Source organism: Rhodohalobacter sp. 614A, from assembly GCF_021462415.1.
Taxonomy (GTDB): Bacteria; Bacteroidota; Rhodothermia; order Balneolales; family Balneolaceae; genus Rhodohalobacter.
This window is the reverse complement of record NZ_JAKEDS010000003.1, coordinates 276,743-730,181: the sequence shown is the minus strand read 5'-3', so window position 1 is coordinate 730,181 and position 453,439 is coordinate 276,743. Positions and strand designations below refer to the sequence as shown.

The following is a 453,439-nucleotide window of genomic DNA, read 5'->3' as shown; positions in this document are numbered from 1 at the left end:
TTCATTTTAAAGCTTGCTAACTTTGTATACAGTGACAACCGCAGAGAGCTATCGGGATTAATCGAACCTTAGAGGAAAATGAATCGGAAGCACGGGCTACAATTGGTCATCAGTACCCCAAAGAATACTTTTGTTGAATTTTCTACTCAAGTATTCGGGAAGTAAATAGTTAATTTCACTGAAAAAAATCATTTATTATTCTGACTATATCATAACTGAAATTTTCTACTTGCTATTGAGAATAAAACCGTATTAATTAAATAACACTTCTGTCGATAGCTCGAATTCTACTTTTGAACGTTGTAATGTATGATCTGAACGATACAGATTTAGCCATAAAAATCAGAGCTGGTAACAAAAAAGCTTTCCGGGAAATATATGACCGTTACCACGTCCAGATGTATTATATCGCAAAAAAATATGTAAAGAGTCCGGACCTGGCCGAAGATGCTGTTCAGGATGTTTTTGTCAAGTTGTGGGAAAAAAGAGCCAGAATTGACGACTCGAAATCTATAAAAGGATTTCTTTTTATCATGCTCAGAAATCATGTTTTGAACATGATTCGTGATAAGAAAGATGAGATTATTTCAATTTCTGATATTAAATCAAACCAACTTCCGCAACAAAATCTTACGGAAGATGAGTTGGTATACAAAGAGTATCATGATATTGTGAAAGAGGGACTAAAAGAACTTTCGGACCGAAAGAGAGAAGTGTTTGAGTTGAGAACCCTCAAGGGTCATTCCAATTCTGAGGTTGCGGATTTGCTTAATATCAATATTCGAACGGTTAAAACTCACTTCTATAACAGTTCGAAATTTATGAGAGAGTACCTGAAAAACCATGCGGGGTTATTAGGTCTGCTAATCTTTTTTGGTTTGATGGCTCTTCTCTGATCACTTTCTTTTAGGTGATTTGGATGTAACATCCAGCTTCAGCTTACCTGATTTGCAATTCTTTTCTACCTGTCCTTCTTCTCTTCTTTAGCTATTAACATGCAATAATCTCAGATAAATAACGCTTTTCCGGGCTTTCAGATAGGTTTTTAAAAAAAATCAAAAAAAGCCTAATACTTTCGTCCCTTTCTTGTGTACTAACAGTAGACGTCTTGAAATAACACTATTGAACAATTGACAAATGGATAGAAAAATCGTTGAAAAGTTTTTTATCAATCAGACCACACCGGAGGAAACCCGGCGTGTATTAGACTGGTTTGAAACCGCCGAAGGGAAACAATACCTGCAGGAGAGGCTGGATATTGACAGTGATTTAATGGATCGCCGTGAACTCCGAAAAATGGTTCCGGATCTTGATTCAGATCACCTTTTTGAAGCCATTCAGGAGAAAATATCCCAGGAAAAAACTGTTCGGATTATTCGTAAACCGGATTGGTTTGGTCATGCTTTTAAAGCTGCTGCTGCAATACTGGTTATTTTCCTCACATCTGTTTTCTACATCACAAACTATACAGATCCTGCAGAAACAGTTGCGAAACGAGAGCCTATCCATTTTCAAACCAGCAATGAAGAAAACCGGGAGATTAAACTGTCAGACGGTTCGGTTGTTCGTCTTAATAAGAATTCTGAGATAACAATCTCTGAAGATTTCATGCAGGGAAGCCGCGAGATAGAGCTGACCGGTGAGGCTTATTTTGATGTAACCCACAATCCGGATCAGCCATTTATCATTCATACCAACGAATCCAGTGTTCGGGTATTAGGTACGGCGTTTAACGTTCGTGCTCTTCCGGGACAGGATAATGTACAGGTAGCCGTAGTGGACGGCCGGGTGGCATTTACAAATGCCGATTTAAAACGCACATCTCCCGATCCGAATGATAACAGCGTGATTTTAATGAAAGGGCAGTACGCCTATATGGATGTAAAGGAAAACACTTTCCAGGTAGATAATATTGCCGTTGAAAATTACCTGGCTTGGAAAAGTGGCAAGTTTGTTTTCGAGGGGCTGACGATGAATCAGGTGTGTCTTCAGCTAAACAGGATGTATGGAGTGAATTGTGAATTTACTGATGAAGACATTAAAGATCTGCCGTTAACCGCCAATTTCACGAACGAGTCCTTAGAGAAAACACTGTCTGTAATTGCGCTCTCTCTGAAGATTGAGTTTGAGCAAAACGGAAATAATGTTCGCTGGTTTAAAACAGCACCATAATAATTTCTTTCAGAACCAAAGACCTTCTCAATGAAGCACTTTTTTAATAAACCACAATACCATAACCACGAAAACCCCATAACTACTATGTCTACTCATATTTTTGTCGATAGCCGGAAGCGGTTTCATAAGCTGGGTTGGGGCCTTCTGTTTGGATCTCTCGTCTTTCTGATTTCGTTTAATCTTGTTTTGGGACAAACAAAGAAAGCATATCTGCAAGGTGAGAACGTATTTGCACAAATGGTTACCTCTCAGCAAAAAGCGGATGACAGTCTGCTGTCTATCCAGTTTTCCAATACTTCTCTTCAAGATGCATTGGAAACACTGGCTCAGAAAGTGAATGTCGGATTTTCTTACAATCCGGATATTATGCCTGAAAAGCAGATAACTCTTAAAATGACGGGTGTTCCTGCGCATGAAATATTATACAAACTACTGGAGGGAACAGGACTTGAACCTGTACTACCTCCGACCAAAGATGTTATTGTCATTCGTCAAAAGGAGCCGGTAAACAGTAAAGAGAACTTCGTACAAACCATCACCGGAACGGTTACTGACGGACAAACAGGAGAAGCACTTCCCGGGGCAAACGTGGCGATTCAAGGTACCACACAGGGATCTTCTACCGATATAGATGGAAATTTTATCATTGAGGGAGTAGAACCCGGCTCTTATAATTTAACCGCTTCTTTTATCGGGTATGAAACAGGGATAAAAGCGATCGAAGTTACGGACGCCCAGGAAGATCTGGTGGTTGATTTTGCCCTTGATCAAAGCGATATGGCACTCGATGAGCTGGTGGTTGTAGGGTATGGTCAACAGGAAAGAAGTGATATTACAGGCTCTATAACATCGGTGAGTGGGGAGAGCATCCAAAATATGCAAACCGAAAATGTTGCAGAAGCTTTGCAAGGTCAGGCGGCAGGTGCCCTGATTACACAATCGAGTGGTGAGCCCGGATCAGGAATGGATGTAATGATTCGCGGTGCTTCCACTTTAGGAAACACCGAACCCCTTTATGTAATAGATGGTATTCCAACAGAGGGAAATTTGGCATCTGTGAATGTTCAGGACGTTGAGTCGATAGAGATTCTTAAAGACGCCTCCGCTACAGCAATTTATGGTTCCAGGGCAGCAAACGGTGTAGTTATGATTACCACCAAGCGGGGAGAAGCCGGAGATATTCAGGTCCAGTTCAATGCAAGAACGGGCGTGAGTAATATTCCCAACAGTCGAAGAATAAATATGATGGATACGGAGGACTTTTATGAGTTTTCAGTAGATGCATATGAAAATGCCGGTTTGGCAATTCCCACATCTTGGCAGGAACCCTATCTTTCCGAAAATCTCAAACAAAATACAGACTGGCAGGATGAGCTTTTCAGACAGGGAGCTGTACAGAATTATAATCTGACTGTTTCTGGAGGGAATGAGAATGCTATTTATTCCTTTTCAAGCGGGTATCTGGATGAAAAAGGAACGGTCATTAATGATAATTTTGACCGCGTTTCTTTCAGAGTGAACTCTGAGTTTTATATTGGTGAAGACCAAAAATTAACGATTGGTGAAAATCTTTCGTTAAGCCAAACCAAATCGAGCGGGGATGTTACTGCAACAACATTTAAAGAGACATACCAGCAAGCGCCCACCGTTCCGCTTCGTTGCCCCGATAATGTAGGTGGATTCTGCGGACCTACGATTGAGAATTCTCCAGGGTTTAGATTAAACCAGGTTGGCCTATTGTACTTGGAAGAATCAGAAGATATTACCCAACGCTTATTAGGTACCGCGTATGTCAAGTACAACATTTTGCCAAATATGACTTACCGGCTTAATCTTTCAACCGATTTGGCCATAGGCGAGTCCGAGTATTTTAGCCCTCTTTATGATATGGACGCGAATGTAAATACGGAGCGTGATTTAGATCAAACCCGTTCCGAAAGAAGATCTTTGATTGTTGAAAATACGCTTGCATATAACACGACAATCAAAAACGTTCATGAAATTAACGCATTAGCAGGTTATACCCAGGAAAAAAGAGATTATGAAAATGTCTCCAGTGAAGCGAATGGATTTCCAAGCGGTAATCTGAGAACCATAAATGCAGCCACCGGTCAAACCATAGTATATGGTGGTGCAACGGCTTCGGCACTGCGGTCTTTCCTGGGGAGGGTTCAATATAGTTACGACGACAGATACCGTGCCCAGTTTGCAATTCGCCGTGACGGATCATCACGGTTCGGGAGCGAGCGCAGATGGGGTACATTCCCCTCAGCGTCAGTAGGCTGGTCTATCCATAATGAAGCATTTATGGAAGATTATGAAAAGCTTTCAAGTTTAACGGTTAGAGGAAGTTGGGGCTTAACAGGAACCCAGACAATTCCCGATTTTGCAGCTATTCCTACTGTACAACCTGTTGCAAATTATGTATTTGGAGCCACTCCTGCACGTGTTTCAGGTTCCGCTATTTTGCAGGTAGGGAATAGTACACTGCAGTGGCAGGAAACAGAGCAGATGGATATTGGACTGGATATTGGTTTCTTTGATGAGCGGCTGACCTTTGTTGTAGACTACTTTACAAAAAATACTTCCAACCTGTTATTGCGCCCTCCTGTAGCCACTACGTCAGGATTTAGGCGAGGCAACGGTGCTTTTCAAAATGTAGGCGAGGTGAAAAACAGTGGTTTAGAACTTTCGGCGAATTATCAAAAAGTTCTTGGAGATTTTTCATTTCAGATCGGTGGTAATGTATCAACCATAAAAAATGAAGTGGTAAGCCTTGGAGTGGAGGAAATAGTAACAACTGTTAGCGGAGACCTCTCTTATGGACAAACCATTACACGACCGGGAAGTGAAATCGGAGCTTTTTATGGCTATGTGGCAGAAGGGCCATTTCGGGATCAGGCAGCAGTAGATAACCATGCGGAACAACCAGGTGCAGGCCCCGGAGATATGGCCTTCAAAGATTTGAATAATGATGGTGTGATTAATACCGACGACCGAAAAATAATAGGCAGTCCTTTTCCAAATTTCTTTTATGGATTAAACCTGAATATGAACTACAGAAACTGGGGATTGCGGGTTCAGGTTGATGGTGTTCAGGGACGGGACATCATGGCACTGAGAGGGGATAATGACCCCAGGGGGTTTAATAATACCACTGCCGATTTTCTTGACCGGTGGACCCCCGAAAACAGAGACGGAGTTCATCCCCGCGCGCATGCTTCCGATCCCAATGATAATATTCGTTCGTCAACCTATCGTGTGAAAGACGGGTCATACCTCGCTATTAGAAATGTAACATTATCCTATGATTTTAATACGGGTAACTTCAGTCAACTCATAGATATGAGAAACTTACGACTCTATGTTACCTCAAGTAATTTAGCCTGGATTACATCGTATGATGGATATAACCCGGAAATAGGTGCCGGAAGCAGTGATGAAGCCTCTCTGACACGAAGTCTTGATTCTGGATCTTACCCCATTGCCACAAGCTTTGAAGTGGGGATTAATATTGGATTTTAGATCTATCGAAATAACCAGACTTAACAATTTTAATCATAACGATAGTTAATCATGAAATATAAAATATATATCACATTTACACTCGTAGGCATACTGTTTATGTATGCAGGTTGTAATGATAAATTTCTGGATATAGATCCTAAAGAAGCAGCCTCTGTTGATTCCTTTTTCTCCAGCGAAGCCGATGCTGTGGCGGCTATTAATGCTGCCTATGCATCTCTTCAAAATCGTTCGATGTATAGTGAATGGTATCCCAAAGCAGTAGAGGGAGCTTCCGATGATATGGGACTTTCAAATACAGATGATCTCTCTTTAACAAATTATACATGGTCTCCCACTCTTCAGCCCACAGATGATGTATGGCAAGCTTCTTATGAAGGAATTTTCCGCGCAAATTTGGTACTCCAGCGAGTTCCTGATATCGAAATGGATCAGTCTGTAAAAGACCGGATAATAGGAGAGGCTCATTTTCTCCGTGCCCTATACTATTGGCATTTGATGACACTGTTCGGTGAGGTTCCTTTGGTTGTAGAGGCAAATCCAAATAATCCCAAAGAAGCCGAGTTACCAAAAAGCAGTTCTCCTGAAATTATTGCTCAAATGGTAACGGATCTTGAGGCCGCTATCAATAGTCTCCCCCGCCGGGAAGAATATGATGCTGCAAATGTAGGCCGTGCAACAGAAGGCGCGGCAAGGGCATTGTTAGGAAAAGTTTACTTGTACTCCGCATCTCCCATTTTTGGAGGGGATCAACAAGGGTATGATTTGGCTGCTGAACAGTTTTCCCAGCTCATTAATAATTACAACTATCAACTGATTGATTACCGGAAACTTTGGGTAGAGGATAATAATGCCGAAAGCTTTTTTGAGGTACAATATGTAGATGTGGGCGGCGGTATCTGGGGAGTTCAGGATGCAGCCAGCATTAACGAGATACAAATCCGGGCTGCATTAAATCTCCCGAATGGCCATGGAGGAAATGGTAACTTAATTCCCACACAAGATGCGGTAGATGAATTTGAGTCATACAATGGCCCGGATCCTGATGATGAGTTCGATAATTTCGACCCCCGCCTTTATTATTCTGTATGGAAACAGGGCGATTACTTCGATTCTCAGGAACCTGAATATCAGTCTGCCTGGTCTCCAACACAATACAATGTAAAAAAAGGTTTAGCATTTCCATTTACGGATAGAGCAGAAGACGGAACCGACAGAAATATTCCATTAATACGCTATGGTGACGTACTGCTCATGTATGCTGAAGCTGTGAATGCGAAAAGCAGCCGTGATCCTTCTGAGGCTATCTGGGCTATTAACCAGGTCCGTGCCCGTGTAAATATGCCTGCTTATCCAAATAATTCTGAGTCGATGTATTCTGTAGATGCCGGCAGTAGCGAACAGGAAATTTTTGAGGCTATTGTTCACGAGAGACGCGTTGAGCTTTTAGGAGAATACCATCGCTATAATGATTTAAGAAGATGGGAAATTGCGGAAGAAGAAATGGGAGCTTTAGGATGGCAATCGCCAAGACATGTTTTCTTTCCCATACCTGCAGAAGAAGTTGAAAACAATGCTCAGCTCGAACAGAATCCCAACTATTAAACCAAATCTGTTATGGGAAACTCCCGCCGAAATTTTCTCAAAAAAAGTGTTTCACTTGCAGCTTTGTCGGCTGCGGGGCTTTCATTAGGGGCTTGTACTTCAAAGGATCAAAGTTCTGCTACCGATTCAACGCCGGGCGACAAGATTAATCGCCAGGTAGAGTGGCCTGTAACGGAAGGACCGGATACGCCAAAACTTTGTATGGCCCCTACCGGAACATCTGAAAAAGCCTTAAGAAGACTTAAGCAGCTTGGGATTGATCATGTGATGAGTTACAGTGCTCCCCGAACTCCTTGGGATGAAGAAGAACTTCGGTCTCTTGTTGCAGAATATAAAAAGGGGGGGTTATCACTCCTGAATCTTTATATCAGCGGTTACTGGGATGTGATTCACGGCGGTGAAAACCGTGATTCACAGATTGAAGCTGTCCAGGAAAGCATCAGGGCGGCTGGTGCGGTAGGAATTCCTGTTGTAGAATATAACTGGTATGCCCATCGGTTGATGGAGGGATACCATCTTGTAGAAGGCAGGGGTGGCGCCGGCTATACTGGATTTGAATATAAAGGATTCGAGGATCTGCCCCCTGATCCTGAAATCGGCGTTCATACGGCTGAAGAACTCTGGGATCGACTTACCTATTTTTTGGAAGCTGTCATTCCCGTGGCTGAAGAAGCGGGCGTAAGGATGTGTGTGCACCCAAATGATCCCCCCATTCCTGTCAGTCATGGTTCAGACCAGATTCTGGCCACATTCGATGACTGGAAACGGTTGATTGAGATTGTAGACAGCCCCTCGAATGGAATAACCTATGACTGTGGTGTAACAACGGAATTGGGGGAAGATGCGGTAGAAGTCTGCCGCTACTTTGGCAGCAGAGACCGGATCAATCATGTGCACTTCCGCAATGTGCTTGTGGATGAACCCTATGTAAAATATACGGAGGTTTTTCCCGACAATGGGCAAGCCAACATGTTTGCCGTGATGCAGGAATTGGTCCGGAATAGCTATAAATATGGAATCTACCCGGAGCACCCCAGGGAACTTGATTATGATAATGAACACCCCGATGGAATCAATAATCAATATCCCGGAGGCGGTGGTTACGCCGGCTATACCTATAACATGGGTTATGCCCGGGCCATGTTGCAGGCGGCTTTAATTGCTGAAGGAAAAGCATAATCAAATATATTGAAATCGAAAACAGGTCAATTTTGAGTACACGAAGAGATTTTATTAAAAAAAGTGCATCGTTAGCGGCACTTTCTGCCGCGGGTTTTATACCCGGTAAAGGATTTGGTTTTGGCGGTATGGGCCGGCCGGCACCCGAAACAGAATGGATGGAATTTAGTGTAGCCCACTGGAATCCAAATCCTAAACGGATGCAGCTCACTAAAATGATGGGCGTTCTGGGAGGGGTGAGTGGATCCGGAGGCGATGCAGCCGCCCGTAAAAAAGAATTCGAAGATGCAGGGTTGAAATGGACAGTTCTGGAAGGAGTGAATCTTACCAGGGCCCAGCTTGGTGTAGAGGGAAGAGATGAAAACATCGAGCAATTTATTGATCTGATCAAAGAGTGCTCAGAGGTCGGACAAAAAATTATTTGTTACAACTGGATGCCTGCTGTCAGCTGGTCACGAAGTAACAGTTCTGCTCCAAGCCGTGGTGGATCAAAAGTTACCCGGTTTGATATTGAAGATGCCAATACGGAGTTGACCAGATATGGCGATGATTTTACCCACGAAGATCTGTGGGAAAACATGGAATATTTTCTGAATGCTGTAGTACCAGAAGCAGAAAAATATGATGTAAAACTCGCTTTGCATCCCGATGATCCTCCCATCGACCGGCTGAGAGGAATTCCAAGAATTATCACTTCTGTAGATGCTCTGAAACGGGTTACTCAACTTTATGACAGTCCATATAACGGGTTAACATTTTGCCAGGGAAGTATTGCAAGCCAGGGAAAAGATGTAGATATCCCCGCAGCCATTCGTTGGTTCGGTGAAAGAGATCTCATCCACTTTGTTCACTTCCGGGATGTGAGAGGAACTCCAACCAATTTTGAAGAAACCTGGCATGATGATGGACAAAACGATATGTATGAAGCCATGAAAGCATATTACGATGTAGGATTTCGTGGCCCCATACGGCCGGATCATGTGCCGGGAATAACAGGATACGAAAATACAGATAGTGTTGGATACACCGATCTGGGACTTCTTTTTGCTGTCGGTTATATCAGAGGATTGATGGAAGCAGTCATAAAAAGCAGTTCATAATCTATTCACAACAGGTCATAACAACTACGAACATGGGAACTAATAAAAATAAATAAAGAAAATCGATCAACATGAAGCATTTAAAATACACCTTAGCACTCTTATTTACATTTTGCGTGGTTTTCCAATTTTCATTGAAAGCCCAAACCATTTCCAAAGAAAAACTAATTGCCCTCACTCCGAAGTGGGATGGAGAACGCTTTGAAGATGGCCGCCCTAAAGTACCCCAAAGCATTTTAGAACGAATGGAACATGTGACCATCGAAGAGGCGTGGGGCATTATACGCAGAGATGGATATCATAACCAATTTGAAGGCGGAACATGGGAGATTTTACATCCGGATGAACCGATTGTTGGCCGGGCACTAACAGCAACCTATATGCCGGCTCGCCCTGACGTTCAAGAACATATAACCACGCAAGGCGAAAGCGATGGCCGGTCTGGCCCTCCCAATACATGGCCTATTGATATGCTGGAACAGGGAGATGTGTACATCGCAGATGGTTACGGCAAGGTAAAAGACGGAACATTGATTGGCGACAGGCTTGGGAATACCATTTTTGCCAATTCAGGAAATGGAGTGGTATTTCATGGTTCTTCAAGAGATCGAGAAGGACTTTCTGAAATTGAAGGATTCAATGCTTTCGTAAGGGCATGGCATCCGTCATATATCCAGGAAATGATGTTGGTTGGGCTGAATACCCCCACACGAATCGGACAAGTTACTGTTATGCCGGGGGATATTGTATTAGCCAAAAAAGAAGGCGTTGTATTTATCCCTGCTCATCTTGCTCAAAAAGTAGTGGACCAATCAGAAGTAATTCGTGTGCGCGACACTTTTGCCCATGAAAAAGTTCGCAACGGTACTTATACCGCGGGTCAGATGGATACAAAATGGACTGAAGAAATTGAAGAAGATTTCAAAAACTGGGTAGAAACAAATAGTAAACGCCTGAAGGAAGAAATCGGAGTTAGCCAAACAACGATTGATAATCTGATGAAAGATGAATAGGTAAGGCTCAATTTTTTAAAAGACAATTAAAATATAAACAGTGATTTATGAGTAATAAGATAAACAATGGTAAAGGTGAAGATCGTAGAACTTTTCTGAAAAAGGCAAGTTTAGGCGGATTAGGACTCGGTTCCATGATAATGAACCCTTATCATAATCAGATCGAACATATAACGTCTACAGTAAATCGAAGTTCTTCCCCGTCAGAGCTTAAGATAACGGACATGCGAATCGCAGAAGTTGACGGGATACCCTTTCGGATTCCCATTATACGTATCGATACCAACCAGGGAATTTCCGGTTATGGTGAAGTACGGGATGATGGCGATCCACGCTATGCCCTGATGTTGAAAAGCCGAATTTTGGGTGAGAATCCATGCAACGTCGAAAAACTTTTTAAAATAATTCGCCAGTTTGGTTTTCATGGACGGCAGGGTGGCGGAGTAGCCGGTGTTGAAACTGCCTTGTGGGATCTGGCCGGGAAAGCATACGGAGTTCCCGTTTATCAGCTTTTAGGAGGTAAATACCGCGATAAAATCCGGCTTTATGCTGATACAGCTGGAGCCAGAGATCCCAAAGTATTTGCTGATCGAATGAAAAAAACGCGGGTAGATAAAGGATATACAGCTTTAAAAATGGATATTGGAATTGGATTGGTAGCCAATATTCCCGGAGCGCTTACAAATACATATCATCATTCTCCACAAGGCGAAAGGCGCTTGCAAAGTCAATATTCGGGAACCCCCGACGAATATGGCCAGATCGATCATCCGTTCACACGTATCCAGATAACAGAAAAAGGTTTGGATAAAATTGAAGAGTTTGTGAGTGTAATGCGTGATACTATTGGATACGAAATTCCTCTTGGAATCGATCATACAGGGCACTTCGATGTAGACGAAGCCATAAAACTTGCCCGGCGATTAGAGCCTTATACACTTTCATATATGGAAGATCTCGTAGCCTGGAAATGGGTGGATAAATGGAAGCAGATCACCAATTCAACTACCACACCCACCGTAACCGGTGAGGATATTTTTGGGCTCGAAGGTGGGTTTAAAGAATTGATTGATAAACAGGCAGTGAATATGGTGCATCCTGATTTAGGGTCCGCCGGAGGCATTCTGGAAACCAAACGGATTGGCGATTATGCCGAAGACGGTGGTATTGGCATGATGCTTCATTACGCGGGATCTCCCATTGGTTTTTTTGGGTCTGTTCATGCTGCGGCAGCTACACAGAATTTTATGTGGTTAGAGCATCATTCAGTAGAAAACGATGCCTGGTACAGCCTGATTTCAGATGATACTGTAGTTTTCGATGAAGGATATGTACCCGTTCCCGAAAAACCGGGCCTTGGATTTGAATTGAACGAAGAAGCAATCAAAGCAAATTTAACCGAAGATTCAGGGTTTTTTGAGCCGACCCCCGAGTGGGATGAACCACGATCCTGGGATCGTCTTTGGAGTTAGTGAATTCTTTGTTCAAACCTGATTTTCATTGATAAGGCAACGACTGAATGGTTTTATGGACAGCATTTGGTCTTGCTTTATCTATTATATGATCAAATAACCGAGTAAAATTATTATGCATAGATTTTATCGAGCGCTTTTATATGTAAGCGGATGTTTCTTTATAGCTACTCTTGGGGCACTCATTGCCGGGTATGGATCATCTGTTATCGGGCCTCTGACAATTGCGATGTTTATAACCCTGGCGCTGGGTGTGCGAGGTACCGATACATTATTTAAATCATTTGCCTTTTCAATCTGGATATTTGCTTCGGTTTCATTTGCAATGTTTTATCCCGATATGATTGTTGAGATAGGTGGTTTTAACACCACTGTGCTAATTGTTCCATTGATTCAAATAATTATGTTTGGAATGGGGACTCAGCTCAGCATCAATGATTTTAAAGGTGTACTGAAACGACCGCGCGGAGTTTTAGTAGGCATGGTTTGCCAGTTTACAATTATGCCGTTAGTAGGTATTAGTTTGGCATTGACATTTGGATTTCCGGCTGAAATTGCTGCAGGCGTAGTACTAATTGGCTCTTGCCCCGGCGGTGTGGCCTCCAATGTGATGGCTTTTATTGCAGAAGCCGATTTAGCTCTTTCCATCACGTTAACGGCTGTTGCCACGATGGTCTCTCCATTCATAACACCTTTATTAATGGAGTTTTTAGCTGGCCAGTTTGTGCCGATTGACGCTTTAGGGATGATGTGGAGTATTCTCAATATGATTATTTTGCCCATAGTGCTGGGACTTATATTCAACCATTTTCTTCATGGAAAAGCACAATGGCTGGATGATGTAATGCCGGTGGTCTCAATGGTAGGTATTGCTGTCATCATTACCGTGATAACAGCTGCCGGCAGGGATTCGCTGGTATCCATTGGTCTTTTATTGGTCCTGGCTGCTATCATCCATAATGGAGTAGGATATTTTTTAGGCTACTGGGGTGGTCGTCTGTTAGGAATGGACGAGAAATCCTGCCGGACAATTGCGTTAGAGGTAGGAATGCAAAACGGGGGAATGGCCTCCGGACTTGCTGCAGAGATGGGAAAAATCGCTACAGTGGGTTTAGCCCCGGCTGTTTTTGGCCCGTGGATGAACGTATCCGGTTCAACATTAGCCAACTGGTGGCGGCGCAAAGCTTTAAAAGAAGAGGCAGAAAACGCCGAAAACTTACCCATTCAATAAAACCCTCTACATGTTATAAGAGAGTTATAAAAATAGTCTGACTGAAAGAATAGAAACCCGATAATTAAATTGTTATGAAGCAGAATGAAGAGGCCAATGGTCGCCGTAATTTTTTGAAAAAAATGGGGTTAGGCGGGTTGAGCCTGGCAGGTTTAACCTTGTCTCCATTAGAAGATCAGATAGCTTACGCAAGCCAGAATGTTAAACGAAACTCCAGCCCTTCTGATCTCAAGATTACAGATCTTCGCGTGACAAGAGTACTGAGAACCCCCATTATCAGGATTTATACAAATCAGGGAATTGTAGGCCACGGAGATGTACGGGATATCGGCGATTATCGCTATGCACTGATGCTGAAGAGCAGGATTTTAGGAGAAAATCCTTGTAATGTCGAAAAGCTGTTTAAAATCATTAATCAATTTGGACACCATGGACGGCAAGGGGGCGGAGTTTCTGGTGTAGAAACAGCTCTTTGGGATTTAGCCGGAAAGGCTTACGGTGTCCCTGTTTATCAAATGTTGGGCGGCAAATACCGTGATAAAGTACGTATCTATTGCGATACAACCATGTCTCGTGATCCTCAGGAATATGCACGTCGGATGCAGGAGCGTGTAGATGCGGGATATACTTCTTTAAAGATGGATATAGGGATCGCTCTTATTGAAGATGTAGAAGGAGCACTTATTAATGCCGATTTTTGGAAGAATCAGCCGGGAGGAATGAGCGGTTGGAATGCTATCCCCGGCAGTTATTCAAATACTAAACATCCATTCACACGTGTACAGGTAACGGAAAAGGGTATCGATAAACTCATGGAGTATGTGGATGTCATGCGGTCGCAAATTGGATACGAAATTCCAATGGGAACGGATCACTGGGGACATTTTGATGTCAATGAAGCCATAAAACTGGCACGCGCTGCTGAACCCTACAATTTAGCGTACATGGAAGATCTGATCCCCTGGACCTATACCAACCAGTGGAAGAGAATTACTGAATCCACAACCACTCCCACACAGACTGGGGAAGATATCTTTATGCTAAAAGGAGGATTCAAAGAATTAATTGATAATCAGGCAATTAATGTCATTCATCCCGATCCGGTAGGGTGTGGTGGTTTACTGGAAACAAAAAAGATCGGTGATTATGCTCAACAGCATGGCATTCCTATGCAACTGCACCATGCTTCATCTCCGGTATCTTTCTTAGGAGCTGTTCATGCCGCGGCGGCAACTCAAAATTTTCTTTGGTTAGAGCATCATTTTGTTGATAACCCTTGGTACGATGATCTGGTTACCGGAGTGAAGAAGCCGATTGTACAGGATGGTTATGTGCCTGTACCAGAAAAACCCGGCATTGGCGTGGAGCTTAATGAAGAAGTAGTGAAAGAGCATATGGATCAAGACATCGGTTTTTTTGAACCTACACCAGAATGGGATGAGAGCCAATCCTGGGATCGTCTTTGGAGCTGACGCTGAGCAATCAAATAAATCATTTACAAAAAATAATTAAACACTATTTGAACAGCTTATAGATCTAATGAATAAGAGCAGAGTTAAAAACCGTTTTTATCTCTTAGATAGAAAGCTTTTTTCTGATGATGTTTCCCGAAGTGAGTATCCGGATAATACATACTTTAGGAAGTTGAGGATTGTTCACTTCTTACTCATCATGATACTAATAGGTTGTGAATCTAACAGGGATTATTCACCTTCTGAATGGCCGATATATAAAAGTGATGAAGGTAGCAGCAGCTTTTCGGAATTAACTCAAATCAATACGGAAAATGTAAGCAGGTTAGAGGTAGCCTGGACATTTTATCCCCAGGATGTACCGGAAGGCAGGAGGTATCGAAAAGTAGAATCTAACCCTGTTGTTATTGATGATGTGATGTATGTGACGGATGGTGGATTAAAGCTGTATGCCTTGGATGCCGATACAGGACAACAAATCTGGAGATTTGATCCTTTCGACGGAGAAGGGGGACGAGGGCTAAATCGTGGAGTTACCTATTGGGAAGATGGGGATGACAAAAGAATTCTTTTTACCGCCGGTGAATTTCTCTTTGCTGTGAATGCGATCACAGGGAAGGCGATTTCTTCATTCGGAAAAAATGGTAAAGTAAGTCTTAATGAGGGACTCGGAGTAGATTCTGAAAATATATCAGTGAGTGCATCTTCTCCGGGTGCGGTTTACCAGGATATTTTGATCATGGGCTCACAACTTTCGGAGGATTATGGAGAAGTTCCGGGACATATTCGGGCATATAATGTGCGAACCGGAGAAATGGAATGGACGTTTCATACCATACCTCATCCGGGTGAGCCGGGATACCAAACATGGCCCAAAGATGCCTGGAAATATATTGGAGGGGTTAATAACTGGGCGGGAATGAGTGTGGACAGAGAACGCGGATGGGTGTTTTTACCCTTGGGGTCTCCAACATATGATTTCTATGGAGGGAATCGATTAGGTAAGAATTTGTATGGCAACAGCTTGTTGGTTCTTGATGCTAAAACAGGCGAGTATATATGGCACTACCAAATCGTTCATCATGATTTGTGGGATTATGATCTGCCTGCCCCGCCTAACCTGGTTACGGTAGAACGCAATGGAGAAGATGTAGATGCTGTGGCACAGCTCACGAAAATGGGCTTTCTGTTTTTGTTTGACCGGGAGACCGGAGAACCCCTTTTCCCGGTTGAAGAGAAAGAAGTACCTGAATCACACCTTCCGGGTGAAGAAGCCTGGCCCACCCAACCCTTTCCATTAAAACCGGAACCGTTTGTCGATCAGCATATTACACCGGATGATTTAAATCGTTTTTCAGAAGCTTCCTATGATACGATACTCAAAAAGCTTCAAAGTTTGCGTCACGAAGGGCTTTATACTCCTCCTTCTCATGAGGGGACGCTGAATAGTCCGGGTACCCGGGGCGGAGCCGAGTGGGGTGGGGCAGCTTATGATGCTGAGAGTCACATGCTGTATTTTATTTCAAATAACTGGCCTGAGATTGTAACGCTGCGAAAATTGAAGGAACCTTCAGAAGAAGAACTTGCGGATCAATCTGTGTATGAAAGGGGACGTACTCTTTATGAGACGTATTGCGCATCCTGCCACGGCTTAGACAGGAGCGGACAGGAGGGGATAATTCCTTCACTTTTGAATGTGAAAGAAAGATTGTCCAGAAGAGATGCTTATGAAGTGATTACGGAGGGCGGAGGCCGCATGCAGTCCTTTGAAAGTATTCTTGACAGGCAGCAGAGAATGGCGATCACGGCTTATCTGTATGATATCAAAGATGAGGAGATGTCTCCTGTACAACAGAGAGCAGAGCAAACCCAGCGAATGGATACTACAGCCCGCTACACCAATATAACACCATTCCGGCGGTTTGAAGATTCTGAAAAAAGACACGCTGTTAAACCTCCCTGGGGTAAAATAAATGCCTTGAATTTAAATACAGGTGAGTATGAATGGACAACCCCACTGGGCAATCACCCGGATCTTCAAAAAGAGGGGGAGCCGGAAACAGGGATGCAAACCTGGCCCGGGCCCATTGCTACTGCTGGAGGTATTTTAATAAACGGAGGAACGTCCGATCGAAAGTTTCGGGCATATGACTCGAAAACAGGGGTTAAGCTTTGGGAGGCTACACTGCCTGGAACCTCGCACGCCATTCCTGCAACCTATATGGTTGGAGGTAAACAATATATTGTTATTTCTGTGTCGGGGACTGAAGAGCTGCCTGGAGGTGCTATTGTAGCATTTGCTCTACCCGATTAGCAGAAGATTGTTGATGCAGTTTATTTAGATCAGATATCAAATTGAAATCACAACTTACATACAATTTTATGAAAGGCTTCAAATCATTTTTAATATTGCTTGTTATTGGTGTTATGATAGCAACAGGTTGCAGTCAACATCGGTCAGAAGAAACAGGTGATTCGCACCAGATAACCGTGGAGAAAACCAATCCCAGTTCCTATCCGGAGGAGATCATTCCGTCCGACTCCAGGCTTATAAAGGTAACGGTGGGGTACACCTTTGATACGGCAGGTTCCCCACTGTATATGGATGGAACATTGTATTTTACAAACAACAATTTTGACAGCCCGCAGGTCAGCCGCACCTTGCGCCAAAATTCAGATGGATCAATCGATACGCTGGCGATGGACAACGGGGTGACCACGACCCTTCAGGCCAGCAGAAAGGGCACGATTTACGCCTGCCAGATGCTGGGCCATAAGGTGGTGGAACTGGACCCCGATGGACAGGTCATCCAAACAATTGCATCAGAATATAATGGACACCGAATTGACGGACCGAATGATTTGGTCGTGGATTCCAACGGGGGACTCTATTTTAGTGATTCTCAGTTTATCGCAGGAGGAGAAAAGATGCAGGAAACTCCCGCGGTATATTACGTCAGTAAAGAAGGAACGATAAGCCGTGTGATTGATGATATTCCGTTTCCCAACGGGCTGGGTTTATCACCGGATGGGAAGACGCTTTATGTTGCCAATACACCGGGAAAATATATACTGGCCTATGATGTTCATCCGGATGGTTCGGTGACCAATAAGCGAGAGTTTTTGGAGCTGAAGATTCCGGAGGGTGCTACCGAAGGCGGGGGCGATGGCATGGCGGTGGATGCTGAGGGAAATGTGTATGTTGCCACCACCCAGGGACTTGGCGTACAAGTATTTAATTCATCAGGTAGTTATTTAGGAAATATCAATCCTCCCACCCCGTCGAACAATGTGAGTTTTGGAGGAGTTGATAATCAGACACTCTACATTGCCGCCCAGGATGGAATTTATAGCATACCGGCAGATGAAAAAGGTCTCCACTGATAGTTGAAAACATTTAAATAAACAGGAGGTACCCAATGGGCATATTTGGAGGATTTGAATGGGTGATTGTCATTTTTGTTGTGTTTTTACTTTTTGGAGCCAAAAGGATTCCGAAAATGGCGAAAGGGATCGGTCAGGCTATTAAAGAGTTTCGCAATGCGCGGAGCAATGAAGAAGACGAATTTAAAATCGATAAGCAGGAATAATCATTTTTAAAAACATACAGATTTTATGAAAAAAGTAGTCACTTTCGGTGAAATCATGATGCGATTGTCACCGCCGGAGTTTCTTCGATTTTCTCAAACCAACAGTTTTGATGTGATCTATGGAGGAGGCGAGTCGAATGTAGCGGTCTCGCTGGCCAATTTTGGAATACCTACCGAGTTCGTCACTCGTCTACCGGACAACGATATAGGACAATGTGCGCTAATGGAATTGCGCAAGCGAAATGTTGGCACCACCCATATAGCCCGGGGCGGGGAGCGTCTGGGGATTTATTTTCTGGAAACCGGGGCGGTCAGCCGTGGCAGCAAGGTTGTCTACGATCGGGCCCATTCAGGAATGTCATCCATCAAATCAGGGATGATTGATTGGGAAGAGGTTTTTGACGGAGCCGGCTGGTTTCACTGGACCGGGATCACACCGGCCCTTTCCCAGGGAGCGGCCGATGCCTGCCTGGAAGCCATTCAGGTGGCCAATCAGATTGGAGTTCCCGTTTCAACAGATTTGAACTACCGTGCCAAGCTGTGGAACTATGGCAAACAGCCTGGCGAGGTTATGCCACAGTTGGTGGAAGGTTGTGATGTAATTTTAGGGAATGAAGAAGATGCCGAAAAACATTTTGATATTCATCCGGGGTCGGTCGATGTCACACAAGGAGACACGGTCGATTCGCAGGCCTATCGCTCGGTATGTGAGCAGTTGATGGAGCGATTTCCTCGCGCTCAGAAGATTATCACCACTCTCCGGGGGTCGATCAGTGCCTCACACAACACATGGTCTGGTGTACTTTATAACGGCAAAGATTTTTTGGAGGCACCACAGTATGATATCACCCATATTGTGGATCGAGTGGGAGGAGGAGACTCCTTTATGGCCGGGTTGATTTACGGGTTGCTCACGTTTGACGGGGGCGATCAGAAAGCCCTGGACTTTGCGGTGGCTGCCTCCTGCCTGAAGCATACCATTTATGGGGATGCCAATCAGGTTACGGTGGACGAAGTTGAAAAACTGATGAGCGGAGACGGCTCCGGCCGGGTCTCCCGATAAGATTCCTTCAAATAATTTGATAAAACCTTAGATAAAATGGCTCAATTTACACGACTTCAGGTGGCCCAAACAATGAACGATCAGGGACTGGTTCCCCTGTTTTATCACAAGGATACAGAAGTAGCCAAGCAGGTGGTCAAAGCCTGTTATGAGGGCGGGGCCCGGCTGCTGGAGTTCACCAATCGCGGGGATTTTGCACACCAAATTTTTGGGGAGTTGGTTCGGTATACCAGCGAACAATTACCCGGAATGATTCTCGGAGCAGGATCGGTACCGGATGCGGCAACAGCGGCGCTTTATATGCAGCTGGGAGCCAACTTTATTGTGACGCCGGTTCTGCGGGACGATGTGGGATTGACCTGCAACCGGCGGAAAGTATTGTGGGCACCGGGCTGCGGCACTCTTTCTGAGATTGCGCGAGCCGAAGAACTGGGAGCAGAAATTGTGAAAGTATTTCCCGGAAGTCAGCTGGGACCGGGCTTTGTAAAAGCGGTGAAAGGCCCCTGTCCGTGGACAAGCATCATGCCAACGGGTGGTGTATCAGCGGAAGAAAAAAATCTTCGCGGCTGGTTTGAGGCTGGTGTGAGCTGTGTGGGAATGGGTTCCAAACTCATTAAAAAAAGTTTTGTGGAAGCTCAGGATTTCCAAGGACTGAAAACCCATGTAAAAAACGTACTGAACACTATTCACTCAATTCGTGATAAGAAATAATAGAAGAACACTGTTCCGTAGCTGGAACCTCCTGTCAACACTACGTTCCCATGTTTGACAGACACACCATCAAATCCCGGGCATTTAGTTGTCCGGGATTTTAATTGTTACGTTTAATCTATTGGACTAAATATATGGCTTATGAGCTTGGCTAAGCCAGGTCATCAGATCTTTAGATCTTTGAAAGATGCATAAAATGAATGTATTCCTCTCTTTTTGTAAGTGTACAGAAAGAAGAATTCCAATGGGAATTATCTTTTTGTTGGTTATTGTAGCGTTCAGTTGCAACCGATCTGATCAACAAAAAAAGGCGAGATTCCAGAGTTTGCCGGTTGAAATTACTGGGATTGAATTTTCCAATGATATTCATACGGATGAACATTTTAATGTGATAACCTATCCCTTTATTTACAACGGCGGAGGCGTTGCAATTGGAGATATCAACAATGATGAACTGCCCGATATCTACTTTACCGGTAATCAGGTTAGCAGCAAACTATACCTGAATAAAGGTGATTTTACTTTTAAAGATATCACACTCTCTTCCGGAACTTCAACCTCAGGGTGGGCCGGTGGAGTATCTATGGTTGATATCAATCATGATGGTTTTCTGGATATCTATGTTGCGGTGAACGGACCCGGAGAAACCCCGCCAGATGAAAGGAAAAACTTGCTCTACATCAACAATGGCGACCTAACATTTACCGAAAAGGCTGATAAATATGGTATAGCCGATTCGGGGTTTTCAGTACATTCTGCTTTTTTTGATTTTGATCTTGATGGAGATCTCGATCTGTTTATCATCAACAATTTTCCCGGTTCTTTTGCAAGAGATATGAGTACCGGTGTGAGGGAAGAGGTCAATGATGGCACATCTCCAAGTACGGATGCTTTATACCGGAATAATGGCGACGGAACGTTTACAGACATTTCGAAACAGGCAGGTATTTTAAAAGAAGGCTATAGTTTAGGACTTGCCATTACAGATGTAAATCAGGATGGCTGGCCGGATGTATATGTATCTAATGATATTCAAACGGATGACCTTTTATACGTGAACAGGGGAGACGGAACATTTGAAGACAAATCCGCGGACTTTTTTAAACATACCAGTTATGCGGGAATGGGAACGGACGCCGCCGATTTTAATAACGACGGTTGGACGGATATCCTCCAGGTGGATATGCTGCCTCCAAATCTGGAAGATCAGCATTTGGTAATGGGATCAAAGAGTTACGAATATTTTCAGGAGCTGAAAGAAAAAGGATATCAAATTCAAAACAGTGCGAATACTCTTCAGCTAAGTAATGGGGTTGATGAAAAGGGAAATATCCTGTTTAGTGAAATGGCTCATTTAGCGGGTGTTGAGTCAACCGAGTGGAGCTGGACAGGCTTGTTTGGAGATTATGATAATGATGGATGGAAGGATATTCTTATTACAAATGGATACCCGAAAGCCATCAATAATTATGATTATATCATCAATCTGAACAGAACATCGATGTTTGGAACGGATAGTACGCGAGCAAAAGCTACCTTCGAAATTTTGGAAAATTTGAATTCGTTGTATGTTCCAAATCACGTTTTTAAAAATAAACGAAATCTATGTTTTGAAGATGTTTCGGAGGAGTGGGGATTTACAGATCCATCGTTCTCTTATGGCGCTGCCCACGGCGATTTGGATAAAGACGGAGACCTGGATTTGGTTATTAATAATCTGAATGAACCCGCAGCAATCTTAGAAAACAGGAGTCAGGGCGAGCATTATTTGTCCCTGAAACTGAAAGGAGATTCATTAAATACGAACGGAATTGGGGCAAAACTCACCATCCACACAAACAAAGAAAAGCAGTTTGCAGAGTTTTGGCCATACAGAGGATATCAATCTACGATGGATCAGCGTGTTCATTTTGGGTTGGGAAAAAATGATGCAGTAGATTCATTGAAAATTATTTGGCCGGATGGAAAATATCAGATTTTAAAAGAGATAAAAGCCAATCAACAATTGGTTTTAAACTATGATGAAGCGTCTTTTCCTGCTTTAAAAAATGGAAGAAGAGAAATCAGAGATGGAAATTTGTTTACATCTGCAGAGGACGAACTTCAGCTCCATTTTGAACATCATGAGAATGATTTTGTGGATTTTGATAAAGAATCGACTCTCCCACAAATGTTATCAAGATCGGGGCCTGCCGTTGCCGTAGGTGATGTGAATAATGATCAGCGGGATGACATCTACATTGGTGGAGCTTCGGGTGAACCAGGGATCTTATTTGTTCAGCAGGAAGATGGTTCTTTTAAAGAATCCGGTGATCAACGAACCTGGATGGCTGAAAAACAGTTTGAAGATGTCGATGCAGAGTTTGCAGATGTCAACGGAGATGGATGGTTGGATTTGTATGTGGTAAGCGGAGGGAATGAATTTTCACCTGCATCCGAATTACTGCAGGACCGACTCTATATTAACATTGGCGACGGAAAATTTATAAAAGATGAAAAGCGTCTTCCCCGAATGCTTACAAGTTCTTCTGGGGTAACACCCGGTGATTTTGACGGGGATGGAGATGTCGATTTTTTTGTGGGAGGACGACATGTGCCGGGCCAATATCCAACTACGCCAAATAGCTATTTACTCCAAAATGACGATGGAATATTTCGGGATGTAACACAGGAAGTAGCCCCCCAGCTCAAACAAATTGGAGAAGTGACGGACGCAATTTGGGTGGATACGGATGGAGACGGAGATCTTGATTTGGTTATTACTGGTTTTTGGATGCCCGTTACTTTTTTTGAAAACTCAGGAAATCGGTTAGATAAAATCTCGGGATTTAACAATCCGGATTTATATCGAGGATGGTGGCATAGTATTGAAAAGGAAGATTTTAATGGGGATGGAAAGATTGATTTTGCCGTCGGTAATCTTGGGTTAAACCATGTTTATAGTCAAAGTGGTACATCAGAAATACATCTTTTTGCAGATGATTTTGATCGAAACCGTCAAATAGATCCTATCTTTGCTGTCAATATCAATGATGAATACAAACCTCTTCATGGGTTTAGAACTATGGCAAATTTATTGCCAAGGCCAACGCAAAGAGTTCAGTCTTTTCAGCGCTATGCCGATGCAAATTTGCAGCAACTAATTAGTAAAGATCCTGAATCAGCCAGGATTCATCATACTGCTAACTATTTTCCAAGTTCGGTGCTGCTCAATCAGGGTGAAAATGAGTTTGATGTTGCCGCTTTACCGATGGAGGCTCAAATTTCAGCTGTACAATCTATAGATATTTTAGATATAAATGATGATGGATTTTCAGACCTGATTCTTCTTGGAAATGAATTTGATACCAATCCGGAACTTCCAAGAATGGATGCTGGCAATGGAGTCTTGCTAACCGGGGATGGCCAAGGAAATTTTACTCCCGTTCCCTCTTTCCAAAGTGGGTTGATAGCACCCGGAAATGTAAAATCAAGTGCGGTTATAAATTCCAGAGAAGGACAATATTTATTGGTTCTTCCGAATAACTCTGGGGTACAAGTATTTAAAATATTGAGTGGTAATTAGGTAGGCAATCGATTCCGCGATACATTTGGCATTTTCCATCAAAATTGCAGTGCTTGTAAAAATTGAAAATACATTTTTTGTATTAATACAAGTTTACAAGAATTTGAGAAGGTTTATTTTTAGGTTATGAATATGAAGATCTCATCACTTCTTACATCCAATGGTTAGCAGTATTTATGATTCAAAGTATCAAAGGTTTTTTTACATCATTTCCATTATCAGCCTCATCATTTTTTCTTCATGTGAAAAAGACGAAGGGCAAAAATCTACACCACAGAGTGAGGGAACAAGTATATCTCAAGCTGAATCTTCCGGATCAAACAGCCTCTCAGCATCCGACTTGCGTGATGCTTCTTTAAATGGGAATATTGAACTCGTAAGGCAGGCCATTCTTCAGGGTGTGGATGTGCAGGTTGCGGACGAATTAGATCGCACAGCAATGATGTTTGCCGCATATAACGGCCATGCCGAAATTGTTCAATTATTAGCTAAAGAGGGTGCCGGGATCAACAAAGTTAATAGTGAAGGACGTAGCTCATGTATGTTTGCAGCCAGCGGTCCTTTTCCTGAAACAGTAGAGTTTTTACTGGAAAATGGAGCAGATCCAAATCTAAAAGATACTGATAGTGGATAAGTTTTGTAGAAAATTGTCTTCAGAAAGACAGGGAATATTTTGAACAAGCATCGGTCCCTAATCCAGACAATATGCAGATATGAATCTGAGCTCCTCATGATTGAAAAGAATGATTTATGGAATGATGGGTCATATACTAATATCTCTTCATCAAGCTGAACTGTATTTTCAAAAGAATACCTTTCCGATTCCTTTTCCCTTTTTTCTGATTTTGAGGGTAAAAAAATCTAAGTCAAAAGGCCCTATCCACTTATTGACATCAGTACCCTTTTTTAGTATATCATATCAACGGTATTTTTGCTGGATTTTTAACGGAGTATTAAATTTTCGTTATGCTGAGCTCAGCTCTTCCGGAATTGTAAAACCTTAACATAGTATTGGAAACACTGATCGTCGTTACAGTGTCTCTATTGCCAATAGATTGCATGAATCCCAAAAAATCGGATAATGGTTCATTTCTTTCTTCCAAGCATATGGAAGAGAAACAATGGGTGAGGCAAGTTCGGGAAGAGGGAAGCAGGCAAGCTTTTGAAAAAATATTTAGGGCCTATTACAAGCGGCTTCATGGTTTTGCATATAGCTACCTGTTACAGTCCGAAACTGCCGAAGATGTTGTTCAATCAGTCTTCCTAAAAATATGGACGCAAAGAGAGTCTTGGGACCCGCCGGGTACAGTTAAAGCCTACCTTTTTTCCGCAGTTCGGAATGAATCCCTGAATAAAATCAGGCACGAGAAAATTGTTGCAGAGTCTGAAGAAGAAATTATCTCCAGGCTTGGAGAACTTAGGAAACATTCGAGTCTATCCGATGATTATGACATTAAAGAATTGAGAGAAGAAATTGAGAGAGCAATCAATGCGCTTCCTCCCAGGTGCCGGCAAATTTTTATTCTGAACCGCAGAAGCGGTCTCACTTATACCGAAATTGCCGAATATCTGGAGATTTCAATTAATACAGTAAATACACAAATGGGCAGAGCCTTAAAGTCTCTTCGGGATCATCTTTCAGACTACTTATATATTCTTTTCGTAGCCGGCTCATCCAGTTTGTTCTTTTAGAGAAAAGTTATTCTGCTTTTGAAAATTGTTTGTACCTGTGGGGAATATGCAGATTTTCGCGCAGCACATCTCAAATCATTCTACCCGTAATGATTTTTTTTGAGGCTTGAGAAGCTTCAGATCAAACGAAAGAACACCTTATAAAAAAAATAAAATTTTTTTTAATTCTTGTCACAGTACGCCGGATCTCGGGTGTATTAGCCCATAGTAACAGTTGAAAAACATTGAAAAATGGCTATGAATAATGATAAAAAGTGGGAACAGCTTGCAAAATATTTTGCCGGTGAGTTGTCCAAAGAGGAAAATCAAATAATGGAAACGTGGATAAAATCAGATCCTGCACGAGAGGAAGAAATTGATCGGCTTTATGAAGTTTGGAAAGAGACAAAAAATACCTCCTATGAATTAGATGTTGACAAAGCATGGCTGAAATTATCAGGCAATATGGATGTATTTGAGAAGAACCAAAGAGACCACAAACTAAAAGTATCGGGTATTAAACATTATGATAGCTATACACCGGGTTCTCCGCATGCAAATACTATAAAAAGGGCGGAGATCAAATGGCGCCGGGTGATGCTGGTTGCGGCAACAATATTAATTATCGCATCTGCCGGCTACTTCTCATTTTATTATACACAAATGCAACATCGTGCTGCAGAGGTGGCGGCTATTGAGAACAGGGTTTTTGTTACAAGGAATGGTGAGAGGGCAACATACATACTCAGTGACGGCACCAAAGTAATGCTTCATGCCGGCAGCCGTCTTGAGATTCCCGACAAGTATAATCAGCAAGAACGGGAGCTGTTTCTGGAAGGTGAAGCCTACTTTGAGGTTACCCACGATGACGAAAAGCCATTTATCGTTCGGTCTGAAAGAGCTTATACCCGCGTTCTTGGAACCCGGTTCCTGGTTCAGGCCTGGCCCGAATCTGATGAGGTAGAAGTGGTTGTTTCTGAAGGAAAGGTTGCATTTGGAAACCACCAGGAAAATAATGCCCAATCCGAAAATGAAGTTCTGATTACCAGGAACAAAATGGGAGTAATTGCCGAGGGGAAAGAACCCGTTGTTGCCGAAGTTACCGATATAAATTGGTACCTGGGATGGACCGAAGGCAGGCTCGAATTTGAAAACAGACCTTTAAGCGAAGTTCTTCCCCGGCTTGAAAGATGGTACGACATAGATATTCAGGTAGAGGATGAAAAGATATGCCAGAAAAAAATTACTGCTGAAATCGACTATAGCCAATCTATGAGTGAAGTACTTCAGGGCATTGCTCTTACACTCGAACTGGAAGTTGAAAGGGTAGATCGCTCGTTTATGTTCCGGTCTCCCGAGTGAATTAAATGAGATTTGACAGTAATCGGATCCCCGGTTTAAAAAGAGGAAATGACAAACTCAACAATCAAATAAGGACCAATATGTTTACCAACATGATACGTACGATGGCTCTGATAGTATTCTTCGGTTTTGCCGGACAATCGCTTTGGGCCCAGGAAGTTGATAATCAAAATAACCTGATATTCGCCATGCAGGATCAGGTTTCTGAAACCAGTACTACGCAAAATGAGCTTCTACAAAGAGTGATAGAGCTAAACTTCTCTAATGCAACAATTGAGCAAGCCTTAACGGAAATTGCAGAGAAGTTGGATCTTAAACTGATGTATACGAAAGAATTGCTTCCAAAAGACTTCAGGGTTACAATCAAGAATAAACGGTTAACTCTGTATAATGCTCTGTGGGAAGTTTTGGAGGAAACCGGTCTTCAATTTGCGATATCATCGAACAGGCAATTGGTTGTGGTAAAAAATCACAATGCCGTTGTAGAACCTGTTGAAGAAGTTGCTCTGCAAAATATTACAGGAACGGTTATTGATTTGGAAACCGCGGAAGCGCTTCCCGGTGTGAATGTGATTGCCGGCTCTACGCAAGGCACAGGCGCTCCTATTGGAACAACGACCGATATAAATGGACAGTATGATATTGAAATCCCGGACGATGTTGCCACACTGGTGTTTAGTTATGTGGGATATCAAAGATTGGAAGTTGAAATTGACGGGCGATCTGAAATCAATGTGGAATTAAGTCAAGATGTTCAATTGCTCGATGATGTTGTGGTCATTGGGTACGGCATACAGGAACGACGGGATCTGACCGGTTCTGTTAGCTCTATCCAGCCCCGAGATTTTAATGACGGAGCGAATACATCTGTTGAGCAACTTATTCAGGGAAAAGTAGCCGGGGTTCAAATTTCACAAACCAGTGGAGAACCCGGCGGCGGTATGTCCATCCAGATTCGGGGGGTTGGATCTATTAATGCGGGAACCGAACCTCTCTATGTGATTGATGGCGTTCCAATTGATAACAGCAATAACTTCTCAGCGGGTGGCGAAGCGCAACTTTCTTCGAATGAAAATCCGCGGAACCCTCTTAATAGTTTGAATACGAACGACATTGAGTCCATTGAAATATTGAAAGATGCTTCTGCAACAGCTATTTACGGATCACGGGCGGCAAATGGGGTTGTATTAATAACTACTAAAAAAGGTAGTTCCGGCAGAATCCAGGTTGATATCAGCTCGAAAATTGGAAGCCAGGTAGTGTCAAAAAAAATTGATGTGCTCTCATCCAAGGAATATATCGATGTGATGAACGGATTGGCTGCAGATCGGGGAGAAGCACCGGTGTTTTCTGGCAATCCGGGGACGGCAACAAATTGGCAAGACGAAATATTCCGGCAAGGCGTAACCTACGATAATAATGTCTCGATATCCGGCGGAAGTGAATCAGCCACGTATTATCTGTCGGCAAATCAATTTTCACAAAAGGGAATTATAAAAAGTTCGGGAATTGAGGGGTATTCATTCAGAACAAATCTTAATGCAAGTTTATCTGAAAACATTGAAACCGGGTTTAACCTGACAGCCAGCCTGATTGATAATGACAATACTCCAACGGGTGTCAATATTAATGAGCAGGGCGGGCCAATCTATACTTCTTTGCTGTATGATCCAACGTCTCCGGTTTATAATGAAGACGGAAGTTTTTACCGGTCTCCGGACCTCACTATGAACAACCCCTTATCAGTTGTTGAAGGCATTATTACCAGGAATAGGGTAAAACGATTTTTAGGAAACGGTTTTATACGATATAACCCGGTTGAGGTACTGCAAATGAACCTCAATGTTGGTTTTGATACACAATCGGATAAACGGGAAATATTCAACAGTACAAAAACAATCCACGGTGAAGCAAATAACGGTATTGCAAACCTTGCAGAGTTAGATCGATCGAATATTCTTCTGGAGCTTACCGCACAGTATTCTGAGGATATTAATGAGAATAACTACATACAGGTTTTGGCCGGCGCCACATACCAGGATTTTGATTTCACAACATTTTCCGGTCAAATGTCCAACTTCCCAACGGATAATATCGAAACCTATAATCTCGCACTTGGAGATATCAGTACGGCGGATCTGAACAGCCAGCGGGAACGAAACAAATTGGCATCCTACCTTGGAAGGGTGAATTACAGGTTCTTTGATAAATATTTGCTGACGGCCTCCATCCGTGCAGACGGTTCTTCACGATTTGGGGAAAATAACAGGTTTGGTTACTTCCCATCACTTGCGCTCGGTTGGAATCTGGATCAGGAAGATTTTGTACCTGAATATTTCAGCGAGTTGAAACTTCGTGCAAGCTGGGGGGTAACCGGAAACCAGGAAATTGGCAATTACAACACTCAATTGTCTTTTATTGCCGGTCCGGATGCCGTTTTAGGCGGATCCAGAGTAGGTTCATTAATTCCATCACGGGTAGCAAACCCAGACCTGAAATGGGAGCGGACCGAACAGTATAATATTGGCCTTGATGCAAGTATTTACCAGGATCGGATTTCAGCATCCATCGAGTACTTCATCAAACAAACCAATGATATGCTTATTGAAGAGCCACTTCCATTATCATCTGGTTTTGCATCGAGGCTTACAAATCTTGAAAATGCAACCATTGAAAACAAAGGATTCGAATTTGGTGTTAACTCCATTAATGTTAGTACCAGTGATTTCAGCTGGAGTACAAACTTGACGTTCTCCATCATCAGAAATACCGTAAAAGATTTGGGTGATATTACCAATATTCTTATCGGTAACCTGCAAAATGTGGGAAGCTATGCCATTATTCGTGAGGGAGATCCAATTGCTTCATACTATGGCCATAAGATTACCGGAATCTTCCAGGAAGGAGATGATATTGCCAATTCTGCTCAGCCTACCGCCCAGCCCGGATACCCGATTATCCAGGATACAAATGGTGATGGTATGATTGGAGAAGATGATAAAGTATTACTTGGTGATCCTCATCCGGATTTTGTTTTTGGCTTGAATAACCGGTTGTCTTTCAAGCAATTCCAGCTAGAGTTTTTCATCGATTCCAAACTGGGCCAGCAGCTTTTGAACATGAATATGATCGAAACCCTGTATCCTCACAATTTCAGAAGAAACCGGTGGGCGGAACCGTATCTGAACAGGTGGACTCCGGGCAATCCAAGCAACGAATGGCCGTCTGGTACATTTCCATCGGAATACAGCGGTGGTAAGGTGAATACGCTAACTGTTCTTGACGCTTCTTTTGTGCGTCTGAAAACGGTAACACTTCGCTATACAATTCCGCAAACGTGGATTCGGAATGCATCGATATCGGTTACTGGAACAAACCTGTTAACCTTCTCTGAATATGACGGATTTAACCCCGAAGCAAACTCGTTCGGCCGCGGTATTGGGCGGGTTGATTTCAACACCTATCCGTTAGCCAAAACCATTCTTGTAGGTATAAATCTCGGGTTTTAATTAAAAACTGCCATAACAGATATTCTTAAGACTATGAAAAACAAAAAAAATACAATACTGATCGTTAATTTGATCTTTATAATACTGTTTTTAGGATGCGAAGATGTACTGGAAACCACAGCTTATTCAGAGTTAACCACCGAAACAATTTTGAACTCTGAGGATGGTATTAATTCAGTATTAAATGATTCTTATGCCGAATTTCGTGACTCCTATCTATATCGTATATGGGGACCCGACATTACAACCGGATTTGTATGGAGCCGCGGAGGGTCTATTGAAGTGGATTTTGTAGACTATGAAAACTTTACCTGGAGTACCACACATGCCCAGATAAACACACATTGGCAAACTTTATACCAGGCGATTCGGAATGCAAATATTGTGTTAGCAAACCTTGCCGGAGATAACTTTTCAGGTGAGTTTGTTCAGTTAAAAACCGCAGAAGCAAGATTTCTTCGTGCGTACAGCTATTATGAGCTATACTCGGTATTCGGTCCTGTTCCGCTTTTAACAACTCCGGAAGACCTGATACTTCCAAGAGCATCAGAAGAAGAAATAAAAACCTTTATTACCAACGAATTGACAGCAGCAGCTGCTGATTTGCCCTGGCCTTCAGATGCATTCGGCAGAGCAACAAAAGGAAGTGCGTTAGGTGTACTGACAAAATTCTACCTGAATACAAAACAGTGGAGTCATGCCGCAAGTACAGCCCAGGAAATCATCAGTTCCAATCAACATGAGTTGATGGATAATTATAAAGATGTTTTCTCATTTGAACATGAAGGCAATTCCGAACTTCTCTGGGCAATCACATACAATTCGCAGGGAGCAAATCAATTTCTTAATGCTCTTGTTTTTCCTAATGCAGGGTATCCATTCCCACCAGGAAACTCGGCATTTGCGGCTGTCACATATGTTTTTGATGACAAAGTTGATATGTTTGATGAGTCCGATTCCCGGAGCGATCTAATTGTCAAACAGTATACAAATACCAATACAGGGCAAGTCGTTCAACTATACGGTAATGACCAATCCATTCCGGCTAAATATCCGCATGACCCGAATGCCTCAGGAACATTTGAAGGACAAGACATTCCAGTTGTGCGGTATGCCGATATTCTATTGAGCCGGGCTGAAGCATTGAATGAAACAGAGGGGCCTACTCAGGAAGCGATTGATCTTATTAACCAGGTGAGGGAAAGAGCCGGCGCTTCTGCGGTGAGTACGGGTGATTTTACTCAGGAATCCCTGCGTAATTTTATTCTTCAGGAACGAACCCGCGAGTTTTATTTTGAAGGGAAGTCGCGTAGTGATCAAATAAGGCATGGCGTATTCATTTCCAACGCACAGGCTCGTGGAGTAAATAATGCACAGCCACATCACCGTCTGTTTCCGATTCCCCAAGCTGAGATGGATGCGAACCCCGAAATGATCCAGAATGAAGGGTATTAAAAAAAGCATTCAATAATTGGGAAACTGGTCAAGAACCTGTCAGGTTTTGTAGAATCGAAGCCTGACAGATTTATTGGCAATACATTACTATTTAACACTTAAATAACATCAATGGCGAGCACACGAATTGAATTTCAAGAAGTGAACAGGAAAATATTAACGGGCATTTTACTTGTTTTCGTAATTGTGGGTTGTGTAAGTAGCACATCCAAAGAGGCAGACAAAAAGCCAAATGTAATCCTCATTATGGCAGACGATCTGGGGTACTCCGGTATTTCTGCTTTTGGCGGTATTGATCTTGAAACCCCGGCGTTAGACAAGCTTGCTGAAGATGGAGTGATTGCAACAAATTTTCATGCAAATGCACCCGTGTGTTCTCCAACAAGAGTATCCATTATGACCGGTTCCTATCAACAGAGAGCAGGCCTTAATTTTATCTATCCTGAAAGCAGTCCATCAGGAGAAAAAAGTTCTGCATATGGGTTGGTTCCGGAAACGCATCCCTCATTTGTTAAACTGCTTCAGGATGCCGGATACAGAACCGGTGTTTTTGGAAAATGGCACTTGGGGATGGACGAGAGCTTCAACCCTGTAAATCATGGTTTTGATGAATTTCGTGGGTTTCTGAAGGGGAATGTTGATTTTATTTCTCATATGAACACCACACCAGAAGTTGATTGGTGGCACAACACAGAACCCACCGATGAGCCCGGTTATGCTACTGACCTTATCAACCAGTATTCTGTTGATTTTATAAAAGAAAGTGAAGGGGAGCCATTCTTCCTTTACATTCCGCACGCAGCTATTCACACACCGATCCAGGGAAGGAATGATCCGCCTATCCGGACTGAAGAAATCTATGCATACAGCAATGAGGGAGATATGCCGGAAGAGGAATTTCAGCGCCGATACCGGGAGATGATAAAAATAATGGATGATGGTGTAAAAATGATTGTGGAGGAATTAGAGAGGCAGGAAATTTTAGATAATACGTTCATCATTTTTATTTCAGACAATGGAGCTACCGCAACTGCTGCAGAAAAATATCCAGGGGCGAATGGTTTCTTCAGAGGGAGTAAGGCAACCTTATACGAAGCAGGAACTCGTGTTCCAGCCATCTTTTACTATCCAAAATCTATGGAGAAGAAAAAAACGGATGAGATGATGCTTACCATGGACCTGATGCCCACAATTCTTGACATTACGGGTATTGAAAACAATAGAGAAATTGATGGTGTATCTCTTTTACCAATACTGGTGCACAATCAACCGATGCCGGATAGAAAGGTATTTTGGGCTAATATAAATTCTATTGCCATGCAGGACCGTGAATGGAAACTTATATGGCAAAACAGTACAGGTTTTGGAAATTCGGGTGGGCCACCTGAGTTATCAGTTGAATTGTTCAATATGATGATAGATCCAAAAGAGGAGAATGATCTGAAGGAATATTATCCTGAAAAAACAGATAGTATGAAAGCCGAGATCATGGAATGGTGGGAAGAAGTGACACATGGAACCAGACTCGAGGGGTCTTCACCTCATGAATTTGATTTTTCACTATTCAGAAGATAAAGACCTCTGAAAAATTTCATGACTTCAGATGGGAAAACTCTTGACAATTTACCAGCAAACAGAAATAGATCCGAAATAAGTAATCGATATTTATTAATCATTTATAAGTATGAAAATTCAGCATTATAAGATTCCAATAGTATTCATTCTAACTTTTTTAATTTTCTTTGCAGGATTATCCATTGCAAAATCTCAAAATTCAAAAAGGCCAAACATCGTCTATATTCTTCTTGACGATGCAGGGTTTTCTGATCTCGGTTCTTATGGATCAGAAATCAACACTCCGAATATGGATCAACTGGCAACAGAGGGTATCAGGTACAACCATTTTGAGACTCGGGCTATATGTTCACCCACCCGGGCGGCACTGTTGACTGGAAGAAACAGCCAGGCTGTAGGTATGATGGATCTGGCCGGTGGCAGCGAGGATGGACCTGCTCATTCCCGTGGATATGTGACACCAGAAGCAGCTATAGTCGCACAAATTCTTAAAGAAAATGGTTATCAGACAACTGCAACCGGGAAATGGCACCTTACTCCGCCACAAGAAATGTTTGATGAATCAACCAATAGTGCTTCCACAAGAAGGAACTGGCCGACCGGAAAAGGGTTTGATAATTTTTACGGATGGTTGACAGGTTGGACCGACCAATATAATCCATCCGGCCGAGGTCAGCGCATAATCGAAGGTGATATGCCGGCAGAAGAGAACAATCCCGGTGGTGAACACGTTTCTGAAGAAATCGTTACAAAAGCTATTCAATACCTTGATGAAGGGTTTAAAACCAATCCGGAACAACCTCAATTTTTATATCTGGCATTTGGTGCCATTCATGCTCCCATCCAGGTTCCCGAAGAGTATATTGAAAAATACAATGGAGCTTACGATGAAGGATGGGACAAAATTCGCCTGGAACGTTTTGAACGACAAAAACGAATTGGGATCATCCCCGAGGATGCTGTTTTAACGGCCCGCCATTTGGATGACCCGGCATGGAACAGCCTTTCGGATGAGGAAAAAGCAGTTTTTGCCCGTTTTATGGAAGTATATGCCGGTTTTACAGAACATACCGATGAACAAATCGGACGACTGATTAATTACCTCAAAAGTTCCGGACAGTATGATAATACCGTGATTTTCCTGATGTCGGATAACGGGGCTGCTCCAGAAGCCGGCGTTGAGGGAAATTTTGAGCATCCGTATGGCGGCCAAATGACAATTTCAGAAATGTATAACAGGCTTGATGAGCTCGGTTCTGAAAATTCATCCGCACTTTATCAACGGCCCTGGGCCCGGGTTGGAGCCACTCCATTTCAGAAGTACAAATTGTGGCCTCATGGGGGCGGAGTCCGTGATCCGTTGATCATCACATGGCCGGAAAAAATTCGCGACAGCGGGTCTATTCGTACCCAATACGTGGAAACCATCGACATCACCCCAACAGTTCTTGATATCCTGGATATTGGAGCACCGGAAGAACTTGACGGCGTCGAGCAAATGGATTTTCATGGAGAGAGTATTTTGCCAACATTTACCGATCCGAATGCCTCGACCCGAACAACCCAATTCTATTTGATGCGGGGGAACCGTGCCATCTACCATGATGGGTGGAAAGCCATTGCCATCCATGAACGAGGTACGGATTTTGAGGACGATCATTGGGAACTCTATCATGTTGAGAAGGACTTCTCCGAAGCTGTTGACCTCTCTGCTCAATACCCCGAAAAAGTGGAGGAGATGAAAGCACTCTGGTGGACAGAAGCCGAAAAATATGGTGGACTTCCTCTTTTGGAATTCCGTCCGCCCTGGCTTCGAAATAATAATGATGATGATGATGATGATTAAAATTAAACCTGTATGTCATGAAAAAAATGATATTAGCGATCCTCCTGGTCATAACTTTTGGAGCTATTTCTTTATCTGTTGCCCAGCCATCAAATCCATCCAAGCCCAACATTGTAATCATTTTTGCAGATGATTTAGGGTATGGTGATTTGAGTTCGTACGGCTCTCCAAATATCCGAACACCGAATCTCGATAAAATGGCGTCGGAGGGTCAAAAGTGGACCAATTTTTACGCTGCAGCCAGTGTTTGTACCCCTAGCCGTGCAGGTCTGTTGACGGGGCGTTATCCTATTCGAAGTGGTATGGCCAGTGATGTGGCGAGGGTTCTGTTCCCCAATTCAAAAGGGGGATTGCCACAGCAGGAAATCACAATAGCCGAGCAGATGAAAACGGCGGGATATCAGACTGCTATGGTCGGAAAGTGGCACCTGGGGCACCATGAACAATATCTGCCAACACGGCATGGCTTTGATTCCTACTACGGTATTCCCTATTCCAACGATATGGATCGAACGCCGGAAAATCCACAGCAGGGAAACTATTTAGACGGTTATTGGGAATTTGCTAATGATCCAATCCCTTTGGAATACTTCAACGTTCCGCTAATGAGAAATACTGAAATTATTGAGCGTCCGGCAGATCAAAATACCATTACCCGCCGGTATACGCAGGAGAGTATCAAATTTATTGAGGAGAATAGGGACAAGCCCTTTTTCCTTTATTTAGCACACAATCTGCCACATATTCCTCTTTTTGTTTCGGATGAATTCGAGGGACACAGTGATGCCGGGCTTTATGGAGATGTTGTTGAAGAAATTGATCACGGCGTTGGGCAAATCATGGATAAGCTTACTGAACTTGAAATTGCTGAACAAACATTAGTGGTATTTACTTCAGATAATGGTCCCTGGCTTATTTTTGAAACGCATGGAGGAAGTGCCGGCATGCTGCGTGCAGGTAAGGGAATGACCTGGGAAGGAGGTATGCGTGTTCCGGGAATTTTTTGGTGGCCCGGAACGGTACAGCCCGGTATTGTAACCGATATCGGCAGCACGATGGATCTGTTTACAACGGCAAGTCACCTGGCTGGAGTTGAAATACCGGACGACCGAATTATGGATGGAGTCAATTTAACACCAGTTTTATTGGGTGAGGGGAATTCTCCCAGAAATGAAATGCTGTTTTATCGGGGAGCTACCTTGTACGCGGCCCGAAAGGGTAGTTATAAGGCACACTATATCATCGAAGGAGCCTATGGCTCGTTTGAGCAGAGAACCACGCTGGAGACTCCACTCTTATTCAATTTAAGCGAAGATCCGGGGGAGAAATATGATATAGCAGATCGGCATCCCGAGATACTGGCTGAAATAGAAGAGATGGTTCAAGTCCATAAACAAAACCTTGTGAAGGTGAAAGATCAATTGGCTGAACGAGAAGATAACTGACAGTTTAATCTCTCAAACCGGTGCTTTTTCTCTATGGAAAAAGGGCATCAGCATAAGAAGATTTCTTGAAATTGGTGTTGAGAGGAAGCGCTGCATTTATCAAGGAAATGAAGCAACACAGCAATTTTTATGAGCAAAAAGTCGTGCAGAATGTTTAAGAAGAATTCATTTAAATCGTCATATCGCTTAAAATGGCCGGCCAGCCTCTTATGCATGATTACTACTACAGTCATGTCTATGACAAACGTTGGTTTGGCACAAGATAATGATCGACCAAACATCTTATGGCTGGTCAGCGAAGACAACAGCCCTTACATCAGTGCTTATGGAGATGGGTTTGCTGCCACTCCAAACATCGATAGATTAGCCGACAGCGGATTCACCTATACTCATGCTTACGCCAATGCACCGGTTTGTGCTCCCGCGCGGAATACCATCATCACGGGAATGTATCCTCCATCGAATGGAACACAACATATGAGGAGCAATTATCCGGTTACAGAGCTGATTCAATTCTTCCCGCAGCTGCTAAAAAATTCCGGCTATTATGTTACAAATAATTCGAAAGAGGATTACAATATCGCCGAAGAACAAACTAACGGGATTTGGAATGAGTCGAGCAATGAGGCGCATTACAACAACCGGGAAGAAGACCAGCCGTTTTTTGCGGTATTTAACACTAATATCACCCATGAAAGTTCTCTTTTTCGGGTAAAACCGGATGAGGAATTACGCCACGACCCTGCTGAAGTAGATTTGCCTCCCTATCATCCAGATACACCCGAGCTCCGCCAACAGTGGGCTCAGTATTACGATAACATTGAAGATATGGATGCATGGGTAGGGGATAAACTCCGGGAACTGGAGATGAGCGGGGAAGCTGATAACACCATTATTTTCTATTATGGAGACCATGGAGGTGTTCTGCCGCGCAGCAAGCGTTTTGTCTACGAAACCGGCACAAGAGTGCCACTCGTTATATCCATTCCTGAAAAATACAAAGATCTATGGCCGGCCGGACAACCCGGTAGTAAAGTAGATCGAATGGTAAGTTTTGTGGATCTTGCTCCCACTATTTTGAGTATCGCGGGGGTGGAAGTCCCAGATATTATGCAGGGTCATGCATTTTTGGGTGACCAGGCAACGGATCCTTCCGAATATGTGTACATGTTCCGGGGACGAATGGATGAACGCTACGATATGAGCCGAGCCGCTAGAAACCGCCGCTTTCGATACATACGCAATTATATGCCTTTCAGGATGTACGGACAAAATGTGGATTTTCTTTTTATAGCCACCGGTGCTCAATCCTGGAGACAGACTTGTGCCGCCGGAAACTGCAATGAAGTACAAAACCGGTTCTTTGGCACCAAACCTGTTGAAGAACTTTACGACACCCAAAATGATCCCTGGGAAGTGCACAACCTGGTGGATAACCCGGAATATCAGGATGTTTTAAATGAAATGAGAGCTGAGACGAAGGGTTGGATGGTGGAGATCAAAGATACAGGTGTAATGCCGGAGTGTCTGATGAGGTCTGTTGGACAGGAACAAGCTTTATATGATTATATCCGCCAGGAAAATATAGATGTTGAAGAGTGGATTGATATTGCAAACAGAGCTGTCTCTGCCACCGAACAGGATGTTCCGGAGTTTACAAGATTGCTGACATCAGAAGACTCTGTAAAGCGATATTGGGCAGCAGTTGCTCTTCGGATACTTGGTGAAAGCGCCGATTCTGCTGCTGGAGAGTTGAAAACAGCCGTTTCGGAAGAGTCGGCGCCATTTGTTCATTCAATGATGGCCGAGGCACTTTATTCGATGGCGGAGAAGGATATTGCACGGCAGGAGTTTATTGAACTCTTGGAGCATGATGATTCGATGGTTCGCGAGTTTGTATTAAATGCAATTGACAGTGTGGATGATGAGAGTCAACAGATCAAAGATGCCGTCATTGAAATGTCGAAAAGAACAAATGGATTGCAATGGGGCAATCAGGATCACCGAATTGTAATGCACCTTCTGGATAAATGGAATATGAATGCTGAGGCTGTTGGCCTTGAAATTGATATGGGTTGGATTGGAAATTTTTCACCATAGATAAATCCGGTCAAACCAAATGAACCATGATTTACAGCCAGATTGGCGCGTCCCGGACAAAGAAATTGTCTGGATTTTTTGTCAGCTTTTGAAAGCACAGATCTGTTCCTCCAATGAATGATAAATTGCAGATAAACCTTCATTTATCCTTTCAAAATTATAACTTGTAGTCATGATGTATGGTAATAAGAGTATCTTTTCTGGAATAGTTATTATTAGCCTTGTCCTTCTTTTTTCATGTAAAAATGAAGGAAAACAACAACCGGTTTCACAGAGTGAGGGAACAAGCATATCTCAAGCTGAATCTTCCGGATCGAACAGCCTCTCAGCATCCGACTTGCGTGATGCTTCTTTAAATGGGAATATTGAACTTGTAAGACAGGCCATTCTTCAGGGTGTGGATGTGCAGGATGCGGACGAATTAGATCGCACAGCAATGATGTTTGCCGCATATAACGGCCACACCGAAATTGTTCAATTATTAGCTAAAGAGGGTACCGAGATCAACAAAGTTAATAGTGAGGGACGTACTTCACTTATGTTTGCAGCCAGCGGTCCTTTTCCTGAAACAGTAGAGTTTTTACTTGAAAATGGAGCAAGTCCAAATGCAAAAGACAATATTGAGGGATGGACACCCCTGATGTATGCTGCAGCCGAGGGAAATACTGAGGTTGTGGAACTGCTTTTGGAGTATGGCGCAGATCCAAATATGGAAGATACGGATGGTGAAAAAGCTATCGATTTTGCATCAAACAATGGTCATACAGATGTTGTAACTTTATTGGAGAATTAATTGTCTTGACATTTTTTTAGCAGTTAGCAGAATTTGTTTTCATGTCGCGATATAAACTGATTTTTGTACTGTTTCTCTTTCTATGTTTTTGCATTGTATACAGTTGCAGCCGTTCTGGATATAGCGGCATGGAAGGATCCGGGCAGGGTTCTGTTGATCATCGTTTTGTTGGCGGACAAACCTGCCAATCGTGCCATAATAAAGAATGGGAAGAGTGGCAGGGATCTTATCACGACTATGCTATTGCCGAACCGGACAGCGCCTCTGTTCGTGGCGATTTCAGTAACGTTGAATTCATAAATGGGAACGAGACCTATCGTTTCTTCAGAGATGGAGAATCCTACATGGTAGAAGCGCCCGGACCCGATGGAACTCCGGCTATTTATGAAATATCCTATACGTTTGGCTGGGAGCCTCTGCAGCAGTACCTGGTTGATATTGGAAAAGGCAAACTTCAAGCTCTTCAGATAGCCTGGGATGTTGAAGAAAATCGCTGGTACTCACTTCAACCGGATGAGCCATCCGAAGCGGGTGACTGGCTACACTGGACGGGCGCCGGGATGAACTGGAATACCATGTGTGCCGATTGTCACTCTACGAATTTGAAGCAAAACTACATTGCCGAGGCCGACTCTTTTCACACAACCTGGTCGGTTATTGATGTAAGCTGTGAGGCGTGTCATGGTCCCGGTGCCGATCATGTGGAATTTATGAACAGTCCTGAAGCTGAAAATGCTTCTGACAAACGCATCCGCCAGGATCTGGATTTGCCGTCATTTGTATCTCAAAAAGATCAGATCAATACTTGCGCACCCTGCCATTCATTTCGGCAAAAACTAACGGATGATTATATTCACGGGGATGAATTTCTAGATCATTTTGACCCGATGCTGCCTCATCCTGACAACTATTTTGCAGACGGACAGATCAAAGGAGAAGTGTACGTTTATGGTTCATTTCTGCAGAGCAAGATGTATGCAAATGGCATAAAGTGTACCGACTGCCACAATCCTCATACACTTGAATTGAAGCAACCTCTGGCCGGCAACCAACTTTGTATGCAATGCCATGTTCAGGAGTACAACTCGCCGGAACATCATTTTCATGAGGCGAGTACAGAAGCATCCCAATGTGTGAACTGCCATATGACCGGCAGAACATATATGGGAAATGATTTCCGTCGTGACCACAGTTTTCGTATTCCGCGTCCCGATCAAACAGCCCAATTTGGTACACCAAACGCCTGTAATGATTGCCATACGGATCAAACACCTGAATGGGCCAGCCGCGCCATAACGGAATGGTATGGAGAGGATCGGCCTCCTCACTTTACCGATATTCTGGTCCGGGCTGATCATGCAGAGGAAAGCACTCCGGGAGTTCAAATGGGTCTCAGAGAATTAATAAATGATCCATCTCAGCCCGAGATTATTCGGGCAACCGCAGTCTGGTATGCCGGTCATTTTCCGGATATGAATACGAGTGAGTTGATTCGGGAAGCATTAGAATCAGAATCAGCATTGGTCCGGAGCAGTGCTGCAAAAGCGGTTGAAAATCTTCAGCCGGAAATGAGGTCTCTTATTCTGAGAAGAGCTTTAAATGATTCTGCCCGTTCCGTCCGGTTATCTGCCATGCAAAACCTGAATGCTTTTACGGAGGAAGATTTTGGAGACGCCTACAAAAATCACTTCAGAAATGCTTTACAGGAGTACAGGGCTTCTCTGGAAGTAAACAGGTATTTCCCCCAGGGAGAAATGAATCGTGGCCAGTTTTTGGAACAAAAAGGAGAAATTGAACAAGCCATACAGGCGTACCAGGGAGCTCTTGAACGGGACCCGGAATTTAACCCTGCACGTATCAATTTGGCATATTTGTACAATAGCCGGGGGCAGAACAATGAGGCCGAAAAACTGTTGAGAGAAGTTATTGAACAGGAGCCGGAATTTGGCCAGGCATATTATTCGCTTGCACTTCTTTTATCCGAAGAAAACCGTCTTGAGGATGCCGTTGAATATTTTGAACAGGCATCGAAATTAAGCCCCCAACAAAGCCGGGTTTTTTACAATCTTGCCATCGCAAACCAAACTCTTGAACAATATTCTGAAGCAGAAAATGCCTACCTGGATGCAATTGAACTCGAGCCCAACAACGGAGATTATCGCTATGGACTGATGACTCTCTACATGCAGCAGGAGCAATATGGCAAGGCGCTGGAACAGGCACAAATCCTCAGCCAGATCCATCCGGATAATACTCGCATCCAGCAGATTTTACAGATGATTGAAAGAGAGATGTAGATTTTTGCACCATTGATTTGACAAGGAATCAGGCATTTTTTTGACTCTTTATTTTTTTATTCGATGGGTAAAAAATACCGGAAGTGATATAATATTTTTATAAATAATGCCTGTAAACATCTTTCTTACAATGATTTGCAGATGGTTGGATTTTGAATAAAAATCAAGGGCGGAATTCTCTCTATTGCAGGGAAATGAATAAAAATCAAATGGATAGGTTTGCATAAAAAAATTAAATAAATACTTTAATAGAAAATTTTAACATCTGCCATAACCGTTATTTCCTAAGAATGTGTAATTCATTTTCAAAATGAAAAATCACTTCCAACATGTTAGTGATGAAGAGCTTTGGGAGGCTTTTGTTTTCGAAGATGATGAGATTGCGTTTGAATTTTTATACAAACGATTTTATGCGCAACTCGTCAGATTTGCATGGCGCTATCTGAAAACAAAAGCGGTTGCCGAAGAACTGGTTCAGGAACTTTTTGCAGATTGTTGGGAGAATGGTGAAGAGTGGGATTTGAAAGGTTCTGTGAAATCTTACTTTTATAAAATTGTTCGGAATGAGAGCCTGAATTATTTGAAACACAAGAGAGTGGAAAACAAATACGACCCTGAATGGATGTCAACCAAAGAGGTAATCATTATGCCGGAATTCAAAGATAAAACCCGTGAGGAGCAGATAAGGCAAGCGATTAAACAAGCTGTCGAAGAGTTACCTGAAAGGAGCCGTATGACGTATAAACTTCATAGATACGACGGACTTACCTATGAAGAAATTGCCGAAGTGATGGGAGTATCGGTTAAAACCGTTGAATCTCAGATGACACGAACTCTTAAAATCCTTCGCAATCGGTTAGCATATCTGATGCCCTTTTTTCTTGTTGCATTACGCATACTCTGACCCGGATCTTCTTTTTTTGATCCGGATGTTTATAGCGAACCGTTTAAAAAACCTGCCTTATTCTGAACTGGATAAATCGTTATAAAAGAGTACCTGTCTTCAATATCCAGACAAAAGAAGAAGTAATTTTCTCTCCCCGATAAGAAAGAAATGTTCTTATTTGCTTTGTGAGGGCACTTTTGGGGATATATTTCCTACAGACTCAAATTTTTTTCAAAAAAATTACAGGGTGTCGGGATTTACAGTTGTTTTATACACAGATACATCCAAAACAGATATTCAAACAAGCTTAAATAATTGAGCTGGGTTTGAAGGCATAGGTTAGAACAGAAACCAAAACTTCGATAGATAACCATTGGATTTACAGAAAAAAACATGGGTTTTGATTCAGCGGTATGTTACCGGAAACGCCACTTTCGAGGAAAGACGAAGCCTGGAAGAATGGATGAATCAGAATGCCGACAACAGGAAGCTTGTAGAAGAGATTGAAGAAATCTGGAGAATGACTCCTGAAGAAAATTTCTCCGTTGATGTAGAGCATGCGTGGCAGCAATTCAGGTTAGAAAAGCAGAAGCCTCTGCGAGTTGTGTCTGAAAAGAGAGAGAGGAGTGCGAGGAAGCAGTCTGCAGTTTATTCAGATTCAAAAACAATGATGTACGTACTGCGTGCAGCAGCTGTTGTTTTGGTCATGTTTATTGCCGGTTCATTTTCTTATTACCTGACTCAACTGGAGCTGAAGTCGGAAGAAATAGCTGAAAAATCGATGTTTTACCAAATGCAGGAAATGGTAACCAGTCGTGGAGAAAAAGCAAAAGTTCGCTTTTCTGACGGTACAGAAGTGGTTTTAAATTCAGCCAGTTCCATTCGCTTTCCAAAAGAATTTCGTGGATCGAAACGTGAAGTTTACCTGGATGGGGAGGCTTTCTTCAAGGTGGCACACGATCCGGATCAGCCGTTCATTGTTCATTCTCATGAAGCTGAGGTTCAGGTTTTAGGAACAGAATTTAATGTGCGGGGCTGGGAAGAAGATTCCGAAATGGAAGTTGTAGTACGCGAGGGCAAGGTTTCTGTGAAGTCAATAGTTACTGAATCTGAAGACCAGCCTGAAGTTATTCTTACCAAAGGTTTTAAAACAGAGTTGATTCGGGGAGAAGGTTTATCCCCCGCCGTTAAAGTCGATCCCAGATACCATATGATCTGGACCAGTGGAGGTATGCATTTCGATAGTGTTCCGCTTTATAAAGTATTCAGAGATATCGAGCGTCGGTTTGATGTTAATATTTTTCTAGACGATGAAGATATGATGGATGTGCCTTTCACAAGTACCTTTCAGTATGCCGAGTTAGATGAAATTCTTTCTGTCATCGCCGCTTCACTGGAGATAGGGTACACACGCAACGAGAGAGAAATAAACTTCTATTAACCTAATAGGAGTTTGGTACAAGTTAAGTGTCAGGAGCGGCTGTTATGAATCGTGATTGGTAGCGCTTTTTATAAACAAAATGTCAACCTAACAAATAAAAAAAATGGTAAATGGAATACAGATTTATAAAGTATTGAGTAAGATACTTTTGTGCTCAATTGCTGTAGTGCTGGTGGGACTTCTGCCTGCTTCTTTGTCGGCATATCAGACAAATGAACATTATTCAAAGGTCGAATATCAAAAAATTACATATGCTGATCTTCAGGATATGTTTTATAAGACGGAGTTTGAAAAAAGAATTCGTCTTGATCTGGTTGAATTACCGTTAGTAGAAGCGCTGCACGAAATAGCCTCGGTTACCGGAATGAAGCTCACATTCCACGGGGATATTATCCCGGACAAACATATTACTCTTCAATCTGAAAGTATTGGTGTTAGCTCGGCCCTCGATCAGGTTCTTGTAGATACCGGCCTGGACTATCAGTTTTCCAGGGAAGGGTATCTGTTGATCAAAGTAGCAGAAGACTCTCAGGAACCGGTTTTTTTTGAACGAGTGGTTAGTGGTACGGTTGTAGATGCCATTGATGGATCTCCACTTCCCGGCGTGAATGTGGTTGTGGTTGGAAGTGAAGAAACGTCAGGCGGAATCATCGGTACCACAACAGATATTGAAGGGATATTTGAGCTAAATGTGCCGGATGACCTGAATACTCTTCTCCTCACTTCTATTGGGTATGTAGAGCAAACCATTGAACTTGAGGGTAGAACAGAATTAACCATTCAGCTAGAGCGGGCAACCGAGCTTTTGGATGATGTTGTTGTTGTTGGATACGGAATGCAACGGCAGGAGCGGGTTACGGGATCCATCTCATCTGTCCGGGCAGATCAGCTTGATGATCAGCCGGTAACCGATCTTTCCACGGCTCTTCAGGGAAGGGCTTCCGGGGTGGAAATTGTGCGGAGCGGTGGCGATCCGGGAGCTTCCGGGGCGATCCGGATACGTGGAACCGGAACAGTAAATAATGCGGATCCGCTGATTGTGATTGACGGAATGCCATCTGATATGAGAAGTCTTAATAACATCAGTTCCGATAATGTAGAGTCGATTGATGTGTTGAAAGATGCTTCGTCAGCCGCTATTTATGGAAACAGGGCGGCAAATGGAGTTATTATTGTAACAACAAAAAGAGGGCAGCTGAACCAGGAGTTACAAGTTCGTTTTAATTCGTCAATCGGGTTTTCAAATCCCATAAGCACAATTGATGTACTTGATGCACCAACCCTGGCCGAACTGAAGCGGGAAAGATATGTGAACGACGGAATACCGGTCAATCCAATTTGGGAAGATCCGGCGTATCAGACACAGCAAACAAACTGGCAGGAAGAACTACTGGGTGTGGGAACCATTCAGGATTATAACCTTTCGCTCCAGGGAGGAAATTCAACGTCCTCATATTTTGTGTCCGGAAACTATACAGATGAGCAAGGAATGATGAAGTCATCTTATTTCGATCGGTATAGTATGAAGATTAATTCAAATCATAACGTTTCTGATCGGTTAACGATCCGCCAAACACTGTCACTTTCAAAAACATCCGGAAATACATTAAATACACAATCGGCCCAAACAGGTGTATTGTGGAGTGCTATTCGGTTTCACCCGGGATTGCCGGTACAATATGAGGATGGAAGCTACAGTTCGTCTCAGATAAGTGGAGAGTTCGGTGACATCAACAATCCGATTTTTACTGTGGAAGAAGATTCAGACGCAAACAGCAATCGGCGCAGAGTATTAGGAAACGTTGAGGCGGAGTTAGATTTATTAGATGGTGTGTCATTAAGAGGTAATATTGGTATGGATTATCAGCTAAATGATTTTTATACCTACAATATTATTATTGATGATCAGATCAGGGCCAGGTCCCGCAATTCTTTGGAAAGAGAGTACGGAGAAAGCACAAATATACTTTCTGAACTCTTTTTAAACTTTAACAAATTCATCAGCCAGAGTCATAATATTGAGGGGCTTGCCGGTATTATTCTGGAAAAATCCAATGGAGAATCTTTTTTGGCCAGTCGCCAGGATTTCGCTGATGAGTCTGAGGCTCAACGAGTATTGGATGCCGGGAATACGGTTTATCTCGCGAATGGCGCAAAATGGGAAGACGGACTTCTCTCATACCTGGGAAGAGTCAACTACTCATATAATGATAAATATTTATTGACCGGAAGCATACGCTATGATGGTTCTTCACGGTTTTCATCCGATAATCGGTGGGGAATATTTCCTGCTTTTTCCGGTGGATGGAGAATATCGGAAGAAAGCTTTTTCAATCCGCTCAAATCTTTCATCAGTAATATGAGGTTGACCGTAGGTTGGGGAAGATCTGGAAATCAGTCTATTGCACGTCATCAGTTCCTTGGTCTGTACAGCCAAAATGCACAATACAGTTTTGAAGGTGCTCAGATAAGAGGCATCAGCCAAACACGCATTCCTAACCGGGATATTTCTTGGGAAACTGTTGAGATGGTAAACTTTGGTCTCCATACCAGGTTGTTAAATGACAGGGTAAATGCAACGATAGAATACTTTGTACGCGATTCTAAAGATGTATTACTCGCCCCGCCAATTTTGGGAACACTTGGTACTGCAACTGTACCGGATATCAACGTCGGAGAAATCAGGAATAAAGGTGTCGAGATTGAAGTCGGTTATACTGGTAATGTCGGACAACTGAATTTTAATGTAACTGGAAATGCATCGATCATCAGAAACGAAGTTACCAATTTGAACGATGATTTTCTTAGCTCACGAACATATGGCCGGCCGAATGAAGAACTCGCACGGACATTCGAAGGTCATCCGATTGCAACTTTTTATGGTTGGAAAACCGATGGTCTGTACCAAAATCAGGCGGAAATCAATAGCGATCCCAATATTGCCAATGATTCTCGTAAAACAAATATACAGCCCGGTGATGTTCGGTTTCTCGACTTAAACGGTGATCGACGAATTACGAGTGAAGACCGAACAATTTTAGGAAGCCCCCATCCTGATGTTACTTATGGATTAAGTACTTCGTTCGGATTTAAAAACTTAAGTCTCGACCTGCATTTTGCGGGAGCTGCTGGCGTTGAAATTTTTAATGCTGACCGTATGCAGGGACTCGATCCGACGTATCCATTCAATATGTACGAGGAAGTTCAAAACAGATGGCATGGCGAAGGTACCAGTAATTCGATACCACGGATGACAACGCTTCGCGATAATCTGAATCACCGTTCTTCTGATTTGTTTATCGAGAATGGAAATTACTTCAGGTTAAAAACACTGACCCTGGGTTATGAATTACCCCCGAACGTAAACAGCTTTGTTGGAACCAGCGGCATTAGAATATATGCAACAGGGGTAAATGTGTTTACACTCACTCCTTATTCAGGTATTGATCCGGAATTGGGTTACACCGATGGTAATCTGCAAAGAAATGTGGATTTCGCTCAGTATCCTCAGCCACGTTCATGGACGTTCGGCATTTCAATAGATTTCTAAATGAAGGATGAAGAAATATTTAACCCAATTGAAACCACTAAGTACAAAAACAATGGATTTAATAGCTAAAAAATTAAAATTGAAAGCTTCTTCTTCAGCTCCGTCATTGCTATTCTTTTTGATGATCCTTGGAACGGCTCTGTTCTTTAGCAGTTGTGAAGAGAGCGTGCTGGATACAACTCCCTACGGGCAGACAACCACAGATAATTTCTGGCGAAATGCAAATGATGCCGACGCCGCAATTAATGCCGTATATGCCCCCCTGACGTCAATATGGGGACATACAATAATGACGTTGATTAACATCCCGGATGATGATCAGTACCGGGCGGGCGATCATGGTGATCATGCCAGTATCGAGAATTTTACTTACGATGCTTCTTTAGGAAAACTGAACTCAACTTGGCAGGCAAAATACGAGATCATTCAAAGAGCCAATGGAGTTTTGATTAATGTGCCCGATATAGAAATGGATCAAACTTTAAAAAACAGGGTTTTGGGTGAAGCCTATTTTTTAAGGGGATTCGCATACTGGACACTTGCAAAGCTTTTTGGCGGTGTTCCGTTGATTCTTGAACAGGACGTTATTGATGATAATTTCAATAAACCAAGAGCTTCACTCGATGATACCTATGCCCAAATTGAATCTGATTTTATAAAGGCTGCAGAGCTTCTTCCTGAACAACATAGCGGCAGTGATATAGGCCGGGCCCATAGCGGTGCCGCCTGGGGTTATTTAGCAACACTGTACATGTATGAAGAAAGATTCCAGGATGCTATTGATGCAGGAGACCATGTCATAAATGGTCCGTACCCATTAACAGAGAGTTTTGATGATAACTTTAAAGTTGAAACTCAATACAATCCTGAAATCCTGTTTACCATAGGATCGGCCGAAGGCTGGCAAACACAATCAAATACAATTTATACAACTCCAAGACCCTGGGGAGGTTGGGATTTCCAGGCTCCGCTTCCAAATCTTATCGAGGAGTTTGAAGAGGGGGATCCAAGGCTGGATTATTCCATCATGATGCCCGGGGATGTTTTTGATTTGGGTGGAGACAGGGGACCAACAGAATACACAGCAGATTTATCTCCTACAACTGGCTATCACTTTGAAAAATGGGCTGCCTGGAGATCGGAAGGAGGTCTGGACTTGAATATGAATCTCCCCATGTTAAGATCGGCCGAGGTGTATTTGTATGTCTCAGAAGCAAAAATCAGATCCGGTGGTAATGGGGATGCAGAGTTGAATGTTGTCCGCGCAAGATCCGGAATGCCTCCGGTTACCAATGCAACCATGGAAGATATTATCCATGAACGAAGAGTTGAACTGGCCGGCGAAGGGAGCCGCCATTTTGACCTGATGCGTTGGGACAGGGCCGGCATTGTGGATATTACAGAAATTTATGGTGAAGACAGAGGTCCCTATGATCCGCCACGGCTTTTCATAAGACCCAAACATTATTTCTATGCAATTCCACAAAACCAGATTGATGTCAGTGGAGGTGTACTAGAACAAAACCCCGGTCATTAATTTTTCTACTTCACCATCAAGTGTCTCTTGCTTGATCATACAAATGTTTTCAACAGGCAGGTGTTCTCCGGCAGATGAACACAAGGCTTGTAGCAAAGCGAGGGTGTATGTTATGGCAGGAGACACACCTTTTTTAAATAAAACCCAAAAATCAAAAACCTTAAAGATTGAATCGTTTAGCCAATAAGTGGGTTCTCATTACAGGCGCAACATCAGGAATCGGAAAAGCATCAGCTACACTTTTTGCCCAAAATCAGGCCAATCTGATCATAACCGGCCGCCGGGATGATCGCTTGAAAACATTGAAAGAGGAGCTTCAGTTACAGCATAACACAGAGGTGTTGACATTCTGTTTTGATATCCGTGACAGGGAAGCATGTAAAGCCTGTGTGGATTCCATTCAACACCCCATTGATATCCTGTTGAACAATGCAGGGCTTGCTGCCGGAAAAGGTAAGATTGACGATGCCGATTTTGCCGACTGGGATGCTATGATCGATACAAATATTAAAGGGCTTCTTTCAATGACACGATTTGTGTCTGAACGAATGAAGAAGCAGAATAACGGTCATATCATCAACGTCGGGTCTATTGCCGGGTATGAAGCGTATCCCGGAGGTTCGGTTTACTGTGCCACCAAATATGCTGTAAGAGCAATTACACAAGCTGCAAAAATAGATCTCACCGGTACAAACATCCGGGTGAGTTCTGTAGCCCCGGGATTGGTAGAAACCGAATTCAGTAAAGTAAGATTTCACGGAGACGAAGAAAAAGCGGCAGCTGTTTACGAAAATATCCAACCGCTAACAGGTATGGATATCGCTGAAATAATTCTGTTTATGGCAAACCGCCCGCCGCATGTAAATATACTCGATACTATTGTTTTTCCGGTAGCTCAGTCATCAGCAACAATCGTTTCCCGGAAGAGCATATGATGAATAATAGTAAACCAGGAAACAGCACTTTTAATATTGAAATGGAATGGGAAAGAATCCCGCAGAATCTTGAAATAAAAAAATGAGTAAAAAAATATTCCGAGACACAGCAGGTAAAACAGGACGAAACTGGGTTATCACACCTGAAAATTCAGAATTGGAATCATTGGGTTATGCCAGGATTATTTTGAATGGGAAGCAAACTCAAACAGAATACAATAACCCGGACTTTGAAGCCGCACTGATTTGTTTACAGGGGTTGGCTACCGTTGAGCTGGATGGACAATCCTGGACATTACATCCGTATGATACACTCTACATTCCCCCGGGACACAAAGGTAAAATCTCTACAGATACAGAAGCGGATATTGTAGAAGCCACCGCTCTGACAACCGGAAATGGAGAACCGGTTTTGGCAACCTTCGAAGAGATAAATAACGATCCCGAATTAACCGAGATTCTCGGACAAGAAGGCTGCGAGAGAAAAATTCATCGGCTGATCGATAAGAACCTTCCTGCAAAACGGCTACTGGGCGGATTAATCTTTAGTAAAGACGGGAATTGGACGAGCTGGCCACCTCATGAGCATACAGATACCAAAGAAGAAATATATCTCTATATCGAAATGCCGCCTCCGGCTTTTGGTATTCAATTGGTTTATGAAGACCTGGAAACCCCAGAATATTTGGGGCCTGTTTATGAAAATGACGCTGTAGTTATCAAGCGTGGTTATCATCCCAATGTGGCGGTTCCCGGTTATCCGATCAATTTTGTGTGGATTATGGCTACACTGGATGACTCAATGGAAAGATCCTGGGCGGGCGTGAATACTCAACCCGAATTTTTGTAGGCCATTTATGAAAGAGATTGTTCACGACCTTATTTGTATAGGAAGAAGTTCTATAGATCTTTATTCCAATGACATTGGAAATGCTTTTGAAGAGATCAACAGTTTTGCCGCTTATGTTGGAGGATGTCCCACAAATATCAGTGTGGGAACAAAAAGGCTTGGCCTCAAATCGGCGCTTTTAACCGGTGTTGGAGAAGATCCGGTTGGAGATTTTATTCTTCACTTTCTCAAAAAAGAAGATGTGGATACGCAATTTGTATCCCGCAAAAAAGGGAGAAGAAGCAGTGCTGTTATCCTGGGAATTGAACCTCCTGACAAATTCCCCCTTGTCTATTATCGCGACAATTGCGCAGATATTGCAATTGATCTTGATGATATCAGCAAGATTCCGTTCGAAACATGCCGGGCAATATTAATCAGCGGAACCGGCCTAAGTAGGGAACCGTCGAGGTCTGCAACACTTCATGCTGCAGAAGAAGCCGCTGCCAGTGGCACGAAAGTAATTCTTGATGTGGATTTCAGGGCCGATCAGTGGCCGGATTTGCAAACTTTCGGGATTACGCTGCGCTCCGTTTTGCCTCATGTGGATATTATCATCGGTACAAATGAAGAGATTAAAGCAGCTGCCTGGAAGGGCAGGGGAACTGCCAGGGTTGAGGCTTCGCAAGTCAATGAATCCAAAATAGATGGCGATGAAACGGAAGCTGTCAGGCAATTGCTGGAAATCGGAGGGGAATTACTGGTACTGAAAGCAGGAACGGAAGGCTGCTATCTTTATCGAAAAAATGGCGATAGTGCCGAGCATGTTGCCGGTTATCCGGTTGAAGTACAAAATACATTGGGTGCCGGTGATGCTTTTGCCAGTGGTTTTATTTTCGGCTTTTTAAAAGAGTGGGATTTTTATAAAAGTGCCCGGCTTGGAAATGCCTGTGGGGCCATTGTTGTAACCCGGCATGGCTGCGCGAATTTTATGCCAACGATGTCGGAAATTGAGGCCTTCACAAAAGATAAAGGAGGTTTGGCGTGAACGGGTTCAACAAAAGTGAAATTATCCGTCCCGAAGACTTCCAAAAGATTACAGAATATCGTGTTCATTCTCCCGAGTTTGCAGAACAGGTTGCTCAAAAAAGGAGACGAAGAGACTCTTTCACAACAGACGGAAAGATCAATATTGTAGCGGCAGACCATCCGGCCCGGGGCAGCCTCTCTGTTGGGAATGACATGTTTGCAATGGCTGACCGCCACGAGTTATTGGCCCGGCTCGTTTCTACCCTGAGATGTGAAAAAGTGGACGGTGTTCTGGCCAGTATGGACATTCTTGAAGACCTGCTGATACTGCATGGTGAAATGCAGAACCACGGTAAAGGTTTTTTGGATCATAAACTTCTGATTACCAGTCTGAATCGCGGTGGCATTCCCGGATCTGTATGGGAACTGAACGACCCGATTACGGCATCCGATTCTGAAACATGTGTCCGTTTCGGGATTGATGCGGCCAAAATGCTTCTGCGGGTAGATATGAGTTCGAAAGATACACTGCAAACAATCCTTGCATGTGCAGACGGAGTCCGGGATATGAACAGGCAGAATCTCCCTGTTTTTCTTGAACCGCTTCCGGTAAAACGGGTCGAAAATCGTTATCAGGTCATAAAAAAAGCGGATGAATTAATTCCATTACTCACGTTAACGGCAGCTTTGGGAAATTATAGCCGGAATATTTGGCTGAAAATTCCCTATGTCGAAGAGTTTTCGCGTGTGGTGGGATCCGGCACGTTGCCTATTGTCATTTTAGGCGGAGATCGAAGCGGACAGAGAGAAATGATCCGGAGTGTGGAAAAAGCAATGGAAAGCGGACATCAGGTCCGGGGTGCTATGCTCGGCCGAAATGTTCTTTACCCGAATGAGGGAACGCCTGTCTCAGTTGCAGAAACGATCGGAAATATTATTCACAAAAACTGAATGGTTTTCCGGGTGAAAATGAATTTAAAAATAAAAGCAAAAACGGATAACCATTTATGAGTCACGAAAAATTAACTGTCGCGCAGGCATTAATAAAATTTTTGAATAATCAGTATGTAGAGCGGGATGGCCATGAATTGCGATTTATCAACGGAGTATGGGGAATTTTCGGCCATGGAAATGTAGCCGGAATCAGTCAGGCTCTCCATCAAAACCGGGAAATGCCCTATTATCTTGCACGGAATGAGCAGGCAATGACCCATACGGCAATTGCGTATGCAAAGGCAAAATTCCGGATGCAGGCGCTTGCATGTACAGCTTCTGTCGGGCCCGGCTCCACAAATATGATAACAGGTGCAGCCACGGCTACCATCAACCGAATACCATTACTTCTGCTTCCAAGTGATACATTTGCGCGACGAAATGTGGGCCCGGTTTTGCAACAGCTCGAATATCCCCTTAGCCAGGATGTAACCGCTAACGATGCTTTTAAACCGGTTTCGAGATATTGGGACAGAATTAATCGTCCGGACCAGCTTGCGTGGTCTCTTCTGGAAGCTATGAGAGTTCTCACTTCACCAGAAGAAACAGGTGCGGTTACACTTTGTATGCCCCAGGATGTACAAACAGAGGCCTTTTCTTATCCTTCAGATCTTTTTGAAAAAAGAGTATGGAATGTACCCCGTCTTCGGGCTGATAAGAATTTATATCTGGAAGCCACCCGTATTTTAAAGCGAGCCAAAAAACCATTTATTATTTCAGGAGGAGGGACTCTTTACAGTGAAGCTGCTGAAGAATTAAAACACTTTGTTGAAAAAACCGGAATTCCGGTGGGAGAAACACAGGCAGGGAAAGGAGCACTTCCGTTTGATCACCCTCAAAATCTGGGATCTGTCGGGGCAACAGGAGCTTTGGCGGCAAACCGTGTTGCAGAAGAAGCCGATGTTATTCTTCTGATCGGAACGCGGCTTAGTGACTTTACAACCTCCTCAAAAAGTCAGTTCCAGAATCCGGATGTTCAGTTTATTCATGTGAATATCAGTTCAATGGATGCTCATAAACTCTCTTCTCTTGCCCTTCAGGCCGATGCTAAAGCTACCCTTCAGGATCTTAGCAAAGATTTGGACGGGTATGAGATTGATGAACAATTCAGACAAAAAGTTCAGTCATTGAAAGCCGAATGGGTGGATGAAGTTGCCAGAGTTACAAATCTTCCGGAACAGGAAAAAATGCAGCAGCCGAATATCATTCGGATTGTAAATGAGCATGCCGGCAAACATTCCACAGTAGTTTGTGCAGCAGGAAGTTTGCCCGGAGATCTTCACAAACTCTGGAAATGTGGTGAACCCGGAGGTTATCATCTGGAATATGGCTACTCCTGCATGGGGTACGAAATTGCCGGCGGACTTGGTGTGAAAATGGCCAATCCGGATCGCGAAGTTGTTGTTATGGTGGGTGATGGTTCTTACCAAATGATGTCATCTGAGTTAATCACAGCCATTCAGGAAGGGATAAAAATCACGGTTGTTTTATTAAACAATCATGGATTCGGCAGTATTGGGTCACTTTCGGAATCTGTTGGTTCCCAAAGGTTTGGTACCGACTACAAATACAAGAAAAATGGCGGAGATGTCTCTGATGAAGATACTCTTCCTATTGATTTTGCGATGAATGCCCGAAGCTATGGCGTTGATGTCCAGGAAGTTTTCTCATATGCAGAACTGGAAAATGCTTTGAAATCCGCCTTTAACTCTGATAAGGCGCAAGTAATTGTCGCAGAAGTAGATAAAGTACAGAAAGTACCGGGATATCATTCATGGTGGGATGTGCCCGTTGCGGAAACATCCGAAGTTGAGTCTGTAAAACAGTCGAGAGTTGAATATGAAAATAACAGAAAGAAACAGCGCAATTACTTTTGAAGCTTTTTGTAATGGCTGCATAAAAAATTTTCACAACTAACTAAACATAATATGACAATGGACACAACTTCGATACCCTCCGGAGGAGTACCCCGTGAGCGGATATTTCGCGGAATCTGTCTGGCGCTGTTGCCGACGGCCTTTACCTTTGTTTTGGTCAGCAATATTCTTCAGCAACTCAAGACAGAGTTTTTATTAACCAATGCCCAGGTGGGCTATATAGGTGGAGCGGCCTTGTGGGGAATGGCAATGTCCTTGCTGCTGATTGGTCCGGCTTTGGAGAAGATCGGGTTTAAACGTCTGGTGAAAGGAGCTTTTGTAGCTCATTTGAGTGGGGTAACCCTGTTTTTGGGAGCCTACGGATTTGCCGGAGAGAATTACGCCTTCTGGATTCTGTTTCTTGGAGCCGTAGGATTCGGTTTGGGAAATGGACTGATTGAGGTAGTAGGCAATAACCTGACGGCGGCGCTTTTTCCCGACAACAAGACCACCAAACTCAATCATTTTCATGCATTCTTCCCGGGTGGTATGGTGTTCGGAGGCCTCTTGGGATGGGCAATGGTACAAGTAGGCGCCATAGGCGACGTGAATATTGGTCACTGGACCGTGCAGATTGCCATTGTTTACATTCCCGTACTTTGTTATGGGTATCTGTTGCTTCCAGTACAGTTTCCTCCAACACTGACCCGGGAAGCAGGTATTCCTATAAAAGAGATGTTCAAGTATACGTTTACACATCCGCTGGTTTGGGGGCTGATTATACTTAAGATGATGACCCTCTCACTTGAATTGGGCCCCGGCCGTTGGATTCCCGAAGTATTGCAGGCAGCAGGCGTTCCTGGAATTTTGGTATTTGCATGGATTAGCGGAATTATGATGTTGCTTCGGTTTTTTGCCGGGCCATTTGTTGAAAAACTTTCTCCTCCCGGCATGTTGTTTGCCGGTTCACTTCTTACGGGTATCGGTTTATTACTGTTTGCTTTTTTTGAAAGCGGAGTGGGGATTACGATGGTTGCGGCCACAATATATGCATCCGGAATTGCATTCCACTTCCCGACAATGGTGGGCCTGATGAGTGAACGTTTTCCGCGGGCAGGCTCGCTGGGGATTGTACTTTTAATGGGTATGGGTTTTTTCGGAGCAGGAGCTTCAAATGCTATTATGGGAGGAATTGCCGATCAATACCTTCCGGATGCTCTTGATAAACCAAAGACAGTACAGATTCTGCAGGAGATTGAGCAACGATTTCCAGAGTACATCGAAATTGCTGAGCGGGCAGAAGGATCCCCGCAACAACTCCAGCAGTTGGGTTATACCCGCACGGATATAGAAAATATTCTTAACCGCACCGAACAGGCATTAGCCTATTATCAACAAAATGGAGAGTTCGACTCCGAGCATACTCCCGAGGCATTACGGGCACTTCTTGATGCGGGAATATCACAAGAACAGGAATTGACCGACCGGGCCTTTGCCGTATTGAGGCCGGCAGATAACTATGGCGGGAGGGTGTCGTTTTTGTACATCACTCCTGCAGCTTTCATTCTGGCACTGATCTTCTTGGGTGTGTATATCAACGACAAACGCCGGGGTGGATATAAAGTCAAACAACTTGATGATGAATAAGCAAATATTCACGCCCATTTAATCCCATCGTATGTACTCCGTGATGAAATATTACGGGGTACATATTTTTTCAGTTGTTCTTAATAATACCAGGACATCCGTTATCAAAATGAAGAAAACAAGCACCATGGTGTGCCGAAAATTTGTGTCTGCCTAAAAGATGTATGTCGTGCAATAATTCAAAAAATCAGAACTACGATTTGTATAAAATGAAACCTGATATTATCCGTTTTTTTTTACCTCTGTTTTTAATTTGTTCTGTACTCTCCTCTTGTGGGGAAAGAAATGAAGATTCCTCAATTCCAATCAATCCGGTAGACTATGTAGACTGGGAAGTGACCAGCGGCGATAAAGGCAATTCCAAATATTCCTCTCTTGACCAGATTGATAAGTCTAATGTAAAAGATCTGGAAGTTGTCTGGGAATACAGAACCGGCGACAACACCGAGCGCTCAACGATTCAGGCCAATCCAATTGTGGTGAACGGGATCATGTACATCAGCTCACCATCATTGAAAATTGCTGCTTTGGATGCAAAAACCGGTGAGGAAATATGGGTATTTGATACGGATGGCCCCGAGCATCAAAACCGTGGAGTAACCTACTGGAAAGATGAAAGTGGAGACAGGATTCTATTTACAAGGGGCAGTTTTTTGTATGCTCTGAACGCCCAAACGGGTACACAAATAGAAGACTTTGGTGAAGATGGAAGAATAGATTTACGAAAAGGCCTCGACAGAGAACCCTGGAATGAGCTATCCGTAAGTGCAACATCTCCGGGTATTTTATATAACGATCTAATTATTTTCGGGAGCCGGGTTCCGGAGGGCCCTCAGCAATATGCACCGGGCCACATACGGGCATACAATGTAAGGACCGGCGATCTCGAATGGATTTTTCACACAATTCCACACCCCGGTGAAGTAGGCTATGAAACATGGCCGGAAAATGCCTGGGAAACTTCCGGGGGAGCGAACAATTGGGGAGGCATGGCCGTGGATGATGAACGGGGAGTTGTATATGTATCCACCGGAGCTCCATCATATCATTTTTATGGAGGCGACCGGATCGGCTCGAACCGCTTCAGTACATCAATTATAGCTTTGGATGCATCAAATGGAGAACGCATCTGGGATTTTCAAACCGTCCGGCATGATATCTGGGACTATGACATCCCAACTCATCCTAACCTTCTCACTGTTTATCACGACGGAGAATATATCGATGCTGTTGCCCAGGTTACAAAAACAGGAATGGTTTATGTACTTAACAGAGAAACGGGCGAATCTTTATTTCCCATCGAAGAGATGCCCGTTCCTCAATCATCATTGATAGGCGAAGAGTCATGGCCAACACAACCCATACCGGTAAAACCGGAACCATTTACCAGGCAAGGATTAACAGAAGATGATCTTACAGATCTCTCTCCTGAAAAAAATGCGTGGGCGCGAGAAGAATTCAAAAAATTCAGCACCAGGGGATTATATGATCCGCCGGGAACCGGGGAAGGAACCATTTTTCTGCCCGGTTTACACGGTGGCGCATGGTGGGGAGGTGCCTCCGTAGATCCTTCCGCCGGAATGCTTTACATCAATGGAAATAATATACCATACGTTATTTCCATGGTAGAGACGGAAGGTCTCAAAGCAAATATGTCTTCGTATGGAGAATATGTATATACAGCCACATGTGCGGCCTGTCATGGTATTGACAGGCAGGGAGTGGCTCCGGCACCAAGTCTTGTGGGGCTTAAAGACAGGCTTAGCGAGGAAGAAGTGACATCAGTAATACAACAGGGCAAAGGAGGAATGCCGGCGATGGCTTCTGTTGTGGGCAATGATTTAAATGCGCTTTTAGCATACCTGTTTGAGAAGGAAAGGGAAATTGCAGAAGACGGCGGAGGTACAGGAGCAGTCATGTCACCATATATCCATCAAAACTATTACCAGTTCAGGGATGATGAAGAATACCCGGCCATCAAACCGCCATGGGGAACGTTGAATGCGATTGATCTGAATAAAGGCGAAATCGTATGGCAGGTTCCGCTCGGTGAATATAAAGAGCTGACAGCCAGAGGCATTCCGCCAACAGGAACACAAAATCTCGGAGGTCCCATCACCACGGCCGGCGGTCTCGTTTTTATTGCCGCTACCCGCGACAGAATGTTTCGGGCGTTTGATAAAGATACCGGTGAAATTTTATGGGAAACAGAGTTGGAAACCGGTGCCTTTGCAACACCAAGTACCTATGAAATTGATGGTAAGCAGTATATAGCGCTCGGTGTTGGTGGAAATTGTAAATATTGCTCGGAAGGTCACAGCGGACAGTTATCCACACCTACCAGTGACTTATTTATGGTATTTGCACTACCTGATTGACATGTAAGTTAATCGAATAATCTGCCACATACATAATGAGATGTTTTCAATCACCTTGTAAGGATGCATTACAGCCACATGGAGCGTTGCTTATTCTGTTTATTCTGCTGTTTGGTTGTACAAAAACAGATAGAAAAGCATCTCTGTTTGAGTTGCTTCCTCCGTCACAGACTGGAATTGAGTTTCAAAATAAGGTTGAAGAAAGCATGGATTTAAATATCGTAACCTTTGAAATGTTGTACAACGGAGCCGGCGTTGCTGCCGGAGATATTAATAATGATGGTTTGACGGATCTCTTTTTTGCATCCAATATGGGGAAAAGCCGGATCTATATAAATGAAGGAGATTTCAAGTTCAGCGATATCACTGAAACATCAGGAATCAACACCGAAGAAAAATGGGCCAGTGGCGTTACGATGATGGATATTAATGCGGATGGGTTTTTGGATCTGTATATAAGTTTTGGCGGACCTTACGCTGATCCATCGAGAAGAGCGAATGAGCTTTACATAAACAATGGCAACCAAACATTTTCAGAGCAAGCCGAACAGTATGGAATTGCCGATACCGGTTTTACAACACAGGCTGTTTTCTTTGATTACAATAAAAATGGCCTGCTCGATTTGTATCTCCTCACAAATGGCCAGGGAGATGTACCGCCAAATGTAATCCGCCCCAAACAGGTCCGCGGAGAGCATCTCAATACCGACAGATTGTATAAAAATAACGGAGACGGCACATTTAGCAATGTGTCTGAAGAGGCAGGAATTTTACTGGAAGGATATGGCCTGGGAGTGAATGTATTCGACATCAACCGGGACGGCTTGCCGGATATTCATGCAGCAAATGATTTTCTCCCGAATGATGCGGTATATGTGAATAACGGAGATGGTACATTCACGGATCGCGCATCAGAGTATTTCAGGCATCAAAGTTATTCTTCAATGGGCACGGATTTTGGTGATATCAATAACGATGGCTTGATGGACATAATCGTTGTGGACATGCTTCCCGAAGATGATGAGCGTGTGAAAAGAATGTATCAAACAACCGGGTATGAACGGTTCGTGTCTGAAATACAAATGGGCTATTCTCCACAGGTGAAGAGGAATGTGCTTCAATTAAATACGGGGAGTCTTCCGGATGGGACTCCGGTATTTAGTGAAATCGGACTTTTGGCAGGTGTTGCAAGTACCGACTGGAGCTGGAGTGCTCTATTCGCTGATTTTGATAACGATGGATTACAGGATCTGGCTATAACAAACGGGCTTCCCCGAAACCCGGCCGACAGTGATTTCTCGGAATATAAAATGAACTTGTTGAGAAGATCCGGTTTCAATCGGCAGACAAGAGAAACACTTTTCCGGGAAATGCAAAACCTGGAAGGATCGTATGAAACAAATTATATCTTCCGAAACAACGGAGACCTGACATTTTCTGATACCTCTGATGATTGGGGATTCCGACAGCCGTCCTTTTCCACCGGTGCTGTTTATGTTGATCTTGATAACGACGGGCGTTTGGACTTTGTCACCAATAATACTCAAGAGGCTGCATTTGTTTATCGAAATGTGTCTGATCAAACAAACAAAAATTATCTCAGCATAAAACTTAACGGGCCAGATCAAAACAGGCAGGGGATAGGTTCTCATGTAATTGTTTATGCAGAAGGTGAAACCTATTATCACGAATATGCTGTTTCCCGTGGATATTTATCGGCAATGGTAACTCCGGTTCATTTCGGGCTGGGGGAAAAAACCAGGGTTGATTCGGTTGTTGTCATCTGGCCGGATGATGTGAAACAGACGGTGAGAGATCTTGCGGCCAATCAAAAGATTGAAATTTCCTGGCAGGAAGAGGGGAATCCCAAACAAGAGTGGAAACAGGAGAACCATTCCGATTCTAACAAAAGCCGGATTTTTCATGATGTAACCGCTGAAAAAAAAGCCACTTTCAGTCACCAGGAAAAAGATTTTTCCGATTTCAAAGTTCAGCCGTTGCTCCCGCATAAATTTTCAAAATCAGGTCCTGGCATTGCCGTGGGTGACGCAAACGGGGATGGCCTTGAAGACTTTTTTATCGGAGGAGCTTTCCAACAACCGGGAGAGTTATTCCTTCAGAACCCAGACGGAACATTTGAGTCCAAAATTTTAGAAACGGGTGACCATTACGAAAAAGATATGGGAGCACTTTTCCTGGATATCAACCGCGACGGACATCAGGATTTGTATATAGCCAGCGGGGGAAGCGAATTCCGGGCCGGGTCAGAGTACTATCAGGATCGAGTCTATTTTGGAGACGGCAATGGAAATTTTACCCGCCAGACAGACATTCTCCCGGAAATGAGATCCAGCACATCCATTGTTGCGGCGGCTGATTTTGATCAGGACGGTTCAAAAGAATTGTTTGTTGGTTCGCGGGTTGTGCCCAATCAATATCCGCTAACTCCGGAAAGTTATATCCTGAAATACCAGGATGGAAGATTCGTCAATATCACAGAAAAAGTGGCTCCCGGCTTGAAAAATATCGGGTTGGTCTCTTCCGCAATCTGGACCGATTTCAATAACGATTTTCACTCGGATTTAATCATTGTAGGTGAATGGATGCCCATTACGGTTTTCGAAAATCGTAATGGAATGCTTGAAAATGTTACCGAAGACCTGGGGCTTTCAGAAACAGTTGGATGGTGGAACAGTATTGTTGCGGCTGATTTTGATCAGGACGGATATATGGATTATGCAGCCGGAAATCTCGGGTTGAATTCGACCCTTCAGAACCGTGAAAATGGATCCGTGCAGATTCATTATGGCGATTTTAACAGGGACGGACTGACCGACCCTGTGATTTCACAAATGCTGAATGGTGTAAGAAAACCGGTTCACCTTAAAGACGATCTGTTAATGCAGATGCCGGTATTGGAGAGCAGATTTACATCGTATGAGCATTACGGAAAGGCAGCGCTGACTGATCTTTTGTCAAGTGACCATCTGAGCAGTAATCAAACTTATTCATCAGATACTTTTCAAACCAGCCTGATTCTGAACAGGAAGGGGGCATCAATGGAAGTCAAATCACTCCCATTGGAAGCTCAAATCGCACCCGTTTTCGGTTTGCTTGCCGGAGATTATGATGGCGATGGATTCCCCGATATCCTGATGACTGGTAACTTTTATTCAACCGAGATGTTTACTGGCCGGTATGATGCGTTCAATGGACTTTTGTTAAAAGGAAATGGCGAGGGTGAATTTGATCCGTCCTTGTTTCCTGAAACGGGTTTTTATGTTTCGGGAGATGCAAAAGCTCTCACAGAACTGGCAGGTCCCCAAAATCAAAGACTCTTTCTTTCGGCCCGGAATAACAGTGAGTTGTTGATGTTTGAATCCCGGAATGAAAACGACTCACGTGTTTTCTATGCCGGAGAAAATGAAATATCAGCAGAAATAAACTATGAGGACGGTCGGATGGAAAAGAAAGAATTTTATGATGGGGGTGGATACCTATCTCAAAAGACCAGGTCGCTGTTGATTTACGGGCGGGACCAAGTGAAGAACATCACATTTTATGACAATCGCGGAAACAGCAGAATTGTTATTCCGGAGTAATGCAACAGACCAACTATGTATTTGAAAATCAAGGATTTTTTCCTCTGATCATCCGCCTGTAATCACAGACATCAATCACACTCAGCCCTAAATGTTAATTTAAATTCAACAACGATGAAAAAATCAATAAACCGCCGGCAATTTCTAAAATCTTCAGCCACTTTTACAGCAGGTTTGGGGCTCGCTCCGGCAATTGCAAACGGAATCAATCGGGTAAAAGAAGCACCCGATATGCCAGACAAGGAAGGATATATCTCTCTTTTTGATGGGGAATCGTTAAATGGCTGGCATAAAAACGGTGCACGATGGACGGTGAGAAACGGGGAAATAATTGCCGAACAGGAACCACCCGGATCAGGAAACGGAGGTATTCTTCTTTCGAATAAAACCTACAAAGACTTTGAAATGATGATTGATGTAAAACCGGGATGGGGTTGTGATTCGGGTGTTTTTTTACGGTCTCAGCCGAATGGTCAGTCGTATCAGGTGTATGTGGATTATCACAGCGAGCCGAACGATGGCGGTATTGTCGGGTTTCTTTACGGGCAGAGTACCGGCGGATGGAGGACAGAACCATTCCGTTATTATGGCATTTTTAAAAATGACGAACTTGTTGATCTCGAGTTGAAACCCTTTACGCCTTATGAGGGATATGCAGAAAATCCTTTGCGATATGCTTGTACCAAAGAAGAGTGGAAGAAGGCCTGGAAACTCAATGAATACAATACCCTTAAAATCCGGTGCGAAGGAAAATATCCTATTATCACCACATGGATCAACGGAACAAAAATCTGCAAGTTTGATGCTGCAGCCACTAAAAGTCCTGATTTCGATAAAGAAAAAATGTATCAGGCGGTGGGTGATGAGGGACATATTGCCCTTCAGGTTCACGGAACGGATACCTGGTGGGGGGATGAAGTGCGATGGAAAAATATTAAAGTAAAAGAGCTGTAGAAGAATAAAAACCTTGTTTGCCATTCAGAAGTTACTTCAAAATTGCTATTGCTTTCTGATGACAGCGATCAGGAATGAGTCGGGAATAAGGTCCAATTCCTGAATTCGTCCGACACGTCTGAAAGGTGAGGAATTACAACGCTCTCGGTTCAAAAAGACAACAAAAATGAGATCTCATTCAGAGACATAAAGAATCAACCAATCAAAACAATGGAATCAACAACAGACCAAGTTATAAATTATATAGGCGGAAGCTGGCAAAAGCCGGAATCAGGAACAGATCTTGCGGTCATGAATCCTGCAACAGCAGAACAGATAGCTACTGTGAGTCTGTCTCAAAAAGAAGATGTTAAAAAAGCTGTTGAGGTGGCAGACGAAGCATTTCACGGGTGGCGCCGGACACCGGTTACCAAGCGAATCCAGTACCTGTTTCATTTTAAAAATCTCCTGGAAGATCACATTGAAGAGCTGGCAAAAGTGATTACAAATGAGTGCGGAAAAACATTTAATGAAAGCGTGGGGGAGATCCGCCGGGGGATTGAAAATGTGGAAAACGCCTGTGGAATGCCCACGTTGATGCAGGGAATAAACAATGAAGATATCGCAAGTGGAATTGATGAACATATGATCCGGCAACCACTGGGGGTTGTGACGGCTATTACACCGTTTAATTTCCCGGCCATGATTCCCCTTTGGTTTTTGCCGTATGCTGTTGCATCTGGGAACTGTTTTATCCTCAAACCCAGCGAGAAAGTGCCGATGTCGGCGCAATATATATTCAAACTGCTGGATCAAGTCGGTCTTCCGGAAGGAGTTGTTCAACTTGTAAACGGTGATAAAACCGCTGTTGACGAGTTGCTTGAAAACCCGGCTGTGAAAGCAATCAGTTTTGTAGGTTCTTCGGGTGTGGCCCGGCAGATTTACAGCAAGGGAACGGCTCATGGCAAGCGGGTTCAGGCCCAGGGCGGAGCAAAAAATATGGTTGTGGTTTTGCCTGATGCTGAAATGAATATGACAACACGTATTGTCGGAGATTCCGCATTTGGTTGTGCCGGACAACGGTGCCTCGCAAACTCACTGGCCATTACAGTCGGAGATGCAAAGAAGCCGTTTACAGAGGCTATTTCCGAAAAAGCTGCAAATCTGAAGGTGGGTTACGGACTGAACCAGGGGACCGAAATGGGGCCGGTAATTACCTCCGAGAGTCGGCAGCGAGTGGAGGGTTTTATTGAAACAGGTACAAAAGAAGGCGGTAAAATCCTGGTGGACGGCCGCAGTAAAAAAGTCGATGAATTTGAAGGTGGAAACTGGAGTTTTCCAACGATAATAGATGATATTTCTCCGGACAGCTCTATTGCCAAAACGGAAATATTTGGTCCGCTTTTTGGGCTGATGCATGTTGATACCGTTGATGATGCCATTGCCCTGATTAATTCACAGGCATACGGTAATATGGCGTGTCTTTTTACCAGCAGTGGCGCAGCGGCGCGGCAGTTCCGTTATGAAGCCAATGCCGGGAATATCGGAATTAATATTGGCGTGGCAGCACCGATGGCATATTATCCATTCAGTGGCTGGAAGGAAAGCTTTTTTGGTGATTTGCACGCTCAGGGACATCATGCCGTCGAGTTTTATACCCAAACCAAAGTCGTAGTTGAACGATGGATACGTGACTGGGATCGCGTATTCTAAATCTCAAAAACTGACTATGTTAGACAGATATATTTTATTTCCTCTAATACTGGTTGTCCTGGGAACTTTGCCCGTGCTTTTGCACGGGCAAACCGGGGAGCAGGAGCTTTCGGCTAATCTGATTGCTCACAGAGGCGGCATTGTGAATGCTGAACACGCTGAAAATTCTCGGTCTGCAATTGAGGAAGCGATTCAGAGAGGCTACTGGATGCTCGAAATTGATCTCCGGAAGACAAAGGATGACCGGATCATCATCTATCATGATCCCACATTTCAGAAGTATTATAATGATTCACGTGCTGTTAGCGAGATGGAATGGAATGAGATCCGAAAATTGCGCTCCCGCCTTGACGGATCACGGCCGTTGTTGTTTGAAGAAGCAGCAGAAATAGCGCAGGATAACATAAAATTAATGCTCGATATCAAAGGAGGTGATTTTGATGAATCATCTTATGAACGGATCGAACAGATTTTGAAGAAATACGATCTTCTTTCATCAACCTTTGTTTTAAGTGATGCAAATGCGCAGCAGTACTTCCATGGGAAAGCTTCTTTATCCAAAGGACTGGATGAGATTATCCGGGCGGCTGTAGCGGGTGAAAATGTGAGCAATCTCTATCATCTGTTCGAGCTTGGAGGAAATCTGGATCAGCAAATGATTGAAAAAGCGAATCAGCTTGGGGTTAAAGTGGTTGCCGCGATCAATGTATTCAGATATCATCAGCCGCACCTCAGTGAAGAACAAGAGTGGGAGGCCGCCGGAAAAGATGTTGAAAGGTTGATGAAACTTGGTGTCGAGTATTATCAGGTTGATTCCGTATATGAGCCGCTTTTCAGAGAAGATTGAAATGATCGCTATCTATCATTTGATCAGCTAACGGGAGTGGCATAACAGGGAGTTGGATGAGGAACAAATTCTCAAAAGATATCTACCCGGATTATACCCGCATCCGGCAGATTTTACTGATGATTGAAAGAGAGATTTAAACGATGGAATCACCTATCCTTTTCTAAAAAACAAATCTTGATTAACATTTTTTAACATACTGTAAATTTGATATGTTAAGGTTATCAATTGGTTTGAGTTTGGAAAGCACTTTCTGTTTACGGATTGCAGAAAGTGATCAAAATGGGAAAAAATGTCTATCTATTCAGAATGTAATGATTTTGAACTCGTACAGAGTTTGAAGCGAGGAGAATGTGAAGCATTTAAGGAAATTTTTAGTCGGTACCATCAGAAATTACTGTATTACACCATTTCAATCGTAAAATCTCAAAGTGTTGGGAAAGACATTGTTCAGGAAACCTTTCTAAAAGTTTGGGAGAAAAGACAGCAGCTAAATCCCGATCAATCCCTGAGTGCTTATGTTCACGTTATTGCACGGAATATGGCGTTTAATCATTTGAAAAGAGCGGGTTATGATGACGATTTAAGAGAGAAAATTTTAGAGTCAATCATGGAAAAGCGCCAATGGGTTTCGTACGAAGAAGAACTCCATGCCCGCGAACATAGCAAATGGGTGGAAAGAGCGATCGTGCAATTACCTCCCAGAAGAGAATTGATTTTTCGGCTCTCAAGAGAGAATAAAATGACTCACAGGGAGATTGCAAATAAGCTTGGAATCTCTAAGAATACTGTAAAGAACCAGATTGTTTCTGCCCAGAAACAAATTCGGGAGTTCCTGAAGTGTCATACCGATATTGCCCTGTCTTTCATGTTATCTGCGATTTTATTCCTGCTTTGACATATTTTTCCATCATTCTCACGATTCTCATCTCTTAAACACCTTCTTATTGAAGCGGCCTTTGTGATTTTCTGAGAAAAAAATAATTCGGCATAGTCCCCCCCCCTGGTTTCAGTTGTTATATGAGTAACTCACGACAACAAAGCCAATGGAAAACAACAATCGCCTTCAAATACTCCTTGATAAATATTTGCAGGATCGCTGTACAGAGGGCGAGGTTCATTTACTTTTGGATTATATGAAAAGGGCGGAGCATGAGCCGGAAATCAAAAAAATTCTGACTGACTATTGGCAAAGGATTGATGATAATGACCTGCCGGCTGAAAACGATCTGGAAATTGATGAGGGAACCTGGCTTAAAGAAATCCAAGCGGAAGCAATAGAACGTGAATACCGGCAGATTCCCGAACCTCCAAGAATTTCAAAATCAAAATTAAGCAGGTTTCCTAAAAGGAATTCTCACTCAGCGCGATGGTTTATAGGATTAAAAGTGGCTGCAATTCTGGTCTTCACCGTTACATTGTCCTATCTGTTTTACATATACCAGCAGAATGCTTTAACGAATTCAATCACTCAGATAGAAAAAATTGCAAATGCCGGTGAAAAGGTGCGGTTTGTATTACCCGATGGCACCCAGGTTCACTTAAACTCTGAAAGCAGCCTTATCTATCCTTCTTCATTTTCGGACTCGGCCAGAGTGGTTCAACTTCGGGGAGAAGGTTTTTTTGTTGTCACTCCTGATCAGGAACGGCCTTTTTTAGTTCACACCAATGATATAACCACAAAGGTTTTGGGAACCTCTTTCAATATTCGTTCCTACCCCGAAGATAACACGGCTGTTGTGGCGGTAAGAAGTGGAAAAGTATCGGTTTCGGAGACAGGGTTTTCGGGACAAGATTCGAATGTTGTGCTTGAGTCGAATGAATATGCCAACTATACATTTACCAACCGGCAGTTTACAACAGGTGAAGGCATAATGGAGCTGACTGCCTGGAACAGCGGAGTATTGCTATACCATAATAAAGAGTTGGGAGAAGTTACATTTCAGCTGGAAAGATGGTACGACGTGGATATTTATTTCGAAAATGAAGCCATTAAGAAATGTATGGTTCGTGGTGAGCACAGAGATGAATCACTAACCACTGTGCTCAAAGCAATTACCTATGCTTTTGACATCGAATACCAAATTGAAGGACGTCGGGTATTGCTGATAGGGGATGGATGTAATTGAATCCATCCTGAGAAAATAATAAATGAATTCGGACAGTTTTTGTGTTTTTGAAAGCGCTTTTATTTGGTGAGGAGCGCTCTGATTTTACCTCAACGCATGCTTAACAGCAGTGATCGAACCAGTAATAAGATCAATCAAATAACCTATAAAACATACATGTCATGATGAAGAATGCACGTAAGCACTTCTCTTTTCTTTGTACGATGTGCCTCGCGGTTGTATTGTCTTCCGGATTATTTTCCGGAGCAAATGGACAGCAGGCCCGGCAAAATCCACTATTATCAGAGAATTATCAGATGATTGATAGTTTTTTTGATATACCTGCAACAGTTCAGGTACAAAACGTCTCGATATCAGCGGTTTTTGAACTTCTTGAAGAACAGATGGGACTACGATTCCTCTATGATAAGGATGTTATAGAGAGCAGTAGCCACCGCTTAAGTCTGAATCATAAAAATTCAACCGTGGCAGATGTATTAAAAGAAATGTCATCTCAAACCGGTTTAACATTTCGCCAGCTTAACGGAATGATTTCCGTTGGCGTTGAAAAACTGCGTAAGCCGGCTCCACAAGCCGATCAATATATGTTTGAAACGGTAACAGGCACGGTTGTGGATGCCATGAGCGGTGAACCATTACCGGGCGTGAATGTCATTATTAAAAACACAAATACAGGTACTGCAACTGATGTAGACGGTTCCTTCTCATTAGAAGTTGAATCGCTGGATGAAACGCTTGTTTTTACTTATGTAGGGTATGAAACACTTGAAGTACCGATGGACGGTCAGTCAGAATTTAATGTTGAACTGAATCAGCAGGCAGTTACGGGAGATGAGCTTGTTGTGGTTGGATATGGTGTTCAACGGAAGTCAGAAATAACCGGTTCTGTTGGGATAGTAACAGCAGATGAAATGAAGCCCAACTCTTTTAATGCCCTTCAGGGATTAAGAGGAAAGGTTGCCGGTGTTAATATTTTCACCAATTCGGGTTCTCCGTCAGGAAGTAACCGCGTAGTGATTCGTGGAACCGGATCTATCAATGCATCAACAGATCCTTTATATGTTGTTGATGGAGTGGCTATGGGAGACGGCATCAATTTTCTGAATCCGAATGATATTGAAAGTATTGAGGTGCTGAAAGATGCCTCGGCAACAGCAATTTACGGTGCTCGCGGAGCCAATGGTGTAATCCTGATTACCACTACGCGGGGAGCATCTGGCGATCAGTTAACTGTCGGTTACAATACAAATTTAAGTATTGGCAGGATGAGAGGTAAGATGGATGCCATGAATGCCGAGGAATTCATGGAAGTACAGAGAACTGCGCTTCAGAATGTACCTTTTTTTAATTCTGATGTGGATGAAGCTCCGGTTCATGAATACTGGCTGGATCCTGACCTGTTTGACAGCGAGGGAAATCCTATATTCGATACAGACTGGCAGGATGAAGCTACCCGCACGGCATTCTCTCACGACCATAACCTTAGTATCCAGGGGGGAACAGAAAATTCGTCGATTGGAGCTGTATTAAACTATACGGACCGTGAAGGGATTCTGCTCAACTCATACATGAACAGAGCAAGCCTGAAAGTGACGTATGACGTTACTCCAACCGAATGGCTCAGTATGGGAACCAATGTTACCCTCAGCAGAATCGATGAAAATCATGTTGAGGAAGGTGGCGGTGGCCAGGAAGTACGAAGAACGATGATCGAAATGGCACCGATTTTTCCAATTACATGGCCTGAAGGAACTACACGGGCGGGACAGTATAGTAACCAAACTCATGCCAACTCTCTTACCCTGGAAGGTCAGGCGAATCCAGTTCATCGTCTGCTTGAAGAAGATCGGCTGCGGGAAAGAATTCAAATATTTGGGAATACATATATCGCCGCTCAAATTACACCAAACCTGGAATTCAGAACTCAGTTAGGAATTAACAATCAGAAATACGAAGAGAAACGCTACCGTCCCAGCGACATGATTGCGGCCGGTGCTCCCGATGGAGTTGCCAATTATGGTACAAGGGAAGAATTTTACTGGCAGAGCGAAAACTATCTGACGTACGAACAGGATTTTGGCAGATCGCGAATTAATGCCCTTCTTGGAGCGAGTTGGCAAGAGCAGCAATATGAAGATTTCAGCCAGGAAGTCCGTGGATTTTCTGATGATTTCTTCCGATTCAATAATTTCGGAGCTGCAACAAACGTCAATTCTCCCAGCTCAAATGCATACGAATGGACCTTAAATTCCTACTTTAATCGTATCACATATTCACTGGACGATACTTATACATTGACGTTTACAAGCCGGCTCGACGGTTCATCAAGATTTGGTGCCAATTCCAAATGGGGCTTTTTCCCATCAGCAGGTTTTTCCTGGTTGGTTTCCAATGAGAATTTCATGTCTGACGTGGAATTTATTGATCTGCTTCGGTTGAGAACGTCTTACGGGGTTACCGGAAATACCGAAATTGGAGTTTTCCGGTCTCTGGCAACCATTGGTTCCGGAACCACCCTGATTGGCGGAGAGCGACGATCAACAGCCTATACTACCCGGTTGCCAAATCCCGACCTGGAATGGGAAAAAACCTACCAGTTTAATGTGGGGATGGAAACCGATCTTTTTAATCAGACGATTTCTGCTGAGGTAGATTTCTATCATAAATTAACAACCGACCTGCTTCTGGACAGGCCTGTACCCGGCACCACAGGTTTCACAGTGATTCAGGATAACATCGGTGCGGTTTCGAACAGGGGAGTAGACGTAATGCTGACTTCGCAAAATATCCGGTCGAGAGACTTTTTCTGGAGCACAACCCTGAACTTTAACTATAACAAAAACAGGGTAGAACGGCTTGGTGCCGGTGATGAAGATATTTTCCCTGGTCCGTTTTGGGTTTCCGGAAGTCAAACCATCTTACGTGTAGGAGAGCCGATTGGTAACTTCTACGGATTTGAACGGCTTGGAACCTGGAATACGGATGAAGCAGAAGAAGCCGCTGAAGTTGGAGCGATTCCCGGCGAGGCAAAACGATCTGAAGACCGGAAGATTATAGGGAATGGACTCCCGGATTTTACGGGTAGCTTCATCAATAATTTCAGCATCAAAAACTTTGATGTGTTGGTTGATCTTCAGTTTGTGCTTGGCAGCGATATTATGCAGGAATTTCTGCATACAGCCGAAGACAGGCAGGCGCTAACGAACGGCCTTGCCACTCAACTCTACAATGCCTGGACTCCCGACAACCAGAATACGATGTACCAGCGGATCAGGCATCAGCCTTTATCGGGCCAGAATACCCAGGCAGACAGCCACTGGATTGTTGATGGTTCTTACATCAGAGGCAACTTGATTCAGCTTGGTTACAATTTTAGTCAATCGGTTATTGACCGGTTCGGGCTGACACAGTTGAGAGTTGACTTGAGTGTTGAAAATGCATTTGTGATTCATTCCAGCGAGTTCAAAGGATACGATCCGGAGGCAACATCGTGGGATGGAAATATCCACGCTCAAAACATTTTCTTTTACCAGTATCCAAGGCCACGAACATTCGCGCTGGGTATTCAATTACAATTTTAAACAGGCAACTTAAAAACAGATAGCAATGAAAAAATTAATCATTATACTTGCAGGCCTGTTTATATTTATGGCTTGTGAAGATTTTTTGACAGAGAATCCGAAAACAGAAATCGATGTCGACCAATTCTTCGACTCTCCCGATGATGCAAGAAGCGCCGTAAACGCTTTCTACAGAGATGGTGCCGGTGCCAACTCCTACGACTCCGGCGGTTTCAGAGGCAGCAATGTTATGATTGGTGCATTCATGACGGGTTTGTTCGACAACGAAGCCAAAGGTGAACGAATCGAAGGGCAACTTGCCCAGGCACTGGACCAGGACCCGGTTAACTTCAGTGGTTTTGCAGGAGGCTGGTGGAACGAGATGTATCGTGTTATCAACAGGGCTAATCTTCTGCTGGTTAGAATTGAGGACATCGCCGGAATGGATGAGAACGAGCGCCAGCGTTTAATAGGAGAGGCCCGCTATTTTAGGGCACTCAACTACTTCACACTGGTAAAACTCTTTGGTGATGTACCTCTAATTTTAGAACCGTTTGAAGGACTGAATGATATCTACGTAGAACGGGTCAGTTCTGATCAGGTCTACACTCAGATTATTGAAGATCTCAACTGGACAATGAACAATGCTTCGCTTCCGAATGTACCCTTTGGCAGTGGAAATAATGGCAGAATAACTCATGGTACAGTTGCAACTCTTCTTGCAAAAGTTCACCTCCAGAGAGCGGGTTATCCATTACAGCAAAGCGGAGCCTATGCTGAGGCCGCAAGTTCGGCTCGTCAGGTCATTCAGTCCGGGGTTTACAGTTTAATTGAGCATGGCAGCGATGTAAACGGCCAGAGTGCTTATAACCAGATGCGTACCTCTCAGCAAGAACCCGAATATATCTGGTCAATTGAATACGATGGGGATATTTCGGATAGCCAATACCCCAGAATAACCATTCCGGGAGTGGTTCGGCCAACGGGAATTCAATACAGCAGAACGTTGAATATGTACCGTCCGATTGATGAATTCATTCAGATATATGATCCTGATCTGGATCTTAGAATCCAGAATCACCAGATGTACTTTACATCCCTCGAAGTGGATGGAGAAGTGTTTGAATTCGGAGAGTACGTCCCTTACATATGGTTTGAAGAACAGGCTATTTTTGAAACCGCCCGGGGAACCCAGAACCTGAACGTAACCCGGTATTCAGAAGTATTGTTAATTGCCGCAGAAGCAATTGCACAATCAGAAGGAGTTACTTCAGAAGCGGTTGGGTACCTTGCCGACGTTCGCGACCGGGCCTATTGGACAACCCCACGGGCAGAGATCGTTGCCAGCCTTAGCGGCCTTACCGTAAATCAGTTTGTTGAAGAGGTGTGGAAAGAGCGGTACCGCGAACTTGCACTTGATTTCGAAGCGTGGCACGATATTCAGCGCACACGAAAATATCCTACCACTTCGTCAGGTAATCCCGGCGAGGTTACATTTGTTGATGTAATTGGCGCCAGCAATAACTGGGGACAAACGTACAGCGAACGTGATCTGCTCTATCCAATTCCGGATGACGAGATGCAGCGAAACGAAAGCCTTACTCAAAATCCAGGCTACTAAGAGCAGTAACCTCTAATTAATTATTTACTTCCGAGCGCTTAGCTTTCAGCCCCGCCTGTAAAAAGGCGGGGCTTTTTTTATGATAATAATCTCCAATAATGGATCACAATTTCATCAAAACAGACTTGAGATCGTTATGCTTTCCTGTTATCTATATTTTTTTTATATAAAAAAGAAGTTATGTAGAGTTTATTTTATGAGTTCAATGCTACCATCTGAAATTTGGGAAAGATTTGTATCTGGAGATCACTCCAGTTTCCAAGGATTATTCAAAGGCTACTACCATGGACTCTATGGATATGGCTTAAAATTGTGTAGAGATCCCGAGCTGGTTGAAGATGCAATTCAGAATCTTTTCATTACAATCTGGGAGCGAAGGGACGAATTAGCTCATATTACTTCTCCGAATGTTTATCTGTATGTTTCGTTGAGGAGAAATATTTTTAAAGCTGAAAAGCAAAAAACTCGTTTGAGGCAAGTTCAAAAAGATGCTCAAAGTGAGTTTGAGATTTATTTTGGAGTTGAAGAATTGATTATAAAAGACGAATCAAGAGAGGAACAAGTAGAAACACTCCAACAAGCTCTTAACCAGCTTTCAAATAAGCAAAAAGAGGTTCTCTATCTTCATTACTACAATGGCATGAGCTATGGTGAGATTGAAGAAATTCTCTCCATCAATCGCCAATCCGTTCGAAATCACATGTATCGGGCTATGGAAACTCTCCGAAGTGTGCTGGATATCGATGTCATGCGTTTAGTGATTTCAATACTGATCTCTTTTTTGGCATTCTAAGCTAAGGGTTCAGGGCTTAGAAAAAATCTTTTCTGATTATTGTTTGTTATCAGGTCAATGTCTTTGGCCATTACACTCACAAAGGTAGAGTTTGAAATTATACATCGCCCTCGGTGCTTTCCTCGATGGTTAAATTTTTTCAAAATTTTTTGAGTACGCTCGCTCTTCCCCAGACTCTCCTATAACAAATCTAATAATTGATAGATAAGAATTACGTGAAAGAAGAACATTTTACCATTCAGGAATTAAAAGAAAATCCATCTTTCAGGCGGATGGTAAGAGGGATTGCATCGGCTGAAGAAGTTGAGTTCTGGAATGAGTGGATTGAATCAAGTAATGAAAATCGATTAAAAGCGAAGAGGGCTACTTCCGATTTAGTTGGTTTTGAATTTAAACCGTTGGATCTCCCCAATATTGAACAGCAGTGGGAAAGGGTCTATTCAAAAACAACAGGAAAAGCCAAGGGCGCAACAGATCAGTCTCAAAGGAATAATGAAAATGTTTTAAGATGGATATTCCGGGCAGTAGCAATCATTTTAATCATAAGTATGGCCGGCCTGGGAACTTATTATTTCTACGAAAAAGAAACTGACCAACTTCAATTAGAACAGCTTTCGGAAGCAAGAACAATTACTGCAGATCAGGGAGAACAGAAGACGCTCCAATTTTCAAATGGAGCGAAGGTAATATTAAACAGTTATTCCTCTATAACCTATCGTTTAGGTCCTTCAAACAATTCTACAATCGAGATGAGTTTGGATGGAGAAGCGTGGTTTGATGCGGATACCCACACAAAAAGTGATCAACCAGCATTTTCAGTCACTACCCCAGATGGAATTATCCGGGATATTGGCACGAAATTTTTGGTAACGGTAGAGAATGGTCATTCACGCGTGGTTTTGCAGGAAGGTCTTGTTGAGGTAGCGCCTCTGAAACAAAGCGGTTCTGGCTTACAGGATGAAGAGATGAAGTTTCAGGTGCAAAAGGGAGAGATGGTTGAGTTCAGCCGATCAGATATTATCACACGAAAAAATGTAAATCCAACATTTTATACATCCTGGGCAACAGGATTTATGGAGCTTGAAGAAAGTGGAGTAAATGAATTTGCCCAATACGTGGAGCAGCGATTTGACGTGGACGTACAGGTCAGAGATTCAAGTTTAATGGATATTCGGCTTAATGGTACGGTTTACTTTCGGTCAATGGATGAGCTGATGCGATCTGTATCGGAAGTGATTGGTATTCCGGTCTATCGGTCAGCGAACAGAGATACAGTTTATATCGGTAATCAGCGATAATTTTTAGAAATGAGAAATAGGAATAAACATATGAACGCTATTATGACAAATGTTACAAACAAAACTTGGAGAAGAGTCTCTATCTTTCTTGCAATTTTTTTGTTTGGGTATGTAGGTCAGGCTCAAACTTTAGGCTCACTCTATACATTTCAAAAAGGTGATAGTCAGCTTTACATCGAAGAAGGCTTGAATTTAAAGAATGCCTTGGAGCAGGTTGAACAATACTATAATGTAGGACTCCTGTATCGCTCAAATATTGTAGAAGGATTACAAACAAGACAGGCTGGAATTTTATCTAACAATGTTGAGGAAGCGCTATCATTTCTATTGGAAGGAAGCAGTCTAAGGTTCAAATACCTTAACCCCAAAACATATGGCATTTATGAGAGTTTTGAACTAAGAAAGGCAGATGAAAGAGTTATAAACTCAGCGTTACAGGTTATTAGGGGAAAGGTTATTGATTCAGAAAGCGGTGAGGCGCTTCCGGGGGTAAATGTCATTGTTCAGGGAGGAGAAGAAGTAAGTGGCTCTCTCATGGGAACGAGTACTGACATGGAAGGAAATTATGAAATCCAAATTCCTGATAGCCTTAATACTTTAATTTTCACTTATATCGGTTACCAGAGGTTAGAGGTTGAAATCAATGGAAGGTCTGAAATAAATGTAGAATTAATTCCAGATGTCCAAATGCTGGAAGACTTGGTAGTAGTTGGCTTCGGGCAATCACAGAGAGTGGAAAACCTCACCGGATCTGTTTCTTCTATCAGTGCCAGTACTATAGAAGATAGGCCGCTTACTCAGTCTTCACAGTCTTTAGCGGGGCAAGTTAGTGGTGTAACCGTTTTACAAAGCTCCGGTAATCCAGGGGAGGATCAGGCAACTATTAATATTCGTGGGTTGAATACATTTAGCAGTGCTGGGAATTCACCGTTAGTTCTGGTTGATGGGATAGCCGCTAACATAAATGATGTAAATCCAAGTGATATACAAAGTGTGAGCATTTTGAAAGATGCTGCTTCCGCAGCCATATACGGTTCAAGAGGGGCAAATGGTGTAATACTTGTAGAGACTAAGAAAGGCAGGTCTGGAGCATTACAGGCTGAGTATAATGCCTATGTCGGCTGGACAAAACCCACGGAACTCATTGAATTGGTTGATGCAGCAACATATGCAGAAATGCAAAATGAGGCATTAAGAAATCAAGGACAAAGTCCTGCTTATTCTCAGGAAGAAATAGACAAATTCAGAAGTGGAATAGACCCGGAAAATTATCCTGATTTGAATCAATATAACCTCTTAATGGATTCAGGAAATCCAATTCAAACCAATCATGATTTAAGGTTTTCTGGTGGTGATGATATAAATACCTATTCTTTATCTATTGGTTATTTAAATAAAGATGGCCTCATGGTTCATAATAACTATGAGAGGTACAATGCTCGCCTAAATTTAAATAGCCAAATTACAGAGAAGCTGAATGTCGCCTTAAATTTATCCGGGCACGAAGCAAATCACTCTCAATTAGCAAGTCCGGGAAATCAGGCACGAAGTCATCCTGAAGGCATTATTCAAACATCTATCAAAGTTCCTCCCACTATTGGCGGACAAAGACCTGACGGCACTTATGGGCGATTAGCTGATTTTACAATTCCAGGATGGTTAGCAAGTGATTCAGAAAGAAATCTGGAAGAGCAATACCTGCTCGGTACATTTCAGATTAATTACAATTTACTTGAGAACTTCAAAGTAAACGCTACAGCATCCTATAGAAACAAGGTTTGGGATACAAAACACTTTAAAGGCGAAGTTCAACTGGATGAGAGTGTAACACTCGGGCCTTCAGAATTGATTGAGTCCAGAAATGAAGAGAGTTTATTAACGTTACAATCTACTTTTGAATACTCCCAGGATATTAATGTTCATTCATTTAAAATCTTAGGGGGTTATTCTCAGGAAGAATTCGAAAGAGATTTTATTGAGGCATATCGAGATAATTTTCCGAACAATAATTTAAGAGAATTGAATGCTGGAGATGCAGGAAATCAACAATCTTCCGGTACCTCAGGAGTGTGGGCTTTACAGTCAGTTTTTGGAAGGCTCAATTATTCGTATGATGAAAAATATCTATTCGAATCGAATTTAAGATATGATGGTTCCTCTCGTTTCCCGGAAGAAAACAGGTATGGGTTATTTCCGTCTGCATCCATCGGTTGGAGAATATCAGAAGAAGGGTTCTTTACTATTAATTGGATTGATGAGCTGAAAGTCCGGGCATCTTATGGACAAATAGGAAATCAAGAAATAGGTCTTTATCCATATCAGCTAACTTTAAGTCTTGGAAACAATTATGTATTTGGAGATTCATTTGTTCCTGGTGCAGCAGCCGAGTTACTGCCAAACCGGGATATTCGATGGGAAACCACAACTACCTTTGATTTAGGACTAGATTTCGAATTGATTGAAAATAGGATTAGAGGAACCATTGATTATTTTGATAAGGAGACAGACGATATTTTATTTGGCATTTCTTCCTCTGCCATTTTGGGTTTAACACCCGCTGAACAGAATGCCGGATCCGTAAGAAATAATGGATTGGAGTTCAGTCTTGAATACCGGGATAACTTCGGTGATTTTTTCTTCTCGATAGCTCCGAATTTTTCAATTGTTCATAATGAAGTAACCTCCTTAGCAAACGTAGAGAGAGATATTGAACAGGGATTATTTGTAGGGGAATCAGTGCAATCTATATACGGCTTTGAAGCGGATGGACTTTTCGTAGATGAAAATGATATTAATAGCTGGCCAGAAATGCCTTTCGAAGCTAAACCAGGTGATATTCGTTTAAAAGATTTAAACGGGGATGGAATGGTAACCTTTGAAGGGGACAGAAAAATAATTGGAAATAGATTCCCCAAATATAATTTTGGGGCAACAGTTAGTGGTGGATATAAGTCGTTCGACTTCAACATCCAACTACATGGAGTTGCTGGTGTAAATGCTGTTCATAACAATGGCGAAGCATTTAGAGCATTTTACCTCGGAACAACACCCCAAAAATGGCAAATAGAGAATAGATTCCAGCCAGACAATCCATCTCGTGATGCTAAATATCCATTACTTGAAAATGTCAGTGAGGGAGACAGAAATGCATTGGTATCAACCTATTGGCTTCGAGACGCTTCTTTTCTCAGAATAAGAGATATAACAGTTGGATATACATTACCTGTAGATGTAACAGATATCATTGGAATAAGAGAAGCGCGTATCTATTTCAACGGGAACAATCTATTCACTTTTGATAGCTTTTTCCCGGGTTGGGAACCAGAAATGAATGGTTTCTATCCGCTTACCAAATCGTTGAATTTTGGTGTTAATATTAAAATTTAAATGCATTTATATATGAACTTTTTCAATCAACTTTCAAAGATACTTTTAGTGAGTAGTATAATTGTATTCACATCCTGTGATTCAATTCTGGATGTGGCACCACCTGATCAGCTCTCAGAAACAACATTTTTTCAAACTGAATCTGATGCACGACTCGCATTAGCCGGAGTGTATAGTGTAGGATCATCCCAGGATAATGATTCAAGGAATTCATTCTGGAAGTATAACACCTATCTCAGATTACTTGAAGGCATTACTGATAATGGCAATGAAAAGGATGATTGGTCTAATACTTTTACTGATGGAACACTGAACGCTTCCAATCCTGATGTTGAGAATCTTTGGGAGGGATCGTACGAGAGAATTGCCAAGGCGAATAATTTTTTAATAAATATTCAATCAGTCGAAATGAATGAAGACATTAAAAATGAAATGATAGCTGAAGTCAAATTCTTAAGAGCATATGAGTATTTTTGGCTTTCTCAGTTATGGGGCGGGGTTCCATTAGTAACGGAAGTGCTTACTTTAAATGAAGCGAATAGCGTATCACGTGATTCGAAAGAAAATGTGGTGAGTTTTGTTTTAAATGAGTTGACCGAAGCCTCGAATAATCTTCCTGAAACAAGACCTGCAAGTGAACACGGGAGAATAATAAAATCTGCTGCCTTAGCACTCAAGGGAAGGCTTTTACTGGCTGAGGAAAACTGGTCAGACGCTGCTGCCACTTATAGACAGGTTATTGATATGGGAGTTCATACTATTGATCCCCGATGGAAGGCATTATTTATTGAAGAAGGAGAAACGAGTAACGAGATTATACTATCAATCAAGGCGAAACAGAATGGCGCTAATACTTCAATCCAAAGAACAATCTGGCCATTTCAATACGGAGGTTATCATCAGACAAATGTTTTTGCAAATCTGTTGAAGGATTTTGAAATGATTGATGGCGAAGGCATTTATGAATCGCCATTGTATGACCCGCAAAACCGGTATGAAAACAGAGATCCTAGATTGGATATGTCATTTTTTATACCGGAACGAACAGTTTTTAAAGGGAATCTATATGTTGCCCATCCGGATTCACTTAATGCCCCAGACCGACTACCCAGAAGAGACTGGAGTGGCATTGCTTTAAAAAAATTCGCCGATGAAAATTATGAAGGAAGTACGACGAATTATGGTGGGGATTATCCATTGATTCGGTATGCCGAAGTGTTGCTAAGTTATCTGGAGTCAATGTTAGAGAGTGGTCAACCCATCACACAGAACTTGTTGGATGAAACAATCAATAAGATAAGAACAAGAGAAGCAGTGAATATGCCGCCGGTTACAACCACCAGTGTTGATGAGTTAAGAGAAATTGTAAGAAAGGAACGAAGAGTAGAATTAGCTTTTGAGGGGCTACGATTCTTCGATTTATTGAGGTGGGGTATAGCTGCCGAAACATTGACAGGCAAGTTTTATGGCATTCAATTGACTATAGATCCTGATATCATTTCGACTGGATTCTACAATGAATTTGAAATCAATAATGAAGGATTATTCTTTTATAGGAGTAAGGCTTTTATTGAAGGGGTTAACGAGAAGTGGCCCATACCTCAAAGTGAGATTGATATAAATCCCAATCTTGAGCAAAACCCTGGATATTAAGCTTTAACCAATTCCCATACACAGCGCCATCACTACCTGGAAATTTGGCTAAAGTTATCTTTGCCAGATTTTCAGGTGAATTTTTCCCTAAGTATTGTTTCAAATGAAGTTACTACATCTGATTTCTTACCTCCTTATTCTATCTCTTCTAAATTCTTGTGCGGATGATAAACCTCAAAATTATGAGGTTGATGTTTGCATTTATGGAGCCACCCCATCCGGTATCATGGCTGCTTATGCGGCAAAAAAGGAGGGTTTGTCTGTGGTTATCATTGAACCGAGCCGCTGGGTGGGAGGCATTCTCGGGGCGGGATTAAAGCCGGTGCAGGACATGCCTAATTATGAAGCAGTGGGTGGAAAAACTCGAGAATTAATGCTCGAATTAGGTATTCAAAACGGTGCAGATATGGAATTGGAAGAAGTTAGACGGATCATTAGAGAGGAGATGAGTCCCCGTGAGATACGATCTGATTTTCTGGATTTATTGGAGGAGTATGGGATTCGTGTGATTTATGATCACCGGGTCAGCCATACCCTCAAGAAGAAAACCCGAATAGTGGAGGCTGTGTTTGACCTGGCTCCGTTTGATTCCAACGGGCTGCCTCCGGCAGAAGCCCAGACCGATGACCATCTGCGGGTGGAGGCGGAGATATTTATTGATGCCAGTTACGAAGGAGAACTGATGGCCCGCTCGGGGGTATCCAACCGTGTGGGCCGGGAATCGAAGATGGATTATGGAGAAGAGTTTGCCGGTGTTCGTCCGTTGGGAAACCTCACCCCGATCAGTCCTTTTGTGGAACCGGGGGATCCGCAAAGCGGACTGCTGGCGATGGTGGAGGATGATCATGGCAAAGAGCAGGGAGCTGGGGATCACTACACCCAGGCATATAACTACCGGTTTTATGTGACTTCGGACCCGGATCGCCGGGTTCCCATTACGCCCCCGGAGGATTATGATCCGATGGATTATGAGTTGGTGGGCCGGTATGTGGAATACATCAAGGAAACGGCCGAGGATCGGGAAGAACTGGAGCAACAGCTGAGCATGATTTTTCCGGGGTGGATTAATTCAGGAGTTTACAATTATCAACGAGCGTCCTTGATAACGATGGCTCCGCTGGGGATCAGCCATGTGTATGCGGGGGGGGACTACGGGACCAAGGCCCGGGTGTGGAAAGCTCATCAGGATTATCTTCGGGGGTTGCATCATTTTCTGAGTACCGACGAGCGGGTACCGGCGTTTTTCCGGGAGCAGACGGAAAGTCTGGGCCTGGACGGCTACCATCATCCGGATACCAACGGGTGGCCGCACCAGCTCTACATTCGGGTGAGCCGCCGGATGGTGGGAGAGTATACGATAACGGCCCATGATGTATATAACCGTACGCAGATTGAGGATCCGATTGGCCTGGCCCAGTATGGAATTGACACGTATCCATCCCGCCGGATTTGGTTTACGCGTAATGATACCACGTATGTGGCCATTGAAGGGAATATGTTTGTAGGCGGTTCAAGGGGGCCGACCAATGTTCCGTACCCGATTCCGTACCGTTCGATTACCCCGCAGCGCCATGAGGTGACGAACCTGTTGGTGCCGGTGTTGTTTTCGGCGTCTCACCTGGGGTATGCCTCGGCAAGAATGGAGCCGACGTTTATGATAGCCGGGGAGTCGGCGGGAGTGGCGGCGGCGCAGGCGATGGAGGAAGGAGTGGGGGTGCAGGATATAGACATGGAACGTTATCTGAACCGGTTGAGGGAATTGAATCAGCGGCTCGAGTGGAATCAGAAATAAAGTAATATCAATCAAACAGAGAAGTAATGAAAAAGTGTATTCTGACAATATGCATATTGACTATAGTGACTTACATATCTCATGGGCAAGGTTCAGATGGTGTTATAAAACATGAAATGAAATCAGACCTCTTGGTTTACGGGGCAACTGCAGCAGGAATAAACGCAGCAGTTGCAACAGCTCGAGAAGGGTATTCAGTGATAATAGTGGAGCCCTTCAATAAAATTGGTGGATTAATGGGAACTGGTTTTAGAATGGCACAGGATGTTCCATATGCTGATCATCTTGGAGGGCTTACGGGTGAATTCTATCGAAAAGATACTACCCAGGTAAATTTGAGGCATAAACAAGGGGCTGGCAAATTTAATGTGTCAACATTTCAAGAGATGTTAAATGAATATGAGGATTTAATCAGAGTAATAAAGAATTATAGGCTCACCTCTGTAAAAAAGGAAAATGGAATGATTAAAGAAGCTATTTTCGAATATGCACCTCCTGATAAAAATGGTGTTCCAATACCAGAAAGAGCCTCAGATAATTTAACGAAAGTGATAGCAGAAGTCTTTATAGATGCGAGTTATGAGGGAGATTTGATGGCTTATTCTGGTGTTTCTTATAGAGTTGGGAAAGAATCAAATGAAAAATATGAGGAATCATTAGCCGGAGTTTTAATTGATGAAAAGTTTCCCGGAGTAGATCCATATAAAGAGAAGGGCAATCCCGAAAGTGGATTATTATACCCTCTAACACATCTTAAAAAAGAGGAGGGAGAGGCCAGCGAATACTTCATGTTATACAATTTTAAACTTGCTTGGGAGGATAACCCAACTACAGAATATCCTGGATTTCCGATTGGCTTACCTGCAACTAAAAATGAAGACATATATGAATTGCTGAGAAGATATGTAGATGCTGGTTATGAACTTACGTGGCCCGAAGAAAACTTTAATCGACCTCAATTAATGACGGGTTCTATTCCTGGTAGCCAGGTTAATTATCCTGATGGTGATTGGGAAACGAGATCCGAAATTTGGCAGACGCATGTCGATCATGTAAGAACTTTAAATGATTTTACAGGAAAAGAGGTCCGTTTATTGTCTAACCAAAATGAATCTACGAATGGCTGGCCACATCTTTATATACGTCAAGGAAGAAGAATGATTGGAGAGTATGTAATGACTCAACAAGATATCCAACTCCAGACTGATCCTCCCAGTCCAATTATTGGAATGGGTTACTACAAGATTGACGTATACCCCAATCAGTTAGTAGTTCTTGAGGATGGGACAATTGCATATGAAGGACAATTATGGATTTTAGCAAATCCTGGCCCCTATCAGATCCCCTATGGAGCAATAACTCCGGAAAAAGAGGAAGCGACAAATCTTTTAGTACCCCTATGCATGTCTGCAAGCCATATTGCATACTCTTCAATCAGAATGGAAGCAACCTACATGGTTATGGGAGAATCAGCAGGAATAGCAGCTTCTTTGGCTTTAAAAAATAATCAACCTGTACAAGATATTGATCCCAGGGAATTTACAAGTTTACTAAAGAAATACGATCAAATATTAGAATGGGATGGGAAAGGCTATCGAATGTGGCGGTATAATTATTTATCTGATCCAGTGAGACAACGCCCTCCTCGTTGGGAAACGCACCCTGAAGAGTATTCAAAATATCCGGTAAACCAGCTTTGGAAAGATTAAAAAAAAAGAGAATGATAAGATCGGCTCAGTTATCATTTATACCATTACAGTCAATAGCATGTTTATTTCATACGGCTGGATACTCAGAGCCAAATTACAACAAAACAGGAATGTTGAACAGGTTGATGTACTGATATATGACGCAACTGGTTCAGGAATACTTTCAGCAATATATGCAAAAAGGGAAGCATTGTTGGTGCCGGACTTAGGCCTCTTCAGAATATGCCTAACTGTAAAGCCATCGGTGGCATGTCCCGAGAACTTCTTGTTGAATTAGGCAAACGGTCTGGGCGAGACGAACTTCGAAAATCTAAAATTAGAACAAGAATATTTGAGCTTAAAAAACATGAATATGAAATGGTTATCAATAATTTTAATACTAATAATCTCTATAACTATAGAAGCCGCTACTAGTGTAGATAGTAATGCAAAAAAAGTGGATGATAAAGTTAAAACGGAAGTATTAGTATATGGAGCTACGCCCTCGGGTATCATGACGGCAATTTCAGTCAAAAGGGAGGGGAAATCTGTTTTGATTGTAGAACCGAGCAAATGGGTAGGCGGTATTCTTGGTGCCGGTCTCAAACCTCTACAGGATATGCCTAATTATGAAGCAGTGGGTGGTACTACTCGAGATATATTAAAAGTTTTGGGAGCAGATTCATTAGAACAGCATGAAATGGAAGGTCTTGCTCACAATCCACATGGTCAATACAGAGGTCTCATGGAAAAACAAAGTCCCCGTGAGATACGATCTGATTTTCTGGATTTATTGGAGGAGTATGGGATTCGTGTGATTTATGATCACCGGGTCAGCCATACCCTCAAGAAGAAAACCCGAATAGTGGAGGCTGTGTTTGACCTGGCTCCGTTTGATTCCAACGGGCTGCCTCCGGCAGAAGCCCAGACCGATGACCATCTGCGGGTGGAGGCGGAGATATTTATTGATGCCAGTTACGAAGGAGAACTGATGGCCCGCTCGGGGGTATCCAACCGTGTGGGCCGGGAATCGAAGATGGATTATGGAGAAGAGTTTGCCGGTGTTCGTCCGTTGGGAAACCTCACCCCGATCAGTCCTTTTGTGGAACCGGGGGATCCGCAAAGCGGACTGCTGGCGATGGTGGAGGATGATCATGGCAAAGAGCAGGGAGCTGGGGATCACTACACCCAGGCATATAACTACCGGTTTTATGTGACTTCGGACCCGGATCGCCGGGTTCCCATTACGCCCCCGGAGGATTATGATCCGATGGATTATGAGTTGGTGGGCCGGTATGTGGAATACATCAAGGAAACGGCCGAGGATCGGGAAGAACTGGAGCAACAGCTGAGCATGATTTTTCCGGGGTGGATTAATTCAGGAGTTTACAATTATCAACGAGCGTCCTTGATAACGATGGCTCCGCTGGGGATCAGCCATGTGTATGCGGGGGGGGACTACGGGACCAAGGCCCGGGTGTGGAAAGCTCATCAGGATTATCTTCGGGGGTTGCATCATTTTCTGAGTACCGACGAGCGGGTACCGGCGTTTTTCCGGGAGCAGACGGAAAGTCTGGGCCTGGACGGCTACCATCATCCGGATACCAACGGGTGGCCGCACCAGCTCTACATTCGGGTGAGCCGCCGGATGGTGGGAGAGTATACGATAACGGCCCATGATGTATATAACCGTACGCAGATTGAGGATCCGATTGGCCTGGCCCAGTATGGAATTGACACGTATCCATCCCGCCGGATTTGGTTTACGCGTAATGATACCACGTATGTGGCCATTGAAGGGAATATGTTTGTAGGCGGTTCAAGGGGGCCGACCAATGTTCCGTACCCGATTCCGTACCGTTCGATTACCCCGCAGCGCCATGAGGTGACGAACCTGTTGGTGCCGGTGTTGTTTTCGGCGTCTCACCTGGGGTATGCCTCGGCAAGAATGGAGCCGACGTTTATGATAGCCGGGGAGTCGGCGGGAGTGGCGGCGGCGCAGGCGATGGAGGAAGGCGTGGGGGTGCAGGATATCGATATGGAACGTTATCTGAACCGGTTGAGGGAATTGAATCAGCGGCTCGAGTGGAATCAGAAATAAAAATTGCTTCATGAAAAAAACTATATAATTTAGATCATGAATAGTCTTTGGCTTGCTACAATAGCGTTAGCATCATTTTATGTCAGCTATCGGTTTTATTCCTCCTTTATTGCTAAACGGATTTATAAACTCGATCCTGATTTTCAGACCCCGGCGCATGAACTTGAAGACGGCAGGGATTACGTTCCAACCAATAAGTGGATTGTTTTGGGACACCATTTTACGTCAGTTGCAGGTGCCGCTCCCATTGTAGGACCCGCCATCGCCATTTATTGGGGATGGCTGCCAGCGATTTTATGGGTAGCATTGGGCACAATATTCGCCGCTGGTGTACATGATTTTGGAACCATGGTTCTTTCCGTTCGGCATAAAGGTCGGTCGATTGGAACTTTGGCAGATCAGCTGATCGGTAAACGGGCCAGAATACTATTTCTTTTTATTATTCTGATTCTGGTACTGATGATTAACGCGGTTTTTGCCTGGGTAATTTCCAACCTGTTTATATCCTTTCCGGCAAGTGTACTTTCCGTTTTTATCCAAATTCCACTGGCTGTATGGATTGGATATTATACATATAAACGCCAGGGAAATATATTGATTCCCAGCATATTTGTACTGTTTGTGATGTATGGTACGGCTGTTCTCGCCTCATATATTCCGGCTTTACAAATAGATTTGGTTCAGATGTTTGGTGGGGAAAATCAAACTGGATTTATGGGACTCAGTGGACTGTCTATGGCCTTTTTAGTTTGGATTATCATACTGATGGTCTACGTTTATATTGCGTCAGTTTTGCCAGTTTGGAAACTGTTACAACCAAGAGATTTTATCAACGCTCAACAGCTGATTTTGGGGCTTATCGTTTTGTATGCAGGACTGGCTATTATGGCTCCCGATGTTACAGCTCCTATGAAAAACCAAGCCGCTTCTGATGTAAGCTGGTTTCCTTTGTTATTTATTACAATTGCTTGCGGGGCAGTTTCCGGCTTTCATGGATTGGTGGCCTCAGGAACGACCTCAAAACAAATTGACAAAGAGACGGATACAAGATTTGTTGGATACTTAGGGGCGGTGGGAGAAGGAGCTCTCGCCATTATTACAATTTTAGCGGTGGGCACATTTTTCTCAGGTAGTGAAGCTTTCGCGTCCACATATTCATCATTTGCGGCCGCAGGCGAACATGGATTAAATGCATTTATTCAGGGGGCCGGTCAATTAGCTACGGGATTATGGATTCCGGCAGAAGTAGCTCGTACGATTATTGCCGTTATTGTAGTTAGTTTTGCAGCAACCACCCTGGATTCATCTGTACGGCTTATGCGATATATCATATCCGAGCTGGGAGAGGTCTATGAAATCAAACCGTTGACAAATATTCATGTAGCAACATCTGTTTCGGTTGTATCAAGTGCGGCACTGGTTCTGCTTCCGGAAGGTCCGAAAGGAATTGGCTCAGGCGGATATCTTTTGTGGCCACTTTTTGGAACATCCAATCAATTACTGGCAGGTATTAGTTTCCTGTTGATTACAATTTGGCTGAAGAGAAAAGGTCGTCCGATTATTTATACATTTGTGCCGATGGTTTTTTTATTGAGTATGACACTTTGGGCAATGATTCAGCAAGTTCTTTTTGAGTGGTCGGGATATGGAGAAAACACTATGGATCCACTGCTTTTTTTAATGGGGAGTATTATTCTTGGTTTTACAATCTGGATATTACTTGAGGCTTTTGCCCTACTCAGAAAAAGTAAGCTCACAAAATAGAATGATGTTATGAATGTTTTTGCTCTGATATCATAACGTAGCGACTTATATTTAACGCAATGTCCAACCCTGAATAATTTGATTGTTCAGGGTTTTTATTTTCATTTTTCCGCCATTCCAAAAGAAAATCTGTTCTATCTAAAAATACATGTAAGGGTAGCAGAAATTTCAATCGTAACCTAACTTAAGCCATTTTAAAAAGTGAGCTGATTACCCTTGCTCTTATCTGTATTTAGGATGTTGATTTGTATACATGTTATGGGGTGAAAGGCTTTGTTGAGTCAATTAAAATATCCTGCGAGTTGAAATAGATGGGATAAAAGTGAAGTATGAGTCGTACCAGTAATAGTGAAAGTTTACTGATTGAAAAAATACAGGAAGGCGATGAATATGCCTTTGAGATTGTATTTCTAAAATATCATGAACCACTTTGCCGCTACATTTGGAAATTTGTTCGTAGCAGAGTTCTGGCTGAAGGAATTGTGCAAGAGGTCTTTACAGATGTTTGGAATGACAGGGAAAATTTAAATTCTTCGGGCCATTTGCGCGGCTTGCTTTATGAAATGGCCCGAAACAAAGCGTTAGATCATATCAAGCATCAAAAAATTGTGGATCAGTATATCATAGAAGCCAAACAGAAGATAGAGGAAGATCTGCAACTAAGTATTCAAGAGGAGGGAAAGTACGATTCCCGGATTTTTCATCAGTCTCTTCAGAAGGCCGTTGAAGAATTACCACCGAAGGGCCGGCAAATTTTTGAATTGAACCGAAATGAAGGTCTTACCTATCTGGAAATCTCAGAATATTTAGACATATCTGTTAAAACAGTAGAGACGCACATGAGAAGGGTTTTTCAAAAATTAAGAGAGCACTTATCGAAATATGTATCCATCTTATGTATAGGGGTAATTTTAGGACTCTTCCCATTTTTATAAAACATCCTCACGGATAGAAAGCTTTCGTTACTTAGGTGATTTTCCTCTTCTCCTGATTTTTTTCAAAACCATGTAAGGGTAAAAGGAAATTCGCTCGTATTCCCACCGAATGAAGACGTAAAACATTTTATGAACTGGGAATTACTTTATAAATACGTGCAGGGGAAGTGTGATGAGCACGAGCTTCGCAAGCTGGGAGAATGGTTGCAGAAAGATCCTGCGAACGAAGATTTTTTTACCTCTTTTATAGAGGGATGGAGTGAAAGGGAAGAGGTTTCTTTTGATTTGGATGACCGGTCTGCCTGGAATGATTTCAAAAAAGGCAAAATGAATGCCGAAATCGGAAATGCGGATGTCTCAGGTTATGAGAACATGTCAGGCAATTCCGCCAAAAGAATTCAGCTTGTCAAACAAAAAAAGAAACGTGGCCGGGCTTTTTGGTCGTATTCTCTGGTGGCGGCCATGTTATTAATTGCGGCAATGGTTTTTGTTGTCAGGCAGCACAATCTGTTGAATAATTCTCATCTGGAATCTGTCATTAGCTACCAGGAAATAAGTACGGTAAAAGGACAGCGTTCGAACTTAAAACTTAGCGATGGCTCAAAAGTTGTTTTGAATGCAAGCAGTACGCTAAGGATTCCTCAAAATTACGGGACTGGAAACCGCACGCTCTTTCTGGAAGGGGAAGCTTTTTTTGAAGTAACCCACGACGAAGAAAACCCTTTTGTGGTGATTTCCAATGAGGTGTATACAAAAGATTTGGGTACCCAGTTTAATATAACTGCCTATGATTCTGTCGGCGTAGAGGTGGCTGTAAAAGAAGGATTGGTTTCTATCGGTAAAATGGCCGATGGGAATATGCAAAGGGAAATTGTAGAAATCACGCCTAACAAATTAGGGATTCTTAGCGAAATCGGGGGGCTAACGGTCTCGGATATTGAGGATATGGATCAATATGTGGGATGGACCGAAGGAAAACTTGTCTTTCGCCGTACACCCTTTCCGGAAGTATTAAATCGTTTGGAGCTCTGGTTTGATGTTGAATGTAAAGTAGAGGGACCGCTGGCCGGGTTAAGGAAAAGAACACTAACCGCAACATATGATAATATGGCGATGAGTGAACTGCTTCAGGTCATGGCCATATCCATGAAAGTGTCTTTTGAGCGCAATGGACGGACCATTGTTTTTCAGGACGAAGAACTGTCGGGTGAAAAAGTAATAAAGGATACATAGAAGTCTATCATAAAAACAAAAAGGAGCATATCGATGGAAAAACAGATACAGTTATCTAACCAGGTGATAAAGACCATGTGGTTATTATTATTTATGGTTTGTATATCTGCAAATGGAGCACATAGCCAGCAGTTGTTAGTGGATTTAGCCACCCAGCAAGCCGGGATATCACAGGATGGAATTGATTCTTCAAAAAAACTAAAAAAGGTTATCTATCTGGATGGCGGCGAAAAAATGCTGAGAGAGGTTTTGGAGAACATCGCCGAACAAGCCAATCTAAAGCTATCCTACAGTGAAGAGTTGATTCCCATGTCTAAGGAAATATTCGTTGAGCCGGGAAAGGCTACTGTAGAAGACGCTCTTTGGAGTGTATTGGAAGGAACCTCTCTTCGATTTGGAATATCAGAGGCAGGGCAACTTTTCTTTTTTGAGAGGGGAGAAGAAAATAAATCTTCTAATCAACTAGAACAGGCTATCAGCGGAACAGTCATTGATTCTCAAACTAAAGAAGCGCTTCCCGGTGTAAATGTGGTTGCTAAGGATGCAGGAGAAGCCGGAAGTGCGCCTATTGGGACTACCACAGATATGGATGGTCAATATGAACTTGAAGTTCCTGATGATGTAACGATACTCGTTTTTAGTTATGTGGGATATCAAAGGTTAGAAGTACCCATTGACGGACGCACGGAAATTAATATTGAGTTGAACCAAGACGTGCAAATGCTGGAAGATATTGTTGTGGTAGGATATGGAGTACAGGAGAGAATTAGCCAGACAAATTCAGTTGCCCAGATTGAAGGTGAGGAATTTGCCAGACGCCCCATATCCGATGCTCGTCAAAGCTTGCAGGGATTTGCGCCGGGAGTAACTGTGCTGGATCAGGGCGGGGCACCCGGATCAAATGATATCCATATCCGAGTTCGGGGGATTACAACATTGGGAGAAAGTAGTAGTCCGCTTATTATTGTGGACGGGATTGAACAGGGAATTAATAATATCAACCCTCAGGATATTGAAAACATCTCGGTGCTTAAGGATGCTTCATCAACCGCTATTTACGGTTCCCGCGGGGCCAATGGAGTAATACTTATTACAACAAAACGGGGAAAGGCTGAAAAATTAAATGTTAGTTACAATGGATATTATGCTATTCAAGATGCAATAAATCGCCCTGAACATGTGGGGTTGGAAGAGTATTTCAGGATGGAAAATGCGGCCTATTTAAATTCTGGTCAAAATGCACGATACACTGACGAATACATTCAAAATTATGTAAGCAATGCTCCAAGCCCGGAATATCCGTTACCGTTTCCTTGGTTTCGAAGAGATGAACTTGGAATTTTAAAAGCGGCGCCACAACAAAACCACTCCATTTCTGTAAGCGGAGGAAGTGAATCGATAAGAGCTTTGGCGAGCATCCGCTACCAGGATGTGGAAGGATTAGTATCTAATTTTAGCCACAACCTCAATGAGATCAGGATTAATACGGATGCGAAGTTGTCTTCACGGATAAGAATAAGTGGCGATGTTAACTTCAGACAAAGAAAATATACGGAACCCGGAGATGGTGAAACGGCTGTTTTCGATGCCATGCTCCATAGAAGCAAATTTGCATGGCCTCAACATTCCACAGGAGAATATGGGGTAGCCGGACAAGGGGATAATCCTTTGGTAGATGCCAATCTTTCTGGCAAAAACCGCACCACGAACATGAATTTTGTGGGTAGCATCAAAGGAGAATTCGACATTTTACCCAGCCTTACATTCTCCACGCAGTATGCAATGCGTTATGTGGATGTCAGAAATAAGCAATTTTTAGATCGTTATTATAACCAGGATCCTATTACAGGCCGGGTTATGCAACGCCAAATCAATTCCCTGAATGAAGTAAGAATTGATAATGTAGAATATACGCTAAATAGCTTGCTTACCTACAAGCAGGATTTTAACAAACATGGGGTTACTGGTTTGTTGGGATATTCTACCATTGACCATCAGAATCAAGAAATCACCGGTTATAGAGAAAATTTCTACAATAACGATGTTCAAGCATTAGGACAGGGTTCCAACGATAATCGGAATGCCACAGGCTTTGATTCTGAATATGCACTTCGCTCCTTTTTCTCCAGGATCAACTACAATTTTGATAATAGATATCTTGCAGAAGTTAATGCCCGGTACGACGGCTCTTCCCGATTTAACAAGTCCAACAGGTATGGCTTTTTCCCTTCTTTTTCACTCGGTTGGGTGCTATCCGAAGAGAAGTTTTGGGATGGCCTTGGAGCTGTGGGAACATTTGTAAATGAATTTAAACTGAGAGCATCCTGGGGACAAACAGGAAACCAGGCTATAGGTTTGTATTCATTTTATGAAACCCTCGCGAATGTGGATTACTCTTTCAATGATGAAGCGGTCATTGCTCTGGCCCAATCCAGGCTGGCAAATCAGGATCTTACGTGGGAGAAAACCAAACAAACAGATATCGGTATTGATATGGGGATCATGCAAAACAAACTCATGTTATCCTTCGATTACTACGATAAGGTAACGGACGATATTTTGCTGAATCTGCCTATTCCTGGAGTCGTTGGGTTGGATCCGGCTGCACAAAATGCCGGGGTGGTGGAAAATAAAGGGTACGAAGTATCGCTAACCTATCGCGGAGGAGATGAGCTCAGCTACAGCATTAATGCCAATTTTAGTGATAACCGAAATAAGGTAAAAGATCTTGCTGGTGCAGGCCCTTTCATTAACAACGGATCCGACTTAAATAATCCCACTACAATCGTGAAAGAAGGGTTACCGATTAACTCCCATTGGGGATATCTCACCGATGGCCTGTTTCGTACACAAGAAGAAGTGGATAATTATCCCACTCTGAACAATAATACGGCTCCCGGAGATATCAAGTACGTGGATTTAAATGGCGATGGAGAGATTAGCCCGGAAGATTGGTCATATCTTGGGCAGAGCTTCCCAAGATACGATTACGGTATGACCATTAACCTGATGTACAAAAATTTTGAGCTTTTTTCACAGTGGCAGGGAGCTGCGGGGCACAAAATCCGATTAACCGGAGGCTTACAACAAATAGTAACATTTGAAACCTTTACACATGCCATGTATGAAGATTACTGGACTCCTGAAAATCCGGATGCCAGGTGGCCCCGTCCGATAAAATATGATCGACGAAATGATGAAACCAGTGAGCTAAGAATGATAGACGGGAAGTACTTACGATTAAAAAATCTTGTACTGTCATATAATATCCCAATAGGAATTACCGAGAAATTTTCCCTGAATAATGCAAGAGTGTATATAGGCGCAACAAATCTTCTCACGGTGTTTTCTGAGTTGAAACGAGATTGGGGACTTGATCCCGAAACTCCGACCTCACGAGCTACTTATTATCCTCAGGTTCGGCAATATACAATCGGTGTCGACCTCAGATTTTAAAAAAAACTTTAATGGATAAAGGAAGAACCATGTTAAAAAAGATATTTTTGTTACCTATAAGTTTATTGATTCTTGGAATAGCAGGTTGTCAGCCAGATCTGTTAGAAACGGTACCTACCGATCGGGTTTCTTCAGACATTTTCTGGGAAACGGTTGAAGATGCCGAAGCGGCTGCAAATGCTGCATATGTAACGCTCGATGGCGAACACATTTTTTCGTACGATGGTGTAACCGATCATGCATTTACAAATGCGGCTTTTGACGGAGATAATTTTGATATCCAGCGGGGAATTATGTCTTCTTCCATGAACCGGTTTGATGTTGAATGGAACAGAGCTTATGTAGGCATTCGCAGAGCAAACGACTTCATGAACAATATAGATAATGTAGATGGAGCCCCGGAGCTTATCAATCAATATACCGGGGAGGTGAAAACCATTCGTGCCTATCATTATATCAAATTGGTAATGTTGTTTGGAGATGTGCCATTGATAACAACCCCCATCGATATTCAAGAAGGCTTGTCCGTTTCCCGAACCTCCGCGGAGCAAATATGGGATTTCATAGAAACTGAGCTTGAAGAAGCCGCTTCGCTACTGCCGGCCCAGAACGGGTTGAGAATCAGTAAAGGTACGGCAAATGGTTTAAAAGCGAGAGCCATGTTATATGCCGAAAGATTTGAGAAGGCAGCAGAAGCAGCAAAGCGGGTCATCGATAGCAATGTTTACAGTTTGTATCCATCCTATTTCAATTTATTTCAGTATGAAGGAGAGGGAAATTCAGAAGTGTTATTGGCCAAAGAATATGCGCCGGATATAAATTCTCATAACATATATGCAATCCTTGCTCCGGCCAGCCAAATAGAAGGACAGACCGGAAGTGGATTTGTACCGACCGCTTCTATAATAGATTTGTATGAGATGGATAACGGAATGAGTATTGACGAACCGGGAAGTGGTTTTGATCCTATGAATCCCTATGAAAATCGTGACCCAAGATTAAAAGCTTCTGTATTTATTTCCGGTGAAACGGTTCTGCCAAATGGAAATATTTTTAAATCAACCCCTCCGGGAGATGGCGGATCTGATAATGTAGAACTGTCTATCAGATCAACAAAAACAGGATTTAACATCCGCAAGTATGTGGCAGATGAAGATTATGGAAATCCCTCAAATTCGGGCCTTAATATTACTTTGCTGCGATATGCAGAAGTTTTGCTAACCTATGCAGAAGCTAAAATAGAGATGAATCAAATCGATCCGTCTGTTTATGAAGCGATAAATAAAGTAAGACAAAGAGAAAGTGTAAATATGCCGGCAATAACAGCGGCAGATGCATCTTCTCAGAGTGAAATGAGAGATATTGTAAGAAAAGAAAGAGCTGTTGAGTTAGCTTTTGAAGGCCATCGGTTATTTGACATCAGAAGATGGGAGATCGCGGAAGATGTGATTCCGGGTAGAGTATATGGTGCCAGATATGTAGAAAATGGTGAGCCCAAACAAATAGAAGTCACCTTTGCCGGAGAGAAGCAATTTAATGCTTCTCGTGATTATTTATGGCCCATTCCATCTACAGAAAGAGCATTGAATTCAAATTTAACTCAAAATCCCGGCTGGTAAATAGAAAGCTCCCATCTTACGGAAAAGAAGGTGGGAGTTTTCCTCGAAGCGAATGAAGAAAAATAAGTTCTCTTACCGAATACTTTATCCATGAACTCCATCTAAAATGAACGCTAATTCTGAATAGCTCCAACCGAAAGAAATTAAGATAAATTAGTTTTGAGTTGAATGAAGGTTTCAACCTCTGAGAAGAGTACAAAGTGAATTCCATTCGTTCATTATAATCTTGTTTAAAAATGATCAAACACCTATCAATATTTAGAATCTATTATTTGTTTATGACATCGCTGACGGGATTTCTGTTGTCAGGGAACCTTGTAGCTGCCCAGGAAAATACTTCCAATCCAAATATTATTCTTATCTACATGGATGATATGGGATATGGGGATATTGGCTCGACAGGGGCCATGAATTATCAAACGCCGAATATTGATAAAATGGCTTCGGAAGGAATGAGATTTACCAATTTTTATACGGTATCTCCCATTTGCAGTGCTTCCAGGGCGGCATTGCTTACCGGTTCGTATCCAACTCGTATCGGGATTACAGGAGCCTTAATGCCCAATGCGGATATCGGTATAAATAGTAATGAAGTAACCATTGCAGAACTTTTGAAAGACCAGGGCTATGCTACAGGAATGGTAGGTAAATGGCACTTAGGCGATGCACAGAAATTTCTTCCCCTTCAACATGGCTTCGATGAATATTTTGGACTTCCTTATTCCAACGATATGTGGCCGGTGGATTATGACGGAACTCCGGCTGATAGTGGTTCTTTTCATGCAAAGTATTTCCCGCCGCTTCCTCTTATAGAAGGAAATGAAACCATCGAATACTTGGAAGATCATCTGGACCAGGACCGGCTAACAACCAGATATACCAAAAAAGCGGTGGAGTTTATAGAGCGACACAAAGAGCAACCTTTCTTCTTATACTTTGCTCATGCAATGCCTCATGTGCCTTTGGGAGTTTCAGATAAATTTAGAGGAAAAAGTGATCAGGGACTATATGGGGATATGATGATGGAAGTTGACTGGTCGATTGGGCAGTTGTTGCAGGTTCTTCGGGATAATGAAATTGAAGATAATACCTTGGTAATATTTACCAGTGATAACGGACCCTGGCTCAATTATGGCAATCATGCGGGATCGGCCGGAGGTCTCAGAGAAGGGAAGCAAACAACATGGGAGGGAGGAAACCGCGTTCCTGCAATTATACACTGGCCCAAAGTAGTTCCTGCGGGGCTGATTAACAATTATATGGCGGCCACAATTGATATATTACCTACCATCGCGGCGATTACGGGTGCCTCTCTTCCGGATCATAAAATAGATGGCGTTAATATCTCATCATTGCTGAAAGGGGAAAAAAATAGTCAACCCCGAAAAAGCCTGTATTTCTATTATAATGAAAACGATTTACAGGCGGTACGGAATGGGAAATGGAAATTGGTGCTTCCGCATAAATGGAATTCGTATGAGGGAAAACTGCCAGGAAAAGATGGCTATCCGGGCGAAAGGCATATCCAGTCTACAAATATGGCTTTATATGATTTACGAAGAGATCCGGGCGAGCGGTATAATGTAATTGATCAACATCCTGAGGTGCTCGAAGAGTTAATGGAACTTGTAGAAGAAGCCCGGCAAGATCTTGGAGATGATTTAACGGATAGAAAGGGAGAAAACAAAAGAGAACCGGGAAAACTTTAGTGTTTTAGATAGTAAACAGCAGCACCGGTAAGAAATTCCGAGTTGTACGCAGCTGATAACCTTAACTCTTTCCATCCAGCCTTATTTGTTATTCCTGATATTCCAGTTTGGACGTTTGGGAGAGGTGTGGCAGCATCCGGTATGATTTGCGGTTAGTATCACAAAATAATTTTGCTCCTCGTTGTATTTATTGCCCATCCATTAACGATGGTTATAAATGTTTGATCAGGATTTTTCAGGAAAAGAAATCTTGATCAAGGAACTGGTCTGCTATTATAAATGCAGGTTATGAATGAAAAAGTGAGATTTTGAAATCCGCCTGAATCATGGGACATCCCAAAAATTTATATTGAATTACAACTACAGATACATTAGTATATTATTTATGATTTAGTTCCTGAATCGTCAGAAAGAAAACAGCTTGTTCTGAAGATGTATATGTCTACATAAATATGCATCCTCAACGATGGAGTTAAGGACTACCATGACTATCGATCAATTGAATAATTCGGATTCTTCGTTTCAAGAGGAGAAACAGCTCTGGCAGGCTTTTAAGAAAGGAGACCTGAAAGCGTACGAACAACTTTTCAATCTTTTTTATCAGGATTTGTATGGTTATGGGTTACAGCTTTGTGCTCAGACAGAGTTGGTCCGGGATTCTATTCAAGCCCTTTTTGTTACTCTTTGGGATCGCAAAGAGTACCTGGATGAGGTTCGGTCAGTCAAAGCATATCTTTTGGCATCATTGCGGAGAAAAATTCTAAAAACACTGAGGCAGGAGAGAAAAATAAGTCCGCTGGATTTTTTTGCAGAAGAACCTGCAGCGTCTGTTCAGATTTCAATTGAGGAAAGCATCATCCAGGGAGAATTGGAAGAGAACCAAAAACAAATACTGTTGAATGCGCTCGAAGATTTGCCCGAACGCCAAAAAGAAGTTCTCTTCCTGAAATATTACAACGGAATGAGTTACGAAGAGATTGAAGAAATTTTGTCGATTAATTATCAATCCATCCGAAACCACATTTACAGGGCTTTGGAGAGGCTGAGGACAAGTTTCGAAGACCAGACCGCTACACCGGTTCTTTCCGTTTTTATTCAAGTCTTACCGGCTCTGTGGTTCTTTATTAGCTAAGAATCCCCAACTTTTTTTGATTCTACTGCCTTTCCATTTCGATGCATCAGAAGCCCTTGTTCTTTGTAATGGTGAGCGATAGCAAAGATACATCCATCGGTTTTCTGAGTTCTAAGAAAAAAATCAAAAAAAGTTAAAATTCACTGAGTACAAATTGATTTCACTTGCTCTATAGGTTAAAGATTGTTTTTAAAAGTTGAATGGTCTGGTCAAATCAGACTATTCGACACTAAATGGGCAAATACGTGAAATCTCAGAAATTTACTCAACAAGAATTAATGAATAACCCTTCTTTTGTCCGCTGGGCTATAGGAGAGGCTGAAGCGAAAGAAGCCGAAGAATGGGATTTGTGGATACAGCAAAGTCAGGGGAACAGAGAGCTAGCTCTAGAAGCCCAACGTATTATCACGGGTATTTCATTTGAATCCTCCCATTTGTCTTATCAGAAAGAAGACTGGAAAAGGATTGAAGAGAAAATTCTGGCTGAAAAGAGATCACGAGACATTTCACAGGCTCAACATCGTACAGGAAATTCGTTGAGTATATTTTTGAAAGCAGCTGCAATATTACTTGTTGTTGCCATGTCTGGGGCAATTGCTTTGTATATGCAGCAGGGTGTATGGACAGAAGATGCCCAATCAATTGGAGTCCATACAGTTAGTACAGAGTTTAGTGAAAAGAAAACCATTTCATTGCCGGACGGTTCTGAAATTATTTTGGCTTCAGGATCGGAGTTATCCTATCAAGAAAATTGGTTGCAACAACCTACTCTTCGGGTCACCTTGCACAAAGGAGAGGCTTTTTTTGCTATTCAACCCAATAGAAATCAGGATGCAGAAATTCCCCGGTTTGAGGTAGAAACGGAAGACGGAACAACCTCCGTCATGGGGACAAGATTTACAGTTTCAACTTATGGGGCCGGAACGCAAGTAGTATTGGAGGAAGGCAAAGTTCGCGTAACTGCTTCTGACGTTGATGAAAATGATTCATTGGCTACAATTTTAGCTCCGGGAGAAATGGCAACCTGGAGCAAGCATCAAACGGGCATTGAAATGAGAGAAGTTAATCCCAGGGTGTATACCTCATGGATCTCTAACGAGCTTTTCTTTGATGATACGCCACTTTTAAATCTGGTTCATCGAATCGAAAGAACATATGGCGTAGATGTTGAGGTTGAGGATCCTGAACTGCTCGAAATTAAGCTGTCCGGGGCAGTCGACTTTTATAGCCTGGAAGCCCTTATAAATGCCGTTTCTGAGGTCCTGAATATCAGCATTACCCAAGTGAACGATACAGTAATTATCGAAAAAACAAGTTTTTAAAATATCTACCAAAACAATAACAATCACCAGCTACAATTAGAAAAACATGAAGAAATATGGCTACATAATCCTGTTTTTTGTTTTCCTGCTAACGCCTCCGAGAGAGTTGAAAGCAACTCAGGGAGTGAATCAGTTAGTTACTTACGATATCCCATATAAACAGTATAACGATACAATAGAGAAAGGTACCGACCTTAAACAGGCTTTAACTATTCTTGAAAAAAGGTTTAACGTGTTGTTTCTCTACAGAAGTCAGCTTCTAGATAAGAAGAAGGTTGCAGAGTTGGAGGTTCTTCACCCGAACAGGGAATTGAGCACCATTCTTAAAAATTTACTGAAGGATTCCGGACTTACTTATAAACAGATCGGTTACAGAACAATCGGTATAGCCCCTAAATGGAGCAATGAAAATACATTTGATGCCTATGAGCATACAGTTGCCGGTCGCGTGTTTGATGCGGAGACGGGGGAAGCGCTTCCCGGAGTAAACATTGTTTCGCAAGGATCTGAAGAAGCTACAGGATCCATCATAGGGACGACAACGGATATAGATGGAGAATATTCACTGTCTGTACCCGATGATCTGAATATTTTGGCGGTAAGTTATGTCGGTTATATCCGGCAGGAAGTAGAAATTAACGGCAGATCTCAAATAGATATTCATTTATCGCCCGATGTTACAACCCTTGATGATATTGTGGTTGTAGGATATGGTACAATGAGAAGAGAGGATATCACTTCGTCGGTAAGTTCTGTTCAGGACGATGATTTTAATAAAGGAGTGTCGATCAATCCTTTGGACATGATTCAGGGAAGGGTAGCGGGTCTTACCATTTCGAGATCCGGATTTGACCCCAATGCAGACGTTGGAATACAATTGCGGGGCGTTTCATCTATTGAAGCCGGAAGAGGACCGTTAATTGTTCTGGATGGAGTGCCTGGCGCGAGTTTAGAGAACATTTCCAATCACGAAATAGAATCCATAGAAGTTCTGAAAGACGGATCGGCTGCGGCTATATATGGTACCCGGGGCACAAATGGGGTAATTCATATTACTACAAAATCAGGAGTGAGCGGAGAAACCCAATTTGAATATCAGACAACCCTTCAAACAGAAATGATATCCAACGAAGTTGAGGTTTTAACTGCAAGCCAGTATCGGCAATTAATTGCGGAGGGAAGGTTAGCGGAAAATCAGGATTTTGGGTATGAAACCGATTGGTACGATGAAATACAACAAACACCATTCACACAAGAGCATAATTTTGCAATTACCGGCGGCGGAGCGAATACTCGATACAGAGGTAGCATAAACTATACAGATGCGAAGCCAATTATGATCGAAACCTCCCGGCGCTCTTATGGAGGTAGAATTAATATTGATCATACCGGATTCAATGATTTGTTGAATGTACAGCTCAATTTACAGAGTACTTTTATTGAGAATGAATATGGCACCAATGGGGTGTCTGAGCAGGCAGTGATTCGAAATCCAACGTCTCCGGTTTATGATCCGGAAAGCCCCGGGCAGTTTTATGATCCATTGGGAATGCACAATCAGTACAACCCTGTTGCCCGCCTGAAACAACATGAAGACGGAGCGGAGCGAAGATTGCTTTTGGGAAGTGTTCGAGCCTCTTTATCTGTTACACAATGGCTGGAAGCATCTGTTTTATATGCCTATGAAAATAATATGATTAAAGATTTCAGGTATATTTCCCGTGAAGCATTTCAGTCCAAAAATAATGACTACGATGGCCTCGCCTATAGACAGGATAGATTCTGGGAGAATAACACTCTTGATTTTACACTGGACTCTGAGTTCGATTTTGACCGCAACAGATTCAATGTTTTAGCCGGTTATAGTTATCAGGATTTTAATTATGATCAGTTTTCTGCCGAAAATTTCGATTTCATAACAGATGCCACAAGCTGGTACGATATCGGAGCGGGCCAGTTTTTAACTGATGGCCGCGCCAACATGGATACCTATAAAGATCAGAGCAAATTAATCGGCTTTTTTGGGCGGATTAACTATTCCTTCGATAACAAATATTTACTGACTGCCAGTGTAAGGCATGAGGGATCTTCCAAGTTTGGAAATCAAAATAAATGGGGAACATTTCCTGCCCTGTCTGTTGGATGGCGATTAACAAATGAGCCATTTATGAACAACATTGATGTCCTGGACCACCTGATGATACGCTTTGGCTACGGAGAAACTGGCAACCAGGATTTCGACCCGTATCAATCGTTGGTAACTCTGGGTACTTTTGGAAACTATTACGATTATCAGACAGATAGCTGGTATGCAGGATGGGGACCGGCTCAGAATCCAAATCCAAATCTGCGATGGGAGACGAAAAAAGAGTTTAACCTTGGAATCGATTACTCTTTCCTCGAAGGAAAGATAAGTGGTAATATCGATTTGTATAATCGAACTACCGAGGATCTTCTTTTTAATTATGATGCTCCCCAACCCCCAAGTGTTCACTCTGATATATTCACAAATGTAGGTTCCATAAATAATAAAGGGATTGAAGTCTTGGTGGAATACAGGGTAATGAATAACGAAGATTTCCAATGGATTTCAACGGTTAATTGGTCCTATCTGCACAACGAAGTTTCAAGCCTGTCGAATGAATTCTATCAGCGAGGCTATATTGAACTGGCTGATTTACCGGCTCCGGGATCTCTTGGTCCTGCCATGCGACTCGAAGAGGGCAAGCGTATCGGTAGTTTCTATGGATATAAGCACGCCGGGTTTACGGAGGATGGGAACTGGCTCTTTTACAAAGAAGATGGTTCAACCGCTACCCCCGATCAAATGTCATTAGATGACAGACGCTATATCGGTAATGGCTTGCCAAAAATGAATGGAGGCTGGAGTAATAGATTTGCTTATAAAAATTGGGATTTAAATATCTTTTTCAGAGGAGAGTTTTTATACGATGTGCTGAATTTAACCCCGATGTATTATGCAAACCCGGCTACCCTTGCAAGTTATAATCAACTTCAGGATGTGCTTGACAAATACTCTCATATAAATGCACCTACACAATACTCGGACTACTATCTTGAACGCGGAGATTATATAAAACTTGATAATCTTACTCTTGGATATAGCTTCGATTTAAGAGAGTACAATATCCGCCATATGCGGGTTTACGCCACCGCAAGAAATCTTCTCACATTTACAAAATACTCTGGCTTGGATCCCGAAGTTGGTTCTACGGGTTTGGAACCAGGTATTGATGGCAGAAGTTTTTATCCGCGTACAACAACCTTCTCCCTTGGCATAAATATTGGATTCTAAAATTTTATAAAATGAAGAAATTAATTTCCATACTAGCACTATTCGTATTAATACTCATCAGTTCCTGCACGGATCTTGATGAAACTCTGTACAGCGGAATAGATCGTAATAACTTTTACAACAACCGTACAGAGGTCACCGCAGCCATTCTCAGGGTTTATGAGCATGGGGCTTGGTTCTACAGAGAAATGCATTTGATGACTCTTGAAGAATTGACTGCAGATCAGATTGTCATCAGTCAAAAAGGAGGGCACTGGTTTGATCAAGGTAAATTCATTCGCTTTCATCGTCACCAGTGGACTTCAGAAGAACCTGAAATATATGAGACTTGGCGGGGAGCCTGGATAGGTATTTCCTTAACCAATACACTACTCGATGAGTTGAGCCAACTGGATTATGAATCGATCCCCGGAGGTTTAACGGTGGAAGACCAACAGGCCCATTTGGCAGAGATGCGGGTGTTGCGTGCAACGTATTACTATCACCTGTTGAGTCTGTGGGGAACGGTTCCGATATCGGAATCGGCTTTTGGCACCCCTCCGGATCCTTCCCCGAGAGAGGAAGTATTTGAATGGGTGGTACAAGATCTGGAAGATGCCGCAAATTATTTGCCATCCGGATCTTATCAAGATACAAGAGGACGACTGAACCGTGCCGCTGCAAAACATTTGCTGGCACGATATTATCTCAATTCAGAAGTGTGGACCGGAGAGTCCAGATATGCCGAGGTTGAGCGGTTAACCCGTGAAATTATTGAGGGACAGCACGGAAACTTCGAACTGGATGACACCTTTTATGGCCCATTTGTCCATGATAATGCAGAGAATTCAAGAGAAATTATTTTTGGATTCCCCCGGGAGCGAACATATACGGGAGGCGGCTTCTTGCAAGAACGCTGGTATCACTATCAGGCGCCAAGAATCTTTGGTTCTGCAGGGGGAGGAAATAATGGTATGCACCTTCAGCCTTCTCACAAACCTCCAGTTCCGGGACAAGATTATGCACCCAATGAATCTCAACCGGTGTTCATTCCCCATGAGGATTATAATCCGCAGCTTTTGGAGAAATATGATTGGGAAATCGGGATTGGTAATCCGTACGAACAATATCATGATGAGGATTTACGCAAACAAGCATTTAATTTTTCTGGACCTGCCGGCCTTGAAAACAAGAATTACGACGAGGTTCAGGGAATGTTTCTTCATGGATTGCAGGATTCCCCCATTACCGGTGAAACCGCAATGGGAGCTGAAGAATATCGAAATTACCCGTTGGTTCATGTAGATTTTGTAGCCCGTGCTTCCGAAGGTGAAACGGAGTCCACAACTGCTAACGGAGAAGAGAATTCTGGTGTACGGTTAGTAAAATATGCTGTATATCCTGAAAATTTTGAAGGCGTAATGAATGCAGATTATGTGGAGTATAGATTGGCTGAAACCTATTACATGCTTGCAGAAAGTTTGATACGCCAAAATAAACCGGGAGCAGCAGAATATGTGAATACCGTAAAACAGCGGAATTTTGAAAATTATAGTTCATATTCTTACACGGATTCCGACTTGACCCTGGATGAAATGCTTGCCGAATGGGGAAGAGAATTTATTGGGGAAAAAAGAAGGAGAACAGACTTAATTCGGTTCGGAAAATTTACCGAGGCAGAATGGTGGGATAAAAGCCCTTCAGAAGGATACCGGGAACTTTTTCCTTATCCCTCTCGAGTGTTAAGCACAAATCCTAACCTGGACCAAAATCCGGGATATTAAAATAGTCATTCAAAGTTTTCAGACTCATTTTAAAAAAGTCCGATTGATGGTTTGTCATTCGGACTTTTTTATTTCAAGCTTCACGTAGTATGATAGAGCTTCAATGAAAGCACAATTGTTCTGATACGAAGTGTCTTATTAGGGTAAAAACCGCTTTCATGATATGGATTTTTCAATTATTGTTAGAGCAACAATCTGCAATTTTACTCAACCATTCAAACCGAATAAACCTTTAAAACCATGACCAAATTTACAAGACGTCAGTTTATACGAACCTCCGGCAGTGTGATTGCGGGTGCCACCGTTGCTCCCCTGGCAGGACTAAAAAATTTGACCGTTGCTCCATCCGACACCGTAAACGTTGCGCTGATCGGTTGCCGATCGATGGGATTTGGAGATCTTGAAAATGCACTGAGGATAGATGGCGTGCATTGTATCGGGCTTTGTGATGTGGATCGGAATGTACTTGAAGACAGGGCTGCTGATATTGAAGAGATGACAGGCGAGCGACCTCAGCTGTATGGAGATTATCGGGAATTACTCGAAAACAGTGATTTGGATGCAGTTATTGTCGGAACTCCTGACCACTGGCACTGCCTGATAACAGTACATGCATTGCAAGCCGGCAAACATGTTTACGTCGAGAAACCGCTTGCCAATTCCATCGCTGAAGTTGATATCATGAAAAAAGCTGCGAACCACTATGGAAAAGTAGTGCAGGTTGGCCAGCAACAACGAAGCGGAGAGCATTGGCAAAAAGTGGTTGAGGTCGTTCAATCGGGGCGTCTTGGAAAGATTCGTGATGTAAATCTTTGGGGCAATTTTGGATATGGAGCCGGCGCACAACCTGTTGACAACAGCTCCGTTCCACAGGGTGTAGATTACGATATGTGGTTAGGACCGGCTCCTGATCGTGCCTTCAATCAAAATCGATTCCACGGGTCGTGGCGGTACTATTGGGCATACGGCGGTGGCGTTCAAACCGATTGGGGTGTTCACCTTCTGGATATCGCTCTTTGGGCAATGAATGTTGATGGCGCTCCCAACTCCGTTCACTCTATTGGGGGTATCTTTTCCGGTTTAAACCGATCCATGGAAGTGGCTGATACGCAAACTACCACCTATGCTTTCAACGATTATAATATGACCTGGAAACATACCGGTGGTTTGGAAATGGGCCCTTATAACCGCCACTATGGAATCGCATTTGTTGGAAACGACGGAACTTTAGTTGTGAATCGGGAAGGATGGGAAATTATTCCCGTGATGGATCAGGATGATCATCCAAGAATTGAACCCGTTCCGTTCCAGGAAGGGGATTCGTCTTATCATGATGTGCATGCCCATAACTGGATCGAAAGCATTCGCGGAAATGAGACTCCAAATACACCGATTGAGGCGGGGCATCTGGCTGCTTCCTATGCGCATTGGGGAAATCTTTCCTATCTCACCGGCGATACCCTGAAATGGGGGCGTGATGGAAAATTGGTTGATGAACACGAATATGCAGATATCATCAAACCGGATTATAGAAGTCCCTGGACATTTCCGAGCGTGTAAGGAATTTTTTGAAGGTCATTGAGGAGGAATCCCGACGTTTCGGGATGGCGACGCGGCAATCTCCAAAACACTTTTTGGAGTTAACATGTGGAGATTGCTTCACTCCGTTCGCAATGACTTATTCTTTCCATTCACCGAACTAAAAACTTTTAAACTTGAATCATTGTTTATGAAAACAGCAATAACATCAACAACTATATTTCTAAGTATACTTTTTTTGATGCTGGGGATGGTGTCCATATCATGTGCACAGGATCAGGAAATGGAACCAGCTGACACCGAATTTTACGAGCCCGAACCACCTGTTATTAGCGCAGGTGAGAATACCTCAATCGATGCCCCGTCTGATGCGATTATTCTTTTCGATGGAACCGATTTGAGTAACTGGGAATCGGTAAATGGTGGAGAAGCAGAATGGGACATCGAAGAAGACGGAGCGATGACTGTTGTTCCGGGAACGGGCAATATTCAAACCAAAGAATCCTTCGGGGATGTTCAACTCTATATTGAATGGAGATCTCCGATGAATATGGAACACAAGGGACAGAATCGGGGAAACAGCGGCGTTTTTCTTCAGAAGATCTATGAATTGCAGGTTTTGGATGCTCATGAAAATCCTACCTATATCAATGGAATGGCCGGAAGTATTTACAAGCAGACCTCTCCGTTGGCAAACCCGACCAGGAAGCCGGGTGAGTGGGAAACTTATAATATTTCCTACAAAGCACCACGGTTTAATGAAGATGGATCCATGAAAGAACCGGCGCGAATTACGGTTATTTGGAACGGCGTGGTGGTTCAGAATAATACCGAGATTTATGGTCATACTCCCTACATTGGCTATCCCGAATATAATAAGCATGGCAAAGCACCTATAATGCTGCAAGATCATAATTCAAAAGTGAGCTATCGAAATATCTGGATTCGTCCGCTGGACAACGATCAATTCAGTATTAAAGATCATCTTGAATAAGATGGGAAACCAGAGTTGAATTCAGTCTGAATCCGCGATTTTTTGTTTTTACAAATTAAATCAGATTTATAGATTTCGGTTCATTATACTTACTATTTATTGTGTCCTAATTACAGTATTAAATCACCAGACATGAAACGGTTCAGCACTCTCTTATTGCTCGCGTCTCTTTCTTTGATTTTTAATTCATTTGCATCCGCACAACAAACCCCAAAGAATGTCATTTTTATACTGAGTGACGATCACCGGTATGATTACATGGGCTTTCATCCCAATAGCCCGGACTTTCTGGAAACTCCTGCTATGGACAGGATGGCTGAAGAGGGAGCACATCTTGCCAACGCATTTGTCAGTACTTCGCTTTGTTCACCAAGCCGGGCGTCTATTCTTACGGGGCAGTATACATTTCGTCATCGCGTTGTGGATAATACCAACACGCTTCCGGAAGGTACGTCATTGGTTTCAACAGCGATGAAAGATGCAGGATATCAAACCGCATTTTTTGGAAAGTGGCATATCGGCGGTGAAAGTGATGATCCCAAACCCGGATTTGACCGATGGGTGAGTTTTCGCGGACAGGGAGTTTACTACAACCCCACATTGAACGTGGATGGTGAGAGGGATCAATACGAAGGATATGTAACGGATATTCTCACCGATCTTACTCTTGACTGGTTGGACGAAATTGATCGTGATCAACCGTTTTTTGCTTATCTGTCGCATAAAGCAGTCCATGCAGAATTCGAACCGGCCGAACGTCATGAGGGTATGTACGCAGATTCTTATATCCCCATGCCGCAGTCTATGAAGAATATTGAGCGGAATTATGAAGGAAAACCGGATTGGGTTCGGGAACAGCGCTACAGTTGGCACGGTGTGGATTATATGTATCATAATCGGGATGATCACCCGCAGAGCCTGGAAGATTTGATCGTTCGATACAGCGAATCGCTAATGGGTGTGGACGAAAGCATTGCAAGAGTTCTTGATTACTTGGAAGAAAATGGCCTGGCAGAAGAAACCCTGGTTCTTTACATGGGAGATAATGGTTTTATGCTTGGAGAACACGGTTTGATTGACAAGCGCCAGGCGTATGAAGAGTCCATGCGCGTACCCTTGTTGGCATGGGCCCCGGGTTTTATTGAACCGGGAACCGTTATTGAGGAGAATATTATGAATATCGACATGACTCCCACCTTTTTGGATATTGCCGACGGCTCCATGCCTGAAGATCATGTGGTTGATGGCCAGTCGTTTCTGCCAATTTTAGCCGGAAATACTCCGGATGACTGGCGATCAACATTTGTATATCAATACTTTTGGGAGGATGCTTTTCCACAAACACCCACGGTTTATGCCATCCGTGGAGATCGGTACAAGTATATTTACTATCACGGATTGTGGGATAAAAATGAGTTCTACGATCTGGAAACGGATCCTCAGGAAATGTACAATTTGATTGATGCTCCTGAGCACCAGGAACGGATTCAGGAAATGAAATCTGAAATGTTCAGGACTTTCTCCGAAAACGATGCATCAGATGTTCGGTTCCGCCCACCCGGCCTTTTTAGAGCCAATGAAAAGAAAATTCACGTCAAACAATGATGCTATTTCATCAAGTTTGAAAAACCATTCACTAAAATGTAAAAGATAAGCTTGTAAATTACTGATGTTTAAAATGCTGAATTCCCCTCGACTGAATGAAATTGTGAGCCCCGACGTAGCTGTTCTGTTGCTCAGAATTGGAGCGGCCTGTCTTATCATGACTCACGGAATCCCTAAACTTATGAGAATACTGGAAGGAAACTTCGGTTTTGGTGATCCCTTAGGCATTGGCCCAACCACCTCTCTCTTCCTTGTTACCTTTGCCGAAGCTATCTGTGCTTTTTTTGTTTTGATAGGATTGTGGACACGCCTGGCTTTAATTCCACTCATCATAAATATGATCGTAGTGGTATTTGTTGCCCACGGTAGCGACCCTTTCAGCCAAAAAGAGAAAGGTGTTCTTTTTCTGGTAATGTTTATCGTTCTGTTTTTGACAGGTGCGGGTAAATATTCTGTCGACAAAACGTTCAATAAGAGATCGAGAGGGTATAGATAAAGAGCGTTTTGAAAAGATAATCAGTCTGGCAAAACCTGATCAAATTTAATGCAGGGCCGCTTGATGAACGCAATCGGCAATCAAGAGAAAAAACTGGTTGGGAAACAGCGCATATCATCATATTTTTACTAATCTGAATAATAGTCAAATAATTGGATCATAAATAGCAGTGATTGTACTGCTATTTCTATTTTAAAGCCGAACTAGATCAACGCTATGAGAAAAAACTATCTATCTAAAGAAGGATACGAAAAGTTAGATGAGGAGTTAAGAGACCTGAAAACAAGGGGCAGAAAAGAAATTGCACAGGAAATTGCCGAAGCAAGGGCAAAGGGTGACCTGAGTGAAAATGCTGAATATGATGCAGCAAAGGAAGCCCAGGGACATCTTGAAAAGAAAATTGCCGAACTTGAGAATACACTTGCCACCGCGCAAATTATTAATAAAGATGATATTAATACATCAAAGGCATATCTCTTGTCTACAGTTACAATCTTAAATAAGAAAACCGACAAGAAGATGAAATATACCCTGGTTTCAAAAGACGAAGCCAACTTTAAAGAGGGTAAAATTTCTGTGGATTCGCCAATCGGAAAAGCTATTCTCGGAACTGAAGTAGGAGAAAAGGTTTCCGTAGATGTACCCGCAGGAACTCTTGAACTTGAAATATTAAATATTGAGCGTTAAGAAATGAAGATTGGAGTAATTGGTACCGGCTATGTTGGTCTTGTAACGGGCACATGTTTTGCAGATAGTGGCAATGACGTAATGTGCGTGGATATCGATGAAAGAAAAGTTCAACGAATGCAAAAAGGAGAAGTGCCGATTTACGAACCCGGCCTGAATCGTGTTTTCGATCGTGCCATTCGTGAAAAGAGGCTCACCTTTACAACTCAACTTGAAGATGCATTTAAAGAATCAGAAATCATTTTTCTCTGCCTTCCCACGCCTCCCGGGGCAAATGGCCAGGCAGATCTGAGCTTTGTTTTAAAAGTAGCTGACGATCTGGGTGATCTTTTTAATAAATACCCCGACTACAAAGTAATTGTGAATAAAAGTACGGTTCCTGTAGGAACGGCTGACAAAGTTCACGAAAAAATTGCATCCAAAACGGATGCCGACTTTGACGTGGTTTCCAATCCGGAATTTCTCAGAGAAGGCGCTGCTGTAGAAGATTTTATGAAGCCGGAAAGGGTTGTAGTAGGAACCCGAAGCCAAAAAGCGGCAGATCTTATGACGGCACTTTACGAGCCGTTTGTGCGAAGTGGCAATCCTATCATCATTATGGATGAACGAAGCTCCGAGCTGACCAAATACGCAGCCAATGCCATGCTTGCCACAAAAATTACATTTATGAATGAAATCGCAAATGTATGCGAGAAAGTTGGTGCGGATGTGGATAATGTCCGGCGTGGAATTGGTACAGATACCAGGATCGGTAAGCGTTTTCTCTTTGCTGGCATTGGTTACGGCGGAAGCTGTTTCCCGAAAGATGTTCAGGCAATTCATCACACAGCGGGTGAATTTGGTTACGATTTTAAGATTCTTGATTCAGTGATGAAAGTGAATGAATCTCAAAAAACGTCCATTGTCGAGAAAATGAAACTCTTCTATAATGGAAATTTAGAAGGAAAAACCGTAGGAATTTGGGGACTGTCATTCAAACCCGAAACGGATGATATTCGCGAAGCTCCCTCTCTGTATATTACGGATCAGCTCGCCAAAATGGGTGTAAAAATGAAAGCTTATGATCCGGAAGCCATCGAAACTTTCCGAGTGGCATCGTCTGAGGAAACGTTGGCGAATATGGAATTCATGAATGATCGCGACACGGTGATCGAAGATGTTGACGCGCTGATTATCTGTACTGAATGGAATGAATTCAGGCGTCCCGACCTGTCACGGTTTGCAGAAGTAATGAAAGAGCCGGTCATTTTTGACGGACGTAATCTTTACGATCTGAAAAGGGCTGAGGAAGCCGGCTTGACGTATATTAGTGTAGGCCGCCCAAGTGTCAATATAAAGCAAACGATTCCTTCATAAGGATTTGTTGAACAATTTAACCCGGTAACTATTGAATAAACGAGTTCTAATTACAGGCGGCGCAGGGTTTCTTGGTTCGCATTTATGTGACAGATATCATAATGACGGCTGGGATGTAATTTGCATGGATAATCTTATTACCGGTGCGGAGAGCAACATCGCTCACCTTTTTGGAAGCGACCGGTTTAAGTTTATCAAGCACGATGTCACCAATTACCTGTACGTAGACGGGCCTATCGATTTAATTCTGCACTTTGCATCTCCGGCATCACCCATTGATTACCTTGAAATGCCCATTCAAACCCTCAAAGTGGGCTCGCTTGGAACGCATAAAGCATTAGGGCTTGCGAGGGCTAAAAAGTCCAAATTTCTGCTTGCATCAACAAGTGAAGTGTATGGAGATCCGCTCGAACATCCCCAAAAAGAGACTTATTGGGGGCATGTCAATCCAACCGGTCTGCGCGGCGTATACGATGAAGCCAAACGTTTTGCCGAGGCTATGACCATGGCCTATCATCGTTATCACAAAATAGAAACCCGAATTGTGAGGATTTTTAACACTTACGGTTCCCGGATGAGACTCAAAGACGGCCGTGCTTTACCTACATTTTTTCGTCAGGCGCTCAGAAATAAGCCGCTCACTGTTTTTGGAGATGGAAGCCAAACGCGGTCTTTTACTTATGTAGATGATTTGATTGAAGGCATTTATCGCCTCGCCGAAAGTGACGAAGTAGAACCGGTAAACATTGGCAATCCGGAAGAAGTAACGATTCTCGATTTTGCCAAAGAGATTATAAAAATTACCGGGAGCAAAAGTGAGATTGAATTCAGAGAGCTTCCCGAAGATGACCCACAGGTAAGGCAGCCGGATATCTCCAAAGCAAAAAGAGTTTTGGATTGGGGGCCATTAACCAGCAGGAGTGAAGGACTGAGAAAAACAATGGACTATTTTAAGGAACAGGTCTTAAAAAATGGTTAAAAAAAAACTCATTGACCTCTATCCCTACAGGGTAAAAGAGGACAATGCCGAATATTTGCTGTTAAAACGTGCAAAAGGTCAGCTGTACGATGGCCAGTGGCGAATGATCGGTGGTAAAGTGGAGGAGGGCGAAACATATTGGGAAGCAGCTCTTCGGGAACTTTATGAAGAGACTCGCTTAAAACCTGTTACGTTCTGGACGATTCCCAGTCTCAACAAATTTTACGAACATCATACAGACGAAATTTTAACCATCCCGGCATTTGCTGCCCAAATTGAGGATTCAGCTTCGCCGGTTTTGGATAAAGAACACAGCGTTGCACAATGGTTTAATATTGAAAAAGCCATTGAAGTCATACCATGGCCGGAACAACGCCGTTTGTTAAAACTCGTGCACGACATTATAACTTCCAATCAAATTTTAGACGATTGGCTCGTATCACTAAACTGATTTTAGCGCTTTTTTTATTTGCACCGCTCATTACTTTCCAAAATGTTCATGCCCAAAGTTCGGGTTATGAATTCCTTCCTGCACCCGATGCCTGGTATAACGACGTTGACGGTATAAGACTCGGCCTTCGTGTAAGAGGACAAGTACCGGGAACATTCAATGACGGTCCTCATCGGCTTGATGCCGGGATTTGGCTGGGCACGTGGTTTCCTGATAATCCTGTTTCTTACTATGTATCGTTCACCGAACCGATCCTGGCTTGGTCTGATTTTGGCAGTGAAGCCAGTGTGCAATTTCTAAGCTCAATTCGTACGGGCTATCACAATCATGGAATAGCGTTCAACAAACGCTGGCAGCAAGGATTTGATGAAAGGAAGTATCGGGAGCTTCGGTTTTATCAATCCTATCAAAAAAGATTTGATGACGAATATACTCCATTTCCGGTTCTTTGGAGCGATGATGATAAATTTTTATCAACCCTTACATTCAGACTTCAGGATGACAATCCTCTCGGTTGGTTTCAGCTAGAGACAACAGGTAGTTTCCAATATTTGGATGATACGTACTCCGTTTTTACCCTTACAGCCCTTCAGGATATCCCTTTTAATGATAACTGGGGATTTCGGCTCCGGTCATTTACAGGCCTTGCTTCTGATGCCGCCGATCCGGAGTATCTCTTTCCGGTCAGCAGTAAACCGGCCGTTCATTGGATGGAAAACGGAATTACACGCGCAAAAGGAACTATTCCTCAACCCTGGATGAACAGCGGACATTTGCAGGTAGCCGGTGGAGCAAACCTGAGAGGGTATACAGAGCAGGAGATCAGTAATTTCGCCGCAATTGGGGATTCGGATATTACTCCACCTCTTTCCAAATCCATCACGGCTTTAAATATCGAGTTTGATTATTGGAATCCGGTGGACGTCTTATTCCAAAGAATTCCTTACCTCTCCGATTTTTTACATTTTAATTCATACCTGTTTTACGACGCCGGTACCGAACTGGACAGTGAAAATAATATGCCTGATGACTGGGTATCTGATGCTGGAGCTGGATTCTCACTGGCATTCAATATTCCTGATAATCTCGGCAAGCCACGCGGTTTTGTTGTTCGGTTTGATATGCCTTTCTGGCTTTCAGAGCCCGGAATGGAAGACGCATTTAAGTTCAGGTATTTGTTTGGTATCGGCGGAGTCATCTCACTGTAAACTACCATCATGAAACGGATTCTTATCCTCATAGCATGCTTGTTGATTACAAGCTCCTGCTCCTCAAGCAGATGGGTTGTGACGGATCAAAACTCTGTGAACCTGGATAAAGAACCCGTCATTTTAAGTGAAGAACATATTTTGCTGCTGCAAGACGAACCTTCTGTAGAGAATCCGGTGATGAGTTTTGCGACTTACAAAGTGGTTGAAAAGGAGTACGAAAGAAGAGTGAGGGTGGAGCGGAGTGTCCAAAATTATAAACCTCAATGGAAATTTTTAATTCTTGGGTTGACCGGAGCCACCTTTGCGGCTGTTGCGGGAAATACAGACCTGATTCTCCCTTCCTTGTCCGTTGGTCAGCAGATTGCATTTAATGTTACTGCAGCTATTCTTGCTGGCCTGTCATTTACAAATATGGAGCCGGTCGGCGAGCCGATTCATACAGGTGAATCCCGTCTGCAGCGGAGAAGCGGTACAGAAATTATAACGGATACGCTGAGAACAGATTCGGTTAATGAAGATTTAAACATCAACCTGGAGATTAATTATGAAGGCCAAAATGTGTTTTCTGAATCAGATATCGTGATTTCTGATGGAACCTTTGATATCAACCTGGTGTCGTTTCTCGATTATATTGATGACGATATCGATTCCAATTCATCCATTGAAGTAAAACTCGCTTACAATGGATTTCAAACGTCTCAAACCGTTCCGGTTACAGATTTTCTTGCGCCATTTGTAACCATCACCAGGCCCGTTGCCATTATTCGAAATGCTCCCACAGTGAGCGAATTAAATGTGGTTACAGAAGTGGGAAATGGAAGTTCATTAGAATTAATTGAGGTTTATTCTGAAGATTGGTACCGCGTTCGGTTTGGAGGTTCAGAGGTATTTGTTTCGCAAAGTGCCGGTGAAATAGAATGGATGTCGGAAACAGAATCAGGCTCACCGGATATCTTCGAGTTTGCCGAAATACCTTTTGGTGAGATTGATGTCGAAAATTCCGTACCCGTTCTTCGCCAAAATAATCCGAATGACAGAGCTGTAATTCTCACAAATGGTTTTACAAGTTCTTCGGAGCCGCGCCAATACCTGGCACGTGATCATGATCTGTTTCGGTTTTATATGAGATATGCTCTGCAAATGAATCCAGATCAAATTCATGAAATTCAGATCGATTCAACCGGAAACTGGCAAGACAGTTTGTCCACAGTTTCCCCAATGGATTCTACCGGAACGCTGATCGTTTATCTTTCCGGTTCCGCTTTTATTGATGATTCCAGCAACATTTACCTGGATCAAAACAATGCCCTCAATCATGATTCACAACTCGAAACGACAGTACGGGAATTATTCGAACGAATCAATCCATCTTCAGCCGTTCTGTTCGCTGATCTGGAATTTGGTACTGTCAATGGTGCAAACAATCAGAATAATAGCCGCAATGCACAAACTGCATTGCAAAAATTCTCAAACAGCCTGTTGAGAAGAATTCCGAATTCAGCCATTATTTTCAGTAATCGTCCGGGACAGCATTCATCGCTTTTTATTAGCAGCGGAACGGAAAATAAACGCCACCACATTTTCAATTACTATTTGGCAGATGCTTTAAAAAGAAGAAATACAGAGATTTCACAAATTGTCCGGCATCTCGAAAATAATGTAGACTACACAGCCCGGCGATTGCATGATCGTCCGCAGGAAATACAAGCTTTTGGTAATTTTACGATCGACCTTTCAGAATAATGGTCGGGTGGATTTACATTATTCTATGCGTCCTGTCGTCTATCCTGATTGCTCATTTTTTTAAAGTAACAGAGCAACAAAAATTAAGCACGCTTAGGGTCATTACAGTTAATTATCTGATTGCGTTTCCAACAGCATTTCTGATTTATGAGCGCCAGGAGAGAACTCATACATTTTCGTCAGATTTAATTTTCCCGATGTTTTTGGCAGTATTTGTTGGGATTATCTTCATCTACAATTTTTTTGTTTACAGTAAATCGGTGGATCAGAATGGGTTGGGAATCAGTGTTGCGGCAATGAGAGTTTCACTGATCATCCCGGTATTGCTTTCCACGTTGTGGTATCTCGAACTGTTAACATGGGTTCAATGGATTGGGTTGATACTCGTGTTCGTTGTTCTCTACCTGCTTTTGCCGAACAAGGAATCCCTGTTTGATAGGAATACAAGTTCCGGCTGGATGCTCCCGGTATTATTCATCATGACCGGAATTGGGGATGCTTCCCTGAAAGTTTATGAACGCGAGTTTTCGGAACTTCTCTCAAAAGGGGAGTTCATGGGCATTGTCTTTTTTACTGCTTTTCTGATTGGAATTTCCACGGTGATTATCAAACGAGAATGGAATTTCACAAAGAAAGAATTTCTGATTGGCGCATGTGTCGGAATCCCGAATTTACTGGCAGCCACTTTTTTGATTGAAGCCCTGGAGAGAATGAACGGGGCGATCGTTTTTAGTGCTGTAAATGTGTTAACGGTTCTTGGCGGAACTCTGGTTGGTGTGGTGTTCTGGAAGGATCGATTCACAAAATTACAGTGGACCGGAATTCTTCTGACCATTATTTCCATTTTGTTACTCTTTTGAACTACATGTCATCTTAATATTTAAGCGGTACCATAACAGCAAAAAATGAGTATTATTTCAACAATTCGGTCGAAAGCGAGAGAACTTGGCAAGCGGGTTATTTTACCTGAAGCCGAACGCGATATCCGTGTGATTCGGGCAGCAAATATTTTGGAAGAGAACGGCATTGCCACTCCCATTCTGATTGGTGATAAGCAAAATATCCATGAACTTGCCAAAGAGCATAATGTGGTAATTCCTGATGAAATCACAATTTTGCCGGTTAACGTTCCTGAATTCAAACAAGAGAAATACAGTTTTTTTGAAGCGCAGCTCGCTCACAAAAATCCGACGGCCGACCAAATTAATTCGTTATGTAACGATCCATTGTACACAGCCGGGTGGCTGTTGGAAAAGGGAAAAGCTGATGCCGTTGTGGCCGGTTCCGTGGCTTCTACAGCCGATGTTATTCGGGGAGCTCTCAGAACGGTTGGAGTGGCGAAAGATTCATCCATCGTTTCAAGTACTTTTTTGATGGAAATGCCCGACGGACGAGTTTTTACTTACGCGGATTGTGGCGTCGTTCCATATCCCACGCCTGTTCAGTTGGCTTCCATCGCGCTGGACTCTGGAAAAACTCATCAGCTGCTGACCGGAGACGAACCGAGTATTGCATTCCTGTCATTTTCAACCAAAGGCAGTGCCAGCCATGAACGGGTTGATATTGTGAAAGAAGCTTATAAAACTGCCCGCAAGCAGAACAGTAGCTGGAAAATGGACGGGGAACTCCAGTTCGATGCTGCATTTGTACCCAAAGTGGCCAACCGGAAAGCTCCTGATTCTCCATTGGAAGGAAATGCAAACGTTTTTATTTTTCCTAATCTTGATGCGGGAAATATTGCCTACAAAATCACCGAACGTTTAGCCGGGGCTGTAGCAACGGGGCCCATTCTTCAGGGACTCGAAAAGCCATACCTTGATCTCTCAAGAGGTTGTTCGGTTGAGGATATCATCAATGCTGCTTCCGTTGGAGTGGTGTTAAGCACAACTTAAATTGGCGATCTCAAATCAGAGAAAAAACTCCTCTTATCATAGGAACTCTATCATGTCTATAACGTCTTTCAATTGGCATTTAAGGCAGGGTACTCTTTAAATTAAGATTGATCGATAAAGCTTTATTGCAGAAACGATTTTGCTTATATTGACTGATTCCAGATAAGTATAACAAGGCGTTTTTAGCAAACCTGTGAACTGCAATCGGTTTTCAGGTGTTCTACCTTAGAATGAGAAGTTTAAAATTTGAGATATAAGATTTTATGAGTGAGACAAAAGCTCTCGAATCCATGATTGGCGAAGAGTACAAATATGGATTCACCACAGAAGTTGAATATGAAGATTTCCCCACTGGCCTGAATGAAGATATTATTCGTTTAATTTCTGAAAAGAAAAATGAGCCTGAGTGGATGACCGAATTTCGGTTGAAGGCGTATCGTGGCTGGAAAGAAATGGAAGAACCGGACTGGTTCAACGCCACCTATGAGAAACCCAAATTCGACAAGCTTCAATACTATTCTGCTCCCAAAAAGAAACCGAAACTCAACAGCCTTGATGAAGTAGATCCGAATATCCGGGAAACATACGAGAAGCTCGGAATTCCGCTCGAAGAACAAAAAATGCTTTCGGGTGTGGCTGTGGATGCGGTTTTTGATAGTGTCTCAATCTTTACATCCTTTAAAGAAAAGCTGGCTGAAGCAGGAGTGATTTTCTGCTCCATTTCTGAAGCAATCCAGGAATATCCTGAACTGGTGAAAAAATATATGGGTTCTGTGGTACCTGCCCGCGATAATTTTTATGCGGCGTTGAACTCAGCGGTATTTTCAGATGGATCATTCTGTTTTGTGCCGAAGGATACGATCTGCCCGATGGAATTGTCCACTTATTTCCGGATCAACAATATGAATTCGGGTCAGTTTGAACGCACGCTCATCATCGCCGAAGAGAACAGCCATGTAAGCTATTTGGAAGGCTGTACGGCCCCGATGTATGATGAACATCAGCTTCACGCAGCCGTTGTTGAACTGGTTGCTTTGGACAACGCTGAAATCAAATACTCAACCATTCAGAACTGGTATTCCGGTGATGAAGAAGGAAGAGGAGGTATCTACAATTTTGTTACCAAGCGAGGTGCATGCCGGGGAGACAATTCAAAAATTTCCTGGACTCAGCTCGAAACCGGTTCGGCCGTAACTCTTAAATACCCGAGCGTCATCTTACAGGGTGATAATTCAGTCGGAGAATTTTTCTCCGTTGCTGTAACCAGTAAAAAACAGCAGGCTGATACCGGAACCAAGATGATTCACATTGGCAAAAACACGAAGAGTACCATTATTTCGAAAGGTATTTCTGCCGGACGGTCCAATAATAGTTACCGTGGCGAGGTGAAGATCAGTAAAAAAGCACAGAATGCACGGAATTATTCTCAGTGTGATTCTATGCTGATTGGACAAACGTGTGGCGCTCACACATTCCCGTACATTGAATCTTCAAACCCGACGGCAAAAGTTGAGCACGAAGCTACAACTTCACGGGTGGGTGAAGATCAGATTTTTTACCTGCAACAACGTGGAATCAGCGAGGATGATGCCATCTCTCTGATCGTAAACGGATTCTGTAAAGAGGTACTGAAAGAATTGCCGATGGAATTTGCCGTTGAAGCCAATAAGCTGCTTGGCATCAAACTTGAAGGAAGTGTTGGATAAACTTTTACTCTCAGAAAAATTGAGAGTTAAACGATATAAAATAAAAATAAAACCAGATAATTAATTTAACGTGTTAGAACTAAAGAATCTTCATGCAGAAGTTGAGGAAGACGGAACTGAAATCCTCAAAGGAGTTAACCTCAATATTGGAAAAGGAGAAATCCATGCCATAATGGGCCCGAATGGAAGCGGGAAAAGTACCCTTGCCAAAGTAATTGCGGGTCACCCCGAGTACGAAGTTACGGAAGGCGATATTCTGTTTAACGGCGAAAGCATTCTCGAACTCGACCCAGATGAACGAGCTCATGCAGGAGTATTTCTTGCGTTCCAATATCCAGTGGAAGTACCGGGTGTAACCAATACAACTCTCTTGCGGGAGTCTTACAATACCATTGCTGCGTCACGGGGACGAGAAGAATTGGATCCCCTCGAATTTGACGATTACATTCGCGAGAAACTTGATCTCGTTGAAATGAGACCCGATTTCCTTGAGCGAAGTGTCAATACAGGATTTTCCGGCGGTGAGAAAAAACGAAATGAGATATTCCAGATGGCGGTTCTCGAACCATCACTTGCACTGCTCGATGAAACCGATTCCGGCCTTGATATCGATGCTTTGAAGGTAGTCTCAAACGGAATTAACAAACTTCACGGCGATGATGATGCCGTTGTACTCATTACACACTATCAGCGATTACTGAATTACATTGTGCCTGATTACGTGCATGTGATGATCGGCGGAAAGATCGTTAAGTCTGGTGACAAAGATCTCGCCCTCACACTTGAAGAACAGGGATATGACTGGCTGGAAGCTCATGCAACTGTAAACGGAGAGGTTAAGTAATGGCACTACCATCAAAAGTAGAACCATCTATTTTACACCAGCTTGCGGAGGTAGCCCCCGAAAATGGCCAGACAAAATGGAAAGAACTCCATGAAAAGAATTCGGCCAGGCTCAATGAAACCGGGTTTCCCCACAAAAAAATTGAAGAGTGGCGGTTTACCGATCTCCGGCCAATCACCCGAACCAATTTCGTTCGTATGAATGAAGCCGGCACGCTACCCGCCATTGATATTGAGAAATATTTTATCCCTGAATCTGACCGAAGCCGGTTGGTATTTATAAATGGAAAATTTCATGAGAAATATTCCTCTATCGGTGGATTGGGCAAAGGTGTTACCGTGGGAAATCTTTCGGATCATTCTGATGAAGAAGTTGTCCGGGAATACCTTGATAAACTGGTGAATTACGATGGGGATGTCTTTGTGCCGTACAATGGCGTGATGTTCGAAGACGGAGCTTATATCCACCTTGAAAAAGGTGCAAAAGCAGAAGCGCCCATCCAGGTTTTAAATATTTACACAGATGCAAAGAATCCATATGTGGCAACACCGCGAATGCTGGTTGTGGCGGAAGAAGAATCTGATGTGACCATTATCGAAGATCACATCGGCCTTTCTGAAAATACATATATGACGATTCCTGTTAGTGAAGTAAAAGTTAAACAAGGCGCTCACATCCATCACGTTCGTATACAGCGGGATAGCAGGGAAGCAGTGCATGTTGCCCGGCCCATTACCTACGTTGAAAAGAATTCTGAATATCATTCTTATACGATTACTCTCGGTGCAAAACTTTCAAGAAATGAACCGAGGGTTATCCAGGAAGATGAAGAAGTTGATTTTACTGTAGATGGACTTGTGCTGATTGACGGCGAACAGATTGCAGATACTCATTCGGTGATGGATCACAGATTTTCACACGCTGAAAGCCATCAATTGCACAAAGTTGTGGTGAACGGAAAAGCACACAGCATTTTTAACGGGAAAATTTTTGTTCGGCGTGACGCTCAGAAAATCGACTCTTTCCAGGAAAACAGAAACCTTCTGCTTTCTTTGGATGGACTGGTAAATGCAAAACCGCAGTTGGAGATTTTTGCGGATGACGTTCTTTGCTCTCATGGTGCAACTGTGGGTCAGTTAGATCCCGAAGAGGTTTTTTATCTCCAAAGCCGTGGAATGACAGAAGAAAAAGCCAAAGAAGTTCTGACGTATGCTTTTGCGCTCGAAACGATTGAGAATGTAAAAGTGGATTCGGTTCACAAACTTCTGATTGACGAAGTTTACCGATACACAAAAGCGAATAGCGAAGAGAAAGAGCAAGTAACCTCTTGAAAAGAAATTCCTAAAACAGGAAAAGAATAAATGCCCCAGGCAGTAAAAGACATACCGGCAGTAGATTTTGATAAGATCAGGAAAGATTTCTCTGTTCTGAATCAAACGGTGAATGGACAACCATTGGTTTATCTCGACAATGCGGCGTCCAGCCAGATGCCCAAACAGGTGGCCGACCGGATGGATCATTATCACCGGCATGAGCATGCAAATGTACATCGTGGCATTCATACGCTCAGTCAAAAAGCGACGGATGCTTATGAAGAAGCACGTACAAAAGTACAGGAGCTCATTCATGCCGATCATGAGTATGAAGTGATCTATACCACGGGCACTACCGATTCACTGAATCTGGTTGCCAACAGTTACGGTTTGGAAAATCTGTCGAAAGGAGATGAGATCATCCTCACCGAGATGGAACACCACGCGAATATTGTCCCGTGGCAGATGATCGCCAAAAAAACAGGTGCCATCATCAAAGTAATTCCGGTTACCGATTCCGGTGAATTAGATCTGGAGGCTTATAAAGATCTGATTACTTCTTCGACAAAGATTGTATCCGTGGTTCATGTATCCAATGCTTTGGGGACGATGAATCCAATCAAAAAAATTGGCGAAATTGCTCATGAAAATGGAGCCGTTTTAGTGGTAGATGGAGCTCAGGCTGTTCCGCATCAGGCGGTAGATGTGCAGGATATTGACGCTGATTTTTATGCGTTTTCTGCTCACAAAATGTGCGGTCCCACAGGATTTGGAATTCTTTACGGCAAAAAGAAATTACTCGATGCCATGCCTCCTTATCGCGGGGGCGGAGATATGATTGACAAAGTGAGTTTCGAGGAAACAACATTTAATGTGGTGCCCTTTCGGTTTGAAGCCGGAACACCGCCCATTTCCGCTGCCGTTGGTTTCAGCGCCGCTCTCGATTATCTCAATGATATAGGGATGGATCAAATAGAAACCCGCGAGCACGAACTTGTAAATTATGCGGTTGAACGGGTTACAAAGATTGATGGATTGAAACTGGTTGGAAATTCTGCCAATCGGGCTTCCGTAGTATCCTTTGTGTTTGACGATATACACGCATCCGATCTCGGAATGATTCTTGATAAAAGAGGAATTGCCGTCAGAACCGGCCATCATTGTGCTCAACCCGTGTTAAGGCGATTTGGAGTACCGGCAACAACACGGGCATCACTTTCGTTTTATAACACCAAAGACGATATCGACAGGCTTGTAGACGGAATTGAATACGCGAAAACATTTTTTGAATAAACCATTAGAACAATGCCAAAGATTAAAGAAATAGAACGTACGCCAAACCCCGACGCCATGCGGTTTGTACTTGCAGAGCCTCTTACAAACGGCGTTACCCGGTCCTTCGAAAACCGTACGGAAGCAGATGGAGATGAACTTGCCACCGCGCTGTTTAAGATCGATCACGTGATTAACTTGTATTATGTAGACCGCTACGTAACAGTTACTCAGGATGGAAATGCAGTTTGGTCTGAATTGTTGAGGAAACTTGCCCCGCCAATCCGGCAGGCAAAAGCGCAGGAAAACATTGAGGAAGATGACGAAGTGCATGCTACCAAAGAAGTTCAGGAATCGGATGATCCGCGCCTGATTGAAATCAACAAGCTTCTGGATGAGCAGGTACGCCCTTATTTGCTGGCTGATGGCGGTGGCCTGAAGATTTTAGGACTTGACGGCAATCGTCTTAAGGTTCACTACCAGGGTGCTTGTGGAACATGTCCCACAGCCACCTCCGGAACGTTATATGCCATCGAAAGCATGGTAAAACGAATTGATCCGGAAATTCAGGTGATTTCAGTTTAATTCGAGATATATAGTTGGCTAAACATTTGAGGCAATCTCAATTATGTCGATAACCATTAGTGATACAGCGGCAAAACGCATAGAAAGAATTCGGGATGAGCAACATCTTGCTGCGGATACACCTCTTCGTGTTTCTGTAGTGAGTGGTGGTTGTTCCGGGCTTACCTACGATCTTGATTTCGATGCAACCGATCAATTATCAGATGGTGATAAAACCTTTGAAGATCACGGGATCAAGATTGTGGTAGATACACGAAGTTTCTTATATCTGGCCGGCACAAGGCTCGATTATTCTGAGGGCCTCACCGGCAAGGGATTCCATTTCCACAATCCCAATGCATCCAGAAGTTGCTCGTGCGGAGAATCGTTTTCTCTTTAATCATTAGTAGCAAGTATTGAGTATCGAGTAGTGAGACGGTTTATTGATAGAAAGACAAACACATCAACCGCATTTACTCAACCATTTAATTCTCCTAATTCCTGAAAAGAATCTCAATACTCAGTACTCGCTACTCAATACTACTCACATGTCAGAAATTGTAAATAAAATTCAGCAATCCAAACTTGAAACGGTTGATCTTGAAAAGTTTGCAGCCGGTGTTCAGATCTTTGAACTGGACTTGAAAGATTTTCTTTTCCAGGAATTGATTTTAAAAGAGTCTGAGTACCGCGAAAAAATGGAAGCTCATAATTGGGAGCAGTATGAGGGATCTTATCTGGCAGTAACCTGCTCAACGGATGCCATTATTCCGAAATGGGCTTATATGCTGGTCGTTCAGCATGCGGCGGCTCACTCCATGGATGTTCTTTTTGGAAACAAGCAGGAAGCCATGAGCCAAATTTTCAGGCAAAAGATCGACCAAACTGACTGGACCAAATATGAAGACCGGTTTGTACTTCTGAAAGGATGCAGTAAAATAGATGTGCCCGCCGATGTGTACATGTACGCTACCAAAAAATTGCTTCCTCTTGTAAAGAAGTTGATGTACGGAGAAGCTTGCTCCAATGTGCCGATTTATCGAAAGAAGAGAGAGTAACGGTATCGGCTATGAGTAGTTGCGTGGTTTAGCACGTAACTACTCATAGCCATTGTTGGCAAATCGTTTTTATTATTTTTGAATTAACTTTGGTATATCGCTGTAATTAATAAAAAGTAGACCATCAAATCTATCTTTTGCAATGAAGTCAGCTGTATTTCCATTATTTTCCATTCCTAATAGCAACTTCTTGGTAAAATCATTTTTGTTATGTTTTCTTAAGTCCAAAATATATTTTTCTTTTTGAAATTTGTTAAGATGATAAGCTAGAAACGTACTGTCTTTATGCTCAAAATCAAACGTTCCGTTGTAGTTCAGGTTTTTACCACTATAAACAACTGTTCCAATTGAATAGTACTTATCGCCAAAGGCTTTTTTAAGATGATGTCCCATCCAATCTACATTGTAATTCGGCTTTGTTTTATTTTCAATATGGCTGTTTTGAGCCCAAATAATAATTTTTGATTTAGGATTTTCTTCTTTGAAAGATTTAACGGTGTTAAACATTGAGTTATCTCTTATGTTATCCGCTAATGGCCAACTCATTATTTCTCCGATATTGATTCTTGAATATGTTTGAATAAAAATTTTATTCGATTTTTTTATAGCACTTATTTCATTTTCTGTAACTCCCGAATTAAGTAATTCGTTTGTTTTTTCACTTAAAAATGTGCTGTAATTGTCCAAGAAGTCAATAAATCTGTCTCGTTGATTGATAAATGCTAATGTGTCTTTGTCATTTTCATATTGATAAAGATTATTAAAACTTCTCATTTCTAATGAAACAGATTTAGCAAATATGGAATCCAAAGGTTCAACAATTTCAGTCATTCGTTTTATCAGATAATTTTGTTGTGGTTGGCAATCAAAACCTTGGATTTTTAATGTTCCATTTTGTGATTTCACATAACTTACAAGATTTTCTATTTCTTCTGAATTGTAGTAAAAGTTAGAGCTAAAAATGTTCGTATATTCTTTTGATGATAGTGAGTCCATTTGCTCCCAAGCTAATGCGGCATCACCAAATCCTGATTCAAAAAGAACTAAATCAAATCCTAATTCTTGATATAAGAACTTAATCAATTCTGCTTTGGCTTTATATACTTCTCCTAATCCGTGCGTATTTTCTCCAATTGCTATTATTTCCACACCTTTGAAGGATTCTTTCAACTTTGACAGGTTTTCAAACTTCTCTAAATCTGAAGTAAATTCAATTGTTGAATTGAAATCGGTTTGAGCATTACAAGAGCAAAAAGTTAGAGCAATTAAAAAAGTTAAGATTTTGTTCATTCAGTTTTTTTTTAAATGTTTGCCAACATTGGCATATCACCAACACTATTCATGTTATCCTTGCTTCGTACGTAAGTTTTGTTCATGTTACTCTTAAAATAATCAGAGTAATATGAATTAAGCGGAATTAATATCAAAATACGAACATATCCTAACGCTAAAGAGTTGTATTATAATGCCCTATTAAACTTACCTGAATGAACTTCAAGCCAGATAACTTCCTTTGATGACAAAGAATAATACTCCTCAAAAACACGCCATTGTAACCGGAGCATCAAGAGGAATTGGGTTAGAGATTGCAAAGAAACTGCTCAAAGAAGGATTTAGAGTTACGGGTACCGCAAGAAAATCGGAGTTCCCAAACGAACTCTCATCCCATAAAAATTTTAATGGAATTCACGTTGATTTAGGGAGTAAGAACGATATTGAATTTCAGCTAAAGCCGCTTTTTTCAAAATCAGGCGGAATAGATGTTCTTATTAATAACGCAGGAATTTCAGTAGATATGGATTTCTCAGATGATGATAAAAAATGGCTTGAGGTTTGGGATCGAACATTGGATGTCAATCTTCGTTCAACAGCGTTATTGAGCAAGTGGTTTGTAAATATTCATACAGATCATCAATCAAAAGGAGTGCTCATCAATATCGCTTCCCGGGCGGCCTATCGCGGTGATACCCAGGAATTTGCAGCTTATGCAGCATCCAAAGCCGGAATGGTTGCTTTTACAAAAAGCATCGCCCGTAATTTTAGCAAAATGGGAATCAGCGCCTATTCCATTGCACCCGGTTTTATCGACACCGATATGGCCTTGGAAGCTGTTTCAGTTTACGGAGAAGAATATCTCACCCAAGGCTCGGCATTTGATGAAATTACCGACCCTAAAGAGGTTGCCAATCTCGTTGCATTCCTTTCCAAAGGAGATGTTCCGCATATGTCCGGCCAGACATTTCACATCAATGGTGGTTCTTATATGATTTGATTTGTGAGATTTGGGGATTTGGGATATACTAATCCCACCATTCAAAATCTCTCAAAGTTACCTGATGAGTGAGCAGTTTTAATTCTACCTGTTTAGACGTTCCCTCATCTGATGACAAAACGATCCGTAATCATGCAAAAAATTTCTCTTCTGTTTAATTTTTTTACCATTCTTGTGATGGCGAACCCTTCAATTTGTAGTGCGCAGCATCAATATGAAATTCACGTCTCTGCGGGGACTTTTGACCGTTCGGAAACCATCGTTTCCTTTTACTTTCCTAATCGGGTAGAATCCGGATCTTACGAATTGATAAGCCCTTCCGGTCAATCTGCTATACTTCAGGTGAATAATGCGAACAGAGGATGGTTCATTCTTGATGAATTGGATGCCGGTACATCACGAGTTTATACATTTAACGGAGTTCCAACTTCTGCAGAAAATGCGGTTTCCAAAGCGGTTGATTCAACTCAAATCACCTTTTCATCAGGTGAACAAGAAATTCTTTCATACTATCACGGAGACAATAATCCGCCGGAAGAGTTAGATGAACGATACAAACGCGGCGGATATATTCATCCTGTATACTCTCCCAAAGGTGTTCTTTTAACAACTCATCTCAATCCTCAACATCCACATCATTCAGGGATTTGGTCGGCCTGGACAAAGACTGAATTCGAGGGTCGAACCCCGGATTTTTGGAATATCCACAGCAATTCAGGAAGGGTAGATCAGGCAGATTCATTGCAAGCTTCCTGGGAGGGGCCGGTTCATGCTGGATTTAAAGCCAGACATTTTTTTACAGACCTTTCTGCTCCTGAACCGGTAATTGCTTTGAATGAGGAATGGCAGGTTTATCTTTATAAATCACCAGAGGATGAGAGGTACCAGGTTTTTGATCTTGTTGTGACTCAAAGCGTGAATACTGGTAAGCCGCTTATCTTGCCGGAATATCATTATGGAGGTGTTGGATTTCGGGGGAATAGAGAGTGGGATGATCCTGAGAACGTGACTTTTCTAACCTCAGATGGATTGGGAAGAGACGGAAATACCACCCGGCCAAAATGGACGCATATTGGCGGGTGGAGTGATGGAGAATTAGCTGGAATTACGGCGATGGATCACCCGGAAAATTTTCGGTTTCCACAACCCGTTCGAATTCATCCGGACGAACCATATTTTGTCTATGCCCCCATGCAGCTTGGGGAAATGCGAATCGAACCGGGATCTCCCTATGTAGTTCGATACCGGTATGTTACATACGATGGCGAGCCCAATCCGGATGAGTTAAACCGAATATGGAATGATTATGCATATCCGCCGGGCGTAACGGTGAAGGTGGAGTAGAGTAGTAATTCCCCTCTCCAGAGGGAAATCCATTACTCGTCAATTCGTTCAATTTCCAGCTTTTCATCACCTGTTTTTAATTTTCTCAGTGCGTATCTGGAAGCAAAAAATGAAAGAATCAGTGTTGCGATTAATCCTATTGTTGTAACGGCAATGTTTACCCGGATCACTTTTTTCTGAAGCTCAAAAACAGGCATCATCACAATCGTTTTGCCGGAATCTTCTTTATAGCGAATGGGAATCACTTCAGAGTCCATAATTACCTGGGCAAACTGAACCGGCAAAGAGAGCTGGCGCTCAATCGTTTCTCCATCAGAAGTATTAAATTCTAACACCACATAACCATTGGTTTGGGCGGCAATTTGTTTCACGTCAAAATCAGTGACTTTTGCCACATAACTTGTTCCGTCATTGTAGGTTGAGACAATACCAACATAGGTATAGATCTGGTATCCACATTGAAAAATGAAGTAAGCCGGCAACAGCCAGACCAGGAAAGTGAAATAGTATTTATTCATAAGTAATTTTCTTAAAGGAACATCAAATTAATTATTTTGCTTTTCAACAACCGAATGCATCTGCTCAATCATGGCAGGATCATAAATCATGCGTTGCATAAAATCCTGATGCATCTGGCTGCCAGACGCATGAAACCAGAAGCCGACCGGTAGCTGATCAAGGTAGAAAGCCTGCACCGTGGTATCGCCGGTATAAGCCGATATGCCAAAATCGATTCCGTTCATCAGCCCCATTCTGTTATCATAAATTGCGCCGTATTCGGTGAAATCTTGCTCAATTTGCGGTTGGTTATCCATCGGCCAATCCATGAAGTCCCTCATCGTTCGGCTGATATTTTCATTGATTAAGGAATCCCGAACCATTTTTTTGAGAAGACCGGACATCTCTCCCGCAGTAGTTTTTGGGAAGAGAATCATAGCATCGCGTTCTTCCATAAACGTATTGCCCAATCTGTCATCATCCATATAATCCTGAACCTGCTCCCGAAAATCCGCATCATTCAAATATGTCCGGGATAAATCAATCACATGATTTCGCCATTCATCTGAACTTTTACCTTGCCAATTGTTGACGATTTCAGAATTTGGTTTTTCCGTCAAACCGGGAGAAATAGCCTGGTACAAACCTGAATATGGCAAAGGCATTTCTGTGGAGGAGAGGGTAAGTGTATCCTGCAGTTCAGCCCAGATATTTGGATCCAATTGCCACCATAAATAATCGGCGAGCGCCAAATCCCCGTACTGTGCCAGAAGCTCAAGTGCATGCATGTAGGAAATGGATTCGTTGTCGATCCACCCCCGTTCATCTGCAACATGAAGTGCTTCATTATGAATCGATTCCTCCACTTCGGGCAATTGATAACGCGAAACTTCAGGCCATTGAATGGTTTGATCAGGGTTGATTTCACCAGAATCGAATTTTGATGCATAAGCCAGCAGAATAAAAAAATTGGCCGTGGTTCCCATTACTCTCGGAATGTTTTGCTGATAGTAGATCGCGGAATCCTGGTCCACGATGACAATGCTGGCAAGAGATGAATTTTCCGGTTTTTCTCCCATAAATTCGGATAAACCTTGTAGTGAACCCGTTTTGGAAACCCATTCACTTCCTTCTGCCATACCTTCACGGTTTTCAATGAAAGTGGTGAAAGCATTCCAGTTAAGCCCAAAGACGAATGCAAATAGAATGAGTGTCGTCACCAAAAAAGCGCCAAAAAATTTCAATAATCTCATAATCTTCTACTCTGAAAAAAATGTCTGAACCTGTAACAAACGATAATAAAATTCGGCCGAATCCCGCATGTAAACAAACGCATGATATTGCTGGCGGTTGTTTACAAACTGATCATCGAGATAGAGGTCCTGAATTTCCTCATTATCGACCCATACATATTTATATTTGTAATTTCCTTTTTTGATGATGGCGTTGGCCGTCCATCGATCCGTTTGTTGATCATACATCAACTGGTTATTACTACTGACCGACCAATTGTTAAAATCTCCAAGCAAATGCACAGCAGTGGTTGAATCGGGAGGAGATTCCAAATCAAACCGGAAAACAACGTTTGCATAACCGGCATTCAAATTCATGTCGGGTTCTCCGAATGGCCCAACTCTCGCCGGATTGATCCTTTGCGACGACGTAAACCCTTCCGCATCATCACGAAGAATAAGCCTTGGAGGTACCTCTGCGGGATATGCCTCCATAACATTATTGTCAGTTTGAGAAAGCTCGTTTAATGCCAAAAAATTAAATTCATAATCGCCGATAAATGCTTCACGCTGGCTTACCTCAAACTGGACATGATCGGGTGCAGAGAAATCGAGTTCATCGGCCTGACGGGCTCGTCCCCAAAACCGGTTTTGGGCAAAATAGAATTCCAGATCGAATTGTGGCTGTTCCACAAAATCGGGCAGTGAATATTGGCTGACCGGCCGATGCATCCGGCGAAGGTTTTGTCGCGGAACTGAAATCTCTTCAACCGATGAGGTCAGCGCTCCGGCATTTTCCGAGACAAAAAAAGGCAGCGACAGTATCAGGTAACCGGTATCGGAATCTTCAACTTTTAACAGGTAATTCCCACTTTTGGTGATCTGAAACTGCTCCGTCGGGAACGTAAACGTGTATTGGCGATATCTCGGCCGATTGTTTCGGCTGACTTCCATGTCATTGATCGGAAGTGTTTGAAATCCTTCCATAAACCGTTCTGGTGGCAGACCTGAGCGACTCCAGTCAGGGTTGTGGTGACTCAGGGAAACCCTGTAAGATTTTGAATCAATGGAAAGATTCTCAAATTGAAGTTGCAGTTGATTGTTTTCACACAGGTTTAAAATGGGAGCTGAAGACGGGTTTCCCACACGATGAAACTGTATCGACCGAATAGAATCACCAGCAATAATCTGAGGGGCAATATTGAAAAGATTTTCGGGTTGAGAAACAGGCTGGTTTACGGAAGTACTCAATGATCCGCATCCGACAAAACTTAAACTGAGAACAGTACAGATGAGTATAGAAAGCGACCTGGCTATAGTATTGGGTGCCATTATGTTAAACAAAGTACTGACCTTCAAAAACAAATGCAGCAGGACCTTCCAGTTTGATATTTGAATATGTATCGCTCTCTTTGTTGAACGTAAAATGAACCAGAAGAGTGCCGCCTTTTACTTTCACATCATATAAAAAATCTCCGCTATTCGCCTGCTGTAAATGATGCCATGCAAGAGCTGAAGCAATCGCACCGGTTCCGCAGGCCAACGTCAGATTTTCTACGCCGCGTTCATACGTTTGAAGGCTCAGGTGATGATCATCCGTTCCGGAAATAAAATTCACGTTGGTTCCAATGGGTTGAAAATCGGGATGATTTCGGAAAAACCGTCCGTGATTGGTCAGAGCCTGTTCATTTTCCAGCTCATGCTGTTGAATGGGACATACCACATGTTCAGTATTTGTGTACACATTCAGCAACGCCTCTTTGGCAACCGTAATTTCCTGAACGGCCGTTTCCAGCGGAAATTCGATGATAACCGACTGCTTTTTTACTTTGGCTTTATACACTTTGTCATGAACCCGGAATGTGAAATTTTTTGGCGATCCGAGGGTTTCCGCAAAAGCCGAAAAACACCGCGCGCCATTGCCGCACATTCCCGCATCGCTGCCATCGGGATTTTTATAGAGCATCACCAGGTCGGCTTTTTTGGTTTCATCAAATTGAAGAGCAATAACCCCGTCAGCTCCAACTCCGAATTTCCGGTTGCAGATGGAAGGAGCAAGATTAGCAAGCTCGTCCTCGCTCATCTTTAAAGCACGGTTGTCGAACAGGATGAAATCGTTTCCTGCTCCCTGCATTTTCGTAAAATGTATGGTTGAACCGTTCATGATTAATATTCAATTAAAGCCGGCAGGTGTTTCCACTTGCTGTTTTTATCGATTGCCGGGTCCATGCCGCGCATCAAATAGAAGAAGCGCAGCGAAAGTGCAACACCGATATATTTAAACTGCACATTTTGATAAAGTAATCCTTTCACCTGTTGGATATGGTCAATCATATCTTCGAGCCGTGCGTCCGTCATAGCCGAACAGAATTTTTCGATCACATCCAGCTGATCAATATTTGTAATCAGGTTCTCATTTTGTGTTTCCCGGAAGACGGTAATGTCCCGAAGTAACTGTTCCAGCGTATTACAAAGTGCAATCTGATTTTCTTTGTTCAGGTTTTTATTCCAGTCATTAATCAGGTTTAACAACTCCGGAACGCTTTGTGTATAAGAATACCGCAGAAATTCCACCGACTCATTTCTGATTTGCTGAAGTGTCTCAATTTCCAGGAAACGGCAGGTTGAGTAATTGCCACCCGAAAGCCTGGCCAGCAGTTCGGCATCATCCGGTTTTACCTGATCATATTTAATGAGGCCGTCAGCCACTTCATCTTTTGCTAAAGGATGCAGCCGAATTTGCTGGCATCGCGAAATGATGGTCGGAAGCAGTTGATCGGGCTGCGTTGCCGTTAAAATAAAAAGGATATTTCCGGAGGGTTCTTCCAGCAGTTTTAAAAATGCGTTGGCGGTCTCTTTACGCATTGTATCCACATTTGTGAGTACAATAACCGTCCGCCGGCCTTCATTTGGTTTGTATACGGATTTAGGACGAATTTCTTCGTGATAATAATCAATCGAATAAAATGCACGGCGGTTTTTTGAGGAATCAGCATCATTCAGGGCCGGCCTGAGTGTGAAATCCACAATTTCGTAGGGATCTTTGGCAAGCAATTCCAGTCTCGACTGAAGCTCATCATTTCCCATAGTTGAGGGCAGGGGAATAAAAACATGAATATCTGGATGAGTAAACCAGCTCGATTTTCGTGAGAGTGCGAGGTCTTTCAAATCCGTTAAGTGATTGACACCATTTACAACCTCGGCCAGTGCAAGCGCAAAAGCCGTTTTTCCCGAACCGTTGGGACCGGTAATCAGGTAGGAGTGTGCCAGTCGATCGGACAATAAAATTCGTTCAATCTGATTTTTTGCCTTCTCCTGCCCAACAAGCCGCCGGTCACCAAAGGAAATATGTTCGTTAAAAATTTTCATCTAATCATTCCAGATGTAATCAAAAAGTAAAATACCCGCTGTAATTGTAACTCCGCAATACCCAACCAAAGCAGCCAGATCATTCAGAGCTCCGCTTGCGGCTCCTTCAATCAACGCAAAACGTGTAACACGGGTTAAGATAAGGAGAAGAGGAACAACAAGCGGAATGCAAAGAACAGAAAAAAGCGCGCCTTTCCGGTCGGCCTGGGCAATCATTGCAGAAGTGAGCGTGGTTACGGAGGCCAGCGATGCCGCACCAAAAATGATGGCACTCATAAAATAGAGATGGCTCTGGATGGCCATGTCCATCATAATCAAATAGAAGAAAAAGGTAAAAACGTGCAGCAACAGCAAAAACAGGAAGTTGTAGATCAGTTTGCCAAGATAAACTTCAGTTGCATTTGCATGAAGCTGTAAAAAAGCCCATGTTTTTTTTTCCGCTTCCTGCACAAAAGAGCGCGTCATTCCCGTCATGGATGCGAATAAAATGATAATCCAAACAAGACCGCTTTTGGGAGTCGGGTCCATTTGATGCGCCCGGAGCGTGAACAAAATCAACAGCAAAGTGGCACCTGTAAATGCAAGAATGGTGTTGAGCGCATACTTGGTGCGCAATTCCTGGGTGATCTCTTTTTTTAATATGGCGGCTGCAGCTTGAATCATCAAAACGGCTAAAAAGTTATGTTGGAAAGTACTAAAAATGGAAGCCTCAAAAAACGGAAATACAATGTTATCTATGCCAAATAGAAATCAGTATTTAACATTTTTGATTCTTACCTTTGAGTACATGAGGAACGGCATGAATTTTATTGCTAATTGAAAATTGTGATTTGAACGAATTTTATGAACATCTACTCACTCATTAATCAGTCCACCATTCTTGCAAATCTACAGGTTCAAAATAAAGAAGAGCTTCTTCACAAGATGGTTGATGTGTTGAAGAAAAAGGTAAACGAAAATCAATTGAAAGACATTCGGGACGCCGTTTTTGAAAGAGAAGAAATCATGTCTACCGGGGTGGGAAAAAATCTCGCCATTCCTCACGGGAAGGTAGCTTCCATCGAGGAAAATTATGGAAGCTTCGCAGTCTTGAAAGATCCTATTGAATATGATTCTATTGATGGAAAACCTGTAAAAATGGCTTTTTTATTGGTAGGTCCGGCCGGAGAAAACAGGTTGCATATCAAACTTTTAAGCCGGATTTCCCGGTTAATGAACAGCACAACTTTCAGAGAAACACTTTCTGAATGCCAAAATGCCGAAGAGATATACAAGGCTTTTCATGACGAGGAAGTAAAATATTTCGGTTCCTGAACGCTTTTTTGATAGTCTTTTCACTATTGCCGTGTACCGTTTCATGTTAAATATCAAAACCAACAGAAATTTTAAAATCCCTTTCATTTGTTTGATAGGGATTCTCTTTTTAGGCGTTTCCTCCGGTCATTCCCAAACGCAGGTTTCCGATACTATTCTGAACCTGATTACAACCAGCCGAGCATCAAACGCCCTTTGGGCTGTCCAGGTAAGGGATGGCAGCGGTAAAGTGATAGAAAGTTATAACGCGGATAAAATCATCCGTCCGGCTTCCAATCTCAAGTTGATAAGCTCGGGAGCCTATCTCGATATCCTGGGACCTGAATTTCGTTTTTCAACAAAACTCTACGGACATGGAATGCAGTCAGACAGTATCTGGACGGGAGATCTTGTTGTGGAAGGTTCCGGTGATCCCTCTATCGACGGAACGTTTTATGAAGATGATCCGCTCTTTCTTTTTGAAAAATGGACTGAAATCCTGAAGCGAAAAGGAATCAAAAAAATAAATGGAAATTTGGTAGGATATGATGGCTTGTTTGATGACGTTCCGTATCCGGAAGGGTGGGAGTGGAGTGATTTGTCATTTTATTATGCACCCGAAATCAGTGCGCTCTCTTTTAACTCCAATGTAGTGGATCTTGAGGTAATTGCCGACGGACCGGTTGGCTCCATTCCTGATATCCAGTGGTTTCCATTCAACACACCTTATGTTGAATTTGTGAATGAGCAACAAATCACACCGCGGGGAACTGAGTATGATGAATCGTACCGGCGCGTTTTGGGAACGAATGTCATCATTCTTCGAAGTACACTGCCGCAAGGATATTATGAAACCGAGCCGTTATCCGTACTGGAACCGGCTTATTATTTTATGGATACATTTCAACGATATCTTGAAAGAAGCGGGATCGAAGTTACAGGGCAAATTTTCATCGACAAGAACTATTATTTGGATCAATCCGGGATGGCTCTGCTGGATGATCACAGGTCTGAGCCGTTGCATAAACTCATTCAATGGATGAACCGGGAGAGCGATAACTTCTACACCGAAATGTTTCTGAAAAAAACGGTGGCGGAAGTATACGGAGTTCAGGGTTCTACAGAACTCGGTCTTCAAATGCTCAAAGATTATATGCGTGAAATGGGATTTGATACAACATTGGTCAGCCTCCGCGATGCTTCCGGAATGGCTCCGGCTACACTTTTAAAGGCGGAGGATTTTAACCAATACCTTTTAAAGGTGAAAGAGAAAGACTATTTTTCGTACCTATATGAATCTCTTTCTGTTGGAGGAGTGAACGGAACGTTGAGCCACCGGTTCAGAAACAGTACGGTTCACGGCAATTTTTATGGCAAAACGGGATTCGTTTCAGGGGTAAGAGCCCTCTCCGGGTATCTGGATACAAATTCCGGGCAGGAGCTGATCGTATCGATCTTTACAAATAACTACACCGCCAGAACCTCTCATGTAGATTTGATTCACCAGCGAATTCTCGAATATCTTTATTCTGAATATTAATGAGTTCCAAAACAACCATACTGATTACAGATGACGAACAGAGCATCCGAAATGCCCTGAAGGAGATTCTCGAATTTGAGGATTATGCTACTCTTGAGGCAGAAAACGGGGAGAAAGCGCTTGAAGCCATCAGGAAAGAGAAAATTGACCTGGTGATGCTGGACATCAAGATGAAAGGTATGGATGGCGTTGAAGTTCTCGGCAAAATCAAAGAGATCAAACCCGAGCTGCCTGTCATTATGATCTCCGGTCACGGAACTATTAAAATAGCGGTTGAAGCTACAAAAAACGGGGCCTTTGATTTTCTTGAAAAACCCCCGGATTTGAACCGCCTTCTGACCAGTATCCGCAATGCACTTCAAAGCAGCGAACTGATTCGTGAGAATAAACAGATTCGCAAACAGCTTCACGGAAGTACGGATATTATCGGTAAAAGCCCGGCCATTCAAAAGATTAAGAAGATGATTGAAAAGGTGGCTCCGAGCAACAGCCGGGTGCTCATTACCGGCGAGAATGGAACGGGAAAGGAACTGGTAGCACGGGCCATCCATGAGAAAAGTACACGGGCATCCAAAAAATTTGTGGATGTGAACTGTGCAGCCATTCCTTCAGAATTATTGGAAAGTGAACTTTTTGGTCATGAGAAAGGTGCGTTTACCGGTGCATCATCGCGGCGAATCGGAAAGTTTGAACAGGCCAACGGTGGAACACTTTTCCTGGATGAAATTGGCGATATGAGCTTCGATGCCCAGGCAAAAGTACTTCGTGCTCTCCAGGAAAATCAGATCACACGGGTTGGCGGTACAGAACGAATTGATGTGGATGTACGCGTATTGTCTGCAACCAATCAGGATTTGCATGAACTGATTGAAGAAGGAGATTTTCGGGAAGATCTCTTCCATCGACTGAATGTAATTCCGATTCATCTCCCGCCACTTCGTGAGCGAAAGGACGATATTACGATTCTCGCGAAATGGTTCTTGCAGCAGCTTTCGGAGCGTGAAATTATATTTTCAGGGAAATCTCTTTCAGATGGTGCGCTCGAAATGCTGGAAAAACAGCCGTGGTCAGGTAATATTCGGGAGCTTCAGAATGTAGTGGAGCGTTTGGCTCTTCTTTCTATCGAAGATGAGATTACAGCTGAAGATGTGGAACAACTGGTGGTTCAGAAGAAAAAACCTTCGAATGTGCTGAATGATTTGCTTGACCAGACGGACAGTTTCCATGAATACAAAGAAGAAGCCGAACGATTATTCCTGCTTAGAAAGCTCGAAAAATATGACTGGAATGTATCCGCCACCGCCGATGCCATCAATATTCAGCGGAGCCACATTTATAACAAAATGAAGAAATACGATATAGAACGGTAGTGATTGAGTTGAGAGTGACTAAAGTTTGGAGTGAACGAAAGTTGTTTCAATGGATAACAAGGAATTTGGAAAAAATTTAGAGAAACGAACTATGGATTTTTCCATACTTGTTATTCGTCTCTCATCAAAATTACCAAATACTCCCGAAGGCAGGGCCATTAGGAACCAGCTAACTAAATCGGCTACCAGCGTGGGGGCAAATTATCGCGAGGCAAATAGAGCCAGAAGTAAAGCCGATGATTTCAGACATAAAATAAAAATCTGTGAATCTGAAGCTAGTGAAACTGAATACGGGCTTTTATTAATCGAGCATCAAAAATGGGTTTCTGCAGATGAAATTGAATTTCTAAAAAATGAAATAAATGAATTATTAGCTCTTTTTACATCTATTGGAAAGAAACTCCGAGAATGAAAAAGTTATTCGAGAAAGCTTAACTTTCGGCACTCCAAATTTCAAACTTCAAGTACTTATTTAAATGTCAGCTAAAATTATAGACGGTAGAAAAGTTGCAGATATTACCATGTCCATCATTAAAGAGGATGTGGAGAACTGGGTGAACGCGGGAAATCGCCGGCCTTTTTTAAAGGTCGTACAGGTGGGCACAGATCCGGCATCCACTACGTATATCGGTGCTAAAACCCGGGCGTGTAAAAAAGTTGGCATTGAAACCGACACCGAACATCTGCCAGATACCGTTTCTGCAAAGGAGTTAAAAACAACCATCCGTTCCTTCAATGAAGATGACTCGATTGACGGACTTTTGGTTCAGTTACCGCTGCCTTCGCACCTTTCCTCACATGATGTGATTGAAAGCATTGATCATAGAAAAGACGTCGATGGGTTTCATCCGATGAATGTGGGGCGCCTGACTGTGGACCAGCCAACATTTCGGTCATGCACACCTGCGGGAATTTTTGAGTTGTTCAAATACTACAGCATCCCGGTAAAGAGCAAGCATGCTGTTGTGGTTGGTGCGAGCAATATTGTGGGATCTCCCATGGCAATCATGCTTTCGCGTGAAAATTCATCCGGCAAAGCCACAACAACCATTTGCCACAAGTATACACGGGATTTGACCAGTCATACAATTTCAGCGGATATTCTTGTTGTAGCTGCCGGTCAGCCGGAATTTATCAAGGCTGAAATGGTAAAAGAAGGGGCGGTTGTGATTGATGTCGGCATCAATCGTGTTGCGGATGAAACGACTGAAAAAGGCTATAAACTGGTTGGAGATTGTGATTTCGAAAACATCAAAAAGAAAGCGAGCTGGATAACACCGGTTCCCGGTGGCGTTGGGCCAATGACGGTGGCCATGCTGATGAAAAACACGTTATTAGCTGCTAAAAAATCAATCTATCCGGATGAATGATGTTGATTTAAGGTGAGAGAGTTCGTGTATCACCGCTCAAAAAGATTAAAAATCTATTTCCAATACTGCTATCTTACAAAGATGGAATGCAAGCTAATCTACATATTCAAGAGCTTAGAGATTTTTCCCAATCTATAAACACAAATCGTATGAACAAACTTATAAAACTATTATCTGTTACCGTGGTAGTTTTCTTTCTGCTATCTGCCTGTAACAGTGAAGATGAATCTATGACTGAAAATCCGTTTTATTCACCCAGCACACTTCCACTTGAAGCTCCCGATTTTGATGCGATTTCTATCGAACATTATCGGCCTGCTTTTGAGGATGGAATGGAACAACACCTCGCTGAAATTGATTCAATTGCCACCAATTCTGAAGCGCCCACCTTTGAGAATACCATTGTAGAAATGGAAAGGAGCGGGCAATTATTGGGGAGAGTCAGCAGTGTATTTTACAACCTCACGTCGGCGCACACGAATGACGAGCTGCAGGCTATCCAATCAGAAATGGCGCCGAAACTGGCTGCACACTCCGATAATATTTACCTGAACGGGGATCTTTTTGAGCGCGTGCAAACACTTTATGAAAATCGTGATGAACTGGATATAAACGCGTCCGAGCTCAAACTTCTTGAAGATACCTATCGTGATTTTGTACGGGCCGGCGCACTTTTGACTGATGATGAGCAACAGCGAATGCGGGAAATCAATGAGCGGATGTCAACTTTGACAACCCGTTTCGACGAAAACCTGCTGAAAATGACCAACGACCGTGTGGTTTTGGTTGATGATGTGGAAGAACTGGACGGCCTGAGTGACGACCGGATTGCCGCGGCAAAAGAAGCTGCCAATGCCCGTGGCCATGAAGATCAATACCTGCTGTCGATTACGAACACCACCCGTGTACCTATCCTGGCAAGCCTGAATAATCGCGATCTTCGTGAGAGAGTGTGGAAAGCGTCCGCCTATCGGGGAATTGGCGAAGACGGCGGCGTAGACAACCGGCCTTTTATCCTGGAACTTGTGGAGCTTCGTGCCGAACGTGCGTCTCTTTTAGGTTACCCCAACTTCGCATCCTTCCGGCATGATCCGCAAACCGCACAAAATCCGGAAAATGTGCTGGATATGCTTACGGATCTCATCCCAAATGTAATTACCAATACCGAGCGTGAAGCTGAAAAAATCACTCAAATGATGCACGAAGATGGTGTTGAAGGAGAAGTACAGCCATGGGATTGGGAATACTACGCAGAGAAAGTTCGCCAGGCAGAATATGATATCGATGAATCGCAAGTGCGTCCCTATTTTGAACTAAACCGGGTTCTTGAAGATGGCGTGTTTTTTACCATGAACAAGCTATTCGGCATTACGTTTGAAGAACGATTTGACCTTCCGGTTTACCATGAAGATGTTCGGACATTTAATGTATTAGATGAAGAAGGAGGGCAAATAGGCCTGTTTTACGCGGACTATTTTACACGTGATTCAAAAAGCGGAGGCGCCTGGATGAACTCCTTTGTGTCTCAGTCTGAACTTCTGAATCAAAAGCCAGTGGTTGTAAATGTGCTGAACATCCCGCCGCCGGCTGAAGGTGAACCGGCACTGATCAGTTTTGACAATGTGACCACACTTTTCCACGAGATGGGACATGCTGTACACGGACTCTTTTCTGATGTTTATTATCCGTCGCAAAGCGGTACGTCGGTTCCCCGCGATTTTGTGGAATTCCCCTCAACATTTGAGGAAGACTGGGCAATTCAACCCGAAGTACTGAAAAACTACGCCGTTCATTATGAAACCGGTGAGCAGATTCCTTCTGAGTTATTAGATAAAGTGATTGCTGCCCGAAACTTTAACCAGGGTTTTGATACACAAGAGTATCTTGGTGCTACCATGGTAGACCTGGAATGGCACCTCCTGGATTCTACGGAAATCCCGGATGATGTGGTAGAGTTTGAAGATCAGTCTCTGGCCAAGTACAATCTTGATATGGCCGCCATCCCCCCAAGATATAAATCACCTTACTTTTCGCATATTTTTGCCGGCGGATATGCTGCGAATTATTACGCATATATGTGGAGTGAAATTCTTGCGGCCGATGCATTTGCCTTCATGCAGGAAAATGGCGGACTCACCCGCGAAAATGGCGACCGATACAGGGACTATATCCTTTCCAGGGGCGGCAGCAGCGATGCCATGGAATTGTACGAAGCCTACAGAAATGGAGAGCCGGATGTAACCCATCTCCTCCGCAGACGTGGTTTAACAGCCGGAAATTAGATTATAAGATTTCCCTCGAATAGAAGGAGCAGGCGATATGCCCTGACAGCAAATTATTCAACAATATCAAACGCCGATTCTATACAGGGATCGGCGTTTTTTTTTGCCTGTTCTCAAGCCAATTGAGGCGAATCAGAAAGCTCAATGGTTTATCTTCGTCACTTTCAGCCACGTCAGTTTGAGCGCAGTTCCGACGGTGTTCTTGTCGGAACGAAGTCGAAAACTCAAATTTCGACTACATTTCGAGGGAAAAACACCCTCGAAATTGCGCTCAATATGACGCCATGAAAAACGGATTTTTCTCACCTAAGAAATCCACCGTCGTTGGGTCTACTATCCCACCAACTTTCCCACAGTCATTCCCTATCAAACAAAATGCTTTTTCAGAAATTGGCGGCTCAGCCAGATGATTAATCCTCCAAAATAGAGTGTCCCGATCAGTCCAAAGAACAAGAAAGAAAGTCCCTCGGTACTATTTACAATACTCTGGAAAAGCCAGTGAGTAGGGAGAAATCCGAAGAAGTGTACAAGTCCGTCGGGAACGAAAAATGCAGCAAAGGGAAGAAGTACAATCATGTTAAACGCTTTGATGTAAATCATTCCCTGCATCCGGTTTTCTACAAGTGTATTGATGCCGAGAACGTAAGCCGGCACAACCAGGGCGGCTAATATTGAAATTGCGATATTTGTACACAGCCCAATTTCATAAAACGGCTGGACGGCAATGAGGCCCACATTCAACAAAACCGTGATCAGGAAAGGAAGGATAAACCGGGATAAGATGAATTGAAAGCCATTGATAGGGGAGACACCATACACTTTGGCAACGCTGGTTTCTTTCTCTTCAATCAATACCATGCTGCTGATGAAGCAGAACATTTGTGTGTTTTCGATAACGCCAATCACCAGAAATAACGGGATGTACGGAATGAGCACTTCATATCGCTCGACAAGTGCGGGAAGAAACCAAACCATCAGTGCATACAGCAGAACCGGGAGTACAATAAAGGCATAAAGTGACGGATCCCGGAAAATGAGCTTAAAGTCAGTCAGAGCTAATTTGATGATTTTTCTCATGGCGTTTGGGGGATAATGGTTGAACGGAATCTTTGGTAAGCTGCTAAGTAGAAAAGAGGAGTCCAGATCGCAAGGGAGACTACTGAAAACCAAGAGAAAGGAGCGCTCTCATTCAGGGATTCTGCGATGAGGTGGAGTCCGCCCTGAACCGGAAGCAGTTGAACGACAAAACCGAGATCGATCCCGTTTAAATAATGCAGCAATGGCAAATTAACCACCGGCAGAAAAACCGGGAACGAAAGCAGCGCAAATTTCAGAAAATCATCGCTGTAAGAAAGCACAACAATTCCAAGCAAAGCCGCCAGCCAGGAAATCCCAAAAGCACCGATACTGAAAGCCGCAATATCAAACGAAAATCCTTTGATGGAAATCGCCAGCCCAAGTGAACAAATCAGGCCGATAATCGAGAGAGACAAAGATTTTGAGAGAATATAATGATGAGTGCTAATCGGTGTGACAAAAATGGCAGGTAGAATTTTATGCTTCATCTCGGTAAAAATGGCCAGTGCAATAAAGAAATAGCCAATTACGGTCGGATCATTCAGAATCAGTGAAACAAGCACCTTGTCGATGTTGGCGGTTGATCGAAGAAAGAAGAGAAGAAGTCCATAAATTAACGTCACTACAATACTGATACTGATGATATTGTTCTTTTGAAGAAGTACAAACTGCCATCGGAGTTGTTTGGCGAGTGCTTTCATTTGTCCAGAGCTTTGCCGGTTACGTTGATGAACACTTCATCGAGAGTTGCTTCCATAGTGTGGATACGCTGAACATCATCCGACTTGATGAATTCCAGGAACTCTTTGTTATGACCGAGATTCTGAATAGAAAATTCCTGCGACTGCCCATTTTTCAATTCCACAAGAACAGCTTCTTTTCCATATTTCGATTTCAGGGATTCCGGGGAGTCAGTAATTCGAAGCTCACCATCCACAATAAAAGCAACCCGATTACACAATTCATCCGCCGTGTGCATGCTGTGTGTGGTGATGAAAATGGTCTTTCCTTTCCTTTGAAGATCCTGGATATGTCGGCGGATCATTTGAGAATTGACCGGGTCCAGTCCGGCGGTCGGTTCGTCAAAAAAGAGAATATCCGGATCGTGTTGAATAGCCCGGATAAAATTGAGCCTCACTTTCATTCCCTTTGAATAGGCTTCCACCGGTTTGTTGATGGCATCTTCCAAACCCACCATTTCGAACAGTTCAGTTTTGTCCTTTTTTTGTCCATTGGGATAAAATGATCCGAACAGATCGAGATTTTCAAGGCCGGTCAGTTTCTGGTAGTGGTTCGGCAATTCAAATCCCACACCGATTTTTTCATAATAGGAGATATCCCAGCTTTTCAGGTCTTTGCCGTCAATTTTTACATCACCGGTATAGTTGACGAGAGTTTTAAAAAGCACTTTTTGTGTGGTACTTTTTCCCGCTCCCGAGGGACCGAGAAAGCCGAACAGCTCGCCTTGTTTTATATCGAAACTGATTCCTTTCAATGTGGGAGAATCAGCTTTTGGATACTGAAATTGAAGGTTATTAACGTGTATCATGACATCTCCTTATCTAGAGCATTTTTCAAAAGTACAATGTAGTTGTCCACTGTTTGCATGAGTTCATCCACTTTTCCTTCATAAACCGGCTTTCGTTTTTTGATACTTTTTTTGGGAGTGATTTCGCCAAAAGCCTGCATCTGTTCATTGATAGCCAGGCTGGTTTTATAGAGAAAAAATCCTGAAGTCTTCAGCGGAATGTCATCCCTGAAATTTCCGAGTTCGATTTCATGTTTTATCATCTCTTCAAATGCAGAGATAGTCTGTTGCAGCATGTTATTATAAATTTCTTTCACTGAAGGGGAATTGAGATTCTCCACAAGGCTGTGAAGGAAATGGCTCTCCAAGGGATTTTCCAGATCGAATTGAACTCCTTCTTCGTAAAGCGCTCTGAAATAAGCCCAGAAATCGGGAAAGTCATCGCGTTTAAGATGACCGATGTACTTCATTTTAACCTTTGTACATTCGTTGATCAGGTACATAAACAGGTCCAGTTTATCATCGAAATATTGGTAGACGCTTCCCTTGGCGATTCCCAGCAATTCAACCACCGAACTGAGGGATGCTTTGTCAAAAGGATGAACCGCAAACTCTCTCAGAAAAGCGTCTGTTATTTTCTCTTTTTTCTTCGGATTGAGATTGTGAAATGTTTCTTTCGGCATAGTTTAATTGTTGATGTGACTGTATAGTCATGTTAATAAATTCAAATATGACTTACCAGTCATTTTTAAGGATTGAAAGAAGAACGGTTGTGTCTTCTCCAAAGTTTTCAATTGTTAATAGGGTGAGCCGGGTTTTATCAGCTTGATAAGAAGAGGAAATATGGAGCCACCAAAAGGCTTCTCCATTTTTACAGGGCAGATTATTGTTTGGTGGCGGTGATCATCACGTTTCGTGAATCCGGCTCATACTTTTCTGTGATTGAAAATCGCCTTTCTTCCAGCCAGGAGATGAATTCTGAAGTCTTTGCCGGAAAATCAAAATTTCGGATGTGGTCATAAACGAGCTCTTTATCACTTTCAGTAACCGTATGCCAGGTCATCCCGATATTTTCAATATACTCTTCGAGATACTCATGGCGGTCTAAAGTGTCATCCCTCATGATGTCGATAACAATAAGAGTTCCGCCAATTTTCAGATGGTTATAAAGGTCAGCCAGAAAGATCTTTTTTTCCTCATCCTGCAAATGATGGATCGCAAAACTACTGTAAATGAGGTCGAAATCTTTGTCTGCTTTCTTAATTAATTTCTCCATGGGACCGCCCAAAAGAGACAAGTAACATTCAAGAGGTTTGAGGTTTTTTTGAGCATAGGAAAGGGCGGTTTCTGACATGTCATATCCAGTGAAACTGTTTACATTTCTCCCTTTTAAAAGTTTTGAAAGCATCCATGCATCACCGCAGCCACAATCCAGAACATCCAGTGGTTTATCATCAACAGGCTTTTCTTGGAAAAAGGATCTTATCTCATTGAAGAAATCATGATGAGACATATAGTTGCATTTCGAAACTTCCTGGTAAATACTCCAGTTTCTGGCAAAAATTTCCGTCGAAGGCGAGCCCATATTTTTTCAGCTAAATGTAGGTATATCTATGATGATAAGCACAAAGTAACCATTAAGTGTAATCTTTAGTAAACATTTTTAAAGTTGCAATGTGATCTGATTATCATCGTCCAGATCGCGGAATTGCAATTCATAAAGATGGCTGTATAAACCGCTTTGTCCAATAAGTTCTGTATGGCTTCCTTCCTCAATGATTTTACCTTCATCCAGTACAAGAATACGGTCGGCGTGCTGAACGGTTGATAACCGGTGAGCGATAACAAACGTGGTTCGGTTTTGCATCAGCCGATAAAGAGCTTCCTGAACTTGTGCTTCGGATTCAGAATCAAGCGAGGAAGTCGCTTCATCCAAAAGAAGAATTGCCGGATTTTTAAGAATGGCCCGGGCAATAGCTAAACGCTGGCGCTGTCCGCCACTCAGTTTTACTCCCCGTTCTCCGATCAGAGAATCGTAGCCGTGCTCTGTTTCCAGGATGAAGTCATGGGCATTGGCATCTTTTGCAGCTTGCACCACTTCTTCATCAGTAGCTTCCAGGTTTCCATAAAGAATATTTTCTTTGATGGTGGTTCCAAAAAGATGTATTTCCTGGGGAACAATGGAGATTTGTTCACGCAGTGATTTTACTTTCAATTCGCGAATGTCGGTTCCATCAATTAAAATAGCACCCTGATTGGGATCGTAAAATCGTGGCAGCAAATTGAGAAGGGTCGATTTTCCGGCCCCGCTGGGCCCAACCAGAGCAATAGTTTCTCCGGCGTTTGTCTCAAATGAAATGCCTTTGAGAACATTTCGTCCATCTTCATATGCAAACCAGAGATCGTCCAGGGTTACCTGACCGTTTAATCGTTCTACAGGTTTGGCATGTTGCGAATCTTCTATTTCCGGTGTTTCATCAAGAAGTTCAAACGTACGTTCAGATGCTCCTGCGGCAGTATTAACAGTGGTATACAATCGGGAAGTTTGGCCGATTGACCGGGAAATATTTAGAGCATAAATAATGAATGCCACAAGATCTCCAGCCGTCAGCCTGCCCGCTAAAACCTCTTTGCCTCCGTACCAAAAGATGATGACCAGGGTACTCATGAACAAAATTCCCACACCGGCCCAAAACAGTTGTGTGAGAACAACTTTTCTGCGTGCTGTGATAAAAAGCTTCTCAACTGCTGTTTGATAACGGCTCACTTCATAATCTTCCCGCACAAAAGCTTTTACAAGGCGAACGGCACCGAGGGCATCTTCGGCGATAGCTGTGGAGTTGGCCAGTTCATCCTGGATACCACGGGAGAGTTCACGAATTTTTCTTCCAAAATACCTGGTGGCAATGGTTACAAAAGGAACCGTTAAGAAAATAACCGAGCTCAACCGCCAATTGAGCATGACCATTAATGAAACGGAACCTATCAGCGAGAAAGTAATTGTGAGTAGTTGTGGCAGCGAATCGGTAAGGGCCGTTCGGATGGCGCCTACATCATTGGTCAGCCGGGAAGTAATCTCGCCAAGCCTTCGTTCGGCAAAAAAACGGAATCCAAGCCGGTGTAAATGTTGATACAGTTTTTTCCGGAGATCAGTAATCACACGTTCTCCAACCCATTCCAGATGGTAATTACCAGCAAATGAAAAAGCGGCTTGCAAAATAAAGAGCCCGAATAATCCGATAGCAAGTATGTTGAGCATACTCTCATTACCCGATTCAAAAACGGCATCCAGCAGTTCACGGAGTCCGAGCGGAACCGTCAACCAAATTCCAGAGGCAATAAGTGTAGCTGCTGTGGCGATGTAAAATCGGGTGCGGTAAGGTTTACTGAGCGCAAAAATATCAACCAGCGTGCTCCAAAGAGATCTGATGGAGCGTTTTTGTTCTTCTGCTTTAGTCATTTAATGTTGTTAAGATAATCCTCGGATCTTTCCTTACGAGAGAAAGGCAGATCAAAATGCTTAAAAAGTTCAGATCTTAATGGTACAAATTTAATGCCAACATCTTGAGATTTTTTGCTGTCAATTCTGTATCTATCGGGTAGAAGGAAAAAACATGCATGAGCTTATGGATGGGGAAATCATTACCTGGATATTTTTAATTGGCGGAATCGTGTTAATGCTGCTGGAAATGCTTATTCCCGGCGGCGTTACATTCTTGCTGGGTATTAGCGGATTAGCAGTTGGAATACTTCGTTACTTCGGTTTTTTGGAAGATCCGTTTACTGCCACATTTACATGGCTGTTCTCATCTATGGCATTAACGATTCTTATTCGCCCTTTCATCAAAAAGTATTTCCCCGGGGAAACTTTTTTCAAACTTGCGGATGAAGATTATGAAGCAATGGACCAGATTGTGAAAGTGGTGGAACCGATCAATGAATTTGATAACAGCGGGAGAATTCGCTACCAGGGAATTTCATGGCAGGCACGTTCTATGGAGGGAGATATTCCTGTGGGCACCAGCGTCCGTATCAAGTACAGGGAAAATACAACATGGATTGTGGAACCGGTGGAGAGCATCGATTCCGTAAAAACTCAACTAAAAGAAAAAAACAGAAATTGATATGTGGACAGTATTTCTAATTCTGATCGTTCTCACATACTTCATCTTTACACGGCTTTTTCAAATTGTTGAATTCCGGGAAGAGGTGATCCAGGAGCGGCTCGGAAAGTATAAAAAAACACTAAAACCGGGATTTCATTTTTTGATTCCGTTTGTAGACCGTCCGGCATACAGCCAGGAAATGAGAGAGCAGGTGATTGACGTTCCCAGCCAGACTTGTATTACCAAAGATAATATTGAAGTGGCCGTGGATGGACTTGTTTACCTCAAAGTGATGGATTCGTACAAAGCCAGTTATGGAATTTCAAATTATCATGCCGCTGCAGTGAATTTGGCTCAAACCACCATGCGGAGTGAAATTGGAAAAATTACGCTGGATGATACTTTTTCCGAACGGGAGAAGATGAACGAAAACATTGTTCGTGAGATCGACAAAGCGGCCGATCCCTGGGGAATTAAAGTGCTTCGCTACGAGATCAAAAATATTCGTCCTTCGAAAGATATTGTGGATACAATGGAGAAACAGATGGAAGCCGAACGTGAGAAACGTGCAGAAATCACCCACTCAGAAGGACATCGGCAGGCGCGAATCAATGAATCAGAAGGGGAGCAAAAGAGCCAGGTTTTGGTCTCGGAAGCGGAACGACAGCGGCGAATTAACGAAGCAAAAGGCCGTGCCCAAGAGATTGAACTGGTTGCTAATGCAACAGCAAAGGGAATCCGGCGGGTAGCGGAAGCCATCAATCGCCCGGGTGGAGACCTTGCCGTTAAAACGAAACTTGTAGAACAGTATATCAACCAGTTTGGGAAGATTATCAGAAAATCGAATGTGTCGGTTCTGCCTACTGAAACAGCAAATCTAAAAACCTTTTTTGAAGGAGTGAGTAAAGTGAGTGATCATACCAAACCTGCAGCAAACACAAAAGGAGGAAAATAGCCATGGAAATCTTAAACACAATCAGCCAGGTTTTCTTAGCACTTTTCTCCATCTATGTGATGTTTATGTTTGTACGCGCCATTCGTTTGGTTCCTAACCAGTACAATTACATTGTGGAACGTCTGGGGAATTATCACAAAACGTTGGGTGCCGGTTTTCATGCCCTGGTTCCGTTTATCGATAAAGTTGTATACAAGCAAGATCTGAGAGAAGAAACCATCGAAGTGGAACCACAGGAATGTTTTACTCAAGATAACGTGAAGGTAGAAGTGGACGGTGTGATTTACATCAGCGTAATGGATCCTGTAAATGCAAGTTATGGTGTAACCGATTACCGGTATGCTGCCGTTCAATTGGCCCAAACCACAACTCGTTCGGTCATCGGTACGATGGATCTTGACCAAACATTTGAAGAACGTGCCAAAATGAGTAAAGAAGTGGTGGAAGTACTCAGCGAAATGGAGCGTCCCTGGGGAATCAAAGTACACCGCTATGAGATTAAGAATATCGTAACGCCCCGAACTGTACAAAACGCTATGGAACGGCAGATGACCGCCGAGCGTGATCGCCGTGCTGTGATTGCAAAATCTGAAGGTGTGAAAGGCGCCAAAGTAAATGATGCCGAAGGGATGCGGGCTGAGATCATCAATATTTCTGAGGCAGAGATGCAGCGCCGAATCAACGAGGCGGAAGGTTTGGCCAACGAGATTGAAGCAATTGCGGAAGCTACTGCCAAATCGATTGAGCAGATTGCCGATGCGTTAGCCCAGCCGCATGGAGAAGAAGCCATGCAGTTACAACTCGCAGAAAAATACCTTGAAGTTCTTGAAGGAATCGGCCGCGGCGAAAACAGCATCATCCTTCCAAAAGATATCTCCAACTACGATGCTTTGATGGAAGGACTTTCACTAAACAAACTGGTGATTGGATCAGATAGAGAGAAAAAATAACTGATTCAATCTTTCACATAGCCGTTCGGCAACGGATACAGATGGCGGTTGTTGAAAAGATTGTAAAGTTGATATACAATTAAGATGGAGAATACGATTTGTATGAGGTCTATTTATAACTTTTTTATCCTAAATGTTAATTAAGGATGAAGTTTTTTTGCACCTAAAATATTAATGAGTTATTCTTGCATTGTAGTAATTAATTAGTTTATCTCCTTTTTGTTCTAGATGAATCATATCCACCATTCTCATTTTAACGAGGAAAACTGTTTAAAAGAAATTCAAGAGGGGAATTCCGACGCATTCAGAACTCTCTTTATTCAGTATTATGAGAGACTGTGTTTGTTTGCCTACCGCTATATAAAATCCCGGATTATTGCCGAAGACCTGGTACAGGAAGTTTTTGTGAAGATGTGGGAGCGAAGAGAGGAGTTGAAAGATATAAGGAACCTGAAGCCATATCTTTACCAGGCTGTAAAAAATGAAGCTCTGGATTTTATAGAACACCAGGATATGGTATATAAAAAGTTATCGATGCTTAGAATTACTCTTAACAGGAGCAATACGGACCAGAATACTGAAAATTTAGATCATGATAAGTTTGAGAGTCGCATTCAAAATCTGATTGAAGTACTTCCTGAAAAAACGAGACAGATTTTCAAATTGTGCAAAACGGATGGACTTTCTTACGAAGAAATAGCCGATATCTTAGACATCTCTGTAAAAACGGTTGAATATCACATCAGCAAAACGTTCGAAATCATTAGAGTAGCTCTTAAAAACGAGAAGAATTCGCTCTATAAATAAGAGAAACACCGCCTGAGTGTTAGAAATGGTTTGTGTTTCTTTTTGATTGGAGCCAGGGAATATTTGTTGCCAGCCTTTCTTTTAGAATAATCCCTCAGAAGTTTTTTATGAAAGCATTCCTGATTTTTCAAGGGTTTTCCTGAAACAGTTTACGGTTTTTAAATTTTTTTTCCTGAAATACAGATTTTTTTTAGGGTGCCTTCCTTTTCATTCGTGTTAGGTGTAGTAATGTAATTGAAAGCACAAATCATGGATGTTGCACTTTTAGTTAAATATTTGTCAGGACACTGTTCCCGGGCGGAACAGAAACGTGTCGAAAACTGGCTGAAAGAAGACAGAGACAACCGGCGTTACCTGGCGCATATAAAAAGAGTGTGGGATGTTGAACCTAAAAAGGAATTCAAGCCAAATGCTCAAAAAGCTCTTGATAGAGTAGAGGCGAGATTGGGCGGCATTGATTCACCAGAAAAAAGAATTGATGAACAACTCCAGCATTTATATAGCTCTTCGCATAAAAGCCGATCTAATATTTTGCCGTGGTTGTATGTAGCCGCATCCATTTTGATTTTGGCCATGGCTACACTTTATGTGGCGGCCCGGTTTTCTTCCTCAGCAGAGCAGAAAAATACCGATGCGGAAATAGCCATGCAGGAAATCATAACTAAAAAAGGGCAGCGCACCACCTTCCGGTTAAAAGACGGTTCGAGAGTTGTTTTAAATGCAGACAGCAAAATTCGTATTCCAGCAGACTATGGAGAAAAAAACAGGGAGCTATACTTGGCGGGAGATGCATATTTCGAGGTATATCCGGATGCAGACCGCCCATTTATCGTCTACTCAAAAAATACATTTACACAGGTTCTGGGAACCAAGTTTGCCGTTCTCACTCATCCCACACAAAAAGTAACTGCGGTGGTAGAGGAAGGGAAGGTTGCTTTTGGAAGAAACGACAGTACAGGACATAAATTCGAAGAACTCACACAAAATGAAGTAGCCGAAATCTACGAGGACGGAAACGCAAGTGTGTTCTATAAGAATGATTTGAATCAGTATTTAGGCTGGAAAGACGGCCTGCTGATTTTTGAAAGTACTCCATTCAATGAAGTGGTAAGCAAGCTGGAACGCTGGTATAACATCGATATTAAAGTACCGGATTCCACATCCGGCTTTCCAAAGCTAACGGCCGAGTTTAGTGATGAACCCATGGGTGAAGTTCTCAATGTGGTAGCTGCAACCCTGCACCTTCGCTATATAAGAGATGGTGACAAAATAACTTTTATAAACTACGAAGCTAAATAGCCCCTTAAACAATCAGTTTATCGTGTCATTAAAACCGACGCACAATTCACAACTAAGGTATACATACATATGCTCAGAATAGATACAGGACAAATAGTAAACAAACTTAAGGTACTGCTTTATGTACAGCTCTCAGTTTGTTTTTTTGCGACTCCGATAATGGCCCAGAATAATAACTCTGAGCCGACAACAGCCCAAGGAGAACTTGTAGTAGCTGAAAAATACAATGTTACAACAGGATTGGAATTATCTGGTAAAAATTCTGCTGTACTTGAAAAAGTAATATCGTTAGATATTGAAAACGGAACTCTTGAACATGCTTTACTTGAGATTGCTGGCAAAGCAGGTTTAAAACTTTCCTACAGCCCTCAAATTGTTCCTCTTTCTAAAAGGGTTTCGTTAACAAATCATAAAATTACGATTAACAATGCATTATGGGAGGTTTTGAACGGCACCAGCCTGCGATATGCAATATCAGAAAATGGTCATTTGGCCATTATAGTCGATCCGGATATAGAAGAAGCAACGGCTTCGGTCCAGTTTGAAGAAGGGACGATTACCGGTATTGTCAATGATGCCGCAACCGGAGAAACGCTGCCGGGAGTGAATGTATACATTGATGAACTTCAAATAGGGGCGCCCAGCGATTTGGATGGAAGGTTTGAAATTACAGAGGTGCCTTTTGGAACCTATACTGTACAGGCATCTTTTGTAGGGTATCAGGAATATTCAACAGAAGTTGTGATTGAGGAGGAAGAAGTTGAACTGAATATTTCCCTTCAGCCAAGCGTGTATGGACTGGATGATGTTGTCGTAACGGCGTTTGGTGTTCAGCGGGAGCAGCGATCTTTGGGTTACGCATCGCAGTCCGTCGATTTTGAAGAACTAACCAAGGCAAAAGAGACAAACCTTATAAATTCTTTGCAAGGTCGCGTAGCCGGGGTTGATATTGTCAGCGCAACAGGAAATGTTGGAGGATCTTCGAGAATTGTGCTTCGTGGTGTAAGTTCCCTTTCGGGAGATAATCAACCTCTTTTTATTATCGACGGCGTGTATATAGATAACTCCAATTTTGATGGAGCCGGCGCTTATGGCTGGACCACAAGTGAAGTTGACTATGGAAACGCAGCGATGGATATCAATCCCGAGGATATTGAAAGTATTACGGTACTGAAAGGTCCGAATGCTGCTGCCTTGTACGGGTCCCGTGCGGCCAATGGTGCTGTTGTCATCACTACAAAAGACGGCAGCCAAAATAATGGTATTGGTGTGGATATTAGCAGCAGTACTCAATTTCAAACGATCCTGGAATTCCCGGAGTACCAAAATAAATTTGGTCAGGGTAAAATTGATGAAAACGGAGTCCCGCAATTTTCCTATGTAGATGGAAGAGGGGGAGGAGTATTTGATGACGTAGGTGAAAGCTGGGGCCCGCCTTTGGATGAAGGTTTGCAAATTGTACAATGGTGGTCAAATGGCGAGCCCGCGCCATGGGAATCTCATTCCGGAAATACAAGAAGCTTTTTCAATACCGGTTCAGTTTTTAATAATTCCATTTCGCTTTCCGGAAGTAAAGAGGATGCAAATTTCAGGCTTTCTTTCACAAACCTGGACCAAACCGGAATTGTACCCAATGCCAAAATGCACCGGGCAAATATTTCATTCAACGGGGGAATGAACATCACCAATCGATTGAGGGCCGAAGCTCGTGCAAATTATATTGACCTGGAAGCATTAAACCGGGCTGAACAAGGGTATAACTGGAACAACATCATGTTTACCATTGGCCAGTGGACGGCACGGCAAATTGATATGGATCGTCTTAGTGATTACAAAGATGAAAGTGGAAATATGAGGAATTGGAGTTCGGTTCACGAAAATCCCTATTGGATTCAATACGAAAACACCAACTCCCAAAACAGAGATAGAATTATTGGTGGGGTTACACTGAATTATGATGTTAACGATTGGCTGCAAATGGAAGGGTTTACCGGAACAGATTGGTATGTCGATCGCCGCGAAGCCCGGTATGCGCAAGGCAGTCATCGTACGCCAGACGGTGAATATTTGGAATCAACCCGATACATAAAAGAGTGGTCTTCCCGGTTTATGGTGAGAGCCAATACAGATTTAAGTTCTTTGATTTCTCTTTCAGGGATGCTTGGTGCCGAAAATCTGCAGAATACCTATAACTATAATAGCGGCCATGCAAGTCAGTTAAGTTTGCCTGGTGTTTTTACACTCGAAAATGCTGCTGTACGCCCAACTCTCGTTGATTTCCAATCTGAGAAAGAGGTGAACAGTATTTATGGTTCAGCAACCATCGGCTATAAAGATTTGGTATATCTGGATATTACAGGGCGGAATGACTGGTCATCCACATTACCAAAAGAGAACAACTCTTATTTTTATCCGTCAGCAAGTTTGAGTTTGGTCTTCACTGATCTTTTTGCTGCGCCTTCGTGGTTCACCTATGGAAAAGCCCGTGGCGGCTGGACCCGTGTAGGGAGTGATACCAGTCCCTATCAGCTTGAAACGGTATATGCTTCACAAGATCCCATTGGCAATATCGCGACTTATGCAATTAACAATGAGATTGCCAACAAAGGATTAAAACCAGAACAAACAGCTTCTTGGGAAGTCGGTCTTGAAATGAGATTTCTGGATAATCGTCTTGGCCTGGATGCCACCTATTACCAGTCGAATACAAAAGACCAGATTCTCCCGGTACAGATCTCCAAAGCTTCTGGATATAACACACAGATTATTAACGTCGGTGAAATTGAAAACCACGGAGTAGAGCTTACGCTATCAAGTACAATCGTACAGACCTCGGACTTTACGTGGGATATGCTGATTAACTATACCCGCAACCGAAATGAAGTGATAAGCCTGGCCGAAGGCCTTGAAAGTTATGTGATTGGCGGCCGTGGAGCCTCGGTAGAAGCAAGACCGGGAGAAGCTTTTGGTACCTTGTACGGAACCGGATATCTGCGGGATGAGAGCGGAAATATTGTGGTTGATGATCGTGGAATTCCCATTGCCGATAATGAAATCCGGTCTTTTGGAACCTATGCTCCTGATTGGTCCGGAAGTATCAACAACCAGTTTAATTACAAAAATTGGGCGTTCAGCTTTCTTATTGATACAAAACAAGGTGGTGTGATTCATTCGGATGGATACCGGTGGGGCCGATACGCCGGCACCTATATCGAAACGCTGGACGGACGTGTCAACACCTTTGTATTCGATGGCGGCCGGCACGCTTCGGGAGCTGTTAAACAAGACGGCACGCCGAATGATATTCCTATTGATATGAGTACCGTTTACCCGTACAACCGTCATTTCTCAAATGTGACAGAATCCACCATTTTTGATGCCAGTTTTATAAAGCTGAGGGAAGTCAGACTGACTTATTCACTGCCTACTGATATTCTGCAGCAGTTCTTTATCAAAAGTGTAGATTTCGCTCTTATTGGGCGTAACCTCTGGATCATCGATAAAAAAGTGCCACATATTGATCCGGAAACGGCTTTAAGTGCTGGCAATATGCAAGGTATTGAATCCAACCAGATTCCGCCGGTTCGTACTTATGGTTTTAATGTCAATGTCTCATTCTAAGGAAATTATAAAAATTAACATGTTTGCTATGTTCAAAAAAATAAACACACCAACAGCAATAGTTATAGTAATCTCGTTCTTTGGGATGATAAGTTGCGACAACGGGTTTGAGGAGGTCAATTCCAATCCCAATGCGAATCCAACGGCAGATGCAAGATATGTGCTTCCTTACGCCGAAGAGGCCGCCGTTGACCTCAGCGTTGGCGGACTGGATATCAGCAATTTGTACGTACAGTATTATTCGAATCTTCTGTACGCAAGTTCTGGGATTTATGATTACAGCCCTTCCAGTTCTAACGGACATTGGTCTACGTTCTATATCAATATCCTGGAAAATTTAAATCAGATAGAAATTGCCGCTGAGGAGACCAATAATGTCAATCAGGAGGCAATCGCAGTGATATTAAAAACATGGATTGCTCAAAATATGACGGACCTTTGGGGTGATATTCCCTACACAGAAGCGAACCTGGGAAATGCACCTCTGGAACAGAAAGTGATCAACCCAAAGTATGATTCACAGGAGTCGATTTATGAAGATTTGATCGTACAATTAGATCATGCCATCAATATAATCGATGAGTCTTCCAGTCCGTTTGGCAGCGAAGATTTGATTTATAACGGTGATATGACCAAATGGAAAAAGTTTGCTACCTCGCTAAAACTTCGGGTTTATATGAGATTATCTGAAGTGAAACCAGGCGTGGCACAAGCCGGTATTCAGGAAGTTTATACGGCGGGCGGATACTTTGAAAGTAATTCTGACAACGCTTTAAAACCCTATCTGCAATATCCAAACAACCATCCGGATAATGAACAGTACCGCCTTCGGGAAGATGATAAAGTCAGTGCCACAGTTGTGGATAATTTATCGGCTTTGAACGATCCCAGGTTACGGATATACGCAGCGCCCACAGGCCAGACAAGCGAAATCATAGGCTTACCGGTTGGATTAGAGCAAGGTGCAGGATACACCAACAGCAACGTATCACCCATCGGGGCATATTTCGTGGCTCCCACAACACCCGGTGTGATTATGACCTATTCCGAAGTTCTCTTCATATTTAGTGAAGCCTCCGCAAGAGGCTGGCTGGATGTCCCCGGAAAATCAGCAGGTGATTTATACGAAGAAGCTATTACAGCCAATATGCATATGTATTCTCAGGAGAAATTGGATGCCGTTTTAAGCAGTTTTCCCGGAGATGATACCTATAACACACTTGGTTTGAAAGAAAGTGAATTTCCTTCCGGCATTACAGACCAGGAAATCGCCGAATATCTTCAGCAGCCGGGTGTGGCCTGGAATCCATCACAATGGAGAGAACTGATTGGCCTTCAGAAATGGATTAAGTTTTACAACCAGGGCGTGCAAGGCTGGCACGAGTGGAAACGATTGAATTATCCCGTATTGGAACCGGGACGCGATGCTCTTCTTGATGAAGTTCCCAAACGGTGGATTTATCCGTTAAGTGAACAATCGTTAAACGGAGATAATCTTTCGCAAGCCGTTTCCAATCTGAATGGTGCGGATGATTTAACAACGCACGTTTGGTGGGATCAATAATTCGTGATCATCCACGACATGGTTTTTGGTTAAAGTTAGAGTAGTTGAGTTAAGACCTCATAACTCCTAACACTGGTGTGTGGATCATCACTTGATCCACACACCAATTTTTCTGAACGGTAAAACAATACTTATGAATAAACTTTCTCTGGTTTTAATATCTGTCATAACATTTTTAACACATTTTGGGACTGCTTTTGCAACTCAAAACACGTCTGATTTATCCGGTATTTTTTCTCCCGGATATATGTTGTTTGATACCACATCCGATTCATTGATTGATAAGGTTAATGGTAAACTCATTTTGCCCGATAAACCCACGGAAGCCCAGATTATTGCGGCATCAAATATAGCCGCCCGCATCGGTTTTGAAACGACTGCCATGGATTTGGATTTGGTACGTTTCCAAAACGGATATTCTGCAAAAGAAGGGGAAATTGCTATTTGGATCGATCCGGATGCAAACAGCACTTCACTTGCACCGGGGCAGGGATTTATTCAACTGAAAGATTCTGACCTGTCTGTTAAAGGTTACGACGCAACGGGATTGTTGGCAGCATCGAACTACCTGAGTGGAATGTATCCTGCGGTTGATGGAAACTCGAATTATGATTTGGAAGGATTTAAGAAAAAAATCCTCACCCTGCTCGGAGACAAGGAGATAGAGTTTGAAGATATCCTGTTTGATAAAATGATTGTGAGCAGTGGAAAAAAAGGAATTACCAAAATGTTTGCCACCATTACCGGCAGCGGGGATATTTTTGAGGAGGAGTATCAATTATCATCGGATGAAAGGACAGAGTGGAAACAGAAATTATTGGGAAGCGGTATTTATCAGCTCGAACTGAACTTTCAGGATGCGAATATTCTCACCTTCCAATCGGATAGCACCCAACCCCAGAGCGAAGGAAATGGTGGTGATCATTCATCTTCCGCTTCTGCATTTTTTGATATTTCTGAATTCTATACCATCAGCGGAATTTATACAGATACCAATAAAGACAAAGTTCCGGATGACAGCCGCTCTTACATTGCCTACGCGGGAACGGAGAGTCCGGTGGAGTTCATAAACTTTGCTGCCCGTGCAGGATTTGAAACAGCCGGATTAAAACTTCCATTCGTATTTCCGGCCAATGAAATGGATACATTTGGCTCTCAGGGATTTCCGGTATTGGTGGGTGTGACAGACCGAATTAAGGGAAAACTGGCCGATGACGATTCACTGACATCCAGCGAAAATGGGCGGATTGAAATCCGTGAAGAAATGTTCGGAGAAGAAACCAACGGACTCATTATTACAGGAAGCGATGAGATACAATTAAGTGCCGCTCTAACCTATATGACGCATCATCTGCCTTATGTGTGGGATTTTGGAAAAGGAAATGTGACACTGGAAGAAGTTCAAACCGAAGCGAGACGATTTTTCCAGGGAATTTCAGGCGCCGGACAAGTAGCTAACGGTATTGAAAAACTGGATACATGGCTTTCGCGTCTTGAAGGAAAAGAACTTGAAAATCTCGATATAGAACTGGCAGCCAAAGAAATTCCGGAGGGTTTAGATTCCTTTATTTCTCAGCGTGTTCAGAATCAGGTTACTGTAAACCAGGTTGATGTGGAAACCTATAAAACAGGGTTTGGAGTTGATGAACCGATCTTCTCGGAAGAGATTACAATTCCATGGGAAGTGAATGATTTTTGGGAGATGTTTAACGCAGACGTGCTGCCGAACATCACAGAAAATTCAAAAGGATCGATTGTTCTTAGGGTTAGTGAATCACCTGAAATACGGGAGCAGATCAAAGAACAGATTTATGACAAACTCAATGAAAAGAGTGTTTCCGAAGAGGATATAGATGTGCAGGTTTTGAATGCCTACAAACAGGGATTCAGTTGGATTGAAAATGTCGTGATTCCTCAGCTCAAGGACGAAAAAGTGGATTCCATCAATATTCAGTATAAACATTTGCGGGATTCCGAAGAGATCAAATGGCAGACATCTGCTTCCAAAACGCGATGGTTACAGGAAATTTACCCGATAGACACTTTCCTGGAAAATGAGCTTGATATTTCCAGTGTTGATGTCTCATTCACACCGGTCTATTCACCCGATCACACCTATACATTTGAAGCCTTCGACAAAAAAGGGGAGACTGTTTTTTCTGACGTATTCGACCCCAAATATGTTATTCGTCCCTATTTCGATCTGTTTCCGGAGTACGATTCTCTTCGCGTAACTACAGGCTGGTTGACGGCAGAAATTGACGGTGAAAAGATTGCTGATGACCGAATCAAAACCGATTTGGAACGATTCTGGGACCATATGCAAACCGACACTTATCAAAAAGTGCTGGATTATGTGATGGATATTCAGGATGGAAAACCTGATCCCGATCTCGCTCCTTATTTCGATGAATTGAAATTTGAAATCACACTCAGTGAACCGGACTACAGACTTGGAATTCTTGAAGAGCAGATTTCTTCTCTTGAGGCACTTCATGAAGATATTTACTTCGAAACGATCCTGTTTTTTGATTTGATTGGAAACCGTTACGGTGTAGGTGATCTGAGTTATCCCGGAAGAATTTTACCGTATATCATGCCGTCCGAAGACGGAAAGCCTGGGCATGCAAAAATATATTTTACAGGTAAAAAGAAAGGCCGTCCCGAAGTAGTTCTTCGTTACAAAGAGAAAGATCATGAAACGAAGGAATTATATTATGAACTTCCGAATATTCAAGTTGAAGAACCCGCGCTTACCGGTTTGGAAATTGGTGCTGATGAAGAGATTGCAAACCTGATTTTTGAGCTGGATGTAGACAAGGAGGAAAATCCATATGAAGAGCTAAAAGCAAGAGGTTCAGAATCTTATATAGACAATGTATTTATTTCTTCGGAGCGCCTGACGGGGATATTGAATGCTCATGAAAAACTCCGGGAGAATAATTTATTTAGTTCTTCACTAAGCGTTGAAGGCATTAAAAATATCACATTCCGGTTTGCTCTTGAAGACAGTACCGGCTGGATTTCTGAGAAAACGCTGACTCAAACGAGTGAAGCTCAGCCGATTGTTCGAAGTGCTCCATACGATGAAAACTTCGAATATTCAGGACAGAATCTTGTGCAGTGGGACACGCCCATTCCTCCCGCAGAAACGAATGAGATTCTCTCGAAATTAAACACGTTTGATAACATCCAGGTCTATTATGCAGCAACATCCCTTTTGGGCGAAAAAGTATACGTGATGGATCTGCTGCCTCCGACGGAATCCAGGTATATTTCGCAGGCTAAATTGAATGCGATGAAACCGACGCTGTTTATTTCCGGTCGGCAGCATGCCAACGAATTTTCAAGTACAAGCCATATTCTGAAGCTTGCGGAAAAAGCAGCGACCGATCCTGAATACAGTAAATATTTAAACAAAGTGAATTTGGTGCTCCATCCCATCACCAATCCGGATGGCGCCAATCTTGCTGTGGATCTAAATAAAATCAACCCGTACCACATGCATCATGCCGGATATCTTGGGCCGCTTGCTGTGGATATTACCCGTGATCAAAACAATCTGGATCCACGTTACGAGGTAGCAAAAGTTCGTCGCGAAGTACAGGAAGAATGGCTGCCGGATGTGTATATCAACATGCATGGATATCCGCCGCACGAATGGGTCCAATATTTTGCCGGATATAGCGCGTGGATGAGCAGCCGTGATCGAGGTCCGAGGTCCAACAACTACTGGATCCCACGAGGATATTTTCTGACAGGATTCAGCTGGTACGATCATGAAGATTTTTCTTCCAGTAAAGATCTCTCGTTTGCTTTGTTGGATTCCATTTCGGCTCACGTGGATGCCGTTCCCGAAATGAGAAAAGTGAATCTTGAAATGCAGACCCGTTATAAAAAATATCGTTCGCAGGAAGATGCCTATGGCGAATTTTATATGAATGATATCTGGGTGAATGCGCCTTTGAAAGGAATTGAAAATACAGGAGACGGGTACCGCGATCCGAGAATCACCTATTTTTCACTGGTATCGGAAGCTCCGGATGAACCGGCCGCTGGAGAATGGATGCAGATGAATGCCGCTGCCGGAGTTGCCCACAGTACCGGCGCTCTTCAATATTTGTACAATGGAAAGTTTGATACAACAACCACATCCAAAAGTGTGGGCGACCGATTCCTCAGAAGTAAATACAGAGTAAAACCTGTACTTCCGGATTCTTTATATGAGAAATACCATTCCGAGGTGGAAGAGTAACAGTCCTTTTTCAGCAATTAACATATTTGAAGATGAAATACTTACAAAATATTCTCCTGCTAGCAGCTCTGTTTGTTTTTTATTCCTGTAATAATTCAGATCAACCGGGAACAGAGACGGATTCTGTTACTGCTCCCGATAGTGTACTGACATTTACCGGAAGTGATAGGGAGAAAATTCAACAAGTGATGGATCAAATACCCGTTTCGGAAACTCCTGAACTGGATTTGGTAACCGCCGTTTCGTTGGCCGCTCTTCCTCTTTCTTGTATTGACCGTCCTCAGACGAAATCGAATTACCAGGGATATCTGTATGAACGCACCGAACAGCTTAAGCCGGCTTTTGAAGATTCGCTATCGTTTTATGGATGTTTTGACTGGCATTCGGCCGTGAATTCTACCTGGACAATGGTACGCACTTACAAGCAATTTCCGGAAATGGCCGTCGGCGGTCTTATTGAAGAAAAACTGGATAATCATCTCTCAGAATCCAGTTTAGAAGGTGAATTACACTTTTTCAAAGAGATCGCCCGTGGCGGATTTGAACGTCCGTATGGCTGGGCCTGGTACATGTTTCTGTACGATGAAATTTTCGATTGGGATCATGAAAAAGCCGATGAGTGGTCAGGAGCAATGAAACCTCTTGTGGAATACTTTTCAGAAAACATGGTTTCCTACCTGGAAAGACTGGACTATCCGATACGGGTTGGAACGCACAGCAACACAGCATTTTCTTTGAAGATGATGCATGATTATGCAGTTAATGCCAATGGCGAACCACTTTTGGAAGCTATAGATAAACATTCACGGCGGTTTTTCATGGATGATGTCCAATGCCCGGCATCGTATGAACCTTCTGGATCAGATTTTCTATCGCCCTGCCTTGCCGAAGCTGTCTTGATGAGTTCTGTTTTGCCTCAACAAGAATTTTATGACTGGTTTAACTCTTTTATGCCTGCTCCATATTCTGAAGGGTTTCGTTCTCTGCGAACCGTTCCGGAAATTATGTTTGAAAAGGAAAGTCCTTCAGACGAAGAAAATGGAGAGAACGAGGACGGTGAAGATACTGAAGAAGAAAATGACCTGATGGGAGCGAAATCGCATCTGGTTGGCCTGGCATTTTACCGGGCCGGTGCGTTCAATCAAATTGCCAGTGTTTTGCCGGAGAATGATCCCCGGAAAGAGCTGTATATAAAATTAGCAAACTACCATGCTGAGGAAGGATTCAACTCTTTATATAAAACAGATTATTTGGGAACACATTGGTTGGGTACGTATGCGATTTATTATCTCGCTACCACCGAAAACCAGTAGATTTATGACCTGTTCTTACTATGTTGATCATGTTGAAAGGATATGATCCCAGGCAGAGGTCGTATTCCCGAAGGAAAGAAGGAATCTGAACATGTACGTTGATCATCAGGCAGATTATTTAAAAATGCGCCCACAGCAGAACTATTACCATTAATGCCACCAAATTTTTACAATAAGCAGTATGAGTACAGACGATAAACGATGGAATATTTGGGTTGATACGGGAGGTACATTTACCGATTGTATCGCCATCACTCCGGAAGGACAGAAAATCAGAACAAAAGTCCTCAGTAATAGTTCATTGCGGGGCTCCATTGAGCAGGTACTTTCTCCGGATACATTTCTGATTTCACAGGATTGGTCGGCTCCTTTAAACTTTGTGAAAGGGTTTACTTTTCGGTTACTCAACAAAGCCTGTGATGACATGACAGTGATTCATTTTGATCCTGAGGAATCACTGCTGAAAGTAAATTCTCCCCTGCCAGATGATATTCCGTGGGAAGGTGTGGGGTTTGAGGTGATTACCAAAGAGGAAGCGCCCATTTTAGCGGCACGTTTGGTAACTGGCACCTTATTGGATGAAAATCTGCCTCCGATGAACATGCGCTTGGCAACTACCCGCGGGACAAACGCCTTGTTAGAACGGAATGGTTCACCTACGGCTTTGTTCATCACAAAGGGATTTAAAGATTTGTTAGAGATTGGTACGCAACAACGGCCGGATCTTTTTTCTTTGAATATCGAAAAACCACAGTCTTTATATGCTTATACCATTGAAGTGCCTGAGCGGATGGATGCTAATGGCGAGGTATTAACCCAATTAGATTTGGGCGCAATGGAGGAAGCTGTGGACGATCTTTTGCGAAAAGGAGTGAAATCCATTTCCGTAGCATTGATGAACAGCTATAAAAATCCGGATCATGAGAAGGAACTGAAAAACTGGTTATCCCAAAAAGGATTTGAATACATCTCGCTATCGAGTGAGCTGAGCCGTTTCATCAAAATATTGCCACGTGCAGAAACTACGCTGGTTAATGCCTATCTCGATCCGATCATCAGGGAATATATTTCGTCGGTAAAATCATGCCTCACAGACGGAAATTTATTTGTGATGACCAGCGCCGGCGGATTGGTGAGTGATCAAAGATTCTATCCCAAAGACAGTTTATTAAGTGGACCGGCAGGTGGTGTTGTGGGCGCATCTACGGTGGGCAAACAGGCCGGTTTCTCCGATATTATTTCGTTTGATATGGGAGGAACCAGCACGGACGTAGCCCGTTACGGCGGCGATTATGAATATGCATTTGAGCATAAAGTAGGGGATGCCCATTTGGTCGCTCCTGCACTGTCCATAGAAACCGTGGCTGCAGGTGGCGGTTCTGTTTGTTCGTTTGATGGATATACGCTCAGTGTTGGCCCGGAAAGTGCAGGGGCCTATCCCGGACCGGCGTGTTACGGTGCCGGTGGACCGCTGACCATTACGGATGTCAATTTACTTTTGGGACGTTTAGCACCCGAAAATTTCGGAATCCCAATTTCCATTCAGGATGCCAAAAATCAGTTAGACCAGATTGTGGCGAAGGTCAGTGAAGCAGAGGCTAAAGAAGTTGATCCCAAAGTTGTATTAGAGGGATTTTTAAGTATCGCCAATGAACGCATGGCGGATGCCATCAAAAAAATATCGTTGAGAAAAGGGTATAATCCACAGGACTACGCATTGGTTTCGTTTGGTGGAGCGGGAAGTCAACATTGTTGTGCGATTGCAGACCGGCTTGAGATGAAAAATATTGTGGTCCCGATTGAAGCCGGTGTTTTGAGTGCGCATGGCCTGGGTCATGCTGTGGTGGAACGTTTCGCTGAAAAACAATTGCTTCAGCCGCTGGAAGAAACAGAATCAGAATTGGAAAAACTGTTCTCTGATTTGGAAGAGCAGGCCGTTCAGGAATTGAAAGAGCAAAATATTAAGAATGATGAAATCTTTATCAGAAGGCGAATTGTTTTTTTGAGAGTTGAAGGCCAGGAATCCACTCTTTCCGTTGAATATGATAAAGATGAAAAGGTCGAAGATCTGTTTTATGGACTTTACCAGGAACGGTACGGCCATTGGATTGATGGATTATCTATCGAGGTGGAATCACTACGTGTTGTTGCCTCAACACAGGTAACCATTGAAAATCCGGATGAGCCGCCCTCAACATCCAAACTTCTTGCGGTTCAGTCGAAAGATATTTGGTTTAACGGTGAAAAGATTGAAACCGAGTTATTCGACCGTGCCCAGCTTCGTCCAGGACATCTGATTTCAGGACCTGCATTGGTTTTAGATCCGCTAAGTACGATTGTTATTGAACCGGGTTGGGAAGCCAAAGTGGATATGAACTTAACTCTGAAACTCGAAAAAAGTGAGGAGTCATCAAGTTTGATTTCTTTCTCTCAACCGGAAGCGATTAAGCTTGAACTTTTTACCAATCGGTTTACGTCCATTGCGGAGGAGATGGGAGAAATGCTTCAGCGAACAGCCCTCTCCGTAAATGTAAAAGAGAGACTTGATTTTTCCTGTGCACTGCTGAATGAAAAAGGCGAATTAGTGGTAAATGCTCCTCACATTCCGGTTCATCTCGGTGCAATTGGAATGTGCGTACGGAGCATCAAAGAACATATGAAAATAGAACCGGGCGATGTAATAGTCACCAATCATCCGGCTTACGGAGGGGCTCATTTGCCGGATGTAACGGTTATTACACCCGTTTTTGTAGATGAAGATCAATTGATCGGATACGCTGCCAGTCGGGCTCATCATTCCGAAATAGGAGGGACAAGACCGGGCTCTATGCCTCCGGATGCAACAAATCTGGCGCAGGAAGGCGTAACCATTTCCCCCATGTATTTGGTGAAAAACGGTGACCCGAAATGGGAAGACATTCGTAACGTGTTGCTTGGCGGCAGATATCCCACCAGAAATGTTGAAGAGAATATTGCAGATCTGCGTGCCGCTGTAGCTGCAAACCGAAGGGGCGTTCAGTCTTTGGAAAACCTTGTGGATTTGTATGGCTCGGATGAAGTTCGTCATTACATGAATGAACTCAAAGAGCACGCATCTTCCATGTCGAAAAGTATGCTGCGGGAAATTGAAAATAACGTCTATAAAAGCACGGAATATTTAGATGATGGAACCCCATTGGTTGCAACACTGACTGTGAAAGATGAACATGTTTCGATTGATTTTACAGGAACCGGTGATGTCCATCCGAATAACCTGAATGCCACCCCAGCTATTGTAAATAGTGTGGTGATGTATGTGTTGAGAATGTTGATCTCCAAACCGATTCCGTTAAACGAAGGACTCCTCGATCCTGTAACCATCCATCTACCGACCTGTTTATTAAATCCTGTTTTTGATGAAGATCCGGCCAAATGTCCGGCGGTTGTAGGAGGAAATATTGAAATCAGTCAGCGGTTGGTTGATACACTTCTGAAACCGTTCAACCGTGCGGCGTGCAGCCAGGGGACCATGAACAATATTCTGTTTGGAAACGACAATTTTGGATACTACGAAACGGTTGGCGGCGGAACCGGCGCGGGGCCGGATTTCGAAGGTTGCCATGCCGTACACCAGCATATGACGAATACCCGCGGAACTGATCCCGAAGTTTTTGAATATCGTTACCCGGTTCGTCTGGATTTATATCAGGTAAGAAAAGATTCCGGTGGAAAAGGACAGCATACCGGTGGAGATGGAATTGTTCGAGAAATGACCTTTTTGGAACCGGTAAGTTTGTCGGTGTTAACACAACACCGCAAAGAAGGTCCGTATGGATTAAAAGACGGTGAACCGGGAAAAACAGGCCATCAATGGGTGGTTAGACAAAGTGGCGAGAAAGAAGAATTATCTTCTGTGGATGGAAGACAACTTGCAGCAGGCGACCGCTTTATCCTGCACACTCCGGGCGGCGGAGGTTACGGATCTCTGGAAACGGAACCCGCTATTCAAAAAAATCCAAAGGCTAAAGAAGCTACAGTATGAAGCATCGGTTATTGAATATCCTGTTTTGGTCGGTGTTGTCAGCCGCTTTTATTGGTCCTGGGACGGTCACAACGGCGGCATCTGCGGGTGCCGGTTTCGGATACAGTCTTATCTGGGCACTTGTATTTTCAACCTTTGCCTGCGTGGTTTTACAGGAAGCAAGTGCAAGACTAACGATCGTTTCAGGAAAGAATTTAGGCCAGGTTTTAAAAACTTTTTTTAGTGATTCTTCGGTTGGGAAAGTGCTGATTTTGCTGGTGCCTTTTTCAATCATTTTTGGGTGCGCAGCCTACGAAACCGGAAATATTCTGGGAGGAATTTCTGGCATTCTGCTCATTTTTGATAATGCCGCTATTTGGGGTACACTCTTAATGGGCGGCGGCGCCGCATTGCTGTTATGGTTCGGCTCTACGGAAGTTATCGCCCAGGTAATGGGTGGAATTGTTGCCTTGATGGGCCTTTGTTTTTTATCCACGGCTTTTATTATTGGCCCGGAATGGGGCACAGTTCTTCAACGAAGTTTTGTTCCGGAGCTTCCTCCAGGATCGGAACTGATTGTACTGGGCCTGATAGGAACCACCGTTGTGCCATATAATATTTTTTTGGGATCGGGATTATCACACAATCAAACCCTGAAAGAGATGCGTGTGAGCTTAACGCTGGCCATTGTTTTGGGAGGAATAATATCTATTGCCGTTCTGATTGTAAGTACAAATATTACCGGAGCATTCTCATTCGAACGCCTCGCTCAAACACTGTCAGATGAACTGGGAAGCTGGGCCGGAGTTTTCTTTGCTTTTGGTTTGATGGCGGCTGGATTCAGTTCTTCTTTAACCGCTCCGCTTGCTGCATCCATCACCGCAAAAAGTATTTGGGGTGGGGGAAATAAAAAATGGGAAGCCAAAGGTATGTACTACCGCCTGATATGGATAGGCGTCATTTGTATCGGTACGCTTTTTGGAATTCTACAGGTACAACCGATTCCAGCCATTATTTTAGCACAGGCTTTAAATGGAATTGTGTTGCCATTGATTGCCATCTTTCTGTTTTTGATGGTGAACAATGCCAAATTGCTGGGAAAACAGATCAACTCAAAACCCTACAATTGGGCGATGGGAATCGTTGTTTTTATCACATTGGTGATCGGCGTTACGAATGTCCTCAAAGCAATATCCCGACTGTTTTATCCGGATTTGGTAAATGAAGGATTAACGCTTGTTCTTTCCATTGCCATCGCCATTTTGATCATCTGGCCGCTCATCAAAATGATTAAACGGTTAAGAAAAACAGATTAAAGGAATAACTGAATTTACATCCCGGACCTATTTGTCATATCCAAAATATTCAAAGTCCTTATGTAGGATTTCTGATACTATCTTTTTGGTTTCCGGGGTAAAATAGTGGTCAATATCGGCTAACCTGTTACTTTTATTTTTTTGAACCTGGGAGAATTCAAATTCAATTTCACGGCCTGAATCCAATAATTTTTGATTCAGGTTTTCGATGATAGTTTTCATGTCCCGTTCGAAATGTTCGGTATGTCCGATAAAATCAACCTTGCAATCCGAAATGAAATTATATTGAAGAAGGGGAGAGATATTTTCTTTTTCCCAGTCAGAGTCTTTTAAAATTGTCCAATGGTGAGGCATGCCTTCGCGGATCCATTCTTCAAAAGAGAGAGAGGTATAAGGTTCCAAATTCCGCCCTTTGTGATATTCATACCACGAGATTGTCCGGTCGTACGGGTCTCTCACAAAACAGAATACAAACAGGTTTTCAAAATTGTAATTCTTTTGGAGGACCGAACCTCTTTCATGTTTCCTGTTAATGATAATATCATCGTATTTCCTGTCAGATAGTTTATTCAGTTTCAGGAGATTTTTTACGGTATACGTTCCATTTTTTGGGATGGAAATAAAAACTCCGATACAATTTTTATCGGCATTTGCAGAAGGGGTAAAAAAGTCTGCAAACTTTTTAAAAAGTGGTTTCTTAAGTAAGGGCATGGATTGAATATCGCAGGGGTTGAAAATCCTTTACAAAACGATTGTTAAGATAAAAAAATAAATATTCCGGCATATAAAGAATCATACGTCTTTCATCAAAAATGAGTGAACTGCAAACGTATGATTGAGGTGAGGTTTTTGGTGAAGCGACCTGGATTAGTTGACGATAAAGTATAATATCGCCGCAATCACGAAAAAGTTGATAATGCTAATCGGCAACAACCGTGACCATCCCAATTTCATGACCTGGTTGTATTTGAATCTTGGGATTGTCCAGCGGACCCAGATAAAGAGGAAGACAAAGAATACGGTTTTAGCCGTAAATACACTCACATCCAGAATTGCTTTCCAGAAATCGGGCATTTCGGGCAGCCAGTAACCGGCAAAGGGAAGGTGATAGGCTCCGAAGAAAAAGGTAGTCATCAGCATGGAGTTAATCACTACATGCATATACTCCGCCAGGAAAAACATGCCGAATTTCATGGAGCTGTACTCCGTATGGAATCCGCCGACAAGTTCCTGCTCGGCTTCCACCAAATCAAACGGCGTTCGGTTACTTTCAGCAAAAGCCGAAATAATAAAAATGATCGCACCGATTGGGTTCAGAAATACAAACCACCAGGTTTCCTGGTAAGCGGCAATATCAACAACCCGGAGAGATCCTACAAAGATTACAACAGAGGCCACGGCCATTCCCAGCGGAAGTTCGTAACTAATCATTTGGGCAGCGGCACGCAATCCACCGAGAAGCGAATATTTACTGTTGGATGCCCATCCTCCGAGCGTAACACCATATACGCCTAATGAGGCGACAGCAAGCAGGTAGAGTACACTGGCATTTATATTGGTGGCATAAAGTCCTTCACCAAAAGGAAGAACGGCTACCGTCATAAGAGCGGTAACAACCGGGATCATAGGAGCAAAGGTATGGATCACTTTGTTGCCCTCTGCTGGAGTTACATCCTCCTTCAAAAGAAGTTTTACAACATCGGCCAGTGGTTGAAAGAGTCCGAGCGGCCCCACCCGGTTTGGTCCCACACGATTCTGAATAAATGCTGCGACTCTTCGCTCAGCATAAACTGCAAGTGCTGCTGAATTCAACAACATAAACAGTGCCGTAAACAACACAATGAAAGACGTTGTGGTAACTTCTGCCATAGTTAGTCTTGTTAAAGTCATCCGAAGTTATACTCAGAATGACTGATTCATTATATTTCTAAGCTTTTGTTTTCTTCTTTCCTTCAACCGAAAGCTGAATGCCTCCGTTATCATCCATCGCCGGATAACTGACACCGGAGAAAGCTTCATTTAATTCTGAAATTTCCTCCATGATTTCACGTCCGGAGTTAAATGATACATTCAATCCGCTGTGTTCGGCGACCTGCGCCATGAACTTCCAGACCGGCAAACAGTCGATTTTATTCTCCTCGCTTCGCCAGTTATCAAAATTGGTGCCGTACCGGTCCGTTCTGCCTTCAGACATTTCAAAATCAATCCGGCGGTTGGTATACTTTGTTTCTTTTGCAGGAAGTGTTCGTTGAATGCGTCCGTCCAGATTTACATAGCTGGCTGCGTGTTCGGCAATACAGGTAATCGGTATCACCAAGTTGGCTGCTTTGGTTGTTTTGGTATGATTGGTTCCGAGAACGATTACAAATTTACCCTCAAAATCTTCTTTGGACAGAATTCCCCGATCCATCAGGTGATCACTCAGAATAATGACCAAGTCGGCATTTTTGACTGATTTTCTGATTGATTTTTCATCCTCTTCTTTAAAATCGAGAAGTTTACAACCGTTTGTATTCGGCGCCCGATCATCCGTAATCAGAAAGTCATCTCCCCGTCCTTCTTCAATATCAGGTGTAAAAACGGGCGGGTTGATTCCAAGAAGATTCGCGTATTTGCCAAAAACATAATTCTCCTCAACAGACGCGTGTGGACTTCCGATCATCAAAATTTTCTTATTATCGGTTTCTGCAATTTGCTCTGAGAAAGTCGCAATCGCGTTATTCCAGGATGATAAAATCTGTTCGCCATCCAATTTCTGAACGGGCCTCGAAACTCTGTTTTCATTGAAAAGCTTGTACACATCACGCGCTTCATCTGGAATCCAGTGATCATTTACATGCTCGTTATGCCGTGGTGTGATTCTCAAGATCAAATTGTCGCGCGTCCAGAGATCAATATTTGAACCTTTTCCATTTGTGATATCGAGACTTGGCGTTTGATTCATTTCCCAAACCCGTGCTTTGAATCGAAAGTCTGATGATGTAAGTGCTCCCACCGGACAGATATCGATGGTATTCATGGAATATGGGTCGTCAAACGTTTCGCCGGGAGCTGTGGCCGGGTAGTTTTTATCGCCTCGTGAGGTGATTGTCAATTGATGAGTCTCGCTGATTTCCTGTGTAAACCGGGTGCATCGCGTACAGTTGATACAGCGTTCGGCATCCAGCGTGACTCTCGGGCCAAGTTGAACACGTTTTGGTTTATGAATTTTTTTGACCTCGAAGCGGCTTCCTTCAGGTCCGTATTTGTAGGTTTGAATCTGAAGCGGACACTCTCCGGCCTGGTCACAAATCGGGCAATCCAGCGGGTGATTTATTAATATAAATTCAAGATTATCTTTTTGAGCCCGTTTTACCAGATCATCTGTTTCCTGGGTATGAACCACCATATCGTCAGTCATTTTCAGATTGCATGATGTCTGAAGTTTTGGAAACCAGCGGATCTGTTTTTCGCCATTATCATCCAACTCATACTTATCCGTTTCTTTGTCTTTCACATACTGACCGACTTTTACCATACACTGGCGGCAGTTCGCCGGAATCGACATCGCCGGATGGTAGCAAAAGAACGGCACTTCCTTTCCGAGATCCTGGATAAACTGAAGCAGCATTTTATCTCCTTCAAATTCGTATGTCTGTCCGTCAATAACTATTTCAGGCATCGGTTTCGGATTGTTGATTTTTGATTGTCGATTGATGATTTGTCAATCATAAATTCTTTTGTGCTGTTTTTCTGGATTTGATGAAAATGGAAGCCAGCTCGTATGCTTCATTTTTTAAATCTTCTATGAGTTCTTTAGACTTCAAGTTTTCATCGATTATAAATTCTAACCAGAATTCTGATTCATCAGCTTCTTCAATAACAATACTAATCTTATGAATAAATGCAGCTTTGGTTTGTCCATGATTCCGTTCATGCCAAAGCATGAACGCTCTTTTTACATCGTGCTTCAAATTCATCCCGGAAACGGTTGATGGTATGACGTACCGGCCATGCCGCTGCATCGGCGAGGGCACAGATTGTGCGTCCTTCCATTTGTGTCGTGAGATCCAGCAATAAGTCCAGATCTTTTACTTCGCCTTCTCCGTTTTTGATTTTCAACAAAATCTTTTCGAGCCATCCGGTTCCTTCCCGGCAGGGTGTACATTGTCCGCAGGATTCATGGTGATAAAAATGGGCGATTCTCCAGAGTACATCCACCATGTCGGTATCTTCATCCATCACAACCATTCCGGCCGTTCCCATCATGGAACCAACGGTTCGCAAGGAATCTGCGTCCATGGTGATGCCATCAAGCTGATCGGCTCGCAAAACCGGTGTAGACGAACCGCCCGGAATGACCGCTTTTAATTTCTTGTCGTTTCTGATTCCCCCGGCTACTTCGTGTATCAATTCCAAAACCGGAACGCCCGATGGAAGCTCATATACTCCGGGCCGATTCACATGTCCGGAAATTCCGTAAAGAACCGGTCCGGGATGATTTTCTGCGCCGATATTTTTAAACCAATCTGCACCATTATTTATTACGCCGGGAACATGTGCCAGCGTTTCAATGTTGTTGATGGTTGTTGGCCGTCCCCATAACCCTTTTTGGGCCGGGAAGGGAGGCTTTGTTCGTGGATATCCCCGTTTTCCTTCAAGTGACTCAAGCATGGCTGTTTCTTCACCACAGATATAAGCACCGGCACCTGAGTAGACATAAAAATCAATTTTCCGATCCGTTCCGAAAAGGTTTTCACCGATATAGCCTTTGTCATACGCATCCTGAATGGCTTTTCCCATCATGTCGATGTAAGCTTTATATTCGCCGCGAATGTAAACGTAAATTGTGGTCACGTCCATTGCATAAGCCGCGATCAGAGCGCCTTCAATGAAAAGGTGTGGATTGTATTCAAAAATTTTTCGGTCTTTAAATGTACCCGGCTCAGATTCATCACCGTTGCAGGCCAGGTATCTTGGACCGCCATCAGACGGCGGCATGAACGACCATTTCAACCCTGCATTAAAACCGGCACCACCGCGCCCCCGAATATTGGCTGCTTTCACTTCATTGGTTACACTTTTGGGCTCAGGCCATTTGTCCTTGTCTTCAAAAACGGAACGAAGTGCGTTATATCCACCGTGTTTTTCGTATACATCTATTTGATCCAGATCGGCGATATCGGGAATCAAAACAGGCTCGAAATTTCTCCAGTCGGGTGTACTCATAATCTATTTCTTGATATTTTTTCGCCGGGGCATTCCGATTTGTTCGTACTTCGGTTTCTCACCTTTTTTCAAAGTTTCTATCAGTGTATCCACTTTTTCTGGTGTCAGGTGATTCACATATTTGTCATTGGTTACCTGCAACATCGGGGCGTATCCACAAGCACCAAGGCATTCCACTTCATTGAGGGTGAACATCCCATCCTCAGTGGTTTCGCCCACTTTGATATCCAGCTTTTCTTCGAGATAATGAAGAATGTCATACCCCCCGCAAATCTGGCAGCTCAGGCAGGTACAAACATCCAGAACATGTTTGCCTTTTTCCTCCTTATAGTACTGAGTGTAAAAAGATGCCACACCATGAACATGAGCTTGAGGAAGATCGAGTGTATCGGCAACTAATTTCTGAACTTCGGGATTCACATGACCAAATCGTTTTTGAGCAATCCACAGAGCGGGCAATGTAACCGGTTTTACTTCCGGAAACTTTGTCTTCAGTTGCTCAATTGCTTCGAGATCGTCTTTTGTGAATTCGTATGCCATAATTCTTATTTGTCAGCTTCTCCTAATACAGGATCTACACCACCAATAATTACAACGGTATCTGCCACCATTTCACCATCTAAAATATTTTCGAGTACTTGTAAATTGGTGTAAGACGGCGCATTGATTTTTAGTCGCCATGGGTGGCCGGTTCCATCACTTTGGATATAATAACCCAACTCACCTTTTGGAGATTCAATAGCATGATAACTTTCGGCTCCATCTGGCGGACAAATTCCGGTATCGGTCATCATAAAATCGTGAATCATCCCTTCCATGGAGTAGTATACTTCATCTTTTGAAGGATATGATTTCTTGGCATCGTCCATTCGAACGGGGCCTTTCGGTAGTTTTTCAAGGCACTGTTCAATAATTCGAATGCTTTCGTGCATCTCTTCCATTCTTACGAAATATCGTGCGAGATTATCTCCTTCAAGACGGGTTGGTACATCAAAATCTACTTCAGAATAGCGGGCATAGGGTGTGAATTTCCGAATGTCCATCGCGTAACCCGATGCCCTCAAAACAGGGCCGGTCGCGCCAATGTCAAACGCATCTTCGGTTTTCAAAACTCCTACGGCTTCGTTTCGGTCGATAAAAAGCCGGTTTCGGTCCAGGAGTTTGTGCCAGTCTTTAAGCTCGTTGGGAAACGTTTTTACAAATTCTTTGATGGCACCTGTGGCTTCATCGGTAAGATCGTTGGCTACGCCGCCAATTCGGGAGTGTGAGATCGTAAACCGATGGCCGCCAATTCGGTCCATGATATCATAAATCTTTTCCCGCTCCTTGAATGTCCAGATGAAAAATGAAACAGCCCCGGCATCCATCACCATCGTACCTAACCATAGGAGATGCGAGGAAATCCGTGCCAGTTCGCATCCAATCATTCGTATATAGTGGGCGCGTTCGGGGACTTCAACATCTGCTATTTTTTCGACAGCGCAGCAAAGTGCAACGTTGTTACTGTAAGGGGAGAGGTAATCCATGCGGTCTGTGTAAGGCATGAATTCCTGGTACGTCTTATTTTCAGCAATTTTTTCGACACCCCTGTGCAGGTAGCCGATATCGATCTTTGTTTTTTCGATGGTTTCTCCGTCAAGCTGAAGAACCAACCGCAAAACTCCGTGAGTGGCTGGATGTTGCGGCCCCATATTCAGCACCATTTTTGTTGTGAGGGGATCGCCTTCGTCAATTTCCTCGATCGTGGTATGCTTATCCTCAAGGCTCTGGTAGAGCTTCTTCTGATGCTCTTTGAAAAATGTCGGTTGAACCTTGCTTGTGATGTCGGATAATTTCATAAAACCTTCTTAATCAGTATCGGGAGTTGTACTTGGCAATGGAATAGAGCCGGGAATTCCCAAAAGAGGAAATTCTTTCCGCAGCGGATAGTATTCAAAATCTTCCGGCATATAAATTCTTCTGAGGTCGGGATGATTTCTGAAAAAGACGCCAAACATGTCGTACACTTCCCGTTCAAACCAGTTGGCGGCTTTCCAGATTTTCGAGACGGAATCGACTTCAGGATTTTCTTCTTCACATCGTACTTTTATAAAAACTCTTTGGTGATGTTTGAAGGACAATAGATTATAAACCACTTCAAAACGCTCCTCAGATGTATATCGGTCAATTCCGAAAACATCACTTAAATAGATATAATGCAGATTTTCTTTCAGATATTTGCAGATCTCAAGAAGGGCATCGGCCTGAATAACGATAAAAGTATCACCGGAAGATTGGTAAACATGGATGAGTTTATCAGCGAAATTGCCGGATAAATCATCGACTGTTTTTTGAAGATATTCAGACAGGTTTAGGCTCATTCGGATCAGGTGTCAAGTGTTATGGAATGTTCTTTTTTAATTTTGTCCTGAATTTTCATTAATGCATGAAGAACGGCATCGGGCCGCGGCGGACAACCGGAGATGTACGCATCAACCGGCAGGAAATTATCACAGCCCTGCACTACACCATAACAGCGGTGCATTCCGCCTGTAGAAGCACAAGCTCCCATGGCAATACACCATTTTGGATCGGGCATTTGGTCCCAGATTCGGCGGATAGCGTGTGACATTTTATAGCTGCACCAGCCGGCTACAATCATTACATCGGCCTGGCGCGGAGAAAAACGCATGACTTCAGATCCAAACCGGGCGGCGTCATAACGCGGTCCGGCGAAAGCCATCATCTCAATGGCACAACATGCCAGGCCCATCGGCATTGGCCAGGCCGCATTTGCTCGTGCCCATTTGACAAGCGTATCCATGCGAGTTGTCAAAAAACCTTTTCCAAGTGCGCTTTCAATTCCCATAATTACTTTTTCAGAGCCTTATATTTAATGTTTTTTACATCCCAGTCCAGTGTTCCTTTCTTCAGCGTATAAATCAAACCGACAAACAGTATTACAATAAATATCGTCATGGCCACAAAAGTTCCTGCATCGAGTTCCATGAATCGAACGGCCCAGGGATAAATAAAGACCACTTCAAGATCGAAAACAATGAATTCCATGGCCACCAGGTAGAACGCAATTGAGTAGCGGTCTTTAGCCTGACCTACAGGATCCATGCCGCTTTCATAGGGTTTTAACTTTGTGGTGTTGGGGCGAAACGGGCCCAAAAGGCGAGAGAGAGACATGAGCATGAGTGCCAGTACAAAAGCAACTCCAAGGAGGACAAAAATTGGAATGTATTGCTCAAACATAGTCAATTTTTTTACGGGTCCTAAAATTACCGTCAGACATCTGGAATGTCAAAACGGTCTGGTGCAATATAGTAGTTCTGTTCTACAATGCAGAACAGTCTCTTATGTAGCAACGGATTTTCAAGGGGTTACGTTTCGGAAGGAAGATTTTTTTTGAGGATGATTAATGTGTGGAGTTAAATGCGTTGTTTTGGGGCCCGGTAAGATGTGTTGCTGTTTTTCAAAATGTGAATTCTATGATTTGAATAAAGCACTTTCGGATTTCAGAGAATGGCCAAAAAGGGAAGGTTAAAAACTCTGGGCTTGACCGAATATCACTTAAATAAAAAATTAACTTTCGATTGAATTTTTTATTCTTGTTTGTCAAAAAAACAGCCTTTCAAATTATGGTAAACAAAGCATTGTCTTGTATTATGTAATGGTTAAAAAATGCTTACCAAAAGATAAATTTAATTTTATGTAAGCCCTTTTTTAATAGATAGATACAGATCAATATTGTGGTAATATATTGTTAACTATTCCATAATCGCCAAAACTGGTTTTTTGCCTTTCTTTGAGAATGTAAAGTCAACGATAGCTCGTCACTGATTTTACAGAAAGCTCTCTTTCATCTTATAAAACGTGAGATGGTTAACGTGTGTACAGTAACTGCTCAAACAAATCTAACTGTGGGTGTCTGTCACCGGAGAGAAATATCTGCTTTCACCAGAAATAAAAACAAAGGCATAATATGATTAAAAATTACAGTTTCTACGCTGCATTCTTTCTGATGGGTTTGCTTTTCTTGTCGGGGAGTGTGTTGCACGCCCAGGTAGTAAACGGAACCGTTTCTGATTCTGAAACAGGGGATGAATTACCCGGAGTAAATATTCTTGTAAAAGGAACCGGTAATATTGGGACGGCAACAAATACGGATGGCTGGTTCGAACTTTCGGTACCATCAATGAATGACACACTAATTTTTTCCTATATCGGTTATCAAACACTGGAAGTTCCCATCAATGGACAACAAACACTACATGTAGAACTACAGGAAGCGTCCATTCTGGGAGATGAGGTTGTGGTGGTTGGATATGGTACACAGAGGAGATCAGAAATAACAACTTCGGTGGCATCTCTGAATGCGGAAGATTTTAATGTTGGAATCTCCGGTTCTCCCGAACAATTGATGCAGGGACGGGTTTCGGGAGTAAATGTAACCAGTCAGGGCGGTCAGCCAGGCGCACCTGTTCAAGTTACCATCCGCGGACAAGGAACCCTTCGAAGTGGCAGCGGCCCGCTTTATGTGATTGACGGCGTGGCCATTAACAATGTAAATACAACGTACTCAGCAAATACATTTGGTCTTGGGTCGAGTTCGGCTACAAATCCGCTTTCTTTTTTGAACCCGAATGATATTGAGTCGATCGATGTGCTGAAAGACGCATCGGCGACAGCCATTTACGGTTCCCGCGGTTCAGAAGGTGTGATTTTGATTACTACCAAACGGGGAACGGAAGGTCAGTCGCAACTGAATTACAAAAGTGATGTAACGATTTCAAATGTTGCCAACAGGGTAGATATGTTAAGCGCTGACGAATTTGCCGATTTTCACAATAGTGTGGGACAGAGTGATCTGGTAAACAGCGCCAGAACCAACTGGTTTGATGAGATTACGAGAACGGCTGTATCCAACAATCACTCCCTTTCCTACAGCAATCGTTCGGCTACTTCTGATTTTATCGCTTCACTTAATTTTTCAAATCAGGAAGGGATTATCATTGCCAGCAATCTCGAAAGCTATGGCGGCCGCCTCAGGGCTAACCAACGATTTTTGGAAAACCGGCTGGAACTTGGTTTCAATTTGTTGGCGAATCAAACACATACGGATTACGCACCTGTTGCCAACCAGCCGGATACAAACATTGGGGATATGCTCACCAACGCTCTCACACAAAATCCCACCAACCCGGTGTATCTCCAGAACGGATCACTGTTTCCAATTACCGAAGAGGGATTTAATCCGTTACGGGCACCTGAATTGCTGACCAATTTTTCGGACGTAACCCGCGTACTTTCAAGTGCATCGGCCGAGTTTGAAATTGCAGAAGGATTCTTCATAAATGGTAATTTTGGTCTTGATCGATCCATTGGATCCACAATCTCACAAATATCCCGGCATAACATTCCGCGGATTTCAAATCCCATGGGTGGATTAGTCGATGCAAAACGGGAAAACACAACCTATCAGCTGGAAAGTACGGTCAATTATCTGGTGGATATTCAGAACCACAGTTTTGGTTTTTTAGGCGGTTATTCGTGGCAAAAGTTTATTGAAGAAGGGCGTTCGTGGAGTATCAGCAATTTCTCTACAGAGGAGATTGAAGCGTATCATAATCCAGGCATTGGGACCGAGTTGACGATCAGCGGAAACCGGCCGAGTGGTTTTTACCAGGAGAACCAGCTTCAGTCTTTCTTTGGACGAGCCAACTACAATTTTATTAACCGATATTTCGTCACGGCAACTCTACGGGCGGATGGCTCATCCAGGTTTGGTTCAGGAAATCGATACGGATTCTTCCCTTCATTTTCCGGCGCATGGCAGATCAGTGATGAGGATTTCATGGGAGAGAATAGTATTCTCAGTAATCTCCGGTTGAGAATCGGCTGGGGACGAACCGGGAACCAGGAAATTCCCAATGGAATCACCGAACAACTGATTAATGTAAGTACAGGTGGAAATGCTGGATACGGCTTACATCAGGGCCAAATTACGCCGGGCATCACGTTTGTCAGGATTCAGAATGAAGATATCAAATGGGAAGTAAGCAACCAGACAAATGTTGGATTAGATTTTGGATTTTTCAGCCAGTCATTAACCGGTAGCGTTGAGGTATTTAACAAGGTATCCACAGATATTTTATTTGAACAAACCACCGGTGTCGACCCGATTAATGCAACCACATCCTACTGGAGCAATTTCGATATGGAAATTGTAAACCGGGGTCTTGAAGTGGAACTCAACTATCTCAAAAATCTTGGTGTAAATGCTTTCTTCGAAATCGGTGGAAATGTCTCTTTCCTGGATAATGAAGTAAAAGATTTGCCGGTTTCTATTCTCCAAACAGGTTCTTTGACCGGCCAGGGGCTATCCGGAGAAACCGTTCAGGCTGTAAGAAGCGGATTGCCAATCGGAGCATTCTGGCTGCTTGAGTTTGAAGGACTTGACGAAAACGGATTGAATCAATTCAGGGATGTAAACGGTGATGGTGCCATTACCAATGCGGATCGTGTGTTTGCGGGCAGTGCACTTCCGGATCTTACATACGGGCTGACTGCAAACTTTGGATTCAAAAACTGGGCTCTTGGCTTGAATTTCAATGGGGTGGCCGGTAACAAGATTTACTGGAACGACCATAACGCACTGTTCACCATGCCGCAGCTGTATGCCGGCAAAAATATTGCAAGGGCTGGATTCGAACCCAATGAAGATCCGTCCAACTCTGCCACCGCTTCCACTCGATTTTTGCAAGATGGTGATTATTTCCGGTTCAGCAATGCCACACTCAGCTACGATGTAAACACAACGAATCTGCCGCTGAGAGGTTTGCAATTGTCTGTAACTGGCCAAAATCTCTTCACGATTACGGATTATGAAGGCTTTGATCCTGAAGTAAACATGCCGCGGGACGTGGGTGGAATACAGTCGTATGGAATCGACAGTTCCCGATATCCAACGGCAAGATCAGTCATGTTTTCAGTTAACGTAACTCTTTAAAATCAAATAGTTTATATCATGAAATTTTCAAAAATATTCGGAAAAGCACTATCCGTTTTGGTCGCTTTCATCTTGCTGTATTCATGTGCAGATTTAACAACTTCTGTGAAAGATACAGCTCTTGGCGAAGACGAAATGAATGATCCGCAGGCAGGTGAAAAGACATTGGCACCGGCTTACTCCATGATGGAAGAAATCATGGGAAATCACAATGAATTGAACAACCTTCAAGGTGTTTCTTCCATTGAACAAATTGTGCCGTATCGTGGCGGAACCGATTGGTTTGACGGCGGTCGTTTCTTCGAAATGCATCAGCACAACTGGACTCCTCAACACGTTACCATCATTAATGTGTGGGAGAATATTACACAGGGAATTGGCAGGGCCACGCTATCCCAGAAAACCATTCGCGATAACAATGGTTCTGACGCACTTTGGGCGGAAGCCAGAATGCTGAAAGCCGTTTACAACTTTTGGCTGCTGGATATGTGGAATGTGGCTTTCGATAACCGACCTGAAAATATCGGTACCGATAATGTTTCAACCGTATATACCGACGGTGATGCCGTGCAATATCTGTTAAGTGAAATTGAGGAGATGGAAAGTCAGCTTCCAACCATTGATCAGGTGGGTGAGACTCGCCTCAACAGAAGTGCAGCCATCGGGTTGAAGGCACGATTGATGCTGAACAAAGCCATTTATGAGGATCGATATGCAAATACCCACACTTTTCCCGCCGCTGACATGCAGGCTGTGATTGACTATACAACTCAAATAATCAATTCCGGAACTTTTGAGCTGGAAAGGGAAAACTATTTCTACATGTTCGGGCTGGAAAATGAAGACCATCCCGAGTTTTTGTTTGCTTTCAACCAGGAACCGGAAACCGGAGGCCGGCATAATATGGCGTATTTCCATGCTTCGCGTGATCGTCGGGGATCGATCCAATATCCAAGCAAAACCGGTTCAGACGGCGGTGCAATTACCCAGGATTTTTATGACTTGTGGGAAGGATGGAGAGACGATCCACGCTTTTTCCACCGATTTATTCCAGATGGCGGCTCCATTCCCGACAGTGAATATCGCTGGAACCGGGGCATCCAGGTGGGCCAGCAATATGGTATTATTCTTGAGGAAGGAAGTGGTTCTGAATGGCAGCGAGATGAAAACGGCGACCTGTTGATACTCCCGCTTGTAAATAATGCACGAGGTGGAAATCTATTAAACTACACCCGGGAAGTTGGCCTTACCGATGACAACAACCACGAAGCCGGAGCCCGAAATCTCAAGTGGGATGTTGATCCCAGAGTTCCCGGCGGTCAATCAGCCGTAAACCTCCCATGGTTGCGATTGGGTGAAATCTACCTGATGCGGGCTGAAGCCAACGCACGTCTCGGTAACTGGGGGCTTGCACTGAATGATGTTAATGAACTTCGGGAAGCACGCGGCGCCCGACAACTTATGGCAAGTGAACTGGACTCTTTTGATGAGCTTTTCCGTGAGTATATGTTTGAAATGTATGCCGAGCACTGGACGCGAACCATCCAGGTCCGGTTTGATATGTGGGAAGATTCCTGGCGCGATAAAACCAATACAGATGTGAACAAACGGGTTTTCCCGGTTCCCCAGGAAGTGATCGATTCCAGTCAGGGGCTCGTCACTCAAAATCCCGGTTACTAATTCAATATGAATCCCATCAGCCCGGTAATCAATTTTATTTTTTGGTTGCCGGGCTTTTCTATTACGAATATTTTAAGTCAATAATAATTACTCAATCCTATGAAAAATCTGTTTTTATCATTTATTCTACTGCTTTTTATTGGTAGTTGTGGTCCGTCTGAAACTGAGAATCAGGTGAAGGACACTCAAACTGTAGATTGCGATTCGATTACCGCTGAGAATGCAGATCAATGCCTGCGATTAAATCACATACAGGTTTTGGGCACTCACAACAGTTATAAAATCAAACCGGCCGATGCATTGATTTCAGCTTTGGATGAGTTCAATGAAGGGTGGGCGAGAGGTTTGGAATATTCGCACAAGCCACTTACCGAACAGCTCGAAGAACTTGGAATCCGAAAGTTCGAGCTTGATATTTTTGCGGATACATCCGGGGGACGATTTGCAGAACCTGCAGGAGCAAAACTTATCAATGATGAGGAATATTTAGATGATGAGGACATGATGAAGCCCGGCTTTAAAGTCATTCATGTGCAGGATATCGACTACCGGGGAACATGCCGAACACTTGTGAACTGCCTGACCGAAATTCGGGATTGGTCATCGGAGAATCCGAATCACTTGCCAATTATGATTATGCTGGAGGTGAAAGACGGCACTCCACAGGCTCGCGGAAACCTATCCTTTACAGAAGCTTTGCATATTGACGAATCCGTTATTTATGATATTGATGAAGAAATATGGTCTGTTTTTTCCGAAGATCATGTAATTACACCCGATGATGTAAGAGAGGATTTTGACACACTTGAAAAAGCCATTCTGGAAAAAGGTTGGCCCATCCTGGCTCAAAGCAGGGGCAAAATTCTGTTCGCACTGGATAACACAAATCGTATTAGGGATTTGTATCTGTCTGAATCATCCACTCTCGAAAATCGTGCGCTCTTTGTAAGCAGCCGTCCGGGACAACCATCGGCAGCGTTCATTAAAATGAATGAGGTGTTTGATGAAGAGGAGGAGATCAAGGAATTTTCTGAAAAGGGATACTTAATCCGGACTCGATCGGATATTCCCACAGTCGAGGCAAGATCCGGAGATACCAGCCGGCGAGATCTCGCTTTGCAAAGTGGCGCTCACTATATCAGTACCGACTATCCAGAACCGAGTCCATTTAATGCAAATTACATTGTAACATTACCTGGTGCTGAGAGCCCCGGACGTTGTAACCCCGTAAGTGCTCCTGAATCCTGTAAGAATAGTTATATCAAAGAATAGGATAGGAGGGATTAATCGCCCAGACGACTTCTTGAAGTAAATACCTTTGTCCTTGAATTGTATGCCCGATCGGTCGTATAACTCAGAGACAAAGGTACTATGTTTACTTTTAAATATTTACAGGAGAGGTTAGATTGAGAGTCTACCAGCCAATGCGCTCCCTTTCCCGCGGTCGATCTGAGTTCGCAGGGTCCTCCGGCATCGTAAACCCAGCAGGTGGTTCAAATGCATCATAGCTCCAGGGGGCTTCAGGATCATTTGTAACATTATTGATGAATTGTCCAACAATAGGCAAAGCTGTTCTGGCGCCCTGACCAATACTTCCAGGATTGTCGGTAGGGAATCGAATCCTGCGGTCTTCACCACCAACCCACGATCCCATTACGATGTGTGGCATCATAGCAACAAACCAGTTATCCGCACTATTCTGTGTAGTTCCGGTTTTGCCGGCTACATCTTGTTGAACGTTATACACATTTCTGAGGCGCACACCGGTACCGTGATAATCTTCTCCACCGCGAATGACTCCGCGCATCATGTCAACCATAATGTAGGCCGTTTCGGGGCTAATTACTTCCTGGCTCATTTCCGGGAAGTATTCAACAAGAACATTTCCTTCTTTGTCTTCGATACGGGTAATCGCAATCGGTTCGATATGCACGCCTTTATTCACGAATGTTGTGTAAGCACTGACCATATCGAGAAGAGAAACTTCTGCCGTGCCCAGAGCAATGGACGGATAAGGAGGAAAATCGCCCATATCAATTCCAAAGTTGCTTGCCATTTCCCGAATCATTCGGGCTGCCGGTTCAAGATCTTGAGTACGGTTTGTTTCCGGCGCTCCGGCAATTTCGGGAAGCAACCGAATCGTTACGTTATTGAGGCTTCGCGCAAGTGCTTCGCGCAAAGGTACCATTGCAGGGCCTGAGGGAACATGAGGATCTTTAGGATCCCAGGTTCTTCCATTCGGCTGAATGAAGCTGCGCGGATATTTCGAAAATTTATGATAAGGCATATACCCGTTATCAATTGCAACGGCATATACAAAGGGTTTGAATGTAGAACCTGCCTGCCGTTTGGATTGATGAACATGATCGAATTGCTGAGTACCAAAATCCGCCCCGCCAACCCAGGCGAGGATGTGTCCGTTATCCGGACGGATAGCCGTAAAACTGGCCTGTAATTTGGTTCGAACTCGTTTCACCGAATCTACAAAAGCAGAATCAGCCATCAGGTGATCGAATACGACGGATTCCTGGTTGGTTTCCAGCTCCGAAAAAGCATTTTTGTAACGATCGGTTTCACGAACAAAGCTCCTCAAAAAAGTAGGATATTCTTCCCAAAGCCTGTTCATGTAATCCCCGCCATACGAGGTCCATTCGCTTTCGAATTTCCCCTGAAACTCTTGCAGTTTTTCCCGGACAGCCATTTCGGCATGCTGCTGGAGGCGCGAATCAATGGTGGTATAAATTACAAGTCCGTCTGAATAAAGGTCATATCCATTTTCTTCTGCCCAATCTTCAACTTTTAATCGTACATATTCACCAAAATACCGGCTTTCTCTTCCCGCTTTTGATGGAGGATGATAATCCAATGCAATGGGTTCTGCTCTCAAATTTTCAAGCACTTCCGTTGTGATAAATCCTCTCTTTTGCATCTGGCTTAAAACGACATTTCGCCGAGCCTGAGATCGTTCAGGGAAAAGTCTCGGGTTGTAGGCATAAACGGCTTTTAGCTGGCCGACCAGATTTGCGGATTCTGAAAGCGTTAGATCCGACGCGGGTTTGCCGTAATGTGTTCTGGCCGCCGATTCAATTCCGAAAGCACTGTTACTAAATTCCACCGTATTCAGATACATTTCAATAATTTCGCGCTTCGTGTAATTACTTTCGATCTGTACGGCAGTAATCATCTCACGAAGTTTTCTTGTAACCGTTACTTCAAAACCAATCTTTCTGTAGAGATTTCTTGCAAGCTGCTGACTAATCGTAGAACCACCTTCAAACCGTTGTCGGAGCCAATAGTAAGGCAGTCTCATCAGACTTCGGAAATCAACTCCCCAATGATCAAAAAAGCGGTGATCTTCTGTAGCTACCAGGGCATTAATCACATTTGGCGAAATATTGTCGATAGAAACATGCGTTCGGTTTTCAACAAAATACCTGTCCAGAACTACACCGTCGCGGCTTCGAACTTCTGTTGCAATCGCCGTTTTTGGATTTTCCAGTTCCTGGATGGAAGGCAGGCCCTGAAACAGGTAATACACGTATCCAATGATAGCTACCAGAATAACGGCGCATACAATGAGTCCGATGCGCACATATTTATTTGAGATGAGACCTTTAAAAGAACGATCCGGTTGCTCCCTTTTTTTTCTGTTTTCAGAAATTTGTTTACGATACTCCTTGTCATTGAAGTATCGGTCCATATCTACATTGTTGTTATCCATTCAAAACTGAATTTGTACTGTTTTAAAAAGGTTTGAATTTATTTTCGCCATCACCCCAGGTAACGAGTGTAAAGGTACCGTTGGTATACTTCAAAACGGTTTTATCTCTGTGAAATGCCCCGGTGTTTATATAAGTTCCACCGGCAAATGTTTCCTTCCTTGCCACGTGATCATGCCCGGCAATAACTACATCATAAGGAAATGAATTCAGCATAAATTCAGACCATCTGCTCAATCGTTCAGTATTGATGTGGTTATCGTCCCGGGTAAATGCCGAGAAATTTTTCATTAACCGAACTCCGGCTTTTCCTGTTAAAACGGTTTTGTAAAATGTAACGAATTTCGGGTTGCGGATAAATCGGTGAAGAAGCGGCCGCGGAAGTTCAAATTCTTTGTCCGAGAGTCCATCTCCGTGGCATAAAAGTATTTTTTTTTGATCCAGTTCCAGTTCCACGGTTTCATGTTCAACACGGAATCCACGTTCTTCAAAATGGGATACTGTCCAGTTATCGTGGTTGCCGGTGATGTAGATGGAGCGTCTTCCCATCGTCTTATGGTATGCCTCAAATCGCTCCAAAATGGATCGGCCTACTTCAGGAATATAATTTGGAAATTCCATCCAGTAATCAAAGAAATCTCCCAGAATATAAATTTGGATGTTGTTTGATTCGCAGTAATCAACCAGCCTGATTAATTCATTTTCGAGGTGTTGATTTTTTTCTTCTGAGAATCCTCCAAGGTGAACATCAGACAGAAAGATCTGAACCATAAGTGGTTACTTTTTTCTTGTGATGATAAATTCAACAAGTGCCTTAAAATCATCAAAACCCTGTTGGATAGGAAGTGACTGTAACTTTTCCAGGGCCATTTCTGCATAACTCACCATTTTTAATTCGGCCAGTTTTAATCCGTTATATTCGTGGACAAACTCCACAATTCTATCGACGTCTTTCTGCGTTTTTTTCCGTTTTTTCATGAGACGCCGAACATTAAGCTGCTCCATTTTTGGTGCATTATCCATAGCATAAATGAGCGGCAGGGTTACTTTTCGTTCCTGGATGTCGTTGCGGGTGGGTTTTCCAACATCGGCTAAACCATAATCAAACAGGTCGTCTTTTATCTGGAAGGCAATTCCGATGTTCATGCCTACTTCTTTCATTCCCTGGATTACGTCTTCATCGTCAGTTGTGGCTATGGCGCCGCACTGGCAACAGGCCGAAATAAGGCTGGCTGTTTTTTCAGAGATAATCTGGAAATAACGCTCTTCAGTCATATTGAAGAGGTTGGATGTTTTCATCTGGCGTAACTCACCTTCACTCATATCCCGCACCGCATCAGACAGCACATGCAGCAGTTGATATTCTTTATAATCAAGCGCAATTAAAAGACCTTTTGAGAGCAGAAAATCACCCAAAAGAACCCCGGCTTTGTTCCGCCAGATTTTATTGATACTAAGGAATCCACGGCGTTTATCGGCTTCATCCACAACATCGTCATGGATAAGTGTGGCGGTGTGGAGGAGTTCAATCATGGTGGCGGCAATGAAGCTTCGTTTGTCTACGGAGCCGAACATGCGTGCCGTCATAAATACAAGGGTTGGCCGAATTTCTTTTCCTTTCTGGCGCAGCAGGTATCGGATGATTTGGTCCAGCAGGAAAACATCGCTGCTTATTTCATCTTTGAAGAAGTCTCTGAATACATTTAAATCATCCCGAACAGGTTCGGTGATCTCTTTCAAAGAGCTTTTTTTTGATTGAACATTTTCGGTATGTAACAATACCTCTTGGGCCATCCTATTATCTTATATTTCTTAAGTTAATCGTTGAAAATACAAATTATGCTCATTAATTATTTGCGCAAAGTTATAGGGCTGTTTAGTTTACCAACTTAAAAATGTAATTAAAACAAAGAAGGCGACGTTTGAAAAAAATAGCCACTCTCACAAGCGGCGGGGACTCTCCCGGAATGAACGCTGCTGTACGTGCAATTATCAGGGGCGGTGCACACTATGGATTTGAGGTAATTGCCGTTCGGCATGGCTATAAAGGACTTATTAACGGTGATTTTACAGATGTAGAACATACAGATGTATCCGGAATAATTCAGCGCGGAGGAACCGTTTTAAAGTCGGCCCGATCCGAAGAGTTCCGTACCAAAGAAGGCAGGGAGAAAGCAGCCGCTCAACTGAAAGATCGTGGAGTGGATGCACTGATCGTTATTGGAGGTGATGGTACTTTTCGGGGAGCCACACTTCTGTCGCAAGAACATAATATTGCAACGATTGGCGTGCCGGCCACGATTGATAATGACCTGATTGGCTCAGACGAAACGATCGGTTATGATACGGCCCTGAACACAGCGATGGAAGCCATCGACAAAATCCGGGACACCGCCGATGCCCATGAACGACTTTTCTTTGTAGAAGTCATGGGCAGAGATGCCGGTTTTATAGCACTTGAGACAGGAATTGCCAGTGGTGCGGAAATCATTGTGCTACCCGAATACCTGACCAGCACGGATGATATCAGAGAGTCTTTGAATAGAATTTTGAAAGTTCATAAGCGAAGTACGTTGGTTGTAATTGCCGAAGGCGATCAAACCGGCGGAGCTATAAATATTTCCCAGGCCCTGCAAAGTGATTTTGAAGACTATGAAATGCGCGTTGCCATTCTGGGCTACATTCAAAGAGGGGGAAACCCGACGGCCAGAGATCGTGTGCTTGCAACCCGGCTTGGTTTTGAAGCGGTGAAGGCATTTCACGACGGGCATAGCCAAGTGATGGTTGGAATTATAAACAACGAAGTGAAATTAACTCCATTGAAAGATACTTTTGGAAAGATTAAAGAGATCAATCACGACTTGGTTGCTCTTGCAAAAATATTGAGGTAAAAATTATGATTACTACAGATGTTCAAAGTGCACGGTCATTTCTCTCGGATGAGGAATTTGACCAGGCATTTTCTGAAGCCCAAAAAGCCTATCAAAAAGTAAAAGATAAGAGCGGAGCCGGTAGTGAATGGTTGGGTTGGAGAAGAATCCTGAGAGAGCCGAATGATGCCGAGCTCGAGAAAATTTCGAGCCATGCCGAAAGAATCCGTAAAGATGCTGACATATTTATCGTCTGTGGAATTGGCGGATCATACACGGGCGCGATGGCCATCATCAAAGCGCTGAATCCGTATTTCAAAAATAACGGCCCTGAGATCCTGTATGCCGGTCACCATATGAGTGGCAAATACCTGAAGCAATTGATGGAATATATTCAGGAACCGAAAGAAAATGGCGAGGCTAAAAGTGTTTACCTGAATGCGATTTCAAAATCAGGATCAACCCTGGAAACCGCTCTTGCATTTCGAGCTATCCGAACATGGATGCACAATACATATGAGGACGCTGCCGATCGTATTATTGCCACTACCGGAAAGGAAGGCGGAGTGATGAATAAAATTGTGGATGAGGAAGGATATCAAAAATATATCATTCCGGATGACATTGGCGGACGATTTTCGGTTCTGACTCCCGTAGGACTGTTGCCGATTGCAGTGGCTGGAATTGATATTCAAACTCTTTATTACGGTGCGGTTTCTGAATTTGAAGATCGCGAAAAAGATCAGGAGACGGTTCTTGAATACGCCGCACTTCGATATTCTTTTTTGAAGAAAGGCCATGTAATGGATGTGATTACTTCATTTGAACCAGAACTTCTTGGCTTCACAGCGTGGATTCAACAGTTGCTGGGGGAAAGTGAAGGAAAAGAAGGCAAAGGAATGTTTCCCGCAATGGCCGGATACTCAACAGATCTTCACAGCATTGGTCAGATTATCCAGGAAGGCCAGCGTAATTTAATGGAGACCGTTCTGGTTGTGCAAAAACCGATTTCCGATTTCAGCGTGGAATCAACCGATGGGGAAGACGTCGATCAATTAGAATATCTCGCTGGAAAATCTTTCCACGAAATCAACAAAAGTGCGCTTGACGGAACAGTTCAGGCACACACCGAAGGAGGCGTGCCGGTTCTTAAAATCAATATTGAGAAACTAAATGCACAACAGCTCGGAAAACTTATCTATTTTTATGAATTGTTTACGGCAGTGTATGTTTACATGTTGGGAGTAAACCCGTTCAATCAGCCTGGTGTGGAAGGTTACAAAAAAGCAATGTACCGTCTTTTGGGCAAGAAATAATAAAATGGCAGATCAAACAGGAAAAAAATATATAGCTATTGCCGGAAATATCGGCGCGGGGAAATCATCTTTAACCTCCCTTTTGGGAAAGAATTTTGGATGGCGGACCTATTTCGAATCCGTTGATGATAATCCATACCTGTCTGATTTTTATGAGGATATGAGACGGTGGAGTTTCAATCTTCAAATTTATTTTCTGTCGAGCCGGTTTCAGCATCAGAAGAAGCTGATGGAAGTAACCGAAAGTATTATCCAGGACCGAACCATTTATGAAGACGTGGAAATATTTGCCAAAAACCTCCACGAAATGGGGTTGATGAGCGACCGCGACTACGAGAACTACTGCGCTCTGTTTAATGAAATGGTGTATTATTTGCAGCCACCCGATTTGCTGATTTATCTTCGCGCAGAAGTTCCGACATTGGTTCGGCAAATCCAGCAGCGCGGACGTGAATACGAAAACACAATCAGAATTGAATACCTGGAACGGCTGAATCGGCTTTATGAGGACTGGATTGACCGATATGACCAGGAAAAGCTGATTATTGATACTGATAATCTTGATTTTGTGAACAATCAGGACGATTTAGGCAAGGTGCTGGAATTAATTGAGCAGAGGTTATTTGGGCTGTTTAATTAAATTGCATAAAAATAGAGTTCTTCCTATTTTTCAAAGCTATTGTGGAAACGTCAAAATTAACATTCAGTTTACAGGAAATACCCGAGGGGAGAAGTAAAAGAAGTGTATATTTATCCGACGGTGAACTTGAATTGGATGATGAAGTAACCCTTAAGCGGGGGGACGTTGAAATCAACTTTTTAAAAACGAATCATTTTATTGAAGTTGATTTTACAGTTGATGTTGAAACTGAATTAATATGTGATCGTTCATTAAAACCGTTTCGAAAAGAGTTGAGCGGTTCTTATCACATACTTTTTGAACCGGATGAAGTGGAAAACACGGAAACCGAAAAAGGTGCTGTCCGGCAAATATCTGCTAATGATTTAACAGTAGATATTGAAAAAGAAGTACGTGATACGATCATGCTGGAAATACCGGTTAGAAAAATACATCCTGATTATTACGATTCGGAAGGAAATCCGGAAGATTTTGAAATACAGCATTTTGGTCCGGAACCAGAAGATGAGGAAGATCAGATAGATCCCAGATGGGAAAAACTTAAGAAACTGAAGAAATCATAAAACAGAAATAAATGGCACATCCAAAACGAAAAACGTCAAAGTCTCGCAAAAATAAGAGACGTTCTCACCATGGATTGTCCGACATTCCACTAACCGAGTGCGCGAATTGCGGCGCATTGCATCGACGTCATCACGTGTGCATGGAGTGTGGATACTATCGCGGCAGACAGGTGATTCAACCTTCAAATTAATCAAAAGGTTTACACATGGTGATTGCTGTTGATGCGGTAGGGGGAGATTACTTTCCGAAAGTACCGGTGCAGGGAGCGGTTCAGGCAACACAGGAAAATCCGGATTTAGAAATTCTTTTAGTCGGGCCACAAGAGATGATCCAGGCAGAACTGGATTCTCAGGATTATGACAAAGAAAGAATTCATATTCTTCACGCCCCTCAAATTATTGGGATGGATGAATCTCCGGCTTCTGCTGTAAAATCCAAGCAGCAATCTTCAATTACACTTGGTCTCTCTGCTCACAAAAAGGGAGACTGTTCTGCATTTGTAAGTGCCGGGAATACCGGCGCATTACTCGCGGCATCTACCTTTCTGTTGGGCAAGCTCGAAGGAGTTATTCGCCCGACAATTTCGGCCACCTATCCCACACTTAAGGGCATTAGCTTGTTAACGGATGCCGGTGCAAATCTCGAATTAAAGCCCGAGATGTATCTGCAGTTTGCAAAAATGAGCCGCATTCTTTCTCGTGAAATTTTAGGTATTGAGAATCCCACAATTGGCCTTTTAAATGTTGGTGAAGAACCCGAAAAGGGACTGGAAACTCACAAAGAGGTCTATAGCATACTGTCTTCTATGAAGAGCTTTGTTGGGAACATTGAGGGGAAAGATATTCTACAAGGAAAAGCAGATATTTACCTGACCGATGGTTTTTGTGGGAATGTTCTGCTCAAATATGGTGAATCAATACCCGGAATTCTTCAACATATGCTCAAGAAAACCATGTCTGAAGAGAACGTAGATGCCCAGACCCAAAAACAAATTTTTGGAATTCTTTCCCGTGCGCTCGACGCCTTTAACTACGAACATGTGGGTGGAATACCATTCCTGGGAGTGAATGGTATGAGTTTGGTTGGACACGGCGGCAGTTCGGCCACAGCCATTAAAAACATGATTTTTAATGCTGTACAATGTGTGGAGCATGATATCAACAAAAAAATTGTAGCATCTCTTAACGAAAATATTTGATTAAATGTCTGTAAAACGAGCTAAAATCAGTGGTGTTGGCCGGTTTTTACCTGATTATGTTTTGACGAATAAAGAACTTGAAAAGTATGTTGAAACGAATGATGAATGGATTCGCAGCCGTACCGGTATTTCAGAAAGACGAATTTTAAAAGACCCTGACAAGGCAACATCATATATGGCCGTTCGGGCTGCAAACGAAGCGCTGGAAGATGCCGGTGTTTCAGCTGAAGAGATTGATGCCATCATTGTAGCTACCGTTACCCCGGATTACTTCTTTCCAGCTACCGCAGCACTTGTACAAAAAAGAATCGGTGCAAAAAATGCGTTCGGTTTCGATCTGTCAGCAGCCTGCTCCGGATTCCTTTTTGCCCTTTCTAACGGAACCATGATGATTGAATCGGGTCGTGCGAAAAAAGTACTGGTTATTGGTGCCGATAAAATGAGTTCTATTGTAGATTTTACAGACCGCACCACCTGTATTTTGTTTGGTGACGGAGCCGGTGCTGTGGTTCTTGAAGAGACTGATAAGGATGGTATTATCGATTTTGTACAGCATACCGATGGCGATGAAGAATGCATGCTCTATCAACCGGCGGGAGGAAGTTTGAATCCCCCCACAGAAGAAACTATAAAAAACAGGATGCACTACATTCGCCAGGATGGACGGTCTGTTTTTAAAAGAGCTACCGAAGGTATGGCAGATGTATCTCTTGAAATTATGGAGAGAAATAATCTTACGGGCGATGATGTAGCCTGGCTCGTACCGCATCAGGCCAACCAGAGAATTATTGATGCAACTGCCCGGCGAATGGGACTCGACAGTGAGAAAGTGATGATAAACATCGGTAAATATGGTAATACTACCGCTGCCACAATTCCTTTATGCCTTTACGATTGGAAAGATCAACTGAAGGAAGGAGATAACCTGATTCTTTCCGCGTTTGGAGGCGGTTTAACATGGGGCGCTATTTACCTGAAGTGGAGTAAATAAATAATGAAAGCATTACTATTTCCCGGACAAGGTTCGCAGTCAGTCGGAATGGGCCTCGATCACTACAAAAATAAACCGAAGTTTCGGTCAATTGTAGGTGAAGCGGATGAGTTGCTCGGTTACCCTCTTAGTGAAATTATGTTTGAAGGGCCATCTGATGAGCTGACACAGACAAAATATACTCAGCCGGCGATTTTTGTTCATTCTTATGCACTTTTTCAAATACTGAATATTGAACCCGATGTTGTAGCTGGTCACAGTTTGGGAGAGTTTTCTGCACTGGCAGCAGCTGGAGCAATCGATTTTAACGATGCGCTGGAGTTGGTTTCTTTGCGTGGAAACAAAATGCAGGTAGCCGGAAATGACAATCCAGGAACGATGGCCGCAATTATTGGGATGGATGATGAAACCGTAGACGAAATTTGTGACGAAGCTACTTCTGAAATAGGTAAGCCCGTGGTGCCTGCAAACTACAATTGTCCGGGACAGCTTGTTATATCCGGGGATGTGGATGCTGTTCATAAAGCAATAGATCTTGCAAAAGAAAAAGGTTGTCGGCTGGCAAAAATTTTACCAGTCAGCGGTGCATTTCACTCTCCTTTGATGAAACCGGCCTTCGAAGCTCTTCAGGCAAAGCTTGAAAATACAAAGTTTATGCGGCCGCACTGCAAGGTGTACAGCAACTACACTGCCGAGGCAAGCAGGGACGAAACCGTACTGAAAGAAAATGTTTTACAACAATTGGTAAATCCCGTCAAATGGACGCAGACTTTGTTAAATATGGAGAGGTACGGAATAGACACATTTATCGAAGTAGGCCCGGGAAATGTCCTCCAGGGTTTGGTGAAGCGTACGTTGAAAAATGTAACTATTGAAGGATACGAATAGAATATTATGATTAATCTGGAAGGAAAGAATTGCTTGGTTACCGGCGGCAGCCGTGGTATTGGAAAATCAATTGCTCTTGTATTGGCTAAAGCCGGGGCAAATGTCGCAATTACCTATGCTCGATCTGCCGAGGCTGCCGAAGAAGTTGTGAAAGAAATCGAAACAGAAGGGGTACAGGGAACCTCTTATCAGGCAGATGCTACAGAATTCGGCAGGGCAGAAGAGGTGATTTCCAATATTGTTGAGAAATGGGGATCTCTCGATGTTCTGGTCAATAATGCCGGTATTACAAAAGACAATCTTATTCTCCGGATGGATGAACAAGCGTGGGATGATGTTATCACCACCAATCTGAAAAGTATTTTTAATTACAGTAAAGCAGCCGCCAAGCCAATGATGCGTGCACGTGGGGGTTCTATTATCAATATCAGTTCCGTTGTGGGAATCAGCGGGAATGCCGGCCAAAGTAATTACGCAGCTTCCAAAGCTGGTATTATCGGCTTTACAAAATCTTATGCCAAAGAGCTTGCAAGCCGGAATATCCGGGCAAATGTAGTAGCTCCGGGTTATATTTTAACCGAGATGACTGAAAATCTCAGCGAAAAAGTATTGGAAACAATCAAACAGGAAACACCACTTGGCAGGGCAGGAGAGCCCGAAGAGGTATCGAATGTGGTTGCTTTCCTTGCATCGGACATCAGTTCATATATAACAGGCGAAGTTATTCGGGTAGATGGGGGAATGGCTATGTAGCCGGTTTCATTGAAATGAATGATTTGTGCGTGTTATTTTATAGTCAGATATTGTATTTTTACCTGATAAGAAATTCGAAAGAACATACATATTAACCACTTAACTACTAATCCAAACAAAAGGTCTATCTTATGTCACAGGACGTTGAAGCTAAAGTAAAATCTATTATTGTTGATAAACTTGGAGTAGATGAATCAGAAGTAACTGCTGATGCTAACTTCACAAACGATCTTGGAGCTGATTCACTCGACACTGTTGAGCTAATTATGGAATTTGAAAAAGAATTTGATATCAGCATTCCTGATGAAGACGCCGAAAATATTGCTACAGTCGGTGATGCCATCAAGTATATCCAGGAAAAATCGTAGATAATAAACGATAAAAAAACCATTTATGACCGGACGTAGAGTAGTAATCACTGGAATTGGTGCATTTACCCCCGTTGGAAAAACCGCTCCCGATTTTTGGAACGGATTAATTTCCGGCAAGAGTGGGGTACGGCCTATTGAACATTTTGATACAAGTGATTTACCCACAAAATTTGCAGGACAGATCGAGAATTACGATTCGAACGATTACTTCGATCGGAAAGAAGCCCGCAGACTTGATCCGGTCACGCAGTATGCTATTATCTCCTCCGATGAGGCTATTGAAGACAGCGGCATTGATCTTGAAAAAATTAACAAAGATCGTGTTGCTGTTTTAATTGGTACCGGAATCGGGGGGATGCAAACTTTCTATGAGCAATCTGTTTCTCTTCATGAATCAGGTGCGAGAGGAGTTAATCCATTCTTTATCCCGATGTTAATTCCGGATATGCCGGCAGGCCAGGTCTCCATTAAATATGGATTCCGCGGGCCTAATTTTTGTGCAGTTTCAGCTTGTGCAACCGGTTCTCATAATATTGGATTGGCATTTGACTCTATCCGATACGGCCAGGCAGACATGGCACTTTGCGGGGGCACAGAATCGCCTGTGTGGAGGATCGGCGTTGCCGGTTTTTCCTCTATGAGGGCCCTTTCCCGCCGTAATGACGAACCCGAAAAAGCCTCCCGTCCTTTCGATAAAGACCGCGACGGATTTGTGCTTGGTGAAGGTTCAGCGATGTTTTTCCTCGAATCTCTGGAATCTGCGTTGGATCGTGGTGCCAGGATTTACGGCGAAATTGTGGGATATGGTTTTTCTGCAGATGCTCATCACATTACTGCTCCCGATCCAGATGGAAACGGTGTTCTGTTGGCACTAAATAATGCCCTGAATATGGCCGGTATTGAACCGGAAGATGTGGAGCATATTAATATGCACGGAACGTCTACCCCGCTCGGAGATATCGCTGAAACAAATTCTATCAAAAAAGTTTTTGGGGATCACGCATACAACATCAACCTGAATTCAACCAAATCGATGACAGGTCATATGTTGGGTGCCGCTGGTGCTGCGGAATCCATCGCAACACTTTTGGCAATCTATCACAGTATGATTCCACCAACCATCAACCAGGAAAACCCGGATCCTGAATGCGATTTGAATTACACGCCTAATAAACCCGTTGAACGGGATATCAATTATGGGCTGAACAATGCATTTGGATTTGGCGGTCATAATACGACGCTTGTTTTCAAAAAATTTGAAGAATGATAGATGCTTTATCGACTCAAAAAATGGTTGTGGAAAGATAAGGGTCCGATACAATCTGAGTCGAAAAAACGTTTAACTCACCTTGAAAAGGCGATCGGTTTACAAATACCTGATGAGTACCATCAGCTTTTTCAAAAAGCGTTAAGGCATCGTTCCATCGTTGACAACGAAAAGTTTGAGTCGCACGAAACCTATGAGCGACTTGAATTTTTAGGAGATGCCGTTCTCGACCTTATCGTCACGGAAATTCTCTTCGAGAAATACCCGAAAGAGAACGAAGGATTTCTCACCAAACTTCGGGCAAAAATTGTCCGGGGCGATACTCTTTTTGAGATTGCAAAAAAACTTGGCCTCAACGAGTTTCTTGAGATTGGAGAACGTGCTGCAGGCCAGGGAATAGAGCTTTCCAAAAGTGTCCTTTCAGATGTTTATGAGGCATTAGTCGCAGCCATTTATATCTCCAGTGGATATGATGCCGCACACAAGTTTGTTTCATCGCATATCGACCGTTTTATCAACTTCAAAGAGGTTGTAAAAGCTATTGATAATTACAAAAGCCTGTTGATGGAATACTCACAATCACAGAAGTTGAAATTGCCAAAATACCAGGTTATTTCAGAGGAAGGACCGGGGCATGATAAAACATTTCATGTAGCTGTTTATATTGAAAATAAAAAGTTGGGAGAGGGAGAAGGAAAGAGCAAGAAGAAAGCAGAACAGGCGGCTGCAGAAGATGCACTTACAGCTTTGGGACAGAATTAAATTCTCTTTTTGTCACGATTGCATTTTATTTTTTGATAACTTCCACAAGCGTTATCATAGTCCAATATTTTTGAATCCATCCGAACAAATTTTGCCATGATTGCACATTTGCTAAAACCGGAATTGGATGAACTCATCCAAAAAAAAGAGTGGGTAACCATCAAGGAGGTACTCGATGATGTGCCGGCTGTAGATGTTGCCGAACTCCTGGATGACCTGGCCCCGGAAGTAGCCGTGGTTATATTTCGGTTACTGAAAAAAAGCAAAGCCGCTGATGTTTTTACCTATCTGAGTTCAACAAAAGGGGTTGAGCTTCTGGAAACGTTTAGCCGGCAACAACTCAGTGATGTGATGAACAATCTGGAGCCGGATGAACGCGTAGCTCTGATGGAGGAACTTCCGGGTGACCTGACCCAAAGGGTGTTGAATTCAATGGATTCAGAGAATATTGCCCAGGTCCGGCGCCTTTTAGGATATCCTCCGGAAAGTGTGGGCCGTTTGATGACCACGAACTATGTTCGTATCAAAAAAGATTGGTCGGTGAACCGCAGTTTTGAACACATTCGGAAACACGGCAGAAATGCGGAAACGGTTAACGTTATTTATGTGGTGGATGAAGATGAAACGTTGATTGACGACCTTCGGCTCAACCAGCTTATTCTCGCTGAGCCGGATGCGAAAATATCCGATATTATGGATAACACATTTGAGGCCCTTAGCGCTTTTGACGACCAGGAGGAGGCCGTTCGGATGCTCAGTAAATACGACCGCGTTGCACTTCCCGTGGTTGATTCAGGAGGTATTTTGGTTGGAATTGTAACGGTGGATGACGTTCTGGACGTAGCTGAAGAGGAAACCACCGAAGATATGCAGTTGATGGCAGGTATGAGTGCGCTGGATACACACTATTCCCAAACCGGTGTTACAGATATGGTAAAAAAGCGTTTGGGTTGGTTGATTCTCCTCTTTTTGGGACAAATGTTTACCGTTACAGCGATGGCCAGTTATGAAGATACATTAGCCGCTGCTACCGTTTTAGCTCTCTTTATTCCGATGATTATTTCCAGTGGTGGTAACTCCGGTTCTCAGGCCGCAACATTGATTATTCGTGCTCTCTCAACCGACGACATTAAATTTGAAGAATGGACAACCGTCTTAAAAAGGGAATTATTATCGGGCCTTCTTCTCGGTTCGCTATTAGGTATTTTGGGAACGATTGTTATCACTACATGGATGATTGTACGGGGTGAACCATTGACGCTTTCGGTTGGTTTACAAGCACTTACAGTGGGAACCAGCCTTGTGGGTGTGGTTCTTTTTGGAAACCTGAGCGGATCGATTTTACCTTTTATTATGACGAGAATGGGTTTGGATCCGGCTGTGACTTCGGCACCGTTTATCTCAACTTTGGTGGATGTAACCGGAATTATCATCTATTTTACGGTGGCAGTTTTACTGCTTCGCGGAGTCGTCCTTTAATTAAAATCATTTATTGACTAAGCATGAAACAATATCTTGACCTGGTTCAAAATGTGATGGATCACGGAGTTTGGAAGGAGAATCGAACCGGTGTAAAAACACTTTCAAATTTCGCTGAATTTTATAAAGTGGACCTCTCCGAAGGCTATCCCCTCCTGACAACAAAGAAAGTGTTCTTCCGATCTGTGATTCTTGAACTGCTTTGGTATTTGCGTGGAGAAGATCACATCAAGTGGTTAAGGGATGAAAAAGATTGCCATATCTGGGATGCGTGGGCAGACGAGGATGGATACGTTGGTCCCATTTATCCGGTACTCTGGCGGCGGTTTCCAATGGCGAAATCAAGTAATGGAGATGTTTACAAACCACTGGGAGACAAACAAGAAAGAGATTGGCAATACGAGGAGTACGATCAGGTTCAAAACGCCATTCACATGCTTAAAACCAATCCAAATAGCCGGCGGATCGTTGTCTCTGCGTGGCATCCGGGATTGCTCGGAGAAATGGGATTACCGCCTTGCCATTTGATGTACATTTTTAACGTGGCAGACGGAAAACTGAATTGTCATTTAACGCAGCGCTCCGGGGACATTGCATTGGGAATCCCGTTTAATTTAGCGTGTTATTCAGCTTTAACGATGGCCGTTGCCCAGGAAGTCGGACTGAAACCCGGAACATTTGCTCACACAATTGTAGATGCACATATCTACGAAAATCACATGGATGGACTGAAAGAGCAACTGAAGCGTGAACCTCGGGAATTGCCAACACTGGAAATTGCAAATAAGCCGGTGGATGAGCTCACTTTTGAAGACTTTACTTTGAAAAATTATGATCCCGATCCGGTTATCAAATTTCCGGTTGCCGTATGAAGTTATCCATTATTGTAGCTCACGATCCTAATCTTGTTATAGGAAAAGACGGCGAACTTCCCTGGCATTTCAGCGAAGATCTGAAGTTTTTCAAAAAAACAACGATGGGTTCACCAATTTTGATGGGACGCGGTGTCTTTGAGGAACTCAATGAAAAACCTCTTCCGGGAAGAGAAAACGTGGTGCTGAGCCGGTCCAAATCCTATGATCATGTACCAACCTTCAAATCTATTGATAAGGCGTTAGATCACTTATCAGGACACGCACAGGTGTTTGTGATTGGAGGAGGAGAAATCTACAAACAAACCATCAATCGGGTTGATGAGCTGATCATCACACAAGTGAAAAAAGAATATGACGGAGATACTTTCTTTCCCGAATATCGGAATCAAATCGGGGAAGTGTGGGAAGAAGTCCGGAGAGAAGATCACGACAAGTTTTCTTTTGTGAAATACAGTCGAATCCACCCAAATTAATTGTATAGATAAAGACCGGCTATATCTGGTTCTTTCACATTTCTTAAATCCGCAACTGAGCTATTTATCCTCTTTTTCATCTCGGCCATGCCCCGGCTGCGTATGTGATGGCGGATCACTTGCGGGAAATGTTTCCTTGAGATCTTCATTCAACTCTTCATCGATCTTTTTGGAATCTTTCTTCTTCTTTGAAGCCTTGTTTTTCTTGTCACTCATAATATTGAAGTTTTAAAATGAACAGTTAATGCGTAATTCCTTCATATGAACACTTTACAACCTTTAGAAAATAGAGCGCATTCTGCCTGAAATGTTCCTAAATTTCTTTCAGATGTACTAAATATGGCTTCACAACGGGTTCGGTCAACGCAATGATGTGTTTGGTGTCTGCGGCTTTAGAGAACTCCACAGCTTTATTGTTATCCTCTAAAATCCAGATGCTTTCGTTTTCGTAGCGATAGGCTTCACTGTAACTTTCGTTGACATCATAATAATAGCTGGCAGATTCATCATCATGGGGGAAACCATGTTTTTTGAGATACTTTTGGGTTTTGCTAAGAATTTGATCCTGTAGTCTATCCCGTTCTCTTCGTTCGGCGAATGTAGTTCGAAACAGTTGTCTGCTTAAAAATCGATGAGAAAGATCCGCTAAAATCAAATCGTCATGCTGCGCCCATTGTTTGATACAGATGTATACGTCATGATCATCCAGTGCGATGTAATTCTCCAACATTTTCTGGGTGATTCTCTTTTTGGACGATGGATTTTTGGAGAGAAAATAATTTAATGGGAGGGAAGGAATATCCACATTTTCACTAGCATCAATCAAAAAACGAACACGTTTAAAAATTTTTCTCAGCAAAGCATCTGCGCTCAAAACCGTTTTGTGAAGATATACCTGCATATACATCAATCGTCGGGAGAGGATGTAGTTTTCAACCGCATAAATTCCTTTCTTTTCAATCACCACATTTCCTTTAAAAACCCGCATCGTTTTTAGAATGCGATTGATTCCAACCGAACCTTCGGAAACCCCGGTAAAGAAGCTGTCGCGTTTCAGGTAATCGAGACGATCCATATCAAGCTGAGAAGAGATCAATTGGTGGAGAAACTTCTTCGGATACTGGTCTTTGAAGATTTTAATCGCCGTACTCAGCTCGCCGTCGAATTCTTTATTCAGCGTTTCCATGATTTTGAGGCTCATCATCTCGTGATTGAAATCCTCAATCAATGTGTGTTCAAGAGTGTGGGAGAGAGGGCCGTGCCCAACATCATGCAGAAGAATCGCGATCAGCGTTCCGGTAACTTCCGCATCGCTGATTGTAGTGTCTTTTTCTCGAAGATTTTTAAGGACTCGCTGGCCAAGTTCCAGGGCACCAATGGCATGAGAAAAACGGGAATGTTCCGCCGCCGGAAATACAAGATAGCCCAAACCAAGCTGACGAATCCTGCGCAATCTTTGAACATACGGATGATCAATCAACCGCAAAATGGTTCCTTTGGGAATGGTAATAAAACCGTGAACCGGATCGCTGAAGATTTTGTATTGACTACTCTTATCCATTGTCGGGAATCTTGTAGAGATACTTGTCGCGATCTTTAATTTCGGGCAGGCTCGTTGGTTTCTGAGCCTCCAGATCAAACCAAACGCCTGTGGTTTTAGCGATGGCTTTTAATTCAGCATCGCCTTTGGAATAAATCGCCTGGAATCCTTTTATACTGGTGTTGCCGTATTCTTCAACCGAGGTCCCAATCAGAAGAGTTTCATGGAATTCAATGGGCCGGATATAATCCAGTTCCAGGTGCACCAGCATAAAGCTTTTTCCTTCACTCATGGATGCCTGAAATTCAGGAATTTCATTGATAAAGTTGATTCGCGCCTCTTCAAAGTAAGTGTTAAAAACAGCGTTATTTACATGGTTTAAAGCGTCAAGATCTCGAAATCGAACGAATAATTCGGTCCAGTGAGCGAAAGAGTCTTTATTATATTCAGGTTTCTTCATGATAAAAGTTTATCCTTTTTTGAGGAAAGGTAAACAGAATATTGCAGGAATATGAAGGAGTTTTTCTATTGCGAACGAATCAAATGTTTTTGATGCTTATATTCCCTGATGTAAATCTGCAAAAACAAAATTTATAAGAATGTTCGATAGCGAATCTCACGAGTTTCTTGAAAAGCTGATTATCACTCCAAGCCCAACCGGATATGAGTCTGAAGGCCAAAAAGTCTGGAAAGAGTTTGTTTCAGAATTTGCCGATAGTGTAGAATCCGACGCATATGGTTCAGCCATGGCAAAGCTTCAAATCAATACTGATGTGCCAACGATTATGCTGGAGGCGCACGCGGATGAAATCGGGATGGTGGTTCAACATATTTCAAGTGATGGATTTGTGACGCTAAATAAACTCGGTGGAAGTGATTCCACGATTGCAAGGGCCAAACGGGTTGTGATTCATTCCCGAAATGGCCGTGTGACCGGAGTTGTGGGAAATACGGCTATTCATCTTCAGGAAAGCAAAAACGGCGGAGGTAAGCAGCCAGCCTGGAAAGATATTTATGTGGACATTGGCGTATCGTCAAAAGAAGAAGCCCTGGAGATGATCCAGATTGGTGATCCGGTCACCTATGCGGATGAGCTTGAATATTTAAATGATGATATCATCACCGGCCGCGCTCTTGATAACAGGATTGGCGGATTTGTGATTGCGCATGTACTAAAGCAATTGAAAAAGCGAAAGAAAGATCTGAAGGTCAATGTGATTGCCCTGAACTCCGTGCAGGAAGAAGTTGGCGGATTTGGGGCACGCATGATGAGTTTCCGTCACATGCCGGATGCCGCTTTAGTTACAGATGTAACCCACGCCACCGATACCCCTGGCATTAATAACAAAGAACACGGAACTGTGAAATTGGGTAAAGGGCCAACCGTTCAACACGGAGGTGCCAACCACAGAGCCATTGTGGAATTGATCGAGAAAACCGCCAAAAAACAAAAAATCGATATTCAGCACGAAGCTACGAGCATACGAACCGGAACGGATACGGACAGTATTTTCTATCAAAAAACCGGGATTCCAAGCGCGCTTATTTCGTTGCCATTGCGCTACATGCACTCACCGGTTGAAACAGCATCTTTGAGAGATGTTGAAAATCTAATTAATCTGATGACAGAAACCGTTCTGGCGATGGATGCAGACCAAGTTTTTGAGGTCTAAACATTTTAAAAACTGAATAGTAGATGCGGGAAGATCAGCGATTTTATTGAAAATAAAGGAGGGATTTAATCTTTATGGTTTTTCCCGAATGGGTATTGAAAATGTAAAGACACTACCTTTTTTAGGCTGACTTTCTACCCATATTTTGCCGCCGTGCATTTCAATGAAATCTTTGCATAAAAGTAACCCGAGACCTGTCCCAGATTCCTTTAGAGTTCCTTCCGTAGAATGGGTTTTACCATTTTCGTTACAAAACAGTTTGTTGAGATCACTTTTTTTGATACCAATACCGTTATCTGTTACGGAGACGGTCAGTTCAGAATCATTTTTCGTAGCCTCAAGAGTAATTTCTCCACTGGGTTTCGTAAACTTAATGGCATTTGATAGGAGATTGCGAATGATAAGCGTAATCATGGTTTTATCGGCAAAAAGGGGAGTGGCTTTAGATATTTTATTATGAATAGTAATTGATTTTGCTGTACAGGCGTCAAGCAATAATTCAATTAATTCTCTGGCGACGGTATCCAGTAAAAATGATTCAGGCTGATACTCAATTTTACCTGTTTGTGATTGTGCCCAAACAATGAGATTGTTTAACAAATCAACAGCCTGTTTGGAAGAGTGTTGAATTATTTTGGCAAACTCTTCAGCATCATCATAATTTTTTTTCTGAATTTCTGCCGTTAGAAGCTCGCTAAATCCCAAAATAGAACTAAATGGATTCTTCAGGTCGTGGCCGATAATGGACAGTAGCCGATCTTTTGTGGCATTCAGAGCCTGAAGTCTTGTCTCGCTTTTTTTCAAAGCCTGTTCGGCTTCCTTTCTCTCGGTAATATCCCGAACATTTAAAACAACTGATTTGATAAGAGGATTGTCGAGTTGATTGGTGCCAAAAGCTTCAAGATATACCCACCCTCCATTTTTATGGCGGTGTCTGTATTGAGTGCCTCCCGGGTTCGAATCTCTTATCAGTTCTATGAATCCTTTCCTGGCATTTTCCCGGTCGTCCGGGTGAAGCATCGTTTCGATTACCGGAACATGTGTGAGTTCATCGGGCTTGAATCCTAAAATCTTTTCGCAGGATTCGCTGACATAATGCTGATTTCCTTTGGCGTCCAATAACACGATCATGTCAAAGGAATTTTTAATGAGCTGCCTGAATATTTCGTGGTATATTTCTAAGCCCTCATACGATTCAATTTCAAATACCTCTTCTTGTACTTCGTTGTTCTCCATGCCCTCTTGGTTTTTAATCGTTGGAAGGATTGTCTTTTCTGGGCTAATGAATCCAACTGTTAACCTATATTAAGAATACACAAATCTTCAGAAACATTATATGGATTTAATAATCTTTATCAGGTCGGGATGATTACAGGACTGTTTAGTTACCAATACATTTCATTTTAGATTTTTGAAATGTTTTCTATGTGAATTTCCCCGAGGAAGTAAATTTTGAATGATGAGTTTCTCATCTTGAAATAATGCAGATGGTAATCACTCAGAAATCTCAAATATTATAAATGTAAGAAAAAAGTTGTCTGTTGAGTGAACCAAAGGGTGAAGATTGCCGTTTATCCAATAAATGCCGAACTTTGAGTTCACCAATAAAAGAAGTTTAGATATGACTGTTTTTCTATTAGCAGCGGTATTAATTGGACTTGCATTTGCAGGGATTGCCGTTAAGATTTGGGCAAAAGAAGATGGAGAGTTTGCCGGAACGTGTGCAAGCAATAGCCCTTTCCTGAATAAAGAAGGAGAGCCTTGTAGTTTTTGTGGTGCCAAACCGAGCGAAAAATGTAAAAAAGACTCGAGCGAGAAACCCAAGGAAGAATTTAGCCCGTTCGTCTAATTTACGGGTTCTATAATAAAGGCTTGGAATCCTTCGGTAATAAACGTATCCCATTCGTTCTCATCTCCTGAGAAAATCAGGTAGCCTTCAAAATTTTCTTTACTCGCTAATAATTCTTTACACCTTTCGAGTCCTTGGACCATACAGACCGTAGCATATGCATCTGCATCCATCGCGGAAGGAGCAATGATAGATGCACTTAAAAGGCGATTACGGGCCGGATAACCGATTTTAGGATCAATTGTGTGTGAGTAACGAGTGCCGGTTTCCTCGTCAACCCAAAATCGCCGATAGTTTCCTGAGGTTGCCAATCCCGCATTTTCAAGCTCAAGAACAAATTGAAATCGGTTTTCAGCATCAATTTCTTCTTGTGGTTTATCAACACCAATTCTCCAAACATTACCCGATTCATTCACTCCTTTTGCGCGGACTTCACCGCCCACTTCCACCATATAATTTTCAACTTTATGATTTTCCAGAAATTCTGCGATATGATCCACTGTAAATCCCTGTGCGATAGCGTTGAAATCAATCGTGAATCCTTCAGGAATGGACACTCTCATATCATCAATTTGAATGGATTCATATCCAACTTTGGATAAAACCTGCGTAAGGGTATCGGCACTGACATCCTGCCGGATCTCTTTAAAACCAAATCCCCAAAGATTTACCAAAGGCCCCACCGTGGGATCGAAAGATCCGGCGGTTTCTTCAGCTATTTCAGTTGATCGGTTTAAAACGGTTATAAAGAGCGAATCAACCTCAACAGGTGTATTCCCTTTATTAATTTGTGAGACGAGGGAGGAGGGAACGTAGGTGCTCATAGAGAGATCAATCTGGCGTAGTATTTCCTCAATTTCTTTTCCAAAATCTTGTCCCTTGGGCGATTCGTATTTGATCTGATAGGTAGATCCCTGGGCCCGGCCATTATTTTCAATAAACAGTGGTTCTCCGGGCTGCCCACATGAAGCAAAAAAAAGCAAAAAAATAATACAAAGAAAGCGATTCATGAGCATCGATAAACTGTATTTAGCGTGAGTATAAAATAAAAAACCCCGCTCACAGAATGATACGGGGTTTTAAAAATCAGGCAGAAAATGTAATTACGAATCAAAATCGTCAAAAGAGACATTCTCTTCAGGGACGCCCCATTCATCGCACATTTTCTGTACGGCCTGGTTCATGAGTGGAGGACCGCAGAAGTAAAATTCAATTTCTTCCGGTTCCGGATGATTTTGCAAATACTGATCAATAACAGCCTGGTGAACAAAGCCGAGGAATCCATCTCCCTCAGAATCGTTGACATCTTTCTTTTCAACCCACTTGTCTTCTTCAAGTGGTTCGGAAAGTACAACATAGAATTTAAAATTCTCGAATTGTTCTTCCAGGTGCCGGAAGTGATCCAGGTAAAACAGTTCTCGCTTGGATCGGCCACCATACCAATAAGTAACTTTACGGCCGGTCTTGAGAGTTTTGAAGAGCTCGTACAAATGCGATCTCATAGGCGCCATACCGGCTCCACCACCAATATAGAGCATCTCTTTCTGGCTGTCCTCTTTGATAAAGAACTCACCATAAGGACCTGAAACAGTTACAGTATCACCGGGTTTTCTTGAAAAGATATAGGATGAAGCCACACCCGGATTTACATCCATCCATCCATTTTTAGACTTATCCCATGGCGGCGTGGCAATACGCACGTTCAACATAATTTTACGGCCTTCTGCAGGATAGCTAGCCATAGAGTAAGCTCTTTCAACGAACTCACTATTCTTCATTTTAAGATCCCACAGTCCGAACTTGTCCCATTCAAGCTGGAATTTATCAGGCGCTCCGGGATGTTCCTTCGGATGGGCAGTGATATCAATATCTTTATAATCAATTTCACACGGGGGGATTTCAATCTGGATATAACCACCCGCTTTGTAATCCATGTCTTCAGGAATTTCAACAATAAACTCCTTAATGAAGGAGGCTACGTTGTAATTGGAAACCACTTTAGCTTCCCATTTCTTGATCCCGAAGATTTCTTCCGGAATCCGGATTTTCATATCCTCTTTTACCTTTACCTGGCAGCCAAGCCGCCAATTTTCCTGCTGCTCTTTTCGGGTAAAATGAGGTTCTTCGGTAGGAAGAATACCGCCACCGCCTTCCATCACCTGGCATTTACATGTAATACATGTACCGCCGCCTCCGCAAGCAGAGGGAAGGAAAATTTTATTATTTCCGAGTGTGTTTAGGAGCGTTCCGCCAGACTCCACTTCGAGTTCCATTTCCCCATTAATCTCAAGCTTTACGGGCCCGGAAGGTGCCAGTACAGACTTGGCTCCAAGAAGGATTGAAACAAGAAGTAGTATCACCAGAAAGAATACAACAATACTGGTGGTAACGATGAGTGTTGTTGAAGCAAATATCATTTTTTAAATCTCTTTGAATAACGTTTATAACTTGATTCCCATAAACGACATGAAAGCGATGCCCATCAGGCCGGTTACAATAAATGTGATTCCCAGTCCACGGAGTGGAGCCGGCACGTTTGAATAACGGATTTTCTCGCGGATAGCAGCGATAGCTACAATTGCCAAAAACCACCCTATTCCACTTCCAAAACCAAACACTGAAGCTTCAAGGATTGTTGCGTAATTCCTCTCCTGCATGAACAGAGAACCACCGAGAATGGAACAGTTTACTGCAATAAGCGGAAGGAAAATACCTAATGAGTTATAGAGTGCAGGCGCGAATTTTTCGACGGCCATCTCCACAAGCTGTACCATTGAAGCAATAACCGCAATGAAAATAATAAAGGAAAGGAAGCTAAGGTCTACGGCTGCAAATTGTGGTCCAAGCCATGCCAGTGCTCCTTCTTGCAGTACATAGTTTTCAAGAAGATAATTGGCCGGAACAGTGATGGCCATCACAAAGATAACAGCCGCTCCCAAACCTACACCTGTTTTCACCGTTTTGGATACTGCGAGATAAGAACACATGCCCAGGAAGTAGGCAAAAATCATGTTCTCAACAAAAATCGACTTTACGAATATGTTTAAAAGTTCTTGCATACTTCTTACTCCTCTATGAGTTTAGTATTTCGTGACCGCTGTACCCAAATGATGATACCCACGGTGATGAGTGCCATGGGGGGGAGCAGCATAAATCCGTTGTTACTGTAAAAGCCGCCATTTACGATGTACCAGGAGTCCGGAATAATCTGGAGGCCAAATAAAGTTCCTGAACCAAGTAATTCGCGGAAGAAAGCTACAATGATTAAAATGATACCATAGCCAAATGCATTACCAATACCATCCAGGAACGATCTCCATGGTTTATTTCCAAGAGCAAAGGCTTCAAGCCGCCCCATAATAATACAGTTGGTGATAATCAATCCCACGAACACCGACAGTTCTTTTGATACATCGTAAACAAAAGCTTTTAACACCTGATCTACCAAAACCACAAGTGCAGCTACAACCACAAGCTGAACGATGATTCGGATTCGGTTTGGGATGAAATTTCTCATCAAAGAGACAATGACGTTACCGGCAGCCAGTACAAACATCACCGATATAGCCATCACTACAGCCGGATAGAGTTTTACAGTAATAGCGAGTGCCGAACAAATTCCCAAAACCTGTACAGTAATCGGGTTATCGTCATCAAACGGATCACTAATCAGTTTTCGGTTTCTTTTAGAAAACAGGGGCTCACGGGTCTTTGTAGTGACCTTTGCCTCCTGTTCAACAGCTTCTTTTTCTAGTACTTCTTCTGCCATAGTTTTACCTTAATTAAAGTTCTGAACCTGCGGTTGAATATGTTGCGGCATAATCTTTCAGAAATGGGATGTAAGATTCCAGACAATCCAGAATCATTGCTTCCACTCCTTCGGAGGTAATAGTACCTCCGCTAATTCCGTCTACCTGATATTGGGTTGAAGCGTCGCCTTTTCGAACATCAATCCCTATAAGATTGCCTGAATCATCCAGGATTTCTTTGCCTTCAAATTGAGTTTCAAAAGCGGCTGTAGCAATTTCAGCTCCCAGGCCGGGTGTTTCTCCCTGATGATCAAATACAGCGCCATAAAGTGTAGATACATCTTCCTGAAGAGAAATATATCCCCAGATTGGCCCCCAAAGTCCGGTGCCCCGGATCGGGATTACAAAAAATCGTTGCCCTTCTTTTTCTGCTATGTAAAGTGGAGCTTCACGTTCAATGTTAGACTTGCGGACTTCTTTGGTCAGGTCTACATTGAAAGCTTCAATGCCGGGTTTTTCTTCGTGATTGCTCACTACCAGTTCCTGGACGATGTATTCCGGATATAACTCAGCGGCTTCCTCGCGGCTCACTTCCACTTTAATAGAACTGAGGATACTCTGCATTTTTTCGAGACGTTCGTTTTCATCCTGGTAAGGTTTCAGGGTTGTTGCAGCAAAGGATAAAAGGGCCGCAACAACGATCACCATAATGGCGGCGAACATAAATGTGTAACTATTCTTATTTACATCCATGAGTTAGGCTCTCGCTTTTAAAGAAATTCGTTTTTTTCGTTTTTTGATATTTGCCTGCAACACATAATGATCGATCAGCGGTGCCATTGTATTCATAAAAAGAATGGCTAACATCACGCCTTCGGGATAGGCGGGGTTGAAGATTCGAATCATTATTGCCAAAAATCCAATTAAAAAGCCATAGATCCATTTTCCGGTACTTGTTTGTGAGGCCGTTACAGGATCTGTAGCCATAAAGACAATTCCAAAGGCAAAACCACCCACTGCCAACTGATGCCAGAAAGGTACAGCCATAAACGCTTGCTGAACTTCGGTAATTGCATAAGGTGCCAGGGCATTAAAAATTATGCCCATTACAGCGCCTCCTGCAAGGGCACTCAGCATAATTCTCCAGCTTCCGATACCGGTAAAGATTAAAAGTCCGGCTCCGAGAGCAATTGCAATAACGGATGTTTCACCAATTGATCCAGGAATAGTACCAATAATAGCATCCAATACCGAGTAATGGGTTGAACCAGCGGTAGCAAGTTCTCCCAGCACGGTAGCTCCGGAAAATCCATCTACTACAGATTGTCCGTCGCGAACGGAAGTGTTAATCCAAACATCATTTCCGGACATGAAAGACGGATACGCAAAGAACGCAAATGCACGGGCCAGAAGGGCGGGGTTGAAAATGTTCATCCCGGTTCCGCCAAATACTTCTTTACCAATAATTACTGCAAAAATACAGGAGAGGGCTACCATCCAGAGGGGAATGTCTACAGGCATGATGAGGGGAATCAGCATCCCGGTAACAAGATAACCTTCATTAATCTGATGGCCTTTGATAATACAGAAGAGGAATTCAGCACCCAACCCAACGGCATAAGAAACCACAACGATGGGCAGTACTTTAATAGCTCCGAATACAAACTGGTCTATAAAGGTAGCGTCGATTCCAAGAGCCAGATAATGTTGATACCCCACATTCCACATCCCGAACAACAAACAGGGAATAAGTGCCATGATTACGGTATTCATGGTTCGTTTCAGGTCAATTCCGTCACGAATATGAGCACCTTGCTCTGTAGGATGGCCCGGCACAAACAAGAATGTTTCCAATCCGTCGTACACCGGCCAATATTTTTCAAGCTTTCCCCCTTCCTCGAAGTAGGGTTTCACTTTACTTTCTAAAAAATCATTTAATGCTTTCATGAATAAACTTTCAAACTTTTTCTGGCGATTAACCTACTTCTTTTTTCATCAAGTCAAGTCCTTCTCTTACGATACTTTGAACCGGTATTTTAGAAGTGCAGACAACTTCGCAAAGGGCAAAGTCTTCTTCTACAACTTCATAAAGTCCCAGATTTTCCATGCCGTCAAGGTCTTGGGTGATAATAGCTTTGAGCAACTGAACGGGGTAGATATCGAACGGAAATACTTGTTCGTATTGGCCGGTAACTACAAATGCACGACGTTCTCCATGTTGGCCGGTGTCGAGTTTGTATTGCACATCACCCAGTTTTCTCATGAACCATGATGGCAGGGTTCTGGAGATACTAAACTTATCAGGTTTGGGAATTAACCATCCAAACAATTCGGGTTCATCACCTTCGGGGATTACGGTTACCTGGCGTTCAAAAGAGCCAAGATATCCATCTTCCGTGATTTTGGTGCCGGTAAGAACATTTCCGGATATGATCCGGTTGTTACCTTCTGTAATATTATTCTCAACAAAATGCTTGACGGGCGCTCCGAGAATGGTGTGGTGGAATTTTTTCTCTTTTACTTCAGAACCGGTCAGCGCAATATTAATTCGGGCGTCATATTTTCCGGTCAGGAATAATCGCCCCATGATTACCACATGCTCCGGCGTAAGTGTCCATACGGTTTCACCTTTATTGATGGGATCGATCTTTGCGATCTGTACGCCAACAACACCTGCCGGGTGAGGGCCGTCGTAACGGGTAATGGTTACGCCTTTCGTTTCAGTAAAGATTTTAGCAGGTGTTTCTTTTGCATTTAGTCCAAGATGAATTTTTCCGGACGTCAGTTTGGAAAGTGCATGAATCCCTGCCTGAAACTCCTCTTCTTGTCCTTCAAGTAAAAAACCCAAGTCGGGTGCGAGGGGAGCGGAATCAAAGCCGGAAATGAAAATAGCTTTTGGTTCTTTCGTTGTATCCGCAACGGTATTATAAGGACGTTGCCGAATGAAAGACCAGCAACCCGATGCCGCTAATTTTGAGACAATCTCTTCTCTCTCGAGAGTTGTGGGATCTGCTGCGCCGAAATCCTCATACCGGGTTTCTTTATCAGCGAGAACACGCACTTCTAAAATTTTGCGTTTGGCACCACGAATTACCTGGGCAACCTCCCCGCTGACCGGAGAACAGAATTTAACCTGATCGTCATCTTTATTAAAAAATAAAGGGGTGCCGGCTTTCACTTCGTCGCCTTCTCTGGCGGCAAGTTTCATGCGGACCCCGTAAAAATCATCTGGTTTTAAGGCGGCAGTCTCTATGGGGAGCGGTGAAGCAAATTCTTTTTCTGCTTCTCCAATTAGTTTGATGTCTACCCCACGCTTAATTTTTATCACGTTAGACATTTAATTCCAATAAAACGTTTAATTCAGCATTCGAAAATAACAGTTGTATAAACTATTATTTTTATTTTTTTGAATGAGCATCTGCTGGATTCAAAATTTTTAAAACGGCTAAATTTAGTGATTTTAGAAACGGATTTCTTAATGAAAAAGGCTTTTTTTTCTACAAGCTTTTTAATTTTTGTAAAAGCGCTTTTTCCTAGGCCAGAATTACTGATTGGAAGGAATTTGGTATCTGTATCGAGTCTAAATAAGGCTGCTATTGTTGGAAAGAGATTCAAAGAGGTGTCTCTCTGTGCATTTTCTTTCTGAAATGGCCGGAATTTGAGAGTTAATTGGTGGAGAAGCTGGAATATATCGGACGAAAATTGAGTAGTTATGGACGTTCTAAGGAGTGCTTATCATAATCGATATAAAGCCTTTACCACTTATTATATTCTTAACTATTCGACAGCAACGGCTTTTCCGGGCTGCGGTTTACAAAGTGCGTATTTCCGGGCACGCATTCCTGGAGGGCGGCCGGAGTAATAACGTCTGCTTTGTAATGATTGTTGAGGCAGTCCACAGCTTTATAGAGATTCCGAACCTGGTCCTTCTCGGTAAAAAAAAGTTCGAGCTGTTCCGTGAATTGCATTTCAATGGTATGGAAGCCAATTCCCCGCATTTTGATTCCCTTTCGCAGGGCATTTTTCACACGCCGCATTGCTTCTGGGAGACATCCTTTTAATACATACTCGTCCAGATTGGTGAAGCCGGGCGTGTTAAACGCAAAACGTTCGCCATCCCACTTGTTGTCCTGGTAGCGGATGTAGCAACCCCAACGCCGGGCTTTGCGCTTGAAACCCCTCATCCGGTAACACACTTTCCGAACGGCTTTTACGATTTCACCTTTTACCAGGATGGGGTCGTCGGTCCAATCCGAAAATGTGTGCATGTAACTTACTTCGTCCGGGACATGGTCGTCATTATCCAGTACTTTAGCCTTGTCTCGTCCGGTAACTGTCTCCCAGAAAAGTTGTCCCTGCATCTCCCCAAAAATTTTTTGAAAAGGAGCGGGGCCGTGTTTATGGGCATCGGCGATGGTGTAAAGGCCGTATTTCTTGAGATGTTCATAACGCCGCCGGCCAATTCCCCACACCTCATCAATTGGTAAAGGGTAGATATATTGAGCGGCATCATCATGAGTGAGAATTAGCGCCAGGCCCTTTGGTTTTTTAAGATCGGATGCCAGCTTGGAATAAGTCTTGCTGTGAGCGATCCCGATAGAACAGACTAACCCAAGATCGCGATAAATATGATCCTGGATCTTTTTGCCAAATGCTTCAAGATGGTTGCGTCCCTTGCCCAATAAAAAAGTGAGATCCATGAAATATTCATCCATCGAATATTTTTCTACGTTAGGGGAGTAGATGTCGAGGATTTCTCTTAATTGCCGGGCTATTTCCGTGTACCGGCTATAATCGATCTGTTTGAAAACCAGGTAAGGACAGATTTGGGAAGCCTCAAAAGCACTCATCGCCGTTTTGATTCCCAATGCCCGCGCCTCGTAACTGGCGGTGGCTACAATTCCCCGTGCGGTTCCATCCGGTTTGCGCCAGCCGCCCATCGCCACCGGAAGGCCATAGAGATTATAGGCGCGCTGCTCCACTTGTGCGTAATAACAGTTCATGTCCAGGTGCAGGTAAAGCCGTTTTTTCCGCGACCGGTGCTGATGGTCTTTCGCTACGGTACTATATAACGTAATGCGGTGTACATCCTGTTGGATGTCGTACTCGGTATGTCGGTTGGGGTCCATATCTTAAATTATAATAAATAACACATATATTATACATATTTCTTTCAGATTTAAAATCGCCAGAAGATCATTACGAGGGAATGCAATGACTGGGCAATTACCAAGTGTAAATTCAACTCTTTTGTGAAAAACATTTGGAGATCGCCACGCCCAAAAACAGGGCTAGTGATGACTATTTTGGGTTTCAAGTTGTCATTTCGAAATCATGAAGATTCGATTGTGAAATTTGTTGACGGACCCACTCCGGAGGAGCATATTTGTAGCCTAGGAAAGATGAGTACAAAAGAGGCCCCGAGGCGACAAATGAGGAAGGGGTGATTTGTTATCGAGAGGAACGGAAAATGTTAGCAGATCCAGATCCTGAAAAATAAGAAGCAGAGCTTCAAATAGGCGTACCGAAGGGGGACCTTCGGTACGAGTAAATAAATGGGTGAAATTATCGAAATAAATTAAAAGCGCTTCTAATTCATCATTCAGGAAAAAGCTTACTCTCCTTCACATTACGTTCATTATCACTGTCTAACCTACCTATATAAACAAAACGATCAGTGGAGATTCGGTAATTCTCCCAGCTGACTGCAAGAGACGTTTTAATATCAATTAAGATGAGAATTTCAACTACAGACAGGCAACTCAGGCTTACCGCAATTATGTTCTCCACGAACCACATCAAACAAAATTATCTCACATCATGGGAACTGCAGACGACATCAGGAAACTGGTGGAATACCGCGAAATCGCCCGAATGGGTGGCGGCGAAAAACGTATAGAATCACAACACGGAAAAGGAAAATTTACAGCAAGAGAACGGGTTGAATTTTTACTGGACGAAGGGAGCTTCGAAGAGTTCGACATGTTCGTTACCCACAGGACCAAATCATTCGGCCTTTGGGAACAACGAATATTGTCCGACGCCGTGGTAACCGGCCACGGAACTATCGACGGACGACTCGTCTATATTTTCTCCCAGGATTTCACCGTTTTTGGCGGATCGCTCTCGGAAGTATTCGCACAGAAAATTTGCAAGATTATGGACCAGGCCATGAAAATGGGCGCTCCGATCATCGGTATCAACGATAGTGGTGGTGCCAGGATTCAGGAAGGGGTTCGAAGCCTTGCGGGTTACGGCGATGTATTTCAGAAAAATATTGAAGCCTCCGGGGTTGTTCCACAAATCTCAGCTATTTTTGGCCCTTGTGCCGGTGGCGCCGTGTACTCTCCGGCTTTAACCGATTTCACCATGATGGTGGAAAAAACCAGTTACATGTTTGTAACCGGACCGAAAGTTGTGAAAACCGTAACGGGTGAAGAGATTACTGTAGATGAACTTGGCGGACCAAATGTTCACGCTACAAAATCCGGGGTGACTCACTTTGTGGCCGAGAATGAAGAGGAAGGTCTTCTGCTCATCCGAAAACTTCTGAGCTATATACCTCAAAACAATCTCGAAGATCCTCCGCTTGCGAAATGTAATGATCCGATCGACCGATTAGACGAAGAACTGAATGAAATTATTCCGGACAACCCACAGGTACCGTACGATGTAAAAGACATCATTTACACAATTGTGGATGATGGCGAATTTCTTGAAGTGCACCGACGATACGCCCGAAATATCGTGGTAGGATTTGCCAAGTTTAATGGCATGCCGGTGGGCATCGTAGCCAATCAGCCGAACTATCTGGCCGGTGTGCTGGATATCGAATCATCCAAAAAAGCAGCAAGATTTGTTCGCTTCTGCGATTCCTTCAACATTCCGATTGTAACCCTGGTTGACGTTCCGGGTTTCTTGCCGGGCAGTGGCCAGGAATACGGGGGAATTATTTTGCATGGTGCCAAACTCCTGTACGCTTACGGAGAAGCAACGGTTCCCAAAATAACAGTGGTTCTTCGCAAAGCTTACGGCGGTGCGTATGATGTGATGAGCTCCAAACACCTGCGCGGAGATATCAACTATGCATGGCCTTCGGCAGAAATTGCGGTGATGGGTCCTAAAGGCGCGATTGAAATCCTCTATTCAAAAGAACTGGCAGAAATTTCTGATGAAGAAGAGCGAGCCAAATTCATCCAGGAGAAAGAGAAAGAATACAAAGAGCAATTTGCCAATCCATACCAGGCTGCACGGTACGGATATATCGACGATGTGATTGAACCGCGCAATACCCGTTTCAGAATTATCCGGGCGTTGCAATCGCTTCAGACGAAGAAGGTGGTCAATCCGCCGAAGAAACACGGCAATATTCCACTCTAAAGGAGGACGACTATGTTTTTTGATCGACTCACAGAATTTGACCTCTCCCTGGTAACCATGGAGGAGATCGGTATTATGCTGATCGGGTACATGATTGTGTTTCTCGTGCTTGCTCTGCTCTACGTTGTATTTCAGAATATTCCTCGGATACTGGCACTGTCTTCATCAGCCAAAAAAGCTTTTCTGAAAAGTAAAAAGTCCCTGATAGAAGCTGCTGAAGAAGCTGTAGGAAACGGACAGAAAAAGCCTGTTGAACCCAAACAAACCACCGACGAACCGATATCCGGCGAACTTAATGCCGCCATCACGGCTGCCATTCATCTCTATGTGAATGAAAATTATCACGATGAAGAATCAGCCATTCTCACCATTCAACAGGAATCAAGAAGATATTCACCCTGGAGTTCAAAAATTTACTCCGTAACGAATCTCAGACGGTAATCAACTACGACCATGAAAAATTATCAATTTGAAATAAACGGCAACCAATACGACGTAAAAATCAAGAGTTTTGAAGAAGAAACAGTCTCGCTTGAAGTGAACGGCACGCCGTATGAAGTGAAACTAAAGCAAGAGATTAAAGCTCCAAAAACACCTAAACTGGTGCGTGCCAAAACGCCGCCGCCATCAACCGCCGACCAAAAACCGTTGGCGCGATCCGGTAAACTTTCTTCCATTAAAGCACCGCTTCCGGGCAAAATTTTGTCCCTGTATGTGAAAGAGGGCGACACCGTGAAAAAAGATGACAAACTCATCATGATGGAGGCCATGAAGATGGAAAACACCATCCACTCCGATACCGATGGCGTCATAAAATCAATCAAAGTGACGGTCGGTAATGCGGTTCTTCAAGACGACATTTTATTAGAAATTGAGTAGCACCCACTCCCATGAAAGGCTTAGAAAACTTCTATCACTACACCGGGTTTTACAATGTGACACCCGGACACATTATTATGATTCTGGTCGCCTTTTTCTTTCTATACCTGGCGATTAAGAAAAAATACGAACCTCTGCTTCTCGTACCCATCGGTTTCGGGATCATCATCGGGAACATCCCGTTCCTGCAAGATGCCGGACTGCAACTGGGTATTTACGAAGATGGCAGTGTAATGAACTACCTGTACCAGGGTGTTTTGAAAGGCGTTTATCCGCCCCTGATCTTTTTAGGAATCGGGGCCATGACGGACTTTTCAACCCTGATTTCCAACCCGAAACTGGTTCTGCTTGGAGCCGCCGCACAGATCGGTATTTTCCTCACGTTCTTTGGGGCCATTGCCCTTGCATTTGATACGGGCCCGGCCGGTGCCATTGCTATTATCGGGGGTGCTGACGGACCCACAGCTATCTTTCTGTCTTCTAGGCTGGCTCCCGATTTAATCGGTTCCATCGCTATTGCGGCCTATTCGTACATGGCACTGGTTCCGGTTATTCAGCCGCCGATTATGCGTCTGCTGACGAACGACAAAGAACGCCGCATCCGTATGAAACCGCCACGTGCTGTTTCCAAAACCGAGAAAATCCTGTTCCCGATTGTCGGGCTGCTGCTCACAACGTTTATCGCTCCGGCCGCACTGCCTCTTTTGGGAATGCTGTTCTTCGGAAATCTTCTGAAGGAGTCGATGGTAACCGAGCGCCTGGCCGAAACCGCACGAACATCCATGATAGATATCGTGACGATTTTACTGGGTATAACCGTGGGAGCTTCCACACAGGCCACTACATTTTTGACGCCCGAATCTATCCTGATTTTTGTTCTCGGTGCATTTTCATTTATGATTGCCACCGCCGGAGGTGTTCTGTTCGCTAAGTTAATGAACGTCTTTTTGAAGGAGGGCAATAAACTGAATCCGCTGATTGGAGCCGCCGGTGTATCCGCCGTGCCCGACAGTGCCCGTGTGGTTCAGCACGAGGGATTGCGGTACGATTCCAGCAATCACCTGCTGATGCACGCCATGGCACCAAACGTAGCCGGAGTGATTGGCTCCGCCATCGCTGCCGGTCTTTTAATGAGTTTCCTAATGTAGTTGTTGATGTGGTTATGGTGTAAATCACCAGGGGAAATTGTTGATGAGCATGGACTGGTCTTATAGCTCTGAGATGATTTCCCCTTTTTTTGTCTGCGTTAAAGTGCTTGAAAAATACTCCGTCAGTTTGAGCGCATCCCGACAGCTGTCGGAAGAAACCGAAAACTGGATTTATTTAGCCCTTCCTTTGATAATTAACCCGGTTTTCCCATTTTGATTTTATATGTCAAACCCGAAGGTTTATGAATAAATAACTGATTATAAACTCACTTTGCTATGATGATGAAACTTCTTTTTTCTACGGCTTTTTTATTAATGTTTTTTATAAACGTTCAACCAGATCCCACTCCCGAAGTTGATGCTTATTGGGCGGAAGTGAGCCGAACCGTTGCCGATGGGGATTTTGAAGGATATGCTGCGCTATACCACGAAGATGCCGTATTGGTGAATGGCATTTCCGGGGAAAGTTACCCGATTTCGGATGCACTGGATGGCTGGGAACAGGGATTCCTGGATACGCAGGATGGAAAAATGAGTGCAAGCGTGGAATTCAGGTTCAGCAAAAGAATTCACGGGGAAACCACAGCGCACGACACCGGGATTTTCTGTTACACCTCGCAAATGGAAGGAGAAGAACCGCAGCCTATTTATGTACATTTCCAGGGGCTGCTGGTTAAAAAAGACGGCCAATGGGTTATGACCATGGAATACCAAATGGCACCGGCTACGATAGAAGAGTGGGAGGCTCTTAAGTAGGAAGACAAAATCAACTCCGTCAGTTTGAGCACAGCGAAGCGAAGACGAAAACCCGGATTTGTTTTGCCCTTGCTTTGATAATCAATCCGGTTTTCCCATTTTAGTTTTGATTTATCAAGAAGTGCTGGAATAGAAACTACGTTATGGAATGAGAAGATAGAATAAGACTAATCAAATACCTTTGGAATGAAGGAAAAAATTGATAAATCAAAAATTGTTGAAAAGTATAATTCTGTTTATGGTCAATATGAGAAGCTTGGACTGAATTTGTCACAAGTCTTTGAGCTATTATTGAATGAAAATGATATACAATTTCTATCGGTTTACTACAGAGTCAAGGATATTGACTCTTTTATCAAAAAAATCGAGCAGAAGGGTTACCAAGATCCATTTAAAGAGATTGAGGATATTTGTGGCGTTCGGATAATTTGTTATTACCAGAGTGATGTGGAATTGATAAAAAAAATTTTAAGAAAAGAATTAAACGTACTTGAAGATGAAAACAAAGAAGAAAATCTAGAATTTGATCAATTTGGATATAGGTCCACACATCTAATTCTTACTACACCAGATAAATGGTTAGAAACCCCCAATTATAGAGGTTTAAAAAATGTCAAAGCTGAGGTACAAGTTCGTACAGTATTGATGCATGCTTGGGCTGAAATTGCACATAAATTAGCATATAAGTCCAAATCACAAATTCCGAAAGCTTTCAGAAGAAAACTTTCAAGAATTAGCGCAAAACTCGAAGAATCAGATGAACAGTTTGAGGAGATTAAAAAACAAATTGAATCTAATAAAAAGGAATTAATTATATCTGCTGAAGAGTCTAATGAATTTAATCCCAATGTAGAGTTCAATTTGGATAGTTTACAAGCTTTTCTTGATTATGCATTTCCAAATAGAAAAAAAAGTATTGAGCTTACGAGTGGTCTATTTGAGGAAATGGAGAAAAAAAAGATTTCTTTGAAAGATTTAATTTTTGGATACAAAAAAGCTGGGCCTTTTCTACGAGATGTCGAAAAAGAAACTGCATGGGATAAAGAGAACGGGTTTTATTTAGTTCAAGTAGGAGCTGCAAGAATGATTTTAGATTTAACAATTGACTCCTACTTTTTAGATAGAAAAGACTTTCTTAAAACAGAGATTTTGACGAAATATCGAGAGAAAATTAACAAGGAAAAAAAATAATTTTTATAAGTATTTAATTAGTGGATTTATCTTAAGATAATCCCCAAAAATCCACAATCGTTTTTCCCCTCAAATCAGCCTATATTTCTTTGAATGAAAACAAAGTGACCCCCGAGGTGTCGGGATGTCACGGTTTAATTGCCTAGGAACGCTTCTCCCGTAGGGATCCCTTCGGGGAAGGATTCTGAAAAGCACGGAAACGCTTGAAGGTTCTTTGATCATAAAAAGAAATTTACTATTAGTTGATGAAAACCACTCCAAATCTTCTTATCCAAAATGCAAAACCTGTAGACTCTAATCACGACGGCAGCGAAACCGTCGATATTCGTATTAAAGATGGCGTGATCTCCGAAATATCGTCCGGCCTGGAAAAGGAGGATGGTGAAGAGGTTTTTGATGCCGGCGGTGCTTACGTCAGCGGCGGCTGGATGGACATGCACGTCCATTTTCGCGAGCCGGGATATGAGCATAAAGAGACAGTAGAAACCGGTTGCCGGTCAGCCATGTTTGGCGGATTTACCGAAGTGGCCTGCATGCCCAACACCAAACCAGCCATCCATACGCGGGATGTGGTGGAGTTTATCCGTAACAAATCTGAAGAGGAGTTGGTGGATGTTCATCCCATCGGGTGCGTGACGAAAGAACGAAAGGGCGAGTCCATCGCCGAAATGGCGGACATGAAAGAGGGCGGAGCCGTAGCTTTTAGTGACGACGGCGATCCCGTTTATAACTCCCAGGTGATGCGAGTGGCCCTTCAATATTCGTCGATGCTGGGCCTGCCGATCATCAATCATGAAGAAGACCTGGATTTATCTCGTCCGGGACACATGCACGAAGGCGAGGTGTCGGCACGGCTCGGGCTGGACGGAACACCCGGAATTGCCGAAGAGGCGATGATCGCCCGCGATATTTTGCTGGCCGGATTTACGGGCGGACACATTCACGTGGCGCACATCAGCACAAGAAAAGCGGTGGATTTGGTTCGGCAAGCAAAAAAAGAAGGAGTGAATGTCACGACTGAAGTTTGTCCACATCACTTTGACCTGACCGACGATGAAATTGAAAAACGTCATTTTGATACAAACGTGAAGATGCATCCGCCGCTGCGAACACAGGACGATGTAGACGCTATGGTTGAAGGCCTCGCCGACGGAACCATCGATGTGATTTGCACCGATCACGCTCCGCATTCTATTGAAGAGAAAGAAGTGGAATTTATTTACGCCCCGAACGGAATCACCGGCCTGGATACGGCCTGGAGCATTTCGGTAAAACGGCTACTGGAACCGGGCGTTTTATCTCTACAACAGTTGCTGGAAAAACTCGTTAACAATCCACGACAAATATTAAACCTTGAAATCCCCGAAATCAAAGAAGGAGCAGCGGCAAACCTGACGATTTTTAACACAGACGAAAAGTGGACGTACACCAAAGACGAGGTTCGGTCGAAATCAAAAAATTCTCCATATATCGGGGAAACGATGACCGGGCGCGCACTCGCCGTCTACAATAAAAACCGGTTTGCCGTAAACGCGCTGAAAAACTGATTTTCGGAGTACCCAGCCAGGATGCAACTGTTTTATCGGCTCTTTTTAACGAACCTGATTGTTCTCACCTTTAGCGGAGTTTCTCTTTCTCAGAACGATTCATCCGTCCTGGAACAGATTCAAATTTTTGACAAATTCGGTTCCGTCCCGCAAAGCCAGTTTCGGCAAGCTCCCAATCACGATTATCCTTTTGAATACCTGCTGAAAGAATCAACCATCCGGATTGTAGAACGTCCGTCCGGAATTGTGGCGATTATCGACAATTTGGTGAGAATTCGCGTGCTGAGTGATGATCAGCTTGAGAAAGCCGAAGCGTCGCTTGTGGGAATTCCGTTCTATTTCCAGGATGGGATCGAAACGATTACCAATCTTGAGGCGATTACCCATCAGCCCGATGGAAGCCAGGTCCGGTTTGATACGGAAAATGCAAGAACTGTAGATCTCAACTCGCGGTACAAAATTATCGAGTTTGAAATGCCCGAGGTGCAACAGGGATCGATTTTGGAATACAAGTATACGCTTGAGCGAAGATATATCGAGGAACTTCCGAATTTTTATATGGCGCATCGGGTCCCGACCAAAAAAGCCGCGCTCTACCTCAGGAATTCCGAATTTATCCGGTATGATGCGGTTCCTCTGCACGTGGAGGATTTTGATTTGCATTTCGAAGAGCACCGCGTGGATACCAGCAATGTGCCGTTGCTTTTTACGCTCAGGCGTCCCAACCCGATTTATATCGAGGAGTGGGAAGCGGAAGATATTCCCGCTGTGGATGCCTCAAGTTATATTTCTTCAATTGATGATATTCGAGCACAGATCAAGTTCCAAATCAGTGAGTTTGGCATTCCGCGCCAGCCGCTTGAAAATAGCTGGGAATTTGTGGCGGCACAGATTCTTCGGAATCGGAATCCCTATCAACAAATTGAGAGGTATACGGAGTTTCAGCAGATGGGTGAAGAGATTGGAGCTTCTCTTAATTCGATGGAGGAAATCCAGGATTCGGTTTTCCAGGCGGTGAACTCTTCGGTTCAGTTCAGCGGAGTCAATTCGGTTTTTGCGGAAGGTGATTTGAGTCATGTTTTGGAAGGAGAACCTGCTGACCAGGCTGAAATCAATACGGTTCTTTTAACAATGTTGCGCGGTGCCGGAATTGATGCCAAACCACTCTATATTTCAGGGCGTGAGTTCGGGCGGATCGACCAGTCATTTCCCTCTATTTTTCAATTTAACTGGTTGTTAATTTTTAGTGAAATCAATGGGCAGCAATACTTTATGGATGCATCGTTTCCGCACAGTATGCCGAATTTAATTCCCATCGAATCATATAACGTCCAGGGAATGGCGCTGACAACTGATGATTACCAATGGATTGATATTTCGCCCGAACGAAGTGTTTTCGATCTCGATATTGATATCACGGCTTCGCTCAGTTCTAACGGAACGTTAACGGGAACGCTGAATGCGCAGACACGGGGATATCCTTCGCAGCGTATTCGCAGGGATATGCAATCAGGAAGGCCTGTTTCGGAAATTATCAGGGAAACCTTTTTTGATATTTACACCGATGCCGTGATCAGTGAAGGCAGCCTGGAAATCAACTCGCAAAACCGCAATATTGTGGATGTGGCAACTGATTTCGAGATTCCCAATTACGCGGCGAGTTTCCGCGATGGAATTGAATTCCGTCCGATGGTGGTGGGTTACCTGTTTAGGAATCCCTTTGAGTCGACCCAGCGGCGGGTTCCAATCACACTGGATGCCCCTGAACTTTTGTCGATCCATTACACCGTTGATTTACCCGATGGTTTTTCTGTCGATGAAATGGGCGAGACCCGGGCAACAAGTTTGCAGGGCGCAGCTTTACGAGAACAGTATAACTCTGAGGGAAATACGGTTGAATACACATTTGATATTGAAATCAGCCGCAAGGAATTTCCGGCCGATGTGTACAGCCAGCTTCGGAGAATTTACGAGCGATGGGTATTTTTGAGCAATGAAACGTGGTACATCGAGGATTAAGGATTTTTGTTAAATGTCATTGCGAGGAGGAGTGGAACGACGACGCGGCAATCTCCATGTTTGTAAATATGAGATTGCTTCACAGGCTCGCAATGACCTTGAAATAGTTTTGTTAGCGGAAATCTTAAAAAACTTATAAATAAAATAACGTCATTGCGAGTGAAACGAAGCAATCTCCACCCCCTGATAGCGGTTTGAGAGAGTTCTAAGCGGATTCCTCTAAGCAATTTCATGGGGAGATTGCCACGTTCGCCAAGGCTCTCTCGCAATGACTTGTACTATTTTTTGAGTGTAAGAATGAAAATCAATATTCAAAATACATCAGGCCTTCTATGATTCTTGCCATTGAAACATCCACACCGGTTTGTTCAGTTGCTCTTGGAAAGGGCAGCCGAAGCATCATCGAGAAGCGAATGGAAGGAAGATCCGTTCATTCGGAACGAACCTTTGAGTTCATCAAAGAGCTGCTGGATCGGCATGAGCTAAAAGTGAAAGATCTCGACGCGGTGCTTTTTAGTAACGGACCGGGTTCCTACACTGGGTTAAGAATTGGTGCTTCGGCGATTAAAGGACTGCTTTTTCAGCAGGATGTTCCACTCTATACATTGCCAACTCTTCTGAGTTTTTCGATTCCTTTCTTGGAGAAAAATCCACCGGCTATTCACGCTGTGATTGATGCAAGAAGGCAGCACCTCTATCATCAAAAAGTAAGGCGAACTCTGGGTGAAATTGAGATTTCGAAATCAAATGTGGTTGAAATAGAGACGCTTCAAAAAGAAATCAAAAAAGGGGATGTGGTTGCGGGAACCGGTTGGGATCGGTTGGAAGTGGAGAGTCGGACTGAAATCAACTGGTTTGGAACGGAAGCCATTTCAGCCAAGAACCTGGTTTTGGGATGGAATCATCCTGAGTTAAAAAAGTATTTCAAAAAAGCAGATGTCGAATCGTTCGAGCCGGAATACCTGACGCTGTCTCAGGTGAATAATTCTGAGCTTTAGCAAACAGCATATCAGAGTCTCTACGGGTCTCATCACGAATTTTCGAAATATACCGCACCTCCGGTGCGGAACACTACATTTTGCCTTATACCTTTTTACAAATATCCCGCTCCATCCGGAGCGGGACTACCTTTCGATGAATGGTCTTCTGTAAATGTTGCTCTTGCTGGAGCAGTGGTTTCAATATCTTATATAGTGGTAACAAGCTGGCAGTTAACCGGTGCCCCGGACGGGGCACTATCTTTGTAAAAAAATCAGGAAGTGCTAACCTTGGTTTTGCCCCAGAGGGGCAGTATATCCCTCAAATTCTGTAAGGAGTTCAAAGATCATGGTTCATACAGGTATAAAAATGTATTCAAACCGAAAAAACCATGGCTGATACCTACACCCAAATCTACATCCAATTCGTATTTGCCGTTCAAAACCGTGTTAGCCTGATTCACCCTGATTGGGAACAGCAGCTTTATAAATACATCACTGGTATCGTTCAAAACAAATCCCATAAAATGATTGCCATCAATGGTATGCCCGATCATTTGCACATTTTTATTGGCTTCAAACCAGTGGATCATATTTCAGAATTAATGAAAGTTGTAAAAGGAGAATCAACAAAGTGGATCAATGAAAAAGGGTTTGTAAAGAAAAAATTCAGATGGCAAGCGGGGTATGGGGCGTTTTCATATAGCCGAAGCCATATCGACCGGGTCTATCATTATATCATGAATCAAAAAGAACACCATCAAAGAAAATCTTTTCTTGAAGAATACACCGGGTTGTTGGAAAAATTTGATGTAGATTTTGATGAGCGCTACATCTTTAAACCGGTGAATGGATAATGGTTGAATAATATGCCGCACCTCTGGTGCGAACTGTGTTTGTAGCGATTCTCTCTTTACAAAGATATCGCTCCATCCGGAGCGGGATTTTAAAAAAATTGTGCTTTCTTGGTTGAGATGATAGAAATTAACTGATGTTCGAATGGCCCATGATATTTTTTTAGAAATTGAGGTGAATCGTCAAAACGTTATTACCCCGGTGGGGCAATATATTTGTCATTTACGGTTTCTAACTTCGAGCTTTTTCGAATAAAAGATTTTTGCTTCGGGCGATATTCATTATTTTTGAGGAAGTTTAAAATTTAATCTGTTTTTATGGCGTGGTTTAAAAGAAAAGACAGTAACATTCAGACTGATAAAAAGAAGGATATGCCGGAAGGCATATGGGTGAAGGTTCCCACAACCGGAGAAACCATCCACCGGAGAGAACTTGAGGAAAATAATTGGGTGGATCCTCTCAGTGGATATCATTTTCGCATCGGCAGTGAAGAGTATTTTGAGATTCTGTTTGACGACAACAAATTCACGGAAATTGCCGATGATATTCTCCCAACAGATCCTCTTGATTTTGAAGATCGAAAAAAGTACAAAGATCGTTTAAAACAAACGCAGCAGAAAACAGACCTTTCGGATGCATGCCGCGTGGGTGTGGGCAAATTGGATAAACAGGATATTGTCGTTGCCTGCATGGATTTTGCGTTCATTGGAGGAAGTATGGGGTCCGTTGTTGGTGAACGCCTGAGCAGGGCTATCGATCACGCCAGGGAAAAGAAATTTCCGCTTATGATTATATCACAATCCGGTGGTGCCCGAATGATGGAAAGTGTGTACAGTCTCATGCAAATGGCTAAAACATCCGCCAAACTGGCCCTTCTTGATAAAGAAGGCATTCCATTTATTTCATTGATGACAAATCCGACAACCGGCGGAGTTACAGCGAGTTACGCGATGCTGGGAGATTTCAATATTGCCGAGCCGGGCGCTTTGATTGGTTTTGCCGGTCCGCGTGTAATTCGCCAGACGATTGGGCGGGATCTGCCGGAAGGTTTTCAAACTTCGGAATACCTGTTGGAGCACGGTTTTCTTGATTTTATAGTAGCTCGTCCTAAACTGAAGAAAAAGATTTCGAGACTGTTAAAGATTTTAGAAAACAAGGGTTGATTCGGTTTTAGTTTTAGAATTGTTTTGATAGAGCTGTCAGCCGTCAGTTATTGACTTAAATCCATTGGAGGAAGTTGATAACCGAACGCTGACAGCTTTTTAGTTTGTTTGGAATTACGAATTAGGAAAAAAGAGAATGAGATTTGCCGATTACGCTAAAATTTATGCAACTGCCGGTTATGGTGGAAATGGAATGGCTCATTTCCGGCGCGAAAAATACGAACCCAAAGGTGGCCCCGATGGCGGCGATGGCGGCAAAGGCGGTGACGTAATTTTACGTGGGAACCCGCAGTTGAATACACTTCTTGACCTTCGTTACAGGAAATTTGTGAAGGCACAAGGGGGACAGGATGGGCACACTTCCCGAAAGCAAGGGAAAGATGGTGACGATGAAATCCTGGAAGTGCCGATGGGAACGGTTGCTTACGATGCCGACTCAAAAGAACGGCTTGGAGAAATTACGGAGGATGGAGAAGAGTTGGTCATTGCCAAAGGTGGCAAAGGCGGACTCGGAAACTGGCATTTCAGAAGTGCCACCAACCAGACGCCACAACATGCCCAGGAAGGTGAGGAAGGAGAAGAACGGACGGTTGAACTCGAACTGAAACTGATTGCTGATGTTGGCCTGGTAGGTTTCCCCAATGCCGGGAAAAGCACCTTGCTTTCAGCACTTTCGGCGGCCAAGCCGAAGATTGCCGATTACCCTTTTACAACACTGGAACCGAATTTAGGTGTGGTAACCTCATCCGATTATCGAAGTTTTGTAATGGCCGATATCCCCGGAATTATTGAAGATGCCCACGAAGGAAAAGGTCTGGGAATTCAGTTCCTAAGACATATCGAGCGGAATAATTTGTTACTGTTTGTTGTGGCTGCAAATTCCGATATCAAAAAAGAATATCACGCGCTTTTGCATGAACTGGAAGCGTATCGGGCCGATCTCCTCGATAAACCACGATTGCTTGCCATCAGCAAAATGGACCTCAAGGAGAATTATGAGCTGGAAGAAGATCCAGAATTGGACGACGACATTGAAACGGTTTTGATTTCTTCTGCCACAGGCCATAATATGGAGTTCCTGAAAGAGAAAATTTGGGAGAAACTACAGCGAATTGAAAACGAACAATCATCATAGATCATTACTCGCACTGCTTCAAATTCCTGACTTTGGGGTGCGAAGGATCAAAATTTTACTGGACAGAACCGGGGTTGATGATGCTTCCGATCTGTTTGATATGAAACTGCCCGACCTTCTCCGAATTGATGGATTTGGAGGACAAATGGCCAAAAGTTTTGTTCAGTTTGATGATTGGGATAAGGTTGATTCCATTCTTGAGGAAACCGGGAAGAAAGGGGCTGACCTGATTTCAATTGATGATGAATATTATCCGCCGCTGCTCAAACATACTTATGATCCGCCGATTCTTCTGTGGGTGAAGGGAAATAAAGAAGCACTGCTCGCAGACGGGTTGGCGATGGTAGGAACCAGGCGGCCGGGCAAATATGGTTTAAAACAGGCCGAAATGTGGGCTCAAAAATTGACGGCTGCCGGACTCTGTGTTAATAGTGGTCTCGCTTACGGAATTGATGCCGCATCACACCGGGCAACTCTGGAATCCGGCGGGAAGACGGTTGCGGTTTTGGGGTCGGGAATTGATGTGATTTATCCCTCCAGGAATAGCAAACTTGCAAACGATATAATTGAACAGGGCGGAGCTATAATTACAGAACAACCACCGGGCGCTGCACCGGATGCCGTTAATTTTCCCGGACGGAACCGGATTGTGAGTGGTATGAGCCATGGTGTACTTGTGGTGGAAAGCGCCATTAAAGGTGGCAGTATGATAACGGCGCGATACGGCCTGGATCAAAATCGGGAGGTTTTTGTAATTCCTCATCCGCTGGATTATCCCGGTGGAGAAGGGTGTAATTATTTGATTCGAACCGGACAGGGAAAGCTGGTTCAATCCATCGAAGACATTTTGGATGAAATTTCTGTACAAAGTGGTTCTGACTCACAACAAGTTCAGAACATCAAAAAGAAATGGGAAAACCTCGAATTGGATGAGATGTCCCGGGAAATTTGTGAATTATTAACCGATGATGAGTTACATATTGACCAGATCAGCGAACAAATTGAAAAACCTACCTATACGCTACTTCCCGCACTTCTCGATCTTGAGATGAAAGGAGCCATCAAACAGAAAGCCGGAAAGTATTTTGAGCTGTGCTAAAAAATTCTTTCAAAAGAGAAATGATTATCGAAATCCACTCAAGAGTCATAGAGTTGTTATATTACACCCGCTGAAAAAGCATATTAAAGATTATTGTAAGTTGTTAACATGATTCGCGTACAAAACGTAATACTTTCGGAAGATATCGCTACAGCAAAATTCGCCTGTAATTTAAGCCGGTGTAAAGGAGCATGCTGTGTAATTGGAGATGCCGGCGCCCCTGTCAGTAAAAATGAAGTTCCTGTTCTTCACAAAGCATTCCGGGAATTGAAGGATGAACTGGATCCTGAAGCCGTGGAAGTCGCTGAGCGCGACGGGGTGGTTCTTGGAGATTCAAAAAGCGGTTATGAAATTTCATGTATTGATTCCGGCGAGTGCATTTTTGTGCAAAAAGGCCAAAACGGAGTGGCCACTTGTGCCATCCAAAGTGCTTATTACGAAGGACGATTTAGCTGGGAGAAACCGATCAGTTGTCATCTCTATCCCATTCGGTTAAAACAGATTGGAGAATTTGAATATGCGAATTTTGAATATATTCCTGAACTGTGCTCAGCCGCTTGCCAAAGAGGAGAAAGCGAAGGAATTTACCTGGCAGAATTTCTCGAAGGTTCGCTGACCCGGCGATATGGTGAAGAGTGGTACCGGGAATTTCTTGATGTTTGCAGAAAAGAACGTGAGCAAAAAACAAAAGCTCAACTATAAGATTTATACAGCGTACAATCGAAAAAAGGACGAACTACGATAACGTGATTCAGTGTTAAAAACAGGTCAAAACATATCGCAAAAGCAGTCGCTGCAACAGAAGCTTTCACCGCAGCAGATACAATTTGTAAAGCTGCTGCAGCTTCCAACAATTGGCCTTGAGCAACGGGTAAAACAGGAGATTGAAATGAATCCTGTGCTGGAGGAGGGAGATCCGCTTGCGCCTGAAGAAACCATCAGCGAAAATGAAATTGAATGGGAAGAGCCCGAGGCAAAGGAGGAGAGTGGCGATCCCGATCCTGTAGATCAGAATGAAGATATAGATTGGGATTCATTTCTTCATAATACGGAATATGACGGGATGAACTACTCTTCGCCTTCCGGTGGAGGAGGCGCGATTGACGAGGATTGGAAGGATCTTCCAAATCCCTATCACGAAACCCTTCTTGAGGAGCTCGAGCAGCAGGTAAGCCTTTTGGATTTAGACGATGAAGAAATGCTCATTGCAGATCAGATCCTGGGCTCGTTGGATGAAGATGGGTATTTCAGACGAGAAATTGATGCTGTGGTCGATAACATCGCTTTTAATCATGGTCGTCTTGTAAATAAAGAAAAGGTTGAAAAAGTTCGAAAACAGATCCAGAAACTGGAACCGGTAGGCATTGCCTCACGGGATTTGAGGGATTGCCTTTTATGCCAAATACGTCATTCAGATGCAGATGATGAAATCCGCGAGCTTGCCATAAAACTGTTAGAAAATGAATGGGAAGCTTTTGAGAAAAAACATTTCGAGAAATTAAAATCTCGTCTCAATGTAGGTAACGAAGAACTAAAAGAGGTTTTTGATCTGATTAAGGGTATGAATCCCCGGCCGGGTGGCGTTTCCAATCCCGATACGGACAATCAACAGTATATTGAACCTGATTTTGAAGTGTATTATGAACCTTCGGAAGAGGAAGGTAAACAAGATGAGGGTGAGTTTGTCATTCGTTTGAGCCAGCGGAATATTCCGCCGCTGAGAATTTCCCCGGATTATAAAATGATGTGGGAAAATCTCAAGAAGAAAAAAGGAAAGCCAAAGAAGGGTGAAGATTCCGAAGCGCGCAAGTTTATCAAAGACAAGGTAGAGTCCGCGCAATGGTTTATTGATTCTATCAAACAGAGGCACAATACGTTGATGAAAACGATGCGAACCATTGTAGCTCTTCAGGAAGATTTTTTTAAACATGGTGAAGGCTTGAAACCGATGATACTGAAGGATGTGGCCGAACGTATCAATATGGATATTTCAACGGTTTCGCGAGTGGTGAATGGAAAATACGTGCAGACCAATTTTGGGGTTTACGAGCTCAAATACTTCTTCAGTGAAGGACTTGAAACAGAGAGCGGCGAGGATGTATCGAGCCGTGAGGTGAAAAATATTTTGGCAGATGTCATCCAAAATGAAAACAAAAAGAAACCGTATAGCGACCAGGCTCTCACCGAAATCCTCAAAGAAAAAGGATACAAAGTGGCGCGACGTACGGTTAGTAAATACCGGGAGAATCTTCAAATTCCGGTGGCCCGCCTAAGAAAACAGATTATTTAAGGCAAAAGGAAAGCCATTTCCAGGGGCTCATAAATATATGGGATCCAAAAAATAAGGGCGATGCCGATCACATTCAAAAGGGTGTGAATCCCAACCGTTAGAAAGAGGAAGAACGCTCTGTATTTTTCCAGGAATTTAGCACTGTCTATTGCGGCGATAGTAAAACTTGAAAACCACACCAAGAAATAAGCTGCAGCGGCTACAATCAACCAACCGTGTGCATCGCTTAATTGTACAAAATAAACCACAAAAGTGACGAGCACCAGGTTTACATGCAACGGCCAGCTGTAAAGGTTAATGGTTTGATTTAGCTGATGAAGGTTTTTATTCATCAAATGAAGCCAAACAATTGAGATGATATGGGAAAAGAAAGCGATCAACAGGCCGAGTACAAAAAGACAGAGCTTTTCAAAACCCGGATAAAATACCGCCGGAAAATGTGTTGAGAGTGAATGCAGTCCGGTCTGACTGATAAACGCATCTCCCAAAAGAAGGAAGAAAAAACCGGTTAAAAGGATGTGTTGAAACAGCACGATCATTCCGGTTGTAGAACTTCGAATCCGTTTTCTTCGAATATCATGTACAAAAAACGAGTGGTTAAGAAAGTACCTGGGGAGAGTTGCCATGTACATTGGTTGGTACTTGTAGTGAAAAATAAAACTCGCCCAAATAACAAGAAGAAAAATAATCGGCCAGTTTATAGCCGGGGTTTCCTGTTCATCTGCAGGCATGGGAAATGTAACTGAATTGCCGCGGAGGTATTGAGTTACGATTTCTGAAAGAACCGGTTGAGCTTCTATTCGTGAAAAAAACCAATCTGCCGGAATGATGATAATACTCTCCGGATGCGATCGGCTCTGGTTTAAAACCGATTCAAGCAGATGCAAAGATTCTGATACATTGGCGGAAGGTTCAAACAACAAAACCGATTGCCGGGAAGTGGTTACTGAATCCGGATCCATTGAGGAAAATAGTCGGCCCGATATAAAATCGATCTCCCCACTGGTAAATTCAGGATTTAGAAAGGCAGATTGATAGAAGAACGGCTCCCCAATGGAATTGGATAACTGTGAGGTTATATTCTGAGCTGCCAATGGGAAACCGTCGTTATAATCCGCCGGATAATCAAAAAGTTTAACTGCTGCAATGTTGTCACGCAACTCTCCGGGTACGGCGTTATAGCCCATCAGAATTGAGTTCATGACAGACTCCTGATTTTCATTTAATTCATAAACAGTTCGGAATGGTTCGGCTGAATCAATCAACAAGTAGAAATCATCCAGAACCGATTCATTAAATGGGGAAGGAAAAGACACTTCCAGCATGTCAATTCCAATCTGTCGCGCCACTCTTAAATCTTCTGCAGATACTGATTCACTATTCGAATCACTTATTGTTAAAGCAATTCTGTTTGTGGGACCATTTTGAAGAAAAACCGTATCAGCAGAAGCCAAATACGGAATTGTGATCATCCAAAGAAGCAGGAATAAAGTCTGAAATCGTAAAATGGCCGTATTATTTTTTGATATCCTCAGCGTCTTCTATCGGTAGTTTTCGGGTCTCTTTGAAAGTTGACAGAACAATATTGGAACGCGTGCGTGTTACTCCTTCCCAGGTTTGAATGAGCGACAAAAACTTCTCGAGAGACTCGGTATTTTTTGTTCGAACTTTGAGAATGTGAGAACCGTCTCCGGTGATGGAATGACATTCCATTACTTCCGGATGATGAGTTACATGATCTACAAATTCGGAGTAACGTTCAGAACCGTCTACCTCAACAAAAATAAAAGCCGTTATATCGAAATGAAATTTCTTGGCATCAAGAATGGCGTTGTAGTTTACTATGAGCCCTTTTTCTTCAAGTTTTCTCATTCTCTCTGAAACTGAAGGCACTGATAAATGTACGATTTCAGCGATAGTATTTCGTTGCGCTCTGCCGTTTTCCTGCAGATGATTTAGTATTTTTATGTCTGTTTCGTCTAAGTGGTGTGTCATATATTAAGCACTTAATAATTCTAATTGATTTTAAAGTTAGCCTTAATTTGTTAGGATAACAATCTCATTTAAGCTGTTTTTTATAAATAGTTAAAAAAAATTGGGATAGCGTTTTAAAAAATTTCAAACAGGGATTTACTCATTGTATCTTTAGTAAAAATAAGAATCAAAAAAGTGAAAGTTAACTTATGCTTGACGTTACATTTATCCGGGAAAACACTGATCTGGTAAAGACAGGAATGAAGAACAAGGGAGAGCCGGATACATCAATTGTTGATCGGGTGTTGCAGAAAGATGAAGAATGGCGAAGTGTGGTTACCGAGGTTGATAACCTGAGAGCAGAAAGTAATCAAAAAGCCAAAAAAATTGGCGAGCTGATGGGACAGGGTAAAAAAGAAGAAGCCCAAAAACTCATCAAAGAAACCGGTGATAATAAAGCAGAGATAAAAGAGCTTGAAGAAAGGCTTTCCGTGCTGCAAAAAGAACGGGATGACCTGCTTTACCAAATACCCAATGTTCCGGATGCCTCTGTGCCGGTAGGCCATTCTGAAGAGGATAACGAAGTTTTTCTTACATGGGGTGAACAGTCCGGCGATGACTGGAAACTCCCTCATTGGGATATTGCTGAAAAAAAAGGCTGGATTGATTTTGAGCGGGGTTCAAAAGTAACGGGAGCCGGATTTCCTTTTTATGTAGGATCAATGGCCAGACTTCAGCGTGCTTTGATTAATTTCTTTCTGAATGAAGCCTCAGAACATGGATATACCGAATTACAGGCTCCTTATTTTGTGAATGAAGATTCAGCCCGGGGTACCGGCCAAATTCCCGATAAAGAAGATATGATGTACACTATTCCGCGGGATGGTTTTTTTGCCATTCCCACGGCAGAAGTTCCGGTCACCAATTTTCATCGCGACGAAATATTTTCTCAGGATGATCTTCCCGTTTATTACACCGCGTATACGCCTTGTTGGAGAAGAGAAGCCGGAAGCTACGGGAAGGATGTTCGGGGGCTGAACCGCCTGCACCAATTCGATAAGGTGGAGTTGGTAAAAATTGTTCATCCTGATACGTCAGATGACGAACTGGAATCTTTACGCGAGTATGCCGAATCTCTCCTCAAAAAACTGAAATTACCCTACAGAACTCTGTTGATGTGTACCGGAGATATGGGGTTCACTCAAACCAAAAAGTACGATCTTGAGGTTTGGAGTCCCGGACAAAAACGGTGGTTAGAAGTCAGTTCATGCTCCAATTTTGGTTCTTTCCAGGCACGGCGAATGCAACTCCGGTTTAAGAATGAGAAGGGAAAAACAGAAATGCTTCACACATTAAACGGATCGGGTTTGGCACTGCCAAGAATTGTGGCTTCCATTCTGGAAACGTATCAAACAGAAGAGGGCGATGTTCTTATTCCTGAGGTATTGAAACCCTTTATGGGAGTGGATCAAATCTAAAAGACGTTCCGTTCAGTTTATGAAATTGGCGCTTTTTTAAAAGCAGACCTGATCAGCTTGAATAAAAAGTAAATTCCAAAACCTGCAAGGATTAATACGAAAATAGATCCCCAGAAAATATAGATGGCATAGGGAATCAACAGAAGAAGCAGAGCACCCAGAAAATACCGGAAAGGATTAGAGTAGAAAAGATAGGCGTTGCCACCTGATTTGAAAAGACGAACAATTCGATACCACATAGTAAATCCAAATTGGTTGAGATTTATTAACAGTCTACGACCAACTTCAGGAAAGGATTCGCTATGCCACGGCGTATAGTTCTTCTTCTTTAAAATTCAGCAACAATTCCAGGATTGGCTGCATCTCTTTTTCCTGCATGATTTGTCCGCGAAGCTGACGGCTGTTCCGGATTCCTTTCAGGTACTGTCCATAATGTTTTTTCATGATAATTACGCCATACTGCTCTCCGTGATGAGCCACAGAAAATCGTAAATGCTCGGCGCACATCGCAAGCCGTTGTTTAACAGTTGGATCGGGAAGGAGTTCACCCGTTTCCAGGTAGTGGCGGGTCTGTTCGAAAATCCACGGATTGCCAATAGCACCGCGACCGATCATGACCCCGTCAACACCGGTTTCATCAAACATTTTTTTGGCGAGTTGAGGTGAAGTAACATCCCCGTTGCCGATGATAGGAATTTCAAGCCCGGGAGTATTTTTTAATTCCTTAAGATATTCCCATTGGGCATCGCCTTTATATTTCTGGCACCGGGTTCGGGCATGAACGGTGAGAGCCTTCACACCCAATTTTTGGAGCATCAAGGCGACTTCCCGGATTCGGATCGAACGATCATCCCAGCCAAGGCGGGTTTTTACCGTGACAGGAAAATCTCCGGCGGCATCCACAACTTTTCCCGCCATTCGCTCCATCATGTCCAAGTCTTTAAGACAAGCTGAACCGGCACCTTTTTTTACAATCTTATAAACCGGGCATCCAAAATTGATATCAACTAAATCGGGATTATTAGAGATGGCTACTTTTGTGGCTCCCTCCATGGCTTCTTCACGTCCGCCAAAAATCTGGACTCCAAATGGCCGTTCGGATTCCTCGAAATGCATTTTGTGCATGGCAATATCAGAATCCCTTATAATAGCTTCGGAGCTGATAAATTCCGTATATACAATAGATGCTCCCCGCTTCCTGCAAATCTGGCGAAAAGGAGAGTCGGTTACATCCTCCATTGGGGCCAACAAAAGTGGCTTATTACCTAAATTTATTTGATCGATTTTCATAAAGTGTTTTACTTAAAGCACAAAAAATAAGAGTTTTTTCTGTCGACTGCTAAATCCGCTATTTTTAAAAAAATCAAAGCGCTTCCATTTACGGATAAAAGACTCCGTGAATAGCCAATTGTCGAATTAACGTGTATATTATAACTGTTAAACGAAATTTTAATCAATACAACAGGAGCAAAACATAATGACACTTGAAAAATCAAGTATTGAAGAATTATTGGGGAACGATGCTGACTCCTTACTAAGTCATGTATGTAAAACCATACCAAAAGAAAAACTTCATATTCCATCACCAACTTATGTTGATGATGTTTGGTACCACTCAGACAGAAGTAATCGTGTACTGCAAAATCTGCAGAGAATTATCAATCACGGGAGACTTGCAGGTTCAGGTTATTTATCAATCCTTCCTGTAGATCAAGGTATTGAACACAGTGCTGGTGCGTCATTCGCCAAAAATCCGGCTTACTTCGATCCGGAAAACATTGTTAAATTAGCAATCGAAGGTGGATGTAACGCAGTTGCTTCAACATTTGGTGTTCTGGGTTCTGTATCCAGAAAGTATGCCCACAAAATTCCTTTCCTTGTAAAAATTAATCACAATGAGCTTTTAACATATCCAAACAAATATGATCAGATCATGTTTGGTTCTATTGATAAAGCTTACGATATGGGTGCTGCAGCTGTTGGTGCAACCATTTATTTTGGTTCTGATGAATCATCACGACAGATTGTAGAAGTTGCCCAGGCATTTGAATATGCTCACGAGTTGGGAATGGCTACTGTACTTTGGTGCTACACCCGAAACTCTGCATTTAAAGTTGACGGAATCGATTATCATGCATCTGCCGACCTTACCGGCCAGGCAAACCATCTTGGTGTAACCATTGAAGCTGACATCGTGAAGCAAAAACTGCCTACTAACAACGGCGGTTATCTTGCTCTCAATTCCGGTGATTCTTCATACGGTAAACTCGATCAAAGAATCTACGATGAATTGACAACAGATCACCCGATTGACCTGACCCGATACCAGGTAGCTAATGGCTACATGGGCCGTGCAGGACTGATCAACTCAGGTGGTGCATCCGGTAAAGACGACTTCGCACAAGCTGTGAAAACAGCTGTTGTAAACAAACGTGCCGGTGGAATGGGGCTTATCAGTGGCCGTAAAGCATTCCAGCGACCAATGGATGAAGGCGTAAAACTTCTCAACTATATTCAGGACGTATACCTGAATGACGAGATAACCATTGCATAAAACTCTTTACGAATGCCGGACCGATAAAGTCCGGCATTTTTTTTATTCTCTACCTTGCCTTTCTGTATATTTCAGAGTTTGAATTTATAACTCAAGTGATTGTCAAAGCCGATTCAACATAGTTCCAGCGCTCAAAGTCGACCTCTGATCTCAATGAAGTACCTTGCGATATCTATCGCATTGAGTGTGATCAGTATGGGGGTCGTTATTTATCTTACGTATACACCCGGTGTACTTGAGCATTTGAAGCCCAAACGGCTGCCAGGGTTGGGGTTAGCCATCGTTGTAACATTATTAAAAGTTTATTTTACAGCCGCTAAAATTCGATACCTGGCAGATAAGGTAATTGGGAAGATGGCAGCAGTTCGCATTGCCCTTACCTGGGATTTCGCCTCCGCTGTTACTCCTTCAACCATTGGGGGAGCTCCCGTAGCCACTTATGCGATGACGCGAGAGGGGATTAAACTCGGCCAATCATCTGCAATTATGCTTTATAGTGTGCTTTTAGATCAGTTTTGGTACGCGATGGCCGTTCCGATTTTGTTGATTTCGAGTATGTATTTGCAGGTTCTACCTCCCGAAATCGGGCTGGTTGGAAATGTAACCATGATTTTAATCTACACGGGCCTTTTGCTATATGGCGCTTTGCTCGCCTATGGATTATTGATCAATCCGGCAGTAATTAAAAAGGTTATTGAAAAAATATTCAAGCTGCCATTTTTGAAAAAGTATGCCGATAAAGTGAATGCCGAGGCCGATAATCTGGAGAGCTATTCCCGTTTGCTTCGCAAAAAACCACTCACATTCGTTTTAAAAGCTTTTTATTTATCAACCATGACATGGCTTTGCAAGATTGCGCTCCCCGTGATTGTAGTACTGAGTTTGCTGCCGGGAGATGAAATTCTGTTAATTCTGCGAAGTTTAGCCATGAATCTCGCTTTTCTTGTTATTCCTACTCCCGGCGGTTCTGGTGGAGTAGAAGGACTCTTTGCAATTTTTTTGGGTCCATTGATTGACCGAAAGGCGTTCATCGGTTTGGCCGTATTTGCATGGCGGATTATAACCTACTATTCAAGTATTGGCCTCGGAATTTTTGCGATGCTTTGGTATGTGAATGATTCGGTCAATCAAAAACTGGCTGAAACGGATGAGACAAAACCAACCGAGATATAAAAGCTCTGATTGATTATTAATGTCAGGAAAGTCTGACAGGATTTTTAAGATATGGCTAAAGAGAAAATTCGTTTTGAGTGCAGTAATTGCGAGCATGTTTCGCCCAAATGGTTAGGCGTTTGTCCGGTATGCGGCGAGTGGAATACATTTACCGAAAAGCGGGAGAAAAAGAAAAGCTCAAAAAAGCATAAGGTTGAGATTTCTGAGTCAACATCTTCTGAAGCAGTTCGGTTATCAGAGATTGGAACGGAGCACCAGGAGAGAATATCTGCGAACCTTGAAGAATTCGACAGAGTTTTGGGAGGAGGATTTGTTGAAGGCTCCTTTATTCTTCTTGGTGGCGACCCCGGAATTGGCAAAAGCACATTAATGCTTCAGACAGCCAAAAATAGTGAAAATTTAAAGATCTTATATATCGCAGGAGAGGAGTCCGGCGCGCAGATCAAGCAAAGGGCCCAGCGTATTGGTTTAAGTGGGGAGAATCTTTACATCAGTTCCGACACAGATGTGCAATCCGTAATTCATACGGCACGCAAACTGAAGCCAGACTTGTTAGTGATTGATTCGATTCAAACCCTTTTTAGTGATGAACTGACAAGTCTTCCCGGAAGCATCCGGCAAATACGTGAGTGTTCGGCGCTGCTTCAACAGATTGCTAAAAAAGAAAATATCACAACTCTGATGATCGGCCACGTAACGAAAGACGGAGATATCGCCGGGCCGAGAATTTTAGAACACATGGTGGATACCGTTCTCCACTTTGAAGGAGATAAAAATCATTTATACCGTCTTTTGCGTTGCGTAAAAAATCGATTTGGCCCGGCGCAGGAAGTGGGTGTTTTTGAGATGAAGGAGGGAGGACTTGAGGAGGTTACCAATCCTTCAGAGCTGTTCTTGTCTGATTCAGATCTGGAAGTGAGTGGAAATTCAATCGCCTGTGTGATGGAGGGGACAAGGCCTATCCTGGTAGAAATTCAGGCATTGGTTTCGTCAAGCAATTATGGAACGCCCCAGAGAACGGCCAGCGGATTCGATCAGCGGCGTTTGTCACTTTTGCTGGCAGTGCTTGAAAAAAGAGCAGGACTCTATTTTGGCGATCAGGACGTTTACCTGAATGTTGCCGGTGGTTTGAAAATAACGGACCCTGCGGCTGATCTTGCTGTAGTTTCTGCGCTTGCATCAAGCCTGAACAATGAAATTGTAGACAGGAAAAAAGTATTTATCGGCGAGGTCGGGCTGGGGGGAGAAATCAGGAATGTGTCTTACCTGGAGCAGCGAATCAGAGAGGCGGGAAAAATGGGAATTCAGAAGGTGGTAATGCCAAAGAGCGGAACCGCGGTACAGGCTAAAACTGAATTAAAATCCGCGGCTACGATCTCGGAACTGATGTAGAGAAATTCTTAGTAGTTATCTCTCTGACGACGTCGTTCTTCACGAACACTTTTCTTCAGAGCTTCTCTTCGCTCTTCAGACGGCTTGGTATATTGTTGCCGTTCTTTGTATTCATTCAAAATTCGTGAACGAGTAACCATTTTCTTGAAGCGGTTAATCGCGCGATCAATGCTTTCGTTATCTTTTACGTTAACTCCGATCATATCTTAAGTTTGGTTTTTAAAAAGTTGACAGACACCTAATATAAAAATACTTTTCAGAAAAAGATAGTTCCGTTGGTAAAAAATCTTCAGGGTAAACAAATAATTTTGCATTCTTTCTCTGATATTTTTCACATAAAATTTGTCAATTATTCTTTTATCATTGGCACATCAAAAAACAGAAAAGTCTAAAACTTGTTATTGTTGGAATGGAGTTTGTAAATACGTTTAGAGAGATGCTGACAAATCCCGAGCATGTAGTAGATAGTTTTGTCCTTGAGGAGAATAGCAATTTTCAGCATCCATTTGCTTATGGGCTGGTAGGAGTGATTATTATTGTAGCTCTTTATTCTCTTGTTCTTGGATACAGAACCCCGATTTTGGCAGATATGGTAAGCAAAGAAATTGATCAGTATCAGCAGCTTACATATTGGATTCAATATGCCAACTTGAAAGTCTCAACTATTTTACTGCCTCTTTCAATGTTTTTCCTTTTAACTCCGGCGTTATCAATATCCGGCCTCTTTTTCTTTCGGGATAATATTGATGGATTCTATTATAACCTGATTTTAAGTACTTATGCCATAGGAACGGCAATTTTGTCATTGCTGATATTGGTGCCCATTTGGTTCATTATTCCTTCCACTTTATTCAGTTCTATAATCACTACATATTTACCGTTGATACTGGTGGGAATTGTTGTTCTCAGAATTTATGAGAGATATCTTTTTATGGAAGGAATCCGGAGCTGGATACAGGTTTTATCCACTTATGTTCTCGGAAGTGCGATTTTCCTGATGCTTGAAAGTCTCTCAGCCTCCGTAATCGGTTATTTTATTTTTGCTGTAAACCGATTTTTGGATATCTGGGGACAGGTATAAATGTTACTCTCAAGAGGAAAAAGGACCGTTTCTGAATGTTCAAATTCTGAAACATGTGATCATTCCCGAAGCAAATGAATGCTCACCCCAAAACCAATTTCAAAACCCGAGGCTGAATAGAAAAACGACCAATCCCGTTCTCTCAATTCGTTCATGGGAAAATCAAATACCGGGCTGTCAACCTCTTCTACTTCAGTCACAACTGTCTTTTCTCCATTGATGATTCGATAACTCATTTGTACAAAAAAAGAGGCTAATGGTGTTCCCAGCCACTCCCATTCGATAAAGGGTTTAAATTCGTTGCCCAATCCCTGGAAACGGACATCCCCAACCTGAGGACCAATAATTCCCACATCTTCGAGCAATACATCCTCCAGCTCAATTTTACTCAATGAAAGTCCCGCTTTGAAATCATGAGCTTTCCATTCGCCAATCAGAAAAGCCAGGCTAGCGCCGTATGATAATCGAGCTGTCTTTCCGTAACGGGCATATGCGTGGACCCCAAACTCTAAAGGAGCCATGTCATAGTCAGAGACCATCAATCGAACTCCAAGAGGCCGGACGTGACTATCTGTGGCTTCCTGAACCGTAAATTTGGGCATATAACCAGCGTGCACCCCTAATTTTGAATAGATTTTCTGTGCTTCGGCGGTTTTAAATAGACATGAAAAACAGATAAAGATTCCGAATAGATATTTCATAAAGATTTTTCTTCATATAACGACTCTCTTTTTTTAAGATCAGATTATTTTTCAAACCCTTCAAATATTCTCCTGAACTTACTTCAAAAACCGGGGGTTGATCACAAATTCATCAGGAATACGTTGCTTATTGACACCAATTCCGAATAAGGCATAATCATATTTGGCAGGATCTGAAGGATCAAGCAACCGGGCAAATTCTGTTAGTTCCATGGCTGCTTTCCAATCATTGGTTTTTCGGGTTAGAAGTCCCAGGACACGGGCCTGGCGTGCCGAGTGAACATCAAGCGGAATAACGAGTTCGGAGGGTGGCATAAAATTCATAATTCCAATATCCACAGAACTGTTCCGGCGAATCATCCATCGCAAATACATATATAAACGTTTTGCAGCGCTGTTCTTTTCCGGATTGGAAATATGTTTCCGGGTACGGTGAGGAATGTTGGGGTGTAAATCAAAAAAACGGTGATGAAAAACCGCCATGAGCTCACGTCCGGTTTCCTGAGATATTTGGTAGCAGGATTTCCAGAAAGCTTCAAACGAGCCGTAGGAATGCAAAATTTCCTGCAGGCATTTGGTGAGCCAGTGAACATCAACCGGTTTAAAAGTGCGGTGCTTAAACCCATCAAAAACAGATTGGGAGCGATAGTCATACTTTCGGATAAAATCGGCAGGGCGATAATCCATCCGTTCCAGTAAATCCAGCACTTTCGCCAGCACAATATCTCGCCGGCCCCATGCCATAATTGCCGCAAAAAAACCAGCCAGCTCTTGGTCATCTTTATGCTCAAATGCATGAACAAAAGAAACAGGATCATTGTGAATATAGTCCGGCGTTTCAAGGTTCTGCACACACAAGTCCAGGTAGGGTTTCAGGCGACGAAGCTGTGCAGGACTACAAGGTTTTATAATGGTCACAGATTTAGTTCTTTTTGTAAAAACTCCTTACTCCTGAGTTTATTGGTAAGGTCTCGGTTTGCTTTTGGAAAAGGATATTCACCCAAAGTATCGATTGGCACCCACTTTATTTTTTGACTGGTTTTGGGTGACGGCGTACCATCTGTGATCTGACAGATAAAAGAATGTAACGTAATTTTAAAATGAGAATAGGCATGCTTCAACCGCATAAACGGTTCAATAATTTTTACTTCCACTCCAAGCTCTTCCCGTAATTCGCGGTGTACAGTATCTTGGATATTTTCATCGTTTTCCTGCTTTCCGCCGGGAAATTCCCAGAGTCCGCCCAGCATTGCATCTTCTTTTCGATGAGCGATTAAAACTTCCTGATTTTCCCGGATGATAATTCCAATACCAATTTGATGATGCGGTACTTTTTTTGCCGGTGATTTGTATGGGATTACATCCGTTTGAGCACTATTTGCCGCTACACAATCTGAAGAAACAGGACAGGTTAGACAATCCGGACTCTGAGGAGTGCAAACCGTTGCTCCCAATTCCATCACGGCCTGGTTGAAATCGCCGGGTACATCCTCCGGAACTAAATCATCAGCCAACTCTTGGATTCTATTTTTAGTGGCTGATTTTCGGATATCATCCTGAATTCCATAATAACGGGATAAAACGCGAATCACATTTCCATCAACAACGGCATGCTTTTTTTGGAAAGCGATACTTAGAATGGCAGATGCCGAGTACGGTCCAATTCCTTTTAGTGAAGTGATCTCTTTCCAGGTGGAAGGTAATTGACCATCAAAATTTTCCACAACCATTTTTGAGGCGTGGTGAAGATTCCGCCCACGGCTGTAATACCCTAAACCTTCCCAGCATTTTAAAACCGATTGTTGATCAGCATCGGCCAGATCATAAATGGTGGGAAATCGCTCAAGAAATCGTTCGTAATAGGGAATGACCGTATCAACCCGGGTTTGTTGAAGCATGATCTCCGAAATCCAGATTTTATAGGGATCGTCAGTCGCCCGCCAGGGGAGATCGCGCTTATGATGATAATACCATTCTAAAATTTTATCCGGAAAATCGCTCACTGTTCAAACAGATCTTCTTCACCTGATTGAGCGGAGAGTTCCACAACATTAATAGTATAATCCTGGGAAGCAGCAGCTCCGTATTGATCGGTCGCAATTACGCGGAATGAATGTTCTCCGACCTCTCTTTCCGAGGGTTCCCAGGTAAATCTTCCGGTTTGTTCGTTGATGTGAGCGCCGTTCGGCATGTCCACTCCAAGGTATCGGTTAAGGGATTGATCCATTCCGTCCGGGTCAATGGCGCTAATCTGAAGTTCAAACATTTCGCCAACCGGTATAGAAATTGGGCGGGTAGGAGTAAATCGTGGAGGTGAATTAAATGGCCTTAAGTTGATAATAAATTGAGTACTGTCCGATCGCCCGTCAGCCAGCGAGGCGGTAATCGTTACGTTGTGTCGGCCGGATTGGGTAGCCGTGGGCTGCCAGTAAAATGTGTTGCCGCGAATTTGGGCATTATCAAACGAAGCGCTGTAACTCAAGGAGACATCATTTAAGTTTACCTCCGATTCAAATTCTATAGGCAGAAGTAATGGCCGGGGATAGGGAAGAACCACATTATTGATTTCGCTGAGTTGAAAAGATCCGGATGTGGATGTGCCAGCATTTGAGGGTTGCCGCTGCGAGGTTTGTTCCACAATAGGTACCACTTTGTTGTACTCAGTAATCCAAAATGTGTCTTCAGATATTGTGAAATAATTTCCTGAACGCTCTCCCGATTTCCAGCGGTTGAAATTCCCGGCCGAATCCTCCATCCAGAGATCGGCATTTTCTGTACGAACAATCGTTCTGTCTTTCCATGTTGAAATTTTATCAACAGAATTAAGAACATCGGCAATCTGTTGCGTATCACCGTCTGAATTGATCAGATAAATATTTCCATCGCTATCTGATCCCATTAATTCGCCTTCAATCAAAAATAATTTATTCAGGTTGTGTCCGACTTCAACTTCTTCACTCAGGTTCACCCTTCCTTCGCGAACAGTATAAATGTTGAGAATTCCTCCCGCTTGTAGTACAAATAGAGTTTGTCCTCCATCCGTTGCAAGGTCCAGCGTGTTGTTTTCATGAATGGTTTCGAAGCCAGCATCTACACTTTCCGGTGTTTCCAGGCTAATGCGTCCAAATCCGGAGTTGCCAAGTGCAATGAAAAGATCATTGCCAATGCGTTTGGCCGAGTGCGGAACATCCGGCAATACTGTGGATGAATAAACGCCCAGTACAGAGGTCGGTTCAATAACCGTAAGCCTTCGGGCATCTCCGTAGAGATAGGCAAAACGGATATCACTTTCGAGCGTGTGGCCACGTTGTTGCATGCCGGTTGAAGAGTAAAGCCATTGGAGGGAATCACTCAGAGCACGAAAAACAACGAGCCCTTCACTTTCTGATAGAACATAAAGGTGGGTTGCCGAACTTTGCAGGTTCGTAATGTTGGGAACTTCAATTTGCCGGCCGAGATCTTTAACAAGTTGAGCGTGTAAAATTCCAACAGGGAGAAATAAAAGTGTGGTAAAAAGTAAAAATGTTTTCAGACGTCTGTTCATAACCAATTATGTTTTTTATACCATCGCAATGTTCTTGAGATGCCTTCTTCAAGGGTATACCGGGGTTGGTAGTGTAACTCTTTTTTTGCTTTTTGATGATTACACACCCATTCGAGAATCATTTCATTCGCTTTATCCCTGTTAACAACGGGATATGAACCAAAAAATGTTGCTGTTGTTTCTACAATTCCGGCTATTTTTTTTACCCAATCCGGTTTGATGTGTAACGGGATTGTTTTCTTTCCCAAAACTGTCTGTACAATTTCGTTAATGCGATTCCAGTTTGTGACCTCATCCCCCGAAACAAAATAGGTGTGAACCCCTTTCTCTTTCTGAGAGATTGATTTGTGAATTGCCTGGATCAGGTCTTGTACGTAAATAATCGAAAGTTCAGGTTTTTCACCGTCACCAACCATTGGCGCCACACCTTTGCTCATCATTTTAAAAAGAGTGTAAATCTGGTCTTCCCGCGGGCCATAGACCGCCGGCGGCCGCAAAATAGTTACCGATAAATCGGGATTAGCCACTTTGTGAATCATCTCTTCCATCTTTTTCTTGGACCGCCCATACATGCTGATGGGCTTCATGGGATCTTCTTCAGCAAGTGGTTTTCCTTTACTGGGACCTGCTGCGGCAAGAGATGAAAGAATCACCATTTTTTTAACGCCCGATCGATTGGCCAGTCGTACCAGGTGTTCGGTTGCCTCTACGTTTGCAAAATCGAACTCTTTCTGGGTTGGAGCTTTTACTACTCCGGCAAGATGCACAATCGTATCAACATCATGTAAAGCCTCTTCTATGGTTCGAATGGAATGGAGGTCGCCGTCTATTTTTTGGTACGATTTGCCCTCCAGCCATTTTTCCCTATTCCGAACAAGGCACTTGATCTTGTCGGTTTTATCATCATCGATTAAAGAATCGACAAGGTGGCTGCCAATAAAACCGGTTCCTCCGGTAACAAATACATTCATTTAATTTGTATATTCACATGCTTTCATTTGAATATGGCTGATCATCAGCCTAAGATACAAATATGGCCATTGCATTTGAAACAATATGACGGAATGAGGGTAGCAATTTTTACCGGCAACTATAATCACATTCGTGATGGCGTCTCCCTCACACTAAACCGATTGGTAGATTACCTTCAACAAAATGGGGTTGAAGTACTGATTTTTGGGCCGACTATTCCGAAACCGGCTTTTAATCACATTGGTACTCTCATTGCAGTCCCTTCTGTTAAGATGCCCGGCAGACCCGAGTACAGATTTACAACCGGTTTTCCCCAAAAAGCGCAAAAAAAACTGGAAGCGTTTAACCCGGATTTAGTCCACCTTGCCACACCTGATATTCTGGGGATTAAGGCATTACGATGGGCAGAAAAAAAAGAGGTTCCGGTTGTTTCTTCCTATCACACCCATTTTTCGAGTTACCTGAAGTACTACAAGCTTTCCGTATTAGAGCCCACGTTGTGGAAATTTTTGGCTTGGTTTTATGGAAAGTGCAGGGAAGTGTATGTGCCCTCAAAATCTATGGCGGAAATTTTGGTCGAAAAAGATATTACGGCAGAATTAAAGTTATGGGAGAGAGGGATAAACAGCGAGCTTTTCAATCCCCAAAAAAGAGATATGCAATGGAGACGGGAACATGGTTTTGATGATGGCGATATTATAGTGACCTTTGTCTCCCGCCTTGTTTGGGAAAAAAACCTTCGCCTTTTCGCTGATGTTGTGAATCGGCTCAAAAAGAAGTATAAAAAAGTAAAGGCAATGGTTGTGGGCGATGGACCCGCCCAGGATGGGATGATGGAATTACTGCCAAAGGCCCTTTTTACCGGATTTTTAAAAGGAGAAGATCTTGCCAAAGCGTATGCATCCAGCGATATTTTCTTTTTTCCCTCAGATACTGAAACTTTTGGAAATGTAACCCTTGAAGCCATGGCCAGCGGATTGCCGGCTGTTGTAGCGAATGCTACGGGTAGTAAATCGTTGGTAGATCATGGAGAAAACGGATTTCGGGCACCCGTTGAAAGATCGGATAAATTTTTTACCTTAATCGAGAAATTGATTGTTGATCCGGAATTGCGCAAACGAATGGCAAATGCATCTCTGGAAAAATCAAAAAAATATAGTTGGGACTCGATAAACGGTAAGCTTTTAGGTTACTACAAAGAAGTTTTGGAGGCTGAGAAATAACACATTGCGCATACTCTATATTTCACATCTGCACCCCCCAAAAGGCAAACCCCTTAAAAGTGTTGGAGGAATGCAAAACGTTAGCATACAGTTGGTGGATGCCTTGCACCGTCGGGACGATGTGGAAGTGGATGCTATTATTATGCAAACATCCTGGAGATTTATCGGGGTTAAAGCTTTTTTCTTCTTAGTCAGCCTCCTTTGGAGAATTCCTTCAAAAATAAAGAAAACAAAACCTGATGTAGTCCTTTTTTCCTCAATGGTAACGGCCGGAGTTTTGCCGGCGATGTTTAAAAAACCAAATGTGCCCTTTGTTACAATTAATCACGGGCAGGATGTGACGAAACCGGTGGCTTTGTATCAATGGTATGTGCCGTCGGTTTTTAAGAAACTGGACGGGGTTATTTCGGTTTCCTCAGCCACACGGGATGAATGTATTAAAAGAGGAATGGCACCAGCAAAAGGAGTAGCTCTGCCAAATGGGTTTGATATGAAAGTGGTAAAAAAGCTACCTGAACAAATTGAGGCACGGCAAATTATTGAAAAAGAATTTGGGATTGATCTGACCCATAAGAAACTTTTACTTTCAGTGGGCCGCCAGGTGAAGAGAAAGGGCCATGAATGGTTTATCCAGGAAGTATTTAATAAGGTTGAAACCGACGCTGTTTATTTGATTGTCGGAGATGGCCCTGAGCATGAGAATATTTTAAAAGCGAGAGAAAATTCTGATCAGAAAGAAAAAATTGTTATTGTTGGGAAGCAGCCTGGAAATATATTGCATGCATGTTACGCAGCTGCCGACCTTTTTGTGATGCCGAATATTCCTGTTGAAGGGGACATGGAAGGATTCGGAATTGTTTTGTTGGAAGCAAACCGGGCAAATGTACCTGCCATAGCATCCGATCTGGAAGGAATAAAAGATGTGATTGAGCAGGGTGTAAACGGGTACAGGATTCCGCATGGAGAAGCGGATCTTTTTGCTGAAAAAATTGATTATGTTCTAGTACATGAGCTTGATGATCTGTCTGAGAAGTCGAAGGAGTATGTCCAGAAAAATTATAGCTGGGATACGGTTGTCGATCGATATATCTCATTTCTGAAAAGTATTGTCAAAAGCGTTTCAAATTGAATCTCAAATTTGATTGAAGCGGAATACTCGGTATATTTACTTGTTTAAAATAAAAGCAACGATTTATAATGGGCGATATTAAAGCCGAAACCTCCCACAGAAGTGTATTTAAAAAGGCCTACGAGTTTACTACGGCTGAGGAAATAAAGGAAAGTGGACTTTATCCATATTTTAAACCTTTACAAGCCACAGACGGAACAACCGTAAACATCGAGGGAAGGGATGTGATCATGGCCGGGTCTAATAATTATCTCGGACTCACCAACGATCCCCGGACAATTGAAGCCGCCCAAAATGTAATTAAAGTATACGGAACAGGGTGTACGGGTTCCCGCTATTTGAATGGTACTCTTGACCTCCATCTGGAGCTTGAAGAGAAGCTGGCAAAGTTTATGCGGAAGGATTCCTGTGTGCTGTTTAGCACCGGTTATCAAACCAATGAAGGTTCCATTCAAACCGTTGCCGATCGAAACGATGTTATTTTTTCTGATAAAGATAATCACGCCTGTATTGTAGTTGGTACCCAGGTTTCAAATGCAAAAACAGTTCGATATCGCCATAACGATATAGATCACCTGCGATCTCTTCTTGAACGAGAAGATTCATCGGTTGGGAAAATTATTGTTACTGATGGCGTTTTCTCAATGTCTGGTACGCTCGCCAAAATCCCTGAGTTGGTAGAACTGGCTGAGGAATTTGATGCAGGTCTCTACATTGATGATGCCCACGCTATTGGTGTTGTGGGAGAGGGAGGACGAGGATCGGCTTCTGTTTTTGGACTCATGGACAAGGTGGATCTTATCAGTGGTACTTTTTCTAAATCTTTTGCATCTCTTGGAGGATTTCTCGTCGGCGACAGAGAAGTTATCGAATATGTTCGCCATAAATCACCGGCACATATTTTTAGTGCGAGTATGCCTCCTGCAAATGTGGCGACTGTTCTAAAATCACTAGAAATTCTGCAGGAAGAACCATGGAGACTCGAACGACTCGAAGAAATTTCCAACTATATGAGAAAGGAGTTGAAAGCTCTTGGTTTTAATGTTTGGACCAGCCAAACTCCAATTATTCCGGTTGTAATCGGAGATATGATTAGCTGCTTCGAATTCTGGAAAGACCTTTTTGAAGCCGGCGTATATGTGAATGCAGTTGTGCCACCTGCCGTGCCGCGTGGCCAGGCCCTTGTACGTACAAGCTATATGGCAACTCACACGGATGAACATCTGGATAAAATTTTAGCCGCTTTCAAAAAAGTTGGCATCAAGCACGGTATTATTGATGAAAATGGTCAGTCACTGATTGATATTAATTCCTAAGTGAAAGAAAGGCCCAATACCCACGAAATTTCTATTATCACGTCTGACGAGGACCGGAAAGAGTTTATCAAATTTCCGTATCGTCATTATTCTCACAATAAGTATTGGGTAGCTCCGCTTCTGATGGAGCAAAAGAAGCTCATCGACGAAAAGAAAAATCCTTTCTATAATAACGCGGAAATCGTTCTCTTTCTGGCAAAATTAAATGGCGAAATTGCCGGCCGGATTGCTGCAATCATCGATCACCGGTATAACGATTATCATAAGACAAAAACCGGTTTTTTTGGTTTCTTTGAATCCATTGATAATCAAAATACGGCGAACCTGCTTTTTAAAGTGGCCGAAGACTGGCTGCGAGACAAGGGAATGGAGAATATTCTCGGACCATCCAATCCGGGTATGATGGATGAGATCGGAATCTTGGTTGATGGTTTTGAAAAATATCCATCTATCCTGATGCCCTATCATAAACCGTATTATGATAAGCTGATAAAATCAACGGGATATGAAAAGGAGATGGATCTGTTAACGTTTCTGGTCACGCAAAGCAGCGTAGATCGGGAAAGAGCAGAGAGAGCGGTTCAGATTGTAAGAAAAAGGCTACCGGGCCTGAAGATTCGGAAAATCAATTTGCGCAAGATAAAAGATGAAGTTCACATCATTCGCGAAATATTTAACGAAGCCTGGAAGAATAACTGGGGATTTATTCCGCTTAGTGAAGAAGAATTCGACGCACTTGCTGCTGATTTGAAAACCATTGTTGATGACGATTTTGCCCACGTTGCCGAACTCGATGGAAAACCGGTTGGATTCTCCATTGCCCTGCCCGATTACAACCAGATTTTTAGGAAAATGAACGGACGCCTTTTGCCGTTTGGAATTTTTAAGCTTTTGTGGAACAAGCGTAAAATCAACAAAATAAGAACGGCATTAATGGGAGTTCTGCCGGAGCATCAGGGAAAAGGAATTGATGTTTTGATGCACAGGGAAGCGATACAGAATGGATTGAAGAAAGATTTCTATTCCTCTGAAGTCGGATGGATTTTAGAAAATAATATCCAAATGCTTCGTGTAGCAGAACGCATTGGCGGAACCGTAGATAAGCGATACAGAATGTACAGCAAGAAGCTGTAAGAAAAGATCTCATCACAGAAGCTTTTCATTTAGAATGATTTTGGTGTTGATTAAAACCGTAAAAACACCTCAAAATTGCTCTTCCTTTCTTCAAATTCTGGCTTAAAAATCCTACCTTAAAAGGAGAGAATTTAACAACCTAAATAGAGAAGATTTATGGCTGACTACCGCATTGAAAAAGACTCAATGGGCGAAATAAAAGTGCCCGCTGACGCATACTATGGCGCTCAAACTCAACGTGCTTTTGAAAATTTTCCGATCAGTAACATTCGTTTTAGCAGTGATTTTATTTCCGCTTTGGGGAGGATAAAGAAAGCTGCTGCTGTTGTAAACACGGATCTTGAATTGGTCGACGCAAATGTTTCCGATGCTATTCAAAAAGCATCTCAGGAAGTGATTGATAACAAATTTGATGACGATTTTGTGCTCGACATTTTTCAAACCGGATCGGGTACATCCACCAATATGAATGCGAATGAAATTATCGCAAAAAGGGCAAATGAACTGAAGTCCGGCACGGAAGTAAAAATCCACCCGAACGATCACGTGAATTACGGACAGAGCTCAAATGATGTCATTCCCACTGCTATTCGGGTTTCTGCTGTGCTTTCCGTCAAGAACAAGTTAATTCCTGCATTGAAAGTACTTCAGGAATCACTGCTTGAGAAAGGTGAAGAATTTAAAGATGTTGTAAAAACCGGGCGAACCCATTTAATGGATGCTATGCCGGTCACCATCCAGCAGGAATTCAGTGGCTATGCACGGCAGGTTGAGCTCGGAATTGAACGTTTGGAATCTGCCCTGGAACGAATCCAGGAGTTGCCACAAGGCGGAACGGCTGTAGGCACGGGAATCAACACTCACGCAGAATTTGGACAACGAATTGCAGCGGCTCTTTCGGAAGATACCGGGGTGAATTTTAAAGAGGCAAAAAATCACTTTGAAGCACAAGCAACGGTTGATGCTCCCGTTGAACTATCAGGCCAGTTGAAAACCATTGCTGTTGGTTTGATGAAAATAGGAAATGATTTTCGCTGGATGAACTCAGGCCCCAACAGTGGCCTCGGCGAACTGCAACTTAAAGCATTACAACCCGGATCATCCATCATGCCAGGAAAAGTAAATCCTGTAATTGAAGAATCACTTACCATGGTTTGTGCACAGGTCATCGGGAATGATGCCGCAGTTACAATTGGAGGCCAGGCAGGCAATTTTGAACTGAATGTGATGCTGCCGGTTGTGGCTCACAATCTCCTTCAATCGATAGAAATTCTTGCGAATGCTGCGAGAAATTTTGCTGAAAAATCTGTTCAGGGTGTAAAAGCCAATGAAGAACGAATCAAACAAATGGTTGGAAAAAACCCGGTGCTGGTAACCGCGTTGAATCCGATTATTGGATATGATAAAGCAGCAAAAATTGCCAAAACAGCCTTTGCTGAAGATCGGGCTGTAATGGAAGTTGCAAAAGAGATGACGGATCTTTCTGAGGAGGAACTTAAAAAAGCTCTTGACCCTATAAATATGACGAAAGGCGGTTTTAGCGAATAAACAGATAATAGTTGTAAGTACATGTAAAACATTTATTTAATAGATAAATAGCAGTACAAAAAATCTGTAATTTAGCGCAGGATGATTTTGTAATTTCTCATCAAGCTCTTATTATGTTTTAGCTTATCGTTAACAGTTAAACGCCCAGCATTTTTTAGATAAAAAAACGGAAACATGACGAATAAGGAAGCGACGGAAATAAAATACACGGCAGAACAGGTTCAGGAGATACTTAAGGATTATAAGTTGGCCCGAACCAGCCGTGAAATGTCGCTTCTGGGCAGGAAAGAAGTTTTAACCGGAAAGGCCAAATTCGGCATTTTTGGTGATGGGAAAGAACTTCCTCAAATCGTGATGGCGAAGTTTTTTAAAAATGGTGATTTCCGATCCGGTTACTATCGCGATCAAACGTTTATGATGGCGATTGGTGAGTTGACGATACAGGAATTTTTTGCCCAGCTTTACGCCAATCCTGATACGGAAGCCGATCCTCATTCGGCCGGCCGGCAAATGAATTCGCATTTTGCAACCCGACTTATCAGGGAAGATGGGACGTGGAAATCCCAGACGGACATGAAAAATACCTCGGCAGATCTTTCACCGACAGCGGGGCAAATGTCCCGGCTACTGGGCTTGGCCCAGGCTTCAAAAGTATATCGACATTGTGATGATCTGCAAGACTGGAATCAATTTTCAGTTCATGGAAATGAGGTGGCATGGGGAACAATAGGAGATGCAAGCACTTCTGAAGGTATTTTTTGGGAAACGATGAATGCGGCCGGAGTTTTACAGGTTCCGATGGTGATGTCTGTTTGGGATGATGGTTATGGAATTTCAGTCGCAAAGAAATATCAAACCACGAAAGAAAGCATTTCCAAAGCTCTGCGGGGATTTAAAAGAACTCAAAAAGAACCCGGTTTCGAAATTTTTACAGTCAAAGGTTGGGATTATGAAGAGTTGCTTGCTACGTATAACGAAGCTTCTGCCGTTGCACGTGAAGAACATGTTCCTGTTTTAATTCATGTTGAGGAAGTCACTCAACCCCAGGGACATTCTACATCCGGTTCTCATGAACGCTACAAAAGCGATAACCGGCTGGAATGGGAAGAGCAGCACTGCTGTGTAAGTAAGTTCAAAGAATGGATTATAAACGAGGAAATTGCCACCGGAGAAGAGCTCGAAGAACTCGATAAAGAGGCAAAAGATGAAGTTCAAAAAGCACAGAAGAAGGCATGGCAAGCTTTCCAGGAACCTATTTTAAATGAAAAAAATCAGGTTTTGGAACTGATTGATGAAGTGATTGAAATTCATCCTGATCTTGAAAAGCTAAAAGAGTATAAATCGAATCTCAACAGGAAGAGCAAACCGTTGAGACGCGATGTGCTTTCTATTGCCCGAAGGGTGATTTTGGAGTTGAGAGGGAAAAACAGCATCCCCAAAAATAAATTGGTGAGCTGGCTGGACGATCAGAAAGAATTAAACGCAGATAGATATCATTCTCATCTTTACAGCGAGACCAAATACTCTCCGTTGCATATTGAAGAAATTGAGCCAAGGTATGAATCTCATCCCAAAAAAGTAGATGGACGAATCGTACTTCGGGATAATTTTGATGTGATTTTTAGCAAATACCCGAATGCCGTTACATTTGGCGAAGATACCGGAAAGCTGGGGGATGTAAACCTTGGCATGGAAGGAATGCAGGAAAAATACGGGGATATTCGGGTTAGTGATACAGGCATTCGTGAAGCCACGATTTTAGGGCAGGGGATTGGACTGTCGTTACGGGGACTTCGCCCAATCACAGAAATTCAATATTTGGATTACCTGATTTATTGTTTCCAGGTATTGGTGGATGATGTAGCTTCCTTGCGATATCGAACAAAAGGAGGGCAGGCATATCCATTAATTATACGTACCAGGGGTCACCGGTTAGAAGGAATTTGGCATGCCGGATCGCCCATGGGAATGTTGATACACGGTTTACGGGGCGTGCATATTTGTGTGCCGCGAAATCTGACCGAAGCAGCCGGTTTTTACAACACGCTGATGCAGGGTGATGATCCCGCACTGGTTATCGAACCGTTGAACGCGTATCGATTGAAGGAAAGAATGCCGTCAAATTTAGGTGAATTTACTGTTCCGCTGGGAATCCCGAAAATAATTAAAGAGGGAACCGATATCACCCTCGTTTCCTATGGATCAACATGCAATATTGTAGAGAGTATTTTGCCGAATCTTGAGAGAATGAATATTTCGGCTGAATTGATTGATGTTCGGACTTTGCTTCCCTTCGACAGAAATCAGATGATCCTCGAATCACTGAAGAAGACGAACCGAATTCTGTTTATAGATGAGGATGTACCCGGTGGCGCAACAGCGTACATGATGCAGCAAGTCATTGAAGAGCAAGGTGGTTTCTATCATCTTGACAGCCCTGCGAAGTGCTTGTCGGCTATGGCTCACCGACCAACGTATGCATCTGATGGCGATTATTTTTCCAAGCCAAACGCCGAGGACATCATCGAAGCAGTTTATGATATCATGAATGAGGCGAACCCAGGCAAATATCCTGCGCTTCAGCAATAATCAGAGGAAAGTCCGTTTCAGTATTCAGTATTGTAAGTAAATGAAAGAAGCCTTCAAGCTTGAGCCTGTCCATACAGGTTGAGCCAGAAGGATCTCCGAGGCAGATATGCTTCACACTCATCAAAAAGAAATGAGTAATTTTCATATATCTTTCATTTGGAATGCATACATACAGTACAAACAAAATGTTAAACCGCTCTGTTTAAATGGAAGATCTTCTCGCCGCGCGTCTTCAGATGGCTGTTTCACTTGGATTCCACATCGTATTTGCATGTATCGGAATGGCCATGCCTTTTTTAATGGCTATCGCTGAATACAAATGGATTCGCACAGGTGAACAGGTTTATCTCGACCTGGCCAAAGCGTGGGCAAAAGGTGTAGCCATTTTCTTCGCAACAGGAGCCGTATCAGGTACCGTTCTTTCATTTGAGTTGGGACTTCTCTGGCCGACATTTATGGAGCATGCCGGTCCCATTTTCGGGATGCCGTTTTCCTGGGAAGGAACAGCATTTTTTGTGGAAGCTATTGCACTGGGATTGTTTCTTTACGGCTGGGATAAACTCAAACCGTGGACTCATTGGGTAACCGGTTTGGTAGTTGGGATTTCGGGAGTAGCATCAGGGATTTTTGTGGTTGCTGCGAATGCGTGGATGAACAGCCCCGCAGGGTTCGATTGGGTAAACGGCCAGGCAATTAATATAGACCCGGTCGCCGCGATGTTTAATGATGCATGGCTTTCCCAATCCATTCATATGACGATTGCAGCTTTTGTTGCCACAGGTTTTGCTGTAGCCGGATTGCATGCACTTTTACTTTTGAAGGGAGGAAATAATCGATTTCACAGAAAAGCATTGAAAATTGCGTTGGCAATTGGTGCGGTGGCTGCCATCCTTCAACCCATAAGTGGCGACTTTTCCGCAAAAGATGTTGCTGATCGTCAACCTGCCAAACTTGCCGCTATGGAAGGTCAGTTTGAAACAAAACAACCGGCTGGGCTCAGTATTTTCGGGATTCCCAATGAGGAAACGCGTGAAATGAATTACGCTATTGAAATACCGGGTTTGTTAAGTTTTCTGGCACATGGCGATTTTGATGCCGAAGTAATCGGGCTGGATCAATTTCCTGAGGATGAATGGCCTCCGGTTCTCATAACACACATCGCTTTTCAAATAATGGTAGCATGCGGCTTCCTGATGATGTTTGTCGGATTGATTTATTTTTACCTGATTTGGCGCCGTAAAGGATTGCCGTTGCCAAGATGGTTTTTGTGGCTGACCGGCATATGTACACCGCTTGGTTTCATTGCTGTTGAAGCGGGCTGGACGGTAACCGAGGTTGGTCGGCAGCCATGGATTATTTATGGAATTATGAAAACGGAGGATGCTGTTTCTTCCATGCCGGGACTGCAATACCCGTTTTTTATTTTTACCGGGGTCTATTTGTTATTGTCGGTTATTGTGATATGGCTAATGTACCGGCAAATCATCACATTAGCCGATCGCTACGAAACGGCTAAACCATTGAGGAATCCATAAAAGGTTACTTAATTTCGTACCATGTTAATTGAAGCCATTATATTCTTCCTGGGACTTGCCATCGTTTTTTACGTACTCTTTGGAGGCGCAGACTTTGGTGCCGGCGTGCTGGAACTTATTTCCGGAAAAGGAGATCGTGAAACTATTGCTCATGCAATCGGGCCGGTTTGGGAGGCAAATCACGTCTGGCTGATTCTTGTGGTTGTGATACTCTTCATGGGATTCCCAAAAATCTATTCCACAATGTCACTCTATTTACATATTCCACTGCTCATCATGTTGATTGGAATTGTATTTCGGGGAACGGCCTTCGCATTTATGCATTATGATGCCATCCAGGGAAAAAGTAACAAAGTATACAACTGGGTTTTTAAAACATCGAGCCTGATTACTCCACTGTTTCTTGGGATTGTGATTGGTGCTGTTGTTTTGGGAAAAATCACGGCTTCTCCCCAAACTTTTTTTGAAGGTTTTGTAGCACCCTGGTTGAATCTCTTCTCGTTTACAGTTGGGCTTTTTACGCTCATTCTGTTTGCATTTTTAGCGGCGGTTTACCTGATTGGTGAAACTACAGATGACAAACAAATCAGCTCATTCACTACGATAGCCAAAACCCTGAATGCCTGTGCCGTGTCAACAGGTATTTTGATTTTCAGCCTGGCAGAGATCAATGGCCTTCCACTTTTTTCAATGTATATAAATTCCCCCTTTGCAATGGGGATGGTCGCTTTTGCATCTCTTTCCATTCCCGTATTGTGGTGGGCACTTAAAACGGAGCGCAAGATTTTGTCGAGAGTCGTGGCTGCAGGCCAGGTTATATCTATTTTGCTGGCCTGGTTTTGGGTACAAATGCCTGTCGTGATTCGAATGGCCGGCAACACACAAGATCTCACATTCTACAATTCCGTGGCGCCCGATGCCACTCTCTGGCAGTTATTTTGGGCATTGGTCGTCGGTTCCTGCATTATTTTGCCTAGCCTTTATTACTTGATGAAGGTTTTTAAGGGAGATCAGTTTGATCCGCAAAACTAATCCTTAGCCGATTTATTGAGAAATCAGAAATTCATCTGGTAAGACTTCCCATTTCGAAAAGTTCTTCTATATTATCACGAATAAATTTATATGTGTTTGAGTAGTATGGATCAATAGTTTGAGATGAGAAGAACAAGAATACTATTCTCGATAGAAGACTTTAAAACACAGTTTTGGGGACGAGAGTTAAGTAAGTACAATTGTGAAATTGTTCATAATGGCAAGAAAATTTATTCCCGGATTATCATCATCATATCCGGTTTTTTTCAGGGAAGGAGAATACATGGATTTGTATTTCGCTATCTGAATGACAATGAGTCTCTGTACGAATCCACACTTTTCTTCCTCCGTGATTTCCTGACAATTTTCGTCTGTAAAATTCTGGGAGTGAAAATCATTTGGTTAATGCACAACATCGATCAGGAGACGCATCACAACCATCCAATTCTCAGTCGCATAAGGAGGAAAATGGTTGGCCTGGCTTCAAATAAAATTTTTGTAACAGATCCAAACCTGATTGAAGTTGCAGAACGGTATGGAATCAAAAAGAAAAAGCTGGACTGGACTTGTTTTGGAGAAGTAAAGCGAGGAGAACTGAATCAAAAAAATGTTGAACTCAAAGAGAAAATTGTGCGCTTTAAAGAATCGTTGATGCGGCTTGGAAATTCGAAAGTAATTGTCGGACTTTGTGTTTCTGAACCTGCAAAGAAGAAAAATCATTATTTAAGAGCCGATTCAATCATAGGGAAATGCGAAGAGGATGACGATTACTGCGTGGGTTTGGTGATGATTGGAAATTATCCGGAGGGGAGAGAGTTTGAATCGGCAAAAGAAAGAATGACTACGACACCTTATATTTTGCTGATTGAAGAATCATTTTCTGTGAATGAAGAATTTATTTCAGAACAGATCGACTTTTTCTACCGGGGATTAACAGATCAGTCCGTTGCATACACATTATATGTGGCTGCAGGATTGGGCAAGCCAATGATCGTTCAAAATACAGGGGCACTTCCATTGATTGTGGATAGGGAAAACCTGGGATATGTTATTGATGACAAAGAAACGGGTACTCCGGATAAAATTGTGAGTTATATTCAATCCTGGAATCCTGATTATACACAACCGTTTCTCAAAGAAAGAAGTTGGGAGATCGGTGCAAAGAAACTCTTGCAAGCTATCCAAAAGAATGAAGATGATTGAGCATGGCAGATACAGAGAAAGATTTTAAGTACTATTTGAAAAAAATAAAGTATCTGTCGGATAAGCATCTGTTTATCAAAAAAAAGATTACCGCCAAAGATCTTGAACGATTCTCTGAATTGATTGATCCAAGGGGAAAATCACTTGTGGTTTTTAGTGAATTCGATCATGACAAAGTACTGGAAGAGTACGATGAAATGCCGCATCATCTTTTTGATACAGATAAATACCTCGCCTATTTCGATGACTTCCCGACGGATGCATATGACTCCGTTATTTGTATGGGACTTCTGGAGCACATGAAAGATCCTTCTAGGCTGATTGGGAAATGTCATGAAGCATTGAAGCCAGGTGGAAAAGTTTACATTGCCGCCAGTAGCGTTTTTTCAATTCATCGTGGGCCGGAAAACTACTTTCATGTTACTCATTATGGGGCAAGGGTTTTGATGGAAAAATTTGAATGGCGTGATCTTGAGATCAAAGGTTCGTGTGGACCTTTTCGTACATTGGGAATTCTATGCCAGAGAATTCTTCTTCAATCACGAATTAACATTATATTTAAGCCGTTTTTAGAACTTCTGGCGTGGTCGCTGCCGTTGTTGGATGTGCTTGTAAACAAACAGTATGACGGGCACCGTTTTGATGAAGAGAGGCAAATTGACAGCATGATGCCTTCCAATATCTGGATTATCGGCACCAAGTAAAGTTGAATGAAAATTTTTGACTGCAATACTGTTCATCAGGAAACCATCCATTCGGATGTCTGCATTGTGGGTGCCGGACCGGCGGGCGTTACACTGGCGTCAAAACTTGCTGATTCGGGGCTGGATGTAATTATCGTTGAGAGTGGTGGAAAAGAGTTTAGCAAGAAGGCTAACGAACTTAATACACTGCGTGTTCAGTCAAATTTTATATATAGAGATAAGGAAAGCCGGCGGAACAGGCAGATCGGCGGAACGGCAAATTTATGGGTGGGAAGAGTTGTTCCCTTTCGGTTTGATCCGGTTCTGGATTCAGAATGGGGCGATTTAAAAGATGTCGTTTTACCATTTTATGATGATGCATTTCGACTTTTCGGAATGAAGCCCGGGTTTGCCGGAGAACGTGCAAATTCTGATAACGAATTGGTTGCTTATTGGGCACACAAGACTGAGCGGTTTAATGCCAAATCAAAAATCATAAAAAGTTATGAGAATGTTCGAATTTTCCAGTTTTTAACTTGTGTGGGTTCTACTGACTTTACCGGTGATCGCATCAAAACCCTCGCCTTTGTAAATCAGAAAAACGAGAGAAGCGTTATTCAATCCCGTTGTTTTGTATTTGCGATGGGAGCTATCGAAAATGCCCGAATGCTTTTAATAATGAAGAATCAGATTCAGGGGAGGAAGGATTCGTTTCTAAAAAATGCTGGCAAATATGTGATGGACCATCCGCGGGTGTGGCACGGTACAATTTTAAACAAATCCCGTTCATTTTTGATAGATAACTATCAGTTGAAGTCCGGAAATTATGGTATCTGTAAAAGTGGAATCCGGAATCAGCCGGGTGAAACAAGAGTGTATAGCAATATTATGAGGTCTGGCAATCGGGCAACCGTTTGGATGAATAAGATTTCGGTTTCATCATTCCAGGTATCATCAAAACGACTGATTCTGAGAGAACGGGGATTTCTGAGAATGCTTGCAAATGAAATGGCGAGGCTTCCCATTATCCGGAAAAGTGATTTTTTGGAAAACACATTACGAGGATATTTTAATCGGGATTCTTCACCGGTTTATCATTTAATGACATATTGTGAGCAACGTCCGAGATATGAAAATCAGCTCATTCTGGCTGAAGAAAGGGACAGAAATGGTCTTCAAAGTCCAGCATTAATCAACAATCTTCATCCGGATGAACTGAGCGAAGTGGTTAACTTTTTTGAATCTCTTAAGAAGAAAATATCAGATCTGGGCGGTGTTTTGGAATACAACCCGGAGCATCTTTCACAATCTGCTAATTATACCGATGCTTCTCATATTATGGGAGGGACAAGGTATTCGAATCAGAAAGAGAAAGCTGTAGTTGATAAGGAACTAAACGTGATGGGTATTCCCAATCTTTTTGTTACCGGGAGTTCTGTTTTCCCAACCAGTAGTGTGGAAAATCCAACGCATTTGATTGTATCCCTTTCCTGTTATTTGGCAGAGGTATTGAAAGGAAAGTTCAAGTGAGCTGACTCAGATCAGAATTACAGAATCATCCAATCGGTAAAAATAAAAATCCAGATGAGAGGCAGGTACACAAATGAAGCAAGCATCAGGGATTTTGCAGCAGCCTTATCCCGCGAAATGATGAACCTAATTCCGTAGTAAAGATATCCAAGGGTAGTAAGCAGAGATCCGCCGAGATACAGCCAGCTAACCAATTCCATTACATAAAGTTTGTAGACGGTTGGTATGAGGATGAGCAGCGGGACAATAATCCAAAGTGACGCTTTTAGCCCATGTGGGTCATTCTTGGGAAGCATTTTAAACCCGGCATGTTCATAATCATCCTTGCAAACCCAGGCAATCGCCATAACGTGAGGAATCTGCCAGCAGTAAACGACTCCAAAGAGAATCCACATGCCATGTTCAAAAACCGTTCCGGTTGCAGCGGCCCATCCGCCAACTACAGGCAAAGCCCCGGGAATGGCTCCAACAAATACATTAAGTGCAGAAATCCGTTTGAGGGGAGTGTAAGCGTAGAGGTAAATAACTGTGGTTGCAAGTGAAACCATTCCGGCTACGATATTTACCATAAACAACAGGTAAACCAGTCCAAAAAGAATCAGCCCCATCGAGAAGAATAAACCTTGCCAAGGCTCCAGGCGATTGGCCGGAATTGGACGTTTGCTCGTTCGCTTCATAATTCCGTCCAGATCACGTTCCAGGAACATATTATGTGCAGCGGTTCCGGCGGCAATCAGGTACGTTCCAACAATGGCATGAATCATATTTACAAAATTCACACTTCCAGCCGATCCCATCAGGAAACCGATCATCATACTGGAAACAACCGTTAAGGTAATTCCGGGTTTGGTGAGTTCGTAATAGTCGCTCAGGTTGCCCAGAACTTCTTTGAGCGAAAAGTTTTTGGTTATGCTATTGTTCATTCAACTACGGGAAAAATTAATCGCGCTAAAAATAACGATTCTGAAGTTGAGATGTTACCCCAAAGTTTAAGATTTCGGATTCAAGATTTGGCTCTCAGTGTAAAGGAGAGAGGATGTTCAATTATTCAGAATTAATCGTTACAACTTCTCCATCAGCTTTTCAAGAAATACGCGGACTTCACTCAAATCTTTCCGGGTTTCAGCAGGCAGTTTGGAGCTTTCCAGGGATGTTTCGTCTTTCGATTTTTGCTCTTCGAGAATTTTTTGAGCTCCGGCTGTACTGTATTTTTTATTTTGAACCAGCTCTTTCAGCTTTAAAATTAACGTAATATCCTGTTCGCGGTAGGTTCGGTTTCCTGCTTTATTCTTTCGGGGAGAAAGATCTTTGAAGATGGTTTCCCAGTATCTGAGAACATGCGGTTCTACCGATGTGATTTCACTAACCTCTCCAATTGAATAATACAGTTTCTTCATGGCGTCGAAATCTATTATTTTCTGTTTCAGCGTTTACCTTCAGGTTGACCATCAACAAGCGTAACGGCATTTTTAATTTCTTGCAATGCTATTTGACGGTATTTAATGTATGAATAAAAACTTGAAAAATTCTACCTCTGTGGATGTCAGCGTGGTCGTTCCTCTTTATAACGAGGATCAATCCATATCAGAACTTGCCAGCCGGGTTGCTGATGCATTGGCAGACTATACTTATGAAATCATTTTTATAGATGATGGTTCCACAGATTCTTCCTGGAAAGTGATTACAAAGCTAAATCAACAATATTCTTGTGTAAAAGGGATAAAATTTCGAAGGAATTACGGGAAGAGCGATGCCCTTCAGACAGGGTTTGAAGAAGCGAAAGGTAATTTTGTTATTACGTTGGATGCCGATTTGCAGGACGATCCAAATGAAATCCCCGCTTTGATCGAAATGCTGAAAGAAGGATACGACCTTGTGAGCGGCTGGAAAAAAGTACGCCACGATCCTATAACCAAAACCGTTCCGTCCCGTTTTTTTAATGCGGTGACCCGTTTCACAACCGGTATCAAATTGCATGATTTTAACTGTGGATTGAAAGCATACCGCAAAGAAGTAACCGATAGTATTTATCTTTATGGAGAAATGCACCGGTATGTGCCCTTGCTTGCCAAATGGAAAGGATTCAACAATATTGGCGAGAAAGTTGTTAAACATCATCCGCGAAAATACGGGAGTACCAAGTTTGGTATATCCCGATTTCTCCATGGTTTTTTAGACTTGGTTACGCTTCTCTTTGTAAACCGATATATGCGGCAGCCGATGCATTTTTTTGGTTCCATGGGAGTCCTTTTTTTGATATTGGGTGTTGGCGTTAGCGGTTGGCTTAGCTATTTGAAGATTTTTTATAACGAACCGTTGAGCAACAGGCCGCTTCTTTTCCTGGGCGTTCTTTTGATTTTGCTGGGTGTACAATTTTTCTCGATCGGATTTCTTGGCGAAATATACAATCAGAGACAAGTGAAAAAGGAAAAGCCGGGGATTCAAGAGAAGAAAGGATTATGAGTAAAATTGCCTATGATCCGGTAAAAGATCGCTTTGCCGGAATTATTCGACATTCGAGATGGCTAAGAAGAATCTTCTATTTTGTGCTTGATCTGTTTTTCCTGCGAAGCTGGCACATCCGAAGAATTCTCAGGGAAATGGGTAAAAAGATGGATCAAAAAGGAGAATGGAAATTGCTGGACGCCGGCTGCGGGTTTGGTCAGTACGACCGGTTTATTCTTAGTCAGTTCAAGAATGTTAAAGTTCACTCCATCGATGTAAAGGAGGATTATCTGGAGGACAACCGGCATTATTTTCGGGATGATGTTACAAAGGACAGAATTCAATTTTATGAAGCCGATCTGCTTGAATTTTCTTCCGAAGAAAAGTTTGATTTCGTCATTTGTATTGATGTTCTGGAACACATCGAAGATGATGTGACTGTGATGCGAAATCTTCAAAGTGGCCTGAAGAATGGCGGTCATTTTTTAATGCATTCACCCTCTCATTATTCCGAAGAGGATGCAGATGAAGACGACTCTTTTGTGGGCGAACATGCACGAACGGGTTATTCAAAAGAAGAAATTACGGCCAAGTTGGAGTCGGCAGGTTTAAGCTCCGTAAAGCCGCATTATACATATGGTTTCTGGGGACATGCCGCATGGGTTCTGTCCGTTAAATGGCCCATGATCTGGTTTACAAATATCAAACTATTGGCTGTTTTGCCATTGTTGATTTACTATCCTGTCGTGATGCCGGTTTGCCTGCTTATGAATTTCGCCGATCTTTACACCAGAAATGAGAAGGGAACCGGTATTTACGCATTGGCAAGGAAGAGCTGACGTACCTATACCAATGCGAATAAAATGAAACGATCTCCTGATCATTCTCTCGGAATATTTCTTGAAGTTCAAGATTTTAAAATCTTTGGAGGAAAGGAGTGACTGCTATTCCATCCATAGAATAAAACAATTCGAAAGTCATCGGATGACTTGTTAAATTTAAGGCTTCATAAAATATCTGACGATGAGGCATGCGATGACATCTACAGGCTTCTCGTTTTACCTAATTGATTTACACAATGCAAAATACCTCCGATACGGGCAGGCACCCTCTTGTTCAGTTGCTTTCTTATCTCAGGCCCTATCGAAAGAAAGTTTCACTGGCAACACTTTTTTCTGTACTTAATAAGTTATTTGACCTCGCTCCGCCAATTCTCATCGGGGTAGCGGTTGATATTGTAGTGGAAGGACAGGAGAGCCTGCTTGGAAGGTATGGAATACCCGATCCGGCCGATCAATTGCTTTTTTTAGCAGGTGTTACAGTGGTGGTATGGGTTCTGGAATCAATTTTCGAATACACGTTCAAAATCTATTGGCGAGATCTGGCTCAGTTCACACAAGACAATCTCAGGACAGATGCCTACAGCCATCTCCAGGAGCAGGAACTGGCTTATTTTGAAGACCGCTCGTCTGGTGATTTGATTGCTATTTTAAATGACGATGTAAACCAGCTTGAACGATTTCTTGATCACGGGGCCAATGATCTGATCCAGGTTTTTATCACAGTTGTTGTGATTGGGTCTATTTTTATTTTTTCAGCACCGGAGATTGGTTGGATGGCCCTGTTGCCAATGCCGTTTATTATTTGGGGATCCGTTTGGTTTCAAAAGAAACTTGCACCAAAATATAGCAAAGTCAGGGATCAGGCCGGGGAGGTCAGTTCACAATTGGTGAATAACCTTGGTGGTATGACCACCATTAAAAGTTTTGGTGCGCAGGATCATGAAAACCAGAGAATTGCACACCTTTCTGATCAGTATAAAAAAGCCAACCAGGATGTAATTCGTCTCAGTTCTGCATTTGTACCTCTCATCCGAATGCTGATTATGGCCGGGTTCATCGCCATTTTAATCTTTGCCGGATTCCAAACCCTGGATGGAGAGATGGAAGTAGGTTTATACAGTGTATTGATTTTTGTCACCCAACGTCTTCTTTGGCCGCTTACACGTCTCGGCGAAACATTCGACTTGTACCAGCGAGCCATGGCCAGTACCAGGCGGGTTATGGGATTATTGAATACGGAAGAAAAATTGCCGGATGGCACGGTTTCCATCAAACCGGAAGAAGTGGAAGGTGAGTACAAATTTGAAGATGTAAGCTTCCGGTACAGAACCGGAGGGCCTGTCTTGAAAAAGCTAAACCTTACAATCGGAGCCGGAGAAACGGTGGGAATTGTTGGCGCTACCGGTGCAGGAAAGAGCAGTATGGTTAAATTATTAATGCGCTTTTATGATGTAACCGGAGGAAAGATATTATTGGATGACAGAGACCTGAGAGAATACAAAATTCAGGATCTTGTTAAGTCTGCCGGATTGGTTAGCCAGGATGTTTTTCTTTTTCATGGAAGTGTGATTGAAAATATTCGTTACGGCACTTTTGGCGCATCCAAAGAAGAGGTGATTCGGGCAGCAGATATGGCTGAAGCTCACGATTTTATTATGGATCTGGATGATGGATATGACACCATTGTTGGAGAAAGAGGACAGAAATTATCGGGTGGTCAACGGCAAAGGATCTCTATTGCGCGGGCTATTCTTAAAAATCCGCCAATCCTGATTTTAGACGAAGCCACTTCCGCTGTAGACAATGAAACAGAAGCAGCTATCCAACGATCACTGTACAAAATTTCGAAGGATCGAACGACCATTATTATCGCTCATCGGCTTTCTACAGTTCGGCATGCCGACCATATTTTTGTACTCGAAAACGGAGAGCTTGCCGAGTGGGGAACTCACGATGATTTGGTCGCAAAAGAAGGAATTTACCGTCAGCTTTGGAAAGTTCAATCCGGTGAAATTGCAGTGTAAAAACGTGCATTTCCAAGCACAGAATCTTTTTCCATTTATAAAAAAACTTTTTTCAATCGTTCCGGTTGATGCTATTCTATAGATTCTTTTGAAGAAGTTTGATGGATAGAATTTTAGTCTGGATCAATTTTTTCAAAATCAAACTGTTTCTTTAACTCTTTGTTTACGAATAGGTTACTGATTTTAATGGATGGAGAAATATCTCTTTAAGATTAAATATGAAGAGTTTTCTTCAAGGTATCAGGGAGCCTGTTAGAAGAGAAATACTCATCAAAAAGGAAATTAAAAAAAATTAACAAAGAAGTAGACAAAGCAACTCTGAATATATATATTCGACTCAAGGCGTCATCTTTTTCACACAACAACTTCAGAATAATAATCTTGATGGGAGTAGTGGTAAAATCCGCTAAATGTGAAGAAGTTGCCGGCGAATTTTGAGAGATTTTTGAATAAAAAATCAAGGATTGCAGCCAGCCTTCTTAAGAGATTAAGAGAATAAAGGCGATTAAAAAATAAAGAAAGTATTGATTTAGCTTGAGGTAGGTTAATACAGGTATAGCAGGCCCAAAACTCTTATTCCGGAGTTGGGCAATATTTAGCTTTCAGCACTTCGGTGAAGTTGGCATCCCATTCATTGACTTCTTAAAAATCGCCATATAAAGCTTGGAATTGGAATATCAAAAAACCACTAAGGGATTGGTGTCTCTATGTTAACAACCAGATTTGCGGGAAAGACTCTTAATACTTCAGCTACAAAAAAGTTTTTGAAGTTAAATACGAATCTTCTTCGCGCGAAGGTTTTAACCATGCAAGGGACTGCACAATCCGATCTTAAGGTTCCATATGCAGATGTTGCTAAAGTCAGTGATTCCATTCTTTTTAACGATCATACCAACCCGTCAAAAAAACTTTATATACCCCAGTATGATTTTGAAGTCCATCGAATTTCCGGTAATCAACAGCTTCGAATTGAACTAGAAGAAGCAACGGATGGCGAAGGCGGTTCTCTGAATGTTTTATTAAAAACGATTCCGCCTGAAGAACTCAAGAACCGTCTGAATGGTGCTCTTCCGATGGACCACAAAACCGCGATCAGTTTGCTGTTTACAGTGCCCGGAACAAGCATCGAAAAGAAATTACCTTTTACAGAAGTTTTAAATACGGAACATGGATTTGATGCAACACTGAGAGTCTCAACATTCAATGAATTCAGCCAGGTTTGTGCAGCAATATCCGACAGCGAATATGGGTGCAGGATGGAAATTGCAAGAACGGTTTCTGTAGCCACACCCATGTATTCCGGGGCCGGCAAAAATACGGCAGATCCCAAACCGGTTCTTCATTTTACAAAGAAAGAGAACACAAATATTCGGGGTACAAATTTTACAAGGATACACTTGTCGATCAGAAACTGGGATGCCTTTTCGGACGGCCTTTTTAGTGCTTCTCCGGAATTGCCACCTTGTGGCCGAAATACCAGGGCATCGCGTACCTGGGTGGATATTTTTGATGATGAGGGGCAGAAACTGTACGGATATTGCGGATTTGGAAAGAACGAGAACCTTCAAAACTTTTCATTTGCAAGACGGGCCGGTCAACCGCTTCCCGCAACTTGTTATGTAGTTTTGTGGGACAGGAAAACCAACAAAAAGTTTGTTTCCAATAAGGTTAACCTTCAGGGAAATCCGAATTCATCTCCACTGAAACCGGGTGAAAAAATTTATTCTGTGTCCACTCAAACGTTGAAACAGAATCAGCCTTTTCATTTCAAAGAATCACAACATCCATACATCTATCGCAATACGGGAGACCGGGATCTTGTTGCGGGCGGATATAAACCCTTTCGCATTCAATGGGACAATGATGAGAGCGAACATATCTATTTGCAGGAGGAAGTAAATCCAAAGAAATTTCTTTACCTGCCGGACAGCTTTCGGCTTGCCAAGGAAGAGTCTCCGCCTTTTTCTCCAAAATTTCATGTGAAAATGGCCGGACGAACGCTAGATGATTTGACGGCAGAAATCAGCTATCAACTGGAGGCTTTTACCGATTCAGAACGTTTAGAAACGGCTCTTGCTCAGTTAAAAAATCACGAAGATGTAGAGGAGAAAGAGATTACATTCAGCCCGTTGGTATTGTCTGGTGAACAGCTTGAGTATAAACTTTTTCTGCCGGAGGCGTCAGGTTTCAAATCGCGGGAGGAAAGCCTTGTAACTCTTGAGAATATCCAGGATACACTTCCTCCAATTTCTCTCGAAGCATTTGAATCGGTCTTTGATACGGTGATTAAGGATTCGTCTGTCTCCAATATTTTAACAGGACATGTTGAAGTCACCTTGCCGGGAATTTCCATTCCATCTATTCCCGTTTCCATTCGTCTTGGCCAGCCAGATGTAGAAATGCTGGCTGTTGATAATGCCAAGAATTCCAATTTTCAGCTTGAAGTTAAAAATGTTACATCGCGGACACTCTCGGCACAGGGGGTGGTTGTCACCATCCAGGACGGAGAAAACACATTTACCGGTTCAAAAGCCGGTATTCAACTTCCACTAAAACTTGCTTCAGGTGAATCCATAACATTCAGCGTGATTCCGGATGTGGAGATTGAGAAACCGGAAGAGGCCATTGTTGCCTTAACCTGGGAGGGCATGCAACAGCACAATGATGACGGAAGTGTGTCGAATACGGCAGGATCGTTTTCAATCGTCAATCAGCAAATGGGAGAAGGCGATACCATTGTTGTGACCAACCTTCTGGAAAGTACAATTAAACTGGATGGAGTGAATGGATTTGTTGAATCAGGAGAGAGAGAAGTGCCTCTGATTATCAAAAATTTGTCGATTCCGATTATAGTTCCGCCAGGTGAATCTTTCTCATTTGATGCGATTGCTTCTGAGGATGTCGGGCCATATGAGTTATCCGACCTCTCATTTAATTGGCGGGGATTGAAAACGGAACCGGATAAGGGACAACTGTTTGATGCAATTGTGGACACTACCGTTCAGGCAACTTATGAGTCAACGGTGAAGGTGAGCCTTTTTATTGCTCCAATCTCAAACGACTCGGAAATCCGGTTGCTGAAGATTGAATTCAAGAATGCTGAAAATGGCCCCTTGATAGAAGAATTGATTTTTACAGGTACTGATTTTCAGGACACAGAAACAGAAATAGTAGAGAAACAGGTCAACCTTCCACTTCCGATTAAAGACTTTATTCTCGGATCAGAAAGCAGCGGTCAATACTGGTTCCGGATTATTTTGATCAAGAAAACGGATGGTTCAGGAGATAGTGCCGGGTCTGCCCCGGTCATTGGAGCTTGGCAAAACAAGGCGGGAAGCCTCGAGATAACAAGTTCTTTACTGCCTATTTAAAAAAACGATAGAGAAAAAGTCAGGATACGAATGCGTAATCGTCTATTAGATTTTTCTAATCTTTTAGCGGAACCCGAATATTTTGCCTGCCCGGTGATGGGTAAGGAGGATGAGATATGTGTAGTGCCGGAACATCTTGATATTCATTCGTCTGTTGAATTGAATAACAATCCGGCGTTTCGATTTGAAGCCATCCGCGGAATTACTCCTTTCAGCAAACCAAAGCCGTATGGATTGTTCGAAATTCAGCTATCACCGGCGGACCTCGGACAAGAGATGATGGATTCAATTCGCAGTAGATGGCCGGAAGCTGCCGTCTTTACTCCTGATTTTAGTTCCGGATTTCTTGGATTAAGCCTGATTGCCAATGACGGCGAAAACATATCTGATGAGCTTGAAGAACCGGTTCAGCTTACAAATTTACCATTATCGAGGCTGAGATTTGTTCGCCGTGTGAGTATGGATTACCTGAAGTTGGTGAAAGAAGCGTTGCATAAAGAACTCATACTTTTGAAAGCGTACGGCCTGTTTTCAGTAAAAGGATACTCTCCGGGAATTCCGGTGCAAATCTCCTTCAATCCGGAAGAACTTACAAAAGCGTTGCTCGCTGATGTAGATTCGGCTGAGGATGGGATTCCGTATTCGTCAATTCAGGAGTTTTTTGAGAAACCATTTGATGAGCTTCCTTTTGAGGTTGAGTTCCAAGACGAATCAGACCAAAATCTTATACCCATCGTTTTGACGGATTGGTACACCAATCGTTTCTGTATCATCAAACCGCCTCTTGTCAATGACGATGAGGTGATGCTCGCATTAAATGACGATGCCAAAACGGGAGGGAGTTTTACGTGGAATTTGTCTGAGCCGCTTGTTGCGGAACGATTTGTTCATTTTACTTTTGATGCTTTAGAGGCCGCCCGCCGATTACTCAAAGAAAAGAGTGTTGATGAACTGTTTACCACCACTGTTGTTGAACCCGTCCCCACCGGATTTCTACGTATCGAAGTTTTTCATCCATTCTTCCAGATACCTGTAGGAATCCGGCAGGTGGGGATCAAATTGTCTGCTCCTCCGAATCCACCGTTACGGTCCCAGGCCATTCATAAAACAGTTGTCTTCGACAGCGGACAAGGGAAAAAATCGGCGATGCTACAATTTTCATCAAGTGAAGAACCATGGTATCAGGTAACTCCATTTGCAATTTATGGAGATCAGGAAGGCACAAAAGAAATATTGGGAGAACAAAGGGACGTACGCACTGGTGAGCTTGTTATCGAACAACAGGAATTCCCATTCAGGTTTATTTCATTTACCTGTTCAGCGAATATACTTTCCCAGGCTTCACTTACACTTGTGGTATGTAAAGGTTCGCCGGAGCAAGCTCTTTTTGAACCGGTTGTTTTGAACAGGAATCGTCCGTCAACCATGATCGCATTGCCGGAGGGCGATGTGTCTGAATTCATGTGTAAAATTGCAGCAAAAGATCATTTAACAGAAGAAGTCGTTACAACCTCCATCCCTGTACTGTCAGATTATAAGATTGATTTATCCTCCTTCAGGGAATATGGCTCTCATCAGGTTACCATTCATTTTGAGACGCCGGAAGGCAGAACTGTAGGAGTAGATTTCTTACCGGCACATCTTGAACCGTCTCCCTCCAACATCACCACAATCGCGTTTAACCATACCAAACCAGAGGCAAATTGGAGTTGGTTTTCGCCTTCTGTTTTTAAAGCCGGTTTTCGGTACAGATTTCATGGAGAGGCTGATGCTGTCTGGTCGGAAATACAATCCCCATTTATAAACGAACTCAACATAGAATATCAACAGGAGCCAATATGAGAGAGCAACTGAACTTTGAGGATCTGATTTATTATCCCAATTCCACAAACCCGAAAAGTTACTATTACATCCCTGCAACGGCGATGCCTCAAACGGATTCAAATGGCGATCCGGTGATTTCCCTGATTGGGGCGGGGCCGCAATGGTTTTTTCAGGCAAGCGCCAAGTGGAGTGCGCCCTCTGAGAAAGTTGAAAAGCTGTCAAAATTTTTAATCGAAAAAGAGCTCATTTCATCCTCAATGGATTTGAAACCGGCTCCTATGCAGATCGAAAAGGTGGAATTGGTTCTTAAAACGCCGACTGAAGAACGGATTCTTGCCACCTCCGGATCGTCAGGACTCTATCCCTACACTGCAGCTTTTAACACAATGTTGTCCGAAGAGCTTCAGAAAGATGCGGTTGCGGCATTCAACGGAAGGAATGAGACTCTCTTGGTAAGATATCATGCACTTTTAGGCAAAGATATTCCGGTTGAAATGAAATTGACTGGGACGATACACCACGTTCGGGATCTGCTCTCAGGTGAGAGTTCCCAAACCGAAATTGGTGAATGGATAGAGCGTCAGATCGACGAGGGAGTATTTGAGATTACAATGAATTTTGATGAGAACGTCGATGAAGAGATGATTCGCGAAGTGCATCAAAAATTGATAGAGAAAACATCGGAAGAAATTGAGAGATATCTAAAACAAGAGAATATCTCTGCAGACAGTTCAAACTTTGAAGTTGAGATGAAAGAGACTTTTCAAATCACGGAAAAGTTTGTCGCTTCAACCGATATCAGCACCTGGTTTAAAAATAATTCAAGTGAATACATAAAAATTATCAACTAACAATCACAACACACTAACCCCTAACGCCATGTTATACATCAATAATCAAAGAGAAATAGAAAACGTAGTTATTTACGGAGATGATAAGAAGTTTTATCGCTTTTATCCGATACCAGAACAGCCCAGGTTTCGGGTGGATGATGAAGGAAAACCCATTTTTAAATTTTTAAAGTATCGATTACCCATTGATCGTCCCGATGGAAAAAAAGGCGGGGGTTATGTGGTATTCGATGTGGAATTTACCGTGCCCGATGATAAGATGGCGCGGATCAAAGAACAACTTCAGGAAGAGGTAAACCGAATTGCCCAGAGAAGAAATATTTCTCCGGCGCCTGAAGTTGAGATGGCTTCTGTCCGTTATACAAAAGGAACGTCCCGGCTGATGATCAGCGATGAAGACAGCGTATTAGTCGAACGTATTTTGGATGCCGGGAAGCCATCACTTTATGGAAAGAATATTGCAACATACAGCATTGAGCTGAGTCCGGAAGGCGCTACATTTTTTGAACAGGCACTCCAAGGTAAAGGGGGATTTGTGAGTGTGATGTATGAACTCTATCACGATGCCAAACTCCCGCCTCTGAAAGTTTGGGCAACATTCCGTGCCAGTGCATTTTACAGTTTCATCCAGGAAATTGATGTTGAAGAGAGAGCCTGTGCGGAAGATGATTACAAGGAAACTCTTTCCGAAATGATGCGAAGATCCGAGTCAAGAAATCTTGTTATTGATCCGGGCAGTGCCCAGATTGAACCCAAAGTGGTTGATCAGATTCGGACATGGGCCCAGGGCGCTCTTGACGATGCCGCCGAACGTTTAATGATCGAAGCACTGCCCGTTGAAAACCCCGAGGATGCGCGCAAATGGTACCAGGAACATGACATTGAAGATGTTCGCAAAGAAGTTGTCCGATCCAGTATTTCCACTTTTACTCTGAGATATACTGAACATGCCTACGTGGAAGTGAATATCAATCCGCAGGGTGTGATTCCGAATATTACCACGTTGAAAGACAAAGAGGGAAATCAGATCAAATGGGAAGATTATGCCCAGGAAGTGGATCTGGATGATCCGTTCTTCAAACAGATTAATGCCACAGTTAAAGTGAATGCGCCATTCGAGGAACTTCCGATTCACAGTGTGGAAGTAAAACTGTTTTACAAAGGTGAGCCGATGGATGTGATCGGAAGCGAAGTAAACGGAGAATACCAATTTAGCAGTGCGGATGATGTAGCCCGGTTTGCCACGTTTATTGAAGATGATGATTTCAACTACCACTACAGCTACCAGGTGAATTACAAAGGAGCAAGCAAGATCTTTCAATCCGAAGAGATTGAAACGAATGAATCTGTGTTAACTGTGAATGTGGACGACGTTGGAATTCTGTATGTCTCCATCACACCCGGTGATATTGATTTTGAGCAGGTGAAACAGGCTCAAATCACGATGGAATATGAAGACGGTTCCAATGGTGTGGACAAGATCACGGATCAATTCATTATGAGTGCTGAAGCGACTGAGCACAAGTTTGAGCATATCATCTTCAGCAAGCGCTCCAAGCCGTATCGTTACAAAGTGAATTACAAAATGGAAGACGGCAAGGAGTACGAAACGGACTGGATGGAAGGCAATGCAAACCGGTTGTTTATTAACGATCCGTTTACGCAAAGCAAAACCGTTGGATTCCGTGCCTCCGGCGATCTTGAAACCGAGATTGCAAACATCTTTATCGATGCAAAATATGAAGATACGGCCAACGATTACGTGGTTACCAAATCCATCGCACTTTCAAAAGACAATCCATTCTTCGATTGGTTTATCCCGATGATCGACAAGGCGGTGAATTCCATCACCTATAAAGGAATCATTGTCCGAAAAGATGGAACGGAAGAAGAGATCAAGGAAAAAATCACAGATGCAACCACGGTAATTGTCGGCGAGAATGTTGAGAATCTTCTGGATATCACCATTATGGCTGACCTGCTTGATTTCACAAATACCATAAAACTGGCACATGTAGAACTCGAATATGTCGATCAGGATAATGACGTGCACGAGAGAGAAGATTTCACGTTCAAAGCGGGTGCCCTTGAGCCCGGTAAATGGATGCTGAAACTGAAAGACAAAACCAAAACGGAATATAGCTGGAAAGCTACCTATTTCATGGCGGATGGCACCCGTGTGAATACCGATCCCGTTTCAACGGATGACCTGACTCTTTTCCTCGAAGCACCTTCAAACTAAATCGCCATGTTATACTTAGAACCACCTTTTAATATTTTCGATGGCATTTCGGTGTTTGGCGATCATGAAGATCCGCTTCAATACTATTACATGCCGCTGTATCCTCATCTGACTGTAAAGACGGATGAGGAGACCGGGTTGGAGATCCCGCAGATTCAGCTGATTAAATATCGGGGAGAAGCCGGCAGCGGAGGTTTTCTCAATTTCGATGTAAATCTTGGAATTGATGATGACAAACTTGCTGAAATCCGGGCACAAATCCGGTCTGCAAATGACCTGGATGATGAACCGCGACTCGCACCGGTCCCCCTGCTGGATGGGTACGTAAAACTGATGATGCTTGGAAAAGAAACCCAGGCCGGGGATGAGGAATCCGATTCGGATGATTCCGTTATCCCGACTTCGGGCCCAGAGTTTGTCGTAAAGATGTCTCACTACGCAAAACCGGCTTTGTATGGTACGAACCAGGCATCCTTTTCAGTGAAGCTGGATGAAGCCGGCGTTGTAGTCGTTGAGCAGGCCATTCAGGGGGAAATGTCGCCCATCGGTGTGGTCTATTCTTTAGATTATCTTGCGTTGAGAAACGGCTACAAGGTAAAAGTGAAAGCTGACTGGGAGCGTGTTCAGCATCATCTTGAGGAATCGTTCAATATCAATACACCGATCTTCAGTTCGTCTGTGGATGAAATTGTGGATGAACTGATCGAAACCCAGGTCATTGATATGCAGGTGGATAAACTGTTTGTTTCTGATGACAGCACAGCCGCTATGGAGGCCCGGATGGATCAAGCCGTGAATCAAGTAAAGGATATGGTTCTGGATAACTTCTTTGAGCCATCTCTTCAGCCAATTCCGCCATCGGGAAGTGATACCATCAGCGATGCCGGTCGTGTGGCGACTATGATTCTCAGTGGTGGCGCTTCAGAACAGAGGCTGTTCAGCTACAAAAAAGTGGATATCACACGTATCGACAAGAAAAAGCTGGATGTGAGCATGTCGGAGAGGACGGCTGTGGTTCGTAGCATCTATCCGCAGGGACATCTTGAAGGCCTGTTCAGCGTACTTCGCAGTGATGATGTTGACCTTTCACGATTTGTGATTCCGGTAGAGCTGGATCATCCATGGTTCCAGAAACGATTGGTCAACGTGATTGCCCGAACCGACTTTGATACCGACAATGTAGAGTCGGTAAATGTGACATTGGATTACGGCGGGGAGAGCAAAAACACAGTACTCGACAAGACCAAAACTGAAGATCAGATTCAATGGCTGAGTAAACTCGAAAATGGCGAGATGATTCGTCCTGTTTCGGTAAAGTACGATGTCCATTTCAAGGAAGCGGACAGTATGGAGAGGCCAACGAAACTGACCTCAGAAGCGGAAATCGTGGAAGTGGAGAATGTGGAAATTCGCCCGAGAGATCTTTATGGATCGGTTCCGGTAGCGATTGTGGCGTTGGATTTTCCGTGGGAGATGTATCCGAATGTGGAAGTCTCTCTCAAATATGAAGATGCTGAAAACGGCATTCATTCAGACGATCATTTTCTGTTGAATGCAGAAAATACTGAAGCGATCTGGAAGATGTTCACCCTTGATCCGGGAAAAACCACTTTCAGTTATAAGCTGATTTATCGTGCGGCTGATCACCGGGATATTGAAATGCCGTGGGCGGATACGAATGAGGAGAAAATTACCATTCGTGACCCATACCCAAGGAAGCGAAAACTGACGCTGGTACCGGCGGTGAACTGGGAAGAGGTGAAAAATATCTTTGTGGATGTATCCTATGAAGATCCTGAAAACGATGTTCGGGAAGAGCATTCGGCAATGTTCAGCCAGACAAGCAGTGAACCGAAAGAAATTGTTCTGAAACAGTTCAAAGATCCGGAAAAAAGAATCATGCAATACAAAGTGACCATGATTTTTGCGGATGGCCGGATCCTGGAAATTCCAACTTGTCAGACGCTTGCCGATCGAATATTCCTGACTCCGCAAATGCGCGGACACAAAGTTGTGACGATTGATCCGTCCGGAATTCCTTTTGATGCAAAGAAAATCAGGGAGGCAAAACTTCTTCTGAAATATGAGGAAACCGAAGCAGGACTCTCCTTCAGCGATGCGTACAGTTTTGCATCACCCGAAGATCGCATCCGGTATTTCGAGTACGATTTTGCAGATGATCAAAACGGCGGATTTGAGCATCAACTGACGATGCATCATGAAAACGGCCTGAAAAGGACAACCGACTGGATACGATCCAACGAAAGCGAGCTAAAACTTTCGGTCAATTAGTTCATCACCTAAATAAAAAAATCATGTTAGAAATAGGAAGCAAAACAATCACAGTAGATGGCGTGACCGTCTTTTCGGATCACGCGGATCCGAGCCAGTTTTGGTATCTGCCGGGCCCAGTTCAACTGGGCAGAAGGGCGAGAGATAATCGCGCATCATTCACTTTTATCAAATATGGGAATGTCTCCGGAGACAGTATTGAGGGACGGGGTTTTCTCATGTTTGAGGTAGATCTCAAGCTCGATCCCGATGTAGAAAGAAAAATCATGTCTCGAATTTCATCAATGGCAAAAGGTCAGCCCAAACTGGCGGCCGTTCCGTTTGATGAAGGAACCGTAGAATGTATCGCTCTTGATTTACAAGGTGGAGGAGGCACAACGGCCCAGGTTTCTGCAGAAGGGACATTTCAAGCCGTGGAAAAAATTCTCGGTGCTACGGTTCCATCCCTTCACGGAAATAACAATGCGGCATTTAGTCTTTCGCTCAGCCAGGAGGGTGCCACCATTCTGGAGAGTGTTTTCAAAGAGAAAGGAACTCCCATCGGCGCTGTTTACAACCTGAAATATTCCGGGCTTCGTCCGGCGCTGGAAGTGGAAATCAAGGCAAATCTCAAACGCGTGTACGATCATTTTAGCGCTGGCCTTGAGGGACAGGTTTATTTTGTCCGCGCAGGAATTGATGCCGGTTTCGAGAAGCTCGTGGAAGATAAAGTGATCGAAATCAACGTAATCAATTATTCCACAGAAGATGACCGAATGGACAAAGAAAACTGGGCTTTGAATTTCTTTAAAGAGAATCTTTTGGGTGAGTGGTTCAGGCCAACATTAACACCGGGGCAAATGGCAGGGGGAATGGCTCAGGCAGAAGGTTTAGATGCTGTTCAACGGCGCGCACAGGCCATGCGTCCGCCGGCGCCAACTCCGCCGCCACGTCCTGAACGCCCATCAGCTTCAGGAGGAGGTTCTCCTTCGACAGAAGAAACACGACCTGAACGACCTCGTCCGGATGAAAATACGGGTGCTCCCGAATCGAGAGCTGCCATTCAAAATCCGCCCGTAACTGAAGGCGATGCCGGAAACGCCGCCGAAACAGCAACAGCCATGCCGCCACAAACTCAACAGACAACAACACCTGAAAGTACCGGCGTTCGCCCTCAAACCATGCCGAATCCCGCGAATGTACAGGTGGATACGGCTCTTGTCTCTTTCAAACTGAAACTCATCAAACAAATTGAAGAGAAAACACTCACTTTCAAATTTACCAGATCTGAAGCTGTCCAGCGGACCTATGCGCCACAAGGTTTCTTTGGCTTGCTGGCTGAAGATTTGGCTAAAGAAGGTCACTTTTTTGAAGTGGATGGTGATGATCCGTTCTTCAGGGAATTCAGGGTTTCTGTAGAAACTCCATTCGAGAAAGAAGCGATAGGGTTGTCTTCGGCACATGTGGAGTTAAGATATGGCGAGGATGGTGATCCTGATAAAAAGCACAAAGATTTTGTGATCGACAAAGATAGTCCTGAGAAGACGGACTGGCTCGTGAAGACCATTCCGGGCATCAACAAATACAGCTATTCGGTGCAATACCATTTCGATCCCGATTCGGATTGGAAAGGTGATCAGATGAGCTACGAATTTGATGAGAAAATGACCGAGGACCGGACGCTGCTTTTACATCCGTTCGATTCGTTGGTATTCCTGGATGTGGTGGTGTCGGCTTCCAATATAGACTGGACCCAGGTTTCTGATGTGGAGATCCATCTGGATTATGAATCAAAAGACGGCTGGTCACAATCGGATACGCTCTTTTTCTCCGAAGGTGCGGTTGAAGATCAGCACTGGAAAATTCGGTCCTCAGATATTGAAAATAAATCATTCTCCTACTCCATCAAATACCAGATGAAAGATGGAAATGTTCGAGAGACCGAACCGGTCACAACCAAAACCACTCGTATTTCTGTCCCGAATCCGTTAAAAACGATCAATATCGAGTTCATTCCTCTGTTCCAGCCGGAACTGGTGAAAATGGTTTTTATCGATATCGAGTATGAAGACGCCGACAATGATTATGAAGTGAAAGAGAGATTGAAGCTGAATGGATCAGTTACCGATTCAGTCTCATTCGGTTTAAACATTGTTGATGACACCAAAGGCGAATACAGCTACCGGTTAACCACGGTCGGTATGGATAACAGTTTAAACAGGCAAGAACCTGTAGAAACGAAAGAAACTCTCATCGGAATTGCACTAAACTAAAAAATAAGATTATGGCAAAATATGCACTCGTAGTTGGAGTAAATGATTATTCCATCCAAAGTCAACATCAACCCGCTGGTTTGGTTTGGCCGAATTTAAGCTTTTGTGCGGCAGATGCGGATAGTATGTACCACCTGTTAACCCAGGCATTTGGTTTCCCGGCAGATCACGTGATTCTTCTGAAAAACAGTAATGCAACACGCCGGAATATTTTAAGTGCACTCACGTACTTATTTTCTCAAACAGAAGCTGGAGATACGGTTTGTTTTACTTTTTCCGGGCATGGCGGATTACTACCCGCAACCACGGCCGAAGATAATACCCGGTTTTACCAAGCCATTATTCCTTATCAGGGAGACTGGATTTACGATTTCCGGCTCCATCAAACAGCCCAAAATGCCGGGTTTGATCCCAATGAAGTAAATTTTACCTGCTTCATTGATTCCTGTCATTCAGGCGGAATGCATCCCACAGATTCTATTGACAATGCGATCCCACGAACCGTTCCCTTTAGTGATGGCGTGATAGATATTATCCATCATCTTCAGGAAATGTGGCCATTCGGAATTTGTTTGCCGGAAGGTACCAATGAACTTTTTCCGAATGTTAGTAACCCTCAGATCGAGAATAGGGTTCTGGTAGATTTGGATGAAGATCCCAATAAAGTTTTTGTGGATTCGGCACAGGCAACCCTCATCGCCGCTTGCAAGTATTATGAAGTTGCCCTGGAGGATTCCGTAAAAGGCCACGGATACCTGACAAAGGCATTTATTGACCTTGTAAACAGTGGTAATTTTCGTATTAGCTATAACGAACTGATTAATGAACTGGTGACACGCGTCGTTAATTTTTCGGGCGGTGCACAAAATCCAACCCTTCGCGGTCAACAGGCGCGAATGGATCACATCTTCCTCGAAGAATGGACAACCTCAATTGCTTAAAAAGAAAAAAATCATGGCAACAAAACGAGCTTTAACTGTCGGAGTAAACAACTATTCCATTTTGGATCCCACCGGGAGAACAAATCTAAACGCCTGTGTGAATGATGCGCGAAGCATTTACTATTTGCTGGAAGATGCTTTCGGGTTTACACAGATTTATCATCTGGAAGATCTCAATGCCAGCAGAAATAATATTCTGTCAACCCTCCGCCATTTGGTGAGAATTTCCGAAACCGGGGATACCATCTGTTTTTACTTTTCCGGCCATGGATCACGTGTGCGGACCGACCTTTCTCAGGCCGATTGCGACAGCTATTATGAAGCGCTGGTACCGGCATCCGGTGCGTGGATTACAGACAGGGATTTGTTAAGAATTACCGAAGATCTTTATCCCGATGCAATAAACTTCACAATCATTACCGATGCATGCCACTCCGGCGGACTTCACACGGCCGATTCCGCTTTGAAATGCCGCACGCCCATTTTTGCAGCGGATCTTTTAGAAGCGATCGTCAGTTTTTTGAATACACTAATTCCCTGTGGAGTTTGTGTGGAGGCGGTCAGCCAGTATGCTGATAATGTTGCAAATGTACACGAGGAACACGGCACGATTGATCTCGATCCCGATCCCAATAAAACGCTGGTAGCGGCCACAAAATCGACACTGCTTTCGGCCTGTCATTTCAATGAATTATCATGGGAAAGCAGCGCGATTTCGCACGGATTATTCACACAGGCCATTCTTGATTCTGTGAATCAGGGCAACACACAAATTACTTACCATGATTTTATGCAGGATTTGAGTGACAGCGTGGCTGATAAAATCAATACGATCATTCATCCAACCCGGCCGGGCGTAACTCAAACGCCGCAATTGTTTGGCCAGAGAAACCGAATGGGAGAGAATTTCCTTGAGGGATGGATTCATACTCCTGTTGAGGTGTAAAACTTTGGCGTTTATACGGTAGACATGGTATTTTCTTGAAATGCCTCTGAGTAAAGTATCACAGTTGAATAAATTACCAGTTCGACGTGTTTAAAAGTTTCTAAAAATACCATGTCTTTTCCTGATTAAGGCTGAAGCGGCCGAACTTGAACGTCCGTGTAGTGGAAATTCTTGGGACATTTCAGCATGTGCACAATTGCCGCCGCCAGGTCATCCGGTTGCAATTTATTTTTGTTGGATGAAGAGAAACCTGTATCCACCGATCCGGGGGAAAGGGCACTTACTTTCACTCCAAAATCACGCAATTCTTTGTGAAGGGATTCAGTAATTCCATTGACGGCGTATTTGGTTCCGCAATAAGCACTCATTTGTGGAATCCCGTTCGTTCCGGCTCCCGATCCAATATTGATAATGTGGCCTTCATTGTTCTCTTTCATCCCGGGTATGACACGTTTGGTCACATAAAAAAGCCCGTGAACATTCAGGTCAAAAAGGTATTTCCACTGTTCTGACGGCATATCCTCCATTCTATCCCGGTGACCAACCCCGGCATTATTTACAAGAATCGGGATATCGGCTCCTAATTTTTTAATCGTTTCATCAAAGGAATTTTGAACGGAATCTTCTTTTGTGAGATCCGTTTTAAAATGATGAAAGTTTTTGTGTTGATAGTCTTCCGGTGGAGTCCGGCTCCAACACGCTACAATTACGCCCTCATCAATTAATGCTTTTGCCGTTGATAATCCGATTCCTTTACTGGCGCCGGTTACAATAGCTGTTTTATTCCTGATATCCATAAATCGTTACTTTGTAAGTTTTATTTGATTGTAAGATGACAAAATGATGTTTCTCTTTAGCTCAAAACGTCAATCATGTTTTGCGATAATCCAAACCGCATGAATCACACCCGGAAGAAAGCCTAAAATTGTAAGCAGAATATTCAGCCAAAAAGCCGGTTTAATGCCAACGGTTAAAAAGACTCCCAAAGGAGGGAGGATGATCGCGCAAATAATTCTGATGATGCTCATAATAGGTTATTTATTTTTTATCGTTAGTAGTATTGTCATCAGCCATCAGTTTCTGAAAGCTGACTGCTGAAATCTGATAGCTTAAAGTTTCTTGTACTCATCCGTTTGATAATACTTCGGAACCGTATCAATCCGAATGTGAAGCCAAAACACTCCAAGCCCTGAAGTACTTAGCCATTTTGGTTTACTGCCGATTGACTTGAGAGTTTCAATTCCGGTTATTTTCCACAATTCATCAATCTGATTTTTCCCGGCATTTCTTACAAAACTGCCAATATGTGTATAGGCAGAATTTTCTTTTTGGGGACAGGGAACGATCAATTCGGCGTCATTGCCAAGGTTTGAAAATGTTACCACGGATTTATTCGGATCGAAATATTGATTGAATGTCTGTGCATCCGTAGCCTTTCCGGCCAAATAATCGGTATTGATGATATTGCATTCATAATTCTCGTCCAATGTTTGATCCGTCATGGGTTTGTTTTCCCAGAAAAAAGCGTCAAACCCGGAATCAGCCAAAAATTGATTGTAAAAGATTCTGAACTCATTGGAATCGCTCAACAATTGCAGAAACTTTCTGTTTGTGATTGGAGAACTATCTTTCTCAATACCAAATTTCAGGTTCCTGTCCGATGATTCAATTTCAAATGTTTTCCACATTATTCCAACATCCATTCGTTTATTCATTGTTTTTCTAAAGCACTTTATTGATTGAAATCATTCGGCTTTATTTTCTTTTCAGTCTATCGAATGCTATTCATTTGAGTAGAATTATCAATACATTGGATAGTCGAAATCAAGTAATTTCAAACCAAAAAAAGTATTTAAAAATGAAGTTTGGCAGCGTTGATAATCCTGAAAAACACGATCTGACTCTTCCCGAAGATCACCCCGATACAAAAAAGGTTTTATCCCAATCCCAAAATGGAAAGCCGGATATTTATGTGGGATGTGCAAAATGGAATAAAAGTGAACTGAAAGGATTTTACCCGCGCGGAACAAAAGACGAACTGACATATTATTCAACTCAATTCAATTCCATCGAGTTGAACGCTACGCATTATCGAAATTTTCCGGAAGATACCATCAACGATTGGTATGAAAAAACGCCGGATGATTTTAGGTTTTTTCCGAAAGTGTACCGGCTCATCAGTCACCTGAAATGGCTGAATGAAATTGAAGAACCGGTTCAGGAGTACCTGGACAGTGTGGTTCATTTCAGAGATAAACTCGGGACCATTTTTCTTCAGGTTCGCGATAATTTCGCCCCCAAATTTTTTGATCGAGTGGAAAGTTTTGTAGAACTCTGGCCAAAAGATATTCCGCTGGCAATGGAGTTTCGTCACCCGGACTGGTACAACGATAAGAAAGTAGCCGATGATCTTTACCAGCTTTTAACAGAGAATAATATTACCAGCGTACTTGTGGATACGGCTGCCTATCGGGAACTGCTTCATATGAGATTGACAAATGATGAAGCCTTTATCCGGTATGTGGGCGCGAACGATGCCTCCGATTATGATCGTCTCGATGAATGGGTGGATCGTTTAAAAGAGTGGCAGGATCAGGGCATTCAGAAGATTGATTTCTTTGTTCATCAAAATGAAGAGAAAGCTTCCCCGAGACTTGCCGCACATTTTATCAAAGGGCTGAATGAAAAACTCGGAAGTGACTTGAAAATTCCCGAGCTGCCGGATGGAAATCAGCAGAAACTTTTCTAAGAATATTCAAATTCTTAAATGCCTGACTCATTCTTACTCACAGTTTCGGGGAGAAGTGCTTTCTAAAGCCTCCTGATACTTTGCCCAGGCATTTCGTATCTTACAAACTGGTTATTTTTCAAAAATTCATACAGATATGAGACCGATTGATACGTCAAAAACCAGAGTTCTAAAGTTTGGAAGTGATGAAAAGCTCCGCCGTCGCTTTCTGATTACGGATGAAGATATCCCCGCAAATATGAGATGGGGTCGCTTGCTCGAAGTGCTCGACAAACTCGCTGAAGATGTGGCCCTGGAATACGTACGCAGAACCAATGAAAATGCAAAAGTAGTAACCGCTGCTATTGATGATATCATGCTGCGAACCCCAGTGGATATTGAAAAGGATTTAAATTTAGACGCCAGAATAAATTATGTGGGCCGCACTTCCATGGAAGTGGGAATCCGGGTTGGACAGGGAGGAGGATCGCTGGCTTCGTGCTATTTCACGATGGTGGCCAGAATCGATGAAAATGGCGAAACAAAAAGCCTTCCGGTTGAACCGCTTGAGTATGTGAATGACTTGGAAAAAAGCCGGTATCAATCGGCTATTGAGCGGCGGAAGAATTATCGGGATCAGATGGACGCCCTGCAAAAACCTCCGAGCAAAGACGAATATGAATTGCTTCGGGAATTGCATCAGGCACAGGAACAATCCGATTTTGATGGTCTATTGGCAGGCAATTTGATTCGGGGAAATTGGGAGCGAATGTTCCCGGAACAGGAAAATGTACCGGAGAAAATTTTTGGTGGATATGTGATCCGCCGGGCTTTTGAACTCGCATTGATGCATGCCGAAGAAATCACTCCAAATCGTCCTGTTTTTGTGCGTGTAAATCGCATCAATTTTCATCAACCTGTACGAATTGGGGATAAGCTGGATTTTACCAGCCGGATAACCTATACGGGAAATACATCCATGACTATCGAAATCAGTATTGAGCGAATCAGCAGCGACAGGGTCGTACGGGCTCTTTCAAATAAATGTATTTTTACCTTCGTAAATGTGGATGAAAAGATGAATCCCAGCCCGGTGCCCAAAGTGTATCCCACCACGTATGCCGAGGATGAACGCTATCTGAAAGCACATCGCCGCAGGCAAGAATACAAGCAGTGGAAAGCTGAAAGCAAAGAGTGAAAAATTTAAAGACCGGGTGTGATTTTCAGATTCTATCCCGCCAGTCTGAAGCATTTTTCCGTCTCATTTTTCTAAATGAACGGTATTTGAACGCTTAATAAACGGCAAACAATTTTTTATCCGTACTGAAGTACACCAACTTTCTGTAGACATTAAAACCCAACCGTATTGAGAAAGTTGCCATGAAAAAAGTATATCTATTTTTCCTGTTCATTGTACTGATTCAAACGCCATCCTTTGCCCAGCAGACTGTTAATATAGACTTGAACGCTGATGTATGGGATTTTGCTTCCGGAGCCGCAGAATTTATCGAATACGATTCAAGGCCCGTATTAAAAGTCACAGGCGGTGAACTTGTTACAGTAAAGGATTTCGATTTTGAAGATGGGACGATTGAGTTTGATATTCAGTTTTCGGATGCCGGTTTTGCTTCCTTCTATTTCAGGTTTGAGGATAGTTCAGAAAATGAATGCTTCTATTTTCGAACGCCAGGGGCCGGGAATCCGGATGCGGGAAATGCCATTCAATATGCACCCACCGTTAAAAGTGTGAATCTTTGGGATCTGATGTACCATTATCAATCCAATGCAAATTATGAGATTGATCAGTGGAATCACGTGAAATTGATTGTTTCAGGAAAACAAATGCTCGCGTATGTAAACGATATGGAACATCCGGCTTTGCAAGTTCCATACCTGGAAGGGGATTCCAGTCACGGGACATTGGCGTTTCAGGGAACGATGATGGTATCCAATTTGAAGGTTCGGCATGATCAGGTTGAGGGATTGTCCTCACGCCCCGGAATGGATGTGGAAGAAAACGATTCGCGATACATTCGAAAATGGCATGTGACCAGGCCGATTGCCATGGAAGAAAATGTAGATTTTAAAAATGAATATGCCCCTGGCGACATGACTTCATGGGAGGTGATTACGGCTGAGCGGAAAGGGCTTGTAAATCTAACCAGAAAATATGGAATAAAAACGGATGCCAGAAGAATGGTTTGGCTGAAAACGACTATCGATTCCGAAGAAACCCAGCAGAAGACACTTCGCCTCGGTTTCAGCGATGAAGTGTGGGTAACTATCAACGGAGCACCTCTTTATCTGGATAAAAACCTGTTTGCAACTCCAATTTCAAAAAATCCAAATGGACGATTATCATTAGATAACAGCACGATTACCATTCCACTGAATAAAGGAAAAAATGAGCTAATGATAGGCGTGTCTAACTTTTTCTACGGCTGGGGAATTGTAGCCCGTTTTGATGACTTCAACGGCATTCACCTCGAAAGATGATGTTAATCTTGTTCCGCAGCTCTGCTGCAGAATACCCATCCATAAAACTTGTTCCGCAGCTTTGCTGCGGAACACACGCCTCGAAGCTCTGCTTCACATTCTACATCAAATCCTCTTCGAATATTCTGCTTCCATTTTCATATGAACTTCCCAAAAACCCTTTGGTTCTTTGGCGGCTAAACGATCAACAAGAATTCCAAGATGTGTATGCCAACCGGCGGCAACGCCAATGAGTATATTTCTGTCTCCGCCCAATTTTTGATGGGTTAAAATCAGCAATACTTTGTCATTCTCTTTCGGGATAAGTTCAAACGTAACCAGGGATTCGTCTCCGGTTTCCTCACCCCAGGTGTAGCTTAAAAGAGTTGGAGGATTCCACTTCAGTACACGCCCCTCAAAATAGGTGCCATCTTCCATTGTTTTGTACTTGTCTGGAATCGGATTGTCTTTTTCGCATAAGTCTTTATGATGAAATTTTTGCAAAACTTTTCCGCCTACTTTCGGTTCTACATCACCCGCTGAAAGCCATTTGGCTTTTAATTCAGATTTCGTCAAATAATCCCAGACTCGTTCAATAGGTCCGGATACAAGCCGTTCAAAACGAAGGGTTTCCGGTTGTGGAAATGTGCCAAAGGGTCTGTCCATATGTTTAGCTGTTTAGTTTAGATTTAATTGCCAGGATACACCAAATCTGTCATTCACCCAGCCGTATTTAGTGCTGAATCCATAATTGTCCAGCGGCATTAATACCTCGCCATCTTTGCTAAGCTCTTTGAACAAACGGTCCAGTTCGTCTTCTGTATCACACTCCACAAAAAGAGAAACAGCGGGAGTAAAACTAAATGCGTGATTAATGGGGCTGTCGATGGTTTTGTACTTCCGCCCGGCAAGAGTGAATTCAGCTTGTGCAATCGTGCCTTCGGGTCCGGCTTCATTGGCTCCGTAGCGGTGAATATTCAGAATTTCAGAATCGTCGAACAGTGATATATAGAAGGTAATGGCTTCTTCTGCATTTCCTTCAAACATCAAAAAAGTGGTAATTTTATCACTCATCACGTGTAATTATTTGGAGTTGTTTAATCGTATTCCCAGGAATTCTCAGGATTTTTTTGGATAGTTCCTTTGCTTATTTCTCGAGTTTCTGTTTCCATGCCGAAGGTAGAACAGAGCTTCAAAGTTTCTAATCCCGTAAAATTTTGTCCATCGTTTTTCCTCTTGCTAATTCGTCAATCATCTTATCCAGATAGCGAATTTCCCGCATCGTCGGTTCTTTGATGTCTTCAACCCGAACACCACAAACCACACCTTTGATTAACGATCGTGAAGGATTCATTTTGGGAGCTTCTTCGAAAAATGTCTCGAAATCCGTCTGATTTTCCAGCAGGGTTTCCAATTCTTTTTGGCTGTATCCCGTTAGCCATCGAATTATTTCATCCACTTCCTCTTTCGTGCGATCTTTTTTCTCTGCCTTGGCCACATAATGGGGATAGACACTTGCAAAGCTCATGGTATAAATTCGATGTTTTGTCTTTTCTGAATTCATGATATCAGCATTTTTTGATCTTGAAGGTTTAGAAAAAATATCGTTGCAGTATTTCAAGCATATATGTCCAGCCGGCTTTTGTACGCTCCGTATATTCCTTCCATTTTGGATCCATTTCATGTACAAGTGTTAATCGGCATCCGGTTTGGGTTGGCTCAATTTTGATGGTTACAATACTTTCATCGCCAGCTTCAACATTCACACCCCAGGTAAAAATCAGCAGGTCTGGCCGCTGAACTTTTCGGTAGGTTCCCACATGATTTATTTCCTCACCATCCCGTTTTACTACGTAGGAAAATTTCCCGCCTTTTTGTGGATTGTTTTCCAGTTTGATGATCTCTTCCTCGCGGATATCCGGGCCGAACATCCACTTGCTAAGCATATTTGTATCCAGCCAGGCATCGAAAACCTTTCCCGGTTCGGTATTGAACGGCTTGATAATTTCTACACGCGGAGGATTATTCATTAGGTTTGTGATCATTGATCAGGTTCAGGTTAATTCCAAACTCCAGGAAAGCTTTCATATTTGATAGTACCAACGCCCAGCCTTCAGTTTGTCCAGCAATCTCTTCGATTAAATGTGCATTTTTGGAATCAAATCCTCTTTCTACGACTCGAACAAAAGTCGTCTTGTCAGGTTTGGGTTCAAAGTAAATATCGACGGTTCTTACATCCGATTCGTTTTCACCGCTCGGCCACTGGAATTGAATGAGTTGATGTTCTTTCATCTCAGTAACGTGGATGGTGGCGGCAAATCCAAACTGTCCCCATGTCCATTCCACAGTTTTGCCGGCTTCAAGTTTTGAGCTTCCCTCAGTAAACCAAAACTTTGATGTAATTTCGGGATTTGCCAGGGCTTCAAAAACCTCATGAACCGGTTTTCGGATAAGCATTTCAGATGTAGCGATAAGTTTATCTTTTTGGGTCACGGATCAAAATTATGTGTTGTTTTCTTCATCCAATAATGCTTCAAGGGCATCCAGTTTTTGGGTCCAAAACTTCTGGTATTTACTCGCCCAGTCCGATACTCTTTTGAGTTTCCTCACATCGGCTCTGCAGTATCGTTTTCGTCCTTTTTTTTGAATAACTACAAGCCCACACTCATCCAAAATTTTGATGTGTTTGGAGATGGCCGGTCGGCTGATTTCAAAATGGTCGGCTACTTCATTCACCGGGAGAGATTGATTGGCAATCAAATCAATAATTTCTCGTCGTGTGGGATCCGCTATGGCCTGGAATACATCTCGCTGCATAGATTGCAAAGTTAAATAAGTAACTGGTTGGTTACGAATATATATGTAACCGTATAGTTACGCAAATAAAAATTTTTCTTAGATAGTATGTTGGGTACAAATCATTTATTTGTTACAACAAATTTTGTTTTAACTATGAAATAATGTACTATTGATTCATGAAAATTGAGGATGCCATACAACAGCGAAATTTTGATAGTCCGCAGGCAAAAGCGTGGATGAATATGATTTATACCTATAATCAATTGACAGATCAGGTAAATCAGGCATTTAAGCAGTTTGAAATTACATCTCAGCAGTATAATGTTTTGAGAATCCTGCGGGGAAGAAAAGGTAAGCCTGCTTGTTGTGGCGAAGTAAAAGAGGTGATGTTGGACAAAAATCCTGACCTCACCCGGCTGAGTGACCGGCTCATTAAAAAAGGATTAATCGAACGATCTGTCAATGAACTGAACAGACGGGAAGTACAATTAACGATCACTCAACAGGGTTTGGATCTTTTAGATTCAATGGAGCCGATACTGAAAAGGCATAATCAATTTTTGAAAAATCTGTCTGATGCGGAAGCCGATCAACTTTCAAGTTTGCTGGAGAAGCTAAGGCAGTAATTTTTTTTATTAACATTTGTTTGAACAAATTAAGTCATAACACTTATTATGGAAATTAAAACTCAAGTCTCACTTTTTGAACCGTTAAAAACTGAAAATCTTGAATTAAGTAACCGAATTGCAATGGCGCCAATGACACGATCCAGAGCGATAGGAGCCATTCCGAATGATTTAATGGCTACTTATTATGGTCAGCGTGCATCGGCAGGGTTGATTATTTCTGAAGGCGTGGCGCCCTCACCTAATGGGTTGGGATATGCCAGAATCCCGGGAGTTTATAATAATGAGCAGGTAAATGGCTGGACAAGGATTGCCGATGCAGTTCACACTAAAGGTGGTAAGATTTTTATGCAGCTTATGCATACCGGGAGAATTACTCATCCTGCAAATCTGCCGGATAGTGCAAAAGTGGTAGGGGCATCAGCGGTTCGTGCGAATGCTGATATGTGGACGGATGAATCAGGAATGCAGCCATTACCTGAACCTGAAGCAATGTCCGAAGACGAAATCAGGAAAACCATCGATGAGTTTGCCGTAGCGGCAAAAAATGCCATTAGGGCCGGATTTGACGGAGTGGAACTGCACGGGGCAAATGGATACCTGCTTGAACAGTTTTTGAATCCGGAAGTGAATGTCAGAACGGATCAATATGGAGGCAGTATCGAGAACAGAATCCGGTTTGTTGTTGAAGTGGCAGAATCTGTTGCAAACGCCATTGGGACAAATAAAACAGGAATCAGGCTTTCGCCATATAATACATTTAACGACATGCCGGCGTATGATGAGACATTTGATACATACGTGAGGCTAACAGAAGAATTGAATAAACTCGATATCGCATACATTCATTTGGTTGAAGCTGCGTCCAGAAATCAGGAGAAAGGTCCGGAATTGTTAAGCCGTATTCGTGAGCAATTTAATAACCTGGTGATTGCCAACGGTGGTTACAATCGCGAATCTGCCGAAGAGGTTTTGGAAAGTGGACGCGCAGATCTTGTTTCATTTGGGGTTCCGTTTATCTCAAATCCGGATCTGCCGAGAAGGTTCAAAGAGGAGATTCCACTTAATCAACCCGATAAAAGTACATTTTATTCAGCAGACGAAAAGGGATATACGGACTATTCATTTTCAGAAAATTAAGCCCAAAGAGATTTGTAACTTTATGATCCAATACCCATTTTCGTGTAGATAAAATCACGCGAAATTATGCGGTATATTGCCGATCTGCACGTACATTCTCATTACTCCCGGGCTACCAGTAAAGACCTGAATCTCGAATCCCTTTATCAGTGGGCGAAGATTAAAGGAATTAACGTGGTTGGTACCGGCGATTTTACCCATCCGGAGTGGTTTGCCGAGCTGAAGGAAAAACTTCAACCGGATGGGAATGGTTTTTTTATTCTGAAGGATCCGCCCAAAGATCCTGCGATTCCGGGCATCAAAACGCATGATATTGATGTGCGATTTTGCCTGACCACAGAAATCAGTTCAATCTATAAACATGGCGATCGGGTTCGGAAGAATCACAATCTGGTTTATGCGCCGAATTTGGAGACTGTGGCTCGAATTAATCATAAACTGTCTACAATTGGAAATCTGGAAGCTGATGGTCGACCGATTTTAGGATTGCCGTCAAGAGATCTTCTGGAGATTGTCTTGGAGACTTCGGATCGGGCTTACTTGATTCCGGCTCATGTCTGGACACCGTGGTTTTCTACTCTTGGTTCAAAAGCCGGCTATGATAGCATAGACGCTTGCTTTCGGGATTTAACGGATCACATTTTTGCAATTGAAACCGGACTTTCTTCTGATCCTGCAATGAATGGAAAAGTCAGCGGCCTGGATCGGTTTACACTCATTTCCAACTCCGATGCACACTCTCCATCCAAACTCGGGCGGGAAGCGAATTTGCTGAATACTGAACTCAGCTACGATGCCATGTTCGAGGCTTTCAAATCAGGTATTGGATTGTCCGCGACATACGAATTTTATCCCGAGGAAGGAAAATATCATCATGATGGGCACCGGAAATGTGGGATTTCGTTTGATCCGAAAGAGACTGAAAAGTACAACGATATCTGTCCGGTTTGTGGAAAGCCATTGACCGTTGGTGTTCTTCACAGAGTGGAAGAGCTGGCGGATCGGGATGAGACGATAAAGAGCTCAGGTTTTGAATACATCATTCCTTTGCCGGAAGTGTTAGGCGAAATTGAGGGAGTCGGCCCAAAGACCAAGACGGTTACCAGAGAATTTCAAAAGGTGATTTCTACCTTTGGGAATGAGTTTGATCTGATGCGAGAAATACCTGTCGAGGATATTCAAAAAGGAGGAGGGCCTGTTCTGGCCGAGGCGGTGCGAAGAATCCGAACAAATGAAGTGACCCGGAACCCTGGGTTTGATGGTGTTTTTGGTGAGATCAAAGTGTTCAAAGAAGGAGAGATCGATCGCATCCGGGGGCAGATGGGATTTTTTGGTCTGGATGAATATCGGGTGGAAAAAGAATCGAAAGTGGCCGAGTCAAAGATTGAATGGGAGGAGACAGAAGAGGAGAGAGTGGAGTCATCCGGTCTGAATAAAGAACAGGAAAAAGTTCGAAAGGCACTGACCGGCGCAACACTTGTGAAGGCCGGACCGGGAACAGGAAAAACGCATACGTTGATCGAATGGCTGGTTCATCAAATAGAATCTGGCAATGCGAAACCAGGTGAAATTGTGGCGGTCACGTTTACGAATAAATCGGCAGATGAATTACGAAATCGATTAGTCAAACGGATCGGAGATCAAGCAAAAAAGATTGCCGCGGGAACGTTTCATGCACTTGCCTGGAGATGGCTTCGAGAGTTCAATTCCAGACTTGATACACTCTACGATTCTTCCAATCGACGAATGATTTTGCGGATGCTATTTCCCGATTTGAAACGGGCTGATTTAAGTAGCTTGAACGATGATTTAGTGGCTTATCTGGAACTTGGAAAACCGGTATCAAAAGAGAGCTTGTCGATGATTAATCAGTACAAAAAATACTGCGAGAAAAGAGGGGCAGTTGACCTTTCAGGATTAATACGAATGCTTGTCGAAAAGCTACGTGAAGAGCCGGTATTTCTGAATACAATAAGGCGCAAATATCGGGTTTTGGCAGTTGATGAATTCCAGGATATTAATCCCATTCAGTACGAACTGATTAGCTTGTTGGGAAAGAATCAAACCGTTCTCGCAATCGGCGATGCCGACCAGTCGATTTATGGATTTCGTGGCTCAGATGTAAATCTCTTTTTTGAATTTTTGGATGATTTTCAGGCGAATGAAATTTCACTGATCAGGAATTACAGATCGTCTAAAAAAATTATAAATGGATCTTATAACCTAATCATCAACAATAAATTAAAGAGTGGACTTAAAATAATTCCAGATAAAAAATCTGAAGGCTTGATATCTGTACATGAAGCTGGAAATCCATTTAAAGAGGCTGATTTTATACTGGATCAAATCAACAAATATGTAGGCGGAACCGAGAGTCTGACGTCGGGCAAACATACCGATTCCGAATACAGTTATGGCTTCAATGATATAGCCATTTTATTCCGAACACACTCGGTCGGCGAAGCTATTTTTAAGTCTGTTTTGAAATCAGGAATTCCGGTTCATTATGGTGATGGAAGTTCCTTTCTTTCTGAGCCTCCATTTACCATTGTGAGTCATCTTTTGAAGCTATGTTTGAACCCAGATGACTCCATCATATTGAGTGAACTTTTAGAGGAAAATTACAATTGGAATCAGTCTCAAATTCAGTCGTTGATCAAGTCATTAAATACGGATGAAGCGACTCTTTTTGGAAGTGATTTCGAGGAGCTTCTGGATGAAGATTTGAAGGCTGATCTGGAAGATTTAAAAACGGTTTTCAAATCAATTTCTGAAAGTCTTGGGAGTGAGAAAATCGCAGAAGCTATAGTGAAAATTTGTGATCATTATTTACCTGATGAGAAACTCTCCGATCCAGATTCTCTGAAGAAAGAAACCCTGATCGAACTGGCAGAAGAGTCCGATGGAGACGTTGAAGATTTTTTCGAACAGATGCAGTTGAATCCGTATACCGATGCTGGCCGACTCCAATCAGATGGCATTCATCTGCTGACATTTCACGCCGCCAAAGGACTCGAATTTCCGGTAGTATTTATTGTCGGAGCGGAAGAGGGAATCACTCCATTGGATCGTGACGGAATTGACATTGAAGAAGAACGGCGACTATTCTATGTAGCGATGACCCGTGCCGAAGATGAACTACAAATCACATCATCAAAAGAGAGAGTGATTTACGGTGAGAAAGTTGGTAGGCAACCGTCACGATTCATTTCTGAAATTGGAGATTCAATCATCACAAAAATTGAATCTAAACAATCCTCAAATTCAGGTAAACCATCAGATTCAAAGAATAAACAGTTGGGACTTTTTTGAGGTATAGGTATGATAAGAAATCGCAAACGTCACATCGAGCACAGCGTAACGAAGTGAAGCGAAGACGAGATGTCCTCGCTACTAAACCACGAGGTCTCGTCTTTGTTCGATCACAGTGTTCTCCTCACTTTGCTCAAAATGACGTTAATTTTTTAATCAAAACAACACTTTGTCTGGGAATAGGTTGTATTTAAGATTGTAGAAATGTATTGTCTATCTATTAGTACAAACCGATTCTATCTCATTTTAAGTTTCAAAACAACTATTTCATCATGTTAAATTTCATTACTGGGCTTTTAATAGATTTAAGTTTTTTTGGCGGAATTATTCTGTCTGTGATGAGTTTCTTCAATCGATATAAACAACACCGATTCAAATTACTCACGGTGGGGCTAATTCTTGTAACAATTGGAATCATCTTCTTAGATACTTCGGCTATTTCTGAAGCCTTTCAAAAAGGCAGGGAAGCAGCAATGAGTATGTGATAAAAGGATTGGCATTTTTCAAAGTAGGGTGTCTTTTTTACGAAGCTTCATCACAGACAAGCACAACGAGGTGAATTGAGGAAAACTACTCGGTCTCGCCTTCGTTCGGTCACATTGTTCTCTCACTGCGCTCGACCTGACGCTTTGAACCTCTCCGTCACATCAATCGCAATGGAACAGAGTGGAATGAAGTCGAGAAGTCTGCAATGGCAGCGAAAGAGTTTTCGACTTCGTCCCGATCAAAAGCAATCGGGACTGCGCTCAAACTGACGTGTTATCAAAACTTAAGCTACATAAACCGTCTTCAAATTCACAAATTCGCGAATTCCCTGTTTTGAAAGTTCACGTCCGTAGCCACTCATTTTGATTCCTCCAAAAGGTAATCGCGGATCAGACCGGACAAACTCATTTACAAAACAGCAACCGGCCTCTAATTTCTCGGCAGCAATTTTTCGTCCTTTTTCTACGTCTTGAGTGAAGACCGCGGCTCCTAAACCATATTTAGAATCGTTCGCCAGTTCGATGGCATGCTCTTCATCTTCTGCTTCAATAATCGCGGCAACCGGCCCAAAAATTTCCTCATCAAAAGCGGGCATTCCTTTTTTAACACCCGTTAAAATTGTGGCCGGATACCAAGCTCCATCTTTGTCCGGAATTTCACCACCCAGTGTACATGTGGCTCCTGCTTCAATACTTTTTTGAACTTGTTCATGGATGTCATCCCGAAGATCTTCACGAGCCATCGGCCCGAGCTTGGTATTTTCATCTGACGGATTACCCATTTCAAATGTTTTCATCTGCTTCGTGAAAAGATTGGTAAACTCGTCAATAACACTTTTTTCAACTATAAAACGTTTTGCGGCGATGCAACTTTGTCCGCTGTTAATCATTCGGCTGGTCGCACAGGTTTTGGCAGTTTCTTCGAGATCTGCATCCGCCAGAACCACATACGGATCGCTGCCTCCTAATTCGAGAACGGTTTTCTTGATCATCTCACCGGCTTTCTTTGCCACGGCACTTCCTGCATATTCACTTCCCGTAAGAGTGGCTGCTTTTATCGCGGGATGTTCCAAAAGGGTGGGAATTTGATCGCTATTCATCAACAGATTTTGGAAAACGCCTTCAGGATAGCCGGCATCTGTAAAGAGTTTCTCGATAGCCTCTGCACATTGCGGTACATTGGAAGCGTGTTTGAGTACACCCGTATTTCCAGCCATGGTAGCCGGCGCGGCAAACCGGAAGACCTGCCAGAATGGAAAATTCCACGGCATCACGGCGAGGACAACTCCCAGCGGATTGTAAGCGAGAAAACTTTCGGAAGCATCCGATTCAACAGGTTCTTCGGATAGAAAATTCTCTGCATTCTCCGCATAAAAATCACAAACCCAGGCGCATTTTTCAGCTTCGGAAATTCCTTCTTTGATCGGTTTCCCCATCTCCAGTGTCATCAGTTTGCCAAGTTCTTCTTTCCGATCTCTGAGAAGTTCACCTACTTTTTTGAGCAGCTCCGCTCGTTCAGAGAATGAGGTTTTCTTCCAGGATTGAAAGGCGCTGTCGGCTTTTTCAATTGCCTTATTTATATCAGCATCCGAAAGTTCATCGAATGTTTTAATTTTTTCACCGGTTGCTGGATTTATTGTTTCGTAAGCCATGATTGATTCCTCAAAATGAGTTTATCAGGTAATTCGTATTTTGTAAAAGTACAACAAATAGGCTAACCTATTCTGTTCTAAACACTTTTCAGTTCATTTCAAAAACAGGAAGAAATGAATGATCGTTTATCCACCACACTTATTTAGTAGGATTCCAGGGATTTTTGTTCCTTCCTGAAGTGAAAATGTTTTGGATTTGAATGTTAAGGAAGATAACTCAACATTTGCGAATGCGAGTTTGATCTGAAGACGATTGTGAATATGATGTGACTTTTAAAATTCAAGCAGAACGCTCAATTTATTGAATTTTTTCTCCCTTATACATGAAAGCAGACTGGATAGATGATTCTTTCAGATGCATAAATTTCTTTCGCTCTTCATCTTTTTTGAAGTTTTCAAAATCCGATTCGGCATCGAATTCTACCAGGTGGACTTCATAAGGTGCATCCATTTCTTTCTCAATAATTTCATCAGGATTGGGCCTGATTCTTAATAAAAGTCGCCCATTATATTTGGAAATGATCGGAATGGCATGCTTCTCAAATTCGTGAAAAACTTCTTCTTTTCCCTTTTTTATAAAAATCAGTTGTGTTATGTAAATCATTGTATCCTAAATGGTTTTCAGAAACGCAAATGATAGCACTTAATCAAACCATTTCATACACGTACAGAATATAGTCAGTCGGGACACCGGCGTGTCCCTGCTGACGAATCATCGCCGTAATATTTCCCCGATGATACGTTCCGTGATTTACAACATGCAGAACCAAATCTGCAATAGTCGTTTTAAGTTTTCCGTATCGGGGATGTTCAATTTCAATGTCTGCATCCAGATCATCCTGCTCCTCAAAAAATGATTTGTAGCGATCTGTATTTTCAGAATAAAGCTTCACGATTTGATCAAGGTCAGGATCCTGGCTTTTTACTTTAATCTCTTTGATCACTTCCATGGTTTGCGAAAACGGCGCACCAGACATCACCGAAAGCCACATGGCATCTACTTGATAGATATGTATTAGTACTTCTTTTATGGAAGAAAAGACACTTTTGATTTCCTGGTCAAATACGGCATCCGGCAGTTCTTTCAGGTGATTGAAGATTCTATCGTTTGCCCAATTGTGATACTCGTATTTCCTTGTGGTTTGATTTTTCATAATGAGTGATGTTTAATTGTCATTGTGAACGGAGTGAAGCCCCGAAGGGATCCCTACGGGGCAATCTCCTTCTGATAAAAAAGGGGATTGCTTCGTCGGGAAAACATTTCCGCATTGATGGAAAATTACCGCTCCCAGAAATGAGGAGGTTCAATTCCGAGCGACCGAAGGTACACATATCCTTGTCCGCGATGGTGAATTTCATTGTCAATGAAGTAAAGCAGGTGCCACCAGGTTTGGCCTTCCCATGCACCGAAAGCTACGTCTTTTTCCTGGAGCCTGCCTTCCGGAATTTGCTCCCAGTATTGGTTGATCTGTACGGTGCTCCAGTCCCACAGTTCAAGGAGTTCCTGTTTGGTTTCAGGTTTTTTGGAATCAGAACCAGCAACTTCTCCAAACTTTTCCCATGTACCGGTTGCGATTCCTTGAGCGCCTGGCGCAGCCATATGAATCATTTCCATAACCATTTCAGAAAAAGGTCTCATACCGCCGATAGAATGGTTAAATAGTTTATCTTCAGGGAACGCTTCAATAGTTCGCCGGGTGAGACTTCTGTGCCCCTGCCAATGCTGTAAAAGTTGCTCTTTTGTAATTGTGATACTTGGTTTGATGTTGTTTTCCATTGTTTTTTAAATTGTGTTAACTGGTTGAAAGACAAGGTAAAAACAGCTACTGACAACCCTATGTCAAACAGGTCCGAGAAATTTTATTTTTTGAATGAATACATAAAAGTAGACTGATTTCCGGTAAATCTTTTTTATTTTTTGAAGTTTTATATCCTTACTCTTAGTAAGAAATGTAAGAATTATGGCTACAGCAACAATCACCTCAAAGGGACAGGTTACCATACCTAAAAAAATCAGGGATAAATTGGGTTTGCAGGCGGGTGATCATTTAAATTTCGATATAGATTCGGAAGGAAAAATTGCAATACAGCCGGAAAAGAAAGATACTGATACTGCCTTTGGAATTCTTCAAAGAGACAACCAGGAGACACTTACGATAGAAGAGATGGATAGCGGGGTTGCTGAATATTTCAAAAAGAAATATAAAGCAGAATGATAGGAGCTGATACTAATTTAATCGTACGATTTTTGGTAAAAGATGAAGAGACTCAGTACTGAAAATATTTTTTCAGGTATGATGCTGATGAAGCTGATCCACAAATTCTCTCATCTTTTTCTTTGCTTCATCACATTTTTGGATGGTCATTTTATTTCCCCACATCAGTAGCCAGCGGCACAAATACGAAACGGATGATGTTAAGAAAGTCATTTCAATTCCACCATCTACGGAACGTTCCCATGCCCATCCATGCCAATATTTCTGATCACCAACATAGCTGGCATATTCTGCTTCAAACCAGACAACGACTTCTGTCAGCTCTCTTTCTTGGTGAAGATTCCGATCATAAAAGTTCTTCAGAGAGTGTCCGGTTGGTTGTCTGATTTGAATGCCGGTGGTTTTAAATTTATCAAACCTGTCGAGCCGAAACATTCTGTAATCTTCCCGTAATCTGCACCAGGCGGCCAGGTACCAATGGCTTCCCATCAAAAGAAGCCCCAAAGGTTCAACTTTTCGAGTAGTTCTTTTTTGCATATGCGGGGAGCGGTATTCAATTTCGATGATTTCTTTTTTGAAAATTGCGTTCTGCAAGAATCCAAAAATTCGTTCATCAGGTTTCGGAAAATTCACATTCTGATATTTGAATGTTTGAATCCGTTCATCCAGTACTTCAAAATATTCTTTTTCATCAGGCGGAAGAATAGACCGGATTTTATCGAGGGCGGAGAGATACGATTTTCCCAGTTCTGTTTGATTCCATTTTCGCATGAGCCGTTCACCGGCCAGGAGGGAAGCAGCTTCTTGTCTATTAAACATCACGGGAGGAAGGTGATACCCTTTTACGATGTAATAACCCTCGCCCGGTTCAGAACCAATAGGAACTCCTGCTTCCTGAAGAGCAACTAAATCGCGATAGACGGTCCGCTCGCTGATTTTGTATCGGTCAGACAATTCAGCAATAGAAACTCGCTGGCGTCCCTGGAGGAAAATAATAATGGCGGTAAGTCGGTCGATTCGGTTCATGCTAATAAGCAGCTTTCATCCTCTAATGAAAGTCGGCTAAATTAGGGACATTTGCCAGAATCGGTTGGGCGGGTTTCTATGATTTCTGTAATATCAAATTCTCTGTCGTATTCAGTAAGCCAGCCTTCGTATTTGCCTTTTTTACTGGGTATGCCTTTTGCCTTCACAAACACTCTATATGATTCCGCATCACTCAGAGCCTCCCGAATGGGGGCAAACGTCTCTTCAGTAAGGAGTGGCCGCCAGGATTCCTCTTCATCAATACATGGATGAAACCACGAATCCTCGATTCCCTGAAGATAAATACCTTCATAAACCCCTTCTTTATTACCCTCAATTTTATTGTCACTATTAATGAGGTTGCATGACGATATCACTATCGCCAAAAAACTAAAACCGATTATAAACAGGGTGTGAGATTTGATAGGATTCATAACGTTTTTCGGGTATAGCTTACATTTGGAGTTGTTTCTTCGATTACACTCGAAGTTTATAGAATACCTATTCCAAAGAAGTTTTATCATGCACGTCAAACAAAAAAATCAATGACAATTTATCGGTGGAAATGTTTTCTTTGAGTGTTATACCTTTTAACAGAGGTCATAACTAGATCAAAAATATATGAGTTTATGTTAGAAGAATTGCCATCACGTCAAATAATGTATCACGCATTGGTGAAGAAGGACCCCTCGTTTGAAGGGATTTTTGTGGTGGGTGTAAAGACCACCGGGATTTTTTGCCGCCCAACTTGCCCGGCCCGGAAACCGAAATTGGAGAATGTAGATTTTTTTTCATCCGCCAAAGAAGCACTGGATTCTGGTTATCGGCCGTGTAAACGCTGCAAACCATTGGAAGCCAAAGGAGAAACACCGGATTGGATTGATACCATTCTTCGTGAAGTGGATGAGGATGTTACAAAAAAATGGACGGACGAAGATATTGAAGAACTGGACATTAATCCGAACCGATTGCGCCGATGGTTTAAAAAACATCACGGAACTACTTTTCATGGATATGTGAGATTGAGGCGATTGGGAAATGCGCTCGGCCAAATCAAACATGGCGAAAATACTACACAGGTAGCGTATGAGCATGGGTATGAATCTTTGAGCGGATTTAGAGAAGCAATGAAAGAGCTCACCGGAAAACCCGTTCAAAAAGGTAAGGATACGACCGTCATCCATGTAAACCGGATCACAACACCACTTGGCCCAATGCTGATTGGTACTACTGAAAAAGCTCTTTGTCTGCTTGAATTTATTGACCGAAGAATGCTTGAAACCCAATTGCAAAGATTGCAAAAATACTACAATGCCACTTTTGTTCCCGGTTCAAACGAAATAACGGAACAGACTTCACAGGAGGTAGAAGAATATTTTGATGGGAAGCGCAAAGAGTTTACAGTTCCGTTGGATGTGCCCGGCAGTGATTTTCAACAAAAAGTGTGGAATCAGTTGATGACCATTCCGTATGGAAAAACCAGATCGTACAAAGAACAGGCCATTGCTATTGGAAATCTGAAAGCTATTCGAGCTGTAGCCACTGCCAATGGCGATAACCGCATTGCCATTATTATTCCCTGCCACCGGGTGATTGGAAGCGACGGATCCCTGACCGGTTACGGAGGCGGGCTTTGGAGGAAAAAATTTCTACTCAATTTAGAGAGGTCAAACCTGGAAGAAATTACAGAATCAAGCGGACAGACGTCTATGTGGTAATGTTATTTTGGGGTGATTTTATAGGTACATCTCCGTTCACCCGATACAATATGTTCAGTTCGTTCTACTTTAACGTCTTGCCCTAACACGAAATTAAAAGAGAGAAGCTCAGCCTTGCAGAAACCCTGGCACGCTTTGGCAGCAGAACAAATGGGACAGTGGTTTTCCACGAATAGGAAATAGCCATCTTCTTTTTCATACTCGGCCATATATCCTTCACGGGTACGTATTTCAGCTAATTTCGCAATGCGATTTTCAAGATTGTCAGTATTATCAATCTCCTGAGAGTATCGGGAGCGCATGGCTTGCTGATGCCGTTCTATGACCTGGTCCACGGCTTGTTCTCCCAACGTTTCACGCATCATATTTATGAGGTTGGCCGTGAGTTCTGCATGGGTATTGGGAAACCGGTTATGGCCTTTTTGGGTGAGTGACCATATTTGTTTGGGGCGGCCTCTGCCTTTAGCAACTGATCTGGATTTGAGGAGCCCTTCTTTCTCCAATTTTAATAAATGGAACCGGGCGCCTTCGGTCGTAACTCCCATAGCACTTGCAATGCCAGAGATAGAAGTAGGTCCCTGATACTTTAAAATCTCAAGCGCCTTTTCATTTTCCGGGAGATAGGTTTCCATATTCAGAAGCAGTTTAACATTAACTTCACTATAAAATACTTAATTGCGAATGTGAAATAAATCAATAAGCGTATTTAGAGTGGAGAAATAATCTATAATAATGATAAGAAATATTTATCATAATAAACAAAGTATTTATTTTGTTTATTAGCAAAACTTGCTACCTTAATAACTGAATCGAAACTAAAGAACAAACAATTATGAGTTACGAATTACCCAAACTTCCGTATGACTATAATGCCCTGGAACCTTCCATTGATGCAAAAACGATGGAAATTCATCACACCAAGCACCACCAGGGTTACACAACCAAATTCAATAACGCTATAGAAGGAACAGATCTCGAAGATCAGGCGATCGAAGATATTTTTAGTTCTGTTTCAAGCCATTCCACAGCTGTAAGAAACAACGGTGGCGGATTCTACAATCACTCTCTTTTCTGGAGTATTTTGGCGCCAAATGCCGGTGGAACTCCAACAGGGGATCTGGCCGAAGCTATCGATAATGCCTTCGGTTCTTTTGATGCTTTTAAAGAAGAATTTGCTGCAGCTGCCGGAAGCCGGTTTGGTTCAGGATGGGCATGGCTGATCGTAAATGCCGGCGGCGACCTGGAGATTACCTCTACACCCAACCAGGATAATCCACTTATGGACGTAGCCGATGTACAAGGAACACCTATTCTTGGCCTGGATGTTTGGGAGCATGCATATTACCTGAACTACCAAAACAGACGCCCGGATTACATTTCATCGTTTTGGGATGTTGTAAACTGGGATCAGGTTTCAGAAAATTATAGTGCTGCTAAATAAAGCAGTCCCACGCGAGCAGGGTTGCCATTGAGGTTTTGGCAGCCCTGCCATATAATATTCTAAATAAATTTGTCAAAATAAGTTATTGTAATGCTTCTCTTTAACGGTTCTCTTCATAATCATGAAGATTCATTCTATTCCATGGTTCATAAACATGTTCAAGAACAATGTGAAGAAAATGGACTTTCAGTAAAACACGTTGATCTTTCAGGTAAAAAACTTCCCATCTTTGATCCGTATGATCAAACAGCTACTGACGAAGTGAACCAAATTCTTGAAGCGTTTACAGCCGAAGATCTGCAGATTTGGATGTCTCCGTTATATCATGGAAGTATTCCCGGTGTGATGAAAAATGCGTTGGACTGGCTGCAACTGACAAGCAAAGACACCCCATCTTATCTCACCGATAAAAAAATTGGATTGATCTGTATTTCTGATGGCACGTTTGGTATTCAGGGAATCAACACGATGATTTCAATCGCTCATACACTGCGGGCCTGGGTACTTCCGTATTCTATTCCCATCAATAAGCTGGAAGCCAGGATGAGAGATCCGAATCATCTGCCGGCCGACTATCAGAATAAAATTAATCTGATGGTTCAGTTGATGAAAGAAGAGGATCAGAAATTGTCTCAACAACAATAGAGAATGCTCCGGCAGAAAGGCCGGTAAATTCGGATTACCTCAAAATTCCCATTCTCGAAGCCAGCTGAATGGCTTCTGCCGTATTGGTGACATCCATCTTTTCGATAATATTCTGGCGATGTGTATTCACTGTGTGCACGCTGATATGCAGCTTATCCGCAATTTGTTTACTGACGTTTCCTGTGGCTATCAGGTGAAGAACCTCTTTTTCGCGATTGGTCAGTTCAAACAATGAAGTTACTTCGGCAAATGAAATAATCTCACCGGTTTTGTGATTCACCAGCCGGCTGCTCATCGGTTCATTTACATTTTGATTGGATGAAACATCCACGATCGAAAGCGCAAGCCAGATATTTCCCTGTGGATCCGTTTCCAGAATTTGATGCTCTTCCGTCATTCTCATCCATTCATTTTCAGGGGTTTCAATTCGGTAGTCGTTTACCAATTTAAAATCTTTCAACTGGGCATCTTTTGTATTCATGGCCAATTTCAGGAAATAATATCCGGCCTCCATTGCAATAAGCAAATCATCAGGATGCATCAGCCGGTCAAATCCTTCCACTCCTTCGTGTTTATGATCGGGTAAGCCCAGCCTCTCACGGTACGAAGGAGAAATGTAGACATGTGTTTTTCGATTCATATCAAACACAGAAATCGCCGATTTCCCAATTCTATCCAGATTTTCGAGGGTTGGACGGATTTTGTCCAGAACGCTGTAATCCAGCTCATTCTCATCAAAAGAAATACTGTTCAGCAGGTTGAGATATTTTTGTTGGACTTGCTGGAGTTTGGATGACATAAATACTGATTAATCAGGATTGAAGCTCAGTCTACTTTCTACCGAAATTTAAAATCACGAAGAGTTAAGAAAAACATCTACCTGAATGAAACGAATTTTTTATTCAATTTTCAGCCTTATCATTTTAGTATTTCCGGTGATTACTTCAGCACAGGTTCCGACTCAAACCATTCGAGGACAGGTAACCGATGAAGCATCCGGGGCTTCCATTCCCGGAGTAAGTATCATTCTCATCGATTCCGATCCATTCAAAGGCACAACGACGGATGCGAACGGAGAATTTCGATTGACAAACGTACCGGTTGGGCGGCAGTCCATTCGATTTTCTTTTGTGGGATATGAAACTCAGTTGGTTCGGGATATTATGGTTTCATCGGCAAGAGAAGTTGTTTTGAATATTGCTCTTCGAGAATCAGTAACTGAAATGGATGCATTGATTGTTCAGCCCGACCAGGTAAAAATTGAGCCGATCAACCCGATGGCATTCAACAGCGCACGGCAACTCGGCATGGAGGAAGCTTCCCGTTATGCCGGTGGATTTGATGATCCTGCGCGGCTGGCGTCTTCGTTTGCCGGGGTTACGGGAAATCTGGGTGATAATGCCATTGTCATTCGCGGAAATGCCCCGAAGGGAATGCTGTGGCAGATGGAAGGAATATCGATTCCAACTCCAAGCCACTTTGCCAATGTTGTAACCATCGGCGGTGGAGGAATCACTGCTCTCAGTAGTTACATGCTGGGAAATTCCGACTTTTATACCGGAGCCTTTCCCGCAGAATATGGAAATGCACTCTCGGGCGTATTTGATCTGAACATCCGTAACGGGAATAATCAGCAATTTGAACATGCCTTTGAAGTCGGGACGATTGGTGTGGATGCCGCCTCTGAAGGGCCGATAGGAAATGGCGGAGCTTCGTACTTATTTAATTACAGGATTTCATCATTTTCGTTGATTTCACCTCTGCTTCCGGAAGACGCCGGGGAGATTATGTATCAAAATTTTTCGTATAAAGTAAACGTGCCGACAACAAAAGCCGGGACATTTACACTTTGGGGACTTGGAGCCAATGACCGCTCCGGAACATCGCCTGAAGAATCGCCGGAGGAGTGGATATATAATCAGGATCGTGAGGATAGCGAAAGTCCCACCAGGTTTGGAGCGATTGCCCTCAGCCACAAATTGTTAATTGGAGAGAATGCTTTTCTGACAACAGATGTGGCTGCCACAGGTAACGGTTTTAAACGTAAAACAGAACGATACACCGATGATGCCACTCAATACTATCAGCATGATTTCATCAAAAATGAATCCGGAAAACTGACGGCCAAATCGATTCTGAGTAATAAGTTTGGTCCGCATCACTCGCAGAGAATTGGAGTAATCGTAAACCGGTTGGGATATAACCAGGTGATCCAGGAAACGACAGGACCGGATGAACCACTGCAAACCTATATCGATGAAACGGGCCACAGTTACCAGGCTCAGATTTTTTCGCAATCGAAAATCAGTTTTGGCAGATTTGATATTACGGGAGGTTTGCATTTTCATCATTTTGAATTGACGAATTCCAACTCTGTTGAGCCAAGAATCGGCGTGCAATATCAGGTGGGTTCAAACTCATGGAGTTTATCATATGGCAGGCATTCACAAATTGAGCCTTTGTCGTTTTATTTTTCTGATCCCGAAAACCGCAACCTCGATCTTGCCAAAGCCGATCATTTTGTAGCGGGATTCACTCATTTGTTCAACCAGAATTTCAGAATGAATCTTGAGGTATATTATCAAAACCTGTTTGACGTGCCGGTAGTCCCGGATTCCAGTTACTCCGTTCTGAATCTCGACAACGACTGGTTTTTTGATGACAGACTTGAAAACGATGGAAAAGGCCGGAATTATGGTGTTGAAATTACTCTTGAGCGGTATCTTTCAAACGGTTGGTATGGACTTCTGACAGGTTCGGTTTTTAAATCAGAATACAGGGGAGGAGATGGCATTTGGCGGAATACAAGATTTGACCGGGGTTATTCATTTGTACTCCTCGGCGGAAAAGAGTGGGAATTGAGGCGTAGAAACCGAGTTCGGTTTTTGAGTGTAAACGGCCGGATTAATTTGTCCGGAGGAAAACGATATTCTCCTGTGGATGCGGAAAAATCTCAAATAAAAAGAGAGGTGTTTTATGATGAAACGAGAGCATTCTCTGAACAGGAACCGGATGTTTTCTATGCCGATGTAACGGTTGAGTATCGAATCAATAGGCAACAAACCAGTTCTGTCTGGTCACTCCAAATGATTAATGTAACGGCTCAAAAAGAGTTTTATGGATATCGTTACAATCTTCAGGAGAATTCTATTGATGAAGAAAAAGAACTGATTTTGATCCCGAATATCAGTTATAGAATTGAGTTTTAGAATTTATCTCTTTCTCGTTCAGAGAAGCTAATCCGCAGCCATTTCATAAATCCGGTTCACGCTTCTCCAGTTTCGGCCGGTGCCCGGAATGCCAATTATTTTTTCAACAAATGCGTTTGAAAAATTTACCTTTTGATCCGTTTTTTTATCAATCAGGCTGAAAAGTTCGCCATTTAAAAACTCAAATCTTTCGATATCGCTGGTCAATGCTGCCAGTTCTTGTTGCTTATTCTCCGATGGCGGTTCAAGAAAAAAAGTAACGTAAAGCATAAACGGATCTTCATCCTGACCATCAAACGGATTCTTCTCAATCAGGTTTTTCAGTTGCTCTCTGGTTCGAATCATAACGGGCACGTCATGGCCGAAATCCGACAAAATCTGCTCCTCGATGGATTTGCTTAAGTTGCGGGCATCCGTTTCTTCAGAATCAAAAATTACATTTCCGCTTTGGATGTAGGTTTGAATACTCGTGAATCCCATCTTTTTCAACATCTCGCGAAGATCCTGCATCTTGATTTTTCGATAGCCGCCAACGTTAATGGCCCGTAACAGTGCGATATATGTAGTCATGTGCTTTTAACGTGATTAATCTGATTTTTTTAATCGGGAATGGTGTCTTGATATTTCCACATGTAGAGTGCAAGATATGATCGGTATGGTGCAAAACGTTCAGCCGTTCGAATCGTTTTTCGTCGACGGCTGGTAAGCTTTTCCAGTGTTTTTCTTGCGGCGAGATCGCCATCAGGCCAGATATCTTCATCGCCGAAATAGAAAATGGAAATCATATCTGCCGTCCAACGGCCTACGCCCCAGAGAGATGTAAGACGATCTGTCCTGCTTTTATAATCCATAAATTTCAATTCGCAGGCCTCAAGCCCCCCGTTTCGAGAGACTTCAGCGATGCCACAGATGGCCCGGGTTTTCGCTTTGGATAATCCGCAGGTATGCAGCAATTCCACATTTTGGTCGTGGAAAAAATCGGTCAGTGGAGTTTCGTTGGCTGCTTCAAGTACGCGGCCCCAAATAGTTCGCGCAGCTTTAACGGAAAGTTGTTGTTGCGCAACCGATCTGCATAAGCGATGGGCTAGAGGTTCCGAATTTTCAACCGGTAATTCCTGAACACCAACGGTTGTTATGGCATTGGCCAGGTTCGGGTGCAACTCTTTTGCCGTTTCAATAAAAAAATGGTGAATTTCTTTCTCGGGTTTATTCATAATGAAGAATAAACCGAATTCTGAGTTCTTTAAAAAATAAGTTCAGAATATGATCTAACTCTGAAAGAGCGGAATTTTCTGTTGATTTTCACAAGACTCAATCAGGATCCTGAGTCGTCTTTGGCGGGTATCTTCACGTTTGGCACTCATCACCCAATGGATGGATATTCGTGTATAGCTGGGAGCAAGTTCTTCGAAGAATGTCCATGCTTCTTTGTTTTGCCGGATTTTATCCTCATACTCTTTCTTTAGTTCGAAATCCTCACTTTCATAAGAGGCTTGCCTCGAACTTTTTTTGTCTCGTTTTTCATAGACTTTCAAGCCGGGCTTCATCATTTTTCCCTGTTCGACCAGTTCTTTCATCATCTGAATGTTTTTAGCACTCCAGAGACTCTTCGGTCTTCGGGGAGTAAAACGGATTTTGTAGCTTTCTTCATCAATTGATTTTCGAAGGCCGTCAATCCAGCCAAAACAGAGTGCTTCACGTACAGACTCTTCCCATTGAATGCTGGGTTTTCCGGTTGCTACTTTATAGTAGCCAATCCATTGTGCATCTGCTTTATCGTGGTTATCCTCCAGCCAGTTCCGAAAGAGGTCCGGAGATTCAAAAAAGAGGATATCATCAGGCATATTTTGGAGAGGAATTAGCTCTCAGTAAATTCATAGAGCAATTTAAAGATTGTTTGATCATCAGTAGCTTCGTAATGTCCCTTTCCGGAAATGCCTTCCAGCTCGCCGGTTCCGGAGTGCGGAATGATTTCAAATGTGGATTTGGCTTCGCCATCTTCATGCGTTCCGGTATGATTCAAAATAAAGCTACCTGATTTGCCTTCAAGTTCTCCAATAATTTCTTCAAAGCCAACAAACTTACTGAAATCATTTCGGAATGTTGTCATCAAATATTCAATGGTACTCGAAGCCTCAAGTGCGCCTGAGTACGATTGTGTAACGCTGGCTCGGTGGAGTTGCGGGCCCTCTTTAGATTTTGAGAATTCAGTTTCATCCCAGCTTTCAATTTTAAAAGTACATTCAATTTGAGAACTCATAACAACACCAAATTAGTTGATGATTAGGTATAGATGATTGTAAACGTCTGTTTTCAGTTGATGAAAAGTGTACTGATAAGCACATCAATCTTCAGGTTTATGAAAACAACTGTTGATAATCCGTTAACTCTGAAATGAAAATCATGTTTCTTACAATCTTATCTTATTTTTGTATACCGTAATAAAAACAGTGGTTTATACAATTATGTAATCCTATTATTTTATGTCTGATATTTTTTCGATGATCGTTCCGACAAGTCCGTAATCCTTCGCTTCGGTTGCAGTCAGCCAGAAATTTCGTTGGGTATCCCGTTCAATTTTATCGAGTGGTTGGCCGGTTCCATTTGCAAATATTTCGTTGAGCCGTCGTCTCATTTTCACAATCTCTTCGGCTTCAATGGCGATATCACTTCCACTTCCCCGAACACCGCCTGCCGGTTGATGCAATAAGAATCGGGTATTTGGCAGGCAGTAACGATCTTTTTGAGGAACGGATACGTAAATCAAGGCTCCGGCGCTGGCCACCCAGCCATTGCCAACAATTCGAACCTTTGCGTCGATAAAACGGATGATGTCGTGAATGGAATCACCGGACTCCACATGTCCACCCTGGGAATGAATAAAAAGGGTGATCGGATCATTTGATATTGAAGCGAGTGCCAGCAATTGTGAACTAATGTTGCCAACCAGCTCCTGTGTAATTTCTCCATTGATCATCAAAATCCTCGACCGGAAAAGACGATCGGCAACTGTAAATTGAAAGGAGAGACGTTTATTGTTTTCCATAATTCAGCTTCTTTTAGATTGAAGAAAAACTGAATGTAGAATCTATGAAAAGCAGATGATTGTAAAATATTGCAGAATTGCAGTTAACAGTGATCAGTTACAAATAAACAATCAAAAAAGTTGATAGCTAACATTGTCTTTTAAAACCTCTGCTACCTGCTACCTGCTACCTGCTACCTGCTACCTGATCAGTTTTTATTTTTAAAATTCTTCTCCTGATATTCCTTCGGCGTTTGCCCGGTCGCCTCGCGAAAAGCTTTATTCATATGGCTTTGGTCGTAGAACCCGGATTCCACAGCTGCCTGTCCGGGTGACATTCCATCTTCCAGTAATTTTTTAACGTTTTCAATTCGTTTATGAACCAGGAATTTCCACGGGGTCGTCCCTTCTTCTTTTTGAAATCCACGAATAAGCTGATATTTACTGAGTTCAATTTCATCAGCCAGTTTATTCAAACTCAAATCTTCTGTCAGGTGCTGCTCGATGTAGATAATCACCTTTCCGACTTTATCTTTGAGAATAACATCGGAAGGCAACCGCCATTCTTTTCTGTTTTCATCATCCGAAGAATCTGAAAAAGAGTGAGGTGTTATACCGGCTTCAAAAAGAACAGAGTATAAATGATGTACGAAATTCGGGTAGGTGCGACGATTAATTTTATGGATTTTCAGCATATCAGATAATTAAGGGCACATTTTAAAATTTACATCAGGATTTCTATCCTGAACTCTTCACAAATCCTGCAAAATATCTTTTACTCCTGGACAATGTAGCGGGTTTGAATGAGTTGGTCTGCAAAAGAATGAGATTCAACCAGTTTCAGGGGAATATCCCGGTTGGTTGGGCCAAAGAGCGGGATGCCGGTTCCGATCAAGACCGGAATGGTTGTGATGGTTATTTCTTCAATTAACCCGGCATTCAGAAATCCCTGGATCGTTTTGCCGCCGTCTATGTACAAATTGTGATACCCTTTTTCTGCAAGCTTTTCCACAATCTCTTTGGGTTCTCCGGATAGTTGAGAAACTGTTTTGCTGAGTTTCTCCGGTATTTCTACACCACGGTTCGTCAATACAAAAACCGGCATATCTCCATAGTACCATTCGTCAAAACTGAGAACGAGTTCGAAGGAGTTCCGTCCCATAACCAGGGCGTCAATACTTTTGATGAAGTCGTTGTAACCGTAATCTTCTCCTTCTTCAGATTCGGTATCAGGAATGGGAAGCCAGTCAATTCCGCCATCTTCACGCGCGATAAATCCATCGAGGCTGGTGGCTATAAATACAGATCGTTTAGACATTTTTTTTGAATTGGGTTGAGGAGCCATTTGAGAGAGTAATATAATCGGAGTATTACAGATTGGAAATAGTATATCAAAAGAGTTCAGGACGGGTCTGCATTTATTTAATCAATCTCGACAAATTTACCTGGCTTATGGTTATTTACAATTGCAGGCAATTTCTGTATCAAGGGAAGCAAATCTTCATAGGTATTTGTCACAGCTTTTAGTAGTGGTTTTGACGACAAACTCTGGATCGAGTTCTTCAATACGATATTTTAATTTTTTGGGAAGGCACTCATCAGGCAAAATCCTGATAATCATTGTGGCTGAAGGAGTTGATCTTTGAATGATTCAAGAACCTGAATGGCTTGTTCTTTAGAAACAGTTGGGAAATCTCCCAGGAATTCAGGAATAGAATGGCCGGCTTCCAGGTATTCGAAAAAAGTACTCACCGGAACTCGTGTTCCCTTGAATACCGGGGTTCCCCCGAGGATGTCTTTTCGTCGTTCTATGGTTTTATCTGAATTAGCCATGACTATGCAGAATTGTTAGTGATAAACTAAGATAGGTAACGAATGGACGATCTGGAAATTTTGAAACGCTCTGAGGAAAAGGTGAGAAATAGCTTAATCGCTACATCTAAAATCAGAAATTTTAGAAAGAAAAATGATGAAGATTCTGGAGTGTTTCTTCTTTGTATAACGGTTTGGCAAATAAGCGGCGAGCCTGGGGATTAAAATTAAAGACCCGAACCGCGTTCGAGTCCGCTTAAAACGCTTGTTAGTGCTCGATGCATTTTCTTCAGGCATATCTAAAATTAGTATTTGGAAAGAGAGAAAGGTAGAAGGGATCAACAATTGAGTCATTTCTTAGATTTTAAAAAAACTCATATTTATCTAATCTATTTCGGAATTCAAATTCATCTTCAGAGTTACGTGAATAATCAGATATTGCATTAAAATAAAGTAAAGCAATAAATGAATCAGAGAGTTGTGATTGTAAAATATTTACATAAGTAGATGGTTCAATTTCAGTGCCTTCTAGAGCATTTTCTAAAACTTTAATACGTTATGAATGTATCTATATAAATGACCGAGTTGGTCATGGTGCTTCTGAAAAAATTTGCTATAAAAATTATTGAACTCATTAAGAATAGCTTCTTCTTCCTTTTCAAGACCAACCATTTTAATAAGTGAGATCTTGCGGCTAGGAGCATCATTATTGTTAGTAGTGAGAAAATACCAGTTAAGAAATTCTGTTCTAAGCTGTCCAAAGTATTCTAATCCTGAGGGTGAGTTATTTGGAATCGTATACTCAGGCGTTAAGTATATTGATCCTGAGGTAGTTTGTAATAGCTCATTTAGATTATTGAGCATTTTAAAAAAAGTGTCTTCGAAATTTTGTTTTCTAATAGTCAGCGAAGACTCTCTGCTTAACTCCTGGTTTACTTCTGAATCACCTTTCTGGTAGTAGTAGGTAAATAACAACAATATAAATGTGAAGAAGCTAAATATGCTTGGGAGAACACCACCTAAAAAAGTGCCGTACTCTGAAAACTTACCAGTATTAGGTAGAAGCTCACTTGATAAATTCTCACCTTTTAAAAAACAAATAAAGAAAAGATGAATACGATTCCAGCAAATACCGATGCTGTAATTAGGAAATTTTTTGCTCTCGGTAAGTATTTTTCATTATCACTCATTCTATTCAGTTCTAAGAGCACTAACTTGTATTTAGCGATACACATCTTGATACCAACATTCGTAGATAATAGCTGAAACACTCGTTTATGGCAAACAAATCCAATATTCAGGCCGATTAAATTTTATTCGGTCCCGACGCCTCGGGCTCCGAATAAACCGCCGAATAAATTTTATTTTTTCTAAGGTCATTCAATTTTTCAGTTTGAGCTGTTCTGATCCACCATTCTCACAAATAACTTAGCGTACCTGGGACGAATTGAAGGTTATCATTACTGATTTTTTACAAACTCACCCAGACGTGCGAGTGTTTGTTTACCTCCCTCAATCGCTCCAAACTCTGCGGCGTTTTCCTTAGCTTTAAGGGTTGGAAATAGTAGATTCAGAGTAACTTTTGTTTGGCCATTAACCTCTTCAAATGTAATGGTTTGATGAAAATGGACTTCCTCATCCGGCCTGTTTCCAGCATGATCGTACATAATTAAATCAGGTCGATTGATTTTTGTGTACGTGATTCGGTTGGGATAGTCGGTTCCGTCGGGGCCGTGCATGGTAAAAATCCATTCTCCGCCTTCTTTGAATTCCATGCTTTTAGTGGTTGTCGTGAATCCATTGGGGCCCCACCACTGTCCAATTTTTTCCGGTGCTGTGAATGCGTCATATACTAAATCTTTAGGCGCATCAAATTGCCGGCTTACTTGTATGGTTCGGTCTTTTGCTTGTGTTGTCATCTTGGTCACTCCTGTATGGTTTCTAAGTATTCATCCAACCGCTCCATGGAGCTGTTCATGCCTTCAATCATTCCCATATCCAATACTGTTTTGAGGCTTTCGGGAGATTCATATTCTGTGGCACTCACTTGCCGGGTGAAGCCATTGTGTTCAAAAAATTCCAGAACTGTTTTTGAGCCGGGAAGTTCTTCGTTGATGGTTCCGGTACTATCGGTAAAGTAATCCCGGTAAACGATTTTGTGGGGTTTCCGGATCTCATCATAGATGAATTTTCCCCAGGCTTCGTCTCCTTCATTGGGGCCGCGCATACAGTAAAGCCACGATCCTCCTTCACGAAAATCCATTTCACATTCATGCATGGGCCACTCTTTGGGTCCCCACCAGTGTTTCAGGTGTTTGCAATCAGTCCATATATCGAACATTAAAGAGGGCGGGGCTTCAAAAATCCGCTCGATAATCAGGACTTTTCCTTTTGATTCAACTTTGGTTTTATCAGTGGTCATCGGAGTTCTCCTTTTTAGGTTGTAGTTGTTTTAGATAATCATCAAGCCGGTCAAAGCTTCCTTCAAAAAAGGCACGGTATTGTTCCATCCAATTGTCGATGTCTTTCAAAGGTTCAGGATGCAGTTTACATGGTCGATATTGTGCTTTTTGGCTGCGTTCAATCAAATGAGCCTTCTCCAAAACCTTTAGGTGTTTGGTGATCGCTGGCATCGTCATATCAAAAGGTTCAGCTAAATCCGAAACGGTTTTTTCTCCGGTTGTGAGGCTGGCAAGAATCGCCCGGCGCGTGGGATCTGCGAGTGCTGCGAATGTTGTGCTTAATTGATCAGAAGGCATGGATAATTTTATTTAACCAATTGTTTAATTAACTGATTGGTAAAATAAAAGAAAGAACAGAATCAAACAATACCTGTTGGGAAAATTTTTTGGGATTCGGGAGCCTGTTAATTCAATAGAGAAATGTCGGATCAATATGTATATTGATTTTGCTTTACATACGATTCGGCTTAACAAAATTTATAGGACATGAAACAAACGCGTCAACTTCTATTCGTTATTTTTCTTATCCTTTTTTCATCCGCTTGCCGGCAAGCCGGCGATGAACCCGAAATCTCAACGGATCAGGCTCCAAATATCACAACCGGGATGTTACAGCACACTGTTTATTTTTATTTGAATGAAGAGGTTACCGATGAAGAGAAGCAACAATTTGAGGAAGGGCTGGAAGAGTTGTTATCTATTGAGGAGATTTTCAAATCTGATATGGGAGTGCCGGCTTCTACACCCGAAAGAGATGTAACAGATCACTCTTTTGGTTATTCAATTTTTGTTTGGTTTGAAACGATGGAAGATTATAGCGTATATGCCGACCACCCGATCCATCTGGATTTTATTGAGAAGTATGAGCACCTTTGGGCGGATGTTAAGGTGTACGATTCCGAGATTATCCAAACATTAGACTAGTACAACAGAATGCACATCAGGAATGGATACAGATCCTCTCTGACTTTTGTATTCCTTCTTCTTTTAATTGCCGGATGTAGCAAAGAACCTGAATACGAAAGGCCCAATATCCTTTGGATCACAAGCGAGGATAACAGCCCGTTTATCGGTGCTTATGGCGACTCACTGGCCGTAACTCCAAATATTGATCGCCTGGCAGACCGTGGTATTTTGTTTGAAAATGCTTTCGCCACTACTCCCGTTTGTGCGCCATCCCGTTTCACAATTATCACGGGAACGTACGGCAACTCGATGGGAACAGAACAAATGCGGAGTACGTATCCTGTCCCTGATTTCGTGAAATTTTTCCCCCGTTATTTACGCGAAGCGGGATATTATACTACCAATAATGTAAAGAAAGACTACAATACTGTCGATCAACCCGAAGCTTGGGATGAATCCAGCAACACAGCCCATTACCGAAACAGGGAGGAGGGACAACCGTTTTTCCATATTCGAAATTTTACAACAACACACGAAAGCCAGCTACATACCCCAATTGATACGCTGATCCATGATCCCGACCAGATGCTTGTGCCGCCTTACCACCCGGATACGGATAGTGTACGGGCCGACTGGGCACGTTATTATGATTTGATCACCAAACTCGACAGCCAGGTTGGAGAAGTATTGGATGAATTAGAGGCTTCGGGCGAAGCTGAGAATACGATTGTATTCTATTACAGCGATCACGGTGGTGTGCTGCCCAGAAGCAAACGGTTCATGTACGAATCCGGTTTGCATATCCCCATGATTATTTACCTGCCGCCAAAATACGCCCATTTGGGTCCGGAACAGGATCGAACAGACAGGTTGGTTTCTTTTGTCGATCTGGCGCCGACGGTATTAAGCCTGGCAGGGATTGAGCCGCCTGAGTGGATGGACGGAGAAGCGTTTTTAGGTGAATTTGCTGCTGCAGAACGTGAGTATATTCACGCTTACCGGGGCAGGATGGATGAACGATATGATCTGGTTCGGGCCGTGAGGAATAAAGAGTATCTCTATGTGCACAACTACATGCCGAACCGTATTTATGGGCAACACCTTAGTTATCTTTGGAGATCACGGACCATGAAGGAGTGGGATGAACTCTACCAGACTGGAAATTTAAATGAAGTCCAGCGCCGGTTCTTTGAAGAAAAACCCGTTGAAGAACTCTACAAAATTTCCGAGGATCCTCATAACATCAACAATCTTGCGTTTCAGGAGGAATACCAGGAAATATTGATGCACATGCGGAATGTAAACCTAAACTGGATGATCTTGCAGCGAGATCTTGGCTTCATTCAGGAATCTCGTATTGACAGCCTTCGTGCAAACAGATCCCTGTATAGTGCAGTGAGAGATCAAAATATTCCGATAGCTGAGATTATTGTTTCAGCAGAAATTGCTTCGCTTGAGGGAGTAACCGATAGGAACCATCTCTCGGAATTTTTGAATCACGATGACTCTTCTGTGCGTTACTGGGCTGCCAGAAGATTGATAGCAGATAAAGAGTCTGCACAGGATTTTTATGAAAAACTTCTGGAGCTGGCCGAAGATCCTTCGCCGGGCGTTCGAATTTCAGCAGCAGAGGCTTTGTATGGACTCGGGGAGACAGAAACAGCATATAACATTATAAATGAAGCACTGGATCACGAGAATTTTTCAGTTCAACTAATGGCTTTGAATTTTCTGGAAGCGATAGATATCAGCGAATTTCCCCCGACACTATTTGAAAAAATATCTGCTCTGTATGAATCATCAGCTAATGATTCCTTCGAAACCGATTATTACATTAACAGGGCAACGGGTACCTTGTTAGATTAAACGAAACAACATCTATTCATTCCAAATATTTAGCTACTCTTTTGTCAGCGATCAATCATGTTTAAAGAAAGAAGTAATCTCCTTGTCAGTTTATTACTGTTTATACCCTTAGCCGTTTATCTATTTTCATATTTCTATTTGGCGCTTTACCATGGAAAAATAAACCTGCTATTCACGGTCATCCACGAAGGAGGAATATTCACATTTCTTGAAACCACGTTTTACGCCTCCCATTTTCTTGGGCACATCCCGGTTCACACCACTATTGGTTTATACTTTATTGGAGTTTTCCTGACGATGTCGGAGATGTCTTCTGAAGTTCGTTCAGTCTCAAAAGGAGTAACTTTGTTTTTTGTGTTGATTCTTTTTTTGATTGCATCATGGTGGCTCAGCCTGCGATGGTTCGGCCCCGAAGATACATATAGTTACATTCTGCAGCAGAAACAAAGCGTAGTAACTTTTGAGCAGGGGGGAAGCTGGAATTTACACCTCCCAAGCACTTTGATGCAGTTTTTACTCATTCCACTTTTTATATATGTGGGCAAAATTCTATTTCAGTCTAAAATTGCCCTTTCAAAGAATGGGGTTGTATTCATCGGGTTTGCAATTGGGCTTTGTGTGTTTATGACATGGTATGTGAATGACAATTTTTTCTCAGCCATTAGCTATGTCTGGACCAATCCCCGGTATTTGGCACACAGCGTTCGGGAGCTGGCAACGTTTCCTTTGATCTACTATCCCATACCATTTTATTTTTTATTGAAATACTCTGATAATTCTCAAAAGGAATGGAGTTTCCGGCAAATCTCAAAATGGATGATCGTTCTGGCTGTCGTATTTTGTGTACTCTTTGCCTACCAGGCGATTATTCCATTACAGGAAGGAATTGGGGAATTGGCACAAAAACCAGCATTCGCAGAGGAGGGAGAACTTTCTATCATTTATTTGTTGAGCTCACACTATTTTGAACACTTCCTGGATACGATCTACTTTTCTCTCTTCAGTTTGATCGTGCTCTTTTTGTATCAAAAACCGGATTGAATGGATACCAAATAAAAAGCCCCTCCGAAAGAAGGGGCTTTAATTTCCATTTCATTTAATGAACGGGGGTCAGGTCAACCGCATGTTGACAGGATCCCACTGTACAACCCGTTGCTCTTTGAGACTGATATTAGTCAAAAGTGCCGGCGCAGCAGCACGGAAGCCAAACGTTGCATCTTCAAAGACAGGCGTACCATTTCGGATGGAATCGAAGAAATTCACGAAGTGATCCAGCCGTGAATCATATCCATTTGGCGTTCGGTATTCTTCGGTCTGATTCATTGCGGGCTGATACTCTACTTCATCATCGTGTTCTTCCTTGTAGTTTTGGATGAACTCCTGTTGCACCTCTTCCGAAAACGTGAGAAGCGAGTTGTATCCCTGAAGCTCTTCCAGAGAAGGTTCTCTGCGCGGAATCCGGGTTAATTTTACGGAACTTCCGGGTGAAACTTCCATCGCCCCTTCATCTCCGATAAACTGGAAGCGGGTTCCTGTTCCGCCGCCATCAGCAAGATTACTTTGAAGCGTCAATGTAAACTCTGGATGGCTATCGGTTTCAGGATAATGATACTGGCCGTTAATTACATCGGGAGCTTCCCGTTCGTCAAACCATGAACGAATACCGCCGGTACCGGAAACATGAGTTGGTCCGACAGCTCCTAATACCGTATGAATACCGGTGAAAAGGTGTACAAAAAGGTCACCGGGAACGCCGGTTCCATAATCATCATAACATCTCCATCGGAAAAATCTTTTCGGATCCCATTCTATGTCGGGAGCATCTCCAAGGAATAAATCCCAGTCAACGGTTTGCGGAGTCGCATCTGCCGGCATGGAATATTGCCATGCGCCAAGAGCGGAGTTACGGTTGTAAACTGCAACCACCTGGTTTAGGGTTCCGATAGCCCCGGATTCGTAAAGCTCTTTTGCCTTTTGGAAAATCATATCGCTGGTAAATTGACTTCCAACCTGCAAAACGGCATCGCTGCTTTGTTCGGCATTCACTACCTGAAGGCCTTCATCAATTTGCTGAACCATCGGTTTTTCGCAGTAAACATGTTTTCCGGCATTTAGAAAATCGATGGAATGTTTTGCGTGCCAGTGATCGGGTGTGCAAAGAAGTACGGCGTCCACATCATCCCGATCGAGGATTTCACGGTAATCTTTGGTAGTGAATACATCATCCCCAAAAACTTCTTTGGTGCGGACCAAACGCGAATCGTAACAGTCGGCGGCTGCTACAAATTCAATTCCCGGTACCTGGAGGGCCGTTGGGGTATCAAAGTGGGCGATGATTCCCATCCCGATCGTAGCAATCTGGATGCGGTCGTTCGCGGCAAATTTTTTCTTCCAGTCACGGTGTTTTAATTCTTCAAACCTGGAAGCAGCTTCACCTTTGAATGGATTAAAAGCCAACCCGGCCATTCCGAAGGCACTGTTTCGCAGGAAATTCTTGCGAGAAATCTTAGACATGTCAATCTCCTATTTTGGTTAATCAAAGTGGATATTCGTGCTATTCGAACAGAATTGATTGTGGCCCGAATGATGACGCATATAGACTTTGAGCAGTAGCATATCTCTACAGGTTATTTAAAACCTTCCAGTAAATCAATAAGAATCTGAGGAGATGACTTGCTGTTATTTCTCTTTCAGCGACAGAACATACGATGTCATATTTTTGATTTTTGGATTCTTGAATCCACTGAATTTATACACATCACAAAACGCATATTCTTTGTTGTCAGGTGATTTCATCACGCCATCCACTGCGGCTGAATCGCCATGCGTAATGATATTTTTGATATCAATCTGATATGGCTCTTTACTTGCCATCTCCTTCAAAGCCTCCAAAAATTTCTCTTTTCCTTTCAGATTGAAATCCCCGATCACAGTCCATTCAATGTCGTCGGTAACATGTTCCATGATGAAATCGATATCGCTCTTTGCAAAAGCTTCATTAACTTTTTGAAGAAATTGTTCTTTTTTTGTCATGATAGTCGGATGGTTTAGGTTCAATTAAAGTAACGAGTCGAGGTAAAACCCGTGATTCTGAAAAATTTTTGTGATTACGGAATGGTTAACTCCTGACGAATCCTCAATTCTCAAAACATTATCACAATCTTCCAGGTCAAAACTCGGGTCGCAATTGGGGTGCGTCCTTCGAATTTCTTCCAGGATTGATCTAGCGCTTTGGGGTTTATTCACGTTGGTTTTATATACCTCAATCGTATTCATGTGTCATCTGCTTCAATAATCGACAAAATATTCCCGGCGTTATCTTTACACCAGGCAATAAGCGGACCCTCTCCGCGAAAAATTCCTTTTTCATCTGTCTGTAGTTTCCCGGTGTATTGTTCAAATACAATTCCGGCATCTATGAGTTGATCTACTGATGCCTCAATATTATCCACTTCAAAATTCAGTACAGTAAATGTTGCGGGTTGATGATTTTCTCCCTTCGGGTAGATTATAGCTCGGGCTCCATCAGCTAAGTGAAGCGTTAGTATTCCCATCTCGTCTTTGATAACATTAAGCCCAAGGGTTTCAGAATAAAATTCATGTGCCTTTTCAATATCATCTGTTGAGAAACTGCTGAATGTACTCGTGTAGTGTAACATAGCGATCAGGGTTTGAGTTGATATTTCAACATCATGATTTTGCCTGAAAATGTCTGGCTTTCAACAAAATTTAAATTGAGTTTCTTTTCTATCTGGAACATCGGTTTACCACTGCCGAGGACAACCGGATAGATATATACCCGAAACTCATCTACCAAACCATGTTTGATAAAGGTAGATGCCAACCCGGCGCCTCCAACCATCAATAAGTTACCCGGCTGATTTTTCAATTTCTGAATTTCATCAGGATCTACCTCACGACGAAGTGAAGCGTTTCCCTCAACTTTTTCCAGTGTCTTTGAGAAGACAATTCGCTCCGTTTTTCGCCAGGCTTCTGCAAAGTCTCGTTCAACGTCCGCAGCCTCCGGATTTTGATCGGCGGTTAGCCAATAATCCATTGTCTCAGACAAACGCCGGCCATAAAAGTTGATGTCGACATTTCTCTCAAGTTCATTAAAATGCCAATGGAGTTCTTCTGAAGGGATCGACCAGTCAATTTTTCCATCGGAGTCTTCAATGAATCCATCAAGAGAAACATTTTGGACATAGAGAATCTTACGCATCTTGGTTACGGGTTACGGGTTACGGGTTACGGGTTACGGGTTACGGGTTACGGGTTACTGTGCTTTTTCGTCTACCTCAAAAATGCCGAACGTATTACCTTCCGTATCCAGGAAATATCCCTGCCAGCAAACTTTCGGCACAGCAAATTTTGGCATCGCCACCTGCCCTCCAAGTTTTTCTATTTTTTTCGCTGTAGCGTCAAAATCATCCACTTCTATAGAACATACGTAAGCATTGGTCCCGCATTCCGGGGGAGGAGTATCAGCCGGGCGTTTTAGTAAGCCGCCTCTCGTTCCGCCTGTTTCTATCCACCGGTATTCAACCGGGGCATGAGGATTTTTCTGAAATTTCCAGCCAAAAATTTCGCCATAAAAATCGGACGCTCTTTGAAGATCGTCAGCTTGAATTTCAAAATAAATGTGTGCCATTATTTTACTGATTACTAATTACTGATTTATCCTTGCGGCATTTTACTCATCTCCATGTACAAAGCATTCCATCGGTGTCCGTCTAAATCTGTAAAACCACAGCCATACATCCATCCCTGGATTTCTGACGGTTTTCCGAAAACCGTTCCGCCGGCCGCTTCCGCTTTTTGGGCAAGTTCATCCACTTCTTCACGGCTTTCTGCATCAAAGGAAATCAGGATTTCGGATGATTGATTGGTATCCGTAATTTCATTCTGTGCAGCATTTTTAAAAGTACTTTCATCAAGAAGCATCACTGCCACTTTTTTCTCACCCACTTCCATTGCGATCATGTTTTCCATTTCACGATTTTTAAATGAGAATCCGATTTTGGTGAAGAACTCTTTAGATTTTTTCAGGTTTTTCACCGGAAGGTTGAGCCAAAGTTCTTTCGTCATAATTCAATGATTTAAGATTAATGATTATGCTTTCTTCTTTTGATTTTCTTGCACTCTGAACAAGACAATTTCATCTATGAGATCGTATGGGATGGGGGCGTTCTTAGTGAAAATGATTGTTCCTTTTGAGGTTTTATACCCGGTTAGCCGGTCACGAAAAGCTACGATGGCCGAAGGGGTTGGAAACAGGCTGAAGTGATTTTTAAAAGCTGCAAAGTGAACTAAAATTCCGTTCAGACGAAAAGTTGGCATTTGGTAGCTGATCACTTCCTCGGCACCGGGAGCGGCCTTAAGGATGGTTTGTCTGATTTCTTGCAATATTTTCTGATCGTCATCCGGGAATGAATGGATGTAATCGTCTATGGTTTTAAAGTTTGTTTTTTCCATGAGAATCAGGATTTCCAGTTCACATTTTTTTCGCGGCTTTCCCAAGCCCGATATTTTGTAATATTCACAACAAGCTCCGTAGGCAGTGGTTTCTCATAAGGAAATTGAACAGAGCCGGATCCTGTTTTAAAATCTTTCAGTTCTTCTGCAAATTCTTCGAGTGAACTGGGTGTAGAGTAAAAACCGATGTGCTTTTTGAACCCTCCAAATACCACTAATATTCGTTCATCTACAAAAGCCGGCCGGCCCCATTTCATTTCCTCTTTGGCTTCGGGAATAGCCTTGCGGATTGTTTGACGTATTTCCTGTAATTCTCCCTGAATTTCTTTAGGAAAGGTATTGATGTACTCGTCAATGGTTGTGGGTTTCTTTTTAGCCATAAGTTTTTACGTAAAGAATTATCCTTCATACACTTTTTTGAGTGTAGCAATATCGAGCTTTTTCATCCTGAGAAGAGCATCCATCATTCGATCCCGCTTTTCTGTGACAGACCCATTCATATACTCTTCAATCATGGAGGGGACAATTTGCCAGGAAAGACCAAATTTATCTTTGAGCCAGCCACACTGTTCTGCATTTGGATCTGAAGAAAGTTTCTCCCAGTAGTAATCGATCTCTTCTTGGGTTTCGCAATTTACAACCAGTGAAATGGCTTCATTAAACTTAAAGTGTGGTCCGCCGTTCAGCGCCTGAAATTTATGCCCATTCAACTCAAAATCCACTGTCAGAACTGTTCCGGCTTTCTGCCCGTGAATCTCATGGCCGGCGTCTCCATAATAACTTGTATTCAGAATTTTGGAATTCTTAAAGACCGAGGTGTAAAAATTTGCTGCCTCTTCGGCTTGATGATCAAACCACAGGCAAGTAGTAATATGGTCTGGCGCATTCATGGTTTCTCTTTAATGTATTGTGAGGGAGTGATTTATAATATAAATGGTTGGCATTAATTATCAATTATCAGTGTGATCCGATTTCTTTTGCTTTCGTTTTTTTAACGTATAAGCAGTCAATCCACCTGCCGAAGTTACTCCTGCGGTTATCATTGCTGCGAATGCCAAACATGCGGGACACATAGTGGTTTTAGTTTTATTTGGAGTTATAAACAGAATATCAGTTATCCATACGTTGGTTTTTGAGGCCATCCAGTAGGCGAATCTTCCCAATCTTCTTGCCGGCCGTAGGGTGTCAGATCCAAATAGTTGTAATGCATGGCAACTAACTCAGTACCCCGGGTATACGTCGAGTAAGTGTGAAAAACATCTGTTCCGTGGCGGAGGAAAACACTTTTAGCGGGCATATCACCTTCATAATTATTTAGCCATTCAGCATTTTTTGCATCCTGGTAATTGTACGATGAATTTGCTCCTTTTTTAATCGTTGCCTGGAAATCATAATTAAATTCAGTTCCAATGGCTGAGTAAAAGGGGAAATCCCAGCCCTTTACCCTTTTCTCTTTTTCAATTCTTGATAAAGGTGCAAGGGCAACAGCGGCAAGAGTCAGGTCATGATCGTGCAGGTTTTTTAACAGCTTCTTTTTATAGTTTTGATCAGCCTCCATCGAGCATCCCGGGCAAAACCTATCGGGTCCATCAAAATACATAAAGTGATGAACCAGTAATTGGCGCCGCCCTTCAAACAGATCCAGCAGGCGTACCGTCCCCTTTGGGCCTTCAAAAAGGTACTCTTTTTCGATTTTAACCATCGGCAGCTGCCGCCTCTTAGCGTTAAGTTCGTCCCGCTTTCTCGTGATTTCTTTCTCTTCTAAAAGAAGCTCTTTTCGTTTTACAAGCCATTCTTTGCGGCTGACAATTTTTGGGAGTGCGATTTCTTTTGTTTTCATGTGTCCTCTAAACTTGATATCTATAAGTTTTGGCCCGGATAATAAACCATCCATTTTATTCCGAATTTGTCTGTAATCATTCCAAACATATTAGCCCATTCTGTTTTCATCAACGGCATATCGATTTCTCCACCGGCGGATAATCTGGTGAACAGCGTTTTAGCTTCATCTCTGCTGTCTGTTTCAAGCTGGATAGAAAAATTAGTTCCAGCCGTAATGGTTTGTCCTGACGCTTCGATGATGTCTGATGCATATAATGTTGTCTCGGCACCTATTGCCAGTGCCACATTGGCTACCTTATTCAGATCATCACCGGAGGCACCCATGTTATCTTCCAGATCCTTATATCTGTCAATTCGAAGCTCACCCCCAAAAACTGACTGATAAAAGGTGAAAACCTCTTCGGTATTACCGTTAAAACTGAGATATGGATTTACTGATTTCATATTGTATAGGTTTAGATTGTTAAAGTATTTGTGATTGAAATCCTTTTCATCAAATTCTACTGACTACCGTCACTCATAACTCATTGGCGGTTTCCCAAATCCTCTTCTCAAAATCCCGATCTGACCGATGTGGTACGCCGTATGATGATTGATAAATGCCCAAAGTTCGCCTTTAGAATTTGCCACCTGGTGGAATGGAGAAGGAGGAGTTTCACTGAGCTGCGAGTCTGTTAATCGCTTTAAGGCATTCTTTGTAGGTTGATAAAGATCATTCCATTCTTTTTTAATCTCCCCGATTGATGGATACGGGAAGTTGTCTTTCGCTTTTGACTGCATCATCACAGCAAACAAGTCATTCCACTTTACAACTACATCAACTCCGGCTGCCCTGGCCAGTCCATACTGTGAGTTCAAAAGGTGACCTGCCAGGTATTTTACATGATTGATATTTGTATCATTATACAATCTCTGGTTACTTTCCTCATCAGTAAATTCCTGCAACACATTATTGTAGAGGCGATGATGCAGGTCAAATTGTATCAATAGAAATTCTTTCATGATTTGCTTACTCCAGTTCCTGACTAATGGTCTGCAAATATTATAATGGCAGAAAAGCAAATATGTGGGGTGTGAATCCGCCAATATCACTGGTTGATTGCGACAATTGTATTTGATTAATTACAAATCATCAGCAGTGAGGGATTTTCCACAACTCATATCCAATCAACCTTAATTCTTTCAAGTCATGAAACACGTTTCCATTCTTATACCTCGTGGCCATACCAGTGTTGTTAACATTGGCGGAACGCATCAGATTTTAAACATGGTGAACCAAATTTTGGCAGGGATGCAGAGTCCGCCTGTTTTTGACGTTCACCTGGTTGGGCTTGAAAGAGAAACCAGGCAGAGTCACGGACTATTTTCTGTCGCACCTGATTGCCTGATTGACGAAGTAAATTCAACAGATCTTATTATTATCCCCGCTATCCATGACGATCTTGAAAAAGCTCTGGAAAGAAACAAAGAATTTATACCGTGGATTGTTCAGCACTATAAAGAAGGGGCAGAGGTGGCAAGCTTTTGTGTGGGTGCTTTTTTCCTGGCTGCAACGGGCCTTTTAGACGGAAAACAGTGCGCAACACACTGGATGCATGCAAATAATTTCAGAGACCGATTCCCGAAAGTGGATGTGGTTGATGAAAAAATCATGACCGAAGAAGACGGAATTTATACAAGCGGCGGGGCGTATGCTTTCCTGAATCTTGTTCTGCACCTGATCGAGAAATATGCGGGACGAGAAACCGCCGTTGTGGCATCCAAAGCATTTTCCATTGACATTGATAGGGACAGTCAGTCTGCCTTTATCATTTTTGAAGGACAAAAAGATCATGGTGATGATAAAGTGATCAGGGCTCAGAAATACATAGAAGATCACTACCAGGAAACCATCCGGGTGGATGATTTGGCGGATCTGTTTGCTATCAGCCGAAGAACACTGGAACGACGATTCAAGAAAGCGACATCCAATACGGTTACGGAATACATTCAACGCGTGAAAGTGGAAGCTGCGAAAAAAGACCTTGAGAGAACACGAAAAAATGTAAACGAAGTGATGTACGATGTGGGCTATTCCGACACTAAATCATTTCGCGATCTTTTCCGAAGAATTACCGGCCTTACGCCCATTGAATACCGCGATAAGTATAATCGGGATGCTGTAGCTGTTTAATTTCTTCGATTCTTCGCGTAATTTTCCGTTTCAAGATGAGAACCCACAACGACGAAAACCTGAGATCATGCGAATCATAGCCATCGAAGTAGAAAAACCCGGATTAAGTAAAAGAGATTTTGTGCCCCACTTGAGAGACGAAGCCAAAGAAGGATGGGAGCTGTACAAAGAGGGGTTTATCCGTGAAATGTATTTCCGGGATGATAAACCCGAGGCCGTCTTAATTCTCGAAGCAAAGGATGTGGAGGAGGCCGCAAAGAAATTGTCAAAACTGCCGCTGGTGAAAAACGGTTTGATTACTTTTGAGCTAATACCCCTTCAACCTTATTATGGGTTTGAGCGGTTATTTGAATAGGAATCTGAAAAATGTGGATGAATCATAACCGCAAAGCACACTTGATCAGATTTTAAGCCCGATCATTTAATTATAATTCTTTTCTCGATGAGCCTCTTATGGCTGATCGTGGGTTTAGCTGCTTTTCTGTATGATGTGAATCTAAAAGCGATCAAAATACAGGTAGATCAGCTATCATGATTCTCTTGTTGGGATTTTATTGAAGAGCATTCTTTTTGGTAATAATCAGTCCTGGATTTTAAGAATCCGGAAATAGTTTTAAGAATTGTTATAGTATGAGATGTGAATCAAAAAAAATCCCGGATCCAAAAATGAATCCGGGATTTTGAGTACCGCGTACGGGATTTGAACCCGTGTTACCGCCGTGAAAGGGCGGCGTCCTAAACCCCTAGACGAACGCGGCAATTGTGAGATAATAGATGTGAGTCATGAGAATTATTTAGTCTCACATCTCAAGTCTCATATCCCAAATCTAAATAGATGGGAGCCTGATGGGATTTGAACCCACGGCCTCCAGGGCCACAACCTGGCGCTCTAACCAACTGAGCTACAAGCTCCGAGTAAAGTACCGCGTACGGGATTTGAACCCGTGTTACCGCCGTGAAAGGGCGGCGTCCTAAACCCCTAGACGAACGCGGCAGGTATCAAAACAATAATTCAAAAAAAAGAGGCGACAGGCGGATTCGAACCGCCGTACGAGGTTTTGCAGACCTCTGCCTAACCACTCGGCCATGTCGCCTTTGTTAATGTCGCCTCTGAATGATCAGTAAAACAAATTAATGCTTGTATATCATTCAAATCAATAAAAATTTCCGTACGCCCGACAGGACTCGAACCTGTAACCTGCTGCTTAGAAGGCAGCTGCTCTATCCAGTTGAGCTACGGGCGCTCGTTTAATTCTCAATGCTGAATTACTGAATTTTGAATGGAAACTGCTTCGCACCCGTCATAATTCAAAATCAATAATTCATCATTTGTTTTGTCGGGGAGACAGGATTTGAACCTGCGACCCTTCGCTCCCAAAGCGAATGCGCTACCGGCCTGCGCCACTCCCCGAAATTCATTCAAAAATTGTGAGAATGAATATCTTTAAATCAGAATGTCAAAAGAATTACAAGATAAAAGTTTTAGAATCTGATTGCAATTTCTATCCGCTTAATTTTTTGAAGATTTAAAGAAATCTCGCCAGAGTTCTGAGAGAAATCCGATTGAGTAGGCTGTAAGTTGAGTGAAAGCAGCAACTACCGATAAAAGAGCAATCTTTAAACTTTTCCCTTTCAGGAGTGATTCCATAAAAAAAATCAATGCATAAATCAGGTATAGAAGGTAAAGGTGTTTCAGAACGTAGACATCGAAAACTAAAAATAGAATGGATGCTATCAGGCCAACCAGAAAAAAAGTAGGGAACAGGTGTACAAGCTTTACTTCTTCGGGATAAAATCGCCGAATGTTAATTCTTGCACGGCCAAAAAAGTGTAGCTGCCAAAAAAATTGCTTGAGGTTTGTTCGCCGTTTATGATAGACGTACGCGTCTTCAATCAAAACCGACTTAAATCCGCTTTTGATGATCCGCATACTCAATTCCAGGTCTTCACCCATTCGGGTAATTTTATACCCACCTGTTTTTTCAAAAACCTCGCGACTGATTCCCATATTAAAACTACGCGGGTGGAATCCTCCAAGATTTTTTTTATTTCCACGAATCCCGCCTGTTGTGAGAATGGAGGTCATGCTGAAATTGATCGCTTTCTGAAGAGGAGTGAAGGAAGAGAGGGCTCTGTCTGGTCCACCCCAGGCGTCTGCCGGATTTTTTGCCAAAAACTGATTTACTACTTCAAAATAGTGTTCCGGGATGATACAGTCTGAATCAAAAACAACGAAATAATCCCCTTTTGCTCTTTTAAAACCAAAATTCCTTGAGAATCCCTGGCCACTGTTTTCTTTGTAAAAATACCTGATGTTCAATGAATTCGAGAATTCATCAACTATTTTTTCTGAAGATTTTTGGGAACCATCTTCAACAATTAGAACTTCAAAGTGGGTGTACGTTTGTTTGGTAAGGCTTTCGAGCAGCTCATAAATTTCATCCGGCCGGTTATAAACCGGAATGATGATAGAGTAGAACATCTGTGCATTTCATTACAAAATTCTCGTTCTTTCAGTGAATTTGAATATAACAACATTAAGCTTTCAATCGATGAAGTTTCTTTTTACGGCGATCCTCTTTTTTTGTAGTTCCTCTCTTCTTTTTTCACAAAATATTAATATCGAATCACCAGCAGATCAAAACTCATATTCCACGAATACATTCTCTGCGAATGGAGGTACCATTACGATTTCTAATGATCAATTTGTTTTGGGATCAACAACGGTAACGAATCCGGTGGCTTGGTCACTTTCTTCATCCAACCAAAAAGCTTCTTTCCTCCAAAGGGAAAATGGTATAAACCTGATGAGTTATAATTCTGAAGGCGAGTTGCTTGCTCAAAGAAATATGGAGTTTTTTGTTCCAACGGATAACACGGTGAATACCTACCAGTTTGATTCAGGCAGAATTGTGCTCCGTGATAATGTTGCCAATTTTACTTTTTTAAATTCAAAGGCTGAAACGGCTTATTCGGTATCCAATAGTTCGGGAAGTATGGATGGTGAAAGAGAATCTCAATTAGCAGCAGATGCATCTGGGAATACCATTGTGCTTTATAATCCGGTTATTTCTTTTGGTTCGCAGACCGGTTCCAGAGCCCAGCTGGTCTATGGAGATAGAAATACCGAGGTCTTTTTTAACAGCAGAACTGAAGAGATTCAGAATCTACGCGTGAGTGATGACGGCTCTTTTATCACGATTTTATTGAATGGAGGAGGTGGAAGCAGAATTGCAATATTTGACAGGTTTGGAAATGAGATTTTTGACATTGAGTCAGATGAAAATTTAGTCGGTGCCACATTGAATGAAAACGCATCGCATCTCACAATCTACTCAAGTGGAAGGGTACAGGTTTACGAAATTCCCGATGGTGGCCGTGTTGGTAGTGCCTCATCAAGAAGTTCAATCATTTTTGCAGGGTATGATCCTGGGAGTCAAACGATTATCGCTTTGGGCGGAACCCAGAATGGAATAGAGATTAGTGAACCGGAAATCACTGCGGTTAGCATATCTGCGAGAGAAATAGCGAGACAGGAGGTGCCTTTTTCCATTTCCACATTAGATGCAAATCGGCTCGATTTAGCAAAAAATGGAGCTAAATATGAAATTGAAGGTTTAAATCGCAGGCTTTTTGTTGGAGTCTCTTTTTGAATGCACCCTTCTTTAATGGAGGGTAATAAAAAAAGCACGTGACTGATGGGCCACGTGCTTTTTTCTATTCTTAGCTATTTAATTCCCTGTGTCAGGCTTTTGCTTCCTGTTCAGATTCTTCCGAAGGAGAATTGTCTTCATCACTATTGCTAGCGGATGATGACGGTTCGGATGTTTCAGGTTCCGTCCAGTCGAACTCAAGTCCGTCGCGTGATTTGTTCATCTTAATTTTGATGACAGACCCTGCCGGGTGATCTACACCAAGCAGTTCTTCCGCAAGCGGATCTTCAACATATTTTTGAATAGCTCTTTTCAGAGGACGTGCACCAAATTTCTGATCAAATCCTTTGTCAGATATAAAATCTTTGGCTCCTTTTGTGAGCTCAAGTTCATATCCAAGATTCCGGATTCTTACGAAGAGTTCGTCAGAAAGGATGTCGATGATCTTGAAGATGTCTTCTTTTTCCAGTGGTTTGAATGTTAAAACATCATCAATTCTGTTCAAAAACTCCGGATTAAAGACTTTTTTGAGAGCATCCTGGATGGTTGATTTCATCTGTGCGTAGTCGAACGCGCTGTCGCCGGCAGAGAACCCGATCCCTTGACCCATATTTCGAATATCACGCGCACCAATGTTGGATGTCATGATAATAATGGTATTTCGGAAATCGACTTTTCGTCCAAGGCTGTCAGTAAGAATTCCATCATCCAGCACCTGCAGAAGAATGTTAAATACATCCGGGTGTGCTTTTTCAATTTCATCAAGAAGAACAACGCTATATGGCTTTCTGCGAACTTTCTCGGTTAAAATTCCACCTTCTTCATAACCAACATATCCGGGAGGCGCACCCACTAATCTGGATACACTGAATTTCTCCATGTACTCACTCATATCAATTCGAATGAGGGCTTCATCCTTATCGAACAGATATTTTGCTAATACTTTGGCCATTTCCGTTTTTCCTACGCCGGTTGGTCCAAGGAAAATAAATGAACCGATCGGCCGCGCCGGATCTTTCAGGCCGGCCCGCGTTCGCTGGATAGCTTTTGTAAGTTTTACGATTGCTTCATCCTGACCAACAATATTCTTGCCGAGTTCTTCCCGCATTTTGAGAAGCTTCTGACCTTCTTTCTGGCTGATTTTGTTGACCGGAACACCACTCATCATAGCAACTACAGAGGCAACATCTTCTTCAGTTACATCATAAACAATGTGTTCGGATTCTTTTTCCCACTCTTTTTGAGCTTGTTCGAGCTCTTCGATCAGCCGTTTTTCAGAATCCCGCAATCGGGCGGCTTCTTCAAACCGTTGTTTTTTAACCATGGAGTTTTTCTCCTGGCTGGTTTTTTCGATCTCCTCTTCGAGGGAAAGAATATGGTCCGGCACCGTGATGTTCGACAAGTGAACACGTGCACCAACCTCATCAAGCGCATCAATAGCTTTATCGGGGAGGAAGTGATCGGTTACATATCGGTCAGTCAGTTTCACGCAAGCCTCAATTGCCGCGTCATCATATTGAACGCTATGATGTTTCTCGTACTTCCCTTTAATTTGATTAAGAATTTCGAGCGTTTCATCAAGCGTGGTTGGATCAACCATAATTTTCTGGAACCGCCGTTCGAGAGCACCATCTTTCTCGATATACTGCCGGTACTCATTCAAAGTTGTAGCACCAATCGCCTGAACTTCACCACGGGCAAGAGCCGGCTTCAGCATATTGGATGCATCAAGCGAACCGCTTGCACCACCGGCACCTACAATGGTATGGAGTTCATCGATAAACAGAATAACATTATCGGTTTTTTCCAATTCACTCATAACCGCCTTCATTCGTTCTTCGAATTGGCCGCGGTATTTGGTTCCGGCTACAAGAGCAGCCAGATCAAGTGCAATCACCCGCTTGTCGTAAAGAACTCTGGAAACTTTTCTTTCCACAATTCTTGAAGCCAATCCCTCGGCGATTGCAGTTTTACCAACTCCCGGTTCTCCAATAAGAACGGGGTTGTTCTTTTTGCGGCGGCTCAGAACCTGGGCCACACGCTCAATTTCCTTTTCCCTACCAATGATAGGGTCAAGCTTGCCATCCTCAGCGAGTTGTGTAAGATCTCTGCCAAAATTGTCGAGTACAGGTGTTTTTGACTTTTCCATTTTCTTTTCTCTGGAGCTACCGGATGATTGTGAACCTTTGGATGATGACGGTGGAGTAGAAGAACTCGCCGTACGGGCGTCGCTTTGATCGGTATCGCGGGTATTCCCGGAGATGATCATATCCAGTTCTTCACGGACAGCGTCATACGAAACACTAAACTGTTGTAGAATTTGAGCAGCAATATTTTCCTCATCTCTAAGCAGAGATAAAAGGAGGTGCTCAGTACCTATTGTATCACTTTTATATAGTTTTGCTTCGAGATAGGTAATTCTTAAAACCTTCTCGGCTTGTTTGGTGAGCGGAATGTTCCCAACGGTTACCGTTCCTCCGGTACCACGGACAGTATCCTCAATTGTCTTTTTTAATTTAAACAGATCACAATTCAGATTTTTCAGGATGCGAATGGCAACTCCATCACCTAATCGCACGATTCCCAGAATGAGGTGTTCCGTGCCAATATAATCATGGCCTAACCGGAGTGCCTCTTCACGGCTGAATTGAATTACATCACGAACTTTACTTGAAAAATTACCCTCCATAGCGGGACCTAAAAGATTTGTCGTTGCTAACTTTTTTAGCGTAACGAGTGAAGTAGTTTTTTAGTTCATTCACCTACGAAAGTAGTATGGTGAAAATGCAAATGCAAACAATTGAAACAGGAATTTAAAATTTCCTGAATTCCTGACGGGTAATATTAGAAGAGAGGAGTACCGGTCATTTCTTCAGGCTGCTCCAAACCCATTATTTTTAGAAGAGTTGGAGAAACATCGGCGAGTATTCCATTTTTTAGTGAAACATTGCGATCCGTTACTAAAACAACAGGCACAGGAACCGTTGTATGTGCCGTGTGAGGGCTTCCATCCGGCTGGACCATACAGTCTGCATTTCCATGGTCGGCAATGATGAGCACTTCAAATCCATTTTCCACAGCTGTTTCTGTAACACGTTTCAGTTGTTTGTCAACGGTTTCGATAGCTTTAACGGCAGCTTCCATAATGCCTGTGTGGCCAACCATATCCGGATTGGCAAAATTTAAAATCGCCAGGCTGTAATCTTTTTTAAGAGCTTCAACCAGTTTGTCACCAACTTCGGGGGCACTCATTTCCGGTTGTAAATCGTATGTTGCAACCTTTGGACTTGGTACTAAAATCCGATCTTCTCCTTCGTTTGGAGTTTCAACCCCTCCATTGAAGAAATACGTTACATGCGGATATTTTTCAGTTTCAGCTATGCGTAACTGTTTCAATCCCTGCTTGCTCACATATTCGCCAATTGTATTTTTCAGGCGGTTAGGAGGAAAAGCAACATGTGTAAAGGAGTTGAATGTGTCGTCGTAGTCGGTAAAAGTAATATAGTGGAGATCAAGATCTTCAGTTTCAAATGGAATCTCATCAAAACGGAAGAGAGCTTTTGTGATCTGGCGCGCCCGGTCTCCCCGGATATTAAAGAAGATCAGTACATCACCTTTTTCGATTCGGCTGTTCTCAGAAGTTTTGATCCGATGTGGCATCAGGAACTCATCGGTAATATCATTCGCATAACTTCTTTCGAAAACTTCAGAAGCCTGGTCAACTTCTGTTCCCTTGCCGTGAATCAGGAGATCGTAGGCTTGTTGGGTTCGCTCCCAGCGGTTATCACGATCCATTGCGTAATATCGCCCAACAATTGAAGCGATTGTGCCAACACCAATTTCTTCAGCTTTTTGCTCAAATTGTTTCAGGTACTCAGCGCCGCCATTTGGGGAGGTATCTCGTCCATCGGTAAATGCATGGACATACGCATTATCGATGCCATACTTCTCAGCCATTTTGAGAAGTGCATACAGATGCTCGTTATTGCTGTGAACTCCGCCATCAGAAAAAAGCCCCATAAAGTGAATTTTTCCTTTCTCTTTGGCTTTTTCAAATCCGGTGGTCAGAATCTCATTCACAAAAAACTCTCCCTCTCTGATTGACTTATTAATTCTTGAGAGCTCCTGCCATACAATTCGGCCGGCACCAATATTAAGGTGGCCTACTTCAGAGTTTCCAAACTGACCGTCGGGCAAACCTACATCTTCGCCGCTGGCAGAAAGTTGAGCATGTGGATATTTTTCGATCAGTGAATCGAAAAATGGTTTATTGGCTTTATCAACGGCACTAACTTCTGGATTTTCGGCAATACCGAAGCCGTCTAATATAACAAGCAGAGCTTTAGACAATGTTACGACAGGTTATTTACGTGTGTGGTAAGCTGAGATTTTTTTCTGGCTGCTGTATTCGGATGAATAATATTTTTAACAGCCAATCGGTCAATAAAGCTAACCGCTTCTTTCAGGCTCTTTTCAGCTTGTTCTTTATCTGATGCAGACATTACTTTTTTAACAAGCGTTCTCATCTTAGAGCGACGTGTATTGTTGTGTGCTCTGCGCTTTTTACTTTGGCGCAAACGTTTAATTGCTGATTTATGCTGTGGCATAACTGGTGTTACTCTTTATAATTTAAATACTCTTTAGTGTTCAGAACCATAAAATTAACGCTTCTATATTCAAGTTACAAGAAGTGATTGAATGTTTAGAATAAAAAATTTAATTTAGCTGTTCTCTGATATGATCATAGTAATTGATGGGCCGGCTGGATCCGGCAAAAGTTCTACCGCAAAGAAAATAGCCGAATTGCTCGATATCCAATATCTCGATTCGGGTGCACTCTATAGAGCGCTTACTTTTTTATGGTTGAGAACGGAACCATCCGATCTGTCGAAGTTCTTTGAAATGTTGCCGGATGTAAAACTGGAAACTGAATATGTGCATCCAACCTTTCAGGTAAAAATGAATGGTGAGGATATCACAAAAGAAATTCGGAGCCAGGAAGTTGCAAACCATGTAAGTGAAATGGCTGCTGAACCAAAGGCGCGATCATTCGTGAATCAATACATGCGAAAGCTTGTTAAACATGATACATACATTGCGGATGGGCGCGATCTCGGAACAGCTGTTTTCCCAAATGCAGATTTGAAATTTTATATGGACGCTTCATTAGAAGAAAGGGCGAAACGGCGTTACCGTGAATTAGAGTCCATTGAGGCTCATGTCACTTTTGAAGATGTGAAACAAAATCTTAAAGAAAGGGATTATAAAGACAGTAACCGCAGTGCCGATCCGCTAAAAAAAGATGATGGCGCAATTTTAATTGATACAACCGGAAAAACATTTGATGAACAGATCAGCGAAATGGTTGAGATCATCAGAGAAAAATCAAACTAAAACAATAATTAAACCCTGTATTTCGAAAGTCGAAATGCAGCAGATTTCAACAGGTAACTAAATGACTGACGAAGTAAACAAAAATAACGAAGAACAAGAATTAGAAGAAGTAGAGACTACTGTAGCTACCGAAACTGCAACAGAAGAAGCAGAAACGGAAGAAACGGTTGAAAATGAGGAAGCTGTTGCCGAAACGGAAGAATCATCTGAAGAAGTTGAAGAAGAGAGTCCTAAGAAAAGAATTCCAACCTTTACCGGCGAAGTAGAAGGAGAAACCTATACGTTTGATCAACTCCAGGCTGCTTCAGAAGACTATACGGATGAAGAATTTCACGAGCTTGCAGGAATGTATGAGAATACGCTCAGTGAAATTGAAGAGAAAGAGATTGTAACAGGTATTGTTGTATCCGTAGATGAAAAATATGTAATTGTTGACATCGGATTTAAATCCGAAGGTATTGTACAGGCAAACGAATTTTCAAATAAGGTTTTAGAAAACCTTGCCCCCGGCGATGAAGTGGAAGTTTTCCTCGATAAAGTGGAAGACAGAGAAGGACAGCTGATTCTTTCACGGAAAAAAGCTGATATTCTTCAGGCTTGGGAAAATCTTGAAAGCTCTTACGAAACCGGCGAAGTTATTGAAGGATATATTCAGCGACGTATCAAAGGTGGTATGGTTGTGGATGTATTCGGAATTGACGCGTTCCTTCCGGGTTCTCAAATCGACGTTCGACCTGTTCGCGATTTTGACGCTTATGTTGGAAAAACCATGGAATTCCAGGTTGTAAAACTCAACATGCAGGCGGAAAACGTGGTTGTTTCTCACCGCGCTCTTATTGAATCTGATCTTGAAGATCAGCGTCAGGAAATTCTCGAAACCATCGAAGCCGGCCAGGTTCTCGAAGGTATCGTGAAAAACATTACCGACTTCGGTGTGTTTATCGATCTTGGCGGTGTAGACGGTCTGCTTCACATTACAGACCTCTCATGGGGTCGTGTTGAGCATCCAGAAGAGATTGTTAAACTCGATCAGCGCATGAACGTTGCCGTTATCGATTTTGATGAAGACTCCAAACGAGTATCCCTTGGTCTGAAACAACTTCAGCCGCATCCATGGGATGAAATTTATGAGAAATATCCTGAGAACATGCGGGTTCAGGGACGTGTGGTTTCTATTGCCGATTACGGTGCGTTCATCGAGCTTGAAAAAGGCGTTGAAGGGTTGATCCATATCAGTGAAATGAGCTGGACACAACACATCAAACATCCTTCTCAACTTGTTCAGAAAGATGACATTATTGAATGTGTGGTTCTGAACATCAACGAAGATGAGAAGAAAATCTCTCTTGGTGTGAAGCAGCTTGAAAAAGATCCCTGGGAAGATCTTCTCGACAGATACCCAATCGGATCTACTCACAAAGGAGAAATTCGCAACCTCACCAACTTTGGTGTATTTGTTGAACTCGAACCGGGAATCGACGGACTTATCCACGTTTCGGATCTGAGCTGGACAGAAAAAGTTGAGCACCCGAACGAAGTTGTTGATAAAGGACAGGAAATTGAAGTTGTAATTCTTGCTGTTGATTTTGACAACCGACGTATCACTCTGGGACACAAGCAGGTTCAGGAAAATCCGTGGGAGAAATACGCGGAAGAGTATGGACTCGGCTCCAAAGTAAAAGGCGAAGTTTCCAAGATTACAGATAAAGGAATGTTTGTGAAATTGGATCTTGGTGTGGATGCTTTCCTCGCCGGCAATAAACTTGCTGATTCTGTTGAAGATCTGAAAGAAAACTTCAAAGAAGGTGATACCGTTGAAGGATTTGTGGTAGAGTTTGACGAGTCAAGCAAAACGATCGAATTGTCTCAGATTGAAGATGATGTGAAGAAGAAAAAGCCAAAAGCGAAAAAATCTGAGAAATCAGAAAGTGTAGAAACGGGAACACCTACGTTAGGTGAGGTTTCCGGTTTGGCTGATAAACTTGCTGAGAAAGAAAAAAACGAAAAAGAGAAGTAGTTCACTTCACATAACTTCTCTTTAGTTAATTATGTCAAGGCCTCTGTTAAAAGCAGAGGCCTTTTTTTATGAGATGCTTGTGAGAATGAGAAGCATGATTTACAAGAAAATCAAGAGATAGATGGTTTAATAACAGAATGAACTCTTCTGAAATGTCAGCAGACCTATGCCGAAAATGATACATCATTATAATCTTGTATCAACTACATTAGGTGACACAAAAAAGAGTGAATAACTTTTTAGGTCATTATTGATATAAAAAACCTGAGCATGGTCAATGCCGCATATTGTTTTACACTCGCGTGCAGTTTATCTATAAATAATTGATCACAGGTAGGAAGAACCGGTTTTGAGCCTAAACTAAAGAATCACTTTTCGATGAAAAAGAAAACAGCGTCGTTCGTTGAGTTGGTTGTACTTTTTACTTTACTGTTCGTTTCCCGATTGTAAGTGTAGGCCACATTGCGAATTGAGTTCAATTCTTTTTTTGTAGAATATTCAACCCGTATTGCATCACCATTTGGTTCTAATTTTGAAATCGCTTCTTTCAATTTTTCGTACTTGGATCTACTTTTCCTGGAGACCTTGACTTTTGATCTCGGTACAATTTTAATTTTCATAAGTTTCTCTTATTGTCTGCGCGCTTTAATATTATTCATTAATAAATATCTTAGTTGAATTTAAATCAAGTCTATTTCTTGTTAATGAATAATTTTATTTTAAATCAATTATCAATTAAAAATATTTAATAAAATCTATTTTAAATATATAGTTTAAAATCATATCTCATTATTCTTGGAATAGTGAATAGGTAACAACTTTTTCGTTAAATGTTTGTAATAGAATTTAATACAGAAGGGAGTATTCGATCCGAGATAAGATTAGGATCATGAATAGGAGGAAAAATGGAATGGGGAAAAGAAGAGAAAAAAGCACCGGATATTCGCATCCGGCGCTTTTGAAAAGTGGCGTTTATAAAACTATGGTACCTGCACGTTCGACAGAATTTTCTTAATGATGTCTTCAGAGGTAATGTCTTCAGCTTCGGCCTCAAATGTTGGAATGATTCTGTGCCTAAGTATATCGAGTGTAATTGTACGAACGTCTTCAGGCGTTACGTAAGCTCTGTGCTGCATAAAAGCATGAGCGCGTGATGCAAGATTCATATTGATCGATGCACGGGGAGAGGCACCAAATGAAATCAGGTCGCCAAGTTCGGGCAGATTATAATCAGCTGGATTTCTGGTCGCAAAAATAAGATCTACGATATAACGCTCTACTTTTTCATCAACATAAATCTCATTAATCACCTTTCGGGCGTCGAGGATCTGCTCAGGAGTTACCACGGCATTCAATTCCGTCTTCTTACCTGTTTTTGCCATCCGGCGCATAATCTCGAGTTCCTCACTTTTTGAAGGATACCCAATTTTTAATTTCAGCATGAAACGGTCCACCTGGGCTTCAGGCAAGTTATATGTACCTTCTTGTTCCACAGGGTTTTGAGTGGCAAGCACAAGAAACGGAGCTTCCAGCTTGAAGGTTTCTTCTCCAATGGTCACCTGGCGTTCCTGCATGGATTCGAGCAAGGCACTCTGAACTTTTGCCGGAGAACGGTTAATCTCATCAGCTAAAACAATATTAGAAAAAATGGGACCTTTTTTTACGGTAAACTTCATCTCCTTTTGATTGTAAATGAGAGTACCGATAAGGTCGGCCGGGAGGAGATCGGGAGTGAACTGAATGCGTTGAAATTTGGTGCTGATGACGGTTGCCAGCGAAGAAACGGTCAGGGTTTTGGCTAATCCGGGAACGCCTTCCAGTAAAACATGACCATCAGCCAGGAGCCCGATCAAAAGGCGGTCAATCATATAACGCTGCCCTACGATGATCTTATCAAGTTCGCTGTAAATGTCATCGATAAATGCACTGTGGCGTTCAATTTTTTCACCAAGTGCCTGCATATCAACTGTTGTGCTCATATCAAATTTCAGTTAGATGTTGCTATTCAAATTACTATCTTTTCAAACTCTTAAAAGCGGTTTATAATGAACGAATAATAATGCTTAGCTGCAAAATTTACATGTTCAAAAACCACAGTTTTCGAGAGTTTTTATTGATTCTAACTAATTGATACATGGATTTATTTGAAGCGATTTTTTTAGGAATTTTACAGGGCATCACAGAATTTTTACCCGTTAGCAGTTCCGGCCATTTGGTATTGGCACAGGCACTTTTGGGCCGTGATCTGGAGACCGGTATTACCTTCGAAATAGTTGTTCATTTCGGCTCATTTTGCAGCATCGTTCTATATTATCGCAAACTGATTGGCGAAATCATACGCGATGTACTGAAAAGTATAACCCCGCAAGGATTGAAATCCGGGATGTACAAAACCAATTCCAATGTAAAATTCAGTCTCTTTATCCTGGTGAGTATGATTCCAGCCATGATTGTTGGATTTACCATGCGTGATGCAATCGAAAACCTGTTTCTGAATCCTTTTTTTGTATCGTGTATGTTATTGATTACCGGCACATTACTGTTCTCAACGAAATTCGTAAAAAATCCGGAAGGGGAGATGACATTATTCCGAAGCCTGATGATGGGAATTGCACAAGCCTTTGCCATCATTCCGGGCATCAGCCGTTCAGGTTCTACAATTTCGGTAGGCCTTTTTGCAGGAATTAAGAGAGAGGAGGTTGCTAATTTTTCTTTCCTGATGGTTCTTCCCGTACTTGCCGGGGCGATGCTGCTTGCTGTCATGGATTTGATGGAAACGGGAATTGAAACGGCTGCGATTTTTGTTTTAATCACAGGTTTCCTGGCGTCATTTCTATCAGGATACCTTGCCTTAAGCTATCTGGTAGCATTATTGAAAAGAGAAAAATTCTTCTACTTTTCTTACTACTGCTGGATCGTTGGCATCGTCGGAATTGTTTATTTTTTATGAATTTGAAAAACCTTCGATCAGCTTGAAGGCATTTTTAAATTTAGGTACCTTTAAGAGCGTTTAATTAAACGATCAGAATGGACACGTTCACTTTTATCTTTCTTGCAGTACTGGCCATTGCATCAGGACTGGGAATGGTTTTGAACAAAAACACCGTGAGTAGTGCGCTTTTTCTTGTTCTGAATATGATATCCATTGCCGGCCTTTACCTTCTCTTGCAGGCACAATTCCTTGCACTTATTCAAATTCTTGTCTACGCCGGCGCAATTATGGTTCTGTTCCTTTTTGTGATTATGCTGTTGAATGTTGATGACGAGGAATCCCTTTTTAGTAAAATCAGGATGAAGTATATCTCAGCTTTTTTGCTGGGAGTAGTAGTGCTTAGCTTGGTATTGTACAGTTTTGAAGGAGTTGTTGATATACTCCCGGAAATTTCGCCGGACATGCAAACAGTCGGAACCGTTGAAGCGCTCGGTGACGTACTCTACACCGACTATCTATTTGCATTTGAAATGACAGCCATTTTGTTAACAGCTGCTGTGGTTGGGGCACTCATGATCGCACAATTCAAGAAAAATAAGGAAGGAGTTTCAGAATGATTGAGATTGATTGGTACCTGTCATTAAGTGCGGTTCTGTTTGTGATTGGATTAGTTGGAGTACTCATCCGTAGAAATGCCATTGTGATTTTTATGTGCGTAGAACTAATGCTGAATGCTGTAAATCTTACCCTTATTTCATTCAGTTCTTATCATGGAGATGTAACCGGCCAGATGCTGGTTTTCTTTTCTTTGGCAGTGGCTGCGGCCGAAGCCGTGATTGGCCTGGCCATTATCCTTGCCATTTTCAGAAACAACCTTTCTGTTGATATTACAAAAGTTAATTTGCTGCGCTGGTAAATCAATTTTCTGTGCGGTAATCAATCACACAAAAAAGCTTAATCCAAAAGCGAGTGCAAATCCCACCACGGAGATAATTGTCTCCATCATGGTCCAAGATCGGAGCGTGTCTTTTTCGCTCATGCCAAAGTAACGGCTGACCAACCAGAAACCACTATCATTTACATGAGAAAGCGTTGTTGAACCGGCAGCAATAGCCAATACAATAAGCGCTTTTTGCGGATCGCTGATGTCGAAAGAAACCATGATAGGGGCAAGGATACCGGCGGCTGTAATCATTGCAACTGTAGCGGAGCCCTGAGTTACGCGGACAGCCGCTGCAATTAACCACGCTAAAACGATTAGCGGCAATCCAAGGTCGGCCATGCCGCTTGCGAGCATATCACCTACACCGCTGTTCACTAAAACCTGTTTGAAAACCCCGCCGGCACCCGTAATTAAAATAATTACACCGGCTGGTTTCATGGCTTCCATACTCAGTTTTGATAACTGATCGCGTGAGGTTCCCCGGCGAACTCCCAACCAATACATGGCAATTAATACCGCAATGGTTAAAGCACTGAAAGGATGACCGATGAAGATGAGAAATTCTGTCCAAAATTGAGGTTCCGTTACACCTTGATCAATCAAAGCCTGAGTAATTGTATTCCCCAGAATCAAAAAAAGTGGTACAGAAATAATCAGAATAAGGAGAGTGAATGGGGGAAGCTCGGTATCCTCTTTTGTTTCATTCTCTTCCATATCCACATAATCGGGTACGGAAATATGGATTTTATTTCCGATGTATTTACCGAAAATGGGTCCGGCTATAATTGCAGTAGGAATTCCAACAATAAAACCGAGTAAGATAACCCATCCAAGATCTGCCCCAAGAATATCGGCCACGGCAATGGGGCCAGGCGTTGGAGGAATAAATGCATGGGTTACAGCCAGCCCGGCGAGTAAAGGAATACCGTAATAGAGAAGTGATTTTCCCGTGTCTCGTGATAACGCATAAATAAGCGGCACCAAAATAATGAATCCCACATCCAGGAAAACAGGTATGGCAACTACAAAACCCGTGATAACCATAGACCAGGGGGCTTTATCACGGCCAAATTTTCGAATCAGGGTTCGGGCAACAGATTCTGCTCCGCCGGAATGTTCAAGAATCTGTCCAAAAATAGCTCCAAGGCCAACCACGGTTGCTACAAACCCGAGTGTTCCGGCCATTCCTTCCTGCATGCTGTTAAGCACATCAACGGCCGGCATTCCCGCTCCCAATCCTACCACAATGCTGGCGATCAGAAGTGAAATAAATGCGTTTATCTTGAATCGCGTAACCAACAAAAGTAGCAGAACGATTCCAATTATGGTAGCAGCCAATAGCTGAAAATTTTCCATGGACACAATATTTAAGTATGGATTTTCCCCGTTGGTGTTGAAACAGTCCTTTTGTTTTGTCAGTAAAAAATTGTTTAAACCCAACATGTATTAGATTTAAAAAAGAAGATCGTACTGAGGATGTAAGAATCCAAAAGAAATAGGCACCGGTTTGAGTATATGATTAAAAAAAATGATTAATGTAGAATAGGCATAATCGATTTTTCAGGTGTATTTTGTATGAACAGAAGGATTAATATCCACGTAATTTATGAAGTCCATTTTCCTATATCTTTTGTTGATGATTTGTACCGCGTGCCAAAGTTCATTGACACCTGAGCAATATGATTATGGCGATGAATTTGATCTTGCTATCGGCGAAAAAACCAGAATAGGAGACAATAGAATTTCAGTTGAATTTGTGGATGTACTTGAAGATTCGCGATGTCCGTCTAATGCAAATTGTATTTGGGCGGGGAATGGAAAGGTTCAGTTAAAAGTTCAAAATCATGATATTATATTGAATACATATCTTGAACCACACGATACAACCATTACGAACATACATGTGGAACTTCTGAATTTAGCTCCTTATCCTGAATATCCGCGGCAGTTCGAAAAAGATGATTATTATATTCGCCTCTTGATCACAAAAAAATGAAGTTATTGATTCTTGGCGCATCCGGCGGATGTGGACGCTGGCTCGTAAAACTTGCTGCTGAAAGAGGACATACGGTTCGTGCTGTCGTTCGTCCTGAAACACCGTTTGAAACACCGCAAGAAATTGAGCTCATCCGCGGCAATGTGCTAGATAAAAAAGTGTTGGAGGAAGGAATAAGTGGATGTGATGTGGTGATTTCGGCCCTTGGAATCAAACGGGAAAAACCCTGGAACCCATGGTCAGATCTTGCTTCGCCAGAGGATCTGACAACCCGTGTTGCAAAAATGCTGGTAAAACTTATGCCTCAGAATAACATAGCCCGATTCGTCGGCATTACTGCAGCGGGTGTAAGAGAGAGCATCCATTCGGTGAATCCGGTTCTTCGCTGGCTGATCTTAAATAGTAATATAAGAGTAGCTTATAAAGACCTTGCAAACATGGAATCCACTTTTGAGAAAACCCCACTTGATTGGATGGTCGTCCGTCCGGTTACTCTAAAGGATGGAGCGCCAACCGGTAAAGTAGAAATGATAAACCATTATGGGTTGACAAAAAGCATTACCCGCGGCGATGTGGCAAAGTGGATGCTGGATTCAGCGGAACAACCGGTACCGTTTTCTGCCAAAACACCGATGATAGGTTAAATTTAAAAAGTAGCTACTCTTCTTCTTTTTTTACGGAACCCGGCAGCGGAATTCCCAGGCGTTTGGCCCTTTCTCTCCATTTTTCTCTGGCCAGTTTTTGCATGTCATCAATGGCATCAATTTCATCTACAATTTCCATTCCCAGGAGAGTTTCAACGACATCTTCCATCGTCACAACACCGGAAAATCCACCGTATTCATCAACTACAACAGCAATATGTTCTTGTGATTCCAGAAGTCTTGCAAACAGTGTTTTGATCGAAACATTTTCGGGTATAATGAGCACTTCACGCCGGATATCTTTAAGCTGTTTATCTCCCTCACCTTTCGAAAATTTTAAAAAGACATCGTTTTTGAGCACATATCCCGTGATATTTTCTTCGTCATTTTCAAAAACCGGAATGCGCGAAACCCACAGCTTATCCTGGTCTTCCATTACTTTTTTTATTGCAATCTTTTCCGGGTATTTGACCACCACAATTCTGGGTGTCATGATGTCTTTTACCCGAAGCGAATTGAACCGGATGAGATTTTTGAAAATATTGGATTCCTCTTTTTCAAAGACACCTTCTTCGTGGCCCAGTTCAGCCATGGCACTAAACTCTTCGCGGCTGACCGACGGTTGTTTGTCTTCGCTGGCGATCAGATTGGTAATTCCTTTTGAAAGAAGTACAAGAGGATACGTTAAAATAATCAATATTTTTGTGGCTCTGGCGGCAAAACCCGAGAGTTTTTTCCAATAGGTTGCACCCAGGGTTTTTGGGATGATTTCCGAAAAAACCAGGATAGCCAATGTTAAAACGACTGAAGTTAGACTTACATAAGCATTGCCAAATACAACTTGTGCCTGTGCACCAACGCCAGCCGCACCAATGGTGTGTGCAATGGTATTCAGACTTAAAATAGCGGAAAGTGGTCGGTCAATATCCTCCTTCAGGTCCCGAAGAATCTTTCCTGATTTGCTCTCATTCTTTTCCAGAACGGCAACATAGGAGGGAGTAATGGATAGTAATACAGCCTCCAGAATTGAACAAAGAAAGGAGACACCTATTGCTAAAACTAAATAAAAGAGTAATAATCCCATGGGGTTTAAGATAGGAGAAAATCAATTGAGGTATAAATATTAACTGAATCAGTTGAAGCAGAAACTTTACCACAACTTAAGGTATAGAGCCATATCACCTTGCTCTTGTTCCCTGGCCATTTTCTCTGAGAGAATGTTTACTTATATGAAATAAACCAACGCAAAGATCACGAATGTGAGGAGAATAAAACTCATTACCACTTCCACAGCGTGGCTGTATTTTGAGGCTTCCTGTTTGGATTCCGTAAAGGGATGAAGCCAGACCAACGGATCTCTGAATTTTTCAGTCAGAAACCCTGCCATCCAAAGCGTAGCATTTTCAGCATAACCATAAATTCTGTCCACACTTGTGACGAATATTTTCTCGGTTGCGGGACGCGCTTTTCGATAGAACCAGTCAAAATCCAGAAGAATGTTATCCGTTCCGGCAAATTTGTTTCTGAAGAGCCAGAACCCGATGAAGGCAAAAACAAGAATCTGAACCATCTCTACGAGGTGATAAACATCATAGGGATGATACTCAACAGGATATGGCAGTTGACTGTAAAGCGCATCGGGATAAACTCCGATAAGAATACAGAAAAACGCTCCGATTCCCATTCCGGCAATCATGTTTTTTGGGATGGGTTTGATATTGGTGATCTCTTCTTTTGCCTCTCCAAACCATGTAAAGTAGGGGAGCTTTAATCCGCTGTGCAAGAAGGATCCGATGGACGCGATTGTCAGCAGTAACATTACCCATTCCAGATGAGCTTCACCTGCGGCACTGACAACCATGGTTTTACTGGTAAACCCGTTGAACAATGGTGCGCCCGATACGGCCAATCCGCCAACAAGGTAGAGAGCTACAACGGCTTTCATTTTACCCGCAAGTCCGCCGAGCTCTGTGAGTTTGCTTCTGCCCGTTGCATAGATTACAGCACCGGCTCCCATAAAAAGAAGAGATTTGAACAGCACATTATTTACGGCGTGGGCGGTAGCTGCATTCAAAGCCATTTCGGAACCAATTCCCACACCAGCTACCATATAACCAATCTGACTGACAATGGAGTAAGAAAGAATTTGGCGGATATCGTTTGAAATGAGAGCGAAAATGGTTCCATAGATTCCCATCATTACACCAACCCAAATAAGAATGCTCCATTCCGGGAATAGGCGAACCATCACATAAACAGCAGATTTTGTTGTGATGGCACACATGAAAATGGCACCGGTAATGGTGGCTTTTGGATACGCATCTGCCAGCCAGGCATGTAGTGGAGGGACAGCAGCATTTACGGCGATTCCAAGCAGCATCAAGACAGACGGCCAGGTAAATTCGTAGGGTAAACTTTCAACCAAAAGTGAACCGGTTTCTGAAACGTGCCATAGGATTCCGGCCATCAGCAGGCCGCCGCCAAACATGTGAACGATTAAATAACGCATTCCGGCTCGGTCGGTCTCTTCGGTTTTTCTGGCCCAGATTAAATAAACGGAACTAACGGCCATCAACTCCCAAAAGACAAATAATGTGAAATAATCTCCGGCTAAAGTTACACCTAATGCTCCTCCGGCATAAACAAGTGCGGAGCTTTGCTGACCCACATCTTTGAGATGCAGTGCATACACTCCGCCGATAAGGGCAACAAGAGCAAAAGCAATAGCGAAAACCCGGCTGAGCCCGTCAACATAGACGGGTATCAGTTCATAACTTCCAAAATGCAAAGATAGAGAAAAATCATTCGGATATTGCCAGAGGCTGACCAAGGCAATCAAAGGGAAAACCAAAAAAGCTGAGGATCGTGTTTTTTCGGGGAGCAGAGGAAGAATAAACGCTCCGAGGATCATCACGACGGCCGGTATAAAAATCAAATCAACGATCATAATATCCTTCGTTTCTAAAAATGAACAATTTGCCCAGTCCTTTCGCTAAAAAGATTGTGACTATACATCCCAGGAATCCGTAAATCCCATAAAACAGGGGGATGGAATTCCACCAATGATGGTGATAATCTGCTAAAACCGTAAACTCAAGGATCAGTGTGATCAGAGCCAAAACTCCTAAAACGATCCAGTGCCAGGTTTTCATAATTCTGTGTGATTAAGTTCAATCATTTCATCCACCGGAAAACAAACTGCTTGCGATGGAGGTTGCCAAATCAAAAAAGTGGAAAAACAGATTCGGGAATAATCCGAATAAAATTGATAAAACGGCCGTGGTAAACAACGGAACCACCATGAAAGGAGATGCCTCGCCATATTTTTCCAATCCTTCGCCCTTTCTGAAATACGCTCTTTGAATAATGGGGAAGAAGTATCCGACATTTAAAAGTCCGCTAATGATCAGGATGATTAACGGCAATATCATATCTCCCTGGAGTGATCCCATTGCCAGAAACCATTTGCTTACAAATCCGTTGAGTGGCGGAACTCCGGCCAGACCCATCGAGCCAATAGTGAATGCGGCCATTGTCCAGGGCATGACCTTTGCAATTCCGTTTAATTGACTGATATTTTCCCTATGAAGGTTTACATAAATAGCTCCTGCACAAAAGAATAGCGTGATTTTCATTGTAGCGTGAGCGGCAATATGCATAATTCCTCCCTGCATTCCGAGGGGTGTCATCAAAGCTACACCCAAAACGATATAGGAGAGATGCCCCACGGTTGAATAGGCCAGCCGCCGTTTTAAATTATCCTGAGCAAATGCGAGCAGTGAAGCCAGAATGATCGTCGCTCCGGCAAGAACAATGAGAATATCATTTAAGCCGTAGGAAGCCATTACATCTGTTCCAAATACAAATCCCGTAACACGAATTACAGCAAATACGCCGGACTTAACCACAGCTACGGCGTGCAACAAAGCACTTACCGGGGTGGGAGCGGCCATTGCTGAAGGCAGCCAGCTATGGAGTGGCATAATACCGGCTTTCACGCCTACGCCTCCAAGAAACAGGATGAAGGTAACCAACATGGCTGTATGAGGAATATTGGCATTCCCGAAAATTCCTTCAGGATTAAAATCGATGGAACCGGTGTAGTAATAAGTTAACCCGGCTGCGGCAATCAGTAATAATCCGGCCGTTAAAGTGTAGGATAAATATTTTCGCCCGGCATTGATGGCTTTCTTCGTTTCTTTATGAATCACAAGGGGATAGGTGGCCAGCGTCAACATTTCGTAGAACACGATAAATGTGAGGAGGTTGGCCGAGAATGCAATCCCGATTGTGGCAGAAAGACAAACGGCAAAACTTGCGAAATAGCGGGTTTGCTTTTTCTCACCGGCTCCGCGCATATACCCGATAGAATAGAACGATGTAAAAATCCAAAGACCGGATGCAATGACAGCAAAGAAAACCCCGAGCGGGTCTGCATTCAATGCAAACGGCATATCGGGGGCGAGATTAAACAGATGCAGTTCTACGCTTTTTCCGGCAATGGCTCCGGGAAGCAACGACAAAACGAGACCAAATTTTACAACACCGGCAAGGATGGTCCAGCCTTCACGCAGATTTGGTTTTTTGCTGCTGAACAGGATCAATGGCACAGCCGCCAGTGATGTTAAAATTGCCAGTAAGGGGACGATAGAAATGTCCATTAATTATACTTTTTTAAAGTGTCATGACTACTTTAGTCATCCTGAGCTTGACTCAGGATCCCAAGTTATAAAACGATGATCGCTATGAGATTCTGAATCAAGTTCGGAATGACTATTTATTAATTTCAAGATTGAGTTCATCTTTGAACCTTTTATTGCATGGGATAAATACCCATCAAAAATCCTACGATGGCTGCATTTGCCAATCCGATAACAAAAAGGCTGATTGCAAGAATTACAGTTGGAGTCAGCATGCTGGCTGGAACCTCATTTCTTTTGGGCTTGACCGTTTCGGTTTCCTGACTAGTTTCGTCGGGATTTTTCATATACACTTTTTCAATAATTCTGAAGAAGTACACGGCATTGAGGAGCGAACTAATCAGGATTACTGCCAGAAAAAGCCAATTATTATTCTCGATGGTTCCGAGTGCCAGGTACCACTTACTGAAAAACCCGGCAAGTGGCGGAAGTCCAACCATAGAAATAGCTGCGACCGTAAAAGACGCCATTGACCACGGATATTTTTTTCGGAATGAATCATCAAATTTCGTGATATCGGTATGACCTTCTTTCATCCTTAAATTTCCGGAAACCAAAAAGAGACAGGCTTTCATAGCTGCATGATTTACCACATGAAGCAGAGCCCCGGCAAACCCAAACGGATTGGCTAAACTAAGGCCCATAATAATGTAACCTATTTGGGAAATACTGCTGAACGCCAGCATTCGTTTTAATTCGGTTTGTGCGATCGCCATAATGGAGCCGTACAGAATTCCAAGGCATGCCAACACGCCGAGAACGGTTGTAAGCGGGGCCACTGCATCAATCAATTCAACCCCAAAAAGATAGAGAACGATGCGGAAAAGCATATAGGCCGCAACTTTTGTCCCCACCGGAGCAATCAACGCTGTAGAACTTGAAGATGCGTAGGTGTACGCATCCGGCAGCCAACCATGCATGGGGAAGAGGGCGGCTTTTACACCAATTCCAACGATCATTAAAATAAGAGCGGCAACTACCGCGGTATTGTCCGCAACCATCGGCAGCATTCCGGACATATCAACCAGGTTGAGTGTGCCGGTTAGGGTGTACAAAAAACCAAGCCCCAGCAGATAGAGAGTTCCGCCTGTGGTTCCAATGATCAAATACCTGAAAGCGGAAAATGGCGCCGGTTTTTCTCCAATTGAAATCAAAGCATAGCTTGAGAGGGATGAAATCTCAAGAAAAACGTAAAAGTTGAATAAATCACCCGTCAGAACCATTCCGTTGAAGCCCAACATCATGAGCATGGAGAGCGTGAAATAAGGCATTTCCTTGCCGGGGTATTCACGGGCGGAAATGTGTTTTGCATGGATCAGAACCAGTAAAGCCACGCTATTGATAACGAGAACCATGAACGACGATAGCCCGTCATACATAAATTCGATACCGATGGGCGGTTCCCATCCACCAAAGAAATACCGTATGGCGCCATTATTCAGATAGTTGATAAATCCAAACAGGGAAAGTGTTGTAGCGACTCCGGCTCCGATAACGGCGAGGGGTTGCGAATAGGAACTTTTCCACAGGCCCAACAGGGCAATTAGAACTGCAAAGAGCGCAAACGTAAGAGCAATAAGAGCGGGCAGTTGTGACTCAATCATGGATTTTTTCTATCAATTCTTGTTCATCCAATGTTTGATACCGGTTGTAAATGGCAATCAAAAGAGTAAAGGCCACTCCAAGGGTTGCAACTCCAACTACGATAGCGGTAAGCATAAGGGTGTGGGGAAGCGGATTCAGATAATTTGCAACCTGCTCCACAGGTATTGAAGCATCATAAACGGGCACTGTTGCGTCAACTTTGGATGCAACCGATACGAAAAAAAGGATTACGGATGATTGCAAAATAGCCAGCCCGATAATCTTTTTAATGAGCGTTTTCTTAAACAGAATGCCGTACATCCCTATGGAAAATAGAATGATGCTAAACCAATACGCATAGTGTCCGAAAAAGAAATCAAGCATAATCTTCTCCTTTAACCATATTGTCGAAAATCATGACAAGAATAGCTGTTACCGCTAAGCCTACGCCCACTTCAATGATTAAAATTCCGGTATACCTGAGCCAAACCGGATCCATTCCGGGGATTGGGAGTTGTCCGTAATCAAGAAAATATCCACCGGCTATCATAGCTGTGAGGCCGGTAGCGAAGTAAATAACAACACCAATTACCGCAAGCGGCGTGGTTGCAAATTCTTTGAGTTGCAGGCGGGATACCCGGCGACCCGTAGCCACCCGTATCAACAAAATGGCTGCTGCAAGAAGTGCTCCTCCCTGGAAACCTCCGCCGGGGCTGTAGTGCCCGTGGAAAATTACGTACAGTCCAAACACCATGATGTACGGAGCTAAAAACCTGGCTCCCAAAACAATAATCGGACTGTTAAATTGACTTCTCACGAATTCCTCCTTCTTGATCGGCGAAGCACCAGCATAGTGATCATTCCGGCAGTGAAAATTACAATTTGCTCTCCAAATGTATCCACGCCCCTGTAATCACCTAATACAACAGTAACAATATTTGGCGTATGAGCATCATGGTAGGCATGTTCGATGTAATAACTCCCTGCAACGGGGGTATTTATCATGCTTCGTTCCTGATTCATACGATTGTCGGGATCGCCACGGTAGGGCAGATCAGACGCTGCGTAGATCAATAACACAGCAAAGGCTACCATTATAAGAGCTTTCAGGTATTTCAATCTTTTGTTTTTCTTGTGGTTTGATAGACAACAACGACAAACAGAATTCCGGTAACACCTGCACCTATTACGGCTTCTGTAAAGCCAACATCAACGGCGCCCATTGATATAAAAAGAAGCGCCATTATGAAACTAAAGACAGACATCATCACAACGGCAACGAGTAAATCTTTTACCTCGAGCGCTACTACACCGGAAATCACCAAAAAGAGATAGAGAATAAGTTCCAGTTCCCAAATCATGATTTACCTCCTTTTTTTGCATCTTCACTAAAGAATGGCTTCAGGCCTCTTTGTAATGCAGATCTTGCAAGTGCATGTGTTCCAATAGGATTGGCAAGAGCAATAAAGAGGATAATTAAGATGAGCTTGAATCCGCTGAGTGTAAGCCCTTCATAAACGACAAGCCCGGCAATCACAAACAGAATTCCGAGGGTGTCGCTTTTACTTGTTGCATGAGAACGGGAGTAAAAATCAGGCAGACGGAGAATACCAATACTTCCCATCAGCATAAAAATGATGCCGATAACAACCAGGATTATGCAAATAATATCCGCTACTGTCATATCAATCCCGCAAAACTTTGGATGAAATTACATATTTGGCAATCACCACAGATCCCACAAAACCGAGAATGGCGTATGCCAGTGTAATGTCAATGAACATGTCGATTCGTCCGTACAAAAAACCAATCAGACAGATCAAAACAATTGTTTTTGTTGCGATAGCATTTGTGGCGAGCAGCCGGTCAAAAACCGTTGGCCCTTTTAAAACCCGCACAAGTGGTACGGCTATAATAATGGTTAAAACAATGGCCGTAAGGAGAAAGAAAGTATGCATTATGATTTCTCCTTGTCCATGGATTTAATTACCTCAAAATCTTTGATTACCTGGCGTTCTTCTTTCTCAAAAAGCTGGAGTACTTGCCGGGGCATTTCATCATTTTCCAGGCTTGCATAAGATGCTTTATCCAGAGCATGAACTGTAAAAAGATCTCCTTCAATTTCAACCGTTAAGGTACCGGGAGTAAGCGTGATGGAATTGCCGAGAATCATTTTTGCGTGAGAGCTGGGAAGATCAACCCGGAATTTTAAAATGGAAGTTTCAATCGGCATTGAGGGACGCATGATAATCCCGACCACATGAAAACCGGCCATTATAATTTGATACACCAACCAGAAGAAGTAATAGACAGCCCGAAAGAATCTCAGTTCATCGAGGTTGTCCATGTCATCCGCATAAAAGCGGTGTTTTTTTAATTGATAGTTAAACAAAAGTACACCGGCAACAGAAAGAACGCCGAATGTAAGGTGCACAGCGTCGAAGAAACCGCTCATCAAAATCCAGAAGAGCATCAGGGAGATAAATGACATTGTAATACTAAAAAAAGAAAACTTCGACATCTGTGATTAATGTAGCAGGTTGTCCCCGTCAAATTGATATACTAAATAACTTATTAAAAAAGTGGAATGACCTGCAATTAAATTTGCAACTTTTAAAACATTCTTACCCCTTAAGCAATTTTGGATAACCAACCAAAATAATTATTAAAAGTTACAGGTGTCAACAGCTTTAGTATCCAAAAAATTCACCAAATCATGAATGGCGGTTCGCCGAATTTAAGTTGGAGAAGAATTTTGTATCTTTTGCACCTGAATTATTGTTGTTTTTTTTTAGTTGCTATTATTGACTCGTGATATTAGGCCAAACTAAGTAACCTGTTAAATGGAATCACCTACAGCGCTCGTAAGTCTGATTATAGGTTTACCGCTATTCGGTTTTTTAATTAATGGAATTGTTGGGCTTTTCTCTACCGCTTATCGAAGTAAAAAAATGTTAATCGGTACGCTTGCCAACCTTGCAGTTTTTCTTCCTTTTCTTTGTGCGGTCTTTTTGTTTTTGAATATTGATGCAGACGCAGAGCCGGCTTTTGCCCATCTCTTCACCTGGATGAATACAGGAACCTTCAGTGTTGATATTGCCTACCAGGTCGATCAGCTCTCCCTGATTATGACTCTCGTGGTGACAGGAGTTGGTTCGCTGATCCACCTCTACTCGATGGGATATATGGCCCATGATAAAGGTTACTGGAAATATTTTGCCTATCTGAATCTCTTCATTTTTGCAATGCTCAATTTGGTTCTGGCTGATAATTTGTTGCTGTTATTTCTTGGCTGGGAAGGTGTGGGCCTCTGTTCATATTTATTAATCGGTTTTTGGTATACCGATATGATGAAATCAAATGCGGCAAAAAAAGCTTTTCTTTATAACAGGGTAGGGGACTTTGCATTTCTGGTCGCGATCTTTATGATTTTTGAAACGGTTGGGAGCCTGAATTTTGAGGCGGTTCTCGGAAACCTGAGCGCGTTTAGCGGCGATGCCATTTTTTGGATTGGCCTTCTGATGCTGATTGGGGCTACCGGAAAAAGCGCTCAAATTCCATTATTTGTCTGGCTCCCGGATGCAATGGCGGGTCCGACTCCCGTTTCTGCTCTTATTCATGCAGCAACCATGGTAACCTCAGGCATTTATCTCATCACACGAATGTCTCCTTTATATACCATGAGCCCGGAAGTAATGATGATTGTTGCCGTTATCGGGGCATTGACAGCCATTGTTGCCGCTACGGTCGCCATCACCCAAAATGATATTAAAGGAGTACTGGCTTATTCCACGGTGTCGCAATTGGGTTTTATGTTTTTGGCGCTTGGATCGGGTGCGTTTACAGCTGCAATTTTTCACGTAATCACGCACGCATTTTTCAAAGCCTGTCTTTTTCTTGGTTCAGGATCTGTCATTCATACCATGGAGCATGTAGAGCATAAGCTTCACGAAGACGGGAAGGGTGTCCATTTTGATCCGCAGGATATCCGGAATATGGGCGGATTGAGAAAATACATGCCGTCTACCTATAAAACTTTTTTGATTGCTACCATCGCGATTGCCGGAATTCCTCCATTGGCCGGTTTCTTTTCAAAAGATGAAATTGTTATCCACGCTTTTAATATGGGTTTCGGAGAGTTTGCCGGAGCGATGTATTTCATTCTTTGGGGAGTTGCAACGATTACGGCATTCCTGACGGCTTTTTATATGTTCAGGTTAACCTACACCACGTTTCACGGCACTTTTAAACTTCCTAAGCTATTTAAGCAGGCGAAAGATTCGGAAGAATATCTTCATGAAAGTCCTTCAACAATGACCCTCCCACTTTGGGCACTTGCAACACTATCTGTCGTGGGCGGATTTATTGGGCTGCCAAATTTTATAGCGGCCACATTTACTGGACACGAAGCGCATATTCATTGGCTGCATGATTGGCTTCACACCATCGCGGCAGATATTCCGCTGGATCTCTCGCACACAACCGAATGGATTATGATGATTTTTGCAATTTTGGTTGCTGTGACCGGAGTGTATACAGCATATAAGATGTATGCCAATGACCAGCAGACAAAATCAGATGCTCTTATTTCTTCAAAATTCGGTCCTTTTTACAACGTCTGGAAAGAAAAATACAGTCTTGATGAGCTGTATGAGGGCGCAGTTGTGTTTCCAATTGTGAACTTTTCAGAAAAACGGTTAGCTGTTTTCGATATGAAAATTGTGGACGGAATTGTAAACGCCGTGGCCGGTTTTGTCCGGATAAGCGGAAGCCTTCTGCGGTATATTCAAACAGGAGTTGCCAGTAATTATGCACTGTTTTTGATACTTGGTGTTATCCTCGTTTTAGCAATTTTATTGTTTTAAGATTCTGAAAAAACTCTATGGATATTTTATTAAATATCACGATTTATTTTCCTCTTGTGGGGATTCTGGCGTTTTTGTTCATTCGGAATGAACAGGCAGTAAAATGGACAAGCCTAATTGTTACGAGTATCACTTTTTTGCTTTCATTGCCTTTATTATTTCAGTTTGATATTGCCGGTTCTGCAATTCCGCAATATGTAACCGAAGGCGGTTCGGTTTTTTCAGGAATGGATGTAAAATATTTAGTAGGTCTGGATGGATTGAGTCTTCTGCTTTTTATGCTCACCACGTTGATGGGACCCATTGTAATTCTCTCATCCTGGGATTCGATCAGTAAGAATCTTGTTGGTTACTATTCCATGTTGTTGATTTTACAGACCGGATCACTCGGTGTTTTCGCCTCGCTCGATCTGGTTGTTTTTTACGTGTTCTTCGAGCTGACTTTGATTCCCATGTATTTTTTGATTGGGATTTGGGGAGGGAAAAACAAGATTCATGCAACGATAAAATTCTTTATTTATACCCTTGTCGGATCGTTGATTATGCTCGTGGCGCTCATTTACCTGGGGTATAGTGCCGGAGCAGCCTCAGGGGTTTATGCATTTACATCCGACTGGAGATTTATAGCAAGTCCGGCATACACTGTGGGATTGGTTGAACAAACGTGGATGTTCCTCGCTTTCGCCCTGGCATTTTGTATCAAAGTACCGCTCTTTCCATTTCATACCTGGCTTCCCTATGCACATACGGAAGCGCCAACTGCTGGTTCTGTTGTGTTAGCTGCTATTATGCTGAAGCTTGGAACGTATGGTTTAGTAAGAGTTTGTTTGCCCATTTTTCCGAATGCATTTGCAGAATTTGCACCGATCATGGCTGCTCTGGCCGTCATTGGAATAATCTATGGAGCCCTCGTGGCGATGGTGCAAAAAGACGTGAAAAAGCTGGTTGCCTACTCATCTGTCAGCCACCTTGGTTTTGTAGTACTTGGAATTTTTGCATTGAATACGGTAGCCGTTCAGGGAGCCATCATTCAAATGATTAATCACGGATTATCTACCGGCGCGCTTTTCCTCATTGTTGGAATGATTTATGATCGTGCTCATACTCGCGAAATCTCTGACTTTGGAGGCATTGCCAAACAGATGCCGGTCTTTGCCGTTTTCTTTATGATTGCAACGCTCGCATCAATCGGGTTGCCGGGATTGAATGGATTTGTAGGAGAGTTCTTAATTCTGAACGGTTCGTTTTTCTCAGAGCTTTATGCAAATCATGCGTATACCGTTTTCGCCGCTATTGGAGTGATATTAGCCGCAGCGTATATGTTGTGGATGTATCAGCGAGTGATGTTTGGTCCCATCACACACGAGAAGAATAAAAAGCTTGTGGATCTCAACGGAAGGGAAATCGGGCTGTTGGTTCCACTTGTAATTTTTATGGTTTGGATTGGAATCAGGCCGGTTGACTTTACAAAATATTCTGAGAACTGGGTGGAGTCATTTATCACTATCTCAGAAGAGAAAAGCGTAGCGGTTTTGGAATCAACAAAAGCAGAAGAACTGCCGGACTGGACCGCAAGAATTTATGACGTAGAAAATGTTTCACATAACCAAATGGTCATGACAAACGAAGTGAAGACATCTTATTTTCCTTATCATCAGGGGGAGATTGCTTCGCGCGCTCGCAATGACTTTTGTACAATGAATAGCTTTGAAAAAGGATATATCGGGATAAATTTTCAAACAGAATCGTTCACCTCAAACAAATAAAGTGATGGATCCACTGAGTAAAGAACAAATTGAACAAGAATTGAAAAACCTTGATGGCTGGAATTTCGAGGATGACACAATTACCAAAGATTTTTCATTCGATGATTTCAAAGAAGCGATGTCTTTTATGGTGAGAGTTGGCTTTGAGGCCGAAGCACTGGTTCACCATCCCGACTGGTCGAACGTGTACAACAGTGTTTCAATAACATTAAGTACTCACGATGCAGATGATAAAGTGACAGAAAAAGACATCAAACTGGCCAGAGCCATTGAGGAAATTTATAGCAATTAATGTTGATGATTTTTAAGCCCGGACAATCCGGGTCAATTTTGTACGATCAGATAAAGCAAAAATAGTTGATGGAAATCCTACAGGACCTACAAACTTTTTTACCCGGTGTTATTGTAGCTTTTGCCGGTTTGATAGCGATCATGCTGGAAGCCTTTAAGAAATCGGCAAATCTTACATTTGGGGTTACTATCGGCGGAATTTCTATTGCATTGTTATTCACAATTCAGTCATTATACGGTGAAACCGGTACAGCTTTTTCCGGGATGATTATTTACGGGGGTGTTGGAGCTTTCGGTTCGGTAGTGGTGTTAATGGGTTCTCTTTTTTGTGTGACTATTTCGCGGGATTATCTTCAGGATTTAGACTTACACAACGGCGAAGTGTATGGGTTGATGCTGTTTTCAATTACAGGAATGCTGGGACTTGCCGTTACCAACGATTTGATTACACTTTTTATCAGTCTCGAAACGATGTCGATCTGCCTTTATGTACTTGCCGGATTGTTCAAAAATGAAAAGATCGGCGCAGAAGCAGCTTTGAAATATTTTCTCCTGGGGGCTTTCTCAACGGGATTTCTTCTCTATGGGATTGCACTGATTTACGGTGCAACGGGTGCTACAAATTTAGAAGCTGTTGCAGCGGCCGCTGAACCGAGTTTGTTATTTCTCGCAGGTACAGGTTTGTTACTTGTAGGTCTCTTCTTTAAAATAGCGGCCGTTCCATTTCATATGTGGACACCAGATGTTTATCAGGGTACGCCCACAACATTAACGGCTTTTATGGCAACGGCGGTTAAATCCGCTACATTCGTTGCGTTTATCTTAGTATTAACAAGAATGTTACCCAATTCCGAAATCGGTGATTGGCAAAATGTGATCAGGGTCGTTTCCATCATCACTATGATAGTGGGGAACCTGATTGCAATGGCGCAAGACAATGTGAAGAGAATGCTGGCCTATTCCAGTATTGCCCATGCCGGTTATCTGTTGGTGGGATTGGCAGCCGGAACGGAAGCAGGGTACACCGGAGTTCTCTACTATCTTTTTGCTTATACGATTATGAACGCGGGCGCTTTTGGAGTAATCGCCTATTATGAAAGAAACCGCGGACTCGATTTTACTGAAATTGACAGTTATGCCGGGCTCGGTTTTAAAGTTCCGGTGATGGGAGTGATGCTCTCCATTTTTCTCTTTTCGCTGGCAGGCATTCCGCCGATGGTTGGGTTTATTGGAAAATACTATGTATTTGCCGCTGCGGTTCAAGCCGGATTGGTTCCATTGGCCATTATCGGTGTGCTGGCAAGTGCGGCAAGTGTTTACTACTATTTGCGCGTGATGGTCTATCTCTACTTCAAAGAACCTCACAAAGAATACACGATGAAAACTCCCGGTTTTATGTTCAAATGGACGTTAATTCTGCTGGCAGTATTAACCGTTTATTATGGTATTGAACCGGTTCTGCCAACCTCCGGATTGATAGAGTTAATTTCATCATATTATGCGGGTTGATTTCCGTATGTGATATCTACACACATCACTACTAATCCTTCATTTGAGATTTTATTCATTCAATAAAATCTCTGTCGGAAAGATTGTTTAACTAAACATCAATTCTTATCTTTACAGGCTCTGTTGTCGGCAAAACGCACGGCGACTGTTTCCGATTTTGGAAATCAACCAAAGACAAAACAGACAGTATGAAGAAACATTTCTATGAAATGACTTACATCTTGAATCCTGTCCTCGATGAGGAAAAGTTTTCAGAGCTGGTAAGTCATATAAATAAACTAATCGAAGACAACGGTGGAGAAATCGTTGACGTTGATGAATGGGGAGTAAAAAAACTTGCCTACGAAATTGATAAGAAAAGTACAGGTTACTACGTAAATATGTACTTCGAAGCTCCAGGCGAAGCTATTGAAAAAGCCGAAAGAACGATGAGAATTCATGATGACATCATGCGATATCTCACGCTGAAGTATGATGCAAAAATGAAGCGTCATTATGAGCTTATGAAAAAAGGCGAGCTTCCATCTCTTTATGAAGAGACCGAAGAAGATTCAGACGAAGACGAATAAATTTAAAGAGATTCCATTATGATTAATAATCCATCGCATCCCAAGAAAGGACATTTAAAAAGCAAGGACTGCAAGTTTACCAAAGCAGGAATTGAGTATGTTGATTACAAGCAAACCGACATTCTCGAACGATTTATCAACGATCAGGGTAAAATTCTTCCAAGACGTGTAACCGGCACCAGTGCCAAACATCAGCGTCAGCTATCAACGGCGGTTAAAAGAGCCCGGTTTTTAGCGTTGATTCCCTACGTAAGTGAAAATCTGAGATAAGGAGGGTATAACACATGAAATTGATTTTAAAAGAAGACGTAGAAAAGCTTGGTTCAGCTGGTGATCTGGTAGATGTAAAACCAGGTTACGGCCGGAATTATTTAATTCCACAGGCAAAAGCCGTTTTAGCTACCGAAGGTGCTATCAAGCATCATGAGCAAATGAAACGTGAAGCCGAACTGAGAGCAGAATTGACAGTTGAGAAAGCCAAAGAACTGGCACAACAACTTGAAACTACATCGGTTACCATTCCGGTTACTGTAGGTGAGGACGACAAGATCCATGGAACGGTTACAAATATCCAGATTGCAGAAGCTCTTGAAGAGCGGGATATTTTGATCGACCGAAGAAAAATTAGTATTGATCAGGACATCAAAACTCTTGGCGAATACACGGCTACCATTGATTTAATGGGTGATCTTAATCCACAGGTTAAAGTTTGGGTTGTGAAAGCAGAAGAAGCTTAATTCGCTTTCCAGGCTGTTAATGCGAGAAACCTGATGAAAAAATTAGCATTTATAATGGGGATTGCGCTCTTCGCGTTATCCCCATTTTTTGTTTACGGTCAGTTATTGGATCCTGTTGATTATACCCTGGCAGAAGCTCCCGATAGTGCCCGGGCTGGGGAAGTTTTCAATGTTATTGTTGAAGCATCCATCGATGGAAACTGGCACCTCTATTCTATTTCGAATGACCCGGATGCCGGGCCTTATCCAACACAATTTTCTACTCCATCATCGGATATGGCAATCGCCGGTGATGTACAGGAATCAGATGCAGTGATTGCATTCGATCCTAACTTTAATACTGATTTGGGATGGCATTCAAAATCAGCCCGTTTCACGATTCCTGTTGCTTTTAAACCTTCATTAGAGGGAACTCAGTCGATTGTTCTGGAAATCTTATACCAGGTTTGTGATGATGTATCCTGCCTGCCTCCGAAAACCAAACAGATAGAAGGAGAGGTGGTTTTGGCCGGAGTTGCTGATAATCCATTCCAGGATTTTTCCGAATCGGCAGCGAATCAACAAGCTGAAAATGATGAGGAATTTAAACTGACAAGTGAAGCCGGGATTTCATCCGATAGTATTTGGGGATTTCTCTGGCTGGCAATTACCGCAGGATTTGCAGCACTTCTAACCCCGTGTGTCTTTCCTTTAATACCCCTGACAGTTTCCTATTTCTCAAATCAGGCAAAAGAAAACCAAACCGGTTGGGCACAAGCCATCATGTTTGGTTTATCAATTGTTATCATATTTACGTCGCTCGGCGCAATTCTTGCGCTCATTTTAGGGGTAAGCGGTGTGAGCCAGTTCGCATCCAATCCGTTTGTCAATTTGGGTATTGGAATCATGTTTATTGTATTTGGCGTGAGCCTTCTTGGTATGTTTGAATTGAGGTTGCCATACCGTCTCACAAACTGGCTCAACAAAAAAAGTAATGAGGGAAGTGGTATGGTCGGCACTCTGTTTATGGGGCTGACAATCAGTGCTGTTTCATTTTCATGTACCGCTCCTTTTGTGGGAGCTATTTTGGCTGCAACTACCGGCGGAGACTGGTTCTACCCGATTGTGGGAATGCTTGGATTCTCGGCAGCATTTGCCAGTCCGTTTATCCTTTTTGCGATGTTTCCCGGCTATCTTGAGTCGCTTCCCAAAAGCGGTGCCTGGATGAACGTGGTAAAAGTAGTGCTTGGGTTTATCATTTTAGCCGCCTCCATTAAGTTTTTGGCGAATGCGGATATTGTATGGCAGTGGGGAATTATTTCGCGTCCCCTTGGAATTGCAATCTGGATAACGCTCTTCTTTTTAACCGGATTGTATCTGTTGGGTACATTTTCTCTTCATGGAGATCAAAAACCGGAATCCATAACCACCGGCAGATTATTGGTTGCTATTCCGTTTCTGCTCTTCAGTTTTTATTTGATTCCCGGTCTGCTTGGAGCTTCGCTCGGTATTTGGGATTCGTGGCTTCCAGCTAAAAAACCAACGGATGTAAGTGTTGTTAACTCAATCGGTTCAGCAGGAACGAATAATTCCCAAAGTGGGGAGATTTGGTCTGATGACTATGAGGCTTCCGTTGACAATGCGATTTCAGAAAACAGGCCGCTTTTTATCGATTTTACAGGTTATACGTGTACAAACTGCCGGGCAATGGAGAATACGGTTTTCCCTTTGGAGGATGTTCAACTACGTTTTGAGCAAATGGAAAAAGTAAAACTCTACACCGATGGCGGGACTGACGCTGAGGAAAATCAGCAGTTTCAATTTGAATTAACCGGCACCGTGGCTTTGCCAACCTACGCAATTGTTGATCCCGAATCGGGGCGTGTACTGGATCAATTGATTGGCTATACGAGGGCAGAGGCATTTGAAGAATTTCTGGGGAGAGGAATAGAAAGGTATAACAAGTTGAACAATCTCTAATATCTCACATATTTATAAAATTTTACATTGTGCCTTTTTGCATATAGGAAGCCAGAAATTTTAGTTTTATTTTTAAAAAGATCTGGGAAGCGAAGAGACCATGCTAAGTATAAAATAGACCTTAAAAGGTTAAAAAAGTTAGAGATGTCTCTTTTAAGCGATGAAGAGTTCTACCGACATTTCTTTGAAAGGGAATATTAATCCAAGAGGTTTAGGAATAAGTATTGCAAATCATCCTTCCTTTTCAGATTTTCTATTCTTAAGCTCACAACATTATAAAACAATTGCTTTATGACAACTAACAAAATTACACTATTCCTCCTCATCTTAACAATTGGGGCATTATTATTCAGTTCATGTAAAACTGCAGAAGAAATTTCTGAGCCAGAACCGGAGCCAACTGTTACAGAAGCACCGGTTGAGGACAATACTGATTATTCGGCCCAACAACCTGAAGAGGAAGAAGAAGTTGAAATGGTAGAAGATTTAAATACCATTAACTTTGGCTTTGACCTGTACACAATAACAGATCGTGCGGCAAGACTTCTTGCTGATAACGTAACCGTTCTTCGGGATCATCCCAATACACGAGTTCGTGTAGATGCCTATACCGATCACGTTGGTGGCGATCAATACAACCTGAGATTGAGTTTACGACGTGCTGCTGCCGTGGTAGATTTCTATCGACAAAACGGAATTAGTGAAGGTCGGATTGAATCACGTGGATTAGGAAAAGCTCCGATTCCATGTGCCGAAATGGAAATGGATCAAGACACTCCTGGTTGCGAAAAGAATCGCAGAGCGGAATCGCATCCACTTAATCCAAGAAGTTAATTTAACAATCTTTTAAAAAACGCATCCTCGGATGCGTTTTTTATTTTAAGTAAATTTTCGAAATCTGTTTTGTATGGTATTGTGGTCGGACAGACTCTTCAAAACCATACATAAGATTTGTGTATACAGGTTAATAAGCGCTTATTAACCTTTAATTTGAATTTTTTCAAAAGAATTTGGATAAACTGTTTGGCACTTAGTGCCTTCAACTAATATATTCCAAGAGTATATAATTATTAACTGCAGAATTTTAGTTACACATATAATTTCTGAATATTAAGTTAGTATTTGATATTTTGACTTTATGTGACAAATGATCTATCATTTTGCTTCAATTTAAGCTCAAAACCAAAACATAACGCGGAGTAAACGTATGACTTCATCTTTAGCTCTCTTTTTTCTACAAGCTGGGGCTGATGCTGGCTTTTTTAATGTAATCGTCGAAAAATTTAATGAAGGAGGCGAGTTCATGTGGCCTGTACTAATAGCCCTTATTCTAGGATTGGCTATTTTTCTGGAGCGCATTATTACATTAAATCTGGCTGACATAAACACCAGGAAATTTGTACTTGAAGTACAGCAAGCACTTCAGGAAGGTGGTATCCCGGCTGCACAAGAATTATGTGCTAAAACACGTGGACCGGTAGCTTCCGTTTTTCAGGCAGGTTTAATGCGTGCCGATGAAGGTATCGATGCCGCTGAAAAAGCAATTACAACCTATGGATCAATTGAGATGAGCTTCCTCGAGCGAGGACTTGTATGGTTATCTCTCTTTATCGCTATTGCACCACTCCTTGGCTTCCTTGGAACTGTAGTTGGTATGATTGAGGCCTTCGATGCTATTGAAGCCGCTGCCGATATCTCTCCAAGCTTGGTTGCACGTGGTATTAAAATTGCATTGTTGACAACAGCTGGTGGTCTTCTTGCAGGTATTATTCTCCAGATCGGTTACAACTATTGTGTGTCAAAAATTGACAGACTGATCTCCGATATGGAAGAAAGCTCTATTACTCTTATCGACTCTATTGTACTCCTTAAAGAAGGTAAAAAAATAGTTCCTGAAGAGGATACAACCGAGTAAAGGCTGGAAACCGAAATTAAATTATCTAATAGGAAAAATTTATGATTAATAATTTAGCAATAGGTTTAGCTCTCGGTCTTATCGTAATAGGTGTTATTGGGATCTTTATTTCCGGAATCAGAAACGTGATGCACGGAAAATCCGATTTCAAAAAACTTGGAGCGATGGGAGTACCTGTGGTTGTATTTGCTGTTTCCTTTTTTCTAACGGGAACATTCGCACAGGCAGGAGTTGCTACTATGATTTTTATGATAGCCCTTATGCTTCTTTCCATCTTAGTGACAGGAACACGAGGAACATTTAACTTTTAAATCGGGCCAATATGTTAAAGAAAAAGCGAAACAGAGAAGAGCCAGAGATCAATGGTTCTTCACTTGCAGATATCGCCTTTTTGCTTCTTATTTTCTTTCTCGTTGTAACAACCATTGATGTTGATACAGGTATTGGGTTGATATTACCGCCAATGCCTGACGAAAACACAGACCCGCCACCAGTAAAAGAGCGAAATCTGCTTAATATCCTGGTGAATGCACAGGGAATGGTTCTTATTGATGAAGAACCTGCCTCTATAAGTTCTGTGAAGGAAAAAATTAAGACATTTGTGAATAATAACGGTGCGAATCCGGATTTATCAGAATCACCTAATGATGCGATTGTATCCATTAAAACACAAAGAGCTACTCCCTATAACGTTTACATAGATATGCTTGATGAAGTGATGGGCGCTTATGCCGAGTTACGTCATACTGCATCTATGGAAAGGTTTGGAGTTCCGTACACTTCCTTGGAAGATCAAACGGTGGAGCAAGAGGAGATACAAGAATTGTATCCAAAGAAAATTTCAATCGCAGAACCTGACGAGGGTTAATCATTATGGCACATTTTGAAAAGAAACAAGCAAAAACAAGTCAGAGTGTACCAACATCAGCCATGCCTGATGTAGTATTCATGCTTTTGATCTTTTTTATGGTTACCACTGTACTCCGCGAAGTGGAATTACAGGTGCAGATTGAATATACTGCTGCTGAAAACATCGAAAAGATTGAGCAAAAACGACTTGTAAGCTATGTTTACGTCGGGCCTGAACGGCTTGGCGGAAACAGAGTTGGTGATACAAAGGTCCAGATTGACGATGCACTGGTTGAGGAAATGGGCGCAATACGAAATATCATGTACGATAAATTAGTAGAGCAACCTCGACTCATTGTATCTCTACGAGTAGACAGTGATTCTGAATTCGGCGTTATTACTGATGTTCAGCAAGAACTCAGACATGCCGGAACACTTCGAATAAACTACTCAACTCGACGAGAAATTTAGTTTATCTAATATTTAAATCATCGTTTTAAAAGGCATTTGTCCACATGGATATATGCCTTTTTTATTTTTTATGGATTCAAAAAACTTTCAACAAATCAAAGATTTAGGATTCTCTTCACTCATAGAGGAGTTTAAAAATTATACAGGAGAGTCAAGAAAAGAGATTATTAAAGGAATTGGTGATGATGCCTCTGTATATAAAGAGGTAACCGGGAATATAACTTCAACCTCTTCAGAAATATTTCTTGAGGGTATCCATTTTGATGTCACCTACACTCCCTTACATCACCTTGGTTATAAAATAGTAACCGGCGCTGTAAGCGACATTTATGCTATGAATAGCAATCCGGTTCAGCTTCTGGTGGATTTGGCTATACCCAATAAATATTCGGTTCAGATGATTGAACAATTATACAAGGGTATAGACAGAGCATGCTCAGATTACGGTATTCAACTTACAGGAGGAGATTCCACAGCCTCTCACCAGCTTTTAGCAATTTCCGTAACCGCATTGGGTACGTCAAAAAAAGAGAGTGTTATTTATAGAGATGGCGCCCATCACGGGGATGTCATCTGTGTTACGGGAGATTTAGGTTCAGCAATTGCAGGTCTCAGAGTTTTAATGAGAGAAAAACAAGAGTGGCAGGAACAGAATGGTGGAGAACAGTTTCAGCCAGATCTTGAACCATACGAATATGTAGTACAACGGCAACTTGTACCGATGGCCCGACAAGATTTTATTAAAGCTCTTGCAGAGATGGAAGACAAACCGTCAAGTATGATTGATGTTACCCAGGGATTGATTGCAGACCTGAAAGAGATTGCAAAGAACTCGGGACTTGGAGCTGAAATATATTCTCCTGCAGTACCCATATCTCTTGAAACAAGGCAAGTGGCCGATGAAATGAAAGAAGATGTTGATAAATATGCGTTTTATGGCGGAGAAGATTTTGAAATGCTGTTTACGCTCAAAGAATCAAATGTAGAAAAACTAAAGGCCGAATTTGATGATTTTTCTGTGATCGGAAAAATGTCGAATGAATTTAAAAATTTGAAGATAAATACAGGAGAAGACCGCACTATAGAGTTTGATTTGTAAAGATTTGCATAAAATCAAAACCTGTTCGTTAATAACCCGTATTTTCTAAACCAGCTAAATCTATTCTCTCAAACAAAGAATTCTTTTAAAAAAGAGTTATATTTAAAGCTCTTTTGATATCTAAACTATAGAAATGGCGAAAAAAAATTTTCCGCAGAAAAATTCAAACAATAAGGACAGCAAGAACAGTAAGAAAACCCCTCGTTTTCCCATTTGGATTTATGTTGTCTTGTTCCTGGTATTAATTGGTTTCAATCTTTATTTCGTGCCGGGAACCTCATCAGAACGCATTAAATACAGCGAATTTCTTGAATATGTAGAAGAAGGATATGTAGACGAAATCACGATTACGAACAAAGTTGAGATCCAGGGAGAATATTCAGAAAAAGCCTTCGAAGAGGGACTTGTTGAACGTCCAACTCCAAATCAAAATAGCTGGACGGGAACAACCGATGGGGCAACCGGCAAGTTTTCAACGACTATGCTCGAAGGCGATGAAATCCGCCCCGTCTTAGATGCCAATAATGTTGTATATGATGTTCGCATTGAAGAAGATTGGTTTAGCGGTATCTTAATATGGCTGATTCCAATTGCGTTGATCGTCGTTTTCTGGATATTCATTTTCCGCAGAATGAATCCCGGTCAACAGGTATTGAATATTGGCAAAAACAAAGCCTCTCTTTACGATAAACAGACCGAAAGTAAAGTTTCTTTTAAAGATGTCGCTGGTCTTGAAGAAGCAAAAGCAGAAGTTGAAGAAGTCGTAGAATTTTTAAGTAATCCACAGAAATTTACACGTCTTGGCGGTACGCTTCCCAAAGGTGTTCTGCTTGTGGGCCCTCCTGGCACGGGTAAAACTTTGCTGGCTAAAGCGACGGCAGGTGAGGCTGATGTACCCTTTTTCTCTTTAAGTGGTTCTGATTTTGTGGAAATGTTCGTTGGGGTAGGGGCCGCGAGGGTTCGTGATCTATTCAAGCAGGCCAAAGAAAAAGCACCCTGTATCGTTTTTATTGATGAGATTGATTCAATCGGACGTACGCGAGGTCGTGGAATGGCGATGAGCTCTAACGATGAGCGGGAAAATACGCTGAACCAGTTGCTTAGCGAGATGGACGGATTTAATTCCGACAAAGGTGTAATCATTATGGCGGCAACAAACCGCCCCGATATTTTGGATTCCGCTCTATTGAGACCCGGCCGATTTGATCGTCAGATCATGATTGATAAACCGGATTTAAAAGGGCGTATGCAGGTTCTTGAAGTTCACTCCCGAAAACTTGAGCTTTCCGAGAATATTGATCTGAAAGTATTGGCTTCACAAACTCCGGGTTTTGCAGGTGCTGAACTGGCTAACCTTTGTAATGAAGCCGCACTTTTCGCCGCCCGCCGCGATAAGAAAAAAGTGGAAATGGAAGATTTTCAGGATGCCATTGAGCGTGTAGTTGCAGGTCTTGAGAAGAAGAACAAACTCATTAGTCCACATGAAAGGAAAATAGTTGCATACCACGAATCGGGGCATGCCATCGTTGGATGGATGCTTGAACATACAGATCCTGTTCTGAAGGTAAGTATTGTTCCGCGTGGTTTTGCTGCACTTGGTTATACCCTTCAAACGCCACTTGAAGATCGATTTCTGATGACTACGGAAGAGTTGGAAGATAAAATTTGTGCTCTTCTTGGTGGACGTGTGGCTGAAGAAATTGTTTTTGGCAAAGTATCTACCGGTGCGCAAAACGACCTTGAGCGAATAACCAACATGGCATTTGCGATGGTTGCTGAGTATGGCATGAGCCAGGAATTAGGATACTTGTCCCTGAAAGATTCCAGCAGTCCTGAGAATAGTTATGGATTCAATAAAAAGTACTCTGAACATACAGCACAACAAATTGACGAAGCTGTTCGCAAAATTATTCAGAAAAACTACCGTCGTACACTCGATCTCCTGAAGAAATACGAAGATAAACTTCAGGTAATGGCCGAAACTTTATTGGAAAAAGAAGTCCTTAATCATCATGATCTAAGAGAGATGTTAGGTGACAGGCCCAGTGGCAATTACCCTGAAGGAATTTTTGAAGATACCACATCTGAAAAATCTACTTCTAACGGAACTCCAAAATTAATCGGCCATGAAAAAAATGATTCGGCCAATGGAGAAAATGAAGTAGAAGAACAGGCAGAATCACTTGAAAAGAGTGAAAAAGAAGAGGATCAGGAGGAAGAAGAAAAAAGCTGATTCCACTTCTTTATTCAAATTCTTTTATATGTGTATAAGTAATTGTTTTTAAATTACTTATGTTGCTTATGTCAAGAGGGGATTAAAGTTTGTTGTGATAACAAAAGTCAAGCCTCCGGACTTTTGTTATCATTTTCATAACATTGGATTAACCTGCCTGTAACATTGTAAGAATATTTTGAGAGTGTTATTCAAAACTCTCAAAAACAATTCTTACAAATATGAATCTCAAATCATTACTAAAAATAACCACCAGTCTTCTGTTGGTTTTTTCCATTTTAGTTTCTTGCTCTGACGATGACGATAATGGGTCTACTGTCCTCAGAGTAACAGTCGACAGCAACTCCCAGTCGCAGAATCTGCTGATAGGAGAATCGATTGATCTAACATTTAATATCACTGCGGATGTTGGTTATGCATCAGCAAGTGTTCAGGCTGCAAATGGAACTGCTACGATTTCTTCACAGCCGTCAGTGGGTGCAACAAGCGGAACAGTAGTTGTTAGCTTTACAGCAAATTCTGCCGGTGCCGGAACCGTTACTCTTACTGTAACGGATGAGGATGGTGTATCAGACGATGCAGTGGCTGCCGTATCTATTTCTGAGGAAGAAACAGAGATTTTGGTTTCCGGAAATATTACTTCCGATACCACTTGGGAAACAGGCAAGACCTACATTTTAGGCGGCAGAATTGCAGTTGAAGCCGGTGCTACACTAACCATCCAAGAGGGAGTGGTTGTAAAAGGTGAAGCAGGTGCAGGTGCTAATGCGTCAGTTCTTCTTATTGCACGGGATGCTACACTGAATGCCATGGGTACTGCTGAATTGCCTATTATTTTCACATCTGTGGCCGATGAAATCTTGCCAGAAGATATTGCCGCTGGAAATTTTGGCAGCCCGAATCTCGATCCTAATGTAAATGGCCTTTGGGGCGGATTGATTGTTCTCGGTAACGCACCTATTTCAGCTTCAGCAGCAACTGTACAAATTGAAGGTATTCCTACCTCAGATTCAAATGGTCTGTATGGCGGCGACGATCCGAACGACAGCTCCGGAACCATTACCTATATTTCTATTCGTCACGGCGGTACAAACATTGGTGAAGGAAATGAGATTAACGGATTGACTCTCGGTGGAGTTGGAGACGGTACAGTAATTGAAAACGTAGAAGTTGTTGCCAACCAGGATGATGGTATCGAATGGTTTGGCGGTAATGTAAGTGTTACTGGCATTGTAATTTGGAATGCAGGAGATGATGGTCTCGACACTGACCAAGACTGGATCGGTACAGCCTCAGATTTCATTATTGTTTCGCCAGGTGGTTCAGGCTTCGAACTGGACGGACCGGAAGGTACTCTGAATCGCGGATGCCACACGTTTAATAACGGTGTTCTGTATGCAGGAGACGATATATTCTCGCTGGTAGATTATGACGGAAACACCAATGCCGGTGTAAACGATCTGTATATCTACGGATGGTCAGCTTCTTATGGACCGATTGCAGATAATCCTGGTACCCCAGATGAGGACGAAACACTCAATCCAATTGATTCTTTTGGTGGCGACGGTAATTGTCCATCTACCAATTGGGAATACACACTGACTGGCGGTGGCAACGATGCTGCAACCATTTTTGCAGGAGTTTCGGGTGGTGTACTTACCGAAGTTGGACTTAATGCAAACACTGTAGGTCCTGCAGCTGCTGACTTTCCATGGACATGGGCCAATCAGTCCGGAGCACTTAGTGACATAGGACTCTAATCACCCAACATTATTATTCCTCTCAAAATGGCTTGCTTCCGTCAGTTTCCGGGAGCAAGCCATACTTTAAAACTGTCGATTTACATACCCGTTATTTGATTTAAAAAACAAGCCGTTAAAAAAAACTCAATGATAAAATCAATGAATATTCTAAATAGATTTTTACTACTGCTAATTTTAGTAGTTGTATTGCCAGCTATAGGTTATTCTCAAAATGGAACCATTCGGGGAACTGTTTATGAAGAAGCTACTGGCGATCCTGTTTATGGTGTAACCGTGCTTGTGCAGGGTACATCAAATGGTACAACAACTGATTTTGATGGAAAATTTACTCTCTCATTGCCTGAGGGAGAATACAGCTTGCGAATTTCCTACGTTTCTTATACTCCGGTAACAATTGAAGAAGTTGACGTAGAATCGGGCGAGGTCACAATTATAGACAATATTCTTCTGCAGAAAACTGTAGAAGAAATGGAAGAAGTTGTAGTTACAGCCGAAATGGTGAACATTTCTGAAGCGGCTATGATTACAACAAAACGAAAATCAGCCAATCTTTTAGATGGTATTTCTGCCGAACGATTCAGAACCATTGGCGATTCGGATGCTGCCCAGGCCCTAAAAAGGGTTACCGGCGTTTCTGTTGAAGGTGGTAAATATGTGTACGTAAGAGGATTGGGAGACAGGTATACCAAAACAATGATGAACTCAGTGGACATCCCGAGTCTCGATCCAAATAAAAACAGTCTTCAAATTGATATTTTTCCTACGAATCTGATCGACAATATGATCATTACGAAAACAGCTGTTGCAGAAATGCCAGCTGATTTTACCGGAGGAATTGTAAATATTGAAACAAAAGATTTTCCTGAAGAGCCGATTTTAGATGTATCTGTAAGTACAAGTTATAATCCTTCCATGCACTTTAATAGCGATTTCCTGGGATATGATGGAAGTAATACTGATTTTCTCGGTTTTGACAATGGTACCAGAGAGCTCCCAAGTGGAGCTGATGTGGAAAATATTCCGACACCAATAAGCGGGGCACCCAGCGAAGAGGTCAATAGATTTGTGAACAGCTTTAGTTCCACATTGGGCCCCAAAGAGTTGACAAATCCAATGGATGTAAGCGCCGGTGTTTCATTGGGCAACCAATTTGATTTGGGTGGCGATAACACATTTGGCTATATCTTATCAGGAACGTATAAACGGTCTACCAGCCACTACGACGACTATAGATATGGGGAGTTCCAAAATCAGGCACAACCATCTGCTTACGATTTAATTTATGCTACAAAACAAAATGGGATTGTGTCTGAGAGTAATGTTCTTTTGGGCGGAATGGCAGGTATCGCATTTAAAACACCTAATTCAAAATATAAACTTACAGGAATGCACCTGCAGAATGGAGAAGATCGCGCTACTTCGTTCTTTATCAACAACAGTGTGGATGCACCCGGCCAATCCGGATATACAGCGGATTCCTACAACATTGAGTACAGCGAGCGAAGCGTTACGAACTTTTTGCTGAATGGAGTTCACTATTTTAATAATGCAAAGTGGGAGGTGAACTGGAGGCTTTCACCAACGTTTTCCACGATGAATGATCCTGACGTTCGGCGCATTGCATATACCAAAGCACCAAATGGCCTTCGGTTTAATGCCGGTGCCGGAGGGTTTCCAAGCAGAATCTGGCGCTACATGGACGAAATTAATGCTGTTGGCCGATTGGATATTACACGCGATTACCAGTTGTTTGGAGCCGGCGCAAAATTCAAAGTGGGTGGAAGCCATGTTTACAAAGAAAGGGATTATGAAATTCTGGCTTTTGATATGCAATTTTTCGGTTCCATTCCGGACCTGACAGGTGATCCTGCAGAGGTTTTGAAACCGGAAAATATTTTCCCCAATGGAAGTATCTACTATCAATCCGCTAATCCGGATCCAAATCCAAACTCATACAACTCCAGCATTCAGAATACTTCATTATACGTTTCAAATGAGTTTAACCTGTTCCCGAGTCTCAGAACAAGCTTAGGTCTGCGTGTTGAGAATTATGTACAACGCCATACCGGGCGTGATGCGCTGTATGCCCAGGGAGGAAATGGTAATAATCTGGATGATGAAAAAGTATTGGATGCTTTGGATTTCTTCCCATCTGCAAACCTTACATACTTCCTGACGGAGAACCAAAACTTGCGATTCTCTTACTCAAGAACCATTGCAAGGCCATCATTTAAGGAACTTTCTTTCGCCCAGATTTTAGATCCGATTTCGGATCGTATTTTCAACGGCGGACTGTTTGCAATCGGTGAATGGGACGGTAACCTGACGGAAACCAGAATTCATAATTTTGACACCCGGTGGGAGATGTTCTTCAACAGAGGACAGTTACTGTCATTTAGCTTGTTCTACAAATCATTTGACGCTCCTATAGAACTTGTTCGAGTTCAGGCACAACAGACTTCAAGTGAATTCCAGCCTCGAAATGTTGGTGATGGACAGGTTTTCGGTGTGGAATTTGAGTTCAGAAAGAACCTCGGGTTTATTGCAGGGCCATTGCAAAACATTAGCCTGAGCAGTAATGTTACCGTCACGGAATCAATGATTGATATGACCCAGCAGGAATTCCAGGCTCGTAAGAATTATGAAAAAGAAGGTCAGTCAATTGATGACACCCGACAAATGGCCGGACAGGCACCGTACATCATTAATGCGGGTTTATCATATGATAATGCTGCAATTGGTTTGGATGGCGGACTCTTCTATAACGTTCAGGGAGAAACACTTACCGTGGTTGGCGGCGGTCTTTTCCCGGACGTTTATAGCGAACCATTTCACAATCTCAGGCTCAATTTAAACAAATCCTTTGGGCCAAATGCATCTGTGAATATGAGTGTTTCCAACATCCTGAATGATAGCCAGGGAGAGTATTATCATGGTTATGAAACAGATAAGCAGATATTCAGTCTTTATAACCCGCATACCACCGTAAGCCTTGGATTTAAATATTCGTTTTAAACCTTTTTTATAAAGACAGAGAACAAGAAATACGTAGTCAATTCGTTTTCAAAGCTGCATGAACTAAGAGGAAGAAAGTTCATGCAGCTTTTTTTATCTTTATACCCTTTCGAACCATTTTGGGAACAGGCTTTAAATAGATTATGTTTACAGTCTTGATATCAAAATAATGACAGAATAAACTTGGTTTACGTTACGCGAAAAGCACATTTTAATGCCTCTCATCGTCTTCATAATCCGAATAAATCGGACGAATGGAACCAGAGAGTTTTCGGGAAATGCAACAACCCAAACTGGCACGGACACAACTATATTATAGAAGTTACCGTCGTTGGTGAGCCACATCCCGAAACTGGATATGTGATTGATCTGGGAAAGTTGAAATCCATTATCAAGGAAAAGGTTATTGATCTCTGTGATCATAAAAATCTGAACCTGGAAGTCTCTTTTTTAGATGGCATTATTCCTTCAACAGAAAATCTGTGTAAAGCTTTTTTTTATGAGTTGAAAGATGAGATAGAACACGCTTCCGACAACAATCCCAAGTTGTATTCCGTCCGCTTACAGGAAACCGAACGAAACAGTGCAGAATATTGTCCCTATCTTTCGGTATAAGCAACTACGTACTTATTAATTAGTTATGATTACAACCAACTTAAAACGATTTTACGACCCAACCTTTGTAGTAACCGATCAATACAAGGAAAGCCTTCCGGATTTGCAAAATGGTCCGGCCTCATTAATTGAGGGAGCAAACGTTCCGATTCAGCAAGTAGGCATTTCCAATTTTAAACTTCCCTTGAAATATCCAACCCCAACCGGCGAATTGCTAACTCTTGAAACATCCGTTGATGGATATGTTGGGCTGGAAGCCGGGAAGAAAGGAATCAATATGGGACGCATCATGAGAACGTTCTACAAGTTCAAAGAGGATGTCTTTCACCCTGATAAACTTCGGGATGTATTGCGTGCCTATAAAGATGATCTTGAAAGTAAAACTGCATTTTTAAAGCTTTCTTTCAACTATCCAATGATCAAGAAAAGCCTTCGTTCAGAGAATGAAGGGTATCAGTATTACAGGGTTTCGTTTGAAGGAAAGGTGGATGAACACGATCGCTTTTCGAGTTTCATTCATCTTGATTTTGAGTATAGTAGTGCGTGTCCCTGCTCGTATGAATTGTCAGAGCATGCCCGTGAAACGAGAGATATTGCAACCATTCCGCACAGCCAACGAAGTGTAGCCAATCTGACCATTCAGTTGAACAGCGAAATGTTTATTGATGACTTGGTTGAGATCTGCCGGGAAGCTCTTCAGACTGAAACCCAGGTCATTGTAAAACGCGAAGACGAACAAGCTTTTGCCGAGATGAATGGCGCATTCCAAAAATTTGTGGAAGATGCCGCCCGCCTTCTTTATGATGAAATGAATAAAGACGAACGAATCAGAGATTTTGTAGTTCGGTGTGCTCACCTCGAAAGCCTGCACAGCCATGATGCCGTTAGCCGTATTTGCAAAGGCGTTCCAAACGGTTTGAGATAGGAACTCTATCTGCCTGAAAAAGACATTGTATTTCTTAATCTGCTTTGTTTTTTCGAAGTAAGTTCGATTGGCAAAGTAGATTTTGGTTTCAACCCATTCAAGAAATACAATGTCTCATCTGGTAAAAACTATTCCAGTCCAAGTGCCTGATTTATAAGTTTCTCCTGCTCGGCATCGTGAATTTTCTTTTGCCCTGCCGCAGTAGAAGCTGCTGCTTGTCGTCCGGCATAAGTGATGTGTTGTCCTTTTTGCAGAAGTGATTGAAGGCGTGGAAATACAAATGTCCATGCTCCCATATTTTTTGGCTCTTCCTGACACCAGATAATTTCTTTCACATGCTTGTACTCTTTGAGAAATTTCTCAATATCTTCATCAGGGAAAGGATAAAATTGCTCGAGACGGGCAATAGCAGTGTTTGACTTTTCTTTCTCTTCGCGGACTTTATACAAGTCGTAATAAACTTTGCCCGAACAGATGATCAGCCGATCAATCGACTTTTTATCCTCCACTTCCTCATCAGGAATAAATGGTTGAAAGGAACCACTTCCAAGTTCTTCAACGCTGGAAACAGCCATGGGATGTCTCAGCAAGCTTTTCGGAGACATAATAATAAGAGGTTTCTTTTTCTCTTGGAGTGTTTGCTTTCTGAGAGCATGGAAATACTGCGTAGGCGTAGTAAAGTTGGCAACTTGAATATTATCTTCTGCACAAAGTTGCAGGAAGCGTTCAAGACGCGCAGAGGAGTGTTCAGGTCCCTGGCCTTCGTATCCATGGGGGAGAGTCATAACCAGTGCTGATTTTTGTCCCCACTTGGCCTCGGAAGCTGAAATAAACTGGTCAATGATTATCTGCGCTCCATTCACGAAGTCGCCGAACTGAGCTTCCCAGATAACCAATGCTTCCGGCATGGCTGATGAATATCCAAACTCAAATCCAAGAGCGGCAAATTCACTTAACAAGCTGTTATACGGATAAAACGTTGCCTGGTCATCACTCAGGTTATTCAGCGGTGTAAATCGCTGAGCCGTCTCAGTACCATGCAAAACGACATGCCTGTGGGAGAAAGTACCACGCTCCGCATCTTGTCCGACCAGGCGAACCGTACGTCCACTTTTCAAAAGAGAGCCAAAAGCGAGAGCCTCGGCAAAACCCCAATCAATTTTTTTCTCATTATTTTGAGCCGCTTCTGCACGTTTTGCAAGTTGGCGAAGCAGTTTAGGATTTGCGTCAAAATCCTTGGGTACGGTATTAAGCTTAACGGCAATGTCTTTCAGATCATCGATAGAATAAGTCGTATCCGGAAACTCGTCCCGTTCATTTTGACTCGCTTCTGTCCGGGTCAACATTTTTTCAGTTACTTCGAGAGAGGGAGAACTCTTGGCATCTTCAAACGCTTGCTGCAACAATTCCTCAAACTCGTCAAAAATAGCCTGAGTTTCCTCTTCGGTAAACTCGCCTTTTCTCAACAATTCCTTTACATAAATATCCCTTACAGTCGGATGATTTTCTATCTCCTTATACATTCCGGGTTGTGTAAAAGCGGGTTCATCACCTTCATTATGGCCATGTTTTCTGTAACAGATCAGATCAACAACCACATCTTTTCCAAATTTCTGACGGTAATCCATTGCAAGGTTCATTGCATGGACGGCTGCTTCGGGATCATCTCCATTCACATGAAAAATGGGAGCGAGGATCATTTTGGCAAGATCGGAAGCATACTCTGTAGAGCGCGCATCTCTCGGGAGTGTGGTAAACCCAATTTGGTTGTTAATGATGATGTGAATAGTACCGCCCGTTTCATAGCCCCTGAGCTGCGACATATTCAGAGTTTCGGCAACCACTCCCTGGCCTGCAAATGCTGCATCGCCATGCATCAATACCGGTACAATTTTTTGTTTGGCATTTTCTTCTTCAGAATGATCCTGACAGGCTCTTGCAGCTCCTTCCACAACAGGATTTACAGCTTCTAGGTGACTGGGGTTCGGCATGAGTTCCAGTTCAATGGATTTACCTTCATCCACTTCATAAGAACCTTTTGATCCGAGGTGATACTTCACATCGCCAGAGCCCTGGATGGTATCCGGATCTACATTTCCTTCAAAATCTGCAAAAACCTTTCTGTACGGCTTGTTCATAATATTCACGAGAATATTAAGGCGTCCGCGATGTGCCATTCCAAGAAAGAATTTCTTGACGTCTTTTGAGACACCGCGCTCCATCAAAAAGTGCATCATCGGGATTAGGGTTTCCGCACCTTCCAGCGAGAACCTTTTATGCCCTACATATTTCTTGTGCAGAAACTGTTCGAAGGCCATGGCCTGATTCAGTTTATGTAGAATATCTTCCTTATCGTCTTTGGTCAGTTTCGGAGTATTTGTAGTAGACTCCATCGTTTCTCGAAGCCATTTTCGCTCATCCAAATCCAAAAGGTGCATATATTCGGCACCAATTTTTCCGCAGTAAGTGTTTCGGAGAAGTTGAATGATATCACGAAGTTTGGCCGTTTCCTGTCCGCCTAATCCATCACAGTAAAATTCACGGTCTAAATCCCAAAGTGTGAGGCCATAATATTCAATATCTAATTCAGGCCCCGTGCCGGGTTCCGTTCCGAGTGGATCCAAATCAGCAAGAACATGCCCACGCATTCGGTACATGTTGATGAGCCTCCAGACGGCAATGGCACGTCGATCCTGCTCCAGGGTATTTCCTCTGCCGCTTAATTGTCCTTCGTATTTGTCTTCGCCATATGGGAAAGGTTCATATGGGATGTCAAGGTCCTTGAAAATCTCTTCATAAAAATCTTCCTTGCCGTTCAACAGATTGTGAACTTGTTGGAGAAACATTCCCGATTCAGCTCCCTGAATAATCCTATGGTCGTATGTACAGGTCACTGTCATCACTTTACTGACACCAAGCTGGTTCAAAACATCCTGAGCCATGGATTGGAATTCAGCCGGATAGTTGATGGCACCGGTCGCAATAATAGCGCCCTGGCCTTTCATCAGGCGAGGGACGGAAGAAACCGTTCCGATCGTTCCGGGATTTGTAACGCTAATTGTTGTCTCGGAAAAATCAGAGAGTTCAAGTTTACCGTTGCGGGCTTTGTCAATAAGTTCGGAATAGGCGAAGAGAAACTCTTTAAAATTCATTTTATCTACGCCCTTGATATTCGGTACCACCAGGTTTCGGGAGCCGTCTTTACTTTCAAGATCCACTGCAATTCCCAGATTAACCTGCTCCGGTTTTATCCTGTAATGATCTCCGTCTTTTTCAACATAATAGGAGTTGATATTCGGAAACTCTTTAAGCGCTTTGATCACTGCCCACGCAATCAAATGGGTAAATGAGGCTTTCATATTGCCCGTTTTGAGCAGATGCGAGTTGATGATCGCCCGATCTTCCGTCATCATTTTTACAGGCAGCACGCGAAGGGATGTTGCCGTTGGTACATAGACGCTTTCATCCATGTTTTCGACAATCTTCGAAGCCACTCCCTTGATTTTTTCCAGTTCAGCGCCTTTGGGAATGGTCGGTTCCTTTTTCTTCTCTTTTGGTTCTTCTTTTGAAGGAGCCTTTTTTTCTTTGGTAACCGGAGCGCCATTGCCCGCCGGGGAAGGTTCCGCAACTTCTTTTCCTTCCAGTTCATCAAAGTATCTTTTCCAGTGGCCCGGTACAGAATCGGGATCGTCCTGATATTGTTTGTATAATTCTTCTACAAGAGCGGAGTTGGGTCCGAAAACGGCTTCAAGTGATTTCAAAATATGGGGTCTTGAAAATTAGGTAGTTTTCTTTAAAAGAGTTGATTTAAGTACGTGCAACTGAACGTACTTCTTGTTGATTTTGGTTTTGTTCAATAAATGTAGAGATATATAGTTTAATAAACTTCATAAAACAGGTTGAAACTAACCATTCTTGGGCAAAAATACGATGATTTTTAAACACTTGTGAGGGTAAAATTTTATCAAAAAAGATCATTTATCAAGGGTTCTTCTTTCTTTATATTCAACCTCAATATTTTATTAAGAAAAATCATTTAATCAATTATCAATGAGTAACAAAAACGGAGCTGAAAATATTCACTGGAACTTATCGGATTTGTATGATTCTCCATCTGATCCGGTTTTGAAATCAGACAGTGAAAATATCCTGAAAAAAGCTGATGAATTTCGTGCTTCATACAGAGGGAAAATCCAGGATTTAAGTGCAGAAGAATTTGCCAACATGCTCCGTGAGTACGAAAAAATTGTACAAACACTTGGCAAAATCGGTTCGTACGCACACTTGATTTGGTCCACAAATACGGAAGATCCCGAACTAGGAAAATTACTTCAGCAGGCTAATGAATTGGGATCAGAAGTCAGCCAGAAACTGGTTTTTTCGGATGTGGAATGGTTGAAGGTTGATGATGAAAAAGCAAATGAACTGATCCAATCCGATGAATTAAAAACATGGAAGCACTATCTGGAAGTTTCCAGGATGTACAAAGAGCACACTTTGACCGAGGAAGCCGAGAAGGTAATGAGCGCAAAATCGGTAACCGGACGTGCTGCCTGGAACAGGTTTTTTGATGAAACACTCGGAGCCGCACGGTTTGATCTTGACGGCGAGAAAAAGACTGAACAGGAAGTGTTGAGTAAACTGCATGAGCCGGACCGCGAACTTCGAAAGAAAGCTCACGCCTCACTTACAAGAACATTCCAGGATCATTCCAGAACATTAACATTTGTCTTTAATACCATCCTCGCCGATAAAGCCACCAACGATAAGCTGAGGAATTACGATAGCTGGATTACATCCCGAAACATGGCAAACCAAACCGATCACGAATCGGTAAATGCACTGGTGAATGCCGTGACGGACAGTTACCCACTTGCGCAACGGTATTACAAACTGAAGCGCAAACTTTTGGGGATAGATGAGATGTTTGATTACGACCGGTACGCACCAATTACAAAATCCACAGAAACCGTGAAGTGGGGCGAAGCCAAAGACATGGTTCTGGAAGCATATGGAGATTTTCACCCGGAGATGAGTTCGATTGCCTCCGAGTTTTTTGAGAATAACTGGATTGATGCTGCGATCAAACCGGGAAAAAGAGGAGGAGCCTATTCCGCCAGTACGGTCACTTCCGTTCACCCGTATGTGTTTATGAATTTTGATGGGAAACTCAGAGACGTTCAAACCCTGGCCCATGAGTTGGGTCATGGCGTCCATCAATATCTTTCAAGAAAACAGGGGGAATTACAATCCTCTACACCTTTGACAACCGCAGAAACAGCGTCAGTTTTTGGAGAAATGCTTGTCTTTAATAAATTGATGAACCGTTTGGACAATCCACAGGAAAAACTGGCGCTTCTTATTAGTAAGATTGATGATACGATTGCAACGGTATTCCGGCAGATTTCCATGAATCGGTTTGAGGATAAAATTCACAATGCCAGACGCGAGCAGGGAGAATTATCGAAAGAACAGTTCTCGGAATTCTGGATAGAAACCCAAAAAGCTCTATATGGCGATTCGGTCACGCTTACGGATGAGTATAAGATCTGGTGGTGTTATATTCCTCACTTCCTGCATACACCCGGCTACGTATATGCCTATGCATTTGGTGAATTGTTAGTTCTGGCATTATACGATTCCTACAAATCACAGAAAGATGGGTTTTCCGATAAATATCTTGCATTACTTGAGTCGGGGGGAAGCGACTGGCCGCACAACCTGGTTTCAAAAATGGGACTGGATATCAACGATAAAAATTTCTGGAGTCGGGGGCTTGATATTTTTGAGTCGATGGTAGAAGAAGCCGAAGAGTTGGCAGCTTCGCTGTAAAATCCTACTTTATAAGCATATACCACTAACTTAATTCGGGTATGAGTTCGAAAAGAGAAGAGAAAGCACTGTTTGAGTTTAAACACATCATGGACGACCTGATGCAGTTGGTTGGGCGCTCCACAGGTGCCAAAACGGCTTATCTTTATTGGGTGAATCGTTCCAGACAGCAATTTGTACTTGAAACGACCTACACGGTTTATTCGAATGTAATGTTCAAAGACCGAATTGCGTTTGACAAGTTTTTCCTCAATCAATTCAGGGATATCAGAGATATTGTTCAGATTGAGGTGGGTCATCAAATTGACCGGGAAGAGTTGTTGCACTATTACGAACAAGTGCCAACCCGCTATCTAACCATCATCCCTTTCGAAAATAACAACTCAACAGTTGCACTTACAGTTATTGAAACTGAAGAACGGCTGGACCTGAAGGAACTTGAGAATTCGGTTTCAGCCTACAGGAATGCGCACATGAACGTGTTAAATACATACCTGGAGTTGACTGATCTTTACGAAGATCAAAAGAAATGGACGGACTATGATGAATCGACAGACCAAATTACAACCAAGCTTTCCAATGTAGAAGTATTGAACGTGATGGTGGAGGAGATGCAGAAAATTCTTCCATCCGGGGGCGTTTCGGTGGCTTTGCGCGGTATGGAAACCTGGGTGAATGCCATTCGTTCAGCCGACTCGCCGGAATCACCCGCACTGGGATTGATGGTAGAGGAAAAATCTATGGCGTACGATGCGCTTCAGAAGGGTGAGTCGATGTTTTCCATCCACTTCAACCAAAACCCAAAAAGAGTTTCCACATCAGAAGCTTCCACTGAAGGGGCTACACTGGCTATTCCGATTTTGATATCTGATAAAAGATGTGCAGTGGTTTTAGCTTACGATAAAAATCCATTGATCTTTAAAGAGTCCACTAAGCATCAGCTTAAGAATTTGGTGAAAATTGCCTCGCTAACCATCCAGACGAATCGGGCCAATAACGAATTCAACCAGAATTTGCTGGCAACAGAATACGGGAATTTTCAGCCTGATCTCATGAATCTTTGCATCAACACACACATGAAACGCCGGTTTGACAACCAAACAATGTGGTATGGATTGGTTGGAATTGAAAACCTGTCCGAATTGCGTTCCCGGTTTCGGTTGGAAGATCTGAAGAAATTACAGCGATTGATGGTAAAAGCGTTGAACCCTTCCCGGCTGGGATTGAATGGTTTGATTGGTTTTCACAGTGATTATGTGTATTCCTATGTTTTAGTGAGTCCTGATGAGAACCATCATCAGGAATGGCTAAATACTGTTAAGAGTGATTTGAGAGAAAAACTTGATTTTGGCGATGGACGAAAAGTAGAAGTACATGTGAAAACCGGTTCAGGGAAAGTTGAATCGGACACAGAAGATATTAATGATTTGTGGAAACAGGCGAAGCGTTTACTTAGCAGTGCAATGAAGAATGAGAATGCCACGATTTCCGGACTATAAATATGCCAAGAACATTTTTACTGATTATTGACGGTTTAGGAGTTGGAGCCCAGGAAGACGCACATCAATACGGCGATGAGAAAGCCGACACGCTGGGAAATGTGAGCCGGATTGCCAATGTTCAGCTTCCGAATTTTGAGCAGCTCGGCCTTGGAGATATCCGGGATTTCAATTCGATAAAAAAGATAGAATCGCCCATTGCTTCTTTTGGTAAGATGAGAGAAGTCTCTGCCGGCAAAGACAGTACAACCGGTCACTGGGAATTTGCTGGAATTCATCTTGATCAACCTTTTCCAACCTATGCGAATGGATTTCCTGATGAAGTGATTCAAAAATTTTGTGATGGAATTGGAGTGGGAGACACTCTCTGTAATAAACCCTACTCCGGAACTCAGGTCATAGCCGATTATGGCAAAGAGCATTTGGAAACCGGGAATCCCATTGTTTATACCTCAGCCGACAGTGTTTTCCAAGTGGCTTGCCATACCGATGTTGTTCCTCTCGAGAAACAGTATGAATGGTGCGAATTTGCCAGAGAGAAGGTTATGATTGGAGAACATGGAGTTGGCCGCGTTATTGCGAGGCCTTTTCATGGAAAACCGGGGGCGTTTGAAAGAATTTCTGAAAAAAGACACGATTATTCTTTGATTCCCCCTGAGCCGAATTTGCTTTCGGTACTGCAGGAGAATGATATCCCGGTTTATTCCATTGGAAAAGTGATTGATTTGTTTGCTGACCATCTATTTACCCAATACCGAAAGACCAGAAATAATGCTGAGGGAATTTCTCAACTTTTGAGTTTGATGAGTGCAAATATTGAGGATAGCTTTACGTTCATCAATTTAATTGATACCGACCAGTTGTACGGTCATCGTCAGGATCCGGAAGGATATGGAAAATGCCTGGAAGAAATTGACAGGGCAATTCCTGCAATGATAGAGAAATTGAATGATGGTGATCTGTTATTTATTTCGGGAGATCATGGAAACGATCCAGCCGATGACAGTACCGATCATACCCGGGAATTTGTGCCCATTCTTGTGGTAAATAAAGGATCACAAAGAGGGGTTGATCTCGGCATCCGGGAAACATTTTCCGATGTATCGGCTACCATTTTAGACGCATATGGAATTGAAAATAAATGGAATGGCCGTTCATTTTTGAGACTCATTTGAAGTAAACAGATGGTTTTAAAATAGCATCAAGAATTCATATATTGTAAAGATTGTTTAACTACCGATGTTATATACCAAATTCAGTTTCTGTACGTAGTTAAACTGAGTAAAATTTCGAATCCCAACTTAGATTTAATACATAGTGGCTAAAAGTTCAGGCATTTCTACCCGCGAATCAGAATCACTGGATCGCTATCTACATGAAATTGGTAAAGAGAAGCTGATAACCCCTGAAGACGAAGTTCGTCTCGCCAAAGAGATACAAAAAGGATCACAACGCGCACTTGAAGATTTAACAAAAGCAAACCTCCGTTTTGTGGTTTCGGTTGCAAAACAATATCAAAACCAGGGCCTGTCTCTCGGTGATTTGATCAATGAGGGAAATCTTGGTTTGATTAAGGCCGCCAAACGTTTTGATGAAACAAGAGGTTTTAAATTTATTTCTTACGCTGTTTGGTGGATTCGCCAATCCATTTTACAGGCACTTGCCGAGCAGAGCCGAATTGTTCGATTGCCTTTGAACAGGGTTGGAGCTCTCAATAAAATTGGTAAAGAACTTTCCAAGCTGGAGCAGGAATACGAACGTGTGCCATCAGCGGCAGAGCTGGCTGAAAGCCTGGATATGACGGTTTCTGAAGTAGCTGATACGTTGAAAATTTCCGGTCGCCATCTTTCGATGGACGCTCCGTTCGCACAGGGTGAAGACAACCGTCTCCTTGACGTTTTGGAAAACGAAGAAATCCCCGATCCGGATAACGACTTGATGGGTGAATCCCTGAAAGTGGAAATCGAACGGGCGCTTTCCAAGCTTACAAAAAGAGAAGCCGAAGTCATCCGACTCTATTTTGGTATTGGTCGGGAACATTCTCTTACACTCGAAGAGATTGGTGAACGGTTTGATCTGACTCGTGAGCGTGTCCGTCAGATTAAAGAGAAAGCATTGCGTAAACTTCGCCATCATAACCGAAGTGCTGCTCTGAGAGCTTATCTCGGATAAGTAAACACCCCTATTTATTTTTCATTGACAGATTTTGCGGGAGAAGTATATCCGTAAGTACTCGTTGAAAATCCTTGAACTGTTGAATGTTAGGTGGAAGGCTATAATGTAAATTCAATTGTCATTCATCACAGGGCTCTCATTATTCGCGGGATATGGTATGCATTTCTTGCTTTAGTTCTTTTTGAATAATTAATTGTCCTTCACATGAACATGTGATTTGTACAATAAAATTATCTTTTTAGCTTGCAAGAATAATGTTGATTCGATCCTGCATACTAACTCTGCTCATAACACTTGGTTACCTGGAAATGGCTCAATCTCAATACCTGCCATTTCGAACCTATTCCATAGAGGTTGGACTGAGCGAATCTGTGGCTCAAACCATCATCCAGGATGAGCGAGGCTATATTTGGGTGGGAACCGGTTATGGCCTGAACCGGTTTGATGGTGTATCCTTCAAGCAGTACTACGAAGAAGACGGACTCTCTTCAAACGATGTTCACGCTCTATTTCAAGATAGCGAAGGAACGATATGGGCGGGAACCGAATACGGAATTTCTATTCTGCGGGGCGACACCCTTATAACCCCAGCCTCTGTTTCCCAATTGAATCAATACCCCGTCATTTCGATTGCTGAAGACCAGGAAGGAAATTACTGGTTTGGAACCGAATCAAATGGCGCCTGGATGCTTCCGGAAAATGGTAAACTAATCTCCCTGAACGAATCATTGGGAATTTCCATGGAGCGGGTTCAAACCATTTATTCAGCAAATGATGGAACCGTCTGGATTGGATCCCGGGAGGGACTTGCAAGAGTTTATGATGGAGAGGTGCAGTATCATTCCGTTGAAAATGGTTTGCCGGATAATCGAATTCGTCATATTACCGGCGACTCGTTTGGCAGAATCTGGATCGGGACTTTTTCGGGTTTAGTAAAGTATGAGAATGGTGAACTGACAGTTTATAATCAGTCTGATGGATTGCTGGATGAGAAGGTCCAGACGATTACGGTAGAGGATCGAAACCGGATCTGGGTGGGAACAGAGGGAGGGGTTTCACTTTTTGACGGAAGGACATTTGAAAATTACACACGAGCAGAAGGCGTTCCTGCACCTTACATTCACTCCTCCATGCTGGATCATGAGGGGAATATGTGGTTCGGTACACTCGGTGGAGGCCTGTGTATTTATGTGGGCGACTATTTTCAAAGCTTCAATATCGAGAATGGACTTACCAATAACGTAATCACCGGTTTTATTGAAGGCCCCAATGGGGATGTGTGGATTGCAACGTATGGCGGTGGAGTTATGCGGCATGATGGGGAAACGTTTCACCCCTACGACGAATCCGACGGTCTTGTTGATGATATTGTTTTTGCATTTATGCTGGATAGCCGGGAACGACTTTGGATCGGCACAAGAGAAGGAATCAGCATTTATCAAAATGGCCAATTTAACACGGTTAGTAGTGATCGTTTTCCATTCGGAATGGTTCGAAAGTTCTATGAAGACGTAGAAAAAAATGAATATTGGATAGCCACCTACGAGAGCGGGGTCATTCAATTAAAGGAAGATGGATATGTTCAATACCATACCGGAAACGGATTTTTGAACAATACTGTGATGGACATTAAAAGAGACAGCAAGGGAAACTACTGGTTTGCTACTTATGGTGGAGTGGCAATGTATGATGGAGAAGATTTTGAATACCTAACCATGGCCGATGGAATGCCCAGTAACGGGGTAATACAGATTCATATAGATGAAAACGGTAATAAATGGTTTTCTACATTTAATGGAATAGCAAAATACGATGGAAAGACAATCCAGCGGGTGGCTCAATCCGAACAGGTAGATCTGATAAGTTATTTTACAATTCAGGATCGGAACAATGGATATTGGGTGGGAACGAACCGGGGGCTGTATCAATTACATCCGGAAGAATTACTCCAGGCAAATTCTACTTTAGAACGCCTTCGGTCATTCAGGGTTTATAATAAAAATCAGGGACTGATCACAAATGAATTGAATGCCGGCGCTTCGTATCTGGCATCTGATGGGACCATTTGGTTGGGAACGGTTGAAGGTTTGAGCCATTTTTACCCCGAACAGGTCAGGCAGATTACATCTCCGCCAGGTATTGAATTCGAAGAAATTATGGTTAGCGGGCATATGGTGAACCCTTCGGGAGATCATCAGTTCGATAACGATGAGAATTTTGTCCAGATTTCTTATTCCGGGCTGAGCTATGAAGCACCGGATCAGATTTTCTATGAATACAGAATGAGAGGACTTGACCAGGGATGGCAAATTACAACTGAGCGAACAATTCGTTATCCATCGCTCTCTCCGGGCGAATACGAATTTCAGCTTCGGGCATATAACGCCGATGGAGTGCCCAGTGCAAAACTTGCCCGTTTTTCCTTTGATATTGCTTATCCGTACTATTTGCAGTGGTGGTTCTTCCTGCTCATTTTATTGTTGATTATCGGCCTCGCTCTGTTTTCCTATCGATATTTTAAAGTAAAAAAACAGGTTGATATTGAACGGATGCGCGTTCAGATAGCCAGCGATTTACATGATGATGTTGGATCATCCCTTACAGAGCTCGCCCTTCAAACAGATTTCCTCCAGGCTGGAACGGTCAATGAAGAGGTGAAGAAAACCCTTCGGCAATTGGGAGAACACAGCCGCAAGATTGTCAATAGCCTAGATGATATTGTTTGGTCTATAGATGCAAGAAATGATACAGCCGGAGATCTTACAGACAGAATGCAGGATTATGTGAACCAGGTTTTTGTCAATGGTGAGGTAAATGTTTTCTATGATTTTGAAAACCTCCGTATGCATGAAAGGCTACCGGTGGACGTTAAAGAAAATATATACCTCATTTTTAAAGAGGCCATCAATAATATTGTAAAGCATTCGAATGCAACCAGGGTTGATATTAATTTTTCTTTTGTAGGGAAAACATACAAGCTGGAAATCCATGATAATGGAACAAAAATAAAGAGTGACAGGAAATCGGGTCAAGGATTGCGAAACATGCGGATGCGGGCAGAACGTATAGATTCTGACGTTGATATTGTTTCGAATGGTGGATTCACTGTCCGCGCAACCGGATCCATAAAATAAGAGGTAAATCATGATTAGTGTAGGAATTGTAGAAGACAATGTAAAAATCAGAAATCTTATTCAGCGATATCTGGATATGCAGGATACGATGAACTGTAAAATTGCTGTGGATTCGGTTGAAGAGATGCTCGATCATCTTAAGGCGCATACTCCTCCGGACGTAATATTGATGGATATTCAGCTTCCTGGTATGTCAGGAATTAAGGGAATCGAAATCATCAAGAAGAAATATCCCGATGTTGAAATCATCATGCTTACAGTGTATCACGACTCTCATAAAATATTCGACTCGCTGGTTGCTGGCGCGTCAGGCTATTTGTTGAAACACACATCATTACCCGAAATCAAAGAGTCAATTGAGAATTTAATAGCAGGCGGGGCACCGATGTCTCCCCAAATTGCAAGAAAAGTGATAGAGCACTTTAATAAACCTGAACCGGAAAATAAACCTCAAAGCGACCTGACATCCCGGGAACAGGATATCGTGAATGGTTTGGTAGATGGTTTAAGTTATAAATTGATCGCCGACAGATACGATATTTCAATTGATACCGTTCGTGCTCATATACGAAACATTTATAAGAAACTTCACGTTAACTCAAAAGCGGAAGTGATTGCGAAATCCCTTCGAGGCGAGATTTAACAGAGAGATGTTTACATCACATGGTTATGTGATAGTTGATGGCTCAAATTTATTATATTATATAAGTGGATAAGTAAAACAACGGCAAGTCCGGAGGCTACTATGAGATATTCAACTACTTTAAATTTTTTATTGGTTGCCATATTGGCAATGACTGCTACCAGCTGTTACACTCAGCTTAAAACGACATATGATCCATATAATTCGGGCGGAACTTATCATTCGGGAGCAGACAGAGTAAGTTCAGCTGAGCGTTCTGTAGAACAACGCGGCGAACAAATTGTAGATGAAGAAGATTATACTCTGGGCTATGAAGATGGATGGGAAGATGCCGAGTCTTACTATTTTAAAGATTATGATGTCCAAAGATGGTACGAAGAGTACGGAGCCGCCCTTGCCCACGATCCATATGGCAGAAGTGTTGTAATCAATAATTATTATGGCAGAGGTTACTACGATTCACCTTACTACTCCTCATACTACTCACCCTATTATTCTCATTACTATCCTCATTATCATCCACACTCTTATTGGTCTGCAAGATTCAATTGGCATTTCTCTGTAGGTTTCATGTATGGATGGAATCGGTGGCATCCAGGCTATGGATATTATTCCTACTATGCTTATCCGGGCTACTATCCGTATTATGGAGATTACTGGGGATGGGGATATCATAGTCCATACTACGGCGGAGTAATTGTCTATCAAGGATCACGAACATCCAGAAATTACGGGCCAAGAGGAAATGGTTTGATTACTCGCGGTTCCAGCACAGTTAGAAGAACCCGTTCGGATGCAAGAGTACAGAATACAGCCAGCCGTAGAGCTGTTCGGTCAGATGCTCGTACAAGCCAGGTGTCAAGAAGCAGAGGTACGATCAACCGATCCGGTAGTAGTACAAACTCACGTTCTTCATCTACAGTTCGTAGTCGGTCAGGCAGTAATTCAAGCAGAGGTACGGTAAACAGAGGTTCATCCTCAAGCCGGTCACGAGGATCTTCCGGAACAGTAAACCGAAGCCGGTCATCATCTGGCAGCAGAAGTAACGGTACTGTAAATAGAAGCCGATCTTCCTCTTCAAACAGAAGCAGTGGAACGGTCAATCGCAGCCGCAGTTCGAACAATTCCCGCTCAGGAAATATTGATAGTGAAGGAGTTGTTATTACCCGGGGAAATTCGATCATCCGTCATCGTGAATCAGATGACAATCGAAACTCTGCTGTTAACAGCCAATCGGATTCTGATCCGTATACACGGGTGAATCGCTCAAGTTCTGTCAACAATCGAATTCAAGACTATAATAATAGCCGGATAGAAAAAAACGTATCAAGTCAAAGTTCTTTGAGCAGAAGAGAACGATCTATTCAGTCTTTGAGGAGCCGTCTTTTAGATCGAGGTGAAGTTGAATCTCCACAACAACGTTATGGAAGAGATTACAATGCTCGATCATCATCCAATAACAACCGACCCGGTTTCTTCAACAGTAATGCTGTTCGGCAGATTTATAAGCATGTAATCGGAAATAGTGGATCAAGAAGCCGGAGTTCTTCTTCGCTTGGCAGATCTTCATCCTCCTCCAATAGCAGATCATCTGCTGTGAGCCGTTCTGGATCAAGCAGCTCTTCAAAACCCGCTGTTCGGTCCAGCAGTAGTTCTTCATCTTCAAGAAGCAGAGGCAGCTCATCATCGAGAAGCCGTTCATCATCAAGAGATAGGAACAAGTAAGATAACTTGTATTTCTATTGAAGGAGTTAATGTTAAAATATCATCAATGTAGGTGGAGTATGCGAAAATTTCTAATCATGACAGTTTTCTTGGTTGCTTTCTTTGGAGTGAAACAATCAAACGCTCAAAGCGATAATAATATCCTGCTTTATAACAATCAGGCAACGTTGTTTGGAGACCAGGGACCTGCATATGATCCCATATCGATTGTGCTCCCCGGTACGGCAATGAAAGCAGGGATTGGGTCTTTTATTGACAATCCGGCCAGTATGGCTTTATTCGATAAAAGTATCGGGGAATTTGGACTGTCTTTCGGTGATGTGAGTGAAGATGGAAATTACCTTGGAAATACAAGAACCCTGGATAATAATCAGTTCAATTTATCAAATCTTGGTTTTTTGTATTCGCTTCCAACATCCCAGGGAAGTTTGGTTTTTGGGGGAGCCTATACCAAACATACTACGTTTAACCGGGCCTTGGCTTTTCGGGCTCTTAACGAAAACAGTACAATAACCGATCATTTCAAAACCGATGGTTCGCCTTATCAGGAGATAGCATTCAACACTTTTGCAACCGATTACGGTGATACCTTTGAAGATTGGGACGAATCTATTTTCAGAATTGGGTTCGACGAATACGGTGATTTTTTTGGGATACACCAGCAAGGAGAGGTATTACAAAGCGGAAATGGCGGAGAATACTCGCTCTTTTTTGCAACTGAGTTTCAAAAAAATGTGATGGTTGGTGCAAGTATTGGACTCTTAACAGGTAAGTTCAAGTACGACCGGGTTTTCCAGGAAATCGATGAATTAGATGATTATAACAGCACTATTATAGATAGTGATGAAAACGGGATCGGGGATACGGATATAGACAATATTCTATTGGACGATAATCTGACTAGCCGTTATAACGGTTTTCGTGCACGTGCTGGGCTCCTTTATAAAGCAACCGATAACGTCAATTTTGGAATAAGTTATACATTGCCAACCAGGATTTTTGTGGATGAGGAATTCGATGCCTCCATAACAACCACTTTCGACAACGGCACGGATTACAACGATTTTACAAATAGTGAATTTTCTTACAATGTGAAGTATCCGGGGAGGGTTTCATTAGGGGCTGCTCTTCAGGATTTTTCCGGTTTATCCATTTCGTTTTCTGCAGAATATGTGGACTACTCCAATACGGAAATTGAATTTGAAGAGAGCGATCTTTTTGAAGATGAACTTGCCGAGAATGATTTTATCAAAGAAGCCTATCAATCGGTGTGGAGCTACAGAGCAGGATTGGCTTATGATTTAACACCAGATTTTACCGTTCGTGGAGGATATGGTTTCCAGCCGAGCCGGTTTGTAAATGGCCTGGACGACAGAACTTCATACTCATTCGGAGCCGGTTTCAGGCTTGGAAATGGCGTTCGGTTCGAAGCCGCTGCCCGGTATACTGCATGGGAAGAGACAAGCGCGGTGTATGATTATGGCGTGTATGACTATGATGACCTTCCCGATCAGCTTCCTGAAGTTAGTACCCGATCAGAAACAGCAAACCGAACGGTTGACCGCTGGCAAATATTTGGTACCATCCGGGTGGATATATAACGGCTTTTGGTGCTGACTAAATTAAAAGCCCGTAATTCTTACGAGTTACGGGCTTTTTTTATCCCGAAAATTTATTTTATTCGCTTCTATTTAGTCTTTCTTGGGATTCACACTGAGAACGGCAGTGTTAACATGGCGAACCACATTGGCAGTTGTACTTCCCATCATCAGATAATTGATTCCGGTTCTGCCCACCGTTGCCATTATAATCAGGTTGTATTCATTATTTTGGACATGATTGAAAATCGCCTCGTGAACCGAGTCCTGCGAGACAATGACTTCATGATTAACCTGGTTTGATATTCGTCCGAAATGCTCTTTTTCAAGAAGTTTAAGCCGTTCTTCACGGATTTTCCGAAGTGAAAGATCTTTTTCTTCTTCATCAAACTGTTCGAAACTCAATACATGCACCAAATCAACTTTTGCACCAGATCTCTCTGCGATATCAATCGCGTAGGGGTAGGCTTCTGCTGCATTGTCAGAAAAATCGGTTGTGACCATAATTTTCTTGAAATCGTCTACTTCCGATTCATTTTCAACTACCATTACCGGAGTATGAGCGAGCCGCAAAACTTTTTCTGCAACTGAGCCGAGGAGGAAACGTGAAAATCCGGTTCGGCCGTGGCTACTCATAATGATATAGTCATATCCCTCCGAAGCATCAATAATTCCTTCTGCCGCATTCCCTAAAACTACAGAAGGCTTATCGAGCCGGCTTGGGTCTACATTGTTTTCAGCCACTTCTTTTACCCGGTTTGTGAGTTGCTCTTCGAGATTCTCAAAATTTTGATAGATTTTTGAACTCATCCCGAGTGCGTACGGTTCATCCAATTCCGAGATCGGTAAATGAGAATAAAACGGGGTTATTTTGCCATCAAACAGTTGAGCGAATTTATCAGCCACCTGTAAAGCTTTTTTGCTTCGATCGGAAAAATCAATTGGGACAAGAATTTTCATTGAAGTAATAGTTAGTTGAATTTTATGGTTTTATAGCTCGTTATCTCTTACTGTAATTTCTCTAAAATACAGTAAAACGTAAACAGATAATGTACTCTTAAATAAAGGAAATAAATGTAAAACTCCGATTTATTTCATGAGTTCCTGTTTCTCCTTTTCAAAATCCAATGGATGATGGGCGGAGCAAGAATAATTGCGATAAATATCTGCCCCATATAGATATAGAGAATCACCGTAATGAGAATGCACACAAGAAGAATGACGAACGAAATAAGCCATACGGTTTGATTGTTTGTCATGCTTATCCGTTTTCAAGCCTCAGGATTTCGAGTGGTGAATGACTGAAAATATGTCTGCTGCCACTCCATCCGATTAATATGGCTGAGATAGTGATCAGTATCGATAATACAGAGACGGTTACCAGATCCGGGACAAAAACAAGCTCAAAATAAAAATAAGCCAGGGCCCAGCTTGAAAGAACAGCGAGCAGAAGTCCAGTCAGCCCAGAGAGGAGGCCTAACAAAGCGTATTCAATTGTTTGGATGGTTCCGATTTGTGATTTGGCAGCCCCGAGGGTTCGCAGAAGGACAGACTCACGGGTTCTCTGTTTTCGACTGATAGCGATTGAACTCGCAAGAACGATAAAGCCGGTAAGAATACTAAAAAATGCCATAAACTGAATAGCGAGAGCCATTTTGTCAAGAAACTCCCGAACGCTTTGGAGGGCTACGGAAATATCAATAGAAGATATATTCGGAAACTGTGCAGTGACCTGTTGTTGCAGGGCAATGGTTTGTTCGCGGGAGTTGGTTTTAATTGTCGCAGCAAAAAATTGAGGCGCTTCTTCCAAAACTCCTTTGGGGAACAGAACAAAGAAATTGGGTTGAGGGCGGTCAAAATCTACTTCCCGAATACTGGCAACAACCGTGGTTACGGGAACTCCCTGGACATTAAATCCAAGTGTGTCCCCAATTTCAACTTTCAGGTCTTCATCAATCTGGTCGGCAATGGAGATCGGAACAACAGAATCGATACCGTTAGATTCACCAATCCATTCACCTTCAATAATTGTTTCAGAATCAATAAGAGAATCTCTGTACGTTACCCGGTACTCCCTGGAAAGAGCCCAACTGCTAATATCAAGAGTGGTATCAGTCCTGATTTCCGAAACAGGAACACCTTTTCGGCTGGCTAAACGCATGGACACGATGGGCACATTTTGGGTTACATTAACATCCGCATCCTCCATAATTCCAAGAAAAGATTCATTTTGATCAATCTGTATATCATAGAAAACAGCATCGGGCATTTGCTCCCCGGTTTGGAATTCTATTCGCTGTAGAAGCATTTCCTGGCTCATATAGAGAATTCCAATCAACAGCATTCCCATTCCCAATGTTATCATCAACATGGAGGTTTGGTTGTTTGGCCTGAAAAGGTTGGCCATTCCCTGGCGTACGGTGTATGAAAGTGATTTGAGGCGGAGTTTCTTAATCGTCATCATCAGGACTGCTGCCATAGCCCAAAGAAGCAAAACACATACAATCAAACCGATTGTAAAACCGAGAGCTACAAGAAAACTTTCCGTCAGAAGTCCCACTACGGCAACCAAAATTAGAATTGTAGAGGTAAATGCCACAATTTTTGCGCGTTTTGATAACGCCTTAATAGGAGAAAATTCTACAGTCCGAATCGTCAGAAGTGGAGAGATTGTACTGATTGTAATAAGCGGCAAAAGTGAAAAGACCAGGCTGATCAACAAACCGGTCAATAATCCAAGGGCTACTGCAGAAATGGACACAGATTGCACAATTTCAAATGGTAATAAACCTTCAAAAAGTGTGGGAATGTACAATTGAATAAAAATACCTAACCCGGTACCGATCAAAGCTCCCATGAAGCCGATTGCGGAAATCTGAATTGCAAATATTGCCAGGATTTTCTCTTTTGTGATCCCCAAACAGCGAAGAGTAGCAACGGTATTTGATTTTCGTTTGATGTAAACGTACACCGCACTTGATACTCCTAAACCGCCAAGCAGGATGGCCACAAAAGCTATCAGCCCGAGAAATTTCGACATTCCATTTACCACTTCCTCAAACTCTTCTTTTTCCTCAGCTACAGTTTCTGTCCGGATTCGATATTTATCGGAGATGGGATCAAATGCTTCTTCGATTTCACCGGCTTTTTCTTCAGAATCGAATTTAAAGAATTGTTTGTACTCAACACGGCTTCCACGTTCTAAAAGGCCGGAATCTTCAACAATGGATTTTGGGATAAACACCCGGGGGCCGATCAATGAGAATGCTGCGGCTTCTCCGGGCACACTAATCAAAGCGCCGCCAATTTCAAGTGTCACATTCCCAACCTGGATACTGTCGCCGACTTCTGCTCCATATTGGTTGAGAGCGGATTGCTCAACAATGGCAAACTTTTCTTCTTTATACCTGTCGGCAGCACTTTCCGGTTCCGTCTTTAAAGCTCCATAAAGTGGAAAGGGGCCTTCAATCGCCCGAATCTGGGAGAGCCGGGTGGAGCCGTTATGTTTGAATAATACCATCGAATTAAACTCAATGGAATTGGCATCACTCCCTCCAATAGAGTCAATAAACGCGACCGCTTCCTCGGGGTAGGGCTGACTTGAATCCATCTCAAGATCGGCTCCAAGCAATTCCTTCGCCTGGTCATCAACGGTTAATAGAACATCACTTCGGAATGATAAAATAGCCACCAGCGCCGCAATTCCGGCAATCATGGACGATGTGTAAAGCAACAGGCTTTTCCACTGAGGTTTGGCATCTTTGTAGGCAAGCCTCCAGCTGTAGGAGGAAATCAATTCTCGGAAAAATTTCATTGCGCTACATTTTCCTGGATGGTTTCAGGTCGTGCCGCCGGAGTGATCGTATCCAAAATAATAGCCCCGCTCTTTAGTTCGATAATCCGGTTGCATTTAGCAGCCAGTTCCCTATCATGGGTAACAATGATCAGTGTGGTTCCTTCATCACGGTTTAAGTCGAACAGCAGATCTTCAATCTGAGCCCCGGTATCGCCGTCCAGGTTACCGGTCGGTTCATCAGCAAACAGGATGTCGGGTTTGTGGATAAACGCTCTTGCAAGGCCAACACGTTGTTGTTCTCCTCCGGAAAGCTGTGTGGGATAGTGTGTGATCCGATCTTTTAAACCTACTTTATCAAGCAATTCAATAGCTTTTTTCTCTACATTTTTATAGGCTAATCCTCTCAGTTCGATAGGAACCATTACATTTTCCAGAGCTGTAAGGGTAGGAATGAGCTGAAATGATTGAAATACGAATCCAATCTGTTCGTTTCGAATTGACGAAAGTTCAGATTCACTCAGTTCGGATATTTTCTGATCATTGAGATTTACAACACCGGTTGAGGGTTTATCCAATCCGGCACAAACTCCTAAAAGGGTGGTTTTGCCACTGCCGGAAGGTCCAACAATGGCGCAGGTAACCCCTTTTTCTACAGAAAATGTAATATCTTTTAAGACCGTTAGTTGTTTATTACCGCTTGTAAATGTTTTTGATAAATTTTCGACTGATAAAATGGAACTATTCGGCATCCTGTATTTATTAAATTGACAATCAGTAAACAGAAGGGATAATATAAACCATTCCCCGAAAGAGTTTAATTTACCAAAAATAACGTATGAGATTTTTAAAGGTTGCACTTACAAGCCTGTTGTTACTTTGTTTTACAAACAGTTTTGGTCAGAATTCCAAAACAATTCTTTTTTTTGGGGATAGTATTACTGCCGGCTATGGATTGGAAACCGAACAGGCTTTTCCCGCCGTTATTCAGCAAAAAATTGATTCACTTGGCTTGAACTATGCAGTAGTAAATGCCGGTCTCAGTGGGGAGACATCCGCCGGCGGACTGCGTCGAGTGGATTGGATTCTGCGTCAGAGCGTGGATGTTTTTGTACTGGAGCTTGGCGGGAATGACGGTTTGAGAGGAATTGATCCACAGAATACCAAAGAGAATCTCCAGGGAATCATCGACAAAGTTCAGGAAACTTACCCGGATGCTGAAATTGTCCTAACCGGAATGGAAGCTCCGCCAAATCTAGGCAACCTTTATACGAATGAATTTCGGGGTGTTTACCAGGAATTAGCTTCAGAAAATGATGTAATATTTATGCCGTTTATACTCCAGGATGTAGCGGGAAATCCAGAGTTAAATCTGCCGGATGGAATTCATCCAACCGTTGAAGGTCATAAAATTTTGGCTGAGAATCTTTGGGACATTCTTAAACCTCTATTGTAATCTCCCGCAAAGCTTACCTCTTATGTATTCTTTTTAAGAGTGATTCTTCATCCGGCAGTTTTCAAAAGACTGAACCAAAAATGATTATTCAATCCTGAATTGAACGGATACGTTCTCCGTTACAGAGATTGTTCGCTCAAATTGAAGAAGTGATCCGCCACTTGCATCAAAAGCCATTTGTACGGATTCAGCCCTGGCAGCATAAGGCCGTGATGAATGATAATTGATAGTCAACACATCGGTAATAGATTTTCCGGCGGCATCAGCCAATATCTCTGCTTTTTTTCGGGCTTCCTCAACTGCTTTTTTAAGAGCCTCATCACTGGCTTGCTTTATTTCAGATGAAGTAAATGAGCCTGAGAAATTCGTAAATCCATTCTCAATCAATTTTATTTGCATCGATTCAAATTGAGTCACATCATCCAGAGAAATAAGCACCTGCTGCTGAGTTTCATAACCACTCTCACCAGTGTTATTATATCTTCTGATATGTGATATGCTAATGGGGTTTGCCGTAATATTACTATCTGCAATTCCTTCCTCAAGCAGCAATTCTGTTAAATACTGCTCCTGCTCTTTGTGAATTTGAAAAGCTTCCCGAGCATCTTCTTTGAACTGTGTAATGTTCACCCGGAAATGGATGAGGTCGGCCGATACCTGAACCTCACCAACAGCATCAACTGTAATTCGAGAGTCGTAATCGGAAGATTGTGAAGAGGCATCAGTAAATAATGCCACCAGAAGAAAAAGGGAAATAACTGAAATAATAGATGATTTTTTCATGATGAAGGTCTGTAGGTTTATTGTTTTTTAAAACTCCAACGAACGGGAAAATAAAATTGGTATACAGTCGAAAGCAATTAGCAAAAGTATAAGCGTATATTTTTTTAAACAAAGAAGGGAGGTGTCATTTTTAATTTATCAGCTATTAATAAATTGTTATGAAAGCGCTTGCATAAACCAAAAAATGACAGTTATTTTGGAGAGATTGTTTTTTAAAACGATCAATAAGTGTTCGATTCACAGTGTCTGCCAACATGAACCAATTACCTATCAGATGAATCTTAAGATAGCCGCTACCAAAATACTATTATGCTTTTTCTTCTCTTTTCTTTTTCAAATAACTAATATTAACAACCTTTTAGCCGCTCCGGCTTTTCAACAAAATAGTGCCCGTACTACCGTATCGGGGACTGTAATCGATGCCCAAACGGGCGAATCGCTTGCAGGAGTGAATATTATTGTTGAAGGAACCATGGTCGGTGTTGCCACAAATTCACAAGGCGAGTTTACGCTCAACATCAATGATGAACCGCCGCTTACCATCTTGGTATCAATCATTGGTTACCGAACACGCGAAATTGTGATTTCCGAACAGAATGTTTCCGACCTCGAGATTGAGCTTTCTGAGGAAACCATTCTTGGAAATGATGTAGTTGTATCTGCTTCCCGTGTGGAGCAAAGTATTTTAGAAGCACCTGTTTCGATTGAAAAAATGGATATTATTGCCGTTAACCAAACGGCATCTCCAAGCTACTATCAGGCGCTTTCGAACCTGAAAGGTGTGGATATGACCACAAGCAGTATCAATTTTCAGATTATTAATGCACGGGGTTTTAATTCAACCGGAAATACCCGAATGGTTCAGTTAACCGACGGAATGGATACCCAGGCTCCGGCGCTTAATTTTCCCATTGGTAATCTGAATGGCCCATCTGTTTTAGATGTGGAAAGTGTTGAATTTATTCCGGGGGCTTCATCGGCACTATACGGTCCCAATGCGTTTAATGGAATTCTGCTTGTGAACAGTAAAAATCCGTTTCGATATCCGGGGTTGAGTGTGAATGTTCAGACAGGTGTAAATCATATCGACAGTGACGCTACCTTGGGTGAACCCGATGGGGCCCAGCCCATGCTTGATTTTTCTGCCCGATATGCAAAAGTGATCAACGATAAGTTTGCATTCAAAATAAATTTCAGTTACTCACAAGCCGAGGACTGGGTGGGTATCAACTATTCAGATAAGAATGCTGTATTTACACCTTCAGGACTCTCAAATAATCCTGCTTACGATGGCGTCCATCTGTATGGAGATGATGGTTCCTTTAACCTTGGTTTATTGGGCTTGCCAAGTGATAACAGAACTGCTATTGCGCAACAAATTTCTGCTCAGACAGGGGTTCCGGCTTCAGTTACAGAACAGTATGTTGCCTCGTTGCCTGCACAACCAGTTACAAGAACCGGATATAGAGAAGAATTTTTGGTGGATCATGATGCAAATAATCTCAAAGCAGGAGGTTCACTTCACTATCGCCTCACAGACAACCTTGAAGCCAGTTACACAATGAATTACGGATCGGGAACGTCGGTTTACAGTGGGGCGCAACGATACAGCTTAAAAGATTTCTACATTCACCAGCACAAAGTTCAGTTCGAAGGCGATAATTTTATGGTTCGCGGATATGGAACTTTTGAAAATTCCGGTGACTCTTACATCGCCGATTTTGTAGGATTTTCTATCAATGACCAATATATGCCAACAACGCAATGGTTTGGTACATATGGGGCCGTATTTGCAGGTGGTTTGATGGGAGCCGCCGCAGAAGCTCAAGGCGGTAATCCTGCCTATAATCCGGCTACTGTAAATGCAATTTTGAATAATCCACAAGCAGTTGCCCAACTTCATAGCGCTGCAAGAAGTACAGCCGATGCCAACCGCATTCAACCCGGAACGGATGCATTTGATACCGCATATGAGAATGCTTTAGCGGATGTTGTGCCAAATGGAGCGCGGTTCGACGATCAATCCAGGTTCTTGCATGTTGAGGGACTGTACAACTTCAAGAATGAAATTTCATTTGTTGATTTGCAAGTGGGAGCGAGTTACCGGCAATACCAGTTGCGGTCTAACGGAACGATTTTTGATGATGCAGATGGCGGTGTAGATATCAACGAATTTGGTGGATTTTTACAAGCTTCCAAAGCCCTTCTTGATGACAGGCTTCAGTTAACCGGTTCTATTCGATACGATAAGAACGAGAATTTCGATGGACAGTTTAATCCCCGAATTTCTGCGGTTGTTAAGGTTGCAGATTCTCACAATATCAGGGCATCCTATCAAACCGGTTTTAGAAATCCAACTACCCAGGGCCAGTATATTGATTTGAATGTACTTACAGCACGTCTGCTTGGCGGATTGCCATATTTGGCTGATAAATACAATGTGACTCAGAGTTCATATACGCTTGAATCTGTAGAACGATTTACGGATGCACTTCTCGAAGCAGAAACACCGCAAGAACAGGTGCAAGCTGCCGGGCAGTTACAACCCTATCAGGGTTTTGATCCGGTTCGTCCCGAACAAATTCAATCTTTTGAAGTGGGCTATAAAGGCCTCTTGGGTAACAAATTGTTAATTGATGCTGCATATTACTATAACATCTATGATGATTTTATCGCCCAGTTCAGGGTACGGCAAATAAACTCCGATTTTAATGACGATGGCATTATTCAGGCCGGAGAAATTTTAGCGCCCGGCGCAGATACACTGCCACTGCTTTTATCAGGAACGGCATTGAATACCTTCCAGCTCTACACAAATGTTGAAGAAACTGTAAAATCTCAGGGAGCCGTGGTTGGGTTTGAATACAGCCTGCCCAAAAGCTTTCTTTTATCAGCAAACTACAATTGGAATGAGCTGATTACTGATCGGGATGAAGGCTTTATTTTTGATTTTAACACACCCGAACACAAAGTAAATGTGTCTATTGAAAATCGAAGATTGACTGATCAACTTGGATTTAAAGTGAGCTGGAGATGGCAGGAAGAGTTCGAATGGACGTCATCTTTCGCAAGTGGAATGGTTCCGTCTGTTTCTACGCTTGATGCACAGGTTACCTATCGTGTACCGGACCTCAAGTCGATCGTGAAGGTTGGCGGTTCGAATATCACAAATAACCAGCACATTCTAAACTACGGCGGTCCGAACCTCGGCGCCATCTACTACGTTTCTCTAACGTTTGACCAGTTTTTGAACTAAGAATTGGGGGACAAGTCAAAAAGAGTGCAGGTGAAAACCTGCACTCTTTTAAATAAAGGATAGAATACATTTCGACCTTTTTCAGAGAGAAAAGCCTTTGCATATTGGCACTTCTATTGGATATTGAAATAAGGCTCAGGATGGCACATTCAAATCTGTGAGATTTTCAATTATTTAAGACAAACTTTTGTATACCTATTTCTAAAGTTTGAAAAAATTACTATGTTCATACATAGTTAAAGTATGATAATATGAATCTTTCAATTGATCACAAAAGCCCGATTCCTTTGCACGTTCAGGTAGAAGAACTTCTACGTGAAATGATTCAGTTACCTGAATACAAAAGCGGGAAATTATTACCAAAAGAAGTTGATCTGGCAAAGGAGTTGGGGATTTCGCGAAATACGCTGAGGCAAGCCACAAATAAACTTGTGTATGAAGGCTTGTTACATCGGAAAAAGGGTGTTGGGACAAAAGTTGTAAAACATGTAGACAGTAAGGCCAAAAACTGGATCAGCTTTACCCAGGAAATGAAGGCCAAGGGAATAAAGGTGGTTAATTATAACATTAACCTGACCTGGGAAGAACCGCCTGAAGAAGTTCGCAACTTTTTTATGGTTGACAGGGGGACAAAAGTATTGAAAATGGAACGATTGAGAGGTGGAGAAGACGGGCCCTTTGTGTTTTTTATATCATATTTCCATCCGAGAATTGGACTTACAGGAAGAGAAGATTTTTCAAAACCATTGTATGAAATTTTGAGAAATCAATTCTCCGTGATCGCCAAACTATCAAAAGAGGAAATTTCTGCTAGGTCGGCAGACTTACCGCTCTCAAAAATGCTGGATATGGACAAAGGAGACCCGATTCTAAAAAGAACACGATTTGTATACGATCCCGGAAATCGGCCGATTGAGTATAATGTAGGCTATTATCGTGGAGACAGCATTGTTTACAGTGTTGAGAGTGAAAGAGATCAGAATGTTTGATTAAAAAAGATGTACGTAAGGTTTGTTATAGGAGTAATAGTTTTTCTTTTGTTAATTGGCCGGAGCGGAGGACAGGCACAAAATGTTCGCCCGGCAACCGAGTTTAACCATTTATTCACCCGAAGCGGCGGTGGCTTAACCGGAGCGGATGGTACGTATTCGGTTCTTCTGCCCGATGGTCGCTCTGTATGGATATTTGGAGATACTTTTTTGGGAACCGTAAATGCCGATGGCACTCGCGAAAAGATGGATCCCATCTATATCCGTAACTCTTTTGTGATACAAGAGGGGGAAACTCTAAAGACGCTTTTTAGAGAAACTCCTCAGGGAGATCGATCTATGGTTATTCCGCCGCTTGTTTTGGAATCGAATGGTGAAATACCTGAAGATTCTGTTTGGTACTGGCCCGGAGATGGGTTTGTGGTAGACGATCAATTAAAAGTTTTTTTCTCTGAGTTTCGACAAAACGGTTCGGGGATGTGGGATTTTATGTGGACTGGTTCAGCAATAGCCAGTTTTTCCTTGCCGGATCTTCAACAGGTAGATATTGAAATCCTCCCGGAAGAGAAAGTCAGCTCTATACACTTTGGGCATGCTTTGTTTGAAGATGAGGAATATACCTACATATATGGTTTGAGGGATGGAAAAGCCTATTGCGCCCGTTTTCCAAACGGCATGCCAGAAGGTGAGTGGGAATACTTTTCTGGTAACGAGTGGACAGATGATGTTAAAACGGTCTCTCCAATACTGGATGTAGGAATATCGGAGCAATTTAGTGTTTTAAAATTAAATGACGAGTACTATTTAATCACACAGCTTGGTGGATTGAGTAATGAGATCTGGGCATTTCATTCAGATTCACCGTTTAAATGGAGCGCCAAAAAGGGTAAAAAAATTCATACAATTGAGATTCCTTTCGATAATCCAAACTTGTTCACCTATAATGCGTTGGCTCATCCCCAGTTTATTGATGAACATGATTCTATTCTTATCTCATATAATATGAATAGCCATGAGTTGGAAGATCACTACCGGAATGCAAATATTTACCGCCCACGTTTTATTCGCGTTCCCATACAACAACTGAAATAAACCATTAAAAATGAATCAATACTTTTTTAAAATTTTTTTAAATGCTATTTTGTTCAAACATACCAACATAATAAAAAGATCATGAATAATTACTTACCTAAACTATCGATCGTCACTGTACTGCTTGGAATCTTTTTTTACTCTTGTAGCAGCGATTCCAGTCCGGAATTACCTACCATAACACTGGATGCACAATCTGTTGAAGCTAAAGCGGGGGATATGATTTCAATCGGGGTTAACTATACAACTCCCGAAGGATTTGACCATTTAATGATTGAAAAAAAATTAGATGGTGATGTTTTAGATACGGAAAACATCACAAATGAGGGGGGAGGTACTTATCAGTTTGAATATGAAGTTCTCGTTGAAGATTCTGAAGGAATTCTCTCATTTACATTCACAATATTTGATGAGACAGACGCATCTGCAAGTAAGGATCTGGTTGTTGCAGTTGAATTGACCAAAGAACAACTGCTTACCAACTACGACTGGCTGCTCAGCGAAGAGATCAGACAAAAAACCGGTGAAAATGATATTAGCGAAGCGTATACGGATGATGTGTACCGTTTTCACGCAGATGGTTCATACGATAAAAGCATCGGCGAAAAGCAAGATGATTTTGGCGATGCCTGGTATAATCACTGTTATTGGAATTTGGATGATCAGGATGTATTAATCATGACCCGAACGGGTGCTTTTGGCGAAGATGTAAGAGATACTCTATATGTAAATAGCGTGGATACAGAGGAGTTGAGAGCTGATGTGATTTACTACGGGTTGGACGCTTTCAATACCGGAACTGAAGATGTGCCTTATGAATCACAGGAAGAGTATGTGAAAGTTTTTGTTGCTCAACCAAAAGGAAACAATTTTGATCCATACAAGCCGGGAAGCGCAGATGATGCAGGACCTGCCGGATCATGCCTGGACGTTGAATTTTAGAAATGATCGATCATTGCAGGTTGCAGCAAACAGATTGCAACCTGCAATCACTTTTTTTGGAGCCAAATATGATACGGAGAGTTTTATGAAAGGTATTGTCAAATGGATGCTCATAACTATTTTATTGTCAGTAGTTTCTGCTACAGCATATGCCCAGGAAATTATCCCGGTTTCAGGGGTGGTTCTTGTTGATGGGGAGCCACTTGCCGGTGCTCACGTCCTTGTAAAAAATGAGACGGAGATAGGTACTGTAACAGATATCAATGGAGAGTTTTTTATAAATGTGCCAAAAGATTCTACGATTGTTATACGCTTTATTGGTTTCGAACCAGAGGAGCGTATTATTTCTACAGATGACTATTTGGAAATTGAACTGCATGAAAGCCTGATTCAGGGAGAAGAGCTTGTTGTTGTAGGGTATGGATCAATTCGGAGGAGCGATCTGACCGGTTCCGTTTCTTCTGTTGATGCCGAGTCAATCGAGGCCAGTTCTATATCGTCGATAGACCAGGGATTGCAGGGAAAAGCTGCCGGTGTGGTTATTCGGCAAACATCCGGTCAACCCGGCGCTGGATCAACCATTCGTATTCGGGGAACCACGTCAATTAATGGAAATAATGAACCCCTGTACGTAATTGATGGCGTGCCTATTATCAGTGATGCCGGGCAGATGTCTATTGGTGCCACAAGCGGACCTTCCATGAATCCGCTGGCAAGTATCAATCCAAGTGATATTGAATCTATAGAAGTGTTAAAAGACGCCTCCGCTACGGCTATTTATGGGGCAAGAGGTGCAAATGGAGTGATACTTGTAACTACAAAGCAAGGCAGCAGCTCGGGACCGGAAATCTCTCTCGGGTACTACAGGGGGATTCAAACCATTTCCCGGACAATCCCGATGTTGAATGCCCGGCAATTAGCTATTCTTGGAAATGAAGCTGCCGACAATTCAGATGTACTTCGCAGAATTATTTATGCCAGTCCCAATAACCTTGGTGAAGGCATAAATTGGCAGGATCAGATATTTGAGCCTGCTCCAATCAGCAATTATCAGCTTTCCATCAATGGCGGAGATGAGGATACGAGATATACAATCTCCGGAAATTACTTTAATCAGGATGGAATTATCATCAGCTCTGCTTTTGAAAAAGGGAATCTGAGGGTAAATCTGAATCAGGATCTTTCAGATAAAATAACCGTAGCTACCAATCTGAATCTGAACAGGAGTTTAATGGATGGGGTGGTTACCGATGCAGAAGCCGCAACAGCCTCAAGTATAACGTCATGGGCGCTGGAATTTAATCCGGGACTTCCGGTTTACAATGCGGAGGGAGGATACACCTATGAAAATAACACCTCTCGGCCGGCTATTGGAAATCCTGTTGCTGATGCTTTTGAGACAGAACAAATCAATAAAACAACGCGCTTTATTGGAAATGCTTTTGTGCGTTGGAATATCATCGACAATCTTGAATTTAAAAGTTCAGTCGGTGTTGACGGCTTTCTCAATGAGGAGTTCTATTTCGTGCCAAACTATTTAAAAAGAGCCGAAGCCAGTAATGGACAAGCTGCTTTGGGAGATTCGAAAGGATATACATGGCTGATTGAAAACATTTTGTCATACAATAACCGCTTCAATAATGAGCATTCATTGAATGTAGTTCTTGGCCATACCCTTCAGAAATTCAATAGTAATTTTCTATATGCAGCCACCTCTGATTTTGACGACAATCGCCTGGGGTATCATTCCATACAAAGTGGTAACGAGAAAACACTTTCTCTGAGCGGAGCAACTGCCTGGCAGATGCAGTCGGTTCTATCCAGAGTAAATTATAGTTACCGCAACAAATATCTGGCTACGATATCTGGGCGTGTGGATGGTTCCTCAAAGTTTGGAGCCGGTAACAAGTATGGGTTTTTCCCGTCAGTTTCCTTGGCATGGCGTTTAAAGGAGGAAGAATTCCTGCGTAATGTTGATGTCTTAACTCAATGGAAAGTGCGTGCTGGATATGGAATTGTAGGGAATGAGGGAATTCCGCCATACAGTTCTATGGGAACTCTGGAAGTAACCGAGGCCTATTTCGGTGAAAATGAGATTGCAAAAGGTGCAGGTCCGGCTACTCTGAAAAATGATGATTTGAAATGGGAAACAACCGGACAGTTCAACACCGGTATGGATGTGGGATTCCTGGATGATCGAATCTCGTTAACCTTCGATTATTATTATAAGAAAACCACAGACCTGCTCTTAAACGCACCGGTGCCTTATACATCAGGATTCAGATATGCTTACACAAATATTGGAGAATTAAAAAATGCCGGGTTCGAAATTGCCCTGAGAACGGAGAATTTCAGAGACAAATTCCAATGGAATACGAGCATTACATTTGCTCAAAACAGAAATGAAATAACAAAGCTGACCGGTGAGGAAGATGGCGGCTTAACAGGCCAGAACATCCTTGGAATCAATGGTTGGACCCGCATAACAGAAGGGCAGCCCATTGGTACATTCTACGGTTATAAATCAGACGGAATTGTCCAGTTAGAAGAGAACCTGGATGAAGTTCCCAGGTTTTCAAGTTACTCACCTACGTATGGCGATCGGAAATACATCGACCAAAATGGAGATGGATTTATTAACGAACAGGATAAAGTGGTTCTTGGAAATGCCAATCCGGATTTTACTTTTGGCATAGGAAATGAGTTCTATTACAAAAACTTTTCGTTGAATGTTTTTCTGCAGGGAGTGTATGGAAACGAAATCGTGAATTTTAATCGGTTTGGTCTGGAGAGTTTTGATGGTACTAAGAACAACTCAACAGCAGCTTTAGACCGCTGGACTCCCGAAAACCCTACCAATAAATATCCACGGGCGAATGCACTTCCGCCTCCAAATGTGTTATCTGATGTTCAGGTTGAGGACGGTTCTTTTCTTCGGGTTCAGGATGTAACATTGGCTTACAGCCTTCCTGCTGATCTGTCGGAGAAATTACATCTCAGGACAGTTCGGTTTTATATAAGCGCAAAAAACGTTTATACACTCACAAACTATAAAGGATATGATCCCGAAGTGAGTCGGTTTTCCAACGACAATCTGAGTATGGGAGCAGATTATGGTTCCTATCCACGCTCCAGGATGTTCATGGCTGGTGTAAACATTTCATTGTAAGGAGGTTCAATTATGAAGAAAACTATGGATAACAAATATGGTACGGGATTTCTTGCAGTTATATTAATGATCCTCACAATAGCTGGCTGCGATTTTTTGGAAGAGAATCCTGTATCCACAATTACATCAGATAATTATTATCAGTCGGAAGAAGATGCTGTTGCCGCAACAAATGCTCTGTATGATTACCTGAGCGTGGGAACTGCGGGCATTTTTGATCCTACCTTTGGAGGTATATTCTTTAATGATTATTGGGTCTTTCACGATTTGGTCTCTGATAATGTTACCGAGAAGCTGACAGGCCAGGAATATCGAAATCTGTCTCTGTTCAATCATACCGCCGATAATGTTCGGATTGAATATTACTGGCAGGATCTCTACAAAACTATCAACGCAGCAAATACAGTAGTTGATAAAATTCCTCCGATTGATTTTGATAACATGCGCAAGCAACATTTGATATCGGAAGCGCGGTTTATCAGGGCTATGATGTATTTCGAACTTGCCCGCACTTTTGGGGATGTTCCACTCATCATTCAGGCTACGGCTGATGTCAGTACATCATACCAGCCGAGAACCAGCAAGGAAGCTGTTTATGCCCAGGTAATCAGTGATTTGGAATTTGCCGAGCAAAATCTCAGCGATTCATACCGTGTTGGCAAAGGAAGGCCAACGCCGATGGCAGCTACCGCTTTATTATCAAAGGTCTATCTGTATATGGAGAACTACGAGATGGCCGCAGAAAAAGCACAGGAGGTGATTGAGTCCAATGAATATTTCTTGTGGGACGATTTTGCAGACATCTTCAAAATTGAAAACATGAATGAAGGTGAAATTATTTTTGCAGTCAATTTCAGTGGTACCCAGAGTGAAGGCTTTAAACCCAATCAGTATTTGGTTCGGTTATTGCCGTCAGGTTTGGATCAAGATGGCGAAGGCCCCGAAAATGCCCAAGGCTGGGAAGTCCCTACAGACGATCTTTACAACAGTTTCTACAATTTAGATCGTCGCAAAGAAGTTACGTTTATTGAATCATTTACATACAGCGACGGCAGCACTGTTCAATTCGAACCACACTTTGGAAAGTTTTGGGATCAGGAAGCCGAACCGCGTGCGAACAATACCGATATGGATGTAATCTATCTTCGCTATGCGGATGTTTTGCTTATCTACGCGGAGGCACTAAACGAAGTGAACAATGGGCCAACACCACAGGCTTATGATGCGATTAATCAGGTGAGAAGACGGGCCCGGTTCGATGGAACAACTGAAAGAAATGTGCTGCCTGACATAGCCGGGCTGAATTATCAGCAATTTAAAGATGCCATTCTAAAAGAAAGACGCTGGGAATTTGTATTGGAAGGTCAGCGCTGGGGCGACCTGGTAAGAATGGATAAGCTGGTAGATATCGTAAATGCTTCCGGCAAAGAAAACGCTTCACCCGAACCTTTTCATAAGCTTTTTCCTATTCCACAAAGAGAACTAAACATCAATAAAAACCTGACCCAAAACCCGGGATACTAAAACATATAATCCAATTTCTCCTGAAAAAATTAAGGCAAGAATCTACTGAAATGAATTTTAGAAAAAACCCTGCTATTCGAATATCTGGTAAAGAGTGTACAGCCGGCTGGGAAGCTGTATCAAAAAGGTTAATCAAGCATCTTGAAAGTTTACAAATCGGACCGATAACCATAGCTATTGAATGTTACCAGGGAGTTCGCCTGGCCGAGATTAAAGAAGATCTGACCGATGCATTGAATCCGGATGTAGTGATAAACCCGGAAGATTATTTGTACGAAGAGCAAAAAATCCGCCAGATTACACAGGATGATGTTACGGATGATCGCATCTTCGGACGAATCACTCAGCTTGAAATGAAAGATTTGGTCGATCCCGATAAAGTGGAATCCATTCGGAAAAGATTAAGAAATGGAGATTCCCGTTTAACCGTGGTTATGGGCCCCGGAGCGTCGTTGATCCCGGAAAAAGTTGACATACTGGTTTATGCCGATATGGCCCGATGGGAAATACAACAGAGAATGCGGAACAACGAAGTCAATAATATCGGCATTCAAAACAAGCAAGAAGGTATAGAAGACAAATATAAAAGAGGCTTTTTTGTTGACTGGAGAATTTGTGACAAACTGAAAAAGCAGATTTTTGAAAATATTGATTTTGTTCTGGATACCAACAAAAAAGGGCAGCCAACTTTCATAGATAAAGAGACTTATGATTTTGCCCTTCAACAAACCATTCAGCAACCATTTAGTGTGGTTCCCTTTTTTGATCCGGGACCTTGGGGTGGCCAATGGATGAGAGAGGTGTGCAATCTTGACGATGGTCCTGAAAACTACGCCTGGTGTTTTAACTGCGTTCCGGAAGAAAACAGTATTCTTTATCAGTTTGATAATGATGTGGTTATGGAATTGCCATCTCTCAACGTAGTATTTTTCCATCCGGAGGAATTGTTAGGTGAAAAGGTATTTCAACGATTTGGAGATGAATTTCCAATCCGTTTTGACTTCTTAGATACGATTGAAGGAGGAAATTTAAGTCTCCAGGTTCACCCTTCGAAAGAATATATTCGGGACGAATTTGGCCTTTCATACACACAGGATGAAAGTTACTATCTGATGGATGTTCAGGGTGAAGCCAAAGTGTATCTCGGCCTAAAGAATGGAATTGATCCTGATGTGATGGTTGAAAATCTCAAACATGCCAACAATGGCGGGCCGGGATTTGATGCAGATCAATATGTGGCCTCTTGGCCGGCAAGAAAGCATGATCATTTTTTGATTCCGAATGGAACGGTTCATTGTTCGGGAGAAGGATGTATGGTTCTTGAAATCAGTGCAACCCCATACATTTTTACCTTTAAACTTTGGGATTGGAATCGGCTGGGACTGGATGGAAAACCACGGCCCATTAACATTGACAGGGGAGAAAAAGTCATAAAATGGGATAGAGATGACGAATGGGTTCCTCAGAATCTCATCAATCAATTTCAAAAAGTAGATGAAGGCGATGGCTGGGTAGAAGAAAAAACAGGTCTTTATGAAACCCAGTTTATTGAAACCCGGAGGCATCGTTTCAGCAAAGCTGTCCCTCACAAAGCCAATGGAAGTGTAGCTGTATTTAACCTGGTAGAAGGAGAACAAGCAATGGTTTCAAGCCCGAATGATGAGTTCGAGCCGTTTATCGTTAATTATGCGGAGACATTTATCATTCCGGCTTCCATTCGTGAATATGAAATTGCCCCTACAGGTAATAGCCGCGGGAAAGAGATCATGACGATCAAAGCCTATGTCCGTACCTAACAACAATTGATTAAAGGATAAGTAGATGACAAAATCTGCCTCGTTTCAAAAGTTTGCTCCGGTTATGATATCATTCTACATCATGGGATTTGTGGACCTGGTGGGAGTGGCAACCGGATATGTGCAAAAGGATTTTTCTCTGTCTGACAGTGTTGCTCAGCTTTTGCCCAGTATGGTATTCGTCTGGTTTGCATTAATTTCTCTTCCAACGGGGATCTTCCAGGACCGAAAGAGCAAAAAGCTGACGCTAAGCATTGGTATTTTTGTTACCGGTGCAGGACTTCTGATTCCCTTTCTGATATACACATATCCTGCCGTTGTTTTGGGATTTTGTTTACTCGGAATCGGGAACACAATTCTGCAGGTATCTGCAAATCCTTTGTTGATTGATATATCAACTAAGAGTACACAATCGGCAAATCTGAGTTTCTCCCAATTTGTAAAAGCATCGGCAGCTCTGTTAAGTCCAATATTTATCGCCATTTTGGTGCGAACATTTGGAGACTGGAGATTGATTTTTCCTATCTATGCCGCCATTTCAATACTTATTGCGATATGGTTGCTGACCATCAAGATAGAAGAAAAAAAATCAGAAAAACCGCCGGCTACTTTTAGGAGTGTATTGCGCCTATTAAAAGAGAAAATGGTTATTATTCTTGTACTGGGCATCTTTCTGATTGTAGGTTTTGATGTAGGAATGAACTCAAATATTGCCATCTTTCTCACATCCCGTTTTGATCTCGATTTGGCAACTGCGGGTTTCGGAATTAGTGTTTACTTCGCGTCGTTAATGGTAGGACGTTTTTCGGGCGGAATTTTACTACGCTACATTACCGAACGAAATTTTATTATCGTGAGCTTGTTGCTGACGTTCATAGGGCTTGCAGGCATTATTATGATCCCAATTCTGGAAGTTACCTGGGCAATGATTTTTCTAACCGGTTTAGGGTTTTCAAATATCTTTCCATTGCTTTTCTCTATTGCTATTAACCGTATGCCGGATTATGCCAATGAGGTTTCCGGTTTGATTATTCTATCGGTTTCAGGAGGTGCGGTTATTCCTCCGCTTATGGGATATGTAAATCAGAATTTCGGAAATATTGCACCTATTTTTGTATTGGCAGGCTGTATGCTGTACGTATCCTATGCGGCAATGTACATGTTGGCAAAAGACACAGAAAAAATATAAATCTGAATAAGTATGAACGTTTCAAAAACTATTCTAACGTTGGATGCAGGAGGTACAAATTTTGTCTTTTCTGCAATGAAGGACAAGAAAGAAATTGTTGAACCGGTTACGCTTCCTTCTAATGCTCACGATCTGACCTTATGTCTCGAAAACCTGGTCAGTGGATTTGAAGGAGTTATAAAAAAACTGGACATGAAACCGGATGCAGTCAGCTTCGCTTTTCCGGGCCCGGCGGACTATCCGAAGGGGATTATTGGAAATTTGCCGAATTTTAAAGCTTTTCAGGGTGGGGTGGCTTTGGGGCCTATGCTTGAGGAAAAATTCGGGGTCCCGGTATTTATCAATAATGACGGAGATCTTTTTGCATATGGAGAAGCACTGACCGGTATTCTTCCGGCAGTTAACAAAAAATTGGAAGCGGCCGGAAGCGTAAAAAGGTTCAATAATTTAATTGGCCTGACAATCGGAACCGGTTTCGGAAGCGGCATCATACTGAACAGAACATTGCTGAACGGGGACAATTCATGCGGAGCTGAAATCCACAACACGCTGAATGTTGTCAATCCCGATTGGAATGCAGAAGAATCCGTAAGTACAAGAGCCGTACAAAGGGTTTATGCCGAATCAGCCAATCTACCTTTTGATGCCGCCCTCATGCCGGGTGATATCTACAAAATTGCAAAAGGTGACATGGAAGGAGATTCAAACGCAGCAAGAGAAGCCTTTCATCAGCTTGGGATGGCATTAGGGCACTCAATAGTAAATACGGTTACTCTGATTGACGGTCTTGTTGTTTTAGGCGGGGGATTGGTTGGAAGTTGGGATCTTTTTGCGCCGGTTATGTTCGATACCATCAAAAAGAAATACGAAAACTTTAAAGGCGAAAAATCTGACAGGTTATCTTTAGAAGTGTATAATCTCGAAGATGAAAAAGAGATAGAAAAATTCATCAAGGGAAATCCGCAAACCGTGAAAATTCCCGGAAGTGATAAGACCATTGAATACGACGAATCTCCACGAATCGGTATCGGAAAAACCGTTTTGGGAACCAGTAATGCAGTAAGCCTTGGCGCTTATACCTTTGCCGTGCAAAAATTGTTGAATGATAATTCTTCAGGAGATTGATGAAACGACCAGACCGGATACTGTTTTTGGGGTTATTCATCGTGTTCATGATATCTGGATGTCAGTCTACCCCAAAGGACATCTATTCAAATATCCCCTCATTAGATGAAATGCCGGGAGAGTGGGTATCAGCAGATACTGCGGATATGGAACCGTCTATTCGGAATTTTCGTGGTCAGGCTCTGACCAATCGGGACATTAATTCTGTGAGCTGGTTTGTATCTGCTCCATATTCTGGTGGATATCACACCGGTCGATTACGAATTAATGGTGAGACTCCCGAGGTAAGTTCTTTCCGCTGGCAGGCGTGGCAGGCCCTGAGAAAAGCCGAATGGAATGGACTGGAGTTGGAAAGCTCAACCCGGATGCCAATTGATAAAGACGGCTTAATGTGGGAAATCACCATTACCAATAGAAGTGAAAACTCACAAAATTTAGATCTTGAATTGGATATGATCGGGTTTAACAGCCAATATGGAGGGGAGTGGCAATGGTGGTATCCGTATCCCAAAATGGATGGAAAGACCACGAACCGGGATGAGGAGGTGGAAAATGTCCGAACGTATTTCAATAAAGATTTTAATTCTCTTGAGACCACTGCAACCGAATTGGTGAATGGAAAGCCTCAACAAAAACAAGTAACGCTTACCTGGCCAACTGACCGGGAAATTCTTGGAAGTGATAAATATTCGTCCGCTCTTAGAGAGAACATTCTTCTTGTGAATGATCGGGAAACTTCGGCAAAAACAGCTTTTCAAATAACTGATTTGGAATGGGAATATGAAGTTTTCAATAGCGGAGCCACGGCTCAAAAATCAGTAACATTGAATCCCGGGGAATCTTACACCATTAGATATGCAATGACGGTGGCTTCAGATGAGAAAGAAGTCGCAGAGAATGTGAGTGAATTGGTTCATGATTTTGACGAGGAATTTCAGAAGATAGAGGAGGAGTGGAGAACGCGTTGGAAGGATATTTTCCATCCGGGAAATCAATGGCTGTCGGGATCATTTCCAGTTCTTGAAACGGCAGATTCACTCGCAAAGAGAGTGTATTATACCGGTCCGCTGACCATGCTCTACCTGATGAATACGAATCTTCCTCAGCATGAAAAAGTCTTCCTGACAGGAGGTCCACGCTGGGGAGCGTCTATCACGTTTTTCTGGGATATCACAGAATGGTCTACACTTTGGGCGGTTGTTGATCCCGAAATGATGAAAGAGCATCTGTCTTCCTGGATTTTGATCGATCCAAGTCTGCACTATGGAAAAGATAATATCAGCGGAGTGGGTGTTGGCAATGGTTATTCGGCCAACTATTGGGCACTCTTTCAAATGATTCGATCGTACCTGACGATCTCAAAAGATTATGCGTTTCTGGATGAAATGATTGACGGAAAAACCGTTTACGATCATCTTGAAGATTATGCAATGAATTGGAAACGGATCTCTATTTATGGCCAGGATGGAGCTCAGGAAGATATCTATAAACTGGCTGATTTCGGAGATGATGAATGGAACCTTCTTGAGGCCGTTCCCACCTACAAACATATCGTGCCGTCATTCAATGCCGCATACATCTGGATGATGAGAGAGTTGGCTGATTTTGCCGAATTGGAAGGAGATCAGTCCAAAGCACAACAGCTCAGAAATGAATCGGACGAGATGATGGACCGTCTTCTCAAACTATATGCAGGTAATGGCGTTTGGAACAGTCTATATCCCAATGGAAAAACTGTGGAAGTACGCCACTCCCTCGATTTTATGTTTTTGGGACGATACGTATCACAGGATATCCCGGAAGAGATCAAGCAGGAGATGATGGATTTCCTCTACAGAGAGTTAATTACAGACCACTGGATGAGAGCCCAATCATTGCAGGATATTGCGGCTGAGGATTCAGACAGACCCGATCACGGACCGTTAGGCGCATTTGACGGATGGCCTGCCGGCACGATGGATGCACTCACACAGCTTGGTTATCCAAATAAAGCACTGGATTTCTATCATAATATTGCTCCTGTCACGAAGGAAGGAATTTGGGCACAGGCTCATGAGTTGTGGGGAGAGAATAAACGTGAGAAGAATGCACGTGTTCGGATCGCTCAAAGAGGATGGCATAACCGGGAATCATCATCAGGAATTGCAATGTCTCAGGTTATGCTGAAAAACTTCTTCGGTTTTTATCCCGATGGGAACGGTTCCGTTATCTCCAATCAAGACAAACCGGATATGAACGGTACTCTTTATAATGTGAAATATGGTGAGTCCTATTTCGATTTGATTTTAAAAGATGGTGATGTAGAAATGGTTCGGCAGGATCGCTCATCTGATTAATCCAAAGTGTTTACCTCAATATGATGAAAAAAATCCTACTTCTTATCTGTTCAGTTTGCCTTGCGGGATCTGTTTACGCACAACAGAAAAAACCTGCTGATTATGTAGATCCGCTGATTGGCAGCCATGATTCCCGTTGGATCATGTTCCCCGGGCCAACGATGCCGTTTGGAATGGTCAAACTGAGTCCCGATAACCAGGAGAGAGGATGGAAGGCAGGGTACGATTACAACATCAATAACATCGCCGGATTCAGCCATATTCATTCCTGGACAATGGCCGGACTTCTTACCATTCCAACGAATGGAGAGTTGAAAATCAAGCCGGGAACAGAGAAGGACCCCGGTCGTGGATACCGGTCAAAATTCAATCATGATACAGAGGAAGCCGAACCAGGTTATTATTCTGTAATGCTGGATGATTACGGAATCAAGGCCGAATTGACAACGACCACAAGAGCCGGATTCCACCGATATACTTTTCCGGAAAGCGATTCATCGCGAATTTTGATCGATCTGCTGACACCTTCGGAATACAACTATGAAATCGGGTACACCAATATCACGAAAGTAAGTGATTATGAGATTGAGGGAGTTTCGTACCAGCAAAGTTTACGGAAAGCCAACTACAATGAGTATGTGCTCAATTTTGTGATCCGTTTCAACAAACCGTTTAAAAGCATGAACGGATGGGTGAAGGAAGAGATCTACAGGAATGTGCAGCAGGTTTCTTCGGGATTTGGCCATAAGGATGTAGGCACATTTCTCGAATTTGAGACTGAAGAAGGAGAGCAAATCATGATGCAAACCGGTATTTCACTGGTGAGTATAGAGCAGGCACGCCTCAACCTGGAAACCGAAATGGATCCGTACGATTGGAATTTCAACAAAGTACGGGCAGATAATAAACAAACCTGGAATGATCTGCTTTCCGTGATTGAAGTAGAAGGAGGCACGGAGGAGAATAAAACCAAGTTCTATACCAATCTCTACAGAGCCTATGCCGGAAGAACAACCTGGAGCGATGTGAACGGCAAGTACATGGATATGTATGAAAACGTGCAACAGGTTCCCGATCCCGAAATGCCGGTTTATGGAAGCGATGGCTTCTGGATGACGTTTTGGAATCTGAATCAATTATGGAGTCTTGCCACTCCTGATATCGCCAATAATTGGGTGAAATCAATGCTTGAAATTTCGGACAAAGGAGGATGGCTTCCCAAAGGTCCGACTGGAATTGAGTATTCGGGCATCATGGTTGCATCCCACCAGATCAGCCTGCTTACCAATGCCTATCACAAAGGAATCAGGGATTATGATGTAGATAAAATGTACCAGGCAATTCATAAGCTTCAAACCGTTCCGGGGCATCCACACGAAGCAGGTGGATATGTTGGGAATCGAAATCTTGAAGAATATATACGTTATGGATTTGTGCCTGACGAAGAAGGGCCGGTTTCCAATACACTTGAATACGCCTACGATGACTGGACAGTCGCTCAAATGGCAAAAGCCCTGAATAAAGAGAAAGACTACAAGGAATTCACGAAAAGAGCTTTTAACTACAAGAATATTTTTGATGCCGAAGTGGGGTACATGCGCAGAAAATATGCTGACGGTTCCTGGGTTGAGGATTTTCAACCGTTTGGACAAGTTACATTTTTAGGTTCCGGCTGGGTGGAGGGAAATGCCTGGCAGTTTACATATTTTGTGCCTCATGATGTGAATGGACTGATTGACCTTATGGGTAAAGACGAGTTTAACAACCGGCTGGAAGAGGGATTTCAAACTTCAGCGCCACACAAGTTTAATTCCGAACACCTCGGATCCAACAGTTTAACAGGAATGGGGGTACTGCCTATTAACCATGGCAATCAGCCAAATATGCAGGCAGCTTATCTTTTTAACTATTCCGGCAAACCGTGGCTTACCCAATATTGGTCTCGGGAAATTATGGATAATTATTATGGAGTGACTCCGGCCGACGGTTGGCTGGGTGATGAAGACCAGGGACAGATGGGAGCATGGTTTGTTATGAGTGCGATGGGACTTTTTGAGATGAATGGTGGCGCTTCAGTCGATCCGATTTATGAAATAGGCAGTCCGCTGTTTGAGAAAATAACAATTCACCTGGATGAGAAATATTATCCCGGCGGTGACTTTGTAATTAAAGCCAATGGCACCTCCCAGAAGAACCGATATATTCAGTCGGCCTCTCTGGATGGAAACCCCTTGAACAAGCCTTGGTTCTATCATAAAGATCTTGTGGATGGTGGAATTCTTGAACTGGAGATGGGAGACGAGCCGAATAAAAACTGGGGAAGCAGACCGGAAGACGCGCCGCCATCAATGAGTACGATTTTGACTCAAACTGAAATCGACTCCATTATGGCCTACGACCGTCAGGCTGAAGAGTTGGCTGAATGGAATCGTGCAGTGAAAGCTTATTATTATCATAAAAAAGAACATTTTGAAATGTTGCCGAATACTTCAAATGAAATCCTGTTTCTTGGAGATAGTATTACCGACAATGCCGAATGGGGTGAGTTGTTTGGTAACAATTCGAAAATAAAAAACCGTGGAATTGGAGGAGATGATACCGATGGCGTTTTGGAACGTCTCGATGAGATCATTGAATCCCGCCCGGCCAAGGTTTTTGTCATGATGGGTACAAATGATCTTGCTTATGGAAAATCGAAAGAGCAAATTCTGGAGAACTATCGTAAAATTTTGGAGCGGATTCAGAATGAATCGCCTGAAACCGAAATTTATGTACAGAGTATTCTGCCGGTAGATGAAAGCGTTCATTATACAAGACCAAACGCGGATATTGAACACATTAACGAGGAGCTTCAAAGGATCACTGAAGAGCTGAAGCTAACCTACATAGATCTGGCTTCAACATTCAAAAAAGATAGTAAACTCAATCCGGAATACAGCATCGACGGTTTGCACCTGAACGGTGCCGGATATCAGGTTTGGAAAGAAATCATTAAAGATTATGTGGAAAATTAAACCACTTCTCGCGCTGTCAGTTTTTCTTTTTCTCAGTGAGGTGTTTCCGGAAAATGCCGGCGCTCAAATCAATACATCCAATCTGTCCGATACTCTCAGCTCATTTAGTGTCAGGGATGCCCCAGAGTGGACAGAAATGTTTTACAGGACTGGCGAGTGGTTTGGAGCCGATGGTGTTTTTTCTTTTTCATTAGATGGGCGAGAGAGTATTGGAGCCGGAAACGGCGGAAAAAACCTTCTCATTTTTTCAGACACAATGACCGGGGACGTCAGAGAGAATACGGTATACAACTTTAAAATGGTGAATAATTCGGTGGCTTACATCACCGGAATTCAACCCTCTGATGAAACCGTGGAGATTCTTTTGAATCATGACACGGACGGAAATCCAGTCAACTATTTTAGTCCTGAAACTGAGAATTCCAGACCAGACGAATACTACTGGTTGGGGGATGGTTTTATAAACAAGGAGGACGGGAATTCGCTCAATATTTTTGCATACAGAGTAATCGACAATAGCAATCAATCCTGGGATTTCGAAGTAACCGGAACCACGCTGATCACTATTCCCGGGGATGATATTCATCCGCCGTTTGAAAATCAGCAGCAAACAGATACTCCCCTTTATATAGACATTCCGGGCCTTGGGAAAGGGACTTTTGGTTCGGGGATATATGTAAACACGGACTGGGCCGGCGCTCCGAATCCCGATGGGTTTTTATATATTTACGGACTTGTGGATCCGGGGAAACAGTTGGTCGTTGCCAGGGTGAAGCCATCCGAACTGAAGAAGTTTAATGCATGGCGATTTTGGGATGGTACAAATTGGAACAGGTCAATCAACAGCGTGAAACCGGTAACTGAGAGGGTGTCAAATGAAGTGAGTCTTACTCCGCTGAAAGCCGGACGATATTTATTGGTTTTTCAGCTCGATGGTATTGGTGATTATACCGCTATTCGCATCGGAGATTCGCCGGTTGGGCCGTTCGGCCCCGTACAGAAAATCAGAAAAGTTCCTGAACTAACCGATCCGCCGGGAATAATTCCTTACAATGCAAAAGCCCATCCGGTACTATCTACAGAGGAGGAGTTGTTGATAAGCTATAATACCATCACGATGGATTATTTTAACGATATTTTAAACTATCCACACAGTTATCGGCCACGTTTCTTTTGGCTGAAAATAGGCGAATAATTTATCTGAAAATAAAGTTTCTATTTGAACCTTTTACACTCATTCGATGACTCTCTTGAGTCAAGGTTTAAGATTGGCGATCGTAGCTCCCCAGCCGCCACCCGATTCATTAGCATTTTGATATTCAATCACATGTGGATTCCGGTCAAGCAGGGAATGCACACTCCGCCGGATATTTCCCATTCCTTTTCCATGTATGAACCGAACTTCGTAGATCTCTTTTTCAAGGCATGCATCGATATACTCATCAATCAAAGTAGAAAGATCTTTTGGACTGAAGGCGTGCAGATCCAGAACGCCATTTATCTCTATTCGGTAAGGTTCGTCCGAACTCATTGCAATACGGCTTGTTGAAGTTGCCGGCTATATTCTTCAGGCGCAAGCCGGTAGAGTGAATGTCCCCGATTGTCTGCGTCAGCTTCAAGAGATTCAAGTTCGTGGTGAATTTCCTCTAAAAGTGCAGATCTGTTCTTTGAACTTCTGTGAGTTTTGATCCAGTCCGACAACATGAAAAGATCATTAATCCTTCCGAGAACTTCACACAATTCAGAGACTTCTTCCAGCGAAGGAGGGAGATCGACCGGAACCGATTCTGTCATTAATTCGAGCTGGTACTGCAAATCTTTGGTCCGTTTTCTCCATTCATGCAGTAAATCCGCTTCATGATTGGTTAGTTCTGAATGAAAGGCTCTGTAACTTTTCTGATAACAACGCGCATATCCTGTAATAAGCGATTCTGCATCCGGCTTTAGAGAGAAGAAGTAGTTTAAAACCGGTTCACTATTCAGATCAGCAATCAACTCATCAAAGACACTTGTTCCCGACAGAAGTTGATTTTCAATTTCTGTCGTCTGATTGTTATTCAGTTCAATAAGTTTTTTAAGATAGGAAAAGTAGGGCCTGTCGGTTTTTGTTTGTCTGAACTCATCAAGCAACAGGCCGCGGACATGAACATCCCTGCAATCGGAAATCAATCGCCCGCAGTCTCGAAAAAGAATGTTGATTTGTTTGTATTGATCTCCTTCGCTGCAGAATTGCGTAAGCTTCACGAATGCTCTTAGAAGCTTGAACCGCTTGCGAATAAGGTGAACGGATTCCACAATGTTTTCAGGTGCCTGCTCGGCGAAACCGGAAATCTCATCTTTTATATTTTTAAAAACAGCGCTGAGTTGATCGGAGAGTTCTGACGAGGTTTTACTGCCAATTTGTGAAATCATACTTTGGATTAAATATAGTACAAATAAATAGGGCGGGGGATGCCGGCCCGTTCGGGATTAAACGATCCAAAAATACGAAATAGAAAAAGCAAACTCGTTCAGAAATCTCCGTTTTCGTATAGAAATTCAGAAATCTGTTTTTTTTACAAATCTACGTTATAGTCAACGAAGTATCGTTTGTCTGCAACGGATTCTATAAAACTCCTTGCTTTTTTATGATGGGGATTCCTGGTATACATCTGGAAATCGAGCTGCGTTTCAAAATCGCAGATTAATACAACATCCATCGCGTCTTTTTCGTCATCGTTTATTTGAATGCCTACTTCAACCGCTTTGATTTCTTCGATATTTGTCCGAAGTCCTTCCAGGATGAGTTTTAGTTTTTCTGCATTTTTCTTTTTTGTGGCACCGGCAGCATTTTCTTTTAGTTTCCACATTACAATATGACGTATCATAGCAATACTCCTTTTAAAATTCGATGTGATGTTATACTATCGGTTTCTCGCGAAAGCCAGATCCTGAGGATCAACTTCAGATGGGGGTTGATCCAGTAAATCCTGAGAAAAAACGCCAACGGCCCATAAAAAGTAGCGTGCTTCATCAGGGTTATTTTCCCGGTTCCATTGATATAATGAGAAATAACCAAGGGCAACCTGCTCTCTCTCGAATTCACTCAGATTATCCGGATTGGAGAAGGTGGGAATTTCGATATTAGCGTTAGCCAACAGTTGATTTGGATTATTTAAAATATCCTGATTCAGATGATAAATAACCGGCCATAAATATGGATTTCCTAACTGGCTTTCTGCGATATCCCATAATGACTGGCCGTTTTGTACCGTAAAATTTTCTGTTTCAAGCTCGGTTTGAGGGGGTGATCCGCCCGTTGACGGTGGTGATTCTTCATCGACTGTAGATTGAGGTTCAGTTGATGCTGTTCCTTGTTCAGTAGCTTCATCCGTTGTTGAGGGATCTTGAAAAACCTGTTCGGTTGGCTCATCCGTTGCAGTAGTCAATTGCTCCGATGGTTCGGTGTCTCGTTGCATCATCCAAAACAGGAGAATTAAAGCAATCATAACGATGATTACAGCGGCAGCATACGACCATCTGAAGCTCCCGGATTTTTGAACCTCTTTGGCCATTTTCGACTCATCGGGGATGAAAGGAGCCATTTTCGGTTTCTCAGCCGGTTTTTTCTCAACGAGCTCTTCTTCCTCTTCTTTGGCGATGACGAGAACGTCATCGTCTTCCACTTCTAAAGCTACCACTTCTTTCTTCCCAAAATGGGGATTATCCCACTCAAAAATCAGATCATCAACGGTTTCTTTCTTGCCGGATTGTATTGGCTCGTCAGCTTCGAAAGGGGCCTCTTCCTCTTCAAAGAAATATTCATCATCAAACGGATCCAGGTCTTCGTCATCCTCAAAAGGAGCGCTTGAACCGGAAGGAGGTTCTGAGTCGAATGGGTCATCATCGTCTGCATGAAACGGGGCATCCGTCGCAAAAACTCCTTCAAGTCCAAAGGGATCGTCATCAAACTCCCCTGAGGTTTCTTTCTTCTCCTCGGTAGTCTGTTCTTTTTCTTCAGATAAGGGCTTTTCAGACGTCGGTTCTTCTGAAAGGACTTCAGGTTCAAGATTTTCAAAAGGCTTGTTAACGGTTTCGCGCAGAGCTTTGAAGGGTTTAAAAACAACCTTGTTTTGTCCGGGGATTGTAATTTCATCACCCGTTTGAGGATTAACTCCCGGGCGTTCTTTCATCCACCTGAGCTCAAATTTCCCAAACCCCGAGATACTGACTGAGCCGCTCTGCTTCAATCCACCTTCAATAATTTGTACCAACTCATGAATAAAGCTGTTGGCCGAAGATTCGCTCTGCTCGGATTGCTTTGCAATGAGGCGAACCAATTCTTTGAATGTGATTTTTTCACTCATTTTCTGGCCTCAAAAACTTGACTTCCTCTTTAAGCCCGGTGGCGGGGTTAAAATCAACAACCCGCTTGGGTGGAACAATCATATAAGATTCATAGTGGGGATTATATACCTTTTTTTCCTCATTAACCTTTGTATGAAACGTCCCCAAATCAGGTATGGAAATACCTGTTCCGTCACTCAATTGATTAGACATCACAGATATCGCTTCACTTAATATCTCTTTTGTCTTGGTTTTTGAGTGACCTGTTTGCTCAGAAAGCTGCTCTATTAATTCGCTGTAGTTCATGAGGTAAAAACATTCATTTCATATAAATAAAAGGAAAAAAAGCATAAAAAACCTAATAGACACTCTTCATCTGAGAATTAGAAAAACTTCTATAGGATGGATTATACAAAGATTTTGAACGAAAAATAGTTCAATATCTTTATGAGTTATAAATAGTTAACAAAAGAGGCCCCGTATGTCAGAAGCTTTAAATGTTACACAGAAACTTATCAAAGCCCATCTTGTGGATGGTGAGATGAAACCGGGATCGGAAATTGGAATCAAGATTGACCAGACACTCACCCAGGATGCAACCGGAACCCTGGTAATGCTGGAGCTGGAAGCGATGAATCTGGATAAAGCAAAAACGGATGTATCCTGTCAATATGTGGATCATAACCTGCTGCAAACGGACAATAAAAATCCAGACGATCACCTTTTTTTGAAATCGGCTGCCGAGCGTTTCGGATTGTGGTTTAGCCGTCCGGGAAATGGGGTGAGCCATCCTGTGCATTCCGAGCATTTCGCAAAGCCGGGAAAAACCTTGGCGGGATCTGACAGCCATACTCCTGCATCGGGTTGTTTGGGGATGTTTGCAATCGGGGCCGGGGGACTTGATGTAGCATTCGCCATTGCCGGTGAGCCAATGTATTTGAAAATGCCAAAAGTGTTGGGTGTTAGGCTTACGGGAGAATTGCCGGATTGGGTCGGTGCAAAGGATGTAGTTTTAGAGATGCTTCGCCGATACGATGTAAAAGGCGCACGAGGGTATGTGATCGAATATTTTGGTCCCGGACTCGATCAGCTCGACACGATGGATCGGCACGTTATTGCAAATATGGGAACTGAAATGGGAGCGACAACCACTGTTTTTCCGGCAGATGATGAAGTTCGCCGGTTCATGGCTCAAAACAACAGAGAAGATGAATGGAGTGAGTTAAAAGCCGATGAAGGCGCAGAGTACGATAAAATTGAAGAAGTTGATCTGAGTGAAATTGTCCCGATGATTGCTCTTCCCAGTAGTCCCGGAAATGTAGTTCCGGTGAAAGAAGTAGAAGGGAAAAGCATTTACCAATCGTACATTGGCTCTTCAGCAAATCCGGGTTACAGGGATTTCTGGATTGCATCCGAAATTGTGAAAGGCAAGAGGGTTCATGATGAAGTAAGTTTGGATGTGAACCCCACATCGCGGCAAATTATTCAGAATATGGTGCAAAACGGGGTGATGCTTAACCTGATTCAAGCTGGAGCACGAATACACCAGGCAGGCTGCAATGGCTGTATTGGAATGGGACAGGCACCTGCAAGCGGCAGAAATAGTCTGCGAACGGTTCCGCGAAATTTCCCCGACAGATCGGGTACAAAAGAAGATTCGGTTTTCTTATGCAGTCCGGAAACAGCGGCGGCATCTGCATTAACCGGGAAAATTACGGATCCAAGGCATCTCGAAAGTCTCTATGATATGACTTATCCGAAATATGAGGAGCCGGCCGATTATCTCATCAATAAGGAAATGCTGACACCTCCCCCGGAAAGTGGTAAAGATGTTGAATTGGTTAAGGGACCGAATATCTCTACCATGCCCGAGTTTGAAGAACCTTCTGATTTTGAGGTACCGGTGTTGTTGAAAATGGGAGATAACGTTTCAACAGATGAAATCCTTAGAGCAGGTGCTGAAGTACTTCCTTTTCGCAGTAATATCCCGGAAATCAGCAAGTTCTCATTTACGGTAATTGATGAGAATTTTTACGATCGGGCATTAACTGCCAGAGACAATCATGGAGGCCATGTTGTAGTGGCGGGAGAAAATTATGCCCAGGGATCCAGCCGTGAACATGCTGCAATTGCCCCGCGATATTTAGGCCAGAAAGCGGTAATCGCAAAAAGTTATGCGAGAATAGGATGGCAGAATCTGGCCAATTTTGGCATCATTCCGTTGGAATTTAAAAACCCGGCTGATTTTGATACGATTGATCAGGGCGATCTGATTAAAATTGAATCTGTTCAGGAGCAACTGAAAAATGGAGACAACATTCAGGTAACCAATTCAACAAAAGGCACCACGTTTACAGCATATCATACTTTGAGCGGCCGGCAATTACAGGCACTTTTAGATGGAAGTGTCATCAATACTTATAAGCGAAAAAACATGTAAAATGGTTCTGTACGGATTCATTTCAGTGCTGCCGTTTATTATGATATTGCTGTGGGAACCCGTAACTTTACGCTCTTTGAACGATCACAAAGTTTCACCACCATAATCGATGAGTAAAGATAACGACGCGTACAATTCGCTTGCAGTTGACCATGATGAAGCCGAAGAAATGGGAGATGCCCATACTTCTACATCCGCCGATACCCCGCTGCGTAAGGATGCTTTTAAAATGAGCGATGATGAGAAGATTGAAACGATATCGAAACACTTCAGGGAAATCATGGAAGCTCTTGGGCTGGATACAAAAGACGAGAGTTTAAGTGGAACACCCTACCGCGTGGCCAAAATGTATGTAAACGAAATTTTTCATGGCCTGAAACCTGATAACAAACCTGTTGTTCGAAAATTCTCCAATAAATACAATTATGAGGAGATGGTGGTTGAGAAGAATATCAATGTGACATCTTTTTGTGAGCACCATTTTCTTCCGTTTCTCGGCAAGGCCCATGTGGCTTATATTAGTTCAGGCAAAGTGATAGGGCTGTCAAAAATCAATCGTATTGTGGATTATTATTCACGGCGTCCGCAGGTACAGGAGCGCCTGACTCTGCAAGTTGCCCAGGAACTGCAAAATGCATTGGAAACCGATGATGTAGCTGTTTTTATTGAAAGTAAGCATTTGTGCGTATCCACGCGGGGCATTCAGGACAGAGAAAGCAGTACGGTTACCACCGAATTCAGAGGTGCTTTCAAAAACGAGCGAACCCAACAACGCTTTATTGATTACATTAAGGCAGAAACCAGAATGTAAAAAGAGTATTTCAAAGCTTTCATGGCGAACAGTGAATCATCACCACTATATCTTTACAATAGCTTATCAAGACAAAAGGAGCTTTTCGAGCCCATCAATCCGCCGTTTGTAGGTCTGTATGTTTGTGGGCCCACTGTATACGGTGACGCACATCTCGGCCATGCCAAAAGCTACGTGTCGTTTGATTTAATTCTTCGATATCTGCGTTATCTTGGCTATAACGTTCGATACGTGCAGAACATCACCGATGTGGGGCATTTGGTGGATGATGCGGAAGAAGGTGAAGATAAGCTCAGCAAACAGGCCCGGATTGAGAAAGTTCAGCCGATGGAGATCGCCGAGAAATATACGTTCACTTATTTCCGGGATATGGATGCGCTGAATGTACTTCGGCCGGATATCGCTCCAAGAGCCTCAGGACATATTCCCGAACAAATTGCAATGGTCAAGAAATTAATAGAAAATGGCCATGCCTACGAAGTGAATGGGAATGTGTATTTTGATGTATCATCCGATCCCGGATATGGCAAGCTGAGCGGGCGAAAAACCGAAGATGCCGAGGCCGGTACGAGGGTTCAAACGGCATCAGACAAACGCAATCCTGAAGATTTTGCACTTTGGAAAAAAGCGGATGACGGACACATTATGAAATGGGATTCGCCGTGGGGAGAGGGTTATCCGGGTTGGCACATCGAATGTTCAGCAATGAGTACCAAATACCTTGGAGAAAGTTTTGATATTCATGGCGGCGGATTGGAAAACCAGTTTCCTCATCATGAATGTGAAATTGCCCAGGCCGAATGCGCTCACGATAAAGATTTTGTGAAATATTGGCTGCACAACAATATGGTTACCCTTGAAGGGCAAAAAATGGGTAAATCTCTCGGGAATGCCATCAACCTGCACGAATTTTTTACAGGCAACCATAAACTGTTGACAGGATCCTGGTCGCCCGAAGTGATTCGTTTCTTTCTGCTTCAAAGCCATTACAGAAGTACAACCGATTTTTCTGAAAGCGCACTTGCAGGAGCAGAAACAGGGCTCAAAAACCTGCACTCCATGATTTCGCTGATTGAAAAATCAGAGGCTGGAGATGGATCGGATATTGACATCAAAAGTTTTAAGAATGCATTTGAAACAGCAATGAATGATGATTTCAATTCGGCCCAGGCCATTGCTGTGCTATTCGAAAAATTGAAAGAGATCCGAAAACAAATAAATGAAGGGGATACTCCTTCGAACCTGGATGCCGTTAAAATATTTCTTCATACCGTAGTGGAAGAAGTTCTTGGCCTTCAACCCATTGCAGAAACTCAGGACAGCAAAACAGAAGAACTGGTAAACCTGCTGATTGAAATCCGGTCTGAGGCCCGCCAGAAGAAGGATTTTGCCACCTCAGATAAAATCCGGGATGATTTGGCTGAGATCGGTATTCTCCTGAAGGATGAAAAAAATGGCAAAACAACTTTTGAAATCGACCATTGACTTTACCGGAAGAATCACGGGAAAAGTCATGATTTCGCTGGTTAAATTTTATCAGTTTGCCATCTCTCCATATTTGGGATCTAACTGCCGCCATACACCCACTTGTTCCAATTACATGGTAGAAGCCATTCAGGAATGGGGAGCTGCAAAAGGATTCTGGCTGGGTTTAAAACGAATCTTAAAATGTCATCCCTGGGGAACATCCGGGTATGATCCTGTTCCAAAAAAAAATCCCAAATAACTCAAAGATTTCATTAATCATGGATTCATTACATTGAATTCATGGGATATTCCGCAAAAATTTTTAAACTCATTTTATGACGAATCATCGAAAAAATAACAACCGGAACAATAAAAAAAGACGACCTTCAAAAAAGTATTCCAAGAAAGGCAGGAAGTCTTCATCATCTCCGGATGAAGCCAATACAATCTCTCAAAAAAAATATCTGAGAGACAAAATCCGTCTCAATAAATACATTGCGCATGCCGGTTTTTGTTCGCGAAGAGAGGCTGATGAATACATTGCAGCGGGAAAAGTTGAGGTAAATGGCAAGGTTACGACAGAATTGGGGACCAAAGTAAAACAGGGCGATTCGGTTAAAGTTGACGGGCAGTCTCTTTCGCTGGAACCTTTTACCTACATTTTGTTGAACAAAGGAAAAGATACGATCAGTACCACCGATGATGAAAAAGACAGAAATACTGTTTTGGATGCTGTTGAAGATGCCACCGGACACCGGGTGTATCCTGTAGGGCGGTTAGACAGGAATACAATGGGTTTGTTGATTCTGACCAACGACGGAGACCTCGCTCATCGATTAATGCACCCAAGTTACAAAGTGAAGAAAACGTATGAGGTAACCGCCAACCGACCTCTTGGAGATTCTGAACTCAGTGAATTGTTAAGAGGTATTGAACTGGAGGACGGACCTGCCAAAGCAGCCGAAATTCAACAGATTATTAATGATCCGCATACAGTTACCATCTCGGTATTTGAAGGACGTAATCATTTGATTCGTCGGATGATTGCTTATTTTGGGGCGGAAGTAACAAAATTGAAAAGAATACGGTACGCAGGCCTCACGGATAAAGATCTTCGGGTTGGCCGCTGGCGTTTTCTCAGGCAAAAGGAGATTAACGATCTTCGAAGGCTCGTAAAACTGGATACATTAGAATTCAATAAAGAAGACAAATGAATTACAGCACGATAAAAAAGACAGACGGCGAAATCTCATCAACAGAAGGTCTTCCAATTTATTACGATTTATTGGTTCCGGGAGTGGAGAGCGGTACGGTTCTTCCCGTAATTCTGTTCGTTCACGGGTTTAAAGGATTTAAAGATTGGGGAGCTTTCCCTGATCTTTATGAAGAACTTGCCAGAGCCGGATTTGCCGTAGTGGCATTCAATTTATCTTTAAATGGTGTTGGTTCGGGAATGCTTGAATTTGATCAGCCCGAACTATTTCGCAGGCAAACATTCAGCCAGGATTTACAAGATGTAGGTTCCGTTATTGAGGCTTTAAAATCCAAAGAAATTCAAAGTGAAAAAGCTGTTTTAGATACAGATCGGATTGGAATCCTGGGTCACTCGCGCGGTGGACATACAGCCATCGTTGCTGCCGCCGAATATTCTGAAATTCAGTGCCTGGTAACCTGGTCGGCCGTGGCTGATTACAATAAGCGTTGGAGCAAAGAGATGATTAGCAATTGGAATAAACAAGGGTATACCAATATTCTAAATTCCCGAACTGGAGAATCTTTACCCCTTGATAAAATTGTATATGACGACGCTATGGAAAATGCAGATCGCCTGATGGCAATCAAGCGTGTACCCGAGTTATACATTCCATCGATGTTTATTGCCGGAAAGAGTGACGAAACCGTTCCATTTAGTGAATCGGAAGTTTTATACCGAAAATCACCGGCAGATGAGAAAGAAATTCGCCTGATTGAGAATGCCGGACATACCTTTGAGATTTCTCATCCGTTTAATGAGAAAGACTTTCCGCCTGCGTTTTCAGAAGCACTGGATCTCACAGAAGGTTGGTTTCTTGATCATCTTAGATAAAGCTTTATGAACAGACAGACAGCTGGTTTTACAAAGAGAGAGGGACGCCTATATGCCAAAGGGACACTCAGATTTTGCTTTGTAATCGGTTTGTTCTGTGTGTGCATTTCTCAGCCAATTCTGGGGCAGACCAAAGTTTTGATTGAAGATGCTTTTTTTGAAATTGATGCACGTGAAGCGATTGATTCGCTTTACAACAGGAATACGGATGTTGCAAGGAGTGAGCTGAAACCCTGGCGGGACGAGTACCCGGAACACCCGCTTTGGATGCTCTGGGATGGTATGGAGCTTTGGTGGAATGTACTAGAGGATTTGAACGACCATTCTCATGATCGGGAATTCATGTCCAGAATGCAGCGGGCCGATTACGAAGCCGGTAAAATTTTGCGCTCGGAACCCGGCCATCCTGATGCGCTCATTATTCGGGCTGTAGCAAATGGGTATATTGCACGCCTGCACGCAAACCGTGAAGAATGGGTAACCAGTGTGCAAGTTGGGCGGCGGGCATACCAGGCTCACCAAGAGTTGATGGAAGTCTCACCAGACTTGCCTGACAACCATTTTGCGGAAGGGATGAAACTCTACTATGCAGCCTACATCCCCGATGCTTATCCTGTTGTGAAGGCCGTATCCTGGTTTTTCCCGGAAGGCGATCGGACGGAAGGCCTTGAAACGCTGGAATATGCTGCAAGGAATGCTGTTTTTGCGCGTCCAGAAGCCAATTATTTTTTAGCTTCTATTTTGCTCAATTATGAGAAAGACTTTGAAAAAGCGAAGCAAAAATTTACCTATTTGCTTGAGAAATATCCGAATAACGGGTACTACCGGCGTCAATACCTGAGGACGCTATCCCAACTTGGGCAGTATGATGAAATACTCACTTTCGCACAAAGTACTTTAGATTATTGGTCTGCCGGAAATCTTCAGGATGATCCCGGTATTGAACTGGAAGTAAGTTACTGGATAGGCAGAGCGTATTATCACTTTGGCGATTGGTCGTCAGCTCTTCCATTCTTAGAGCGGTCCGTTCAGGCAGGAAAAAAACTTGTGAATAGCGAAGAGAGGGATATATACGCCATGGCTGCATATTTTGCCGGACGAGCACTGGAGAATCTCGATCAAAAAAAGGAAGCGAAGAAATACTATGAAATTGCGGCCGACCAAAAAGCCGTTCCCGAAGCCCGAAACCGTTCAAGAGATCAGTTAAAAAACTTATAGGAATTCCCCTTCCGGTTAAGGTTTATCGAAGTTTAAAATCAAACCAGACCGTTTTATTCGTTTCTTTTGAACCGGACGTATAGGACCGTTCGGCAAAATGGACTTTTCTGTTTTTATCAACAGCAATAACTGTGGATGATCGCGTTCCGTAATTTTCTGTTTCTATGAAGATGGATGAAACAGCTTTTTCCATTTCCCGGGGTAGGCCGGTATCAGGAAGTTTATCCAGTGGAAATCGCTCATCATTGTGAAGCATATGAAAAAGTTTTTCCTCGTCTGGTTTCTCATCACTTACAATTTTTGTGAATGAGTTGGTCGCCTGCACTGTTTTGGGCCACGGAGTATTCAGAAAAGCATTGCTTACAGAATGGTTACCCGGCTTAATTTTGTACACACCTTCCTTCTTATTTGAAATGTAATACAGATCATCAAAATAGCCGGCAATGAGGTTAAAACCATTGAATTGTTCTCGCTTCTTTTGCAATTCCGCAAGATATTTGCGAGGATTGGCATCAGATAAAAGAAAATCTTTAACAATTATGCCTCTGCTTGTCGTATCTTCCCTGATGTCATCCATTTGCCGGTAATTGGTTAACGCGGCAAATCGTCCATTTTGGGATATTCCAAGCCAGGTACCGCCGGCCTTTTCATCTTTACCGGCTAAAATTTTAGGCGACGTATTCCATACATGCGCAGGTTGAGTAGGTCTGCCGTAGAACTCATCACGGTTTGTGGCAAGAATAAATGGATAATCAGGATGATTTTTGTAGGAAAAAACAATGAGACACATATAATTGGTTTTAAATTACGAAACATTTAATCGTAACATTATCATTTCATTTTCGCTGTAAATTTAGATATCTATTGTGATAATCAATAACCGTTAAAATCCCGATTTTGAATTTCGGAAGTGATACTGCAAAACAGGACTTAGTGTTGATTATAGCCGGGGCAGTAGCTTTATTGCTCTTTTTTTGGCTCTATTCGGATTTTCACCCTCTCCCGGCCGCTGATAATAGTTTGGGGAATTCTGCTGCACGTGAGCTGGCAGCCAAATTTGCTATGGAATTTGGGTACGAATCAGAAAGCCCGCCTTTTACACGCTTTCAAACCAATACGGAATTACTCGACTCTCTTCAGAAACAAACTGCGTTTAAGGACTTTTATGCAGATTCTGTAAACCGGTCTCTTTTTCCTGCATTTTATTGGATTGCTTATTTGAAAATGCAGAATCATTCAAAAGCAGAAGAGGAGTTTAGCCTTGATATTGGCGATGAGTCAACAGATGCCGTTGCGGTTGAACTTTCAGAATCCGGAAAACTGATTGCACTTCACAATAACGAAAATATCCTGCCAACCCCTGTGTTTCGGCCTGATGTTCTCAATTATGGAATTCAGGGGGATTCACTAAATGTCTATTCATTTTCAAATGACAGTATTTTTACCCGATCTCTTGAATTTCGTTTCAACAATGGAACCGAACAGAATACCTCAAGAACACGGCTGCAAAGAAATCAGGTAAACTATCTTGGCCAATCCGTAGCGGAGCGTATGGCTCATTTTTATCTCCAAAGATCGGCCTGGGGAGATAAAGATTTTGAAATCATTTCAACCGAAAGAGTGCCGATTAATGATGTTGAAGGAGCCACCGTAAGGTTTGAACGGAGTGCCTCTGATGTAAGACAGCTTATCCAGGTTGATGTGAGAATTTTACCTTCGGGCGGTTTGCTTTCGATGGAATACAATCATCCAAACCCCACCGGCGATGAGAATCTGTTTTCAACAATCAAAGAGGGAGTTCGCGCAATTGTACTCCTGATTGGCAGTTTCTGGATTATTGTTTTGCTCTTTCTTCGTTTTCGCATGCGCTTGATTGATATTAAAGCAGCAACACTTTTAGCCGTTTTGGCAGGATTGATTTTTCCATTTGTCGTTACACTTTGGATGGTTTACGACCATTTAAACTCATTTGGAACTGTAAATGTCGAGTTTGTAGTTCTGCTGCTAATCGTTATTGGATTTACGGCAGCTATTGCCACTCTGGGATTTTTTGCCGTCACAGCAATAGCCGACTCAATAACAAGGCAGTATTGGATCGAGAAACTCAGAACGATTGATGTATTACGGGTTGGTTATTTCAATAATATACCGGTTGGGTTAACCCTTATAAGGGGAATTTCTTTTGGATTTTTACTGGCGTTGGTATGGTGTTTAATCCTTTTTCTCATTCCGGGTTCGTACATCACGCTCGAGCCGAACTTTGAAGCAGACACTACTTTTCTCCCATATTTTTCTGAGTTATTGGGAAATTTCTTTTTTTACCTGCTTATTGCCGAGGTCATTTTTCTGGTTTTTGTAGGCCAGTTACGGTCATCGTTTAAATCTGTATTCGCGGCGGTTCTCGTTCCCTCACTACTTTTCATTATCGTTTATCCATTTCCGTTCGATGTAGGAGGGTTCACAACAGAACTTGTAACAGCGGGAGTTATTGGTCTTCTTCTGGGGATTATTTATTACCGGGAAGATTTTCTCACTACGTTTATTGCATTGTTTGTTTTTGTCTCCCTGTTATCAACAGCCAATGGTTGGCTTATTGAAAATTCTCCCGATGCCAGTGTTTTCTATTCATTGATATTTTTGATTATTGCCGGGTTTATTTCGGGAGGATACAGTATCTACAAGGGCAGTTCCGTTCGGGATCTGCCAAAATTTGTGCCTGATTACATCGAGGAACTGGCCCAGGAAGATCGTATTCGCCAGGAGTTAAAAATTGCCAGGAATGTTCAGCAGTCATTTTTGCCATTAAGAACTCCGAGTATTGAGGGATATGAAATAGCCGCTATCTGTAAACCCGCGTACGAAACAGGTGGGGATTATTATGATTTTATATCATTAAGTAACGACCGGCTTGCGGTTACAATCGGGGACGTGAGCGGCAAAGGAATTCAGGCGGCGTTCTTTATGACATTTACCAAAGGAGTTCTCCACGCACTCTGTTCCGACTTTAACTCCACGATTGACATCCTTTCGAAGACCAATACGATGTTCAGGAATAATGCAAATCGCGGGACATTTATATCTCTCATATTTGGAATCCTGGACACAAATCAGAATCTGTTCAGCTTTTCAAGAGCGGGGCATAATCCGGTCCTCTTTTTCAACAATAAAGAAGGTTCATTGCATGAATACCAGCCGGAAGGAATTGCAATCGGCATGGCGAATGATGAAATGTTTAAAAAGAATATTTCGGAAGAAAATATTAAACTCCACAAAGATGATATACTGATTTTATTTACAGACGGAGTTGTAGAATCCATCAGTAAAACAAACAAGCTTTATGGAGATCAAAGACTGCATGATTTATTGAAGAAAAATTATATGCTGTCTGCCAAAGAATTATTGAATATAGTGGAAGAAGATCTGGAGAATTTTGGAGAGAAATCGACACAGCACGACGATCTTACGATGATCATTATCAAAAAGAAATAAAAGTCATAAATCTTATTTATTTTAAAGCATGAAGCGAATTTCTCTCTATATCATTACCATTATTCTGCTCTTGTTTCCTTCATTTGTATTGGCTCAGGACGTATCTGTCCCAGGCCCTCAGCCCATTTCGCTTGAAAGGGCATTGAAGCTGGCACCCGATGAAGGCAAGAAAATACTTATAGATGTATTTGCCACTTGGTGTCCGTATTGCAAGCGTATGCATTCAGAAGTGTATCCGTCAGATGCGGTTCAGGAAGCCATCTCAAAATATTTTCTTTGGGTAAAGATAGATGTTGAATCAGACGCGACGGTGAATTATCACGGTGAAGAGATGACAGAGGCACAATTTGCCCAGGCTCTTGAAAATCAGAATGTACCTACTGTCTATTTTTTGAATGATGAAGGTGCCATTATTGGCTCTCAGCCAGGATATCTGGAAGAAGCAGTATTTTCCAACCTTCTGAATTTTGTAGGAAGCGATGCTTATCTGGATCAATCATTCAAGGAATACACGGAAGGCGAATAACTTTACCGATTTAATACGACTGTATACAACTGACAAAAGTTTTCTGATATGTCCCGGAGCCAATCCGTAGAAGATTATTTAAAAACCATTTATAAACTGGAGAGCGAAATCAGCCCCGAAAAGGGAGTTTCGACCTCCAGGCTTGCCGAAAAAATGGGTGTAGCGAATGCTTCAGTAACGAACATGTTGAAGCGTTTGTCCGAGATGAAAATGGTAAACTATGAGTCGTATTACGGTAGCCGGCTGACAGAAACAGGGGAGAAAATTGCTCTTGAAATTATTCGCCATCACCGTTTGCTAGAGCTTTATTTGAAAGAGATTTTGGGATACTCCTGGGATGAAGTTCATGACGAAGCGGAAAAGCTTGAACACCATATTTCCGAACAGTTTGAAGATAAAATTGCTGAGCTGCTAAACCATCCTACCGAAGATCCCCATGGCGACCCGATACCATCCAAAGATGGCAAAATGCCGAAGATCAAACTGAAACCTTTGCATTCCGTACCCATTAAAACGCCTTTCATTGTACGGAGAGTAAAAAATCAAAACCCGGAACTTTTGCGCTATCTCGAAAAGCAAGGATTAATTCCCGGCGTAAAGGTAGAAGTTTTAAATAAAGAACCGTTTGACGGGCCCGTTCAAATCAGGGTTGAAAATCAAACGGTGACGATTGCTAACAACATTGCCGAAGACATTTTTGTTGTTGAAAATGAAACGATAGATTAGATTTTAAGTCTACCGAGAAAGATTTTTAATGTGTGTGATCCATCGGGTTTGGGTAAAAGAATTCGTAGAACAGATCGTTCTTAATTTTTTCGTTTGAAACAATTTTATAGTTCTTGTTCGAATCTTCTGCAAATGTTGGTTCAGGCAGGTTAAAATGTCGCGCAGCACACTGGTAAAACTCTTTTCTCGGCGGGTGGCCATCTGATACAATATTGTAGATCTCATTTCTCTTCTTCTGATCGATCACTTCCGTAATAAGATTTACGCAATCCAGTTGATGGACAAGGTTAACCGGTTTCAACGCTCCATCCAGATTTTTTTTCCCGCTAAGATGTTTAACCGGGTGGCGATCATACCCGTACAATCCACCAAGCCGTAAAATGGTGTAGTCTATACCGGCATTGATTATTACCTCTTCAGCTTTCAGAAGGGCCTCGCCACTTGCTCTGGTCGCTTTGCCAGGTTGCGCATCCTGCTCGCGTGTGATTCCTCCAAATTCCGGGTAGACAGATGTAGAACTCGTAAAGATAATCCACGAGATCTCGTGCGATTTAGCCTTCTCTACAACTTTTTCAACAAGTGCGGGAAACTCATCTTTTACATTCGGATTGCGTCGGCCGGGGGGTAAATTCAAAATCAATAAATCGCATTCCCAAAATGACTCTGATTTCTCATCAGATAATGATTCGGGCAGGTTGATTAAAAATGATTCAATTCCACTCTGTTTTAAAATGCTGACTTTTTTCGGGGTTGTTGTCGATCCTTTGACGGTGTGTTCCTCGGAAAGCAATCTTTCAGCCAGCGGAAAACCAAGCCAGCCACAACCCAAAACAGATATTACCATAAAACTATTCTCCATTAATTCGGCAGGAAACTAAGCACAACTCATCTAAAAATAAAAAGAGTTTATAGTATCAATACCTTAAAAAACTCTTCGTGTTGCTTGTGGGATTTCAGTAGTTTTAAAAAGAGAACGATGAAAGCATTTGCTTGATTGAAAAGAGAATTAGTAAAAATTCGGTAACGTAATGTCAGATAATAAGATAGCGATAGTTGGTGCTGGAATTACGGGTTTAACAGCAGCCTGGAATCTGAAGAAAAAAGGGAAGAATGCAGATCTTTTCGAACAACATGGATATGCCGGCGGTTCTATACGATCCGAAAAGCAAAACGGCTGGCTGCTTGAATATGGCCCCAATACTCTTTTGTTGAAGGACAGACAAGTTGCTGATTTTCTCGGAGACATTGGATTATGGGAAGACAGGGTTATCGCCAATGCTGAGAGTTCGAAACGCTATATCGTAAAAAATGGAGAACTGGTTGCGGTACCGACTTCCTTGGTTGATGCCATATCCACACCGCTTTTCAGTACCACAGGAAAGTTGAGGGTTCTAAAAGAACCTTTTATTTCAAAAACCGCGAATCCGGGAGAGTCGGTTGCCGGCTTTGTGAAAAGACGATTGGGAAATGAAATTCTTGATTATGCTCTCAATCCGTTTATTGCTGGAATTTATGCCAATCAGCCGGAAAAATTATCCATGCGTCATACTTTTCCGGCGATGTATGAGATGGAACAGAAGTACGGTTCACTGATTTGGGGAACTTTTGCCGGACGAAATGAGCGGAAGAAAAAGGGGAGGATTTCGCGGGAGTTGCTTTCTTTTGATCAGGGCCTTCATCAACTGATTGATTCCATTACAGACCAACTTGACGATGTGCATTACAATCATGAAGTAAAAAAAATTCGCAAATCGGGTAAAGATTGGTTTATTCAAAGTACATTTGGAGATCATGGACCCTATGATCAGGTAATCTTCAACGTTCCACTTTACAAATGGAACCGGAACTTGTTACCCGCGGAACCACATGAACTTGATGAAATTGGAAAAGTTGAGTATCCGCCGCTCTCCGTAATGCACCTTGGGTTTAAGAAAGAAGATGTAAATCATCCACTTGAAGGATTTGGGTTTTTGGTTCCGGAAAAAGAGAAGTTAAGTATTTTGGGTGCTTTATTTTCATCAACACTTTTTCCCGGCAGAGCTCCACAAGATCATCATCTTTTGACCATTTTTATCGGGGGTGGACGCCAGCCGGAATTGGCTCCAAAAGATAGTACTGAACTCCTGGAAATTGTAATGAACGAATTAACGGGCCTGATTGGAGTATCAGAAAAACCTGTTTTTAAAGAACATGTATTTTGGCCCAGGGCCATACCGGGTTATCATGTTGGGTATGATCGCGTACTGGATACATTTCAGTCCATCGAGGAAAGAAATCCGGGACTGCATCTGGCTGGGAATTTTAGAGATGGTGTTTCGGTTCCCGATTGTATTAAAAAAGGAATTGCCCTGGCTGATAAACTTTCTTCTTAATCCAATTCCGGTCGCGATGAAAAAGCTTCGAGTATAAGTTGAAGCAGATTTTTTCCAAGAAAAGTAATTCGTTCCTGTCGTCCGAGTGAAAGAAATCTCAACAACAAACGTAAATCCTTCATGAGGGGAGGAGGATTGGTGATAAGTGTTTCGTTTTCAATTATAAAATTCCAGTCAATCGGATTCTCGAAATTTACACCCCTCTTTTCCATCGACATTTTGTAGATGTTCGCTATCATGCCATAACCAATTGTAGATGGATGGAGTCCGTCAAGGCTGAAAATCCCGCCCCGGTCTATCTTTCCGGTTTTATCGTCCAATCGAAGGTAATCTGTAGAAAGTCGAATATGCTCCAAATCATCTACAAGATAGCTGGTGGTTTTATTATTTTTCAGAGCTTTCACAAACAGTGGAGGAAATGGCCGTACGTTCTCCGTTCCTAACCGTCTTCGGGCAGCCGCCTTTACATATTTTTGAACGGGAACCACACAAAATTCAAATTCATCGGCCAGCTCTTGAATAATGGCATTGTATTGATCCACTACAATATCCAGTTCTATGGCTTGTTCTTTAGTGATATGCGGATGTTTGCCGGGATCAAAATCCTCATCCCAAATCCAAAAGCGGGAATAGTAATCGAAGTAACCGGTTCGTGGTTTGGATTTGTCATCATTTACACCTCGAATGGCCGGCGGAATGGTTATGTAGGGTATCGTTGGCACAAATACACGCTTGATATCAAGAGCGGCAACTTTTTCATACAGGGTTCTCATTTCTTTTTTGAAATGTTCCGGCCGGAAAACCGTACAGGTCCGGTTGGCGTACTGCGTCATTACATCCGATTCTTCAGAATATTGGATGTTCAGGTTTGTTACCGCACCCACAATGTTGTTATGTCCGATACAAACAATCAGGTTTTCTATTCCGCCATCTTCGCTGAGAAGTGCAATGTTATCCAGCATGGAATTTTTCTCAAACTTTTTGCTGAACGGTGGGTTTAAAACCATTCGTGCCGTGATGTACATGGCATGATCAGGAAGAACACTAAAAACAGAATACTCCGGCTTGTTGTTTTCAATGTATGTGCGGCAATATTCTTCATCCATCGTCATGGAATCGCTGATGGATAATCCCCAGATAGCCTGATTGTGATAAGGCGTAAACTGCTCCACCGCAAGAGATTTTAAATGACCTTCCCAGTACGATTTTATTCGCCGAAGCGTTTTGTACACTTCGGTTCCGGCGCCGATTGAATTACCAAGTGTAAATCCATCACTATACTTTTCTGCCAGTCCCCGGATCAATACTTCAAGATTGATGGGAATACCCGCTTGCGCGGAGAAGGATGGGCGCTCGAAGGTTGAAGAATATCCCATAGCTTTGGCCAGAATCGCCGGGAAGCTGAGATCTGTTCGGTATATTCCCCCGTTTTTAAACCCTTGTGCCATGCTATCTCCCATGGCAACAAGTTTATGTTTGTAGGATCTTCTGCTCAGAAACAACGCTATTAATTCTTACTTTAAACTATTAAACATTCTGATCAGCATAAATGAATAAGAATATGACATCAAAAACAAACGAACTTGATGATTTTCGCAAGAATCGTGAGGTGATGAATGAAAAAATTCTGGGATTAGACCATCTGGGGATCAAACGATTTTTTAATCTCGATCACAATACGTATCAGGAGGGAGCTTTACCAGCAAAAACCAAAGAGTTGTTGGGATTAGTAGCGTCTGCCGTTTTACGATGTAATGATTGCATTGACTACCACCTTGAGCAATGTGCAAAAACGGGCTCAACCAAACAGGAAATTGTAGATGCTTTGAATGTAGCCTTAGTAGTGGGCGGCAGCATTGTTATTCCTCATCTCAGGCATTCGGTAGCAACCATTGAAGCATTGGAAGAGGAGGGTTCTCTATAAATGATCTTCAGGTTCTTTCTGCTCTTTCTGATTTTCTTTTTTGCATCAATTACGAATACTTTTGGACAAATCATTCCGCCCGATACCGGTGAAAGTGAGGAACCGGAAATACGGATTGGCAGCCAATACACATTGCTGCCAGTGGCAGGTTACAGTTCGGATATGGGGTTGTTCGGCGGAGCGCTTCTTCAGAGGATTAATTATGCAAATAATATCCGGCCATTCTTAAGCAAAACCACAGCTGATTTTACCATCTCTACAAAAAGTAACGTCATTGTTGATATTAATTTTGAACGAACCAAAACGTTTGGAACAGACGTCAGAAGTCTGGTTGAATTTAATGGACAGAGATTCTCGTACGACCACTACTTTGGGATTGGAAATGAGACAGAATTCTCGAATGATTTGTATGATGATGAGTATTTCTATTTTGAAAACCGTGAATTCTCCATCTACTATCAGGCCAGGAAAGAAATTGTGGAATTTGGAGAGTTCGGTCAGTTGGATGTCACCGCATCTGCAGATTTTTCGTACCTGAACGGTGTAAGCCGTGGCGAAGAAACAAAATATGGAGAAGACACTCCCTTTGGATCTGGAAAGAGCTGGGCTAACAAGCTGGGAATTGGCCTGTTGGCAGACAGTAGAAATAACGAATTTTCTCCCTCACGCGGGTTTCGGTACGAAGCTTCAATTGAAGCAAGTACATCAATCATAGGAAGTGATTATAGCTATACCGACATACGTTTGGATGTAAGGCATTATTCAAAATTGTTCAGAAGTGTGGTATTGGCGCATAAACTCGATTTTGTTTCTATTCAGGGAGATGCTCCCTTTTGGGATCTTGCAATAATCGGTGGCGATGACGGACTGAGGGGCTATCATTTAGATCGTTTTCGCGGCAACCAATCCATTTATCACTTGCTGGAGCTTCGAAGTTGGTTGTTTTCATTCTGGAATGATGAGATTCGCGTTGGTAACCAGATTTTTTGGGATACCGGGCGTGTTTTTTCTGAATATGATTCGAATGAATTCTTTAATAACTGGAAACATTCATTTGGAGGAGGATTGATATTTTCCTTCTTTAATCCCGACTTAATGTTGAGAATGGATGTTGGTTTTTCTGATGAGACGTATCGAGTTTATTTCGGTGCGGGTTATGCTTTTTAAAAAAATGACGATTTATGAGTGATACTCAGCTGGCTTTATTTACAGCGAACAAAGATGTTTCGACCTCTTTTTTACATGCAATCGAGAGTTCAAAAGGATGGGAGCTTCTCCATCTTTCACTTGAGAATTATTCCTACGCCGTTAACCTGGAAGAAGAGGAGGTTATCTCAGAAAAAATGGACTCATTTTCCTACATCATTCACGGGAATCTGAGAAATGCCCGATTCTTTATTCAATGGGTTCAGGAACTGAGTGTTCTTGAAGAAGTCCGTAACATTGTTCACCTGGTTCCCAACCAGGCTTCTGTAGATTTTCTGTCTGAATATGATATTCCGGCTGTGATGCCTCGGGAGGATGCGCGTCCCATTGATATCATTGAATTTATGCTTCGGATTACGAGAGAGGGAACCGTACTTTATCCCACAACCGATCAAAAAGATGAAGAAGTGCCGGGTTTGTTGAAAGAATTGGAAATGCCGGTTGTAGAATTTCAGGTGTGTAAGGAAGATTCTTTAGCTGCAGAGACTCTACAGGAATTCAGAGAAAAGGTGTATTCAGCAAAATTGGATGCCGTGATTTTTCACAGCCGTTCGTCTGTTACAAGAATTCTGACTGCTTTTCCTGAGCTGGATTTTCATTCGCTTAATTGCATTTCTTCAGGACAGGCCGTAACACAGAAGCTTCTTGAATCTGATATTCCACCCACTCTCGAAGCGCGGGGTTCCTGGCGTTCTCTACTGACTATTCTAACTAAATAAATTTTCGAAGATCAATTACGTTCTGATGCTGCAGGTGCTGGCCGTATTGGCTGGGTCCATTATTTCATTCCTGGGTTAACTGTTTAATGATCTCGGCATGCTCAGGATATTTTTCCAATAAATTAGATTGATCAGCCATTTCAAAATCTTCAAAATCAAAACCGGGTGAGACTGTACATCCGCAGAGAGCATAGCTGTCAGGTTCGTCAACGGTTACGCCAAACCAACAGTTTGCAGGTACAATCTGCTGTGGTTTTTGTCCTTCGTTAAAGTCCTTTCCAACAAGCAGTTTTCTATATGAACCCGTTTGGCTGATGATATGAATCGTAACAGAAGAGCCTTCATAATGATGCCAAACCTCATCGGACTTGATTCGGTGAAAATGAGACTGATCACCACTTTCTAACAGGTAATAAATGGATGTGTTGTAATGACGTCCGTCAGGAAAACCATCTTCTTCAGTCTCAATAATTCCGTCACTTCTGTAAACTTCAGTATAAAAACCACCTTCGGGATGAGGTTGCAGGTTCAACGCTTTCGATAGTTCTTCAATTCTGGAATTCATTTCAAATAGGTTTTTCGTTAAAACTATGATTACATACCAGATGGACGCAAAGTAACTGCACTGTCGGGATAATCGGTAATAATTCCATCCACACCCATGTCCAGTAAAGATCTCATTTCATGGGTGGTATTTACCGTCCATGGAATCACCTTCATATTTCGCTCATGAGCTTCTTTGATTAATTCAGGAGTAACCGCATTTTTTGACGGACTCCAGATTTCTGGCGTAAACCCGAGAAGGTCAATGTATTGCTGGATGTTCTGGTCACCTGAAACCAACATGGAAAGTTTAATATCTGGATTGACCTCATTAAACTCTGCCAATGCAGTGGGATCAAAAGACTGAATAATCGTTCTTTCAGCGAGGTCGAATTCTTCGTCTAAATTTATCAATAGATTATTCAGCAAGCGGGCAAACTCATCCGGCTGTGGATAATAAAGATCATAGAGTTCGGGTTTACTTTTGATTTCGATATTATAATGGACAGGTTCGGCTTCCTGTTCTTGAACATAATTCTCTACCGCACGGATGACATCTTCTAACAGAGGTTTTTGAACGTTGATTTTCTGCTGTTTAGGAAACGAAGGATGTTCACTCATTCCCACATCAAATTGACGAGTTTCTTCATATGTCATCTCATAAATATTAAGTGACATTTCCTCTTCTTCGGTCACAGGAGTTCCATCCGGTTTTAAACTGATATTGTGATGAAACCAGGGTTCATGTGAAACCAGAATTTTATCATCTGCTGTAATTACAGCGTCAAGCTCAATCGTATCAACACCCAGATCCACAGCTTTTAAAAAAGCTGGAATTGTATTTTCGGGTAGTAAGCCCCGCGCTCCGCGATGGCCTTGAAGATCAAAATCTTTGGGGGGTTGTTGGTTGGTGCAAGTCACAAGGGCAAGTGAGAAAAATGCTGCAAATAAAAATCTCATGGTTACCTATATTTGTTTTGAGAAGTCTGGAAGACTTACTATCAGTGGTTCTTCATTAAAATTATTACTGCAATATATCGCGAATACTGATGAAAAAAAGATTAAGAAGCCGTCATCAAATTATAAAAGCTCTGTTTCTTCTGGGAATATTTGTTTCTTTTTTGAGCAAACCTGGAAATGCACAGGTAACAGGAGATGGAATAACGACGATTATTTTGGTAAGACATGCCGAAAAGGTAGACAACAGCAGTGATCCGGATTTAAGTGAAGATGGATATGAACGGGCAGCGAAACTGGCGGAAATACTCCATCATGTTAAGTTTGATGCCGTTTATTCAACAGATTTTATTCGAACCAGGGAAACAGCTAAGCCTGTTGCAGAAGCAAATAATTTGTCCATCATACCGTATGATCCAGGAAATTCTGCGAGTGAAGCTAGAAAATGGTTAAGCAATCATAGTGGAGAGACTATTCTGGTCAGTGGTCACTCAAACTCCACGCCTGCTTTTGCAAATGAAATTCTGGGGAGACAACATTTCGAATCAGGATTTGATGAATCCGATTACGGAAATCTGTTGATGATTTCGATTTCAGATAACGGGGGGCGGAAGTTGCTTCATTTGAGGTATTAGTATGGGAACCGTGTCAGACTGAAGTTGAGACTTTTAACTCAAATGAACAACCGTACACCCGGATCCGCCGCTGTCCCAGGGAGCGATATCGAACGACTTCACTTCAGAGCGCTTTTCAAGATGTTCATGGACTAATTTATGAAGAATCCCTTCGCCTTTGCCGTGAATAATTTCAACCTGGCTGAGTCCGCGGGTCAAAGCTTTGTCAAGGTATTTGGTAAGTTCTTTCATGGCTTCATCACCGCGCTTTCCCCGAAGATCGAGTCTCGGACTCACCGATAAATCCGTATCCTCTGACAGACTATACGCACGGGTTTTTATAGACCTCTTTTCTTTCTTTGGCGGATGGGTTTTCACAAGTTTGGTCAGGTTCGATTTGATCTTCATTCCGTTCATCAAAACAGTGGCTTTCTTCCCGGAAAGTTCAACAAGCTCACCGGACGTATTGCTTTCCTCAATAAGAACATAGTCACCAATTTTGGGTTTTTCCTTGCTTCGGAATGGCTTTTCTTCCTGCTGATTTTTTTCTTTTTCTGAAGCGATCTCTTTTTTGGCATTGAGAATGTCCCGGCGGGCTTCTGTGATTTTTTCTTTGTCTTCACGCCCCTCGCTCACAACTTTTTCAACAGCTTGCTCGATGCGCTGATTGGCACCTTTCATGATCTCTTCGGCGTCTTTATAAGCTTTTTCGAGAATTTTTTTCCGCTTGCTCTGCATATTTTTTTGATGCTCTTCCACATCTTTTTCCCGTTTTTCAAGCGAGTGAAGTCGTTTTTCGTACTCCAGTTTCAGGTGCTCAGACTCCTGCATTTTTTGTTCAAGATTGATGAGGAGATCACCCATCGCATCTCGTTTTTCCCCCAAGAGTTCACGGGCCCGTATCATGACTTTTTTTGAAATATTCAAACGATCGGCAATCTCAAAAGCATAACTGCTTCCCGGATATCCCTTTTTGAAGCGATAGGTGGGAGTGAGGTTTTCCTGATTAAATTCCATGGCACCGTTTACCACATTCTCATGTTCATGAGCAAACACTTTGAGTGATCCGTGATGAGTCGTAACAATGACGCGTGCCCCGGTTTCGATAGCTTTCTCAACAAATGCCTGGAAAAGGGCTCCTCCTTCTTCGGGATCGGTTCCGGAACCGGCTTCATCAATCAAAACGAGAGAATCCTTTTTTAGTTTTTCGAGAGTGGTTCGCATCCATTGTAGCCTGGAAGAAAAAGTACTCAAATCGTTTTCAATGGATTGGTCATCTCCGATATCAATATAAATCCCGTCCAAAACGGGAATTTTGGAATCCGGCTGAACGGGGATCGGGAAGCCACTCTGAAGCATCAAATTCAGTAATCCAACCGTTCGCATGGCAACGGATTTACCCCCGGCGTTGGGTCCCGTTATGACCAGGGCCAATTCCCCGGGATTCATTTCAAGATCAAGCGGAACGACTGGTTCTGGATTTTCAACAGAGCGATTTTTCAAAAGCAAATTGGGGTTCATCGCCCGGATAAGATGAAGATGCCCGTCAGAGCTCAATTCAGGAATATTTCCATCGAGATCAAGCCCCAGTTTTACACGACAATGGATCGCATCAAAACGGGCGATGATGGGAATATTATGTTCCAGTGAGTCAGCATATTTACGAACCTCTGATGTCAGGGTACGCAGAATTCGCTCAATTTCGCGCTGCTCCTCCAATTCGAGCTGACGAATTTCATTATTGATCTGGAGTGCTTCAACCGGTTCGAGGTAAATCGTTTGGCCCGTTGAGGATACATCATGAATAAACCCGTCCACTTTTCTTTTATACTCGGCCTGGACGGGTATTACCATTCTTCCATTTCGGATTGTGGGGCCTTCATCCGAAGTCATGCCTTGTTTTGATACCCGCCTCATCACCGAATGAATGGTATCTCTCAGACGATTTCGTTCGCGATTCAGCCGTCCCCGGATTTTTTTGAGATCGGAACTGGCATCATCCCGCAACTCTCCACGATCTGTTACCACTTTTTCGATGGCATCTTCCAGCGGTTGATGATTAATGAGCTGTTCTGAAATATTCTTTAGATTTGTGAGTTCTAACTCATTATTCTTAAAGAAGTTTTTAATCAGACGTCCGAGCCGGGCATTATCAAGTACAACCAAGAAATCGTCCAGTGCAATTGTATTATCTCTGATTCTGCTGGCTCTTAGAATATCGTTTACATCATCAACAACGGATAGAGGATGAGAACTGCCGCTTTGGAGAATCGACATCCATTCAGAAGCATAATCCAGGTTTTCAGAAACGGTTTGGGGATCTGTAGCCGGCGTCAGATTTTTGATGTACCTTTTTCCATATGGAGTAAACGTGTACTTCACGGCCGCTTCAAGAACGGCACCAAATCCAAGTTTTTGGTATGGAGTTTTTGTGTCGATAATTATTTCAGATTCCATGAAAGAAAGGTCGTGAACTTTTCAGGAAATATGAAGCCGGGAAGCGTATCTGTCCATGGAAAAGGAATAAAATAAACTTGTGGCAAATCAAACTTGTTGATTTATTCATCGAGTGGCTGAGATTCATTACATTAAAAGAAAAAGAAAAACAAACAATCGTATAAAATGAAATTGTACCAGGTAGACGCATTTACAGACGAAGTTTTCTCAGGCAATCCCGCAGCGGTCATCCCTTTAGAGGAATGGCTTGATGCGGATGCAATGCAAAACATTGCGGCTGAGAATAATCTTTCTGAAACAGCTTATTTTGTGAAAGAACCGGACGGTACGTTTACTATTCGATGGTTTACTCCCAAAACAGAAGTTGATATCTGCGGACACGCAACACTTGCTTCTGCTCATGTTCTTTTTGAACACCTGGACTTTGATGGAGAAAAAGTTGTTTTTCAATCCAAAAGTGGTGAATTGACCGTGGAAAAAAGGGAGGATATTTATTGGATGAATTTTCCTGCCACGCCGCCCGAGCCCATACCGGTTCCAAAGTTGCTGCCGGATGCTATTGGTACGATTCCTATTTTTACGGGTGTGAACAGAGATATGATTGTATTATTGCACGATGAAGAAACCGTTCAGACATTAAAGCCCGATTACGGTCTTCTTGAAAGGATGGAAGTACGCGGAATTGTTGTAACGGCAGAAGGAAATGATTGTGATTTTGTGAGCCGTTATTTTGCTCCATCCATGGGGATTTATGAAGATCCGGTTACAGGTTCTGCCCATACCTTGTTAGCTCCATTTTGGGGAAAACGCCTGGGTAAATCCTCACTCAATGCGCGGCAGATTTCTAAACGGGGCGGTAACATTCAATGCAACCAAAAAGGCGACCGGGTTGAAATCGGGGGCAGTGCGGTGACTTATATGATTGGCGAGATTAATATCTGATGATTTTCATTCTTCTTGTGCTTTGTGGGGTTTTAGCAGGTACTTTAGCCGGTCTTTTTGGAATTGGAGGAGGTATTCTGTTTACTCCCATTCTTTTTTTTCTGTTCACATCTACAGGTCTGGAAAATCCCACTCCGTGGACAATTGCCACCTCCCTTTTTTGCACTTTTACTGCATCAATAAGCAGTTCTATCCAGCAAAGGAAAGAACGGAATTTTCATTGGAAGGAGGGATTTCTTGTGGGGCTTTTAGGAAGTATCGGGGTGTACTTCGGAAAAGTGACAGTTACTTCTCCATATTATACGAAGGATGTTTTTGTGGCACTTTTTTCCATTCTTCTATTTATTGTCGCCATTCTTTTTTATCGGCGAAGCAGAACCGATATAACATTTCAGGTTATAAATAACACCTTCGGAGTAGTCAAAGCAGGGATTGCCGGTGTGCTTGGCGGTATTGTTGCATCTTTGGCCGGGGTAGGAGGCGGAATTGTGCTTGTTCCCATTATGAACCTTCTCTATAAGTTAAAACTCGCAAAAGCAGTTAGCATTTCATCACTGGCCATCGTATTGATTTCGCTCTCAGGTTGGCTCCAGTTCGCTTTTTTATCAGGTACTCATGAAGGGCTTACACAATTTACAATTGGTTATGTTGATTTTGGTTCCGGGCTGCCGCTCATTATTGGAGCTTTTGCCGGCGGATTTTTAGGGGTTCGTATCGGCCATTCTGTTGATCAACATTATATTCAGATAGGGTTTTCTGTTTTGATATTGATCATTGCTACCATGATGATCGGAAGCATAGCCTGATCACTTTGTGGAAACAGAGCCCTGCTTTCTCCATGATGGTTTAAAATTTGTTAGAAGAAAAAAGATGATCATGCCAAGAAGGAATATTCCCAACGAGAACGAGAGCAGAAGAAGGCTTGGCTGAATAATGATCAGGGCTGTAACAAATTGTACCACGATAATTGTAATCAGAAGAACTGCGATTGTTTTTCTCCCGATCTGATTGATGACAAATGCTCCCAAAGGCGCTCCAAATATTACAACAGGCAGGCAAACCAAAAGATAGTTTATTGCTTCAGCCTGCATGGTGTCAAGTACAAATGTGTGTAAAAGTGCACCAATAACGGCATTGGAAGCCATTAAGATGACGGATGTTGGAGTGGCTACTTTTTCTGATAAACCATACTTCAGCACAACAAAAGCAAATGTACAGATGTCAATACCATTCCCAAAAACGGAACTAAAAATTCCGCCAAGTACTCCAATTACCAGAAGCTCCGTTTTTTGGTAAAGTGATAAAACCGGTAGCTGCTCTACACTTTCGCGTTTTCGAATAAAATTTACAACCCAGAGTGCAAATCCGAAGCTCAACCAAAATGAGACGAACATCATTTTGGCATAACTTGGTTTAATAAGAGGGACGATAAAATAAGTGCCAAACAGTATTCCAATAGCTCCCCCGAGTCCGGCAATGAGCAGGTAATTTTTTTCAATTTTTATTCGGGAAAGGAAAATCCAGATGGCGGCGAAAGTCATCCCAAAACTTTGTATGGCCAGGCTAAAATTTCGAGCTACATCCGGACCAATATTAAAAAGGAGTGTCATAGCCGGGTAGGCAATGGCGCCACCACCTTCTGAGCTTGCACCTGCAATAAAGGATCCGAAGATCATCGTTACCGTCATAAACCAGTTTTCCTCAAACAAAAACCAGTTTTGTGTTGAATACATGAGAATCGCCCACCCAGCAACCAATAAAAGCGCTAACGATAAAAAGATGCGAAAGGGATTCTTTAAAGATGACATGTTAGCAGCAAGGATTCCTGGCGTTCAAAAAAAGCGAAGAGATTCCACATTGTCAGAAATAAAATCGTGAGAATGCAAATCTTGGTGTCTATTTGATTATGACATCGAATAAAAAATAGTCGTCTTAAAACGATTACAATGGTAATAAATCTAAGGGTGAAAGCCAACCGGCCGAGCTTGTTTGCCGGTTACTTTCAAAAACCATCGCATACATTTATGACCGGGATCCACGGGTTCCGAAAACATCATCGGGCAACCACCCGGAATGAGGGATAGATTATTCTCTGCGGCAATTTTTAATGCTTCCGGATGAAAACTTCCAACGCCAAAAGAACGGTGTATCCAGATATTTTTAATTCCAAGTGAAGCGCATTCCGAAACAATGATTGGAGTAACATCAGGTGCTGTACCAATAACTACTCCATCTACTTGATCGGGAATGGATTGAAGAGAAGGATAACATGCATCTCCTTCTGCTTTTTTAGCATTAGGGTTCACTGCGAAGACCTTATATCCCTGTTCCCTCAATTTTTTGTAGATAATATTGGCTGCTGTATCTCCTTTTGATGAAACCCCAACAACTGCTATGGTATGAAGCCCGAGGAATGACTCAGCAGCTTTTTTAATGTCAGCCATATCTCTCCTTTGATTATAAAGTTGTTGCAATAAAGAAATGTACTAATGGATGATATAAACTATATGAAGATTTGGATGATGATTGTTTAATAGAATGGAGTAAGAATTAATTTCAGGAAAAATGTAACAAAGCTGGTTTTCAGGCATCATAACAATAGAAGCAACCATTGCAGCTTTTGAATTAAATTGATCAGCAACTGAAGTTTTATTGACATGAAAACCTGTGTATTGTTTCCCAACGCTTTTTCTTACAACTATATGGATGGTGCAGTAGCCCATTCACTTGATGCTCCAACATCTCAGGAACTTCATTTAAGTCCCCAGGATTTAAGTGAAACTCTGCCCACCAGAAGAAGAATGAGAAGAAGTTTATCTCTTTTTACATCAAGTGCTAAAGAGAAAACCAAGGAAAACGAAAAGCCTAAATTGCTCCATGTTGAAGATAGTGCTCAAATCAGATTGCTGGTTTCGATCTTCTTAAAAAACGAATTTGAAATTGAGAGTGTAGAAAGCGGCGAAGAAGCTATCAAGCATGCAAAATCCAATCATTACGATCTTATTTTGATGGATATCAATCTTGGCAGCGGATTAGATGGATTTGAAACTTCACGAAAGATCAGGGAACTCGCCGAGTATAACGAGACCCCAATTATCGCTCTTACGACCAATGATTATGATCATGTTCGCGATGAGTGTATTTCTTCAAGAATCAATGCATATATTCAAAAACCATTTGATAAAGCATACCTTTTAGGAACTATCCAAGAGATTAATAAGCATCAGGCAAAAAAAACAAGCTAAACATTTTTTGATATGACCAGTCAACCAACATCTATTAAAACTAAAATTCACGACTTTGTAGATGGTAATCTAGCCGAAAACGAAGTTGATGAACTTTGGGCGCAACTAATTGGCCGTCCCGATGATCTGGATTACCTGCAAACCCTTGCTACCCTTAAAAAAATGGGAAATGAAGGTAAATTCGATCACCTCTATGATACAGAGCCCAATGTTATTCCACTTTCTGCAGCTCGCAGTAAAGAAGAGGCAGTTCCAACATTCTATGAGAAATTTAAACCATATCTTGTTGCTGCATCTGTTTTAATTATTGGATTTGCGATTCTGTTTAACCTGTTGGTCAGTGTACAACAGCCTCAAACCACCGGAGCAATTTCTATGATTGAATATGAGATTGAACGTGGGGTTGACAACCAAACAATTTTAGATAACTACCTTCAGGAAGCTGTAAGTTTAGCTACAAATGGTAGTCTTGAAGCAGCATTCTCACAGCTTGATCAGGCATCAACTTTGAATTTAACTCCGAACCAGGTTATTGATTTGCAAATGGTAAGAGGAGCTATTCAGTACAATTCTCAAAACTATTCCGATGCGTTACAAACTTTCGAAAATATTAATCTCATCGAAGAGATTGATCGATTGAGCCTTGAGAAAAGTACCTGGTACCTTGCGAATACTCAATTACAATTGGGAATGATTGATGAAGCCAGAAATAGCATGCAGGAAGTTATTGAGCTTGATGGCTCATTCAGCCGGGTTGCAAAACAAAAGTTACAGAATTTAAGCAATCCGAATAGCTAAAAAATCCAGGATTTAATCAGAGACTTCTTCTGATATACATATACTGCTAAGAATAAGCCAGCTATCAGAAAAACCAAGATCAGCAGTTGCACATAAAATTGATTATTGCTGACGGGTGATTCAATATTGCCGTACATAATAAATGCCCCCCACAAGTACGGATCACTATTTGTATTATTTAGATAAGAGAGACGCGCTTCGCGGAGGGCGTCTGCCTTATTTTTTCCTTCATTCAGCGCTTCATAAAAATGGAGAGATATGTCGGATGCGGTTTGATCCCGGATTGGCCAAAGATTTATAGATAAACTTTGTGCACCTGCATAAGTAAATGCACGTGAAAAACCCAAAATTCCGGAACCTTTCAAATAACCTCCGGTCCCGGATTCACATGAACTAAGAAAAATTAAATCTGCATTCAGGTTCAGATCAAAGAGTTCGTAAGCGTAGATGATCCCATCATTTTGTGTAACGAAGCTGCTATCAACAACGGTTGTAGTGTTATCGATGGCTCCCGAATGTAAATAGAGTGATGAAAAAAGAGGGCTTTCATCATTCACTTTACTGTGAGTTGCAAGGTGTATTATTTTAGCCTTTCCCGCAACATCTCTGAAGTTCGACTCGGTACTGTTTTCATCAAGAAAGAAACGTTTGTTTGTCAGCTTTTCCAGTTTATTAGCACTGTCTGTAATTTCTTTTGGACTGAAAGGTAAGTCTGGTAATTCCGGGTGTCCTGCTGCTGAGAAATCGCTAATACCAAAACCCGCCATATCAAAACTGAAGTTTGCATCGGGGGATTCAGAGATTAAATCAGAAAGAGTATTGAGATAACTGACACTGTAATTTTCTATCAAATAAGATGCCGAACCATAACTATTGGCAAAATGAGTAGGTTCAGTTGGTAAAATTTCAACAGGCAACCTGTAAAAAATGCCATCCGGAATTACATAAATATGATTGATGTGTTCCGGTATATTTCCGGCATAGAAAGTTTGATATACGTTATGTAGTAAATTGAGATCTGTTGATCCGTGTCCAAAACTTGCAACTGCTTCTTCCAATACATCCAGGTATTGATCTTCAGCCGGATATGCTTTCATCCCGATATCATCATTCGATACAAAAAACTGGAACACCTGGTTTTCAAAGATGGAGAAATAGATGACTAGTTGGTCGGAATCTAATTTTTCCATAGCCAGCGGAAGTGTGTCTTCAAAACTGTTTTCACTATAATTTGGAAATGCCTCATTTTGCAAAGTGTTCCTTTCGGAAACGGCTTCTACAAGTTGATTGCCAAGATAAACCTTTTGTTCTTCGTTAGCGTTGGCATATCTATTTCGAAGGTCCTGAATGCGATTACTTAAATTGTAGTCTTCAATCAGTTGTTCTTCCGACAATATTTGAGATTTCAGAAGTGGATTATTGTAGAATCCTGCTCTCGATAAATTTCTTAGCTTGCCTGTTATTGCAATTGCTTCCTCATAATTTCCAAGTTCATAGAGAAGCTCAGTGTGTAAACGAAAAGCCTCCGAAAATTCCTCATCCATTCGCATGTGGCCAGTCTGTAAATCCGTACTCTCTTGCAACCAGTTCAAGATTTCATCAATTATTGAGGATGAAATTTCAATCGCTTCCAAGACTTTTTGGTCTTGAATTAGAAGTTTGATTTGTACATTCTTTCCAAGAACTTTTAGATAAAATTGGATTTGGTTGAGATCTTCATTTGTAATACCTCGAATAGTACTCTTAGCATCTTCAAAACGCCCATAATCTGTTAGCAAATTTCCATATCGAATACTTGCCTTAGTGTAATTGATTCTGTCATCTCTTGATTGACTCACTTCTATAGCAGAGGTTATGTATTTTTCCGCATTTTCGAAGTCATTTAGCAAGTAGAAAGTCTCTGATAGATCGACATAACTATTGAAGAGTTGTTGGTAATTATTCGAGTTTTGTGATAAATCTAGTGCATCTAAAAAATGTTGTAAAGCTTCTTGAGGATTATTTTGCGTTTCTCTTTTGTAAACGCCAAGCGAAAGTAATATGGATGATGTTTCAGATAATAGATTATTTGTCTTAGCAAGCTCAAGGGCTTGATTTAGATAGTTTACGGCTAATTCAGTTTCATTTTGGCGCCGATAAAAAATGAAGAGATTTCGTAGAATGTCTAATTGTTGATCGAAATTTTCTTCTTCTCTGGCAATTTCAAATGCGTCTAGTTGAAATTGAACATATTGATCAAATTTTCCCGCATTGAGATAGCTTATAGCAAGATTATTTAAGAGTGCTGGCCTGTATCTGGAATCTAAATTCTGAATACCCTGGGAGTATACATATTCATATTCATTAAGAGCAGTGTTCAAATTTCCAAAACGAAATAGCGTGTTAGCATAATCCATTCTGATTATTAGATATCTCTCTCTGTAGTTTAAATTTTCAGCCATTGGGAATAGAATGTTTTCATAAATATCAATAGCATCCGAATAGTAACCACTAGCTCTTGCTGAGTAGGCTATGATGTTGAATAAATGAAAGGCAGAATTTGAATTAGGGAAGGGATGTGAATTCACTAAATATCTTCCTACTTCATAAACCTTTTGAAAGTTATCCAACCTGTTATATCCATGAACTAAAGCTTGAGCTTTCATGGCTCCAACAACACTACTAGTTTGGTAGGTATTCGGAAGACTCTCAAACCAAAAATCAAGAAGTTCATCTGCTTCAATTTTAAGGCTATCGGGGATGCCAAATATTAGAAATCTATAGATATCTTGATAAGAGAAGGGATGAATTGAATAGAATTCGGAACTGATCGTTCTGTTATTCAAAATGGCAATAACTGAATTAATATTTTCTAATTCATCCTCCGGGATTCTATTTAGTATTTCATTCCTTTTGCTTCTTCCAGCTTCGTGTAATGCGAAATTTAGATATGCTTCATGATGAGTCGTTTGATACAGTAAAAAATATTTTTCACTCAGTCGGTCATAAATCGATACGTCATATTGTGTTGTATCAAGATTGACTGATTTTTGAACAGAGAGCCAATTGTCATAAATGGCTAGGTCATGTGAATCAACTTGTATTGAGAATGATTTCTGCGAAATGATACATGTACCAATTATTACAATGCCAGCGAAAAATAGATGCTTAAACCTAATTTGGGACATAATTTCTGGAAGAATCCTTCTTTAATTCGATCATAATTTAGTAAATCTTCCAAAACTTTATGTGTGGGTTATCTTATTGATTATTCTCTGTCGTCATAACCATTGGAAGGACGAACGTCGATGATGTCTTCTTCATCACCACTGTGGAAATAGCCGGGAGCATCGGCAGATTGAACGGGAGCGTCAGCGGAAACAGCGGGAGCGTCGAGAGCCTGGGTGTCGGTGTCCAGATTGGCTTCGGTGATACCGGCACATCCGGTGAACAGGGCTACGATTAAAGAGGCGGTTGCAAGTCGGAGGTTAAGTTTTGCTTTCATGGTATTGGTTGATTTAGAATTAGATTCGTTGGTTCAGAATGAAATGTGATTATTCTCTGTCGTCATAACCGTTGGAAGGACGAACGTCGATGATGTCTTCTTCATCACCACTGTGGAAATAGCCGGGAGCATCGGCAGATTGAACGGG

General features: G+C 42.6%; 379 protein-coding genes and 6 tRNA genes. 248 read left to right on the top strand and 137 right to left on the bottom strand.

The features are described 5' to 3' along the window. Nucleotides 1-305: 305 nt before the first annotated feature. From L0B18_RS16880 to L0B18_RS16475, 82 genes are all read left to right on the top strand, one after another. On the top strand, nucleotides 306-896 hold the full coding sequence (locus tag L0B18_RS16880) for an RNA polymerase sigma factor (RefSeq protein ID WP_234572983.1): 591 nt from the start codon (nucleotides 306-308) through the stop codon (nucleotides 894-896). 241 nt (nucleotides 897-1,137) lie between these two features. Beyond that, complete coding sequence (locus L0B18_RS16875) at nucleotides 1,138-2,172, top strand: FecR family protein (protein ID WP_234572982.1); 1,035 nt, start codon at nucleotides 1,138-1,140, stop codon at nucleotides 2,170-2,172. Between the two features lie 87 nt (nucleotides 2,173-2,259). After that, the gene (locus L0B18_RS16870; protein ID WP_234572981.1) at nucleotides 2,260-5,700 is read left to right on the top strand and encodes a SusC/RagA family TonB-linked outer membrane protein; all 3,441 of its coding nucleotides are present in this window, start codon (nucleotides 2,260-2,262) and stop codon (nucleotides 5,698-5,700) included. 51 nt (nucleotides 5,701-5,751) lie between these two features. Then, nucleotides 5,752-7,305: a RagB/SusD family nutrient uptake outer membrane protein gene (locus L0B18_RS16865; RefSeq protein ID WP_234572980.1), complete on the top strand. Its 1,554-nt coding sequence runs from the start codon at nucleotides 5,752-5,754 to the stop codon at nucleotides 7,303-7,305. 12 nt (nucleotides 7,306-7,317) lie between these two features. Next, complete coding sequence (locus L0B18_RS16860) at nucleotides 7,318-8,484, top strand: mannonate dehydratase (protein ID WP_234572979.1); 1,167 nt, start codon at nucleotides 7,318-7,320, stop codon at nucleotides 8,482-8,484. A 32-nt stretch (nucleotides 8,485-8,516) separates the two neighbouring features. Beyond that, on the top strand, nucleotides 8,517-9,584 hold the full coding sequence (locus L0B18_RS16855; protein ID WP_234572978.1) for a mannonate dehydratase: 1,068 nt from the start codon (nucleotides 8,517-8,519) through the stop codon (nucleotides 9,582-9,584). A gap of 71 nt (nucleotides 9,585-9,655) precedes the next feature. Continuing rightward, nucleotides 9,656-10,597 carry an RraA family protein gene (locus tag L0B18_RS16850; protein WP_234572977.1) on the top strand — a complete coding sequence of 314 codons (942 nt, stop codon included), beginning with the start codon at nucleotides 9,656-9,658 and terminating at the stop codon, nucleotides 10,595-10,597. Between the two features lie 47 nt (nucleotides 10,598-10,644). After that, nucleotides 10,645-12,069, top strand: a complete 1,425-nt coding sequence (locus tag L0B18_RS16845; protein ID WP_234572976.1) for a mandelate racemase/muconate lactonizing enzyme family protein — start codon at nucleotides 10,645-10,647, stop codon at nucleotides 12,067-12,069. Nucleotides 12,070-12,184: 115 nt separating this feature from the next. Next, the gene (locus L0B18_RS16840) at nucleotides 12,185-13,300 is read left to right on the top strand and encodes a bile acid:sodium symporter family protein (RefSeq protein WP_234572975.1); all 1,116 of its coding nucleotides are present in this window, start codon (nucleotides 12,185-12,187) and stop codon (nucleotides 13,298-13,300) included. Between the two features lie 74 nt (nucleotides 13,301-13,374). Further along, the gene (locus L0B18_RS16835; RefSeq protein WP_234572974.1) at nucleotides 13,375-14,772 is read left to right on the top strand and encodes a mandelate racemase/muconate lactonizing enzyme family protein; all 1,398 of its coding nucleotides are present in this window, start codon (nucleotides 13,375-13,377) and stop codon (nucleotides 14,770-14,772) included. A 67-nt stretch (nucleotides 14,773-14,839) separates the two neighbouring features. Continuing rightward, nucleotides 14,840-17,086 (top strand): outer membrane protein assembly factor BamB family protein, encoded by a 2,247-nt coding sequence (locus tag L0B18_RS16830; RefSeq protein ID WP_234572973.1) that lies wholly within the window; start codon nucleotides 14,840-14,842, stop codon nucleotides 17,084-17,086. A gap of 68 nt (nucleotides 17,087-17,154) precedes the next feature. Next, nucleotides 17,155-18,156 (top strand): SMP-30/gluconolactonase/LRE family protein, encoded by a 1,002-nt coding sequence (locus tag L0B18_RS16825; protein ID WP_234572972.1) that lies wholly within the window; start codon nucleotides 17,155-17,157, stop codon nucleotides 18,154-18,156. A 35-nt stretch (nucleotides 18,157-18,191) separates the two neighbouring features. Continuing rightward, complete coding sequence (locus tag L0B18_RS16820; protein ID WP_234572971.1) at nucleotides 18,192-18,362, top strand: Sec-independent protein translocase subunit TatA/TatB; 171 nt, start codon at nucleotides 18,192-18,194, stop codon at nucleotides 18,360-18,362. A 25-nt stretch (nucleotides 18,363-18,387) separates the two neighbouring features. Then, nucleotides 18,388-19,425 carry a sugar kinase gene (locus L0B18_RS16815; protein WP_234572970.1) on the top strand — a complete coding sequence of 346 codons (1,038 nt, stop codon included), beginning with the start codon at nucleotides 18,388-18,390 and terminating at the stop codon, nucleotides 19,423-19,425. Between the two features lie 36 nt (nucleotides 19,426-19,461). Next, entirely contained in the window at nucleotides 19,462-20,136 is a 675-nt protein-coding gene (locus tag L0B18_RS16810; protein WP_234572969.1) for a bifunctional 4-hydroxy-2-oxoglutarate aldolase/2-dehydro-3-deoxy-phosphogluconate aldolase, read from the top strand. A 244-nt stretch (nucleotides 20,137-20,380) separates the two neighbouring features. Next, nucleotides 20,381-23,701: a VCBS repeat-containing protein gene (locus L0B18_RS16805; protein ID WP_234572968.1), complete on the top strand. Its 3,321-nt coding sequence runs from the start codon at nucleotides 20,381-20,383 to the stop codon at nucleotides 23,699-23,701. A gap of 160 nt (nucleotides 23,702-23,861) precedes the next feature. Further along, complete coding sequence (locus L0B18_RS16800; protein ID WP_234572967.1) at nucleotides 23,862-24,335, top strand: ankyrin repeat domain-containing protein; 474 nt, start codon at nucleotides 23,862-23,864, stop codon at nucleotides 24,333-24,335. 425 nt (nucleotides 24,336-24,760) lie between these two features. Then, a complete protein-coding gene (locus L0B18_RS16795; protein WP_234572966.1) occupies nucleotides 24,761-25,393 on the top strand; it encodes an RNA polymerase sigma-70 factor in 633 nt (210 codons plus the stop codon). A 231-nt stretch (nucleotides 25,394-25,624) separates the two neighbouring features. After that, nucleotides 25,625-26,734 carry a FecR domain-containing protein gene (locus L0B18_RS16790; RefSeq protein ID WP_234572965.1) on the top strand — a complete coding sequence of 370 codons (1,110 nt, stop codon included), beginning with the start codon at nucleotides 25,625-25,627 and terminating at the stop codon, nucleotides 26,732-26,734. Between the two features lie 104 nt (nucleotides 26,735-26,838). Further along, nucleotides 26,839-30,243, top strand: a complete 3,405-nt coding sequence (locus L0B18_RS16785; RefSeq protein WP_234572964.1) for a SusC/RagA family TonB-linked outer membrane protein — start codon at nucleotides 26,839-26,841, stop codon at nucleotides 30,241-30,243. Nucleotides 30,244-30,276: 33 nt separating this feature from the next. Next, nucleotides 30,277-31,698, top strand: coding sequence for a RagB/SusD family nutrient uptake outer membrane protein (locus tag L0B18_RS16780; protein ID WP_234572963.1), 1,422 nt, complete (start codon nucleotides 30,277-30,279; stop codon nucleotides 31,696-31,698). 111 nt (nucleotides 31,699-31,809) lie between these two features. Continuing rightward, the gene (locus L0B18_RS16775) at nucleotides 31,810-33,273 is read left to right on the top strand and encodes a sulfatase-like hydrolase/transferase (protein WP_234572962.1); all 1,464 of its coding nucleotides are present in this window, start codon (nucleotides 31,810-31,812) and stop codon (nucleotides 33,271-33,273) included. Between the two features lie 109 nt (nucleotides 33,274-33,382). Next, complete coding sequence (locus L0B18_RS16770; protein WP_234572961.1) at nucleotides 33,383-35,119, top strand: arylsulfatase; 1,737 nt, start codon at nucleotides 33,383-33,385, stop codon at nucleotides 35,117-35,119. A 17-nt stretch (nucleotides 35,120-35,136) separates the two neighbouring features. Further along, nucleotides 35,137-36,564, top strand: coding sequence for a sulfatase family protein (locus L0B18_RS16765; protein WP_234572960.1), 1,428 nt, complete (start codon nucleotides 35,137-35,139; stop codon nucleotides 36,562-36,564). 150 nt (nucleotides 36,565-36,714) lie between these two features. Beyond that, on the top strand, nucleotides 36,715-38,664 hold the full coding sequence (locus L0B18_RS16760; RefSeq protein WP_234572959.1) for a sulfatase-like hydrolase/transferase: 1,950 nt from the start codon (nucleotides 36,715-36,717) through the stop codon (nucleotides 38,662-38,664). A gap of 172 nt (nucleotides 38,665-38,836) precedes the next feature. After that, nucleotides 38,837-39,457 (top strand): ankyrin repeat domain-containing protein, encoded by a 621-nt coding sequence (locus L0B18_RS16755; RefSeq protein ID WP_234572958.1) that lies wholly within the window; start codon nucleotides 38,837-38,839, stop codon nucleotides 39,455-39,457. Between the two features lie 41 nt (nucleotides 39,458-39,498). Further along, a complete protein-coding gene (locus L0B18_RS16750) occupies nucleotides 39,499-41,754 on the top strand; it encodes a tetratricopeptide repeat protein (RefSeq protein WP_234572957.1) in 2,256 nt (751 codons plus the stop codon). Nucleotides 41,755-42,064: 310 nt separating this feature from the next. Beyond that, entirely contained in the window at nucleotides 42,065-42,658 is a 594-nt protein-coding gene (locus L0B18_RS16745) for an RNA polymerase sigma-70 factor (RefSeq protein WP_234572956.1), read from the top strand. A gap of 355 nt (nucleotides 42,659-43,013) precedes the next feature. Continuing rightward, nucleotides 43,014-44,081: a FecR family protein gene (locus tag L0B18_RS16740; RefSeq protein ID WP_234572955.1), complete on the top strand. Its 1,068-nt coding sequence runs from the start codon at nucleotides 43,014-43,016 to the stop codon at nucleotides 44,079-44,081. Nucleotides 44,082-44,184: 103 nt separating this feature from the next. Further along, nucleotides 44,185-47,631 (top strand): SusC/RagA family TonB-linked outer membrane protein, encoded by a 3,447-nt coding sequence (locus L0B18_RS16735; RefSeq protein ID WP_234572954.1) that lies wholly within the window; start codon nucleotides 44,185-44,187, stop codon nucleotides 47,629-47,631. Between the two features lie 52 nt (nucleotides 47,632-47,683). Beyond that, the gene (locus L0B18_RS16730; RefSeq protein ID WP_234572953.1) at nucleotides 47,684-49,168 is read left to right on the top strand and encodes a RagB/SusD family nutrient uptake outer membrane protein; all 1,485 of its coding nucleotides are present in this window, start codon (nucleotides 47,684-47,686) and stop codon (nucleotides 49,166-49,168) included. Between the two features lie 167 nt (nucleotides 49,169-49,335). After that, nucleotides 49,336-50,103, top strand: coding sequence for an SDR family NAD(P)-dependent oxidoreductase (locus L0B18_RS16725; RefSeq protein WP_234572952.1), 768 nt, complete (start codon nucleotides 49,336-49,338; stop codon nucleotides 50,101-50,103). 82 nt (nucleotides 50,104-50,185) lie between these two features. Further along, nucleotides 50,186-50,953 carry a 5-deoxy-glucuronate isomerase gene (locus L0B18_RS16720; protein ID WP_234572951.1) on the top strand — a complete coding sequence of 256 codons (768 nt, stop codon included), beginning with the start codon at nucleotides 50,186-50,188 and terminating at the stop codon, nucleotides 50,951-50,953. Between the two features lie 7 nt (nucleotides 50,954-50,960). Next, entirely contained in the window at nucleotides 50,961-51,980 is a 1,020-nt protein-coding gene (iolC, locus tag L0B18_RS16715) for a 5-dehydro-2-deoxygluconokinase (RefSeq protein WP_234572950.1), read from the top strand. Next, nucleotides 51,977-52,912, top strand: a complete 936-nt coding sequence (locus tag L0B18_RS16710; protein ID WP_234572949.1) for a Cgl0159 family (beta/alpha)8-fold protein — start codon at nucleotides 51,977-51,979, stop codon at nucleotides 52,910-52,912. The genes iolC and L0B18_RS16710 overlap by 4 nt, the downstream gene beginning before the upstream one ends. A gap of 56 nt (nucleotides 52,913-52,968) precedes the next feature. Next, the gene (gene iolD, locus L0B18_RS16705; RefSeq protein ID WP_234572948.1) at nucleotides 52,969-54,831 is read left to right on the top strand and encodes a 3D-(3,5/4)-trihydroxycyclohexane-1,2-dione acylhydrolase (decyclizing); all 1,863 of its coding nucleotides are present in this window, start codon (nucleotides 52,969-52,971) and stop codon (nucleotides 54,829-54,831) included. 57 nt (nucleotides 54,832-54,888) lie between these two features. Further along, nucleotides 54,889-56,457, top strand: coding sequence for an MFS transporter (locus L0B18_RS16700; RefSeq protein ID WP_234572947.1), 1,569 nt, complete (start codon nucleotides 54,889-54,891; stop codon nucleotides 56,455-56,457). 209 nt (nucleotides 56,458-56,666) lie between these two features. Next, nucleotides 56,667-58,835 carry an outer membrane protein assembly factor BamB family protein gene (locus L0B18_RS16695; RefSeq protein WP_234572946.1) on the top strand — a complete coding sequence of 723 codons (2,169 nt, stop codon included), beginning with the start codon at nucleotides 56,667-56,669 and terminating at the stop codon, nucleotides 58,833-58,835. Nucleotides 58,836-58,870: 35 nt separating this feature from the next. After that, a complete protein-coding gene (locus tag L0B18_RS16690) occupies nucleotides 58,871-62,437 on the top strand; it encodes a VCBS repeat-containing protein (RefSeq protein ID WP_234572945.1) in 3,567 nt (1,188 codons plus the stop codon). 114 nt (nucleotides 62,438-62,551) lie between these two features. Continuing rightward, complete coding sequence (locus L0B18_RS16685) at nucleotides 62,552-63,391, top strand: family 16 glycoside hydrolase (RefSeq protein WP_234572944.1); 840 nt, start codon at nucleotides 62,552-62,554, stop codon at nucleotides 63,389-63,391. Between the two features lie 210 nt (nucleotides 63,392-63,601). Then, on the top strand, nucleotides 63,602-65,083 hold the full coding sequence (locus L0B18_RS16680) for a CoA-acylating methylmalonate-semialdehyde dehydrogenase (protein WP_234572943.1): 1,482 nt from the start codon (nucleotides 63,602-63,604) through the stop codon (nucleotides 65,081-65,083). 16 nt (nucleotides 65,084-65,099) lie between these two features. Then, nucleotides 65,100-65,930, top strand: coding sequence for a glycerophosphodiester phosphodiesterase (locus L0B18_RS16675; protein ID WP_234572942.1), 831 nt, complete (start codon nucleotides 65,100-65,102; stop codon nucleotides 65,928-65,930). Between the two features lie 292 nt (nucleotides 65,931-66,222). Beyond that, on the top strand, nucleotides 66,223-66,828 hold the full coding sequence (locus L0B18_RS16670; RefSeq protein WP_234572941.1) for an RNA polymerase sigma-70 factor: 606 nt from the start codon (nucleotides 66,223-66,225) through the stop codon (nucleotides 66,826-66,828). A 148-nt stretch (nucleotides 66,829-66,976) separates the two neighbouring features. Continuing rightward, nucleotides 66,977-68,059, top strand: coding sequence for a FecR family protein (locus L0B18_RS16665; protein ID WP_234572940.1), 1,083 nt, complete (start codon nucleotides 66,977-66,979; stop codon nucleotides 68,057-68,059). A 161-nt stretch (nucleotides 68,060-68,220) separates the two neighbouring features. After that, a complete protein-coding gene (locus L0B18_RS16660; RefSeq protein ID WP_234572939.1) occupies nucleotides 68,221-71,640 on the top strand; it encodes a TonB-dependent receptor in 3,420 nt (1,139 codons plus the stop codon). Between the two features lie 25 nt (nucleotides 71,641-71,665). Then, nucleotides 71,666-73,240: a RagB/SusD family nutrient uptake outer membrane protein gene (locus tag L0B18_RS16655; RefSeq protein ID WP_234572938.1), complete on the top strand. Its 1,575-nt coding sequence runs from the start codon at nucleotides 71,666-71,668 to the stop codon at nucleotides 73,238-73,240. 196 nt (nucleotides 73,241-73,436) lie between these two features. Then, nucleotides 73,437-74,033 (top strand): RNA polymerase sigma factor, encoded by a 597-nt coding sequence (locus L0B18_RS16650; protein ID WP_234572937.1) that lies wholly within the window; start codon nucleotides 73,437-73,439, stop codon nucleotides 74,031-74,033. A 197-nt stretch (nucleotides 74,034-74,230) separates the two neighbouring features. Beyond that, nucleotides 74,231-75,331: a FecR family protein gene (locus L0B18_RS16645; protein ID WP_234572936.1), complete on the top strand. Its 1,101-nt coding sequence runs from the start codon at nucleotides 74,231-74,233 to the stop codon at nucleotides 75,329-75,331. Between the two features lie 30 nt (nucleotides 75,332-75,361). After that, complete coding sequence (locus L0B18_RS16640) at nucleotides 75,362-78,718, top strand: SusC/RagA family TonB-linked outer membrane protein (RefSeq protein ID WP_234572935.1); 3,357 nt, start codon at nucleotides 75,362-75,364, stop codon at nucleotides 78,716-78,718. A gap of 48 nt (nucleotides 78,719-78,766) precedes the next feature. Next, the gene (locus L0B18_RS16635; RefSeq protein WP_234572934.1) at nucleotides 78,767-80,371 is read left to right on the top strand and encodes a RagB/SusD family nutrient uptake outer membrane protein; all 1,605 of its coding nucleotides are present in this window, start codon (nucleotides 78,767-78,769) and stop codon (nucleotides 80,369-80,371) included. 103 nt (nucleotides 80,372-80,474) lie between these two features. Then, nucleotides 80,475-82,163 carry an FAD-dependent oxidoreductase gene (locus tag L0B18_RS16630; RefSeq protein ID WP_234572933.1) on the top strand — a complete coding sequence of 563 codons (1,689 nt, stop codon included), beginning with the start codon at nucleotides 80,475-80,477 and terminating at the stop codon, nucleotides 82,161-82,163. Nucleotides 82,164-82,189: 26 nt separating this feature from the next. Beyond that, nucleotides 82,190-83,872, top strand: coding sequence for an FAD-dependent oxidoreductase (locus tag L0B18_RS16625; protein ID WP_234572932.1), 1,683 nt, complete (start codon nucleotides 82,190-82,192; stop codon nucleotides 83,870-83,872). Nucleotides 83,873-84,224: 352 nt separating this feature from the next. After that, on the top strand, nucleotides 84,225-85,952 hold the full coding sequence (locus L0B18_RS16620; RefSeq protein WP_234572931.1) for an FAD-dependent oxidoreductase: 1,728 nt from the start codon (nucleotides 84,225-84,227) through the stop codon (nucleotides 85,950-85,952). Nucleotides 85,953-85,988: 36 nt separating this feature from the next. After that, the gene (locus L0B18_RS16615) at nucleotides 85,989-87,716 is read left to right on the top strand and encodes a carbon starvation CstA family protein (protein WP_234572930.1); all 1,728 of its coding nucleotides are present in this window, start codon (nucleotides 85,989-85,991) and stop codon (nucleotides 87,714-87,716) included. A 329-nt stretch (nucleotides 87,717-88,045) separates the two neighbouring features. Next, nucleotides 88,046-88,651, top strand: coding sequence for an RNA polymerase sigma factor (locus L0B18_RS16610; protein ID WP_234572929.1), 606 nt, complete (start codon nucleotides 88,046-88,048; stop codon nucleotides 88,649-88,651). A gap of 129 nt (nucleotides 88,652-88,780) precedes the next feature. Continuing rightward, nucleotides 88,781-89,884: a FecR family protein gene (locus L0B18_RS16605; RefSeq protein WP_234572928.1), complete on the top strand. Its 1,104-nt coding sequence runs from the start codon at nucleotides 88,781-88,783 to the stop codon at nucleotides 89,882-89,884. A gap of 33 nt (nucleotides 89,885-89,917) precedes the next feature. Next, nucleotides 89,918-93,340: a SusC/RagA family TonB-linked outer membrane protein gene (locus tag L0B18_RS16600; RefSeq protein ID WP_234572927.1), complete on the top strand. Its 3,423-nt coding sequence runs from the start codon at nucleotides 89,918-89,920 to the stop codon at nucleotides 93,338-93,340. A 29-nt stretch (nucleotides 93,341-93,369) separates the two neighbouring features. Then, nucleotides 93,370-94,959 (top strand): RagB/SusD family nutrient uptake outer membrane protein, encoded by a 1,590-nt coding sequence (locus L0B18_RS16595; protein WP_234572926.1) that lies wholly within the window; start codon nucleotides 93,370-93,372, stop codon nucleotides 94,957-94,959. Nucleotides 94,960-95,237: 278 nt separating this feature from the next. Beyond that, nucleotides 95,238-96,668, top strand: coding sequence for a sulfatase family protein (locus L0B18_RS16590; RefSeq protein ID WP_234572925.1), 1,431 nt, complete (start codon nucleotides 95,238-95,240; stop codon nucleotides 96,666-96,668). Nucleotides 96,669-97,152: 484 nt separating this feature from the next. Further along, nucleotides 97,153-97,800 carry an RNA polymerase sigma factor gene (locus tag L0B18_RS16585; protein WP_234572924.1) on the top strand — a complete coding sequence of 216 codons (648 nt, stop codon included), beginning with the start codon at nucleotides 97,153-97,155 and terminating at the stop codon, nucleotides 97,798-97,800. 245 nt (nucleotides 97,801-98,045) lie between these two features. Further along, nucleotides 98,046-99,122 (top strand): FecR family protein, encoded by a 1,077-nt coding sequence (locus L0B18_RS16580; RefSeq protein ID WP_234572923.1) that lies wholly within the window; start codon nucleotides 98,046-98,048, stop codon nucleotides 99,120-99,122. Nucleotides 99,123-99,168: 46 nt separating this feature from the next. Beyond that, on the top strand, nucleotides 99,169-102,438 hold the full coding sequence (locus tag L0B18_RS16575; protein WP_234572922.1) for a SusC/RagA family TonB-linked outer membrane protein: 3,270 nt from the start codon (nucleotides 99,169-99,171) through the stop codon (nucleotides 102,436-102,438). An 11-nt stretch (nucleotides 102,439-102,449) separates the two neighbouring features. Beyond that, complete coding sequence (locus tag L0B18_RS16570; protein WP_234572921.1) at nucleotides 102,450-104,201, top strand: RagB/SusD family nutrient uptake outer membrane protein; 1,752 nt, start codon at nucleotides 102,450-102,452, stop codon at nucleotides 104,199-104,201. A 240-nt stretch (nucleotides 104,202-104,441) separates the two neighbouring features. Further along, nucleotides 104,442-105,761, top strand: coding sequence for a Gfo/Idh/MocA family protein (locus L0B18_RS16565; RefSeq protein WP_234572920.1), 1,320 nt, complete (start codon nucleotides 104,442-104,444; stop codon nucleotides 105,759-105,761). Nucleotides 105,762-105,930: 169 nt separating this feature from the next. Then, complete coding sequence (locus tag L0B18_RS16560; protein WP_234572919.1) at nucleotides 105,931-106,734, top strand: 3-keto-disaccharide hydrolase; 804 nt, start codon at nucleotides 105,931-105,933, stop codon at nucleotides 106,732-106,734. A 132-nt stretch (nucleotides 106,735-106,866) separates the two neighbouring features. Further along, nucleotides 106,867-108,339: a sulfatase family protein gene (locus L0B18_RS16555; protein ID WP_234572918.1), complete on the top strand. Its 1,473-nt coding sequence runs from the start codon at nucleotides 106,867-106,869 to the stop codon at nucleotides 108,337-108,339. A 73-nt stretch (nucleotides 108,340-108,412) separates the two neighbouring features. Beyond that, the gene (locus L0B18_RS16550) at nucleotides 108,413-108,835 is read left to right on the top strand and encodes a DoxX family protein (RefSeq protein WP_234572917.1); all 423 of its coding nucleotides are present in this window, start codon (nucleotides 108,413-108,415) and stop codon (nucleotides 108,833-108,835) included. Nucleotides 108,836-109,051: 216 nt separating this feature from the next. Further along, nucleotides 109,052-109,522 carry a transcription elongation factor GreA gene (gene greA, locus L0B18_RS16545; RefSeq protein WP_234572916.1) on the top strand — a complete coding sequence of 157 codons (471 nt, stop codon included), beginning with the start codon at nucleotides 109,052-109,054 and terminating at the stop codon, nucleotides 109,520-109,522. Nucleotides 109,523-109,525: 3 nt separating this feature from the next. Beyond that, nucleotides 109,526-110,878, top strand: coding sequence for a UDP-glucose dehydrogenase family protein (locus L0B18_RS16540; RefSeq protein ID WP_234572915.1), 1,353 nt, complete (start codon nucleotides 109,526-109,528; stop codon nucleotides 110,876-110,878). Nucleotides 110,879-110,909: 31 nt separating this feature from the next. Continuing rightward, nucleotides 110,910-111,857 (top strand): UDP-glucuronic acid decarboxylase family protein, encoded by a 948-nt coding sequence (locus tag L0B18_RS16535; protein ID WP_234572914.1) that lies wholly within the window; start codon nucleotides 110,910-110,912, stop codon nucleotides 111,855-111,857. Further along, a complete protein-coding gene (locus L0B18_RS16530) occupies nucleotides 111,850-112,308 on the top strand; it encodes an NUDIX domain-containing protein (protein ID WP_234572913.1) in 459 nt (152 codons plus the stop codon). Before L0B18_RS16535 ends, L0B18_RS16530 begins: the two co-directional genes overlap by 8 nt. Next, entirely contained in the window at nucleotides 112,287-113,516 is a 1,230-nt protein-coding gene (locus L0B18_RS16525) for a hypothetical protein (protein WP_234572912.1), read from the top strand. The genes L0B18_RS16530 and L0B18_RS16525 overlap by 22 nt, the downstream gene beginning before the upstream one ends. Nucleotides 113,517-113,525: 9 nt before the next feature. Continuing rightward, nucleotides 113,526-115,262: an SH3 domain-containing protein gene (locus L0B18_RS16520; RefSeq protein ID WP_234572911.1), complete on the top strand. Its 1,737-nt coding sequence runs from the start codon at nucleotides 113,526-113,528 to the stop codon at nucleotides 115,260-115,262. Further along, a complete protein-coding gene (locus L0B18_RS16515) occupies nucleotides 115,262-116,122 on the top strand; it encodes an EamA family transporter (RefSeq protein WP_234572910.1) in 861 nt (286 codons plus the stop codon). The genes L0B18_RS16520 and L0B18_RS16515 overlap by 1 nt, the downstream gene beginning before the upstream one ends. Nucleotides 116,123-116,167: 45 nt before the next feature. Then, nucleotides 116,168-117,154: a phosphotransacetylase gene (locus L0B18_RS16510; RefSeq protein ID WP_234572909.1), complete on the top strand. Its 987-nt coding sequence runs from the start codon at nucleotides 116,168-116,170 to the stop codon at nucleotides 117,152-117,154. 263 nt (nucleotides 117,155-117,417) lie between these two features. Further along, on the top strand, nucleotides 117,418-118,860 hold the full coding sequence (sufB, locus tag L0B18_RS16505) for a Fe-S cluster assembly protein SufB (protein ID WP_234572908.1): 1,443 nt from the start codon (nucleotides 117,418-117,420) through the stop codon (nucleotides 118,858-118,860). 70 nt (nucleotides 118,861-118,930) lie between these two features. Beyond that, nucleotides 118,931-119,704 (top strand): Fe-S cluster assembly ATPase SufC, encoded by a 774-nt coding sequence (sufC, locus tag L0B18_RS16500; RefSeq protein ID WP_234572907.1) that lies wholly within the window; start codon nucleotides 118,931-118,933, stop codon nucleotides 119,702-119,704. After that, nucleotides 119,704-121,035, top strand: a complete 1,332-nt coding sequence (gene sufD / locus L0B18_RS16495) for a Fe-S cluster assembly protein SufD (RefSeq protein ID WP_234572906.1) — start codon at nucleotides 119,704-119,706, stop codon at nucleotides 121,033-121,035. Before sufC ends, sufD begins: the two co-directional genes overlap by 1 nt. 30 nt (nucleotides 121,036-121,065) lie before the next feature. Beyond that, nucleotides 121,066-122,310 carry an aminotransferase class V-fold PLP-dependent enzyme gene (locus tag L0B18_RS16490; RefSeq protein ID WP_234572905.1) on the top strand — a complete coding sequence of 415 codons (1,245 nt, stop codon included), beginning with the start codon at nucleotides 121,066-121,068 and terminating at the stop codon, nucleotides 122,308-122,310. Between the two features lie 12 nt (nucleotides 122,311-122,322). Continuing rightward, entirely contained in the window at nucleotides 122,323-122,874 is a 552-nt protein-coding gene (locus tag L0B18_RS16485; protein WP_234572904.1) for a NifU family protein, read from the top strand. Nucleotides 122,875-122,917: 43 nt separating this feature from the next. Further along, nucleotides 122,918-123,253, top strand: coding sequence for a HesB/IscA family protein (locus L0B18_RS16480; RefSeq protein WP_234572903.1), 336 nt, complete (start codon nucleotides 122,918-122,920; stop codon nucleotides 123,251-123,253). Between the two features lie 148 nt (nucleotides 123,254-123,401). Then, complete coding sequence (locus tag L0B18_RS16475) at nucleotides 123,402-123,911, top strand: DUF2480 family protein (protein ID WP_234572902.1); 510 nt, start codon at nucleotides 123,402-123,404, stop codon at nucleotides 123,909-123,911. 72 nt (nucleotides 123,912-123,983) lie between these two features. Here L0B18_RS16475 and L0B18_RS16470 read toward each other — a convergent pair whose 3' ends face one another. Next, nucleotides 123,984-125,201, bottom strand: coding sequence for an erythromycin esterase family protein (locus tag L0B18_RS16470; RefSeq protein ID WP_234572901.1), 1,218 nt, complete (start codon nucleotides 125,199-125,201; stop codon nucleotides 123,984-123,986). A gap of 226 nt (nucleotides 125,202-125,427) precedes the next feature. On the opposite strand from L0B18_RS16470, the gene L0B18_RS16465 reads away from it, so the two are divergent. Continuing rightward, nucleotides 125,428-126,183, top strand: a complete 756-nt coding sequence (locus tag L0B18_RS16465; RefSeq protein ID WP_234572900.1) for an SDR family NAD(P)-dependent oxidoreductase — start codon at nucleotides 125,428-125,430, stop codon at nucleotides 126,181-126,183. A 132-nt stretch (nucleotides 126,184-126,315) separates the two neighbouring features. Then, nucleotides 126,316-127,527, top strand: coding sequence for a PmoA family protein (locus L0B18_RS16460; protein WP_234572899.1), 1,212 nt, complete (start codon nucleotides 126,316-126,318; stop codon nucleotides 127,525-127,527). A gap of 32 nt (nucleotides 127,528-127,559) precedes the next feature. Here the strand turns inward: L0B18_RS16460 and L0B18_RS16455 are convergent, their stop codons facing one another. Genes L0B18_RS16455 through L0B18_RS16430 form a run of 6 tightly spaced genes read right to left on the bottom strand, consistent with a single transcriptional unit; the run spans nucleotide 127,560 to nucleotide 133,289 of the window. Next, the gene (locus tag L0B18_RS16455; RefSeq protein ID WP_234572898.1) at nucleotides 127,560-128,045 is read right to left on the bottom strand and encodes a hypothetical protein; all 486 of its coding nucleotides are present in this window, start codon (nucleotides 128,043-128,045) and stop codon (nucleotides 127,560-127,562) included. A gap of 27 nt (nucleotides 128,046-128,072) precedes the next feature. Then, the gene (locus L0B18_RS16450; protein WP_234572897.1) at nucleotides 128,073-129,278 is read right to left on the bottom strand and encodes a hypothetical protein; all 1,206 of its coding nucleotides are present in this window, start codon (nucleotides 129,276-129,278) and stop codon (nucleotides 128,073-128,075) included. Nucleotides 129,279-129,284: 6 nt separating this feature from the next. After that, nucleotides 129,285-130,589 carry a type IX secretion system plug protein domain-containing protein gene (locus L0B18_RS16445; protein ID WP_234572896.1) on the bottom strand — a complete coding sequence of 435 codons (1,305 nt, stop codon included), beginning with the start codon at nucleotides 130,587-130,589 and terminating at the stop codon, nucleotides 129,285-129,287. A 4-nt stretch (nucleotides 130,590-130,593) separates the two neighbouring features. After that, a complete protein-coding gene (gene dapF, locus L0B18_RS16440; protein ID WP_234572895.1) occupies nucleotides 130,594-131,421 on the bottom strand; it encodes a diaminopimelate epimerase in 828 nt (275 codons plus the stop codon). Nucleotides 131,422-131,423: 2 nt separating this feature from the next. Further along, nucleotides 131,424-132,626: a DNA polymerase III subunit gene (locus L0B18_RS16435; RefSeq protein ID WP_234572894.1), complete on the bottom strand. Its 1,203-nt coding sequence runs from the start codon at nucleotides 132,624-132,626 to the stop codon at nucleotides 131,424-131,426. After that, on the bottom strand, nucleotides 132,627-133,289 hold the full coding sequence (locus tag L0B18_RS16430) for a heme exporter protein CcmB (RefSeq protein ID WP_234572893.1): 663 nt from the start codon (nucleotides 133,287-133,289) through the stop codon (nucleotides 132,627-132,629). Nucleotides 133,290-133,469: 180 nt separating this feature from the next. Between L0B18_RS16430 and L0B18_RS16425 the strand changes: the two genes are divergently transcribed. The 6 genes from L0B18_RS16425 to L0B18_RS16400 all read left to right on the top strand — a co-directional run bounded on the left by L0B18_RS16425 (nucleotide 133,470) and on the right by L0B18_RS16400 (nucleotide 140,481). Continuing rightward, nucleotides 133,470-133,940: a PTS sugar transporter subunit IIA gene (locus tag L0B18_RS16425; protein WP_234572892.1), complete on the top strand. Its 471-nt coding sequence runs from the start codon at nucleotides 133,470-133,472 to the stop codon at nucleotides 133,938-133,940. A gap of 91 nt (nucleotides 133,941-134,031) precedes the next feature. After that, nucleotides 134,032-135,459: a D-alanyl-D-alanine carboxypeptidase/D-alanyl-D-alanine endopeptidase gene (gene dacB, locus L0B18_RS16420; protein ID WP_234572891.1), complete on the top strand. Its 1,428-nt coding sequence runs from the start codon at nucleotides 134,032-134,034 to the stop codon at nucleotides 135,457-135,459. Next, nucleotides 135,459-136,829, top strand: coding sequence for a sigma-54-dependent transcriptional regulator (locus tag L0B18_RS16415; RefSeq protein WP_234572890.1), 1,371 nt, complete (start codon nucleotides 135,459-135,461; stop codon nucleotides 136,827-136,829). The genes dacB and L0B18_RS16415 overlap by 1 nt, the downstream gene beginning before the upstream one ends. 49 nt (nucleotides 136,830-136,878) lie before the next feature. After that, a complete protein-coding gene (locus L0B18_RS16410; protein WP_234572889.1) occupies nucleotides 136,879-137,241 on the top strand; it encodes a four helix bundle protein in 363 nt (120 codons plus the stop codon). Nucleotides 137,242-137,305: 64 nt separating this feature from the next. Beyond that, complete coding sequence (folD, locus tag L0B18_RS16405; protein WP_234572888.1) at nucleotides 137,306-138,199, top strand: bifunctional methylenetetrahydrofolate dehydrogenase/methenyltetrahydrofolate cyclohydrolase FolD; 894 nt, start codon at nucleotides 137,306-137,308, stop codon at nucleotides 138,197-138,199. Nucleotides 138,200-138,348: 149 nt separating this feature from the next. After that, nucleotides 138,349-140,481 (top strand): M3 family metallopeptidase, encoded by a 2,133-nt coding sequence (locus L0B18_RS16400; protein WP_234572887.1) that lies wholly within the window; start codon nucleotides 138,349-138,351, stop codon nucleotides 140,479-140,481. Nucleotides 140,482-140,847: 366 nt separating this feature from the next. Here the strand turns inward: L0B18_RS16400 and L0B18_RS16395 are convergent, their stop codons facing one another. The 6 genes from L0B18_RS16395 to L0B18_RS16370 form a co-directional block, all read right to left on the bottom strand. Continuing rightward, a complete protein-coding gene (locus L0B18_RS16395; protein WP_234572886.1) occupies nucleotides 140,848-141,558 on the bottom strand; it encodes a hypothetical protein in 711 nt (236 codons plus the stop codon). Further along, nucleotides 141,555-142,259 (bottom strand): fluoroquinolone export ABC transporter permease subunit, encoded by a 705-nt coding sequence (locus L0B18_RS16390; protein WP_234572885.1) that lies wholly within the window; start codon nucleotides 142,257-142,259, stop codon nucleotides 141,555-141,557. Before L0B18_RS16390 ends, L0B18_RS16395 begins: the two co-directional genes overlap by 4 nt. Next, nucleotides 142,256-143,107, bottom strand: coding sequence for an ABC transporter ATP-binding protein (locus tag L0B18_RS16385; RefSeq protein ID WP_234572884.1), 852 nt, complete (start codon nucleotides 143,105-143,107; stop codon nucleotides 142,256-142,258). The genes L0B18_RS16390 and L0B18_RS16385 overlap by 4 nt, the downstream gene beginning before the upstream one ends. Next, nucleotides 143,104-143,769 (bottom strand): TetR/AcrR family transcriptional regulator, encoded by a 666-nt coding sequence (locus tag L0B18_RS16380; protein ID WP_234572883.1) that lies wholly within the window; start codon nucleotides 143,767-143,769, stop codon nucleotides 143,104-143,106. The genes L0B18_RS16385 and L0B18_RS16380 overlap by 4 nt, the downstream gene beginning before the upstream one ends. Nucleotides 143,770-143,969: 200 nt before the next feature. Continuing rightward, complete coding sequence (locus tag L0B18_RS16375; protein ID WP_234572882.1) at nucleotides 143,970-144,671, bottom strand: class I SAM-dependent methyltransferase; 702 nt, start codon at nucleotides 144,669-144,671, stop codon at nucleotides 143,970-143,972. Between the two features lie 78 nt (nucleotides 144,672-144,749). Next, complete coding sequence (locus L0B18_RS16370; protein WP_234572881.1) at nucleotides 144,750-146,546, bottom strand: ABC transporter ATP-binding protein; 1,797 nt, start codon at nucleotides 146,544-146,546, stop codon at nucleotides 144,750-144,752. 154 nt (nucleotides 146,547-146,700) lie between these two features. On the opposite strand from L0B18_RS16370, the gene L0B18_RS16365 reads away from it, so the two are divergent. The 11 genes from L0B18_RS16365 to L0B18_RS16315 all read left to right on the top strand — a co-directional run bounded on the left by L0B18_RS16365 (nucleotide 146,701) and on the right by L0B18_RS16315 (nucleotide 167,272). Then, on the top strand, nucleotides 146,701-147,210 hold the full coding sequence (locus L0B18_RS16365) for an NfeD family protein (protein ID WP_234572880.1): 510 nt from the start codon (nucleotides 146,701-146,703) through the stop codon (nucleotides 147,208-147,210). A 1-nt stretch (nucleotide 147,211) separates the two neighbouring features. Then, on the top strand, nucleotides 147,212-148,147 hold the full coding sequence (locus L0B18_RS16360) for an SPFH domain-containing protein (RefSeq protein ID WP_234572879.1): 936 nt from the start codon (nucleotides 147,212-147,214) through the stop codon (nucleotides 148,145-148,147). 2 nt (nucleotides 148,148-148,149) lie between these two features. Continuing rightward, complete coding sequence (locus tag L0B18_RS16355; protein ID WP_234572878.1) at nucleotides 148,150-149,097, top strand: SPFH domain-containing protein; 948 nt, start codon at nucleotides 148,150-148,152, stop codon at nucleotides 149,095-149,097. Nucleotides 149,098-149,325: 228 nt separating this feature from the next. Beyond that, complete coding sequence (locus L0B18_RS16350; RefSeq protein WP_234572877.1) at nucleotides 149,326-149,904, top strand: RNA polymerase sigma-70 factor; 579 nt, start codon at nucleotides 149,326-149,328, stop codon at nucleotides 149,902-149,904. A 249-nt stretch (nucleotides 149,905-150,153) separates the two neighbouring features. Then, nucleotides 150,154-151,203, top strand: coding sequence for a FecR family protein (locus tag L0B18_RS16345; protein WP_234572876.1), 1,050 nt, complete (start codon nucleotides 150,154-150,156; stop codon nucleotides 151,201-151,203). 69 nt (nucleotides 151,204-151,272) lie between these two features. Further along, nucleotides 151,273-154,824: a SusC/RagA family TonB-linked outer membrane protein gene (locus tag L0B18_RS16340; protein ID WP_234572875.1), complete on the top strand. Its 3,552-nt coding sequence runs from the start codon at nucleotides 151,273-151,275 to the stop codon at nucleotides 154,822-154,824. A gap of 85 nt (nucleotides 154,825-154,909) precedes the next feature. Next, nucleotides 154,910-156,388, top strand: coding sequence for a SusD/RagB family nutrient-binding outer membrane lipoprotein (locus L0B18_RS16335; protein WP_234572874.1), 1,479 nt, complete (start codon nucleotides 154,910-154,912; stop codon nucleotides 156,386-156,388). 133 nt (nucleotides 156,389-156,521) lie between these two features. Further along, on the top strand, nucleotides 156,522-160,643 hold the full coding sequence (locus L0B18_RS16330) for a M14 family metallopeptidase (protein WP_234572873.1): 4,122 nt from the start codon (nucleotides 156,522-156,524) through the stop codon (nucleotides 160,641-160,643). Between the two features lie 32 nt (nucleotides 160,644-160,675). Then, nucleotides 160,676-161,956, top strand: coding sequence for a DUF2891 family protein (locus L0B18_RS16325; protein WP_234572872.1), 1,281 nt, complete (start codon nucleotides 160,676-160,678; stop codon nucleotides 161,954-161,956). A 181-nt stretch (nucleotides 161,957-162,137) separates the two neighbouring features. Continuing rightward, a complete protein-coding gene (locus L0B18_RS16320; RefSeq protein ID WP_234572871.1) occupies nucleotides 162,138-165,977 on the top strand; it encodes a hydantoinase B/oxoprolinase family protein in 3,840 nt (1,279 codons plus the stop codon). After that, entirely contained in the window at nucleotides 165,974-167,272 is a 1,299-nt protein-coding gene (locus tag L0B18_RS16315) for an NRAMP family divalent metal transporter (protein ID WP_234572870.1), read from the top strand. The genes L0B18_RS16320 and L0B18_RS16315 overlap by 4 nt, the downstream gene beginning before the upstream one ends. Nucleotides 167,273-167,299: 27 nt before the next feature. Here L0B18_RS16315 and L0B18_RS16310 read toward each other — a convergent pair whose 3' ends face one another. From L0B18_RS16310 to L0B18_RS16265, 10 genes are all read right to left on the bottom strand, one after another. Next, complete coding sequence (locus tag L0B18_RS16310; protein WP_234572869.1) at nucleotides 167,300-167,983, bottom strand: sulfotransferase family 2 domain-containing protein; 684 nt, start codon at nucleotides 167,981-167,983, stop codon at nucleotides 167,300-167,302. 156 nt (nucleotides 167,984-168,139) lie between these two features. Then, entirely contained in the window at nucleotides 168,140-169,141 is a 1,002-nt protein-coding gene (gene nuoH, locus L0B18_RS16305; RefSeq protein WP_234572868.1) for an NADH-quinone oxidoreductase subunit NuoH, read from the bottom strand. Nucleotides 169,142-169,199: 58 nt separating this feature from the next. Beyond that, nucleotides 169,200-170,933: a molybdopterin-dependent oxidoreductase gene (locus tag L0B18_RS16300; protein WP_234572867.1), complete on the bottom strand. Its 1,734-nt coding sequence runs from the start codon at nucleotides 170,931-170,933 to the stop codon at nucleotides 169,200-169,202. A 46-nt stretch (nucleotides 170,934-170,979) separates the two neighbouring features. Beyond that, nucleotides 170,980-171,198, bottom strand: coding sequence for a four helix bundle protein (locus L0B18_RS16295; RefSeq protein WP_234572866.1), 219 nt, complete (start codon nucleotides 171,196-171,198; stop codon nucleotides 170,980-170,982). After that, complete coding sequence (nuoF, locus tag L0B18_RS16290) at nucleotides 171,185-172,480, bottom strand: NADH-quinone oxidoreductase subunit NuoF (protein ID WP_234572865.1); 1,296 nt, start codon at nucleotides 172,478-172,480, stop codon at nucleotides 171,185-171,187. Before nuoF ends, L0B18_RS16295 begins: the two co-directional genes overlap by 14 nt. A 3-nt stretch (nucleotides 172,481-172,483) precedes the next feature. Then, nucleotides 172,484-173,020, bottom strand: a complete 537-nt coding sequence (locus tag L0B18_RS16285) for an NADH-quinone oxidoreductase subunit NuoE family protein (protein ID WP_234572864.1) — start codon at nucleotides 173,018-173,020, stop codon at nucleotides 172,484-172,486. A 5-nt stretch (nucleotides 173,021-173,025) separates the two neighbouring features. Then, nucleotides 173,026-174,318, bottom strand: a complete 1,293-nt coding sequence (gene nuoD, locus L0B18_RS16280) for an NADH dehydrogenase (quinone) subunit D (protein ID WP_234572863.1) — start codon at nucleotides 174,316-174,318, stop codon at nucleotides 173,026-173,028. Nucleotides 174,319-174,327: 9 nt separating this feature from the next. Next, nucleotides 174,328-174,840: an NADH-quinone oxidoreductase subunit C gene (locus L0B18_RS16275; RefSeq protein WP_234572862.1), complete on the bottom strand. Its 513-nt coding sequence runs from the start codon at nucleotides 174,838-174,840 to the stop codon at nucleotides 174,328-174,330. 5 nt (nucleotides 174,841-174,845) lie between these two features. Further along, the gene (locus L0B18_RS16270; protein ID WP_234572861.1) at nucleotides 174,846-175,328 is read right to left on the bottom strand and encodes an NADH-quinone oxidoreductase subunit B; all 483 of its coding nucleotides are present in this window, start codon (nucleotides 175,326-175,328) and stop codon (nucleotides 174,846-174,848) included. A 2-nt stretch (nucleotides 175,329-175,330) separates the two neighbouring features. Beyond that, a complete protein-coding gene (locus L0B18_RS16265) occupies nucleotides 175,331-175,720 on the bottom strand; it encodes an NADH-quinone oxidoreductase subunit A (RefSeq protein WP_234572860.1) in 390 nt (129 codons plus the stop codon). Between the two features lie 730 nt (nucleotides 175,721-176,450). Here L0B18_RS16265 and L0B18_RS16260 point away from each other — a divergent pair. The 3 genes from L0B18_RS16260 to L0B18_RS16250 all read left to right on the top strand — a co-directional run bounded on the left by L0B18_RS16260 (nucleotide 176,451) and on the right by L0B18_RS16250 (nucleotide 182,429). Next, nucleotides 176,451-179,477: a SusC/RagA family TonB-linked outer membrane protein gene (locus tag L0B18_RS16260; RefSeq protein ID WP_234572859.1), complete on the top strand. Its 3,027-nt coding sequence runs from the start codon at nucleotides 176,451-176,453 to the stop codon at nucleotides 179,475-179,477. Between the two features lie 18 nt (nucleotides 179,478-179,495). After that, on the top strand, nucleotides 179,496-181,157 hold the full coding sequence (locus L0B18_RS16255; protein WP_234572858.1) for a RagB/SusD family nutrient uptake outer membrane protein: 1,662 nt from the start codon (nucleotides 179,496-179,498) through the stop codon (nucleotides 181,155-181,157). Between the two features lie 99 nt (nucleotides 181,158-181,256). Continuing rightward, nucleotides 181,257-182,429 carry a phosphatidylinositol-specific phospholipase C1-like protein gene (locus L0B18_RS16250; RefSeq protein WP_234572857.1) on the top strand — a complete coding sequence of 391 codons (1,173 nt, stop codon included), beginning with the start codon at nucleotides 181,257-181,259 and terminating at the stop codon, nucleotides 182,427-182,429. Nucleotides 182,430-182,571: 142 nt separating this feature from the next. Here L0B18_RS16250 and L0B18_RS16245 read toward each other — a convergent pair whose 3' ends face one another. The 3 genes from L0B18_RS16245 to L0B18_RS16235 are packed head-to-tail and all read right to left on the bottom strand — an operon-like array spanning nucleotide 182,572 to nucleotide 186,670. Next, nucleotides 182,572-184,878 carry a penicillin-binding protein 1A gene (locus tag L0B18_RS16245; protein ID WP_234572856.1) on the bottom strand — a complete coding sequence of 769 codons (2,307 nt, stop codon included), beginning with the start codon at nucleotides 184,876-184,878 and terminating at the stop codon, nucleotides 182,572-182,574. A gap of 22 nt (nucleotides 184,879-184,900) precedes the next feature. Then, nucleotides 184,901-185,647, bottom strand: coding sequence for a UDP-2,3-diacylglucosamine diphosphatase (locus L0B18_RS16240; RefSeq protein ID WP_234572855.1), 747 nt, complete (start codon nucleotides 185,645-185,647; stop codon nucleotides 184,901-184,903). Nucleotides 185,648-185,653: 6 nt separating this feature from the next. Further along, the gene (locus L0B18_RS16235; protein ID WP_234572854.1) at nucleotides 185,654-186,670 is read right to left on the bottom strand and encodes a polyprenyl synthetase family protein; all 1,017 of its coding nucleotides are present in this window, start codon (nucleotides 186,668-186,670) and stop codon (nucleotides 185,654-185,656) included. 128 nt (nucleotides 186,671-186,798) lie between these two features. Here L0B18_RS16235 and pfkA point away from each other — a divergent pair, with 128 nt between their 5' ends. From pfkA to L0B18_RS16160, 15 genes are all read left to right on the top strand, one after another. Then, nucleotides 186,799-187,767 (top strand): 6-phosphofructokinase, encoded by a 969-nt coding sequence (gene pfkA / locus L0B18_RS16230; protein WP_234572853.1) that lies wholly within the window; start codon nucleotides 186,799-186,801, stop codon nucleotides 187,765-187,767. 5 nt (nucleotides 187,768-187,772) lie between these two features. Further along, nucleotides 187,773-189,062 (top strand): glucose-6-phosphate isomerase, encoded by a 1,290-nt coding sequence (locus L0B18_RS16225; protein WP_234572852.1) that lies wholly within the window; start codon nucleotides 187,773-187,775, stop codon nucleotides 189,060-189,062. A gap of 4 nt (nucleotides 189,063-189,066) precedes the next feature. Continuing rightward, nucleotides 189,067-189,702, top strand: coding sequence for a deoxynucleoside kinase (locus L0B18_RS16220; RefSeq protein WP_234572851.1), 636 nt, complete (start codon nucleotides 189,067-189,069; stop codon nucleotides 189,700-189,702). 41 nt (nucleotides 189,703-189,743) lie between these two features. Then, nucleotides 189,744-190,265 carry a YceD family protein gene (locus L0B18_RS16215; RefSeq protein WP_234572850.1) on the top strand — a complete coding sequence of 174 codons (522 nt, stop codon included), beginning with the start codon at nucleotides 189,744-189,746 and terminating at the stop codon, nucleotides 190,263-190,265. 11 nt (nucleotides 190,266-190,276) lie between these two features. Beyond that, on the top strand, nucleotides 190,277-190,456 hold the full coding sequence (rpmF, locus tag L0B18_RS16210; protein ID WP_234572849.1) for a 50S ribosomal protein L32: 180 nt from the start codon (nucleotides 190,277-190,279) through the stop codon (nucleotides 190,454-190,456). A 15-nt stretch (nucleotides 190,457-190,471) separates the two neighbouring features. Beyond that, entirely contained in the window at nucleotides 190,472-191,464 is a 993-nt protein-coding gene (gene plsX, locus L0B18_RS16205; RefSeq protein ID WP_234572848.1) for a phosphate acyltransferase PlsX, read from the top strand. 4 nt (nucleotides 191,465-191,468) lie between these two features. Beyond that, on the top strand, nucleotides 191,469-192,455 hold the full coding sequence (locus L0B18_RS16200; RefSeq protein ID WP_234572847.1) for a beta-ketoacyl-ACP synthase III: 987 nt from the start codon (nucleotides 191,469-191,471) through the stop codon (nucleotides 192,453-192,455). A gap of 3 nt (nucleotides 192,456-192,458) precedes the next feature. After that, nucleotides 192,459-193,343, top strand: a complete 885-nt coding sequence (gene fabD / locus L0B18_RS16195; RefSeq protein WP_234572846.1) for an ACP S-malonyltransferase — start codon at nucleotides 192,459-192,461, stop codon at nucleotides 193,341-193,343. 6 nt (nucleotides 193,344-193,349) lie between these two features. Then, the gene (fabG, locus tag L0B18_RS16190) at nucleotides 193,350-194,096 is read left to right on the top strand and encodes a 3-oxoacyl-[acyl-carrier-protein] reductase (protein ID WP_234572845.1); all 747 of its coding nucleotides are present in this window, start codon (nucleotides 193,350-193,352) and stop codon (nucleotides 194,094-194,096) included. Between the two features lie 131 nt (nucleotides 194,097-194,227). Continuing rightward, nucleotides 194,228-194,464 (top strand): acyl carrier protein, encoded by a 237-nt coding sequence (locus L0B18_RS16185; protein WP_234572844.1) that lies wholly within the window; start codon nucleotides 194,228-194,230, stop codon nucleotides 194,462-194,464. 25 nt (nucleotides 194,465-194,489) lie between these two features. Beyond that, nucleotides 194,490-195,734 carry a beta-ketoacyl-ACP synthase II gene (gene fabF, locus L0B18_RS16180; RefSeq protein WP_234572843.1) on the top strand — a complete coding sequence of 415 codons (1,245 nt, stop codon included), beginning with the start codon at nucleotides 194,490-194,492 and terminating at the stop codon, nucleotides 195,732-195,734. Nucleotides 195,735-195,737: 3 nt separating this feature from the next. Further along, nucleotides 195,738-196,496, top strand: a complete 759-nt coding sequence (gene rnc / locus L0B18_RS16175) for a ribonuclease III (RefSeq protein WP_234572842.1) — start codon at nucleotides 195,738-195,740, stop codon at nucleotides 196,494-196,496. Between the two features lie 96 nt (nucleotides 196,497-196,592). After that, nucleotides 196,593-197,975, top strand: a complete 1,383-nt coding sequence (gene mgtE, locus L0B18_RS16170; protein WP_234572841.1) for a magnesium transporter — start codon at nucleotides 196,593-196,595, stop codon at nucleotides 197,973-197,975. A 23-nt stretch (nucleotides 197,976-197,998) separates the two neighbouring features. Beyond that, the gene (locus L0B18_RS16165; RefSeq protein WP_234572840.1) at nucleotides 197,999-198,847 is read left to right on the top strand and encodes a thymidylate synthase; all 849 of its coding nucleotides are present in this window, start codon (nucleotides 197,999-198,001) and stop codon (nucleotides 198,845-198,847) included. Beyond that, complete coding sequence (locus L0B18_RS16160; RefSeq protein ID WP_234572839.1) at nucleotides 198,844-199,323, top strand: dihydrofolate reductase; 480 nt, start codon at nucleotides 198,844-198,846, stop codon at nucleotides 199,321-199,323. Before L0B18_RS16165 ends, L0B18_RS16160 begins: the two co-directional genes overlap by 4 nt. 60 nt (nucleotides 199,324-199,383) lie before the next feature. On the opposite strand, the gene L0B18_RS16155 is transcribed toward L0B18_RS16160, so the two are convergent. The 3 genes from L0B18_RS16155 to L0B18_RS16145 form a co-directional block, all read right to left on the bottom strand. Continuing rightward, nucleotides 199,384-199,539, bottom strand: a complete 156-nt coding sequence (locus tag L0B18_RS16155) for a hypothetical protein (protein ID WP_234572838.1) — start codon at nucleotides 199,537-199,539, stop codon at nucleotides 199,384-199,386. Nucleotides 199,540-199,636: 97 nt separating this feature from the next. Further along, on the bottom strand, nucleotides 199,637-200,884 hold the full coding sequence (locus L0B18_RS16150; protein ID WP_234572837.1) for an HD domain-containing protein: 1,248 nt from the start codon (nucleotides 200,882-200,884) through the stop codon (nucleotides 199,637-199,639). Beyond that, nucleotides 200,877-201,323 carry an acyl-CoA thioesterase gene (locus L0B18_RS16145; protein ID WP_234572836.1) on the bottom strand — a complete coding sequence of 149 codons (447 nt, stop codon included), beginning with the start codon at nucleotides 201,321-201,323 and terminating at the stop codon, nucleotides 200,877-200,879. Before L0B18_RS16145 ends, L0B18_RS16150 begins: the two co-directional genes overlap by 8 nt. A 139-nt stretch (nucleotides 201,324-201,462) precedes the next feature. Here L0B18_RS16145 and L0B18_RS16140 point away from each other — a divergent pair, with 139 nt between their 5' ends. Then, nucleotides 201,463-202,536 carry a M42 family metallopeptidase gene (locus tag L0B18_RS16140; RefSeq protein ID WP_234572835.1) on the top strand — a complete coding sequence of 358 codons (1,074 nt, stop codon included), beginning with the start codon at nucleotides 201,463-201,465 and terminating at the stop codon, nucleotides 202,534-202,536. A gap of 72 nt (nucleotides 202,537-202,608) precedes the next feature. Here L0B18_RS16140 and L0B18_RS16135 read toward each other — a convergent pair whose 3' ends face one another. Beyond that, nucleotides 202,609-203,772, bottom strand: a complete 1,164-nt coding sequence (locus L0B18_RS16135; RefSeq protein ID WP_234572834.1) for a PAS domain-containing sensor histidine kinase — start codon at nucleotides 203,770-203,772, stop codon at nucleotides 202,609-202,611. A 385-nt stretch (nucleotides 203,773-204,157) separates the two neighbouring features. Here L0B18_RS16135 and L0B18_RS16130 point away from each other — a divergent pair, with 385 nt between their 5' ends. Next, nucleotides 204,158-204,385, top strand: a complete 228-nt coding sequence (locus tag L0B18_RS16130; protein ID WP_234572833.1) for a hypothetical protein — start codon at nucleotides 204,158-204,160, stop codon at nucleotides 204,383-204,385. Here the strand turns inward: L0B18_RS16130 and L0B18_RS16125 are convergent. The 8 genes from L0B18_RS16125 to L0B18_RS16090 all read right to left on the bottom strand — a co-directional run bounded on the left by L0B18_RS16125 (nucleotide 204,382) and on the right by L0B18_RS16090 (nucleotide 213,263). Next, entirely contained in the window at nucleotides 204,382-205,395 is a 1,014-nt protein-coding gene (locus L0B18_RS16125) for an FAD:protein FMN transferase (protein WP_234572832.1), read from the bottom strand. The genes L0B18_RS16130 and L0B18_RS16125 overlap by 4 nt on opposite strands. Before the next feature lie 93 nt (nucleotides 205,396-205,488). Beyond that, a complete protein-coding gene (gene nqrF / locus L0B18_RS16120) occupies nucleotides 205,489-206,802 on the bottom strand; it encodes an NADH:ubiquinone reductase (Na(+)-transporting) subunit F (RefSeq protein WP_234572831.1) in 1,314 nt (437 codons plus the stop codon). A gap of 24 nt (nucleotides 206,803-206,826) precedes the next feature. Beyond that, nucleotides 206,827-207,444 (bottom strand): NADH:ubiquinone reductase (Na(+)-transporting) subunit E, encoded by a 618-nt coding sequence (gene nqrE, locus L0B18_RS16115; protein ID WP_234572830.1) that lies wholly within the window; start codon nucleotides 207,442-207,444, stop codon nucleotides 206,827-206,829. A 5-nt stretch (nucleotides 207,445-207,449) separates the two neighbouring features. Next, nucleotides 207,450-208,154, bottom strand: a complete 705-nt coding sequence (locus tag L0B18_RS16110) for an NADH:ubiquinone reductase (Na(+)-transporting) subunit D (RefSeq protein ID WP_234572829.1) — start codon at nucleotides 208,152-208,154, stop codon at nucleotides 207,450-207,452. A 13-nt stretch (nucleotides 208,155-208,167) separates the two neighbouring features. Continuing rightward, nucleotides 208,168-208,887 carry an NADH:ubiquinone reductase (Na(+)-transporting) subunit C gene (gene nqrC / locus L0B18_RS16105; protein WP_234572828.1) on the bottom strand — a complete coding sequence of 240 codons (720 nt, stop codon included), beginning with the start codon at nucleotides 208,885-208,887 and terminating at the stop codon, nucleotides 208,168-208,170. 3 nt (nucleotides 208,888-208,890) lie between these two features. Then, on the bottom strand, nucleotides 208,891-210,081 hold the full coding sequence (locus tag L0B18_RS16100) for an NADH:ubiquinone reductase (Na(+)-transporting) subunit B (RefSeq protein WP_234572827.1): 1,191 nt from the start codon (nucleotides 210,079-210,081) through the stop codon (nucleotides 208,891-208,893). 28 nt (nucleotides 210,082-210,109) lie between these two features. Continuing rightward, nucleotides 210,110-211,471, bottom strand: coding sequence for a Na(+)-translocating NADH-quinone reductase subunit A (locus L0B18_RS16095; RefSeq protein ID WP_234572826.1), 1,362 nt, complete (start codon nucleotides 211,469-211,471; stop codon nucleotides 210,110-210,112). 436 nt (nucleotides 211,472-211,907) lie between these two features. After that, the gene (locus tag L0B18_RS16090; protein WP_234572825.1) at nucleotides 211,908-213,263 is read right to left on the bottom strand and encodes a DNA polymerase Y family protein; all 1,356 of its coding nucleotides are present in this window, start codon (nucleotides 213,261-213,263) and stop codon (nucleotides 211,908-211,910) included. Between the two features lie 691 nt (nucleotides 213,264-213,954). On the opposite strand from L0B18_RS16090, the gene L0B18_RS16085 reads away from it, so the two are divergent. The 15 genes from L0B18_RS16085 to rpoN all read left to right on the top strand — a co-directional run bounded on the left by L0B18_RS16085 (nucleotide 213,955) and on the right by rpoN (nucleotide 230,573). Beyond that, entirely contained in the window at nucleotides 213,955-215,514 is a 1,560-nt protein-coding gene (locus L0B18_RS16085; protein WP_234572824.1) for an acyl-CoA carboxylase subunit beta, read from the top strand. Between the two features lie 12 nt (nucleotides 215,515-215,526). Further along, on the top strand, nucleotides 215,527-215,955 hold the full coding sequence (locus tag L0B18_RS16080) for an OadG family protein (RefSeq protein WP_234572823.1): 429 nt from the start codon (nucleotides 215,527-215,529) through the stop codon (nucleotides 215,953-215,955). 12 nt (nucleotides 215,956-215,967) lie between these two features. Beyond that, on the top strand, nucleotides 215,968-216,393 hold the full coding sequence (locus L0B18_RS16075) for a biotin/lipoyl-containing protein (protein ID WP_234572822.1): 426 nt from the start codon (nucleotides 215,968-215,970) through the stop codon (nucleotides 216,391-216,393). Nucleotides 216,394-216,404: 11 nt separating this feature from the next. Further along, the gene (locus tag L0B18_RS16070) at nucleotides 216,405-217,541 is read left to right on the top strand and encodes a sodium ion-translocating decarboxylase subunit beta (protein WP_234572821.1); all 1,137 of its coding nucleotides are present in this window, start codon (nucleotides 216,405-216,407) and stop codon (nucleotides 217,539-217,541) included. Between the two features lie 276 nt (nucleotides 217,542-217,817). Then, nucleotides 217,818-218,297, top strand: a complete 480-nt coding sequence (locus L0B18_RS16065; RefSeq protein WP_234572820.1) for a nuclear transport factor 2 family protein — start codon at nucleotides 217,818-217,820, stop codon at nucleotides 218,295-218,297. A 186-nt stretch (nucleotides 218,298-218,483) separates the two neighbouring features. Next, entirely contained in the window at nucleotides 218,484-219,488 is a 1,005-nt protein-coding gene (locus L0B18_RS16060) for a GTP pyrophosphokinase (RefSeq protein ID WP_234572819.1), read from the top strand. A gap of 245 nt (nucleotides 219,489-219,733) precedes the next feature. Next, nucleotides 219,734-221,035, top strand: coding sequence for a dihydroorotase (locus tag L0B18_RS16055; protein WP_234572818.1), 1,302 nt, complete (start codon nucleotides 219,734-219,736; stop codon nucleotides 221,033-221,035). A gap of 21 nt (nucleotides 221,036-221,056) precedes the next feature. After that, the gene (locus tag L0B18_RS16050) at nucleotides 221,057-223,054 is read left to right on the top strand and encodes a DUF3857 domain-containing protein (protein WP_234572817.1); all 1,998 of its coding nucleotides are present in this window, start codon (nucleotides 221,057-221,059) and stop codon (nucleotides 223,052-223,054) included. A gap of 332 nt (nucleotides 223,055-223,386) precedes the next feature. Further along, nucleotides 223,387-224,052 carry a tRNA (adenosine(37)-N6)-threonylcarbamoyltransferase complex dimerization subunit type 1 TsaB gene (tsaB, locus tag L0B18_RS16045; RefSeq protein WP_234572816.1) on the top strand — a complete coding sequence of 222 codons (666 nt, stop codon included), beginning with the start codon at nucleotides 223,387-223,389 and terminating at the stop codon, nucleotides 224,050-224,052. A 371-nt stretch (nucleotides 224,053-224,423) separates the two neighbouring features. Further along, nucleotides 224,424-224,888 (top strand): IS200/IS605 family transposase, encoded by a 465-nt coding sequence (tnpA, locus tag L0B18_RS16040; RefSeq protein WP_234572815.1) that lies wholly within the window; start codon nucleotides 224,424-224,426, stop codon nucleotides 224,886-224,888. 315 nt (nucleotides 224,889-225,203) lie between these two features. Then, the gene (gene accD, locus L0B18_RS16035) at nucleotides 225,204-226,049 is read left to right on the top strand and encodes an acetyl-CoA carboxylase, carboxyltransferase subunit beta (protein ID WP_234572814.1); all 846 of its coding nucleotides are present in this window, start codon (nucleotides 225,204-225,206) and stop codon (nucleotides 226,047-226,049) included. A 136-nt stretch (nucleotides 226,050-226,185) separates the two neighbouring features. Continuing rightward, entirely contained in the window at nucleotides 226,186-227,184 is a 999-nt protein-coding gene (gene obgE / locus L0B18_RS16030) for a GTPase ObgE (protein ID WP_234572813.1), read from the top strand. Then, on the top strand, nucleotides 227,162-228,283 hold the full coding sequence (dprA, locus tag L0B18_RS16025) for a DNA-processing protein DprA (RefSeq protein ID WP_234572812.1): 1,122 nt from the start codon (nucleotides 227,162-227,164) through the stop codon (nucleotides 228,281-228,283). Before obgE ends, dprA begins: the two co-directional genes overlap by 23 nt. Nucleotides 228,284-228,391: 108 nt before the next feature. Beyond that, nucleotides 228,392-228,985 (top strand): DUF3109 family protein, encoded by a 594-nt coding sequence (locus L0B18_RS16020; RefSeq protein WP_234572811.1) that lies wholly within the window; start codon nucleotides 228,392-228,394, stop codon nucleotides 228,983-228,985. A gap of 52 nt (nucleotides 228,986-229,037) precedes the next feature. Continuing rightward, entirely contained in the window at nucleotides 229,038-230,573 is a 1,536-nt protein-coding gene (rpoN, locus tag L0B18_RS16015) for an RNA polymerase factor sigma-54 (RefSeq protein ID WP_234572810.1), read from the top strand. On the opposite strand, the gene L0B18_RS16010 is transcribed toward rpoN, so the two are convergent. Both L0B18_RS16010 and L0B18_RS16005 read right to left on the bottom strand, forming a co-directional pair. Continuing rightward, nucleotides 230,570-232,045, bottom strand: coding sequence for a hypothetical protein (locus L0B18_RS16010; RefSeq protein WP_234572809.1), 1,476 nt, complete (start codon nucleotides 232,043-232,045; stop codon nucleotides 230,570-230,572). The two genes, rpoN and L0B18_RS16010, sit on opposite strands and share 4 nt — an antisense overlap. A gap of 43 nt (nucleotides 232,046-232,088) precedes the next feature. Then, a complete protein-coding gene (locus L0B18_RS16005) occupies nucleotides 232,089-232,568 on the bottom strand; it encodes an Lrp/AsnC family transcriptional regulator (protein ID WP_234572808.1) in 480 nt (159 codons plus the stop codon). A 188-nt stretch (nucleotides 232,569-232,756) separates the two neighbouring features. Between L0B18_RS16005 and serS the strand changes: the two genes are divergently transcribed. Then, entirely contained in the window at nucleotides 232,757-234,025 is a 1,269-nt protein-coding gene (gene serS, locus L0B18_RS16000) for a serine--tRNA ligase (protein WP_234572807.1), read from the top strand. 17 nt (nucleotides 234,026-234,042) lie between these two features. On the opposite strand, the gene L0B18_RS15995 is transcribed toward serS, so the two are convergent. Next, complete coding sequence (locus L0B18_RS15995) at nucleotides 234,043-234,264, bottom strand: hypothetical protein (RefSeq protein WP_234572806.1); 222 nt, start codon at nucleotides 234,262-234,264, stop codon at nucleotides 234,043-234,045. A 61-nt stretch (nucleotides 234,265-234,325) separates the two neighbouring features. Then, nucleotides 234,326-235,315, bottom strand: a complete 990-nt coding sequence (dusB, locus tag L0B18_RS15990) for a tRNA dihydrouridine synthase DusB (protein WP_234572805.1) — start codon at nucleotides 235,313-235,315, stop codon at nucleotides 234,326-234,328. Nucleotides 235,316-235,502: 187 nt separating this feature from the next. Between dusB and L0B18_RS15985 the strand changes: the two genes are divergently transcribed. The 3 genes from L0B18_RS15985 to radA all read left to right on the top strand — a co-directional run bounded on the left by L0B18_RS15985 (nucleotide 235,503) and on the right by radA (nucleotide 239,144). Next, nucleotides 235,503-236,579 carry a class I fructose-bisphosphate aldolase gene (locus tag L0B18_RS15985; protein ID WP_234572804.1) on the top strand — a complete coding sequence of 359 codons (1,077 nt, stop codon included), beginning with the start codon at nucleotides 235,503-235,505 and terminating at the stop codon, nucleotides 236,577-236,579. A 153-nt stretch (nucleotides 236,580-236,732) separates the two neighbouring features. Next, nucleotides 236,733-237,752 carry a lysylphosphatidylglycerol synthase transmembrane domain-containing protein gene (locus L0B18_RS15980; protein ID WP_234572803.1) on the top strand — a complete coding sequence of 340 codons (1,020 nt, stop codon included), beginning with the start codon at nucleotides 236,733-236,735 and terminating at the stop codon, nucleotides 237,750-237,752. Nucleotides 237,753-237,803: 51 nt separating this feature from the next. After that, nucleotides 237,804-239,144: a DNA repair protein RadA gene (gene radA / locus L0B18_RS15975; RefSeq protein WP_234572802.1), complete on the top strand. Its 1,341-nt coding sequence runs from the start codon at nucleotides 237,804-237,806 to the stop codon at nucleotides 239,142-239,144. Between the two features lie 8 nt (nucleotides 239,145-239,152). Here radA and rpsU read toward each other — a convergent pair whose 3' ends face one another. Beyond that, nucleotides 239,153-239,347 (bottom strand): 30S ribosomal protein S21, encoded by a 195-nt coding sequence (rpsU, locus tag L0B18_RS15970; protein WP_234572801.1) that lies wholly within the window; start codon nucleotides 239,345-239,347, stop codon nucleotides 239,153-239,155. Nucleotides 239,348-239,553: 206 nt separating this feature from the next. Here rpsU and L0B18_RS15965 point away from each other — a divergent pair, with 206 nt between their 5' ends. Further along, nucleotides 239,554-240,225 carry a hypothetical protein gene (locus L0B18_RS15965; protein ID WP_234572800.1) on the top strand — a complete coding sequence of 224 codons (672 nt, stop codon included), beginning with the start codon at nucleotides 239,554-239,556 and terminating at the stop codon, nucleotides 240,223-240,225. Nucleotides 240,226-240,284: 59 nt separating this feature from the next. Here L0B18_RS15965 and L0B18_RS15960 read toward each other — a convergent pair whose 3' ends face one another. The 5 genes from L0B18_RS15960 to L0B18_RS15940 form a co-directional block, all read right to left on the bottom strand. After that, a complete protein-coding gene (locus tag L0B18_RS15960; protein ID WP_234572799.1) occupies nucleotides 240,285-240,926 on the bottom strand; it encodes a hypothetical protein in 642 nt (213 codons plus the stop codon). A 78-nt stretch (nucleotides 240,927-241,004) separates the two neighbouring features. Then, complete coding sequence (locus L0B18_RS15955; protein WP_234572798.1) at nucleotides 241,005-241,844, bottom strand: TIGR02757 family protein; 840 nt, start codon at nucleotides 241,842-241,844, stop codon at nucleotides 241,005-241,007. Beyond that, nucleotides 241,841-242,929: an A/G-specific adenine glycosylase gene (gene mutY, locus L0B18_RS15950; protein WP_234572797.1), complete on the bottom strand. Its 1,089-nt coding sequence runs from the start codon at nucleotides 242,927-242,929 to the stop codon at nucleotides 241,841-241,843. Before mutY ends, L0B18_RS15955 begins: the two co-directional genes overlap by 4 nt. Continuing rightward, on the bottom strand, nucleotides 242,926-244,470 hold the full coding sequence (locus tag L0B18_RS15945) for an Ig domain-containing protein (RefSeq protein ID WP_234572796.1): 1,545 nt from the start codon (nucleotides 244,468-244,470) through the stop codon (nucleotides 242,926-242,928). Before L0B18_RS15945 ends, mutY begins: the two co-directional genes overlap by 4 nt. Then, the gene (locus L0B18_RS15940; RefSeq protein WP_234572795.1) at nucleotides 244,467-245,441 is read right to left on the bottom strand and encodes an NAD-dependent epimerase/dehydratase family protein; all 975 of its coding nucleotides are present in this window, start codon (nucleotides 245,439-245,441) and stop codon (nucleotides 244,467-244,469) included. The genes L0B18_RS15945 and L0B18_RS15940 overlap by 4 nt, the downstream gene beginning before the upstream one ends. A gap of 33 nt (nucleotides 245,442-245,474) precedes the next feature. Between L0B18_RS15940 and L0B18_RS15935 the strand changes: the two genes are divergently transcribed. The 11 genes from L0B18_RS15935 (at nucleotide 245,475) to L0B18_RS15885 (ending at nucleotide 260,364) form a co-directional block, all read left to right on the top strand. Further along, entirely contained in the window at nucleotides 245,475-246,665 is a 1,191-nt protein-coding gene (locus L0B18_RS15935) for a glycosyltransferase family 4 protein (RefSeq protein ID WP_234572794.1), read from the top strand. Nucleotides 246,666-246,735: 70 nt separating this feature from the next. Then, nucleotides 246,736-247,794, top strand: a complete 1,059-nt coding sequence (locus L0B18_RS15930) for a glycosyltransferase family 4 protein (protein WP_234572793.1) — start codon at nucleotides 246,736-246,738, stop codon at nucleotides 247,792-247,794. A gap of 68 nt (nucleotides 247,795-247,862) precedes the next feature. Beyond that, nucleotides 247,863-249,110, top strand: coding sequence for an aminotransferase class I/II-fold pyridoxal phosphate-dependent enzyme (locus tag L0B18_RS15925; protein ID WP_234572792.1), 1,248 nt, complete (start codon nucleotides 247,863-247,865; stop codon nucleotides 249,108-249,110). Continuing rightward, a complete protein-coding gene (locus L0B18_RS15920; protein WP_234572791.1) occupies nucleotides 249,111-250,244 on the top strand; it encodes a GNAT family N-acetyltransferase in 1,134 nt (377 codons plus the stop codon). It abuts the gene before it with no gap. Between the two features lie 156 nt (nucleotides 250,245-250,400). After that, nucleotides 250,401-251,792, top strand: coding sequence for a class II fumarate hydratase (locus L0B18_RS15915; protein ID WP_234572790.1), 1,392 nt, complete (start codon nucleotides 250,401-250,403; stop codon nucleotides 251,790-251,792). Nucleotides 251,793-251,966: 174 nt separating this feature from the next. Beyond that, a complete protein-coding gene (locus L0B18_RS15910; protein WP_234572789.1) occupies nucleotides 251,967-254,381 on the top strand; it encodes an alpha-ketoacid dehydrogenase subunit alpha/beta in 2,415 nt (804 codons plus the stop codon). 206 nt (nucleotides 254,382-254,587) lie between these two features. After that, nucleotides 254,588-255,916, top strand: coding sequence for a cytochrome ubiquinol oxidase subunit I (locus tag L0B18_RS15905; RefSeq protein ID WP_234572788.1), 1,329 nt, complete (start codon nucleotides 254,588-254,590; stop codon nucleotides 255,914-255,916). A gap of 21 nt (nucleotides 255,917-255,937) precedes the next feature. Beyond that, the gene (locus L0B18_RS15900) at nucleotides 255,938-256,948 is read left to right on the top strand and encodes a cytochrome d ubiquinol oxidase subunit II (RefSeq protein WP_234572787.1); all 1,011 of its coding nucleotides are present in this window, start codon (nucleotides 255,938-255,940) and stop codon (nucleotides 256,946-256,948) included. Nucleotides 256,949-257,071: 123 nt separating this feature from the next. Further along, entirely contained in the window at nucleotides 257,072-258,151 is a 1,080-nt protein-coding gene (locus tag L0B18_RS15895) for a hypothetical protein (protein ID WP_234572786.1), read from the top strand. A 35-nt stretch (nucleotides 258,152-258,186) separates the two neighbouring features. Next, nucleotides 258,187-258,855, top strand: a complete 669-nt coding sequence (locus tag L0B18_RS15890) for a class I SAM-dependent methyltransferase (protein ID WP_234572785.1) — start codon at nucleotides 258,187-258,189, stop codon at nucleotides 258,853-258,855. Nucleotides 258,856-258,861: 6 nt separating this feature from the next. Then, on the top strand, nucleotides 258,862-260,364 hold the full coding sequence (locus L0B18_RS15885; RefSeq protein WP_234572784.1) for a GMC oxidoreductase: 1,503 nt from the start codon (nucleotides 258,862-258,864) through the stop codon (nucleotides 260,362-260,364). 17 nt (nucleotides 260,365-260,381) lie between these two features. Here L0B18_RS15885 and cyoE read toward each other — a convergent pair whose 3' ends face one another. Continuing rightward, entirely contained in the window at nucleotides 260,382-261,287 is a 906-nt protein-coding gene (gene cyoE, locus L0B18_RS15880) for a heme o synthase (RefSeq protein ID WP_234572783.1), read from the bottom strand. Between the two features lie 138 nt (nucleotides 261,288-261,425). After that, on the bottom strand, nucleotides 261,426-261,761 hold the full coding sequence (locus L0B18_RS15875; protein WP_234572782.1) for a MerR family transcriptional regulator: 336 nt from the start codon (nucleotides 261,759-261,761) through the stop codon (nucleotides 261,426-261,428). Nucleotides 261,762-261,870: 109 nt separating this feature from the next. On the opposite strand from L0B18_RS15875, the gene L0B18_RS15870 reads away from it, so the two are divergent. The 11 genes from L0B18_RS15870 to L0B18_RS15820 all read left to right on the top strand — a co-directional run bounded on the left by L0B18_RS15870 (nucleotide 261,871) and on the right by L0B18_RS15820 (nucleotide 280,394). Next, nucleotides 261,871-262,827 (top strand): glycosyltransferase family 2 protein, encoded by a 957-nt coding sequence (locus L0B18_RS15870; protein WP_370647590.1) that lies wholly within the window; start codon nucleotides 261,871-261,873, stop codon nucleotides 262,825-262,827. Beyond that, complete coding sequence (locus L0B18_RS15865; protein ID WP_234572780.1) at nucleotides 262,824-263,648, top strand: class I SAM-dependent methyltransferase; 825 nt, start codon at nucleotides 262,824-262,826, stop codon at nucleotides 263,646-263,648. The genes L0B18_RS15870 and L0B18_RS15865 overlap by 4 nt, the downstream gene beginning before the upstream one ends. A gap of 239 nt (nucleotides 263,649-263,887) precedes the next feature. Further along, a complete protein-coding gene (locus tag L0B18_RS15860) occupies nucleotides 263,888-265,675 on the top strand; it encodes an ABC transporter ATP-binding protein (protein WP_234572779.1) in 1,788 nt (595 codons plus the stop codon). Between the two features lie 764 nt (nucleotides 265,676-266,439). Next, complete coding sequence (locus L0B18_RS15855; RefSeq protein WP_234572778.1) at nucleotides 266,440-269,046, top strand: hypothetical protein; 2,607 nt, start codon at nucleotides 266,440-266,442, stop codon at nucleotides 269,044-269,046. Nucleotides 269,047-269,076: 30 nt separating this feature from the next. Further along, complete coding sequence (locus L0B18_RS15850) at nucleotides 269,077-270,888, top strand: hypothetical protein (RefSeq protein WP_234572777.1); 1,812 nt, start codon at nucleotides 269,077-269,079, stop codon at nucleotides 270,886-270,888. Continuing rightward, nucleotides 270,885-271,721 carry a hypothetical protein gene (locus L0B18_RS15845; protein ID WP_234572776.1) on the top strand — a complete coding sequence of 279 codons (837 nt, stop codon included), beginning with the start codon at nucleotides 270,885-270,887 and terminating at the stop codon, nucleotides 271,719-271,721. The genes L0B18_RS15850 and L0B18_RS15845 overlap by 4 nt, the downstream gene beginning before the upstream one ends. Before the next feature lie 28 nt (nucleotides 271,722-271,749). Beyond that, nucleotides 271,750-273,963, top strand: a complete 2,214-nt coding sequence (locus L0B18_RS15840; RefSeq protein WP_234572775.1) for a VirK family protein — start codon at nucleotides 271,750-271,752, stop codon at nucleotides 273,961-273,963. A gap of 6 nt (nucleotides 273,964-273,969) precedes the next feature. Then, on the top strand, nucleotides 273,970-276,255 hold the full coding sequence (locus L0B18_RS15835) for a hypothetical protein (RefSeq protein ID WP_234572774.1): 2,286 nt from the start codon (nucleotides 273,970-273,972) through the stop codon (nucleotides 276,253-276,255). 23 nt (nucleotides 276,256-276,278) lie between these two features. After that, nucleotides 276,279-278,507, top strand: coding sequence for a hypothetical protein (locus L0B18_RS15830; protein ID WP_234572773.1), 2,229 nt, complete (start codon nucleotides 276,279-276,281; stop codon nucleotides 278,505-278,507). An 11-nt stretch (nucleotides 278,508-278,518) separates the two neighbouring features. Then, a complete protein-coding gene (locus L0B18_RS15825) occupies nucleotides 278,519-279,448 on the top strand; it encodes a caspase family protein (RefSeq protein ID WP_234572772.1) in 930 nt (309 codons plus the stop codon). A gap of 13 nt (nucleotides 279,449-279,461) precedes the next feature. After that, a complete protein-coding gene (locus tag L0B18_RS15820; RefSeq protein ID WP_234572771.1) occupies nucleotides 279,462-280,394 on the top strand; it encodes a caspase family protein in 933 nt (310 codons plus the stop codon). A gap of 125 nt (nucleotides 280,395-280,519) precedes the next feature. Here L0B18_RS15820 and L0B18_RS15815 read toward each other — a convergent pair whose 3' ends face one another. The 3 genes from L0B18_RS15815 to L0B18_RS15805 all read right to left on the bottom strand — a co-directional run bounded on the left by L0B18_RS15815 (nucleotide 280,520) and on the right by L0B18_RS15805 (nucleotide 282,109). Further along, the gene (locus L0B18_RS15815) at nucleotides 280,520-281,191 is read right to left on the bottom strand and encodes an SDR family oxidoreductase (RefSeq protein WP_234572770.1); all 672 of its coding nucleotides are present in this window, start codon (nucleotides 281,189-281,191) and stop codon (nucleotides 280,520-280,522) included. Between the two features lie 69 nt (nucleotides 281,192-281,260). Beyond that, nucleotides 281,261-281,422, bottom strand: a complete 162-nt coding sequence (locus L0B18_RS15810) for a YqaE/Pmp3 family membrane protein (RefSeq protein WP_234572769.1) — start codon at nucleotides 281,420-281,422, stop codon at nucleotides 281,261-281,263. Between the two features lie 81 nt (nucleotides 281,423-281,503). Continuing rightward, complete coding sequence (locus L0B18_RS15805) at nucleotides 281,504-282,109, bottom strand: DUF6940 family protein (protein ID WP_234572768.1); 606 nt, start codon at nucleotides 282,107-282,109, stop codon at nucleotides 281,504-281,506. A gap of 143 nt (nucleotides 282,110-282,252) precedes the next feature. Between L0B18_RS15805 and L0B18_RS15800 the strand changes: the two genes are divergently transcribed. From L0B18_RS15800 to L0B18_RS15790, 3 genes are all read left to right on the top strand, one after another. Further along, a complete protein-coding gene (locus L0B18_RS15800) occupies nucleotides 282,253-283,143 on the top strand; it encodes a DUF72 domain-containing protein (RefSeq protein ID WP_234572767.1) in 891 nt (296 codons plus the stop codon). 136 nt (nucleotides 283,144-283,279) lie between these two features. Then, nucleotides 283,280-284,320, top strand: a complete 1,041-nt coding sequence (locus L0B18_RS15795; RefSeq protein ID WP_234572766.1) for a hotdog domain-containing protein — start codon at nucleotides 283,280-283,282, stop codon at nucleotides 284,318-284,320. 182 nt (nucleotides 284,321-284,502) lie between these two features. After that, nucleotides 284,503-285,618, top strand: coding sequence for a DUF1080 domain-containing protein (locus tag L0B18_RS15790; RefSeq protein WP_234572765.1), 1,116 nt, complete (start codon nucleotides 284,503-284,505; stop codon nucleotides 285,616-285,618). 105 nt (nucleotides 285,619-285,723) lie between these two features. Here the strand turns inward: L0B18_RS15790 and L0B18_RS15785 are convergent, their stop codons facing one another. From L0B18_RS15785 to L0B18_RS15760, 6 genes are all read right to left on the bottom strand, one after another. After that, nucleotides 285,724-286,263: an SRPBCC family protein gene (locus L0B18_RS15785; protein WP_234572764.1), complete on the bottom strand. Its 540-nt coding sequence runs from the start codon at nucleotides 286,261-286,263 to the stop codon at nucleotides 285,724-285,726. 12 nt (nucleotides 286,264-286,275) lie between these two features. Further along, nucleotides 286,276-286,671, bottom strand: coding sequence for a VOC family protein (locus L0B18_RS15780; protein WP_234572763.1), 396 nt, complete (start codon nucleotides 286,669-286,671; stop codon nucleotides 286,276-286,278). A gap of 127 nt (nucleotides 286,672-286,798) precedes the next feature. After that, on the bottom strand, nucleotides 286,799-287,161 hold the full coding sequence (locus L0B18_RS15775; RefSeq protein ID WP_234572762.1) for a DUF2200 domain-containing protein: 363 nt from the start codon (nucleotides 287,159-287,161) through the stop codon (nucleotides 286,799-286,801). Nucleotides 287,162-287,189: 28 nt separating this feature from the next. Next, nucleotides 287,190-287,642: an SRPBCC family protein gene (locus L0B18_RS15770; RefSeq protein WP_234572761.1), complete on the bottom strand. Its 453-nt coding sequence runs from the start codon at nucleotides 287,640-287,642 to the stop codon at nucleotides 287,190-287,192. Then, complete coding sequence (locus tag L0B18_RS15765) at nucleotides 287,620-288,090, bottom strand: SRPBCC domain-containing protein (RefSeq protein WP_234572760.1); 471 nt, start codon at nucleotides 288,088-288,090, stop codon at nucleotides 287,620-287,622. The genes L0B18_RS15770 and L0B18_RS15765 overlap by 23 nt, the downstream gene beginning before the upstream one ends. A 9-nt stretch (nucleotides 288,091-288,099) precedes the next feature. Then, nucleotides 288,100-288,414, bottom strand: coding sequence for an ArsR/SmtB family transcription factor (locus L0B18_RS15760; protein ID WP_234572759.1), 315 nt, complete (start codon nucleotides 288,412-288,414; stop codon nucleotides 288,100-288,102). A 158-nt stretch (nucleotides 288,415-288,572) separates the two neighbouring features. Between L0B18_RS15760 and L0B18_RS15755 the strand changes: the two genes are divergently transcribed. From L0B18_RS15755 to L0B18_RS15740, 4 genes are all read left to right on the top strand, one after another. After that, on the top strand, nucleotides 288,573-289,022 hold the full coding sequence (locus tag L0B18_RS15755; protein ID WP_234572758.1) for a MarR family winged helix-turn-helix transcriptional regulator: 450 nt from the start codon (nucleotides 288,573-288,575) through the stop codon (nucleotides 289,020-289,022). A gap of 48 nt (nucleotides 289,023-289,070) precedes the next feature. After that, on the top strand, nucleotides 289,071-290,162 hold the full coding sequence (locus tag L0B18_RS15750; RefSeq protein ID WP_234572757.1) for an alkene reductase: 1,092 nt from the start codon (nucleotides 289,071-289,073) through the stop codon (nucleotides 290,160-290,162). 66 nt (nucleotides 290,163-290,228) lie between these two features. Beyond that, a complete protein-coding gene (locus tag L0B18_RS15745) occupies nucleotides 290,229-293,474 on the top strand; it encodes a UvrD-helicase domain-containing protein (protein ID WP_234572756.1) in 3,246 nt (1,081 codons plus the stop codon). Nucleotides 293,475-293,746: 272 nt separating this feature from the next. Continuing rightward, on the top strand, nucleotides 293,747-293,959 hold the full coding sequence (locus L0B18_RS15740; protein WP_234572755.1) for a hypothetical protein: 213 nt from the start codon (nucleotides 293,747-293,749) through the stop codon (nucleotides 293,957-293,959). A 284-nt stretch (nucleotides 293,960-294,243) separates the two neighbouring features. Here the strand turns inward: L0B18_RS15740 and L0B18_RS15735 are convergent, their stop codons facing one another. The 4 genes from L0B18_RS15735 to L0B18_RS15720 all read right to left on the bottom strand — a co-directional run bounded on the left by L0B18_RS15735 (nucleotide 294,244) and on the right by L0B18_RS15720 (nucleotide 297,388). Then, the gene (locus L0B18_RS15735) at nucleotides 294,244-295,611 is read right to left on the bottom strand and encodes an NAD-dependent succinate-semialdehyde dehydrogenase (RefSeq protein WP_234572754.1); all 1,368 of its coding nucleotides are present in this window, start codon (nucleotides 295,609-295,611) and stop codon (nucleotides 294,244-294,246) included. A gap of 298 nt (nucleotides 295,612-295,909) precedes the next feature. Further along, complete coding sequence (locus tag L0B18_RS15730) at nucleotides 295,910-296,215, bottom strand: hypothetical protein (RefSeq protein WP_234572753.1); 306 nt, start codon at nucleotides 296,213-296,215, stop codon at nucleotides 295,910-295,912. Between the two features lie 43 nt (nucleotides 296,216-296,258). Further along, on the bottom strand, nucleotides 296,259-296,765 hold the full coding sequence (locus tag L0B18_RS15725) for a DinB family protein (protein ID WP_234572752.1): 507 nt from the start codon (nucleotides 296,763-296,765) through the stop codon (nucleotides 296,259-296,261). Nucleotides 296,766-296,890: 125 nt separating this feature from the next. Further along, entirely contained in the window at nucleotides 296,891-297,388 is a 498-nt protein-coding gene (locus tag L0B18_RS15720) for a DinB family protein (RefSeq protein WP_234572751.1), read from the bottom strand. A 184-nt stretch (nucleotides 297,389-297,572) separates the two neighbouring features. Here L0B18_RS15720 and L0B18_RS15715 point away from each other — a divergent pair, with 184 nt between their 5' ends. Further along, entirely contained in the window at nucleotides 297,573-297,827 is a 255-nt protein-coding gene (locus tag L0B18_RS15715; protein ID WP_234572750.1) for an AbrB/MazE/SpoVT family DNA-binding domain-containing protein, read from the top strand. Nucleotides 297,828-297,899: 72 nt separating this feature from the next. Here the strand turns inward: L0B18_RS15715 and L0B18_RS15710 are convergent, their stop codons facing one another. Together L0B18_RS15710 and L0B18_RS15705 are read right to left on the bottom strand one after the other, a co-directional pair. Further along, nucleotides 297,900-298,853: a helix-turn-helix transcriptional regulator gene (locus L0B18_RS15710; RefSeq protein WP_234572749.1), complete on the bottom strand. Its 954-nt coding sequence runs from the start codon at nucleotides 298,851-298,853 to the stop codon at nucleotides 297,900-297,902. A 41-nt stretch (nucleotides 298,854-298,894) separates the two neighbouring features. Beyond that, the gene (locus L0B18_RS15705) at nucleotides 298,895-299,287 is read right to left on the bottom strand and encodes a hypothetical protein (protein ID WP_234572748.1); all 393 of its coding nucleotides are present in this window, start codon (nucleotides 299,285-299,287) and stop codon (nucleotides 298,895-298,897) included. Between the two features lie 195 nt (nucleotides 299,288-299,482). Between L0B18_RS15705 and L0B18_RS15700 the strand changes: the two genes are divergently transcribed. Beyond that, a complete protein-coding gene (locus L0B18_RS15700; RefSeq protein WP_234572747.1) occupies nucleotides 299,483-300,571 on the top strand; it encodes a bifunctional transcriptional activator/DNA repair enzyme AdaA in 1,089 nt (362 codons plus the stop codon). A gap of 2 nt (nucleotides 300,572-300,573) precedes the next feature. Here L0B18_RS15700 and L0B18_RS15695 read toward each other — a convergent pair whose 3' ends face one another. Continuing rightward, the gene (locus tag L0B18_RS15695; RefSeq protein ID WP_234572746.1) at nucleotides 300,574-301,203 is read right to left on the bottom strand and encodes a helix-turn-helix transcriptional regulator; all 630 of its coding nucleotides are present in this window, start codon (nucleotides 301,201-301,203) and stop codon (nucleotides 300,574-300,576) included. 200 nt (nucleotides 301,204-301,403) lie between these two features. Here L0B18_RS15695 and L0B18_RS15690 point away from each other — a divergent pair, with 200 nt between their 5' ends. Beyond that, nucleotides 301,404-302,012: a superoxide dismutase gene (locus tag L0B18_RS15690; RefSeq protein WP_234572745.1), complete on the top strand. Its 609-nt coding sequence runs from the start codon at nucleotides 301,404-301,406 to the stop codon at nucleotides 302,010-302,012. Between the two features lie 90 nt (nucleotides 302,013-302,102). Then, nucleotides 302,103-302,657 (top strand): NADPH-dependent FMN reductase, encoded by a 555-nt coding sequence (locus L0B18_RS15685; protein WP_234572744.1) that lies wholly within the window; start codon nucleotides 302,103-302,105, stop codon nucleotides 302,655-302,657. A 34-nt stretch (nucleotides 302,658-302,691) separates the two neighbouring features. Here the strand turns inward: L0B18_RS15685 and L0B18_RS15680 are convergent, their stop codons facing one another. Beyond that, nucleotides 302,692-303,456 carry a response regulator transcription factor gene (locus L0B18_RS15680; RefSeq protein ID WP_234572743.1) on the bottom strand — a complete coding sequence of 255 codons (765 nt, stop codon included), beginning with the start codon at nucleotides 303,454-303,456 and terminating at the stop codon, nucleotides 302,692-302,694. 85 nt (nucleotides 303,457-303,541) lie between these two features. Between L0B18_RS15680 and L0B18_RS15675 the strand changes: the two genes are divergently transcribed. Further along, nucleotides 303,542-305,866, top strand: coding sequence for a TonB-dependent receptor (locus L0B18_RS15675; protein WP_234572742.1), 2,325 nt, complete (start codon nucleotides 303,542-303,544; stop codon nucleotides 305,864-305,866). A gap of 27 nt (nucleotides 305,867-305,893) precedes the next feature. On the opposite strand, the gene L0B18_RS15670 is transcribed toward L0B18_RS15675, so the two are convergent. The 8 genes from L0B18_RS15670 to L0B18_RS15635 form a co-directional block, all read right to left on the bottom strand. Continuing rightward, entirely contained in the window at nucleotides 305,894-306,436 is a 543-nt protein-coding gene (locus tag L0B18_RS15670; protein ID WP_234572741.1) for a DUF1697 domain-containing protein, read from the bottom strand. Between the two features lie 29 nt (nucleotides 306,437-306,465). Beyond that, nucleotides 306,466-307,080: a DNA-3-methyladenine glycosylase family protein gene (locus L0B18_RS15665; protein WP_234572740.1), complete on the bottom strand. Its 615-nt coding sequence runs from the start codon at nucleotides 307,078-307,080 to the stop codon at nucleotides 306,466-306,468. 54 nt (nucleotides 307,081-307,134) lie between these two features. After that, a complete protein-coding gene (locus tag L0B18_RS15660; RefSeq protein WP_234572739.1) occupies nucleotides 307,135-307,710 on the bottom strand; it encodes a YdeI/OmpD-associated family protein in 576 nt (191 codons plus the stop codon). Between the two features lie 14 nt (nucleotides 307,711-307,724). After that, the gene (locus L0B18_RS15655; RefSeq protein WP_234572738.1) at nucleotides 307,725-308,126 is read right to left on the bottom strand and encodes a DUF3224 domain-containing protein; all 402 of its coding nucleotides are present in this window, start codon (nucleotides 308,124-308,126) and stop codon (nucleotides 307,725-307,727) included. A gap of 216 nt (nucleotides 308,127-308,342) precedes the next feature. After that, on the bottom strand, nucleotides 308,343-308,912 hold the full coding sequence (locus L0B18_RS15650; protein WP_234572737.1) for an ATP-dependent Clp protease proteolytic subunit: 570 nt from the start codon (nucleotides 308,910-308,912) through the stop codon (nucleotides 308,343-308,345). 188 nt (nucleotides 308,913-309,100) lie between these two features. Beyond that, the gene (locus L0B18_RS15645) at nucleotides 309,101-309,586 is read right to left on the bottom strand and encodes a helix-turn-helix domain-containing protein (protein WP_234572736.1); all 486 of its coding nucleotides are present in this window, start codon (nucleotides 309,584-309,586) and stop codon (nucleotides 309,101-309,103) included. Nucleotides 309,587-309,666: 80 nt separating this feature from the next. Beyond that, nucleotides 309,667-310,209 (bottom strand): dihydrofolate reductase family protein, encoded by a 543-nt coding sequence (locus L0B18_RS15640; protein ID WP_234572735.1) that lies wholly within the window; start codon nucleotides 310,207-310,209, stop codon nucleotides 309,667-309,669. 299 nt (nucleotides 310,210-310,508) lie between these two features. Beyond that, nucleotides 310,509-310,724, bottom strand: a complete 216-nt coding sequence (locus L0B18_RS15635) for a DUF433 domain-containing protein (protein ID WP_234572734.1) — start codon at nucleotides 310,722-310,724, stop codon at nucleotides 310,509-310,511. 42 nt (nucleotides 310,725-310,766) lie between these two features. On the opposite strand from L0B18_RS15635, the gene L0B18_RS15630 reads away from it, so the two are divergent. Further along, a complete protein-coding gene (locus tag L0B18_RS15630; RefSeq protein WP_234572733.1) occupies nucleotides 310,767-310,928 on the top strand; it encodes a hypothetical protein in 162 nt (53 codons plus the stop codon). A gap of 139 nt (nucleotides 310,929-311,067) precedes the next feature. Here L0B18_RS15630 and L0B18_RS19905 read toward each other — a convergent pair whose 3' ends face one another. The 4 genes from L0B18_RS19905 to L0B18_RS15615 form a co-directional block, all read right to left on the bottom strand. Continuing rightward, the gene (locus L0B18_RS19905) at nucleotides 311,068-311,256 is read right to left on the bottom strand and encodes a putative phage abortive infection protein (protein ID WP_370647602.1); all 189 of its coding nucleotides are present in this window, start codon (nucleotides 311,254-311,256) and stop codon (nucleotides 311,068-311,070) included. Between the two features lie 907 nt (nucleotides 311,257-312,163). Then, complete coding sequence (locus L0B18_RS15625; protein ID WP_234572732.1) at nucleotides 312,164-312,622, bottom strand: SRPBCC family protein; 459 nt, start codon at nucleotides 312,620-312,622, stop codon at nucleotides 312,164-312,166. Nucleotides 312,623-312,627: 5 nt separating this feature from the next. Further along, nucleotides 312,628-313,125 carry an SRPBCC domain-containing protein gene (locus tag L0B18_RS15620; protein ID WP_234572731.1) on the bottom strand — a complete coding sequence of 166 codons (498 nt, stop codon included), beginning with the start codon at nucleotides 313,123-313,125 and terminating at the stop codon, nucleotides 312,628-312,630. Next, nucleotides 313,115-313,462 carry an ArsR/SmtB family transcription factor gene (locus tag L0B18_RS15615; RefSeq protein WP_234572730.1) on the bottom strand — a complete coding sequence of 116 codons (348 nt, stop codon included), beginning with the start codon at nucleotides 313,460-313,462 and terminating at the stop codon, nucleotides 313,115-313,117. Before L0B18_RS15615 ends, L0B18_RS15620 begins: the two co-directional genes overlap by 11 nt. 189 nt (nucleotides 313,463-313,651) lie before the next feature. On the opposite strand from L0B18_RS15615, the gene L0B18_RS15610 reads away from it, so the two are divergent. The 3 genes from L0B18_RS15610 to L0B18_RS15600 are packed head-to-tail and all read left to right on the top strand — an operon-like array spanning nucleotide 313,652 to nucleotide 316,978. Next, on the top strand, nucleotides 313,652-314,089 hold the full coding sequence (locus L0B18_RS15610; RefSeq protein ID WP_234572729.1) for a Dabb family protein: 438 nt from the start codon (nucleotides 313,652-313,654) through the stop codon (nucleotides 314,087-314,089). Nucleotides 314,090-314,098: 9 nt separating this feature from the next. After that, nucleotides 314,099-315,937: a sulfatase-like hydrolase/transferase gene (locus L0B18_RS15605; RefSeq protein ID WP_234572728.1), complete on the top strand. Its 1,839-nt coding sequence runs from the start codon at nucleotides 314,099-314,101 to the stop codon at nucleotides 315,935-315,937. A gap of 57 nt (nucleotides 315,938-315,994) precedes the next feature. Beyond that, nucleotides 315,995-316,978 carry a hypothetical protein gene (locus L0B18_RS15600; protein ID WP_234572727.1) on the top strand — a complete coding sequence of 328 codons (984 nt, stop codon included), beginning with the start codon at nucleotides 315,995-315,997 and terminating at the stop codon, nucleotides 316,976-316,978. Between the two features lie 69 nt (nucleotides 316,979-317,047). On the opposite strand, the gene L0B18_RS15595 is transcribed toward L0B18_RS15600, so the two are convergent. The 12 genes from L0B18_RS15595 to L0B18_RS15540 all read right to left on the bottom strand — a co-directional run bounded on the left by L0B18_RS15595 (nucleotide 317,048) and on the right by L0B18_RS15540 (nucleotide 324,256). Further along, nucleotides 317,048-318,451, bottom strand: coding sequence for a Gfo/Idh/MocA family protein (locus L0B18_RS15595; RefSeq protein WP_234572726.1), 1,404 nt, complete (start codon nucleotides 318,449-318,451; stop codon nucleotides 317,048-317,050). Between the two features lie 165 nt (nucleotides 318,452-318,616). Then, nucleotides 318,617-318,970, bottom strand: a complete 354-nt coding sequence (locus tag L0B18_RS15590; protein ID WP_234572725.1) for a nuclear transport factor 2 family protein — start codon at nucleotides 318,968-318,970, stop codon at nucleotides 318,617-318,619. Between the two features lie 239 nt (nucleotides 318,971-319,209). After that, nucleotides 319,210-319,596, bottom strand: a complete 387-nt coding sequence (locus L0B18_RS15585) for a VOC family protein (protein WP_234572724.1) — start codon at nucleotides 319,594-319,596, stop codon at nucleotides 319,210-319,212. Nucleotides 319,597-319,601: 5 nt separating this feature from the next. Beyond that, a complete protein-coding gene (locus L0B18_RS15580) occupies nucleotides 319,602-320,159 on the bottom strand; it encodes a dihydrofolate reductase family protein (protein ID WP_234572723.1) in 558 nt (185 codons plus the stop codon). A 54-nt stretch (nucleotides 320,160-320,213) separates the two neighbouring features. After that, nucleotides 320,214-320,588 carry a VOC family protein gene (locus tag L0B18_RS15575; RefSeq protein ID WP_234572722.1) on the bottom strand — a complete coding sequence of 125 codons (375 nt, stop codon included), beginning with the start codon at nucleotides 320,586-320,588 and terminating at the stop codon, nucleotides 320,214-320,216. 26 nt (nucleotides 320,589-320,614) lie between these two features. Further along, nucleotides 320,615-321,025, bottom strand: a complete 411-nt coding sequence (locus L0B18_RS15570; protein WP_234572721.1) for a VOC family protein — start codon at nucleotides 321,023-321,025, stop codon at nucleotides 320,615-320,617. A 24-nt stretch (nucleotides 321,026-321,049) separates the two neighbouring features. After that, entirely contained in the window at nucleotides 321,050-321,412 is a 363-nt protein-coding gene (locus tag L0B18_RS15565; protein WP_234572720.1) for an iron chaperone, read from the bottom strand. Between the two features lie 5 nt (nucleotides 321,413-321,417). Beyond that, the gene (locus L0B18_RS15560; RefSeq protein WP_234572719.1) at nucleotides 321,418-321,792 is read right to left on the bottom strand and encodes an iron chaperone; all 375 of its coding nucleotides are present in this window, start codon (nucleotides 321,790-321,792) and stop codon (nucleotides 321,418-321,420) included. An 18-nt stretch (nucleotides 321,793-321,810) separates the two neighbouring features. After that, nucleotides 321,811-322,302 (bottom strand): VOC family protein, encoded by a 492-nt coding sequence (locus L0B18_RS15555; protein WP_234572718.1) that lies wholly within the window; start codon nucleotides 322,300-322,302, stop codon nucleotides 321,811-321,813. 224 nt (nucleotides 322,303-322,526) lie between these two features. Further along, nucleotides 322,527-323,252, bottom strand: a complete 726-nt coding sequence (locus L0B18_RS15550) for a DUF899 domain-containing protein (protein ID WP_234572717.1) — start codon at nucleotides 323,250-323,252, stop codon at nucleotides 322,527-322,529. Nucleotides 323,253-323,272: 20 nt separating this feature from the next. Continuing rightward, nucleotides 323,273-323,698: a VOC family protein gene (locus L0B18_RS15545; RefSeq protein ID WP_234572716.1), complete on the bottom strand. Its 426-nt coding sequence runs from the start codon at nucleotides 323,696-323,698 to the stop codon at nucleotides 323,273-323,275. Nucleotides 323,699-323,767: 69 nt separating this feature from the next. Continuing rightward, nucleotides 323,768-324,256 carry a DinB family protein gene (locus L0B18_RS15540; RefSeq protein WP_234572715.1) on the bottom strand — a complete coding sequence of 163 codons (489 nt, stop codon included), beginning with the start codon at nucleotides 324,254-324,256 and terminating at the stop codon, nucleotides 323,768-323,770. Between the two features lie 187 nt (nucleotides 324,257-324,443). Here L0B18_RS15540 and L0B18_RS15535 point away from each other — a divergent pair, with 187 nt between their 5' ends. Together L0B18_RS15535 and L0B18_RS15530 are read left to right on the top strand one after the other, a co-directional pair. Next, entirely contained in the window at nucleotides 324,444-325,427 is a 984-nt protein-coding gene (locus L0B18_RS15535; RefSeq protein WP_234572714.1) for a GlxA family transcriptional regulator, read from the top strand. Nucleotides 325,428-325,494: 67 nt separating this feature from the next. Beyond that, nucleotides 325,495-325,782 (top strand): hypothetical protein, encoded by a 288-nt coding sequence (locus tag L0B18_RS15530; protein ID WP_234572713.1) that lies wholly within the window; start codon nucleotides 325,495-325,497, stop codon nucleotides 325,780-325,782. 330 nt (nucleotides 325,783-326,112) lie between these two features. On the opposite strand, the gene L0B18_RS15525 is transcribed toward L0B18_RS15530, so the two are convergent. The 7 genes from L0B18_RS15525 to L0B18_RS15495 form a co-directional block, all read right to left on the bottom strand. Next, nucleotides 326,113-326,185 (bottom strand) — tRNA-Glu (locus L0B18_RS15525). A gap of 80 nt (nucleotides 326,186-326,265) precedes the next feature. Beyond that, nucleotides 326,266-326,339: transfer RNA gene (locus L0B18_RS15520), tRNA-His, on the bottom strand. A gap of 9 nt (nucleotides 326,340-326,348) precedes the next feature. Then, nucleotides 326,349-326,421: transfer RNA gene (locus L0B18_RS15515), tRNA-Glu, on the bottom strand. 29 nt (nucleotides 326,422-326,450) lie between these two features. Continuing rightward, nucleotides 326,451-326,521 (bottom strand) — tRNA-Cys (locus L0B18_RS15510). Nucleotides 326,522-326,597: 76 nt separating this feature from the next. Continuing rightward, a tRNA-Arg gene (locus L0B18_RS15505) sits at nucleotides 326,598-326,671 on the bottom strand. A 93-nt stretch (nucleotides 326,672-326,764) separates the two neighbouring features. Further along, nucleotides 326,765-326,838 (bottom strand) — tRNA-Pro (locus tag L0B18_RS15500). A gap of 99 nt (nucleotides 326,839-326,937) precedes the next feature. Continuing rightward, complete coding sequence (locus tag L0B18_RS15495; RefSeq protein WP_234572712.1) at nucleotides 326,938-327,909, bottom strand: glycosyltransferase; 972 nt, start codon at nucleotides 327,907-327,909, stop codon at nucleotides 326,938-326,940. A gap of 70 nt (nucleotides 327,910-327,979) precedes the next feature. Between L0B18_RS15495 and L0B18_RS15490 the strand changes: the two genes are divergently transcribed. After that, nucleotides 327,980-329,080 (top strand): hypothetical protein, encoded by a 1,101-nt coding sequence (locus L0B18_RS15490; RefSeq protein ID WP_234572711.1) that lies wholly within the window; start codon nucleotides 327,980-327,982, stop codon nucleotides 329,078-329,080. A gap of 91 nt (nucleotides 329,081-329,171) precedes the next feature. Here L0B18_RS15490 and L0B18_RS15485 read toward each other — a convergent pair whose 3' ends face one another. The 3 genes from L0B18_RS15485 to rpsT form a co-directional block, all read right to left on the bottom strand. Then, entirely contained in the window at nucleotides 329,172-331,769 is a 2,598-nt protein-coding gene (locus L0B18_RS15485; protein ID WP_234572710.1) for an ATP-dependent Clp protease ATP-binding subunit, read from the bottom strand. A gap of 155 nt (nucleotides 331,770-331,924) precedes the next feature. Then, the gene (gene gpmI, locus L0B18_RS15480; protein WP_234572709.1) at nucleotides 331,925-333,430 is read right to left on the bottom strand and encodes a 2,3-bisphosphoglycerate-independent phosphoglycerate mutase; all 1,506 of its coding nucleotides are present in this window, start codon (nucleotides 333,428-333,430) and stop codon (nucleotides 331,925-331,927) included. Nucleotides 333,431-333,432: 2 nt separating this feature from the next. After that, the gene (gene rpsT, locus L0B18_RS15475; RefSeq protein WP_234572708.1) at nucleotides 333,433-333,687 is read right to left on the bottom strand and encodes a 30S ribosomal protein S20; all 255 of its coding nucleotides are present in this window, start codon (nucleotides 333,685-333,687) and stop codon (nucleotides 333,433-333,435) included. A 130-nt stretch (nucleotides 333,688-333,817) separates the two neighbouring features. Here rpsT and cmk point away from each other — a divergent pair, with 130 nt between their 5' ends. Continuing rightward, nucleotides 333,818-334,474, top strand: a complete 657-nt coding sequence (gene cmk, locus L0B18_RS15470; protein WP_234572707.1) for a (d)CMP kinase — start codon at nucleotides 333,818-333,820, stop codon at nucleotides 334,472-334,474. Between the two features lie 61 nt (nucleotides 334,475-334,535). Further along, complete coding sequence (gene rpsA / locus L0B18_RS15465; RefSeq protein ID WP_234572706.1) at nucleotides 334,536-336,491, top strand: 30S ribosomal protein S1; 1,956 nt, start codon at nucleotides 334,536-334,538, stop codon at nucleotides 336,489-336,491. Between the two features lie 368 nt (nucleotides 336,492-336,859). On the opposite strand, the gene L0B18_RS15460 is transcribed toward rpsA, so the two are convergent. Then, a complete protein-coding gene (locus L0B18_RS15460) occupies nucleotides 336,860-337,111 on the bottom strand; it encodes a hypothetical protein (protein ID WP_234572705.1) in 252 nt (83 codons plus the stop codon). A 360-nt stretch (nucleotides 337,112-337,471) separates the two neighbouring features. Beyond that, entirely contained in the window at nucleotides 337,472-338,470 is a 999-nt protein-coding gene (locus L0B18_RS15455) for an AAA family ATPase (protein WP_234572704.1), read from the bottom strand. A 155-nt stretch (nucleotides 338,471-338,625) separates the two neighbouring features. On the opposite strand from L0B18_RS15455, the gene L0B18_RS15450 reads away from it, so the two are divergent. From L0B18_RS15450 to nuoK, 3 genes are all read left to right on the top strand, one after another. Next, nucleotides 338,626-339,441, top strand: a complete 816-nt coding sequence (locus tag L0B18_RS15450; RefSeq protein WP_234572703.1) for an undecaprenyl-diphosphate phosphatase — start codon at nucleotides 338,626-338,628, stop codon at nucleotides 339,439-339,441. A gap of 77 nt (nucleotides 339,442-339,518) precedes the next feature. Further along, nucleotides 339,519-340,040 (top strand): NADH-quinone oxidoreductase subunit J, encoded by a 522-nt coding sequence (locus tag L0B18_RS15445; RefSeq protein ID WP_234572702.1) that lies wholly within the window; start codon nucleotides 339,519-339,521, stop codon nucleotides 340,038-340,040. After that, nucleotides 340,037-340,339, top strand: coding sequence for an NADH-quinone oxidoreductase subunit NuoK (gene nuoK, locus L0B18_RS15440; RefSeq protein WP_234572701.1), 303 nt, complete (start codon nucleotides 340,037-340,039; stop codon nucleotides 340,337-340,339). Before L0B18_RS15445 ends, nuoK begins: the two co-directional genes overlap by 4 nt. 24 nt (nucleotides 340,340-340,363) lie before the next feature. Here the strand turns inward: nuoK and L0B18_RS15435 are convergent, their stop codons facing one another. Continuing rightward, a complete protein-coding gene (locus L0B18_RS15435; RefSeq protein ID WP_234572700.1) occupies nucleotides 340,364-341,722 on the bottom strand; it encodes a GntP family permease in 1,359 nt (452 codons plus the stop codon). Between the two features lie 250 nt (nucleotides 341,723-341,972). On the opposite strand from L0B18_RS15435, the gene L0B18_RS15430 reads away from it, so the two are divergent. Together L0B18_RS15430 and L0B18_RS15425 are read left to right on the top strand one after the other, a co-directional pair. Beyond that, on the top strand, nucleotides 341,973-342,362 hold the full coding sequence (locus L0B18_RS15430) for a hypothetical protein (RefSeq protein WP_234572699.1): 390 nt from the start codon (nucleotides 341,973-341,975) through the stop codon (nucleotides 342,360-342,362). Next, entirely contained in the window at nucleotides 342,359-343,006 is a 648-nt protein-coding gene (locus L0B18_RS15425) for an NAD(P)H-binding protein (RefSeq protein WP_234572698.1), read from the top strand. Before L0B18_RS15430 ends, L0B18_RS15425 begins: the two co-directional genes overlap by 4 nt. A gap of 13 nt (nucleotides 343,007-343,019) precedes the next feature. Here the strand turns inward: L0B18_RS15425 and L0B18_RS15420 are convergent, their stop codons facing one another. The 12 genes from L0B18_RS15420 to L0B18_RS15365 form a co-directional block, all read right to left on the bottom strand. Further along, a complete protein-coding gene (locus L0B18_RS15420) occupies nucleotides 343,020-344,090 on the bottom strand; it encodes a hemolysin family protein (RefSeq protein ID WP_234572697.1) in 1,071 nt (356 codons plus the stop codon). A 141-nt stretch (nucleotides 344,091-344,231) separates the two neighbouring features. Continuing rightward, entirely contained in the window at nucleotides 344,232-345,953 is a 1,722-nt protein-coding gene (locus L0B18_RS15415; protein ID WP_234572696.1) for a Na(+)/H(+) antiporter subunit D, read from the bottom strand. Then, the gene (locus tag L0B18_RS15410) at nucleotides 345,943-346,158 is read right to left on the bottom strand and encodes a hypothetical protein (RefSeq protein WP_234572695.1); all 216 of its coding nucleotides are present in this window, start codon (nucleotides 346,156-346,158) and stop codon (nucleotides 345,943-345,945) included. Before L0B18_RS15410 ends, L0B18_RS15415 begins: the two co-directional genes overlap by 11 nt. Nucleotides 346,159-346,185: 27 nt before the next feature. Further along, complete coding sequence (locus L0B18_RS15405) at nucleotides 346,186-347,667, bottom strand: monovalent cation/H+ antiporter subunit D family protein (RefSeq protein WP_234572694.1); 1,482 nt, start codon at nucleotides 347,665-347,667, stop codon at nucleotides 346,186-346,188. A 152-nt stretch (nucleotides 347,668-347,819) separates the two neighbouring features. Further along, a complete protein-coding gene (locus L0B18_RS15400; RefSeq protein ID WP_234572693.1) occupies nucleotides 347,820-349,310 on the bottom strand; it encodes a proton-conducting transporter transmembrane domain-containing protein in 1,491 nt (496 codons plus the stop codon). Continuing rightward, complete coding sequence (locus L0B18_RS15395; protein ID WP_234572692.1) at nucleotides 349,303-349,674, bottom strand: cation:proton antiporter subunit C; 372 nt, start codon at nucleotides 349,672-349,674, stop codon at nucleotides 349,303-349,305. Before L0B18_RS15395 ends, L0B18_RS15400 begins: the two co-directional genes overlap by 8 nt. After that, nucleotides 349,667-350,107 (bottom strand): MnhB domain-containing protein, encoded by a 441-nt coding sequence (locus tag L0B18_RS15390; RefSeq protein WP_234572691.1) that lies wholly within the window; start codon nucleotides 350,105-350,107, stop codon nucleotides 349,667-349,669. Before L0B18_RS15390 ends, L0B18_RS15395 begins: the two co-directional genes overlap by 8 nt. Beyond that, nucleotides 350,104-350,409 carry a hydrogen gas-evolving membrane-bound hydrogenase subunit E gene (gene mbhE, locus L0B18_RS15385; RefSeq protein WP_234572690.1) on the bottom strand — a complete coding sequence of 102 codons (306 nt, stop codon included), beginning with the start codon at nucleotides 350,407-350,409 and terminating at the stop codon, nucleotides 350,104-350,106. The genes L0B18_RS15390 and mbhE overlap by 4 nt, the downstream gene beginning before the upstream one ends. Continuing rightward, complete coding sequence (locus L0B18_RS15380) at nucleotides 350,406-350,651, bottom strand: Na(+)/H(+) antiporter subunit B (protein ID WP_234572689.1); 246 nt, start codon at nucleotides 350,649-350,651, stop codon at nucleotides 350,406-350,408. Before L0B18_RS15380 ends, mbhE begins: the two co-directional genes overlap by 4 nt. After that, nucleotides 350,648-350,974: a monovalent cation/H(+) antiporter subunit G gene (gene mnhG / locus L0B18_RS15375; protein WP_234572688.1), complete on the bottom strand. Its 327-nt coding sequence runs from the start codon at nucleotides 350,972-350,974 to the stop codon at nucleotides 350,648-350,650. The genes L0B18_RS15380 and mnhG overlap by 4 nt, the downstream gene beginning before the upstream one ends. Before the next feature lies 1 nt (nucleotide 350,975). Then, nucleotides 350,976-351,248 carry a monovalent cation/H+ antiporter complex subunit F gene (locus tag L0B18_RS15370; protein WP_234572687.1) on the bottom strand — a complete coding sequence of 91 codons (273 nt, stop codon included), beginning with the start codon at nucleotides 351,246-351,248 and terminating at the stop codon, nucleotides 350,976-350,978. Then, nucleotides 351,248-351,781: a Na+/H+ antiporter subunit E gene (locus L0B18_RS15365; protein ID WP_234572686.1), complete on the bottom strand. Its 534-nt coding sequence runs from the start codon at nucleotides 351,779-351,781 to the stop codon at nucleotides 351,248-351,250. The genes L0B18_RS15370 and L0B18_RS15365 overlap by 1 nt, the downstream gene beginning before the upstream one ends. Before the next feature lie 352 nt (nucleotides 351,782-352,133). On the opposite strand from L0B18_RS15365, the gene nuoL reads away from it, so the two are divergent. From nuoL to folE2, 19 genes are all read left to right on the top strand, one after another. After that, nucleotides 352,134-354,155 carry an NADH-quinone oxidoreductase subunit L gene (gene nuoL / locus L0B18_RS15360; protein WP_234572685.1) on the top strand — a complete coding sequence of 674 codons (2,022 nt, stop codon included), beginning with the start codon at nucleotides 352,134-352,136 and terminating at the stop codon, nucleotides 354,153-354,155. Between the two features lie 17 nt (nucleotides 354,156-354,172). After that, on the top strand, nucleotides 354,173-355,921 hold the full coding sequence (locus L0B18_RS15355; protein WP_234572684.1) for a complex I subunit 4 family protein: 1,749 nt from the start codon (nucleotides 354,173-354,175) through the stop codon (nucleotides 355,919-355,921). Between the two features lie 4 nt (nucleotides 355,922-355,925). Then, complete coding sequence (locus tag L0B18_RS15350; protein ID WP_234572683.1) at nucleotides 355,926-356,213, top strand: 4a-hydroxytetrahydrobiopterin dehydratase; 288 nt, start codon at nucleotides 355,926-355,928, stop codon at nucleotides 356,211-356,213. Between the two features lie 68 nt (nucleotides 356,214-356,281). Next, nucleotides 356,282-357,721 (top strand): NADH-quinone oxidoreductase subunit N, encoded by a 1,440-nt coding sequence (locus L0B18_RS15345; protein ID WP_234572682.1) that lies wholly within the window; start codon nucleotides 356,282-356,284, stop codon nucleotides 357,719-357,721. Between the two features lie 188 nt (nucleotides 357,722-357,909). Beyond that, nucleotides 357,910-358,290, top strand: coding sequence for a 30S ribosomal protein S6 (gene rpsF, locus L0B18_RS15340; RefSeq protein ID WP_234572681.1), 381 nt, complete (start codon nucleotides 357,910-357,912; stop codon nucleotides 358,288-358,290). An 18-nt stretch (nucleotides 358,291-358,308) separates the two neighbouring features. Then, nucleotides 358,309-358,560 (top strand): 30S ribosomal protein S18, encoded by a 252-nt coding sequence (gene rpsR, locus L0B18_RS15335; protein ID WP_234572680.1) that lies wholly within the window; start codon nucleotides 358,309-358,311, stop codon nucleotides 358,558-358,560. 14 nt (nucleotides 358,561-358,574) lie between these two features. Next, nucleotides 358,575-359,027, top strand: a complete 453-nt coding sequence (gene rplI / locus L0B18_RS15330; protein ID WP_234572679.1) for a 50S ribosomal protein L9 — start codon at nucleotides 358,575-358,577, stop codon at nucleotides 359,025-359,027. Nucleotides 359,028-359,060: 33 nt separating this feature from the next. Beyond that, on the top strand, nucleotides 359,061-360,986 hold the full coding sequence (locus tag L0B18_RS15325; protein WP_234572678.1) for a protein-disulfide reductase DsbD family protein: 1,926 nt from the start codon (nucleotides 359,061-359,063) through the stop codon (nucleotides 360,984-360,986). Between the two features lie 291 nt (nucleotides 360,987-361,277). Further along, nucleotides 361,278-361,820 carry an OmpA family protein gene (locus L0B18_RS15320; RefSeq protein WP_234572677.1) on the top strand — a complete coding sequence of 181 codons (543 nt, stop codon included), beginning with the start codon at nucleotides 361,278-361,280 and terminating at the stop codon, nucleotides 361,818-361,820. Between the two features lie 373 nt (nucleotides 361,821-362,193). Beyond that, nucleotides 362,194-362,901: a MotA/TolQ/ExbB proton channel family protein gene (locus tag L0B18_RS15315; protein WP_234572676.1), complete on the top strand. Its 708-nt coding sequence runs from the start codon at nucleotides 362,194-362,196 to the stop codon at nucleotides 362,899-362,901. 41 nt (nucleotides 362,902-362,942) lie between these two features. After that, entirely contained in the window at nucleotides 362,943-363,212 is a 270-nt protein-coding gene (locus L0B18_RS15310; protein WP_234572675.1) for a hypothetical protein, read from the top strand. Between the two features lie 11 nt (nucleotides 363,213-363,223). After that, complete coding sequence (locus tag L0B18_RS15305) at nucleotides 363,224-363,769, top strand: ExbD/TolR family protein (RefSeq protein ID WP_234572674.1); 546 nt, start codon at nucleotides 363,224-363,226, stop codon at nucleotides 363,767-363,769. Nucleotides 363,770-363,774: 5 nt separating this feature from the next. Then, nucleotides 363,775-364,221 (top strand): ExbD/TolR family protein, encoded by a 447-nt coding sequence (locus L0B18_RS15300; protein ID WP_234572673.1) that lies wholly within the window; start codon nucleotides 363,775-363,777, stop codon nucleotides 364,219-364,221. Nucleotides 364,222-364,291: 70 nt separating this feature from the next. After that, complete coding sequence (gene thiL, locus L0B18_RS15295) at nucleotides 364,292-365,320, top strand: thiamine-phosphate kinase (protein ID WP_234572672.1); 1,029 nt, start codon at nucleotides 364,292-364,294, stop codon at nucleotides 365,318-365,320. 133 nt (nucleotides 365,321-365,453) lie between these two features. Next, the gene (gene ftsH, locus L0B18_RS15290; protein ID WP_234572671.1) at nucleotides 365,454-367,553 is read left to right on the top strand and encodes an ATP-dependent zinc metalloprotease FtsH; all 2,100 of its coding nucleotides are present in this window, start codon (nucleotides 365,454-365,456) and stop codon (nucleotides 367,551-367,553) included. Nucleotides 367,554-367,774: 221 nt separating this feature from the next. Continuing rightward, nucleotides 367,775-369,313, top strand: a complete 1,539-nt coding sequence (locus L0B18_RS15285) for a hypothetical protein (protein ID WP_234572670.1) — start codon at nucleotides 367,775-367,777, stop codon at nucleotides 369,311-369,313. 141 nt (nucleotides 369,314-369,454) lie between these two features. Further along, on the top strand, nucleotides 369,455-372,331 hold the full coding sequence (locus L0B18_RS15280; protein WP_234572669.1) for a TonB-dependent receptor: 2,877 nt from the start codon (nucleotides 369,455-369,457) through the stop codon (nucleotides 372,329-372,331). A gap of 183 nt (nucleotides 372,332-372,514) precedes the next feature. After that, entirely contained in the window at nucleotides 372,515-372,946 is a 432-nt protein-coding gene (locus L0B18_RS15275) for a 6-pyruvoyl trahydropterin synthase family protein (protein ID WP_234572668.1), read from the top strand. A 25-nt stretch (nucleotides 372,947-372,971) separates the two neighbouring features. Continuing rightward, nucleotides 372,972-373,871 (top strand): GTP cyclohydrolase FolE2, encoded by a 900-nt coding sequence (folE2, locus tag L0B18_RS15270; protein WP_234572667.1) that lies wholly within the window; start codon nucleotides 372,972-372,974, stop codon nucleotides 373,869-373,871. 128 nt (nucleotides 373,872-373,999) lie between these two features. On the opposite strand, the gene L0B18_RS15265 is transcribed toward folE2, so the two are convergent. Then, entirely contained in the window at nucleotides 374,000-377,632 is a 3,633-nt protein-coding gene (locus L0B18_RS15265; RefSeq protein WP_234572666.1) for a multifunctional oxoglutarate decarboxylase/oxoglutarate dehydrogenase thiamine pyrophosphate-binding subunit/dihydrolipoyllysine-residue succinyltransferase subunit, read from the bottom strand. Nucleotides 377,633-377,921: 289 nt separating this feature from the next. On the opposite strand from L0B18_RS15265, the gene L0B18_RS15260 reads away from it, so the two are divergent. From L0B18_RS15260 to L0B18_RS15225, 8 genes are all read left to right on the top strand, one after another. After that, on the top strand, nucleotides 377,922-379,703 hold the full coding sequence (locus L0B18_RS15260; RefSeq protein WP_234572665.1) for a M3 family oligoendopeptidase: 1,782 nt from the start codon (nucleotides 377,922-377,924) through the stop codon (nucleotides 379,701-379,703). A 41-nt stretch (nucleotides 379,704-379,744) separates the two neighbouring features. After that, entirely contained in the window at nucleotides 379,745-381,202 is a 1,458-nt protein-coding gene (locus tag L0B18_RS15255; protein ID WP_234572664.1) for a GAF domain-containing protein, read from the top strand. A 2-nt stretch (nucleotides 381,203-381,204) separates the two neighbouring features. After that, nucleotides 381,205-382,377 carry a phosphopentomutase gene (locus L0B18_RS15250; RefSeq protein WP_234572663.1) on the top strand — a complete coding sequence of 391 codons (1,173 nt, stop codon included), beginning with the start codon at nucleotides 381,205-381,207 and terminating at the stop codon, nucleotides 382,375-382,377. A gap of 142 nt (nucleotides 382,378-382,519) precedes the next feature. Further along, entirely contained in the window at nucleotides 382,520-383,374 is an 855-nt protein-coding gene (locus L0B18_RS15245; RefSeq protein ID WP_234572662.1) for a sigma-70 family RNA polymerase sigma factor, read from the top strand. A gap of 311 nt (nucleotides 383,375-383,685) precedes the next feature. Then, nucleotides 383,686-386,511 carry a sensor histidine kinase gene (locus tag L0B18_RS15240; protein ID WP_234572661.1) on the top strand — a complete coding sequence of 942 codons (2,826 nt, stop codon included), beginning with the start codon at nucleotides 383,686-383,688 and terminating at the stop codon, nucleotides 386,509-386,511. Between the two features lie 10 nt (nucleotides 386,512-386,521). Beyond that, nucleotides 386,522-387,154 carry a response regulator gene (locus L0B18_RS15235; protein WP_234572660.1) on the top strand — a complete coding sequence of 211 codons (633 nt, stop codon included), beginning with the start codon at nucleotides 386,522-386,524 and terminating at the stop codon, nucleotides 387,152-387,154. A 102-nt stretch (nucleotides 387,155-387,256) separates the two neighbouring features. Continuing rightward, entirely contained in the window at nucleotides 387,257-388,879 is a 1,623-nt protein-coding gene (locus L0B18_RS15230; protein ID WP_234572659.1) for a hypothetical protein, read from the top strand. A 59-nt stretch (nucleotides 388,880-388,938) separates the two neighbouring features. After that, nucleotides 388,939-390,480 (top strand): OmpP1/FadL family transporter, encoded by a 1,542-nt coding sequence (locus tag L0B18_RS15225; RefSeq protein WP_234572658.1) that lies wholly within the window; start codon nucleotides 388,939-388,941, stop codon nucleotides 390,478-390,480. A 90-nt stretch (nucleotides 390,481-390,570) separates the two neighbouring features. Here L0B18_RS15225 and L0B18_RS15220 read toward each other — a convergent pair whose 3' ends face one another. The 4 genes from L0B18_RS15220 to L0B18_RS15205 all read right to left on the bottom strand — a co-directional run bounded on the left by L0B18_RS15220 (nucleotide 390,571) and on the right by L0B18_RS15205 (nucleotide 395,022). Then, nucleotides 390,571-391,437, bottom strand: coding sequence for a universal stress protein (locus L0B18_RS15220; protein WP_234572657.1), 867 nt, complete (start codon nucleotides 391,435-391,437; stop codon nucleotides 390,571-390,573). Nucleotides 391,438-391,571: 134 nt separating this feature from the next. Then, nucleotides 391,572-391,736 (bottom strand): hypothetical protein, encoded by a 165-nt coding sequence (locus L0B18_RS15215; RefSeq protein ID WP_234572656.1) that lies wholly within the window; start codon nucleotides 391,734-391,736, stop codon nucleotides 391,572-391,574. A 2-nt stretch (nucleotides 391,737-391,738) separates the two neighbouring features. Further along, nucleotides 391,739-394,291: an ABC transporter permease gene (locus L0B18_RS15210; protein ID WP_234572655.1), complete on the bottom strand. Its 2,553-nt coding sequence runs from the start codon at nucleotides 394,289-394,291 to the stop codon at nucleotides 391,739-391,741. Continuing rightward, on the bottom strand, nucleotides 394,288-395,022 hold the full coding sequence (locus L0B18_RS15205) for an ABC transporter ATP-binding protein (protein WP_234572654.1): 735 nt from the start codon (nucleotides 395,020-395,022) through the stop codon (nucleotides 394,288-394,290). Before L0B18_RS15205 ends, L0B18_RS15210 begins: the two co-directional genes overlap by 4 nt. 86 nt (nucleotides 395,023-395,108) lie before the next feature. Here L0B18_RS15205 and L0B18_RS15200 point away from each other — a divergent pair, with 86 nt between their 5' ends. Next, nucleotides 395,109-395,726, top strand: coding sequence for an arylesterase (locus L0B18_RS15200; RefSeq protein ID WP_234572653.1), 618 nt, complete (start codon nucleotides 395,109-395,111; stop codon nucleotides 395,724-395,726). Nucleotides 395,727-395,810: 84 nt separating this feature from the next. On the opposite strand, the gene L0B18_RS15195 is transcribed toward L0B18_RS15200, so the two are convergent. After that, nucleotides 395,811-396,509, bottom strand: a complete 699-nt coding sequence (locus L0B18_RS15195; protein WP_234572652.1) for an SIMPL domain-containing protein — start codon at nucleotides 396,507-396,509, stop codon at nucleotides 395,811-395,813. 274 nt (nucleotides 396,510-396,783) lie between these two features. Between L0B18_RS15195 and L0B18_RS15190 the strand changes: the two genes are divergently transcribed. From L0B18_RS15190 to L0B18_RS15135, 12 genes are all read left to right on the top strand, one after another. Further along, nucleotides 396,784-399,765, top strand: coding sequence for a TonB-dependent receptor (locus tag L0B18_RS15190; protein ID WP_234572651.1), 2,982 nt, complete (start codon nucleotides 396,784-396,786; stop codon nucleotides 399,763-399,765). A 251-nt stretch (nucleotides 399,766-400,016) separates the two neighbouring features. Then, nucleotides 400,017-400,754 (top strand): GntR family transcriptional regulator, encoded by a 738-nt coding sequence (locus L0B18_RS15185; RefSeq protein WP_234572650.1) that lies wholly within the window; start codon nucleotides 400,017-400,019, stop codon nucleotides 400,752-400,754. A gap of 9 nt (nucleotides 400,755-400,763) precedes the next feature. Then, a complete protein-coding gene (locus L0B18_RS15180; protein ID WP_234572649.1) occupies nucleotides 400,764-401,846 on the top strand; it encodes a DUF5005 domain-containing protein in 1,083 nt (360 codons plus the stop codon). Nucleotides 401,847-401,927: 81 nt separating this feature from the next. Beyond that, complete coding sequence (locus L0B18_RS15175; RefSeq protein WP_234572648.1) at nucleotides 401,928-402,788, top strand: hypothetical protein; 861 nt, start codon at nucleotides 401,928-401,930, stop codon at nucleotides 402,786-402,788. Further along, nucleotides 402,718-405,957 carry a SusC/RagA family TonB-linked outer membrane protein gene (locus L0B18_RS15170; protein ID WP_234572647.1) on the top strand — a complete coding sequence of 1,080 codons (3,240 nt, stop codon included), beginning with the start codon at nucleotides 402,718-402,720 and terminating at the stop codon, nucleotides 405,955-405,957. Before L0B18_RS15175 ends, L0B18_RS15170 begins: the two co-directional genes overlap by 71 nt. Before the next feature lie 12 nt (nucleotides 405,958-405,969). Continuing rightward, nucleotides 405,970-407,481: a RagB/SusD family nutrient uptake outer membrane protein gene (locus L0B18_RS15165; RefSeq protein WP_234572646.1), complete on the top strand. Its 1,512-nt coding sequence runs from the start codon at nucleotides 405,970-405,972 to the stop codon at nucleotides 407,479-407,481. Nucleotides 407,482-407,531: 50 nt separating this feature from the next. Further along, nucleotides 407,532-409,277, top strand: coding sequence for a class I mannose-6-phosphate isomerase (locus L0B18_RS15160; protein ID WP_234572645.1), 1,746 nt, complete (start codon nucleotides 407,532-407,534; stop codon nucleotides 409,275-409,277). Nucleotides 409,278-409,302: 25 nt separating this feature from the next. Next, nucleotides 409,303-410,466, top strand: a complete 1,164-nt coding sequence (locus tag L0B18_RS15155; protein WP_234572644.1) for an MFS transporter — start codon at nucleotides 409,303-409,305, stop codon at nucleotides 410,464-410,466. 12 nt (nucleotides 410,467-410,478) lie between these two features. Next, a complete protein-coding gene (locus L0B18_RS15150; protein ID WP_234572643.1) occupies nucleotides 410,479-411,591 on the top strand; it encodes an ROK family protein in 1,113 nt (370 codons plus the stop codon). Continuing rightward, complete coding sequence (locus L0B18_RS15145) at nucleotides 411,591-413,927, top strand: hypothetical protein (RefSeq protein ID WP_234572642.1); 2,337 nt, start codon at nucleotides 411,591-411,593, stop codon at nucleotides 413,925-413,927. Before L0B18_RS15150 ends, L0B18_RS15145 begins: the two co-directional genes overlap by 1 nt. A 20-nt stretch (nucleotides 413,928-413,947) precedes the next feature. Beyond that, on the top strand, nucleotides 413,948-416,941 hold the full coding sequence (locus L0B18_RS15140; RefSeq protein ID WP_234572641.1) for a GH92 family glycosyl hydrolase: 2,994 nt from the start codon (nucleotides 413,948-413,950) through the stop codon (nucleotides 416,939-416,941). Continuing rightward, entirely contained in the window at nucleotides 416,928-418,136 is a 1,209-nt protein-coding gene (locus L0B18_RS15135; protein ID WP_234572640.1) for a hypothetical protein, read from the top strand. Before L0B18_RS15140 ends, L0B18_RS15135 begins: the two co-directional genes overlap by 14 nt. Nucleotides 418,137-418,196: 60 nt before the next feature. Here the strand turns inward: L0B18_RS15135 and L0B18_RS15130 are convergent, their stop codons facing one another. From L0B18_RS15130 to L0B18_RS15110, 5 genes are all read right to left on the bottom strand, one after another. Continuing rightward, nucleotides 418,197-418,472, bottom strand: a complete 276-nt coding sequence (locus L0B18_RS15130) for a Smr/MutS family protein (protein ID WP_234572639.1) — start codon at nucleotides 418,470-418,472, stop codon at nucleotides 418,197-418,199. After that, nucleotides 418,469-419,353, bottom strand: coding sequence for a CHAD domain-containing protein (locus L0B18_RS15125; RefSeq protein ID WP_234572638.1), 885 nt, complete (start codon nucleotides 419,351-419,353; stop codon nucleotides 418,469-418,471). The genes L0B18_RS15130 and L0B18_RS15125 overlap by 4 nt, the downstream gene beginning before the upstream one ends. Nucleotides 419,354-419,496: 143 nt before the next feature. Beyond that, on the bottom strand, nucleotides 419,497-419,808 hold the full coding sequence (locus L0B18_RS15120) for a Dabb family protein (RefSeq protein WP_234572637.1): 312 nt from the start codon (nucleotides 419,806-419,808) through the stop codon (nucleotides 419,497-419,499). Between the two features lie 36 nt (nucleotides 419,809-419,844). Next, entirely contained in the window at nucleotides 419,845-421,287 is a 1,443-nt protein-coding gene (locus L0B18_RS15115; protein ID WP_234572636.1) for an HU family DNA-binding protein, read from the bottom strand. Continuing rightward, nucleotides 421,280-421,573: an HU family DNA-binding protein gene (locus L0B18_RS15110; RefSeq protein ID WP_234572635.1), complete on the bottom strand. Its 294-nt coding sequence runs from the start codon at nucleotides 421,571-421,573 to the stop codon at nucleotides 421,280-421,282. Before L0B18_RS15110 ends, L0B18_RS15115 begins: the two co-directional genes overlap by 8 nt. A 175-nt stretch (nucleotides 421,574-421,748) precedes the next feature. Between L0B18_RS15110 and L0B18_RS15105 the strand changes: the two genes are divergently transcribed. The 7 genes from L0B18_RS15105 to L0B18_RS15075 all read left to right on the top strand — a co-directional run bounded on the left by L0B18_RS15105 (nucleotide 421,749) and on the right by L0B18_RS15075 (nucleotide 429,289). Further along, nucleotides 421,749-423,707, top strand: a complete 1,959-nt coding sequence (locus L0B18_RS15105) for an aconitate hydratase (RefSeq protein WP_234572634.1) — start codon at nucleotides 421,749-421,751, stop codon at nucleotides 423,705-423,707. Nucleotides 423,708-423,816: 109 nt separating this feature from the next. After that, on the top strand, nucleotides 423,817-424,518 hold the full coding sequence (gene folE, locus L0B18_RS15100) for a GTP cyclohydrolase I FolE (RefSeq protein WP_234572633.1): 702 nt from the start codon (nucleotides 423,817-423,819) through the stop codon (nucleotides 424,516-424,518). A 21-nt stretch (nucleotides 424,519-424,539) separates the two neighbouring features. Beyond that, nucleotides 424,540-426,003, top strand: a complete 1,464-nt coding sequence (gene cysS / locus L0B18_RS15095) for a cysteine--tRNA ligase (protein WP_234572632.1) — start codon at nucleotides 424,540-424,542, stop codon at nucleotides 426,001-426,003. A 28-nt stretch (nucleotides 426,004-426,031) separates the two neighbouring features. Continuing rightward, nucleotides 426,032-426,244 (top strand): membrane protein insertion efficiency factor YidD, encoded by a 213-nt coding sequence (yidD, locus tag L0B18_RS15090; RefSeq protein ID WP_370647601.1) that lies wholly within the window; start codon nucleotides 426,032-426,034, stop codon nucleotides 426,242-426,244. Between the two features lie 76 nt (nucleotides 426,245-426,320). Then, nucleotides 426,321-427,199, top strand: coding sequence for a pseudouridine synthase (locus L0B18_RS15085; RefSeq protein WP_234572630.1), 879 nt, complete (start codon nucleotides 426,321-426,323; stop codon nucleotides 427,197-427,199). Continuing rightward, nucleotides 427,196-428,071 (top strand): alpha/beta hydrolase family protein, encoded by an 876-nt coding sequence (locus tag L0B18_RS15080; protein WP_234572629.1) that lies wholly within the window; start codon nucleotides 427,196-427,198, stop codon nucleotides 428,069-428,071. Before L0B18_RS15085 ends, L0B18_RS15080 begins: the two co-directional genes overlap by 4 nt. 6 nt (nucleotides 428,072-428,077) lie before the next feature. Next, the gene (locus L0B18_RS15075) at nucleotides 428,078-429,289 is read left to right on the top strand and encodes a tetratricopeptide repeat protein (protein WP_234572628.1); all 1,212 of its coding nucleotides are present in this window, start codon (nucleotides 428,078-428,080) and stop codon (nucleotides 429,287-429,289) included. A gap of 22 nt (nucleotides 429,290-429,311) precedes the next feature. Here the strand turns inward: L0B18_RS15075 and L0B18_RS15070 are convergent, their stop codons facing one another. Next, the gene (locus tag L0B18_RS15070) at nucleotides 429,312-430,079 is read right to left on the bottom strand and encodes an NRDE family protein (protein ID WP_234572627.1); all 768 of its coding nucleotides are present in this window, start codon (nucleotides 430,077-430,079) and stop codon (nucleotides 429,312-429,314) included. Nucleotides 430,080-430,186: 107 nt separating this feature from the next. On the opposite strand from L0B18_RS15070, the gene L0B18_RS15065 reads away from it, so the two are divergent. The 3 genes from L0B18_RS15065 to L0B18_RS15055 are packed head-to-tail and all read left to right on the top strand — an operon-like array spanning nucleotide 430,187 to nucleotide 434,030. Beyond that, nucleotides 430,187-432,778 (top strand): PP2C family protein-serine/threonine phosphatase, encoded by a 2,592-nt coding sequence (locus L0B18_RS15065; protein WP_234572626.1) that lies wholly within the window; start codon nucleotides 430,187-430,189, stop codon nucleotides 432,776-432,778. A gap of 28 nt (nucleotides 432,779-432,806) precedes the next feature. After that, the gene (locus tag L0B18_RS15060) at nucleotides 432,807-433,304 is read left to right on the top strand and encodes a thioredoxin family protein (protein ID WP_234572625.1); all 498 of its coding nucleotides are present in this window, start codon (nucleotides 432,807-432,809) and stop codon (nucleotides 433,302-433,304) included. 48 nt (nucleotides 433,305-433,352) lie between these two features. After that, the gene (locus L0B18_RS15055; protein WP_234572624.1) at nucleotides 433,353-434,030 is read left to right on the top strand and encodes a metal-dependent transcriptional regulator; all 678 of its coding nucleotides are present in this window, start codon (nucleotides 433,353-433,355) and stop codon (nucleotides 434,028-434,030) included. A 25-nt stretch (nucleotides 434,031-434,055) separates the two neighbouring features. Here L0B18_RS15055 and L0B18_RS15050 read toward each other — a convergent pair whose 3' ends face one another. Continuing rightward, nucleotides 434,056-434,874, bottom strand: a complete 819-nt coding sequence (locus tag L0B18_RS15050) for an SDR family oxidoreductase (RefSeq protein ID WP_234572623.1) — start codon at nucleotides 434,872-434,874, stop codon at nucleotides 434,056-434,058. Between the two features lie 184 nt (nucleotides 434,875-435,058). On the opposite strand from L0B18_RS15050, the gene hemG reads away from it, so the two are divergent. Next, nucleotides 435,059-436,402, top strand: a complete 1,344-nt coding sequence (gene hemG, locus L0B18_RS15045; protein ID WP_234572622.1) for a protoporphyrinogen oxidase — start codon at nucleotides 435,059-435,061, stop codon at nucleotides 436,400-436,402. Here hemG and L0B18_RS15040 read toward each other — a convergent pair. Continuing rightward, nucleotides 436,399-437,862, bottom strand: a complete 1,464-nt coding sequence (locus L0B18_RS15040; protein ID WP_234572621.1) for a hypothetical protein — start codon at nucleotides 437,860-437,862, stop codon at nucleotides 436,399-436,401. The two genes, hemG and L0B18_RS15040, sit on opposite strands and share 4 nt — an antisense overlap. A 101-nt stretch (nucleotides 437,863-437,963) precedes the next feature. Here L0B18_RS15040 and L0B18_RS15035 point away from each other — a divergent pair, with 101 nt between their 5' ends. Genes L0B18_RS15035 through L0B18_RS15025 form a run of 3 tightly spaced genes read left to right on the top strand, consistent with a single transcriptional unit; the run spans nucleotide 437,964 to nucleotide 440,251 of the window. Further along, the gene (locus L0B18_RS15035) at nucleotides 437,964-438,326 is read left to right on the top strand and encodes a carboxymuconolactone decarboxylase family protein (protein WP_234572620.1); all 363 of its coding nucleotides are present in this window, start codon (nucleotides 437,964-437,966) and stop codon (nucleotides 438,324-438,326) included. Continuing rightward, nucleotides 438,327-439,493: a BamA/TamA family outer membrane protein gene (locus L0B18_RS15030; RefSeq protein ID WP_234572619.1), complete on the top strand. Its 1,167-nt coding sequence runs from the start codon at nucleotides 438,327-438,329 to the stop codon at nucleotides 439,491-439,493. A 14-nt stretch (nucleotides 439,494-439,507) separates the two neighbouring features. Beyond that, nucleotides 439,508-440,251, top strand: coding sequence for a uroporphyrinogen-III synthase (locus L0B18_RS15025; protein WP_234572618.1), 744 nt, complete (start codon nucleotides 439,508-439,510; stop codon nucleotides 440,249-440,251). Between the two features lie 64 nt (nucleotides 440,252-440,315). On the opposite strand, the gene L0B18_RS15020 is transcribed toward L0B18_RS15025, so the two are convergent. Beyond that, nucleotides 440,316-440,816 carry a cupin domain-containing protein gene (locus L0B18_RS15020; RefSeq protein WP_234572617.1) on the bottom strand — a complete coding sequence of 167 codons (501 nt, stop codon included), beginning with the start codon at nucleotides 440,814-440,816 and terminating at the stop codon, nucleotides 440,316-440,318. Nucleotides 440,817-440,845: 29 nt separating this feature from the next. Continuing rightward, a complete protein-coding gene (locus L0B18_RS15015; RefSeq protein ID WP_234572616.1) occupies nucleotides 440,846-441,754 on the bottom strand; it encodes a glycerophosphodiester phosphodiesterase family protein in 909 nt (302 codons plus the stop codon). Nucleotides 441,755-441,843: 89 nt separating this feature from the next. Between L0B18_RS15015 and L0B18_RS15010 the strand changes: the two genes are divergently transcribed. Continuing rightward, a complete protein-coding gene (locus L0B18_RS15010) occupies nucleotides 441,844-442,386 on the top strand; it encodes a phosphoglycerate mutase family protein (protein WP_234572615.1) in 543 nt (180 codons plus the stop codon). Nucleotides 442,387-442,419: 33 nt separating this feature from the next. Here the strand turns inward: L0B18_RS15010 and L0B18_RS15005 are convergent, their stop codons facing one another. Beyond that, entirely contained in the window at nucleotides 442,420-444,822 is a 2,403-nt protein-coding gene (locus tag L0B18_RS15005) for an endonuclease MutS2 (protein ID WP_234572614.1), read from the bottom strand. A 165-nt stretch (nucleotides 444,823-444,987) separates the two neighbouring features. Between L0B18_RS15005 and L0B18_RS15000 the strand changes: the two genes are divergently transcribed. Together L0B18_RS15000 and L0B18_RS14995 are read left to right on the top strand one after the other, a co-directional pair. Further along, complete coding sequence (locus L0B18_RS15000; protein WP_234572613.1) at nucleotides 444,988-445,764, top strand: PhzF family phenazine biosynthesis protein; 777 nt, start codon at nucleotides 444,988-444,990, stop codon at nucleotides 445,762-445,764. After that, a complete protein-coding gene (locus L0B18_RS14995; protein WP_234572612.1) occupies nucleotides 445,764-446,570 on the top strand; it encodes a sulfite exporter TauE/SafE family protein in 807 nt (268 codons plus the stop codon). The genes L0B18_RS15000 and L0B18_RS14995 overlap by 1 nt, the downstream gene beginning before the upstream one ends. Here L0B18_RS14995 and L0B18_RS14990 read toward each other — a convergent pair whose 3' ends face one another. Both L0B18_RS14990 and L0B18_RS14985 read right to left on the bottom strand, forming a co-directional pair. Next, nucleotides 446,571-447,572 carry a sulfite exporter TauE/SafE family protein gene (locus L0B18_RS14990; RefSeq protein ID WP_234572611.1) on the bottom strand — a complete coding sequence of 334 codons (1,002 nt, stop codon included), beginning with the start codon at nucleotides 447,570-447,572 and terminating at the stop codon, nucleotides 446,571-446,573. It lies immediately after the preceding gene. A gap of 150 nt (nucleotides 447,573-447,722) precedes the next feature. Continuing rightward, nucleotides 447,723-448,208, bottom strand: coding sequence for a CoA-binding protein (locus L0B18_RS14985; protein ID WP_234572610.1), 486 nt, complete (start codon nucleotides 448,206-448,208; stop codon nucleotides 447,723-447,725). Between the two features lie 213 nt (nucleotides 448,209-448,421). On the opposite strand from L0B18_RS14985, the gene L0B18_RS14980 reads away from it, so the two are divergent. Beyond that, nucleotides 448,422-449,009 (top strand): response regulator, encoded by a 588-nt coding sequence (locus L0B18_RS14980; protein WP_234572609.1) that lies wholly within the window; start codon nucleotides 448,422-448,424, stop codon nucleotides 449,007-449,009. A 12-nt stretch (nucleotides 449,010-449,021) separates the two neighbouring features. Next, nucleotides 449,022-449,807, top strand: a complete 786-nt coding sequence (locus L0B18_RS14975; RefSeq protein ID WP_234572608.1) for a tetratricopeptide repeat protein — start codon at nucleotides 449,022-449,024, stop codon at nucleotides 449,805-449,807. Here the strand turns inward: L0B18_RS14975 and L0B18_RS14970 are convergent. Together L0B18_RS14970 and L0B18_RS14965 are read right to left on the bottom strand one after the other, a co-directional pair. Continuing rightward, nucleotides 449,804-452,974 carry a CHAT domain-containing protein gene (locus L0B18_RS14970; protein ID WP_234572607.1) on the bottom strand — a complete coding sequence of 1,057 codons (3,171 nt, stop codon included), beginning with the start codon at nucleotides 452,972-452,974 and terminating at the stop codon, nucleotides 449,804-449,806. The two genes, L0B18_RS14975 and L0B18_RS14970, sit on opposite strands and share 4 nt — an antisense overlap. Before the next feature lie 80 nt (nucleotides 452,975-453,054). Next, entirely contained in the window at nucleotides 453,055-453,291 is a 237-nt protein-coding gene (locus L0B18_RS14965) for a hypothetical protein (RefSeq protein WP_234572606.1), read from the bottom strand. Between the last annotated feature and the right edge of the window lie 148 nt (nucleotides 453,292-453,439).

Bases quoted from the DNA above. Each gene is read 5' to 3' on its own strand.
- L0B18_RS16880 (WP_234572983.1), top strand. From the start codon at position 306: ATGTATGATCTGAACGATACAGATTTAGCCATAAAAATCAGAGCTGGT.
- L0B18_RS16875 (WP_234572982.1), top strand. From the start codon at position 1,138: ATGGATAGAAAAATCGTTGAAAAGTTTTTTATCAATCAGACCACACCG.
- L0B18_RS16870 (WP_234572981.1), top strand. From the start codon at position 2,260: ATGTCTACTCATATTTTTGTCGATAGCCGGAAGCGGTTTCATAAGCTG.
- L0B18_RS16865 (WP_234572980.1), top strand. From the start codon at position 5,752: ATGAAATATAAAATATATATCACATTTACACTCGTAGGCATACTGTTT.
- L0B18_RS16860 (WP_234572979.1), top strand. From the start codon at position 7,318: ATGGGAAACTCCCGCCGAAATTTTCTCAAAAAAAGTGTTTCACTTGCA.
- L0B18_RS16850 (WP_234572977.1), top strand. From the start codon at position 9,656: ATGAAGCATTTAAAATACACCTTAGCACTCTTATTTACATTTTGCGTG.
- L0B18_RS16845 (WP_234572976.1), top strand. From the start codon at position 10,645: ATGAGTAATAAGATAAACAATGGTAAAGGTGAAGATCGTAGAACTTTT.
- L0B18_RS16840 (WP_234572975.1), top strand. From the start codon at position 12,185: ATGCATAGATTTTATCGAGCGCTTTTATATGTAAGCGGATGTTTCTTT.
- L0B18_RS16835 (WP_234572974.1), top strand. From the start codon at position 13,375: ATGAAGCAGAATGAAGAGGCCAATGGTCGCCGTAATTTTTTGAAAAAA.
- L0B18_RS16830 (WP_234572973.1), top strand. From the start codon at position 14,840: ATGAATAAGAGCAGAGTTAAAAACCGTTTTTATCTCTTAGATAGAAAG.
- L0B18_RS16825 (WP_234572972.1), top strand. From the start codon at position 17,155: ATGAAAGGCTTCAAATCATTTTTAATATTGCTTGTTATTGGTGTTATG.
- L0B18_RS16820 (WP_234572971.1), top strand. From the start codon at position 18,192: ATGGGCATATTTGGAGGATTTGAATGGGTGATTGTCATTTTTGTTGTG.
- L0B18_RS16815 (WP_234572970.1), top strand. From the start codon at position 18,388: ATGAAAAAAGTAGTCACTTTCGGTGAAATCATGATGCGATTGTCACCG.
- L0B18_RS16810 (WP_234572969.1), top strand. From the start codon at position 19,462: ATGGCTCAATTTACACGACTTCAGGTGGCCCAAACAATGAACGATCAG.
- L0B18_RS16805 (WP_234572968.1), top strand. From the start codon at position 20,381: ATGGGAATTATCTTTTTGTTGGTTATTGTAGCGTTCAGTTGCAACCGA.
- L0B18_RS16800 (WP_234572967.1), top strand. From the start codon at position 23,862: ATGGTTAGCAGTATTTATGATTCAAAGTATCAAAGGTTTTTTTACATC.
- L0B18_RS16795 (WP_234572966.1), top strand. From the start codon at position 24,761: ATGAATCCCAAAAAATCGGATAATGGTTCATTTCTTTCTTCCAAGCAT.
- L0B18_RS16790 (WP_234572965.1), top strand. From the start codon at position 25,625: ATGGCTATGAATAATGATAAAAAGTGGGAACAGCTTGCAAAATATTTT.
- L0B18_RS16785 (WP_234572964.1), top strand. From the start codon at position 26,839: ATGGCTCTGATAGTATTCTTCGGTTTTGCCGGACAATCGCTTTGGGCC.
- L0B18_RS16780 (WP_234572963.1), top strand. From the start codon at position 30,277: ATGAAAAACAAAAAAAATACAATACTGATCGTTAATTTGATCTTTATA.
- L0B18_RS16775 (WP_234572962.1), top strand. From the start codon at position 31,810: ATGGCGAGCACACGAATTGAATTTCAAGAAGTGAACAGGAAAATATTA.
- L0B18_RS16770 (WP_234572961.1), top strand. From the start codon at position 33,383: ATGAAAATTCAGCATTATAAGATTCCAATAGTATTCATTCTAACTTTT.
- L0B18_RS16765 (WP_234572960.1), top strand. From the start codon at position 35,137: ATGAAAAAAATGATATTAGCGATCCTCCTGGTCATAACTTTTGGAGCT.
- L0B18_RS16760 (WP_234572959.1), top strand. From the start codon at position 36,715: ATGTTTAAGAAGAATTCATTTAAATCGTCATATCGCTTAAAATGGCCG.
- L0B18_RS16755 (WP_234572958.1), top strand. From the start codon at position 38,837: ATGATGTATGGTAATAAGAGTATCTTTTCTGGAATAGTTATTATTAGC.
- L0B18_RS16750 (WP_234572957.1), top strand. From the start codon at position 39,499: ATGTCGCGATATAAACTGATTTTTGTACTGTTTCTCTTTCTATGTTTT.
- L0B18_RS16745 (WP_234572956.1), top strand. From the start codon at position 42,065: ATGAAAAATCACTTCCAACATGTTAGTGATGAAGAGCTTTGGGAGGCT.
- L0B18_RS16735 (WP_234572954.1), top strand. From the start codon at position 44,185: ATGGTAAATGGAATACAGATTTATAAAGTATTGAGTAAGATACTTTTG.
- L0B18_RS16730 (WP_234572953.1), top strand. From the start codon at position 47,684: ATGGATTTAATAGCTAAAAAATTAAAATTGAAAGCTTCTTCTTCAGCT.
- L0B18_RS16720 (WP_234572951.1), top strand. From the start codon at position 50,186: ATGAGTAAAAAAATATTCCGAGACACAGCAGGTAAAACAGGACGAAAC.
- iolC (WP_234572950.1), top strand. From the start codon at position 50,961: ATGAAAGAGATTGTTCACGACCTTATTTGTATAGGAAGAAGTTCTATA.
- iolD (WP_234572948.1), top strand. From the start codon at position 52,969: ATGAGTCACGAAAAATTAACTGTCGCGCAGGCATTAATAAAATTTTTG.
- L0B18_RS16700 (WP_234572947.1), top strand. From the start codon at position 54,889: ATGGACACAACTTCGATACCCTCCGGAGGAGTACCCCGTGAGCGGATA.
- L0B18_RS16695 (WP_234572946.1), top strand. From the start codon at position 56,667: ATGAAACCTGATATTATCCGTTTTTTTTTACCTCTGTTTTTAATTTGT.
- L0B18_RS16690 (WP_234572945.1), top strand. From the start codon at position 58,871: ATGAGATGTTTTCAATCACCTTGTAAGGATGCATTACAGCCACATGGA.
- L0B18_RS16685 (WP_234572944.1), top strand. From the start codon at position 62,552: ATGAAAAAATCAATAAACCGCCGGCAATTTCTAAAATCTTCAGCCACT.
- L0B18_RS16680 (WP_234572943.1), top strand. From the start codon at position 63,602: ATGGAATCAACAACAGACCAAGTTATAAATTATATAGGCGGAAGCTGG.
- L0B18_RS16675 (WP_234572942.1), top strand. From the start codon at position 65,100: ATGTTAGACAGATATATTTTATTTCCTCTAATACTGGTTGTCCTGGGA.
- L0B18_RS16670 (WP_234572941.1), top strand. From the start codon at position 66,223: ATGTCTATCTATTCAGAATGTAATGATTTTGAACTCGTACAGAGTTTG.
- L0B18_RS16665 (WP_234572940.1), top strand. From the start codon at position 66,977: ATGGAAAACAACAATCGCCTTCAAATACTCCTTGATAAATATTTGCAG.
- L0B18_RS16660 (WP_234572939.1), top strand. From the start codon at position 68,221: ATGATGAAGAATGCACGTAAGCACTTCTCTTTTCTTTGTACGATGTGC.
- L0B18_RS16655 (WP_234572938.1), top strand. From the start codon at position 71,666: ATGAAAAAATTAATCATTATACTTGCAGGCCTGTTTATATTTATGGCT.
- L0B18_RS16650 (WP_234572937.1), top strand. From the start codon at position 73,437: ATGAGTTCAATGCTACCATCTGAAATTTGGGAAAGATTTGTATCTGGA.
- L0B18_RS16640 (WP_234572935.1), top strand. From the start codon at position 75,362: ATGAACGCTATTATGACAAATGTTACAAACAAAACTTGGAGAAGAGTC.
- L0B18_RS16630 (WP_234572933.1), top strand. From the start codon at position 80,475: ATGAAGTTACTACATCTGATTTCTTACCTCCTTATTCTATCTCTTCTA.
- L0B18_RS16625 (WP_234572932.1), top strand. From the start codon at position 82,190: ATGAAAAAGTGTATTCTGACAATATGCATATTGACTATAGTGACTTAC.
- L0B18_RS16620 (WP_234572931.1), top strand. From the start codon at position 84,225: ATGAAATGGTTATCAATAATTTTAATACTAATAATCTCTATAACTATA.
- L0B18_RS16615 (WP_234572930.1), top strand. From the start codon at position 85,989: ATGAATAGTCTTTGGCTTGCTACAATAGCGTTAGCATCATTTTATGTC.
- L0B18_RS16610 (WP_234572929.1), top strand. From the start codon at position 88,046: ATGAGTCGTACCAGTAATAGTGAAAGTTTACTGATTGAAAAAATACAG.
- L0B18_RS16605 (WP_234572928.1), top strand. From the start codon at position 88,781: ATGAACTGGGAATTACTTTATAAATACGTGCAGGGGAAGTGTGATGAG.
- L0B18_RS16600 (WP_234572927.1), top strand. From the start codon at position 89,918: ATGGAAAAACAGATACAGTTATCTAACCAGGTGATAAAGACCATGTGG.
- L0B18_RS16595 (WP_234572926.1), top strand. From the start codon at position 93,370: ATGTTAAAAAAGATATTTTTGTTACCTATAAGTTTATTGATTCTTGGA.
- L0B18_RS16590 (WP_234572925.1), top strand. From the start codon at position 95,238: ATGACATCGCTGACGGGATTTCTGTTGTCAGGGAACCTTGTAGCTGCC.
- L0B18_RS16585 (WP_234572924.1), top strand. From the start codon at position 97,153: ATGACTATCGATCAATTGAATAATTCGGATTCTTCGTTTCAAGAGGAG.
- L0B18_RS16575 (WP_234572922.1), top strand. From the start codon at position 99,169: ATGAAGAAATATGGCTACATAATCCTGTTTTTTGTTTTCCTGCTAACG.
- L0B18_RS16570 (WP_234572921.1), top strand. From the start codon at position 102,450: ATGAAGAAATTAATTTCCATACTAGCACTATTCGTATTAATACTCATC.
- L0B18_RS16565 (WP_234572920.1), top strand. From the start codon at position 104,442: ATGACCAAATTTACAAGACGTCAGTTTATACGAACCTCCGGCAGTGTG.
- L0B18_RS16560 (WP_234572919.1), top strand. From the start codon at position 105,931: ATGAAAACAGCAATAACATCAACAACTATATTTCTAAGTATACTTTTT.
- L0B18_RS16555 (WP_234572918.1), top strand. From the start codon at position 106,867: ATGAAACGGTTCAGCACTCTCTTATTGCTCGCGTCTCTTTCTTTGATT.
- L0B18_RS16550 (WP_234572917.1), top strand. From the start codon at position 108,413: ATGCTGAATTCCCCTCGACTGAATGAAATTGTGAGCCCCGACGTAGCT.
- greA (WP_234572916.1), top strand. From the start codon at position 109,052: ATGAGAAAAAACTATCTATCTAAAGAAGGATACGAAAAGTTAGATGAG.
- L0B18_RS16540 (WP_234572915.1), top strand. From the start codon at position 109,526: ATGAAGATTGGAGTAATTGGTACCGGCTATGTTGGTCTTGTAACGGGC.
- L0B18_RS16530 (WP_234572913.1), top strand. From the start codon at position 111,850: ATGGTTAAAAAAAAACTCATTGACCTCTATCCCTACAGGGTAAAAGAG.
- L0B18_RS16520 (WP_234572911.1), top strand. From the start codon at position 113,526: ATGAAACGGATTCTTATCCTCATAGCATGCTTGTTGATTACAAGCTCC.
- L0B18_RS16515 (WP_234572910.1), top strand. From the start codon at position 115,262: ATGGTCGGGTGGATTTACATTATTCTATGCGTCCTGTCGTCTATCCTG.
- L0B18_RS16510 (WP_234572909.1), top strand. From the start codon at position 116,168: ATGAGTATTATTTCAACAATTCGGTCGAAAGCGAGAGAACTTGGCAAG.
- sufB (WP_234572908.1), top strand. From the start codon at position 117,418: ATGAGTGAGACAAAAGCTCTCGAATCCATGATTGGCGAAGAGTACAAA.
- sufD (WP_234572906.1), top strand. From the start codon at position 119,704: ATGGCACTACCATCAAAAGTAGAACCATCTATTTTACACCAGCTTGCG.
- L0B18_RS16490 (WP_234572905.1), top strand. From the start codon at position 121,066: ATGCCCCAGGCAGTAAAAGACATACCGGCAGTAGATTTTGATAAGATC.
- L0B18_RS16485 (WP_234572904.1), top strand. From the start codon at position 122,323: ATGCCAAAGATTAAAGAAATAGAACGTACGCCAAACCCCGACGCCATG.
- L0B18_RS16480 (WP_234572903.1), top strand. From the start codon at position 122,918: ATGTCGATAACCATTAGTGATACAGCGGCAAAACGCATAGAAAGAATT.
- L0B18_RS16475 (WP_234572902.1), top strand. From the start codon at position 123,402: ATGTCAGAAATTGTAAATAAAATTCAGCAATCCAAACTTGAAACGGTT.
- L0B18_RS16470 (WP_234572901.1), bottom strand. From the start codon at position 125,201: ATGAACAAAATCTTAACTTTTTTAATTGCTCTAACTTTTTGCTCTTGT.
- L0B18_RS16465 (WP_234572900.1), top strand. From the start codon at position 125,428: ATGACAAAGAATAATACTCCTCAAAAACACGCCATTGTAACCGGAGCA.
- L0B18_RS16460 (WP_234572899.1), top strand. From the start codon at position 126,316: ATGCAAAAAATTTCTCTTCTGTTTAATTTTTTTACCATTCTTGTGATG.
- L0B18_RS16455 (WP_234572898.1), bottom strand. From the start codon at position 128,045: ATGAATAAATACTATTTCACTTTCCTGGTCTGGCTGTTGCCGGCTTAC.
- L0B18_RS16450 (WP_234572897.1), bottom strand. From the start codon at position 129,278: ATGAGATTATTGAAATTTTTTGGCGCTTTTTTGGTGACGACACTCATT.
- L0B18_RS16445 (WP_234572896.1), bottom strand. From the start codon at position 130,589: ATGGCACCCAATACTATAGCCAGGTCGCTTTCTATACTCATCTGTACT.
- dapF (WP_234572895.1), bottom strand. From the start codon at position 131,421: ATGAACGGTTCAACCATACATTTTACGAAAATGCAGGGAGCAGGAAAC.
- L0B18_RS16435 (WP_234572894.1), bottom strand. From the start codon at position 132,626: ATGAAAATTTTTAACGAACATATTTCCTTTGGTGACCGGCGGCTTGTT.
- L0B18_RS16430 (WP_234572893.1), bottom strand. From the start codon at position 133,289: ATGATTCAAGCTGCAGCCGCCATATTAAAAAAAGAGATCACCCAGGAA.
- L0B18_RS16425 (WP_234572892.1), top strand. From the start codon at position 133,470: ATGAACATCTACTCACTCATTAATCAGTCCACCATTCTTGCAAATCTA.
- L0B18_RS16415 (WP_234572890.1), top strand. From the start codon at position 135,459: ATGAGTTCCAAAACAACCATACTGATTACAGATGACGAACAGAGCATC.
- L0B18_RS16410 (WP_234572889.1), top strand. From the start codon at position 136,879: ATGGATAACAAGGAATTTGGAAAAAATTTAGAGAAACGAACTATGGAT.
- folD (WP_234572888.1), top strand. From the start codon at position 137,306: ATGTCAGCTAAAATTATAGACGGTAGAAAAGTTGCAGATATTACCATG.
- L0B18_RS16400 (WP_234572887.1), top strand. From the start codon at position 138,349: ATGAACAAACTTATAAAACTATTATCTGTTACCGTGGTAGTTTTCTTT.
- L0B18_RS16395 (WP_234572886.1), bottom strand. From the start codon at position 141,558: ATGAGAAAAATCATCAAATTAGCTCTGACTGACTTTAAGCTCATTTTC.
- L0B18_RS16390 (WP_234572885.1), bottom strand. From the start codon at position 142,259: ATGAAAGCACTCGCCAAACAACTCCGATGGCAGTTTGTACTTCTTCAA.
- L0B18_RS16385 (WP_234572884.1), bottom strand. From the start codon at position 143,107: ATGATACACGTTAATAACCTTCAATTTCAGTATCCAAAAGCTGATTCT.
- L0B18_RS16380 (WP_234572883.1), bottom strand. From the start codon at position 143,769: ATGCCGAAAGAAACATTTCACAATCTCAATCCGAAGAAAAAAGAGAAA.
- L0B18_RS16375 (WP_234572882.1), bottom strand. From the start codon at position 144,671: ATGGGCTCGCCTTCGACGGAAATTTTTGCCAGAAACTGGAGTATTTAC.
- L0B18_RS16370 (WP_234572881.1), bottom strand. From the start codon at position 146,546: ATGACTAAAGCAGAAGAACAAAAACGCTCCATCAGATCTCTTTGGAGC.
- L0B18_RS16365 (WP_234572880.1), top strand. From the start codon at position 146,701: ATGCATGAGCTTATGGATGGGGAAATCATTACCTGGATATTTTTAATT.
- L0B18_RS16360 (WP_234572879.1), top strand. From the start codon at position 147,212: ATGTGGACAGTATTTCTAATTCTGATCGTTCTCACATACTTCATCTTT.
- L0B18_RS16355 (WP_234572878.1), top strand. From the start codon at position 148,150: ATGGAAATCTTAAACACAATCAGCCAGGTTTTCTTAGCACTTTTCTCC.
- L0B18_RS16350 (WP_234572877.1), top strand. From the start codon at position 149,326: ATGAATCATATCCACCATTCTCATTTTAACGAGGAAAACTGTTTAAAA.
- L0B18_RS16345 (WP_234572876.1), top strand. From the start codon at position 150,154: ATGGATGTTGCACTTTTAGTTAAATATTTGTCAGGACACTGTTCCCGG.
- L0B18_RS16340 (WP_234572875.1), top strand. From the start codon at position 151,273: ATGCTCAGAATAGATACAGGACAAATAGTAAACAAACTTAAGGTACTG.
- L0B18_RS16335 (WP_234572874.1), top strand. From the start codon at position 154,910: ATGATAAGTTGCGACAACGGGTTTGAGGAGGTCAATTCCAATCCCAAT.
- L0B18_RS16330 (WP_234572873.1), top strand. From the start codon at position 156,522: ATGAATAAACTTTCTCTGGTTTTAATATCTGTCATAACATTTTTAACA.
- L0B18_RS16325 (WP_234572872.1), top strand. From the start codon at position 160,676: ATGAAATACTTACAAAATATTCTCCTGCTAGCAGCTCTGTTTGTTTTT.
- L0B18_RS16320 (WP_234572871.1), top strand. From the start codon at position 162,138: ATGAGTACAGACGATAAACGATGGAATATTTGGGTTGATACGGGAGGT.
- L0B18_RS16315 (WP_234572870.1), top strand. From the start codon at position 165,974: ATGAAGCATCGGTTATTGAATATCCTGTTTTGGTCGGTGTTGTCAGCC.
- L0B18_RS16310 (WP_234572869.1), bottom strand. From the start codon at position 167,983: ATGCCCTTACTTAAGAAACCACTTTTTAAAAAGTTTGCAGACTTTTTT.
- nuoH (WP_234572868.1), bottom strand. From the start codon at position 169,141: ATGGCAGAAGTTACCACAACGTCTTTCATTGTGTTGTTTACGGCACTG.
- L0B18_RS16300 (WP_234572867.1), bottom strand. From the start codon at position 170,933: ATGCCTGAAATAGTTATTGACGGACAGACATACGAATTTGAAGGAGAT.
- L0B18_RS16295 (WP_234572866.1), bottom strand. From the start codon at position 171,198: ATGCTTTGGCATGAACGGAATCATGGACAAACCAAAGCTGCATTTATT.
- nuoF (WP_234572865.1), bottom strand. From the start codon at position 172,480: ATGAGTACACCCGACTGGAGAAATTTCGAGCCTGTTTTGATTCCCGAT.
- L0B18_RS16285 (WP_234572864.1), bottom strand. From the start codon at position 173,020: ATGGCATACGAATTCACAAAAGACGATCTCGAAGCAATTGAGCAACTG.
- nuoD (WP_234572863.1), bottom strand. From the start codon at position 174,318: ATGAAATTATCCGACATCACAAGCAAGGTTCAACCGACATTTTTCAAA.
- L0B18_RS16275 (WP_234572862.1), bottom strand. From the start codon at position 174,840: ATGAGCCTAAACCTGTCTGAATATCTTCAAAAAACAGTCGATGATTTA.
- L0B18_RS16270 (WP_234572861.1), bottom strand. From the start codon at position 175,328: ATGGGAATTGAAAGCGCACTTGGAAAAGGTTTTTTGACAACTCGCATG.
- L0B18_RS16265 (WP_234572860.1), bottom strand. From the start codon at position 175,720: ATGTTTGAGCAATACATTCCAATTTTTGTCCTCCTTGGAGTTGCTTTT.
- L0B18_RS16260 (WP_234572859.1), top strand. From the start codon at position 176,451: ATGATTAAAAATTACAGTTTCTACGCTGCATTCTTTCTGATGGGTTTG.
- L0B18_RS16255 (WP_234572858.1), top strand. From the start codon at position 179,496: ATGAAATTTTCAAAAATATTCGGAAAAGCACTATCCGTTTTGGTCGCT.
- L0B18_RS16250 (WP_234572857.1), top strand. From the start codon at position 181,257: ATGAAAAATCTGTTTTTATCATTTATTCTACTGCTTTTTATTGGTAGT.
- L0B18_RS16245 (WP_234572856.1), bottom strand. From the start codon at position 184,878: ATGGATAACAACAATGTAGATATGGACCGATACTTCAATGACAAGGAG.
- L0B18_RS16240 (WP_234572855.1), bottom strand. From the start codon at position 185,647: ATGGTTCAGATCTTTCTGTCTGATGTTCACCTTGGAGGATTCTCAGAA.
- L0B18_RS16235 (WP_234572854.1), bottom strand. From the start codon at position 186,670: ATGGCCCAAGAGGTATTGTTACATACCGAAAATGTTCAATCAAAAAAA.
- L0B18_RS16225 (WP_234572852.1), top strand. From the start codon at position 187,773: ATGATTACTACAGATGTTCAAAGTGCACGGTCATTTCTCTCGGATGAG.
- L0B18_RS16220 (WP_234572851.1), top strand. From the start codon at position 189,067: ATGGCAGATCAAACAGGAAAAAAATATATAGCTATTGCCGGAAATATC.
- rpmF (WP_234572849.1), top strand. From the start codon at position 190,277: ATGGCACATCCAAAACGAAAAACGTCAAAGTCTCGCAAAAATAAGAGA.
- plsX (WP_234572848.1), top strand. From the start codon at position 190,472: ATGGTGATTGCTGTTGATGCGGTAGGGGGAGATTACTTTCCGAAAGTA.
- L0B18_RS16200 (WP_234572847.1), top strand. From the start codon at position 191,469: ATGTCTGTAAAACGAGCTAAAATCAGTGGTGTTGGCCGGTTTTTACCT.
- fabD (WP_234572846.1), top strand. From the start codon at position 192,459: ATGAAAGCATTACTATTTCCCGGACAAGGTTCGCAGTCAGTCGGAATG.
- fabG (WP_234572845.1), top strand. From the start codon at position 193,350: ATGATTAATCTGGAAGGAAAGAATTGCTTGGTTACCGGCGGCAGCCGT.
- L0B18_RS16185 (WP_234572844.1), top strand. From the start codon at position 194,228: ATGTCACAGGACGTTGAAGCTAAAGTAAAATCTATTATTGTTGATAAA.
- fabF (WP_234572843.1), top strand. From the start codon at position 194,490: ATGACCGGACGTAGAGTAGTAATCACTGGAATTGGTGCATTTACCCCC.
- rnc (WP_234572842.1), top strand. From the start codon at position 195,738: ATGCTTTATCGACTCAAAAAATGGTTGTGGAAAGATAAGGGTCCGATA.
- mgtE (WP_234572841.1), top strand. From the start codon at position 196,593: ATGATTGCACATTTGCTAAAACCGGAATTGGATGAACTCATCCAAAAA.
- L0B18_RS16165 (WP_234572840.1), top strand. From the start codon at position 197,999: ATGAAACAATATCTTGACCTGGTTCAAAATGTGATGGATCACGGAGTT.
- L0B18_RS16160 (WP_234572839.1), top strand. From the start codon at position 198,844: ATGAAGTTATCCATTATTGTAGCTCACGATCCTAATCTTGTTATAGGA.
- L0B18_RS16155 (WP_234572838.1), bottom strand. From the start codon at position 199,539: ATGAGTGACAAGAAAAACAAGGCTTCAAAGAAGAAGAAAGATTCCAAA.
- L0B18_RS16150 (WP_234572837.1), bottom strand. From the start codon at position 200,884: ATGGATAAGAGTAGTCAATACAAAATCTTCAGCGATCCGGTTCACGGT.
- L0B18_RS16145 (WP_234572836.1), bottom strand. From the start codon at position 201,323: ATGAAGAAACCTGAATATAATAAAGACTCTTTCGCTCACTGGACCGAA.
- L0B18_RS16140 (WP_234572835.1), top strand. From the start codon at position 201,463: ATGTTCGATAGCGAATCTCACGAGTTTCTTGAAAAGCTGATTATCACT.
- L0B18_RS16135 (WP_234572834.1), bottom strand. From the start codon at position 203,772: ATGGAGAACAACGAAGTACAAGAAGAGGTATTTGAAATTGAATCGTAT.
- L0B18_RS16130 (WP_234572833.1), top strand. From the start codon at position 204,158: ATGACTGTTTTTCTATTAGCAGCGGTATTAATTGGACTTGCATTTGCA.
- L0B18_RS16125 (WP_234572832.1), bottom strand. From the start codon at position 205,395: ATGAATCGCTTTCTTTGTATTATTTTTTTGCTTTTTTTTGCTTCATGT.
- nqrF (WP_234572831.1), bottom strand. From the start codon at position 206,802: ATGATATTTGCTTCAACAACACTCATCGTTACCACCAGTATTGTTGTA.
- nqrE (WP_234572830.1), bottom strand. From the start codon at position 207,444: ATGCAAGAACTTTTAAACATATTCGTAAAGTCGATTTTTGTTGAGAAC.
- L0B18_RS16110 (WP_234572829.1), bottom strand. From the start codon at position 208,154: ATGGCAGAAGAAGTACTAGAAAAAGAAGCTGTTGAACAGGAGGCAAAG.
- nqrC (WP_234572828.1), bottom strand. From the start codon at position 208,887: ATGGATGTAAATAAGAATAGTTACACATTTATGTTCGCCGCCATTATG.
- L0B18_RS16100 (WP_234572827.1), bottom strand. From the start codon at position 210,081: ATGAAAGCATTAAATGATTTTTTAGAAAGTAAAGTGAAACCCTACTTC.
- L0B18_RS16095 (WP_234572826.1), bottom strand. From the start codon at position 211,471: ATGTCTAACGTGATAAAAATTAAGCGTGGGGTAGACATCAAACTAATT.
- L0B18_RS16090 (WP_234572825.1), bottom strand. From the start codon at position 213,263: ATGGACCCCAACCGACATACCGAGTACGACATCCAACAGGATGTACAC.
- L0B18_RS16085 (WP_234572824.1), top strand. From the start codon at position 213,955: ATGGGAACTGCAGACGACATCAGGAAACTGGTGGAATACCGCGAAATC.
- L0B18_RS16080 (WP_234572823.1), top strand. From the start codon at position 215,527: ATGTTTTTTGATCGACTCACAGAATTTGACCTCTCCCTGGTAACCATG.
- L0B18_RS16075 (WP_234572822.1), top strand. From the start codon at position 215,968: ATGAAAAATTATCAATTTGAAATAAACGGCAACCAATACGACGTAAAA.
- L0B18_RS16070 (WP_234572821.1), top strand. From the start codon at position 216,405: ATGAAAGGCTTAGAAAACTTCTATCACTACACCGGGTTTTACAATGTG.
- L0B18_RS16065 (WP_234572820.1), top strand. From the start codon at position 217,818: ATGATGATGAAACTTCTTTTTTCTACGGCTTTTTTATTAATGTTTTTT.
- L0B18_RS16060 (WP_234572819.1), top strand. From the start codon at position 218,484: ATGAAGGAAAAAATTGATAAATCAAAAATTGTTGAAAAGTATAATTCT.
- L0B18_RS16055 (WP_234572818.1), top strand. From the start codon at position 219,734: ATGAAAACCACTCCAAATCTTCTTATCCAAAATGCAAAACCTGTAGAC.
- L0B18_RS16050 (WP_234572817.1), top strand. From the start codon at position 221,057: ATGCAACTGTTTTATCGGCTCTTTTTAACGAACCTGATTGTTCTCACC.
- tsaB (WP_234572816.1), top strand. From the start codon at position 223,387: ATGATTCTTGCCATTGAAACATCCACACCGGTTTGTTCAGTTGCTCTT.
- tnpA (WP_234572815.1), top strand. From the start codon at position 224,424: ATGGCTGATACCTACACCCAAATCTACATCCAATTCGTATTTGCCGTT.
- accD (WP_234572814.1), top strand. From the start codon at position 225,204: ATGGCGTGGTTTAAAAGAAAAGACAGTAACATTCAGACTGATAAAAAG.
- obgE (WP_234572813.1), top strand. From the start codon at position 226,186: ATGAGATTTGCCGATTACGCTAAAATTTATGCAACTGCCGGTTATGGT.
- L0B18_RS16020 (WP_234572811.1), top strand. From the start codon at position 228,392: ATGATTCGCGTACAAAACGTAATACTTTCGGAAGATATCGCTACAGCA.
- L0B18_RS16010 (WP_234572809.1), bottom strand. From the start codon at position 232,045: ATGATCACAATTCCGTATTTGGCTTCTGCTGATACGGTTTTTCTTCAA.
- L0B18_RS16005 (WP_234572808.1), bottom strand. From the start codon at position 232,568: ATGACACACCACTTAGACGAAACAGACATAAAAATACTAAATCATCTG.
- serS (WP_234572807.1), top strand. From the start codon at position 232,757: ATGCTTGACGTTACATTTATCCGGGAAAACACTGATCTGGTAAAGACA.
- L0B18_RS15995 (WP_234572806.1), bottom strand. From the start codon at position 234,264: ATGTGGTATCGAATTGTTCGTCTTTTCAAATCAGGTGGCAACGCCTAT.
- dusB (WP_234572805.1), bottom strand. From the start codon at position 235,315: ATGAAAATCGATCAAATAAATTTAGGTAATAAGCCACTTTTGTTGGCC.
- L0B18_RS15985 (WP_234572804.1), top strand. From the start codon at position 235,503: ATGACACTTGAAAAATCAAGTATTGAAGAATTATTGGGGAACGATGCT.
- L0B18_RS15980 (WP_234572803.1), top strand. From the start codon at position 236,733: ATGAAGTACCTTGCGATATCTATCGCATTGAGTGTGATCAGTATGGGG.
- radA (WP_234572802.1), top strand. From the start codon at position 237,804: ATGGCTAAAGAGAAAATTCGTTTTGAGTGCAGTAATTGCGAGCATGTT.
- rpsU (WP_234572801.1), bottom strand. From the start codon at position 239,347: ATGATCGGAGTTAACGTAAAAGATAACGAAAGCATTGATCGCGCGATT.
- L0B18_RS15965 (WP_234572800.1), top strand. From the start codon at position 239,554: ATGGAGTTTGTAAATACGTTTAGAGAGATGCTGACAAATCCCGAGCAT.
- L0B18_RS15960 (WP_234572799.1), bottom strand. From the start codon at position 240,926: ATGAAATATCTATTCGGAATCTTTATCTGTTTTTCATGTCTATTTAAA.
- L0B18_RS15945 (WP_234572796.1), bottom strand. From the start codon at position 244,470: ATGAACAGACGTCTGAAAACATTTTTACTTTTTACCACACTTTTATTT.
- L0B18_RS15940 (WP_234572795.1), bottom strand. From the start codon at position 245,441: ATGAATGTATTTGTTACCGGAGGAACCGGTTTTATTGGCAGCCACCTT.
- L0B18_RS15935 (WP_234572794.1), top strand. From the start codon at position 245,475: ATGGCTGATCATCAGCCTAAGATACAAATATGGCCATTGCATTTGAAA.
- L0B18_RS15930 (WP_234572793.1), top strand. From the start codon at position 246,736: ATGCAAAACGTTAGCATACAGTTGGTGGATGCCTTGCACCGTCGGGAC.
- L0B18_RS15925 (WP_234572792.1), top strand. From the start codon at position 247,863: ATGGGCGATATTAAAGCCGAAACCTCCCACAGAAGTGTATTTAAAAAG.
- L0B18_RS15915 (WP_234572790.1), top strand. From the start codon at position 250,401: ATGGCTGACTACCGCATTGAAAAAGACTCAATGGGCGAAATAAAAGTG.
- L0B18_RS15910 (WP_234572789.1), top strand. From the start codon at position 251,967: ATGACGAATAAGGAAGCGACGGAAATAAAATACACGGCAGAACAGGTT.
- L0B18_RS15905 (WP_234572788.1), top strand. From the start codon at position 254,588: ATGGAAGATCTTCTCGCCGCGCGTCTTCAGATGGCTGTTTCACTTGGA.
- L0B18_RS15900 (WP_234572787.1), top strand. From the start codon at position 255,938: ATGTTAATTGAAGCCATTATATTCTTCCTGGGACTTGCCATCGTTTTT.
- L0B18_RS15895 (WP_234572786.1), top strand. From the start codon at position 257,072: ATGAGAAGAACAAGAATACTATTCTCGATAGAAGACTTTAAAACACAG.
- L0B18_RS15885 (WP_234572784.1), top strand. From the start codon at position 258,862: ATGAAAATTTTTGACTGCAATACTGTTCATCAGGAAACCATCCATTCG.
- cyoE (WP_234572783.1), bottom strand. From the start codon at position 261,287: ATGAACAATAGCATAACCAAAAACTTTTCGCTCAAAGAAGTTCTGGGC.
- L0B18_RS15875 (WP_234572782.1), bottom strand. From the start codon at position 261,761: ATGAAGAAACTGTATTATTCAATTGGAGAGGTTAGTGAAATCACATCG.
- L0B18_RS15870 (WP_370647590.1), top strand. From the start codon at position 261,871: ATGAATAAAAACTTGAAAAATTCTACCTCTGTGGATGTCAGCGTGGTC.
- L0B18_RS15865 (WP_234572780.1), top strand. From the start codon at position 262,824: ATGAGTAAAATTGCCTATGATCCGGTAAAAGATCGCTTTGCCGGAATT.
- L0B18_RS15860 (WP_234572779.1), top strand. From the start codon at position 263,888: ATGCAAAATACCTCCGATACGGGCAGGCACCCTCTTGTTCAGTTGCTT.
- L0B18_RS15850 (WP_234572777.1), top strand. From the start codon at position 269,077: ATGCGTAATCGTCTATTAGATTTTTCTAATCTTTTAGCGGAACCCGAA.
- L0B18_RS15845 (WP_234572776.1), top strand. From the start codon at position 270,885: ATGAGAGAGCAACTGAACTTTGAGGATCTGATTTATTATCCCAATTCC.
- L0B18_RS15840 (WP_234572775.1), top strand. From the start codon at position 271,750: ATGTTATACATCAATAATCAAAGAGAAATAGAAAACGTAGTTATTTAC.
- L0B18_RS15835 (WP_234572774.1), top strand. From the start codon at position 273,970: ATGTTATACTTAGAACCACCTTTTAATATTTTCGATGGCATTTCGGTG.
- L0B18_RS15830 (WP_234572773.1), top strand. From the start codon at position 276,279: ATGTTAGAAATAGGAAGCAAAACAATCACAGTAGATGGCGTGACCGTC.
- L0B18_RS15825 (WP_234572772.1), top strand. From the start codon at position 278,519: ATGGCAAAATATGCACTCGTAGTTGGAGTAAATGATTATTCCATCCAA.
- L0B18_RS15820 (WP_234572771.1), top strand. From the start codon at position 279,462: ATGGCAACAAAACGAGCTTTAACTGTCGGAGTAAACAACTATTCCATT.
- L0B18_RS15815 (WP_234572770.1), bottom strand. From the start codon at position 281,191: ATGGATATCAGGAATAAAACAGCTATTGTAACCGGCGCCAGTAAAGGA.
- L0B18_RS15810 (WP_234572769.1), bottom strand. From the start codon at position 281,422: ATGAGCATCATCAGAATTATTTGCGCGATCATCCTCCCTCCTTTGGGA.
- L0B18_RS15805 (WP_234572768.1), bottom strand. From the start codon at position 282,109: ATGAATAAACGAATGGATGTTGGAATAATGTGGAAAACATTTGAAATT.
- L0B18_RS15800 (WP_234572767.1), top strand. From the start codon at position 282,253: ATGAAGTTTGGCAGCGTTGATAATCCTGAAAAACACGATCTGACTCTT.
- L0B18_RS15795 (WP_234572766.1), top strand. From the start codon at position 283,280: ATGAGACCGATTGATACGTCAAAAACCAGAGTTCTAAAGTTTGGAAGT.
- L0B18_RS15790 (WP_234572765.1), top strand. From the start codon at position 284,503: ATGAAAAAAGTATATCTATTTTTCCTGTTCATTGTACTGATTCAAACG.
- L0B18_RS15785 (WP_234572764.1), bottom strand. From the start codon at position 286,263: ATGGACAGACCCTTTGGCACATTTCCACAACCGGAAACCCTTCGTTTT.
- L0B18_RS15780 (WP_234572763.1), bottom strand. From the start codon at position 286,671: ATGAGTGATAAAATTACCACTTTTTTGATGTTTGAAGGAAATGCAGAA.
- L0B18_RS15775 (WP_234572762.1), bottom strand. From the start codon at position 287,161: ATGAATTCAGAAAAGACAAAACATCGAATTTATACCATGAGCTTTGCA.
- L0B18_RS15770 (WP_234572761.1), bottom strand. From the start codon at position 287,642: ATGATCACAAACCTAATGAATAATCCTCCGCGTGTAGAAATTATCAAG.
- L0B18_RS15760 (WP_234572759.1), bottom strand. From the start codon at position 288,414: ATGCAGCGAGATGTATTCCAGGCCATAGCGGATCCCACACGACGAGAA.
- L0B18_RS15755 (WP_234572758.1), top strand. From the start codon at position 288,573: ATGAAAATTGAGGATGCCATACAACAGCGAAATTTTGATAGTCCGCAG.
- L0B18_RS15750 (WP_234572757.1), top strand. From the start codon at position 289,071: ATGGAAATTAAAACTCAAGTCTCACTTTTTGAACCGTTAAAAACTGAA.
- L0B18_RS15745 (WP_234572756.1), top strand. From the start codon at position 290,229: ATGCGGTATATTGCCGATCTGCACGTACATTCTCATTACTCCCGGGCT.
- L0B18_RS15740 (WP_234572755.1), top strand. From the start codon at position 293,747: ATGTTAAATTTCATTACTGGGCTTTTAATAGATTTAAGTTTTTTTGGC.
- L0B18_RS15735 (WP_234572754.1), bottom strand. From the start codon at position 295,611: ATGGCTTACGAAACAATAAATCCAGCAACCGGTGAAAAAATTAAAACA.
- L0B18_RS15730 (WP_234572753.1), bottom strand. From the start codon at position 296,215: ATGATTTACATAACACAACTGATTTTTATAAAAAAGGGAAAAGAAGAA.
- L0B18_RS15725 (WP_234572752.1), bottom strand. From the start codon at position 296,765: ATGAAAAATCAAACCACAAGGAAATACGAGTATCACAATTGGGCAAAC.
- L0B18_RS15720 (WP_234572751.1), bottom strand. From the start codon at position 297,388: ATGGAAAACAACATCAAACCAAGTATCACAATTACAAAAGAGCAACTT.
- L0B18_RS15715 (WP_234572750.1), top strand. From the start codon at position 297,573: ATGGCTACAGCAACAATCACCTCAAAGGGACAGGTTACCATACCTAAA.
- L0B18_RS15710 (WP_234572749.1), bottom strand. From the start codon at position 298,853: ATGAACCGAATCGACCGACTTACCGCCATTATTATTTTCCTCCAGGGA.
- L0B18_RS15705 (WP_234572748.1), bottom strand. From the start codon at position 299,287: ATGAATCCTATCAAATCTCACACCCTGTTTATAATCGGTTTTAGTTTT.
- L0B18_RS15700 (WP_234572747.1), top strand. From the start codon at position 299,483: ATGTTAGAAGAATTGCCATCACGTCAAATAATGTATCACGCATTGGTG.
- L0B18_RS15695 (WP_234572746.1), bottom strand. From the start codon at position 301,203: ATGGAAACCTATCTCCCGGAAAATGAAAAGGCGCTTGAGATTTTAAAG.
- L0B18_RS15690 (WP_234572745.1), top strand. From the start codon at position 301,404: ATGAGTTACGAATTACCCAAACTTCCGTATGACTATAATGCCCTGGAA.
- L0B18_RS15685 (WP_234572744.1), top strand. From the start codon at position 302,103: ATGCTTCTCTTTAACGGTTCTCTTCATAATCATGAAGATTCATTCTAT.
- L0B18_RS15680 (WP_234572743.1), bottom strand. From the start codon at position 303,456: ATGTCATCCAAACTCCAGCAAGTCCAACAAAAATATCTCAACCTGCTG.
- L0B18_RS15675 (WP_234572742.1), top strand. From the start codon at position 303,542: ATGAAACGAATTTTTTATTCAATTTTCAGCCTTATCATTTTAGTATTT.
- L0B18_RS15670 (WP_234572741.1), bottom strand. From the start codon at position 306,436: ATGACTACATATATCGCACTGTTACGGGCCATTAACGTTGGCGGCTAT.
- L0B18_RS15665 (WP_234572740.1), bottom strand. From the start codon at position 307,080: ATGAATAAACCCGAGAAAGAAATTCACCATTTTTTTATTGAAACGGCA.
- L0B18_RS15660 (WP_234572739.1), bottom strand. From the start codon at position 307,710: ATGCCTGATGATATCCTCTTTTTTGAATCTCCGGACCTCTTTCGGAAC.
- L0B18_RS15655 (WP_234572738.1), bottom strand. From the start codon at position 308,126: ATGAGTTCTCAAATTGAATGTACTTTTAAAATTGAAAGCTGGGATGAA.
- L0B18_RS15650 (WP_234572737.1), bottom strand. From the start codon at position 308,912: ATGGAAAACAATAAACGTCTCTCCTTTCAATTTACAGTTGCCGATCGT.
- L0B18_RS15645 (WP_234572736.1), bottom strand. From the start codon at position 309,586: ATGCTGAAAATCCATAAAATTAATCGTCGCACCTACCCGAATTTCGTA.
- L0B18_RS15640 (WP_234572735.1), bottom strand. From the start codon at position 310,209: ATGTCTAAACGATCTGTATTTATAGCCACCAGCCTCGATGGATTTATC.
- L0B18_RS15635 (WP_234572734.1), bottom strand. From the start codon at position 310,724: ATGGCTAATTCAGATAAAACCATAGAACGACGAAAAGACATCCTCGGG.
- L0B18_RS15630 (WP_234572733.1), top strand. From the start codon at position 310,767: ATGGACGATCTGGAAATTTTGAAACGCTCTGAGGAAAAGGTGAGAAAT.
- L0B18_RS15625 (WP_234572732.1), bottom strand. From the start codon at position 312,622: ATGACAACACAAGCAAAAGACCGAACCATACAAGTAAGCCGGCAATTT.
- L0B18_RS15620 (WP_234572731.1), bottom strand. From the start codon at position 313,125: ATGACCACTGATAAAACCAAAGTTGAATCAAAAGGAAAAGTCCTGATT.
- L0B18_RS15615 (WP_234572730.1), bottom strand. From the start codon at position 313,462: ATGCCTTCTGATCAATTAAGCACAACATTCGCAGCACTCGCAGATCCC.
- L0B18_RS15610 (WP_234572729.1), top strand. From the start codon at position 313,652: ATGAAACAAACGCGTCAACTTCTATTCGTTATTTTTCTTATCCTTTTT.
- L0B18_RS15605 (WP_234572728.1), top strand. From the start codon at position 314,099: ATGCACATCAGGAATGGATACAGATCCTCTCTGACTTTTGTATTCCTT.
- L0B18_RS15600 (WP_234572727.1), top strand. From the start codon at position 315,995: ATGTTTAAAGAAAGAAGTAATCTCCTTGTCAGTTTATTACTGTTTATA.
- L0B18_RS15595 (WP_234572726.1), bottom strand. From the start codon at position 318,451: ATGTCTAAGATTTCTCGCAAGAATTTCCTGCGAAACAGTGCCTTCGGA.
- L0B18_RS15590 (WP_234572725.1), bottom strand. From the start codon at position 318,970: ATGACAAAAAAAGAACAATTTCTTCAAAAAGTTAATGAAGCTTTTGCA.
- L0B18_RS15585 (WP_234572724.1), bottom strand. From the start codon at position 319,596: ATGTTACACTACACGAGTACATTCAGCAGTTTCTCAACAGATGATATT.
- L0B18_RS15580 (WP_234572723.1), bottom strand. From the start codon at position 320,159: ATGCGTAAGATTCTCTATGTCCAAAATGTTTCTCTTGATGGATTCATT.
- L0B18_RS15575 (WP_234572722.1), bottom strand. From the start codon at position 320,588: ATGGCACACATTTATTTTGAAATTCAAGCTGACGATCTTCAAAGAGCG.
- L0B18_RS15570 (WP_234572721.1), bottom strand. From the start codon at position 321,025: ATGACGAAAGAACTTTGGCTCAACCTTCCGGTGAAAAACCTGAAAAAA.
- L0B18_RS15565 (WP_234572720.1), bottom strand. From the start codon at position 321,412: ATGGAAAAAACAAACTTTAAAACCATAGACGATTACATCCATTCATTC.
- L0B18_RS15560 (WP_234572719.1), bottom strand. From the start codon at position 321,792: ATGGCTAAAAAGAAACCCACAACCATTGACGAGTACATCAATACCTTT.
- L0B18_RS15555 (WP_234572718.1), bottom strand. From the start codon at position 322,302: ATGAATGCGCCAGACCATATTACTACTTGCCTGTGGTTTGATCATCAA.
- L0B18_RS15550 (WP_234572717.1), bottom strand. From the start codon at position 323,252: ATGAAAACAAAAGAAATCGCACTCCCAAAAATTGTCAGCCGCAAAGAA.
- L0B18_RS15545 (WP_234572716.1), bottom strand. From the start codon at position 323,698: ATGAAATCAGTAAATCCATATCTCAGTTTTAACGGTAATACCGAAGAG.
- L0B18_RS15540 (WP_234572715.1), bottom strand. From the start codon at position 324,256: ATGAAAGAATTTCTATTGATACAATTTGACCTGCATCATCGCCTCTAC.
- L0B18_RS15535 (WP_234572714.1), top strand. From the start codon at position 324,444: ATGAAACACGTTTCCATTCTTATACCTCGTGGCCATACCAGTGTTGTT.
- L0B18_RS15530 (WP_234572713.1), top strand. From the start codon at position 325,495: ATGCGAATCATAGCCATCGAAGTAGAAAAACCCGGATTAAGTAAAAGA.
- L0B18_RS15495 (WP_234572712.1), bottom strand. From the start codon at position 327,909: ATGTTCTACTCTATCATCATTCCGGTTTATAACCGGCCGGATGAAATT.
- L0B18_RS15490 (WP_234572711.1), top strand. From the start codon at position 327,980: ATGAAGTTTCTTTTTACGGCGATCCTCTTTTTTTGTAGTTCCTCTCTT.
- L0B18_RS15485 (WP_234572710.1), bottom strand. From the start codon at position 331,769: ATGGAGGGTAATTTTTCAAGTAAAGTTCGTGATGTAATTCAATTCAGC.
- rpsT (WP_234572708.1), bottom strand. From the start codon at position 333,687: ATGCCACAGCATAAATCAGCAATTAAACGTTTGCGCCAAAGTAAAAAG.
- cmk (WP_234572707.1), top strand. From the start codon at position 333,818: ATGATCATAGTAATTGATGGGCCGGCTGGATCCGGCAAAAGTTCTACC.
- rpsA (WP_234572706.1), top strand. From the start codon at position 334,536: ATGACTGACGAAGTAAACAAAAATAACGAAGAACAAGAATTAGAAGAA.
- L0B18_RS15460 (WP_234572705.1), bottom strand. From the start codon at position 337,111: ATGAAAATTAAAATTGTACCGAGATCAAAAGTCAAGGTCTCCAGGAAA.
- L0B18_RS15455 (WP_234572704.1), bottom strand. From the start codon at position 338,470: ATGAGCACAACAGTTGATATGCAGGCACTTGGTGAAAAAATTGAACGC.
- L0B18_RS15450 (WP_234572703.1), top strand. From the start codon at position 338,626: ATGGATTTATTTGAAGCGATTTTTTTAGGAATTTTACAGGGCATCACA.
- L0B18_RS15445 (WP_234572702.1), top strand. From the start codon at position 339,519: ATGGACACGTTCACTTTTATCTTTCTTGCAGTACTGGCCATTGCATCA.
- nuoK (WP_234572701.1), top strand. From the start codon at position 340,037: ATGATTGAGATTGATTGGTACCTGTCATTAAGTGCGGTTCTGTTTGTG.
- L0B18_RS15435 (WP_234572700.1), bottom strand. From the start codon at position 341,722: ATGGAAAATTTTCAGCTATTGGCTGCTACCATAATTGGAATCGTTCTG.
- L0B18_RS15430 (WP_234572699.1), top strand. From the start codon at position 341,973: ATGAAGTCCATTTTCCTATATCTTTTGTTGATGATTTGTACCGCGTGC.
- L0B18_RS15425 (WP_234572698.1), top strand. From the start codon at position 342,359: ATGAAGTTATTGATTCTTGGCGCATCCGGCGGATGTGGACGCTGGCTC.
- L0B18_RS15420 (WP_234572697.1), bottom strand. From the start codon at position 344,090: ATGGGATTATTACTCTTTTATTTAGTTTTAGCAATAGGTGTCTCCTTT.
- L0B18_RS15415 (WP_234572696.1), bottom strand. From the start codon at position 345,953: ATGATCGTTGATTTGATTTTTATACCGGCCGTCGTGATGATCCTCGGA.
- L0B18_RS15410 (WP_234572695.1), bottom strand. From the start codon at position 346,158: ATGAAAACCTGGCACTGGATCGTTTTAGGAGTTTTGGCTCTGATCACA.
- L0B18_RS15405 (WP_234572694.1), bottom strand. From the start codon at position 347,667: ATGGACATTTCTATCGTCCCCTTACTGGCAATTTTAACATCACTGGCG.
- L0B18_RS15400 (WP_234572693.1), bottom strand. From the start codon at position 349,310: ATGATTGAGTCACAACTGCCCGCTCTTATTGCTCTTACGTTTGCGCTC.
- L0B18_RS15395 (WP_234572692.1), bottom strand. From the start codon at position 349,674: ATGCTTGATTTCTTTTTCGGACACTATGCGTATTGGTTTAGCATCATT.
- L0B18_RS15380 (WP_234572689.1), bottom strand. From the start codon at position 350,651: ATGATTTGGGAACTGGAACTTATTCTCTATCTCTTTTTGGTGATTTCC.
- mnhG (WP_234572688.1), bottom strand. From the start codon at position 350,974: ATGACAGTAGCGGATATTATTTGCATAATCCTGGTTGTTATCGGCATC.
- L0B18_RS15370 (WP_234572687.1), bottom strand. From the start codon at position 351,248: ATGCATACTTTCTTTCTCCTTACGGCCATTGTTTTAACCATTATTATA.
- L0B18_RS15365 (WP_234572686.1), bottom strand. From the start codon at position 351,781: ATGTCATTTATCTCCCTGATGCTCTTCTGGATTTTGATGAGCGGTTTC.
- nuoL (WP_234572685.1), top strand. From the start codon at position 352,134: ATGGAATCACCTACAGCGCTCGTAAGTCTGATTATAGGTTTACCGCTA.
- L0B18_RS15355 (WP_234572684.1), top strand. From the start codon at position 354,173: ATGGATATTTTATTAAATATCACGATTTATTTTCCTCTTGTGGGGATT.
- L0B18_RS15350 (WP_234572683.1), top strand. From the start codon at position 355,926: ATGGATCCACTGAGTAAAGAACAAATTGAACAAGAATTGAAAAACCTT.
- L0B18_RS15345 (WP_234572682.1), top strand. From the start codon at position 356,282: ATGGAAATCCTACAGGACCTACAAACTTTTTTACCCGGTGTTATTGTA.
- rpsF (WP_234572681.1), top strand. From the start codon at position 357,910: ATGAAGAAACATTTCTATGAAATGACTTACATCTTGAATCCTGTCCTC.
- rpsR (WP_234572680.1), top strand. From the start codon at position 358,309: ATGATTAATAATCCATCGCATCCCAAGAAAGGACATTTAAAAAGCAAG.
- rplI (WP_234572679.1), top strand. From the start codon at position 358,575: ATGAAATTGATTTTAAAAGAAGACGTAGAAAAGCTTGGTTCAGCTGGT.
- L0B18_RS15325 (WP_234572678.1), top strand. From the start codon at position 359,061: ATGAAAAAATTAGCATTTATAATGGGGATTGCGCTCTTCGCGTTATCC.
- L0B18_RS15320 (WP_234572677.1), top strand. From the start codon at position 361,278: ATGACAACTAACAAAATTACACTATTCCTCCTCATCTTAACAATTGGG.
- L0B18_RS15315 (WP_234572676.1), top strand. From the start codon at position 362,194: ATGACTTCATCTTTAGCTCTCTTTTTTCTACAAGCTGGGGCTGATGCT.
- L0B18_RS15310 (WP_234572675.1), top strand. From the start codon at position 362,943: ATGATTAATAATTTAGCAATAGGTTTAGCTCTCGGTCTTATCGTAATA.
- L0B18_RS15305 (WP_234572674.1), top strand. From the start codon at position 363,224: ATGTTAAAGAAAAAGCGAAACAGAGAAGAGCCAGAGATCAATGGTTCT.
- L0B18_RS15300 (WP_234572673.1), top strand. From the start codon at position 363,775: ATGGCACATTTTGAAAAGAAACAAGCAAAAACAAGTCAGAGTGTACCA.
- thiL (WP_234572672.1), top strand. From the start codon at position 364,292: ATGGATTCAAAAAACTTTCAACAAATCAAAGATTTAGGATTCTCTTCA.
- ftsH (WP_234572671.1), top strand. From the start codon at position 365,454: ATGGCGAAAAAAAATTTTCCGCAGAAAAATTCAAACAATAAGGACAGC.
- L0B18_RS15285 (WP_234572670.1), top strand. From the start codon at position 367,775: ATGAATCTCAAATCATTACTAAAAATAACCACCAGTCTTCTGTTGGTT.
- L0B18_RS15280 (WP_234572669.1), top strand. From the start codon at position 369,455: ATGAATATTCTAAATAGATTTTTACTACTGCTAATTTTAGTAGTTGTA.
- folE2 (WP_234572667.1), top strand. From the start codon at position 372,972: ATGATTACAACCAACTTAAAACGATTTTACGACCCAACCTTTGTAGTA.
- L0B18_RS15260 (WP_234572665.1), top strand. From the start codon at position 377,922: ATGAGTAACAAAAACGGAGCTGAAAATATTCACTGGAACTTATCGGAT.
- L0B18_RS15255 (WP_234572664.1), top strand. From the start codon at position 379,745: ATGAGTTCGAAAAGAGAAGAGAAAGCACTGTTTGAGTTTAAACACATC.
- L0B18_RS15250 (WP_234572663.1), top strand. From the start codon at position 381,205: ATGCCAAGAACATTTTTACTGATTATTGACGGTTTAGGAGTTGGAGCC.
- L0B18_RS15240 (WP_234572661.1), top strand. From the start codon at position 383,686: ATGGCTCAATCTCAATACCTGCCATTTCGAACCTATTCCATAGAGGTT.
- L0B18_RS15235 (WP_234572660.1), top strand. From the start codon at position 386,522: ATGATTAGTGTAGGAATTGTAGAAGACAATGTAAAAATCAGAAATCTT.
- L0B18_RS15230 (WP_234572659.1), top strand. From the start codon at position 387,257: ATGAGATATTCAACTACTTTAAATTTTTTATTGGTTGCCATATTGGCA.
- L0B18_RS15225 (WP_234572658.1), top strand. From the start codon at position 388,939: ATGCGAAAATTTCTAATCATGACAGTTTTCTTGGTTGCTTTCTTTGGA.
- L0B18_RS15220 (WP_234572657.1), bottom strand. From the start codon at position 391,437: ATGAAAATTCTTGTCCCAATTGATTTTTCCGATCGAAGCAAAAAAGCT.
- L0B18_RS15215 (WP_234572656.1), bottom strand. From the start codon at position 391,736: ATGACAAACAATCAAACCGTATGGCTTATTTCGTTCGTCATTCTTCTT.
- L0B18_RS15210 (WP_234572655.1), bottom strand. From the start codon at position 394,291: ATGAAATTTTTCCGAGAATTGATTTCCTCCTACAGCTGGAGGCTTGCC.
- L0B18_RS15205 (WP_234572654.1), bottom strand. From the start codon at position 395,022: ATGCCGAATAGTTCCATTTTATCAGTCGAAAATTTATCAAAAACATTT.
- L0B18_RS15200 (WP_234572653.1), top strand. From the start codon at position 395,109: ATGAGATTTTTAAAGGTTGCACTTACAAGCCTGTTGTTACTTTGTTTT.
- L0B18_RS15195 (WP_234572652.1), bottom strand. From the start codon at position 396,509: ATGAAAAAATCATCTATTATTTCAGTTATTTCCCTTTTTCTTCTGGTG.
- L0B18_RS15190 (WP_234572651.1), top strand. From the start codon at position 396,784: ATGAATCTTAAGATAGCCGCTACCAAAATACTATTATGCTTTTTCTTC.
- L0B18_RS15185 (WP_234572650.1), top strand. From the start codon at position 400,017: ATGAATCTTTCAATTGATCACAAAAGCCCGATTCCTTTGCACGTTCAG.
- L0B18_RS15180 (WP_234572649.1), top strand. From the start codon at position 400,764: ATGTACGTAAGGTTTGTTATAGGAGTAATAGTTTTTCTTTTGTTAATT.
- L0B18_RS15175 (WP_234572648.1), top strand. From the start codon at position 401,928: ATGAATAATTACTTACCTAAACTATCGATCGTCACTGTACTGCTTGGA.
- L0B18_RS15165 (WP_234572646.1), top strand. From the start codon at position 405,970: ATGAAGAAAACTATGGATAACAAATATGGTACGGGATTTCTTGCAGTT.
- L0B18_RS15160 (WP_234572645.1), top strand. From the start codon at position 407,532: ATGAATTTTAGAAAAAACCCTGCTATTCGAATATCTGGTAAAGAGTGT.
- L0B18_RS15155 (WP_234572644.1), top strand. From the start codon at position 409,303: ATGACAAAATCTGCCTCGTTTCAAAAGTTTGCTCCGGTTATGATATCA.
- L0B18_RS15150 (WP_234572643.1), top strand. From the start codon at position 410,479: ATGAACGTTTCAAAAACTATTCTAACGTTGGATGCAGGAGGTACAAAT.
- L0B18_RS15145 (WP_234572642.1), top strand. From the start codon at position 411,591: ATGAAACGACCAGACCGGATACTGTTTTTGGGGTTATTCATCGTGTTC.
- L0B18_RS15140 (WP_234572641.1), top strand. From the start codon at position 413,948: ATGATGAAAAAAATCCTACTTCTTATCTGTTCAGTTTGCCTTGCGGGA.
- L0B18_RS15135 (WP_234572640.1), top strand. From the start codon at position 416,928: ATGTGGAAAATTAAACCACTTCTCGCGCTGTCAGTTTTTCTTTTTCTC.
- L0B18_RS15130 (WP_234572639.1), bottom strand. From the start codon at position 418,472: ATGAGTTCGGACGAACCTTACCGAATAGAGATAAATGGCGTTCTGGAT.
- L0B18_RS15125 (WP_234572638.1), bottom strand. From the start codon at position 419,353: ATGATTTCACAAATTGGCAGTAAAACCTCGTCAGAACTCTCCGATCAA.
- L0B18_RS15120 (WP_234572637.1), bottom strand. From the start codon at position 419,808: ATGATACGTCATATTGTAATGTGGAAACTAAAAGAAAATGCTGCCGGT.
- L0B18_RS15115 (WP_234572636.1), bottom strand. From the start codon at position 421,287: ATGAGTGAAAAAATCACATTCAAAGAATTGGTTCGCCTCATTGCAAAG.
- L0B18_RS15110 (WP_234572635.1), bottom strand. From the start codon at position 421,573: ATGAACTACAGCGAATTAATAGAGCAGCTTTCTGAGCAAACAGGTCAC.
- L0B18_RS15105 (WP_234572634.1), top strand. From the start codon at position 421,749: ATGTCAGAAGCTTTAAATGTTACACAGAAACTTATCAAAGCCCATCTT.
- folE (WP_234572633.1), top strand. From the start codon at position 423,817: ATGAGTAAAGATAACGACGCGTACAATTCGCTTGCAGTTGACCATGAT.
- cysS (WP_234572632.1), top strand. From the start codon at position 424,540: ATGGCGAACAGTGAATCATCACCACTATATCTTTACAATAGCTTATCA.
- yidD (WP_370647601.1), top strand. From the start codon at position 426,032: ATGATTTCGCTGGTTAAATTTTATCAGTTTGCCATCTCTCCATATTTG.
- L0B18_RS15085 (WP_234572630.1), top strand. From the start codon at position 426,321: ATGACGAATCATCGAAAAAATAACAACCGGAACAATAAAAAAAGACGA.
- L0B18_RS15080 (WP_234572629.1), top strand. From the start codon at position 427,196: ATGAATTACAGCACGATAAAAAAGACAGACGGCGAAATCTCATCAACA.
- L0B18_RS15075 (WP_234572628.1), top strand. From the start codon at position 428,078: ATGAACAGACAGACAGCTGGTTTTACAAAGAGAGAGGGACGCCTATAT.
- L0B18_RS15070 (WP_234572627.1), bottom strand. From the start codon at position 430,079: ATGTGTCTCATTGTTTTTTCCTACAAAAATCATCCTGATTATCCATTT.
- L0B18_RS15060 (WP_234572625.1), top strand. From the start codon at position 432,807: ATGAAGCGAATTTCTCTCTATATCATTACCATTATTCTGCTCTTGTTT.
- L0B18_RS15055 (WP_234572624.1), top strand. From the start codon at position 433,353: ATGTCCCGGAGCCAATCCGTAGAAGATTATTTAAAAACCATTTATAAA.
- L0B18_RS15050 (WP_234572623.1), bottom strand. From the start codon at position 434,874: ATGGTAATATCTGTTTTGGGTTGTGGCTGGCTTGGTTTTCCGCTGGCT.
- hemG (WP_234572622.1), top strand. From the start codon at position 435,059: ATGTCAGATAATAAGATAGCGATAGTTGGTGCTGGAATTACGGGTTTA.
- L0B18_RS15040 (WP_234572621.1), bottom strand. From the start codon at position 437,862: ATGGGAGATAGCATGGCACAAGGGTTTAAAAACGGGGGAATATACCGA.
- L0B18_RS15035 (WP_234572620.1), top strand. From the start codon at position 437,964: ATGACATCAAAAACAAACGAACTTGATGATTTTCGCAAGAATCGTGAG.
- L0B18_RS15030 (WP_234572619.1), top strand. From the start codon at position 438,327: ATGATCTTCAGGTTCTTTCTGCTCTTTCTGATTTTCTTTTTTGCATCA.
- L0B18_RS15025 (WP_234572618.1), top strand. From the start codon at position 439,508: ATGAGTGATACTCAGCTGGCTTTATTTACAGCGAACAAAGATGTTTCG.
- L0B18_RS15020 (WP_234572617.1), bottom strand. From the start codon at position 440,816: ATGAATTCCAGAATTGAAGAACTATCGAAAGCGTTGAACCTGCAACCT.
- L0B18_RS15015 (WP_234572616.1), bottom strand. From the start codon at position 441,754: ATGAGATTTTTATTTGCAGCATTTTTCTCACTTGCCCTTGTGACTTGC.
- L0B18_RS15010 (WP_234572615.1), top strand. From the start codon at position 441,844: ATGAAAAAAAGATTAAGAAGCCGTCATCAAATTATAAAAGCTCTGTTT.
- L0B18_RS15005 (WP_234572614.1), bottom strand. From the start codon at position 444,822: ATGGAATCTGAAATAATTATCGACACAAAAACTCCATACCAAAAACTT.
- L0B18_RS15000 (WP_234572613.1), top strand. From the start codon at position 444,988: ATGAAATTGTACCAGGTAGACGCATTTACAGACGAAGTTTTCTCAGGC.
- L0B18_RS14995 (WP_234572612.1), top strand. From the start codon at position 445,764: ATGATTTTCATTCTTCTTGTGCTTTGTGGGGTTTTAGCAGGTACTTTA.
- L0B18_RS14990 (WP_234572611.1), bottom strand. From the start codon at position 447,572: ATGTCATCTTTAAAGAATCCCTTTCGCATCTTTTTATCGTTAGCGCTT.
- L0B18_RS14985 (WP_234572610.1), bottom strand. From the start codon at position 448,208: ATGGCTGACATTAAAAAAGCTGCTGAGTCATTCCTCGGGCTTCATACC.
- L0B18_RS14980 (WP_234572609.1), top strand. From the start codon at position 448,422: ATGAAAACCTGTGTATTGTTTCCCAACGCTTTTTCTTACAACTATATG.
- L0B18_RS14975 (WP_234572608.1), top strand. From the start codon at position 449,022: ATGACCAGTCAACCAACATCTATTAAAACTAAAATTCACGACTTTGTA.
- L0B18_RS14970 (WP_234572607.1), bottom strand. From the start codon at position 452,974: ATGTCCCAAATTAGGTTTAAGCATCTATTTTTCGCTGGCATTGTAATA.
- L0B18_RS14965 (WP_234572606.1), bottom strand. From the start codon at position 453,291: ATGAAAGCAAAACTTAACCTCCGACTTGCAACCGCCTCTTTAATCGTA.